Genomic DNA, 461,373 nt, shown 5'->3' with positions numbered 1-461,373 from the left:
ATACTTGCCGTCGGGTCGTCGTGCTGCCTGCCACGGAACCCGGGCCAGGTCGCCCATCGGAATGAGCACGAGACGCGGGGTCCGGCCCGAGGTGTTGTCGAGGTACGGCTTGATGATCGGACCGATGGCAGCCTTCCATGCCCAGCTGCACAACGCGTCCAGGCTCTCCGCGAAATCAGCCGGCTCGGCGCTCTTGAACTCCCGGGTCTTGCCCAGGAGTGCGCTGTCCCGGCGCGCTGCGGTAGCGGCGAGATAGCGCTCGATCTCCATCCCGTCGTCAATGGCCAGGTAGGGCAGCGCGAGGTAGCGGGGCGGGCCCTCCGCCGGCGCGATCACCGCCCAGCCCGGCACCGGCGCGGCCGCGGGGACCAGGTAGACCAGGGCGTCGGCGCCGAGCCGGCCCAGCGCCTCCTGGATCTCTTCGAGCGTTGGCGGATCGAGCAGGTCGGTATCGCGGGACAGCACCTCGATGACCTCGTCCCGCAGCCATGCCGAAGGCCGCGCTTCCGATCGCCACCTCTCGGCCAGCCCATCCTCGCCGGCCTCGATCAGCCGCGGGCAAGGATCGCGCAGCTCGGTTGCCGAGAACAACAGCAGCCCCCGTCCGGCGTCCAGTGCGCGGAGAGCATCGGTGGGTTCATGCTCGACGAGCAAGCGGCCGGCCGTCTCCACGGCATCTTGTGCCGCCCTCAGGGCGGTCGCGCGGGCAACACCCGCGTCCGGCTGCAGCAACACCTGCCAGGCGTGTCCACGCAACGAGTCCAGCACCGCAAGACTCGATGACGAGGGCTTCCCCCGGCGCTGACGGAACTGAGACAACATGTCGTTGACGATGCTCCAATGCGGATGGGCAGGCCCCCGGGCCAGCTCCCGCGCCCGCTCCAGCACCGTGATCGCTTCGTCGACGTCGGCCAGCGATCCGGTGACCTCCGAACGGCGATAGACGGCGAGCGCGAGGCCGGCGCGGTGGAAAACACCCTCCGGATGATCGCCGGACAGCTTCACCGCCTCGCGCAGGTCAGCGATGCCCTCGTTGATCCGCCCGAGGTTCTGCTCCCTGCCCTCGTTCAATGCCGCGCCGCCGGTGGCAGCCAGGCGCATCGCACGTTCGAGGTCGGTGGCGCCCGGACGGTCCGTGAGCTCTCGCACCGCTTCGAGCCGGCGATCGTGGCCGGCCTCGTCGCCGTCCGGCTCGCCGCCGTCCAGCGACCGCATCAGCTCGGCGGCACGCGCTATCTCCGCCGTCACTGTCCGGAGAAGATCTGAGTCAGGCAGATCTTCGGCCCGCTTCAAGATGCCGGCGAACCGAGCGAGCGTCGTTGCCAGGTCGCCGCCCTGCAGGTGCGACTGCACGGCGTCGAGGTAGTCCGGCATCAGCTCCATCAGCGGCCCGGCCTGGTCGCCGGCGATCTCGCCGAGGTTCTTCAGCACCTCGCGCATCCCTTCCACATCGACCAGTCCGGGCGCGGCGGTCATCTTCACGATCGCGCGGGTGGACTCGACCAGGGTCTGGACCTGCGGATCGCCCACGAACGCCGACGCCAGCCGGTCGACCTCGTCCAGTGCCGTCCGGGAATCGACCAGCTCGCCGCCGGCCGCCGTCTCCTGCAACTGCATCAAACGGGATACCGCTTCCGCCTTCGTCCAGGCCCACTGTCCCGACCCGTCACCGTTCGGTTCGTCCATCCTCGAGTCCTCCTCGGTCCGCCTTCTACAGTTCTGACGGACGGCCGAGGTCGGCAAGCAGATCGAGCACGGCCGCGACGATCCGCTCGAGCTCGACGGGGTCGTCGATCAGCGCGGCGGCCTGGTGGAGGCCGCCTTCGTCGGCCGGCATCCGCTCCAGGTCGTGCGGGGCCGGCAGGCTGCCGAACACCGTGCCGAGTACGTCGGTGATTACCACGGTGGCGTCCTCGCCACCGTCGATGCGCGCGATCATGACCTCGATGGAGACGTTCGCCAGCTCGTGCAGGACGGCCTCGTCCCGCTCGTCCGGCTCCACCAGCTCGAGCGGCGTCGGCTCGAAGTGCCCGTCGGTCGAGCTCTGCGAGGGATACCAGACCTGCGCCTGCTTGCGACCGAACGGACGCTCGACGTACTTGTCGTACCAGGCCGGCCGCCGGCGCATCGCGGCCAGCACGACCTCGACCTCGGCGGCCACCACGGCCTCGCCGACGGTGTGGTCTCCGGTATGGCGGGCACGCCGCTCGGTGAAGGCGATCAGCGGCCACAGCGCGGAGCCGGCCGTTGAATCGGTACCGACCCACTCCAGGATCGCCTTGGCCAGCTCCATCAGCCAGGCGTCGCGTTCGAGCGCGTCGGCGAGCCACCCTGGTACGCGGGGCCGCTGTTGCGCGCCACGTTCGCCCCGGCGCCGGCGGTGACGGTCGATGGTGGCTCGCCGCAGCCGCGAGGTGAGCCAGCCCTCGAGAGTCGCGATCGGCAGGTCGGCGTAGGTCAACAGGTCGTCGAGGACCGCCTCGACGTCGTCATGGAAGTGGTCCAGGCAGTCGGGCAGCATCCGCTCCAGCTTGGCGGCGCACTGATAGTGCCGACGAATGCGCTCGACCGGCCTGGTCACTCGCTCGTACACCAGCGGCGCGACGATCTCGCCGGCACCGGCGCGCAACCTGCGCTGCTCGTCGGCGGACGCATCCCGGAATCGCTTGGCGAGCTCGCCGGCGCCGGCCAGCCGGCGGACCTCGTTCGCGATGGCGGATGGCTCTTGTGGGTAAGTCACGGGCCCGCGCTCCTCTACCTCGGCATCGCCGTCGCAGCGGCGCTTGCACCGATGGTCGAAGCGCGGGCACCCCCAGAACATGCGGCTGAGGAAGGTACCGGCGAACTACGTAGACGACCGCGAAAAGCAGCCGCGGCATACGTACGGGCCGGGTCCGAAAGCGAACCCGGCCCGTGCTCGCGGGACCGTCAGGACATCTCGCTGGGCTTCGGTCCCTTGGTCAGGTCGATCACCACGCTGGCGGCGGCCGCCCCGTTGAGGAAGACCGTGACGGCGTCCCCGTCGCGGTCGTACAGCTGGAGCTCGGCCGGGGTGCCGTTGGTCATCGCTTCGCGGACCAGCCGCGCGATGCCGTCCGCGTCCGCGTCCGCGATGCCCCACTCCTGCTGGCCGATGACGAGTTTCTTGCTGATGTTCATCCTGTTGCTACCTTTCGATGATGCTCGCGAGGCGAGCGATGGTGGACGGGTCGGGACGGCTTTGTCAGGCCACCGGCTCGACCGAGAACGTGAAGGTGAAGTCCTGCGGGTGCCGCTCGTGCCGGCCGATCCCGAACTGCTCCTGCGCGAGCAGCGAGGTCCGGTACAGGCCGATGTTCTGGCCGACGGCACCGACCAGCAGGTCGTACGCCGTGTTCACCAGCACGGCGCCGGCGCTCACCGCCGCGACCGCCAGGGCGGCCTGTGGCGCGGCCAGGGCCAACCCGCCCAGGCCGCCCAACGCGGCCCGTCCCTCGGGGCTGTTGAGCCTCTCCGCCAGCAGGTCACTGAGCGCCAGGCTGCCCGACACGTCGCGGGAGACCCAGACGGCGATGTCGAGGAACTCCACCGCGGGACCGTGATAGATCAGCAGGTCGTCGAGCGGCAGCCGCTCGCCGTCGCGGATGTTGCCGAACCGGGTGGTCTCCGCCCGGTACACCGGCTGGTCGCCGGCGCCACCGGTCAGCACCATCGCGTCCACTCTGATGTCGGCGCTGAGCAGCGCCCGGTTGCGGCGGACGATCAGTTCGGCGATCCGGACAGCGACCTTGCCCGGCGTCAGGCCGCGCGAGGAGAGCAGCCGGACCTGCTGCTGTGGCCGGTCGTCGATCAGGAACTTCGCCCGCTCCGCCGTCGGCGGGGGTGTCGGGCTCAGCGTGAAGTCGATCGGCTCGACCGAGTAGCGGACCGACCGGTCGGAGGCGTCACCGACCTCCCGGCTGGCCCCCGTGACGATCTGGCTCAGCAGACGGTCGAGTCTCGATCCGGCCACACCCCGATCCCGCCGGCCTGCGTCCCGTACGCCGCGTTGCTGCAGCACCCCGACGTCGACCGGTCCGTCGCTGATCAGGGCGAGGACCGTCTCCGGTCGCGCGACGGTCGTCTCGACGCCGCCCGGCCACGTCATCTCGACGCCCTCGAGCTGCCGCAGATCGTCGTTCCAGCCGTAGGTGTACGACGCCCCCGGGGCCAGCCGGACACCGCTGAGGTCGGACTTGTTGAGCACCGCGATCCCGGACGCGACGCCGATGTCGATCAGCGACACGAACCTCGCCTGGTCGCCGTTGTTCCGCAGCCGGAAGAAGACGCGTTCGTCCCCGTCCGCGAACAGCAGCGCCCCGGCCCGCGGAAGTCGCTCCTCCTGGCCGTCGCGCACCCGGCCCCACTCGATCTCGATGTCGCTCGTCAGCGGCTTGTCGCGATCGCCCGCCAGCCGTCGCAGCGCGTCGGCCTGGGCGATCCGCTGCAGGTTGGCCATCACCGAGCTGATGCCGACCGGCGTCGCCTGGTGCGGTCGATGCAACGGCACGCCGTTGTCCAGCACCACCAGCTCGCCCTGTGCGTCGACCGCGACCTCGATCGCGACCTGCCCGTCCGTGTCCGGGTCGGCCGGCCGCAACAGCGGTCGCCAGGACATCTCCTTGACCAGCTCCTCGGTGACCGGATGATTCTGAGGCAGCCGTACCGGCAGAGCGGGCGCGGCGGCGCGAGTGCGGTGTGCCCGCGCGTCCGGAGGCAGATCCTGACCGGCCTTCTGGAGCCGCAGGTGCGCGACCGCGGACGTCGGCAGAACCTGGTTGACCCGAGCGTCGCCGATCGCCGGTCCGTCGGCCGGTCCGCCGGCCGAGGCGGGCATGATGGCGAACTCGTCACCGACCTCGACGCCCAGCAACGGCGCGCCGAGCAGCTGGATCCGGTCCGGTCCCAAGGCCACCACGGGCAGCGTGTCCAGTGACTCCAGATCCGTTGTCTCGAAGGGCTCTCGTTCGGCCGGGCCCTCCGCCTCCGGCCGCTGAATCGGGGCCAGGTTCTGCACATCCCGACGGACGGCGTCGATCAGAGTCGACCAGTTGACGCGCAGCCCCTCCGCGTCGCGGAGTGCCCGGGACAAGGCGTCGGTCAGCAACCCCATGTCGACCCCGTCGCGGTTCGTGCCCTCCCACGCCGACTCCGACGGCGAACAGGCCACCACCCGGACGGCTCGCGGGTTGCCGATCAGGTGGCGCTGGTGCACCGGCAGACCAGCCTCGGTGAGCAGCTTGACGTGCCGTTCGACGACCTCGTACGTCGGCTTCCAGTTCGTCGCCCGCAGCTGCGACTTGACTCGCAGGCCCGAGTCGCGGGACATGTGAGCGGCATGGCAGCAGTCGAGAACGACCGTGGTGTTGGCGGTACGGGCGGTCAGCCTGGCGAGCAGGACCGACAGCTCGACGCCGGTGATACCGCGGAAGTCGTCGTCGTCGGAATCGACGTAGTCGTCCGGCAGGATGAACTGCAGGTCCGGGCCCTCGGGGGTCAGCAGGCGGCCGCCGTGGCCGCTGTAGTAAACGACGACGGCGTCGTTCTCGTCGCTGTCCACGATGAGTTTCTCGTACGCGTCGAGCACGGCCGCCCGGGTGGCGTGCGGCGTCACCAGGCGTTCGATCCGGAAGCCGCGCGGTTCGAGCGCTCCGGCCATCGCCTCGACGTCGTTGAGCACACCGGACAGGTTGCTGGTCTGCGCACCGATAAGAAGAGCTGTTCGCGTCATGCCCGTCTCTGACGGACAGCGCGGTCAGCCGAACAGGTTCTCCCTGTACGCCTTGGCCACGGCTTCGGTGGCGCTGTGCACGCCCAGCTTCCGGTAGACGTTTCCGAGCTGGGTCGTGACTGTTCGCACCGCCACGCCACGGTCGGCCGCGATCTCTGCCGCACTGTTGCCGTCGGCAAGGAGGCGCAACGTCTCGGCCTCTTTCTTGCTGAGCTGGTAGGGCAGTTCGGGCGGCGACGGCTCGTCCACGTCGACGCGGACGGCTGCGGCCAACGCAGCCACCTTGACGCGCAAAGGTTCGGCGCGTAGTTCCGCCACGGTCTCATGTACGGCTCGAACGATCGGCCGCGCCTCGCTCCGGTAGCCTGCCGCGACCATCGCTGCCGCCTGCCGGAACCGGGCGTAGGCCGCCGGGTACGGTCGATCCAGAGCGGTCCAGCCGGCGGCGATCTTCTTCCACACGACGGCGCTGTCCGAGCGCCGGATGCGCTGCCGCTCGGCCTCGCACAGCAGCATGAGCTGCTTCATCTCAGCCGTCGTCCGCTTCGGTCGGGCATCCCACCCCTCGTGGGCGAGCCAGTCACCGCTGACCATCGCGGCAGTTTGGTCCTGCTCCCTCGCACCCTGCCGGGTCGCCTGGTCGGCCGCGCTGCGCAGACCCACCGCGCACAGCCGCAACAGCTCCAGGGCGTTGTCGCTGCCCCGGACCGCCGCCACCCCACCCTTCACCTCGTCAACAGCTTGGATCAGGCGGCCTTCGCCGAGCGCCAGCTCGGCCCGTACCGTGTGCAGCGGCCCGAGGAAGCGCGGGTCCTCGCCGAGCTCGAGGGTCGCGATCGAGGCGAGCAGTTCGCGCGCCTGGTCGTACTCACCGCGCGCCACCTTGATCTCCGCGAGCGTCAGCCGCGGGTAGATGCTCTCGGCCACCGGCCGGCCCAGCGACACCTCGGTGATGATTCGTTCGGCCTCGTCCCACTCGCCCAGCAGCACCAGGGAAACGCTGGCGGTGTTGGCCAGCAGAGCGCCCTGCCGCGTGCTCACCAGATCGAACTGCCGCGCCTCCTCGAGTCCGTCCTGCGCCAGCTTCGCCGCTTCCCTTGCCCGGCCGGCGTTCTCGAGCACCAGCGCGAGGTTGCCGTACGCACGCAGGAGATCCTCGATGTGGTGGACCGAACGGGCGATCTCGAGCGAGTTCCGCAGCCGGTTCTCACCACCCGGCTTGTCGAGCATGCACAGCGCGAGCCCGGAGATGTTCAGCGCCCGGCCTTTCTCGGGCAGCGCGCCGACCTCACGCGCCATCTCCAGTGCCTTGTCGGCCTCCGTCAGGCCCTCGTCGTAGTGGCCGGCCCGCAGGTACGCGAGGGCAATCCCGGCGAGGACGCGGGCCCCCGTCGCCGACGGTGGCCGGCCGGCCAGCAGCCGCGCGGCCTCCTGGAAGGCGTCGGCAGACTCCTTGGCCTGACCGGCCTCCCACAGATACGTGGCGAACCGCTCTTGCAGCTCAGCGAGCCGATCCGTCCTCTGCTCGGCCACTGCCTCTTCGATGGCCTCCCTGATGTGCTCGACGGCCTGATCGACATGGCCGGACCACCGTGCGGCGTCGGCGGCGTCGATCAGCAACTGGATCCTGCTGACGCCGGCCAGCTCCTCCGGACCGTCGACCCGCTGCCACAACTGCAACGCCCGGCTGAACTGGACCTCCGCCGACGGGAACGCCAGCGTGCGTGCCGCGAGCTGCCCGGCCTGCACGGCGGACGTGAGCGCCTCTGTCCGGACGTCGGCCTGGTACCAATGGCTGGCCTGCTCAGCGATCGCCGACCCCTCGGTCAGGCTCAGTCGCGGATCCGATGCCAAGGCCTGCGCCATCGCTGTGTGCAGATCGACCCGGGCATCGCGGACGATCGCCTGATAGACCGCCGCGCGGAGCAGGGCGTGCCGGAACCGGTAGACGTCATCGTCGTCCTGTCCGGGAACCAGCATCTGCCGGTCGAAGCATTCCTGCAGTGCGTCGCTCAACGCTTCGCCGGGCAGGTCGCTCACCGCACGCAGCAGCCGGCGGCTCATCGCCCGGCCGGCCACAGCGGCTACCCGCAGTACCTTGACCGCGTTCGGGCTCAGGTCCTTCAGCCGGGTGAGCACCACCGACTCCAGGTCGGATGGCAGCCGGATGTCCTGGGTGCTCTCCAGGGCGCCGATGGCGATCAGTTGTTCGGCATAGAAGGCAATCCCGTCGGACCACTCGAAGCAGCGCTCGACCAGCCGTGGATCGACCTGGCCGTCGCTCACGGACTCGACGAACCGGGTCAGCTCTTTCAGCGTGAAGGCCGGCAACTCGATCCGCTCGGTCCGGCGCAGGAACTCCGAACCGGCCATCAACTGCCACAACGGGTTGTCGCGGCTCACCTCTTGGGTGCGATAGGTGCAGACGAGCAGCAGCCGCCGGTCCTGTTGCCGGGCCTGGCCGAGGTGCCGGACCAGGTCGAGCGTCGACCGGTCCGCCCAGTGGAGATCCTCGATGATCAGCACGACGGGAGTGTCCGCGCCGAGCGCGTCCAGCATCCGGCGGACGGCGAGGAACACCTGTTGCGGACTCTTCAACGAGTCGCTGCCCAGGTCGAAGAAATCCGTCAGCAGCTCGTACGCCGGTCCGCCGAGCTGATGTGCCTGTTCCCGGCCGTGCTCGCGATCGAAGGCTTCCAGCAACTCCAGCAGCGGCTGGTACGGCATCGGATCACCGAAGTGCTCCTCACAGCCGCCGGCCAGCACGTGGGCTCCCTCTGCGCGAGCCGACTCGGCAAATGCCGCGACCAGCCGGCTCTTCCCGACGCCGGCATCACCGCCGACCAGTACGGTCCGAGCATGCCCGTCCCGCGCCTCGGCCAACCGCCGTCCCAGCAGCTCCCGCTGCTCGGTTCGCCCGACGATCTCCCCCGCCACCTGCACGTAGGCCTCCCTGTCTGTCGACCAGCCGCCATCATGCTCGCGTTCACGTCCCTTGGCTACAGCCCGTGACCCCCGCCGTGAGCCACCACCGGCGTACTTCGCCGAGGTGACCCACAGCGGGTGCAACGGTCTACGACCTCACTTGCTCTGCGGGCACTTCGGAATCTGTGAGCAGCGGTGGTCGGAGAAGTTGTTGATCCGCGCTTCCTTGCACCAAGCGCACTGACAGGTACACGCCATGTTTCGCTCCTCAGGTTTGCTCTGCGATCTGGTAGCACAAACTGACGGACAGACCCTCGGCAGCCGCCCTGCATAAGGAGAGACATGAGAATTCCCGTCCTGATGGTCGGTGCTCTGGTCGCGGCAGGTCTGGTGCCGGTGACGGTCGGACAGGCGGCCGCGGATCCCTCGGTCGTCGAGAGTGTCAACCTTGCGTTGTTGCCTGGTGCGGTTGCCTCGGCCAAGTCGCAGCGGATGACCGCGCCCGCGGCGACGTACGCGCCGGCGAATGCGATCGATGTGTTCGTGCACAACGGCTGGACGTCGAACTACGCGTCGGTCGGCGGTGGGTACGACCCGACGCAGGACTGGTTCCAGGTCAAGCTGGCCGCGCCCGCGCCGGTCTACGAGGTGTTCAGCCGGTGGACTTCTCCGGCCAAGCCGTCGCAGTACGACCTGCAGGTCTCGACGGACGCTGACTGCCAGACGTGGTCGACGGTCAGCCACGTCGTGAATCCGGCTGACAAGGACTCGCAGGTGATCGATCACCAGGATCCGGTCTCGTGTGTCCGGATGCAGGCGCTGGCGACCACCTCCACTGTCGGCTACACACTGAACGAGTTCGAGATCTGGTCCGGCCCCAAGCCGGCGCCGGTGGTCGGGCAGATCATTCCGGTACCGGTGAAGCAGGAGGTCGGTACCGGGCCGGCCTGGGAGCTCACCGGCAAGTCGCGGATCGTCGTTTCCAGCGCAGATCTCACAGCGACGGCTGAGGTGCTCGCCGGGTATCTCCGCCCGGCCACCGGGTTCGTGCTTCCCGTGGTGACCGGCTCCGCCACTGCCGCCGACATCGCGTTGAGCACTGGGGCGGTACCGGGTCTGCCGGCGGACAAGGCGGCTGAGGGTTACTCCCTGACGGTGAGCAGTGCGGGCGCGAAGATCGTCGCGCCTCAGGCACATGGCCTCTTCAACGGATTCGTGAGCCTTCGCCAACTGTTGCCAGCGGCAATCAACTCGGCGACCACCGGCGTGGGACCGTGGACGGTCCAGCCCATCAGCGTGCTGGACTACCCGCGGTACGAGCACCGAGGCCTGCAGCTCGACCCTGCCCGCAACTTCCTGACCGTCGCCGAGACGCGGTCGATGATCGACCAGCTGGCAGCGCTGAAAGGCAACCGGCTGCACCTGCATCTGAGCGACTCCCAGTCCTGGCGCCTCGAGATCAAGGGCCACCCGGCCCTCGACGGCACCGGCTGCAACGGAACGGGCTGTATCGCGGGCTTCTACACGCAAGAGGACTTCAAGGGCCTGGTCAAGTACGCCGCCGACCGGTTCATCGAGATCGTCCCCGAACTGGAAGGCCCGGCCCACGCCAACGCGGCGGTCAGATCACTGGGCGGCGTCGCGGTGATGGGCTGCCAGGGCCAGACCCAGCTCGACCGCTTCTGTACCAACCCGAACGACCCGGCGAGCCAGCGGGCGCTCGCGTTCTGGCGGGACGCGATCGCGCAGCTGGCCGCGATCTCCCCCGCGCCGATCATCCACATCGGCGGCGACGAGGCGATCGGGATGCCCCACGAGGACTACAAGTGGTGGATCGGCCAGATGGAGACCATCGTCGACAACGCCGGCAAGCGGCTGATGGGCTGGAACCCGGCCATCGAGGGCTACGCACCGGGCTCGACCTCCATCAACCACTACTGGTCCGACTACACCGGCGGCGGTCCCCCGCTGATCAAGCCCGAGTGGTTCAACCAGGGCCGCGACGTCATCACGACGCCGGAGTGGAACGCCTACCTCGACTTCGGGTACGACGGATCGCCCGGCCGCACGCCGCGGACGGAACTCGACAAGGCGTACGCCTGGGATCCCGAGTGGGTCTGGGAGAAGTACCGGAACGTCTGGGCGCAACCGGCGTACGGCGGACCGAAGGCGGCCGACATCATCGGCATCGAGGCGCCGATCTGGGGTGAGCAGATGCGTGGGCTCGCCAGCAACGAGTACATGGTCTTCCCGCGCCTGGCCGGCATCCTCGAGAAGGCCTGGAGTCCCAAGGTCCTCACCCAGGACTACGACGCGTACCGCCAGCGGCTCAGCGTCGCGGGGCCGCGCTGGGCGTTCGCCAACGTGAACTACGGAACGATCGCCCAGGTCAGCTGGAGTCCGGAGGCGATGGGCACGGTCAACCGCTTCGGCGTCGACAGGACGCTGGCCAACGCACCGCTGGGCCGCCTGGCCGCCGGCTCGATTCCACCGGGTGAGTTCACCGCCCTGATCGATTGGGGCGACGGATCGCCCACCGAGCCCGGCGCCATCGCAGCACGCGACTACCTCGCGAGCCAACGCCAGGGCAGAAGTCTGATGACCGTCAGCGGCAGCCATACCTACCCAACAGACGGCGTCTACCACGGCACCGTCACCTACACCCGCCTTGGTCAGACCTGGGTCGTCCCGTTCGTCGCCACCGGCGTACCAGCCTGTACGACGATGCTCACCGGAACCCACAACGGCCCGCTGAAGGTCGCCTCAGGAGTCGCCTGCTTCGACGGCGCGACCGTCTCCGGACCCGTGACCGTGTCCGCCGGCGCCGGCCTCTACGCATCCGGCTCCGAATTCCGCGGCCCGGTCACAGCGTCCGGAGCCACCAACGTCCTGCTCTGCGGCACCACCGTCTCCGGTCCGGTCACCATCAGCGGCGCCACCCGAGTCTGGCTGGGCAACGGCGAGTGCGTACCCACGACGGTCAGTGGTCCGGTGAAGGTCACCGGCACGGCAGGCCAGGTGACGATCGATCACGCCACCATCGGCGGCCCGTTGGTCGTACAGAACAACACCGGACCGACGATCATCTCCGGCAACCACATCAACGGCCCGCTGTCCTGCTCCGGCAACTCCCCGAGCCCGACGAACGCAGACCAGCCGAACACCACCGCTGGCCCGAAATCAGGTCAGTGCACCGGCCTCTGACAAGGGAGGAGGAACGCTGGTGGAGTCGCGCAGGACCAGCGCGGGACAGATCAGCTGGGTCGACGGGCCGGTCTCCCCGTCCAGTGCTCGCAGCGTCAGCCCGACCGCCCGCCGGCCCAGCAGGGAGAACTCCTGGTCGACCGTCGTGAGGGCCGGCCAGAGGTACCGCGCCTCGGGGACGTCGTCGAAGCCGACGACGCTGATCTCGCGTGGGACGTCGCGGCCCTTCTCGTGCAGGGCGTACATCAGCCCCATCGCCATCGCGTCGTTCGCCACGAAGACCGCTGTCACGTCCGGGTCCTCGGCAATCCGCAGGCCGGCCTGATAACCACTCTCCGGCGACCAATCGCCGGCCAGCTCCGGTCCCGGCAGGACATGGCGGTCCTCGTGCGCTCGTTGCCATCCGGTCCGCCGCTGACCGGCCTCCACCCACTCGAGCGGGCCGGCGACATGGGCCACGTGCCGATGTCCCAGGTCGAGCAGGTGCTCCACGGCTACCCGAGCACCCGCCTCCTGGTCGATGCCCACCGCCATCCGCTGGCCTTCACTCACCCCTTGGACGACGATCATCGGGACCGGCGCGTCCAGCGACTCCACCTGGTCCAGCGCCTCGCGGTGGGCAACGGCGACCACGATCGCCTCGACCGCCTCGTCGAGCAGGCGATCCAGAGCGTTGCGCAGCGACTGCACCGAGAAGTCCTCGACAGCGACCAGCGACACGTCGTACCCGGCCTTGTGGCCGGCGTCCTGCACCGACACCGCGATCATGCTCGGCCCGTGCAGCACCAGATGAGCCGAGATCATCCCGATCCGGTGCGACTTGTTGGTCGCCAGCAGCCGGGCCGCGTTGTTGCGCCGGTAGCCCAGCTCGGCGATCGCGGCCAGCACGCGGGTCCGGGTCTCCGCCCGAACCAGCTCCGAACCGTTCAGCACCCGGGAGACGGTCTGGTGCGAGACCCCGGCCGCGACGGCCACGTCCGCCATGCTCGGCGCCCGGCCCTCGGATCGTCCGCCGGGATCAGCGCGCCGCACCGGCGCGGCGCTTGTTGTAGATGTCGAAGGCAACGGCCAGCAGCAGCACCAGGCCCTTCACGACCGACTGGGTCGACTGGTCGATCCCCATCAGCTGCATCCCGTTGCTCATCACCGCCATGATCAGGCCACCGACCATCGCCCCGACGACGGTACCGACGCCACCGGCGACCGCCGCGCCGCCGATGAAGGCCGCCGCAATGGCGTCCAGCTCGAACATGTTGCCGGCCGCGGGCTGGGCGCCGTTGGACCGGGACGAGTAGATGACGCCGGCCACCCCGGCCAGGAAGCCCATGTTGACGAAGATCCAGAAGTTGACCTTGCGGACCTTGACCCCGGACAGCATCGCCGCCGAGAGGTTGCCGCCGATCGCGTACACCTGCCGGCCGAGGACGGTGTTCTTCGTCATCAGTCCGTAGACGATCACCAGGACGGCCAGCACGATCAGCACGATCGGCAGTCCGCGGGCGTGAGCCAGTTGCCAGCCGAAGTACATGACGACGGCCGCGACCACCAGCACCCGGGTGACGAACAGGGGGAAGGACTCGACCGGCTGCTCGTACCGGATCCGCGCCAGCCTGGTGCGGAAAACACTGACCGCGTACCCGGCGACCGCGAGCGCGGCCACGAGCAGCGTGAACGCGTCGTAGCCGTGGCCGCCGATCAGGCCGTTCAGGAAGCCACTGGCGACCTTCTGGTACTCCGCCGGGAACGGCGACAACGAGACGTTGTCCAGCACCTGCAGGGTCAGGCCGCGGAACAGCAACATGCCCGCCAGCGTCACGATGAACGCGGGCATCCCGACGTACGCGACCCAGAAACCGTGCCAGGCGCCGACCGCAGTACCGACGGCAACGGCCGCCACGACGCCGACCCACCAGGGCTGCCCGTGCTGGATCACCAGCACCGCCGACACCCCGCCCGTCAACGCGACGATCGAGCCGACCGACAGGTCGATGTGGCCGGCGATGATCAAGATGACCATGCCGATCGCGAGCACCAGGATGTAGGAGTACTGCAGCACGATGTTCGTGATGTTGCCCGGACTGAGCAGCACGCCGTCGGTCAGGAACGCGAACAGCGCCACGATCACGACGAAGGCGATGTAGATGCCGCTCTGCCGCAGGTTGCGGGTGATCAGCGTGCGCGGATCACTGGTTCCGACGTGCAAGGCGGCAGCCGGAGCACTCTCCGCCGGTACCGCCTCGGCCGGTGCGGATGGTTTGGTACTTGTCATCCGGCGAGCTCCTTCTCCCTCGTCATGAGCGCCATGAGACCCTCCTGGGTCGCTTCGCCGGCCGGCACCTCACCAGTGATCCGGCCGGCCGACAGTGTGTAGATCCGGTCGCACATCCCGAGCAGCTCCGGTAGTTCGGAGGAGATGACGACGACGGCCTTGCCGGCCGCCACCAGCCGGTTGATGATCGTGTAGATCTCGAACTTGGCGCCGACGTCGATGCCGCGGGTCGGCTCGTCGAGGATCAGCACGTCCGGATCGGTGAACAGCCATTTCGACAGCACGACCTTCTGCTGGTTGCCGCCGGACAGCGTGCCGACCGCGTCCATCACGGTCCGGGTCTTGATGTTCATCTCCCGCCGGCCGTCCTCGGCGACCTTGATCTCCTCGTTGCCGTTGATCCAGCCGGCCCGGGACAGCTTGCCGAGCCCGGCCGCGGAGACGTTCACCCGGACATCCGCGATCAGGTTCAGCCCGTACCGCTTGCGATCCTCGGTCGCGTAAGCGATCCCGGCCCCGATCGCCTCGGCCACGGTCCGCGCCCGCACCTGTTTGCCGTGCATGTACAGGCGTCCGCTGATGTTGCGTCCGTACGAACGCCCGAAGATGCTCATCGCCAGCTCGGTACGTCCCGCGCCCATCAGCCCCGCGATGCCGACGACCTCACCGGCCCGGACCGCGAACCCGGCGCCGTCGACGACCTTGCGCGGCTGCACCGAGTGCCACACCGTCCAGTCCTCGACCCGGAGCACCTCCTCGCCCGGCGTGGAGACCCGCTCCGGGTAGAAGCTCGCGATGTCGCGCCCGACCATGCCGCGGATGATCCGCTCCTGGGTCGCCTCGCCCGAACCCATGTCGAACGTCTCGACGGTCCGTCCGTCCCGGATCACCGTGGTGGAGTCGGCGATCGCGGTGATCTCGCTCAGCTTGTGCGAGATCATGATGCAGGTGATCCCCCGGTCGCGCAGCCGCCGGAGCAGCTCGAGCAGGTGCGCCGAGTCGACGTCGTTGAGGGCGGCGGTCGGCTCGTCGAGGATCAGCAGCCGGACCTCCTTCGACAACGCCTTGGCGATCTCCACCAGCTGCTGCTTGCCGACGCCCAGTTCGCTCACCGGCGAGACCGGGTTCTCGTCCAGGCCGACGGAGGCCAGCAGCTCGCCGGCCTCCGCGTTGGTCCGGTTCCAGTCGATGAACCCGCCCCGGCCGCGCCGCTCGTTGCCGAGAAAGATGTTCTCCGCGATCGAGAGGTACGGAACCAGCGCCAGCTCCTGGTGGATGATGACGACGCCGACGGCCTCGCTGTCCCGGATGCCGTTGAACCGCACGGGCGTACCGTCGAAGACGATCTCGCCGTCGTAACTGCCGGCCGGGTAGACACCGGACAACACCTTCATCAGGGTCGACTTGCCGGCTCCGTTCTCCCCGCAGATCGCGTGGATCTCTCCTCGCCGGACGGCGAGCGAGACGTCCTCGAGCGCCTTCACGCCCGGGAAGCTCTTGCTGATCCCGCGCATCTCCAGCAGTACGTCGTCCATCATTACCCCTTCGGACTCAGCCGGCCGTCACTTGGCCTGACCGGCGGCCACCTCGGCGGCGGTGTAGTACTGGGAGTCGACCAGCGCCTTCTTGATGTCCGGCTTGAAGACCGTCTGGATCGGCAGCAGGTAGGCCGGCACGACCTTGACGCCGTTGTCGTAGGACTTGGTGTCGTTGGCCTCCGGCGTCTTCTTCTGCAGGAACGCCTCCGACGCGTTCACCGCCTGCTCGGCGAGCAGCCGGGTGTCCTTGAAGATGGTCGAGCTCTGCACCCCGTCGTTGATCAGCTTGACCGAGGCGATCTCGGCGTCCTGGCCGGTGATCGGCGGTACCGGGCCGGCCGTCTTGCCGTAGCCCGCGTTCTGCAGGGCGGTGATGATGCCGCGCGAGATGCCGTCGTACGGCGACAGCACGCCGCCGACCTTGCTGCCGTCGTTGTAGCTGGAGGTGAGCAGGTTCTCCATCCGCTTCTGCGCCGCCTCCTGCTGCCAGCGCAGGGTCGCGACCTGCTCGAGCTTGGTCTGCTTCGACTTGACCACCAGGGTCCCGTCGTCGAGGTACGGCTTCAGGGTGTCCATCGCGCCCTGGAAGAAGTAGTGGGTGTTGTTGTCGTCCAGCGAGCCGGCGAACAGCTCGATGTTGATCGGGCCGGTCTTGGCCGCCTTCGAGCCGTCCGCGTTCTCCAGCCCGAGGCCGCGCAGCAGCGCCTTGGCCTGGGCGACGCCGACCTTGTAGTTGTCGAAGCTGACGTAGAAGTCGACGTTCTGGCTGCCGCGGATCAGCCGGTCGTAGGCGATCACCGGGATCTTCTTGTCGGCCGCCGCCTGGAGCTGGCTGCTGAGCGCGGTGCCGTCGATCGCGGCGATCACCAGGACGTCGGCGCCGCGGGTGATCAGCTGGTCGACCTGCTGGGACTGGGTCGGGATGTCGTCGTTCGCGTACTGCAGATCGACCTTGTAGCCCTTCGCCTCGAGCTTCTCCTTCACCGCCTTGCCGTCGGCGATCCAGCGCTCGGAGGTCTGCGTCGGCATCGACACCCCGATGGTCAGATCGGCCGGCTTCTGGCTGGCGGTGTCGGTGGTCGCACCCGCTCCCTCACCACCGCAGGCAGCCAGGCCGAGCACCAGCAGAGCACCACTGAGAGTGGCCACGAACTTCTTCCTCACGAACTCTCCCCTTCCGGGACAGGTCACTCCCGCAGCAACGGGGGTTGAGCGGAATGTTAGCGCTCACATGTTGGCGCTCACATTGGGCCCGGTCAAGACATCGGCCAGGCATCCGGGCGTCACGGTCTGATAACAACCGCTGTCGAAACTGTTTCGCGAGCGGTCCGGAGGCACAGAGCTGTGAGCGCTCACATAAGTGCACCCCGTGACCCCGGGATGCGGGTCGGGGGTTGCTGGCCGGGCTGCTCAGGGGGATGCTGAGAGGCAACTTCCGGGGGTGGAGTCATGGCTCAGCCAGACAGCGTCGTACTCAGCGCGGATCACGGTTTGGGGACCGTCCGCACGATGCCGCAGTTCCGCAGTCAGATCGCGCGCGGGCCGCTCAGCGACGCGCAGCGCCGCGTCGTACTGGATCAGGCGGAGATTCTGATCGGTGAGGTTTACGCCCACTTGCCGCTCAAGCGAGCGATGCATGCGATCGATCCGCTGCAGGCGCTCCGGCTGCTGCGGCATCGCCTGGCCGACCTCAGCGAGACAGAGTTCCATGTGCAGTTGCAGCGGATCTTCCTCGGTCTGCACGATCTGCACACCAACTACATCCTGCCGTCCAGGTACGCCGGCTTCGCCTTCCTGGGCATCTTCCTCGAACGCTGCGTGGACGACGGCCAGACGAAGTACCTGGTGACCAAGACGTTCGACCACATCGTCGGCGACCCTCAGCTCACCGCGGGCGTCGAGGTGACGCACTGGAACGGCACGCCGATCCAGCTGGCCGTCGAGGCCAACGCCGCGCGCGAGGCCGGCAGCAACAAGGCCGCCCAGCTCGCGCAAGGCCTGCAGAACATGACACTGCGCTCGATCAACATGTCGCTGCCGCCGGACGAGGACTGGATCGACGTCACCTACAAGGTCGGCGGGACGACCCACGAGACCCGAGTGCCGTGGCGGGTCTTCGAGTCCGCTTCCGAGGTGACCACCCCCGGCACCCTGCCGTCGCTGCCGAACGGCGTCGGAGTCGAGGCACACCACTTGGTCGGTATGGACCTGCGCACCGAGCTGGCGCGGCGAGTGAAGCGTCGGCTGTTCGCGCCCGCCTCCCTCAAGGAGGCTCCGGCCGCCGCGAAGGCGCGCAAACCACGCGTCACCGCGCCACTCGCGGCCGGCCCGGTCCCGACCAGCCGTCCCGACGAGCTCAAGGCCCGGATCGTCGACACCCCGAGCGGCACCTTCGGACACCTGCGGATCTTCACGTTCCACATGCAGGACCAAGACATCGAGGGCTTCCTCAACGAGGTTGCCCGGCTCCTCTCGCTGCTTCCACCCCAAGGTCTGGTGCTCGATGTCCGCGGCAACGGCGGCGGCTATGTGATCGCAGCGGAGTACCTGTTGCAGTTCTTCAGCCCGGGCCGGATCACGCCGGAGCCCTTCCAGTTCGTGAGCACGCCTGGCACGACCGGGCTGTCCACGACAGTCCCTGACTATCAGGCTTGGAAGGCGTCGCTGGAGGAGTCGGTGGGCACTGGTTCGGCGTACTCCACCGCCTTGTCGCTCTACCCGATCGACGTGGTCAACAGCACCGGGCAGCTTTATCAAGGTCCGGTCGTGCTGGTGACGGACGCGCAGTGTTACAGCGCCTGCGACATCTTCGCGGCCGGTTTCCAGGACCACGAGATAGGGCCTGTACTCGGCGTCGAGGGCAACACCGGGGCGGGCGGCGCCAACGTCGTCACGCACGAGGAACTACGGACCGAATGGACCGACGGTCAGCTCAAGCAGCTCCCCAAGGGCGTGCAAATGCGGGTCGCCTTGCGTCGCTCGCTGCGGGTCGGCACCCGGATCGGTCAGCCGCTGGAGGATCTCGGCGTGGTACCGGACCAGCTCCACGAGCTCACCAAGCGCGACCTCATCGAGGAGAACGCCGACCTGATGGCCGCCGCCGGTGCCCTCCTGGCCGAGCGGCAACCGCGCTTGCTGCGCTTCACCTCGGCCGCCGCCGGCGCCAAGAAGCGGAAGCTGACCATCACCACGGGATCGGTCACCAGCGTGGACGTCTACGTCAACGGCCGACCGGTTGCCACGAGTGCCACCAAAGACGGCGACCTCCAGCTCACCGTCCCTGGCACCGCCGGCGACGTGATCCGGATCGAAGGCTACGACGCCGGCAAACTGGTCGCGGCCAGCCAGCAGGAGGGGTAGCTACAAACTGGCTAGTGGCCGAGGAGTTTCATGGCGATGGCTGGGCTGAAGTCGCCGGCTTCGGTGCCGGCGCCGATGCCGCAGTCGCCGTCGGATTCACCCGGCGGTTTGACCCAGAGCTGCAGGTCCAGGCCGGTGGCGCCTCCGGTACGGGGTGCCACGCCGACCCGTTGGCCGGTGGGGTTGCACCAGTCGTCGCCGTTCAGGGGGTTGCCGTTGCGGCTGGTGTCGATGACGAAGTGCTTCGATGAGCCGAGGGCCGCGTTGACCGCGTTCGCGTAGCTGACGTTGCGGGCGGTGGACTGGAAGTTCGACACGTTCAGCGAGAAGCCGCGGGCGTGCCCGATGCCGGCGGCCTTGAGCCACTTGGCCATCGTGCCGGCCGGCGTCCAGTCGTCGTGGCCGGCGTCCAGGTACGTCCAGGTGTTCGGCGCCGAGGATCGCAGCCGGTCGACCGCATAGCTGAACAGCGACAACCGAGTGCTCTGCGCCGACGAACTCAAGCAGTCGAGCTGAGGCAGCGCGTCCGGCTCCAGGATGACGACGGCGGGATGCTTGCCGATCGCCGCGGCCATCGAGTCGATCCAGGACCGGTACGCCGATGCGCTCGCCGCCCCCTCGCCTCCACCGCAACCACGCTGCGGGATGTGGTAGAAGACGAGCACCGGCAGCTTGCGGGCCCGCGCCGCCCCCGCCACATAAGCCTTGGCGTCGGACACATCCGCGCCATCACCGTTGAACCAGCGCCCCAACGGGCGATCGGCGATCCCCGCCTTGATCGAGGCCCGCCGCGAGTCACCACTGTGCTCGCCGACCCAGTAGACCGGCTGCGATTGCGGGTCGACGTACAGGCCGCTGGTCTGCGAGAGCGGATTGCCCTGCTGCGGGACCGGGGCCGGCTTCGTCGGCAGCTTGCTGGTGGGCTTCGTGGTGGGCTTCGTGGTGGGCTTCTTCGTCGGCTTCGCCGTGGTCTTCGTCGAAGGCTTCACCGTCGCCGGGCTGGACGGCTTGCGAACCGGCAGAGTCGATGACCGGGCCGGCTGACTGGCCGTCGGCCTGACTGAAGGCTTCGCACTGGCCCCAGAGCCGGCCGGGTCGGTCACACCACTGGCCGCGGCACCGGTCGGCGTCGTACCCGCGGAAAGGTCCGAGTCACCGTGTCTCGCCAGTGCCACCGTCGTTCCGGCGGCGGCGATCGCGCAGGCCGCGGCAATCGCGACCACTGCCCTGGACCGCCGCGTGGATGGCAGCCGCATCTCATCTCTCCCAGCTCAGTTTGCGCGGCTTTCCCCGCGACAGCGACGGACACTAGCTGATAACGACGAGATAACAAACCCCTTCACCACGCTGTGGCAGAGTTGGTGCGGTGACCGATCTGGATGTCTCTACCGAACTCGACCGCCTGCGGGGCACGATCGACAACATCGATGCCGCGCTGGTGCACCTGCTCGCCGAGCGATTCAAGTGCACGCAGCAGGTCGGGGCGCTGAAGGCCCGCAGCGGATTGCCGGCGGCGGACAAGTCGCGGGAGGAGCGACAGATCACCCGGCTCCGATCCCTGGCCACCGAGGCGGGGCTGGACCCGGTCTTCGCCGAGAAGTTCCTCAACTTCATCATCGCCGAGGTGATCCTCCACCACGAACGAATCGCCGAAACACACTGATCACGCCGTCCCCTAGGGTGGTCGCGTGTCCCTTGTGTGCATCGGCGACCTGGTCGAGGACGTCGTGGTCTGGTCAGCCGAGGCGACCCGGCCCGGGACGGACAACCCGGCGCGGATCCAGCGCGTCCGAGGCGGCGCGGCCGCCAACGTCGCCGTCTTCGCCAGCAGTCTGGGTACGCCGGTACGCTTCATCGGCCGAATCGGCGACGACCCGGCCGGCGAGGCCCTGGTCCGCGAACTGCTCACCGCCGGGGTCGACCCCTTGGTCCAAAGGCAAGGCCGGACCGGCACCATCGTCATCCTCGTCGACGCCACCGGCGAACGCACGATGTTCCCGGATCGAGCCGCCGCGGCCGAACTCGCCGCCGTCCCGGACGAATGGCTCTCCGGCGCCGCGGCGTACCACCTCTCGGCGTACTCGCTGACCGGACCGTCCTGGCCGGTGCTGCGCCGGGCCTCCGAGATCGCCCGGGCCGAAGGCGCGATCCTCAGCATCGACGCCGCTTCGGTCGCCCTCATCGACTCCATCGGGCCCGCGGAGTTCCGCGCCCTGATCGCAACGCTGCACCCCACGTACGTCTTCGCGAACGGCGTCGAGGCCGATGCCGGCTCGCTGCGAGAACTGGCCGGCCCCGGTACGACGGTTGTCGTCAAGAACGGTCTGGAGCCCACCGAGATCCTTGCTGCTGGCAACCAGTATGCGACGGTCCGGCCGGCGCCGGTCGACGGGGTGCTGGACACGACCGGCGCCGGCGACGCGTTCGCGGCGGCGTTCCTCAGCGCGGTACTGAACAACGCCGGCTCGGTCGAGGCGGTTGAAGCAGGCCATGACCTCGCCAGCAGGGTTCTCGCCCAGCCTGGCGCCGTTCTGAACGACCAGGGAGCTGCACGTGACTGACGCCGAAGAGATCGCCTTCTCCGATGACGTGGCGCAGGCCCTCGCCACCGGCCGCGCGGTCGTCGCGCTCGAATCGACCATCTTCTCGAACCTCGGCCTGCCCGCCCCCGCGAACGCCGAGGCACTCGCGCTCTGCAAGCAAGCGGTCCTGGACCACGGCGCCACCCCAGCCGTAGCTGCCATCCTCGACGGCCGGCCCCATCTCGGCCTCACCCCGGACGAGGAGAAGCGGGTGCTGCAAGGCCGGCGGAAGGTCGCCGAGCGCGATCTGCCGGTGGCCCGCGCGCAGAAGTGGGATGTCGGCGTCACCACGGTCTCAGCCACGGTCGCGCTGGCTCACGCGGCCGGCATCTCGGTCTTCGCCACCGGCGGCATCGGCGGCGTCCACCGGGGCTCCGAGCTCACCGGCGACATCTCGGCCGACCTCGATGCCATCGCCAGCCACCCGGTCATCACCGTCTCGGCCGGCGCCAAGGCGTTCCTCGACCTGCCGCGCACTCTCGAGTACCTCGAGACCGCCGGCGTACCGGTCCTGGGCTGGCAACACGACTGGTTCCCCGCCTTCTACACCCGCTCGAGCGGGCTGCCGGTCCCCCACCGGGTCGAGGACGCGCAGACAGTCTGCGCCGTACTGCGCTATCGCACCCGCCCCACCACAGGCGTCCTTCTCACGGTCCCGATCCCCGAAGCCGACGAGATCCCGGGGTCGCGAATCACCGCCGTCCTGGCCGCCGCCCTCGCCGCAAGCGTCAGCGCGGCAGTCAGCGGCCCAGCCGTCACCCCGTACGTCCTGGCCCAGATCGAAAAGGAAACGGACGGCCAGAGCATCCCCGCCAACCTTGCCCTGGCCCGCAACAACGCATCCATCGCAGCCCAGATCGCCGTCGCTCTGGCGTCAGGAGACGTGGTCGGCCAACCAGCGGGTCAACGGCCGTAGCTGGGTGAAAGTGTCGTGCACCCGGTCGGTTGCGGAGGCTGTGTGGATCCAGTCGTCGCAACCGAGAGGGCGGGTTGCGATGAGTGACCTGTGCCGCAGCAACTGCGCCCGCGGATGGTCTGCCGGATGCCCCCGGAGCGGTCGCTTCAGCAGATCCCCGGAGATCACGAACTCCTGCCGCTCCAGCTTCCGAAGGATGGCAGCCAGCCGCGGACCAGACGTGGGGTCCGCCACCGCGGCGCGATACCGCTCGATCTGCTCAGACGGCCCGTACCACCACGCCGCACTGATCTCCAGCCCATCGAGATCGAGCCGCAGCGACAGCTCGACGTTGCGGGACAGCCGAACGATCGCCCCCTGCCGCTGCCAGGCCTCCAACATCACCCCGCCGTAGCGCCAGACCGCGAAGTCCTCATAATCGGCATCCCGCTCAGCCATCGCATCCAGCAACTCGACCATCGGCCGCCGGACCAGCTCCTCCCGATCCCGCCTGCACCGCTGCCTCACCTCGAGCGACGGCACACCGTCCAGCTCGAGCAACACCTCGAAGGCACCGCTCGGCCACCCCGCGAAACCACCGGTCACGAGTCGCAGCCTACGCAGTCAATTCCGGGCGTCGTGAACCGAACGTGTCGGCCGGCCATCAAAGCCCTCTGTTACGACACACTGAGGACTTACTCGGAGGGGCATCATGAAGCGGAATATCAAGCTCGCGGGGCTGGTGGCGGGAGTTTCGGTGGGAGCCGTGGTGGCGGGGATCGTGGTTGCCGCGCAGCAGACGCCGACGCTGGCGTCGGCGTCCGGGGACGGCAGTCTCAAGCCGATCGACAGCGTGAGCAAGCCCACGCAGAAGCCGTCCACGCCGACGAGCAGGCCGTCCTCGGGCGGGCCGGCTTCCACCAACCCTGCCTCGAGCGAGCCGGCCGGGGCGGTGAAGCAGACGATCGATCTGACCAAGCTCAAGCAGGGCGCCGCACCGGCCACGTCGTACTCCGACGGCCGGACCGTGCACGTCGGTGGTACCAAGTTCACCCTGCCGGCCTCCGACGGACCGGTCTGGGATGTTGCCCGCACAGGTACCGGCGCACTCGTTCTGCATCGGCCCAAGGACGACGGCAAGGCGGTGCTGACCACCTGGACCAACGGCTCCCGCGGTGAATCCGTCAACGACGTCACGACGGTAGCCTCGTCGGCCGACCAGGCGAGCAGCGCGTACGCCGTCCAGCCGACCAACGCCGACGGCACCGAGCTGCCCAAGTTCACGCTGACCTGGCGGGACAACCCCAGCGGTGAGAAGTACTCGCTGCAGCGCACCGGCGAACACGGTCCGATCGTGCTCGCTGTCCAGGGCAGTGAGGTCTACTTCAGCGCGTCGAACAAGAACGAGAAGGAGAGCCTGTACAAGTGGACGGCCGGCGACGAAGCGCCGAAGCCGATCAGCGCCGTACCCGACCCGTCCGCGGTGTCGCCGAACCTCACGCTCGCGGCGTCGATCGTCTCGACCACCGACGACGGCAGCTGCACCGCGCTGATCGATCTCGCGACCGGCCGGAAGAGCTGGGCCACCTGCGAGTACGCGGTAGACGAGCTCAAAGCTGACAGCGCCTACGCGCTCGGCGGACCGGCCTACCGCGACGGGTACGGCGACGGGCTGTTCGCCGCGATCGACGTGAAGACCGGCCATGCCATCCGCGAGTGGTCCGGTGGCTCCGCGGTCGCCATCATCTCCAGCGTGATGGAGGACGCCGACCACATCCTGGTGCTGGCCGAGCAGGGCGGCAAGACCGCCATCGCCCGGTGCACTCCGAAGACCGGCGCCTGCGAGCTCGCCACCCCGTTGAAGAAGGGCACCGGCGACGAGGACAACCGGCCATACCAACTAGGCCACTGAGCCTTATTTCTTGGGGTTGTAGGCCAGCGAGTCGAGCACTCGCTCGGCCTGCGCCCCGTCCTCGGCGCGTACCTGGATCCGTACCAGCGCACCGTCGATCTGCTGCACCCGCTCGTATGTCGTCATCCCGGCCGGACAGCCGACGTACTTCGCCGTCGCGGTGAAGGGTTTGTCGACCCGCTCCGCCGACTCCGCACACCCCGCCGGACCCGGCAGGGCGGCCGAGGACGGCAACTCCCCCGGCGGCAGTACGCCCGCGAAGACACCCGACACCTTCGCATCGGACTTGCTCCACTGGCTGTTGTCGCCACTCACCAGCAGACCGGGAAGCGGACTCGCCGCCCCCTGCGGCTGCCAACCGTCGCCGCTGCGGGTGCGCGCCCACCCCCGAGGAAGCTCAACCGACAGGACCTGCTGTTGATCCAGAACTCGCACCCGCTGGCGCTGGACGCCGTACTGCCAGCCCAGATAACCCCCGGTACCACCCAACAGCGCGGCAGCGATGGTTGCCGCCACCCACGGATTGAGCGAAAGGCGACGGCGAGCCGGGACGACAGCCAGCGCGGCAGCCGTCCGCAGCGCCTCGGCGAACGACCGGACGTCCGGCCACCGCTGCTCGCGATCCTGGCTCAGCCCACGCCGGATCACCTCGTCCACCTCAGCCGGTACGTCGTCGCGAACCGTCCGCAGCGAGTTCGGCGGCCCGGCGACGGTCAGGACCGCCGCGAGGGTCGTCGCGCCGTACGGCGGCTTGCCCGCCAGCGCGGCGTAGGCGACGGCCGCCAGCGCATACAGGTCGGCGCGCGGATCGAGTACATCGCCGCGGACCTGCTCGGGCGCGACGTACGCCGGAGTCCCGCTCGGCATCGTCACGCGCGACACCGCTTCGAGCGACTTGCCCAGACCCAGGTCGCCGAGCATGGCCCGCTCCCCTGTCGGCGTACTGCGGAACAGCACGTTCTCCGGCTTCACGTCCCGATGCAGGACGCCTCGCTCGTGCAACTCCTGCAGCCCGGCGCTGACGTCCGAGATCACCTCCACCGCGTCGGCCAGCGGGAGGGGGCCGCTCTTGATCCGGTCGGCCAGCGATCCACGGTCGGCGTAGGTCAGTACCAGGAAGGGCCGGTCGTCGTCGGTGGTACCGATGTCGTGGACGCCGACGACGTACGGCGACTCGACCTTGCGCAGAAAGCGCCCCTCCTCGACGAACCGGCGGCGTACGTCGAGGTCGTCGACCCAGTGCTCGGCCAGCACCTTGACCGCGACCTCGGCATCGAGTTCTTCGTCGCGGACCAGCCAGACAGCGGCGAATCCACCACTGCCGAGCCGCCGGATCACGGCGTACCGGCCAAAATGAGAGGGCTGAACCATGCCGGTCATTATCCTCAAGGCCATGGCCACCGACGCGGACGCGCTCGACGAACTGGCGCGGCGCGCTGCCCAGGACCCCGCCCTGCTGGACGAGCTGGTCCGGCAGGTGCAGCCGCAGGTGATGCGGATCTGCCAGCGGGTGCTGCCGTTCCGCGCCGACGCCGAGGACGCCTGTCAGGACGCGCTGCTGTCGATCGCCACGAAGCTCGGCACCTTCAACGGCCGGAGCCGGTTCAGTACCTGGGTCCATGTCGTGGCGTCGAACGCGGCCCGCGAGACCTACCGGCGCTTGAAGCGGCGCGCCATCGAGAACACCGCGGCCTGGCAGGACGACGACCGCCCGGCCAGGTACGACCGTCCTGACCCGCGCACGACCAGCGTTGTCGCCGGCACCCGGTTGGATCTGCTCGACGCGCTCGAGCAGCTGGAGGTCGATCTGCCCGAGACGGTCACCGCGGTGGTACTGCGCGACATCTATGAGCTCTCCTACGACGAGATCGCCGAGCAGGTCGGCATCCCGGTCGGTACGGTGAAATCCCGGATCAGCCGCGCCCGCGTCTCACTCAAGGCCCACCTGCTCCCCCGTCAGGACTGATCGGGTCCAGGCCCGACGGCTGCCTTCTCAGGGGCCGGAGGCAACGAATCCGGCGCCGGGGTCAGCCGGTCCTGGTCGAAGAAGTTGGCCAGCCGGACCTGCAGCCGTCGTGCCGCGGAGTCGTTGGCAGCAAGCGGTACGGCCGGGACGCGGACGAAGCCGGCCAGCCGATAGCGCCGGTACGGGTCGACCGGACGGTGGTCCTCGACGTACCCGCCGTTCGGCAGCCGGACGACCCGGCCGGTCTCGGCTCCCTCCACCGCCACGTCGAGGTCATGGTCCTGCAGCCCGACGCAGATGCGACGGGTGAGGACCAACGCGGCCGGCGGACCGACGATCACCAGCACCTGCAACAGATGGATGATCCAGTTGAACGAGGTGTGGAACATCACAGCCATCGTGTCGGCACCGGCAGCGGCCCACAGGATGCCGTAAAAGACGATGCCGGCGACACCGATGCCGGTCCGGATCGGGTTGTTGCGGGGCCGGTCGAGCAGGTTCTGATCGGCTCGGTCGCCGACGATCCAGTCCTCGACGAAGGGGTAGACGGCGAACAGTACGAGGAACAGGCTGCAGACCACGACCGGTATAAGGATGGCGAGCGTGAGGGTCCGGCCCCAGACGTCGACCTCCCAGCCCGGCATCAGCCGCAGGCCGCCGTCCACGAAGGCGAGGTACCACGCCGGGCCGATCCCGGCCGAGGCGTTCGCCGGGTCGGCCGGGCCGTACATCCAGATCGGGTTGATGGTCGCCGTGACGCCCATCACCAGCGACACACCGACCACGAAGCAGAACAGGCCGGCGCCCTTGACCGCGGCGACCAGTGCCGAGTGCCCGACGATGTTGTCGTTGGTTCGGCCGGGTCCGGGGTACTGCGCGGGTCCGTGCTTCAGCCCGAGGACCGCGGCGGCGATGAAGAGCACGACGAGCAGGGCGGGCAGCACGTACACGTGCAACGGATAGAACAGCCTGAGCACGTCGCCCGGGAACTGTCCGTTGAACAGAATCGCCGAGATGTCCGAGCCGACGAACGGGATGGACTTCACCACCCCGTCGATGACCGAGAGGCTCGAGCCCGACAGCATGTCGTCCGGCAGCGACGTGCCGGTCTGGGCGGCGCCCAGCGTGACCATGAACAGTCCGAAGACGACCAGCCAGCTCAGTCGCCGCGGCCGACGGAAGCCGCCGGTGAAGAACAGCCGCAGCAACTGGAGCATGATCGCGGCAACCATCAGCAGCGACGCCCAGTGGTGGACCTGGCGGATCAGCAGTCCCGCGCGCATCTCGAAGCTGATCTGCAGCGTCGAGTCCAGTGCCCTCGACATGGACACCCCACGCAGGGGCGCGTACGGGCCGTCGTAGACCACATGGTCGAGCGACGGATCGTACGGGACCATCAGAACCAGACCGCTGACCAGCACCACGATGAAGCTGTAGAACGCGATCTGGCCGAACAACAGCGACCAGTGGTCGGGGAACACTCTCCCCCGCAGATTGCTCAACGAGCGCTGCATCGACTCGGGTCCTCTCGCCCTCACGGTCCGGCCGGGATGAACCGGGCTCATACATACGACCGATCAGCGCCCCGATTCGTGACATCTACGAGTAGGGGCCGAGGTCTACCCCAGAGGCGAGGTTGAGGCATAGCCTCTGCTCAGGCGGGCGCCAGAGGGGGTTGCCTGCCGGTACGCCGGTACCCGGGGGGGATCGGTCACGGGACTGAGGGGTCTGTCAGCGTCACTCTGGGGGTCAGCCGGACGTTCTGCGTGCCGCCTCCCCTGCTGACGGCGTCATCCGCCTTCACGGGAGGCCCACATGAGGTCCAGAACCCGGACCAGCAGTACCCGACGCACCACCATCGCCGGCCTGTCCGCCGGCCTGCTGATCGCCGCCACTCTGCCCGCGTTGAGCGCGGAGGCGGCTCCCCCTGACCCCAACGGCAAAACCTGGACCGCGACGCCACTGACGCTCGACAGCACGGTCAACGGCGCCAAGTCGCCCAGTGGCCAACTCGCCAAGAGCGACCCGGCGCTCGTGAACAGCACCTCGGCCAAGCAGGTCCGCGTGGTCGTCAAGCTCGACTACGACTCGCTGGCCGCCTACCGCGGCGGACTCGCCGGCCTGCCCGGTACCAGCCCGTCGGTCACCGGCAAGCGCCTGGACCCCAAGAGCGCGAACGCGACGAAGTACCTCAAGCACGTCACTGCTGTTGAGGACACCTTCCTGGCCGCGATGCGCGACAAGGTCCCGAGCGCGCGAGCCGGACAGAAACTGCGGACCGTGTACGGCGGCATGGCGCTGAGCGTGCAGGCGAACAAGGCTCGCGACCTGCTGAAGCTGCCCGGTGTGGCCGCGGTCCAGCAGGACAACCCGCAGCAGCTGCTCACCGACTCCAGCGGCGCCTTCATCGGCGCCCCGACGATCTACAACCAGCTCGGTGGCTCGGCCAACTCGGGCAAGGGCATCATCGTCGGCATCCTGGACAGTGGCGCCTGGCCCGAGCACCCGTCGTTCGCGGACCCCGGCAACCTGCCGGCGCCACCAGCGACGACCGACGGCACCCCACGGGTGTGCGACTTCGGCGACAACCCGCTGACGCCGGCCACCGACGTGTACGCCTGCAACCGCAAACTGATCGGCGGGCGGCCGTTCCTCGACACCTACAACGCGGTGATCGGCGGCGACGTCTACCCCGACTCCGCGCGTGACTCGAACGGTCACGGCACCCACACCGCCACCACGTCGGCCGGCGGCGCGGTCGCGCACGCGAACCCGCTGGGCATCGACCGGGGTGCGCTCCTCGGTATCGCTCCAGCAGCTAGCGTCTCGGTGTACAAGGTCTGCGGCGCCGAGGGTTGCTTCCCGAGCGACTCGGCAGCGGCCGTCGCACGGGCCATCCTCGACGGCGTCCGGGTGATCAACTTCTCGATCTCCGGCGGCAGCGACCCCTACTCCGACCCGGTCGAGCTCGCGTTCCTCGACGCGTACGCGGCCGGTGTGTTCGTCGCCGCCTCGGCCGGCAACTCCGGCCCGGGTGCGAACACGACCGACCACCGCAGCCCGTGGGTCACCACGGTCGCGGCCTCGACGCAGAGCCGTACCTTCCGGTCGACCGTCACGCTGACGGGCGGCGGCGCGACGGCCACGGTCTCCGGCGCGTCGATCACCGCGGGCATCGGTACGCCGGCGCCGGTCGTCCTCGCGTCCGCACCGCCGTACAGCAACCCGACCTGCAGCAGCCCGGCACCGCCCGGGCTCTTCGCCGGCAAGATCGTCGCCTGCCAGTTCAGCTCCGGCCGGGTGATGAAGGGCTTCAACGTCATGCAGGGCGGCGCGGTCGGCATGCTGATGTACAACGCCGACCCGTTCGACGTGTTCACCGACAACCACTGGATTCCGGCCGTTCAGCTGGAGAAGCCCGACGGCGACGCGCTGCTGGCCTTCCTGGCGGCACACCCCGGCACCACCGCCAAGTTCACCCAGGGCACCAAGACCACCTGGCAGGGCGACGTGATGACGTACTTCTCGTCGCGCGGCCCCGGTGGCGACTTCCTCAAGCCCGACGTCACCGCACCCGGCCTGCACATCCTGGCCGGCCTGACGCCGACGCCCGAGTCCCCGGCCGAAGGACCGCCCGGCAACCTGTACCAGGCGATCGCCGGTACTTCGATGTCCTCACCGCACGTGGCCGGCGCGGCCGCGCTCGTCTTCGCCCTGCACCCGTCGTGGACGCCGGGCCAGGTCAAGTCCGCGCTGGAGACGACCGGCAAGACCACGGTCAAGAAGCCGGACCGCGTCACCCAGGCCGACCCGTTCGACATGGGCGGCGGCCGGATCGACCTCACCAAGGCCGGCGATCCCGGTCTGACGATGGACGAGACGGCGGCGAACTACGCGGCCTCGGCCACCGACGCGCTGAACCGGATCGACCTCAACCTGCCGTCGGTGAACGCGCCGACCATGCCTGGTCTGATCACCGCCGAGCGGACGGTCAAGAACGTCACCAACCAGACGCTCAACTTCACCGCCACCGGCACGACGGTCAGCGGCGCGAACATCACCGTGCTGCCGTCGTCGTTCCAGGTCAAGGCGGGCAGGACGCAGAAGCTGACGATCGTCATCACCGCGCCCGACCTGCCCGACGGCCAGTACTTCGGCCAGGTCAACCTCAGGCAGGCCGGTGGCAGCCGGGCCCTGCACCTGCCCGTCGCGTTCTTCCGCCAGGAAGGCATCGTGCCGGTCGACCAGACCTGCACGCCGTCGAGCATCCCGCTCAACACGGGCGCATCGACCTGCACCGTGACCGTGCAGAACAACAGCCTGCAGACGACCGACGTCACCGCGCTCAGCACCCTGAGCTCGCAACTGCGGCTGAACAGCGTCACCGGCGCGACCAAGATCGGTACCCAGATCGCGACCAAGACGGCGACGCTGGCCGGACGCCAGCCCGACAAACCGGTGATCGCACCGGGTGAGTTGTTCGGTTACCTCCCGCTCGACGCGTTCGGCACCACGCCGACCCCGATCGGGGACGAGCAGGCGCTGAACTTCAACGTTCCGGCGTACCAGTTCGCCGGTCAGACCTACACCCGGATCGGCGTCACGTCGGACGGCTACTCGGTCGCCGGTGGCACGACGTCGAACGAGGACGTCCAGTTCGCTCCGCAGACGCTGCCCGACCCAGCACGGCCGAACAACGTCCTCGCGCCGTACTGGACCGACCTGGACGGCACCGGCGCGCCCGGCATCTACGCGACCACCCTGACCGACGGGGTGGCCACCTGGATCGTGATCGAGTGGCGGGTCAACCTGTTCGGCACGACCAGCCAGCGGGTGTTCCAGCAGTGGATCGGCGTCAACGGCACCGAGGACATCACCTTCGCCTACCCGTCGCCACTGCCTGACCCAGGACCTGCTTACGGCCTGACGGTTGGGGCGGAGAACCTCGAGGGAACCGCCGGCAGCCAGATCGCCGGTCCGCCGGTGACCGACTACCGCATCACCAGTACGCCGGGAGCGCCCGGCGGCTCGATGACGTACTCGATGAACATCAAGGGTGTGCAGAAGGGAACCGGATCGGTGACGACCGGTACCTCCACGCCACTCGTCAAGGGCCTCACCATCGAGGTCGACAAGATCACCGTCAACTGACCTCCACGCCACTCCGGGCCGGATCCGATCGAGGATCCGGCCCGGATCCCTCGTGAGACGGAGCAGTGCCTGAAGATCGAACAGTTGGCTCGTGCCTAGGATTGCCTGCATGGAGCGACTAGAGGTCGGCGATGGACGGGTTGTGGAGTACTTGGTCGAGGGGCCTGTCGGCGGCCGGCCCCTGGTGATGCACCACGGCACGCCAGGGGTGGCCATGATGCTGGAGCCGGTCGCGGAGGTGGCGTCCCGGTACGGCCTGCGGTTCGTCACTCACAGTCGACCTGGCTACAGCAACAGCACGCCGCAGCCGGGTCGCCGGGTGGCCGACGTTGCGGATGATGTCACCGTACTGCTCGACGTGCTCGGAGCGGATGACTTCGTCACCATCGGATGGTCGGGCGGCGGCCCACACGCACTCGCCTGTGCGGCCTTGCTGCCGGACAGGTGCCGGGCCGCGGCGATCATCGCGGGGGTGGCACCGTACGACGCTGAAGGGCTCGACTGGCTGGCCGGGATGGGTGAGGAGAACATCACCGAGTTCGGTGCGGCAGCAACCGGCAAGGACGCGCTCGACGAGTTCCTCGCCGAGGCGAGTGCCGAGCTGAAGGAAGTCCAGCCTGGCGACATCATCGCCGCGTTCGGCGACCTGCTGTCCGCGGTCGACCAGGCCGCCCTCCGTGGCGGCCTGGCCGACTACCTGGCTGCGTCCTGCCGGGCAGCCGTCTCTCGCGGGTACGACGGCTGGCGCGACGACGACCTCGCGTTCCTTGCCGACTGGGGCATCGACCTCGCGAGCATCAAGATCCCCGTCTCCATCTGGCAGGGCGACCAGGACCGGATGGTCCCGCACGCCCACGGCCGCTGGCTCGGCGACCATGTGCCCGGCGCGACCACCAACCTGGTCCCGGGCGAAGGCCACTTGTCGCTGATCAACAACATCGACTCGATCATCGCGACCCTCGCCTCGAGCTGACCAGGGTCAGGAGTTCCAGATCTGGAAGTCGGAGATCTGGCCGGCGATCCAGCCGGTGTTGGCGGTGATGTTCAGCCGGAAGTAGCGCTGGGTGGTCGGGGTGAAGGTGATGGTGACGGTGTTGTTGTTGCCGGGAGCAAAGGTGTAGCCGGCGGATCCGGCGATGGTGCTGAAGCTGGAGCCGTTCGTGCTCCCGAGGACGGACAGCGTCTGGGTCCGGGCGCCCCAGCCGGCAGGCAGTTGCAAGACGATCCGGCCGGCGCTCTGCCCCGAGCCGAGATCGACCTGCACCCACTGCGGGAAGGCGTTGTTCGCGCTCTCCCAGTACGTCGCCTGGTTACCGTCAGTCACGTTGCCCGACTGGTAGACGTCGTTGTGGCTGGACTCACTGGTGGGCTTGCCCGCGGCAAGGTCGGTGTTGATTGGGGCGCCACCGGCCGAGTACACCTCGAACTCCGACACCTGCCCGGCAGGCCAGCCGCTGTTGCCGGTGATGTTGACCCGGACATACCGGGCGTTGGTTGCCGGGACGGTGATGTTGACGACGTTGGCCGGCGAGGTGAACGTGTACGTCGCGGAGGCGACCGGCGTACTGAAGCTGGATCCGTCAGTGCTCGCCTGCACGGACAGCGTCTGGCTGCGGGTGCCCCAGGCCGTGGTCGGCGGGAGCTTCAGGGTCACCTTGCCGATGCTGCGTACTGATCCCAGATCCACCTGCAACCACTGCGGGAAGGCGTTGTTGTTGCTTTCCCAATAGGTGTTGGCATTGCCGTCGGTTGCCGTGGTGGCAGCTTGGGTCCCGTTGACCTGGCTGCTCGCCGTGGCCGGCTTGTTCAGGGCCAGGTTGGTGTCGGCGCCGACACCGTTTCCGGCCAGCGAGATCGTCGTCGGGCTGTTGTTCGCGTTGCTGGTCAAGGAGACGTTGCCGGTTCGTGCGCCCGAAGCGGTCGGCCGGAAGGTGACCGTGACCGTGCAGGAGGCGCCGACAGCGACAGTGCCGCAGTTGTTGGTCTGGTTGAAGTCGCCCGTGGCCGAGACGCCCGACACGCCGGCTGACGCCGTACCGGAGTTGGTCACCGTGATCGCCTTGGTCGCCGAAGAACTGCCGACCAGGGTGTCGGGGAAGGACAGACTGCTCGGGTTCGGGTTGAGGATCGGGCCTGGTGCGACGCCCGTACCCGACAACGAGACAGTGCTGGTGACGCCCGCCGCGTTGACGGTCAGGTTGCCGCTCCTGCTGCCTGCCGCCGCCGGGCTGAAGGTGACGTTGACCGTGCAGGAGCCGCCGGCCGCGATGCTGCTGCCGCAGTTGTTCGTCTGGCTGAAGTCGCCGGTGGTCGCGACCGAGCTGACCGATGCCGCCGCGGTGCCGCTGTTCGTAACGGTGACGGCTTGCGGGCTGCTCGACGCGCCGGTCGCCACCGAGCCGAAGCTCAAGGCGCTTGGGCTGGTCGAGATCTGCGAGCCGTTCTCCGGCAGGTACGGCGGGAAGGCCGGTGTGGTGATGTTCTGGCATTGGTTGGCGCCGAAGATCCCCGAGTTGCCGCCACCGTCGGTGAGCGTGAAGCCGACGCCGCAGTTGTAGATCGGGCCGGGCGCCTGGGTCCCGGTGGCCGTGCTGTTGGTGATCGTCGCCGAGCCGCCGACCTGCTCCTGCACTACCCAGGTACCGGTGTTCTGGATCGTCGCGTTGTTGATCTTCACGTTGCTGATGTTCGAGCCCGAGACGAACTGGATCGCCTCGAACGGGCTCTGCTGGATCAGGATGTTGTCGACGTTGGTCAGCCCGGTCATCGCGCCGTCACGGGCGTCGAACCAGAGCGCCCCGACCCCGAAGTTCCAGTTCGGATCGAGGCCGCCGGACCGGATGATCGTGTTGCGCAGTACGTCCGTACGGCCCAGCGTGGTCGAGCCGAACCGCTGCGCGACGTGGATCCCGCCGCCCTGGCTGAGGCCGGCGTCGATCACCCGGTTGTCGGTGACGAAGTTGTCGTGGCCGCCGTAGATCGCGATGCCGTTGGCCAGGATCGGGTACTGCACGGTGTTGTGGTCGAACGAGTCGTTCGCGTCGGCGTTCTGCTCGGCCCAGGTGGCCAGGCCGTCGTCGCCGAGGTTGCGCAGATCGCTGTTGGTGACCTTGGAGTTGGTGACGCCGTTGTGGAAGTTCACCCCGTCGGCCGTCACGTTGCGGATCCGCAGCCCGCTCATCACCAGGTTGGTGAACGGGCCGTCCATCCAAGCGCCGACCTTCTCGTGCTCGATCCAGACCCGGTCCACGGTGGAGTTGTTCAGCGCGCCGCCGATGCCGTTCACCTGCGCGCCGTCGTTGCGCTCCTGCACATCGCCGAAGATCGCGAAGTCCGACAGGTGTACGCCGCTGCTGGCGTTGGGCGCGTAGTTGCCGTAGAAGCCGGGAGCCGCACCGACGACGGTCGAGTGCCACATCCCCGCGCCCTTGAAGGTGATGTTGTTCAGGATCAGGTGACCGGGGATCTTGAACGTTCCGGCCGGGATCCACACGGTGCCACCGGCCCCCGCCTGCGACATCGCCGAGTTGAACGCGTTCGTCGAGTCCGCGACGCCGGTCGGGTCAGCGCCCGTACTGGTCACCGAGACCGAGCCGGCCGGCTGGGACAGGGCGCCCGCGACGTTCTCGAAGTCGGCGAAGTCGATCGTGTACGACGACGCGGTGTCCTCGGCGTCGACCTGCAGCTTGAACTTCGTACCGGCCGGGTAGGTGGTCGGGAACAGCCGGTGCACCTCGTCGTAGAAGTGGTGCGGGTTGCTGCCGGGCGTGTTCGTGAACGGGTAGCCGCCGTAGTACCAGCTGTACGCGTTGGTCAGGGTGAAGTTGGGCTGCTTGCTGCCGTTGACGTAGAGCGACAGTTGCGGCGTGTAGACCGAGCCGCCGCCGGTGTCGGGGATGCTGTAGCGGAAGACGATCGAGTTCGTCGCCGTCGGCGTGGTGAACTCGACGAACTTGCCGGTACCTTGCAGCGTCACCGCCTTGCGGTAGGACGCCTCGGCGGCGAGGGTGTTGTAGGCGGCGCTCGGGCCGATCAGGGTGCCGTTGGTGGACGAGTTCTCGGCCTGCACCTCGACGTACGGCAAGGTCGCGCCGACCCCGCCGGTGGCCGCGGCCCAGGCCGGTACGGCGGCCGTCACGGCCAGGCCGGCGGCGATCACTGCGCTGCAGACGGCGACTACGCCGACGCGAGCCTTCCCACTCCAGGATTCGATTGACCGGAACATGCGCGGCTCACTCTCGACGGGGCGGATGGTCGATGGTGGCCAGACCGTAACTCCGTCGACACATGAACGCAATATCGAGATCGATCTTTGCAAGAATTCGACTCATCGAGATCGGCGGGTCCGGAGATTCGGTCGTTTTCGCCGATCGGCGGCGGCCGGTTAGGGTTGCGACGGTGTCCACTTTCGATGTCGCCGCAACAGACCACGAACTGCCGGACGTAGAGGAACGCGCCTGGCGCGATGTCTCCGATGTCGGCATGGCCACCGCTCGGACCGAGTGGGCCGGTGCCGCCCGCGAGATGCTGCTCGTCGCGGCCAAGAAGTACATGGCGCTGGTCCAGCACAAGGACATCGCCGCCGGTGTCCAGGACCTGACCGGTATCCGCACCAAGCAGCCGACCCGCCAGTGGATCGGCGGCGTGCTCGCCGAGGTCTCGGCCGAGAGCCTGCGCCGTGGCGAGCCGATGCTGTCGTCCCTGTGCGTCAACCCCGACGAGAGCGTCTTCGACGGCTACGCCGCCATCGTCGGCGCCGCAACCGGTACCACTCCCCCGGACCCCGACGTCCACGCCTCCCACGAGCGCCTGGCCATCTACCGCCACTTCGAGGCCGCAGGCCTCCCGGCAGGTGGCGGCACCCCGATGATCCCGTCCAAGCTGGGCGCGGCTCGCGCCCGGGCCCGCAAGGCCGCGATCGCCGAGCGCCCGATCAAGAAGTGCCCGAAGTGCAACATGCAGACCCCCGCCAACGGAATCTGCGACACCTGCGACTGACCGACGGATTTTGCAGCTACCTGCAGTTCGGCAGTGTTGCGGCGACGCCTCTGTCCGTGGTTGAAATATGTCCATCAACTACGTACAGAGGCACGACTGGACCCGGCCGTTGGCGAGCGTCGAGACGGTGGAGGTCCCTGTCCGGCGGATGCGGCGAGTCTTCTATCTGACTGGTTCCGTGGTGTTCGGCGGCTTGGTTGCCTATCTCGTGTCCAGTGGCGACGGCCCGTTGATCGGGGAGGCACGGTTCGCTTTCCACATCGGCCTGGCGGCCCTCGCCGTGTACGTGACCGGCGCGGTGCGCCTGTACTACGGGATCGTCAGCGGGCGGTCCAGGCTGAGCGTCGGGCCGGCGGGGGTTGCGCTCGGGGAGCACCTGATCGGGTGGGCGGACATCCAGCACATCAGTTTGCGGCCGGCCTCGCCGGTCCTGCGTTATCTCGCGTTCGGGCCGCCGTCGGTCAGGATCCAGGCTCGGCAACGGCTTCGGCGGATCGATGTCACTCGCGATCATGTCAAGGATCTTGAAGGTTTCGCCGAGTGGCTCGAGAGAATCCGGACCGAGCGAACGGCGGGTTAGAAGCAGCGGTCGGGGCGGAGGGTGTGGTGGGGGCCCATCTCGCGGGCGTAGTGGCGGAGGCCGGAGCGGTACTCGATCCGGATGCCGGTCAGGCGGGCTTCGCCGAGGGGGTCGGGGCGATGGACGTGAACGACCAGTCTGGTGTCGGCCGACTGCTTGAGCTGGGCGCCGACGGCGAGAGTCGGCGCGCCGTTCTCGCCGTCGAAGGGGCCGTTGCCGAAGGCCCAGCCGGTCTTGCTGCCGCTCGACGACTCGGCACTCACGGGGACCAGCAGCGCTCCGTCGTCCTCGACACCGTCGGCGCCGATGACCGAGACCTCGGTGATCGTGATCGGGTCGGATCCGGTGTTCTTCAGGGGCAGGTAGCCGATGGTCGCGTCGGCGGCCTCGCCGACGTTCAGGCAGACGGCGTCGCCGAGCATGTTGCCGCTCAGCGGACCGCCGTCGTGGCGCGGTGCGAAGTACCAGACGCCCGCCCCTACTACGAGCACCCCCGCGGCGATACCGGCAACCAAAGTCCTGGCACCCATCTGGTCCCCCAGTTCATTGCGTGCTGGTGGTCAACGGTATCGCCTGCGAGGGTCCGGGTCAGGTCGGCCAGATCGCCTCGGTGACCTGGCCGCCGGTCACTTCGACCGTCAGTTGCACGGGGCCGTCGGGCAGCAGGTACAGCTCGTAGCTGCCTTCGGGGACGTCGAAGAAGACCGCCGAGTAGACCAGCTCGCCGTCCGGAGATGGCCGCGGGACAACGGCCACGTGCGGAAGGCCGGCTCCATGACCGTGCCCATGGCCGTGCCCATGCCCGTGTCCATGGCCATGCCCGTGTCCATATAGTTCAGCGGATCGGCCGATCGGGCGGCGTTCGATCTCGGCGTCTTCCAGCTCTGGCGGCATCGTCAGGACGATCGCGCCGACGCCGTCGCCGATGTCGAGCAGGACCGACGAGCCCTTGCCCGCGTGCGGATTCTCCTCGGCGTTCGTCATGACACGGCCGGTACGCCCGGCTTGCTCTGGTAGCCGCCACCCGGCGTACCGAGGTACGGGAACACCGTGAGGTAGTCGGAGTTCGTGTTCGACGTCCCGTCCTTGACCGCCGACGCGGCCCCGTCCGGCGTGAACGACGGGTCGACCAACGGGATCGTCAGCCCCGCGACCGCCCGGATCTCCACCGTGACGACATCGTCGAAAACCCTTCGCCCGTTGGGGAAACCGGCCGCATCACCGGCTACCAGCCCGAGCGGATTCGGCGTCTTCGACGGCGGTACGGCGACGTTCAGCCGCAACATGTCCGCCTGCACCGGCCCGGTGTAATTCTGGAACCCCGGTACTACGCCCTTCGGGATCCCCGTCAGCAGAATCGCCGCCAGATCAGCCCGCGGCTTCTGGTACGCCGCCAGGTTCGGGAACACACCCGGGTACAGCACCGGCAGCAGCCCGGCCAGCTCGGGCTTGGTCACGTACTGGGCGTACTTCTTGTCCTCCGACGGTGGCCGGCTGTTCCACTTGTCCTTCTCGGCCATCGGCACGATGACCTCGTTGAACAAGGGATTGCCCAACCGCGACACCTGCTTGTGCGGACCGTGCCAGGTCGAGATCCCGAGCACCTCGTCGAAGATCTTGGACTGCCGGCGGCTCGCGGTCGCGTAGACGCCGATGACCGACTTGGCGGACATCACGTCCGTCGGCAACTTGCCGTCGCGGGTCAGGTCGGTGATCGGCACCTGGAGCGCGATGGTGTGCACGTTCGACCCCTGCAGCCCGTTGACGCCGGCCGCGGCGGCGGACGGGATCAGGTGCGCCGCCTGGAACGGGCGCAGGGTGCCGAGATCGAAGATCGACCCGAGGTCGGCGAAGAACCCATCGGCACGCTGGCCCGCGAACACCTTGCGGTTCTTGCCGATCGTGTGGATCGCCTCGCCCGCGAGCTTGGCGTAGTTCGGCGTACTGCGGACGCCCACGTTCACCGGCGGCGCGGCCAGGTCGCGCGCAAGGATCCGCGACCGGCCGTGCTCCACCCGCGTGACCGAGTAGTACTGCGGCCGGTTCCAGGTCTTGTCCTTGATCGACGTGATCGGCCCGGTGTTGTAGAGGAACGTCGACTTGTTCCGGATCTCGGCATGGAAGCGGAACTGGTAGCTGATGTCCGCCTTGCCGGTACCGCCGGTGGAGATGTGGAGCTGGTAGAGCACGTCGTCGCCGAACTCGTAGAAGTTCGGCCCGCCGAACGGGTTCTGGAACGGGATGAAGTTGGCGATCAGGGTGACCGTGTCCGGCTTGTCCGGGCTGACGAACGCGTAGACGTCGGTGTTGTCGGCGACCGGGTCCTTGGAGATCTCCGGTGCTTCGCGATGGGAAGACATGGTCGCCCTCCTCAGTCCGTGGTCACGCCGGCCAGCCGGCCGGCCAGCTCGCGATCGATGATGGAGACCTCGCGCTCGCCGACCAGGATCGTCAGCTCACCCGACTTCACGTCCTTGACGTGGACGACGAACGACTCCGCGTTCGCCAGATCCGCCGCCGCCAACTGGGGCGCGGCGTCGGCGGACTCGTCGCCGAAGATCTTCGGCACCGCGACCGCGCCGACCGCGGCTGCCGTCCCCGCCCCCGCGAAGACCAGAAAGCCGCGGCGTGTTGCGTCACTCATGACTCTCCCTTCCCTCTTTACGCTGCCCCACCTGCGAATCAGTCGCAGATGTTGTGATCTGGATCACTGGCGCAGTCGAGGGACATTCGGCGCTGTCCGGCCGGTGGATAGGTGCTTTCGGCGTTATCCCTCAGCAGGCGGGGTGGCCGACGACGGCGGCGGTGTCGAGGGGTTCTCGGTCGGCGGCGTGCTCGAGGGAGCGGTCGTCGGGGCGGAGGTGGCCGGCGTGGTGGGGGCGGTGCTCTTTGTCGGCTCGGTCGGCGTGGGCGTCCGCGAGGGCGCGGTTGTCGACGGAGTACCTGACGATGGCGACCGAGTGGGCGTGTTCTGGCTGGACGGTGTCTGTGATGGCTTGGGACTGCTGCTTTGGGTCGGCTGGCTCGTGTTGCCGGCCTGCTCCGGCCCAGAGCTCGACGGGTTGGCGGGCGCGGTCGGAGTACTGGCTGTGACGCCTGAGCCGGGGCCGACGTTGTTCGTCTCGGGCAGTCGGGGATCGTTGTTGCCGTTCAGCAGGACTCCGACCAGTACCGCGGCCGCGGCGGCGGCCACCGCGATCCCGCCGGCCAGCAAAGCCTTCTGTCGCGTCTGCCAACCCGACGACGGAGGGGGCGGCGGGATCACCGGGGCAATCGGCATCGTCTCGACCGGAACCACCGCTGCGGCACGAACCGTTGGCGCGACCACCGCCGTCGTCGCCAGGGCGGCCGGCGCTCGCAGGGATCCAGCCGCGATCTCCTCAGCGGTCGGGCGCTCGGCGGGGTCCTTGGCCAGCATCCGGAACAACGCGGTCTCGAACCCGCCCGCGAGTTCCGGCCGGATCAAGCTCGGCAGTGCCGGTTCGGCGTCCACGTGCTGGTAGAGAATCGCGGCCGGGTGCTCGCCCGCGAAGGGCGGCTGGCCGGTGAGCAGTTGATAGAGCACGCAGCCCAGCGAGTACACGTCCGACGGTTTGCCGGCCCGCCCACCGCGGGCCCGCTCCGGCGCCAGGTAGAGCGCACTGCCGATCAGCTGACCGGTGGCGGTCAGCGCCGTCGTACCCTCATCGGCCCGGTGCGCGATCCCGAAGTCCGCGACCTTGACCGTCCCCTCGGGCGTCACCAGCAAGTTGCCGGGCTTCACATCGCGATGGACCACGTTCTCCCGATGCGCGGCGGCCAGCCCGAGAGCAGCCTGCTCGACGATGTCGATCGCGCGATCCTTCGGCAACGGTCCGTGCTCGGCGAGCTCGCCCGCCACCGTCCGCCCGTCGACCAGCTCCATCACCAGGAAGAACTCGTTGCCGTGCTGGCCGAAGTCGTAGACCGCGACCACATGCGGATCGTTGAGCTGAGCCGCCGCCCGGGCTTCCCGATGAAAGCGCTCCACCGCGCTCGGATCGCGATCGGACGGCAGCATCAGCTTGACCGCGACCGGCCGCCCCAGCTGCTCGTCGACGGCCCGGAACACCTCCCCCATCCCGCCACGCCCGAGGGAAGTACCAAGTCTGTATCGCTCCGCTACCAGCACTCACCCATCCGTACCCCACGACGCAAACCCCAACCGGTCAACCGGCGGTCAGTTGGCCTGATACGGACCGAACATCCACTGCGAAGGCGACTCCGGGTCGTCGCCGCGCCAGAAGCCGGACCAAAGGTCGCGGAACTCGTCCCGGGACAGCTGGCCGTCGCCATTGAGGTCGAGCTTCGGGAAGACCTCCTCGGCGCCGTCGGCAGACCCCTTCCAGGCGTACACGACCTGCCGGTGTTCCGCCGCCGCGATCCGGTCGTCGCCGTTCTGGTCGATCGCGTCGAACATCGCGTCGGCCGTCCCGTAGACCGCGTCGTCCATCGCCGGCAGCTGGTCGACCACCGTCATCAGCTCGTCGAGCGACACCCTGCCGTCGTGATCGGCGTCGGACATCGCCGAGATCGCCGACCACCAGCCCATCATGATCGCCCGCATCCGCTCGTACTCCGCGGTCCCCGGCTGCCAGTCGCGGATCCCGACCCACCGCCGCGTCAGCGTCTCGAAATCGGACTCCTCGAGATAGCCGTTCCCGTCCGCGTCCATCGCCCCGAACACCCCGGCCACCTTGCGCCGCTGAAACTCACTGGCCATCGACCGCTCCCCCTTGTCACGCTGACGATCAGGTCCGGCCACTCACCGTGACCGACTCCAGTATGTGATCGCCGTCGCGCCTTGTCACCGCGAACTTAATCGCGCCCGCACCCCGACCGATTGAGGTTCAGCCAACGGCAGTTCGAAGAGTGCCTTGGGCAGGTAGCGGTAGAGGAAGAGGCAGAGCCAGGCGAGGAAGGCGGTCAGTACGACCGGTTCGGCGATGGCCACGATCCACTGAGTCGTCGGGCCGGCAGATGACAGCGGGCCGATCAGCACCGCGTGGGTCAGCGCCAGCAGGGGCATGTGCATGACGTAGATCGGCAGGGTCCGGCTGCCGATGCTCGCCAGCGCGTTGGACACGCCCTCCCAGCGGGTCACCAGGCCGGCCGCCGTCACGCCCAGGACGATCGCCACCCCGCTCACCACCGGCCAGAGACCGAACCAGGTCTTCGCGTCGAAGACGGCGATGACGGCCAGCAGCACGGCGTACGGCGCTCCGACCAGCAGCAGCCGTCGCCAGCTCGCACGCGCGGCCAGGTCCTCGATCAGGCTCTTGCCGTAGAGGCCCGCCAGGAAGAAGACCAGGTTCTGGTAGACGCCGGCCCGGTCACCCGGAACGGCGAGCAGGCCGGCCGACGCTGCCGCCGACAAGAGGAACGCCGGAGTGAGGACCGCCCACGCCGGCCACCGGCGCGCTGCTTTGGCGATCACGAAGTACAGGGCGAGGGCGTAGAGGTACCAGAGGTTCGACGGTGTGATCGTCAACTGGGCCAGGAACTTCAGCGGACCGTCCGCCCGCTCGGTGCCGAAGTCAGGCACGAACGCCAGTACGACCGTGTGGATGACCAGCCAGACGATGTAGATGTAGTAGAACTTCGCCACTCGGGTCCGAAGGACCACCGGCCACGGGCGCTGGACCGCGCGGACCGCGAAGAAGCCGGACACCGCGAAGAACAACGGCATCCGGAGCGGCAGCAACTGCTCACCGAGCGTCCCCCACAGCCCCCGCGCCTGCCCGCTGATGTGCCAGTCGATCTGCAGGTAGTGCTTCATCAGAACATGCCAGAGCACCACCAGCAGAATACACATGCCCTTGGCAACATCCGCCCAAGCGACCCGACCACGCTCCGCCGTCAACATGCTTCAAAACTTAGGGAACTCGGGCGCTCACTCCATCAGGCCGGAGTCGCCACCGACCGTCATCCCGTAGTCGTAGGCAACGATCACGGCGTCCACCCCGGGACCGACGGCCGCCGGATCGCGCGTTTTGTCCCCGGCCGCCGGTAGTGTTCCGGCTCGTGGACACAGGGGAGCGGATTCAGGAGCTGGCCGACCGGATCGTCGTGCTGCGGGACGCCTACTACCGGGGGTCGCCGGAGGTGGCGGACGCGGAGTACGACGTCATCGAGGACGAGCTGCGGGCGCTGATCGAGGCAAATCCGGAGCTGGCGCCGGATCCGAATCCGCTGGAGCAGGTCGGTGCGCCAGCGGTGCTGCACGCGCCGATCCGGCACTCGCGGCCGATGCTGTCGCTGGAGAAGGCGACCCGGCCGGAGCAGGTGGAGGCGTTCTTCAGCCGGTTCCCCGGGCAGTCGGTCGTGGTCATGCCGAAGCTGGACGGGTTGTCGCTGGCCCTCGTGTACGAGGACGGGCGGCTGGCGCGGGCGATCACCCGTGGTGACGGCACGACCGGCGATGACGTGACGCCGCTCGTGCGGGCGCTGGCTGATGGGGTGCCGGAGCGGCTCGAAGTACCGGGCCGGATCGAGGTCCGCGGCGAGGCGGTCATGTTGCGCTCGACCTTCGCCGCCTACAACGCGGCGCACCAGGACAAGCCGCTGATCAACCCGCGGAACGCCGCGGCCGGCACCCTGCGCGCCAAGGACCCGGCCACCGTCGCCGAGCGCCGCCTGCAGTTCCTCGCCTTCGACCTGCTCAGCGACACCGACGACACCGACGCCGATCTGGATCGAGCACTGCAGACGCTCGGCTTCACCGTCGCCGAGATGCGGCACTGCGACGACGCGGCCGCCGCGCAGGCGGTCATCACCACGATCGAGCAGCAGCGCAACGACCTCGACTACGACCTCGACGGCGCCGTACTGCGCCTGGCCGACCGCAGGGCCTTCGCCGCCGCCGGCACCCGGTCGAGCTCACCGCGTGGCGCCCTGGCGTTCAAATTCGCGGCCGAGGAGAAGACGACCATCCTGGCCGACGTCGTCTGGGACGTCGGCAAAACCGGCAAGATCGCGCCGGTCGCCTGGCTGGAGCCGGTCTTCGTCGGCGGGACGACGGTCACCCGCGCGACGCTGGCCAACCAGGAGGTCATCCGGGCCCGCGGCATCAAGATCGGCGACACGGTCCTGGTACGCCGCGCGGGCGACGTCATCCCGTTCGTCGCCGGCGTACTCGATGCCTCCAAGCGCACCGGCGCCGAGCGCGACATCGTGCCCCCGTCGGTCTGCCCGTCCTGCGAGCAGCCACTGACCGAGCAGGGCAACAGCCGCGAACTGTTCTGCACCAACGTCGTCTGCCCCGCCCAGACCGTACGCCGCCTGATCCACTGGGCATCCCGGGCAGCGGCCGACATCGACGCCGTCGGCGGGGTCTGGATCGAGCGGCTGGCCGAGGCGGGCATCCTCGAGCACCCGTCGGACTTCTACCACCTGACCAAGGAACGCCTGCTCGAGTTCGACCGGATCGGCGAGGTCTCGGCCACCCGGATGATCGACTCCATCGACGCCAGCCGCCAGGTCGGCCTCCGCCGCGCCCTGATCGGCCTCGCCATCCCGATGGCGTCGGAAGGCACCGCGACGAGGATGTGCCGAGCAGGATTCGGCTCCCTGGAAGAGGTCGCCGATGCGGGCGTGGAGGGTCTGGTCGCCGTCGAGGACATCGGCCCGAAGGTCGCCGCCTCCCTGATCGAGCACCTCGCCCGTCTGCGCCCCGAGCTCGAGCGCCTCCGAGCAGCCGGCGTCTCCCTCGACGTCCGCGAGGAAGACCTCCCACCCGTAGTCGCCGCCGGCGCTCCCTTGGCCGGCAAGACGGTGGTCGTCACCGGCTCGATCAGCGACCCACGCTCGGGCGAGAAGGTCCCCCGCCCTGCCTTCCAGCGCCTCTGCGAGAAGGCCGGCGCCACCATCGCCTCCTCGGTCTCCGCGACCACCGACTTCCTCATCACCGGCGCCGACGTAGGCGCCGCCAAACTCACCAAGGCCGAAAAACTCGGCGTCACCGTCGTAGACCAGTCCGAGATCTGGCAACAACTCCAGGCCGCCGACCTCCTCAACCGCTGACCCTCAGCGGATTCTCAGCGGGCTGGGGACAGACTGGGGACATGCGGGTGTTGATGGTCGAGGACGAGGAGCGGCTGGCCGAGACGGTTCGGCGGGGGCTCAGTGACGCCGGGTTCGTGGTCGAGGTGGTGCACAACGGCGAGGACGGGTTGTGGGCCGCGACCGAGCACAGCTACGACGTGATCGTGCTCGACATCATGCTGCCCCGGGTGAACGGCTACCAGGTGCTCGAACAGCTCCGCGAGCGCGGGGTCTGGACGCCGGTGCTGATGCTGACCGCGAAGGACGGCGAGTACGACCAGACCGACGCGTTCGACCTCGGCGCCGACGACTACCTGACCAAGCCGTTCAGCTTCCTGGTACTGGTCGCCCGGCTGCGGGCCCTCATCAGGCGGGGCGGCCCTGAACGCCCCGTCGTGCTGCTGGCCGGCGACCTCACGCTCGACCCGGCCCGGCGCCGGGTCGAGCGCGCCGGGCGCGAAGTCACGCTGACGCCACGGGAGTACGGCCTGCTCGAGTTCCTGATCCGGCACCGCGGCGACACCGTCAGCAAGGTGGAGATCCTGGAGAGCGTCTGGGACCCCGCCTTCGACGGCGACCCGAACGTCGTCGAGGTCTACATCCGCTACCTGCGCCTCAAACTGGACACCCCCTTCGGCCGGAAAGCGATCCAGACGGTCCGCGGGATGGGCTACCGCCTCGACCCGGATGGTGGCTGATGGCAACGATCATGGAGGACACCAAGCCCGCCACCCGCCGGTACGCCGTACCGGTGGCGAGCGCCGCGATCGCGGTGGCCGGCACGATTGGCGTGATCGCCCTGGCCGACGCGGCGACCGAGTCGGACGGCCTGGCCGCTCTCGATCCCGAGTTCACCGCCGACCTCGTGTCCGACCGGACACCGGCCCTGACAGTGCTGGCGCGAGCCCTCACCTTCGTCGGCGACGTGCCGGTTCTCGTGACGCTGATGCTCATCGCGGCCTTTCTCCTGTGGAGATGGACTCGCGGACTCCGGGCGCCTGCCTTGCTGCTGTTCGCCATGGCCGGATCGGCCGCCCTCACGGCCGGGCTGAAGGCACTCGTCGAACGCAAGCGGCCCGGCGTCACCTTCGTCCTCGGCCCGGTCGACACAAGCTTCGGCTTTCCATCCGGTCATACCTTGAACTCGACGGTCTTCTTCGGCACGCTGGCCGCGCTGCTGTGGGTCGGCCTGCGCTCATACGGCGCCAGAACCGCGCTGGTCGTCGCAGCCGTCGCGATGAGCATTGGTATCGGGCTGAGCCGCGTCTACCTCGGCTATCACTGGGCCACGGACGTGCTTGCCGGTTGGACAGTGGCCGTCACCTGGCTCGCGGTGGTCTCGCTGGTGGCGTACTTCAGCCGGCCCCACTCAGCCTGCAATGGGAAGCCTGACGACGAATCGGGCGCCGCCGAGCGGTGAGTCGGTGACCTCGACCGTACCGCCGTGTGCCCGCACGACCTCCCGGACGATCGCCAGCCCGAGTCCCGAGCCACCACTGCCACGAGTCCGGCTCGCGTCCAGCCGGACGAAGCGCTCGAAAACCCGCGACCGCTCCCCCGCCGGGATGCCGTCGCCGTCGTCCTCCACAGTCACCGTCGCGGTACCGGCCTCTTCGGCCAGGGTGAATCGCACCTTGCCGTGAGCCGCCTGGACAGCGTTGTCGGCGAGATTGCGCAGTACCTGACTGAGCTTGGCCGCGTCGCCGGTGACTCGCACGGGCGGTACGACGCCTTCCACCGAAACGCCGTTGGCGGTTCGCAACCGGCGCACCTCGATGCCCACCAAATCGTCCAGATCGACATCGGCCCGCTGGATCCGCAAACCGGTGTCATCGGCCTTCGCGAGCAACAGCAGGTCCTCGACAAGCCGCCGCATCCGCTCGGTCTCCGCCTGCATCACCCGATGCAACTCAGGCGCGGACTCACCGGACTCGTCGGCGACGATCACGTCCAGCGCCGCCATCAGGCTGGCGATCGGCGACCGCAGCTCGTGACTGGCGTCCGCGACGAACCGCCGCTGGGTCTCCTGCCCCGACTGCAACCGATCGAGCATCTCGTTCATCGTCACCGCCAGCCGGGCGATCTCATCCTCAGCCGCCGGTACCGGCACCCGGTCAGCAAGCTGCCCGACCCCGATCCCGTGCACCCGCGCCCTGATCCGCTCGACCGGACCCAGTGCTCTCCCGACCAGCATCCAGGTCGCGACGCCCACCAGCACGAGCAGCAACGGGAAGCCGACCAGCAGGTACCTCGTCACCGTGGCGAGCGTGTCGCGCTGGGCCTCCACCGACGACGCCACCACGACCGTGTACCGGCCACCGTGAAACTCAGTGCCACGGGCAACGATCAGGTACGGGCTGTCGTCGTCCAGCAGCGGCATCTCACCGACCTCGTCCTGGACGGACTGACCCACCGCCGGCCGAGACTCCGTCAACGGCTCCCCGGCCCCCTTCGGCGACGAACTCGCAACCACCTTGTTCCGCGCGTCCACCACCTGAATCAACTGCGTCACCCTGGTGTTCTCCACCAGCTCCCTGGCCAGCCCGGCCTCCCCCTCCTCAGCGACCTGGCTCGCGACATCGAAGGCCCGCGACTGCGCCTGGTCGACCACACTCGTGATCAACGTCCGCTGCAGCAACAACAGCAGCACCGCCGCCCCGATCGCCAACGCGGCAGCCACCACGAGCAACGCGGCCGCCGTCGAACGCCCCCGCACCCCCGCCCGACGAACGAGCCCCGACACCTTCACGTGCGCAGCCTAACCAGCTTCCCCTCTCAGCGGATGCTGATAACCCGAGGCGGCCGACGGAAGGCTCTATCATCTGTGGGCGATGACTTCGACTTCAGCGGGCGTGCGGGATCGGCGGATGTGGCCGTTGTATGCGGCGGGGTTCACCACCGCGTTCGGTGCGCATTCGGTGGCGGCCAATCTGGGAGGGTTCTCCGACGATGCGGTGAAATCCCTGCTGACACTGGGGATCCTGCTCGCTCTGTACGACGGTGCCGAGGTGTTGCTGAAGCCGGTGTTCGGCACGATCGCGGACCGGATCGGCGCCCGGCCGGTACTGCTGGCGGGCTTGGTCGGCTTCGCGATTGCCTCAGGGCTGTATGCGGTCGCGGACAGCCCGCGGTGGCTGTGGGTGGCGCGGCTCGGGCAGGGGGCCGCCGCGTCGGCGTTCTCGCCGGCCGCCTCGGCTCTGGTCGCAAGGCTCAATCCAGCGGCCAAGCACGGCCGGGCTTTCGGCAGCTACGGCTTCTACAAGAGCATCGGCTACACCCTCGGGCCGCTGCTCGGCGGAGCGTTGGTGTGGCTCGGTGGCTTCCAGTTGCTGTTCGCGGTGATGACCGTTCTCGCGGTGGCCGTGGCCGGCTGGGCGCTGTTCGCCGTACCGGCGGTACAGCCGCTGCCACGGACCCGGCAGACAGTGATCGACCTGGCCCGGAGGATCGCCGATCCGGTGTTCTTGCGTCCGACCGCTGCGCTGGCCGGCGCGACCGCCGCGTTGTCGGTCGGTGTCGGGTTCCTTCCGGTGACCGGCGCGGCAGATGGTCTGGGCACGATCGCCACCGGAGCCGCAGTTTCGGTACTGGCCGCGACGGCAGCAGTGGTCCAGCCTCGCGCCGGTCGTGCGCTGGACGGCGGACGCTTGAGTGCTCGAACCGGTATCACCCTCGGCCTGCTCATCACGGCTGCCGGCCTGGCCTGTGCCATCTTGCCTGGCGTTGCCGCTCTGCTCGGCGCAGCGCTGTTGATCGGTGCCGGCACCGGTCTGATCACGCCGCTCGGATTCGCCGCCCTGGCAGCCTCGACCGAGCAGGCCCGCCTCGGTCAGACCATGGGCACCGCGGAACTCGGCCGCGAACTCGGCGACGCAGGCGGCCCCCTCCTCGTCGCGGCCGTCGCCACCGCGGCAACCCTCGGCTACGGCTACGCCACGCTCGCAATCATCCTCGGCGGCGTACCCGTCATCGGCCTCGTCATCGCACGAATCCGCCGGCAGCCTTTGGTGCCCTAGGCAACGCCCGGTACGACAGAAGGCCCCTGTCCGGCGGAGATGCCGGGCAGGGGCCTTCCTAGGTGATCGGCTCAGCTCAGCCGTCGTTCTCCGTGGCTGGGATTGCGGCTCCGGGGACGTTCTCCGGGGCGTAGAGCTGGTCTTCGCCGGGGTACGGCTTGGACCATTCGTGCGCTTGGTACCAGTCGAAGTGGTTCAACTGGGCCGGGTTGGCGAAGTCGGCCCGAGCATCCGGACCGGTCAGCCGCTGCTGCGACTTCCAGGTGTCCCACTTGGCCGCCAGCTCCTGCTTGTCCGCAGGAACCGTCGCCTTGGGCGCCGGGGCCGCTGCCGGGTTCTGCGCCGCGGGAACGTCCGCGCCGCAGGAGGGCAGGTTGGCGGTGCTGAGGCCCGCGGTCAACGAGGTGCGGTTGGGCACAGCGGAGTACGGGGTGAAGTCGGGCGTCGTGGTGAACGCCGTCGTCATCGGGCTCGCCGCGCTGTCCTTCTGGTTCATCGGGTGGATGCCGAGGATCTGCTCGATCGTCCGGATCATCGTGATCTGCGTGTAGTACCGGTTGTCCACCACACCGCGCTGGGCGTACGGGCTGATGATCTGGATCGGCGCCCGGTGGCCGTCGACGTGGTCCATACCGGCCTGGGAGTCGTCCTCGACCACGAAGATGGCCGAGTCCTTCCAGTACTTGCTGTGCGAGATCGTGTCGACCATCTTGCCGACCGCGAGGTCGTTGTCGGCGACCTGAGCGGCACCGTTCGGCGGACCGCCGGTGTGGTCGCTCGACAGCCAGAACATGTTCAGGTTGGCGGGACCGTTCTTCTCGAAGTCCTGCTTCCAGATCTCGTTGCGGTAGATGTCCGGCACCGAGGTGTCGAACTTCGGGAAGCCGGGCACCGACACGTCGCTGAGCGACGGGATCGGCGACGACGAGTTCAGCGGGTACGCCGTCTTCGCGCCGGTCGACGCCATGTTCTTCGTGTCGCAGTACAGGTTCTGCCAGGAGGCCCCGGCCGGCTTGGTGAGGAACTGCTGGAACTCACCGAAGTTGCGGACGGTCTTGCCGGCCGCCTGCGCGCCGGTCCAGATGAACCCGGTCCGCTGGTGGCCGAGCGCGTCGTCCTCGGTGTCGTAGCTGCGCAGGTACTCACCGGCCGAGGACTCGGTGTACTCCGGGTTGTCGGCCTGCATCAGCCAGTTGTGTCCCTCGGCCGAGTTCGTGCCGATGTCATAGGTGTTGTCGTACAGCCCGAACTGCTTGGCCAGCGCATGCTGGTTCGGCGTCACGTTCTCGCCGTACTGCGCGAGTGCGGGATCGCCGTTGCCCTCGGGGATGTCGCCGTAGACCTGGTCGTACGTCCGGTTCTCCTTGACGATCAGGAACACGTGCTTGATCGTCGACGGTTCGCCGAGCCGGTTCGGGACCGGTACCGGCTTCTTGTTGCCCTCGCCGGTGCGGACCGAGCTCTTCGTCCAGGCGTTCTGCTCGAAGACCTGGTCGGTGCTGTTGCGGATCTCGCGATCGCCGGGCAGCTTGAACCGCTGCAGGCTCGAGGTCGTGTCGTGCGTACCGTGGCCGGCAGCCGTCGTCGGGCGGCGGGCGTCGATACCACGCGTGTTCGAGACCAGTACGTCGTCGCCGACGGTGGTGATCTCCGCGGGGAAGTAGTCCGTCGGAAGCAGGCCGATGTAGCTGACCGGCTCCTGCGCGGACGTGTACTTGTAGACGGCGACCGCGTTGGCGCGGCCCAGTGTCACCAGCAGGTGACCGTCGTTGGTCAGCGTCACCGCGTCGGGCTCGTAGCCCACCGATGCCTCGGGCCACGGCTGCGTGGCAATGGTCTGCACGACCTTGTCCTTGGCCGTGTCGATGACCGAGACGTCATTGGTCGCGGTGTTGGTGACGAAGAGTGCGCCGTCCTTGGCGTACAGCGCGGTCGGGTGCAAACCCACGTCGATGCTCGCTGGGGGCGCGCCCGGCGCGTTGAGATTGATGACGCTGACCGTGCCGCTGAGAGTGGCAGCAGTCACCTGCGACGCCAGTACCTGGGTGCCGTACGAGTTGATCGTCGGTTCACCAGGTCCGGCCGGGCGGCCGCCCTCGTTGCTGACGTAGAGCTTGTCGCCGACCTTGACCATGTCCCGCGGCGCGTTGCCGACGGCCCAGCTCTGCTTGATGGCTCCGGTGGCGGCGTCGATGGCGACGACGCGGTTCTGGCCGTTGACCGCGGAGTACACGGTCGAACCGTCGGCCGAGAACACCGGCTCCGCCGCCAGCGCGTGCTTCGCGCCGTCCGCCGGAATCGTCACGAACGTCGGGTTGGCGAGGCTGCCGTCCGGGTTCACCGTGAACTTGCGGTACCCGTCGGTCTGACCCAGCCAGAGCTGGGAACCGTCCGGCGAGTACGTCGGGCCTTCCTGGCCGATGTCGTTGCCGGGGATGCGCAGGTTGGCCGCGGCGTTGTTGCCGATCAGCTGCTGCACCTTCCACGTCGACAGGTCGACGATGGCCAGCGCCATCCCGCCGTCGGTGATCGAGGCCGCGACGTGCTTGCCGTCGGGGCTGACCACGGACGACATGATCTTGCCGTTGTTGATGACGAGACGATCGCCGATCGGGTTGATGTACTGGTCGCTGGAGACGACCTGACCCTTCTCGGTGACCTGGCCTACCTGGTCCGTTCCGAACATGTCCGTCTTCGCTACGGCGACGCCGGTACCGGCGGCCACGACGGCGACCGCGGTGGTACCCGCTGTCACCCGTGAGATCCGTCGGCCGACTTGCCGAGCTGCGAGGCCGGGGCCTCGCTGCTCGCGCCTTCGGCGGGTTACTTGCATCGAGCTTCCTTTCTAGAGGAGTTCGACATTGGCGTCGAACTGCCAGAGTGGGTTCGGCTGGTCGCCGGCGGGCGTCTGCACCAGGAAGTAGCCGTTGACTTCCTTCGGTCCGTCGCCGTCAGCGACGTAGCGCCCGTTCGGGGTGAGGTCGAGCTGGTAGATGGCCGAGCCGGGCGCCTCGATGCCCGGCAGGTGCCAGGTCACCACGCAGCGCCAGTCGTTGCCCGGTCCTTCGGCGTCGAGCTGGCCGCCGCCCTTGGTGCAGGCCGCCGTCGTGTTCAGCTGCTCCTCGGTGACGTCCGCGCGGTTCAGCTGCTTGGCCTGGATGCGGTACAGGTGCGCGAACGCGGTGGCGACCGACCGCTGCACCTTGTCCTGGGTGATGCCCGAGCCGGTCGCGCCCGTCGCCGGCGCGATTGCGCCGGTGGTGACGCCGAGCAGTACGACCAGGGGCAGCGCTCCGAGCCAGATACTGCGGCGTGCCGAGCCGTCATCGGTGAGGTTGGTGAAGTCGCGGCGCAGGAACAGCAAGTAGGCCAGGGCTGTCGCGACCACGGCCCAGACCAGGCTGACGATGATGCCGATCAGCAGTGGGCCAACCTGGGTCGGACTGGTGAACAGACCGTTCCAGGCGATGAACGCGTACCCGGGCAAGGCGAGCCGGAAGGCGACCGGGATCGGCAGCATCTGGGCGAGCTGCATCACCAGAGCCACGATCGCCGGTACCAGCAGGCCCATCGGCGAGCGGCCGAGTGCGATCGAGCCGAGCAGGCCGATAGCGGCGAGCGCCAGGGTCGGGGCGAGCACGCAGACCCAGGCGAGCAGGACCTTGCCAGCCGCGTCCGAGGTCGACAGCAGGTGACCGTCGAGACCGATCAGCGGTTGGTTGCCCACCGCAACGAGTCCGCCGACGGAGCTGCCGACCACGAGCCCGGCCACCAGGATCAGGATGACGGTGAGGCTGGCGAGCGCCTTGCTGACGAAGATCCGGCGGGGCGACCGGACGGCGACGAGCAGATGCCGCCAGGTGCCGAGCCGGTCCTCGGAGGCGAACACGTCGCCGGCGATCATCGACGTGAGCAGGGGCAGGGCCCAGGTACCGGCGAAACCGAGCGTGACGAGCGGGCCGGCCCACGCCGTCGCGTGCATCCAGCGGCCGAACAGGGTGTCGACCGGGAGGGAGCCTTGCTGGCTCAACGCGGCGACGAAGACCGCGGGGGCGATCCAGCACGCGATCACCAGCAGGCGCACGCGCCACTGCGAGACGAGCTTGACCAGCTCGAAGCGGTAGCCCCTCGCGACAGAGACCCGGCCCGCGGTCGGTGCTGCCGTTGGCTCTGCGGCGACGTCGGTGACGGTCGCGGTCATCAGTTCTCCTGCTGTTCGTTGGCGGCCTGGTCGGTCAGGGCGAGGAAGGCTGCTTCGAGGGGTGACACGACCGGGGCGAGCTCGCGGATCGCGATGCCTGCCTGGACGAGCCGCGCGACCAACCCGTCGAGAGCCGGTACCTCCGCCCGCACCACGAACCAGTCCTGCGGCACTCCCCCGGCCGCATCGGCGGTGTGGATGCCGGCCGTCTCGCCCGCCAGCCGGCGCGCGGCTCCGGGGTCGGAGGTGAGCAGCCGGTACTCGAGCTCGCCGTTCTCGGCGGCCAGTTTGCTCAGCGGCCCGGAGAAGACGACGCGGCCGGTCGACAAGATGGTGACCTCGGAGCACAGTGATTCGAGATCGTCCATCCGATGGCTCGACATGACGACCGCGGTCCCCTCGGAGGCGAGCCGGGTCAGTACGCCGTGCACGTGCCGCTTGCCCGCCGGGTCGAGACCGTTGGAGGGCTCGTCGAGCACCAGCAACCGCGGCTTCATGAGCAGCGCGGCCGCGAGTCCGAGTCGTTGCCGCATGCCGAGCGAGAAGCCGCGGACCCGGTCGTCGGCGACATCGGTCAGCCCGACGTCGGCGAGTACTTCGTCGATCCCGACCGTCCGGGCATCACGACCCTGGAGGGCGGCCAGTGCGGCAAGGTTCTTGCGGGCGGTCAGCGAGGGGTACAGGCCGGGGCCGTCGACGAATCCGGTGACGCCGGCCGGTGCGGCGAGCGCCCGGCCTACCGGCGTACCGAGGATCTGGAGGCTTCCCTTGTCGGCGACGGCCAGTCCCAGCAGCAAGCCGAGCAGCGTCGTCTTGCCGGCGCCGTTCGGCCCGACCAGGCCGTGGATCTGGCCCTGCTCGACCTCCAGCTCGATGCCGTCGAGAGCGACGACCTCACCGAAGTACTTCTCGATTCCCCGGGCGCGGACAGCAGGGAACGTCTTCTTCATCAAGTGCACTCCGTGGCGGCGGAACAATGTGGCGGCTTACCTGACCACGTTGTCACCAAGTTCCGGCGACGTCACTACCCCCGGAGGTGAACAGTTGTTGACCGCAGCGTGGAGCGCCCGGTCAGCGCAGTTCGAAGCCCTGGGTCCGGAGGGCGGTACGGAGGTGTTCGCGGCCGTTGAGGCCGGCCACGCTGCCGAAGCGGTGGGCCACTCGCTTCACCCAACTGCTCGGGAGTCCGGCGGTGGCGTAGAAGGCGTTGAGGAGTTCTTCGTACGCCTCGACGTGAGCGAGCTGCGGCTCCAGCGCGTACTGCTCGTGATGCAGGACCGCCTGTTGCGGGAGCCGCGGCTTGACGGCCGCCTCGTTTCCTTGGTCCGGATGCCCGACCGTGAGACCGAAGACCGGGAAGACGTTCGGCGGCAGCCCCAGCTCCTCGGCGACCTCGAGCGGGCGGTTGCGGATCGCGCCGACGAAGACCGTGCCCAGCCCCAGCGACTCCGCCGCCAGCGACGCGTTCTGCGCCGCCAGAGCGACGTCGATGAACGACAGCAACGCCGCCTCGACGAAGTCGGCGTCCTCCGCGGTAGCCGAGCCGATCTCGGTCGTCACCTGGCGCGCCCGAGCCAGATCCGCCAGCCAGACGAGCAGCAACGGCGCATCCACGATGAACTGCTGATCCCCGGCCAACCGCGCGAGCCGCGCCCGCCGCTCGTCATCCCGAACCGCGACCACACTCCACAACTGCAGATTCCCCGACGCGGGCGCCGACTGCGCCGCCGCGATCAGCGCCGCCAACGTCTCGTCGCCCACCGCGTCCGGCCGGTACCCCCGCACCGACCGATGCGCCAACTGCTGCTCGAGCACCGCACTCCACTCCCCCGGCACCTCGAACCCAGCCCCATAACGCAACCGATACGACTCACCCGCAACTGTGCTCACCCATCGATTCTCACCGCTGTCCACCACCCCACTGCACTATGTCCGCCATCCGGCCAGGGCGGTCGGGCCGGCTTCTGGCCGGGCGGGCTCGATGTAGCGCGCCACGTTCGTCAGGGCTCGGGTGACGTACTCGTCTTTTTCGCCGACGGGGGCGACGTAGTGCATGGCCTCTTTGGCGGCGTCGAGGCTGTGCAGGCGGGCGATTGTCCAGGTGGCGAGGTACGTCGAGGCGAGGCAGCCGCCGGCGGTGGCTAGGTTGCCGCGGGCGAAGAAGGGTTGGTTGAGGACCTTGACGCCGGCGGCGATCACCCACGGTTTGGTGGTGAGGTCGGTGCAGGCTGGTATGTCGGTCAGGTGGCCGAGCTTCGCCAGGACGAGGGTGCCGGAGCACTGGGCTGCCAGGAGCTGGCGGGCCGGGTCGAGGCGGCTGAGGGTGGTCATGATGGCGGGGTTCTCGACGACCTCGCGGGTCTTGCTGCCGCTGCCGACGATGACGGCGTCGGCGGTACAGGCTTCGTCGAGGTCGATCATGGCGTCGATGGTGACGCCGTTCATCGAGCGCAGCCGCGGCGCCGGTCCGGCGATCGACACCCGCCAGCCGGCCTCGCCGACCCCGTTGAGTCTGACCCGGTTGAGGATCCCCAGAGCTATCAGGGAGTCGAGTTCGTTGTAACCGTCGAAGGTCAGGATCGCGATGTGCATGGAGCGACTGTAGGGACGTCGATCCATGACGATCCAGAAATTGTCCTGCATACAATGCGGTGGTGAGAGTCCCGAAGTACAAGGGCGTCGTCGACGTGCTGGCGACGCAGATCCGCGACGGCAGGTGGCCCGCTGGGCATCGGCTGCCCACTCACCGCCGCCTGGCCGCGGACGAGGGCATCGCGGTGGTGACGGCTTCTCGCGTGTACGCCGAGCTGGAGGCGATGGGCCTGGTCAGCTCCGAACAGGGCCGGGGCACGTTCGTCCGGGATCTCGCGGCCGCGACCGGCGACGATGTCGATCAACGCGAGGTCGCCGTCGACGCCATCGACCTGAGCTTCAACTACCCCGCCATCCCCGGACAGGCCGACCTGCTGCGTCAAGCCTTGAGAGACCTCGCCAGTGCCGGCGATCTCGAAGCGCTACTGCGCTATCAGCCCCATCGCGGGCGGGTACAGGATCGAGCTGCGGTTGCCCATCATCTGCGGCGCCGGGGACTCGACATCGGCCGCGAACGAGTCCTGATCGTCAACGGCGCTCAGCACGGTCTGACGGTCGCGGCGATGGCGTTGTTGCAGCCGGGCGATGTGGTCGCGGTCGATGCGCTGACCTATCCCGGGTTCGTTGTGCTCGCCCGCACGTTGGGGCTGGAGCTGGCGCCCTTGCCGCTGACCGAGATCGGGCCCGACCTCGACGCACTCGACCAGTTGTGCCGGCGACGCCGGGTCCGGGCCGTCTACGCGATGCCGACCATGCACAACCCGCTCGGCTGGGTGCTCGACGACGCCCAGCGCGCTCAACTGGTCTCGATCACCTCCCGGTATGAGGTCACGATCATCGAAGACGCCTCCTACGCCTACCTCGCCGACGACGCACCACCGCCGCTGGCGACGCTCGCGCCCGACCGCACGATCTACGTCTCGGGGTTGTCGAAGAGCATCGCGCCCGGCCTGCGGATCGGCTTCCTCGTCGCCCCCGCGGCGCTCGTACCGGCGCTCGAACGCGCGATCCGGGCAACCACGTGGCACACCCCCGCCATCACGGCAGCGATCGCCACGCGCTGGCTGACCGACGGTACCGTCGAGCGCCTCGAGACGCAGAAACGCGACGACGCCCGCCTGCGCCAATCGATCGCGGCCGACGTACTGGCCGGGTTGCCGCTGGTACGTCACCCGTCCTCGTACTTCGTCTGGCTCCCACTCCCCCAAGACGCCCGCCCCGACCGGATCGCCGCGGCGCTCGCCGACCAAGGCATCGCGGTCTCCACCGCCGAGCCGTTCGCGACGACTCCGACGGTGCCGCACGCTCTCCGGCTGGCGCTCGGCTCGGTCGGCCTGCCCGAGCTGCGAGCGGCGCTTCCCGTAGTACGCGCCGAGATCGACCAGGATCCGTACCGTTAGTCGGCGATCCCCCGGGTCATCAGCACCAGCGCGATGAAGCTCCGGTACAGCTCGAGCGGATCATCGTTGCGCAAAGCAACAACCTGCTCGGCCTGCCGCTCGACGTTCCGCAACGCGCACACCAGCTCCGCGAACGCCTGGTGATGGAACCGGACGATCAACTCGGCCGGCCGCGTGATACTCGGCAGACTGAAGCCGGCCAGCCGATCCAGGGCACGTTGCGCACCGTCGCGGATCAACTCACGCGCCAGCTCCGGGTGCACGGACAGCGCCGCGTTGCGCGAGACCGACTCCTTGACGACCACTGCCTCGATCCCCGGACAGAACGCCCGCGCCTCGTCGATCGTCACCTGGTCACCCGAGATGAGCACCACCGGAACACCGTGCGCCAGCGCCACCAACGCGTTGATGCCGGCCTCGCCGGTGACCGCGCCGTTCAGCCGCACCTCGGCGATCGCCCGCGGGTTGTACGTGTGATGCAGCACGGACTCCGTGGCACCCGCCGACCCGTGGTAAGAGACGAAGAACGCCGCGTCGAAGGACTCATCGAGCCCCTGCATCATGTACAGCGGCTTGTGCCGCCCGGACAGATAACTCGCCCGGCCACGCAACTCGTCCGGCCGAAGATTCTGCATCGTCGAGTGCGAGTCATTCACCAGGAACTCCGTCGCCCCGGCAGCCATCGCCCCGTCGATCGCCGCATTCACCTCCGCCTGCAGCTGCCCCCGGTAGTACTCGTACTCCGGCCCCGGCCCCCGGCACTGGCTCCAGTCGACGACCCCCGCGGTCCCCTCCATGTCAGTCGACAGAAAGACCTTCACAGCAGCCGCCTCCTCATGGTTCGCGTCTGCTCATTCTGCCCGCCGGCATCGCACAGACGGCCCGGCCACCATGGCGTACGGCGGGTCGGGCGCGGCGTAGTACTGGACGGCCTGGCTCCGCGGGATCAGCGGAGCCGGCAGCCAGAGGTCAGAGCGTGTGCAGTTTGTCGAACGGGGAGAGAACCCGGAGCAGCTTGCCGCCGCCCAGGTCGACCACCACCGCGTGGGTGCCCTCGACGGCACTGATCGTGCCCATGCCCTCTTTGTCGTGAGACACCCGGTCACCTTCTTCGAAGGTCTTGATCGGGGCGGGCACCCGAGGCTTGAAAGGACTCGTGGACAGGTGACGACGCGTCGTCGCGCGGGAAGGCTCCATCAGACCTCCAGTATGCGCCCATCACGCCAATCCGCGCATGTCGCATCCGCCCCCACGAACTCTTGCCCAGCTCCCCGCGCCGGCACCACATCCACCGAGACGACCACCGAGGGCGGCCTGGTCGGCGAGTTGCGCCCGATCGAGGGCATCGGGCTCCGAAGCAGCGTTTTGTGGTACCCACGGCATTTAGAGAGGAAAGGCCTCGGAATCCGGGAGACGACGGTGGAGTTCGACGAGTACGTTGCCGCCCGCGGGCAGCACCTGGTGCGGCTGGGCCTCGTCCTGTCCTCCGACCACCACCGGGCCGAGGACCTGGCGCAAACCGCGCTGATGAACGCCTACCGGCACTGGCGCCGCGTCCGCGCCATGGACGATCCGCATGCCTACGTCCGCCGCATCCTGGTCAACGCCTACCTGGCGACGGCCCGCCGCAGTTCCTCCCGCGAAACACCGTCGGAACTGGACGACGTCGGCCAAGCTCAACCCGACCCATCGCTGGCCTTGGTCGAGCACGACGCGATGTGGCGGATGCTCGCGACACTGCCCACCCGGGAGCGGACCGTCGTCATCCTCCGGTACTACGAAGACCTCGACTACGCCGCGATCGCGACCCTGCTCGGGATCAAGGACTCCAGCGCCCGGGCGAGCGTGAGCAAAGCACTCGCCACCCTCAGAGCAGCGCACGACCCGGCTGAAGGACAGAACCGATGAACCAGACTGAGCTCGAGCAGGAGCTTCGCGCGACCCTGGCCGAGGCAGGCGACCGGGCACAGGTCGTCCACGACCTCGGCCTCCGAGCAGTACGCCCGGTACGCCGCCGCCGAACCTGGCTCGCCTCGGCCGTCGCCGCCGCGGCCGTGGCTGCAGTCGCGGTCGTCGTCGCAGTCAACGCGTCCGACCACGGCACGAGCGAGGTGGCGAGCAGCCCGCCGTCCAGCAGGCCAGTCACCATCCCGACCTCATCCTGGAAGCCGGGCGACTTCGCGGACCAAGCCCTGCGGTCCGGAGTACTGCGAGTCACCCCCGAGGGTTGTCCGTACCTCATCCCGGCGGACCCAAGGGCAAGCCTGAAGGACCGGACACCACTCGTCTGGCCGGCCGGCTACACCGCCCGGTACGCCGCCGACGGCAAGCTGGAGATCCTCGCCCCCAACGGCACCGCCGTCGTCCACGAAGGCGACAACCTGGCCGTCGGCGGCGGTCTCTACCCCACCTCCAGCAAGTTCTGCACCTTCGGCCAATCCGACGCCTTCATGATCATGGAAGACCTCGCCCACCCACGCTGAGCCCAGTCGGCGTGGGAAGCTGAGCCATGCGCATAGTCATCGCACTCGGCGGCAACGCCCTCCTGCGCCGGGGCGAGAAGCCCGATGCCGCCGTCCAGCTCGCGCATCTCGTCGCCGCTGCCCCTGCGCTGGCCAAGGTCGCCGCCGAACATGAGCTGGTACTTGTCCATGGCAACGGTCCGCAGGTGGGGCTGCTCGCCCTCGAGAGCATCGCGGACACGACCCTCTCGCGTTCGTACCCGCTCGGCGATCTGGTTGCCGAGACGCAAGGCATGATCGGCTACTGGCTCCAGCAAGCACTCGGCAACGCGGGCCTCGCCCGTCCCGTCGTCACCCTGATCACCCAGACCGTCGTCGCCGCTGACGACCCCGGGTTCGACCAACCCAGCAAGTTCATCGGGAGCGGGTACGCCGAGGACAAGGCCCACCAGCTCGCCAAGCGGAACAACTGGACCATCCGCCGCGACGGCAACAGCTGGCGACGAGTCGTGCCCTCCCCCAAGCCCCAGCGCATCGTCGAGCTCGACACGGCCGAACTCCTCCTCAGGAGCCAGACGACAGTCGTCCTCGCGGGTGGAGGCGGCGTACCGGTGATCGAAGGACCCGACGGTCTGACCGGCGTCGAGGCTGTCGTCGACAAGGACTATGTGGCCGCTTTGGTGGCGACCCAGCTCAACGCAGATCGGCTGGTGATGCTCACCGACGTACCGGCTGTCTACCTCGACTACGGCACCTCGACCGAGCGCCCGCTGCACGACATCACTCTGGCCGACCTGGACGAGCGCACCTTCCCGGCCGGCTCGATGGGCCCGAAGGTCGCCGCCGCCCGGCAGTTCGTGACCGAAACGTCCGGCCGGGCAGCGATCGGCTCCCTCGACGACGCCACCGCGGTGGTCGCTGGCAGCGCCGGCACCCAACTCTCACTCACCTGACAGATCTCCCACGCGAGCAGGAGGACAGACGATGACTGGGGAGATTCACCCACTGCTCGCCCGGATCGAGGCATATGCCGCCGACGTACTCCGCCCCCGCGCACTGGAGACCGACCGGACCGGTGTCACCGAGCAGGCTGTCCGCGACCTCGCCGACCTCGGCGCCCTCAACCATCTCGCCTCGGCCGAGTACGGCGGTGCCGATCTCGATCGCGCCGCCGATCGTCGCCTGCACGAACTCATCGCCGGGGGCTGTTACAACACCTGGCTGGTCTGGGCGCAGCATGCCCCACAGGTCGGCCGGATCCGCCAGGCGGTCGAGCGGCAGGGATCCGCCTTCGATCCTGATCTCGCCGATCGGCTCCTGCGTGGCGAGGTGCTGCTCGGGGTCGGGCTCAGCGACGTACGGCGCTATCCCGACCGGTACGTCGCGGCCCGGCGTACTGATGGCGGCTGGGTCTTCGACGGAACCATCTCGTGGGTCAGCGGCTGGGGTCTCAACCAGTGGATCGGTGTCGCCGGTGTCGCCGGAGTCGACGCCGGCGATCCGGCCCGGCCTCGGGTTGTCCACGCGCTCGTCCCGATCGGTGACGGCGTCGTCGGTACTCCGCTCCGCCTCAGCGCAGCAACCGGCAGCCGCACCGAACGCGTCGAGCTGACCGCCGTCGAGGTAGCGGACAACCACGTCATCGCAGTACAGGATCTCGACACCTGGCAAGCGGCCGATGTCGCCGCTGCAGCAGATGCTCGCGCCCACCACTTCGGACTGGCAGCCACCGTGCTCGACGAACTGCGCGCCAGTCCTCATCCGGCCGCGCACAAGGTCGCTGAGAGCTGGGCGCCTCGGGTCGACCTGATCCGCGAGCAGGCCTACTCACTGACCGATGCGGTTACTGCGGCAGGCCCCGATGCGCCACAGCGAGTCGACGAGCGGCTCGCCTTGAAGGTGGCCATCGGCGACGCCCTCGGCGTCCTCACCCGGGCACTCCTCATCTCCCGCGCGGGCCGGGGCCTGACCGATGACGACACCGCCCAGCTCCACGCACGTTCGGCTCTCTTCGCCTTGGTACAGGGCCAGACCGCCGCGGTTCGCGAAGCCCAGCTCCGTGCCCTCGCGACCTGAGCCTCCAGGTCAGCTGGTTGCCGTGCGCAACTTCGTGACGGACTCGCTGGTCAACGGACTGCCGGCCAGCCGGGCCGCATAGAGGGCGGCACCGATGACGGGCGGCAGGATCGGTGCGCGCAAGTCGACCGGGGCATCGGCCAAGGCCTGCTGGAATGCGGTGCGGACCTCATCGCTCTTGAAGACGCCGCCCGAGTATGACACCGGCACGACTTCATCGGGGGTGTAGCCGAGCTGGGCGATGGCTGCTTTCACCAACCCCGCAAGGGCTTGACCGGCTTCCTGCAGGATCGCGGTACAGGCTTCGTCACCGTCGTCGGCGGCCGCGGTGACCAGCTGAGCGAGGGACGCGATCCGGGCCCGATCGCCCTGCCAGCGATTGAGGACCACGTCGACGAGGTCGAGGTCCGACGCGAGCTGGAGATGCTCGGCGAGATGCTTTCGCAGCGGACCAGGAGACAGCCGGCCGTCGGACATCTTCGCGAAGGCGCCCAGGCCGCGGATCGCGATCCAGTACGCCGATCCCTCGTCGTCGAACAGCTCACCCCAGCCACCGACCCGCAGGCCACGGCCGTCGCGTTCGCCGTACGCCATCGAGCCGGTCCCACCGATCACGTTCACGCCGTCGATCGCGCCCAGCGACCCGGCCCAGCCGGCCACCATGTCGTTGTCGCAGCTGTAGCGCTGGTGCCCGAGCACACGTCCGGGAATCGCGTCCAGAGTCGCCAGGTCGGCGCTGACCTCGCCATAGCCCGGCAGTGCGAAGAATGCATAGGCGAGCTGATCGAGCCGCACTCCGGCTTCGTCACAGACGGACCCAACACCCTCGCGCAGCACCTCGTCGACCAACTCGATGCTCTGCCCGAGGTAGTAGCAACTGCGACCTACCGCGCCGGCCAGCACGTCACCGTCGCCGGACACCAAGGCGAAGGCGGTCTTGGTACCACCACCGTCCACCCCCAGGAAGACACCGGACACGATCGCTCCCCTCGACTTGATGACGATTCATGCACGAAGTTGCACATATTAGCATCGCAGCACGCGCTAACGCACAGAAGCCTGGGTGGCGGTTACTCGAGCCAGATGGTCTCGAAGGTGGAATTCTCGTGGATGTGGATGGCTTCGTAGCCGTCGGGGCCGGTGGAGAACTTGTGCGGCGTCTCGGCCGGTACGACGATGATCTGGCCGGCCCGGCCGACGAGCTGGGCGTCGCCGACGGTGAAGGTCGCCGAGCCGCGCCGGATGATGAAGGTCTCCGGGTAGTGGTGCAGGTGCAGGCGAGGGCCGACACCTTCCTTCGTGGTGGACTCGAAGATCAGCGAGACGCCCACCCCACCGGGCAGCTCCTCGTAGTTCTCGGTCCAGTCCTCACCGTCGTCGCGACCATCGGCCCGGTCGACAACGAAGGCCTGGTTCGCCGGTTCGCTCATGGGTGTACCTCCGCGGTGGTCCAGAGTGTGCTGTCCGGCCCAGTCTCGGCCAATCCCCGGGTCATCGCACGATCGTTGCTGGCAGCAACGGTTTCCTCCGGTCACGAGAGCGCTTCAAACGCCTGCTGGGGAAGGGATCCGGCCGGATTGTCAAGACGTCGGAGGAAACGGTTCGGTACCCGGCGCGGCGCCGATGCGCGACAGTGTCGCGAAGTTGGCGCTTGGCTGGTGACAGGCACCGGGTCTGCGGGGACACTATCGGTGACCCATCCCGTAGAGCCAACTGCGGTCCGTGACCGGGTCTCATCGATGATTGTCTCGCCAGGGGGGCGTAAGGTGATCCGACTCGTCATCGGGCACCGCGGCAAGTTGGTCCGAGGGGCGCTCGCCGCGGTGCTCGACAAAGAACCAGATCTGGCCGTGCTCGCGGAGTACGAGAGCGCCGACGAAATTCTGGCGGTCTGCGCGGAGGATCCAGGACTTGTGGTGGTGCTCGATCCACTGCTGCCCGGCAAACTCGGGGTACCGGAGCTGTGTGAACGCCTCGACGGCCGACCGATCCTGATGCTGATCGACCGGGACGACACGACCTCGATCCCGCTGGCCCTGTCGGTGGCCAAGGAGTCGGAGTCGGTCGGGGTGATCGCCACCGACATCTCGCCGGACGACCTCGTCGATGCCGTCCGCGGTGTCGCCGAGGGCCGACCGGTACTGGACGGGGGCCTGGCACTGGTAGCGCTACGAGCCGGCGGCAGCCCGCTGACGGAGCGGGAGCGCGAGGTACTGGTGCTGATCGACACGGGTGCGACCGTGCAGGAGGTAGCCCGCAGCCTGAGCCTCAGCACCGGAACCATCCGCAACTACCTGTCTCGGATCCTCTCCAAAACCCGAGCCAGAAGCCGAATCGAAGCCATCCGCAAAGCTCAGAACGCCGGCTGGATCTGACCCTCCCCACCCAACCGGCCCGCCGCGGCACCGTCGGCGGGGCCGGCGGGGCTGGCGGCAGTGGCAGCAGCGTCGGTGGAGCCGGTTGCAGCGGCGGGGCCGGTGGGAGTGGGGGCGGCGTCGGTGGTGGCGGGGAGTGCCCAGTGGCCTGCTAGGTCGGCGTAGAGGGGGCTTTTGAGGAGGAGGGATTCGTGGGTGCCCACGGTGGCGTTGCTGCCGTCGAGGACGAGGATGCGGTTGGCTCGTAGGGCGGAGCTGATTCGGTGGGCGATCACGATCAGGGTGCCGGGGCGGGCCGCGAAGGCGTCTTCGGCGATCCGTTCGGCTTGAGGGTCGAGGTGGCAGGTGGCTTCGTCGAGGACGGCGAGGGGTGCGGGCGAGAGGTACGCCCGGGCCAGCGCGATGAGCTGACGCTCCCCCGCGGACAACTCCGCCGGCCTGATCTCCGCCGCGAGTCCGCCCAGCCGGCGTACCAGCGGGAACGCGCCGACCGCGTCGATCGCCGCCGAGATCTGGACCGCGGTGGCGTCCGGTCGCAGATAGCTGACGTTGTCCAGGACCGTACCGGTGAAGACGTAAGCCTGCTGCGGGAGCACGACCCGCGTATCAGCCAAGTCAGCTGCCTCGAGCTCGGACGGCCGTACGCCGCCGAGCCGGACCTCCCCCGCGGTCGGCGACAGGAGTCCACAGATGAGTCCGGCGAGAGTCGACTTGCCGATCCCACTCGGCCCGACCACCGCGAGGTGATCGCCTTCCGGGACGGTCAGGTCGAGATCACGCAGTACCGGCTCGGCGGCCGGCCCATAAGCGAAGGTCACCCGCCGCAGCCGCACCTCATGCCCCTCGGGCCTTCGAGTCATCACCTTGTACTGCGGCAGCGCGCCCGCATCGAGGATGCGCCCCAGCGTGACGACGTAACGCAGCCCGCTGTCCCCCAACGCCGACATCACCGTGTTGAGCGCCGGCTGCAGCCCCAGCAACACATACGTCAGCCCCCCGAGCAGCGTGCCCGTCGAAACCCCACGCCCAACCAGCCACGGCGCAGCGCCGAGCAACACCACCAACGGCAGCCATCCCCCGACCGCAAAACACAGCGTCCGCAGCGCAGCCACCTTCGCCAGCGACCGTTCAGCCGCCGCATGCGCTTCAACCGGTACGCCGACCAGCGCGCCAGCGAACTCCTCAGCCCCCACCGCCGTCACGTCACGCACCCCCGCGAACACCATCCCCGCCGAAGTCGCCAATTCCTCATCAGCCCGCAACGACCCCCGCACCCGAGCAGCCGCCAACCCCAGAATCCCGAAGCTCAGCAGGAACCCGACCAAGAACGGCGGCACCACCAGCGCCGCCACCAAGGGCGACAACGACAACAACCCGCTGACGACGCCGATCCCGGTCACGAGGAAGCTCCGCACCACCAGGACCAGGCCCGCGAACGTGTCCCGCACGATCTCCACCTGCCGATTGAGGCGCGCGACCGCGCCATCCGCCCGCGCGTTGCGGAGGGCCCCCGCCACCACTTTGCGAACCAGCTCGTCCCGCAGCGGCTCAGCCAACTCCCCCAACCGCCGATAGACCTGCCGAGCCCCGACCGCACCGAGGACAGCCGCCGCCAGCAACCCACCGAGCCACGTAAGACCCACGCCAGTCCGCCCCCCGAGGAACCCATCGGTGGCATGCGCAACAGCCAACCCATAAAACGCGCTCGGCAGTATCTCCGGCAAAGACCAGAGCCCAAGCCTGACCGCACCCCGCCCCCGAACCGCAGCCACCCCAACCCGCACCTCCCGCCTCACCCGAAGGCCTTCCGGTAGGTGGGGTCGGGCCAGAGGTCTTTGTGGTGGGCGACGGCTCGGACGTGGCCGTGGTCGAGCCAGACGACGAGGTCGGCGCGGGCTGCGGTGGCGGCTCGGTGGGTGATGATCAGGCGGGTTCGGCGCCGGCGGTCGGTCATCAGGGTTTGGCTGATCTGCAGCTCGGTGGCGGTGTCGAGGCTGGAGGTGGCGTCGTCGAGGATCAGCAAGCGCTCCGCGGCCCAGGCTCTGGCGAGTCCGAGGCGTTGCGCCTCGCCACCGGACAGCGGCGCCTCAGCCAGCGGTGTGTCGTAGCCGTCGGGCATCCGGCTCACGAACTCGTGGACGTGCGTGGCGCGAGCCGATGCGAGCAGCTGTTCCGGCCGCATCGACCCGACGGTGACCGCATCGCGCACCATCGAGCCCACCAGCGCCGGACGCTCGAACGCGCAGCTCACCGCCGTCCGCAGAGCATCATGACTCAAAGCGCCCAGAGGAACGCCATCGAGCCGTACCTGACCAGAGTCGGGGTCCTGCAACCGACCGGCGACAGCGGCCAGTACGGACTTCCCCGCACCGCTCGGCCCGACCACAGCAATAGCAGCCCCGCCGGGCAGATCCAGGTCGATGCGATCCAGCAGCAGCTCATCCCCAGCCCGCACGCTGACGTCATCGAAGACCAGCCTGCCCGGACCATCGGGCAGCGAGAGAGCACCGTAAGCAACCGGCTGCGCGGTGCTCACTTCGGCAACCCGGGTGATACCGGCCCGTGCCCGAGCCAGCTGCCCCAGCACTGACGTGAGACCGCCCAGCCCAGCACCGATCACGGCGTACTGCGCGGCTGCGAAGTACTCGCCCGGGGTGATCCGCCGGTTGACCAACTGGACGCCACCGACCGCCAGTACGGCGATCAGCACCAGCGGACCGACCACAGCCGCCTGTGCACCGGAGCGAGCCAGTACCTGCCAAGTCCTCAACCCCCGTGCATGCAACTCCGGCAGCAGTCGCAGCACCCGCTGCTCCTCCCGCCCGGCCGTCCCTGCAGCCGCAATAGTCCGTAGACCGGCCAGTGCCTCAGTGAGCGCTGCAGCGATCCTCCCCTGCGTCTCCTGGTACGCAAGGCTGATCTCAGCCGTCCGCCGCGCAAACAACCACAGCACGGCTACCACTAGCAGTACACCACCCAGGAAGGCCGCACCCAGCCACGGGCTGATCAGCACGAGCAGTACGAGGCTCCCGATGGGCGGCACGGCCGCAGAAACCGCAGTAACCGTCGCAGGCCCAGCCCGCGCTGCATCAACAGCACTACTCGACACCCGACTGACCAGGTCCCCCGTCTCGAACTGCCGCACCCCTGCTGGTCCCGCAGCCAGTACACGCCCCACCACCCCACGCCGAACCCACGCCGCCGTTCCCGCCACACATGCGGTACCGGCAATCACCTCGACGACGTCACAGACAACCCCGAGCACGATCAGCCCGCAGGCGATCAACCCCCAACCGCCAGGGTCAAACACAGAGGTACCTACGCTGTGGTTGGCGACTGTGGCGTCGACGGCTTGCCCGAGGACCTTGGGGAGGGCAAGGACGGTGAGGTTGCCCAGGAGGGCGGCGGCGCCGAGCAAGGGGAGCCAGCCGCGGCCGTGGCGTAGTACTGCGCTGAAGCTCGTCATGGCGTCAGCCCCGTGTGGAAGGACAGGAAGCCGAGCAGGTCGGCAGCCAGGCCGACACCCCGGCTGACCCCGGCCGGCAGGTGGCCCGCATCCCTCTCGTACCGGAGCAGGATCGGCCGTGAACCGGTGGTGGCATGCTGCAGCGCCGCGCACATCTTGCGGGCATGCAGTGGGTCGACGCGGCTGTCAGCGCCGAAGACCGTGAAGAGGACAGCGGGATAGTCCACCCGCGCGACCCGGTGGTACGGCGAATAGCCGAGCAGTGCCTCGAACTGCTCGGGATCCTGCGCTGATCCGTACTCGCCCACCCACGAAGCGCCGAGACCGGACTGCTGATAACGGACCATGTCCAGCAGCGGCGCCGAGCAGACCGCGGCGGCGAACAACTCCGGCCGCTGCGTGAGCGCCGCACCGACCAGCAGTCCTCCGTTGGACTCGCCGCAGATTGCTAGCTGGGCAGGTGTCGTCCAGCCGTCCGCGATCAGCGTCTCGGCCGCGGCGAGATAGTCGTCGATGGCGTTCTGCTTGCCATCCAACGTTCCCGCCCGGTGCCATTGATCGCCCTGCTCACCACCGCCGCGCAGGTTCGCCGTCACGAACACGCCACCGGCCTCCACCCAGGCCAGCGCGAACGACGAATAGGTTGGAGTGAGCGACAAGCCGAACCCGCCATATCCGTAGAGCAGCGTCGGACGCGGCTCGCGTTTCGCCTTCCGGGCGAGGACGACCATCCGGATCGGCGTACCGTCGAACGACCGATAGCTGATCTGGCGGGTGTCGATCCTCGGTCCCGGGTCCGGCTCTGAAGCCCATGGGGTCACTCGCAGCATGCGAGCGTCGTACCGGTAGACGGTCGGCGGCGTGACGCTGTCCGTGTAGGTGAACCAGGCCTCGTGGCCGCCTTCCGGCCGCGTACTGAGGTCGGCGACCGTGCCCGGCCCCGGCAACGGCACACTGTGCAGACGCTCGCCGGTCTGGGCGTCGTAGGCGGTCAGCTCACTGAGGGCGTGCCGCATCCGCCCGACGAGCAGCATCCCGTCGAGCACGGCCAGTTGGCTGAGCGGCGCGCCCGCTTCCTCGGCGACGAGTTCTCGCCACTGCTCGTGACCCGGATTGTGCGGATCACCGACGCAGATCCGGCCGGACGGCGCACCGAGCGTGGTCGCGATGTACAGCCGGCCATCAGGTCCCACGGCCAGCGCCGTCCGGGCATCAACCTGCTCCTGCGCGACCACCGGCACGAAGTCCGGGCGATTCAGGTCGATGACCCAGAGATCATTGCGGTCGGCAACAACCGCGGAGATGGTCAGCCATCGGCAGTCGGCGCTGATCTCCAGCCCGTACGCCGCTTCGCCCGCCAGCACCTGTACGTCGTCCAGCTCGCCGAGGCGGTGCAGGTACAACCGCCGCGACCGCACGAAATAGAAGGACCGGCCGTCCGCGCGCCAAGCCACAGGCAAGTAGCGGCACCGGTCGATCGGCCCGTCGACGACCTCCGCGGTATCGACGTCCAGCACCCACAAGACGGACTCCTCGTTGCCCTGTGACACCTGGAACGCCACGAGCCGGCCGTCCGGCGACGGCTGCCAGCGATCGAGCGTCGTCAGACCGGACGGGTCGAGACGCATCGGGTCGATCAGAATCCGCCCGTCGCCCGTCGAGAGAACCGGGTGTTCCTGGCCGGCGCTCCTGCGCAGGACGAATTGTCGCGAGCCTCGCCAGGTCGGCGTACCGGTGGTCTCGACGTCGCTCAAGGCGGCCACCCGGGCGCGGAAACGATAGCGGCCAGGGAGAGCGGCGGCCTGGGTGAGCCAGAGTTCGTCCTGGGCCGACTGCCAGGCCTGCGTTCGCGGATCGGCAGGATCCTCCAGCCAGCGGTACGGATCTGCGACCCGATGGCCGTGCAGGTACTCGACGCCGGCCTGCCGCACGGCATCGGGATAACTCAGGCGTGCACTCTGCACGGCGCTCCTTCCGGCAAGCCGGTTCCGGGCGGGCTGTGTTGCATCCCGCCCGGAACCTATGTGTGCCTAGTGGCACAGCACCAGGCTGACGTTGCTCGGGGTCTGGGACGCGCAGCCGAGGACGGTCAGCGTGCTGCCACCGCCACCACCACCGCCGCCACCAGTCGGAGCGTCGAGACCTTGCAGGTCGAGAAGTGCCATGATTTACACCTCCTTTCGAGGCTCGTAGCGTTCGGACGACGGGACGCGTCCGAGGAACGGGAGAGCCACCGGCTGCTCGTGCAGCGCGGCTCCGAGGGCCAGCAGGACACCGGCCGAGCCCGTCGCGAGATCCATCGACAGGCGAAGCAGTTGGTTGCCGGGGAACGCCAGGCCGCCGGCGTACGGGAGCGCATGCCAGCCGAGACCGGCGATCAGTTGCTCCTGGACGCTCGGGTCGAGCTGGGTCGCGGCGAGCAGGAGGCCGGCGCGGCCCATGAAGAGGCCGGGCTGGACGAAGTACTCGCAGTGGGTGACCTTCCGCAGCGCCTCGAGGGCCGGGGCGAGGTCATCGTCCGGGCGGTGGCGCAGGTAGCGGTCGAGCACCAGGGCGATACCGATGGAGCCCTCTTCGAGGTACGGGAGCGTGCGCCAGCCCTGGTTGACCTGCAGCATGCCGTAGTCATCGGTGGTGCAACGGCGCAGATCCTGCTGCAAGGCGATCTGTGCAAGGTCGAGCAAGCCGCAGTCGCCGGACCGCTCGTAGGCACGCAGGAACAGCAGCGCCGGTCCCGAGGAGCCGAACATCAACCCGGCTCGTGGGCGCCCTTCCCCGCTGAGCTCGGGGACGTCGGTGGGCCCACCGAGCCGATCGGCGACCTGATCCACGACCCGGGTGGCGGCCGCGAGGACGGCCGGCTCGGCGGCGAAGTCGTACAGGTTGAGGCCGATGCCCGCCAGGCCGGAGTACAGGCCGAGCTCTTGGACGTCAACTGGTTGCATCAGGCAATGGTCGAGGGCGTCGAGGGCGTCTTGGTGGTAGCCGAGTTCGTTGAGCGCGAAGGCGACGCCGTGGAGCCCGCTGTAGAGGCCGGGTCCTATCTCCGAGTCGTGTGCATGCTTGCGCAACCACTCGTCGTACTCCGGAAAGCGCCCGCCCCCGCATCGCGCCAGCGCGTAAAGCACCCCAGCCGCCCCATGCGCCAGGTTCACGCCACCGCCCGGCTCGAACTGCTGGATGTCTCCCGGGAACAGCCGGTCATCCCGCTCCGGTGTAGCACTCGCCACCACCGCCTTGGTGATCGCCGCCCGCACCTCCGGCCACGACGCCTCACCGGGAAGCACGAGATCCTCCTGCACCAGGGCCTGATCACCGACGATGATCCCCACCGCACGATCGAAAGTTGCCCTAGGCACCGAGAAGGTCGAGCTGATCTGATCCGCAAGCTGCGCAGCCTTCTGCGGGTGGAAGCGCAGCAGCATCGTCGCCTGCGGAGCGAACAACCCGAGCGCCATACAGGCAAGGGCGTAGCGGTCCACGTCGACGCCCTGGCGATCGCTGGGCGCCGCATACCCCGGATGCGCCAGCGCCGACCGTGCCTGCTCAGTGACCAGGGTGGCCACCTCGAAGTCGATCAGCACCAGCCGGGCGTCGGCGTCGACCAGGATGTTGCCGGGGTGAAGGTCGTTGAAGACCACGCCACGCTCATGCAACGCCCCGACCGCCTGCTCCACCCTGCCGAGCATCTCGAGCGCCCACGAGGCATACGCCGTTAGCTCGTCGACCGACGCATCCGGCCTGGTCAGCGGATAGCGCCGGACGATCAGCCGCTGCAGCGGATTGGAGTCGACGAACTCCTGCACCAGGAAGTGGTGATCCCCCAGCGTGAAGTAGTCGTGCACGGCCGGCACCACGTCCAGCCCGGCCAGCCGTTGCAGGATGTCGCGCTCGTGCCCGACCCGAGCCACCGCGTCCCGGCCGATGACGTCCAGCCCGGCCAACGGCCGGCCTTCCTTCAGTACCACCTTGGTCTCGCTGTCACGATGATGCCCGAGGTAGACGCCACCGCCGTTGGAGAACTGGATCACGCTCTCGATCACGTACGCCAGGTCGTTGGTGGTCACCGCATTGCGGGCCTCCAGGTGCGACTCGAGGAAGGACGGCAGCGATACCCAGGACGGGACGGAGAAAGTCGGGCCGCGAACGTCGGGAACCAGTTGCCCGGATGCATCCGCGAGCGCATAGACCCGTTCGCCGCTGTCCGACAGGCAGTACCGGGTGACGAACGCGCCGTACCGGACGAAGAGCGGGCCGGCCGCGTACCGCAGATCGCTCAGGATGTAGGGCCCCTGGACTCCCGCGAGCAGGCCGTCGAGCTCCTTGAGGACAAGCTCGAGCTGCGCCTCGTCGGCCGGATAGATGGTGACGAGCTTGCCGCTGGAGCCGCGGGCGGCCGACTTCGAGTTGAGCATCACCGCGACGGGCTTGCTGCGCAGGAACTTGAAGGCCAGGCCGCGTGGAACGCAGTACTCCCAGACCGCGGCGATCGCCCGCTCGGCATCGTCGAGGCCGGCGGAAACGTGGATCTTCCAGCCCTGCTGGGGAATCTCGGCACCCGACGGCGCGTAGTGCATCCAGACGTCGCCGGCGTGGTGGTCCCAGCCGGCGGGCAGCGGCCGGGCGCAGGCCGCGAAGTCCGGATCCTCTGCCCCGCGGTTGGTCGGGGTGTCGTAGAACAGCCGATCAGCGAGGCAGTAAAGCTCGTACTGCTCCATCTCGACCTCCCATGTGAAGAACCCGTCGTCACATGGTGTGTCGCCTCAAGCGCTCCGCGTAGTGTCTGCCGTCACGATCGATGCGTGAGGAATGCGTCCGATACTCCTGCGTATCTCAACCTCGCCGCCCCTGGGCAGCCTCTGCACGCTGCCCTATATCTTTGTTGCCATGCGCAACTCAATGACTCCGCCGGCCGCCGTCGAGATCAGTGACGGCATCTACGCCTACATCCAGCCGGACGGGAGTTGGTGGGTCAACAACGCCGGCTTCCTGGTCGGCCGGCGTGGTGTGATCAGCGTCGACACCTGTGCCACCGAGAGCCGGACCCGCGACTACCAGGCGACGATCGGCAAGTTCAGCGACCAGCCGGTACGGACCATCGTCAACACCCACCACCACGGCGACCACACCTGGGGCAACGCCCTGTTCACCGGCGCGACGATCGTCGCCCACGACCACCTCCGCGCCCAGATGGAGGCGTTCGGACCGCCCGCGCAGCTCCCGTTCTGGACTCCGGTCGACTGGGGCAACCTCGAGCTCGAGCTCCCCACGCTCACGTTCGCCGACTGCGTCACGCTCTGGAACGACGACCTGGCCTGCGAGGTCCGGTACGTCGGTCAGCCCGCCCACACCACCAACGACTCGATCGTCTGGATCCCCGAACGCTCCGTCCTCTTCACCGGCGACCTGCTCTTCAACGGCGGCACCCCGTTCCTCCTGATGGGCTCGATCGCCGGTTCCATCGAGGTCCTGGAAACCGTCCTCAAGCCGCTCAACGCCGAAACCATCGTCCCCGGCCATGGCCAGCTCGCCGGCCCGGCACTGATCGACGACGTACTGGCCTACCTCCACTTCATCCAGGACACTGCCCGTACCGCCAAGGCAGCCGGCCTGACCCCGCTCGAAGCAGCCCGGAACACCGACCTGGGCCAGTACGCCGACCTGCTCGACGCCGAGCGCATCGTCGGCAACCTCCACCGCGCTTACTCCGAGCTCGACGACTCTCCCGTCGACCTGATCGCTGCCCTGACCGACATGGTCACCTACAACGGCGGTCCGCTGACCTCCCACGCCTGACGCAATACCCTGTCCGCATGACCGACCGAGGGATGCAGGAGCTGGCCCTGCTGTTGCTGACCGCGCTCGCCAACGAGTCGCGGCACGGCTACGCGATCGCTCAAGAGGTCAAAGCCATCACCGACGGCCGGGTGGTGCCGCGCACCGGAGCGTTGTACGGAGCGTTGGACCGCCTGCTCGCGGAAGGCCTGATCCAGGTGGAGCGGGAGGAAGTGGTCGGCGGCCGGGCGCGGCGGATCTTCGCACTCAGCCCAACCGGCCGCGACCGACTCGAGGCCGAGGCCGACCGGCTGGCCGCCACCGCCCGCGAGGTCCGCCGCCGCCTAGCCGGCGGAACCGCCCCCGCTACATGACCGATTCCCTTCTTCGGTTGTATCCGGCCGGTTATCGAGAGGCTTACGGTCGCGAGATCCTCGACGTCCACCGTGAGCTGACGATTGACCTGTCTTTCCCCGCCCGGCTGCGGGCGGACGCCGACCTGGTCGCGCATGCGCTGCGAGTTCGGCTCGGACTCGACTCCGCCTCCGCCGGCGGGCGGTTCTTCGCCATCACGGCACCCTTCGCCCTGGCGGTCGCCGCGGCGTACGCCGGCATCCAGCTGATGCGCTGGTACGCCGGAATCGCGATCTCCCCCGGCTCGACCCGCAGCCATCTCGCCACCGTCGACTTCCGGCAAGCACTCAACATCCTCCTGTTAGCGACGATCGCCATCGGCGCCATCCTCACCCTCACCCGACGCCGACCCTCAGGCCGATTCCTCACCATCACAGCCCTCTTGGCCTACGCCGCCCAATGGACAGCCACCCCAGCCCTCTACGCCGACGGCCCCTACGAAGCCCTGGCCGCAACCCTCACCGCCACCACCCTCCTCGCCTGTCCCCCCGACCTCGCCATCACCGGTGTCGACGGGCGACGGCTAGCCATGGCAGCTGGATTCATGGCAGCCATCGCCTGGTTTCCGATTGCGCTTGTCGAGACTCGGGCGTTCGTCATCAGCACGGACTACGGCGCCTGGCCGCTGCTGACCCTCGCCATCACCGGCATCGCCCTGGCCCTCTACGCCCGGCCGGCCGGTCTGCGCATGCTCGCCGCGACGGCGGCCGCCTCACCACTCTTCCTTGCGCATGCCTACGCGACCGGAGTTTTGCAGATAGTCCGTTGAAGTGAGTACTCTCGGGACCGGACTATCCCCGGCAGAGACGACGACCAACGATGCCTTTCACCCTGGCGCACCCCGCCGCGGTCCTGCCACTGCTACGCCGACCGTTCGTCCCGGCAGCGCTGGTCGCCGGCTCGCTGGCACCTGACGTCCCGTACTTCCTCAGAGCCGCCGGCATCACCTCAACCACAGCCGGCGACTGGTACGAACCCTTCCTCAACGCCACCCACACACACTCCCTCACCGGCCTCCCGATAGACCTCCTGTACGCCGTAGCGCTGGTGATCGCCTACTGGATGCTGCGCGCCCCCATCACCGCCCTACTCCCCTCCGGCCTCGCCCTCCCCAACCCCGAGCCAACAACCATTCCCAAAGTGCAGTACGTCGGCTGGCTGGTTGCGTCTGCTCTGGTTGGTGTCGGCAGCCACCTGCTCTGGGATGCCTTCACCGACACTGACCTACTGCCCGCGCACCGGCTGCTCCAATACGCGAGCACAGCCTTCGGCCTGACCGTCATCACCTGGTACCTCTGGCGCCACCGCACCAGCCTCCACACCAGCCTCCGCACCACCGAGGACCGGACTCGCCACCTCACCCCAGCGATGCGGCGGACAGTACTGGCCGTGCTGATCGCCGCCCCTCTCCTAGGCGCCGCCGTACTCGCACACCGCGACTACACCGACTACCGAACCGATTCGGCCGCCTGGACAGCCATCGCCGAGGGTGTTCTGACCGGCGCGGTCAAGAGGGCGGGCGCGGCACTGGCGATCGCCCTCTTGCTCTACACCGCAGCCTGGCAGCTGATCAGCCCCCTACGAAGGCAGTGACCGCCTGCGCGAACGCCTCAGGCTCTTCCAGATGTCCGAAGTGGCCACTGTGCTCCAGCACCGCCAATTGCGAACCAGGGATCAGTTTGTTGAGTTCCTCCGCCCAGCGCATCCCACAGATCGGATCGAAGCGCCCGACGATCACCAGCGCAGGGATCGTGATCGAACCCAGCACCTCCCGATCGTCGATCACGTCCGGTACGCCGTCCGCGTCGACGCCCGAGATGTAGGTACCGCTGACCTTCGCCTGCAACGGCTCGAACTCCGCCCGCCGGTTCCAGTAGTCGGCAACGTAGAGCGGGATGATCCCGGCGAGCGCAGCCGTCATCCCCTCATCGGTCGTGATAGCCGGAATCGACTGCACGGTTGCCAACACCTGAGGAAGATCCGGATTACCCTCGTGACGGGCGACGAACTCGTCGATGTTGCGCATGAACTCGGCACCATGCTCTGGCCCAGTGACCGGCGCACTGTCGTACAGGATGATCCCGGCCAGCCGCTCTGGATGCTTCACCGCATAGCGCTGCACCACGAAGCCGCCGTGCGAGTGGCCCATCAGGTAGACCGGGCCGGCCGGCAAAGCCTCGATCACTGCATCGAGCGCCGAGACGTAGCGATCGCGGGTGTAACCGTCAGGATGGCTCGCAAGGCGTCCGGAGCCGCCCGTACCGATCGGCTCGACGTAGACCATCGTGAGGTGCGATTCCAGCTGCGGCATCCTCAGGTACTCCCAGAAGACGCCCGGCCCGCCGGAGTGCGCGACACAGACCGGCCCGGTGCCGTGGACGTGGTACCGCTGGGCGATGCCGTTCAGGTCGATGGTGTGCGTGCCCGGCGCCAGCGGGTTCGAATCGAGGTTGGTCATCAGATCTCCGTCGTAGTGGTGCAACTGAACACCGACAGGACGCGGCCGCACGAGCGAAGTTCAATCCAGGCCGTGTGACCTGGGCCACGAATCTCAGGCCGCCGCGACCGGGTGGTACAGCCGCAACTCCTTGACCAGCCCCTTCGACAGCGACATCAGCCAGATGACAGCGGGCGGGCAGTGCTCAGGATCGTCCGGCGGGCTGATCAGATCCGTCTCCCAGATCGCGATCTCCTGGCTGGCCACCACATGCCGGAGCCGCTGATGGACCCCGGCCTCCAGATCGCTCTCCATCCCACGCAGCAAGAACGAATGCCCGATGACCGACTGCCCACCGAGGACGAAAGCAACCTCCGGCGACCACCTCTGCGCCAGCACCCCGGCGAACCGCCCCCGCTCAGCCTCCGCCAGCGTCTCCAGCCCCTCCCGCCGGCTGGCCTCGGTCAACGCCGCCGCGTCGCCATGCGCAGCCTCCGCAGTACCGCGCAACGCCTCCGCCAGCTTCGCTCGTCCATGACTGAGCCGGCTGCGAATCGTCCCCACCGGTACGCCGCAGACCGCCGCGATCTCCTGGTACGACGTGACGCCGGTGCTGAAGTACCGCAACATGACCGCCATCCGGATCGGCGCCGGCAGCTCCTCGATCGCCCGCCAGATCCAGTCGCGCGAAGCGTGCTGATCCAGCACCTGCTCGGGCGTCGGCGAGGTAGATGCCAACGGCAAGCTTTGGATCGGTACCACCGCCCGGGCCGACCCAGTGGCCCGCAGCCGGGTCCGGCACGCATTGCGCACGATCATCCGCAGCCAAGGCCCAACAGCCGCCGGATCCCGCACATCTCCGATCCGCCGCAACGCCACCAGCGCGGCATCCTGCACCGCATCATCCACATCCGGCCCGAACCCGAGCACCCCGAGCGCGACCGCCCGCATCCCAGCCTCATGCCGCTGAAGCAGCACGCCCAGCGCACCGACATCACCGCCCTGCGCGCTGCGCGTGAGCTCGGCGTCGGTACCCCCGCTGACCATGCCCCCAGCCTACCGAGCCGGGTGGAGACACCAGATATTCAACAGCCGTACCCCACCAGTCACTACAGAACCGCGTGTCCCGTCAAGATGCGAGGCCATCGTTGCGGAGCTATGGTCTGAGCGACGAGTCCGGTCGCCCCCGGTCGAGGAGCTCGTTCGCCTGGAAGGAGGCCGCGATGCGCGCCGGCCATCAGCAGTTCAGCGCTCTGCGGCGCTGGGCCTGGACCATCATCGGCAATCGCACCGTCCGCGTCGCCGCCCTGCTGGGCGCGGTCGGACTGTCGTTGTGGAACGTCGAGCGGGTCCCGCACACCGCGGTGGTGCCGGCCATGATCGGGCTGCTGCCGTTCGCGATCGGCAAGTACGTGCTGTGCCCGCTGCGCTGGCATTCGCTGTCCACCAGCGGCCGATCGCGCTGCTGGCACCTGCGCGCCTACGCGGAGAGCGAGATCCTCGGCCTCATCTCGCCCTGGCACGCCGGCGCGGACCTCTGGCGGATCCACCGGCTGGAAGGGACCGGCGTACGCCGTGCGCCGGCCGTCGCCGAAGTAGCGCTCGACCGCTTCGTCGGTACGGTCGGACTGACCTGTGCCGTCGCGGTCTGTGGCGTCGCGTTCCCCCGGACCGTGCTGATCGTCGCTCTCACCCTGGCCGCCGTCGTCCTCGCGGTGGCGCTGATCGTGAACCGGCGGCATCCCCGTCTCGCCGGGCGCTGGCCGTGGCCGTCGCCCAAGGTGTTTGCCAGCGGCATCCTCTTGTCGGTCGGCTACCAGGCGACGATCCTCGGCCTGCTGATCGGCGCGCTCCACGCGGTCGGAGACTCGGTGTCGGCCTTCCAGCTGGCCGCCGTCTTCGGAGCCAGCCAACTCGCCGGCGCGCTGCCCGGCGTCCACGGAGCCAGCCCTCGCGAGGGCGCCTTGGTGGCCGGCCTCGCGTCGATCGGCGTTCCCTGGACCGCGGCTTTCGGCGCCGTCGCGCTGACCGCCATTCTCTACTGGATCCCGGCCCTGCTCATCGGCGGCACTTTCCTCTTCCTGCGCTGGCGCGGCTGGTTCACCGACCCAGTACTAGCAAGACCGGCCGACCAGCTCGCGTAGCCAACCCCGCTGATCGGTTCGGTCGGGGCCGAAGTAACCAGCTCGTACGGTCGTTGCTGTGCTGAGCGATCCGAACTACCTGGTCCCGACCACTCCCCCGGCGACGACCGGCGTCGCCTGGTTGCGCTCATCCGTCGCCCGCTTCAGCAACGGCCCGACCCATGACCGTCGGCGAGCACTGGCCGTGGCTTCGTTGGCCGCCATCGACCCGGACGATCTGCGTGCGCTGGCGCTCGAGCGCGGCACCAGCCCGGTCGAAGTACTGGCCGAGGCTCTGGGTCTGCCCTGTTCGGTCGCCGACGACGTCGCCGTCATCGCCAAGTCCTATCAACCCCACACCACGATCACTCCAGAAGCCGACCAAGCCACAGACCGCCTCGCCCGCCTCCTCCGCGCCCACTACGCCAGCGGACTGGACGATCGCCCACACCCCGATCGGCTCAGCGACGAGAGCGCGGCCAACCTCATCGCCTTGCTCGTTCAAGCCTGCGACGCGACAGCCGCGCTGGTCGCAAACACCCTCGCCGGCCGCAGCGATCCGCCGGTGCCCAAGACCCGGCGCATCGCCCCCGACGGCTCGACAGTAGAGATCGACCTGACCGACACGCCCTTCGGCGCAGGACCGCACGCCTGCCCCGGCCGACTCCACGCCCTCGCGCTGGCCGACGGTTTGGTTGCAGCTAGTCGAAAGCCGAGCGGGCCCCGGACATGAACCCCTGCAATTGGAATCAGCCCTGGGAGGCCTTCAGCATGTCCTCGCGCGGTACGACCTTGATCCGCTCGCGGCCCTCCGCCTGACCGAGCGACTGCTCGTGGGCGTCCAGGCGCGACCAGCCGTCGGCGTCGACGACGGTCGCGCCGCGGTCGGCGAGGTGCGCCAGGATCGCGTCGGGATCGGAGACCTCGGGCCGCGGCAGGCCGTCCAGGTCGGCGAGCAGGCTGGCGATCGTCTCGGCGGCGTCCGACTTGGTGTGGCCGATCAGGCCGATCGGGCCACGCTTGATCCAGCCCGTCGTGTAGAGCCCTGGCAGCGGTACGTCGTCGATGTCGAGCACCCGGCCGCGGTCGTTGACGATCACCCCGGCCTGGTGGTCGAACGGGACACCGGGCAGGTTCGAGGAGAGGTACCCGACGGCGCGATACACGGCCTGTACCGGCGTCTCGACGTACTCGCCGGTGCCCTTCACCGTGCCGTCACCCTGCAACTCGGTCCGTTCCGTCCGGAGCGCCTCGACCCGGTCGGTGCCCAGTACTTCGACCGGCGCCTGGCAGAGATGGATGTGGATGCGGTGCTCGGCGCCGGTCGGCTCGGCCTCGAGGTACTTCAGCAGCGTGTCGACCATCAACCGCGTGCCCTTGTTCGAGTTGATCGCCTGCTGGCTCGCCTCGTCGATCTCGAAGCCCTCGGGGTGCACGATCACGTCGACGGCCGGCGAGTGCGAGAGCTCGCGCAACTCCATCGGGGTGAACTTGATCTGCGCCGGGCCGCGCCGGGCGAACACGTGCACGTCGGTGGCCTGGTTGGCCTTCAGCCCGCGGTACACGTTGTCCGCGATCTCGGTGGTGAGCTGCTCGTCGGCAGGCTTGGCCAGCATCCGGGCCACGTCGAGTGCGACATTGCCTGCCCCGAGGACCGCGATGTGACGAGCCTCCAACGGCCAGTCCCGCGGTACGTCGGGATGTCCGGCGTACCAGCTGACGAAGTCGGCGGCCCCGTAGCTGCCCGGCAGGTCGATGCCCGGGATGTCGAGCTCGCGGTCGGTGATCGCGCCGGTCGCGAAGATCACCGCGTCGTAGTGCCGGCGCAGGTCCTCGAGCTTGAGGTCGGCGCCGTACTCGACATTGCCGAGGAACCGGATCCGGTCCCGGCCGACCACCCGGTGCAGCGCCTTGATGATCTCCTTGATCCGCGGGTGATCCGGCGCCACGCCGTACCGCACCAACCCGAACGGAGCGGGCAGCCGCTCGATCAGATCGACCGTGGCCGTATCGTGCTCCTTGGTCAGGATGTCAGCCGCGTAGATTCCCGCAGGCCCGGCGCCGACGACGGCGACTCGGAGGTCTCTCACGATCTCCCCAGTTCCCTCACGCTAAGTTAGGCAAGCCTTACCTAAATGACCTTATCCGCCGCAAGGCCTGATCCCCAACTCTTGAGATTCATTTCACAAGCACTCCCGGCGCTGCCAATTGAAGCCTGAATCAACCGCGATACCGCGCGATGGCCAGCATCCGAGACCGGCCGCGATCAACCGCCCGACCTGGTAACGCGAACTCGGGGTGGTCCGTTGCCGGACCACCCCGAGAGTGACTTGCCTACTTGTACTACTACTTGGCGAGGGTGTAGCGGAGCTGGTCGTTGCGCAGGACGTTGCCGGACACCTTCACGATCCGGAGCGTGTGGTTGCCGTCGGCCAGACCGGTCTTGCTGAACACCTGCCGCGCGGTGAGCCGCGCGTCGGCGTGCAGGTTGACCCGGGTGACGAGCTTGCCGTCGATGAAGACGTCGGCGTCGCCTTGGTCCGGAGCCAGCGCGGTGACCCAGTCGACACTGACACCCTTGAAGGCGAACTCGAGCGCCGCGCCGTTCGCGGTCGCCGCGTGTACGTCGTCGCGGTAGTCACCGCGGAAGCTGAAGTCCAGCTTCGTACTGCCGACCGGCTGCGTCGCCAGGTACCCCGCCTTGATCGTCACGACCTTGCCCGCGACGGTGTAGTCGGTGCCCTTGACCAGCACCTTGCCGGCATTGGCGATCGAGGCCAGCTCGCCGGGATCGCGGGCGATCTCGGTGCTGACATCGGCCTGGGCCTGCTTGTCGAAGGACGCCGTACCGGGGTTCAGCAGACTCTCCTGCCGGACGACCAGCTTGTCGAGCAGCATGAACTGGCCCGACTTCTTCACACCGCGGATCGTGTGGCTGCCGTTCGGCAGATCCGAGATGCTGAACACCGTCTGCTGCGCCGACCGGGAATCGGCATGGGTGTCCACGGTCGCCTTCAGCGCGCCGTCGACGTAGATCTCGACCTCGCCCTGGGACGGATCCTTCTCGGTGACGTAGTCGACACCGTTGCCGACGAAGCTGTACGAGAACGCGTCGCCGTTGGTCTCCGTGTACTGGACGTCGTCCTGGTAGTCGCCCAGGCCACGCCCGGTACTGCGGCTCCACGAACCCGTGTAGACGATGCTGGAGTTGTCGTTGTTCAGCTCGACGGTCCGGGTACCACCGTTGCCCGCGACCGGCGGGGTCTGGGTGCCGGTGTCGGTGACGTCGACCGTCAGCGGCTCGGAGACGGCCGGTACCTCGTTGTTGTTGTTGCGGGTCCAGACACCGTCGTACGCGACGCGCAGGTCGTCGTCGTTGACCCGGATCGCGGCCTTCTTCGCCGGGGTGACCTTGAACAGCCGGACGCCGTGCGGGGGTACGACCGCCGCGGTGTAGCTGCCGTCGTACTGGCCGAGGTCCCGACGCGCCCACAGGTCGCGGACCGTCGCGGAGCCGTCCAGACCGAGGTCGGAGAAGTTCGCCGTGATCTTGGCTTCGGTAGTACCGAGGTTGAACAGGGCAACGGTGTAGGAACTGTCGGCGTTGAGCGAGTACCAGACCTGCTTGTTGCTCTTGGTCGACACCGGCTGCGCGGGGCGTCCGGCCTGGTTGACCGCGATGACCTCGGGGTTGGTGAGCAGCTCGATCCCGTACGAGTCCAGCTTGGTCATGTCGTTGCCGATGTAGAACGGGGCTGCCGAGACGGCCCACAGCGTTGCGGCGGTACGGCGCTCGTCCTTGGTCAGACCGTCCATCGTGCCGTTGCCGACATTCAGTGAGTCGAAGTCGTTCCAGCCACCGGGGCCCGCGTGCCGCCACCAGTCGGCGGCCTTCGGGAACAGCCGGTTGATGTTCGGCCAGGCCGTGAGTGCCTCACCAGGGCAGTAGCACTCGACGTCCCACTCGACCCGCCAGCCGTTCGCGACCGACTTCCAGTAGTCGGCGTAGTTGATGTCGAGCGCCCAGGACAGCTCGAGCCAGATCTTGTGCCGGGCCAGCGACTGCGACCAGCCCTTGACCTCGTCGCGGGCGTCCAGGGACAGGTCGTTCTTGCCCGAGCCCGGCGTGACGCTGTCGAACTTCAGCAGGTCGACACCCCACGAGGCCATCAGGTCCACGATCGAGTCGATGTACTTCTGGGCGCATGGGTTGGCCATGTCGACGCGGTAGCCGAAGCCCCAGTAGTCGCCCTGCTGCAGGGGCTGCTTGGCCAGGCTGCCGGTCCGGCACTCCGGCGCGCCGTAGACGGGATAGTTGGCGTCCAGCACCGCCTTCGAGATACCGGGGATGCTGTAGATGCCGACCTTCTGGCCGTTGTCGTGGATGTGCTTGATCAACGCCGGCAGGCCGTGCGGGTACAGCTTGGTGCTCGGCACGGGCCGGCCATACTCGTCGACCCCGCCGTTCCAGGCCGCGTCGATGTTGATCCGGTTGTACCCGTACGGCTGCAGCTTCTTGTGCATCGCGTCCGACTGGGCGGTGATCTGGGCCTCGTTGATCCAGTTGCCGCCGTCGTTCGAGTACACCTGCATGCTGTAGCTGCTCCAGCCCATGTAGGGCTTGGCCGCTTGCGCCCCCGCCGGCCCGAGTGAAGGGCTCCCCGCGGTGACGACGTTGGCCGGCATCGAGATGCTGCCGGACGTAGTACTGGTCGTGGTCTTGGTCTTGGCATCCGCGGCACTCGGCGGGGGCGTGGCCGGCCCTTGAGCGGCGGAAGCGGTCAACCCGATCGGGAGGACGGCGGCGACGAGGACCCCCGCGAGTATGCCTCGCCTCGTCTTGTTACGAAGGAACCTGGACATGAACGATGACCTCTCTTTGCGGTTCGTCGACCCCCGGACAAGAACCACAGATCGGATAGGATATTGGAACCTTCATGCCTGGCTCAGGTGATGTCAAGATCCAGAGGCAGGATTATTCACGCCGTTAACTAATTGACCACTACTGGCGGTAACCCCTCCGGCGCTCCACGATGAAGCAAGCAATCTGTGGGGGGAACCACATGTCGCATCACAGCGCCCTGCTCAGCGCCTTGAGCGAAGAGGGCGAGCTCGTTCTCGGGCAGAACCTGCCGTTCTGGCGTCCGGCCCTGCGAGGCCGGGTATCGACGGACCTGGTGATCTCCGCCAACGAACTGCGAGCTCTCATCGTCGCCGCCGACCGGCCGGCCGGGCAACGGCGACTAGCCGTCCGCGGCGCAGTCATCGACGGCATCCTCGACCTGTCCGGAATCCAGGTGGACCTGCCGCTGGAATTCACCTGCTGCTGGTTCGCTGACGACTTCGACCTCCGGCACGCGAGGCTGCGCGGTCTTGACCTGACGGGTAGTGCGTTCAGCGGTCGGCTGCTGCTGACCGGCTGTGAGGTGGCGGCGAACCTCACCTTGACCGACGCGACGCTCGAGGGAAGAGGCGACGACGGCATCAGCTTGGTCGGCGACGGCCTCCGGGTGACGGACGACCTCAATCTCGATCGGAATTTCAGCTCGATCGGCGCGGTCCGGCTGACGGGCGGCCACATCAGCGGTGACCTGGTACTGGACGGCGCGAACCTCGCCGGCTTCGACCAGCACCGGATCAGCCTGTCCGCGGACGGGCTGCGGGTCGATGGCATCGCAAGTCTGTCGGACGGGTTCAGATCGGCGGGAACGGTTCGTTTGGTCGGGGCGAGCATCGGCGCTCAACTGAGAATGCGAACCGCGACCCTGAACGGCCGTGATGCCGACGGCTGCGCCTTGGTGGCCGACGGCCTCAGCGTCGGTCAGGACGCGAACCTCAGCCCGGGGTTGGTCACCGAAGGAGCGGTCCGGTTGATCGGCGCCACGATCGGCGGTCAGCTCAAGATGCAGGGAGCTGCTCTGCGGGGCGCGAACAGCGCAAGAATCAGCCTGCTCGGCGACCGTCTTCGGGTCGGCGACAACACCTACCTGAGCAAGGGTTTCAGCACCGACGGCGCCGTCAAGCTCATCGGCGCACGCCTGGGCGGACATCTGAGCATGACCGACGCGACGATCCATGGCTCGAACCCCAACGGCGTCAGCCTGATCGCGGACCGTCTTCGGGTCGACGACAACGTGTACTTCGGATCGCTCAACTGCGCGGGTGCGGTACAGCTCATGAGCGCGCAGGTCACCGGGAGCCTGTCGATGAGCGGAGCATCGATCAACGGCACCAACCGGCGCGGTGTCAGCATGGCCGCCGACCGGCTGCGAGTCGACAGCAGGGTGACCTTGGGGTTCACCACAGCCGGAGCGGTCCGGCTCGCAGGTGCGCGGATCGGTGGTCAGCTCATCCTGAGCGGCGCTCACCTCCGCGGGACCAATGCCGCCGGACAGAGTCTGATCGCCGATGGGCTGCACTGCGAACGAAAGCTCGTCCTGAAGAAGGACTTCTCGGCGGTCGGTCCCCTCAGCTTCGCGGGCGCGGAGATCCAGCATCTGGTCGTCGGCGACACCGCCGGCGAACTGCCGACACTTGGTGACGTGACCGGATGGACCGTCCAGGACGTGAGCGGCAGGATCCGTACCGATCGCACAGCCGCCGCAGCCTGGTTGTCGACCCAGCCGGCAGCGCAGCCCTGGCAGGCATTGGCAGCGGTCTACGACCGAAACGGTCAGCCGACCGACGCACGCTGGATCCGGTACAAGTCGGCAGTCCGTTCGACCAAAGGCACTGCCATGCCCATCTGGCTCGCCCGGCAGGCATACCGAGTGACCACCGGTCACGGTTACTACCCCCTGGTCGCCTTGTTCTGGTTGGCGCTCATCTTCATAGGGGCAACCACCATCGCCGCCACCTCCGCCGACCAGTTCACCACCCCGACCACCGCGGCCATCCGCACAGACCTGGCCACAAGGGGCCAGTCCCCCGTACCCGGCCGAGCGCCGGCCTCACAGTGCTCCCGCTCCACCTGGGACGTCCCCTGCCTGGACCCCCTGACCTACGGCCTCTCCACCGCCTTCCCAGTAATCGGCGCCACCAACACTTGGACCCCGTCGAGCAACGCCCAAGCACTAGCCATCACCTTCCACACCATGCGCCTCCTGTCCTGGATCTTCGCCGCCATCCTCCTAGCCGGCATAACCGGCCTCCTCCGCAAACAAACCTGACGGGATCCACACGATGACGTCACCAATGGAGCGGTGCTAGGCGCGGTGGTCGGTGGTCAGTGTTGCTGCCAGTTTGATGGTTGCGGCGCCGAGGGGGGTCGGTTGCTGTACGCCGTACGCGGTGGTGACTCGTTGCTCGAAGGTGTTCGGGTTGAAGGTGGGTAGTTCTGATGAGAGGGAGCCGACCGACGCGGCGTCGAAGGGGAGGTTCAGGTGGCGGTAGATGTCGGTCAGGAGGGGGCGGAGTTGGTCGTCGTCGCCGAGGATGATCAGGGTGCTGAAGAGCCAGGCGTTGCGGACTACGCGTTGGCCGGTGCCGACGAGTTTGACGGTGCCGCGGGCGTTGACGCTGTGGGCTCCCGGGCAGTATTCGCCGGGTACTGCGCCTACTCGGGCGTCGATGCCGGAGTCGCGGAGGATTTCGGCGTACAGGTTGCCGAAGTACTGGAACCGGCTCTCGAGGCCGTCGGGCGCGACTGGTTCGTGCTTGACGTGGTCGATGACGAGGGCTTGGGGCGTGTAGGCGACCGGGCGGCCGCCGACGGCGCGTACCAAGGGCTCGAATCCGGCTGCGCGGGCAGATCGCACGGCGGCGTCGAAGCCGGGGAGGCGGGTGTCGCGACGGCCGAAAACCACGACGGGGGCGGCCGGGCGGTAGATCCGGAGCGCCTCGCTCACCTCACCGGTGGACGCCTGCCGCACCAACGCGTGGGCGACGGCCAGCTCCATCGCCTCGTCGCCACCAGGCAACGCACCCGAGAAGAGCAGCACGGCGCCATCGTGCCATGGTTGGTTGCTGTGACGACCTATCGGGACCGCTATCCGCTGTCAACGCGAGAGGTTGACGGCGTCACCGTCCAGATCATCAGCCCGCCACCCGGCGTCGAGCCGGCGGGTGGGCTGCCGTGGGTTTGGCGGGCGGAGTTTCTCGGTGCTTTCGATGATGCCGATCGGGCGATGCTCGACGCGGGGTGGCATCTGGTCTACGTCGAGGTGCCCGATCGGTACGGCGACCCGGTGGCCATGGCCGCGTGGTGGGCGGCGTACCGGTGCTTGGTCGACGAGCTCGCCTTCGATCCGCGTCCCGCCCTGATCGCCCTCAGCCGAGGCGGCCTGTACGCGATCTCCTGGGCAGCCGCCCACCCAGACTGCGTCAGCGCCATCTACCTCGACAACGCCGTCTGCGACCTCCGCAGCTGGCCCGGCGGCCTCGGCGACGCGCCGTCCGCACCAGCCGAATGGCAACAAATGCTGAAGGTCTATGCCCTCGACCCCACCGACCTGGACGCCGTCGCCGCGATCAGCCCGATCAGCAAACTCGCCCCACTCGCCGCCGCCCGCATCCCCCTCCTGGTCGCCTACGGAGACGCCGACCGAGCAGTACCTGCCAACGAGAACTCCGTACCTCTCCTGGCCAACTACACCAACCTGGGCGGCCCTTCCCAAACAGTCATCCGCCCCGGCGCCGACCACCACCCCCACGGCATCGACCCGGCGGTAGTACGCGCCTTCTTCGAAGCAAGCCCGCTCATTTCCCAGAAACAGCAACCTCACTAGGTCAACCAGCCCGCCGGGCGCACCCTGAGGCATGAGTCAACTAGAGGTACTGAGCACCACGGAGTTGTCCACCCGCCGGCAGAACGTGCTGCGAGCCGGTTACGCGTTCATGGCAGTGGGACTGGTGATCGTCAAGTGGCCGGTCGTCATCCAGGAGGCCCGCTCTCTGCCCGTGATGGAAGGCGTCGTCGCCTGTCTGCTGACCGCGATGTCGCTGCTGGCGATCCTCGGCCTCCGGTACCCGGTCCAACTGCTCCCGATCCTGCTGTTCGAAGTGCTCTGGAAGCTCATCTGGCTGGTCGCGGTCGCGCTCCCCCATCTCCTCGCAGGCGACGTGGATGCGGACACCGGAAGCGTCCTGTTCAGTTGCTCCTTCATCGTCGTCGTCGTCGCCGTCATCCCGTGGCGGTACGTCTGGACGCACTACGCCAAGGCCCCCGGTGCGGCTTGGCGCTAACGGGCTTCGAGGATCGACATTCGGCTGGGGGTGTCGATGACGCGGGTCTGGTGGAGGCCGGCGGCGGCGAAGAGGGCGGCGTACTGGTCGGCGGTGCGTTCGCGGCCGCCGGGCATGACCAGCATGTTGATGTCGGAGAAGGCCGCCTGGGCTTCTTGGCCTGGACGGTCGAGGATTGTTTCGATGACCAGGACCGAGCCGCCCGGGTTGAGCGAGCGGGCGCAGACGCGGAGGATGTCGACGCAGCGGTCGTCGGGCCAGTCGTGCAGGATCGACTTGAGCAGGTAGCCGTCGGCGGGCGGGACCTCCTTGAAGAAGTCGCCGACGACCGCGGACCACCTCGACGCGACGGCCGGCGACACCGGCTCGGTGGCGACGACGTGCTGCTGGTCGAAGACCGTGCCGAGGAGCTGGTCGTTGGCTCGCAGTACCGCGTCCAGCACGATGCCCTTGCCGCCGCCGACGTCGACCACCGTCTGGAACCCCGAGAAGTCGTACGTGTTCGCGACCGCCGCCGCGATCTTCCAGCTGAGCGCGGTCATGTTGTCGTTGAAGATCTCGTTGTGCTCCGGCTGCCGCTGCCGATGCGTCCAGACGTCGACGCCGTGCAGCGCCTCGAAGGCGTTCTCGCCGGTACGAACGCTGTGCCCGAGATGACCCCAGGCCGCCCAGAGCGCGGGATCCTGCAGCGTCCGAGCGAGCGGCCGCAGCGTACCGGGCACGTCCGACCGCAACATCTCCCCGAGCTCGGTGTTGCTGACGGCGCCGTCAGCCTCCGCGTACACGCCGATCGCCACCAACGCCCGCATCAACCGGCCCAGCGTCTCTTCATCCGCCCCCGTCACGGCCGCCAGGTCCGCGACCGTCCGCGCCCCCTTCGCCAGCTCGTCCGACACCCCGAGCTCCGCCGCGACGCTCAGCGCCGCCGAGATCCGGTAGCCGGTGATCATCGATTCGATCCCACCCCTGGTATCCATGAATCAGATCATCCACCCGCGACGCCGTACCGGCACCCCTGAACTGCTGACTACTTGACGGCTTTCGCGGCCTTGTCCCAGTTTTCGTGGAGGTTGTCCAGGTAGGACTGCGCTTGGGCACCGGGCTTGGCGCCGGTCGCGAAGGCCCTCATGTTGCCTGCCCCCGTGTTGTAGCCCAGGGCAAGCAACTCGTCCTTGCTGAACTTTCCGCTCCGCCGATCGGGCAACCGCCGGGCGAGGTCATGCAGATGCCAGGCCGCGGCCTCGATCGCGAGGTCGGGATGATCGGGCAACTCTTCCCACTGCCGTTTGCCGAACCGACCACGCTTGGTGTCGTCGAAGGCGGCCCGGTGCATGTTGGCGATCCCGAACGCGGAGTCCTCCTTGAAGTGCTGCCACGACCGCTCCAGCTGCGGATCATGCGGCTTGTACGCCTCGTTGTACAAGATTGCCATCAGCAACTGACTGCTGATCCCGGCCCGCTTCGCGTACTTGCGAACCGGTACCGCGAACTCCGCCGGATCGTAGTCGTTGAACCAATCCGCCCGCGGCGACGGCCTTTGCGTAGGACTCGGCTTCGCCGGCTGAGGCGTGACCGAAACACTCGGCCGGGGAGCAGCCTCAGGTACCGGCGAATCGTCCCCACGCGCAGCCCACGCCGCCACCAGCACGGCACCGGCCACGAGCAACCACCAGCCCTTGCTCACCCACACCTCTCATCCCCAGCGGTACCGGTCCTTCGACCCTACCGAACCATAGCGAGCAGTGACGGTCTGGATTCTTGACGTGATTAAGTAACTGATCGTACGGTGCTTTGCATGCCTACCGCCCTCTTGTACCGCCGTGCGGTCGCGCTGGCGACCGCCCTTCCCGTCATCCTGGCCGCGACGCTGGTCTCCACCAGCGCGCCGGCCGCAGCCAAGAGCGACTTCAGCGTCAAGCCCTTCATGGGTTGGAGCAGCTGGAGTGTCCAGTCCTCCAGCAACCCCGACTACGGCACCAAGTGGCTCACCGAGGACCACATCAAGTCCGCGACGGACTCGATGGCCAAGAACCTCAAGCACGCCGGCTACACCAACATCAACCTCGACGCCGGCTGGAACGCCAACTGGAACTGGGAGTTCCGTACCGACGCCAACGGCATCCCCGAGGCCGATCCGGAGCGTTTCCCCAACGGCATCGCCAGCCTGGCCCGGTACGTCCACGGCAAGGGTCTGAAGATCGGCCTGTACGGCGGCGCCGGACTGCAGACCGCGATCTACGACAAGAACGCCCCGATCGTCGGCACCAACTGCACGACCCAGGACATCACCGTCTACCCGCTGACCAAGACCAACATGTGGGGCGGCGACTGGAAGATCGACTTCACCAAGCCCTGCGCGCAGGCGTACTTCAACTCGATCGCGAACAAGTTCGCCTCCTGGGGCGTCGACTTCGTCAAGGTCGACGGAGTCACCACCGACAACATCCCCGACATCGAGGCCTGGTCGAAGGCGATCGACCAGAGCGGCCGCAAGATGTGGCTGACCGCCAGCGCCTGGCCGGTACCACGTGACGCCGGCGAAGGCCTGCGACCGTGGGCGAACAGCGTCCGCGTCGACACCGATGTGGAGTGCTACTGCAACACCGTCGCCACCTGGACCAGCTCGGTCGACAACCGCTGGGAGGATCTGCCGAAGTGGCTCGACGTGGTCAAGCCGAACTACTGGCCGGACCTCGACTCGATGCCGATCAACAACAACACCGGCACCGGCATCCAGGACGGCATCACCGACACCGAACGGCAGAGCGTGATGACGTTCTGGTCGATGGCCTCGTCCCCCCTGTACGTCGGCGGCGACCTCGTCAACCTCGACCACACCGCCAAGTCCATCCTCACCAACCACGAGGTGATCGCCGTCGACCAGGCCGGCGTCATCCCGACCAAGCTCACCGACGGACCCCTGCAAACCTGGAAGAAGCCCCTCCCCGACGGCCGCCTCGCCGTAGCCGTCTACAACCTCAGCGACTCCCCCGCCGACATCACCGTCCCATGGAGCCGGCTCGGCATCCACGGCACCAGGAAGGTCCGCGACCTGGTGAGTCGCCAGGACCTCGGCAAGTCCAACAAGTCCTGGACAGCCAAGTCCGTACCGTCCCACGGCTCCCGCCTGATCACGCTGTCCTGACCAGCGGTCACGCCTTCTCCATCCCGAAGCGAGCCATCAACTCCCGTTCTTCGTCGGGGGTCGGTGGCTCGCCGCGGTTCCACAGCTCGTGGAGCTCAGCGAAGTACGCGTCCATGGCCGGCGTGTGGATCACCAGCAGGCGCGCCTCCGCGTCGCCACCGTTGCCGAAGGTGTGCGGCGTTCCCCGAGGGATCAGCACGAACCCCTCGGGGCCGACGGACAGTTCCTCGTCGCCGACCTGGATCGCGACCAGCCCGTCCAGGACGAAGTACGCCTCGGTGCAGTTCGTATGGCGGTGGGCCGGTGGTCGTCGCCCGCCAACCGGCAAGGTGCGCTCCATCAGCGACAGGTCGCCGTCGTCCTGACCGGCCAGCGCCTTGAAGAACATCCTGCTTCCGCGAGCCGTGTACTCCTGCTCCGACTCACCAGGTCCGAGAATCCGTACCACCGCCACAACCCCCTTCGTCGACCCGACGCCGGCCGGGCAACCTGCCCGGCCGGCCTCTTCGGTTAGGGGTAGCTCACCACATTGACCGGCACCGTGCCGGGTGGGGTGACTGCTCCGGTGTCGTTGATGACGTGGGTGATCACGCCTTGGTAGTTGAGGGAGACGGTGCAGAGACTGTGGAACCGGACGTTCGCGTTGTTGGGGACCTCGAAGGCGTTGTACGCGCTCACGGACGGGTTGACGTTGAAGAAGTTGTAGCTGCCCAACCCCCACGCCTCGTGCGACGTGACGTTGTCGCCGACCTTGTACGCCGGATAGCCCGCCTTCCCGCTCGGGCGGTTCCAGCTCGCCTGGTTCGGTACGTCGTACGGCATCTCGTTCTGGAAGAAGATCGTCTTGCCGCCCTGCCCGTTCCAGATCACCTGCGACTTCTGGTAGTGCTCGACGAACAGCCCGGTCGCCAGCACGTTGTTGCCGTTGACAAGCAACCCGGTGTCCGCCGTCGCCTGCGTCCACCCCCACGTGCCCGCGTTGCCGTGGTCGGCCCGCCAGGCCCAGATGTGGTCGATGATCACGTTGTTGCTGTTGACAACAAGACTCGTCGTCGCGTGTCCGGCGATCGAGCCGCCGATCCGGAAGAACACGTCCTGCAGCGTCGTCGGGTTCGCCGCGTGACCAGCCGAGGAACCCGCTGCGCCGACGGTCAGCAGTGCAGCCGAATTCGTCGTACCGGCGTCGAACAGCAGTCCCTTGATCCGTACGCCGTCCACGTCGGCGACCTGCATCGCGTTGACCCCACCATCAGGGATCAGCGTCGGGTAGCCGATCCCCAGTACGACGGTGTTGGCCCGCGTCACGTTGAGCGTCTGGTTGAGGTGGTACACGCCCGGCGTGAAGAACAGGTTGCAGCCGGCCGTCAGCGCCGAGTTGATCGACGACGCGGTGTCGCCCGCCTTCACCACATAGAACTGGCTCATCGGGATCGACGTCCCCGGCGTGGACCCGTTGGCCCAACTGGCACCCGAGGCGTTCGTCCGCAGCGACGGCGTGAAGACCCGGTACTTCCCAGCGCTGTCGATGTAGAGGTAGGGCACGTCCCGCGAGACCGGCGTCGTGGCGAGCGTCGTCTCAGGCGGGTTCGGGAAGGTGGTGGCGGGCGCTCCCGGCGTACCGGAGAACACCATGTTCCACACGCCACCGTCCCAGCTGCCGAGGTTGCTGTCCCGGGTGTACCACTGCTGCTGCGAGATCGACGCCGTCTGACCGGACACCTTCGTGTCGGCGATGTAGCCCCCGCTGGCGAAGCCGTAGCTGGCCGGGTAGAGCTGCAGGTTGCCGCGGATGTCCATCCGGCGGAACGGCGCCGCCTGCGCGACCGCCCAGCGGTTCGAGCCGCCGATCGGGTTCACGGCCATGTTCTCGGCGGACCGCCAGAAGTTCTGCAGCGCGACACCCTGGTCGGACGCGTTGAACGCATCGACCGTGATCGCGCCGTTGATCACGACGTCACCAGGATTCTGACCGAGGCCGGCGACCGACGTGTAGTAGCCGACGTCATCGTGAACGCTGTACGAGCCGGGCTTGAACAGATGCGCGACCCGGCGGTTCGCCATCTGCGCAGTCAGCGTGTCCTTCTGGTTGTTGAAGTCGGTGTCGAGCTGCGCCTGGATCGACGCGGCTGACATGCCCGGGTCGAAGATGCGCGTGTTCGGGCCGAAGTTGGGTACGTCGGGCTGGGTCGTGCACCCGGTCGGTACGGAACCGATCGTGTACGACGCGCTGCCGACCGCCGAGTTGGTGAGGCCGGACTTGATGCCGATCGCGTTGACCGTCCGGGTCGTCGGGACACTGATCGGTCCGGAGTACAAGGTCGAGGAGGCGGTCGGCGTGGAGCCGTCGATCGTGTAGCGGATCGTGGAGCCCGCGGTGGAGGTGGAGATCGTCACCGTCTGCGCGGAGGTGTAGTTGCCACCGGCCGGCGAGAAGGTCGGCGTCGCGACCGTCTGCGGCGGAGTGGTCCCACCATGCGTGTAGCTGAAGTGCGGAGTGTCGTACTGCGGTCCGCTCTTCTCGTACGTGAACCAGTAGTCGACGACAGTGCCGCTGGACAGCCCACTGACGGTCGTCCGCCAGGTGCCGCCGCTCAGTGTCATCCGGACGTTCTGCTGACCCTGTGCGGTGCCGGTGTAGTGCACATCGACGTACAGGGCCGCCGTGGTCGGGGTGAACGAGATCTGGGCCTGGGTCGCGTTCAGCGACGTGGCCGACTGGGTGTAGTCGTCGGCCGCCGTCGCCACGCCACCCACCAGGAGGGTCGAGCAGACGGCCAGGACGAGCGCGACGATGGCCGCGCGCCAGCGCATGCGGCGGCGGCGGGATCGGGCAGGGGTGGGTATCACGGAAGCACCTCCGGGGGCGGAAGAAGGCGAACTCCCGTGTGAGAGCGCTCACACGGATCTTGAAGGTAAACCGGATCGCGCCTCGGGGGAAGACCTCGGCGACCTTCCTGGTGAGCATCACCACTCCCCGCCGAACCCGGCCGCGCCGCCGACTAAGGTGGGGTTGCCTCCCCGGGGTGGCCCGAGGAGCGACATCGACGGAGCAGAGGACAGACGCGAGTGACTGAGTCGACCATCATCTACACCCATACGGACGAGGCCCCGGCCCTGGCGACGTACTCGTTCCTGCCGGTGATCCAGGCGTACGCCGCGCAGGCCGGTGTAGCCGTGGAGACCCGGGACATCTCGCTGGCCGGACGGATCATCGCCGTCTTCGGCGACTACCTGACCGAAGACCAGCGGACCCCGGACGCGCTCGCCGAGCTCGGCGCGCTGACCAAGACGCCGGGCGCGAACATCATCAAGCTGCCGAACGTGTCCGCCTCGGCCCCGCAGCTCAAGGCCGCGATCGCCGAGCTGCAATCGCAGGGCTACGCGCTCCCGGAGTACCCGGACGAGCCCAAGACCGACGAGGAGCGCGACATTCGCGCCCGCTACGACAGCACCAAGGGCTCGGCCGTGAACCCGGTCCTGCGCGAGGGCAACTCCGACCGCCGCGCGCCCGCCTCGGTGAAGAACTACGCCAAGACGCACCCGCACCGGATGGGCGCCTGGACCGCTGACTCGAAGACGAACGTCGCGACGATGGGTTCCGACGACTTCCGGTCGACCGAGACGTCGACCGTGATCGAGGCCGACGGAACGCTCAAGATCGAGTTCGTCGGCGCCGACGGCACCACGTCCGTACTGCGTGAGTCGATCCCCGTGCTGGCCGGCGAGGTCGTCGACTCCTCCGTCATGCACGTCGCCGCGCTGGACGAGTTCCTGACCGCGCAGATCGCCCGGGCGAAGGCCGAGGGCGTGCTCTTCTCGGTGCACCTCAAGGCCACCATGATGAAGGTGTCCGACCCGATCGTGTTCGGGCACGTCGTCCGCAGCTTCTTCCCGAAGACCTTCGCGCAGTACGGCGAGACGCTGGCCGCGGCCGGCCTGTCCGCCAACGACGGGCTCGGCGGGATCTACAACGGTCTGGCCGCGCTGCCGGACGGTGCCGCGATCAAGGCGTCCTTCGACGCCGAGCTGGCCGACGGCCCGGCGCTCGCGATGGTCGACTCCGACAAGGGCATCACCAACCTGCACGTGCCGTCCGACGTGATCGTCGACGCCTCGATGCCGGCCATGATCCGCAGCTCGGGCCACATGTGGGGCGCGGACGGCGAGGAGCACGACACGCTCGCGGTGCTGCCGGACAGCAGCTACGCCGGCATCTACCAGGTCGTCCTCGACGACTGCCGCGCGCACGGCGCCTTCGACCCGGCGACGATGGGCTCGGTCCCGAACGTCGGCCTGATGGCGCAGAAGGCCGAGGAGTACGGCAGCCACGACAAGACGTTCGAGCTGGCCGAGGCCGGCACGGTTCGCGTGGTCGATGCCGACGGCAACGTAGTACTGGAGCAGGAGGTCGCCGCCGGCGACATCTTCCGCGCCTGCCAGACCAAGGACGCGCCGATCCGCGACTGGGTCAAGCTGGCCGTCACCCGCGCCCGCGCCACCGGCGACCCGGCCGTCTTCTGGCTGGACGACACCCGCGCGCACGACGCGAAGCTGATCTCGAAGGTCACCTCCTACCTGACCGAGTACGACACCGAGGGCCTGGAGATCAAGATCCTGGCGCCGGTGGACGCGATCAAGTTCTCGCTCGAGCGGATCCGGCGCGGTGAGAACACCATCTCCGTCACCGGCAACGTGCTGCGCGACTACCTGACCGACCTGTTCCCGATCCTCGAGCTCGGTACCAGCGCCAAGATGCTGTCCGTCGTCCCGCTGATGGCCGGCGGCGGCCTGTTCGAGACCGGCGCGGGCGGCTCGGCGCCGAAGCACGTGCAGCAGCTGATCAAGGAGAACTACCTGCGCTGGGACAGCCTCGGCGAGTTCTTCGCCCTGGCCGCCAGCTTCGAACACCTCGCCCAGACCACCGGCAACGCCCGCGCCCAGGTCCTGGCCGACACCCTCGACCGCGCCACGGCGACCTTCCTCAACGAGGACAAGTCCCCCACCCGCCGAGTCGGCGGCATCGACAACCGCGGCAGCCACTTCTACCTGAGCCTGTACTGGGCCCAGGAACTGGCCAAGCAGACCGACGACGCCGACCTGGCCAAGTCCTTCACCCAGGTAGCCGAAACCCTGGCCACCAACGAGAAGACCATCGTCGACGAACTCATCGCAGTCCAGGGCAGCCCCGTCGACCTAGGCGGCTACTACCAGCCCGACCCGGCCAAGGCCGCAGCCATCATGCGCCCCTCGAAGACGTGGAACGACACCCTCGCAACACTCAGCTGACTCAAGGCAAAAGAACGGCGTCCGGTACTCCCGGACGCCGTTCTTTGTCGTTCACCGCAGGTCTAACCGCATCAGTACTCGTGGATGGCCGGCCAGCGTCGACTTCGTGTCCGCCACCTTCACGAAGCCTGCTCGTTCGAAGTTTTTGCGGATGCCGGCGTACGCCATCGTCAGGTCGACCTTGGCTTCGCCGCTGTCGAGCGGATACGCCTCGACGACCGGAGCGCCGTTCGTACGGGCGAACTCGACCGCACCGTCGATCAGCACCCGGGACAACCCACCGCCCCGGTGGCCGGGCCGCACCCGGATGCACCACAGAGACCATACCGGCAGATCATCGACGTGCTGGATCCTCGTGGTCCGCGCGAACGACGTCTCCGACCGAGGCGCGATCGCGGCCCACCCAACCGGCTCATCACCGTCATACGCGATGACCCCAGGCGCAGGCTCCTTACGACAGAGCTCAGCGACGTACTCCCCACGCTCCGGACCATGCAACTGGTTGTTCAGCTTCGACGGAATCCGGTGACTCAGACACCAGCACACGGTGGCATCAGGCCGCTTCGGTCCGATCAGGACCCGGACGTCCTCGAAGACCGAAGCAGGCCGTACCTCGATGCTCATTCACTCACGATGGCATACCACCGGCTCTGTGCAGGATCATGACCCTCATGGACAGCCTGGTCGTACAGACCGCCCTCGGACTCATCCTGGTCTTCGCAACCCTCTCCGCCGTGGTCTCGGTCGTCACCGAGGGAGCGGCCCGCTTCATGGGGCTGCGCGGCGAGTACCTGCTCCGCGGCATCCGCTCGCTGGTCGACGGCCAGAGCGACTTCAAACTGGGCTGGAAGGATCTGGTACGGCGTACCTCCGAAGCTCCCGTCACCACGCCGAACCAGCCTGAACCACCGGTCGGAACCAGTCCCCTGGTCACCCAGGTCATGACGCAGCCGATGGTCGCCCGCACCGCGGACAACGGAGTGGTGGCGACCAACGCGGGCAACGCCAAGCTGAGCGCCAAGGCCCGGCGCGAACTCCCGTCGTACGTCTCCGGCCGTGCCTTCGCCCAGGGCGTTCCTCGACGTCATCGTCCCCGACCTGTCCGGCGCCACCACCTTGGACCAGGTGAAGACCGAGATCAACGGCTGGCCGGCCGGCAACCCCTTGAAGAAGACCCTCCTCGGCCTCGTCGCCGAGGCCGAGGGCGACCTGACGGCGTTCCGGGTGAGTCTGGAGCAGTGGTACAACGACCACATGGACCGGGTGTCCGGCTGGTACAAACGCCACGTCCGCTGGATCTCGCTGGCTGTCGCCGCCGTGCTGGTGGTCCTCTTCAACGTCAACGCCATCGGCATCACCCGTTCGCTCTACACCGACGAGGCCCTCCGCGAAACGGTCGTCAGCCAGGCGGCCGCGAACTCCGCCGAGTGCACCACCAAGGACGCCGGCGACTGCCTGAGCGACCTCCGCAAAGAAATCCAGAAGACTCGAGCGGCCGGCCTCCCGCTCGGCTGGGGAACAGTCTCGGCCTGTACCGCCCCAGGAGCCACCTGCAACTGGCTCGAGAAGCGCGGCCTCGCCGACCCCGACCACGGCACCGGCACCGGCACCGGTCAAGACGTGCTGCTCGTACTCCTGGTCCTGCTCGGCTGGATCTTGATGATGATGGCAACCATCCCCGGCGCCCGGTTCTGGTTCGACGCCCTGTCCCGGCTGGGAAGCCTCCGCTCGACCGGCCCCAAACCATCCAGCAAGTAGCTAGCCCAAGGACTCGGGCAGCGGCGTTGCGTGGACGACCCGCAATGAACTGACGGCTCGGGTCAGGACGACGTAGAGGCGTTGGAGGCCGCGGGGCTCGGCTGCGACGATCTGGGCCGGTTCGGCGACTATGACCGAGTCGAACTCGAGTCCCTTGGCGAGGGTCGCCGGGACGCAGACGAGGCGGGTCGTGTCCATCTCTTCCTCGGTGGCGCCGAGTAGGGCGGGTTGGAGGCCGGCGCCGAGCAGAGCGTCGTACAGGCGGGTGACGTGGGCGTCGGCGGCGATGAGGGCGACGGAGCCTTCCGCGGTGAGGGCGGTTCGGCAGGATGCGATGAGGGTGTCGGTGAACGACTGCTCGTCGGTCTCGACGACGCTCAGGGCGTCGGCGACCGTACGGACACCGCTCGGCACACCGAGCGTCGGGGCGATCCGCGGCAGCAGCTTCGCGGCGAAGTCGATGATCTGTTCGGGGACGCGGAATCCCCGGTCGAGCTCGGCGACGATGGCGTCGGACTTCTCGAGGTGACCGAGTACTTGCGCCCAGGAGCCCGCTGCCCAAGGAGTGGTGGCCTGCGCGAGGTCGCCGAGCACGGTGGCCGAGCCGGTGCGGCACCTTCGGGACAGCGCGCGAAGCTGCATGGCCGAGAGGTCCTGAGCCTCGTCGAGGACGAGGTGGCCGAGCGAGCCGGAGTTGCGCTCGATCAGGTCGTTGAGCTCGTCGAGCAGCAGCGTGTCGGCAGCCGACCACTTCGCCGACTTCCACGAGCGGGCCGGCTTCTTCCACAGCAACGCGGCGCACTCGTCCGCGGTGAAGTCCGAACACTGCGACAGGAAATCCGCGTCGGAGAGCAGCCGATGCAGAACCTGCTCCGGTACGACCTTGGGCCAGACCGCGTCGAGCAACGCCTTCACCGGCTTCGACCGGGCCACCGCGTTCTGCACGCGATCGTCCGGCGACTCCCCTCGCCGCTCCATCTGGACCAGTACCGCGTGCGCAACCCGCTGCGCCAGCGCGTCCCGCCCCGGCGCGTACCGAGTCGACTCCCGCAGCGCGGAGACGATCTCCGCCAGCTCGTAGTCATGCACCCGATACCGCTGGGATCCCTTGCTGTAAAGGACTCCCTCGGCCGGTACGCCGATGTGCGACCACAGTGCGCGTCGCAGTACCAGCGCCATCCGCGCATCGCTCTTCAGCCGCGCCGCCTCGGCGTCGTCGACCGCCGTGGCCGGCTGGCTGATCAGCTCGTCGATGGTGATCTGCCGTACGTCGACCTCACCCAGCGCGGGCAGGACCTTGCGGATGTAGGACAGGAACGACCGGTTCGGCCCCACGATCACAACGCCACCACGGCTCAACCGTTCGCGCTCGGTGTAGAGCAGGTACGCGACGCGGTGCAGCCCGACAGCCGTCTTGCCGGTACCTGGCGCACCCTGCACGCAGACGCTTGGATGCAGCGGCGCCCGCACCAGATCGTCCTGCTCAGGCTGGATCGTCGCCACGATGTCACGCATCGGCCCGGTCCGTGGCCGCTCGATCTCGGCCCGCAGGAACGCATCGGCCTGGTCGGTCTCAACGGCCCCGATCAGCGACTCGTCCTCGAACCCGGTCAGCTCCGCATGATCGGAGAACCCGTACCGCCGCCGCAGCACCAGCCGCTGCCGATCGCTCCGGGTCGCCCGATAGAACGGCACCGACACCGGCGCCCGCCAGTCGATGACCAGCGGCACCCCACTCCCGTCATGGACGTGCCGGCGCCCGATGTGGATCTGGTCCAGGTCCTCGATGGTCCCGGCCTCGTAGTCGAGCAGCCCGAAGAACAGCGGTACGTCCGGCAGGTCGAGCAGCGCCTGCGTCCGCATCTTCTTCGCCCGCTCGTTCGCCTCGTTGGTGAACCGCTCGTCGTTGTCCTCGCCGCCGATCAGCGGGACGTCGCGCCCCTCGACCTCCTGGTGCATGCGAGCCAGCGCGGCCTTGGCCTCGGCCAGGAAGGCGCGCTCGGCCTCGAGTTCGGCGGTGGCGTTGGAAGTGGAGGCAGGTTCGACTGTGGTTTCGCCCATGACAAGGAGCCTCGAATCATCGAATCGGACTGGGTCGCGCTCAGTTGATCCCGCCCCGGAGGCCGTCCGGTTCGATTCGATCCACCATCAAAAAGACAGGCCGGGGACGTTACCAACCGGCCGGGTCAGCTGCAACTCAATTACTCCGGGTCCTCGATCTCCGCCAGCCGCAGCTCCAGCAACTGTTTGAGCGGCAGCGACTCGCCGTCGCGTGCGCCCTGGCCGATGATGATCGGTGGGTCGGACGGCTGCACCTGTACTCCGAGCAGCCTGGCCTTCACACTCGGCTGCATTCCCAGGATGTAGAAGTTGCCCTCGGCATCGACCCCTAACGAGTGGTTGCGGCGGAGGTACCAGCCGGTCACATCGGTTCGGTAGCTGGCGCCCGATCCGACCACCGGCGCCCGCAGTGGTTGGGGTTCGATTCCCAGCGAATGCATCTTCGCGACGAACTCCGCCAGCAACTTACGGGCCTGCGCAGTCTCGTTGTCCTTGCGGTGCTGGAGTGCGGCGGCTTGGGCTGCAGCAGCCTCTCGGCGGGCCTCTCGCCAGGTCTGCGGATCGTCCATCATGCAAGCGTATGCGCGGAGGTATGGACAACCTTCGCGCGGGGCTGTGTACTCACCTCACCCCAACGGAGGTGGTGATGACAGCAATCCGGCTGGACTCGGTTTCGAAGACCTATGACGGCAAGTATCCCGCCGTGAACGACGTGTCACTGAACGTCGCGGACGGCGAGTTCATGGTGTTGCTCGGACCGTCCGGATGCGGCAAGACGACCCTGCTGCGGATGATCGCGGGGCTGGAGGAGATGAGCGCGGGCGAGGTCTGGTTCGGCCGGACGCTGGCCACCGACCTGTCGCCGAAAGATCGCGGTGTCGCACTGGTTTTCCAGAACGGCGCGCTCTACCCGAACCGGACCGCGCGGGAGAACATCATGTTCCCGTTGCGGATGGCCGGCGACGACGTGACCGAGGCGAGCACGAAGGCGGCCGGGCTGGCCCGGATCCTGCGGATCGAGGGCGCCCTGGACCGGTTGCCGAGAACATTGTCCGGCGGCCAGCGTCAGCGCGTCGCAATCGGCCGGGCAATCGTCCGGCAGCCGCAGATCTTCCTGATGGACGAGCCGTTGTCGAATCTCGACGCGACCCTGCGGACCGAGTTGCGGCAGGAGATCGGCGCGATGGCCCGCGATCTCAACGTCACCACGGTGTACGTCACCCACGATCAGATCGAGGCGCTCACCCTGGCGGACCGGATCACGGTGATGCGCGACGGGCGGATCGAGGACGTCGGTACTCCCGATCAGGTCTTCAACGATCCCGCGACCGCCTTCGCCGCCGGCTTCCTGGGCAGTCCGCGGATCAACCTGATGTCGGCCGTCGTCCGGGTCACCGCGCACCACCGGGTCAGCCTCGACTTCGGCGCCCAGTCCATCCAGCTGCCGCCGATCGACCGCCGTTCGCTGATCCTGAGCAGCCACGACGGCGCCAAGGTGATCGTCGGCGCCCGCTCCGACGCCTTCACCGTCGCCGCGGCCGGCGGCGGCGAACCGGGCCACCTCTCCGGGAAGCTGCGGACCCTCGAATTCCACGGCAACCAATGGATCGCGTTCATCGAGTGCGGCGTCGAGATGCTCAACCCCGACCTGGTCGGCGTGGCCGCCCGCCCCCGTACGCCGAAGCGCCTCGCCTTCGCCGACGGTGGACCGAGGACGCGGCATGCGGCTCCGCACATGTCCGGCCTCACCTCCCGCCTGTCGGGCTGGCGTTCCAGGGCGAAGACCCGGCTGGGCCGCATCGAAGCGTCGTCCATCGAGCCCGAGCCGACCGCCGCCGCGACCCACCGACGCGCCGACCTGGTCCTGGAGATCGACCCGAACGCCGGCCTGAAGACCGGCTCCAAGGTCCACCTCGCCGTCGATACCGCCCGCCTCCACATCTTCGACGAATCCGGCCGCCGGGTAGACCGCGTCACCCGCGAACCGGAGACCCACACCCGCACCCGCTAACCGCCAGCGCTGGCCGGCGGGGTGCTAGCCGCGGGCGCCGTCCAGTGCGCGCTGACCGCAGGCGCTGCTGCACGCGTTGACCCGCGGGCGCTGACCGTGGCCGCTAGTGCCAGCCGTGGCGGGCGGCTTGGAGTCCTGCCTGGAAGCGACTCGTCGCGCCCAGCTGCTCCTGTACCTGCGCGATCCGCCGCCGCAGCGTCCGCCCGCTGATCCCGAGCTGGCGGGCGATCGCCTCGTCCTTCATCCCACTGGCCAGCAGATTGATCAGCGAAGCCGCCGGATCGACAGCATCCGACTCCGTCAACCGCAGCGGCGTCGCCTGACCCCACAACTGGTCGAACAACACCTGCAGCGCATTGGTCAGCACCGAGTCCGTGACCACCACCGCGCGCGCCTGAGCAGGCGGCGTCTGACTCCCGGACGACTCATCGCCCGCCAACGGCAGGATCGCGGTGGTGCCGTCGACGATCAGCAGCTTCAAGGGCACCTGAGGTAGTACCCGCGCCTGTTCACCCCGCTCCGCCATCGACGTCAGATGCGCCACCCAGGCCGGATGGTCCAGTACTTCGGAAGCGTAGATCGACCGGAATCGCACCCCGCGATCCAGCAGCGCCAACTCGGCCCTCGACACCTGATGGCTGCCGTCGGCAACGTAGGGCGGCGTGTCCGTCCCCACCGCCTGCTCGGTTGCCCCACGCAACATGTCCTCGATCCGCGCCTCGATCGCCTCCCGGCCGACCGCGATCTCGATCAGCCGGCTCGGCTCGGCCCGCAACTGTCCCGCGCTGAACTCCCGCGCCAGCTGATCGGTCATCGCCGCGACCCCGTCGAGCGCCGCCCGCCGCTCCCGCACCAGCATCCCGACTCCGGACCGCGGATCCACCGGCGCCGGCGCTTCCTCCGACCCGCCGCGCACCAACCCCAATCCCACCAGCCGAGCCACCGCAGCCTCAACCGTTGCCACCGGCACCCCGAGCGCCTCCCCATGCTGCGCGACCGCCACCCCCGGCTCCCGCAACAACTGCCGATACAGATCCGCGTCGAACCCGCTCAACCCCACCGCTTCCCAGTCAGCCACTGCGTCAGCCTAGGGTCCCTTCAGATGGCCACAATCGGCGGTTGGCCGGAATGGGCGCCCAACAGGTCCCGGCAAGGCTTAGCGTGTGCGATGGCAGCCGTCTAGGTCCGAGGAGTGAACAGTGCGTCTGTATGTTGGCCGTTCCGCGATAGCCCTGGCTGGGGCCGTCGCGACCGCGTTACTGGTGAGCTCGGGAGCGACCGTGGCGACCGCGCAACAGCCCGCGCCCCCGAAGTTCGCGCCGCAGTCCATCGTCTGGCCGACCGCGAAGGACGGCTACCTGCTCGGCAGTTGCGGCAACGCGAGCTGCCTCGCCGAAGTACAGGCGACTCACGATGGCGGCAAGACGTGGGCGACGGCGGGCAAGACGCACAACCCGCTCGCGATGAGCGGTGAGCCGGGGCTGACGAGCCTGCAGTTCGCCAGCGCGACGTTCGGCTGGGCCTACGATCCGTACCTCGAAGTCACCAAGGACAGCGGCAAAACCTGGACGAAGGTCCAGGTGCCGGGTGGCGACGCCAAGGTCCTGCAGTTGCTTGCGGCACCTGACGGCACCTACGTCGTGACTTCTGGTTGTGCGATCGGGACCGGTATCTGCGACGACAGGCCGCTCAAGGTCTGGCGCGCGCCCGCCGGGAAGTCCACCGGCTGGCAGCAGGTCAAGGTGACCGTGGCTGCTGACGACAACGTCCTCTTCGCAGCCGATGCCCACGGACCGACGGTTTACTTGCTCACGGCATCTTTCACCGCCCCCAACCGGCTCAGCACTCTGCGCGACGGCAAGGTCCGGTCGACCAGCACGCTCACCTGCGCTGACGCGGAGGACGCGATCGTCACCGACCTCGCGACCAACGGGCCGAACCGGATCTTCGCCCTCTGCATCGCTCACTACGGTCGCGGCCAGTCGGAGAAGACCGTCATGGTCTCCGGTGACGGCGGCAAGTCCTTCCGGTACGACGCTGTGCCCGGCACCCTCGGGCTGGGCAGCCAACTCGCCGTCAACGCGGACGGCGCGGTCATGCTCACCACCGTCACCGCGAGCCTGGTCTACAACCGCCCGGCACTCACCAAGTCCTGGCGCTACGACCAGAGCTGGCTGGAGAACAGCGAACACATCCACGACCTCGTCTGGCAGTCGGCGACCACCGCCTGGCTGGTCGAACGCGACGCGGCCTACACCCCCGACACCCAACTCTGGGTGACCCGCGATGCCGGCAAGACCTGGCAGAAGTCTGGAGTACACCAGTGACCGCCCTGCGCCGGTTGGCGATTCCCCTGGCCCTGCTGCTGGTCGGCGGTACGAGCATGGTCGCGTCGGCCGACGTCCGTGAGTCCCCGAAGGTCGTGGCCAGTTGCGACCAGAAGGTCGAGCCCGGCTACTTCACCTGCTTCGCGCAACGACGTGCCGACCTCGGTTCCCGCGCTCGCGCCGCCGCCGCACCGCAGGGCTACGGCCCTACAGACTTGGCAGCGGCGTACAAGTTGCCGAGTGCAACAGCCGGCAAGGGTCAGCGCGTCTACATCGTCGACGCCTATGACGACCCGACGGCCGAATCCGACCTGGCCGTCTACCGCAAGCAGTTCGGACTACCGGCCTGCACTACGGACAACGGCTGTTTCCAGAAGCTGAACCAGAACGGCATACCCAGCCCACTTCCGGCTCCGTCGTCATCCTGGTCGGGCGAGATCTCACTGGACCTCGACATGGTCTCGGCCGTCTGCCCGAACTGCGGCATCACCCTGATCGAGGCCGACTCCCCGACCAACGACCTGCTCGCCGCGGTCAAGACCGCTGAGAACCTCGGCGCCAAGTTCGTCTCCCTGAGCTGGGGCGGCCCCGAGTCGGGCAACCTGCCAGAGCTCGACAAGCAGTACTTCAACACCAGCGGCATCGTCTACGCCGCCTCGACCGGTGACTACGACTACGAGGCCGGTACGTCCTACCCGGCAAGCTCGGCAGCGACCACGGCCATCGGCGGTACGACGCTGACCAAGACCGACTCCGGTCGCGGCTGGGCCGAAACCGTCTGGAACAACGAACCCGGCCACGGCACCGGCTCCGGTTGCTCGGCCGAGATCACCAAACCGACTTGGCAATCAGTCATCCCAGCGGCCACCTGCCCCAAGCGCGCGATCGCCGACATCTCCGCAGTCGCCGACCCCGCGACAGGCGTAGCCGTCTACCAGACCACCGGCGGCGACGGCTGGGCCGTGTACGGCGGCACCAGCGCGGCCGCACCGATCATCGCCTCGACCTATGCCCTGGCCGGCGACCCATCCCCCACCTCGCACCCGGCCAGCTACCCGTACGGCAGTACCGCAGACCTCAATGATGTTGTCGAAGGCAACAACGGCGAGTGCAAGCCGGCCCCACTCTGTACCGCGCAAGCCGGCTGGGACGGCCCGACCGGCCTCGGTACGCCGAACCGCCTGCAGGCACTCACCTCGCCGACCAAGGCAAACCGCGTCACCGTCAACACCCCGGCCCAGCAATTCAGCGCCGTCGGCACTCCGGTCGTACTCCACGTCCGGGCGACCGACTCGGCAGGAGGCCGGGTCCGGCTGACCGCCACGGACCTCCCCGACGGCCTGCGTCTCAACGCCATCACCGGTCTCATCTACGGCGTACCGAGCATGCCGGGCACGCACTCGACGACGGTCACCGCGACCGACTCGACCGGCGCGCGCGGCAACACGGTGATCAGCTGGGTGGTGAGTACTCGCAAGGATGCTGTCGTCAACGGCGCCTTCGAGGCTGGTACCGGTGGCTGGACGCAGTCGGCGGACGTGATTCGTGAGGACGGGCAGTACAGCAACGACGGTCTCGGCTACGCGATGCTGGGCGGCTACGGCGCGGTCCAGTCGGACGCGTTGAGCCAGCGGGTCGTCGTACCGGCCACTGGCCGACCGCAACTGCGCTTTGCCGCACGGGTCAGCGGTGGCGACAAGGCTGACTCCCTCAAACTGACCGTCGACGGCAAGGCAGTCCGCACCCTGACCGGCGCTCAGTCCGGATCACGGTACGTCGCCCAGTCGATCGACCTCACGGCGTACCGGGGCCGCCCAGTCACCCTGACCTGGACAACCACCGAAAACGACACCATTCCGACTACGTTCCTCCTGGACGACATCACTATCAGTCGCTGACGGCTGATTGTTTGACGGAGTCGATCAGCGCGTACGACGCCTGCGCGGCGAGCTCGGGATCTCCCTCCCGGATCGCGGCCACCAGGTTGTGGTGGGCATCGCGCACACGCGGGTCCTCGGGGATCGTCGCCGTCTCGTGGATCGACTCAGTCAGCACCTCGGCGACAGCGTCGTACAGGCGAAGTAGCAACGGGTTGCCACTCGCCTCGACGATGCCGCGATGGAAGGACGCATCCGCGGCCACGTAGCCCTCTAGGTCGCCGGTCTCATGTGCACTCCGCCGCGCGACGAGCGCGGCCTCCATTGCGGCGAGGCTCTGCTCGGTGTAATGCAGTGCCGCCAGACGAGCGGCCGCACCCTCGATGCCGGCGCGTGCGTCGAGGACATGCGTCAACGTCGCCGACAACTCGTCGCGGACCAGTACGCCGCTGATCTCATTGGTCGCGCGGACGTAGGTGCCGTCGCCGACCCGCGGCTCGAGCAGCCCGGTCAGACTGAGTGATCGCAGTGCCTCACGCACTGTCCCGCGGCTCACGCCCAGCTCTCCGGCCAACTGGTTCTCCCCCGGGATCTTCGCCCCGACCGGCCACGCGCCGGCCTCGATCAGCGCCCGGAACTGCTCTGAGACCTGCATCACCAACGGGGCCTGCCGTACCGGTCCACTCAATGCCATGGTTAGAGTGTAAATGTCGGACATTTGATCGGTCGAGCCAGTGAGGTACAGGTCGTGGCAGTGACATCGTGGCGGTGACACAGGCGTCGGGCGAGCCAACGCTGCAGCGAGCCGATCACCGAGAACAGCCGTGGCTGTGACAGCCGGAGCGGCGACCGCGCGGCGAAGCTCCTTGATCGCCGCGAGCGTCTTCCTGGTCGCCCTGTGCCTGCGCCCCGCCATCACCGCCGTCGGCCCGTTGCTGCCGCAGATCGGCCTGGACGAAGGACTCGGCGAAGGCGCGCTGGGAGTGCTCGGCGCGCTTCCACTCGTGGCGTTCGGGCTGGCCTCTCCCCTGGTACATCGCCTCTCGAAATGGCTCGGGATGGAGCGCGCGGTCTTCGTCTCACTGCTGGTACTCGCAGCCGGCAGCGTCCTCCGGTCGTACACCGGAGCCGTCGGCCTATGGCTCGGCACCCTGGTGATCGGCGCCTCGATCGCGGTCGGCAACGTGCTCGTACCGGTCCTGATCAAGCGTGACTACGCCGGGCACGTGTCCCGCGCGATGAGCGTGTACACGGCCTTCATCACCGGCGGCGCCGCACTCGCGTCGGCGATTGCCGTACCGGTCGCCGCCGGCTCGAACTGGCGCCTCGCCCTGGCAATCTGGGGCGGACTCGCCCTGGCGGCCGCCTTGATCCGGATCCCAGCGAACGCGAACTCCACCCCGCTCGCCCTGGACGCAGCTACCGACAGACCCCTGGTGAGCGTCTGGCGGCAGCCGATGGCCTGGCTGGTCACCGCCTACATGGGCCTGCAGTCGACGAGCTTCTACGTGTTCGTCACCTGGCTGCCCACGATCGAGATCTCGCACGGCTTCTCGGAGCAGGCCGCCGGCATCCACCTGTTCCTCTTCCAAGGCTTCGGCTTGGTCGGCGGCCTCTGCATCCCCTGGCTGATGCGCAATCCGGCCAGCCAGCGCGCCGGCGCCGTCACCGCCAGCGTCCCGATCGTCGTCGCGCTCCTCGGCCTGCTCCTGGCGCCGAAGCTTGTCGTCGCCTGGGCGATCATCGGCGGCCTGGGCCAAGGTGCCGCCCTGGTAGCGGCCCTCTCCCTGATCAGCATCCGAGGCCGCAGCCACCACGAGACCACCCAACTCTCCGGCATGGCCCAATCCATCGGTTACCTCCTGGCCGCCACCGGCCCCGCCCTGGCCGGCTACCTGACAGAGCTGACCAACACCTGGACCACCACCCTCATAGTCTTCACGGCCCTCTCCACCCTCCAAATCCTCATCGGCGCAGCCGCCGGCCGCGACACCCGCCAACCAGTTGCCTAAGGCACCTTGTGCTCGGCGAGGTCGGGTGTTGTGGTTGGGCGCAGGATGATGGCGGCGAGTAGTACGGCTCCGAGTAATAGGACCGCGCCCAGTGTCATGCCGAGGGCATAGCCGTCGTTGAGCGCCTCCGCCGTGGCAACTCCGCCGGTACGCCGGTGCGCGGCGGTACCGAGTGCCGCCAACCCGAGCGACGCCCCGATCTGGCGAGAACTGGCCAGCAGCCCCGACGCAGTACCCGATTCGTGAGCCGGAACCCCTGCCGTCGCAAGCGAAACGACCTGGCCGAGACAGATACCGAAGCCGATGCTCGTGATGATCGACGGCCCCAGGAAGTCCGCCTGGAACGACCCATCGGCACTGATCAGCCCGAACCAGGCGAACCCGGCCGCCGTCAGCAGGCCACCGACCACCAGCAGCGCCCTCGGACTGAACCGGTAGCCGAGCTTGATGGCCAGCACAGCCCCGACGACCACCCCGAAAGCGAACGGCAGGAACTCGACGCCGGTCCGGGCCGGACCAGTCCCGAGCACTCGCTGGAGATAGAGCGACGCGAAGTAGAACGACGACGCCATCGCGGCACCGAGCAGAAGGTTGTAGGCGTTGGCCCCCGTGACAGCGCGGTTGGCGAACAGCCCGAGCCGGATCAGCGGATCGCGAGTAGTCGTCCGCTCGACGTAGACGAAAGCAGCCAGCAAAGCCACGGCGATCGCCAGCGTCGTGAGCGTGGCCGCAGAGCCCCACGCATGCCGGTCAGTGCGCACGACACCGAAGACCAGCAGGACCATGCCCGCCGTGGCGAGGAGCGCACCCAACACATCCGGTCGACCGCGGTCTCCGGAGCCGGCATCAGACCGTACGCTGCGCCAAGCCATCAGCAGCGCGCCGGCTGCCATCGGCACGTTCACGAACATCAACCAGCGCCAGCTCGCGTACTCCGTGAGCAGTCCGCCGATCAACACCCCCAACGCGCCACCGGCCGCGTTCGTGGCGCTCCACACGCCGAAGGCACGGACGCGCTCCTTGCCGCTGGGGAAGGTCGAGGTCAGGAGCGACAACGCGGCCGGCGCCAGCGCTGCGGCACCGACTCCCTGCGCGGCGCGGGCGGCGACCAATTGACCGGCCTCCTGTGCGAATCCGCCGGTCAATGAAGCCAGGCCGAACAACGCCAGGCCGAATAGCAGGATGCGCTTGCGGCCGTACCGGTCGGCGAGTTTGCCGCCGAGCAGCAGCAGGCCGCCGAAGGTGAGGGCGTAGGCGTGGATCACCCAGGTCAGGCCGACTTCGCTGAAGCCGAGGGCGGCGCCGATCTGTGGCAGGCCGAGATTCACGACCGACAGGTCCAGCGACACCATGAACTGCACGACCGCCACCGCGGCGAGGATCACCCCCGGCCGGGCGTCTCGGGCCGGCGGCTCTCCGCGCAGCGACTTTTCGGTGGGCGACTTTTCGAACGTGTTTCGGAACATGTTCCGAAAGTAGCATGCGCGGATCCGGCCGTCGAGTGCACGATGATGGGACGATGCCTCGACCACTCGCGCCGCAAGGCCGCACCGGCCGGCCGCCGGTGACGTCCCGCGCCCAGATCCTGGCGGGCGCCCGCCAGCTCATCGACCGGGACGGCTGGGAGCAGCTGACGATCCGCAAGCTGGCCGCCGAGCTGGGTGTCGGCCCGACGACGCTGTACCACCATGTCCGGGACAAGGAGGATCTGCTGCTCCTGCTGATCTCGGCGTACCTCGACAAGGTCCCGCACCCCGAGCTGCCCAGCGCGCCGCGGGACCGGATGATCACCGCCGCCATCGCGATCCACGACAGTCTCGCGGCCTGGCCGTGGACCGCGGAGGTGCTCACCGTCGACGGGTTCATCGCCCGGCTGAACGAACCCACGCTCTGGTTCGTCGAGACCATCCTGGCCGGCGCGATCGACCACGGCTGCACGCCGCAACAGGCCGTCCTGATCTTCCGCAACATGTGGTACTACACGGCCGGCGAGATCCTCGTCCGCGCCCGTACGAAGGAGAAGGCCACCCCACCCGACTTCGATGCCTTCCTCAAGCGACTCGACGAAGCCGACCTCCCCCACCTGACCTCAGTAGCCCACCACTGGGACACCTGGGCCGCCCCAGACACCTTCGCCCTAGGCATCGAAGCACTAGTAGACGGCCTCCTGGCCCAGGCGACGTCGACCTAGGTACGCCCGTTCGACTCCACCTGCTCGGCCCCCGTCGGTCGAGCGACGGCCGACAGCTCCGCCACTGGCGGGGACGCTGTGGTCAGCTCCTGCGGAGGCGCGTCGCTTTGCTCAGCGTCCAGCACCGGCGTCGCCGGCTCCGATGCGGGCAGCTCCTCCGATGCGCCCGGCTCCTCAGATGCCGCCTTCGGCTTCGGGGCTTCTGCGGGTGTTGAGCGTTCGAGGAAGCGGAGGAGTTCGACCGGGAACGGGAGTACCAATGTTGAGTTCTTCTCGGCGGCTACCTCGACGACGGTCTGCAGCAGACGCAGTTGCAGCGCGGCCGGGTGGTCGGCCATCACCTCGGCGGCCTGGCCGAGCTTCTCCGACGCCTGCAGCTCGCCGTCCGCGGTGATGATCCGCGCCCGCCGCTCGCGCTCCGCCTCCGCCTGCCGCGACATAGACCGCTTCATCGTCTCGGGCAACGCGACGTCCTTGATCTCCACCCGCTCGATATGCACACCCCAATCGAGCGCGGGACTGTCGATCATCAACTCCATGCCCTGGTTGAGCCGCTCGCGGTTCGACAGCAGATCATCCAGATCGCTCTTGCCGATGATCGACCGCAGCGACGTCTGCGCCACCTGGGCGATCGCCGAGAGGTAGTCCTGGACGTCGACCACCGCCCGGACCGGATCGATGACGCTGAAGTACACGACGGCATCGACGCGAACCGTCACGTTGTCGCGGGTGATGCCGTCCTGCGCCGGAACCGGCATCGTGACGATCTGCATGTTGACCTTCTGCAGCCGGTCAGCGATCGGTACCAGCATCGCCAGCCCAGGCCCGCGGACCGCCGGCTGAACCCGGCCGAACCGGAAGACGACACCGCGCTCGAACTGCTTGACGACGCGGACGCTCAGCGCCGACCCGATCAGGCCGACGATCAGCGCAACGATGATGAGGTCGAGGATGATCATGTCCGCTCCCCGCACGAACCGACGCCACCGGCGGGGTGGATCCGGGCCGGCCTCAGCAAACTCGAGCGATCCGCGCCCTTCCAAGATAGCGCGCCACGATAGCGCGCGTCGGACCGTCAACGCCCAGGCCAACCTCACCGGCTGTTTCAGGTGGTCAGCGTGACCACCGTGCCGCTCGTTCGGGCCTCCTCGGCGGCCCAGACAACCCGATGCGTGGCGAGGCTCGCACCGGCGTCGGTGGGAAGCAGAGCCGGGTTGCCGGTCTGCACGGCGCGCAGGAAGGTCGCCGTCAGCTCCTGATCCCCACCGCCGTGCCCGTCGCCATCGGCCTCCGGTACTGCGAGCAGCTCCTCCTCACCAGTCCGGAAGTCCACCAACCGGATCGTCTGCCCATCGCCATCGAGGAACCCGTGCGTGCCGAGAAGCCTTGTCCTGCGGTGCTCCATCGGCGTGAACGCGCTCATCGTGAACGAGCACGTGCCCCCGTCGGGGAACTCCAGATTCACCACCTGGTGATCGACCACGTCGTTGTCACACGCGTACACACACCGCCCGTACGGACCGGTCCGCAACGCCTCGAGCACACCGGCCTCGGTGCGGTCGTCCGTCACCGCACCCAGCGGCCAGTAGTGCCGATCCGGGTCGGCCAGGCAGTCGAGGTAGAGCCGCTTCGCGGAGTACGGACAGGAAGATTCCAAGGGACAGTCGAGGCATCGCAGAGCGGCACCCAGTGGTCGCTCGGACGCCTTGAAGTGGGTCAAGCTGCCGAACGAGCTGACCCGCGTCGGTACCGCATCGAAGAGGTGCACCAGCCAATCGAGATCGTGGCACGCCTTCGTGAGCAGCATCGGCGCCGACGTGTCCGACCGCCGCCAATGCCCACGGACAAAGGAATGCGCCTGGTGCCACCACCCGACCGGCTCCAGGTGCTGGACGTTCACCAGCCGCCCGATCCGCCCGGTGTCGAGCAACTCCTTCAGCATCCGGGTGTAGGGCGTGTACCTGAGCACGTGGCAGACCGCGAGGATGATCCCGTTGCGCTCGGCCGCTGCCGCGATCGCGGCAGCCTCGGCCTCGGTCGTCGCCATCGGCTTCTCGAGCAGCAGGTGATAGCCGAGATCCGCCAGCCGCACGGCCGGGGCCGTATGCAGCTGGTCCTGCGTGGCGATGATCGCGGCGTCCGCCAGCCGGCCGGCATCGGCCAGGTCGGCCCAATCGGCGTACAGGCGATCGGCCGGTACTCCGAACTCAGCGCCGAGTGCCGTCCGTCGACCCGGATCGGGCTCGGCGATGGCGGTCACCCGAGCCGCTTGCGATGCGACGGCACTCCGGGCGTACAGCTGTCCGCGGAGTCCGCCGCCGACCAGGGCTAGAGTCACGCTTGTCATGGATTCCTTTCCCCGAGTTATAAAGGAGTCCATCATTATTGGCACTGATCGCGACGAACCTCAAGGGGTGGACGATGACCGAGGAACCGAGCGGCGGCGATCTGTCCAGACTGCGGCAGCTCAACGCGATGGCGGCGATCAGGGCGCTGCGCGACGACAAGCCGCTCACCTTGACCGAGCTGGCCAAGCGCACCGGGCTGTCCCGGGCGTCGACGGAGGACGTGATCCGCGAGCTGATCGGCCGCGGCTGGGTGGCCGAGGCCGAGCCGACCGCCGGTACGGTCGGGCGACCCGCGCGGCGGTACCGGTTCCGCGCTGACGCCGGCCGGGTGCTCGGCGTCGACATCGGCGGCCACACGATCCGCGCACTGGTCACCGACCTCGACGGCGAGGTGCTGGACTCCGCGAGTGTGCCGGTGACGCCTGAGCTCGGTCGCAAGGAACGCCTGGCCGCCATCGATCGCTGCGTCGTCGCGGCCCTCGCCGGAGCCGGCACCACACCGGCCGAGATCTGGTCGACCGGCGTCGCGACCACCGGCCTGGTCGACGGCACCGGCAAGGTCATGCTCTCCGACTCACTGACCGAGTGGACCGGCGTGGACCTCGCCGACCACCTGCGCCGGCTGGTTCCCGCGCCCGTCCGGGTGGAAAACGACAGCAAGCTGGCCGCGCTGGCCGAATCCTGGCGGGGCGTGGCCCGCTATGCCAAAGACGTGGTCTTCCTGCTGGCCGGCGTCCGCACCGGTACCGGCCTGATCATCGACGGCAAACTCCACCGAGGCTTCGGCAACGCCGCCGGCGAGATCGGAGCCCTCCCCGCCGTCGGCTGGCTCAAAGCCCCAGACCACCTCCGAGCCTGGACCATCAGCAATCCCACCACCAACTCCCCCGCACACGCGGGCGGCGATGAGTTTGGCGACGTGTTCGAGGCGGCCCGCCAGGGCGACCGCTCAGCCATCAAGGCCGTTCGGCGGTACACCCGGGACATCGCCATCGGGGTTTCAGCTCTGATCCTCACGCTCGACCCGGAACTGCTGGTGATCGGTGGTGGATTTTCCCGCTCCGCCGACGTGGTGATCGAGCCGTTGCGAGGCGAGCTGGACCGGTGGTGTCTGCGGACGCCGGAGATCCGGATCTCGACCTTCGGCGACGAAGGGGTGGTGCTCGGAGCGGTCCGGCTGGCGCTCGAAGAGGTCGAGACGAGCATGATCGAGGGTGCTAACCCCTTGACATAATTTCAATGGACTCCATGATTAGTCCCAATCACCGGGATGTTGTCTGGAGGACCCAGGATGCGATTGTCGAAGAGGCTGAGCGCGCTGCTGCTCGGCGGGCTACTGGCGGTTTCGGCCTGTTCGGGCGGTGGCGACGACAAATCGGCCGCCGACCCGAACGCGAAGGTCACACTCTCGTACGGCGTCTGGGACGCCAACCAGAAACCGGTGATGGAGGCGCTCGCCACCGAGTTCACCAAGACCCACCCGAACATCACCGTCCAGGTGCAGCTCACCCCGTGGGCCGACTACTGGACCAAGCTGAAGGCCGCCGCCACCGGCGGCGCCGCGCCCGACGTCTTCTGGATGAACGGCCCGAACTTCCAGCTGTACGCGTCCAACAAGGTGATCGCGCCGATGCCCGGCCAGGCCGACCTGTCGGTCTACCCGAAGCCGCTGACCGACCTCTACACCTTCGAAGGCAAGCCGTACGGGCTGCCGAAGGACATGGACACGGTCGGCGTCTGGTACAACAAGACGCTCTTCGACGCGAAGAAGGTCCCGTACCCGAAGGACGACTGGACCTGGGCCGACTTCAAGGACGCCACGGCCAGGCTCACCGACGCGTCCAAGGGCATCTACGGGACGGCGGCCCAGCTGGGCAGCTTCCAGGAGTACCAGTACGACACGATCGCCCAGGCCGGCGGCTACGTCATCTCGCCGGACGGCAAGAAGTCCGGGTACGACGACCCGAAAACCATTGCCGGCTTGACGTTCTGGACCGACCTGATCAAGAACAAGCAGTCGCCGGACCTGAAGACGATGACCGACACGACGCCGATCCAGCTCTTCGAGGCGGGCAAGATCGCGATGTACTGGGGTGGCTCCTGGAACGTCTCGGAGTTCACCGCGAACACGTACACCAAGGGCAAGGTCGACGTCGCCCCGCTCCCCCGCGGCGAGAAGCAGGCGACCATCATCCACGGCGTCGCCAACGTCGTCTCGGGCAAGACCGAGCACGCCGACCAGGCCTGGGAGTTCGTCAAGTACCTCGGCTCCAAGGAGGCTGCCGAGATCCTCGGCAAGAAGGGCCCGATCCCGGCGTACAACGGGACGCAGACCGCCTGGGTCAAGGCACATCCCGAGCTCAAGCTGCAGACCTTCCTCGACTCGGTCAGCTACGCCGTCCCGTTCCCGGTCTCGAAGAACACGGCCGCCTGGAACGAGGCGGAGCTGACGTACCTCACCAAGGCCTGGACCGGCGAGGAGCCCACCGACAAGGCCGCCACCGAACTCGCGCAGGCGATGAACTCGCTGCTCGCCAAGGAGTGAGATGCGGCGACCCGGTTCTGTGAAGGAGGCCCTGTGGGGGTACGCGTTCATCGCCCCCACAGGCCTGGGGATCGCGATCTTCTACCTCTGGCCGGTGCTGCAGACCGCGTACTTCTCGCTGACCGAGTGGGGCGCCTTCGGTGGCCACACCTGGACCGGGCTCGACAACTACCGTCGGCTGGGCAGCGATCCCGAGGTCGGCCGGGCACTGGTGAACACGCTCACCTACACCGGGCTCGGGCTGCTGAGCATCCCGCTGGCGATCGGCTTCGCGGTCCTGCTCAATCGCAAGGGCATGCGGTTCGTCGGCCTGTACCGGACCTTGTTCTTCCTGCCCGTCGTGACCATGCCGGTCGCGATCGCGATGGTCTGGCGGTGGCTCTACAACGGTGACTACGGCCTGATCAACTACGTCTTGTCGCTGGTCGGGATCGACGGCCCGAACTGGGTCGCTGATCCGGCAACCGCCCTGTATGCGCTGGTGGTGGTCGGCATCTGGGCCAGCGTCGGGTACAACCTGATCATCTTCCTGGCCGGGCTCCAGGCGATCCCCAAGGAGTACTACGAAGCCGCCGCGATCGACGGCGCCGGATCGTGGCGGCAGTTCTTCCACGTCACGCTGCCGTTGCTCTCGCCGACCGCGTTCTTCGTCTCGGTCGTGTCCGTGATCGGGTCGCTGCAGCTTTTCGACCTGGTCTATGTGATGGCGGGAGCCGGTGCCGGCGCGCGGGCGAACCCGGCGTTCCCACGACTGGAGACCGTCGTCCAGCTCTTCTACGACCGCGCCTTCGTCACCAACGACCGCGGCTACGCGGCCGCCATCGTGATGATGCTGCTGCTCCTGATCGTCGTGCTGACCGCGATCCAGTTCCGGTTCCAGAAGAGGTGGGTGCACTATGCGTAACAAGAACGTCCCGGTGCACACGATCCTGATCGCCTCGGCACTGGCGATGGTGGCGCCGTTCGTCTGGCAGATCATCACCTCGCTCAAGACGCTGAGCAGCGCGACGAGTGTCCCGCCGTCGCTGTTGCCGGAGGGTCGCTGGGACAACTACAGCAAGGTCTTCCAGGTACTTCCGTTCGGTCACCAGTTCCTCAACACGGTGCTGATGGCCGGGTTGCGCACGATCGGGCAGGTGCTGTTCTGCTCGATGGCCGCCTATGCCTTCGCCCGGCTCCGGTTTCCCGGCCGGAACGTGCTCTTCGGCGTACTGCTGTCGGTGCTGATGGTTCCGCCGCAGTTGTTCATCATTCCGCAGTACCAGATCATGTCGTCGCTGGGTTGGCTCAATTCCCTGCAGGCGTTGGTGGTACCGGGGTTGTTCAGCGCTTTCGGTGTGTTCCTGCTGCGCCAGTTCTTCCTCGGGCTGCCCAGGGAGCTCGAGGAGGCCGCGGCGATCGATGGCGCCGGGCCGGTACGGATCTACTGGTCGATCGTGTTGCCGCTGGCCCGGCCGGGGCTGGTCGCGTTGGCCCTGCTCGTCCTGCTGTGGTCCTGGAACGACCTGTTCTGGCCGCTGGTGGTCAACACCGACCCGGACAAGATGACGCTGTCAGCCGGGCTCGCCTCGCTGCAGGGGCAGTTCCAGACCGACTACCCCGTACTGATGGCCGGCTCGCTCCTTGCGTCCCTGCCGATCATCGCGATCTTCACGTTGCTGCAACGCCAATTCATCCAAGGCATCGCCACCACCGGAACCAAAGGCTGACCCATCTGACTGGAGAGGACCCACCGCCCATGAGGTCTCTGAAAGTGCTGGCCGGCGTCGTAGCCGGCACCCTGCTCGCCGGGCTTGTCGCCACCTTGCCCGCCTACGCCACGATCAGCAGTCAGTCCGCGACGAACACCGCCACGACTGTCACGTACCAGTTCAGCTTCACCGGCGCACCGACGTACGCGCGGACCTACGTCGACACGGATCGGAGTGCGTCGACCGGCTTCGCTACGGGTGGAGTGGGCGCTGACTACCTGCTGGAGAACGGCAGCCTGTACCACCACAACGGCGGCGGCTGGAGCTGGACGCTGGTCGGGGCGGTCACCTTCTCCAACTCCGGCGGGGTCGCTCGATGGACGGTGAACCGGTCGAGTATCGGTGAGAACGCGACGCCCAACGACGCCGATCTCGTCTTCCAGGTCGAGAGTCCGCTGGAGACGTCGGCGAAGTACACGCACGTCTACAGCGGCGGTGGCGGTGGTACCGGTGACGTGACGTACACGGCGTCGACCGACAACTTCGCGAATCCCGAGCGCGGGCTGTATCACCACACCGGCGACTGCGACAAGACCGACTTCTCGCTGGCGACGCTGCAGAGCTATCGGACCAGCCAGGGGATTTCGCTGGTGATGTGCGTGTTCTACCTTGCGGAGTACAGGAACTCCGCGATCGCGCAGTCGGCGCTGGATCAGCTCCAGCAGCAGCTCAACACTGTCCGGGCCGCGGGTCTCAAGATGGTTCTTCGGTTCGCCTATACAACCTCGACTGCCGGTGACGACGCGCCGCTGAGCCGGGTGCAGTCTCACTTGGACCAGCTGGCGCCGTACCTGAGCAGCAACAAGGACGTCATCGCCGTCATGCAGGCGGGCTTCATCGGCGCGTGGGGTGAGTGGTACTACACGCAGAACTTCGGCAACGCCGGGACCGTCACGACGACCGACTGGGCCAACCGCAAGGCGGTCGTCGACAAGATCCTCAGCGTGCTGCCGTCGGACCGGATGGTCCAGCTGCGGACGCCTGCGATGAAGCGGACGATGTACTCCACCAGCCCCGTGGCGGCCGGCTCGGCCTACAACGGCTCCCCGCTGTCGCGGCTCGGGCACCACAACGACTGCTTCCTGGCCAGCCCGGACGACTTCGGGACGTACCAGAACACTTCGGTCGAGTACCCCTATCTGCAGTCCGACACGACGTATGTCGCGATGGGTGGCGAGACGTGCGGATCGAACCCGCCGCGGTCGAGCTGCCCCACGGCGTTGAGTGAGCTCGCCCAGTTCCACTGGTCCTTCATCAACACCGACTACGAGCCGACCGTGCTCAACTCGTGGAGCAGCGGCGGCTGCCTCGCCGATATCACCAAGCGGCTCGGGTACCGCTTCACCTTGCAGACCGGAACACTGCCGACGACCGCCACCCGCGGCGGCAGCCTTCCGATCTCGATCACCTTGCAGAACAGCGGTTTCGCGACACCGTACAACCCACACAACGTCCAGCTCGTACTGCGCAACACGTCGACCGGCGCGATCACCGCACTCGCCCTGAACACCGACCCGCGCAAGTGGACCGCCGGCGCGACCACCACGATCTCGCAGACGCTCACCGTCCCCGCGAGTCTTCCCGTCGGCTCATATGCCCTGCTCCTCAACGTCCCCGACCCGCAACTGTCCAGCCGCCCCGAGTACTCCGTGCGCTTCGCGAACCAGTCCACCTGGGAAGCGGCGACCGGCATGAACTCGCTCCTGCGCACCATCACCGTCAGCTAGCCCTAGGAGTCCCCTGTGAAACGTCCACCTCTGAAACGGCTCGGTGTAGCCGTCGCTCTCCTGAGCCTGGCCCTGCCGACCCAGGTTGCCGTTGCCCATGGCAATGGAACGACCACCCGGACCTACACTGCGTCGACCGACGTGATCGCCAACCCCGAGCGCGGCTTCTACCACCATACGGAAACGCACTACTACGCCGACGGCTCGGGCTACACGCCGCTCGACCGGACGACGCTCACCAACTTCCGTACGCAGGAGAACGTCACCCAGATCCTGCGCGTCTTCTACCTGGAGAAGTTCGCCGGCCAGGACAAGCTCGACAAGGCCTACCTGGACAAGGTCCGCGCCGACTTCACCACCATCCGCGCCGCCGGCGTCAAGGCGATCGTCCGCTTCGCCTACGCGCTACCCGGCGAGGGCTGGCCGCCGCCCACGCCGTACGGCGATGCGCCCCTGGCCCGCGTCCTGAAGCACATCGACCAGCTGACCCCGATCCTGCGCCAGAACTCCGACGTCATCGAGCTGGTCCAGGAAGGCTTCATCGGCCTGTGGGGCGAGGGCTACTACACCGACCACTTCTCCGACCCGAACGATCCCAGCATCGTCACCGACCAGAACTGGGCCGATCGCAAAGCGGTGACCGACGCGCTCCTGCGGGCACTCCCCCGCGACCGGATGATCCAGGTGCGGACGCCGTACATGAAGCAGCGCACGTACGGCGTACCGACCGGCACAGCCGGAGCCCTGACCGCCGCGCAGGCCTACAACGGCTCGCCTGTCGCGCGGATCGGCCACCACAACGACTGCTTCCTGGCCAGCCCCGACGACTTCGGCACCTACCTCAGTGACCCGATCGAGCTGGACAAGGATTTCGTAGCCCAGGACAGCAAGTACCTTCCCCAAGGCGGCGAAACCTGCGCCGTCAACTCCCCCCGCTCCGACTGGCCGTCCGCATCGGAAGAGATGGCCCGCCTGCACTTCTCGTTCCTCAACACCGACTACAACCACGACGTCCTCGACACCTGGGCCGACGGCCTGACCACGGCCAAACAAAAGCTCGGCTACCGCTTCACGCTGCTGGACGGCACCTTCACCAACTCGACCCGCCCGCGCAGCAAGGTCTCCGTCACCTTGAATCTCCGCAACGACGGCTGGGCCGCGCCCTACAACCCACGCAAGGTCACCCTGATCTTCCAGGGCACCCACCACACCTACTCGGTCCCGCTCCCCACCGACCCCAGGCGCTGGGCCCCAGGCACAACCACCACCCTCAACCTGAAGGTCCCCGCCCCAGGGGCACCCGGCAAGTACAGACTCCTCCTGAAAATCGCCGACCCCCAACTCGCCAGCCGCCCCGAGTACTCGATCCGCCTGGCCAACCAGAACACCTGGCAACCCACCACCGGCAACAACGACCTCGGCGCAACCATCACAGTCACCCACTAACCGCCCGGACCCGTCTGGCGCTGCCACCCACCCAGCGCCAGACAACCCGGCCCCTTCAGCCTTTCGCATTCCGGACATCGAGAACTCCCCGGAACTCCACCGGCACCAAACTCCCCACCCGCACCGCCTCCACCGCAGACTCCGGCGGTAGGCGTGCCGGCCGATCCGAGCACCTAGGACGAGGCTGCTGCACCCGGGCACCTGTCGGCCCACGGATCGACACCGGCAACATCGTCAGCACTGATCCATAGGCGCAATCGCAACAAGCCCAACTGCAGTCCGAAGTCGGTACCAACACCCGCCACGCCGACGGCCGGATCGGTCCCAACACCCGCCACGCCGATGGCTTACCGGGCGAGTTAGGTATGCACCGGCGACCACCCGCGGCCCCAGCCCAGCCACCGGTACCTCGCGACCCACGCGCCGGGGTAGCTGTTCGCTGCGCGGCCTGGTGTGCGCCGGCGCACCGGACCCGACCGCCAGCTCATCAAACCCACACCCCACCGGCCCGGCACGCCCCGGCAACCGATGCCCCGCCACCGATTGATGGCCTGGAGATCCCCTACTGGTTGCCTAAGGCACCTTGTGCTTCACCTGAGCGTTCCCCGGCCACGGATCCACTCGCACTGAGCACAAAGTCGCCAAACACCGCCACCAGACCCTCCGACCAGCCGGCGGTGCTGACACCCGCTCGGCCGGTGGCCGCTGGTGATGATGCTGCCGCCGGGTCGGTCTCTGTGTCAGTGTTCAGCGGTACTACGGCATCCGTCGCCTGCCGCATCAAGGACCCAGTGTCCGCCGCCCCGACTGCTGTGCCCCCGCTAGTCATCGAAGGCCAAGGCTCAGCGCTCCGCTTCCCGGCCGACGTATGCCCGACGGTTGATAGACCTGGACCGGCATCCGTCGCCGCGGACGGTCCTTCGTCTGTGGTGGTCGACGGCGGCCAGGAATCACTGATCATCGTGGACGGTGCTTGTGGCGCCCGTTCGAGGCCAGGGGCCTATGACCGCTATCGCGATTGCTCACGCACGACTTCGCGTAGGCCCATCGTGCGGCCTGCGCGGGAACGGCCTGAAGCAGGGCGTCAAGCCACCGCACCTCCGGACCGGTCACCCCACGGGTCGAGAGCGGCCGCTTCTTCGGGGGGTGGTCCATGGGGCGTCGGTGAGCCCGTCCCGCGTGCGGATGGTTGTCGGCCCGGGTGTGGAGGGTGGAGTTCGTTCGCTGGTCGGGTTATCGCCCCAGGGATCGAGCGCTGCCATTTCCTCGGCGTTGATCCAGCCAGCATCACCGCCGTAGGTCCAGTTCGGTCCCGGTACCTGAGCCGAACCCGAAGCCAGCCCAGTAGCAGCCCGCCTGGATGTCGTGGCCGGCTTGGCATCGGTACTCCCATCGGCCCCCGCATCAGTCGGTGAAAGCGAGGACTCAGCCTCCATCGGCACGAGCGGTCCGTCCGCGGTGGTGGACGGCGGCCAAGCCTCAGTGGCCACCGCCGCAGGTCGTGCGTCCGTGCTGGCTGTTGAAGACCAGGGTTCAGCGCCAGCCGTGGTCGTGGGTGGCGTGGTTGCGGTGGCTGTTGGAGGCCAGGGGTCAGCGGCCGCCGTGGTCGTGGGTGGCGTGGTTGCGGTGGCTGTCGGAGGCCAGGGATCGGCAGCCGCCGTGGTCGTGGGTGGCGTGGTCGTCGCAGCCGTTGGAGGCCAGGGATCAGCAGCCGCCGCCGCAGGTGGTGTGGTTGCAGCAGCCGTTGAAGGCCAGGGGTCAGAGGCCGCCGTCGCGGGTGGTGTGGTTGTGGTAGCCGTTGGAGGCCAGGGGTCAGTGGCCACCGTGGTCGTGGGTGGTGTGCCCGTGGTGGCTGTTGAAGGCCAGGGGTCAGCGTCCCCCGTCGCGGGTGTGGTGGCGGGGGTGGTGCTGGGCTGGTTGAGTCTTTGGGCGGTGCTTCGGGGTGGTGGGTCGGCCCAGGATGGGCGGGTGACGTGGACCTGGTTGTCGGTGATGGTGATGGTCCAGTGGCCGTCGTGCAGCGAGGTGTGGTCGACGCGGCAGAGCAAGACCAGGTTGGTGAGGCTGGTGATGCCGCCGTCGAACCAGCTGACCAGGTGATGGGCGTCGCAATAGATCGGCGGGGCATGGCAGATCACGCAGCCCTTGTCGCGCTGGTTCAACGCGTTACGCAAGCCGTTGGTGACGTACCGGAACTCGCGGCCGACATCCAATGGCTGGCTGTCGGAGCCGAGCACGATCGGGATGATCCCGGCATCACACGCCAACCGGCGGATCGCGGCGGCAGAGAGACCGTCGCCGTAGGTCAGGTCACCGGTCGCCTGCCGGCCTGCCTCCACGAGGTCGTTGAGGTTGATCGTGACCGCGATGTGCGGCTTGATCCCGCCCCGGGTCGGCAGGTCACCCGAGGCCAGGGCGATGTCGAGGGCATCGACGAGGGCGTCGGCCTGGCGTTTGCCGCGCGGCCGGGGATCCTGGTCGCCGTCAGGGGTCTTGTGGGGTTTCGCGCCGGCCTGCAGAACGGTCTGCAGCTTCTCGGCGTTCTCGGCGGCCAGGTAGCCGCCGAACTTGACGCCGTCATCGGCCTTCTTCACCCAGACCTCTTCACGGGCCCGGGCGGCGTCTTCGCGGGGTTCGGGGCCGTCGGTGTCGAGGATGTTGCGGACCTGGACACCCATCGACTGCAACTCGCCGGGGTTCATGTGCCGGGCCGCCTCAACCATCTGGGCAGCGGCCGCGTCCAGCTGCTCGACGGGGACGTTCGCCTTCTTCGGGAGCTGCTCCAAAGCGGCCACGATCGCGCGGGCCTGGCCCTGGTTCAGCACTACCTCGTCGTCGCCGATCACCCTGGCCGGGGACGGAAGCGCGGCGGCGACCGCGGGATACTTGCGCAGGTTGACGGCGAACTTCACCAGTCGGCCGGCCTCGGCCAGGTCGAGACGGTACCGGGTGGAGATGAACCGGGGCAGGTCGTGGGCACCGAGGGTCTTGGCGTAACCGGTCTGTTCCAGCCGGTCCAAGATCTCCGTCTCGAGGCCTTGGAGGACAGCCAGCTTCGTGCGAGTGTCGTCGAGAAAGCACACCAGCTCCTCGTCGCTCATCATCGCCACCGCCCGATCATCCATACCCGCAACGCTAGACCACACCACCGACACTTTCAGACCGGAAAGCCCTTATCCACAAGGTGAATTCCTCACCACTTCAAACACACCAACGCAGATAAGTTGTTTGGCTCGTTGGTTGGTTGGCTGGCTGGTCAGCGTAGGCGCCTTCGCCACTTGAGTTCGGACGTCGCCAACCCAACGCCGCCTTCCACCCCGGCACCCAAGGCAACCACCGGCCAACCGGGGACACTGCCTATTGCTCTTGGCTCTTGGCTCTTGGCTCTTGGCTCTTGGCTCTTGGCTCCTGGCTCCTGGCTCTTCGCTGTTGCACTTCGCTGTTGTTCTTCGGTCTTGGTTTTGCGGGTCAGCGCCAGATGAGGCGGTCGGCGGGGCCGCCGGGGACTGGTTCGAAGGTTATGTCTTCGGGTGGGACGGAGTGGCCGGTTGCGTCGACGAAGGCTACTGAGACCAGTTCGCCGGTGCGGGTGTTGCGGCGGAGGACTGTGGGGCCTTCCTCGCGGGGTTCGTAGATGTCGCCCCATTGCTGGAGGGCGGCGAGGGTGAGTTTGAGGTCCTTGCCGGCTTGGGTCAGGTGGTAGGAGGAGCGGGTGCGTTCGCCTTCGGCCCGGTAGTCGCGCTTTTCCAGGACGCCTGCTTCTACCAGGGTCTGCAGGCGGCTGGTGAGGATGTTCGGGGCGATGCCCAGGATCTCCTTGAACTCGGCGAAGCGGGTGTTGCCGCGGTGGGCCTCGCGGAGGATCAGGACGGACCAGCGGTCGCCGATCACCTCCAGGGTGCGGGCGATCGAGCAGGTCGGCCGAGCCGTTTCAGTCTTCATCGGACCTCCGTCTTCAAATTACCCCGTACTGCGAGTAGCCCAGCCACCCCAAACGCCAGAACCGTAAGCCCGCCGATCGCCAAGACCCCGAGCAGCAATGCCGTGCTCAGCCCCGACGCCGTAGCGATGGCTCCGAGCGACAACGCGACCGCGCCCTGACCGACGTAGGCCACCAAGTAGACCGCGGAGACGGTACCGCCTCGGTGGTGGGCCGGTGCGTGGGTGGCGACTAGGCCCAGGCCGCCGGAGAACAGAAGGCCGTAGCTGATTCCGCCGAGCAGGCTGGTCAGGATGAACAGCGGCAACGAGTGCGACCGAGCTGAGACCTCCAGCAGCGTCAACGCGGCAGCGACGAAGCCGGTACCGGCGAGGACCTGCCGTCCAGCCGCGAAGCCGCGGGTCAGGATCGCCGTCACGCCACCGGTCGCGGACAGGATGGCGAGCACCAACCCGGTGACGAAGATGTTGTTCGAGCCGATCAGGTCACGAGCGAGTTGGGCGCCCAGGGCAAGGAACACCGTGCCGAACGCGAACGACGTCGTCACCGCGAGCGCGGCAGCGGCGTACACGAGCCGGATCCCCTTCGGCACCCTGATCGGGCGCGGCCGCCAGCGGCCCTGGCTCTCGTCCTTGGTGTGCCGCGGCATCGCCCACACGAACGGGAACACCAGCGCGATCACGCCCACCAGCACCCAGAAGTCCAGGTGCCTCGGCGCCGGACCGTACTGGATCAGACCGCCACCCACGATCGTCGCCAGCGACAGGCCGACCGTCGTCGCCGCGGTGGTCACGGACGACGCCCGCGCCGCCTTCCCGCGAGCACTGAACTCGACCGCGGCGGCCGTCGCCGGCGCCAGCGCCAGCCCAACGCCCACCCCCATCAACGCGCGCCCCGCGTACACCCACCACACCGAAGGAGCGACCGCGAACAACAGCACTCCAGCCATCATCGCGCCCAGCCCGTACAGCATCGTCGTCCGGCGCCCGATGTAGTCGGACAGCTGCCCGAAGACCAGCAGGAACACCGCCAGCACGATCGGATAGACCGCGAAGATCGCAGTCGTCGCCGTCGGCGTCAGGTGCCAGGTCTTCGCATACAGCGGGTACGTCGTCGTCGGCGCCGCGCTGGTCCAGAGGCTGAGCCCCGCGACAGCCGCCGCGGTCCAGAAGCTGGCCTTCCGGCTCAGCGTCCGTGGTTCCCGCGCGGTCGCGACAGGCAGTTCGAGTGTGGTCATGCTGACCTCAACACCTGAATTTCGATTTGCAATCCAGCCGACCAGGTGAGCCTGGTCACACCTCTGCCTGACCTTAGGAAGGTCAGGCTGGAATTGCGGCTCCGACGCATACTCGGATACATGAACGGAAGCGGGGAGCTCGGCGAGTTCCTGAAGGCACGGCGAGCGCGGCTCCTCCCCGAGGACGTAGGCATCAGGACCTACCTCGACAAGCGCCGGGTGCCCGGCCTCCGCCGCGAAGAAGTAGCACTGCTCGCGGGAATCAGCGCCCCGTACTACACCCGCCTCGAGCAGGGACAGTCCCACCGAGCGTCGCCCGAGATCCTCGACGCGATCGCCCGGGCCTTGTGCCTGACCGAGTCCGAGCGCAACCACCTGCGCACCCTCGCGGATGCGCAGCAGGCCCGGCCGGCCCGTCGGCCCGCACCTGAACGCGTCAGCGAGGCGACGACGGCGTTGATGGCCGCGCTCGGGGAGACTCCGGTCATCGTGCTCGGCCGCAGTACCGACGTACTGGCCTGGAATCAGCAAGGACATGCCCTGTACGCCGGGCACGTCGACCCCGCCGCACCACGACAACCAGCAACCCGGCCGAACATGGCCAAGCTGATCTTCCTCGACGCGCACCTGCGCGAGCTCTATCCCGACTGGCTGGTCAAGGCGCGGGCGGTGGTGGGGAACCTGCAGATCGCGGTCGCCCGAAACGCCGGCGATCCGATGCTGCTCCAGCTGATCGGCGAGCTGACCGTCAACAGTCCTGAGTTCGCGGCGCTGTGGGCCGACCACCGCATCCAGGGGTGCGACGTCGCCGAGTACCGGATGCGTCATCCACTGGTCGGCACGTTGACCGTCACCCAGCAGACCTTGCAGAGCCCGTCGCGCCCGGATGAGTACATCGTGGTGGCGACGGCGCAACCCGGCTCTCCGTCCCAGGAAGCCCTCGACCTTCTAGCCCAGGCGACCGCGCCGGCCAAGGCCTGCCAACCCGCCTGAGAAATTGCTCACAACCCGACAAAACAAGGGATACCCATGTCCATTTTCAAGTCGATCTCGGCCTTGGCCCTGATCAGCATGGCAACGCTCGGCCTGCAGCCGGCCCTCGCCGAATCCCCCAGCCTCTCCGCTGCGGCGGTAGCGTCACCGGCCACTGGTGCCCGGATCGCTGTGCATTTCGACCTTTCAGCCGGCCAGACGCCCGAGAACATCGCGCTCGCTCCCGGCGGTGTCGCCTACGTGACCTTCGCCGTCGGCCGCCAGGTCGCCCGGATCGCCCCGGACGGCACCACCAGGATCCTGGCGACTCTGCCGGCTCCCGACGGCAACCACACCCCGGTACTGAGCTTCCCGCTCACCTCTGGCATCGTCCGCGACACCCACGGCACCCTGTACTTCCTCTACGCCACCGGCACCGCCGACCTCACCGGCGTGTGGCGCCTCCGACCAGGCGGCACGCCCGAACGCATCGCCGCCCTACCGCCGACCGGTCTGCCGAACGGCCTGGCACTCGACGATCGCACCGGCAATCTCTACATCGCCGACTCCGTTCTCGGCACGATCTGGCGAGTCCCGAAGACCGGCGGTACGCCGAAAGCTTGGTCGACCGCACCGGAACTCGCCTCGACCGGCTTCCTCGGCGTCAACGGCCTGAAGCTCCGCGGCGGCGCCGTCTGGGTCACGAACCTCGACAAGGGCACCGTGCTCAGGATTCCGATCGACCACCGGCAGCGAGCCGGCGAGGTCGAGACCCGGGCCAGCGGGCTGGCCGGCATCGACGACTTCGAGTTCACCGGTCGCGGCAACGAGCTCGTGGCGGCCGTCGACTCCGCCGGCACGGTGGTGCTGATCCGGCCGGACGGCAGCACGACGACCCTGTTGACCGCGGCCGATGGCCTGCAGAACCCGACCTCGGTGGGGGTTCGCGGCAGGACGGCGTACGTGCTGAGCGCCGCCTATCTCACCCAGCAGGACCCGAACCTCGTAGTCACCTACCTCAACCGGTAATACGCTCGGACCGGGACTCGCGACTGGAGGGTGAAGATGGCTGCAGGGCAACGGGCCGGGTTGACCGGTCAGACCGTGGTGGTGATCGGCGGCAGCCTCGGGATCGGGCTGGAGACCGCACGACTGGCTCGCGGGGAGGGCGCCGAGGTGATCATCACCGCGCGCAACGCCGACCGGCTGGAGGCCGCCGGTCGTGAGCTGGGGGCGAAGACCGACGCCTTCGACGCCACTGACTTCGACCAGCTCGAGGCTTTCTTCGCCCGGTTGCCCACGCCGATCGACCATCTTCTCGTCACCGGTCCCGGCCCGTACTACGCTCCGCTGCCGGAGCTGGACCTCGACCTGGCCCGCGCGGATCTCGAGTCGCACGTTCTGCTCCCGATCCAGATCGGCAAGCTGGCGATCGGCAAGGTGCGCCCCGGCGGGACGCTGCTCTTCATGGGCGGTACCGGCGGTCGCCAGGCCGGCGTCGGGATGTCCGTGATCGGCGCGCTGACCGCTGCCGGTCCGGCGCTGACCAGGAATCTCGCCGTCGAACTGGCCCCGATCCGGGTCAACCTGATCGCGGCCGGCTTCGTCGACACTCCCCTGTCGGCGACGCTGCTCGGCGATCAGCTCGACGCCCGGCGCGAACAGCTCCGGTCGACGCTCCCGATCGGCCGGGTCGTCGGCCCGGAGGACATCGCCAACCTGGCCGTCCACCTGATGACCAACACCGCCCTGACCGGCGCCACCTACGACATCGACGGCGGCCAGCAGCTCGTCTGAGGTCTCAGCCGAAGGTGAACACGTAGGCCTCGGCCCCAGCTTCGGCGAACGTGATCTCCACGGTCCGGTCCCACACCGGCCCGTCCTGCCGGATCAGCTGGTACATCCGGCCGGCCTCCAGCAACCCGTTGCCCTCAGCATCGACATCGACGCCGTGAGCCGCGCCGGGCGGCTGACCGTCGAGGCGGACCTGGAAGGGAATCGGCTCGCTCCGCCGGGACGACAGCACCAGGTGCGCATCTCGAGCGTGGAAGGGAAAGGCGATACTGCCACCGGCCTTGTCCAGCCGGACGTACTCCCGCTCGACCGTCCAGTCGCCGGTCAGCCCGTCGATCGGCTCGCCGCGGGTGTACCCGAGGTACGTCTCCGGGGTGCGCAAGTTAACCCAGTCGGCCTCTGCCTCGACGCCGGCACCCTCGACCGAGTCCGTGACCAGCTCACGCTCGACCCCGAGCAACTGCTGGATCACCCGCTCAGACTGCTCGTACCGGCCTTCGCCGAAGTGATGGTCCCGGATCTTGCCGTCGCGGTCCACGAAGTACAGGGCTGGCCAGTAGTGGTTGGCGAACGCCGTCCAGATCCCATAGTCGTTGTCGAGGGCAACGGGGTAGTCGATCTCCCGCTCGGCGACGGCCAGCCGGACCCGGTCGAGCTCGTGCTCGAAGGAGAACTCCGGCGTATGCACCCCGACGACCACCAGCCCGTCGTCGCGGTAGGCGCGCGACCAGGCCCGGACATACGGCTCGGTGCGCAGCCAGTTGATGCAGGTCAGGGTCCAGAAGTCCACCAGGACGACCTGACCGCGCAGCCGGTCCACGGTCAGCGGCCCGGTGTTCAGCCAGCCGCTGGCCCGGTCGAACGACGGCATGTGCATCCCTGCGAACATGACCAACCTTCCCAGCCGGAGTCAGCCCCTGCGTTCGATCGCCCGGAGCGTCTTCTCGAACGTCTTGCCGAGGATGCGCTGCCCGCCGACGGTCAGCAGCGCGCCCAGCAGCTTGCCCTTGACGCCCATCCCGACCCGGTCGACGACGACCGCGATGTCGGTCTTGCCGTCGGGCCGCTCGGTCAGCGTGTACTCGTGGCCGGAGCCCGGCCCCCACAGGTTGGACTCGGTCGTCTTCAGCACGATGTGGTGCGGGTCGGTCCAGTCGTAGGACAGCCGCTCCCAGATACCGTTCGAGCCCTCGGTGACGTCGGCATGGCCCGGGCTCTGGCTGTGCACCTTCAGGTAGCCGTCGGCGCTGTTGCCGAACAGGTCGCCACGCCCCGGGCCGAAGTCGGTGAGGCCGGCGAGAAATTGCTCAGGTGTCGCGGTGGTGCTCTGGGTGAAGCGAATTGTCGCCATAGTCGAACCATACCGGCGGCGAGGCAGCCCTGTTGGCCACCTCGCCACTGCCTGTGGACAGTTACTCGGGCAGGTCCGCGCCGGACTGCTCGGCGACCATGTAGGCGGCGTACCAGGCGGGCCACTCGTCATCGTGCTCGCCGGTGCGCTTCTCGTGCTCGCCGTGCGCGGTCGCCGCACGAATCAGGGCCTCCTGCAGGTCCTGCACCGAGGCGTACGTCGTCTCACCGGACTCGATCCGCCCGGGAAGGCGCTTGGTGATCTCCTGCAGGAGCCAGGTGTTGCCATCGGGGTCGCTGAAGGTCGCGAACGAGCCGTAGCTGGCCGCGTCCTCCGCCCGGCCGCTCGCCCGGCCCTCGCCATCAGCCTGGAACTGGGCACCCGGCGCCACGCTGTGGAAAACCTCGCTGACCTTGGCCCCCTTGGCGAGGAGCTCAGCGCGAGCGGCCTCGATGTCGGAGACGACCAGGTAGAGGCCCTGGGCCGAACCGGCCGGCGCCGAGGTGATCTTCGACCCGAACTGGACCGACGCCGGCGAGCCCGGCGACGTGAACTGCACGACCCGGAAGCCGTTGTCGAACGCGAAGTCGGCGTCCAGCCGCCAGCCGAGCTCGCTGTAGAACGTCTTCGCCCGATCCACGTCGGTGACCGGGATGACCACTGCTTCGAGTTTCAGATCGCTCATTGCACTTCCTCCTGAGTAGGACTGCCGACTACCACCCTCACGTTCCAGCCCACTCTCGCACCTGTACCACCCTCTGGTCATCGCACTGGCACCGGCGCATCATCGGTTGTATGGGGTGGTACGTCGTGCGGATCCAGGTGCGGATGGGCTGGCCCGCGTCGGCGTCCGAGCTGCACGCGATCCGGTACGCCGGGCACCGGCTGCCCTGGCCGATGCGGTTGCGCTCCGATCTCTGCTTCATCCACGGTGACGTCGAGTTCACCCTTCGGACCCGCAGCCAGACTCCCGCGATGGCGATCCAGCAGGTCAGGCTCGCGCTGCCGATGCTCCGGTTGCGTCGTGAGCGGGTCCAGCGGATCGACGTACGGCGCCTGCACCCGCTCCCCTCGCACCGGGACCTGCTGGCCAGCTGGATGCCGCACCCGGATCGGCGCGGAATCGAGCGGCGACGCTCCGTCGTCCGCTGAACCCGGCGGGTAACAAGAACATTTGACTTGCTGACTGTTCAGCTGTTGTTCGCCTTGGGCAGTGAGGATCGGCTCCTACGTCCAGGAATTCAAGGAGCTCCACAATGTCTCTCGACCGTCGTTCTGTCCTCCGGGGTGCCGCCGTCGGCGCCACGGGTGTCGGCTTCGCCGCCGTCGGCGCCGTCCCCTCGCTCGCCGAGGCGACCCCCGCGCCCGCTGAAGGCGGCTCGCGGCCGTACCCGACCAACCGCCCGTTCCCGCCGCTGATGGACGACCCCAAGGGCCTGCTCGCGCTGCCCCCGGGCTTCAAGTACACCGTCGTCACGCATGCCGGCGAGACCAAGCTGAAGAGCGGCCAGCCGACTCCGACGCTGCACGACGGCACCGCGGTGTTCGGCAACGGCACCAAGCAGTACACGCTGATCCAGAACCACGAGATCAGCGCCAACGACCCGCTCGGCGTACCGCAGATCCCGGGCACCGTCTACGACTCCGGCGTCGGCTCGGCCGGTGGCTGCACCGTCATCTCGGTCGACCGCGACGGCACCAACCACGGCGAGTGGGTCGGCATCTCCGGCACCCTCACCAACTGCGCCGGCGGCCCGACGCCGTGGGGCACCTGGTGGACCTGTGAGGAGACCGAGAACAAGGCCAACGGCACCACCCGGCTGAAGGACCACGGCTACGTCTTCGAGGTCTGGGGTGACGGCAAGACCGCGCACCCGGTACCGCTCAAGGCGCTCGGCCGCTACGCCCACGAGGCAGTCGCCGTCGACCGGGACAAGCAGCACGTGTACCTGTCGGAGGACTCCTCCAACCCGAACGGTCTGTTCTACCGCTGGACCGCGCCGGCCGGCTACCGGCTCGGCAAGGACAGCTGGCAGGACCTGCAGGACGTCAACTTCGGCACCCTCGAGGCGATGGCGATCCTCAACGACGACGGCAAGCCGATCCCGGACGTCGCGTACCTGACCTCGGCGCAGTTGCTGCGCCCGTTCAGGGTCACCTGGGTGCCGGTGCCCGACCGGGACGCGGTCACGGTCTCCACCCGCAAGCAGTTCACCGACGGCCAGGTCACCCGGGGCAAGAAGTTCGAGGGCGTCTACGGCACCCACGACGGCGTGTACGTGGTCAACTCGTTCGCCAAGATCGGTACGACGGACATCCCCGCCGACGGCGTGCCGCACGAGGGCATGGTCTGGTTCTACAACTACAAGCACCAGACCATCCAGCTCGTCACCTACTTCCCGGCCAACCCGGCCGCCGACAAGGGTGCCGCGGCGAAGTACGACGACTTCAACTTCGACGCGCCGGACAACGTCACCGTCACCCCGTGGGGCTCGCTGATCCTGGCCGAGGACGGCCTGGCCAGCAGCCACGTCCTCAGCTCGGTCCCCGGCGGCCCGACGTACGCGATCGCCCGCAACATGCTCAACGACTCCGAGTTCACCGGCCCGACCTTCTCCGAGGACGGCAAGGTGCTCTTCGTCAACATCCAGACCCCTGGTATCACCCTGGCCATCACCGGTCCGTGGCGCGACTACCTCGGCTGAGCTGAACTGGGCTGAGCTGACAGGTTGACCGGCCGGCAGTGCGTGGTTGCGCGCTGCCGGCCGGCTCATGTCCCAGCGGCGATCTTGCTCAGCTGCCGTAGATAGGTGTCCACGTGCGATTCCAGCGTGGCCGCGTCGAACATGGCCGGGGTGTAGGAGATCTTCCCGGTGAGCAGGCCGCCCGGCCGCTCGTCGATCGTCCACAGACCGTCCAGCGGCACCGCCACGCCGTGCGGGCGGGAGCCGGGCCGCCGGTCGAAGGACACATAGGTGGCCGGCCCGAACTTGCGAGGCTCCCGTCGTCCCAGCGGGATGTGCTGGAACGGCATCAGCACGAAGGACTCGTCGGCCAGCAGGAGGCCGGCGTCCGGTACCTCTTCCAGCAGCCGCAGGATCGGGAGTTCGTTGCGGTAGGCATCCAAACACGTCCGGCGTACTTCAGCGAGCGCGTCGCCGGGCGACTTCGCCGTACCGAGATCCGTGCGCAGCAGGAGCGCGTTGAGGAAGAAGCCGACCGTCTGGTCGAGCTCCGGTCGGCCACGACCGGCGGTCAGCGTCGGCACGGTGAGGTCGGTGGCGCCCGTGAGCTCGCGCAGGGTCAGCAGGTACGCCGTCAGGTGGACCATGAACGGTGAGCACCTCGCCCGGCGCGCTGTCTCCGCGAGGCGGCCCGCGAGCGCCGGGTCGATGTCGAACCGGAGCTGCGCCCGGATCCCGTCGTCCTTCGGCTCCCTGGGCCGGTCGGACGGCAACGAGGTGACGTCCACGTCGGCCAGCTTGGCCGACCAGTAGTCGAGCGCCTGCGCTGCCCGCGGACTGTCGCGGCGGGCCTGGTCGTCGACGGCGAAGTCGGCATAGGTGCTGGCGGCAACAGGCGGTGGGAGGCTGGCGTCAATGCGCGCTGCGTAGCAAGTGGCGAGGTCGCGGACGATCAGGTCCATCGACCACGCGTCGGCCGCTGAGTGATGGGCGACGAGCGCCAGTATGCCGTCCGCGGGCACGACCTTCGCGTAGTACACCCAGAGCAGCGGCGACCGGTCGCCCGGATGATCGTGGGTGTCCAGGGCGTCCAGGAAGTCGTCGGGGTCTCCGCCGGTCAGATCGATCGACTCGAATCGACCCGGTCCGGCCTCGTGGATCTCCTGCCAGGGCATGCCGTCACCGCCGTGCATGGTGGCGCGCAACGCGTCGTGGCGGTCGATCAGATCGGTGACCGCCAGCCGCAGCAACTCCTCGTCGACCGGTCCGGTCAGCCGGTACGCCGCGCTGATCACGAACGCCGGGCCGGTCGCCTGGCCTGGGTGCAGTACGTCGAAGAAACGCAGCAGGTGCTGCGGGAACGCCAGCGGTACCCGCGTCACGAACCCTCCCGAGTCGGCATCAGGGCCGGACGAAACCAAACTCCGGCGGCCCTGTCAAGACAGTTCCATCAGGATGCAGAGGGTCCCCGGATGAACCGTCGCCATGCGTAGGGTCGCGAACGCGTTGCCCCCGGATCGAAGGAGATCGCATGCCCATCGCGGCCCGCGTCGCCGAGCTCGTCGGCGACCACGCCCCCGCCGGAACGGCCACCCCCGCCGCCCCCGCCCGGCTGGTCGAGGACCTCGGCTTCGACTCCCTCCACCTGATGGAACTACTGGTCAGCCTCCAGATCGAGTTCGACCTGGAGCCCTTCGACGAAGCCGAACTGATAGGCCTCACCTCAGTAGCCGACCTGACCACCTTCATCACCTCCAAGCTCCCACCTGAGGACAGCGCGCGGCCAGGCGGTGCCGCTGCGACCAGCGATGCCGATGCACTGCTCGCCTGGCTTGCTTCGCCGCGGAACGATGCAGGGATCTCGTGGCTCGGTGACGACGGCGAGTGGGGCTCGGCCTCGTACGCCGAACTGGCCGCCGCCGCGTTGGGCACAGCAGCCTGGCTGCGCGAGCAAGGCGTTGAGCCAGGCGACGTGGTCTCGCTGACTCTGGCCCGGGTGGACGATTTCGTCGCAGCCTTCTTCGGCGTACTCGCGGCCGGCGGCGTACCGTCACCGCTGGCTCCCCCACTGGCACTCGGCTCCCTCGACAACTACGTCGACCACGCCGCCCACCTACTCACCCTGGCCGCCCCACGCCTGGTCATCGCCGACCCCGCCATCGCCAACCACCTGATAGCCGCCGTCACCAAAGCAGCCCTCGACTGCAAAGTCACCGACCTCCCCACGCAGGAAACCCACTCCACCGGCCCTGCACCACACCAGCCCGACGCGGAGGCGATCGCGCTTTTGCAGTTCACCTCTGGGTCCTCTGGGCGTCCTCGTGGGGTGCGGCTGACGATGGCGAATCTCGGCGCGAATATCGGCATGATCCGCCGCTGGCTTGCCCTCGGCAACGACGAGCTGACGGTCAGCTGGTTGCCGCTCCATCACGACATGGGGCTGATCGGCTGTCTGCTTACGCCGATCGTCAACCAGAGTCCGTTGCGGACGATGCGGCCGGACCAGTTCATTCGGGATCCCCTGCGCTGGCTGCGCTGCCTTGGCGCGGACGGTGCCGCGGTCGCGGTGTCGCCGACGTTCGGCTTCGCCTACACGCTCAGCCGGGTGCGACCAGAAGCCCTGGCTGGGTTGGACTTCAGCGCCTGGCGCGTCGCCATCGTCGGCGCCGAGCGGGTGGATCCCCTTGTCCTGCAACGATTCGCCGCTCTCCTCGAACCACACGGCTTCCAATCAAGTACCTTCCGCCCGGCCTACGGTCTGGCCGAAGCGACCCTCGCCGTCACCGGTACCCAAGGCGAGACCCCGCTCGCCATCCGCCCCGACTGGTCGACGATGCTGCCCGGCGAACTCGTCTCTGTCCTCGACGAGCGCCCACTGGGAGCCGTGCCCGCCGGCCCCGGCTGGGTCACGTGCTGCGGGCAACCACATCCCGGCCTGCTGCTCGAAGTACTGGATGACGAGGGTCAGCCACTGCCACCCGGGCATCTCGGCGAGGTCGCCGTGTCCGGGCCATCGGTCAGCACCCAGGCCCACCTCGGCGGCTCGACCTCGGCAACCCGCCTGGCCGGGACCCAGCTCAGGACCGGCGACGCCGGTTTACTGTACGCCGGACAGCTGGTTGTCGTCGGCCGCACCGGCGACAGCCTCAAGGTCCGCGGCCGTCATCTGTTCGCGGAGGAACTCGAAGCCCGCCTCGTCACCGAGACCGGGATCCCGGCCGGACGGATCGCGATCGCGCTCGGCATCGCCGCCGGTCGCGAGACCGCCGTACTGGTCTGCGAGCAAACACTGACCGACGACCAGCGAGCAGCAGCCGAGGCAGTACTCACCCGCGAGACCGGCGGAGCCGACATCCGGATCGAGACCGGCCCGCGTGGCCTCGTCCTGCGCACGTCGAGCGGCAAGGCACGACGCCGCGAACTCTGGCAGCGGTACAGCGGATGAGCCCGACAGCACGCCGCCAGATCGTCGACGGCAGCACCGGCTTCGTCGGCGCCAACCTGATCCACAGACTGCTTGCCAACGGCAACCAAGTCACTGCCCTAGCCAGACAACCCGCCGAAGCCGTCCATCACCAAATCACCACCGCCGCAATAGCCGACGGCTACCTCAACCCGACCGGCCTGGAAGTCCTGGGCTGGTCGCTGGACGAGACGAATCTAGGCCTGGCCCAGGCAACCCTGGAGGAGTTGTTTGCGGAGCCCTGCGACTACTGGCATCTGGCAGCGGCGATCACCTTTCGCCCGGGCAACCACGAGGAACTCCAGCAGGTCAACGTCGACGGCACCCGGACCGCACTGGACGTCTTCCACAAGTACGCCCCACCAGGCTCGCGGTTCTTCCAGGTCAGCTCCGCCTACAGCTGCGGGCTCGTCACCGACGAAGTACCGGAACTCTGGCACCCCTCCGCCGAACCACACGAGTTCCGCAACTACTACGAGTACACCAAGCGCGAAGCAGAGCTCCTGTACGCCGACACACCCGGCGCCGTACTCCGGCTCGGCCAGATCGTCGGCGATTCGCGGACCGGCCGCGCCGCCACCGACTACGGCCTCTACGACTACATCCGCGCGATCCACACCATCACCCGCCGACGCCCCAACGAACGTCTTCGAGTAGTCGGCGACCCCACGGCCGAGCTGCACCTCGTCCCGGTCGATGCCTGCGTCCGCTGGATGACCGACCTGGCGACGCGCGACCTCGCGACCCGCGACCTCAGCCAACTCACGGCACCGATCATCCACCTCGTCGACAGCGTCTCGGTGACCGCCGCGAAGGTCGCCGAGATGATCAGCGCCCACCTCCCCGTGGACCTGCGGATTGCCCCGCAGGACGAAGTGGCCACCACCCCGCTGAACCAGCTCGAACGCGTGCTGGAAGCCCGGATGACCTACACCGGCAAGTACATCTCCCACTCGATCAAGTTCCGCCGCGACAACCTGCCAGCACTCGGCATCGACGAGCCGCCGACCGTCTCCGACGACGTCCTCGACCGGCTGGTCGGCGCCTACGCCCACTCACTCCGCACCCCGCAAGGAGCCAACTGATGGAGGATCAGGTACGCCGGATCTGGTCGGAGGTGCTCGGAGTCGACTGCAAGCCCGCGACAACCTTCTTCGAGGCCGGCGGGAACTCGCTCGCCGCCTTCCGCATCCTCGCCCGGGTGGAGACCGAGTTCGGCGTCCGGCTGGAGGTCTACGAACTGTTCGAGGACCCGACCACTGCAGAGTTCACCGACCTGGTGGCCAGGTCCGGTCAGACCTGATAGCCGATCCGCTTGTACCCGTTGACGAAACTCGACGCCAGTCGCTCCGGCTCACCGGCCAGCTCGAGTCCGGGAGCTTGCCGGAGCAACTCGCGGAACACAGCGGTCAACTCGATCCGGGCCAGGAACGCGCCGAGGCAGTGGTGCGGCCCGCCGGCGCCATAGCCGACGTGCGGGTTCGGATCCCGCGTCACGTCGAACCGGGTCGGATCGGTGAACACCTTCTCGTCCCGGTTGGCCGACCAGTAGAACAGCAGCATTCGATCACCCTCGGCAAAGGGCCGGCCGTTGAGCTCGCAGTCACGGCTGACCGTCCGGCGCATCCAGACCGTCGGTGAGGTGAGCCGGACGATCTCCTCGGCCGCGGTCCCGCCGTACCGGTCGTAGTCGGCGAGCAGCACGTCGCGCTGGGCCGGGTTGTCCTGCAGCAACAGGAGTCCGTTGCTGATCGCGTGCCGGGTCGTCTCGTTGCCGGCCACCAGCAGGAGGATGAAGAACGACGCGACCTCGGCCCGGGTCAGCCGCTCGCCGTCGATCTCGGCCTGGATCAGCGTGGTGGCCAGGTCGTCGCGCGGATCGGTCTCCCGTTGCTTCACCAGGTCGTCGATCAGCTGGATCAGGTCGGCACCCGCGGTGAGGATGTTCGTCGCGACATCCGGCTGCCCAGCGGCGTACTCCGGATCGAAAGCGCCCAGGATCCGGCTCGACCGGCTGAAGACGAACTCGTACTCCGAGGGCGGCACCCCCGTCATCGAGCAGATGATCCGCAACGGCAGCGGCGCCGCGACCTCAGCCACGAAGTCACCGGAGCCCCGCCGTACCGCCGCGGTCACCAACTCAGCGGCAACCTGGTCGATCGTGCCGGACAGCTTGTCCAGCGTGCGCGGCGCGAACGCCCGGGTGACGATCCGGCGTACCCGCCGATGCCGTTCGCCATCCATGCTGAGCAGCGAGCTGAACGCCTCGTTGAACTCCACCGGCAGATCCATCACGCTGACGGCTCCCTGCCCGGACTGGAAGTCCTCCGGCCGCCGAGTCGCCTCGACAACGTCCGCATGGCTGACCAGCGCGTGGAACCCCTGCCCACTCGGCAGCCCCCACTCGACCTTGCTGCCACCGGGGAAGTATCGCGGCGCCGGCTCGGAGCGCAGTACCGCGAACGCCGCGTCGCGCTCGACGTCGGGCAACCGCCAGAAGGCCGAAGACGCCAGATCGATCTCGTTCACCGACTGAGTGCTCATCGCTGATGTCCCGTCAATTGGTCGCGGCGGAGTTTGCCGCTGGTCCGGCGAGGCAGCTCGTCAACCAGCGCGAACGACAGCGGCACCTTGCCTGCCGTCAGATTGGCCCGGCAGAAGTCCTCCAGCTCGCTCAGCTCAACCGGAGCAGCCGGTACGACGAGCGCGTGAACGCTCTGGCCGAGATACTCGTGCGGCACCCCGGTGACGGCGACGTCGGCGACCGCTGGATGACCGGCCAGCACCTCCTCGATCTCGGCCGGGTACACGTTCTGCCCGCCGACATTGAGGACGCTGGACCGCCGGTCGACCAGGTACAGATAGCCGTCCGCGTCGAGCCGGCCCAGGTCGCCGATGGACAGATGGCCGTCGCGCTCGGCCAGCTTCGGGCCACTTCCGACGTACTGCGGCTGCCGCGCGCCCCGGAAGTAGATCTCACCGATCTCCCCCGGCCCGACCGGTTCACCGGACTCGTCGAGCAGCCGGATCGCGCGCTCGGCGGGCCGGCCGACGCTGCCCGGATGCTCGAGCCACTCGTCACCCCGAATGGCGACCGCGCCGATTCGCTCTTGACTCCCGTAGTCCTCGTACACCCGCTCCGGCCCGAGCAGCTCGATCCAACGCCGCTTCACGTGCTCCGGGCAAGGGCCGGCGCCGTGGTACAGCGACTCGATGCTCGACAGGTCGTGATCGGCCAAGCCCGGTACGTCGAGCAGCATCCGCAGGTACGCCGGAACGATCCGGACGTGCTGGACGCCGTACTCGGCTACCAGCCGGGGCCAGAGTGAGCCGACGAAGCGTTCCATGATCACGACCAGGTGGCCGAGCGCGAGTCCTTGGTAGAGCGCGCCGAACCCCGCGTGGTACATCGGCAGCACGACCAGCTGGACCTGCCCCTCACGCACGCCGTGCGAGACGTCGCTCGCGGACAGGTAGTTGCCCTCGTCATACACCCATGGCCTGGATCGGACGATCACCCGCGGCTGTCCCGTGGTACCGCCGGTGAGGGACGCCGAGCGGGGCGAGCCGACGGGCTCGCGCAGAGTGGAGTCGTCGCCGTACCAGTCAAGCGAATCGATCAGGAAGTGCTCACCGATCGCCTCCCGGAACGCTGCCAGCTCACGGCCGGAAGCGGCGGAGTCGATCGGGATCACCAGCGCTCCGAGCTGCCAGGCGCCGAGGGTCGCGCGGACGTGGTCCAGCCCGGCCGGCAGCGCGATGGCGACCGTACTGTCCGCCGTGACGCCCAACGCCGCCAAGCCGTTGGCGGCCCGGTTCGTGTCGCGGTGCAGCTCCGCCCAGGTCAGCGAGGAACGCTCGCCTCTGGGCGGGACGCTGACGACCGCCGTCCGGTCCGGGTGCTCGGTGGCCAGTTGCGCTATCCGGGTGCCGATGGTGATCGGGACGGGCTGCATCTGTCTCCTCGACTCGCGGGCTGCTCGGCCGCAGGTTACGTCGCCGGAAGGTCCAGCCGCCGCACCTTTCGAGCAGGCCTGAAAGGTGGGGCGGTTGACCACCGTCGCGGGCTAGCGTTGCCGGTCTGGGGAGAACGACAGTGAGGATCGATGCCTTGAGCAACCACCTGCCGCCGTTGTTCGCCGGCGCCGCCGAGTACTACGTCCGCTACCGCAGCGAGTATCCGGACCCGATCTTCACCGAGCTGGCCACCCGGCTCGGTGTGGACGGCCGCCAGTCCGCCCTCGATCTCGGCTGCGGGCCGGGGATGGCGACCTTCGGGCTGGCCAGACACGTCGCCGCGGTGACGGCGGTCGACCCGGATCGCGAGATGCTTGCCGCCGGCCACGCGCTGGCCGTCGAGAAGGGTGTCGACGGCATCGACTGGCGCGAGGGCAGCTCGGAAACCCTGGCTGGGTTGGGCGTCGGCCCGTTCGACCTGGCGCTGATGGCGGCCTCTTTCCACTGGATGGATCGGCCGGCGACGCTGGCGACCCTGGACAAGTTGATCAATCCAGGTGGAGCGGTGGTGATCGTCACCGGCAGCATGAGTGGACTGGCCCGGGACACACCCAACAGGCCTGCCTGGGCCGAGGCTGCCTACACGACCCGGGAGCGCTGGGCGCCAGCTCGGCGACGCTGGCGCGGCGATACCTCGAACAATCAGAGCACCTACACCCTCCAGCGTGGCGAGAACCGGGCGGTGCTCGCGGCCTCCGCGTTCGCCGACGTCGACAGCTACGAGCTGCATTGGCAGCGTACGCACACGGTCGACGAGCTGATCGGCTTGCTGATGACCGTTCCCGATCTCACGCCGACCGCGCTCGGCGACCGAGTCGACGGCTTTCGCACCGAACTGCGGGACGCGCTGCTCGCCGCCCAGCCCGACGAGCGGTTCGTCGAACCGATCTGGACCCAGGTCCTGATCGGCCGCCGGCCGACGGACTGACCGATGGACCTCTGCCGCCTGCTCACCACCGACCCCATCCTCCGCCTGTACGCCGCTCCCCCAGGCAGCACCACCGTCCCACTCCACCAACTCAGCACCGTCCCCTCAGCGGACCCGGTCGAGTACTTCGTCCGGCCGTTGTTGCGGGTCTTCCGGAGAGGCCTCGACAAGTACGGCGTGCTCCTGGTCGACGCCGGGTCATCGCTGAACCACTTCGAGGTCGATGACGAGCGGCGACCCACCGGTCGAGTGCTGGTCACCTGGCCTAGCAGGCTGACCGCCAACGGACCGACAGCAGTCGATCTCCTGGCCGAGCAGTTCGGGATCGACGGAGTCGCCGAGGTGATCCGGGCCGAGCTGCGATTCCTGCAGCCGGAAGTCGCCAAGCTGCTCAGCGAGGACGACCGCTGGGCGCCACACGTCCACTCCGCACCAGCCGTTGATCAGCAAGCAGTCAATGCGGTCGCCGAGCTGGTCAGCAATCAGCAGGCAGCCCGGTGGAAAGGCGCCGACCTTCCCCCTTCGGTAGTCCGCTACGTCGGCACGCGACCACCCGGCTGGGCTCGTTTCGAAGCAGACCTCTTCCATCTCGGCGGTCGCCTGGTCGGTCCTGAGTCAACCTGCCGGCCCGTCGCCGAGCTGCACGGCCAAAGCCTCGACCGAGCTCCGCACAACTGGGGCGACGAACCCGCAACCTCCCACCAGACGACCCTGTCAGCGCTGCGCCTGGCCGATCTCCGCCCGGCCCCACTCGCCGCCCGCCACGCCGTCCAGCTGTCCACCGCAGAGACCGACGAGCTGATCGCCCGGCTCGTCAGCTCGGCCCACCGGTCCGCGGCGCAGCTCGCCGAGAAGGTACTCCGGACAACAGCAGATCCCCTCGAACGGATCTACGAGGTGCTCCAGCGGCGGCCGTTCCGGGCCGGATCGCGGGCGAACTACCAGCCGGCCGACCTCCGTCGCGACCTCGCGGCCACCGTCGAACGCGGGCAGCCGCTGCGCTTGAGCAAGCTGATGTTCGCCCTCAAACACTGGCACAACCGGCTGAAGGCTTCCGGTCCGCTGCCCGACCTGGCCGAACTCGCGATGATCGTCCGGATCGTCGAACTGGTCACGACTCTCCGCGCCGTCTATCCGCCGGGCGTCCAGGACTTCCACCTGATCAACGACGGCGAGCATTACCGTCCCCATCCGGGCGCTCCCTTCGCCGAGGGCGTGCGAACACTCCGCCGGTACGCCGATGCCGCCGGCGCCGACTTCATCCGCTTCAGGGACATCGACGACCTGGCCGGCTGGACCTACGAACCCCAGGTGCTGACCGGACACGCGAAACTGGCGACGGACAATCGCGAGGCCTACCTCGGTCTCTTCGCCGATCTGGACGTCACCGACGACCCGATCGACACGCTGCACCGCGCGGCCGCGCTCGACCCGTCGCAGAACTTCGTCCCGCTGTTCCGGTCGCTGGTGTTCTCGGTACCGGTGCCAGGCGAGCCCGATCCGCGCTGGTCACAGCGGGTGCTGGCCGAGCTGTACGACCTCGGCCCTGCCGTACCGTCCGACCTGCGGTCCGCCCGTCGCGGAGTACTGCTGACCGCGTGGGCGGATGCAATCGAGTACCTGAGCACGTCCGTGGCGGACGAGGAGTACGAGTATGTGGAGAAGCTCGTACCGGGGGCGCTCAGGCTCACTCAGCGGCCACGTCCTGGGCGGGCTGCCTTCGGTCCGCTGAGTGGCCGATCGGTCGGGCCCGGCCATGCGACCGGAGTCATCGACGCCCGCGGCATCATCACCGCCGACTTCCACGTGGCCCTGCTGGACCAGGGATTCGTCCCGCTCCACTCACCGCTGCTCGGCGACTCGCAACCGTTCGCGATGGTACCGGCGACCGCCGCCACCGACGGCCGCTTCGACCTCCTCGCGGCAACCCGGCTGAGAACCAGCTGACTCAACCCGCCTTGGCGCTGGTACTGCGGTCAGCTGGTCTCGCGGGCAGATCTTCGGCCAGGAAGGCGTCGCGCGGGTGCTGGACCGACGCGAGCGAGACGATGTCACGGCCGAAGAAGAAGGCGGTGATCCAGATCGACAGCACCCGGATCTTGCGCTCCCAGGTCGGGACGGCCAGGACGTGGTAGCCGCGGTGCATCAGCCAGGCCGGCAGACCCTTGATGACGAGTCGGCGGTACTGGAAGATCCCGCGACCGAGCCCGAGTGTCGCGACCGAGCCGAGGCTGTGGTGGACGTAGTTCTTGGGCTCACGGCCACGGAGTACGGCGATGATGTTCTTGGCCAGCAGCTTGCCCTGCCGGACCGCGTGTTGCGCGTTCGGCACCGTGAGGGCGCCGGGGATGCCGGAAGCGAGGTCGGGAACCGCCGCATCGTCACCGGCGCCCCACGCATCGGGGATCACCTCGTCCTTCGTACCGACGCGGAGGTCGGCGCGCACGCTCAACAGCCCACGCGGGTCGATCGGCAGGTCGGTGTGGCTGCGGACCATCGGGTTCGCGGCGTTGCCGGCCGTCCACACCATCAGCTCGGTGTCGAACTCCTCTCCGCTCGACAGCACCACGTGACCGTCGGTGGCCGAGAGCACCTGGCTGTTCAGGTGGACATGAGCGCCACGCTTCTCCAGCGACCGAACCACCCACTGGCCGGGCACATCGGTAACCTCGGGCAGGATCCGGCCCTGCGCCTCCACCAGGTGGAACTGCAGCTCGCTCTGGTCCAGTTGCGGGTAGGACTTCACCAGCGAAGTCGCCAGCGACAGCAACTCGCCGAAGCCCTCGACACCGGAGAACCCGCCGCCGACGAAGGTCGTGGTGAGCAGCCGCCGGCGGAGCGGACCAGGCTCGAGGACCGCGGCCTGGTCGAAGGCAGTGAGCAACCGGTCGCGGATGGCGACCGCTTCCTCGACGTGCTTCATGCCGATCGCCTGCTCGGCCACGCCGGGGATCGCCAGCTTGCGGGTCACCGCACCTGCAGTGACCACGATGATGTCGTAGCCCAGTTCGAGGTCGGGTCCGAGCGACGGCCGGACGGTCACCGTCTTGTGCCGATGGCAGATCGCGGTGACGGTCCCGGCCAGGATCCGGGTCTTCTTCAGGTGCCGCCGCAGCGAGACGGCGGCGTGCCGGGCCTCGATCGACCCGGCCATCACCTCGGGCAGGAACGGTTGGTAGGTCATGTACGGCCGGGGGTCGACCAGCACGATCTGCGCCTCGCCCCGCCGCAACTTCTTCTCCAGCCGCCAGGCCGTGTAGAAGCCGGCGTACCCGCCACCAACCACCAGGATCGTCCGCACGATGTCCTCAGTTCTCTAGGTCTGTCACAAGATAAGACAAGACAGCCCTCGTGGATGTGACATCGCAAGCGGTCAGTCGCGGAGTTCCGGCTCGACGTACTCGAAGGTCGGGCCGGCGGTGTGGCCCTCGACGTCGGGCATCGCCATCAGGGCCTTGGCCTTGCCCTTGAGCTGGAACATCATGCCGGTGGCGGCGCGCAGCAGCGACGGTTCGCCGTTCGCCGCCTGCTCAAGGAGTTGCAGGAGATCGCAGTACTGCGCGTTGAACTCCTCCTGCGCCTGGCGGATCGGGCTGTCCAGCCCATGGTCGGCCAGCCGCGGGTTCGGGCGTACCGGCTGTACGCCGCTGTAGTCGACCGTGACCGGCTCCCCCGTCGGCCCGGAGTCGGGGGTGTCGCCCCGCTGGTACCGGCGGCCGAGCTTGAGCTCCTGGAAGCGGTAGTAGTGCGCGACCTCGTCCCGATCGCGGTGGAAGATGTCGTGGTCGCCGTCCCAGACCTCCCCGCGCGAGGTGCCCTCGCCCTGCTCGACGATCTCCTCCAGCGCGGCCAGCGCCGACTGGAGATCGGTGACCGCGTTCAGCGCGCCGGCACTGTGCCCGAAGTGGTCCGCGGTGAGCTGCCGGGCCGGATCGCCGGTGAAGACCTTCTCCTCGCCGAACTGCTCACACAGGTCGCGTAGACCCTCCTCGACCGCGTCGTAGAACTGCCCGATCGTCTCGTAATGATCCCCCTCAGCCGGCTCGCCGGGCGGTGCCGGGAGCTCCAGCCGGAGGAACATCTCGATCGCCTCCGGCCCGAACGGGACCAGCGACAACTCCAGCGCCGGAGCCGCGTGCGGCAGCCGCCGGGGATGGCGAGGCAGCATCTCGCGCTTGTCCATCCGGGGCTGTCCACCGACCGCGTTGAGCAGGTTCGCCGCCAGCGCGAGGTGGATCATCTCCTCGACGAAGACGCTGCTCACCACCTGCACCGCGTCCGGGTTCTTGTCCTCGTCGAGCGAGTACAGCGCCGTCAGGTACGGCGGCAGCGTCGCGTGCTCCAACTCCACCGCCCACTGCAGATGCCGGCGAAGGCCTTCGAGCGTATCGATCCGCGCTCCCGCGGATCCGTCAGACTGATTCATCAGAACTCTCACTTCGAGATCGGGCGACTGACCGCATGGACCAGCTGCATCGAGACTTGGTCACTGGCAAACATCCGGGTAAACCGCTCACCTTGCCGCGCCGCGAGTACGTAGGCGGCGGCCGAGCGGTGCCGTGCGGCGATCACCGCGTTGACCTGTTCGACCCGCCGGGACCAGGACAGCGGCGCGGACTCCGGCCGGCTGGTCTGCTCCAGCAAGGTGAATCCGGTCCGCTGGAGCAGACCGGCGAGCTCTTCCTGGGTCGGGAAGTGGTTGCCGTCCGGGGGTCGCAGGCTTTGCGGGCCTTCGGCAACGACCACCAGCAGTCCGAGAGAGGCGCCTGGCGTCAGTACACGATGGATCTCACTGAGCAGCGCGGCCTTGTCCTCGACCGTGCACAGCACTCCGAGACACCACGCGGCGTCCACCGAGCCCGTCCGGAGCGGAATGCGGCTCCCGTCGGCGGCGATCACCGGCAAACCGAAGAGCCTCGACGCAGCCCGGCCCGCAGCCTGCATCGGCTCCAGCAGAATCGGCCGTACTCCGAACCGCTCCGCCACCCAAGCCGCCGGCCCACCGGCTCCTGCTCCAACGTCCAGCAACCTGGTGCCAGGCGACAACTCGCACGCCTCCGCCAGCCAGGCCAGCGCCGCGGGACTGGCACTGCCCCGGCAGGCGGCCGGGATCGCGTACCGGATGCCGAGCTCCTCGACCGCGTCGGCGGTCCACCCCGCGACATCGTCGAACTCGGCAACCATCGCCGCCACCGTCACGGCACGCTCCCGTCTCATCGGAACAACAGGTCCGCATTAAAGACAGGGCAGCCGTTCTGCCTGTGACAGCTCAGGTCGCGGCCTTGCCGGCGTGCAGTCGGCAGGAGGGGGAGGCTCAGCCGGGAGTGCTGGTGGGGCAGACGGCGGTGGTTCGGCCAGGGTGCGCGTCCAGCAGCGGCTTGGCGCGGTGGCGGCCGAAGTTGAACTCGAGCCAGTCGTCGTCGCTCGGGTCGTGACCCTTCAGCGCGCAGTCGGCATCCTTGGCCGGGAGTTTGGCGAGGACCGGTACGGCGTCGTCGGAGAGGCCTTGCAGGAACAGCCAGTCGACCTTGCCGGTTGCGGTGTAGCGGTCGACGTTGTGCTGGGCGATCCAGGCATCGGGGTTGATCGCGGCCAGGCCGAGGAGGAGGGTCGCGCCGCTGAGCAGGGCCGCTCGGGGCAACCAACTGGCCTTGAGGGTGATGCCGGTGACGATCACGCCCACCACGAGCAGGCCGAGCCAGCCTTCGAAGACGTCCACCAGCAGGCGCAGCTGGGTGAATCCGTACGCCTCTTGGTAGAGGTGCATGCGGTAGAGGGCGGAGGCGACTACCACCAAGGTCAGCACGCACAGTACGCCGAGTGAGCCGCGCAACCAGGCGACGTCGGCGGTCGTAGCACGGGGTGCTTTGCGGGCGGCTGCCCAGACCACGAGCAGGGTGAGGGCGGTGGCGACGGTGAGTTGGCCGAAGCCTTGGTGCACGTACTCCGCGTAGGTGAGGCCGGTGATGCGCTCCACGTATTCGTGCCCGCCGAAGCTGGCCGTCGCCTGGGCGATCAGGAAGACGAGGAAGACGGCGTCCACGAGCAGTACCGGGGCCAGCCACTCGTAGCGGCGGGCAACCGGACGTACCGGGCAGGTGGCGGTCTCGACCTTCGGCGGGTTCAGGCCGAGGTACGTCGCGGCCAGCACGATGCCGCCGATGAAAACGGTCAGGAAGGCCCGCAGGACGAAGGAATCGAGGTTCAGGTCCGGGATGATCGCGCCGGCCCACTTCTTGAAGAGCGCGTCGGCGGAGGCGAACAGCAGGCCGAAGACGAGGACGCCCAGGACAGACCAGATGACCGTACGAACCGCCGCCGCGCTCTTCCGCACGCTGGTGACGGCTTGCAGGGAACGCCCGAGCCAGGGCAACCCGCGCAACCCCGCGAGTGGCAAGGAGATGCCGGCCAGGATGAACGCGGGCACGCTCCGTCCGTTGACGAGCCCGACCAGACAGAGCACTCCGCTGGCCAGGATGGACAGGACCGCGATCCACTCGGCGTCGCGGACGACGGTGGTCATCGCGAGGAGCACACACAGCGCCGCACAAGCCTGGGTGAAGCGCGAGCGCCGGTTGGCACTGAAGGTCAGGATGACGCCGCCGGCGGCGAGGATGACGATGGCATAGCCGACGCCCATGTCGCGGAACGGCAGGATGATCCCGGCCAGCAACCCCGCGGCGAGGCTGTAGAGCACCGCACGCACGTTGCCGGGCACCCGCGCATCAGGCCAGAACTTCCCGAACAACGCATCCATCGGAGATTCAGTCCCCGGAGGCACAGGAGTTGTAGGAGTAACGACCGGTTGGGACATGACTGGCTCCTCGGCCTTAGCTGAGATCTGAGGTTGTTCTTGTGGTTTCAGTGGGAGGTCGACGCGGGCTCGGGCGCCGGATGTGTTGGGTTCTGGTTCGACGAAGTGGATGGTGCCGCCGTGGAGGTCGGTGACCCAGCGGGCGATGGCCAGCCCGAGGCCGGTACCACCACCGCCCTCGGTCTCGGCCAGCGTGCCGAAGCGCTCGAAGACCCGGTCCCGATCGGCCACTGGAATCCCCGGTCCTTCGTCGGTGACCTCCAGCCGCCAACCCTCGGCCGTCGCGAGCGCCACCAGCCGGACCACTCCCCCAGCAGGACTGTGCCGGGACGCGTTGTCGAGTAGGTTCGCGACCAGTTGATGCAGGCGGGACAGATCGGCCGGCACCGTGAGCCACGTCGGCGTGACCTCTACCTCGTACCGGACCTCGCGACCGGACACCTTCGCCTCGGCCACGGCCTGCTCCAACAGCGACCGCACCTCCACCTCGGTAGTCGACAGCTTGGCCTTCCCCGCGTCGACCCGGGCAAGATCGAGCAGATCGGAGGCGAGCGTGGCCAGCCGCTCGGCCTGGTCGAGCGCAGTACGCAGGGCAACGGGATCCGGCTCGGCCACACCGTCGACGAGGTTCTCGAGGACCGCGCACAACGCCGCGAGCGGAGTACGCAGCTCGTGACTGACGTTGGCCACCAACTCGCGCCGCTGGCGATCGACGGCGGCCAGATCCTCGGCCATCCGGTTGAACGCCCGGGCCAACTCCCCCACTTCATCACTCGACGTCGCGGTGACGCGAGCGGAGTAGTCGCCGCGAGCCATCCCCCGAGCCGCCGCTGTCATCTCCCGCAGCGGCGAAGTCATCCCGACAGCCAGCAACTGCGTCACACCGAGCGCGAGCGCAACCGTCACCGGCACGGTCAGCCAGAAGGGCACGCTGCCGACAGCCCCCGTCGCCGCAAGGATCGACGCCACGGTGACGCTGACCGCGACGAGCAGCCCGAGTTTGACCTTGACCGACGTGACCTGGTTGAGAATCGGCGAGCTCATGCGCCCGGCTCCAACGCATAGCCGACGCCATGCACGGTACGGACCCGATCGGCGCCGATCTTGGACCGGAGCGCCTTCACGTGACTGTCGACCGTGCGGGTCCCGGAGGCACCCGGCCAGCCCCAGACTTCGGCGTACAGGTTCTCTCTGGTCAGTACGACGCCAGGGCTGGCGGCCAGGCAGAGCAGCAGGTCGAACTCGGTGGGTGTCAGATGTACTTCGGTCGCCGCGACCCAGACCCGCCGGGCGGCCGCGTCGACGCGCAGATCGCCCAGCTCAGCGGTCGTTGAGCGCGCGGCCAACTCAGCAGCCCGGTCGACCCGCCGCAGCAGAGCGCCGACGCGGGCGACGAGCTCCCGCATCCGGAACGGCTTGGTCAGGTAGTCGTCGGCACCGACGCCAAGCCCCACCAGGATGTCCGCTTCGTCATCGCGAGCGGTCAGCATCAACACCGGTACCGGCCGGGCAGCCTGAATCCGCCGGCACACCTCATGCCCGTCGAACCCCGGCAGCATCACGTCGAGCAGGACCAGGTCCGGCGCCGTCTCGGTGAACCGCGAGACCGCGCCGGGACCGTCCCAGGCCTGGACGACCTCGTACCCCTGGCCGCGCAACCGGTCGGTGACCGCCTGGTTGATCACCGGCTCGTCCTCGACCACGAGGATCTTCGCCCCTGCGCTGACTGACATGCCTCGAGACTAGAAGTCCACCCGGTCGGAAACAGCGGACGACTCGTGAAGGTTTTGTGCAGGTCCGGCCACTTGATCAGACCGGGGCGAGGGAGGTCAGCCGCGTGGGTGGCGGGTGGAGGTGGTGTTGCCCAGAGCTGACAACGGCTCGCGCCCCAGCGGCTGCGTCGGCCGGGGCAGCAGCGGCTTGCGGGGATGGACCGGGCGGGTCACCGGCTTGCCTGCTGCCACCTGGATCTCCTGCCCCTCGTGGAGAATCATGACGCTCGCCTCCGGGCCGTCGTGGACGTCGTAGATGACCTGCTCCTGGCCGATCTCCACCCGCAACCGGACACCTTGCCAGCGGACCGTGAAGGCCAGCTTGTTCAGCCCGGTCGGAAGTACCGGCCGGAAGGAGAGCCCGCCCTGCCGCGCGCGCAGGCCGCCGAAGCCGGCGACGAGCGCGGTCCAGGCACCCGCGAGCGACGCCATGTGCAGCCCGTCGCCGCTGTTGTGGTGCAGATCGAGCAAGTCGATCAGGGCCGCTTCGTACGCGTAGTCGTACGCGAGGTCGAGATGGCCGACCTCGGCCGCCGTGACCGCTTGCACACAGGCCGACAGGGACGAGTCCCGGACCGTGATCCGCTCGTAGTAGTCGACGTTGCGTGCCTTCTGCTCCGGCGTGAACTCGTCGCCGCACCAGAACATCGCCAGCGTCAGGTCCGCCTGCTTGACGACCTGCTTGCGGTACAGCTCGAAGTACGGGGCATGAAGCAACAACGGGTACTTGTCCTTGTATGCCTCGAAGTCCCACATCGCGTAGTCGGTGAAACCCTCCGACTGCGGATGCACCCCGAGCTCCTGGTCGTACGGGATGTAGACGGCGGCCGCGGCGTCGCGCCAGGCAGCCTCTTCCTCCGTGTCCACCCCGAACCGGCGGGCCTCGTCGGGGAACCGGGTGACGAAGGACGCCGCGATCCGCAGATTGCGCGCGGCCATCAAGTTGGTGAAGACGTTGTCGTCGGCAACAGCGCTGTACTCGTCCGGGCCGGTCACGCCGGGCAGGTGCCACTTGCCGTGCCGGTCGTGGTGGCCGAGCGACATCCACAGCCGGGCGGTCTCGACGAGCAACTCCAGACCGCAGTCCTTGATGAAGGTGTCGTCACCGGTGGCGAGGTGGTAACTGTCCACCGCTGCGGCGATGTCGGCGTTGAGGTGGAAGGCGGCGGTACCGGCCGGCCAGTAGCTCGAACACTCCTGTCCCCGGATGGTGCGCCAGGGGAACGCGGCGCCGCGCAGCCCGAGCACCTCGGCGCGGTCCTTCGCCATCGGCAGCGTGGTGTGCCGCCAGCGCAACGCGTCTGCGGCCGCGTGCGGCATGGTGAAGATCAGTACCGGCAGTACGAAGCCTTCGGTGTCCCAGAAGGTGTGCCCGTCGTAGCCGGCGCCGGTCAGGCCCTTCGACGGGATGGCCCGCCGCTCGGCCCGCGCGCCGGACTGCAGCACGTGGAACAAGGCGAACCGGACCGCCTGCTGCAGCTCCGGATTGCCCTCGACCTCGACATCCGCCGCATCCCAGAAGTCGTCCAGGAACTCGCGCTGCTGGGCGACCAGGCCCTCCCAGCCAGAGAACTTCGCACCCACCAAGGCGGCCGACACCTGGTCGGTGATCGCCGTCTCCGACCGCAGGCTCGACCAGCCGTAGGCGAGGAACTTCACCACCCGGATGGACTCCCCCGGCTGCAACGCGGCCACCACCGTGGTCCGGCCCCAGTCGGCGCGGACGTCGACGTCCACCTCGGTCCGGGCCTCGCACTCGACCGTGTGAGTCATGCCCGCGGCCATCAGCTGGTTGCTGGACCTGGTGCGGTGGACCAGGATCACTTCCTCGTCGTCGCTGTCCTGCGAGACCGCTTGCAGCGGGTTCTCCAGGACAGCGGAGACGCGGGGGTCGTTGGACAACTTGGGTTGCTTCTCGTTGGCGACCAGCTCGGACTGGATGACGAACCGGACCGGTTGGTCGACTGCCTCCACGACGTACTCGATCGCCGCCACCGCGCGCTGGGTCAGCGAGACCATCCGCCGGGAGCGCAGTTTGATCCGCTTGCCGGCCGGTGAGGTCCAGTCGAGTTCGCGGGTGAGGATCCCGGTCCGGAAGTCGAGGCGGCGCTCGTGCGAGTGCAGTTCGCCGTACCGGACGTCCAGCGGCGAGTCGTCGACGAGCAGCCGGATCAGCTTGCCGTTGGTGACGTCGACGAGCGTCTGGCCGGACTCGGGGTAGCCGTAGCCGGCTTCGGCGTACGGGAGCGGACGCTGCTCGTAGAAGGAGTTCAGGTAGGTACCGGGGATCGCGTACGGCTCGCCCTCGTCGAGGTTGCCGCGCAGGCCGATGTGCCCGTTGGAGAGCGCGAACAGCGACTCCGCCTGGGCGAGCTTGTCCATCGGCAGCTCGGTCTCGCGCAGTTGCCAGGGCTCGATCGGGTGTGGTCCGCGGTCGATCATCGCGCTCCTCCTGCCGGCGCGGCGCCGTCGATCAGCTCGGCCAGGTCCTTTACGACGACGTCGGCGCCGTGCGCCTTCAACTGGTCGGCCTGCCCGACCCGATCCACCCCGACCACATAGCCGAACGCACCGGCCCGGCCAGCCTGTACTCCGGCCAGCGCGTCCTCGAAGACGACCGCCTCGGACGGCTCGACCCCGCACCACTTCGCCCCGGCCAGGAAGGTGTCCGGTGCCGGCTTGCCGCGCAGACCCTTCTCGCGGATGGTCACCCCGTCGATCCGGTGCTCCACCAGCGGCGCGAGGCCGGTCACCTCGAGCACCTGCTGGGTGTTCGCGCTCGATGACACCACCACGCGGCGAAGGCCCGCCTCCTTGGCCGCTTCGAGATAGCGCCGGGAGCCTTCGAACACCCGGACGCCGTCGTCGTGGATGCGGCGCAGAACGGCGACGTTCTTCTGGTTGCCGAGCCCGTTGATCGTCTGTTTGCCCGGCGGGTCATCCGGATCGCCCTCAGGCAAAGTGATGCCGCGGGAGCTCAGGAAGTCGCGGACGCCATCGGGACGCGGCTTGCCGTCCACATGGGCGTCGTACTCGTCGTGGGCGTCGAACGGGACGAACGGCGTACCGGTCTGCTCCGCGTGAGCGCGCAGGAAGTCGTCGAACATCTCCTTCCACGCCGCCGCGTGCACTGCCGCGGTATCAGTCAGCACCCCATCGAGATCGAACAGGCAGACGCTGATCTGCCCCGGCAACCCCAACATCGCTCGCCTTCCGGTCGGTGACGTGGTACGAGCATCACGCTCATAGTCACCGTAGCCGGTATCCGAACAGGTCCCTCGTCAGGACGTGCAGAGGAACGGCGGTTGTCCGCCGCCCGAGTGGTAGTTGTACCGGGTGCCGTCGGCCTCGAGTACTGTCCGGACGCCCTTGACCACTGCCTGCGTGTAGAACCTTCCGGGCTTGGGGCAACCAAGGCTGCCGTCGGGCCAGGTCACCTCCGTGGAGCTGACCACGGTCACCTCGGACTCGTCGATGCCGAGGTGGACGGCCAGATCGGCCTTCGCCAGGGCGACCAGGTCGGCCGTCATCGGTGCACCGCCGGTTTCGCGGGTGGCGGTGGCATCACCGGCGGTTTCACCGGTGGCTTCGTCGGCGTCACCGGTGGCTTCGGCGGCTTGGGCTTGTTCTTCTCTTCCTTCTTCTTCTGCTCTGCCGCGTACTTCTTGTCGAGCTCCGCCTGGGCCTTCTGCTGCGCGGCGGTGCCGTTGACCAGACGGTCGATCGGGGCGGTGAAGCGGCGCAGCGGCATACCCTGCAGCGCGTTCTGCATCGCGGTCTTCCAGAGCGGTCCGGCCGTACCGGAACCGGTCGGGTCGGAGATGTCCACGCCGTCGAGGGTGTGACCGTACATCAGGTTCGTGTACGGGAGCGTCGCGTCGGCAACCACCGCGGCGCCGGCCAGGTTCGGCGCGTAGCCGGCGAACCACACCGCCTTGTTCTCCTGGATCGTTCCGGTCTTGCCGGCCAGGTCCCACTTGCCGAAGTTCAGCTTGCCGCCGGTGCCGCCCGGCTCCATCACCGCGCTCAGCACCCGGTTGACGCCGTCGGCCACGGCCGGCGCCAGAGCCTGCCGGCAGGTGATACCCGGTGTCTGGATCGGCCGGCCCGCCTTGTTCACCACCGAGGTGACGATCAACGGGGCGCAGAACCGGCCACGGGCGGCGAAGGTCGCGTAGGCGCTCGAGAGCATCAGCGGCGTCGTGTAGCCGACGCCGAGGGTGAACGAGACCACCTGGTCCAGCGGGCCGAGGGTCTGCGCGTTGTACATCCCGAGCTTGGCCGCGATGGTGGCCGGCGCGCACAGTCCGGTGCGCTGGGACAGCTGCAGGAAGTAGGTGTTGGTGGAGGCCCGGGCCGCCTCGATCATGCTCAGATAGCCGCTCTTGGTGGAGTTCTGCGGCGTGTAGTCCGGATCCTCGGTGGTGCCCTTGCAGGTGGTGAACTTCTTGCCGCTGAGGTCGATCTGCTTCGGCGAGTTGATCTTGTAGCTCATCGGCAGGCCCTTGGACAGCGCCGCCGCGATCGTGAACGCCTTCATCGTCGAGCCGTTCTGGAACCCGCCGTAGCCACCGGCGTACGACTTCTCGACGTTGTAGTTGTAGGCCGTCTGGTTCCGCCCGGCCCCGTACGGCCGGCTCTGCACCATCGCCTTCACCAGCCCGGTGCCGGGCTGGACGATGGTGATCGCCGCGATCGCCGAGTCGGACCTCTTGGTGTGCTGGTTGATGGAGGCCTGGGCGGCGGCCTGGATGCGCGGGTCGAGCGAGGTCCGGATCGTCAGCCCGCCGGTCTTGAGGAGGTGGTCCCGGTCCGCGCGGGTCTTGCCGAGCGCCGGGTTGTCGAGCAGCTTCGAGACGGCGTACTCGCAGTAGAACGGGTACGGCGAGTTGGCGCAGCCGTTCTTGACCTTGTGCATCCTGCTCAGGTCGATCGGCGACTTGATCGCCGCGGCCGCCTGCTGGGCGGTGATCACGTTCAGCTCGGCCATCCGGCGCAGTACGACGTCACGCCGCTCGCGCGACCGCTTCAGGTTGTTGGTCGGGTCGTACCCCGTGGGGTTCTTCACCAGCCCGGCGAGCATCGCGGCCTGCGGGAGGTTGAGGTCCTTGGCCGCCACGTGGAAGTAGTGCTGCGCGGCCGCCTGGATGCCGTAGGTGCCGTCGCCGAAGTTCACCAGGTTCAGGTACTTCTCCAGGATCTGGTCCTTGGAGTACTCCTCCTCGACCGCGATCGCGTAGCGCAACTCGGCCAGCTTGCGCTCGTAGGTGACCGCGGTGGCCTGCTCACGCTGCGCCTGGGTCTTCGCCTTCTCGACCAGGGTCAGCTTCACGAACTGCTGGGTGATGCTCGACCCACCCTGCTGGACGCTGCCCTCGGACTGGTTGCGGACCAGCGCCCGCAGGGTGCCCTTGGCGTCCAGCGCGCCGTGCTCGTAGAACCGGTCGTCCTCGATCGCGACGATCGCCTTCCGCATGATCGGGCTGACCTTGTCGAGCGTGACCGGCACACGGTTCTGCTCATACAGGGTCGCGACCAGGCTGCCGTCGGCGGCCAGGATGCGGCTCCGGGTGGCCAGTGGAGCGGTCGTCAGCTCCACCGGCAGGTCCTTCACCGAGCCGGCCACCGTCGCGGTACTGCTGCCCGCGAACCCCGCGAACGGGATCACCAGCCCAGCCGACAGCGCACCCGCGAGAACACTCACGCCGACCAGCTTGATCAAGGCCTGAGTACCACCGCGTACGCCTCCCCTGGCTGAACGCATGCATCCGAGGATAGTCGACGCCGGGTCACCAAGCAGCCACAGGCGTGGCTACAAGTCCGCACAAGCCCATCCTCGGGCGACAGCCGACTCGGCTCAGGCGGTCAGCTGGCCGGTGGGCTCTTGGCCCAGGCCGCGGCGGGTGGCGGCGCCGAGCTTGGCCACGAAGTCGTTCGGCAGCGACAGCCGGAACACCTTCGCCCACGCCGACGCGACCTGCTTCGGCAGCGGGCCGGTCGTGTACGCGAGACCGTAGTCCCGGAACAGTTGCTGCACCTTCGGCGCGATCTCCTGGTACCGGTTGCTCGGCAGATCCGGGAACAGGTGGTGCTCGATCTGGTACGAGAGGTTGCCGGTCATGATGTGCATCGCCCGCCCGCCGGAGATGTTGGCCGAGCCGAGCATCTGACGCAGGTACCACTCGCCGCGCGTCTCGCCCTCGATCGACTTCTTCTCGAACGTCTGTACGCCTTCGGGGAAGTGCCCGCACATGATCACCGAGTGCGCCCAGATGTTGCGGACGATGTTGGCGGTGAAGTTGGCGGCCAGCGTGTGCAGCGCCGACGGCCCCGACAGCAGCGGGTGGACGACGTAGTCCTTCGTCATCTGGCCACGGATCTTCTTGAAGACCTGCTTGGTACGGGCCTTGAAGTCCGGGCTCTGCCGGCGCTTCTTGGTCGCCAGGTTCTTGCCGAGCTCCAGGTCGTACGCCGCGATGCCGTACTCGAAGAACATCGCGTTGACGAAGTTCCACAGCGGCTGCGCGAGGTACGCCGGGTGCCACTTCTGGTCCTCGTCGACCCGCATGATGCCGTAACCGAGGTCGTTGTCCTTGCCGACCACGTTGGTGTAGGTGTGGTGCAGCTCGTTGTGCGAGTGCTTCCACTGCTCCGACGGGGACGCGTGGTCCCACTCCCACTTGGTCGAGTGGATCTTCGGGTCGCGCATCCAGTCCCACTGGCCGTGCATGATGTTGTGGCCGATCTCCATGTTCTCCAGGATCTTGGCCACCGACAGGCCCGCCGTACCGATCAGCCAGGCCGGCGGGAACAGCGAGGCGAGCAGGACGGCGCGGCTGCCCAGCTCCAGCTTGCGCTGCACGCTGATCACCTTGCGGATGTACGCCGCGTCCGACGCGCCACGCTCCGCGATCACCTCGGCCCGGATCTCGTCGAGCCGGCGGCCGATCTCCTCGATGTCCTCGGCGGTGAGGTGAGCGATCGGGTTGTCGGCCTTCTTCTGCAGAACAGTCATATGTATCTCTTCCTCAACAGTCGATGTCGCACGCGCCGGCCGCGGCCGAGATGCAGGTCTGGACGAGTACCCCGTCGCCGGGTGCGGCAGTCGTCACGTCGCCGGTTCGAAGGTCGCGCACCGAGCCGGAGCGCAGTGGCAGGACGCAGGAGAAACAGATCCCCATCCGGCAGCCGGACGGCATCAGTACGCCGTTCTGCTCGCCCGCGTCGAGGATCGGGGTGGTGCCGTCGAGCTCGATCGTGGTGCCCGTCCCGGTGAAGTGGACGGTCCCACCCTCGCCGGGCTCGGCGAGCGCAGTACGGAACCGCTCGGTGTGCAGGCCGCCCAGTTCCAGCGACGCCCACTGCTCCTCGAGCGCGTCGAGCAGACCGGCAGGCCCGCAAGCCCAGGTCTCCCGCTCCGCCAGATCAGGTACTACGTCCGCGAGCGCCGCAACGTCGAGCCGGCCGTGGGTGTCGGTGTGCTGCTCGACCAACCGCAGGTGGCCGGCGTCGGCCCAGGCCCGGAGCTCATCACCGAAGATCACGTCCTCGGGACAGGACTCGGAGTGCACGAGGACGACGTCGTCGAGCCGGTCGAGGCCCGAACGAAGCATGCCCATGACGGGGGTGATGCCGCTACCACCGGTGACGAAGAGGACCTTGCGAGGGGCGCGCTCGGGAAGTACGAAGTCACCGACCGCCTGGTCAAGGTGCACCAACTGGCCGGGGCGCAACTCCTGCGCGAGGTGGGCGCTGACGAGCCCGTCCGGGACCGCCTTCGCCGTGATGGTGAGGAGGTCGCTCTCCGGCGCGGAGGTCAGCGAGTAGGAGCGCCACAGCCGGATGCCGTCGACCTCGAGGCCGATGCGGACGTACTGTCCCGGCTGGTGACCGCGCCAGGCGGCGCCGGGGCGCAGTACGACGGTGACCGCGTCGGCGGTCTCGGGACGGACGTCGACGACGCGGGCGCGCAGGTCGGCGCCGGCCCGCAGCGGGCGGAACATGTCGAGGTACTCGGACGGGTCGAGCGGGTGGGTTGCAGCCGCGGCGACCCGCCAGAGCCGGTCACGCAGCCGTCCCCGGAGGGTGGCCGGGGCCTCGGCGTCGGACGCAAACGTGGTCATGCACTCCAGCATCCTCGACGCGAGGTGTAGTTTCATGACCAGCAGCGGTGAATCTGTTCCGCGATCTTGTTCGGAGGGAACAAAGAATGGTCGCCGCCGACCTGGGCAAGCAGCCGGAGCACGCCAGCCGGACGGCCCGCGGCGCCGCCGAGCTCGAGCTGGGCGAGGCCGCGGTCGAGCTCCTCCGCTCCCGCCTGCCCGACATCGCCGGGCTGACCGTGACCGCGATCATCGTCGAGGTCCCCGCCTACACGAACGCGCTGGCCGGCCCGATGGGCGCCAAGATCGAGGGCGCCGTCCAGCTCGCCCTCGGCGGGTTCCTGCGCCTGGCCAGCAGCGGCGACCCCGGTACGCCGCTCGCTCCCGCCCTCGAAGGCGCCTACATACTAGGCCGAGGCGAGGCCCGCAGCGGCCGCACCATGGACGCCCTGCTGGCCGCGTACCGCGTAGGTGCCCGAGTCTCCTGGCGCGAACTCTCCCGCACAGCCGTCGAGGCAGGTCTCCCCGCCGACACGCTCGCCAAGTTCGCCGAACTGGTCTTCGCCTACATCGACGAACTCTCCGCCGCCAGCGTCTCCGGCCACACCGACGAGTTGGCCACCACCGGCCGAGTCCGAGAACGCTACCTCCAAGAACTGGCCCTCGGTCTCCTGCACGGCGACTCCCCCGACCAACTCACCGCCCGCGCCGACCGAGCCGACTGGGAGCCACCCCGCACGCTGACGGCCGTCATCCTCCCCAGCGCCCAAGTCCGCAGCATGCTCGGTGCACTCGACCCCCGGACCCTGCGCCCCGAGGCGGACCTGCCCGAGCTTCAAGACCAGGAAGAAACCTCGGAAACAGCAGTTCTGCTGGTCCCGGATTCCGAAGGCTCGACCCGACTTGCGCTGCTTCGGAACCTGCGCGGCTATCAGGCCTACGTCGGCCCACCCCAGCCTTGGATGACGGTTCGTACGTCGTACCTGCGGGCCCTTCGAGCCCAGCAACTCCAACTCACCTCAGCACCCGACGAGCCGGTCGACACCGAGCGCCACCTGACCACCTTCGTCGTAACCTCCGACCCGGCAGCGCTCGAAGACCTCCGTCGCCAGGTCCTCGCACCCTTCGCAGACCTCCGCCCTGCCACCGCCGACCGACTGACCGAAACCCTCCGCGAGTGGCTGCTCCACCTCGGCCGCCGCGACGAGGTCGCCGAAGCCCTCCACATCCACCCACAAACAGTCCGCTACCGCATGGGCCAAATCCGAGACCTCTACGGCGCCCGCCTCGACGATCCGCAAATGGTCATGGCACTCACTATCGCGCTCGCCCACCGCCCAACAGCTTGATCGCGCCGCCCGCCTCAGGCCTGGTTGGCCAGGCCGGCTTCCAACGCTGCGATGAGTTGCGGGCGTAGCTCCTCTGGGGTGATGACGGCGTCTACTGAGCCGACTGCTACGGCTCGGTGGATGCTGTGGACTCGGTCGAACTCGGCGGCTACCTCGCCGAGCTTCTCGGCGCGTACCGTCGAGCGGACGTCCGCCAGCTCGTTGGTCAGGGCGGCGCGCTCGGCGCCTTCCGACTCGGCGAGTCGGGCTGACACCGACGTCACCCGTGGGTCGGCCGAGGTGCGGTTGTTCACCTCGCCGGAGAAGACGACAGCGGCCGCCGGCGCCCCACCGATCACCGAGGCGAACGACCCCTCGACCGCGAGCACCGTCATCCGCGGGTTGAGCGTCTTCGAGAACACCACGAACGCCCCACCGTGATACCGCGACACCACGCAGAACACGATCGGCCCCTGGAAGTTCACGATCGCGCGACCGATCTCGGCGCCGTACTCGAGCTGCAGGTTCCGCATCGACTCAGGCGACCCGTCGAACCCGGACAGGTTCGCCAGCACCACCAGCGGACGGTTGCCACTGGCAACGTTGATCGCCCGGGCCGCCTTCTTCGACGACCGGGGGAACAGCGTCCCACCGTTGTACGTGTCCGGCCCATCGGTGGGCGGGAACCCCCGCCGCGGCACCGGCTTCGACTCGATCCCGAGCAGACACACCGAAACGCCACCAAGCCTGGTGTCGACCACCACCGCGGTCTCGGCGTCCGCCATCCCGGCCCACCGCTCCAGCATCGGATGATCCTGGTCCGACACCGCCCGCATCAACGTGCGGATGTCGAACGCCTTCTTCCGATCCGGGTTGGTCGCGTCGGAGAAGATCTCCCCCACCGTGCTGAACCCGCCGTCAGCCGGATCGTGCGGGAACACCGTCACGTCACGGTCATGCGGGTCGGAGCTGGCAGCGCGACGCGGCCCGCTCTCCCCCGGTACGACGTAAGTGTGGTCGTAGTGCGCCATCAAGATGTCCCGCGCGCTCGCCAGATCGGGCGCCCAGTACTGCGCCTGCCCGTTCGGCCCCATCACCCGGTCGTACCCGCCGATGCCGAAGTTGTCCTCGGCCGACACGCCACCGGCGAAGTCCAGCGTCTGCTTGCCGGTCAGCACCATCGCGCTGTCCGGCGTCATCACCAGGATGCCCTTGGTGTGCATCAGCATCGTCGCTTCGGCGTTCCAGTACGGCTGCGCGCCGACATTGATGCCCGCGACAACCACATTGATCTCGCCGCCGGCCTGGGTGAACTCGACGATCCGCTTGAGCGCCTTCGCGACCCAGTCCATGTTCTCGGTCCCGGAGTCCATCGAGATCCGGGCACCCGCCGACACGGCGAACCACTCGACCGGTACGCCGAGCTTCTCGGCCAGGTCGAGCGCCCCGATGATCCGCGCGCACTCCGCCTCAGCGACGGCTCCGAGCGCCTTGGTCGGGTCGCCACTCAACACGACCCGGGTGACGCCTTCGGGGTGCCGACGGGTCGGCGTACTGACCACACCGACAATCAGGCCCGCCTTGTTGAGCCCGCGCGGCCGCTGAACCGGTACCAGCGCACCCGAGTCGTCGAGGTCGTGCTCCACGAAGGTGCCGCCCGCGCCGACGACCATGCCGGCCACCTCGTACGGGTATACCGTGTTGCGGCGACGCGCCCGCTGGACCTTCTGCGCGTACCCGTCCAACGGCTTCAACGGCTCCGTCGCGGGCCGCTCGACAGCGGTCACCACACCAGCGCCGGGCTGGTAGTAGAACCGGCCGACCACCGGGAAAGGCTGCCCGTTCGAACCGATCACGCGACCGGTGACGACGACCTCTTCGATGCCCGCGCCCGACGTCAGCGGCGCGATGTTGCGCTGCAACGCGGTGAGCTCGGCGACCTGACCGTCGATGACCGGCCAGACCGTCACCCAGACGTGGTTCATCTCGAGGCGGGCGCCGGCCGCGCCGCGTGCGGTACGGGCCCGGCGGATGCCTTCGAGGCAGTTCGCGATCGCCCGCTCGACGTGCGGAAGCGAGGTGACCTTGCCGTTCTCGTCGCGCACCACGGCGAACTGGCGGACCTGCGCCAGCGCGACCAGCCGCTCGTCGGCTTCGTTGTCCCGGGCAACACAGTGGTAGAGCAGGACGTCTTCGGGCGCTTCGAGCCGGGTGATCCGGAAGTCGCGCAGGCGCCAGAGGTTGAGCCGGCGGCCGACCATCGGGTGCACGCCGCGGACGTTGTCGTCCTCGACGATCCCCTCTGACGACGGGCGATAGGTGAAGTACCAGACTTCACGCCCGCCACCCGGCGCGACCGCGATCGCGACCCGGCGTACCTGCTGGGTGAACGGCAGGGCGGCGACGATGTCGCGCAACCGGTCGGCCGCCTCCTGCTGGTTCTCCGGGGTGTCGGGCCAGGACATGTACAGGTCGGCGACAGCCTCGTGCCCGGCGGGACGTACGGCGATCTCGGCGGTCAGGTCGTGGACCAGGCTGCTCTCGACGTCGGCCAGCTCAGCGACCGTACCGACCGTGCTGACCAGGTGCGTCGGCCGCTCGTCCAGCGTGTAGTCGGCCGTCGTGAAGGCGCGGCCGTTGACGCTCGCGTTGCGCAGATCGTGCAGCTCGTGCTCGAGATAGTGCCGGCGGACCAGCACCTCCAGCATCGGTTCGTTGCCATTGGCACCATTCGTGAGCCGCTTGGCGAGGAACATGACGATCTGCTCGGGGATCGTCGCCAGCGCCTCGATGCGCTCGGCGTAGTCGGACGCTGCCGGGTCCAGAGCCAGCGCGGCCAGCTCGTCGCCGACGACCGACAGCACCTCCGCGCGTGCCTGGTCGACCAGCGGCTGGTCGAACCAGCGGAACCGCACGCTGCGGGCCAGGTCACCGATCACCGGGAACCGCAGCTGGGTCGCGAGCACCAGGTGATCGAGGACCGCGTTCGCCTCGACGTCCAGCGGCGACTCGGGCAGCGGACCTGCGAGCCATTGCTGCAGGAGTGCGGTCACCAGCAGTACGTCGGGAGACGTGCGCTGCTGTGCCAGGAAGATCCGGAAGACCGCGTCGGTCAGCTCCTCGCTGCGGTCCAGATCCTTGACGCCGTACCAGCAGAGCACCCGGGCAAGCCGGTCGACGAACTCGGCCGGCAGCCCGGCCCGCTCGGTGTCCAGCGTCTGCAGGTAGGTGTGGAAGTGCTCCTTCGGGCTGTGCACCCGGAGCTCGGTGTTGAGGTCCTCGCCGACCGGCCGGTTGCGGCTCAACTCGGCGAAGTCCGCGAACAAACGCAGTACGCCGATCTCGTCGGCCACCGGCGCCTCGTCGAGCTCCGCGCGTGCTTCGAGGTACTCCGCGAGAGTCCGGCCCTCGTCGCGCGGGTCGATGTCGAATCCGAGCAGCATGCTGCGCAGATCGTCCAGCCGCCGGGTGGCCCGCTCGGCCGCCGTCGGCCGGGTCTGCGGTTCGGGCAACTCGAGGTCGGCGCCGGCCGCGTCCTCGACCTTCGCGTCGGCGTCACCGACGAGCTCCAGGCGGACCAGCGGCGTACCGGTCTCGACCTGGCTGCCGGCCGAGACCGGCAGCTCACGGACGATCGCCTTGAACGGCGCGTAGAGCACCGTCTCCATCTTCATGCTCTCCAGCACCAGCACCGGAGCGCCCGCCTCGACCTCCGCGCCGGCCGCGACCGGAGTCGCCACCACGAGCGCGGGAGCGGGCGCGCGCATGACGCCACCTTCGTCGCGGCTGACCCGGTGGGTGACCCCGTCGACCTCGACCAGGTGAACGGGCCCGTGCGTCGCGGTGATCAGCCGGAACCGACGGCCGGCCACGGTGATGCGCGCGTCGTACGCGTCCAGCCGCTCGATCTCGACGTCGAGGTACTGCAGATCGCCGTTGGAGCCGATGCCCGCGCGATACCGATGCGGCCCGATCCGAGCGACAGACACCTGGTACGCCGCGCCGCGCAGCTTCAGCGCGATGGCCCGGCCCACCTCGTGCTGGACCTGAGGCCGACCGCCGCGCGCCGTCTCCAGCAACCGCTGCCGCTCGACTCGCTCGGCCTCCTCGTACGCCTCGATCGCGGCCACGATCAACGCGACCCCGGAGTGCCGGCTCGAGACCAGTCGCCCCTCACCGCGGACCCGGTCGATCCACCCGGTGTCGGCGCTGCCGTCGATCACCTCGGACTGGTCGAGCAGGTCGAGGACGAAGCTCTTGTTGGTCGCGCCACCCTCGAGCACGACCGTGGTGTCGCCGACCGCGCGCCGCAACCGGCCGAGCGCCTCGTCGCGAGTCCGCCCGAAGGCGATGATCTTGGCGATCATCGAGTCGAAGTCGGCCGGGATCTCGTCGCCCTCGCTGACCCCGGTGTCGACCCGGATCCCCGGGCCGGAGGGCAGCCGCAGCCGGGCGATCCGGCCGGGCGACGGCGCGAAGTCGCGATCTGGGTCCTCCGCGTTCAGCCGTGCCTCGACGGCGTGCCCGTGCTCAGCAGGCTGCGGGCCCTCCAACTTGTTGCCCGACGCAACATGCAGCTGCGCCTTGACCAGGTCGACCTCGGTGGTCAGCTCGGTGATCGGGTGCTCGACCTGGAGCCGGGTGTTGACCTCCAGGAAGGCGAAAAGCTTGTCGGCGGGCTGGTACAGGAACTCGACCGTGCCCGCGCCTTTGTAGCCGACGGCAAGCGCCAGCCGCTCGGCCGACTGCTTGAGCTCCAGATTCTGCTCCGGCGTCATCACCGGCGAGGACGATTCCTCGATCACCTTCTGGTTGCGCCGCTGCACCGAGCAGTCCCGGACACCGAGCGCCCAGGCAGTCCCCTGCCCATCGGCGATGACCTGTACTTCGACATGCCGCGCGCCCGTCACGAGACTCTCCAGGAACACGATGCCGCTGCCGAACGCGCGCAGGGCCTCGTCGCTGGTGCGCTGGTACGCCTCGCGCATCTCCTCGTCGTCGCGGATCATCCGGATGCCCCGGCCGCCACCGCCGGCCGTTGCCTTGAGCATCACCGGATAGCCGATCGCGTTGGCCGACTCCAGCGCCGCGTCGAGCGTCTCGACCGCGCCGCGGCTCCACGGCGCCACCGGTACGCCGACCTCCTCGGCGATCAACTTGGAGCCGATCTTGTCACCGAGCTTGCGCATCGCCTCGGCGCTCGGCCCGATGAACGTGACGCCGATCCGCTCGCACAGCTCCGCGAACGTCGGGTCCTCGGCGACGAAGCCCCAGCCGACCCAGGCCGCGTCCGCCCCGGTCTCGACCAGCGCGCGCTCCAGCTTGGCGTGGTCCAGGTACGGCCGGCCGGCCGCCGGACCGAGCGGGTAGCTGAGATCGGCCTCGCGCACGAAGGTCGCGGTGCGCTCGGCGTCGGTGTACAACGCCACCGTCTCGATCAGGCTTCCGGTCTCGGCGTTGAGCTCACGGACCGCGTTGATCAGCCGCATGGCGGCTTCTCCCCGGTTGACGATGGCGATACGGCTGAACACCGGGCAGTACTCCTGTCGTCGGGAAACCTGTCAGTGCACACATTCCCAGGCTTCGACCCCTACCGTCGAGTCGGGGTCGCTTCACGCAGAACAGCCCGGGCCGAGTGGCCCGGGCTGTTCGCTGTGACACTGGATCAGCTGATGTCGTAGCGATCCAGGTTCATCACCTTGTCGAAGGCGGCCACGAAGTCGTGCACGAACTTCTCCTGCGCGTCGTCGCTGGCGTAGACCTCGGCCAGCGCCCGCAGCTCGGAGTTCGAGCCGAACAGCAGGTCGACCCGGGTACCGGTCCACTTGACCTCACCGTCGGCGCCGCGGGCCTCGTACGTCCCGACGTCGGAGGCGGCCGGCTTCCAGGTGATCCCCATGTCGAGCAGGTTCGCGAAGAAGTCGTTGGTCAGCTGACCGGGACGCTCGGTGAAGACACCGTGCGCCGACTGCTGGTGGTTGGCGCCCAGGACGCGCAGGCCACCGATCAGTACGGTCATCTCCGGCGCGCTCAGGTTCAGCAGGTTGGCCTTGTCGATGAGCAGGTACTCCGCCGGCAGCCGGTTGCCCTTGCCGAGGTAGTTGCGGAACCCGTCCGCCGTCGGCTCCATCGCGGCGAACGACTCGACGTCGGTCTGCTCCTGCGAAGCGTCGGTACGGCCCGGGGTGAACGGCACCTCGACGTCGTACCCGGCAGCCTTGGCAGCCGTCTCCACCGCCGCGACGCCGCCCAGCACGATCAGGTCGGCCAGCGAGACCTTCTTGCCGGTCGCGTTGAAGGTCTCCTGGATGCCTTCCAGCGTCCGGAGAACCTGCGCCAGCGCGTCGGGCTGGTTGACCTCCCAGCCGATCTGCGGCTGCAGGCGGATCCGGGCGCCGTTGGCGCCGCCGCGCTTGTCGCTGATCCGGAACGACGAGGCCGAGGCCCACGCGGTCGAGACCAGCTGCGAGACGGACAGGCCCGAGCCGAGGAGCTGCGCCTTGAGCGCGGCGATGTCCTCGTCGCCGACCAGCTCGTGGTCGACGGCCGGGACGCGGTCCTGCCAGAGCAGCTCCTCCTGCGGCACCAGCGGGCCGAGGTAGCGCTCGATCGGGCCCATGTCGCGGTGCGTCAGCTTGAACCACGCGCGGGCGAAGGCGTCCGCGAACTCGTCCGGGTTCTCCAGGAACCGGCGCGAGATCTGCTCGTAGATCGGGTCGAAGCGCAGCGCGAGGTCGGCGGTCAGCATCGTCGGCGGCCGGTTCAGCGTGCCGTCCTCGGGGTCCGGCACGGTGTTCGCGCCGGCGCCGTCCTTCGCCACCCACTGGTGGGCGCCGGCCGGGCTCTTGGTCAGCTCCCACTCGTACCCGAACAGGTTCTGGAAGAACCCGTGGCTCCACTGCGTCGGGGTGGAGGTCCAGGTGACCTCGAGGCCGCTGGTGATCGTGTCGCGGCCCTTGCCGCTGCCGAAGCCCTGCTTCCAGCCCAGGCCCTGCTCCTCCAGTGGAGCGCCTTCCGGCTCGGAGCCGACGTACTTCTCCGGGTCGGCCGCGCCGTGCGCCTTGCCGAAGGTGTGCCCACCGGCGATCAGCGCGACGGTCTCCTCGTCGTTCATCGCCATCCGGCCGAACGTCTCGCGGATGTCGCGGGCCGAGCCCAGCGGGTCCGGGTTGCCGTTCGGGCCTTCGGGGTTCACATAGATGAGGCCCATCTGTACTGCGGCCAGCGGTGTCTCCAGCTCACGGTCGCCGGTGTACCGCTCATCGCCCAGCCAGGTGGTCTCCGGGCCCCAGTAGACGTCCTCGTCCGGCTCCCACACGTCCGCACGGCCGCCGGCGAAACCGAAGGTCTTGAAGCCCATCGTCTCCAGCGCGCGGTTGCCCGTGAAGATCATCAGGTCCGCCCAGGAGACCTTGGCGCCCCACTTCTTCTTCACCGGCCAGAGCAGCCGGCGGGCCTTGTCCAGGTTGCCGTTGTCCGGCCAGCTGTTCAGCGGCGCGAACCGCTGCATGCCGGCGCCCGCGCCACCACGGCCGTCCTGTACCCGGTACGTACCGGCGCTGTGCCACGCCATCCGGATCATGAACGGGCCGTAGTGCCCGAAGTCGGCCGGCCACCAGTCCTGCGACGTGGTCAGCACCGCGTCGACGTCCGCGGCCAGCTCGTCCAGGTCCACGGTCGCGAACGCGGCGGCGTAGTCGAAGTCCTCGCCCATCGGGTTGGCGACGGCCGGGTGCTTGCGCAGGATCTTCAGGTTGAGCTGGTTCGGCCACCACTCACGGTTGGTGCCGCCCTCGGTCGGGTGCTTCAGCTGTCCGTGGTCGACGGGGCACTTGGCTCCGCTCTCGTCGTTCATCTCGCCGACTTCGGCGTTCGGTCCTTCAGACACGGCAAACCTTCCGGGATCAAGGGGTTCTGGACGTGGTGGAACAGTTGGGACAGAGGCCCCAGTAGACGACCTCGGCCTCGTCGATCACGTAGCCGTGATCGTCCGACGCCGTCAGGCAAGGGGCGGAGCCGTGCGCGCAGTCGACGTCTTCGATCGCTCCGCAGGACCGGCAGACGACATGGTGGTGGTTGTCCCCGACGCGCCCCTCGTACCGGGCCACCGACCCGGTCGGCTGAATCCGCCTGAGGAGACCGGCGGCAGTCAGCGCCCGAAGCACGTCATAAACAGCCTGATGAGACACATCGAGCTCGTTGCGAACCGACTGGATGATCGTGTCCGTATCCGCATGCGGGTTCTCCCGCACCGCAGCCAGCACAGCCACCCGAGGCTTGGTCACGCGCAACGCAGCCCCACGCAACCGCTCCTCGAACTCCGTCATCGCCACCCCCGGAGTCTCCCCCCTTTTCTGGAACCAGTCAAGATTAGCTTCCCAAACACCAACCCCCACCCCACCCGCGCCACCACCCACCCCACCGACCCAACACCCCCACCACCCGCCGGCCGCACCACCACCCCCAGCCAGACCAGCAGCCCCGCTACCCACCCAGCAGCACAACCCAACCCCAGCCAGACCGACAGGCCCAGCCACCCACCCAGCAGCAACACCCACCCCCAGCCAGACCGACAGGCCCAGCAACCGGCCCCGCGGCACCACCCAGCCCGCGGAACCGACAGACCCACCGCCCACCCAGCAGCAACCCCAACCCAGCCTGATCGGCGGACCTAGCCACCCATCCCCCCAGCCGGACCGGCAGACCCAGGCACCCACCCGGCAGCACAGCCCAACCCCAGCCGGACCAGCAGCCCCAGCCACCCACCCAGCAGCAACACCCACCCCCAGCCGGATCGGCAGACCCAGCCACCCGCCCGGCAGCACAACCCAGCCCCAGCCGAACCAGCCACCGGCCCCGCGGCACCACCCGGCCCGCCGAACCGACAGACCCACCGCCCACCCAGCAGCAATACCCAACCCCAGCCGATCGGCGGCCGTAGCCACCCACCCCGCGGCACAACCCAACCCCAGCCGGACCGGCGGACCCAGCCACCTGCCCAGCACCACCCAACCCCAGCTGGATCGGCGGACCCAGCCACCCACCCCGCACCCAGCCCCAGCCGGACCGGCGGACCCAACCACCTGCTCGCCCGCCGGCGTTGGAGGCCGTGGCCTGTTGATCGGGCGACTTCGAAGGATCAGCGGCGGCGGTTGCCCCTTTGCGGACGCTTGGGCGTCTTCGCGGGCGGGGTGGACTTCTTCTTCGTCGGCTTGGCCTTCGGCGGCGTCGGCACCTGCCGGGAACTGTTGACGGTCCGCCCCCGGATGATGCCGATGAGTTGTTCCATCAGGTCGGTCGGCTCACCCTCGGGCCAGCTCAGCACGACCTGCGACTCCGGCGCGTCGGTGATCGGCCGGTACGTGAGGTCCTTGCGGTGATGAAGCCGGGCCAGCGACTGCGGTACGACGAGCAGCCCCACCCCCGCCGCGACCAGTTCGATCGCCGAGGCAGTCGTCTCCGGCCGCTCGGCGAAAAGGTGACCGGGCAACTGTTCCCAGTCGAGTGTGTCGTCGAGCGGGCGTAGTACGACGTCATCGGCCAGATCCGCAGCGGTCACCTCTTCCGCCGCCGTCACCAGATGATCCTTCGGTACGACGACCACGGTGGTCTCCGTGTAGAGCGGGATCGCGTTCAGCCCATCGCGATCGATCGGCAACCGCAACAAAGCGGCCTCGGCACCACCGCTGCGTACCAGATCAGCCGCCTCAGCCGCCGGTACGCCGACCAGCTCCAGCGCGACTCGAGGCAGCCGCTCGTTCCAGATCCGCACCCACTTGGTCGGTGTCACGCCGGGGACGTACGCGAGCCTGAAAGTCGGTGCTGTCACCGGGTCAGGCTATCTCTCGATACCCTGGCCCCATGACGTCGCCGAAGACCAGCCAGACCATGAAACCCGCAACGGCGGCCAAGAAGCTCGGTGTGTACCTCGAGGCCACGCCCGCGGAGTTCCAGGAAGGCCTGATCACCCGCGACGAGCTGAACTCCCTGCAGACCGACCCGCCGGAGTGGCTGCGCGACCTGCGCGCCAACGGCCCGCACCCCCGCCCGGTCGTCGCCGCCCGCCTGGCCGTCTCCATCTCCGGCCTGGCCCGGGCCGGCTACACCGAGCCCCTCACCACCGCCGAGATCGAGGACCTGCGCGCCGAGAACCCCGACTGGCTCCAGCGCGAACGCGAGATCCAGGCGGACGTACAGGCCGAAGCCGAGCGCGTGAAAGAAGCCAAGGCAGCCAAGTCCAAAGCCCGCCACTGACCCGGCGGAACTACCCACCGGTTGAGTCCTCAACTACCATGGGCAGATGGCGATCTTCCGGCTGAACCACGCTGTCCTGTACGTCCGTGACGTCCCCGCGAGCGTCGCCTTCTACCGCGACGTCCTCGGCTTCGACTACACCGAAGGCGGCGACGCCTACCAGGGCGCCGCCTTCCTCCGCGCCCCCGACTCCACCAACGACCACGACCTGGGCCTGTTCCAGATCGGCGCCGAAGCAGGCCCATCAGGTGCCGGCAAATCCACCGTCGGCCTCTACCACCTGGCCTGGGAAGTCGACACCCTAGGCGACCTGGAAACCCTGGAAAAAGCCCTCACGGCAGCCGGCGCCCTGGTCGGCCAATCCGACCACGGCACCACCAAGTCCCTCTACGGCAAAGACCCCGACGGCCTCGAATTCGAAATAGTCTGGATCATCCCAGCCAACCTCCTGACCGACGCCGACCGCACCAAATCCGGCGTCTCCCGCCTGGACCTCGCCGCCGAAATAACCAAATACGGCCGAGACTCCCGCAGCGGCCTAGGCATCTCCCGCCCGACCAACTAACCGGCCAGCTTTCGCTTGCAGTCACCTCTTGTTCTTGTTCTTGTTAGTTCGAGGGTGTGGCTGTGGCGGGCCAGGTGATGGTGGCTGCGGTTAGCAGGACTACTAGGGCGGTGATGGTGGCGACCGTGCCTGTGACGGTGAGGGTGGGGGTTGCTAGTGGGAGGAGCAGGATGAGCGCCACGCATACGACGATTGCGGGGCGGCTGGTGATGCGGTCTGGGCTGATTGCTGTTTGGACGGCGTGTAGTAGGAGCAGGAAGACGGCGACCGGGATGGCTACCGCGTAGGCGACGGTGGTTTCGGATGCCTCGATGTGGTGGCCTGCTTGCTCGACGCTGACTTCCAGGCCGGCGCCCAGTGCGGCGAGGGCGCCGAAGATGCCGTAGTGGCCGTAGCCCCAGTGGTAGGAACGGTGGCGACGATCGGCCAGACCTGTCCCGGACGGATGCAGGAAGTACAGCCACCAGATCGAGAACAGCAGTACCAGACCGCACAGCGCCACGACGATCAGGTCCAGGCTGACATGGCTCGCCTCGACGGCGTCCTGGACCGCGCGGGTGGCGGCCAGCACGCTCTCGCCGAGCACGATGATGACGAACAGCCCGTACCGTTCGGCGATGTGGTGTGGATGCCAGTTCGTCTTGGCCGCCCGCTCGGCCCACCACGGCACCAGCAGCTCGAGTACGACCAGGAAGAGGAAGGTCCACGGACTGACGCTGTCGAACACGGCGATCCGCAGGACCCACCCCACCTGCACGATCGAGATCCCGGCCGCGTACCGGAAGGACGTGCCGCGCCGCTCGGGATCCTCGATGCCGGACCGGATCCACTGGCTCACCAGCCCGATCCGCATGACCAGGTAGCCCACCGTGATCCACGTGTAGTCCGAGTGCGTGGCCGCCGCCGGTACTCCGGCCGCCAGCACCAGGACGCCGGCCATCTGCACCATCGTGGTCAATCGGTAGACGACGTCGTCGGTGTCGTACGACGAGGCGAACCAGGTGAAGTTCATCCAGGCCCACCAGATCGCGAAGAAGACCTGCAGGAACGGCACCACCGACTCGTGCGCGTGCCCGTCCGCGACCCCGTGCGCCAGCTGCGCCGTCGCGGCGGCGACCGCGACCACGAAGGTCAGGTCGAAGAGCAGTTCGAGCGGACTCGACGCGCGGTGCGGCTCGTCGATCGGCCGGGCTTTCATCGGTACTCGCAACCGGACGGCCATGCTCAGGAGGAGACCTCTCACTCGACCAACCTGCCAACACTGGGGACTTCGCGCCTCAGGCTAGCGAGTTCGGCGGGTTTCGGTGGGATTTCCTCCAGCCCCACGTGATCTCCGTACCGGACATCGGTACGGAGATCACGACGTCCCGCTTCAGCGGGACTGTTCATCGGCCTTGCCTTCCAGCGACTCGATCGCGCCGCGGAGGCTGCGCAGGCTCGCCTCCTCGTACTCGACCTCGGCCGGATCGGCCAGCCAGCCCTCGGGCGGACCGAACTCGTCCGGCCGGCTCGCCTCGATCGTCGTCAGCTCGGCGTCCACCTCGACCTCGAGCTCACCCAGGAACTCCTCGTCCGGTGTGCTCATGACTGCGCCGGAACCCGCCGGTCCTTGCGGGCTTCGAGCTCCTCGTCGTCGACGACGACGAACATCGGCTGGCCCGGTACGCCGATCATGGTGACGACGAACTTGCACGCGATGTCCGACCGGTTGTTGCCGTCGCGGTAGTGGATGACGTCACCGCCCGGCTCCCAGAACGCCTCGCCGGCCTTGATCGCCCGGGGCGCCTCGCCCTCCAGCTCGAACCACACCTCCCCCTCCAGCACATAGCCGAAGGCGGGTCCGGAGTGCCGGTGCGGCGGAGCACCCGGGTCACCCGGCGGGTACTCGATGACCACCGTCATCACCTCGGCCTGCTCGGAGATGTGCGGCGGGGTCGTCGACTGCAGCATGGTGAGCCCGTTCTGCCACGCGCCCGAGCCCGGTACGCCCTTGTCCTGCAGAACGCCTTCGTCGGCCTGGATCTCGGTCATCAGCAGGTCACTTCCCTTCCGCGGCCTGGGCGGCGAGCCAGTCGCCGAAGTGGAGGTCACCCAGCAGCGCGTCGCCCTCGGGTACCAGCGACCGCTCCGAGACCGGGATTCCGAAGTACGTCGCGTTCGGGTCCTGTACCACCGTCCGCGGATCCTTCCGGGTGGTCAGCGCGATCCGGACGAACTCGTCCATCTCGTACTGCTCCGGCCCGCCGACCTCGGTGATCGCGTTGGTCGCCGGCGTGACGGCGGCCCGGGCGACCGTCTTCGCGACGTCCTCGGCCGCGATCGGCTGGATCAGCGCGCCCGGCATCCGCACGGTGTCGCCGTCGGTGCCGGAGTCCGCGATCGAGGCGGCGAACTCGTAGAACTGGGTCGCGTGCACGATCGAGTACGGGATGCCGGACTGCTGGATGAGGCTCTCCTGCAGCAGCTTCGCCCGGAAGTAGCCGCTGGTGGACTGCGGGTTGTTGTCCGCCTTCGCCAGCCGCTCGGTGCCGACGACCGAGAGTGCGACGTGATGTCCGACCCCGGCCTCCTTCTCGGCGGCCAGCAGGTTGGTGTTGGAGGTCTTGAAGAACTCCGTCGCCGCGGCCTCCTCGAAGCTCGGCGAGTTGGAGACGTCGATCACGACGTCCGCGCCCTTGAGGATCTCCAGACCCTCCCCGGTGAGCGTGTTGACACCCGTCCCGGGCGAGGCGGCAACGGCCTCGTGGCCGTGCTCCCCCAGCTTCGCGACGACTTTCGAGCCGATCAGTCCAGTGCCGCCGACCACGACGATCTTCATCTCCGGATTCCTCCTTCTCGGCCGTCGGCACCCGTTGCCGCCGGTTCTGCAGCTAAGACAGGGCAGCCCGCCGGGCTGTGACAGTGGCGTTCCGGGGGTGGGAGGGAGCACTCTGGGACGGATGCGGGGCGGGCGGGGCGGGCGGGAGGTGTTGGCGTGGCGACTGCGGAGCTGCGGAGTACGGCGGGGGTGGCGGTGGTCAGCGCGACCATCCTGGCGTCGACCATCGGGTTCCTGGACGCGTCGGTGGTGAGCGTCGCGATCCCCGCGATCGGCGCTGACCTCCACGCGGGCGTCGCGGCGCTCCAGTGGGTGGTGACCGGCTACCTGGTCACAGTCGCCGCACTGCTGCTCGTCGCGGGTGGCCTGTCCGACCGGTACGGCCGTCGGCGCCTGCTCGTCGCGGGGCTGATCCTCACCCTGGCGGCCTCGGTGCTCTGCTCTCTCGCCAACTCGGTCGGCCTGCTGATCGCCGCGAGAATCCTGCAAGGCGTGGGTGGGGCGTTGACCGTACCGAGCAGCCTGGCTCTGCTCAACGCGACCCTGCGTCCGCAGGACCGCGCCCGGGGCATCGGTCTGTGGGCGGGCCTGGCAACCCTCGGGATGGCGATCGGCCCGTACGCCGGTGGCTGGCTGGTCGACCATGCGTCCTGGCAGTGGCTCTTCCTGCTCAACCTGCCCCTGGGGATCGCCGCTCTGCTGGTACTACGCCACGTCAAGGAGAGCCTCGACGAGAATGCGAGTGGCCGGCTCGACCTGCTGGGTGCGGCGCTGACCGTGGTCGGCTTCGGCGGCGTCATCTACGCACTGACCGAGGGATCGGCCCATGGCTGGTCCCGTCCCGCGGTGATACCGGCCGGTCTGATCGGACTCGTCTGCGTGATCGCCCTGTTCCCGCTCGAGTCCAGGCGCCAGGCACCGGTCATCCGGCTCCGGTTGTTCAAGTCGCGTCAGTTCGACGCGATCAACCTGAGCACCTTCCTCTTCTATGCGGCGCTCGGCGGCGCCGGCTACATCCTGTACCTGCAACTCGAACTGCAGTTGAACTACAGCGCCACCGCGGCCGGCGCCGCACTCATCCCGTCCACCGTCGTCTTCCTGCTGATCTCGCCGCTGAGCGGCGCACTCGTCGCGCGCGTCGGCCCACGCTGGATGATGGCGATCGGGATAGCGCTGGTCGGTCTCGGCTTCGTCTACCTGACCGGTCTCGGCCCCGGATCCAGTTACCTTGGCGGCCTCCTCCCCGGGATTCTGCTCGAGGGAGTCGGGCTTGGCGTCGCTGTCACTCCCCTGACTGCCGCGGTGCTGGCCGCTGTCGACAACGCCGATCTCGGCGAGGCGTCGGCGATCAACAACACCGTCGCGCGGATCGGCGGTGTCGCCGCGATCGCACTGATTCCCACCCTGGGCGGCGGTGCCGGACTCAACCTCAAGGAGACGATCTCGACCAGCTACCGGCCCACGATGATCGCCACCGCCGTACTGTGTTTCGCCGCTGCCGCGGTGGCAGCCGTCTTCGTCTCGAGGGCCACCGGTGTCGTCGCGCCGAGAATCGCTCCCGCGCCACCGCATGGCTGCATCGCCGACTGTCTGCCCCAGCCTCTAGAATCCGGCCGGTGACCTACGACGACCTTGACCCCTTCGAGCAGTTGAACGCCGCCGGCCTCCCCGAGCGGCAGCAGAAGATCCTGGTGGCGATCCGGGACTGGGTGGTCAAGCACGGGTACTCACCGAGCACCCGCCAGATCGGCGAAGCCGTCGGCCTCCGCTCGTCGTCGACAGTCTCCCGGCACCTGACCAGCCTGGAGGAGAAGGGCTTCCTCAGCCGCAGTCAGTCGATGTCCCGCCCGATCGACGTCCGGATGTTCCTGCAGGACACTCAGGCCCCGACCGCGACGGACGACTCGGTCTCCGTCCCGGTCGTCGGCGACATCGCGGCCGGTACGCCGATCTCCGCGATCGAGCACCTCGACGACTCGCTCATGCTCCCCCGCGAGCTGACCGGCCGTGGCACGATCTTCGCGCTGCGGGTCCGCGGCGACTCGATGATCGACGCCGCGATCTGCGACGGCGACATGGTGGTGATCCGGCAGCAGTCCGAGGCGCACTCGGGGCAGATCGTCGCCGCGATGATCGACGAGGAGGCGACCGTCAAGGTGTACCGGCGCCGCAACGGCCACGTGTACCTGGAGCCACGCAACCCGGCGTACGAAGTGATCGACGGCGACAACGCGACCATCCTCGGCATCGTCGTCTCGGTCCTTCGCAGCGTCTGATCAGCACGGTCTGAGAGGCTGGCTGTATGACGACCTTGGCTGAAGTTGCGGCACTGGCGAGTGAGGACCAGGGACTCGCGGTGGTCTCGACGCTGCGCGCCGACCAGACCATCCAGTCCTCGCTGGTGAACGCCGGCGTGCTCGACCACCCGCAGACCGGCGAGCCCGTGCTCGCCTTCGTCACCTACGGCAAGGTGAAGCTGGCCAATCTCCGGGTACGTCCGCAGTTGTCGGTCACCTTCCGCAAGGGCTGGAAGTGGGGCACCGTCGAGGGCAAGGCCCAGCTCGCCGGCCCGGACGACCCACAGCCGTGGCTCGACGCCGAGTCGCTGCGGCTGTTGCTGCGCGACATCTTCACCGCTGCCGGTGGCACGCACGACGACTGGGACGAGTACGACCGGGTGATGGCCGAGCAGCATCGGACCGCGGTACTGATCACGCCGGATCGCGTCTACGGCTGACCGCTTGATCCGGAACCTGTTGGACCGGCGTACCGGCCCAACAGGTTCGGTGTGATCAGGCCGGCACTGGCAACAGTGACGGCCGGTAGAGCGTTTCGCCCGACTCGTCGTCGACGATCGCCACCCGGACCTCGTCCGGCTCGTAGCGCAGGCGCGGTACCGCGAAGACAGCCGTCGCCTCGCGGTCGTCGTACGACGCCGTGTAGCTGATGAAGCGCCAGTCCCCTTCGTCCCAGGTGTCGCGGATTCCGGATCGCAGGAGTGCGTTCACCGCGCGATAAGCACTACTGCGCAGCAACTGGTGCTCCGACGTGGCCAGCGGTACGCCGTACGAGGCCGTGTGCGCCAGCGGATGCGTGAGCCTGACCTTGAGCCGGCGCAACGGCAGCAACCAGTAGCGGTCGAGCTCGGCCGACATGGCGACGAACAGCATCACCTCGACGACCACCACCACGACAGCAGTTGCTCCCGGCAACGATGCGGACCAGCCCGTATCCGCCGTGGACGCCCAGATCGCGGCACCCAGCAGCAACCCTGCCCGGCCGAACGATCGCCACGTCACGGGCGCCATCGCGGATCCCGCACAACCGCACGACGAGTCCGGAGCCGCGATCCGCGTGTACGTCAGATAGCCGAGAAAGCCTACTGACAAGGCGATCGCGGCCAGGCTCTCCACCTTCCACACCGGCGGCAGCAGCAGCGACGCGGCGAGCAGCAACTCGATCGCGCCGACCGCACGGAACGCCGGCTCGGCCCGATCCTCGCCGACGAACCTCTTCAGGGCCGTCCGCCGCGCCCTGGCACCGACCAGAGGCCCGACGAGCTTCCCGTACGACGACCACACCAGCAGCGCGCTGATCACCAGCGCTTGGAGGGCCGCCACCTGTCCCGTCATCGGCGGCCTCCCTACGCCGTCGCCGCGTAGATGGTGGCGACGTCGATCTCGTTGGTGTCCGGCCGCCAGGCGCCGATCACCTGGACGTGCTTGCCGACCTTGACCATCGACATGTCGGACACCGCGGGCTTGCCGTTGTAGACAGCGGCACTGGTGCCCGGCACGACATGCCCCACGATCTTCGAGCCCTTGTGGTCCAGGTACAGGGCGTTCAGGCCGATCGCGGTGACATGCACGTTGAGGTTGACGATGTTCACCCAGACCGACTCGACGGCGATCGTGCCGTCGGGCATCGCCACGCCCCGGGCGTACAGGCCGTCGCCGACCTTGACCTGGTCGAGCGTGGTCGGGCGGAGTTTCCAGACGCTGGTACCACCGGTCAGCCGCAGCCGGTGGAACCGGCCGTCGGAGCCGGAGACCAGGATCATGCTGCCGTCGCGGGCGGTGACCCGGCCCTCGGCGAAGTTCGGGTCGGGCGCGCCCGGCTCAGCGTTCTGAGCACGGGCGGCGAAGGCGGTCTCGGGCGCGAGCGAGCCCATGGCGGTCGCGCCGACCAGGGTTGCGGTGCCCAGTACGGCGCCGCTGAGCAAGGTGCGTCGATCCATCGTGTTCGTCATCGGTCAGTCCCCCCTCAGCCTGCGTCTACCTGGCACGGAATGAGTCCGGAGTTCAGATTCGCGATCGCGCTGAACGCCGCCGGGGTCAGGTCGATGACCCGGTTCGAGGCGCAGGTACCGCCGCAGCAGGCCCGCTCGCCGCAGAACAGGTCGGTCTGCGGTCCGCAGTCGGCGATGCTCGTGGTGATGCGCGCGCCGTTACACAGGTTGGTGGTCTGATGCCGGAAGCCGCAGGTCCGGCGGGAGACGCCGGTGATTCCGCAGCGGTCGGGACGGGTGATCGAGTAGCAGGCGTCCGAGGTGTTGGTCCAGGCGTGCTGCGAGCTGCCCGAGTTGCAGGTGCCGCAGGCGCCGTGCCCGGCCGTTCCGCAGGGTCCCCATGCGTTGCCGCAGCAGAACCATGACACTTCGCCTTGCAATCCAGCCATTTCTCCTCCTAGGTCCAAGGGGCGGTTCGAACCTTTCCGCACCCTTATACCTCGCTCGGAGTGGGATATATACAACTCAGCGTGATATTCGGTAACTTTTCACCCTGACGTGAATGTTGATGCGTCATCACGCAACCCACCCGAACGGTTGCGTTTGGCAACGGCGCGGCCGGGCACTTGGCCGGGGTACGGAGCGTCTCGGAGGCGGCCGACCGCCCTGCGGAGGGGGCGGGACCGCGAGACGCTCGACTCCGACCGAAAGGACGACAGCGAGATGGGTGTCTTCGACAACATGAAGGACAAGGTCACCGACGCGGTCGACGACCACGGCGACAAGATCAGCGGCGGACTCGACAAGGCCGGCGACGCCGTCGACGAGAAGACCGGCGGCAAGTACGGCGACAAGATCGACCAGGGCACCGACCAGGCCAAGGACCGCCTGGACGCCCTCGACGGCCAGGACGACGACATCAGCTGACCCCTCTCAGCACCGAACGGGCCGCGAGCACTCCACTCGCGGCCCGTTCCGTCGTACCGGAAGAGTCAACAACAAAAAAACAAGAACAAGCAGAAGAACAAATACGAAGACAAAGAATATTAAAGACGCCACGCAGCGGTTCCAGAGGCAGTGCCGCGGCCACAGGTCAGCCGTGGGACCGGTACGGACCAGCCTGCAGATCCTTGCTCAGCAAGGAGAACTCGCACCCGACTGCCCGACCGCCAGTCCGCATGACCGATGACAGGTTGCCGCCACCCGGACCGTTCGGGAAGACGCACACCACCTGCGGCAATGGGAAGGCCATTCCCCAAGTATCCCGGGGCTGCCCAGCGGGACGCTGGGACAGTGCGGGCGAAATCCTCGCAGGTCAGCGACGTGCCGCTGGTGAAAACGGCACCAGAGCGCCCGTCGAGAGGTTCACTCGCAGAACTGACAGGCAGTAGTGTTTCGTTATCAGCGTGTGCAAATGCATCGTGCATCTGCACGTGCATCCGACTTGGAGTAGTGATGTCCAGAAGCACTCAGCCCCCACGCCGCCAGGCTCGGACCCGGCGGCCCGTCATCGTCGTCCTGGTCGTTGTGCTGGTGATTCATCTGTCCGCCCTGGCCTTCGCCACAATGCTTGTCAAGCAAGGAATGTCGCCGGCCGCGGCGATCGCGGCGACCGGCGCGCTGGTCGGCGCTGTCGCCAGCGCGAGCGCCAAGGCGACACGGTGCGCTCTGACGGCGGCGACCTTCCGGCGGGCGTGATGAACCGGCCACCGTCGACCTATCTACAGCAGTTCGCCGATCTCCTCGACCAGGTCCGCATCGACGCCGATCTGACCGTGCGTGAGCTCGGCGAGCTGATTGAGGCCTCCTCCCACTCCCAGCCGGTTCGCGTCACGGGCGGGGACCGGCTGCCCAGATGGCAGTCGGTCAGCAACTACCTGATCGGTTGCGGGGCCGGCGGCGGCATCCTTCAGGCTTGGTTGGAGCTCTGGCGCACGCTCCATCAGGCCGTTGGTGAGATCCGGCGGCCGTCGCATCCGGATCCGGGCGCGTTCTGGGCCCAGATCGAGCAGGACTGGCAGCGCGGCCTGACTGCCATCCGGAGACCAGATCCGCTCCTCATCGAGCTGCGGAAGGTGAGCACCCTGAAGGAGCTGGGGATCGTGATCCAGGCGCTGGCCGTCCGGGCCGGCCTCAGTTCGGTCCGGGAGGTCGCGAACCGCACCGGCATCCCGAAAACGACGGTGAACCACTGGTACAAAGGCACCCGCAAGCCTTCACTCTCGCGGCTGTCGATCCTCGCCGTGTTGCTGGGCGCGACCGATGCCGAGGAGAAAGAGTTCTCCCTGGCCCTGGGCCGGATTCGGATCACCTGCGAGGCCTGGTCGCCGCGGAGCGGGCAACGCTGCATGCTGAGCGAAACCCACCGAGGGCGGCACCAATCCATCGGCGGTGACCGGTGGCTCGACGATGGCGAGCTCGACGGCACACAAGGTCCGCGAACGGCGGCGAACGTCGGCGTCAGGGGCCCCTTCTGGTAGTCGCTCAGGCCGGTACTACGTGCTGCATGGCCTCGGGGATTGTGTTGGCTACGGGGGCGCCGGTGGACTCCAGGGACTGGCGGGTCATGGCGCCGGTGGCTACGAGGATGCAGGGGGCACCTACTGCTTGGGCTGCCAGGGCGTCGTCTACTACGTCGCCGATCAGCACTACGTCGGCGGGGCTCAGGTTTTGGGCTTTCAGGTGGCGGATGAGGTGGTCGGTCTTGGATTCGCCGCCTAGGGTGCCGGGGAGGCCGTCGACTCGTTGGAAGAGGTCGGTGAGGCCGTGGCCGGCGACGGTGGGGACCAGTTGGCTGTGGAACCACATCGACAGCAGGGACTGCGTGCGGCCGGTCTCGCGCCACGCGATCAGTTCGTCCGGTACGCCGGGTGCCAGCGCGCTCGTGTGGAGCAACAGGTCGTACTTGTCGTGGTACAGCCGATCGACGCGAGCCCAGTCGTCATCGTTCAGCGCGCGATCCAGTACCCGCTCGTAACAGGCGCGGACCGGGCGCGAGTAGAACTGCTGCCACTCCTCCCACCGCAACGGCGGCCGCCCGAACTCGGCGCACACCTCGTTGACCGCCGCGAGCACCACCTCGTTGTCATGCAGCAGGGTGCCGTTCCAGTCCCAGACGATGTGCGACGCCTTCACGATGCTCACCCGCGCAACCCTAGGCGAGCCCTGTGTAGCAGGCCGGAGCCCGGGTACCGGGGCGCCATGACTGACAAGAAGATCGCATTCCTGGTTGCCGCGGAGGGTATCGAGCGAGTGGAACTCACCGAACCCTGGAAGGCCGTCGCCGAGGCCGGGCATCAGCCCGTGCTGCTGAGTCCCGAAACCGGCGAGGTCCAGACCTTCGACCACCTGACCCCGAGTGACAAGAAGCCGGTCGATCAGGCCGTCGGCGACGCCTCGGTGGACGACTTCGACGCGCTCGTTCTGCCCGGCGGCGTGGCCAATCCGGACGCGCTCCAACGGACGAGAAGGCGGTGAGCTTCGTCAAGGCGTTCATCGACTCGGGCAAGCCGGTCGCCGCCATCTGCCATGCGCCCTGGACCCTGATCGAGGCCGACGTCGTGCGCGGCAAGACTGTGACGTCATGGCCGAGTCTGCAGACCGACCTGCGCAACGCCGGCGCGAACTGGGTCGACGAGACGGTCGCGACCGACGGCAACCTGATCACCAGCCGCAACCCCGACGACCTCCCGGCGTTCAGCAAGGCACTCCTCACAGCAGTCGGCTGACCAGCCACTGGCATACTCTCCGGCCATGGCCCTGCATACGCCGGAAGAGTTCACCAAGTTCGGCGCGGGAGCGCTGCCGGGCCTGATCGGCATCGAGTTCACCTCGGTCGAGCAGAACCTTCTCAAGGCCCGTACGCCGGTACGCCCGGAGCTCCTCGCGCCGAACGGCTACCTGCACGCCGGTACGGTTGTCAGCATCGCCGATACCCTCTGCGGGTACGGCACGATCAGCAACCTGCCCGAGGGCGCGACCGGGTTCACCACGATCGAGCTGAAGAGCAACTTCCTGGGTACCGCCCGCGAGGGTGCGGTCCTGGCCGAGGCGAGCCCGCTCCACCTCGGCCGGACCACCCAGGTCTGGGACGCGACCGTCACCAACGAGCAGACCGGCCGGCTGATCGCGACCTTCCGCTGCACCCAGATGATTCTCTGGCCGAAACCTTGACCGAGTTACCTGTTTGACCCGGTAACTCTCCTAGAGCCGGATCGACTTCTTGTTCATGAACTCCTCGATCCCGGCCGGGCCGAGTTCGCGGCCCATCCCGGAGCGCTTGATGCCGCCGAACGGCAGATCGGCCTGCGATCCACCCGCGCTGTTCAGATAGACCATGCCGGCCTCGATCTGATCGGCGACCCGGCGGTTGCGATCGGCATCGGTGCCCCACACGCTGGCGCCGAGGCCGAAGGGCGAGTCGTTCGCGATCGCGATCGCCTCGGCTTCCGACTCCGCCTTGAAGACCAGCACGACGGGCCCGAAGATCTCCTCGTAGTACGCGTCCATCTCCGGCGTGACGTCGGTCAGCACGGTTGCCTCGAGGTACGCGCCGGGCTCGATCCGCTGACCGCCGGTCCGCAGGGTCGCCCCTTGCCGGACGGCACGCTCGACCTGCTCGGCGACCTCGTCGGCCGCGGCGATCGAGGCCAGCGGGGGCAGCTTCGTCTCCGGGTCGGCCGGGTCGCCGGGGAGGTAGAAGTCGGCCACCCGCTTGGTGAGTTTGTCGACGAACTCGTCGTACAGGTCGGCGAGCACGATCATCCGCTTGGGTGCGTTGCAGGACTGGCCGCAGTTGCGCATCCGGGCGGTCGCGGTCGCCTTGACCGTCTCGTCGAGGTCGGCGGAGTCGAGCACGATCAGCGGGTCGGAGCCGCCCAGTTCGAGCACGGTCTTCTTGAGGTGCTTGCCCGCGTCGGCGGCGACGGAGATCCCGGCCTGCTCGCTCCCGGTCAGCGAGACGCCCTGGATCCGGGGGTCGGCCAGGATGGCCGGGATCTGGCGGGAAGACGCGAATGTGTTGACGTACACGTCGTCCGGTACGCCGGCGTCCCGCAGTACCGACTCGATCGCCGCGGCCGAACGCGGGCAGATCGACGCGTGCTTGAGCAGGATCGTGTTGCCCAGGACCAGGTTCGGCGCGACGAAGCGGGCCACCTGGTAGCACGGAAAGTTCCACGGCATGATCCCGAGCAGCGGGCCGATCGGGTTCTTGGTGATGACCGCCTTGCCGCCCTTGATCGCCACCGGCTCATCAGCCAGCAACTCTTCGGCATGGTCGGCGTAGTAGTTGAAGATGTCGACGACGATGCCGACCTCACCACGCCCCTCGTTGATCCGCTTCCCCATCTCCAGCGTCATGATCGCCGCAAGCTCATCGGCCCGCTCCGCGAACAACTCAGCCGCCCGCTTCACAATCCCAGCCCGCTCAGCCACAGTCCGCCGCCGCCACGCCTGATACCCACCGTGCACCCGCGCAACGGCCGCCTCCACCTCCTCAGCAGTCGAGTTCGGCACCTCTTCGACCAGTTCACCCGTCGCCGGGTTCGTCACTGAGTACATGGGTCACAGGCTACCGACTTCTTCACATACTGTATACAGTCATCTCATCTGTCGCCCGCTGGGCCAGGTTGAGGCAGGATGAGGGTCCGCATGTTTCCTTCGTCGATCGGACTCCGCCCGTGTCTGAGCAACGAAAGCTTCGGCTTGCCCTGCGCGCGACCGCTCTGCTGGCCGCCGTCTCGATTCCCGGCCTCGCGTTCGCGGCACCCGGTACACCGGCTGCCCGGCCGGTCGCCGACGCCGGACCGGCCGCCGCGTCCGTAGTACCGGCGGCTGAGAAGCCGGATCCCGTCAACCCTTGGCAGTTCGACCACTGGCCTCAGCAGCAGCCGTGGCAGGAGTCGGAGTTCGCGGCGAAACGCGTCGCGCAGCCCGGCTTCGGACAGGCCATCGACCCGCAGAACTGGGTCAACCCGGACCACATGACGTGGGCCGACTACAAGAAGCCGCCCGGTACGAACTGGGCCGACCCGAGCAAGAAGGGCTCGGTCCGGACGTTCAAGGGCGCGCTGGTGCTCGTCGACTACCCGAACCAGCCGTTCGTGATCACCCAGCCGAAGGCGTCGACGCCGTTCGGCAACCCGAGCGCCGAGGCCAATGGCATTCCGCGCGATCAGGTCGCCGACTTCTACCGCGACTTCCTCAACAAGCCCGGCGCGCTCAACCGCGGCCACACCATCCACGAGTACTGGATGGAGGATTCAGGCGGCCGGTACGGTGTCGACCTGACCTCCTTCGGCGCGTACCGGCTGCCTGGCAAGTCGTACGAGTACGGCATGGAGTTCCAGGGCGGCACGGCCTGCCCCGCCGGTGACAACTGCAACAAGAACCTGCGCACCGACGCCCGCGCGGCCTGGGTCGCCGACCAGGGTGCCGAAGTACCGGCCGGGTTCGACTTCGTGTACTACCTCAGCGCCGGCCAGGACGAGTCGTCGACCTGGCAGGAGTTCGGGTCGATGAAGTTCCCGACCAAGGAAGACGTCACCGACGACTTCGGCCCGCCGGACCCGGCGCTGCCGAACTGGTCGCTGACCCGGTACGTCCCGTGGACCTCGTGGGCGTCGGGCTCGACGCTGTGGCCCAACGCCGGCGGCGGTTCGACGACGCAGGCCGAGAGCTCCGGTATGTCCGTCTTCGCCCACGAACTGAGCCACATCCTCGGGATCGGCGACAACTACAACAACCCGTTCGGCATCCCGGCGCGACGCGACTACTCCGGTCCGTGGGAGATGCTCAGCCGTGGCACCTTCAACGGTCCCGGCGGTCCCCACAGCCGGTGGATGATCCCGGCGACCGGTGGTGCGTCGATGGGCGCGCAACACATGCTGCGCAACAAGATCAAGCTGCAGATGGTCGACGAGCAGAACGTACTACGGCTGTCGCGCGAGGCCCTCGCACAATCCGGGCTGGTGGTCGCCGACGTCACCGCCCGCGCGATCCAGCCGGGCGCCGAGGACCTGTCCGGCATCAACATCGCGCTCGGCACCGGCGACCTCTCCCCCAAGTGCGACGTCAGCACCGACCCGATGTGCGACGGCGGCGGCTACAACAACTACACGATCGAGGTCGTCGACCGGGTCGGCACCGACTCGTTCACACCCGATGCCGGCGTCCTGCTCACCAAGACCAAGAACCAGGACGCCGCGCCGTTCGAGTGGGTCATCGACGCGAATCCGCAGGACATCAACATGACCGACTACGTACTGCCCGACGGCACCAAGGTCCCGATCACGATCGGCGACTACCGCCAGTTGTCCGACGCGCTCTTCCATGCCGGTACCAACTCGGGCAGCGAGTACGAGTACGTCGACCAGGCGAACCGGCTGCACTTCTACATCACCAACGTGCACCGCAACGCCAAGGGCGAGCTGTCCTACACGGTCGCGATCCGCTCCCTCGACGGCGCCGGCCCGCAGCGGCGCGGCGTCCGGGTGCGGCCGACGGTCGGCCTTCCGGGCAGTGCCGGCGTCAGCACCTGCGTCTTCCCGCTGACCAACACCGGCAAGACGGCACCGCCGCAAGGTACGCATCCAGAGGACGTCGCGAAGTACCTGAACAACGACGTCTACCGCTTGTCCGCCAAGATCACCGGCAAGGGCTGGACCCTCTCCCTCCCGAACGCCCTGGCCACCGCCAAAACCGGCGCCACCATCAACGTCCCGGTCCAGGCCAAGGCCACCGCCAAGGCGAGTCACCTGGCCAGCATCACCTTCACCGCCACCTCAGAATCCGACCCCACCAAGAACGCCACCACCACCTGCCTGGCCATCGCCAAGTAGCTTTCGAGCCGCTGGTCAGGCCTCGGCGAGGGTGCTCGTCGCGGTCTGGCCGGCGGCGGTGGTGCGTTGGAGGAAGTCGGAGAGGAGCTCCAGGTCGGCGGCTGAGTAGTCGGCCAGGAGCTGGTCCATCTTGGTGTTCATGCCCGCGTACAGCTTGAAGACCTCGGCGCTGCGGTCGCGGAGGGCGCGGACCTGGACAGCTCTTCGGTCTGCCGCGTCGGGGTCGCGCTCGCGGGTGACCCAGCCGCCCTTCTGCAGCCGGTCGAGGATGCCGGTCATCGTTGCCGGGTGCAGGCCGGCCCGGCGGGCGATCTCGCTCGGGCTCAGCGGGCCGTGCCTGGTGATGAGATCGAGGCAGTCCAGGTCGATGTCCTTGAGCTCGAGACGCGCGCCGACCTGATGGTTGAGCAGGCTGAGCTGGTTGCTCAGCTCGCGCAACGAGTCCTTGATCTCGGCCGCCAGCCGGCGCCGCCGCCGCGCGTCGTGGGCTGTTACCGGATTCATAAGATCTGCCCCTCGTGTTGTACGAATCTCGAACAACACCTTACTCAGCCGATTTCTCCGGTACGCCGATCAGCAGGGCGAACGCTCCGATCGCGGCAACCGTCCGAAGGAGATGCGCGAACTGCCACCGGTCCCGGATGTCGGCCCAGTCGGCGGGTGGACTGGCGATCGCCCAGCCGGTCTGGTCGTGGTTGATCGGCAGGTTGACGGCGAGGGTCAGTGCGAAGACACCGGCCAGGAGGACGAGTGCGGCGATCGTCGTCGCGCGGCGGGACCGTAGTACCAGCACGGCTGTCGTGATGATTGCCGGGAGCAACGTCACGCTGGCCAGGGCGTCGAGCTGGACGAGTTCGACCTGGCGCACCTGGGTGTAGACGTGTGCGTCGAAGCGCCGCAGGGACTGCTCCAGGACGAGTACCGTCAGCAGGAAGCCGGCGAAGAGCCCGGCGAACCAGATGTTGGCGAGCCTGATGAACCTCATCAGTACGCGATGCCGACCGCGTGGCCGATCGTCTCCGGCATGGCGAGGGCGGCGAGCATGTAGTGAGCGGTGTCTTCGCGGGAGATCGACAGGCCGCGCGGAAGGTTGGCATCCAGTGCCGTCCGATAGACACCAGTGACCTGCTTGCTGACCAGCTTCGGTGGGCGGACGACCGTCCACTCGACGCCGCTCGCCGCGAGCTCCGCTTCCATCAACGCGAGATCGGCATACGTCTCCTTCAGCATCCACCCGAAGAACGGATGGATGAACGCCCGGTTGAGCAAGCTGTCGCCTTCGGGAATCGGCCCGACGGGCGCCGCGCTGACCCCGACGTACCGACGTACTCCGACCTCCCGCATCGCCTCGACGATCGCCCTTGTCGAGGTGGAGGTCACCGGCCCGTCCTTCCTTCCGCGCGGCCCGATCCCCGACACCACCGCCTCGGCCCCGTCAACCGCCCCGACCAAGTCGGCGGCCACCGTCACCCCCGACACCTTCACCACTTCGAGCGCCGGGTGCCGCACGTCGTACCGCGCCGACTCCCGCACCACTGCCACCACTTTGTGCCCCGCCTCGAGCGCCTGCTCCACCACCGACGCCCCGATCCGCCCAGTCGCCCCGAACACCGTGATCCGCATGCCCCTCACCTCTCTCGTCGTCTAATATCTAGAACGTATCATATGAGTTTCATACGATATGAGATGTGTGAGCTACTCCACCACGGCCGCGACCAACTCCTCCCGATCCCAACGGCCTTTCACCCCGACGGCGGCACCGAGATAGTCGGCGATCTCGCTCGCGTTCCACCCGTGCGCCTCACGCAGGCCGGCGGCGATCCATCGGAGGTACGCCGCACTGGGTGCAGATGGTTCGAGGTCAGCCGCCTCGCCGTGCGTCATGGTCAGCATCGGTACGCCGTCGCGCAGGCCTACCCGGGTGATGGTCTCGTAGCGGCCAGGGCCCATCGCGTGCATTGTCTCGACGGTCTGAGCGACTGCACTGAGCGCCAGGGCGAAGGGGCCGCCGGGTGGGCGGCGCATCTCCTGGGCGACGACGTCGGCGAACTGGTCGGTGGTGATCAGGTACGCGCGAGCGGCGACCCGCGTTACGGCGTACGGGTCGTAGAAGGCGCTGCCTCCGGTCCAGACCTTCGACTCGCCGGAGAAGACCAGGCCGCCGGGGATCTGGAGGCTGAGGACGTCCGCGGGGTCGCTCGGATCGCGGCAGCCGACGTAGTCGCGCATGCCGCCTTTGGGGCGTCCGCCTGCGACGTAACAGCGGAACCGGCTCAGTGCGAGGTTCGAGCCGTAAGCGACGTACCAGATGCTGTTCAAACGTTAACCCCGTCCGTTACAGCTTGCAACCGTTCGAAATGAACAACAAACTTCATATTCCGTCCATCTGGAGTTCCGGTTAGGGTGCCTCGGAAGCAGCGCTGGTGCTGAACGCTCCATCCGTCCCGCCCGATGAGGAGATCCGTCATGCCAGATCTGAACCGCCGCAGGTTTCTGCAGCTAGCCGGCGGCACCGCCGCGTTCGCGGCCATGTCCAGCAGTATCGAACAGGCCGCCGCCATCCCGGCCAACCGCCGGACCGGCAGCATCGAGGACGTCGAGCACATCGTCGTGCTGATGCAGGAGAACCGGTCCTTCGACCACTACTTCGGGTCGCTGAAGGGCGTCCGCGGCTTCGGCGACCCGCGGCCGGTCACGCTGCCGAGTGGCAAGTCGGTCTTCCACCAGTCGGACGGGACCAAGGACGTGCTGCCGTTCCACCCGGTGGCCGACGACCTCGGACTCCAGTTCCTGCAGGGGCTCGCGCACAGCTGGCCGGACGGTCACGCCGCCTACAACAACGGCAAGTTCGACAAGTGGGTGCCGGCCAAGACGGCGCCGACGATGGCCTACCTCACCCGCGAGGACATCCCGTTCCACTACGCACTCGCCGACAAGTTCACCGTCTGCGACGCGTACCACTGCTCGTTCATCGGCGCGACCGACCCGAACCGGTACTACATGTGGACCGGCTACACGGGTAACGACGGAACGGGCGGCGGCCCGGTGCTCGGCAACGACGAGGCCGGCTACGGCTGGACGACGTACCCGGAGCGGCTGGAGAAGGCCGGTGTTTCCTGGAAGATCTACCAGGACATGGGCGACGGTCTCGACGCGAACGGCAGCTGGGGCTGGATCGAGGACGCGTACCGCGGCAACTACGGCGACAACTCGTTGCTGTACTTCAACAAGTACCGCAACGCCGCGCCGGGTGACCCGCTCTATGAGAAGGCCCGGACCGGTACCAACGCCAAGGCCGGCGACGGTCTGTTCGACCATCTCCGCGCGGATGTGAAGAACGGCAACCTTCCGCAGATCTCCTGGATCGCGGCACCCGAGGCGTTCACCGAGCACTCGAACTTCCCGTCGAACTACGGCGCCTGGTACATCTCGCAGGTCCTCGACGCGCTCACCTCGGACCCCGATGTGTGGAGCAAGACGGCGTTCTTCATCACCTACGACGAGAACGACGGCTTCTTCGACCACGTCGTACCACCGCTGCCGCCGACGTCTGCCAACCAGGGCCTGTCGACGGTCGATGTCAGCGCCGATCTGTTCGCCGGCGGCGGAGGCTACGTCGCCGGACCGTACGGTCTCGGTCCGCGCGTACCGATGATCGTCGTCTCGCCCTGGAGCACCGGCGGGTACAACTGCTCCGAGACGTTCGACCACACGTCGATCATCCGGTTCATGGAGCGCCGGTTCGGGGTCCACGAGCCGAACATCTCGCCCTGGCGGCGGGCCATCTGCGGCGACCTGACGTCGGCGTTCGACTTCAGCGCCGACGCCCGGCAGCCCGGGCAGTTGCCGGACACGTCGGCGTACCAGCCGCCGGATGGCGACCGGCACCCGACCTTCCGGGTCAGCCCTCCCGCGGTCGGCGAGATGCCGGTCCAGGAGCCCGGCTCGCGGCGTACCAGGCCGTTGCCCTACTCCCCCTATGTCGATGGCACCACGCAGGGCGGCAAGTACCAGCTGACGTTCTCGTCCGGCACCGGCGCCGGTTCCGCCTTCCTGATCACCTCGCCGAAGCGCACCGATGGCCCCTGGACGTACACGGCCGAAGCCGGCAAATCGATCGCGGACACCTGGAACACGGCGTACTCCGGCGGCGTCACCGACCTGACGGTCCACGGCCCGAACGGCTTCCTCCGTACCTTCCGGAGCAGCCCCAGCACCGCCCTCGAGATCACCGCCCGGCACAACGACACCACCGGCGACCTCGACTTCACGCTGACCAACAGCAGCGCGCAGGACGTCATCTTCACCCTGACGAACTCCTACGACGGCCGGCCGAAGCGCCTGAAGGTCCTCAAGGGCCGCACGTCGCAGTACAAACTGAACATCCACCACAGCAAGCAGTGGTACGACGTATCCGTCGTGGCTGACACCGACTCCACCTTCCTCCGCCGCTTCGCCGGTCACGTAGAAACAGGCGAAGCCGGCATCAGCGATCCCGCCATCATCACCGCATAACACCCACTGGTTGTCCTGCTCCGGCATCCCCGGGGCAGGACAACCGACGGATGCCTTCGCCCAACCGGCGCATGGCACCCACCCGTACTCGCGTTGCGCCCCACGGTCTTGAGCCCACCCGAGCCCATCGGCGGTTGACCGCGTGGGGTGAGCGGCTCGTCTGGCGTTGGGTGGGCCGGCGCATTGGCCCACCCGTACCCGCGATGCGCCCCACCGTCTTGAGCCCACCCGAACCCATCGGCAGCTGACCGCATGGGGTGGACGGCCCGTCTGGCGTTGGGTGGGCCGGCGCATCGCCCCACCCGTACCCGCGATGCGCCCCACCGTCTTGAGCCCACCCAAACCCATCGGCAGCTGACCGCATCGGGTGAGCGGCTCGTCTGGCATCGGTCCGGCCGGCGCATTGCCCCACCCGTACCCGCGATGCGCCCCACCGTCTTGAGCCCACCCGAACCCATCGGCGGTTGACCGCATCGGGTGAGCGGCTCGTCTGGCATCGGTCCGGCCGGCGCATTGCCCCACCCGTACCCGCGATGCGCCCCGCCGTCTTGAGCCCACCCGAACCCATCGGCAGTTGACCGCGTGGGGTGGACGGCCCGTCTGGCGTTGGTTGATCCGGCGCATGGACCCGCCCGTGCCCGCGTTGCGTGGCAGCGTCTTGAGCCCACCCGAACCACAGGCGGTCAGCCGCATGGGGTGAGCGACTCGTCTGGCGTTGGGTGGGCCGGCGCATTGCCCCACCCGGACCCGCGACGCGTCCCACCGTCTTGAGCCCGCCCGAACCACAGGCGGTTAGCCGCGTGGGGTGAGGGGCTCGTCTGGCGTTGGGTGGGCCGGCGCATTGCCCCACCCGTGCCCGCGATGCGCCCGACCGTCTTGAGCCCGCCCGAACCCATCGGCGGTTGACCGCGTGGGGTGGACGGCCCGTCTGGCGTTGGGTGGGCTGGCGCATGGAGCCGCCGGTGCCCGCGTTGCGTGGCAGCGTCTTGAGCCCACCCGAACCACAGGCGGTCAGCCGCATGGAGTGAACGACTCGTCTGGCGTTGGGTGGGCCGGCGCATTGGCCCACCCGTACCCGCGATGCGCCCCACCGTCTTGAGCCCACCCAAACCCATCGGCGGTTAAACGCGTGGAGTGGGCGGCCCGTCTGGCGTTGGGTGGGCCGGCGCATCGCCCCGCCGGTGCCCGCATTGCGTGGCAGCGTCTTGAGCCCACCAAAACCACAGGCGATCGGCCGGTCGGGTGATTGGCCCGTCTGGCGGAGGCGAGCCACCGCAGCTGTTTAGCTGATTTCGGCACGACCGACGGACCGGCCGATCGCCAACGCTCCGCGGCTTGACCTGCGTCGGAGGGGTCGATGGTCTGCATTCACTCCAGGCGCTTCGGCATCCACCAAAGCCGGTGTGCCGATCGACAGGTAGTGCACCCCAAGACGGTGTACGCGGGATTGCCCCGCGCGCTCAGGTGCACTAGATGGTCTCTACTACCTCCTGTCCGTCGGTACGCCTCTTCACCGTGGCCGGCGCCTCGGCATCCAGCCCCCGGTCGAGGTCGCATCCAGCGCCACGAGGCCGTACCCGCCGCGAACGAGTTGGCGCGACGACTGCCACCTCCTCGACCTGGAGCTCCCCAGGGAGCACCGCTCAGGTTGAGGCCCATCAAAGGTCTGATTGCGTCAGCATCCAGGCGGAGCCGAGGTGGTACCCAGCACCACGAGCCTGTACCCCCGGCGGCGGTGCAGCCACGCCTAGGTTGCGGTGATTCGAAGGGGTCGGCGCCGTCAGCATCCGGCTAGCGCCGAGGTGGCGCCCAGCGCCACGAGGCTGTAGCCCGCGGGCGATAGTGCAACTGCTGCGGGCGGAGTCAGTGGGTCAGGTGGGGGGCCAAGTCATGACGGGAGTGGATTTCCAGTTTTCTCATGGCGTGGGAGAGGTGGTCTTCGACCGTGCTGACCGACAGGGTGAGGGTGGCGGCTATTCGGGTGTTGCTGAGGCCTTCGGCGGCTAGGCGGGCGACCTCCAGCTCGCGGGGGGACAGGGCGTTGCCGTAGCCTCGGCGGCCTCGTTTGGGGGTGATGGGGACGCCGGCATTGCGGAGGGCCTCGCGGCAGCGGCGGGCGTCGCCTCGGGCGCTCATTGCTTCGTAGACGTTTGCTATGGATATGAGGTCGGCGGGCTGACCGTTGGCCAGTAGGAGCAGGCCGCGGGCTTCCAGTGCGATGCATTCGTCGTAGTGGCGGCCGATTGCTCGGTACTGCTCGGCGGCGGTGGTGAACAGGTCTACGGACTGCTCTACGACGGCGCGTGCCAGGCACAAAGCGGCAGTAGCCGCTGGCGCGTCGCGGTCGCTCACTCCGGAGGCAAACTTTGCTACCAGTTCATGGGTGGGCGCGCAGATTATGAGGTCGCCGGCCCAGGACCAGCCGTCCTTGCGGTGTACCAGGGCGATGCATTCGTCCAGGGCGACGTCGGTATGGCGGTGGAGGGCGGCGAGTGCTGCTGCATGAAGAGGCCAAGGGCCGTGAGTAGTTGCAGCGAGGACTGATTCGAGGAGTTGTTTGCCTCCGGCAAGGTCCCCTTGGGCTAGGCGGAGGCGGCCGTCGACCAGGTCTAGTTCGGCGCGCACGAAGGGGAGATTGGTTTCGGCGCGGGCTCGGGCCAGGCGGTCGGCGAGGCCGGTCCAGTTGCCGGCGGTGAAGTCCAGGCGGGCTCGGATGGCGGCGATTGCTGTTCTGGTGAAGGCGGTCTCGGTTTCGGCGGCACGGTCCAGTAGTGCCGTACTGCGCCGGTCGTGTCCCAACCACGCCAACAGGCTCGCGACCTCGACACCATCAGCCTCGTCGATTTCGCCGAGCGCCAACCGGAAGCGCGCCTGATTCCGCCGTACTGCGAGTTGCGCCTCCCCCTCCGAATCCTCCGCATACTCACCGACCAACAGCAGCGCACGCTCCAAAAAGTCCCCCTGCTCCCCAACAGCCTCGGGCCCCAAGGTCGGCACCGCCAACGCCGACAGCGCCCAAGCAGCCGACTCCGGATCCGAACCCAGTTCGCTGACAGCCGCGGCCAACTCCTTCCTCCCAGCACAAACCGAGCCCGCCTGCTCCTGCAGCAACAACCCAAGCGCCAACCGCAATCGTCCACGACCAGCACTGGCCACAGTGGAATCAGCCAGCACACTCCTCATCGCAGCAAGAGCATCGTCAAGCTGCCCAGTAGACGACGCGGCCTGCCCGAGCTTGACCGCCAGCCGCGCACGATCTCCCCAAGTCAGCGCTTCGCTCCGAAGCATCTCCGTCAACTGGCCAACAGCCGCAGCATGATCGCCCCGCCGCACAGCATGCTCCGCGGCCAGTTCGGAATGGATCATCCAGTCACCAAGAGCTCCACCCAGACGAGAATGCGTTGCGATCTCAGCGTGATCCGGCGGCTCGACCGCGGCCAGCGCACCAGCGGCCCGCCGATGCAGACGCCGTAGCTCATCAGGCGGGATCGTCTCGTAGATCGCCCGACGAGCGAGCGCGTGGCGCAGGTCGTACAGGCCCGGCTTCGGTTCACCAAACAGGCCACGAGCGAGACCGGTGTCCATCGCGGTCGTCAGCTGAGAGCCGGAGACCTCCGCAACAGCGCCCAGGATCGCCTCCGACATGGGCGCATCCAGTACGGCGGCCGCCCGGACCACCTCGCGGCAGAAGTCCGGGAGCCGCTGGAGACGGATCGAGAGCGAGGCTCGCAACCCAACAGGCGCGGGCTTGTCCGCCAGGGCACGGATCAGCGCGCGACCATCGCCCCTGCACAGCGTCTCGTCGCGCAGCAACTCCTCGATGACGAACGGCAGACCTCCAGTGCGCTTGACCAATTCGTCAGCCAATGCAGGAGGCAACGACTTCACGCCGAGCAGGCCGGCAGCCAGTTCCTGTACCGCGGGAGGCTCCAACGGACGAACCCGTACTTCGGTCGCCCGCGCCCCCGCCGGAACGCAGCCGGCCAAGGCCGTGATCTCGGCAGAATGCTGGGTGTCCTCCTGCCGATAGGTGCCGATCAGCACCAACTCCCGCGGCAGCCGGCCCGCGAGAAACCGCAACAGCTGCAAGGTTCCTGAGTCGGCCCACTGCAGATCCTCCACCACGAGGACGGTCGGTCCCGGGCCCGACAGTTGCTCGACCACAGAGCTGAAGACGGCGTGACGCGTACCCGAGCGCAGTACCGGCTCCCCGATCGCCTCCATCACCGGAGCCAACGGCGCCTGGTCCTCCACCGGCCGGCACTGGCCCCACAACCATCTCGCAGCGTGCGATCCCTGGACCTCCGCGACCAGCCGGGACTTCCCGACCCCCGCTTCCCCGACGACCAGCACCAGCCCCGGTACGGCGCGCACCGCGTTTCGTAGTGCTCGGAGCTCGTGCTGCCTCCCCACCAACTTCACGGGTTCACCGGCGCATTCGGCGTTGGGCGGCCATTGCGGCGCCTCCAGCGAGGACCATCAAGAGAGTCGCCAAGGACCACCGGCGGAGCACTTGGACCGTCCGGTCGGGCGGAGGCGGAGTGGCTGCCTTCTGCGGAGCGATGGTGATCTCCGAAGGAGTCGGCTGGATCGGACGCGGGGTCGGCGTGGGCGTTGGAGTCGGAGTCGTGGGAGGCGGCAAAGGCAACGGCGGATCAGCCACCGGACTGGGGGTCGGAGTGGGCGTCGGCCTCACAGAATCCCGCGGCGGCGGAGGCAGCGCAGGGGCAGGGGTAGGCGTAGGCGGAGGCGAATGCGTGGGAGTCCGGGTAGGGGTCGGAGTGGGCTTAGGAGTCGGCGTAGGTGTCGGAGTAGGCGGCGGAGGCGGCGGCGCAGGCGGAGGTGCCGTGTAGAGACACCCAGCAGCATCAGACCCGAGCGCTGCCGGCAGGGAGCCCAGCACACTCGATGACCCGTCCAGCCCAACCCGATACAGCTCACTGCGAACTCCATACCCCGTCCGCACGGCGTACAGGACACCGCCCGACATCACCACCGAGCTGTACGAATCCCGCCCGGGTATCCCCCGCACCGTAGCGACGACCTTCACCTTCCCCCGTTCAGGATCCAGACTGACCACCCGGGCCCTCGGGCCTGACGTCGAGATCCCATACAGCAACCCGTCCGACGGATTCATCGCGAAGTCGTCCACCGACAGCGCCAGCAGCACCGACGACAGATGCACCACCCGAACCACCGACTTGTACGTCGAGCTGCCCGGGTCGATGTCCATCGTGTAGAGCCGATGCCCATCCCGCAGGTACAGCCGCGACCCCGCCACCGCCCCGGCGGTCGGGTCGGCGACCCCACCGACACCGACCCTCACCTGACCGAGATCGGTGACGGCGCCGCGGCGATCGACGGTCACCAGGTGCGGCCGTCGACGCAACCACCCCGACTTGTCGCGGGATGCGATCCCGTAGACCAGGTTCTGCCCCTTCGAGTACCCGGCCGCGTTGATCTGGTAGTCCAGCCGCCCGAGGTCGGTACTGCGACCAGACGGCAACTCCACCAGCGCCAGCCGCGACAAAGAGGTGTACCCCGGCGTCTGGAACTGCAGCATCGAGCAGACGACGGCAGCCTCCGACGGGGCCGCCCCCACCAGTACGGTCGTCAGACACGCGAGGACGAAGGCACCCACGCCCGCCGACGCACGCAGTACGGGGCGTACGCCGGCGAGCGGGGCAATCAAGGGACGGACCATCGTCAGCCGCCGTGACTCAGCCTGGCCAAGGCGGATATGAACGCGTCCGGCCCGACGCTCGCGCCACCGCTGAACGGGTTCTGCAACTGGTAGATCGCGAACAGCAGCAGGCCGATCGCGCCGGACAGCATCGAGACGATGATCGCGTACGAGTACAGCCCCGGTCCGCCGAACATGAACATCAGCGCCACCGACATGACGCTGCCGACCATGATCGCGAACCAGACGACCGAGCTGACCCCGCTGCCCGCCGAGTTCAGCCGCACCTGCCTTGCCTGGTACACGTTCCAGACCTGGGCGGCAGCGTCGACGCGACTGTTCTCCTGCCGCTCGGTCGTCGTCTTCGCGTGCTCGACCGTCGTCTGCAGGTCGGTCAGCAGCGTCCACCCCTCGGCACTGACCGGCCGGCCCGCCTGCATGTCCGGCCACTCCTGCTCGGAGACCACGGTCGCGTACGAACGCGTCAACTGCTGGACCTTGGCCCGGTCGGCCGGCGCGAGCGACTCACTCGCCCACTGCACCGCGACGAGCGAGTCCGCTTCCTGGTACGTCGTGTCCTGTGCCTTGTCCATCGCGTCGAACAGCGAGATCAGCACGAACGCCGCGATCACCACGTTCACCCCACCGACGACGGTGAAGACCTGGCCGGCCACCTCGTTGTTCGCCTCGCGCCCCACCCGCTGCCGGGCACGCCGCAGGATGACCGCCAGGACCGCGGTCACCGCCATCACCCCGATCACCCAGAAAAGCCCACTCACCAACAGATTCATATGTCGTCCTCACTGCGTGCAGGCCACTCGTGGCTCATCGCCTCCTCGAGCAGCGCCTCGACGATCTGGCTCTCCGGGACGGTCCGGACGATCTCCCCCTTCACGAAGATCTGGCCCTTGCCGTTGCCCGACGACACCCCGAGATCGGCCTCTCGCGCCTCGCCGGGTCCGTTGACGACGCAGCCCATGACGGCGACCCGGAGCGGTACCGGGAAGCCTTCGAACGCGGCCGTCACCTGCTCGGCCAGCTTGTAGACGTCCACCTGCGCGCGCCCGCAGGACGGGCAGGAGACGATCTCCAGCCGGCGCGGCCGCAGTCCGAGCGATTCGAGGATGCCGATCCCGACCTTCACCTCTTCGACCGGCGGCGCGGAAAGCGAGACCCGGATCGTGTCGCCGATCCCCTCCGCCAGCAGGACACCGAACGCGACGGCGGACTTGATCGTTCCCTGGAACAACGGCCCGGCCTCGGTCACGCCGAGATGCAGCGGATAGTCACACTTGCCCGCCAGCTCGCGATAAGCGGCCACCATCACGCGCGGGTCATGGTGTTTCACCGAGATCTTCAGATCGGTGAAGCCGTGCTCCTCGAACAGCGAGCACTCCCACAGCGCCGACTCCACCAGCGCCGCCGGAGTCGCTTTCCCGTACTTCGCCAGCAGCCGCTGGTCCAACGACCCCGCATTGACCCCGATCCGGATCGGCACCCGAGCCGCCGACGCCGCCTGCGCGATCTCGCGCACCTGGTCGTCGAACTTGCGGATGTTGCCCGGATTCACCCGTACCGCCGCACAGCCGGCGTCGATCGCGGCGAACACGTACCGCGGCTGGAAATGAATGTCGGCCACCACCGGTATCCCCGACTTGGCCGCGATCTCCGGCAACGCATCCGCATCATCCTGCGAAGGCACCGCCACCCGCACGATCTGACACCCAGCCGCCGTCAACTCAGCAATCTGCCGCAAAGTCGCTTCGACATCAGCCGTCGGAGTCGTCGTCATCGACTGCACAGAAACCGGAGCCCCACCCCCAACCGCCACACTCCCAACAGCCAGCGCGCGCGACTTACGCCGTATTACCGGCAGGTCCGGAATACCAAGCTGTACGGCCGTCATGAGTGCCTCACCGTGGAGGGGAGGGTGAAGTGGATTGTTTCTTCGGTGATTTCTCGTTCGACGACCTCGATCGGGCCGAACTCGCGGAGCCACTCGATGACGCCGTCGACGAGGCGTGGTGGTGCCGAGGCACCTGCTGTCAGGCCGATGGTGCGCACCCCGGCGAGCCAGTCGGCTTCGACTCCCGACGCGTCGTCGATCAGGTACGCCGGGGTGCCGTGCTTGTGCGCCAGCTCGACCAGCCGGCGCGAGTTGGACGAGTTGGTGGAACCGACCACCAGGACCAGGTCCGACTCCTCCGCGATCGCGGCGAGCGCCTCCTGCCGATTCGTCGTCGCGTAGCAGATGTCCGCCTCGGACGGCCCCTTCAAAGCGTGGAACTTGTTGCGCAAGGCATCCAAGATGGCCGTCGTCTCGTCCACCGCCAGCGTCGTCTGGGTCAGGTAGGAGACCCGCGAAGGATCCTCCACCTCCAGCCGGGCGACATCCTCGACCGTCTCGACCAGCAGCGTCTGATCCAGTGCCTCCCCCATCGTCCCCTCGACCTCCTCGTGACCCGCGTGGCCGATCAGGATGATGGTGTCGCCGCGGCCGGCGTACCGGCGTGCTTCGGCGTGCACCTTGGTGACGAGCGGGCAGGTCGCGTCGATGACGTCAAGCCCCCGACGATCCGCCTCACTGCGGACCGCCGGGGACACTCCATGGGCCGAGAACACGACCGTCGCGCCGTCCGGTACGGCGTCCAGCTCGTCCACGAACACCGCGCCCCGGCTCTCCAGGTCAGCGACGACGTGGGTGTTGTGAACGATCTGCTTGCGCACGTAGATCGGATGACTGCGCCGGTCGAGCAACTGCTCGACCACCTCGATGGCCCGCTCGACGCCCGCGCAGAACGAGCGCGGCGAAGCGAGCAGGATGGTGCGTGTCGTCATAGTTCCCCCCTTCAAAAAGGCAGCAGGGCAAAGTCAGCGATCGCGGCGAGTGGCCAATCTGGCCAGTTGTTCCAGCTCACCGGCAGCCGGCTCCAGTGCCCGGGCCGAAGCCAGTTCGCCCAGCGAGTCGGTCAGCAGCGCGTCCGCCTGCAGTTGGCTTTGCTGCCGTGCTCCGGTCGCCTCGATCAGGTCGGCCGCGCGCGCCAGCTCGTCGTCGGACAGTTCGTTCTTGCGGTGGTACAGCACTGCCAACTCACGACCAGCCTCCGTACCCGAGGTCAGCGCCGCGATGGCAGGCAGCGACTTCTTCCGCCGGCGCAGGTCCGAATGCACCGGCTTGCCCGTGACCTTCGGGTCCCCCCAGATCCCCAGCAGGTCATCGACGTACTGATAGGCGAGCCCGAGATCCTCGCCGTACAGCCGCAGGTGGTCGACCTGCTCGGTCCGGCCGCCGCCGAAGAGCGCGCCGAGTGCCGTCGAACACCCGAGCAGCGCGCCCGTCTTGAGCTGCGCCATCCGCACGCACTCCGCCAGTACGACATCGTCGCGCGTCTCGAACTGCGAGTCCGACAGTTGCCCGTCGACCAGCTCCTGGACCGCCGCGCCCAGCATCCGCGCCGCTTCGTCCGCCCGATGGTTGCCACTGTCAACGAGCACTTCGAAGGCCAGGCTGAGCAACGCGTCACCCGCCAGGATCGCCGGCCCGAGACCGAAGACGGACCAGGCCGTGGACCGGTGCCGCCGGGTCAGGTCGCAGTCCATCACGTCGTCGTGCAGCAGTGAGAAGTTGTGGACCAGCTCGACCGCTACCGCGGCTGGAACCGCAGCTTCCGCAGTACCGCCAACGGCTTGAGAAGCCAGGAGTACCAGCGCGGGGCGGAGTGCCTTGCCGCCGTCAGCGTTGGCTGGAGCTCCTTCCTCGTCCTCCCAGCCGAAGTGGTAGTTGGTGATCCGCTGAGTTGCCAGCGGCATCCTTCCGACCGCGGCACGAAGTGCGGGTTCGACCTGATCGCGACTCCAGGCGAGGAGTTGCTGGGCAGACCGGCCGGCGCCGGCGGCCGGGCTCGCGTGCTGGAGAGTGGACATGACATGCTCCTCATCCACCGAGTTCGACGTTTTCCAGAACGCCGAGCGCGTCCGGGACGAGCACAGCCACCGAGTAGTAGGTGCTGACCAGGTACGAGCTGATGGCCTTCTCGCTGATCCCCATGAAGCGGGCGTTCAGGCCGGGCTCGACCTCGTCGGGCAGACCGGTCTGCCGCAGGCCGATGACACCTTCGTCGTCGAGCCCGGTGCGCAGGACCAGTACCGAGGTGGTGTTGGTGTTCGAGATCGGGATCTTGTTGCAGGGCAGCAGCGGTACGCCGCGCCACGCCTGCGCCCGCTTGCCGTCGACCTCGACGGTCTCGGGCATCACGTGCCGCTTCGTACACTCCCGGCTGAACGCGGCGATCGCCCGCGGATGGGCGAGCAGCAGTCGAGGCTTGCGGCGCCGGGTGAGCAACTCGTCGAAGTCGTCCGGCGTCGGCGGACCGGTCCGGGTGTAGATGCACTGCTGGAAGTCGGCGTTGTGCAGCAGGCCGAAGTCGCGGTTGTTGATCAGCTCCGACTCCTGCCGCTCCCGCAACGCCTCGATGGTCAGCCGGAGCTGCTGCTCGGTCTGGTTCATCGGGTTGTTGTAGAGGTCCGCGACCCTGGTCTGCACCCGCAGGATCGTCTGCGCGACGGACAGCTCGTACTCCCGCGGCGCCGGGTCGTAGTCCACGAACGTGCCGGGCAGATCGTCCTCACCGGCGTGACCGGAGGCCAGCTCGATCGCCGCCTCACCGTTCTTGTTCTGTGGTCGCTTCGGCCGCTGACGGACCTCGTCGAGATGCTGCCGGAGCGACTCCGACTGCTCGACCACGTTGTTGAAGTCGTTGCGATGAAGCTTCAGTACTGTGCACTGGGTCAGCGCCTTGGCGGTGAACTCCCAGAGGTTCTCCGGTGGCTCGGTCAACAGCCCCTCGCCGAGATAGTCGCCGTCGGCAACGGTTCCGAGGTCCGTACCGTCGCCGTACTCCCCGATCCCGACCTTGCCGACCTTGCCGTGGGCAATCAGTACTACGTCGTCCACCCGGCTGCCGAACTCCGCGATCACGTCGCCCGGCTGGTACTCGACCTGGTAGAACCGGCCCGCGAGCGCGGTCAGTACGTCTTCGTCGGCGAAGTCCCGCAGCGGCGGCAACTCGGTGAGCTCAGCGGGGATCACCCGGATGTCGGCACCGGTGGCCGAGAAGCTCAGCCGGCCGTCGCCGACCGCGAAGGTCGTCCGGCGGTTGACCCGGTACGCGCCACCCTGCGTCTCCACCCAGGGCAGCATCTTGAGCAGCCACCGGGGCGAGATGCCCTGCATCTGCGGAACAGACTTGGTGGTGCTCGCCAGTTGCCTGGCGGCCTCGGTCCCAAGACTCAGCTGCGGCTTGTCCTGATCGATCGCCGTCACGAGACACCGTCCATTCTGCTCGCACCAACGAGGTGCCGTGGTCTAGGGAGTCGAGCCGCGGAGGTGCCGAAGCCAGTGGCACCGCCCAGAACGCGGAGCCGTTTGGCCGGTTCGCCGGCTCTGGCCAGCAGGGTCGGCTCCTTGTAGCGATCGACGCCGGCGTGCCAGACGAGGATTCCGGACATCCAGTTCTGCAGCTCCTCGGCGTACCCGAGCAGCGTGCGCTGGACCTCCTCGTCCAGACCGAAGTCGGTGAACAGCGTCGGCAGATCGACCGCGACCAGCTGCTCGAACTGCTGCATCCGGGCGGTCATCAGATCGTTGACCAGGCCGAGCGCCTTGTCCCGGTCGCAGCCCAGGAAGTTCTGCACCACCATCACTGCGTTGTGGAATTCACCCTCGAACTGGATCTCCTTCTGGTACGAGAAGACGTCGTTCAGCAGGCATGCGTAGTCGGCGGCGGCATTCTCCATCGCCTGGATCGGCCTGGACCGGTAGATCTCCGGCGGTACCGTCCGCCCGTGCCCGATCCGGCACAGGCTCATGGTGAGATCCGACCCGAAGGTCCGGCGCCGCATCTCGATGTAGTCGACCGGGTCGGGGATCCGGTTCTGGACCATGTTGGCCAGCTCCCACAGCCAGCTCTCCGTCATCGAGTCGATGGCAGCCTTGAAGTCCCGGCGATGCTCGACCGTCATCGGGCCGGCCGTCCTGACCCACAGATCAGCCAGGCTCCGCTCCAGCGGCGTCACCGGAACTGTCGCTGCCTGGCCGTCGATCGGCATCAGGTCCGACAGCCGCTTCGTCGTCGCCTTCGCGCCGGTCATGTCCCGGGTCCGCCCGAAGACGATCGGGTAGTAATCGTCGGCGTACGTCCCCCAGGCCAGCCAGTCCGAGGACAGGTTGAGCGCCTCGGGCGACGCGTCCGGGTGGATGCCCGCCGCGCACAACGGGAGGTCGTTCGCCTCGAGGTAGTCGGCGTCCCAGACGACGCCGTCGAGCAGTCCCATCTCCGCACACCAGCCACGCAGGTGTTCCCGCGCCGCGTCCAGGTGTGGGCTGAGCTTGGCGGAGTACGGCATATAAAAGCCCGGCAGAGGGGTCGCCCCGACCGGCTGAAAAGGGGTGAAGGTGTGGCTTCTGATCCGGTACGGCGCTGTAGCAACGAGCGACTGGAGGATGCGTGCGGCTGACGTGCCTATGCCTGTCGGGCCGCCTAGTGCTGCCTTGCCGCCGTTGTTCATGTACCGACTGGATCTGAGGTGCCACTCGTGACCGCCGGACTGCCAGTCCTGCAGGCCTTTCACGTAGTTCAGTACGTCGAGCTGGCCTTGCGGGCCAACCAGGTTCTCGGCCAGCAGCGGCGGGATCTCCGCCACCGCGGTGTTCTCGAACTGGTGCAACCGCGAGGTGAGGATGTCGTTGACGACCTCGGCCGCCTCCTGCGGGCTGCAACCGAGAAAGCGCTCCACGACGAGGACACCGTTGTTGACTTCGCCCTCGGTCTCCACCTCGCGCTGGTAGGAGAACAGGTCGTTGCGCAGATGGACCGCGTCGGAGAACGTGTCGCTGAGCACCTGCATCGCCCGGGTCCCGGCGATCTCGACCGGTACTTCGGCATTGCTGGCGTACTCGACCAGGTTGGCCGACCACGGAGCACCGCCGACCTTGCGACGCATCTCGACGTACTCGATCGGGTTCGCGACGCGGCCGGCGCTGATGTTGGTAAGTTCCCACAGCGACTCGGCCAGCAGCGCTTCCGTAGTACCGATGAATCGTTGCCGCCATCCCGGTGACATCGATGGGACCGTACGGTTCCAGAGGTCGACCAGGCCGCGCTCCACCGGATTCTCCGGCGTCTCGGTGATCGGGCCCTCGACCGGCATGAACAACGGCAGCCGGTCGAGATAGTCCTTCGCGCCGGCCATGTCCTGGGTCTTCTTGTAGAGCTCAAGGAAATGGTCGTCGAAGTAGAAGACCCAGACGTACCAGTCCGTCACCAGGTCCAGCGCCGGACCGGTCGCGTCGGGATGGGTGTACGCGCACAGCAGCGCGTAGTCGTGGGAGTCGAAGTCGTGCTCGTCCCAGATCGCCTTGCCCTGCTGGGGAACGTCGATCATGTCGAACTCGTAGGCCCAGGCCTTGCTGTGCGCCCGGGCTCCTTCCAGGTTCGGATTGATCCTGGCCGGGTAGGGCACATAGAAGTCGGGCAGCTCGTACGGCTGCTTGGCCATGGTCTAGCCTTCTCGCCCGATTTCGACGCCTTCGAGGATGCCGAGCGCGTCGGGGACCAGTACGGCCGTGGAGTAGTAGGCGCTGACCAGGTAGTTGATGATCGCCTTCTCGCTGATGTTCATGAAACGCACGGACAGTCCGGGCTCGTACTCGTCCGGCAGGCCGGTCTGGTGCAGGCCGATGACGCCTTGGCTGTCCTCCCCCGTGCGCATGAGCATGATCGAGCTGGTCCGGGTGTCGCTGATCCCGAGCTTGTTGCACGGGAAGATCGGTACTCCGCGCCAGGCGGGCAGCCGGTGGCCGCCGACGTCGATGCTGTCCGGGTAGATGCCGGCCTTGGTGCACTCCCGGCCGAAGGCGGCGATCGAGCGCGGATGCGCCAGGAAGAAGGCCGGCTCCTTCCAGACCAGGCTGAGCAGCTCGTCCAGGTCGCCCGGCGTCGGCGGGCCGGTGCGGGTCGGGATCCGCATGCTCAGGTCCGCGTTGTGCAGCAGCCCGAAGTCGCGGTTGTTGATCATCTCGTGCTCTTGCCGCTCGCGCAGCGCCTCGATGGTCAGCCGGAGTTGCTGCTCGGTCTGGTCCATCGGGTGGTTGTAGAGATCGGCCACCCGGGTGTGCACCCGCAGCACGGTCTGGGCGACGCTCAGCTCGTACTCGCGCGGAGTCGTCTCGTAGTCGACGTACGTACCGGGCAGGTCGGCCTCGCCCTCGTGGCCGGCCGCCATCTCGATCGCCGCTTCGCCGAACTCGTTCTCGGCGCGCTCGGGGCTGTTGCGGAACTGCTCGATGTGCTGGCGCAGGCTGTCGGCCTGGCCGACCAGCTCCTCGAAGGCGTCCTGCGTCAGGGTGAGCAGCGTGCACGGCGTGATCGCCTTGATGGTGAACTCCCAGAAGTCGTCCGACTCCAGGATCGCCCGGTAGGTGAAGTGGTCGCCGTCGATCAGGGTCTCCAGCACGGCCTCGTCGCCGTACTGACCGACGCCGATCTTGTTCACCTTGCCGTGTGCGATCAGGCAGATCTGGTCGGCGGGCCGGCCGCGCTCGACGATCACGTCGCCGGGCTGGAACTCCTGCTGGACAAAGCGATCCGCGAGCGCGGACAGTACCTCGACGTCGTCGTAGCTGCGCAGCAGGGCGAGCTCACACAGCTCCTGCGGGATCACCCGGACCTCGGCGCCGTTGGTGGTGAAGGTCACCCGGCCGTCGCCGACGGCGTAGCTCAGCCGCCTGTTCACCCGGTAGGCACCACCCTTGGCCTCGACCCACGGCAGCAGCTTCAGCAGCCAGCGCGAGGTGATGCCCTGCATCTGCGGCTCGGACTTGGTCGTCGTCGCCAGGTTCCGCGCTGCCGCGGTCCCAAGGCTCAGCTGCGCCTTGGCGTTGACATCCGACGAGGCCGGCTCGGTCAAAGTCACACTACCCACCACCATTCGTTCGCGGTTCGTTGTCGTGCCCAGGGACCGGGCGTGGTCACGCCCGGTTCCGGGCAGGGGAATCCAGCCGGCGGGTGGACCGGCTCAGGCTCGGGCACAGGTACGCGGCACGCACCCGTTCGATGGATTGTTGGATTCAGCTCAGCGTTGAATCAGCGCCGCGCTGCGTCGGTACGGCCGACAGCCCAGCAAGGAGCTCCAGTCGGACCACAGACTGCCGGCGCCCAGTTCGCCCTGTGTCCCCACCGTCTCGACCGCTACGTGACAAACGGTAACCGAGCCCTCACCACACGCGTCAAGATGAGCACACCTGCAAGTTTTTCCAAACCTTCCAAAACCCCGAAACAATCCACTCCCCACCCCGAGGAAACGCGCTTTCCCCCCGATCCGCTTGCCCCGAGCAACCGCCGCCGATGCCATCGGCAACCTCTCACCACGAACGGTTATGGAATCGATACCACCATTTGTTCTGACATCAAACGCTTGCTCCGAGCTCCTAGACAGAGAAGAGATCGTCGCCTCGACCGATCTTCGGAGGCTTCCGGGCAGCATCCGGCACCGGCAATACTCCAGCCCTGGTCAGGTCCGCCACCGTGATCAGTGGACCATCCATGACCCGCCCCAGCAGGTCCTGCTGCACTGACTCCAACTCCACACACCGCCCCACCACGTTCAGCAGATCCAGCAACTCGGTAGTCATCCCCGGCGTCCACGTCCTGGCAACGATGTCATCCAACGCTGACTTGCGATTGCCAGCGGGGTTCTTACTCCGATACCCAAACCAGTGCCTCACCACGAACATGCCTGAGATCTGATAGGCCATGATCCTCGGGGATACCGGGCCAATTGCGCCGGCGCCGATCCGAAGAACACAGTCACTCTCGTTGTAGACCATCCGAACCGGCATGCCGCCAGCCGTGTCCGCGATGGACACCAGCACCTGCGGTCGACCGACTTTCATCCGTGGCGGTCCGGATGGCCTACCGGCCGCTCGATCGACAAACCGCTCGCCATAAGTATGTAGCCATACCACCTCTCGACCAGCCTCGAGCACGTCTCGCCACAGCCGCCGATCTGCGGTGAACGGTACCCGCACACCCGGCGTATCAAGATCCGATCCAAACCTGTCGGTGTAACCGGAGTGAGCCAACGTACCAGCGAGGTACCCGACCACATCTTGTGGAGTAACCGCGTATCCGAAGCGTTCACTGAGAAGGTTCACCAGGCCAGGGGCCACATTCGGGGACCCTGGCGAACCGTCTCGATATATCGGGAAGACACGGCCCCCGTGGTGCCCCATGAAGAAGTGCATATCCGGGATCAGTGCGGAAAACAGCAGTGCTGGCCCCGCGGTAATCCGATGGGCATGCTGTTCGACAATGAACACTTGCTCACGGCTGCTAGCTTGCCAGAGCGGGGCCCTGGGCCTCGCGATCAGCCTATGGTCTGGAATCAGCCACTGACGATCAAAGGCCCTGAATCCGATCTGGGTGGGTTGTGGCGGAGGCCCACCTTCCTCGACAAAGGGGCGGGTACGACTGGGGAACCCCGGGAGAGGCTGAGTTACACGCTGAAGGTTCGCATCTCCGCCCTCCTGAAAGAGAGTCGGCTTCAGGTCTGGATCTGCAGTGATGATTGTGTTCCAGCGCTTTACTAGGGTGGCGGGATCCGGGGCATAGACCCAGGTACGATTTGGCTTGACACCGGGAGAGGTCCAGGGGAACAGGTCCGGCATCGCCGGCATGGCGCTCCAGGCATCTCTACCAGCCACCTTGAAGGGATCTCCCCAGTCATCGAGGCAGTCGTTCCAGGCTTCATCGGCAGACGTCAGAGTGGCGAGCCTCGATGCCTTCTGAGCTACGGTCCCAGCAACCTCAATGCGCCTGATCCTGGCGGGCTCATCCGGCCTCGGACCGCCCTGTCGAATAAACACCGCGACACAGATTGGCTGCTGATTGCCCCGGAAGAACCTGGTCTCCATCGGAGGCTGATGTCCCTCGGGGGTCAGATCGATAATCCAACCTTCGTCTGCCGTGCGCCGAAAGTACTCCCGCATGCCGGCGAAGCCTGGCCCTGTAGTGAAGCCGGCGGAACAAACAAACGCGACAACCCCGGCGGGATGGGCAGGGTGCGCATCGAATGCCTTCCATGTTGCCCACCTCCAGAAGTAGACGTACTTGTTCGAAAGTACGTACTCGAGTCGTCCGTTGCCGGGGCGCCTAAAGGCACTTAGGCTCGGGGCATCGACCGTCGAGCCAGGTGTCTCTATCCACTTCGCCGTCCCCTTGACCTTGTCCACGTACGGCGGATTGCCGATCACCACCATGACCGGTTCTTCCCTTTTGACCTGGTTGGCGCCATAGCGGGAGCGTTCGATGGCTTCGTACATATGGCCGAGTGGAAGCAGTTGAACATTGGGATCATCGAGAGTATCTGCCAGGAACCGGCGTTCGTGAGCCGGAACCTCGGCCCGGTGGCGCTTCTTCAAAAGGCTGTGGATGCGGAGTTCCGCAACAGCGTACGGAGCGGCCTGGTTTTCGAAGCCGATCAGACGATTCGACAGTTCGCGGAGATGCGGCGCCACCGCTCCGAGGCCCTCATCGGCCGCGATGGTCGTCGCCACCGTATCGATAACCTCTGCGAGGAAGCTCCCGGTGCCCATCGCAGGGTCGACTACGATCACATCCTTCTCGGCGAAGCCCATTGATCGACCCAGCCGGGTACGCAGCACATCGTCAACGAAGCGCGTCATGAACGTCACCAGAGACGCCGGCGTGTAGTACACGCCACTCTTTCGGCGCAGTGCCGGGTCGTACTTGGCGAGGAAGTTCTCGTAAAGCATCGCGTAGGAGTCGTCAGGGAAGTCAGACCAGTCGACGACACTCAGGACCCTGATCATCGTCGTCAAGGCAACGCTGTGGTCTTCCTCGGGCAGATCCGTGAGCACCGTGAGCGCCCGCCCCATCAACGAGTGCTTCTTACCCAGGAGCCGGGCGATCTCCCCGATCGACTGACCGTCGAAGTCCACGCTCTCGACCCGCGCCAGGAGCAGTGCGAAGGTGACGGTCTGCGAGTACTGGTCGGCGAACTCAGCGTCACTGAGGTTCGGGAACAGAATTCCTCGCCAGTCAGTCGCCAGACGGCTGAAGGTGTGTCCACTGGACTGACCAAGCTGCTCACGACGAAGCTCAGCCGCGACGTCATCGCGGAGAAGGCGGCAGAGGTTCGCCACGAGACGGACAAGTTCATCCAGTGTCCGGGGCCGCTCGGGCTCCCAGAGCAGGAAGTCGGTGAGCACCCGAGCAAAGTCCGTACTGACTGCGTGCAGCTTGTCGCCGGCGTGATCCAACCCGGGCGCGAGGCGTGCGACCTTACCTTGCAGTTTGCCGAAGCTGTATCGAGCGAACTGCTCACCATCCGAATAGAGCACGTTCGGCAACAGCTGGAACTTCTCCCATTGCTCCAGGTCATGCTTTCCCGGTCTGCCCCATGTCCCCGGCACACCATGGCCAGGCTTCTTCAACTCGACATAGCCAACACGCGCGTTGGCCACATCCACCGCATAGTCCGGCCGAATCGACAGATCCGGCAATCGGGTTTCGCCGATTGCTGTCAGCTTGAGCCCAAGACTCGAGGCCGCCGCCGCCAGCATGCGCTCGAACGGCCCTCGAAGATGGTCCTCCCGAGAACCTTGGCCAGTTCGGAGCTTCTTGGTCACCTCACGACCGAATTGCGCCACCAGCCTCTCGATCGCGGCCGTACCGTTCGCAGTACTCGCAGGACGGCTACGGGACATGTCCCCTCCCGACCAATCAGCTAGCCCAATACAGCAGCACGACATGACGGAGCGTGGCAACTATTCTCAACTGGTTTTGTCGGCGCGGCGAGTTGACAGCGCGTCGATCCTTAAGCCGTTGAACTATCGCCTGGCTCAGATGATGGGGGTGGCTTCGGTGGCGGTGTCGGTGGGTGGGGTGGCGGTGGACTCGTCGACGGTGATGCGGGTGGTCCAGCGGGCGTCGGGGTCGGGTTGGGGGATGGAGTCGAGCAGAAGGCGGGTGTAGGGGTGGGTCGGGGTGTGCATGACCTCGGTGACGGGGCCGCGTTCGACGATCTCGCCCTTGTTGATGACCATCACCTGGCCGCCGAGGTAGTACACGGTGGAGAGGTCGTGGGTGATGAAGAGGGTCGTCATGCCGTGGGCGCGCTGGAAGTCGAGCAGGATGTCGAGGAACATCTTGCGAATCTGGGCGTCGAGCATCGAGACCGGCTCGTCGGCGATCACGAAGGCCGGGCGGAGCATGTGGATGCGGGCCAGCATGATCCGCTGCCGCTGGCCGCCGGAGAGCTGGTGCGGGTACCTGCCCAGGACCCGGTCCGGGTCGAGGCTGACTGCTCGCAGGGACTCCTCGATCAGGGCGAGGCCGGCCTCGCGGGTGGTGGCGAGGGAGAACTTCTTCACCGCTTTCCAGAGCACCCGGTCGACCCGGTAGAACGGGTTGAAGATCGAGTACGGATCCTGGAAGACAGGCTGCACGTTGCGGCGGTAGTCGTCGTACTCGCTGCGGCTGAGCTTGAAGATGTCCTTGCCGCCGTACGTGATCGTGCCGTCCGTCGGCTTTTGCAGGCCGAGGATGTTGCGGGCGATCGTGCTCTTGCCACTGCCGCTCTGGCCGACCAGGCTGACCACCTGCGGCGGGTCGGCGTCGAGGCGGAAGCTGGCGTCCGCGACCGCGGTCAGGTAGCCGTCCGGCGTACCGCGCGCATGGAACCGCTGCTGTACGCCGCGCAGCTCGATCACCTTGCCGGTCGTCATGACGCCCTCCGTCCGAGCCGCGGGATCGACTCGATCAACTGCCGGGTGTACTCGTGCTGCGGGTCCTTGAAGACCTGGTGGACGCCGCCGACCTCGACCAGCCAGCCCTCGTACATCACCGCGACCCGGTCGACCAGCTGGGCGTGCACGCCCATGTCGTGCGAGATCACCATCAGCGTCACGCCGAAGTCGCGGCGCAGATCGGCGAGGCTCTGCAGGATCACCCGCTGGATCGTCACGTCGAGCGCGGTGGTCGGTTCGTCGGCGATCACCAGATCGGGTTCGAGGGCGACGCAGATCGCCATCAGCACGCGCTGCTTCATCCCGCCGGACAGTTCGTGCGGATACATCCGGGCGACCCGTGGCTCCAGGCCGACCTGGTCGAGCAACCGGCCGATCAGCTCGGTGAGTCCCTCCTTGCGGTCGGGCGCGTGCTCGAGGATGACGTCCTTGAACTGATCCTCGACGCGCATCACCGGGTTGAGCGAGCTCTGCGAGCCCTGTGGCAGATAGGAGAGCGCGCTCCAGCGCAGTACGCGGAGCTCCTCGCCGTCGACCTTCATCAGGTCGACCGGTGAGCCGCCCTTGCGGTGGAAGATCGCCGAGCCGGCGGTCACCTTGCCCGGCGGCTTGAGCAGTCGCAGCAGCGCGACCGCCAGGGTGGACTTGCCGCTGCCGGACTCCCCCGCGATCCCGAGGATCTCGCCACGCCGGACCGACAGATCGAGGTCCTGTACGGCCTTCACGTCGCCGCGGTTGGTCGAGTAGACGACCTCGAGGCCGGAGACCTCCAGTACGGTCTGCTCACTCACCGGCCACTCCTCTCAGCCGTGGGTTGTAGACCTCTTCGAGGCCGATGTTGATCATGTTCAGCGCCGCGAACAGCAGCGTCAGCAAGACGATCGGGACCACGAACATCGGCCAGGCGCCGAGCGTCAGCGCACCGGTGTTGATCGCGTTGAAGATGATCTGGCCCAGATCGATCACGCCGCCGGGCCCGAGCCCGATCACCTCCAGGCCGACCAGCCCGAAGATCGCGCCGAGCGCCGACGAGGCGAAGCCGACCCCGATGAACGGGAGCAGGTTCGGCAACAACTCGGTCGCGATGATCTCGAGATCTCTCGACTTGCTGACCCGGGCCAGATCGACGTACGGACGGGAACGCAGGCTCAGCACCTGGGAACGGATCGTCTTGGCCGCGAACGGCCAGGAGAAGATCGAGATCATCACCCCGACCTGGAACAGACTCACGTTCTTCGCGTACGCAGAGAGCGCGATCAGCAGCGGGAACGTCGGGATCACCAGCAGGATGCCGGTGAACGTGGAGAGAATGTTGTCGATCCAGCCACCCTTGTAACCGGCCACGAACGCCACGATCACCCCGACCACCGTCGAGATCACCCCGGCGATCGCGCCGATCTGCAGCGAGACCGACAACGCCTTCATCACCATCGCCAGCACGTCCCGGCCGAACTGGTCGGTCCCGAGCACATGCTCGCCGCCCGGCACCAGCCACTTTTCGTACGCCGCCACCTCGACGGGATCCTTGCCGCCACCGATCGCGTCGACGATCAACGGGCTGAGGATCGCCAGCAACGCCATCGCGGCGATGATCACCAGGCCGATCGCCAGACGCCGGCTGTTGCGGACGGTTCGCAGTACCGCGTTCAGGATTCTCATCGCGACTACTTCCAGTACTTGACGCGTGGGTCAAGTAGCGGGAGGAGGAGATCGAGCAGGAGGACGGCGGTCAGGACCGAGAAGATCGCCATGTCGGTGACGCCGAGGATGGTGTTGAAGTCGAGTTGCTGGATCGCGGTCACCAGGGTGGTGCCGAGGCCTGGGTAGTTGAAGAGCTGCTCCACCAGGACGTTGCCGTTGAAGATGAAGCCGAGCGAGATACCGAACGCGGTGACCTGGGGCAGGTAGCAGTTGCGCAGGGCGTAACGGGTCAGGATCCGCCAGGGCTTGAGCCCCTTGGCCTCGGCGTACACGAGATAGTCCTCGCCCAGCACCGGCACCATCAGCATCCGGGTCGACAGGATCCAGCCCATCGCGCCGATCCCCGCGATCGACAACCCCGGCAAGAACCCGTACTTGAGCACGCTGCCGATGAAGTCGAGCGAGAACCCCGGATTGATGTTCGAGTCGTACGCCGACCGCGCGGGCAGCCAGCCGAGCGTGTAGGCGAAGACGTAGACCAGGATCAGCGCGACGAAGAAGAACGGCACGTGGGCCAGCGCGATCGAGAGGTTGGTGATGATCGCCGAGCCGGCCTTGCCGCGCCGCCAGCCGGCGATCGCGCCGACGACGATGCCGATCACCCAGGAGAGCACGGCCGAGATGCCGAGCAGACCGATTGTCCAGGGCAGCGATCTGAGGATCACGTCCTGGGCCGGCGTCGGATAGTTGATCAGCGACGGCCCGAGATCGCCGTGCAGAACGAGTTTCTCCAGGTACTTCAGGTACTGGGAGAAGATGTTCCCGTCGAGACCGAACTCGTGCTGGTACCGGGCGATGATCTCGGCGCTGGCCTGCGCGTTGTAGATGTAGTTCTGCTGCAGGCTCTGGATCAGCGTGTTGATCGGGTCGCCGGGCATCATCCGGAAGAAGAAGAACGCGATCGTGAGCGCTCCCCACAGCTCGATCAGATAGAGCCCGAAGCGGCGCAGCGCGTACGCCGCCAGCGGGTGCCGGGACAGCCACGCCCGTGGCCCGGTCCGGGCCACGGATTCCTTGGGCTTGTCCACGACGGCCACCGGCGGCGCCTCAGCGGTCACGCCGGACCTTTCTGCCCGGTGGCCTTGATCTTGGCGAGCACGAAGATGAAGTGCGGCCACCAGTTCAGCGGCACCTCGTACAGGTTGTCGTCGGTCGGCCAGTCGGTCCAGAAGGCGGTGTTGAAGAACTGCGGGTAGCCGGTCTGGATCACCGGCAGCAGCGGCAGCTTCTGGAAGTACACCTCCAGCGCCTGCGCGAGCAGCGGTTTCGCCTCCTCGCTGTCCGGGTCCATCCCGGCCAGCTTCTTGGAGATCTCGTCGAACTGCGGATCGCGGAACCGCATCTTGTTCTTCCCGGCGGCGTTCTTGCCGACCGGTTGCGCGTCACTGCTCTCCCAGTCGGTGTACAGCTGCTCAGGGTCGATCGCGAACCCGGCCCAGCTGGAGTCGATGTCGTACTCGCCGCGCTGGAACTTCTCGTCGTGCACGCTGCCGGACAGGCTGCGCAGGGTGCACGGCACGCCGACCTTGGCCAGATCGGTCTTCAGCACGTTGGCGATCGCGTACTCGTCCTTGTCGACCTGGGCCGGCGTGATGATCTCCAGGTTGACCTCCTTGCCCTTGTACGTCCGCTTGCCGGCCGAGTTCTTCGGGCAGACCTCGTCCAGCAGCGCGGTCGCCTTCTCCAGGCTGTACTCGAACTTGTACTTGTTCGCCAGCTCGTCGTTCTTCCACTTGTCGTTGGTGGGGTAGTCGGCCCACGGGTAGATCGCGGGCGGTACATCGACCTGCCAGACCGACTTGCCGATCTTGTCCCGGTCCAGGCAGTAGTTGATCGCCCAGTGCATCTTGGGCTCGGCCATCACGCCGCGGACCGGGTCGCAGTTCAGCCACATCACCCGGGGGTTCGGGTCGTGGAACTGGGTGGTCAGCAGATTCGGGTAGCCGGAGTTGGCCAGCTGCTTGGCGTGCTGCGCGTCGATCGAGCCGACGTCGAACTCGACCCGCTCGAACGCCAGCGAGGCCTGGTCGCCCTGCTTGGACATGCTCTGGAAGATCGCGTACTGCGGCTTGACGTCGAGCTTGTCCTTGTTCCAGTAGTTCGGGTCCTTCTCCCAGACGAACATCTTCTGGTTCCGGATCGCCTGCTTCAGCTTGTACGGACCCGACCGGACCGGCGGATTGTCCTTGTACTTGGTCGGATCCTGCGACTTCCAGATGTGCTCGGGCATCACGTTGATCGGCGCGCCGGCGATCGCCGCGATGAAGTTGTAGTGCAGCCGCGGCGTCGGCTTGAGCAGCTTGACCACGGCGGTGTGCTCGTCGGGGACCTCGACGCTCTTCACGAACTCCTTCAGCTCACCACCGCCGCCGAACAGGTCGGGCCGGTCCTTCAGCAGCATCACGGTGAACCTGAAGTCGTTGGCGCCCAGCGGCTTGCCGTCGTTCCAGTGCGCCTTGGGGTCGAACTTGATGGTCAGCTCGGTGTGGTCGTCGTTGTACTTGTACTCCGTGGCCAGCCACGGCGTGAGCTTGCCGGTGGCGAAGCTGAGGAAGAACAACGGCTCGGTCGCCAGCTCCACGCCGGCGCCACCGGGCGACCCGTTCGGGATCATCCCGTTGAAGCTGTCGAACACGGTGTACTCGACCTGGCCGACGATCACCGACTGGTCCCGCGGGACCGGGATGTTCGCCTTGCCGATCTGGATCGACTTGGTGGCGGCCGGTTTGTTGCCGGCGGGCTTGTCGGAGTACGAGCCCCCGCCGCCGGAACAGGCGGCCAGGAACGCGGCCAGTGCCGCCGCTCCGCCTCCCATCACGGACCGTCGGCTCAGCTGGTGCCGGACGACATCGGCGACGTCTTCGAACTGCGGGCGCGGCGCATCGTTCACGAGATGGTTCCCTTCGATCCGAGTCCTGACCGGACTCTCCTCACCCGGCACACCTGGCCGGACCGATGTGATGGAAGCCACCTCCGTTTCACTTGCCTCAGCACGGTTGTCACCGTTGGAAACGTTTCTCGGACTATAAGTAGCGATGACAACGTTGGCAAGACTTTGCGCGTGGCCGACAACGGACGGACCGAATGCGCTGATCAGTAGATATATCAACCTCTGACAACGAAGGCGCTCTACCGATTCACCACTTGCGTCACCTGCTGGACCAGGTAGCAGGACCGCAGAATCGCCACCGCCGGGTCGGTCGAGTCCGGAGCCGCGCCGCTGGGCAGCCTCGGGAAGATGGCGAACCCCGCATCGCGTGCCGCCTGATGCCGGCTCCCCAGCTCCGCAAGGACGGCGCTCTCGGCTCCCGCGCCGATCCCCCGCTCCGCGCGCCTGACCAGCCAGCCGCGCAGCTCCTCCAGAACGGGCGGCAACCACTCCGCCGGTACATCCGCCGCCGGTGCCTTCACCTTGCGACCCTCCGCCTGCTTCGGCACCGCGGTACCGAAGTGGAGTGGATCGATCGCAATACCAGCCGGACGGCCGGGGTGGATCAGGCTCATCGGCTCACCGGACAGGCCGCTGGCGGTCGGCCGGAGTTGAGTCGTCAGCAGGGTTCCGGGAGCGAGGTCGTCGTCGGTGAGGGACTCGATCCTGCTGATCGCGTGGGTGTTCTCGGCCGTGTAGGGCAGGACGAGGGTGAGAGTTTCGCCTTGCTCGTCGAGGAGTTCCCACGACAGCGACTGCGAGTTCGGGTCGAAACGCGGCTGCTGGAAAGCTGCCGGGCGCAGTACCGACCAATCCTCCAACGGTCGGGGCAGGTCGAGCAGGCTGCGGGGTTTTCGCGCCAGGTCGGACCATCCCGTCACGACCGGAAGCGCGGCGGCCAGCGCCTCTCCACTCAGCGGTACCGCGACCGCCCGGGTCCCCTCAGCACCTGACAACCGTCCCGAGGGGCTGAGCTTCGCGTCGCTGAGCCGGACCTCGGCGCCGGTCGCGTCGGCCGGCGAGGCCAACCCGTCCCAGGCCGCGACACCCTGGTACCGGCCGCGGGGCTCGAAGCCGGGCATCGACTCCGGCCGCGCATCGCTCCATGCCACGAAGCGTTTCTCCGTCGGCCACCAGAACAGCGCGGTCAGCCCGTGATAGCCCGAAGCGGCCCGCCACGGGTACGCGCCGAGCCCGATCAGGTCCATCCGGCGTACCGCGTCGTAGCTGCCGCGCGCCTGGCCGACGAGCCGTGGCTGCTCGGATCCGTCGAGCGCGCACACCAACGCATACGCCAGTGCTGCCTCGTCGAGCAGCCGGTGCTCGTCTGCGCGGGCGGAGCGGTCGAGCAGGAGCTGCACGTGGTCCGCGATCCTGCTCAGGGCGCGCGCCAGCCGGTGGTACTCCGCGCCCTGCGCCCAGACAGCGAGGGTCTCGTACCGCTGATGGATCGACGCGGACAAATGTGCCGTGCCCAGCCGGACCGTGTCCGTCAGCAACTGCGCGGCCGCCGTTCGAAGACGCGCCCGGCTGTCGGCCAACCGGTGTGGCGATTGCGGCCGCTCGTCTGGTGGTACCGGCGGTGGCCCGACCCCCGACAAGCGTTGGTAGGCGAGCACCACGGCGACCTGGTACTTCTCCACCGCTGCGAGCTTGAGATCAGGGATCAGACCGGGCAGTCCGCCGCCCAGGTAGCGGAAGGTGATTCGCGGGCTCGACAGTGTCAGGATGATCTGGCGTCCGAGCTCCACGCGGACGGCTTGCTCGAGCTCATCGACGTACCGCAAGGCCCAGCGGTACCCGGCCTTGCCGGCGTACTCCGTCAGCTGCTCGACGCTGATCGCCAGCAGTTCCTTGCCAGGATCAGCAGCTGGTTGTTCGTCTGCAGCGGTTGACGACAGCCACAGCCCGGCGGCGACGATGTGCTGACAGATGCTTGCACTCGGGCAGTCGCAGGTCGCCGAGGCCGGTCCGCGCTCGTCGAACCGGACCACCGCTGCCTCGACCCGGATCTCCAACCCTGCCGCGGTATCCGCGACGATCTCCGGGAGCGCGGTCGTCAGATCCTTACGCGCTCGCCGGAGCAACCCGCGATTGGCCAGCGCCGCCCAGGCATCGTCATCGAACCGGCTGAGTTGAGCGATCAGGTCGCTCTTCAAGCTCATGCCGTCACCTCGACCAGCCAGTTCGCCATCTCGGCCGGAGTGAGCGCGGCGATCTTCATCTCGTGCTCGGCCAGGCGTTGCGCCATGCCCCGGTCGTACGACGGATACGCGTCGCCGTCGAGCGCGGCCAGACCGAGCATGGTCACGCGCGCCTCCGCCAGCTCCTTGACCACACGGACGAGGTCGGAGGGCGAACCGCCTTCGAAGAAGTCGGTGACCAGCACGAGCACCGTCCGGGCTGGGTTCTCGACCAGTTGGGCGCAGTACTGGACGGCCTTGGCGATGTCCGTGCCGCCGCCGAGCTGGACGCTCATCAGCACTTCGACCGGGTCGTCGGCGTACTCGGTCAGATCGACGATCTGGGTGTCGAAGACGACCAGCCGGATCCGGAACGCGGGCAGGCCGGACAGGATGCCGGCCATCACCGCGCTGTGGATCACCGAGCCGGCCATGCTGCCGCTCTGATCGACGCAGACGATGATGTCCCACGGCAGCCGGCGGGTGTTGCGCTCGAAGAAGAGCACCTTTTCGAGGACCAGCTTGCCGGTCTCGGGGTCGTAGTTCTTCAGGTTGCGTCGAATGGTGCCGACGGCATCGAAATTGGCGGCGAGCTTCAGCGGCGAGTGCCGGTGCAGGCTGCGCCGGCCGGACAGCGCGGGGCGGATCTCGGCCTCGAGCTTGCGGCGCAGCTCGTCGACGACCTGCTGGATGATCCGGCGGGCGATGGCGAGCACCTCGGGGTTGAGCATGCCCTTGAGCGCGAGCAGGGTCTTCAGGAGTTCTTCGTTGGGTTCGAGCCGTTCGAGCATCCGCGGGTCGGTGACGAGGTCGGTGAGGCCGTAGCGGTCGAGCGCGTGCTTCTCGACGAGTTCGGCGGTCTTGCGCGGGAACAGCTCACGGACTTCACCCAGCCAGTCGACGAGCGTCGGGACCGAGTCGCCGAGGCCGCCCGAGCGGTCTGCGGAGTCGCCGCTGCCGGGGCGTACTCCGCGGTCGCGGTACTCCCGGCCGTACAGGTACTCCAGCGCCGAGTCCATCCGGTCTTCGCTGCTACCGGGTCTCGGCGAGCCCAATCGCTGTTCGGCGTACCGACCGAGAACGAGACGCCAGCGCTCTACCTGGTTCATGTTTCGCTCCAGGCGGCGAGTCCGTCGTGGGCGAGCAAGGTGGCGACCTGGGTGGCGATCTCGAGGTTTCGCTGGACCTCGTCGGTGCCGACGTTGCGCTGGACCATGAGGCCGAGATCGTGGTGACCGTGCAGGTTCGCGACGGCCGTTGCGACCCGGTCGGTCTCCATCGGGGTCAGCTCGGCAAAGGCGAGGCGCAGCTCCGGGAGGTGCGCGACGAACGTCTGCAGATCCCATCCGGCCAGCCTCCGGTCGAGGCCTGCCAGCAGTTCGTGCTCTTGCCAGGCTGCCTCGCGGGCGGTGGACAGGAGTCCGGTGAGGAAGCCGACCGCGTCGGCCGGTCCGACGCCGCCGGCCAAATGACCGGAGACCTGCTCGACCAGTTGGGTCGAGTTGAGTCGGCCGGCCGAGTACAGCAGTCCGGTTGCTGCGCCGCGGACGAGCGGTACGTCGTACTCGTGCTGGATGCGGTCGATCAACTCCCAGTAGAGCTCCGCATCGAGGTCGGCGCCTGCTGTGCCGGCTAGGAGTTCTCTCAACTGGACCAGGGCCTTCACGAGCTTGGTCGCTTCGGCGGCCGGGCCGCCCTGCAGTTCGCGGCCGAGATAGATGACGCGCCGGTACGCCGTACGCAGCAACGCGGGCAGATCGTCGACGAACCGGGCTTCGAGTGGTTCGCGGGCCTCCCAGAGCAGAGCAAGGCGGGCCGTCGCGGTCGACGTGTTGGTAAAGGAGGCATCCTCGACGATTGTCGCGTGTACCAGGTCGAGGGTGCTCGGAATCTGGCTCTGCAGGCCGAGAACGCAGGCATGCGAGAGCAGGGCGACCGCGACCGTCGCGTCGGAGCGCCGGCTGGATCGTCGATGGTCAGCGAGCAGGCCGGAGAACTTCGCCAGCACCGCCGCCGGGAGGGTCGAGCCGAAGACCGACGCTTCGACCAGCGCGCCGTCGGTCAGTGGGGACCAGCTGTAGTCCCAGCGCTCATGCAGGCGGCCGAGGCCGGTGCCGCGGACGAAGTCCGGGCCCGCGACCTTGGTGGCGAAGGGGACGTTCAGCAGGTCCAGGCCATGCAGGAGGCGGCTGGTCTCGCGGTGCGCGGGGCTTCGATAGATGTCCAGGCTGGTGGTCTGGCGGCTGGACGAATCGACCTTGAGCCGTTGCCGGTTGAGGCGCTCGAAGGTGTCGTTGACGAGTGGCGGCGTACCGGTGCCTGGCGGCAAGGTGCCGATTGCTTCGCCGGTGAGGGTACGGCGGCAGGCAGCGGTGATCCGCAGGCCCTCGACGTCGGCATCGCCCTTGACGAAGCAGCTCGTGACGGCGTCGAGCAGGTCGCTGCGCAGTGGTGCTGGGTGGTCGCGGAGCTCGGCGAGTCGCAGTGCCTGCTCGAACGCGGCTGCGACGGAGGCGACGGAAAGGGAGAGCTTCTGGTCGACTCGCAGGTCGCGAGAGATGTCGAGGAGGGCGGTCAGCAGGGCCGCTGTTCGTGGTTCTTCGTCGTCGGCCGGGTCGCTGGTGAGCCGCTCCCAGAGGTGCTGGTGCCAGGCGGGTGAGGTCATGCCGGCGGCGTACCCGTTGAGACGTTCGAGGCGCTCGAACGAGAAGCGGATCAGCGCCGAGCCGGCCGTGATGTCCTTGGCCGGCAGCTCTGGCCGCGCTGGTGGAGCGGCGAGCAACCCCGGTACGGCGACAGCGTGGAACCCACCCAGCACGACAACCACCGGACCGTCGCCGGGGCGGCGTTCGGCGAGGGCCGCGCGGATGTGCCAGACCATCTCCGCTTCGCGCGCCGTCGTACCGTCCGCTGCCAGCTCGTCGGCCGAACTGTCGGCCCTGGCCAGCGAACAGTAGGCCGCCACCCGCTCGACATGCTCGATCGTGCTGATGTTCCCGGCGTCCGCCTCGAACAACAACTCCCAGAGATCCTCGTCGTCCCGGCACCCCAACCGCTCGGCGAGCAACCGGAGCGCCGCGCTGTGCCGGAAATACCGCTCATCGAGCAACGACGCCTGCTCGGCGCCCGGCCGCTCGGCTCCAGGCCGCTCGTCCGCCCGGTGTTCGGACGCTTGATGTTCGGCCGCTTGGTGTTCGGCGAGCCGTTGCTCGGCCAGATCGAGGTCGATGAACCGGGCGAGAATCCCTTGCTCCGCGGCGCTCCTGAGCGCGACCAGCTCTGGTGAGTAGTCGCAGAACGGGTAGTACCCGGCCCACCTCTCCTGCTCTTCCCCGGCCTTTCGCCGCGCATAGCTGTACACGGCCAGCGGCATCTTCGCCTCCGCGTGGGTGAGCAACGGCACCAGTTCGTCGAAAGCTCGCGGCCCCTCGACCAGCACGACGCTCGGCCGCCGCTCCGCCATCACCCGCCGCACCACCAACGCACAAGCCGGACTGTGGTGCCGCACCGGCAACACCACCAGGTCCTCCGTCACCAACGATGCAGCCAACCCCCGCACTCCCGCGGAGGTCAACAAGTCCAACGTCGCCGACGGAGTTCTCGGCCCCTCCGTCCCAGCCGGGATGGTCAACTCCGCCGCCCCAGCCGAGGTCGTCAGCCCCGCCGCCCCAGCCGGGATGGTCAGCTCCGCCGCCCCAGCCGGGGTCATCAGCTCCGCCGCCTCAGCCGGGGTCGTCAGCTCCGCCGTTCCAGCCGGGGTGGTCTGTTCGGTTGTCATTCGGCGGTCAGCGATTCAGTTCTTGGCGGGCGTCTAGGACCTGGCGCCAGTGCCGGTTGTGGCGGGAGCGCTCTTTGACGACCACGTCGAAGTAGTGCCGGAGCTTCTTGCCGTCGTCGGGGTTGTCCTTCAGGACGGTGCCGATCAACTGGCGGGCGATGTGGTCGCCGCCGACCTCACCGCCGTCGAAGTAGTGCGCGTCCAGGGTGGCCGCATAGCCAACAGCGACGGCCTCGGCCGACGACATCACCGCGCTGGTCCGCTCGACCACCGTGCCCTCCGCCGTCACCCCGTCGCGCAGATCATGAAAAGCCGTCACCAGCAGCTCGACGACATCCTCGGTCATCCGCGTCTGCACCCCGGACCGCTCCAGCAACGCGGCCGTCTGCTCCTTGATCAGCCGCGCCTCCAGCCGCCGGTCCGAGATCGGCCGCACCGTCTCGAAGTTGAACCGGCGCTTCAGCGCACTCGACATCTCATGCACCCCGCGATCGCGCAGGTTCGCCGTCGCCAGCACGTTGAAACCATGGCCGGCGAACACCGTCGCCTCGTCACCGGCCAGCTCCGGCACCTGCAGCACCTTGTCCGACAGCAACCCGATCAGCACGTCCTGGATCTCCGGTTGCACCCGGGTGACCTCTTCGAACCGGCAGACCAGCCCCCGCTCGATCGCCTGGTACATCGGCCCCTTGACCAGCGCCCGTTGCGAAGGCCCCTCCGCGAGCAGCAACGCGTAGTTCCACGAGTAGGTGATCTGGTCCTCGGTCGTCCCCGACGTGCCCTGCACGGTGCAGGTCGAGCTCCCTCCGATGGCCGCCGCCAGCAGCTCGGACAGCATCGACTTGGCCGTACCGGGCTCACCGACGAGCAGCAGCCCGCGATTGCTCATCAACGTGACCACACAGCGATCGACCAGCGCGTCGTCACCGTAGAACTTCTTCCGGACGCCGACCTGCTGATCACCCAGGATGAAGCTCCGTACCGCCCGCGGCGACAACCGCCACCCGGCCGGCTTCGGACCGCCGTCGGCCGCGGCGAGCCGGACGAGCTCCTCGGCGTACACCTGCTCGGCGGGCGCGCGAAGAATGCGATCAGCGTCCATCAGTACTCACTCTTCTTCTTCCAGTCGGGGTCGAAGCCGGTCCCGTCCGAGGCCATCAGCCGCAGATCGTTGTAGGCCTCGGACAACAGCACAGCCGGTACCTCGCCCAGCATCACCCCGGCCGCCGGACCGCCACCCGGCACACTCCGCACGAATGTCAGCGAGTTCAGCGCGACGACCCGGTTCTCCTCCGGCAACGGGTTGCCGGTGAAGGCGACGACCGCGGTCATCCCCAGCGTCGGGAACCGCTTCTCGTACTCGTAGAACCAGCCCGCATCCTGCGCCTCGCCTCGGGTGTAGCCGAGCTTGCCCGCCCTTCCCCGCAAGGCGAAAGCCTCCAGCAGATGCCCCTCGAAGTCCAGCACCGCGTACTCGGTCGCGGCCTTCTCCGGCAGTACGAAGGTGCCCTTGCCGAACTGCTGGAACAACGAGCTGACCTCATAGTCGACCAGATGCTCCTGCCAGGCCTGTACAACCTCCGGGTCCAGCAGGCTGTCATGCGCGATGGCGATCACCGCGTCTGCGGGCAGCTTGAGCTCGTTGTCGTCGACGTCGGTGAGCGTCCCGTCGTCCAACGGCCGGAAGACTGTCGCGCCATCCGCCACCCAGGCGAGCCGCTGGGTCAGGTACCGGACCACCGGGTGCAGGTTGAGGTACGTCTGCCAGTCATCGAACGCCCAGGTCCGCTCGGTGCAGAGCGCTTCGTACAACCGCTGACTCTGCAGTTGGACGATCGCCTTCAGCTCCTTCTTCGCCAGCGTCAGGGACTTCTTGGCAGCCTTGACGACGTCCGGGTCCTCGGACTGCCTTGCCGCCGGCAACGAACTGATCTTCTTGCCGTCCGGCGCTCGCAGCTCGATGCTCAGATCCAGCCGCAGCACCGCGGTGAACACGCGCTCGCCGTAGCTGAGCTCGATCACACCGTCATCGCCGAAGCCGGCCGTCGGGATCGTCCGGTCCGCCAGCTCGTTCAACGACCAGCCCCTGCGCTCGGCCAGCGCCTCGGCCTGCTTGGTCGCTTCCTCCTGGAAGCTCTTGGTCCGGAACCGCGAACCGATCGACAGCATCAGCTGCGTCGCACTCGGATGATCAATCCAGCCGAGCATGGCGATCAACGCTTTGCCTTGCACGGCGCGCTGCCCGTACCACTCCTTCAGGTAGCGACCCACCGGCTCGGCAGCCCGCTCCCGCGCACATAGCGCGACCAGCGCCAGCAGCCCCTTCGCGCCGGCGACGGATCCGGCCGGTCTGCCCAGGTGCCCGGCCAGGTAGTACTCCTCGGCGAGCTCTTCGAGGGTCTTGCCTTGCATCGGGTTGTTCACGTAGGCCCGCGGGTACTGGGTCATGTGGCGGTGCAGGCCGGCGGCATCCCGCAGTGCCAGTGCGCGAGCCTCTTCAGGCGTGGCGGTCCGGACATCCTCGGCGAGCCACGCCTCCAGCAGGTACTGACCGAAAACCTCGCGGTCCACCGGGTCGAGCATCGAGCAGTACTTGCGGAGGATCGCGTTGGGCTCGGGCGACTTGGCCTTCACCGCCAGGATCACGAACCAGCGCAGGATGTCGCCAGGGACGCTCTCACCGGTCTCGGCCCACCGCACCTGCGGTACCAACTCCCAGGCCAGCCAGTTGAGCTCCTTCGGAATTCCCTTGCGCAATGCCGCCGCGGCGTCCTTCGCCATCTCGTCGCGGTTGAGGTACTTCTCCACCCCGAATCCGAAGCTCTCCAGCGCGTCGAGCAGCGCACCCTTCGGCACGTCGTTCTTCTCCCGCAGCACCGCGGCCTCCAGCGCCGGCACCACCGACGGATCCCCCAAGCGAGCCAGCCACTGCGCGGCAGCCGTACGGATCTCCGCCTTGCCGTCTTTCAGGCCGGCCGCTCCTCGTTCGCTGATACCGGGCACCGCGGCCAGCACGTTCTGCGCTGGTTCGCGGGCGGTCTTGCGGCTGCCCAACGCGACCCCGACGAGCACGTCGACGACGGCAGGCGGCAGCTCGGGCAGCGTGGCCAGCGCTTGGTACGGCATTTTGTCGTCGTGGTTCCACCAGGTCGATGGCCCGGAGATCACGTCCGTGACGAGCTTCAGGTTGGACTGGACGAAAGGAGCGACGTCCTCAGCCGCCCACGACCGGCCGAACTCGACGTCCCACGAGCGGCAGTAGTGCTCGAAGACCTGCGTCGGTCCGTCGAGGCCGAGCTCGTCCAGGACCGCCGAGACCTCCAGCAAGCTCGGCTTGCCCGTCCTCGAGTACAGGCTGTTGTAGGCCCTCGTCGCCAAGCTGCTCAGCGATCGGCTGTGGTCGAGCAGGACGCCGAAGTGATTCAGCATGATGGTGGTGCCGGCCAGACCCAGCTCGGAGAAGTCGAAACCGCCGCCGTAGTGCAGCGAGTTCCACAGGATCTGGCCTGACCGCGTCTCCCGCGGCCCGGAAAGCTTCGGCCGTCTACCGGCCCGCAGCTCTTCGAACAGCGAGGTCAGGTCCACGGCGTCCGGCAACCTCGATCTGTCCTGATGGTGCTGCGGCTGCCAGCCCCTCAGCGTCTTCCACTGTGCCTGGAGCGAAGCCGCCAATTCATCATCCAGGGGCACGGCCCAGTCGATCACCGGCTTCTCGATGATCGCCACCGGCTGCTCCGGGGCAATGCCGGCCCGACCCCACTCCGTCAGCAAGGCACTCACCTTAGGCGCCCGATCTGCCGCGGCGACCTCGCGCAACCATTCGCGCAGCGCAGGCTCGGCGTCAGGCCACAGCAACTGCAGGGCGCGTAGTCGTTCGTCCGGCTTGCCAGTCGTCGCGATGCTTTTCAGCGGCTCGACAGCGTCGAGTTTGACCACCAGTGGTGTCGCCTTGGCCCGAAGCTGGCTGCTGCTCGACGTGGCCAGCTCGGCCAGTTCTCTTGCGAACACCGTCAGATCGTCCGCGCCGACCTCGGCGAGCATCTCCAAGGCCACGAGTTGCTGATCGAAGTTGCGGGTGCCGAGCATCGGCCGCAGTACCTCGGCGTGCCGGCCAACAGCAGCACCGAAGCCATTCAGGAGGCGCACGGCATCCCTGCTGTTCCGCGCACTCCAGGAGGGATTCTCGCGAAAGGCAGCCACCAAGAGGTCGGACGGATCTGCCCCGGCCGACTCCAGCATTGCCTCGATCGCCGCGTGGTCGAGAGGCAAGGATGCCATCACCGCATGCGAAGCGCCGCCGCCGATACCGATCAGATAGCCCAGCAGAGCCTCGGCGAGCGGCGCACCGCCGACAGCGTGCAGCGAGAAGTAGTTCGGATTGCCGGCCCGTTGGACGCCTTCCATCAGCCGGGCAAAGCGAAGCAGCACCTCAGGCGGCACTGACCCCAGCCCCTGCCAGACCTGCCGATCGGCAACCTCCACGTCCACCCGCGTCCGAGTGCTCCACAGCCGGAACGCCTCCGGTGCCTCCGCGCTGCCGATCACCATCGCCAGAGCGGATGCCGGCTCCCCCGTCAGCACATAGCTCTCAGCCGCGCCGGAGATGCTCGCCGGACCGGCGTCGAGTCGCTTGAGCACCACCTTCAGCGCCTCGTGCCACTCCGACGCCACTCCAGCGCCGCCGCCATCCCCCTGGCGACCCAGCAGACGACCGATCACACTCATTCCCCAGCCCCGATCGTTTTCTCCCAAGCCGGATCAAACCCGGTCCCATCAGCAGCCATCAACCGCAGGTCGTTGTACGCCTCCGACAACAACACCGCCGGTATGTCGCCCAGCCGCGGCGTCGACCGCGATCCACCCTCCCCGGCCAGCCGGAACGACAGCGTCGTCAACGCCACCGTCTTGTTCCGCTCCGGCAGCTGATTGCCCGAGAACTCGACGACCACGGTCAGCCCGAGCGTCGGGAACCGCTTCTCGTAGTCCCAGAACGTGGCCCCATCCTGCCCCTGCCCGCGGGCATAGCCGAGCTTGCCGGTCCTTGCCCGCAGGGCGAACGCCTCCACCAGATGGCCCCGGAAGTCCGTCACCTCGGTCTCCGCCGACAACTCCTCGGGCAGCACGTAGACACCCTTTCCGAACTGCTGGAACAGCGGCACGATCTCGTAGTCGACCAGGTGAGCCTGCCAGTCCTTGACGGCGCCCTCGTCCAGCAAGCTGTCGTGGGCGATCGCGATGACCGCATCCGCCGGGAGGTCGACCACGTTGTCGTCGACGTCGGTCAGCGTGCCGTCCTCGAGCGGCCGGAACACTGTCACCGCCTCCCCCGCCGTCGCAACCCAGGCGAGACGCTGGGTCAGGTACCGGACGACCGGGTGGCCGTTGAGATAACGCTGCCAATCGTCCACCGGCCAGGTGCGCTCGATGCACAGGGCTTCGTACAGGCGTTGGCCTTGGAGCTGGACGATCGCCTTCAGTTCCTTGCGAGCCAGTGTCAATGCCTTCTTGGCCGCCTTGACCAGTTCCTCGTCCTCGGACTGTCGCGCGGCCGGCAACGAGCCGAGCTTCTTGCCCTCCGGCGATCGCAGCTCGATGGTGAGGTCAGGCCGTAGTACCGCGGTGAACACCCGCTCGCCGTAGCTGAGCTCGATCACGCCGTCGTCCTCGAATCCCGCCGTTGGGATCGTCCGGTCGGCCAGGTCTCCGATCGACCACCCCTTGCGCCCGGCCAGAGCCTGCGCTTGCTTGGTCGCCTCCTCCTGGAAGCTCTTTGTCCGGAACCGCGAACCGATCGACAGCATCAGCTGTGTCGCGTTCGGCTGATCGATCCACCCCAGCATTGCGATCAACGCCTTGCCCTGCGCGGCCCGCTGGCCGTACCACTCCTTGAGGTACGCACCGGCCAGGCTCGCGAGCTGCTCACCACCACAAGCCGCCACGACGGCGAGCAGCCCCTTCGCCCCGATCGCTGAACCACCTGGCTGTCGCTGATAGTGCGGCAAGTACTTCGCGGTCAGCTCGGGAACGCTCGTCCCACCGAGGTAGGACACCGCGTACCGGGCAGCCTCCTCGGCCAGTTCAAGCGCACGCTCGGGCGTGTTCGGGGTCAGGTCCTCGGCGATCCAGGCTTCGAACAGGTGCAGACCGAGCGCTTCACGGTCCCTCAGGTCGAACAACGCGCAGTACTTGCGCAGCATCACGTTCGGCTCGGGCGATTTCGCCTTCACCCCCTGCCCGACCAGCCACTTGACCACCTCGACGGGCACCAGGTCGCCGGATTCGGCCCACCGCACGGTCGGCATCGCGTCCCAGCGCAACCAGTCGACGCTCTTCGGCAATGCCTTGGCGGCGAGTGCTTGCTCGACGATCGCCGCATGTCCGAAGTACTTGTCGATCGGCTGCCCGAGAAGCTGCAGCACGTCCAGGAGAGCGCCTTTGGTGACGTCGTGATTCTCCTTCTGCAGGGCAGCCTCCAGGGCGGGCGCGACTGCCGGGTCTCCCAACCGACCCAGCCACTGCGCCGCGGCGGTACGGACGTCCGCCTTGCCGTCCTTCAGCGCAGCCACGACTCGGTCGCTCAGGCCGGGCAGCTTGGCCAGAGTCTGTTGCGCCGGCTCGTGATCGGTTGTCCGGCTGCCCACTGCCAGCGCGAACAACTTGTCGACGACAACGGGCGGCATCGGCGACAACGTCCCCAACGCTTGGTATGCGCGCAGGGGATCGCATCTGTCCAGGTAGGTGTGGACGATCGGAACCCCGGTCAGGACGAGATCCAGGTTGGCCAGGACGAAGGGCGCGACACTCTCGTCCGGCCAGGTCACGCCCAGCGGCTCTCCCCACGGCTTGGCCAGCCGGTACTGAGCGAAGACCAGCTCCGGACCGTCGTAGCCCATCTCGTCGAGCATCGTCGACACCTCGAGCAAGGTCGGGTGACCGGTCCGGCGGTGGCTCTGCTCGTACAGCTCAGCTGCTCTCAGCGGTAGCCAGGGCCGATCGTCGACCAGCAGGCCGAAATGATGCGCAAGGATCGTGAGCCCGACCGGACTCAGCTCCCCGAACAGCGGGCTGGTCAGCAGCTCCCGCTCGATCAAATACTCCCTCCCGCGGGAGTCGGACTTGGTCCTGGCCGGCGGTGCCCCTGCCTCGAACGCTCGCACGAGTTCGTCCAACTCAGCCGGCTCAGCTTTCACCTGGTCCCAGAACTGCCGCAGCGCTGTCATCAGCTTCTCGGTGACCGGCACGGCCCAGTCGATCACCGGACGCTCGGGCCTCCGCGCGCTCTGCTCGTACTCGTGGGCAGCGGATGCCGCGTCGGCGGTCTCCCTGTCCCACCGCTCGACCAGCGTCCGGACCCGAGCAGAGCGATCTCCGGCCGCTCTGGCTCGGGCCCACTCGCGAGTCTTGCCGTCCGCGAGTGGCCAGAGCTGTTCGAAGGCCCGGAATCGCCGAGCAGGATCGCCCTCGACCGCGAAGGGCTTCAGCAGCTCGGCGTCGGCGACCCGGGCGAACGGTGTCCTGGCGCGGTTGCGCAACTGCTGGACGGGTGCCGTGGCCAAATCGGCCAGCTTCGCCGCAAAGGGTCGCAGTACGTCCGCGCTGAGCGGCTCCAGCATCTTGAGCGCGATGACCTGTTGCTCCAGGTCGGCGGAGGTCAGCGCGGCATGCACGACCTCGGGGTAGCGGCCGATCGCTGCCGGATAGCCATTCATGGCCCGGACGCTGAATCGGCTGAGCCTCGTACTGGAGGGGTGGAACGCATCCGCCAGCAGCTGTGCCGGCGGTGCTCCCCCGGCCGCCAGCATCCGCTCCATCAGCTCGTGGTCGACGGGCAAAGCGGCCGTCACCGAGGTCTCCGATCCACCGTTCAGGTGGCTCAGATGAATCAGCAACGACTCAGCCACCTGGGTCGCGCCCGCCACCTCCAGGTCGAACGGACGCGGGGCACCAGGCCACAGGAGCGCGTAGGCGAGCAGCGCCCAGCGGTACAGAACGTCCATGGGCAAGGTGGCGGCATGAGCCACCAGCGGATGATCAGCGCCCATCAGCGTCGCGGCCGAGACAGGCATGCCCTGAACGAAGAGAATCTGTGCGGCCCCGTATTCGGCCACGACTTGGTCGACCGCTGACTCCGGCGAGCCGGTCAGCAGATACTGCTCGACCGGAACCGCGATGCGCCCGGAACCGCCGTCCAGCCCGCTCAGCAGCTCCCGAAGCGCCGTCAGCCATCCGCCCGGCACCCTCACGGCCGGCTCCGCCGCGGTACCCCCACCGGTGTCGATCATGCTCGAACCCCTCCCCAGTCGCGCCATCCCCCGGTCCGGGGGCTGGCAGGAAATAAGTACCAGGGACGCCGGACAGTTTTTGTGATCGTCCTTTGCCGCAGGGTCATCGGAGGCTTCACACGCCCCGTCACACGCCTGAGCTGTCTGATCGGGGTAGGCCGCAGAGGGCGGTGGCGTCGCTGGGGGGCGCGGTTTCGGTTGTAGAGGAGCTGTGGATGAGTACGGAAGTTTCGGGGACGGCGGTTGATTTCGAGGCGATCAAGGCCAAGCAGCGTTCCGGTTGGGAGACCGGGGACTATCCCCGGGTCGGCAACACGCTGCAGATCATCGCGGAGCTGCTGGTCGAGGCGGCGGATGTGCGGGCCGGTCAGGCAGTGCTCGATGTCGCTTGCGGGCAAGGGAATGTGGCGCTGGCCGCGGCCCGGCGGTTCGCTGATGCGACGGGGGTCGACTACGCGGTCAACCTGCTCGAGCAAGGGCGGGAGCGGGCGGCTGCGGAGCACCTGCCGGTGACGTTCCTGGAGGGGGACGCGGAGCAGTTGCCGGTACCGGACGAGGCGTTCGACCTGGTTGGGAGCACGGTTGGCGTGATGTTCGCGCCGGATCATCAGCGGGCGGCGGACGAGCTGTGCCGGGTGACGAAGGCCGGTGGCAAGATCGCGCTGGCCAGTTGGACGCCGACCGGGATGATCGGCGACCTCTTCCGTACGGTCGGCAAGTGGGCGCCGCCGCCTGCCGGAGTACGGCCGGCGACGTTGTGGGGCGATGAGGAGCACCTGACCGAGCTGTTCGGGGACCGGGTCGAGTGGGTCGGGCTGACCAAGCGGTCGTACGTGTTCCGGTACCACTCGCCTGAGCACTTCTCGGAGTGGTTCCGGCAGTACTACGGACCGATCACCAAGCTGGCCGGGACTCTGTCCGATGCGGACCTGGCAGCCTTCGCGGCTGACCTGGCCGAGGTGGCACGCAAGTTCAACCAGGCCGACGACGGCACTGTCGCGGCATACGCGGAGTACCTGGAAGCAGTCGGCATCAGGCGCTGACGCGGGCCTGTGGCGCATCGGCTGGGCACTCGCCCGGGGGCGGCCGGTGCGCCACACTGAGGTTCGGGGAGGGGTACAGGCATGAGCAAGATCAGGCTGCTGGGGGCGCCGGCGATCGAGCAGGCGGGTGGCCCCGCCCGGCCGCCGCGCGGGCGCAAGACGTGGGCTTTGCTTGCCTACCTTCTGCTGGCTGACCGGCCGCCGAGTCGCAAGCGGTTGGCGGAGCTGCTCTTCGCGGACGCGGATGACCCGTTGGGAGCCCTGCGCTGGTCGCTGGCTGAGCTGCGGCGGGCGCTGGGCGGCGGGGACGTCATCACTGGCGATCCACTGGTGCTCACGCTCGGGCTGGACACCTCTGTAGATGTCCTGGTCGTCACTGAAGACTCGGCGGATCCCTCGCCGCTGCTCGACTTCAGTGGTGAGTTGCTTGAGGGGGTGGAGCTTCCGTCCTGCCCGGAGTTCGAGTCCTGGTTGCTGGTGGAGCGCCATCGGCTCTCTGCTGCGATCGAGGGACGGCTGCGACAGACGGCTGTGGCGCTGGTGGCTAGTGGCCGGGCAAGTGACGCCATCGCCTATGCGTCAAAGGCTGTGGCGCTGAATCCGCTGGAGCAGGGCAACCACGAGCTGCTGGTCCGCAGCCTGGCGATCTCGGGGAACCGGACGGCTGCACTCCGGCAGATCGCTGTCTGCGAAGACCTGCTCCGGCGCGAGCTGGGGCTGGGACCGTCCGCGGCCTTGCGAGAGGCGTCCGAGGTCGGCCCCGGCCGGATCGCGGGTCCGGCTCTGGGCGGACGGGCGGCAGCAGCGAGCCAGCTGGAGGCAGGGCGTGCGGCGATCGCGGCAGGGGCGGTCGATGCCGGTATCCAGTGTCTTCGGAGAGCGGTCTCTGAGGCTGAGCACTGTCACGACGAAGCCTTGCGAGGTCGCGCTCTCGCGGCTTTGGGCGGTGCTCTCGTCCATGCGATCCGTGGTCATGACGAAGAAGGCGCGATCGTGCTGCACGAGGCGATCCTGGTTGCCTCGGATTCAGGTGATCGCCGGACGTCGGTACTCGCTCATCGGGAGCTCGGATTCGTCGAAGTACAGGCCGGTCGGCGGCAGACGGCTCGCAGTTGGCTCACCAAGGCACAGCGGCTGGCGGAGACGGATGAAGAGCACGCGGCGATTCTCGGCGTACTCGGGATGAACTCGTCCGATCAGGGCGACTATCCGGCCGCCTTCGAGCATTTGGAGGAGTCGGTCGAGGCGGCCGCGCGGTGTGGGGATCGGCGGCAGCAGGCGTGGTCGCTGTCGATCATGGGCCGGGCGCGACTGCTGCGCGCGGAGTACAGCCAGGCGGCGAGGATCGTCCGGGAGTCGCTCGATCTGGTCCGGCAGGAACGCTGGATCGCCTTCCTGCCTTGGCCGCAGGCGCTCAACGCCGAACTCGACCTGTACGCCGGTGATCTCGACGCAGCCGCCGATGGCTTCGAGCAAGCGTGGGTGCTCGGGTGTCAGCTCAACGACCCTTGCTGGGAAGGGATGGCGGGCCGCGGCCTTGGTCTGCTCAGCGCCGACCGCGGTGACCATGCGGGCGCGGCCGAGTGGCTCACGCAGGCCGTGAGTTGCGCGGCCCGCGAACCCGACCGCTACCAATGGGTGCACGCGCACATCCTCGACGCAGCCTGTACTACGGCGTTGGCGCGGGACGATGTCGACCAAGCGCGGCCGTTGGTGTCGCAACTCGCGGCGCTGGCGGCGCGCTGCGACATGCGAGAACTGATGGTCCGCGCCAAGCTCCACCAGGCCCACCTCGGTGACTCGTCGGCTGCCGCCTCAGCACGACTGCTGAGCGCGGACATCGACAATCCCGCACTGACAGAGCTGTTGACCCGCCTCGAGGGTTAGTCGAAAGTTGCGTCCAGGCGGAGTTCGCTGGACCGGTCCGGTTCGGAGAGGACTGCCCGGATGACATGGCGCTGGTCCCAGCGGCCGGACGACCAGGCGAGAGCCTTGGCCAGACCGTCGAAGGTGGCGGCGTGCGGGTTCTTGTCCTCGTCGACCCACCACGAGACATCCACGCCGTCGACGGTCAGCTCCTCGTGTTCCCACCAGGTAGCCGGCGCCTCGGGGACGAGCTCACGGACCAACTCCGGTACGTCGGCCGCGGTGCCCTCTCCATCGATCTTGCCCTCGGCAACTTCTCCGGCCATCGGTACGTCGAGCAGGTCGCTCAACCCATCGGCGGCCGCTCCGGAGGCGACCACGAAGCCACCCAGATCCCCACGCTGCAACCACATCGGCGCATCCGCGACCACTGCATCACCGGCGCTCATCACCGTGGTGACCCCGCTGCCGTCCAGCACCCGAACGTCGTCCGGGGTCTCCCCCGGATACGCCTCATGGAGGCCGAGCTGACTCCACAGCCGCAGGATTGCGCTCTCTTCGACCTCCCGCTCGGGATCCGCGAGCCGATCGAGCAGCAGCTCGACGCCGGCCGCATCCAGATCGCTGACCACCCGTACCAGGCCGACCGCGGTCCGTACCTCGGGATCCAACCGAGCGGTCCACTCGGGCGCGCTGTCGAGGAAGCTCGCCAAGACCGGGTCCGCCGCCGGATCAGCTCGTCCCGCCAGCGGCTCGCCGTCCTCGAGCAGAACGCGCTCTCTGATCCACCACGCCGGATAGGACAGCGCGCCGTGCGGACGATCATCCGGCCCGACCACGCGCACCGTCTCGACCAGCGCGCGACGAAGCTCTGGCGACGAGCCGAACAGTTCGAGCACCCGCGGCCAGGCGTCGTCGACGATCCAGTCCAGGTCGCGTACCGCGAGCAGCTCCCCGACGGTCACCCCGAACCGCGAGCCGTCCGGCGCGACGTCGTCGGCCCAGTCCTCGATCCCGTCGAGATCGGCCAGCGCCTCGGGCAACTCGTCGAGCATGACGTCTGCCGCCGAGACTGTCCCGAGCGAACTCAGGACGCCGACCGCCTCCAACGCTGGCAGGCCGAAGCGTTCGACGATCGCGTTGTCGATCGGCGCCACCTCTTCGTCATCGAGTACGGCGGCCGCGTCCGAGCCGGCGACGACGAGGGCGTTGGCCGGGACCAGCTCGCCCTCGGCGTCTCGTAGTACGAGGTCGGACAACCACCACAGACCCTCGGCCTGCGAGACGTCGGCGGCGACGACGGTGAGCACGGCCTCGGCGATGACATCGGGGTCGTCGGCCTCGGCGGAGTGCTCGACGGCCGCTCTTACGGCGTTGTCTTCCAGCAACGCCCGCGGCGACATGGGAAGCGCTCCCAGGCGTTCCAGCGACGGATGCACGGCCTCGGGATGCACGACCCGTACGCCGTACTCGCCGAAGATCGCCAGTACGTCGGCCGTCAGCTCGTTGCCGGGAAGGAGCAGACCACGGACGCCGCGTACCAGCCGGCCGTCGGCCAGCGGGACGGGAAGGGTGCCGAGGGACTCGCGGAGCAATGGCTCGGTGACCATCGCGGAGAGCGCTCCATAGACGTTGTGCCACCACGCGGGAGACTCCGTCGCAGCAGCCGAGCCGAGCTGGTCGACCAGGTCGGCCAGGTCCAGTCGACGAACGCCGAGGGCATCGAGTGCGGTCCGATCCTGACGCGGCGAGGCGATCAGGCCGGGGACGATTGGCGCGAGGACGGCGTTGAACGCGTCGTCCGAGCCTTCGACGACGACTGCGTCGCGGGGTGGCAGGAGCGTGCCGTCCTCAACAGCTCGGACGATAGGGGCGCTGGGCAGAGCCTTGAGGATCGCCTCTCGGAGAGCGCGATCCAGCGCTCCTGCGGCGAGACCGATCGGAACCAGCGGGAGGACGTTCGCTCCGTCCTCGGCACGGTTACGGAGGAGTTCCGCGTAAGTCGTCGCCGCCTCTTCGACGAGGCGGTCAGTCAACGCGCCGGTGGCGACGTGGCGCCGGGACGGGTCGAGCGGAAAGGTTGCCAAGAGCAACGCGGGAAGAGAGAGCGCTTCATCGGTCGGAGTAGGCGCGTGCACCACACCAGGCAGCTCAGCAGTTTCCCGCGGGAGGGCCCAGAGGACGGACCAATATGGGCGGGAGCGTTCTTCGGTGGGGCGGTCGGCCAGTAAGTGCTCTCGGTCCTCGTCGCTGAGGACGCCGGACGCGCGCTGCACGTACCAACGGGACTCGGCGTCGGCGAGTACGCGCACGGAGCCCTCGATGTCGAGCTCGATTCGCTCCAGGCCGGGCAGCGCGAGCAGCAGCGCGTCGTCGGCTTCGTTCAGCAACCGGCGTACCAGCTCGGCCGCCGCCTCGTCGCGCAACGGCAGGATGACCGCGGTGTCGTAGCCCTCCGGCGGCTCGCCCTCCGCTTTGAACGGCAGCCGCAGGATGGGCACTTGACCATCGCGCCGGCGTACCTCGGTCGCCAGACCCGGCGACTGCACGCCCGCCTCCGCAACGGCGGCCGCCGTGTCGGCCCGGGAGAACCGGACACCACCCGTCCGCGACAGGATCACCGGCTCGTCGGTCACCGCCAGGACGGCCGAGAAGCCGACGCCGAACCGCCCGACAGCGCTCTCCGAGTCGTCGCGCTTGGCCGACGCGCGCAGGGTCGCCAGCGACTCCACACCTTCGGCGCTCAACGGCGTACCGGTGTTGGACACGACCAACGTCCCGCCACTCAGCGAGAACTGCACACGTCCCGGCACCCCCGCCCGCGCCGCGGCGTCGGCCGCGTTCTGGGCGAGCTCGACCACCACTCGATCGAGGTATCCACCGAGCGCCAGATCCTCCTCAGCGTTGGCGTCCTCCCTGAACCGAATCGGTGCCGCCGCCCACGCCGCCAGCACGCGCTCTCTGATCCCGCCGACCCCGAACACGTCATTCACCCGGGTGAGTATGCCTGTGGACAATCCCGTCGCCGCAGCGGGAGGGCGTCGGTAGGTTTGCGGCATGGAATTTCAAGAGGTGGTCAGGCGGCGGCGGATGGTCCGGCGGTACGACGTTGAGCGGCCGATGCCCGCGGAGGTGGTCGACCGGATCCTCGACAACGCGCTCCGGGCGCCGTCAGCCGGGTTCGCCCAGGGCTTCGGGTACCTGGTGCTCGACAACCAGGACGACATCGCCCGCTTCCGGGCAGCGGCGACGCCGGACGAGGGGCCGGACAAATGGCTGGCGGCGAAGATCGAGGCGCCGCTGCTGATCGTCGTCCACTCCAACAAGGCCGCCTACCTCGACCGGTACGCCGAACCCGACAAGGGCCACACGGATCGCGCCGAGGACTGGTGGCCGGTGCCGTACTGGGATGTCGACGCCGGGATGTCGGCGCTGCTGATCCTGCAGAGCGCTGTCGACGCGGGGCTGGGCGCATGCTTCTTCGGGCTGCCGGCTGAACGCATCGCGGTGTACCGGGAGCAGTTCGGCGTACCGGACGGGCTGTTGCCGATCGGTGCCGTCTCGATCGGGTACTCCGACGAGCCGCCGCGCGATCTCAGCAAGCGCCGCAAGCCGGCCACCGACCTCATCCACCGGGGCCGCTGGTCCAGCTAGTCCGATCCGCCCCAGGCCTGCCCGGAAGGGCAGGGATCGCCTGCCCTTCCGGGTCAGAGACTCAGAAGTCGCAGCCGGGGTTGGGCGCATCTTCGGAGAGCGGGGCGCCGTGCGGGAGGACGTACAGGACCTCCAGGACGACGGGCTTCTTGCCGAGGTTCAGGCCGATGTGGGTGTGGTTCGCACCGCTGGGCTCGACGAAGGCAGCGCCGGTCTTGTAGACGGTGGGTTCGCAGGACGCGTCCGGGTGGGTGAGCGTGCCCTGGGCAACGAAGGCGTACAGCGTGCCGTCGTGGAAGTGCCAGCCCGTCTTGCCGCCGGGCGCGATGGTGACCTCACGCAGGATGTAGTCGGTGTCGCCGACCGTGGTCTGGCTGATGATCTTGCCGGTCACGCCCGAGCCGGGGGTGGCGTCCGCGACGGCGGGCACCAGGGCCAGGCCGGCCGCGGCGATGCCGGCCAGCGCGGTCCGGCGGATTCCCCGAGTGGCTCCACGCATGGGTGATTCCTTTCTTCGCAGGGGTTGGTCACAGTACTGACAGCACAGCCGGACAGGCTGTGACAATTCATCGTGCCAGGTATCGTCAGCCCGTGATCACCCCAGGCAGTCGCTATGTCGCTTTGGGCAGTTCGTTTGCCGCCGGCCCCGGAATCAAGCCGATCGTCGACAAGGCCGCCGGCCGTTCGGGGCGGAACTACCCGCGGCTCGTCGCCGAAGCGCTCGGCCTGGAGCTGACCGACGTCACGTACTCCGGCGCGACGACGGCGAACATCCTGCGTGAACGGCAGGACGAGGCGCCGCCGCAGATCGATGCCGTGAGCCCCGATACCGCGCTGGTCACGATCACTGCCGGGGGCAACGATCTCGAGTACATCGGCACGTTCATCCGGGGCAGCCTGATGAACACGCTCGCCAAACCGGCCACTCTGCTCGGCCGCCGGGTGGCCAACCGGATCCGGGCCAGGGTCAGCTACCTGAAGGACCCGGCGGAGTACGCCGCGGTCGCCGCGTCTCTCACCGAGATCGTCAACGCGGTCCGGGAACGCGCTCCCCGGAGTCGCGTCGTGCTGGTGGACTACCTGCCCGTCGTCGGCCCGGGGACTCGCGCGCGTCTTGACGTACCGCTGAACGAGGAGCAGTTGCCGAGCATCGTGATGATGGCGGACGGGCTGGCCGGCGCGTTCGCGACGGCCGCGGAGGCCACCGGCGCCGACCTGGTCGAAGCGTCGGCAGCCGGGCTCTCGCACGCGGTGGGCTCGGCCGAGCCGTGGACCTCAGGCTTCCGATTCGGGCCGGGTCGGGCCGCGCCGTACCACCCGACCGCCGCCGGCATGTCCGCCGTCGCCGACCTGATCATCGCCAAACTCGGCTGACCACCGGTCAGGCCGGGGCGACACCCTGGGGATGGATCTCGACCGCCTGGTTGACGGGACGGCCACCTGGGCCGGGGCAGACGGAGATGCGGTCGGCGATCTCCAGCAGGCGCTCGTCGGTGGCCACGTCGACGACCCAGTAGCCGGCCAGCACCTCCTTCGTCTCGCTGAACGGGCCGTCGGTGATGATCGGCTCGCCGTCCGGCTGTGCCTGGTACGTCCTCATCTTGTCTGGACCTTCGAGCCCACGCGCCTCCACCAGTTCACCGGCTGCCTGCAACTCACGGTTCAGGTCGTGCATGTACTCGACCATCACCTTGATGTCGTCCTGCGACCAGGTCTTCGGCATGTCGTCCCAGCCCTGCTTGTTCGAGTGCATCAGCAGCATGTACTTCATCGGTCCCACTCCTTGGTCTCAGTCTCCGTACCGGGGTCGCTCAGCAGCTACGTCGGAACCGATCTCGCGTTCTCGACAGGGTTCTGGTCTAGAGAAGTTTCTGGCGGGACGCCTGTACTCCGAGCTGGAACCGGGTCTGCGCTCCCAGCGTCTCCTGGAGCCGGCTGATCCGGCGAGCGATGGTTCTCTCGCTGACGCCGAACTCGCGAGCGATCGACTCGTCGGTCAGACCGGCGCTCAGATACGTGAGCAACCGTTTCGTCTCCAGCGACGGCGCTCCGACCGCGTCGCTCGTGTCCGTTCCACTGGTGATCGGCACGGCCATCCGCCAGAACGCGTCGAACACCCCGACCAGACCGGTCAGGAACGGCGAGTGGTGCACGACCATCGCCGCGGTACTGGTGATCTCGCCGGCCGTGGTCCGCGCCGAGAGCAGCGCCCAGCGGTCGTCGACGATGGTCAGATTGAGCGGTACCTGTGGAAACACCCGTGCCTGCTCGCCCGCGTCGACGCACAGCTGGACCATCCGGAGCGCGGCCGGATCCTGCAGCACCCGCGTCCCGTAGATCACCTCGTAGGTGACACCGCGCCCGAGCGCATCGAAGAGCCCGTCGACGATCTGATGATCCGGCGACGCGAGATTGCCCACGGTCATCGCCCGGACCTGGTGCTGGACGTCGACCTGCACGTGGTTGAGCACGGCCCGCGCGGTCTCGGCCGACGGCAGCAACTCGACGTACGTCTGCTGCCCGATCCCAGCGGTCCACAGATCCGAGAGCAAGGCCGCGCTCTCGCGCGCGAGATCGGCCTCTCTCGTCCGCCGCTGCGCCAGCGTCTCCATCGCGAGATGCGGGGGTTGCGGCAACACCTTGCCATCGGCCCGCTCGATCAGCCCGATCGCGGCCAGCTCCCCCAGCGGCCCGTCCAATCCGGCGGTGTCGCCACTCGCGGTGAGCTCTTCGACACTCAACGCACCACGGGTCATCAGATCGAGGTAGATCGCCTCGGCCTCGGCGGAGATGCCCAATGCGCGAAGTTGGTGCATCCCTCCTGTGTATCAGTTCTTCGGCGTGTGTACGTACGGAGTGGTCGTGGTGACGGCGAGGAATCCGAGTCGTTGGAGGATCGGGGAGCTGTCGTCGGAGGCATCGACCTGGAGGTAGCGGTAGCCGAGTTCGGCTGCTCGGGCGGCACGGACTGCCACTAGTGCCTTGTAGATGCCCTTGACTCGCCACTCCTTAAGCGTCGAGCCGCCCCAGAGGCCGGTGAAGTCGGTGTTCTTCTTGTAGACCGCCCAGGCGGCCGAGACGACCTCGCCGGTCGCGTCCGCTTCCGCCACGAAGATGTCGGTCAGGCCGGTCGCGTGCCGGCGTACCAGGTCGTCGGTCAGCCAGGACCAGTCCTGGTCCCAGACGGTCGACTCCATCGCGGCGATCCGCTCGAAGTCGGCCTTGTCCTCGGTACGCCGGATTGTCACTCCCTCGACCTGGTCGCGACCCGCCAGTTTCTGGACGATCTCGGCGCTCTCCGCGATGACGACCGTCTCGCGCTCCTCCGGCACGAATCCCGCGGCGATCAGTCGCTCGGTCAGGTAGGCCGGCTGGTCGTGCCCGCGGGTCTTCCACTCGACGGGCTGGCCCTTCGCCTCGAAGTACTCGCGCTGGCGGGCGATCAGCGCATCAAGCTCGGCGCCGTCGAGCCCCGCGAGAGAGCGGTAGCTGACGAACCCGCGGCTCGGGTACTCGACCCGAATGACGGGTCCGTCCGTGCTCGTCGGTACGTCGGCCGCCTCGGCGCCGCCGCGCAACTGGTCGTCGTACGCCGCCAGCAGCTTCGCGGACCGGTCTGTCTTCGCTTCGGTGTCGATTCCTTCAGTCACCCGAGGACTGTGCCACGAGACGAGGTCGATGCGCGGTCATGTTCCTCCAGAGAGCGCTCCACAGACGGTGAGAACGCCGCTGGACCCTCAACACCTCATCCGCAGTACGCCGTACTTCGTCATACCCGCTCGTCGAATGCCGAACGTCATCTGCCACCAGCCTGCTGTTCACAACCAGACTCAACGACTCCATTGCTCCACGCTCCTGCTCCGGGCTCCCCCTGGTGGGTGCCTTCACAACACAGGTCGGAGCCGATCGCCGGGTCTCTACATCTGCTCGGCGGCGATTTTGCGGCAGATCACTCTGCGTATATAATCGAACACATGTTCGCCTCTGTTGTGCTCGATGATCTCACGGCCCGGGAGACGCTCTCCTCGGTCGGCGAACTGCATGTCCTGCGCAACCAGGTCGATGTCGAGATACTGCGGCACGCCCACCACTTCGCCGATCTCCATCCAGGTCCGGCAACCGTGTCCGATCACGAACCGGTCCCTGGCGGCGAGCAGAGCAGGGTGTACGGCGGATCCGGATGCCCGAGCGTGGCGGAGTTCGCGGTCGCCGAGTTCGGCGTGATGATCGGCCGCAGTACCGGCTCGGCGGCCAAGTTCATGGGCCAGGCACTCGCGCTGCGCCACCGCCTCCCGCGGACCTGGGCCCAGGTCGAATCAGGCCACGCCACCGCCTGGAAGGCCTGCAACATCGCCACCGCCTGCCGGGAACTGTCCGAGGAAGCCGCGAGCATCGTCGACCGCCGAGTCGCCTCCATCGTCGACACTCTCAGCCCGCTGCGCCTGCACAACATCGTCAAAGCCGCCCTCTGGGAAGCCGACCCCGTCACCGCCCAAGCCCAGGCCGAGGCCAAAGCCCGCGAGCGAGGAGTCTGGGCCGGCCGCACCGACGAGCATGGCACCACGATGTTGTTCATCAAGGCCCCCACCGGCACCGTCATCCGCCTCGACGCCACCATCAACCAGCTCGCCCAGATCCTGGCTGCCCGAGGCGACACCTCCGGAATCGACGAACGCCGGGTCCGAGCGGCGGAGATCCTCGCCGACCCAGCCCTGGCCGCCGATCTCCTCGAACTAGCCCACCACCTCACGACGCCCACGACCGAAAGCCCCGCCGGGGCTAGCGCGACCACGCCCGCCCACAGCAAGGGAAGCGACAGCGACGCCAACGGATCTGACCCAGCGGCGACGCCTACCCCACCCACCGCCGAGCCCGCCACGACCGACCCCACCGGGCTCACAAGCTCCACCCCGACGTCGCCTGCGGCGTGTACTGCACCCAAAGACCCCACGCCTGAAGCCCACAGCGACGCTGATGAGCCCGACCTACCGGTGGACGATCAGATGGAGCGCCGGCCATGGGATGCGGTCGTTGACGCCGCGCCCAGTCTGGACAGTGCAGCGCGTCGCGAGTTGATCGGGAAGCTGGCAGCCATCAAGAAGAACTCGAAGCGGCGACCCACTGGCACCGTGCTCTACGTCCACCTCACCGACGAGACGCTGTTCTCCGGTGTGGGCGTCGCCCGTGTCGAACGGTTCGGGCCGGTGCTCGTCACCCGGCTGGAGGAGCTGATCGGCCATGGCGACGTCATCGTCAAACCCGTCATCGACCTCCGGGACCGGCTCTCCGCCGATTCCTACGAGATCCCGCAGCGCATCCGGGAACATATCAAGCTCCGCTACCCCGCCGAACAGTTCGTCTACGGCACCGGCGAAAGCAGCCGCGCCATCGATCTCGACCACATCGAACCCTTCAGACCCCACGGCCCACCAGGACAAACCAACACCGACAACCTCATCCCGCTCCGGCGATTCAGCCACCGGGTGAAGACCCACGGCGGCTGGCAGGTACGCCGGCTGACCGACGACGCCCTCGAATGGACCACCCGCCACGGCTTCAAATTCATCGTCGACCACCAAGGAACCCACCCAACCAACCGACAGTAGCCAGACGGGCCAACCTCATCCCCGAGCCCCCTCAACCGGGCAGCCGGCACGAGGAGGGACGAGCTCGGCTGACCCGGAGGACCACGCCGCGGCCAGCGATGAGCCGCACCCCGCTCCCTCCGGCGAACCCCGACAGCCGACCCACCCGCTCGACAGCGCGGCCGCAACCAGCAAACCGCGATAGCTAGGCTCGCCTGCTCGACGGCGCGGCGGCAGCCGGGGAAGCGCGCTTGCTGGGTATGCCGGCTCGTCAGTTCGCCCCTCGCAGCAGCATTCGTGCGGGGCGGTGTGCTCAGGGGTGTTCGGTTGAATGGACGAGGATTCGGAGCAGGTTGGTCAGCTGGTCCTGGTCGGCCGGTGGGAGTTGGTTGACCAGGTCGACCTCGACCTGGGTGATGTCGCCGAGGGCCTGCTGCCAGATCTTCAGGCCGGGGGCGGTGAGCGTGGCGACTACCTTGCGGCGGTCGTCGCGGTCGTGGTGGCGGGCGACGTACGTCAGCTTCTCGAGCGCCTCCAGCCGATTCGTCATCGCGGCCGGCGAGAGACCGAGCTGGGTGGCGAGCCGGCCCGGTGTCGACTGGTACGGCGCTCCACCGCGGCGCAGCATGTGGAGCGTCTTGAACCCCCACCACTGGAGACCGTGCTCAGCCAGTACCGCGTCCCGCCGACGGTCGAGGTAGCGCCCGAGCGCCTGCAACCGGGTGGCAATCCCTTCCACCCGGAGATCCATGTCCGGGAGCTCTCGGCTCCACAACTCCACGTGCGCGTCGATCGAGTCCTTCACCAGCCGAATGATTCAGCCGATGAAGCTTTGTTGTCAAACCTTTCGACGTCGAAATACTCTCCAACCCATGACACAGATCGCGCTCTCTCCCCTGATCCGGTCCGGTCTCTCGCTGATGCGAGCGGGACGCTGGGACGACGCCACCCAACTCCTCGCAGCCGCTCGAGCGGATACAACCGAGGAACGCCTCGCACTGGCGGCCGCCTTGGCCGAGGTGGCAGTCGACCAGGACTTCGCCCAACAAACCGACCACGCCGACGCACGGCTCGCCGCACTGGCGGAAGCGCTCTCCGAGACCCCGGATGCCCTTATTGGCTGGGACTTCACGCTCCTGCAACTGCGCCAGGAGTACGGCTCAGCACTCCAAGACCGGCACCCCGCGCCCAACTCCGCCCCCGACCTAGAGTCCGCGTCAGAGTCCGCGTCCGGCGCGAATGCCGACGCCGCTGTCGGCGTCGGTCAGGGCGCCGGTCAGAGGCTCGACTTCGGCGCCGGTCAGGGCGCCGGTCAGGGGCTCGACTTCGGCGCCGACCTGGGCGCTGATCTGGGGGCGGATCAGCGTGATGGTCTGGGCGCTGGTCTGGGGGCCGGCCAAGGCGCCGACCTGGCGGAGCGTGCCAACCAGCTCGCCAAGACCGCTCCCGACGACAGCCGCTCCGGCCATGCCCACTTCTATGCGGGCGTCATCGCCGACAACCTATTGGAACAACCCGAGGCCGCCTTCGCCGCGTACACGACCGCACTCGACCTCGGCGAACGCTCCGGCGACGACCTCCTGATCTCGCTGGCACTCCGCCACCTAGGCGACCACGCCCACACCTCAGGCGACCTCGCGCTGGCCCGCGTCCACTGGGAACGTTCGACCGAGCTCCGCCAGAAGGTCGGCCACCTGCTCGGCGCGCTGGCCCAGCAGGTACTGCTCGCAGTACTAGCCCGCGACGAAGGCAACGTCACTGCCTCCAAAGCCCTGGCCACCGAGGTCAACCGCTGGTCCCACCAAGCAGCCATCCCCTGGCTCCAAGCCCAGTCCGCCGACCTCATGAACTGACCCACCTCGGCACGTGATCGAAGACCCATCCGAGCCTCGGACCCACCTCCGCGAACCGCGCTGATCCGGAAGTGCTGCACGAACGGCCGCTTCGTGTAGGACTTGTTCTTGGTCTTGGTCTTGGTCTTGGTCAGGCTGATTCTCTGGGGACCAGGTGGGGGTCGAAGATTACTGAGGTGGGTGGGAGGGTTGGGTCTTCTATGTGGGTGAGGAGGATGCGGGCCATCTCGGCGGCCATTTCTTCAACTGGTTGGGCGACGGTGGTTAGTTGGGGCCGGGTGGAGTGGGCTGGTTCGCTGTCGTCGAAGCCGACTACTGCTACGTCGGCGGGGATGGCGCGGTGGTGGGACTGGAGGACTTTCAGGGCGCCGGTGGCCATCAAATCGTTGGCGGCGAAGATGCCGTCCAGGTCGGGGTGGGCGGTCAGGAGTTCGAGCATTGCCTGTTCGCCGCTTTCGCGGGTGAAGTTGCCTTTGGCAACGGGTACGTAGGCCTGGCCGTGGCGGGCCATGGCGTGGCGGAAGCCGGTGAGGCGGTCCTGGGCAGCTGGTACGTCGCTCGGGCCGGCGATGGTCGCGACTCGGCGGCAGCCTCGGGCCACCAGGTGGTCGGCGGCCAGGGCGGCGCCTCGTTCGTGGGCCAGGTCGACATAGCTGATCGGTATGTCCCGCCCGGGGCGGGCGAAGAGGACGGCTGGGATGCCCGCGTCGACGAACAGGCCGGGCAGGGTGTCGTCGGAGTGGGTGGAGACGAGTAGAGCGCCGTCCGCCTTGCCTTGGCGGACGTAGCTGACCGCGTCCGCCCGTGCGGCGTCAGAGTCGGCCAGCACCAAGGTCGGATGGACTTTGCGTGGCAGCAGGCTCCGCACAACACCCGAGGTGATCCGGCCGAAGAACGGGTCGCCCAGCACCTGCTCGGCCGAGCCGTCCGAGCCCGAGATCACCAGCGCGATCGCGCCCGCCTTCCGGGTGACCAGCGACCGGGCCGCGGTGTTCGGCACGTAGCCCGTCGTCCGCACCGCCGCCTCGACCTTCGACTGCATCGCGGGATCGACGGTCACCACCCCGTTGATCACCCGCGACGCGGTGGCACGGGAGACGCCGGCCGCCTTGGCGACGTCTTCCAGAGTCGGCCGATTGCTGTTCATGGCACCGGATCGTAGCTGCGTCAAGCTCTCCCCCTCATCGAGATATCCACAGGTACGGCGGCCCGCTGCCCACAGGCCGCCGTACCCGAGTCAGTTGGTCAGTTGCGATAGATCCCGAACTCGTAGAGCGAATAACCCCAGCCGGTACCACGCTGCGTCCCGGTCATCCGGACATACCGCCCGGACCCACCGGAGGCGATGTTGTCGACGTCGCCGTTGCCATCAGCAGTCGTGTAGACGGGCCGCCAGTTGTTGCCGTCATCGGAGGCCTCGATCCGGTACGACCGGGCGAAGCTCGCCTCCCAGATCAGCTGGATCCGGTCGAACGACTGCACCGAACCGAGATCCACCTGCACCCACTGCGGATCCGACCAGTCACTGGCCCAGCGGGTCGTGTTGTTCCCGTCCGTCACGTTCGACGGCGGGTACGGCGCGCCGTTCCCGACCTGCTGGTACGACGAAGCCGTCGCCGGCTTGCCACGGGCGATGTTCGTGCCCTGGACCGGCGGAGCGACCACCCGGAACGACCTCGTCTCGATCCCGACATTGCCCTTGCCGTCGCGGACGTAGTCGTACAGCTTCCACACCCCGAGCCGCTCGGGCACCGTCACGGTGAACGGCCCGTTCCCGCTCGACGGCGTACCGACCAGAGCGCCGCTGCCGTCGATGTATTTGCCGCCGACCTTGAACTCGTGCGTCAGCGCGTCCCCGTCAGGGTCGGACACGTTCACTGTCACGCTGATCGTGCCGCCGGCCGGCACATCCGTCGTACGGCTCAACGTCATGTTGCTGATCACGGGAGCCGTGTTCCCGCCGCCCGCACCGCCGAAGGCCTGCCGCACGGCGTAGTACGAAAGCCGCTTCAGACCACCGGGCGTCAGGTTGAACCACACAGCGCCGAAGTCGTCCTCAACGCCGTAGTGGAACAGCGTGGCACCGAGCGCGACGCCGGTGTGCCCAGTGATGCAGTTCCAGGCAGCGAGGTAGCCGTCACGCTTCTGGATGTCCGTGGGCTCGTTCGGTACGCCGTTCGCGTCGTTCGGCACCTCCCACTCGCCGGCCGGACCGGCCTCGGTCACGATGTACGGCTTGTTGTAGCCGCCGTTGATCCAGTCCTGCTTGACCTGGCAGATGTGCCCGTAGGAGTTGACCGCAAGCAGATCCAGGTCGGGCGTGTACTGCTTGAAGTAAGGCCAGGCACCCGTCCACGCGTCGGTCGACGTGACCGGGTGGTTCGGATCGATCGCGTGAATCGCGACCGTCGCCTCGTTCACGAACTTCGCGTAGGCGATCCGCTGGTTCTCGAGCTCGGTACCGGAGAAGCAGTTCTGCATCCCGAGCACAGACTCGTTGCCGACGTTCCACAGCAGCACGCCCTGGTTGTCCTTGTACTCCGTGGTCCAGCGGCGGATCTCGGCGAGCATGTTCGCCTTGTACGTCGCATCCGTCACGTAGTTGACGCAACCGCCGCTGCCGGGTCCACCACCAGGTTGGAGCCAGTAACCGGCGATCACTCGCATGCCGTTCGCAGCCGCAGCGTCGAAGAGCGGCTTGGAGGAGGCGTCGGTCCCCCAGGTACGCACGGTGTTGACGCCGATCGCCTTCAGGGCAGGCAGTCGGGCACCGGCCTCCGAGGCGGGCGGACCCCAGGTCAGGCCCTTGACCTGCCAGGGAGCGTTGTTGACGACCAGTTGCCAGTTGCCTTGGCTACCGGAGACATGGACGGTCCCAGTGCCCGGCAGGGGGCCGCTGCCACCCCCGGTACCGAGCACCTGGAACTCGTACAGGGACATGCCGTAGCCGTTGGCGCGCTTGACGCCGTACATCCGCACGTACCGGCCACTGCCGTTGACGTTGAGGGTCTCGTTGCCACCGGGGCTGGTCGTCGTGCTGTAGATCGGGTTCCAGTCCTGGCCGTTGCCGGAGACCTCGATCCGGTACTCCTTCGCATAGGCCGCTTCCCAGCGCAGTACGACCTGGCTGATGGTCGCGGTGGCGCCGAGGTCGACCTGGAGCCACTGGTTGTCCTGCCAGACGCTGGACCATCTGCTGTTCAGATCGCCGTCCACTGCGGCAGTGGCCGGAGTACCGGCGCCTTCCGATGACGAGGCCGTCACCGGGCGCCCTTGGGACAGCAGGGTGGCCGCTTGCGCGGGTTGAGCCAGTAGTACGACGTTGCCGAGCAGCGCAACGGCTGCAGCGACGCCGGCGGCGATCAGCCGGACGCGGCGGGTCGCGAAGTCCATACGGGTACTCCTTCGCTGGAGTGCGGAGAGCAGGGGGCGGATAAGTCAGAGAGCGCTCTCTCGCGCTCTGATGGTTGCCCCCGTCTTACCGCCTTGTCAACGCCTCGTCACGCTCAGCCGGTTCCGGAACCAACAAGCACTTGACAGCTGAACCAGCCCGGCAGAGGCTGTCCCAGAGAGCGCTCTCCCGCGATGTCCCACCGCGGGTTGCCTGCACCTACCGCCCCCGCGGAATCCCCCGAACAGGAGGAGATCCGTGTTCACCAGAAGGAAAACAGCCCTGTCCGCAGGCGGCATCGCCGCCGTCCTGATCGCCTCGGCGCTCGCCGCCGTGGCCGGTTCCGAGGCGCAAGCCGACGACCTGGTCACGCACCACGAGTTCCAGGTCAACTGCAACGTGCACCACCGCGCCACCAACGACCCGATCGTGTTCCCGAACATGCCGGGTGCCTCACACGAGCACAGCTTCGTCGGCAACGCCACGACGAACGCGGCCAGCACGCTCAACAGCCTCACCGCGGCCGGCGCGGGCCAGACCACCTGTCTCAACCCCGACGACCTGTCGGCGTACTGGTGGCCGACGATGTTCCGCAACAACGACCCGGTGCCGCAGACCTGGCGGCAGACCATCTACTACAAGTCGGGCATCCTGCGGTACCAGGACGTCCGTCCGTTCCCGCCGGGCATCCGGTTCGTGGTCGGCAGCCCGAGCGCGACACTGGACCAGTTCAAGAACTCCCCCGGCGCGGTCGAGGGCTTCGAGTGCGGCGACATCTCGAAGAGCTGGGACATTCCGGCGTACTGCACCCCCGGCACCCAGGTCAACGTCCGGTACCAGGCCCCGAGCTGCTGGGACGGCGTGAACCTGGACTCGGCCGACCACAAGAGCCACATGGCCTACCCGGTCAACTACGTCTGCCCGGCCGACCACCCGGTCGCCGTACCGATGCTCGAGTTCAAGATCTCGTTCGAGGCCAGTGGTGACATGGCCGGGACCAGCTTCGCCAGCGGTCGTGGCTACACCTGGCACTACGACTTCTTCAACGCGTGGGACCCGCCCACGCTGGCTGCCCTGGTGAGCCACTGCATCAACGGTGGCCTGCAGTGCAACGGCAAGGGCTTCGACCTCTACAAGCCTGACCGCGGCCAGGTCCTCGGCGACAACTACCGTCTCCCGGGACGCCCGACCATTCCGACCATCTGACCCGAACTCCTGCGGTGCCGGCGACCGGGGAAAGGGACCGGCGCCGCAGGCCGGGGCACCAGTTGCCCCAACGGGCAATTGGTTGCCTTGACCCCCTACCAGGCCTTGACAGCCCTGGCGAGTGCGAGCACCGTCGAAAACATCTGAGTCTGGGGGACCCGGGGAACAGGTGCTTGGGGAAGCACAGGGGCTGGACACACAGGGGGAAACACCGATGAGCTACTACAGTCATGCCCGGACGCGACGAGCAGTAGCCGCGGCCGGGCTCTTCGCATTCATGATCCTGGGATCGGGCACAGCGCTCGCTCAGCCCGCCGCGGTCGCCGCGCCGAGCGGTACAGCGGCAGAGTCGGCCTCGAAGATCCCGTCGCTGGTCAGTCAGCGGATCGCCAGTGTCGGCAAGGCCGCCGGCGCGGCTCACCGACTGGATGCCGGCCAGCGCGCCAAGCTCAGCGACCCACTGCTGGCCGTCGACACGGCCGCCAACCTCGACCTCGAAGTACACGCTCTCGGCCCAGTGAGTGGCCAGCAGCGGGCTGAGTTGCAGCGCCTCGGAGCGCGCATCCTCAACGGCTCCGACCAGTGGGTCAAACCCCAGCGAGTCAAAGCCCTGCTGAACGCCGGCGTCTTCCGCGCTCTGGTCCCGTACGACCGCGTGGAGCAGGTCGCGGCGCTGGGATGGGTCGCCGCGATCCGTCCGACGGAGAGCCTGCCGCCGGACGCGGGCAGCTTCCTCAGTGAGGGCGTCGCCCTGCATCGGGCCGACGCAGCCCAGGCGCTCGGATTCGACGGCGGCGGCGTCTCCGTCGGTGTCATCTCCGACGGCGTCAGCAACCTGAGCGTCGCGCAAGGACTCGGAGATCTTCCGGCCGGAGTGACCGTGCAGACCACGGGATCCGGCGATGAGGGCACGTCGATGCTGGAGATCGTGCACGACATGGCGCCCGGCGCCGACCTCTTCTTCCACGCCACCGGCAGCGGCGTCACCGACCACGTGGCCGCCCAGAACGCGCTGGCCGCGGCCGGGATCGACATCCTGACCGAGGACATCCCGTTCGACAGCGAGCCGGCCTTCCAGAAGGGCCTCGCGGCGGTGAACGGCGAGATCCTGGCCGCCTCCGGTGTCTGGGTCAGCTCGTCGGCCGGAAACCTCAACAGCACGCACGCTCCACGAGTGCCTGCCACCGGTACCGGCACCGGCCCCGACGGCGGAGCGCCCACCGGCTGCGTCGTCGCTCCGACGAACACGGTCGCCTTCAACGGCGCGGACACCACCTTCGACGTCACCGTCGGGCCGGGCAACAGCATCAGCTCGACGCTGCAGTGGAGTGAGCCCCGGGCGATCTTCCCCTCGGCCGGAGCGGGTGGCTTCACCAACCTCGACCTGTACATCCTCAACGCGGCCGGTACGAGCTGCCTGGCCACCAGTACCGGCGCGCAAGGTGGAGGCAGCGGCGACACGATCGAGCAGGCCTCCTGGACCAACCCCAGCGCCACCACAGCGGCCACCGTCAAGCTGGCGGTCAACGTGACCGGCTCAACCGGAGCCAAGGGCACGCCCACGATCGACCTGCGCTGGCGTGGCGCCGGTGCGGTCGATGCCACCGGCAACGCCGGATCGCTGAACCCCGACAGCAACTACACCGACCTGGCGACCTCAGCCGGCGCGGTCAACGCCGGTACGGACCAGAACCCGACCACGGTCGGCCTGGAAGGCTTCAGCGGCCAGGGCCCGGTCTCATTGGTCAGTACTACGGTCTGCTCGACCTCGTACCCGTGTCCCGCAAGTGGACCGGCGGGCAGCAACCAGAGTGTGCTCGGTGGTGGAGGCCGAACGGCCATCGCTCCGACCTACACCGCGGCTGACGGCGTCTCGGTGAGCGGTGCCGGAAACTTCGGCGCGGGCAGCTGCCCGGCCGTGACCCAAGGCGACTGCCGGTTCTTCGGTACCTCCGCGGCAACACCGAGCTCGGCGGGCGTCGCCGCGCTCGTACTGGACGCGGCGGGTGGACCAGGAACGCTGACTCCATCCGCGCTGACGGCGGTACTCAACGCCAATGCCACCGACCGAGGTACCCCCGGCCCCGACAACGCCTTCGGTTCTGGTGTTCTCGACGCGTTCTCCTCGGCGACCGGACGAGCCGACCTCGCAGTGACCAAGAACTGTCTGCCGGACGGCCCGGCAGCAGCCGGTACGTCGTACCCATGCACCATCACCGTGACGAACAACGGCCCGGCCATCGCGCGGGCGGTCAAGGTGACCGACAGCGTGAGCTCGAGTGGGACGTTCCAGCTGTCCACCACGGCAAGCACCTGCACCACACCAGCGGGCGACCAGTCCGGCAATGCACAGGCGACCTGTTCCCTGGGCGATCTCACCTCGGGCCAGCAGGTCAGCGTCGTGATCAGGGAGAGCGCCAACGAGCCGCAGGACATCGCCGACACGGCGACGGTCAGCGGTGGCACCGTCGATACCAACGGCTCCAACAACTCTGCCTCCGACACGTTGCACGTGGTCGGCTCGGCAGACGTGAGCATCGACAAGACAGCACCGGCCACGGCGACCGCGGGCAGCCAGATCACCTGGACGAGCACGATCTCCAACGCCGGACCCTCGACCGCGACCGGCGTCGTCGTCCGCGACGTCCTGCCGGCACAGGTCACAGTCGTCTCGGTGACCGCCACCGGTGGAACCTGTACTGCGGGAGTGCCCGGCAACCCGGCCCTGCCGACCACCTGTTCGCTGGGCAATTTGGGGGCCGGAAGCAACCGTACGATGACGGTCGTCGCCACCATCAACTCGTCCTTCACCGGGGCGATGCACAACGATGCCAGTGTTTCCTCGACGACGGCCGACCCCGACTCGGGCAACAACACCGACACCGTCACCACGCAGGTCGGTGCCCAGGCCGATCTGTCGGTCACCTCCGTCGACAGCCCCGACCCGGTACTGGCCGGGCGGCCGTTGACCTACACGGTCAGGGTGAGCAACGCGGGACCGTCCACGGCGACCGGGGTCAAGCTGGTCGACGTACTGCCGGGAGCGGTCGACTTCACCTCCGCGACGGTGACGACCGGATCCGGCAGCTGTGTGCTGGTGACGATCCCGGTCGATCCGCCGTCCAAGCAGGTCGAGTGTGAGCTCGGCACGATGGCTCCGGCCAGCGGTCCGACCACCGTGGTCATCCTGACCCGGGTGGCCTCCGGTACTCCCGCCGGCTCCATCGCCGACAGCGCCACGGTCACCTCGTCGACATCTGACCCGGTACCTGGCAACAACACCGCATCGGCCTCGACCACGGTCGGCACGTCGGCCGATCTGCGGATGGCGCTGGTGGCCGACAAGGACGTGTACAAGCCGTCGTCGACGATCGTCTACACCGCGACGGTGACGGATCTCGGCCCGTCCGACGCCCAGCCGCCGAAGGTGGTCGTCGGGCTGCCGGACATCAAGGCCGCGGTCTACGTGTTCGACACGGCCGGCTGCGCCAAGGCGGGCCAGGTGCTGACCTGTCAGCGGCCGACGTCACTCGCGGCCGGAGCAGCCTGGTCGTTCAACGTCCATCTGCTGGTCAAGGGCAGCAAGGGCGTGGTGACCACGTCCGCCACGGCCAGCTCGGCCACCGCTGATCCGGTGGCCGCCAACAACAGCACCACCTTGTCGGTCAAGATCGGCAAGTAACGAACAGCACTGCGCGCCGCGGCCCGGGACACCGGCCACGGCGCGCAGTCCTGCTTCGGTCAGGAAGAGAAAGCCGCGTCGAATGAGGCGGTCGGCGGGTCGAAGGCCAGGGACTTCACGAACTGGAGCGCCTCGGCGGCACCGACCAGGCGGTCCATACCGGCGTCTTCCCACTCGACCGAGATCGGGCCGGTGTAGCCGATCGTGTTGAGCATCCGGAAGCAGGCTTCCCACGGTACGTCGCCGTGGCCGGTCGAGACGAAGTCCCAGCCGCGCCGCGGGTCGCCCCAGGCCAGGTGCGAGCCCATCCGGCCGTTGCGGCCGTTGCCGACCTGGCGCTTCGCGTCCTTGCAGTCGACGTGGTAGATCCGGTCCTTGAAGTCCCAGAGGAAGCCGACCGGGTCGAGGTCCTGCCAGACGAAGTGGCTCGGGTCCCAGTTCAGGCCGAACGCCTCGCGGTGGCCGATCGCCTCCAGCGTGGCCGTGGTCGACCAGTAGTCGTAGGCGATCTCGGACGGGTGCACCTCGTGCGCGAACCTCACGCCCACCTCGTCGAAGACGTCCAGGATCGGGTTCCAGCGGTCGGCGAAGTCCCGGTACCCGGCGTCGACCATCGCCTGCGGTACCGGCGGGAACATCGCGACGGTCTTCCAGATCGACGATCCGGTGAAGCCGACCACCACGTCGACGCCCAGCGCGCGGGCAGCCCGCGCGGTGGTGGCCATCTCCTCGGCCGCCCGCTGCCGCACGCCTTCCGGATCGCCGTCGCCCCAGATGTGCGCGGGCAGGATCGCCTGGTGACGCTGGTCGATCGGGTCGTCGCAGACCGCCTGGCCGAGCAGGTGGTTGGAGATCGTCCAGACCTTCAGGTTGTACTTCTCCAGCACGTCCAGGCGGTTGCGGACATAGCTGTCGTCCTCGGCCGCCTTGCGAACGTCGAGGTGATCGCCCCAGCAGGCGATCTCGAGGCCTTCGTACCCCCATTCGGACGCGAGCCGGGCCACCTCCTCGAACGGCAGGTCGGCCCACTGGCCGGTGAACAAGGTGATCGGTCGAGCCATCACAAACTCCTTCTACACAATGGTTTCTGGGTTGCTCCCGGCGCCGCGGCCGGAGCGCTGGCCGCGGCGCCGGGAACCAGGACCGGACGGGCCGGTCCCCCGTCGACCGTGCGAGAACGCTCTCCCGTGACCCGGGACGGGGCCGAACCACCCCGGGTCACGACAGCTCCTGTCCGCCTCTCCGCGTCGGACAGGGTGCGAGCTCGCACGGCGACGATCATCGGGTCAGATCCTCTTCCTGAGGTCCTGGCCCACAGCTGTGAGCAACGTCCGCGCCGGTACGTCGGTGACCCTGGCCGCCTCGGCCAGGTAGACGTCCATGGCGGTCCGGGCCGCCTGGAGCCGGCCCTTGCCGTGCTCGCGTTCGGCCGCGCGGAGTTGCACCTTCATCACCACGGTCTGGTCCAGCGGCAGGGTCCGGACATCCCGGTACCGCTTGACCACCTCGATCGCCTCGGCGTACGTCGCGATCACCGTGAACGGCACCTTCGTCACCGCCACGTTGCCGGCCTTGTCGGTCGCCCGGGCGATCACCTCGTGCGCGCCCAGGCCGAGCAGCATGCCGTCGATCTTGCCGCTGGCCGCCAACGGCTGCCCGTCGATGGTCAGCGTCACGCCCACCAGACCGGAGAGCGCATCGGTGGCCGTTGCCGCGACGGTGGCCAGACTCGCCACCCCGAGTTCACCACTGGCCGGGATGCCGGTCACCGTTGTCGCCGGGGCGGTCTGGTCGATCTTGACCGTCACCGACTTCGGCTCGGACACGTTGCCCGCGGTGTCGCTGGCCCGCACCTGGACGGTGTGGGTGCCATCGGCGGTGAGGTTGATCGCGTGGGTGTACTCGGCCCAGTCGCCGTCATCGACCTTCTGCTCGATGTACAGCTGGCCCGGCTGGTTGTCGGTCGCCATCGCGGTGGCGACGACCGCGTCGTTCCACCACCCGTTGTCGCCCGAGGGCGCCGACGGGTTCACCGACAGGCTGACCTCCGGAGCGACGTTGTCCTTGACCAGCTTGAAGTAGTCGAACTTCGCCGTCTTCGACGCGACCTGGTCGACACCGAAGGCGTAGATCCCGAAGCTCGCCGTGCTCAGCGCCGTGTTGGTGACGGGCGGCAGCGCCGTCCACTCCAACCCGTCCGCGCTGTACGAGCCGGTGTACTTCGTGCCGGCCTTGGCCAGCCGCAGGTACCAGACACCCTGGGTGGGTGCCGGCGATGCGTTCGGCTGCGGATCGAGGACGACGTTGTTGACCTCGCTGCGCAGTTCGATCCCCCGGGTCACCGCGCCACCAGGGCTGTTGGAGGTGAGGAAGTCGAACTTCACGTAGTTCGCGTCGTCGCCGTAGACCATCAGGCCGCCCTGCTGGTAGGCCTCGTTGAACGCGGACCCGTCCACCTTGGTCTCGATCGTCCAGTCACCGTCGGGAGCCGGCTGCAGCAGCAGGTTCTTCGGGTTCGTGGCGGTCGTACCGTAGATGTCGCCCTTGCTCGTGTCGATCTCGAGGCTGCCACCGGTCACCCGGTAGAGCGCCGCATCCGGCCGTACGCTCGCCGACCAGCGGCAGGCGTTCAGCGTGGAGCCGTCGAACTGGTCGTCCGGGGTGGGCACCTCGGCCGTGTCGTCCGGCGTGATGGAGAAGTAGTCGAACTGCGCCGAGATCGGCAGCGCCGCCGCCTGGTTGGCGAGGCCGAACACGCCGATCCTCGGGTTGTTGATCCCGGCCAGCAGCTTCGTCTCCGGCATGTCCACGAACGTCGCGCCGTCGGCGCTGTACGACGCCCGCAGGTTCTGCCCGTTGCTGGTGAACCGGATCCAGACCGTGTCCGGGTACGCCGCACCCAGGTTGGCCGTGTTGGATGCCGCTACCTCGTTCGGCGCGCCGGCTTCTTCCCGGATGAACTGGAAGATCCGGTCCGCCGCCGAAGGTGTGCTCGTGTTGCGGCCCTGCAGCACCATCTTCGCGTAGTTGTCGTCGTCGCCGTAGATGATCAATCCAGCCTGCTGGTAGGCCCGTCGGGCCGGCAACGTCATCTTGGTGGTCGCCTGCCAGGCACCGGCCGGCAACGGCTGGAGCACGATGTTCGGCGTACCGGTGTTGCCGGTGCCGTAGATGTCGGTCGCCGTCAGCGGAAGGACCAAGTTGCCGTTGCTCACGGAAAGTTCCTGGTTGCCTCTGACAATCGAGTTCCACCGGCCGGTGTCGAGCGTCGTGCCCTCGAACCCGTCCGAGCGACCGGTCAGACAGGTCGGCGGAGCACTCGCGTCCACCTTCACCTGTACGTGCGACGTACCGGCCGCGCCCTTGGCATCCGTCACCGTGACGGTCGCGTCGAAGGTGCCGGAGGTCGTGTAGGTGTGGCTGACTGTCGCGCCGGTGCCAGTCGAACCGTCACCGAAGCTCCACTGGTAGGACAGCGGCAGATCCCCTTCGGGGTCGGTCGCGGTCGCCGTGAAGTCGACCTTCAGCGGCGCCTTGCCCTGCACCGGTATCGCGTTGACGGTCACGTTCGGGCGCTGGTTCTCGGTCACGCCCTTGCCGATGAACTTGACCCAGTTGACGTTCAGCTGACCCGTCGTCTTGACGAAATACAGCGGTCCGCTGGTCAGCGACGCCCCGGACACGTCCGCGGTGAAGTTGCCGTACGTCTGCCAACCACCCGTCGGCGTCACCGCGATGGTGGCGACGACCGGACCATCAGTCGGCGAGCCCTGCCGGACCTGAACGGTCGCGCCCGCGTCCGGAGACGCCGCCCGCAACTGGATCTGGTTGATCCCGGTCAGGTTGGTCGGCTTCCAGCTCCACCAGTCACCGTCCTCGATGAAGCCGATGTTCTTGCCGCCACCGGCGACGTCACCGGTGTCCTCGGTCTGCACCCCGCCGGTCGAACCCGGACCGCCGGTCTCGCTGAAGTACTCCGCCTCGCGCGTCTTCGGCTGGAGCTGGACCACCTTCTGGGTGGTGATCCGGCCGGTGCCCGGCGCGCCCTTGTCGGTGTACGTGACGGTCACGATGCCGAAGATGTTCGCCCCGACGTGGCCGTCGTCACCCGGCAGCGGGAAGGTCCCGGTGCAGCCGTGGTACTGCTCGTACGGGTGCGCGTGCTCGTCGTGCCCGAGGGCCGGCTGGGTGATCACGTCATTGCAGTCGATCGTGCCGTCCTCGGGATCGGTGACGGTGACCTTGTACTTGATCGTGTCGCCGAAGTCGAAGAACCCACCGTCGACCGGCCCCTCCACGGTGATCGTCGGCGCCGTGTTGCCCGCCGTGATCGTCTTGTTGGAGACCGCCGTCCGGCCGTCCGGATCGGTCACCGTCAACCGGGCGGTGAACACGCCGGCGGTGGTGTAGGTGTACGACGGCTTGGCCTCGGTACTGTCCGTCGTCCCGTTGCCGTCGAAGTCCCAGGCCAGCGTGACCGCCTGGCCGTCGGGATCGCGCGAGCCGGTCGAGTCGAACGCGACCGTCAACGGCACCGGCCCGGACGTCTTGTCCGTGCTGAACTGCGCGAGCGGCGCCCGGTTGCCTTGCACGTAGTCGATCCGGTAGATCCCGGAGTCGGCGTTGTTGCCGCCGAACCCACTGCCCCACTCGATCACGTAGAGCGCGCCATCAGGTCCGAACTGCAACGCGTGCGGCCGGATGAAGTTCATCTTCTGCAACATCCGCGAGACGTCCGCCACACCGGCGCGGTCGTCCTTCAGCTGGACCGAGAACAACCGGCTGTCGTTCCAGTCGGCGAACACGGCCTTGCCGTCGAAGTACTTCGGCCACTTGCGCGGCGAGTCGCTGTCCGGGTCGAACTTGTACGCGCCGCTCGTCATCGGCGCGCCACTGCCGCCGATCTCCGGTACGCCGGTGGTCGACTTGCCCATCCACATCGTCGCCGGGACAGCAGCGGGCAACTGAGCGATACCCGTGTTGTTCGGCGAGTTGTTGACCGGGGCCGCGCAGTTGAAGACCGGGCCCGAGGTGTTGGTGGCGAAGTCGAAGTCGTTGTACGGCGTGTTGTTGCCCACGCAGTACGGCCAGCCGTAGAAGCCCGGCTTGTCCAGGATGTTCCACTCGACCCGGCCGTCCGGACCGCGCGTCGGCGAGACCTGGCCGGCGTCCGGGCCGTAGTCGGCGACGAACAGGTGGTTGGTGGTCGGGTCGATGCCGATCCGGAAGGGGTTCCGGAAGCCCATCGCGTAGATCTCCGGCCGCGTCTTCGCCGTACCGGCCGGGAACAGGTTGCCCGCCGGGACCGTGTACGTGCCGTCGGCCTCCGGGTGGATCTTCAGGATCTTGCCGTTGAGGGCGTTGCTGTTGGCGGCGCTGCCCTGGGAGTCCCAGGCGGACCGGCCGGCCCGCTCGTCGATCGGCGAGTAGCCGTCGGAGTCGAACGGGTTCCGGTTGTCACCGGTGGCGATGTAGAGGTTGCCATCGCCATCGAACTCGAGCGCTCCACCGGCGTGGCAGCACTCATTGCGTTGAGTGTTGATCTGGAGCACCTGTTTGGCGCTCGACATGTCGAGCGTGTCGCCGGTGACCTTGTAGCGCGACACCTGGTCGAAGGACCCGCTGCCGGCCGGTGAGTTGTACAGGTAGATGAAACCGTTCTGGTCGAAGGCCGGGTCGAGCGCGATCCCCAGCAACCCGAACTCCTGCCCGGTGTAGACGTCGAGGGTTCCGGCGGTGACCACGGTGCCGTCGGTCTTGATGATCTTCACGGCGCCGTTGCGGTCGATGTAGAAGACCCGGCCGTCCTTGGCGATCGACAGCTCCATCGGGTTCGCGGTGTCGTCGTCGAGGGTGACCTTCTCGTAGCTGGCGCTCAGCGACGCGCCACAGTCGGCGGGCTGGACGCCGGCCGCGGTCTTGATGCCGCCGAGCAGCTCCTTGCGGAAGGTCGGGTCGGCGTACGACTCGATCGTGTGCCCCATGCCGGTGTACCAGGCCCGGCCGCCGTCGTAGTCCTGACACCAAACGATCGGGTGCTCGACGCCCATGTTGCCGCCGGTGTACGACGTCTCGTCGAGCGAGGCGAGCACGTGCACGGTGTCGCGCGGATTGGTCCGGTAGTTGTACCACTCGTCCGTCCGCGGCCACAGCGTCGGCGCGTCGGCCGTCGACGGGTGCGCGTGGTCCTCCACCTTCACGGTCGCGTTCGGCGTACCGGCGGGGTGGCTGTCGAAGTAAGCGCCGACAAGCTTGCCGTACCAGGGCCAGTCGTACTCCGTGTCCGACGCCGCGTGGATGCCCGCGTAGCCGCCGCCGTTGCGGATGTAGCGCTCGAACGCGGCCTGCTGGTCCGCGTTGAGCACATCACCCGTCGTCGACAGCCAGATGACGACCTCGTACTTGGCCAGCTCGGTGTCGTTGAACATCGCCGCGTCCTCGGTCGCGGTGACGGTGAAGCCGTTCTCGGTCGCGAGCTCCTTGATCGCCTGGATCCCGGCCGGGATCGAGTCGTGCCGGAACCCGGCCGTCTTGCTGAAGATCAACGCGTTGAAGGTCTCGTCGCCGTGCCCAGGATGAGCCTGGGCGGTCACCGCCGACAACGGGATCGCCAACGCGGCGATCAGGGCGAGCACGAGAGCACGCACAAGCGTGCCGTGCCTGCGTAGCTGGATCATGGGTGTGCTCCTCATGGGTCGGATAAGGCGCGCGCTCCATACGGTTTCCCAAGGCGGGTCCTTGGGTTTTTCGGCCCTGGTACTGCGGACGTTCAGCTACTGCGTGTTCCCGTGCTCTGCCCTGCCCGGGATGGGGTGGTGCTGTTAGCGGACGCCGAGGAGGTGGTCCATCGCGAGCTGGTCAAGACGCTCGAACCCGAGACCACGCTGAGCCAGCGCATCGGGATCGAACGTTGCCTTGCGCAACTCTTCGAGGGTCTCACCGGCGCCGAGGGTCGGCTGGGTGATCTCGGTGATGCGCGCCTCGGCCAGTGCCTCGGCGACCTCGGGGTCGGCGCGGAAGGCCTGCACCTTCTCCCGCAGGATCAGGTAGTTGCGCATGCACCCCCGTGCGGTCTCCCAGACGCCTTCGAGGTCCTCGGTACGCGGCGGCTTGTAGTCGAAGTGGACGTAGCCGTCGTACCCCGGTCCGCCGGCCGTGCCCTGCAGCACGTCGACGGTCCAGAACGCCTCGCGCAGGTTGCCGGCGCCGAAACGCAGGTCCTGGTCGAACCGCGGACCGTGCTGGCCGTTGAGGTCGATGTGGTAGAGCTTGCCGTGCCACAGCGCCTGGGCGATGCCGTGCGCGTAGTTGAGCCCGGCCATCTGCTCGTGGCCGACCTCGGGGTTGATACCGACCAGGTCGGGGTGCTCCAGGTCGTTGATGAAGGCGAGCGCGTGGCCGATCGTCGGCAGCAAGATGTCACCGCGCGGCTCGTTCGGCTTCGGCTCGAGCGCGAACCTGATGTCGTAGCCCTGCTCCTGCACGTAGCTGGTGAGCAGGTCCATCGATTCCTTGTACCGGTCCAGCGCCGCGTGGACGTCCTTCGAGCCGCCCGACTCGGCGCCTTCCCGGCCGCCCCACAGCACGTAGGTCTTCGCGCCCAGCTCGGCCGCGAGATCGACGTTGCGCAGGATCTTGGCCAGCGCATACCGGCGTACGTCGCGGTCGTTGGCGGTCAGGCCGCCGTCCTTGAAGACCGGGTGGCTGAACAGGTTGGTGGTGGCCATCTCGACGACCATGTCGTGATCGGCCAGCGCCTTGGTGAACCGCTCGAGCACCTGCTGACGGGTGCTGTCGTCGGGGACCAGGTCGTCGTCGTGGAAGGACACCGCGGAGGCGCCCAGTTCGGCGAGCTTCTCGACCGCCAGTACCGGGTCGAGCGGGTCGCGGACGGCGGTACCGAAGACGTCGACGCCTTGCCAGCCGACGGTCCACAGACCGAACGAGAACTTGTCGTCCTTGGAGGGGGTATACGCGTTCATGAGGGGATCTCCTGCCATTGTCGGGATGCCGAACTGTCCTCGACCGCGGCCAGCACACGCTGGACCTGCAGGCCGTCCGCGAACGAGGGCGCGGGGTCGGTGCCCTCGGCGATCGCGGTGATCAGATCGACCACTTGGTGGGTGAAACCGTGCTCGTAGCCGAGCAGGTGACCGGGTGGCCACCAGGCGGCGACGTAGGGGTGCACGGGTTCGGTGACGAGGATGCGGCGGAAGCCGGCCGTCTCGGCCGGCTCCGTCGCATCGTAGAAGTGCAGCTCGTTGAGGTCCTCGAAATCGAAGGCCAGACTGCCTTTGCTGCCGTTGATCTCCAGCCGGATCGCGTTCTTCCGGCCGGTGGCGAACCTGGTCGCCTCGAAGACGCCCAAGGCGCCTTCCGCGAAGCGGGCCAGGAAGATCGCGGCGTCGTCGACAGTGACCGGTCCACGCTCGGTACCGGCCTCCCCCGACAGTCCGCTGTGCGCGGCAGCCACCGGACGTTCCTTGACGAACGTCTCCAGCTGACCGCTCACCTCGGTGATCCGGTCGCCGGTGATGTACTGCGTCAGGTCGACGATGTGCGCTCCGATGTCGCCGAGCGCGCCCGAGCCGGCCTTCTCCTTGTCGAGCCGCCACGACAGCGGCGCCTCGGGGTCGGCGATCCAGTCCTGCAGGTACTGCGCCCGCACGTGCCGGATCGTACCGAGCTTGCCCTCGGCAACCAGCTTGCGGGCCAGCCCGATGGCCGGCACCCGACGGTAGGTGAACCCGACCATCGACCTGATCCCGTTGGCCGCTGCCTCGGCGGCCGCGGCAGCCATCTGCTCGGCCTCCGCGACGGTGTTCGCCAACGGCTTCTCACAGAGCACGTGCTTGCCCGCCTGCAGCGCGGCGATCGCGATCTCGGCGTGGCTGTCGCCCGGCGTGCAGACGTCGATCAACTGCACGTCGTCGCGGGTGAGCAGCTTGCGCCAGTCCGTCTCGGTCTGGCTCCAGCCGAGCTTGGTCGCGGCCTTGTTCAGTGCTTCCGCGTTGCGGCCGCAGAGGACGGTCATGTCCGGCTGCAGTGGCAGGTCGAAGAAGCGCGGTGCGCTGCGCCAGGCCTGTGAGTGGGCGGCGCCCATGAAGGCGTACCCGACCAGGCCGATGCCCAGGTTCGTCATAACTGTGATGCTCCTCTGTCAGCTTTCGAAGGCGGTCGGCAGGTACTGGTCGACGTTGTCCTTGGTGACGACCGGCGCGTACAGCTGGACCACGCGCGGCACCTCGACCTCCACCAGGTCGCCGAGGGCCTTCTTCTGGACCAGCAGGCGGGCCAGCCGGATGCCGTCCGCGCCCTGGGTGGACGGGTAGATGACGGTGGCCTTCAGCAACGAGTTGCCGGACTTGATGTCCCGCATCACGTTCGCCGAACCGGCCCCACCGACGACGAAGAACTCCTTGCGGCCGGAGTTCTTGATCGCGGCCATCACGCCGACACCCTGGTCGTCGTCGTGGTTCCAGATCGCGTCGATCTTCGGCGCGGCCTGCAACAGGTTGGTGGCCGCCTTCTCACCGGACTCGACGGTGAACTCGGCCGCGACCCGGTTGTTGACCTTCAGCCCGCAGTCGGCGAGCGCTTCCTTGAAGCCCTTGCTGCGTTCCTGGGTCAGCGGCAGCGAGTCGATACCGGCGATCTCCGCGACCACGGCGTCCTTCTTGCCCTTGAGCTGCTCGCAGATGTAGGTGCCGGCCGAGACGCCCATGCCGTGGTTGTCACCGAGCACCGTGGTCCGGGCGGCGAACGAGCTGTCGAACTCGCGGTCGACGTTGATCACGGTGATCCCGGCCTGCATCGCCTTCGTCGCCACCGCGGTCAGCGCGGCACCGTCGAACGGGAGCAGCACGATCGCGTCGACCTTCTGGTTGATGAAGGTCTCCACCTGGCTGATCTGCAGGTTCACGTCGTTGGTGCCCTCGGCGACCTGCAGCTCGACGTCAGGGTACTTCTTCGCCTCGGCCTGGGTCGCCTTGGTGATCGCGCCCATCCAGCCGTGGTCGGCGGCCGGGGCGGAGAAGCCGATCTTGACCTTCTTGCCCGGCTCGTCGTTGCCCTTGGCAGCGACCTGCTGGGTCCCGGTGCTGGTGGTCTTCTCGGCCTCGGGGGTGTTGCTGGTACAGGCGATCAGTGCCATCGAGCTGAGCCCGACCAGGCCGGCGGTGACTGCTAATCGGGCGGTCCGTACAGACATCTTGTCCTCCAGAAGATGATGCTGCTCTTACAGGGGTTTGTCGTGCTTTACAGCTAGGGCGCGGTGGCGCGGGCGGCCAGGCGTTGCTGGAGGAGGACCGCGATCACGATGATCAGGCCCTTCGCCACCGACTGGGCGGAGATGCTCAGGTTGTTCAGGGTGAAGACGTTGTTCAGGGTGGTGAAGATCAGTACGCCGAACACGGTGCCGACGATCGTGCCGCGGCCGCCGGACAGCAGGGTGCCGCCGATCACCACCGCCGCGATGGCGTCGAGTTCGTACAGCTGACCGTGGGTGGAGCTGCCGGTCGTGGTCCGGGCCATCAGCATCACGGCGGCGATGCCGCAGCACAGACCGGCCAGCACGTAGAGCGCGACGGTGTGCCGCTGCACCTTGATACCGGCCAGCCGGGCCGCCTCGGCGTTGCCACCGACGGCGAAGGTCCGGCGGCCGAAGGTGGTCCGGTTGAGCAGCACCCAGCCGGCCGCGGCGACCAGCAGGAACATCCAGACCAGCACCGGGATGCCGATCAGGTTGCCGCCGAAGAAGTCGACGAACGTGTTCACGCTGATGATCTGGGTCTTGCGGTCGGACAGGATCTCGGCCAGTCCGCGGGCTCCGGCGAGCATCGCCAGGGTCGCTATGAACGGGACTATCTTGCCGTAGGCAACCAGTACCCCGTTGACCAGGCCACACGCCGCGCCGACCAGGAGGGCGGTGCTGACCATGAAGATCCAGCCGTAGTCGGCGGCCATCTGCTGGGTCGCCAGCGTGGTCGCCCAGACGCTCGCCAGCGCCACCATCGCGCCGACCGACAAGTCGATGCCGCCACCGGTGATGACGAACGTCATCCCGATGCTGACCACACCGATCACCGCGGCCAGCCGCAGGATCGTGAGCACGTTGGCGGTACTCGCGAACCGGTCCCCCGCGGTCGCGACGCCGACGATGCAGAGCAGCACCAGCGCGATCACCAGCCCGATGTTGCGGCCGGCCCCGCTCTTCAGCAGATTGCCCAGCACGGTCGCGGTGCCGTTCCCGCCGTTGCCACCGGAGCGGCCACTGCGTGGCCCCGTCGCGGCCGGATCGACGTCGATCATCGCCTGGCCTGGTGTCGAGACCGCCTGGGCCGGCAGCCCCGGTCCCGGCGTCGCCGGCACCTGCGGCGGCTGATCCTGGGTTCGTGCGACTTCCTCACTCATCACACGGCACTTCCTTCCATCACCAGATCGAGAACCTGGTGTTCGTCGATGTCCTGCGCGGGACCCGTGTGCACGGCCCGCCCCTCCCGCATCACGATCACCCGGTCGGCCAGACCGAGCACTTCCTCGACCTCGCTGGAGACCAGCACGATCGCGACCCCGTTGGCGGCCAGCTTGCGGATCAGCGCGTAGATCTCGGACCGCGCTCCCACGTCCACACCCCGGGTCGGCTCGTCCAGCAGCAGTACCCGGCAGTCCCTCATCAACCAGCGAGCCAGGACGACCTTCTGCTGGTTGCCGCCCGACAGGTTGCGGACGGGAATGTCCACCGCGGCCGGCCGGACGTCCAGCGCCTTGGTCAACTCCTCAGCGGCCTGCTTCTCGGCGTGGCCGTTCAGGAATCCACCGCTGGCGAAGCGCCCCATGCTCGACACGGTGATGTTCTTGTAGACCGCCTCGTCGAGCAACAGCGCCTGACTCTTGCGCTCTTCCGGCGCCAGCCCGACTCCGGCTTTGACAGCCTGCTGCACCTGTCCCGGCCGCAGCACCTTGCCGTCCACCCGGACGACCCCGGTCGCCGCCTTGCGCGCGCCGTACACGGTCTCCAGTACTTCGGAACGCCCCGACCCGACGAGTCCCGCGAGACCGAGGATCTCGCCGGCCCGGACCGAGAAGTGGATGTCGGCGAACTCCCTCGGCCTGGACAGGTTCGCGACCTCGAGCACCACGGGCGCGGTGTTCTCGACCTCGTTGCGAGGCGGGAAGACGTACTCGATCGAGCGGCCGGTCATCAGCCGGATCAGCTCGGCGGTCGGTGTCTCGCGGGCGTCGAGGCCGGTCGCCACGGTGGCGCCGTCCTTGAGCACGGTGACCCGGTCGCCGATCTCGCGGATCTCCTCGAGCCGGTGCGAGATGTAGACGATCGCGACACCTTGCGAGGTGAGGTCGCGGATTACCCGGAAGAGGTTGTCGACCTCTTCGGAGTCGAGTACCGCGGAGGGCTCGTCCATCACGATCAGCCGGGCTTTTCTGGAGAGCGCTCTCGCCATGCTGACCACCTGCTGGCCTGCCGCGGACAGCAGTCCGACGGTCCGGCCCGGCGGGATCTCGCCGTGGCCGAGGCCCTTGAGCAGTTCGCGGGCCTTGGTGTTCGCCTCGTGCCGGCGGGTCAGGCCGAAGCGGGCGGGTTCGTGGCCGAGGAACACGTTCTCGGCGACGGTGAGGTCGGGGACGAGGTCGAGTTCCTGGTAGATGGCGGCGATGCCGAGGGCCATCGAGTCGGCCGGGGTGCTCAGCGAGACCAGGCGGCCGTTGACGTGGATGGTGCCGGCGTCGGGTTTGTGGGCGCCGGTGAGGACGCGGATCAGGGTCGACTTGCCGGCGCCGTTCTGGCCGAGCAGGCAGTGCACCTCGCCGCGCCGGATGTCCAGGTCGACGCCGTCGAGGGCGCGGACTCCGGGGAACTCCTTGACGATGCCGGTCATCCGAAGCAGGTCTTCGCCTGCCGCGGCAGGGACTTCATACTCGGTCATTGGGCTACTCCTGCGGTGTCGCGACCTACGAGGGTCGGGTCGAGGAAAACCTGGTCGAGTGAGATCTGCGCGCCGCCGCGGACGGCGGCGGTGAAGCCGAGCTGGGACTGGACGACGCGGCAACCGCCGCCTTCCGGCGCGATCACGCGGTCCCGGATCGCGCTCTCCAGCGGTTCTTTGAGCCACGGCCCGAGGACCGCGAAGTAGCCGCCGAGCACGAGCACGTCCGGGTTCAGGATGTTCACCAGGATCGCGCCGCCGATGCCCAGCCAGGTGCCGACATCGGCCAGCGCCTTCAGCGTCCTGGCGCTTCCGTCCTCGGCCCGCTGGGTGATCTCGGCCAGCCGCTGCTCGACATCCAGCGACGGGTCGCGGACCGGGTCGTCCGAGTCAGTTGCCTTGTTCAACAAGGCGGTCAGCCCGACGACGGTCTCCCAGCAGCCGGTACGGCCGCAGCCGCAGGTTCCGCCGGCCGGTGCGACCGGCATGTGCCCGACCTCGCCGCTGAACCCATGACCGCCACGCAGCAGATGCCCACCGGTGACCATGCCACCACCGACACCGACGGCGCCGGTCAGCAACACGATGTCCTGAACCTGGTCGGCGTCCGGCTCGGTGGCCGCCTTGATCTCCGAGTACGCCGCGAGCGCGGCAAGGTTCGCCTCGTTGTCCACCCGCACCGGGTACGCCGGACCGCCGAGGCGCTCGCACATCTCGTCGACGACGGGGACCTCCGCCCAGCCGAGGTTCGGGGCGAGCTTGAGCGAACCCGTCGCGCTCTGGACCAGGCCGGGCACGGCGAGCGTGACGCCGGCGATCTGGCCACCACGGGCCAGGACGGCGGTCACGGATTCGCGGATCAGCTCGGCCAACTGGTCGAGTGTGGTCGCCGGGTCGAGGTGAGCGACGTCGAGCGGGACGCGCCGCTGGGTGACGGTCTCGCCGCTCAGGTCGAGGGCGGTGACGGCGAGGTAGTCCACGTTGATCTCGGCGCCGACGCCGCAGACGCCGCTGCCGTCGAGCTCGACGAGCTGGCCCGGGCGGCCGAGCGCGCCGGCCTCTGCCTGGCCCTCGCGGAGCAGGCCGCGGTCGACCAGTTCGGCGACCAGGCTGCTGACGGTGGCCTTGTTGAGTCCGGTGTCGGCGGCGATCCGGGCGCGGGAGCGGGATCCCGCCGCACGGACGTGCCGGAGTACCACCGACAGGTTGTTCCGCCGGAGCGAGACGTGATCGGCGGCGACCACACCGCTGCCTGGCCGGCTGCTTTCGGACAGCGTCATGAGCCCCACCCCTTCTCCCCCGACAGGAGAAATCGCGGCTCCTGTGACGCCGCTCACAGACTTTGTCTGTTGAACCAACAAACTAAGTACAGGCGAGGTGGGCGTCAAGATGTTGCGGCGAAGTTTCTTCAGAGCGTCAGTTCTGTGTCAGTCTGAAAATTGCAAGTTGTTCTTCAAGTTTTGCGTGCGACCTTGCGCACTGAAGCGCCCGTTTGTACGCTCGCGCCACTCTCCGCAGTCCTGTCCGCCCCCTTTCAGGAGCCTGCAATGCCTTTGTCTGACCTTCCCCGCCCCTCCGCCCCGATCACACGCCGCACTTTCCTGGCTGCCTCAGCAGCCACCGCCGCAGCCGCCGGAACCACCATCGGCACCGCTCTGCCCTCCTCCGCGACCACCGCGACCCCGGTCGCCAGTGGCCCCGGCGACGTGGTCGGCAAGATCACCGTCGGCTACCAGGGCTGGTTCGCCTGTATCGGCGACGGCGCCCCGATCAACAGCTGGTGGCACTACAGCCGCAACGCGGGTCAGCCGCCGTCGCCGTCGAACACCACGATCGTCAGCTGGCCGGATGTCCGTGAGTACACGGCGACGTACCAGACGGCGTACGCGAATCTCGGCAACGGCCAGCCGGCCAAGCTGTTCTCGTCGTACGACCAGCAGACCGTCAACACGCACTTCCAGTGGATGCAGCAGAACGGCTGCGACACGGCCGCGCTGCAACGGTTCAATCCGTTCGGTGGTGAGGGACCCACCCGGGACGCGATGGCGGCCAAGGTCCGGCAGGCCGCCGAGCAGTACGGGCGCAAGTTCTACATCATGTACGACGCGACCGACTGGACGAACATGCAGTCGGAGATGAAGACCGACTGGACCAACAAGATGAAGGCGTACACGTCGTCGCCGGCGTACGCGAAGCAGAACGGCAAACCGGTCGTCTGCATCTGGGGCTTCGGCTTCAACGAGGCCAACAAGGCCTTCCCTGCTTCGGCTTGTCTCGATGTCATCAACTGGTTCAAGGGCCAGGGCTGCTACGTGATCGGCGGCGTGCCCACGCACTGGCTGCCCGGCAACGAGGACTCGCGGCCCGGGTATCTCGAGGTGTACCACGCGTTCAACATGATCTCGCCGTGGATGGTCGGCCGGATCCAGGACGTCGCCGGCGCGGATCACTACTACAACAACGTGAATCAGCAGGATCAGGCCGACTGCAACGCGCACGGCATCGACTACCAGCCCTGTGTCATTCCGGGCGATCTGCAGTCCGGTCACCGCGCCCACGGCGAGCTGATGTGGCGGCAGTTCTACAACCTCACCCGAGTCGGCGTGCAGGGCATGTACATCTCGATGTTCGACGAGTTCAACGAGGGCAACCAGATCGCCAAGACGGCCGAGACGCAGGCCTGGATCCCCACCGGGTCAGGGCTTCGCGCCCTCGACGAGGACGGGACGGCGTGCTCGTCGGACTACTACCTGCGGCTCACCAACGACGGCGGGCGGATGTTCAAGGGACAGATCCCGTTGACCGCGACGCGGCCGACCCAGCCGATGCCGAACCAGGGCAGCGGCGGCGTGATCTTCTACCAGCACATCGACTACGGTGGCACGGCCGGCCAGGCACTTGCCAAGGGCAACTACACGCGGGCGCAGCTCGCCGCGGCCGGGGTCCAGGACAACTGGGCGTCGTCGGTGAAGATCCCGGCCGGCTGGACGGTGACGATCTACGCCGAGGACAACTTCACCGGACAGACCTGGACCCGGACGGCCGACACGGCGAACTTCGTTGCCTTGTCGCCCAATGCGAACGACCAGTTGACGTCCTGCCGGATCTCCTAGTTCTAAAGGAGTTCCAGGTTCTAAAGGAGTTCCAGGCTGTCGGTGGCGAGTGTGATGACCGCGCCATCGAGGTGCAGGCGGCAAGCGATGGCGTGGCCGGCGCAGGTGAGAAGGGCAGGGCCGGCCACGTCGACCACCCGGTACGCGACCGGCTGGGTGCAGGGCTCGACGACGGCCTGCTGCTCGCGGTAGCAGCCGAGCACGTGACAGGTCACCACCTCACCGACGGCCATCAGGGTCAGGCCGTGGTCCTCGCACATGCCCCAGGTGACCTGACAGGTCTGACCCTCGGCCGCGGCCAGCCGGATCAGGTTGCCCGCGGTCGTCTCGAGTTCGCTGGCGACCGTACGGAAGGTGTCGGCCGCCTGGTCGAGATCGCGGCGGAGTTGGCGGGACGCCACCGATTCGGGCAGGCCGCGCGTTGCCGCGATCAGGCCCTCGGACAAGGCGATGGCGGCCAGGGCGATCTCGTCGACCTTGACCGGTGTGCCGAAGCCGGACGAACGTGCCGGCTCGGGGCTTGCAGGCTGCGCTGGTACTGGGCCTGGTACTGCGTCTGCTACCGGGTCTGGTGGGACCAGCCGGCCGGGCGGCGTCGCGTTCGGCGGCACACCGTTGGCGGTGCCGTTGCCAGGTGCGCTTCCGTTGCCGGTTGCGCTGCCATTGGGCGGTTGACCGTTCTGCACGCGCAGTGGGGCACGGCCGTTCTGGCCCGTGCGTCCTGCTCCTTCGACCACCATGTCGTTCGCGCTCCGGTCACTCGCACGCTTGGCCTTCGCCATTCGCTCGCCCCCTGATGTGTGTCGCCCCCGGTGGCCGATGGTGCCATGCCGGAAGGGGGTGCGGCCAGAGCAAATCGACGAGCATCACACAGGGCTGAACACGCCTTGCACACAGCAACGATTCGGCCCTTCCGGGTACCGGAACACCACCCCCAACCTCAACTTCGGTTCCACTATTCCCGGGGTGGGGGCGGCTAATCACAGCGAGCGAATTCCACACACTCCCTTAACACTTGAACCACTCTTGGTGACGTTACTCGTGCGTCGCGTCGATCTGCCGGTGCAGGAACTCGACTGTGCGGGTGCGGGCCGCCAGCGCGGGGTGCCCCGGGGTCTCGCGAACCTCGGTGGTGAGGACGCCGTGCGCGCCCTTCGCGAAGCCGCCGGGGTTGCCGGGACTGGAGTCGAGTTCGATCACCTCGAAGGCGTCGCCGAGGTGCTCGCGGAGAGTGGCGAAGCGCTCGGGCGGTACCGCTCGGTCTTTGGTGAACCGCAGGCCGAGCGCGCACAGGCCGTCGGTGCGGCTCCGCTCGACCACTTGAGCCAGCTCTTCTCGCGACATGGTGGGATCGCGCCGCATCCTCGCGGAGATCGGGAACGGCGTGGCCGGCTGACTCAGCACCGAAGCCAGCACGCTCGACTCGACGGCGGTGGCCAGCGCGAAACCGCCCGTGAAGCACATCCCGATGACGCCGACGCCGCGTCCCGGCGTACGGGCCGCAAGGTCGGCGGCGACTGCTCGCAGGTACGCCGTGATCGGGCGCTCGGCGTTGACCGCGAAGGCGCGGAACTCCGACGACACGCACAGCCGGGCGACCGTCCCAAGCACGTAGCCGACCGACTCGGGTTTGCCGGGCGTACCGAACGGCGACGGGATCACAACGGTGAACCCCTCGTCGACCAGATGATCCGCGAGCCCGAGCACCTGCGGGGTGATCCCGGGGATCTCCGGGATCAGCACGACGCCGGGACCTTCACCCTTCTCATAGCAGTCATAGGTGAGTCCAGCGCCACTGAAGGGCGCCTTCGCCCAGCCGGTCAGGGTCGAGGTCGGGGCAGCACCGGTCATGGGTGGAGTCTCCTCGGCAGGTCGGGGTTCCCAGCGTAGAACCCCGGAGAGCGTCAAGGAGCGTAGTGCTGGACCGCGCCGCCTCGGGACAGATCGACCAAGGTGTGCGCCAGCTCGCGGGCCTCGCCCACGATCTCGTCCAGGTCCATAGTGGTGAGTCGGCGATCTCTCACGACTATGTTGCCATCGACAACTACCGTGACGACGTCCGAGGCGCGGACCGAATAGACCAGCGCTGCTCTTGGATCGTGCAACGGTTGGCAGTGCGGTCCGGACAGGTCGACCAGTGCGATGTCAGCGCGCCGCCCCGGCTCGATCGCGCCGATCTCGCCCGCCAGGCCGGCTGCTGCCGCTCCACCTCGGGTGGCGGCGCGGAGGGTGTCCGAGATGGTCATCCATTCGGCGTCCTGCTCGCGGTGCTTCTGCGTCAATGCCAACAGCCTAAGGGATTCCCAGACGTCGAGAGTGTTGTGTACGGCCGCTCCGTCCGTACCGACCCCGACGGCGATACCCGCCGACCAGAGCCGCTTGACCGGAGTGGTCGGGCCCATGGCGAGCTTGAGGTAGACCTTCGGGCATGCGGCGACCGACGTACGGGCCGCGTGTTTGGCCAGGATCGGAAGGTCGGCATCGGTGATGCCGCAGCCGTGGGCGATGAGGGCGCCTGCCTCGAGGACGTTGGTGCGGGCGAGCACCTCGATCGGAGTCGCGCCGAGACGGTCTATCGAGGATTGCGTCTGGTCGGCCGTCTCGGCGGCGTGGAGGTGGATGCGGAATCCTTCGGCTTGTGCGACTTCCGCAGTACGGGCCAGGTCTTGTTCGGAGACGGTGTAGGTGGCGTGCGGTCCGAGGCTTGCGGTGATCCGGGGCAGTTGGTTTTCAGTGGCCTTCTGGCCGAGGGCGCGGATCTGCCGGGCCGCCTCGTACGCCGCCTCGCGACCATCCGTGCCGGTCGAGGAGAAGAAGGTCGGCGCGAGATCCGCGCGGATCCCGGTCTCGAGTGCGGCCGCAGCGATCTGGTCAGCATGGAAGTAGTGGTCCACGAACGTGGTCACCCCGGCCAGCAACATCTCCGCACACGCGAGGCGGGCGCCGACCTTGACTCGCTCGGGCGTCAGGTTCATCTCCATCGGCCAGATCTTGCGGTTGAACCAGTCGTCGATCGAGACGTCCTCGGCCGCGCCGCGCATCATCACCATCGGGCTGTGGGTGTGCGAGTTCACCAGCCCCGGTACGGCGATCAGCCCGGTCCCGTCCAGTTCCTCGATGTCAGCCGCGGCGGCGAGCGCGCCGGCCGGCATCACCTCGTCGATCGTCCCGTCCTCGATCACGATGTCCTGAAACTCGTCGACCCGGCACTCCCCCTCCACCGGCACCACCAGCACCGAACAGTTCCGGATCACCAACCGCGCCATGTTCCCTCCACAACCCGACCGACCGTCACCACAGTCTGATCCATTCACGGCCGCACCACCCGAACTCCGCCCCGGGCAACCGGCTGATTTCTGTGCCACAGCAACCGGACAGCTTCTGTGGCCCGGTGGCGGGTTAGCTTCTGTTGATGGTGTTCTGGCAGTTGACGATCGACGCGAACGACCCTGAGCGGCTCGCCCGCTTCTGGCAGGAAGCTCTTGGGTGGGTGCGGACGCCGCCCTCTCCGCCGACCACCGAGGCCGATTCTCCGCCGACTACGGACGCCGGGGATGAGCCGAGTTGGTGGGCGCACTATCGCGGGCGCCTCGGCGGGCGGGACGCTTTCACCGACCGGCTCTTCGACCCAGCGGGGGTCGGGCCGCCGTTGTGGTTCCAGAAGGTACCCGAGGCGAAGGCCGGCAAGAACCGCCTGCACCTCGACCTGTATCCCACGGGCCGCGACGACTCCCTCGGCCAGGAACGCCGGATCGAACTGATCGACGCCAAAGCCGCCGAACTGGTAGCCCTCGGCGCCACCGTCAAACACCGCATCCGCGACGACAACCCCGCCGACCTCGAGTACTACCTCATCCTCCAAGACCCCGAAGGCAACGAATTCTGCATCAGCTAGGCCAGCCGCGGCGTCCGCTCGGTGGGGTCAGTCGGCCGGCTCGGTGAATTTACTCGTCATCGGCTGTGAGGCTGTGCCAGGTGTCGAAGGCGACGGCTGCCGCGGCTCCTGCTTCTTTCGCGTCGATGAGACTGATCAGCTGCTCGTGACGCTCGACGGACTTCGGGCCGTCGACACCGAAGCGCAGCCGCTCCGCGCGGCGGATCAGCGGGTCGAAGTGCTCAAGTACTGCCTCGATGGCCCGATTGCCGAGCGCGGCGACCGGGATCCTGTGCAGTTCCTGGTCGGCGATCAGCGCGGCGCTGACATCGCCTGATGCCACAGCGCCGGCGAACCGGCGGTTCGCGTCCCGCATCCGGTCGACATCCTGGCTGCTGAGCCGGCTCGTCACCTGCCGCACGGCCAACTCGTGCATCGCGGCGACGACATCTCTGGCGTCTCGCACCGCCTGGATGTCGATGTCGCTGACCGTTGTCGATCGCCCCGGCAGCGCCACCACCAATCCACTCTCCCCCAGGCGCAGCAGCGCTTCGCGCACCGGGGTCCGGCTTACCCCCAGCCATTCCGCCAGGTCGCCGTCCTTGAGTTGCTCGCCGGGCCTGAACGTTCCGTCGACGATGGCGTCGCAGAGCCGTCGATAGACGTCGTCGCGCAGAAGAGTGCGGTCTACGGCAGGAGTGCCCGCGGGTATCGGCATGGCAATATATTGCACCCAAATCCCCCCGTCGCGCCTGTTGCCGCCCGCTCCGCGCTGTAATATATTGCATATCTCAGCCCGGCGGTCAGCCGGCTCACCACCCTTCCGCTCGCGACGCCCGCCGAGAGGATGAGAGAGGACCAGTTCATGAGCACCGACCAGGAGATCAGGAATGTCGTGCTGGTGCACGGCGCGTTCGCGGACGGCTCGGGATGGCGTGGCGTTCACGACAACCTGACCAGCCGCGGCTACCAGGTGTCGATCGTGCAGAACGCCCTGACGTCGCTGGCGGACGACATCGCCTCGACCAACCGGGTGCTGGACCGGCAGGACGGCCCCACGATCCTCGTCGGCCACTCCTATGGCGGCGTGGTCATCACCGAGACCGGTATCCACCCGAACGTGGCAGGGCTCGTCTACGTCTCCGCGCTGGCACCCGACGCCGGCGAGACCACCAGCCAGCAGTACGAAGGCTTCGCGGCGACCCCGGACTTCGTCATCGACGTCGGCGACGACGGCTACGGGTTCCTCAGCCACGACAAGTTCAAGGACGGCTTCGCCCACGATGTGAGCGACGCGGACGCCGCATTCCTGCGCGATTCGCAGGTCCCGATCAACATGGCGATCTTCAGCACCCCGGTGAAGAACGCCGCCTGGCACGACAGGCCCACCTGGGCCGTGATCGCGAGCGAGGACAAGGCATTCGATCAGGCAATGCTGCAGCACATGGCGAAGCGGAGTGGCGCGGAGATCACCTACGTGCCCGCGAGTCACGCCTTGTTCATCACCCAGGCCGACGTCGTGGCCGACACCATCGACGCCGCCGCAAAGAGTGCGCTGCCTCGTACCCGCTGACCGGCCTCCGGCCACGCGCCCGCCGTGCATGCCGGCTCACTCCGAGGGAGAGGTCATATGTCGATCATCCCGTTCCAGGTGCCGCTCTGGATCGAACTCCTGGCCGCGGGACTCGGTGGCCTGCAAGGGGCTCTCTTCGCTGCAGGCATCAGACCTCGCCGGATCGACCTGCTTGGCGTCATCGTGATCGGGCTCACCGTCTCGCTCGGGGGGAGCCTGCTGCGCGACATCGTGCTCAACCAGCCACCGGTCGTCATCTGGAGCAACTGGTACCTGATCGTCGCCGGCGCCTCGGCGATCCTCGGCATGGTGCTGCAACCTGTGCTGGCGCGGGCGGACTGGATCATCACCGTACTGCTCGACGCCGTTGTGATGGGCCTGTTCGGAGCCATCGCGGCCACGAAAGCACTGTCGCTCGGTGTCGGCGAGGCCGGAGCGCTGGTCGTCGGTGTCATCGGGGCCATCGGCGGCGGGATGCTGCGCGACGTGATTCTGAGCCTGCCGTTCTCTTTCCTGCAGGTCGGCACCCTGTACGCCGTCGCCGCGGGCACCGGTACCGGCGTACTCGTTCTTCTGGCCCGGCTCGGTACACCCATCCCGATCACGGGACTCGTCTGCGTGCTGGCAACCACCCTCGTGCGGCTGGCCGCAGTCCGCTTCAACTGGACCTTCCCGGAGCAGTTCACCCTGCGTCCCCGGGAATTTCATGACTGATGGAGCCGAGAGCTCCGAGAGGAGGAACCATGTCGAAGTCAGAACGCGACCGGCTGGACGGGCGCCGAGCCCTCGTCACAGGCGGGTCGAAAGGATCAGGCAAAGCCGTGGCCGAGCGGCTCCGGGAGCTCGGCGCCGATGTCTTCGTGACAGCCCGATCGATGCCCGCCGGCTACGAGTTTCCCGACCGCTTCATCGAGGCCGACACCTCGACTGCCGGCGGGTCGGACCGTGTTGCCACCCGAATGAGCCAGGCCGGCGGAGTGGACATCCTCGTGCACGTGGTGGGAGGCGCCTCGACTCCGTCCGGCGGATTCGCGGTCATCACCGATGAGCAGTGGATGACTGAGCTGCAGCTCAACTTCCTCGGCGCCGTCCGGCTCGACCGGGCGCTGCTCCCCGCGATGATCGAGTCCGGCTCAGGCGTGGTGCTCCACTTCACCTCGATCCAGCGCGAGATGCCACAGTTCGAAGCATCTCTGGCGTACGCGGCCTCGAAAGCGGCGCTGCGCACGTACAGCAAGGGACTCGCGAACGAGCTTGCACCACGAGGCGTGCGGGTCAACTCGATCAGCCCCGGCGGGATCGAGACCGAGGCCTACGAGCGATTCGTCGACCGGATCGCCGAAGGCAACGGCATCAGCAGGGACGGAGCCAAGCAGAAGATCTTCGACTCCCTCGGTGGCGTGCCGCTGGGCCGGTTCGCCAGCCCGGAGGAGATTGCCGATCTCGTCGGGTTCCTGGTGTCCGATCGAGCGTCGTCGATCGTCGGTGCCGAGTACGTGATCGACGGCGGAACCGTGCCCACCGTCTGACCGAAAACCATTTCAGCGAAGCGATCAGTCAGTCTTCCCCAAGCCCGGACGCTGCCGAGCGTCCCGATTCAGACCAGAGAGAGAAGAGAGCACACAATGAGTGCAATCGCCCTGCCCAAGGCCGTGGAGAACTTCGTCACGACCACCAACACCCACGACGGCGAGTCGCTGTTCGCCGTCTTCGCACCCGGAGCCACCGTCGTCGATGACGGCGCCACCTACGCCACAGAGGCCGAGATCCGGGAGTGGATAAAGGTGCACCAGGTGGACCCCAAGATCGTCATCACGCCGACCTCGTTCGACGACGATCGCCTGCTGGCATCCATCGACGGCGAGTTTCCGGGCGGCCCCCTGACCTTCGCGTTCACCTTCGCCACGAAAGACGACCTCATCACCAACCTGCTCATCGAAGCCGTATAACAGCGGCGGTGGCGAGTGAGGACGGCAGATGGGTGCGAGTGCGCGTGCAGTTCGGCGTACGGTCTCACCGGACCCGCCGGACGGCGGCGGGTCGTCGGCCGACGGGATGTACAGACCGCGATGGGCTGAACGTGCGTACGAGTGAGCCGTCACCGGTGGCTTGGGATCTCACACAGGAGTGGCGAGATTGGGATGCCTAGGGGAACGTTTGTTCGAATGTCGGCTATGGTGGGGGTATGGGTGCTGATCTTCAGGCCTCCTTGCTGGATGCGTTCGAGGATCCCGCGTTGGGATCGCTGGACGGGATTCGGCGGACGGAGCTGAGCCAGGGCGCGTGGATCGACGTGCTGCCGCGGTGGTTGACCGGGGCGGACCAGGTGTACGAGCGGCTTGCCGCCGACGTGCCCTGGCGTGATGAGCGACGGCAGATGTACGACCGGGTGGTCGATGTTCCCCGGCTGCTGTGCTTCTACGGGGAGAACGAGGATCTGCCGTTGCCGATTCTCGACGAGGCGCGGGATCTCCTGAGCGAGCACTACGCGGAGGAGCTCGGAGAGCCGTTTCGGACGGCCGGCTTGTGTTTCTATCGCGATGGGCGGGACAGCGTCGCCTGGCATGGCGACAAGATCGGTCGGGGCAGTCGCGAGGACACGATGGTGGCGATCCTTTCCGTGGGTGAACCGCGGGTACTTGCGTTGCGGCCGAAGCCGGGGAGTAACAGTGGGCCGGTGAGTTCGACGATTCGCTATCCGTTGGGGCATGGGGATCTGATCGTGATGGGTGGTAGTTGCCAGCGCACCTGGGAGCACGCGATTCCCAAGTCCTCCGGTCACATCGGCCCCCGGATCAGCATCCAGTTCCGCCCCCGAGGCGTCCGCTGACCCCGAGAGCGCTCGAGGCGACCGGCAAGGGGTGTGCCCGGTGGGCAATGTTGGGGCGGCGGGCGTGGTGCGGTGTGTCGGGTCGGCGAGGTTGGGCCGGGTGGGCGTGGTGGGGTGGGTAGGGGGACGGCGTGGAGGTTGGTGGGGGTGGCTAGGTAGAAGGCCAGGAGGCGGATCGAGGCTGTTTGGCAGGTTTGGATGGCGGCTTGGGTCCAGTCGTGGTCTGAGGGTGGGTCTGGTTCGGGGCGGCCCAGGGCGAGGATGAGGGCGCCGTCGGGGCGGCCCTGGAGGACCGGCACCAGGGGTGCCAGGGCTCTGATGCAGGACCTGGCCGAGGCCAGTGGGGCGTCTCGCGGTAGGTCGAGAAGGATCGACGTACGGAAGCGGGCTCGGCCGTCGCAGATCAGGGCGGCCAGGACGCCTTGGCGGCGCTCGGCCTCGGTGACGAAGAGGTCGACGGCGTTGGCGGCGAGCACGGGGTCGGTCAGTGGACGGGTGAGCCAGTTGGTGGGGAGGTCGTTGAAGGTCATACCTAGAAGGTGCCGTCGTTTCCCAGCCGATCGGCGGTTGTCCACAGCCCAATTCGGATTGCCTCAATTGGCCCACGGGATCTGCGGTGAAGTGGACCGCGTGGATGGGCCGGTCGGATCTTAGGCTCGGGGTAACAAGAGCTGAGGGAGACCGAGATGACCACCACCCGCATCACGAAGGCCGGTTCGCTGCTGCCGCCGGCCGGCGCCGCCCGCAATCTCGCGTTCGCGCAGCTGGCCAACTCGGTCGGCGACGGCGCGTTCATCGTCACCTCGGCGCTCTTCTTCACCCGCGTCGTCGGCCTGTCCACCGCGCAGGTCGGGCTCGGCCTCACGATCGCCTGGCTGGTCGGCTTCCTGACCGGCGTACCGCTCGGCAATCTCGCCGACCGCAAAGGCCCCCGCGGCGTCGCCATCCTGCTGGCACTGTCCACCGCGGTCTCGGTCGGCTCGTTCCTCTTCGTCCGCAGCTTCCCGCTGTTCCTGATCGCGGCCATCGCCTACGCGAGCAGCCAGACCGGACTCACCGCCGCTCGCCAGGCTCTACTGGCCGGCTTGGTCCAGCCGGCCGAGCGCACGAGGATCCGCGCGTTCCTGCAATCGACGGTCAACGCGGGTCTCGCAGTGGGCGCCGCGTTCGGCGGTGTGGCACTACGGTTCGACACGGCACCGGCGTACCTGACCGTCTTCGCGATCGACGCCGCGAGCTTCCTGATCGCCGCAGCCCTGATCCACCGGGTCCCCGCAGTCCAGCCCGTCAAGCTCCGGGTCGCCGGCGAGCCTCGCCTGGCGGTGCTGCACGATCGCCCGTACGCCGTACTGGCCCTGCTCAACGCCGTAATGCTGATGTTCATGCCACTGCTGAGCCTCGTCGCCCCGCTGTGGATCGTCGAGCGCACCAACGCCCCCGGCTGGGTCGTCGCCTCGCTGCTCATCATCAACACGCTCGGCGTCACGTTCTTCCAGGTACGGATCGCCCGCTCGGTCACCGACCTCCGTACTGCGACCCGCTCGGTCCGCTTCGCCGGAGTCGCGATGCTGGCCGCATGTGGGGTCTTCGCCCTCTCCGCCATCGGGATGGCCCCCGTCGGCGCAGCCGCAGTACTGGCTGTCGCTGCAGCGCTGCTGACCTTGGGCGAGATGAAGCTGGCCTCCGGTGCCTGGGAGATCAGCTTCGGCCTTGCTCCTGCCGACAAGCAGGGCCAGTACCAGGGTTTCTTCGGAACCGGCCCCGCGATCGCCCGGATGCTCGGTCCGGCGCTGCTCACCACACTGGTCCTGGGATGGGGTCCGGTGGGCTGGATGATCGTCGGCGCCCTGTTCCTTGGGACCAGTGTGGCAACTGGTCCCGCCGTACGATGGGCGGCACGGACGCGGTCCGCCGGCCAGGTGACCGAGCCGTCTCTTGAGGAGGAGCAGGCCGCCTGATGGACATCCCCGGACTGGTCGAGATCACCTCGCAGGAAGAGCTGCGCGAGGTGGTCCCGGCGCCGTTGCAGGCCACCGCGAACAAGGTACGCAAGGAGCTCCACGAGCTCGACAAGCAGTGGCTGGCCGCGTCACCGTTCTGCCTGATCGCCACCTCCGCCGCCGACGGCAGCTGCGACGTCTCCCCCAAGGGCGACCCGGCCGGCTTCACCAAGGTGCTGGACGACTGCACCATCGTGATCCCCGAGCGGGCCGGCAACCGGCGGATCGACGGCTTTCTCAACATCGTCACCAATCCCCACGTCGGGCTGATCTACCTGCTGCCGGGCCGCGGCGAGACGCTGCGGATCAACGGCCGGGCCCGGATCGTCAAGGAAGCGCCGTTCTTCGACGAGATGATCGTGAAGGGCAACCGGCCGCAGCTCGCACTGCTGGTCGAGATCGAGGAGATCTTCCACCACTGCTCCAAGGCCTTCCTGCGCTCCAAGCTGTGGAAGACCGAGAGCTGGGACCCGGAGGCGGTGCCGAGCCGCGCCGAGATCGCGAAGGCAACCGACCGCCAGGACGCCGACCTTGCCGAGCTGAAGCAGTACTACGGCCCCAGCTACGAAGAGAGCATCTACAAGGTCAAGTACTGAGGCGGCAGGCGGTACTGCGGGCGGCGCAGTGCGAAGTACTCCGTGGCGACGATGACACCGGATAGGCCCGACCTCTACGGTTCGAAGGTGAGCACTACTGAGCTGATATCCGACGGCAGTCGCCTGAGGCGGGTGCTGCTGCCTGCGGTCGTCTCGGTCGTCGCGGTGTTCGGGTCGTTCGGCTCCTCCAACAACCAGGAGGGGCGGCGCCATGGCGACTGGATCATGGTGGTGCTCGTCCTACTCGGCTCCGTGGCGCTCTACTGGCTGCGGAGCCGTCCGATACCGGTGCTGTGGGCAACGGTCATCTCGACGCTCGCGTACATGCTGATGCAGTACGGGTACGGGCCGATCATCTTCGCTTTCGTGATCGCTGTCTTCACGGTGATCAGGACCGGGCATCGGCTGGCCGGTTGGATAGGACTGGTCGCACTGTACGCCGGGCACGTGCTTGGACGACTCGTGCTCGGTACCAATGATCAGAACGTCTACCAGATCCTCCTGGTCGGCACCTGCTTCGTCGTACTGGGGTTCCTGGCCGAGCTGTTCCGGGGGCATCGCGAGCGGGTGATGGCCGCCAACAAGACCAGGCGTGAGGCAGAGTTGCGGCGGGCCGGTGAGGAGCGGCTGCGGATCGCGCAGGAGCTCCATGACGTGGTGGCGCACCACATCTCGCTGATCAACGTGCAGGCGTCCACTGCGCTGCACCTGGTTGACCGACAACCGGAGCAGGCCGGGCCGGCGCTGGCAGCGATCAAGGACGCCAGCAAGGAGGCACTGGTCGAGCTCCGGTCGATCGTCGGCGTACTACGGCAGTCCGACGAGTCAGCACCACGCCAACCGGTCGCCGGGCTGGACCGGCTCGACCACCTGATCAGCCGTACGTCGATGGCCGGGCTGGAGGTACACACGATCATCCACGGAGACCCGCGCCCGCTACCGACCAGCCTGGACCGCGCGGCCTTCCGCATCATCCAGGAGTCGCTCACCAACGTCGTACGGCATGCGAAGGCCACTGCCGCGACCGTGCGCATCCAGTACGGCGAGGAGTCGCTCGTACTGCAGGTGGACGACGATGGCTCCGCACTGGCCGGGCCACCGCGCGAGGGCAACGGCATCGTCGGCATGCGAGAACGAGCCACCGCTCTGGGCGGCACCCTGACCGCCAGCCGTACTCCGACTGGCGGTCTCAGGATCGTCGCCACCCTTCCGATCTGACGACGATCGTCGGGGTACCGGCGGTCAGGGCAGGCGGACGTGACCCTCGTTGAGGTCCGCGACCTTGTCCACGCCCAGGAGGGCCATGGTGCGCCGGATCTCGGTGGTGAGGATCTGAGCGGCTCGGGCCACGCCTCGCTCACCACCTGCCATCAGACCGTAGAGGTAGGCACGGCCAACCAGGCAGGCGTCCGCCCCCAGGGCCAGGGACGCGACGATGTCGGCGCCGCTCATGATGCCGGTGTCCAGGTAGATCTCGGCGTCCGTACCGATGGCCTTGCGGACCTCGGGAAGGATCCGGAGCGGCGTGGGGGCGCGGTCCAGCTGACGGCCGCCATGGTTGGACAAGACGATGGCGTCGGCGCCGGCGTCGACCACGCGGCGGGCGTCCTCGACGGTCTGGATGCCCTTGATGATGAGTGGGCCGTCCCAGATCGAGCGGAGCCAGTTCAGGTCGTCGATGGTCATGGTCGGGTCGAAGAGCTGGTTCAGCAGGTCGGCGACCGTACCGCCCCAGCTCGACAGCGACGCGAAGGTGAGCGGGCGGGTGGTGAGCAGGTTGGCCCACCAGGCCGGGTGCATCGACGCGTCCAGGACCGTCTTGACCGTCAGTGACGGCGGGATGGTGAAGCCGTTGCGGACATCGCGAAGCCGGGCGCCGGCGACCGGTACGTCGACGGTCAGCATCAGTGCTTCGTACCCGGCGGCGGCTGACCGCTTGACCAAGTCCTCGCCGGCGGCGCGGTCCTTCCAGACGTACAGCTGGAACCACTTGCGCGCGTCCGGACCGGCCGCGGCGACGTCCTCGATCGAGGTTGTGCCCATCGTCGACAGCGCGTACGGGATGCCGATGTCCTGGGCGACCTTGACGACCGCGCTCTCGCCCTCGTGGTTCATCATCCGGGTGAAGCCGGTCGGCGCGAACGCGAACGGCAGCTCCGAGCGGCCGCCGAGGATCGACGTGCCGAGATCGATCTCGGAGACGTCGCGCAGGATCGACGGCTGCAGTTCCATCTCGCGGAACAGCCGCCGGGCGCGGCTCAGGCTGATCTCGGCCTCGGCGGCGCCGTCGGTGTAGTCGAAGACCGAGCGCGGCGTCCGGCGCTTGGCGAGCGCGCGCAGGTCGGCGATGGTGAGCGCCTTCGCCAGCCGGCGATCGGTCGCGTTCAGGGTGACCGGCTTGGGGCGCAGCAGCGGCTTGAGCTCGGACCAGCGGGGTATCTGGCGTTCGGTCATCGGTGCTTCCCTCGACAGCTGGACGGTGTGGTCGGACCACAGCATAGTCTGTGGTCCGACCACAGGGCTACACTCCCGTCTGTGACGAACTGCTCCGTACCGTGCGTGTGCCGGTGAAGAACTACGAGCTGGTCCTGAGCCGGGTCGAGGCCGATCTCGCGGCCGGGCGGCTGAGGCTCGGCGAGCGGCTGCCTGGAGAGCGCTCCCTGGCCGAACAGCTCGGGATCAGCCGGCCGTCGGTGCGGGAGGCCGTGCGGGTGCTGGAGGCGATGGGCGTGGTCCGTACTGCGACCGGCTCGGGACCTGAGTCAGGCGCGGTGATCGTCGCCGAGCCGGCCTCGCCGTTGACCGCGTTGCTGCGATTGCACCTCGCGACGAACCATCTGCCGATGGGCGACATCGTGCAGACGCGTGTGCTGCTGGAGTCGTGGACTGCCCGCGAGGCGGCGCATCATGCGGGGGCCGGTGACTTGGTGGCGGCTGAGGAGTTGCTGGACCGGATGGATGATCCGGGGTTGTCGCCGGAGGAGTTCCATCTGCTCGACGCGGAGTTCCATGTGGCGTTGTCGGCGCTGGCGGGGAACGTGCTGATCGCTGCCGTGATGTCGTCGTTGCGTACTGCGATTCACGGGTACGTGCTGGCCGCGGTACCGAATCTGGCGGACTGGGATGCGACGGCCGTCGGCCTGCGGGCCGAGCATCGGTCGATCGTGGGGGCGATCCGGGCCGGGGCGGGTGATGAGGCGGCAGCGCTCATCACCGCGCACATCGAGGGGTTCTATCGGGCTGCTCAGCTGCGTTGATCCTGCGGCGGTGTTGGGGCCCTTAGATGGTGGGGTTGCAGCGGGCCTTGGTGGAGAGGGCTGTGCGGCGAAGGCCGAGGATGACCAGGCTTCCTACCAGGATGTGGAGGGACGCAAGGCCGAGTTTGGCGCCTGTGCCGATGCCTGCGGTGAGGGGGCTGGTGAGGGACAGGGCGCAGGCGATGGTGGCGGTGATCGTCCAGGCTTTGCGGGCGGCGATGGTGTTGTGTTCGAGGATGGCCAGCAGGGCCCAGCCGGCCAGGGACATCGCCAGTGCGGCGAAGAGGACCGAGGGTGCGCCGATGTGGATGGTGCTGCCTTGCCTGGCTTCGAGGGTGAGGTTGAAGGCTTGGGTGAGGACGGCCCACCAGGCGACGGCGACGATGGTGGTGGTGGTTCCGGCGACTAGCAGCCGGCTACGACCCTCGATGCGGGTGGGAACTGCTGTGGTGGTGGCTGCGGTGGTTCTTGGGGTTGTGGTCATGGGGTAAGGATTGGCCGCGGTGTGGGGTGGCGGCATCGGTCTTGGGGCGGGAGTGGGTTGGTCTCCGGTCGGTGCGGCATCGACTTTGGTCGGTGGTGGGTGGGATGGTGGGCGGCTTAGGGTCGGCGGCATGGAGGAGTTCTGTACGGCGTCCAGGCGCGACCGCTGGGCCAACGTCATCGCGGTGACTGCTGTCGCGGCGCTGTCGGGAATGACGATCTTCGGGCGGCAGGTGGGAGACCTGCAGCCGGGATGGCTGGCTTTCGACGTCGCGGTCGGGATTGTTGCCTGTGGCCTCATTCCGGTACTCGGGCGGTACCCGGTCCAGGGCGCGCTGGCGCAGGCCGTACTGGCCATGCTCTCCCCCGCCGCGACGCCGCCGTCGACGGTCGGCACGTTGACGGTCGCGCAGCGTCGTACGGTGAAAACGGCCGCGCTCGTCGCCGCGGCCGGCGTTGTCGGCCACTTCGTCCAGGAGCTCTGGCGACCGATCAACGGGCTCGATCTGGGCTGGTTCGTCGTGCTGGACATCGCCGTTCACGCCGCCCTGCTCGGTTGGGGACAGTGGATGCAAGCCCGACGGCAACTGCTCAACTCGTTGCGAGAGCGCGCTCTCCGGGCCGAGAACGAGCAAGGGCGGCGGGTCGCGGAGGCGCGGACGTTGGAGCGGACGAAGATGGCGCGCGAGATGCATGACGTGCTCGCGCATCGGCTGTCGTTGCTCGCGACGTACGCCGGGGCGCTCGAGTACCGGCCGGACTCGTCGCCGGAGAAGCTTGCCCAGGCGGCCGGGGTGATCCGTACCGGGGTGCATCAGGCGCTGGACGAGTTGCGCGAGGTGATCAGCGTGCTCCGCGACAGCGAGATCGACGAGCTTCCGGGTGGGCGGCCGCAACCGACGTTCGGCGATCTGGCCGGGCTGGTTGCCGAGTCGCGGGATGCCGGTACGGAGATCCGGTACGCCGAATCCGTCGGTGCGCCGGAATCGTTGCCCCCGGCAACCGGGCGGACGGCGTACCGGGTGGTGCAGGAAGGGTTGACCAATGCGCGCAAGCACGCGGCCGGGCATCCCGTCACGCTGGTCGTCGACGGCAAGCCTGGTGAGTCGTTGCGGATCGAGCTCAGCAACCCGAGCGGCAACGGCGTACCGCTGGCGCCTGGGAGTGGTACAGGCCTGGTCGGGTTGACCGAGCGCGTGCACCTGGCGGGCGGCACGCTGGACCACGGGCGCGCTCCCGACGGCCAGTTCCGGCTGGAGGCGACGCTGCCATGGCCGCTGTGAGTCCCGCTACGGTGGTCGTTGTGAGTGAGACGATCCGGGTGCTCGTGGTTGACGACGATGCGTTGGTGCGGGCGAGTTTGGAGATGATGCTGGACGGGGCCAACGGGATCGCCGTGGTGGCGCAGGCGGCTGATGGGGATGAGGTGCCGGCGGCCGTCGATGCGCATTTTCCTGATCTGGTGCTGATGGATCTGCGGATGCCGCGGGTCGATGGGATCGTCGCGACCCGGCGGTTGCGGGCGCGGAAGAATCCGCCGGAGGTGATCGTGCTGACGACCTTCGACACCGACGAGAACGTGCTGCATGCGTTGCGCGCCGGGGCGAGCGGGTTTCTGCTGAAGGACACGCCGCCGGCCCGGATCGTCGAGGCGGTACGCCGGGTCGCGGCGGGTGATCCGATCCTGTCGCCCGCGATCACGCGCCGGCTGATGGACCAGGCGGCGACGCAGGCCGATGCGCATACGCGGGCTCAGGAGGCGTTCTCGCGGTTGTCTCCCCGCGAGTACGACGTGATGCTGGCGGTCGCGCAGGGCAAGGCGAACGCGGACATCGCGACCGAGCTGTACATGAGCGTGGCGACCGTGAAGGCGCACATCTCCCACATCCTCGGCAAACTCGAACTGGGCAACCGCACCCAGATAGCCCTCCTCGCCCACGACGCCGGCCTCGCCTGATCGCCCGGCCGCCCCGCCACCCGTCGGCCCCGCCACCGGACCTGCCGCGTCGACTCGCCTCGTCGCCGCCTTGTCCGTCGAGCAGCGCTGACCGGTGGATGCTCTAGGTTTGCAGCATGATCCGGGTGTTGCTGGCTGATGATCAGGCGCTGGTTCGGGCGGGGTTCCGTTCGCTGCTGAATGCGGAGGACGACATCACCGTGGTCGGGGAGGTCGCCGATGGCGCCGCGGCGTTCGAGCTGGCCAAGGCCGAGAAGCCGGATGTCGTTCTGATGGACATCCGGATGCCGGGGATGGACGGGCTCGAGGCGACCAAGTTGATCGGGGCCGAGGAAGCGCTCGCCGGTGTGCATGTGGTGATCCTGACGACCTTCGATCTGGACGAGTACGTGTTCGAAGCCCTTCGGGTCGGGGCCAGTGGGTTCCTGGTCAAGGACACCGAGCCGGTTGAGCTGCTGCAGGCTGTTCGGGTTGTTGCCCGAGGCGATGCGTTGCTCTCTCCTGGTGTCACCCGGCGGCTGGTCGCCGAGTTCGCGAGCCGGAGCCGGCAGCCGCATGCCAGCAAAGAACTTGATGTACTGACCGAGCGCGAGCGCGAGATCGTCGCCCTCGTGGGGGAAGGGCTGTCCAACGACGAGATCGCTCAGCGTCTCGTACTCAGCCCGGCCACGGCCAAGACCCACGTCAGCCGCGCGATGGTGAAGCTCGGCGTCCGCGACCGGGCCCAACTCGTCGTCATGGCCTACCAAACCGGCCTCGTCCGCCCCGGCTGGCTCGGCTGACCCCCGGCCGGCTCGAGTGGCTGCCCGACCTGGGCCGGACCGGTTGATCCGCTGGGCGTACACTGTTCGTTGATCGAACGGTGTTCGTCGAGACGGAGCTGGTGGGTATGTCGAAGGTGATCGTTTTCGGGGCTGGTGGCGGTACCGGTCTGCGGGTTGTCGAGGAAGCCAGGCTGGCCGGCCACGACGTGACCGCTGCAGTACGCGACCCAGCCAAGGCGACGCTCGACGGCGTCCGAGTCGTCGCGGCCGACATCCGCGACGCGGCCAGCGTGCAGGCGGCTGTCGACGGGCAGGACGCGGTGGTGAGTGCGGTGGGGGCATCCGGCAGGCGAGCGCTTGGTCTGTACTCCGACAGCGCGCGGACACTGGTCGCCGCGATGGAGTCAGCCGGGGTGCCCAGACTGATCGCGATCACCTCCGCCGGAGTGCGGCACGACGATCCGAGCTTCCCGCTCTGGTACCGGCTGGCCGCCGCGACGCTGATGAGAGACCAGTACGGCGATATGCGGCAACTGGAGGAGACCGTCCGATCGAGCACCCTCGACTGGACCCTGGTCCGGCCGACCCGGCTGATCGACGGCGAGGCGACCGACGACTACCGGGTCCAGGACGCCGGGACACCCAACGGCGGATCTGAGATCACGAGGGCAGATCTGGCGCGGTTCATCGTCGGCGAACTCGGCAAACGCGAATGGATCAACAAGACCCCTACTCTCGCAAGGTGACCCTCTACTCCGGCTGAGGTAGCAGCGGTCACTCCCGCTGGGCGACGCGCTGACCAGGGCCCGACCGGCACTGTCTAAAGCATGAACGCAACCACTGCCCCGCTGGTCGAGGTCTCGGGCCTGACCAAACGCTACGGCGACACCTTGGCCGTCGATGGTGTCGATCTGACGGTTCTGCCCGGCGAGGTCTACGGCTTCCTCGGGCCGAACGGCGCCGGCAAGACCACCACGCTGCGCATCCTGACCGGCCTGATCTCGCCGACCAGCGGCACGGTCCGCGTCCTCGGCGGCACACCCGGCCAGGCCCACGTCCTCGCCCGCACCGGCTCGATGATCGAGTCGCCCGCCTTCTATCCGTACCTTTCCGGCCTCGACAATCTCCGCGTTCTCGCCGAGTACGCCGACGTGCCCCGCTCCCGCATCACCGAAGTACTCGCCCTCGTCGACCTGGCCGATCGCGCCCGCGACCGGTTCTCGACGTACTCGCTGGGGATGAAGCAGCGACTCGGTGTCGCCGCGGCTCTCCTCAAGGATCCCGAGCTGGTCATCCTCGACGAACCCACCAACGGGCTCGACCCGGCCGGCATGCGCGACATGCGCCGGCTGATCCGCGAGCTGGGTGCCGACGGCCGGACCGTCCTGCTGTCCAGTCATCTGCTCGGCGAGGTGCAGCAGATCTGCGACCGGGTCGGCATCATCAGCGAAGGCCGGATGGTCGCCGAGCACACCGTCGACGAGCTGCGCACCGAACAGGAGCTCATCATCCGCGCCACGCCGCGAGAGAGCGCTCGCTCGCTCCTGACCGAGGCACTCGGCGCCGCCGCCGTCCATCTGTACGACGAAACCCTGAGGGTCAAAGTCGCACCCGACCGCGCCGCCGAGGTGAACCGCCTGCTGGTCAGCGCCGGGATCGCGGTCTCCGAACTGCACAGCACGGAACGCGCTCTCGAGGACGTCTTCTTCGAGCTGACCACCGCCACGGACAAGGAGAAGACCCATGCTGGGTAGCTATCGCGCCGAGCTGCTGAAGCTCCGCAAACGATCCGCCGTCTGGGTGCTGTTCGGGGCCGGACTCGTCCTGAGCCTGATCTTCGGCTACCTGCTGCCCTACCTGGGCTATGTGACCGGCGACGGCAACCAGCAGACCGACGGCATCCCGCGTGCCGAGGTACTCCGCGGCGTCCTGCCGGAACGCGTTATGGACAACACGATCGGCGGCTTCCCCGTCTTCGCGGGAGCGCTCGCTCTGGTGCTCGGCGCGATCGTGGTCGGCGGCGAGTACACCTGGGGAACGCTGAAGACCATCCTCACCCAGCGCCCCGGTCGCGGCACGTTGCTCGGCGGCCAACTGCTTGGCCTGCTGACCATGCTGGCCGTCTGGGTGCTCGGCATCTTCGCCGCCTGCGCCCTCTGCAGCATCGGGATCGCCGCGGCCGAGAACGCGCCGATGGACTGGCCTGGCCCGCTCGCTCTGCTCAAGGGACTGGCGGGCGGCTGGCTCGTCCTTTCCGTCTGGTGCCTGGCCGGTGCCGTACTAGCGGTTGCCTTCCGCAACGTCGCCCTGCCGATCGGGCTCGGCGTCGTGTGGATCCTCGGGATCGAGACGCTGCTGGCCGGCGTGGTCAGCAGCCTGCTCCCCGATCTCGAGGTCCTGTCCGATGCGTTGCCGGGTGCCAACGCGGGCGCGCTGGTGTTCAGCGTGACGGGGATGAGTTCGGCGGACGCGCCTCCCGGAGTACGGGATGCCGTGTCGGGAGATCGCGCTCTCCTGACCGTACTCGGCTACGCCGCCGTCTTCGCCGTACTGGCCGTCGTCACCACCCGCCGCCGGGACGTCAGCTGAGCTTGAGTCCGGCGTGGCTGAGGCAGAGCTCGCAGAACATCGCGTTGGCCCAGGAGAACCACTCGCGGGTGAAGTTGGCCGGGTCGTCGGTGTGGAAGGACTCGTGCATCTGCCCGGTCCCACCGGTGGTGTCGCGAAGCAGCTCAAGCAACTGCTGCCGCTCGGCCGCCGACGTGCTGGTCAGGCCTTGGACGGCCAGCGCGATCGGCCAGATGTGGTCCGGTGGGGTGTGCGGACTGCCGATTCCGGCACCGTGAGTACCGCTGTAGTAGTACGGGTTCTCCGGGCTGAGCAGCAGCGAGCGGGTCGCCAGGTACGTCGGGTCGTCGGCCGCGGCGAACCCCGTCATCGGCGCCGACAGCAGGCTCGGCATGTTCGCGTCGTCCATCAGCAAACGCTGGCCCGTGCCGTCCACCTCGTAGGCGTAGACCCGGCCGAGCGACGGGTGGTCGAACGTCCCGAACTGCGCGATCCCGTCGTCGATGGTGACCTTCAGCTCCTTGGCGCGATCGCCGAGCGCGGCGTCGTCGAGCAGCTCGCTCGCGATCGCCTCCAGGTAGCCGAGCACGACCGAGGCGAACATGTTGCCGGGCACGTTGAACCCGTGCTCGGTGGCGTCGTCACTCGGCCGGAAAGCGCTCCATGACATGCCGGTCCGCTGGGTCGGCTGCCCGAGACCATCGCGGATCAGCGAGTCGCTCGGCCGATCGTCGTGCCGCTGGAACCGGTACGGCGACTTGGCGTCGTGGTCCAGCTCGGTCTCCAGTACGTCGAGCGCCGCGGCCGCCGCCACCCGGAAGCGGTCGTCGATCACGTCCTTGCGGCCGGTGATCCGCCACAGCCGGTAGGCCAGCTCGATCGGGTAGCACAGCGAGTCGATCTCGTACTTGCGTTCCCACACCCACGGCGACATCTCGGTCTCGTCGGTGGTGTGACCGGCGCCGTTCGCCTCCCGGTTGAAGGCGTTCGCGTACGGGTCGATCGCGATGTACTCGAGCTGGCGGTGCAGCACGCCGATCAGCACGTCCTGCAGCGCCGGGTCGTCGGCGCACAGCACCAGGTACGGCCGCAACTGGGCGGCGGAGTCACGCAACCACATCGCCGGGATGTCACCGGTCAGCACGAAGGTCGTACCGTCCGGCAGCCGTTCCGCGACGGCGGGCAGGTTCTCCGCCATCGACCGGTGGAACATGTCCGCGATCACCTGGTCGCCGGTCGCCTGGCGGACCTTCTCGGTGGCGCGGGCGAGAACGTCGGGATCGATACCGGTCATCAAGACATCAACCTTTCAGCGGACCCGACTACGACAGGTGGAGCGCTCTCTGCGGGTCCGAGCAGGAGCACTGAGGGGTTGGGAGAGAACGTGTGGTCGAGCACCAGGCTGGCGGCGCCGACCGCACCGACGTCCGCGCCGAGCGCGGTTCCGGTGACGACCAGAGGGTGTACCGAACGGACCAGGAAGCGCGCTTCCAGCGCGGACCGGACGGCCTCGTCGAAGAAGGGTGCGAGCTGGTCCCAGTGCGGGCCGCCGAACACGACGCGTTCCAGGTCGAGCAGGTTCGCGATGTCCTCGACCACCTTGGCGATCCGCTCGGCCAGCGCGGCGATCAGCGCGCGCGCCACCTTGCCGCCGGGCACCTCGGCACCCGCCGCGGCCCGGTCGCACAGTTCGGCGAAGGCGGCGTCGACCGCGTGCCGGTCGTCGAGATCGATGCCCTTGGCAAGCACTCCGGCCTGGACGGCCTGCTGGACGAGATAACGCGGCTGGCTGGTCTCGCCGACACAGCCACGCCGCCCGCAGTAACAGACCGGACCGTCGGGGTCGACCGTCACGTGGCCGATCTCGCCGACGTTGCTGCTCGAGCCGCGGACCACCTCGTCACCGATCACCAGGCCGGCGCCTACCCCGGTACCGAGGTAGAAGAAGACGAAACTGCCGCGGCCGTTCGGTCCGCCGGCCCATTTCTCGGCGGACGCTGCCGCGGTGACATCCTTGTCCAGCAGGACCGGGAGGCCGGTCAGCACGCGCAGGGCATCGCGCAACGGGACCAGGTGCCAGGCGCTCAGGTTCGGCGGATTCACCACGACGCCGCGCTCGACGTCGATCGGCCCGGGTGCGGCGATACCGACGCCGACGACGCGTTCACGCGGTGCACCCGCTTCGGCGATGACGTGTTCGACTGTGGCAGCGATTCCCGCGATCAGTACGTCCGGATCGTCGGACGCCGGCGTCTCCGCGCGGCGACGGACCACGACCTGCCCGGTCAGATCGAGCACGACGGTTGTGACGACCGCGGGGTCGAGGTGCACACCGACGGCGTACTGGCCGGTGGGCTCGAGTTCGAGCAGGGTGCGCGGCTTGCCGAGGCCGCTGCTCTTCTGCCGCCCGGCCTCGCGGACCAGGCCGGCGTCGAGCAACCGGCGGGTGATGTTGGAGATGGCCTGCCCGGACAGCCCGGTGGCGGCCGCGATCTCGACCCGGCTCAGCCGTTCGTCGGCCCGCCGGATCGCGTCCAGCACCACCGTGTCGTTGAAGCCACCCACGCGATCGAGATTCGTACCCCGGCGTATTACCGCCGGCGGCTGGTCGCTGCTCACCACTCCCCCTGTCTCCACTGCCCCACGCACCCCTGCTCCGCGCACCGCCGGCCCTGCACCGCCAGCCCTGCACCGCCGGCCCTGCACCGCCGGCCCTGCACCGCCGGCCCGCACCCTCAGCCCGCGGCCGGGTCGGCGCCCCATGGGCGCGACCACCTGTAGCGAACCGTCTCGGCGCCGGCCCGCCAGGCGGTCGGCGTGGTGTTCACCAGCCAGTCGAGCGGCTCGATCCCACCATCCGCGGCGTTGCCACCACTGAGCGCCAACCGTATACCGTGGCCAAGATCACGGTCCGTCCGCGGCGTCCTGGCCGCTGGGTCGACGGAGACGAAGAGAGCGCTCCCCGACCTGGCGACGAGGTCGAGGAACTGACGGTTGAGTTCCCAGGGGGTCTGCGGCGTACAGGGCACGCAGTCGGCGTCGACGGTGAAGAACCGGCCGTGCTGCGGCAGCCGGAAGGCGAGCGAGTTGATGCCCATCTTGCGGGTCCGCTCCCAGTCGCGGCCGGAGGTGTCGTCGCCGGTCCGCTGCACGTCGACGAGCCCGGCGGCCAGATGACCGACGGTGTTGCAGCCGATCAGGACGAGATCGCCGGCGGTGGCGCGGATTTCGGCGTACAGGTCGAGGATTATCTCGGCGGTGGTCCGGGTGGTGTCGTGGAACTGCCAGCCGTCGTCGGTCAGCTGGGCGCCCATCGCGGGGCCGAAGCGGCCGAACAGGTCGTAGGTGCTGAAGTCGTGCTTGACCAGCTCGAAACCCCAGTCCTTGAAGCGGCGCAGGTCGGCTCGTAGCAGGTCGAGGACGTCCGGGTAGGTCGGGTCGAGAGCTCGGCCGAAGCCGTCGGACTGGCCGGTGCGGCGCCAAGGGCCTTCCTCGCGCGAGAGGAGTGGGCGGAACCAGAGGCCTGGTCGGGCGCCGAGTGCTTTGACGGCGGAGGCCGTTCCGGCCATGTCGTCGAAGAGGCCGGAGATACCGCTCTCCCACGGGCCGCCGGAGCCGTTGCCGCCGGGGTTCCAGCCGTCGTCGACGACGCTGAAGGGTTTGACCGGGTGGCCGTCGGCGAGTTCGACGACGGTTGCGGCGTCTTGCAGTACTGCCTTCTCGTCGAAGCCTTCGCCGTAGGCGTAGTACCAGTTGTTGGCGCCGACGACGGGGCCGATGTTCCTCGGGGTGATGGCGGTACTCATTGCTTCTACGGCGGTGTGGAGGGTGCGCCACGGCGTACCGGCGTCTTCGAAGCGGCGGACTGTTGCCGCCTTCAGTTGGCGGCCGTCGAGTCGGGTCGGGCCGCCACCGTTGCGGAGATCGAGCCAAAGGGTGAAGCCGGTCTGGTCGACGGTCCACGAGCAGAAGGCGCCGGGGTGCACGTCGACGCCGGCACCGAAGGTCCGGCCGGTCTTCTGGTCATGGCCCAGCCAGTACCACGGGAGGAACCGGTCGGGCTGGAGATGCCGCCACTGCAGATCCCCGTACGACCGCTCCCACGCATCCCCGAGGATGAGCGCCTCAGCCGGGATTGGTTCGTCCCAGCGCAGCGCGACTCGCGAGATGGCGCCTGCGGTGACCAGTACTTCGCCGGCTGACCAGTTGACCTCAGCTCTGGTGGCGAGGCGCAGGTCGTCCGTGGGAGTGGGCTGGAGGAAGACCTGGGTGGGCTCGTTCACGGGAAAGAGCTTACCCAGATTTACCCCATCGAGTTGATTTAATTGCGTCTTTCGATCGCCTCGACCAACCGGTCGACATCGGATTGATGCGTGTACGGCGCCAGGCCGACGCGGACGGCGCCCGTGTCGCCGAGACCGAGATGCCGGGACGCCTCCAGCGCGTAGAAGGATCCGGCCGGTGCATTGACGCCCGCCTCGGCCAGCTTGGCGGCGACGGCGCTCGACTCCCAGCCGTCGACGGAGAACAACAATGTCGGCGTGCGGCGCTGCGCGTGCCCGTAGAGCGTGATCCCCTCGCTCGCGGTCAGCCGGGTCTCGAGGTCGTCGCGCAGGGCGTCCTCGTGCTCCTCCACCAGGGCCAGCGAACTCAGCAAGCGCTCTCTGCGGTCACCGGAGGCCACTCCCCCGAGGCCCGCGATGAAGTCGACGGCGGCGGTGGTGCCGGCGAGCAGCTCGTACGGAAGAGTGCCGAACTCGAACCGCTCCGGCACCACATTGGTTGCTGGGAGCAACTTGTCGGGGTGGAGTTCTTCGAGCAGGGCCGGCGCGGCCGAGAGCACTCCGCAGTGCGGGCCGAAGAACTTGTACGGCGAGCAGACGTAGAAGTCGGCGAACGACGCGTCGATCGGCGAGTGCGCGGTCAGGTGGACGCCGTCGACGTACACCAGCGCGTCGGCGTTGTGGACGAGCGTCGCGATCGCCTCGACGTCCGGGCGGGTGCCGATCAGGTTGGAGGCGGCCGTCACCGCGACCAGCCGGGTCTGCGACGAGAGCAGCGGCGCGATGTCGTCCAGCTCCGAGGTCACCGGATCGAACTCGAGCCACCGGATCGTCGCGCCGACCGCCTCGGCCGCCTGCACCCACGGCCGGATGTTCGCGTCGTGGTCGAGGCGGGTGACGATCACCTCGTCGCCCGGGCCCCAGCTCTTGGCGAGCGTACGGGCGAAGTCGTAGGTCAGCTGAGTCATGCTCCGGCCGAAGACGATGCCGCCGGGGTCGGTACCGAGCAGGTCGGCCATCGCCTGGCGCGCATCGAGAACGATCTGGTCGGCCCGGCGCTCGGCAGCGGTCAACCGGCCGCGATTGGCCAGCGCCGACACCATCGTCGCCGCCACCACATCGGCCACCACCTGGGGTGTCTGCGACCCACCGGGCCCGTCGAAATGCGCGGCCCCCTCACTCAACGCCGGGAACTGCTTGCGGACAGCATCCACCTCAAAGCCCATACCGCCATCCTGCCCGAAGGGCTGCGTTTGTGCAGCGGTGCTCGTGGTTGCCCAATTGCGGGCAGGAAGGGGAAATTGTCGGTGGGATGATGCAGGATGTCAGGAGTGAGCACCCTTTCGACTCCTGACAAGCCGTCCGTTCGGTCCTGGTTGCCGACCATGTTGCTGCTCGGCGCGATCTGGGGCTGCAGCTTCCTGTTCATCTCCGTCGGGGTGCGCGAGCTGCACCCGGCGTACCTCGCGCTCGGCCGGGTGATCGCCGGCTCGCTGGTGCTGCTCACGATCCTGGCGATCAAGCGTGAGGCGCTGCCCCGGTCCCGCCGGGTCTGGGCGCACAACTTCGTCGCCGCCGCGATCGGCTCGGCCATCCCGTGGACGTTGTTCGGGTACGGCGAGCAGCGGGTGCCGAGCCTGCTGGCCGGGATCTGGAACGGGATCACCCCACTGGTCGTGCTGCCGATCGCGGTCTGGGTGTTCCGGACCGAGAGGTTCACGCTGCAACGTGTTCTCGGTCTGCTGATCGGCTTCGGCGGCATGATGGTCGTGCTCGGCGCTTGGCAACTGCACGGCGGCTCGGATCTGACCGGCCAGCTGTTCTGCATGGCGGCCGCCGTGGCGTACGGCATCGCCATTCCGTACCAGAAGAGGTTCATTGCCGGCAGCAACCTGTCCGGGACGGCGCTGTCGGCGACCTTGCTGATCTGCTCAACGGTCCAGCTCGCGATCGCGGCCCCGATCCTGACCGGCCACGCCCCGCCCGCCCCGTCGTCGCTCTCGCTCGAGGTGATCGGCAGTGTGATCGCCCTCGGCGCGCTCGGCAGTGGCGTCGCGTTCGTGCTGAACCTGCGGCAGATCCGGCTGATCGGCGCGAGCATGACCTCGATGGTCACCTACATCATGCCGATCTTCGCGATCGTGGCCGGCGTCATCGTGCTGCACGAGCACCTCACCTGGTACCAGCCGGTCGGCGCCGTGATCGTGCTGGCCGGGGTCGCGGTGTCCCAAGGGGTCATCAGCACGGTCCGTTCGCGCAGGCGGCCGAAGATCGCCACTGAGCCGGAGCCCGCCCCAGTACGTTAGGCGCTCTTCCTGAGGTTGGGTACGGCCGCGACGATCACCGCGACAAGCGCGAGCAGGGTTCCGGCGACGACCGGGAGGGTGACCTTCTGGTCGGATGCCGGTACGAACAGGTCGATGAAGAGGCTGGCGATCAGCTGACCGGCGATCGTGCCGAGGCCGAGTACGAACACGCCGACGGTCCGCACGACGGCGGCTGCCGCGCTGATGAAGATGACGCCGCACATGCCACCCAGGTACAGCCAGGGGTTGGACGGCAGGCTGTTCGGCGTCCCGCGAACCATCAGGTCGACGACGAAGACGACCAGTAGCGCGGCGAAGCCGACCAGGAAGTTGATCACCCCGGCCGCTACTGCTCCAGAGGCGTCGATGGCCGCGGTCTGGGCTACTCGACCATTGATGGCTTGCTGGATCGCAGTACCGACTCCGCCCAGTGCAGGGAGTGCTGCGAGCAGCAGACCGGACGGATGGCTCAACCGATCCGACACAGCCAGTACTACGGCCGCCAGCGCCACCACTGCGCCCACTATCCGCAGTGGCGTGTAGGCCTGGGGTCCGGCCGGTCCGAAGCCCAGGCGATCCACCACCAGGCTGCTGACCGCCTGACCCGCCACCACTGCCACGGTGAAGACGGCAACGCCGATGACCGACACAGTGATCGACTGTGTGGCCACCAGGAACGCGCCGGCGAGTCCACCGATGCACTGCCACCACCTGAGCAGCCCGCCATCGGGGGAAGGCGTCCTGATGGTTCGCCAGACCCTCCCCACCGACCGGCGTACCGGTGGGATCACCACGCAGCCCAACAGCAGGACGACGAGCCCGGTGCCGAAGGAGATCAGCGCCGCCGGGACACCGTCGCCCAGCGAGTGCCCGAGTTCGCCGTTCAGCCGGGACTGGATCGCGACCAGCGTGCCGATACCGAAAGCCGCCACGAGTCCGAGGAGCTGCTGTTGCTGACTGCTTCGGGTTCTCCGGGTGCTTCGGGCAGGGCGGATATCGATTGCTGTCACTACTCCATCATGACCGTTCGGCCTCATGCACCTGACATCAGGGTCGTCTGATCAGCGCCAGGTACATCGCGTCGGTGCCGTGGATGTGCGGCCAGAGCTGCAGGTCCGGCCCCTCCCCCAGCGACGGAACGTCCGGCAGAAGCGCGCGGGCGTCCTCCAGCACGGCATCACCGCGCTTCGCCAGTACTGCGTCCACGACCTCCCGCGTCTCCATCAGGTGCGGCGTGCAGGTCACATACGCGACCACGCCGCCCTTGCGCACAGAGGCGATCGCCGAGTCGAGCAGCTGCTCTTGCAACGGGCGCAGCTCGACCACGTCTTCCGGAGTACGCCGCCAGCGCGCCTCCGGGCGCCGCCGCAGAGCACCGAGACCACTGCAGGGCACATCGGCCAGCACTCGGTCGAAGGAGCCCTCCGGCCAGGTGGGCTTGGTGCCATCGCCGACCAGCACCTGGTGGTTTCCAGGCACAGCACGCAGGTTGGAACGCACCAGCTCTGCGCGATGCGGCAGCGGCTCTACCGCCGTGATCGCCACACCCCGCTGGCGACCGATCGCCGCGAGCAGAGCAGCCTTACCGCCCGGCCCGGCGCACAGGTCGAGCCACTTGGCGTCCCTGCCCTCCAGCGGCGCCATCGCGAGCGCAGTGGCGACCAACTGCGACCCTTCATCCTGCACTCCAGCCCGCCCGGCGGAGACCGCCGAGATCCGGCCCGGGTCGCCACCACCTTGCAGTACGGCCGCATACGGCGAGTACCGGGCCTTGGTCGCCCCTGCCTCGACCAGGTCGTCCACCGAGGCCAGACCGGGCCGGGCGACCAGCGTCACCCGTGGTGGCTCGTTGTCAGCGTCCAGCAACTCGTCCAGCTCGTAGCCGTCGGTGTGGAGCGCGTCGGCGAAGGCCTCGACGATCCAGCGGGGATGCGCCTTCGCGACCGACAGGAATCCGAAGAGGTCGTCGTCCGAGTGCGGGGCGACATCGACGATCCACTGGTCGAACGTGCGCTGGCTGACCTTGCGGAGTACCGCGTTGACCAGGCCGCTGCGGCTCTGCCCGGACACGACGCGGGTCAGGGTGACCATCTCGTTCACGGCGGCGTAGGAGTCGACCCGCATCCGGAGCAGTTGGTGCGTACCGAGCCGGAGCAGGTCGAGCAGCTCCGGGTCCAGCTCGGCGAGCGGACGGGAGACGTTGCCGGCGAGGATCGCGTCGTACGTGCCCTGCCAGCGCAAGGTGCCGTGCACGAGCTCCGTACAGAAGGCGGCGTCGCGGCCGCTCAGCTTCTGCTCGCGCAGGGCCTTGTTGAGGGCGAGGTTGGCGTAGCCGTCCTGCGAGGTGACCTGCCGGATCACCTGATAGGCGACCTGCCGGACCTTGTCAGGACGACGCTGCGGCGCCCGGTTGCGCGGACTGCGGTCGCTCACTCTGCCTTCGATTCCGGACCGAGGAGGTCTTCGGCGGTGATCCGCACGCCACGCGCCCAGTCGGCGGCGGCCATCGGCTTCTTGCCCTGCGGCTGGACCGTGGCGAGCTTCAGCACCTTGCTCCCGGTACCGACCTCGACACTCGACTTGGTCGCGCGCAGCTCGCCGGGCTTGAGGTCGTCCTGCTCGGTCAGGTCGACGTCGAGCACCTTCAGCCGCTCGCCGCGGAACGTCGTCCAGGCACCCGGCGCCGGGTTGCATCCCCGGACGAGCCGGTCGACGCGCTGCGCCGGCGCGGTGAAGTCCAGCTCGGCGTCCTCGACGTTGATCTTCGGCGCGAGCGTGATGCCATCGGCCGGCTGCTCGACAGCCACCAGGGCGCCGGCCTCGATGCCGTCGAGGGTGTCGACGAGCAGCTTGGCGCCGGACTCCGCCAGCCTGGTGAGCAGGTCGCCGGCCGTGTCCTTCGGCCCGATTCGCTCAGTCAGTACGCCGTACACCGGACCCGCGTCGAGCGCCTTGACGATCCGGAAGGTGCTGGCCCCGGTGACGTCGTCGCCGGAGATGATCGAGTGCTGCACCGGCGCGGCACCACGCCAGGCCGGGAGTACGGAGAAGTGCAGGTTGATCCAGCCGTGGGGCGGGATGTCGAGCGCGGCCTGCGGAAGCAACCCGCCGTACGCGACGACCGGGCAGCAGTCCGGCGCGATCTCGGTCAGCCTGGCGAGGAACTCCGGATCGCTCGGCTTGACCGGCTTGAGCACCTCGACGCCGAGCTCCTCGGCGTACTGCGCGACCGGCGAGGCGACCAGCTTGCGGCCACGACCCGCCGTTGCGTCCGGCCGGGTGACGACGGCCACCAGCTCGTGGCCGCTGGCAACGATCGCGCGGAGCGCGGTGACGGACACCTCGGGGGTGCCGGCGAAGACTACTCTCACAGGCCGAATCCGTTCATGGGGTGCGGGGAGACCTTGACCTGCGGCGGGCCGGACAGCCCGGACCACTCGGCCTCGCGGATCGCCTTCATCGCGGCCTTCCGGGTGAGCGTGTCCAGCCGATCGACGAACAGTACGCCGTCCAGGTGGTCGGTCTCGTGCTGGATGCAGCGCGCGAGCAGGTCCGACCCCTCGATCACCACCGGCTCGCCGTACATGTTGAAGCCCCGGGCGACGACGCCCATCGCGCGGCGGCAGTCGAAGGTCAGGCCGGGCAGCGACAGGCAGCCCTCGGGACCGAACTGCTCCTCGGCCGACAGGCTCAGCTCCGGGTTGACCAGATGGCCGAGCTCGCCCTCGACGAAGTACGTGAAAACGCGCAGGCCGACGCCGATCTGCGGCGCGGCCAGGCCGGAGCCGGGAGCGTCCTGCATGGTGTCGGTCAGGTCCGCGACCAGCCGGCGCAGCTCCGCGTCGAAGTCGACGACGGGGTCGGCCTTGGTGATCAGGACAGGATCGCCGAACAAGCGGATGGGTTGGACCGACACGCAAACTCCACAGCACTCACCGAAGGGGGACCGCACAAGTCTAGTGGCCAGCCCGGAGGCACCCTGCAGGCCGCCTACCGTCGCTGTCAGCGACCACCCCCCTCCACATTGTTGCCACAAGCACGTACTGTGGTCTCAGGCGTACCTACAGTCACTACCGTCACACGCCTCTCGGGAGACCACAATGCCCACAGCCACACGGGGGGCAGCCGCACTCATCCTGCTCGGCGCCCTGATCGCTCAAGCCCCACTGGCCGCCGCCTACACGCCGGGCGAGCCGGACAGGGGCGCTGCCGCACCGACCACCGGCCCCAGCACGGCACCGACCGCGGTCCCCACCCCGACCGCGACACCGACCCCGACCACGGAGCCGACCGGCACACCGACGATCGATCCTGAGCCTGACCCGACCGCCCCGACCGCTCCGGACGACCGGTGGCCGGCGGGTGATCCGGTCAGCGAGCCGCCCACGGCGAACTCGTGGACCGAGGTGGTGCAGCAGGTGATCCGGACAGCGCCGGAGTCATCGATGCTGCGGGCAACCGCTCTCGCGGACCGGACCAAGCAGGTGATGCGCTGCTTCAAGCTCGAGACCGAGAACTACTGCCTCGGACTCGGCTTCGTCGACCAACTGCCCAGCGGCGCGCAGCTCACCGCGATGACCGCCGCGCCCGAGCCGGCGATCGGCAGCCGGAGCGCGGACGGTGACGCCGAGCAGGGCATCGCGACCGGGGCGTTGTCGCCGGCCGAGTTCGTGACCGAGCGGTCCTCGTTGTCGGACAACGCCCGGCTGGACGCGGAGCTCGACGAGATGCAGGCGGCGTGGGAGGGACGCGAGAAGGCTCGCTCCTTGCGCGAACTCGAAGTACCGGCCGGTACTTCGGATGACAGCACGGCCCCCACTACTGCAGCGACCGTGCCGCCGACCCCGACGCCTACCCCGCCGGAGCAGTCGACGCCCGCCTCCCCCGGTCAGCCGAAGCCGAAGCCGCCGGTGTCCGCGCCGGTGAAGCTGCCGTCCTCGTCGTACATCATGAAGGGCTACGCGACCTCGCAGGACAAGGGCTACTGGTGTGGTCCGGCGACGTTCCAGTCGATCGACTGGGCCGACGACAACCAGAAGGACACCCAGGCCTCCTGGGCCAAGGACCTCGGCTCGTCCAGCTCGGGCACCGGGATCTCGTCGATGGTCAAGCAGACCAACCTGAAGACGAACTGGGACCTCGCGGCGGGCAGCTACATCGTCCAGAACGTCGGGCACTGGAACACGCAGAAGTTCTTCAGCGTGCACCAGAGCCATCTCGGCGACGCCAAGCCGGCCCCGGTGATCGAGCACGTGCAACTGCTGAAGCGGTACTTCCCGTACCTCGCGTTCAACCACAGTGGGCACTACCAGGTCGGCCGGGGTTATGACGCCAAGAAGGGCACGATCGCCATCTTCGAGGTGTTCAACGAGCGCCGCTTCAACAGCCGGGGCAACGCCACCGACGGGCCGAAGAACATCCCGGCGTCGGCGCTGTTCAACGCGACGCTGGCCAACACTTTCCAGAACATCGGCCTGTAGGCGTATGCGTCGTTCACTAGCTCCTGTCGCAGTCTTCGCCGGGCTGGCGCTGCTGGTCAGCGCCTGCTCGTCGGACAAACCGGAGAGCGCTCCCCCAGGCTCACCAACCACGGCCGGTACAACCCAGACTCCGGCGAGCCCGGACAGTACGCCGAGCTCGCCGAGCGTCCCGCCCACCCCGGCAGGTCCGCCCAAGCTGACCAAGATCCTCCAGCAACCGGTCGACGGTCAGCATGTCGTCACCCAGCAGCGGAAATACCTCGTCACCCGCGGCAGCGACGACGCGGGTATCACGACGGTGACGGACCGTTCCAGCAGGCGGATCGTCGTCAAGCACGTGCCGCCGGCCGGGTTCGTCGCGCAGTCGCCGGTAGTGATCGATGACCAGTGGGCCCTGATCGAGGACATCCGCGACGACGGACCGGATCCGGAGATCCGGGCGTACCGGTACGACCTGAGCACTGGGAAGTCCGTCGACCTGGCGTCGCAGAAAGCGCTCCCCCGGATCTCTGAGCCGGAGATCGGGGCGGCCGGTGGCACCTTCGCCTACAGCAGCACCGACGCTAAGCGCAGGTCGTGCCTGGTGATCGCGGAGCTGGCATCGCTGAAGGCGCGCACGGTCAGCTGCGTGGCCGATCCCGGGTATGTCGCGGATCCGGTCGTGTCGGCCGACTCGGTGACGTTCAGCGAGATCACCTCGCCGCAGACGACCCGCCGGTGCAAGCGGCTGCTGACCGCACCACTGGCCGGTGGCATGGCGAAGCCGGTCGCGGCAGCCAAGAACTGCATCCAGTGGAGCGGCGCTTCATTGCGTGGGGCAACCGTCTGGTCGGAGGTCGGCGCCTCGGATCCGGACCAGTACCAGAGCACCGGGTACATCCGGGAGACGGCCGGTGGATCGGCCCGGTCGATCGGGCCGATCGTCACCGACACCGTTGTTGCTTGCGGCAACTGGATTCACTGGGAGGTACGGACCGTCACCGAGGGTGTGGAGCGCTTCCAGCTGCAACGCTGGCAGCCAGGGCTGGCCCGCCCGCAACGGATCTATGCCACTCCCCCGGACGCCGCCGTCACTCCGCCCACCTGCCAGGACGGCAACCTGATCTTCGAGGTCGCCCATCTCGGTGCCGGCTCGAAGTACACCGAAGCCCTGCAGGTGACCACCGCTTAGACCGGGAGGCCGCGCTCTCTCAGCTGGGCGCGGAGGGTCGCGGCATCGGTGAAGGTCTCGGCGTCGAGGCCGACGGCGCGGGCGGCGACGACGTTGTAGTCCTTGTCGTCGGTGTAGAAGCTGCGGGCCGGGTCGAGGTCGTAGCGTTCGAGCAGGATGCGGTAGATCTTCTCGTCGGGCTTGACGGTCTGCTCGGTGCCCGAGACGACCTCACCGGTGAAGCCGGCCAGGATCGGGAACGCCTGCTTCGCGATCTCCCACTTCTCCGCCGAGAAGTTCGTCAGCGCGTACGTCGGGATGCCCTGCGCGCGCAGTTCGGTGAGCAGGCCGGCGGTGTCCTCGATCAGGCCGCTGACCATCTTGAGCCAGCCGGTGTCGTACGCCTCGATCCACTCGGCGTGCTCGGGGTGCAGCGAACTCAGCTCGGCGACCGCGTCGGCCCAGCTGCGGCCGGCGTCCATCTGCAGGTTCCACTCGGGGGTGGCGACCTCGGTCAGGAAGTGCTGACGCTGGACGGCGTCGGGAATCAGCTCGCGGTAGAGATAGTCGGGATTCCAGTCCAGCAGCACCCCACCGATATCGAACACCACATCGTCAACGCTCCGCTCGGTCATGCCGCAACCCTACGAAAACCCCCAACCGAACCCGTCGGCGACTCTGTCAGGCGCTGGGGACGAGGTCGGCCTGGTTTGCCGCCGCCCGGGCGTGGAGGGCCGGAGCCAGCGCTAGCTGACCGACGAAGAGGACGACGCCGAGTACTGCACAGGCGAGCCAGACGGTGACCCGGCCGGCGTGTTCGAGGGTGTTGGTGCCGAGTAGCGGTCCGATGACGCTGCCCAGGCCGAAGGACATGCTCCCGGCCAGGCCCAGGTAACCGCCGCGCAGGTCGACCGGGGCGAGATCGGCGAAGACCGCGCCGATCACCGCCGCGAACCCGATCTCTCCGATCGTCCACACGACCACCGACAGCCCGTACCCCCACCAGCTGTGCACGATCGCGCCGAGCCCGAAGCCCACCCCGACGATCAGCATCGAGCCGGCCAGCAGCTTCGGCCGATCGAGCGCCGCCAGCCGCCGGTTGACGAACGGTTGCACCAGCACGATCACGACGCCGTTCAACGCGATCACCAGGCCGTACGTCGACGAAGGCAGCCCGTCCCCGGCCATCGCCAGCGGCAACGTCGAGTACCCCTGGAAGTAGATCGTCGCGTAGCCGATCTGCAGCAGGATCATCAGCAGGAAGGTGCTGTCTCGCAATACGACCGGCAGCAACGGCCGGCGTGGGCCGCCGTCGAGGACCGGCCGGGTCTCCGGCACCATCCGCCAGATCACCAGCGCCGCGACTACCGACGTACCGGCGTTGATCCAGAACAGCCAGTTGTAGCCGATGCTCGCGAGCACGCCGGCGCTGACCGTCGAGACTGAGAAGCCGAGGTTGATCGCCCAGAACAGCAGCCCGTACGCCCGTACGCGCTCTCTCGGCTGGAGCAGGTCGGCGACGGTCGCCTGGACCGCGGGCCGGAACAGGTCGCCCATCAGGCCGACCACGAAGGCGGCCGCCCAGATCGTCACCATCGAGCGGGCCGAGCCGAGCAGGATCAGCGCGGCCGCGGTACCGAAGAAGCCGATCAGCATCGTCCGGCGGCGGCCGAACCGGTCGGACAGCCAGCCGCCGACGAGCTGCGAGACGACGGATCCGGCACCGACCGCGGCGGCCACGGCACCTGCCGTACCGGCCGAGAGGTGACGGTCCTGGGTCAGGTACAGAACCAGGAAGGGCTGGACGAAACTGCCGAGCCGGTTGATCAGCTGGCAGACCCACAGAGCCCAGAAAGCGCGTGGCAGGCGCGGAGCGTCGTTCATGCTTCCAGTCTCGGCGGGCCCCGGCAGCGTGTCGAACACTTAGGCTGAGGCCTAATCGTTCTTTCGGCCGGCGAGGCCGATTAGAGTACGGGAGTGATCACTCTCAGGCTCAGCACCGACGACGTGAGCCGGATCAGGTTCGCGTTCTCGCCGGTCTGGGAGACGGTGACGAGTATCCGGGCGTTGAGCAACAGTACGGCGAGCAGCGTGCACGGGCCGTGGCTGCGCAAGGTCCGGCCGTTGCTGGCCGGCTACGACCTGTCGTTGCTCAAGGCCCTCATTCCGCCGGTCGGCTACATCCCCGACTTCATCACGCCGGCGCCACCGCGTCGCTCGACCAGCTTCGAGTCAGGCCTCGCGGCGGTGGCCGCCACTCCCCTGCCGCTCGTCGTCGCCGAGTTGAAGAAGCTGCACAAGGACACCCCGCATCCGATGCTGCCGGAGCTGATCGCCGAACCGGCCGAGGCGCTGGACCGGATCACGTCGGCACTCGAGGAGTACTGGCATCTCGCGATCGAGCCGGACTGGCGGCGGATGCGGGCGCTGGTGCAGGACGATCTCGCGTTCCGGCTGGAGGAGCTGGCCGGCGGTGGCATGGAGCGGGTGTTCCGCAATCTGCATCCCTCGGTCAACTTCCGCGGCGACCGGATCGAGATCGACCGCCCGTACTGCTGCGACGGTGAGCCACTGCCTGGCCAGGGCCTGCTGCTCGTGCCCTGCGTCTTCACCTGGCCGGCCGCCCTTCCGGTGACGGCGGCGCCGCACGTACCGACCATCACCTACCCACCCCGTGGCCTCGGCCGGCTCTGGGAAAGCCAGAAGGAGGTCAGCGAGTCGCCGCTGGGCGATCTGGTCGGCAAAACCAGAGCTGCCATCGTCGGCCACCTGGACCTGCCGATGTCGACGACTCACCTCGCCCACCAGCTAGGCGTCTCCGCCCCCACCCTCAGCGTGCACCTCAGCATCCTGCGCGCCTCCGGCGTAGTCGACTCCCGCCGCGACGGCCGCGCAGTCCTCTACTACCGCACCTCCCTCGGCGACCACCTCCTAACGGCCTCCCGCCCAGCCGCCCTAGCCTCCGCCTAGCACCGCACACACCCCATGACATTCCCCCTCCTCCCGGGTTTCGCCCCCGGTCACGGGGTTCGCCCACTGGTCTGGCGGTGGGCTGACCCTCAGACGGGAGGTGGGCTTCGCCTTGGGGGGTTCGCCCCCGGTCAGGGGGTTCGCCCGCCGTCACGGGGTTCGCCCACTGGTCTGGCGGTGGGGTAACCCTCAGACGGGAGGTGGGCTTCGCCTTGGGGGGTTCGCCCGGTTAGCCGAAGGAGGCGGGGTCTATCTGGACGCGGACGGATCCCAGCAGCTTCTTGGTGCTCCGAGCCGCCTGGCCCTCCTTGAGCGCCCGCGCGAGGCTCGGGCCAGACGCACGCGGAGTACGGACGACGGCGCGAGACGTCTCGTCGTCGAGTGCGACCGGACCCAGAACCTCCAAGCCCGCTTGGGGATCCACCAACTGCTGGACCCGTGCGACGAGGTCGGCGACGGCGTCGGTCGGCCCGGTCAGCTCGGCCAGCTTGGCGGCGGGCGCCAGGCGCGCGGTACGGCGGTCCTCCAGCTCGCGCGACGCGAAACCCTCCGGGCTCCAGCGGACAACTGCTTGCAACGGCAACGCCGACGGTTCACCCACCAGGATCACCGCGCCGCCGTCGCGCGCCGGGCGGACCAGCGCGGCTGCGTTGAACCAGCGGCGTACTGCCTCTTCAGGCGCTCGCAGGTCGGGACGCGCCAGCAACAGCCAGGTGTCGAGCAGCAGCGCAGCGCTGTAGCCGCCGGCGGCGACTGGCTCGGCACCTGGCGTGGTGACGATCAGGGCGGGCTCGTCCGAGACCATGTCGAGCATGTTGTCGCCACCCGAGGTACGGACGAGCACTCCCGGGAAGGCCCGGCCCAACTCCTCCGCAGTACGGCGGGCACCGACGACTGCGGCGCGCATGCGGGTGTCGCCGCACTCGGGGCAGCGGTGATCCGCGGCCGGGCGGCCGCAGACGCTGCAGCTTGGGGGCCCCGATCCACCGGTACGCCGCAGCGAGCCGCCGCAGGTGGAGCAGCGCGACGGCGCCCGGCACGTCTGGCAGACCAGGCTCGGCAGGTACCCGGCTCGCGGCACTTGGACGAGTACAGGTCCCGTCTTCAGCCCTTCACGGGCGATCTCGAAGGCCCGGTGCGGGAGGCGTGCTGCCCGAGCCGCCGGGTCCCGCTTGAGGTCATGGTCGGACTCGCCCGAGATGTGGATGGACGGCGAGGCGGCCCGGACGACCTTACGGTCCGCGATCAGCTCGACGGCCCAGCCGGACTCGATCAGCGCGGCGGCCTCTGCGGATCGCGCGAACCCACCCAGAAGCACTGCACTCTTCTGCCGGTACGCGCGCAGGAGCAACACCTCGCGTGCGTGTGGGTAGGGCGCGCGCGGCTCGGCGTACGAGTCGTCGCCGTCATCCCACAGCGCAACGAGTCCCAGGTCGGCGACGGGCGCGAAGGCTGCGGCGCGGGTGCCGATGACCACGCGGGTGCTGCCACGCAGTGCGCTGAGGAACGCCCGGTACCGCGCTGTCGGACCCAGGTCGGCGGAGAGCGGGACGAATCCGTCAGGGCCGAGCACCGCAGTACAGGCGGCTGCCAGTCGGTCGAGGTCGCGGGCATCAGGTGCGAGCAGGAGCGCGCCACGGCCGGACGAAGCACAGACAGCTGCCGCCTGCGCAAAGGCTGTCGCCCAGTCAGCTCCCGGTACAGCGGTCCAGATCGCGCGCGGACCCTCGGAACGGGTCAATGCGTCGAGGAAGCCACCAGCCAGCGGGTACGGCGCCCACTCCGAGCGTGAGTCGGACGTGACCGGGCGGACGGGTTGGGTGCACTTCAGCTCCTCGGCCTCGACCTTCGCATGGCGAGGCGGCACCGCTAGGCGGGTCACGTCCGCCAGCACCCCGGCGTACCGGTCGGCCACCGCGCGACACAGGTCGGCGACCTCGGGGGTGAGCACCTGCTCGGGCGAGACGACCTTGCGGATCCTCGCCAGCTTGCCCTCGTGCTCGGACGACTCGAGCCGCTCCAGCACGAACCCGTCCAGGTCCTTGCCGGCGAACCGCACCTTCACCCGCGCGCCCGGCTGGGCCGCGTCGGCGAGGTCGTCCGGGACCAGGTAGTCGAACGGCCGGTCCAGGTGCGGCAACGGCATGTCGACCGCGAGCCGGGCAACCGGCAACGACGCGGTGATCCCGGCCGGCTCCTTGGTCCGCGATCGCCGAACGGTCTCACGAAGCAGCGTCAACTGCTCAGGAGACTCCCCGTTCGATGCCACCCAGGAACTCTAGTCCGGCACCACGACAAACCGCCCGCGACTATCCACAGGGGGTCACGGGCGGTTCGGGGAGTGCTACTTGTTGACGGCTGCCTTGAGGGCTTCGACGCGGTCGGTGCGCTCCCAGGTGAAGTCTTCGCCGGTACGTCCGAAGTGGCCGTTGCGGGCGGTCTGGGCGTAGATCGGGCGGAGCAGGTCGAGGTCGCGGATGATCGCGGCCGGGCGCAGGTCGAAGACCTCGAGCACGGCGTCGCTGATCTTGTCGACCGGCACGGTCTCTGTGCCGAAGGTGTCGACGTAGAAGCCGACCGGCGCCGCCTTGCCGATCGCGTAGGCGACCTGGCACTCGGCCCGCTTGGCCAGGCCGGCGGCGACGATGTTCTTCGCCACCCAGCGCATCGCGTACGCCGCCGAGCGGTCGACCTTCGACGGGTCCTTGCCGGAGAACGCCCCGCCACCGTGCCGGGCCATCCCGCCGTAGGTGTCGATGATGATCTTGCGGCCGGTCAGCCCGGCGTCGCCCATCGGGCCGCCGATCTCGAACCGGCCGGTCGGGTTGACCAGCAGCCGGTAGTCGGTCGAGTCGATGTCGAACTGCTCGAGCACCGGGTCGACGACATGCTTCTTCACGTCCGGCGACAGCATCGAGTCGAGGCTGATGTCGGCCGCGTGCTGGCTGGACACCACCACGGTGTGCACCCGGACCGCCTTGTCGCCGTCGTACTCGATCGTCACCTGGGTCTTGCCGTCCGGCCGCAGGTACGCCATCGTGCCGTCCTTGCGGACCTCGGACAGCCGCGCGGACAGCCGGTGCGCGATGGTGATCGGGAGCGGCATCAGCTCGGGCGTCTCGTCCGACGCGTAGCCGAACATCAGTCCCTGGTCGCCGGCGCCCTGCAGGTCGAGCGCGTCCTCGGACAGGTCCGAGCGCGTCTCGTACGCCGTGTCGACGCCCTGGGCGATGTCGGGCGACTGGCTGCCGATGGCGACCGTGACGCCGCAGGACGCGCCGTCGAAGCCCTTCAGCGACGAGTCGTAGCCGATCTCGAGGATCCGGTCCCGGACGATGCCGGGGATGTCCACATAGGCCGTCGTGGTGACCTCACCGGCCACCACCACCAGCCCGGTGGTCACCAGCGTCTCCACCGCGACGCGGCTCTTCGGGTCCTCGGCCAGCAGTGCGTCGAGAATCGAGTCACTGATCTGGTCAGCGATCTTGTCCGGGTGACCTTCAGTCACCGACTCGGACGTGAAAAGGCGCCGTGCCACGGATTCTCCCTGGATTCCTCGTCTGCCACCCGGCAGGAGAGATCATCCCCCGCCCGCACACCACCTCACGCGGTGTTCTTTGGAAGTATGCCAGCAGTTCCCGTTCGAGCCCCGGAAGACTCCTCGAATCGCCCGAGTATTGAGACTGGCTATCACATTCTGGACATTCACGCTCAGATCGGCTGGGTAATTCGCGCCACACCGTCACTCAGGCATGCGCGCCCACCGTCACCTCGCCGATCGTCAGCACCGGCTGGGCGCCGACGACGGCGCCGAGCCGGTCGGCCTCATCGTCGAGCCCGCGGAGCTGCGCCGGCTTGAGCGAACGGAGCGGCTCGACCGTGAGCTGGAGTTTGCGGCCGTTCCGGCGTTGGTGCCAGACACCGGCGACGATGCCGTCGACGAGCAGCAGCGGATAGTTCCCGGCCTGACCTCGGGCGAGAGCGCGATCCCAGGCCTTGCCGGGGAAAAGCAGTTCGCGCGGGTGGCTGCCCACGCCGTAGGCGTCGAAGTACGGGAGCAAGCGGACGCCACGGGCAGGACCAGCGCTGAAGTCGGTGTCGCCACGGACGAGCCAAGCCGGCTGACCGTCGAGCACGACCTCCTCCAACTCGTCAGCTCGCTCGGTGAACACCTTGGCAGCGGCCACCGGCGAGATGCTGAGCCAACGAGCGAAGTGTTGCGGCGTCGCGGGCCCGTAGGACCAGAGGAACCGCCGCACCAGCTCGGTGAGCGCTCTCTCAGCATCTACTGGCTGGAATGGAGCGAACCGATGCGGGTTGGTGTAGGTCGTGTTGCGCCCGCGATTGGGCCCGTAGCAAAGCACCCCGGCGTTGGCCGCCTCAGGGATCGCCTGCCGCCACCGCGGCCAGAACGTCTGGAAGGCGGGCATCACCAGATCCCCCGCCCACGAACCGGTCCGCGCGATCACCTCGTTGCTGAGCTCGTCCACGGTCAGCTCGTCATCGGCCAGCGCGTCTCCGATCGCCGCGATCACCTGCTGGGTCTGCTCCGGCGTCATCCGCATCGCCGGCGGCGCCGTCGACTTCGGCGGCTGCAGGGCGGCAAGAGCACTCACCCAGCTAGCCAGCTCATCGGTCGGCAGCAGATGAACAGTCCCCCGCGGCCCGAACGTCTTCACCAGGCTCCGGTCCTCCCACAACGCCCGCTGAACGTCCTCCCGCGTCGCCCCCTCCAGGCGCAGGGCGACAGAGATCTCAGCCGCCGACAACACCTGAGCATGGGCCCCAGCCATCGCCCGTACTACGTCCGCCGGGCTGCCCGTCGCGGGCACGCTCAGGTGATGTCTCACCATCCGGCGTGCAACGACCGCCTGCCAACTCAGCTCCATACGAGCAGGCTAGGGCGAGAAGCGGTCAGCTTCTGTCCTAAGCCGGGCTCAGTGCCAGTGGGTGGCGACGAGGTTCCAGATGACGCCGGCCAGGGCGTCCTTGCTGCCGGACGGGACCGGGAGGGCGGCGCCGTCGCGGTCGAGGATGACCGCCTCGTTCACGTCGCTGCCGAACACCTTGCCGCCGGAGACGTCGTTGACGACGAGCAGGTCGCAGCCCTTGCGCTCCAGCTTGGCCCGGCCGAGCTCCAGGACGCTGTGCTCGGCGTCACCGGTCTCGGCGGCGAACCCGACGATCACCTGGTCGTCGCGGCGGCGGTCGTGCGAGATGGTGGCCAAGATGTCCGGGTTCTCGATCAGGCTGACGGCCGGGACCGAGCCGTCACCGGTCTTCTTGATCTTGTGCTCGGCGACGTCGGCCGGGCGGAAGTCGGCCGGCGCGGCGGCCATCACGATCGCGTCGGCATCGCCGGCCCGCCCGGTGATCTCGTCGTACAGATCCCGGGTGCTGGTGACCTGGACGACCTCGACGCCGGCCGGATCGGCCAGCTCGGAGTTGGCGGCGACCAGAGTGACCTTCGCACCCCGGGCGGCCGCGATCCGGGCGAGCGCGTAGCCCTGCTTGCCGGACGAGGAGTTGCCCAGGTAGCGAACCGGGTCGAGGTGCTCGCGGGTGCCTCCCGCGCTGACCAGGACCTGCTTGCCGGTCAGATCGGCCACCGACTGGCCGGCGGCGCGCGCGGCCTCGTCAGCCAGCATCAACTGGCTGATGGCGAAGATCTCCGACGGCTCGGGCAACCGGCCACGGCCGGTATCGGCGCCGGTCAACCGGCCCACGGCCGGGTCCAGCACGGTGATACCGCGCGAACGCAGGGTAGCGACGTTGGCCTGGGTGGCCGGGTGCTCCCACATCTCGGTGTGCATCGCGGCCGCGAACAGGATCGGGCAGCGCGCCGTCAGGAGCGTGTTGGTGAGCAGGTCGTCGGCCAGCCCGTGGGCGGCCTTCGCGATCAGGTTCGCGGTCGCGGGCGCGACGACAACGAGGTCCGCGCCCTTGCCGATCCGGACGTGCGGGACCTCGTGAACGTCATCGAACGGGTCGGCCGTCACCGGCTGACCCGACAGCGCCGCCCAGGTGGCGGCGCCGACGAACTCCAGGGCGGCCGCGGTCGGCACCACCCGGACACTGTGCCCGGACTCGGTCAACCGGCGGAGCAGATCGCAGACCTTGTACGCCGCGATCCCGCCACCGACGCCGAGTACCACCGACGGCCGCTGCCCTGTGGTCGTCATCTAGACGTTGTGATTAAGACTTCTCCGCGGCGGCAGCAGCGGCTTCCGCCTCGGCCTCGGGGTCGATGTCCGTGCAGGTCAGCACGCCGTCGTTGATCTCGCGCATGGCGATCGAGAGCGGCTTCTCCTGGACGTGGGTCTCGACCAGCGGTCCGACGTACTCCAGCAGGCCTTCGCCGAGCTGGGAGTAGTAGGCGTTGATCTGCCGCGCCCGCTTGGCCGAGTACAGCACCAGCTTGTACTTCGAGTCGGTGTGGGTGAGCAGGTCGTCGATCGGCGGGGAGGTGATGCCGATGGCGACGGGCTGGTTGCCAGACAAAATGTCAGCTCTTTCCAGAGATGTTGGGTGATCGAATCAACTTTACCAACTGATCGGCCGCTTCCCGAACCGACGCGTTCACGATCGTCACGTCGAACTCCTTCTCGGAGGCCAGTTCGAGGGTCGCGGTCTCCAGCCGGCGCTCCCGCTCCTCGGCCGTCTCGGTGCCCCGGCCGACCAGCCGGCGGACCAGCTCGTCCCAGCTGGGCGGGGCCAGGAAGACGAAATGCGCCTCCGGCATCGTCTCGCGGACCTGCCGGGCGCCCTGCAGATCGATCTCCAGCAGCGCCGGGCGGCCCTCGGCCAGCTTGTCCAGCACCGGCTGCCGGGGCGTCCCGTAGCGGGCCGCCTTGTGCACCACGGCCCACTCGAGCAGCTCGTCGTCGGCGATCATCCGGTCGAACTCCTGGTCGGAGACGAACAGGTAGTGCACACCGTGCACCTCGCCCGGCCGGGCCTTGCGGGTGGTCGCCGAGACCGAGATCCAGATCTCCGGGAAGCGCTCCCGGATGTCGGCCGCGACCGTGCCCTTGCCGACTGCCGTCGGCCCGGCCAGCACGGTCAGCCTGGCCCCGCCGGCGCCGCCCTGGCCGCCGTCGGTGGAACCGTTCCCCGTGTCCACGCCAGTCTCCAGCTCACTCGACAACTCAGTCTGCATCATCTGTGTCACTCGGCGAACTCGCGCATCAGCGCGGCGATCTGGTTCGTGCCCAGACCGCGCACCCGGCGGGTCTCGGAGATGCCGGCCCGCTCCATGATCTGCTGGGCCCGCACCTTGCCGACGCCGGGGACGCACTGCAGCAGCGCGCTGACCCGCATCTTGCCGATCACGTCGTTGGTCTGCCCCTCGTGCAGCACCTCCGTAGGAGACGCCCCCGAGTGCCTGATCCGGTTCTTGATCTCCGCACGTTCACGCCGTGCGGCCGCAGCCTTGTCCAGAGCAGCCGCGCGCTGTTCTGGGGTCAAAGATGGAAGTGGCACCGTCTCACCTGTCCCGTTGTGTGTCTTCGCAGGTGAACCTAGCCAAACACTCCCTCCGACAGCAAACAACACACCAAGCGGCGACGACGGTGTTCGAACGTGAGTCCGAACACCGTCGTCGCCGAACCGGGATGGAGCTGTCGCCCTACGTGATCGTCAGGCAGCCGACGCAGGTCGAGGTGCCGCCGTCGGAATTCGTCACGGTGATGTTGCGGACGCCGGCGGAGCCGGTGATCGACGACGTGGTGATGTTGATCAGGTTCGCCGAGCGGCTGATCAGCAGCACGTTGATCCCCGAGCCGCCGGAGAACGTCACCTGACTGGTCGAGGTGAACCCGCTACCGGTGATCGCGAACGACTTGAGCAGTCCCCTGGACACCGTGGCCGGCGAGGCGCCGGTCACCTTCGGGGCCAGGTTCACGGTCACGCAGTTGACGCAGGTCGCGGCGAAGGTGTCGGGCCGGCTGACCACGACGTTGCTCTTGGCCACGGCCGCTGCCGTGTCGGTGATGATCACCGCGTTGATCCGGGTGGCGCTGACGAAGGCGTAGGACGTCATCGTCACCCCCGCCCCGGTGAAGGACGGCACCGACGCCGCCGTGAAGCCGGTGCCGTTGATGGCGACGGCCCGCGCGGTCAGCCCCTGCGCGAACGCTGACGGTGAGATCGACGTGACCGTCATCGCGCTGCGCAGCTGGACCACGACGTTCGGACTGACGCCGACGTTGCCCGCCGCGTCGGTACTGGACGCGCTCAGCGTGTACGTCCCGGCCGGGAGGTCCGCGACGGCCGCCGACCAGGCGCCCGCGGTCGCGGTACTGGGCAAGGTCTTGACCAGCGCGCCGGTGGTGTTGCTGCCCGCGTAGATCTTCAGCGACACCGTGGCGCTGTCACCGGGCAGTGTCCCGGTCGTACCGGACGCCGTGAACGACGTGGCGGTGATGACCGCGTTGGTGAGCGGGCTGGTGATCCTTACGACCGGCTTGGTCGTGTCGACCGTGAAGGTCGACGTACTGGTACCGACGTTGCCGGCCGCATCGACCTGGGTGGCCTGCACGGTGAACGTGCCCTGCGGCAGCGATGCAGGGGTCACACCCCACGCCCCGGCGGTGATCGGTGTCGTCACCGTCTGGCGAGGAGTCCCGGTCGCTGTGGCGCCGTTGTAGACCCGCACGGTCGCGGAGGCGACGTCACCCGTCGCGGTCCCGCCGGTGCCGCTGATCCTCGGCGCCGTGACGTTGACGCTCGAGTTGTTCACCGGCGCGGTGATCACGATCGCCGGTGGCGTCGTGTCGGCTGTGCTGGAGACCACGAACGTCCGCGGCGCGCTGAAGCCCGTCAGGCCGTTGCCGCTCTGGTTGGCCTGGACGGTGTAGGTGCCGTCCGCAAGCGGTCCGGGCAGCGTGGTGGTCCAGGCACCGGCCACGTTGGTCGCGTCGGCCGTCAGTACCGGAGTACCGGTGCTGTAGGGACCGGAGTAGAGCGAGACGGTGACGTTGCCGCCGGTCGCCTGTCCGGTGCCGCTCACTGTCGGGCCGGTACCGACCGTCTGATTGGCCGTCGGCGCGGTGACGACCGGGTTCGGGATCGTCTGGCCGCCGCTCATCACCTCGGTGACGGTCTTGACCGAGATGCCCCGGCTCGCGTTGGCCGTCAGCCAGTCCATGTACTGGCTCAGGGTTGTGTCGGAGACCGGCCGATAGCCGGCCATGCAGGTGTTGAAGTTCGCATCGGCCGCGTAGCAGATCTCGTGGAACAGCAGTGGTACCCAGCCACCGGCCCGGTCCGCCGGACCGTTGGTGGCATCCTGCAGGTACTGCAGCGTGATCGCGCCGTCGTACGTCGTACCGAGCGCCTTGAAGCTCCACGGCTCGGATGGCGGGATCGACTCGCTGAACTGCGGGCCACCCACCAGGAGGCTGCCGCCGGTGCGACCGGACTGGTAACCACAGCCCTTGATGATGCTGACCGCTTGCGCGTTGAACGCCGCGAACGGATAGGCGAAGGCAGCCGGCGAGAAGCCCTGGGCCTGCAGCCGGGCCCGATCGTCGCAGGCCTGGTGCCAGCGGTAGTCGAAGCTGGTGTCGGCCGCAGTGAGGTCCACGTGGTCCTGGGTATGACCGCCGATGTCGTGGCCGTCGGCCTGCAGCGCGTGGATCTGCGTCCACGTCATCGCACCCGGCTCGGCCGCGTCCACGGCGCCGCTGTTGATGTAGAAGGTGCCCTTCATCCCGTGCGACGCGAACATCGACCGCAGTCCGTACTGGCTGCGGTCACCGTCGTCAAAGGTGAAGGAGATCGTCGTCGGTCGCGGCGGCAACGGCGGCTGCGCGGCGGCACCCATCACGTCGCGGACCCGCTTGATCGACGTACCGGCCGGCGCGTCGGTGCTCTGCAGCCAGTCGATGAACGACGACAGCACGTCCTTGTCGAGCGACTGGTAGCCGCCCATGCAACTGGAGTAGTCCGAGGCGGTCGAGTCGCAGACGTTGTTGAAGGCGATCGGGAGCCACCCGCCACCGTTGCTGGCAGCAACGTTCACCGCGTTCTGCAGGTCGGCGAGCTGGAGCTGGCCACCACCGAAGTTCGCGGTGCTGAGCCGGAAGGCGTCGGCCGGCGGAAGCTGCTCGGCGTACGGTCCGTTCACGTCCAGGCCGCCGACGGTCCGGCCGGACAGGTAGCCACAGCCCTGGACGATGCTCTCCGCGTTCGCGTTCACCGCGGCGAACGGATAGCTGAAGCTCTGCGGGTCGTAGCCCAAGGTGGCGAGTCGTTGCCTGTCGCCACAGACCTGGTCCACCTTGTACTGCTGGGTGGTGCCCGGATCGGTGAGGTCGACGTGATCCGTCGTCACACCACCGATCTCGTCGCCGTCGCGGTAGAGCGCGTCGGCGTGCCAGGTCGCCATGTAGCCCGGCGCGTTCGCCTCGACCACCCGGCTGGACAGATAGAACGTTCCCTGAACGTTGTGGGCGAGCAGGACCGGCCGCGCGTGCTGGTACTGCGACATGAGCCCGTCGTTGAACGTCAGGGAAACAACAGTTTCACCCGCGGCCTGCGCCTGCGATGCGAACGTGAACAGGCCGCCGGACACCACGACCGCTAACGCGGCAGTGATCCGGACGGCGCGTGACTTGACCAAGCCTGATACTGACACCGAGGCCCCCCTGGCATCTGATGCGAATGCAACCCTAGGACGGCCGCTCGATATGCGGACATCCCCCCGTGGATGAGGCTAGCACCGGAAGACCGTTTCGGATACGAGCCGACGACCCGCGTCCGGCCGACTCCGGACCGTGTGCGGCCGGGCGGAATTCCGGACTGATCAGGTTCATTTGAGCTTGGGCACGTCGACCTTGCAGGAGTCCTTGGCCTGGGTCGCGATCGCCTTGTAGGCCGACGTCACCGGGCCGAGCTGCTTGGCCAGCCGGGCCAGCTCGACCTCGTTCTTCCCGGCCTTCTGGGCTTTTTCGGCGAAGCCGACGATGACCTTCCAGTCATCCTTCACCTCGTCCGGCGCGGAGTCGCGGAGCTTCTTCGCGTCGTCCAGGATCTTCACGTAGTCGGCCGGCTTGGTCGGATCGACATTTGTCGCCGACGCTGCATAACCGGCCAGATCGACACAGTAGGCCTGCGCGTCGCTGCAGGCGGTCAGCCCGGCGGACGCGATCACGATCGTTGCGGTCAGTACGGCGGTACGGCGCATCAGCTGATTCGTCCTCAACTCGAGATGGTGACGTTGCAGGTGTCCTTGCCCTGTTTCGCGATCGCCTCGCCGGCGGTCGCCAGCTGCGGGCCGCTGTCCTTGGCCAGCTGAGCCAGCTTGGCCTTGTCGCCGTCCGCGTCCTTCACGTCGGCGAGGTACCGGCTCATCACCTGCCAGCTGCCCTTCAACTCGGCCGGCGCCGACTTCGACAGCTTCTTCGCCTCGGTGGTCAGCTTGTCGACGGTCTCGGGATCGCTCAGATCCCTGAAGTTCTTGACCGCCTCGCCATAGTTCTGCAGCTCACTGCAGTAGTTCGCGCCACCGGCGCAGGCCGTCAAAGTACCGCCGCTCAACACCACTACCGCCACCAGGGCAGCACCCTTGCGCATTCCAGACCCAACTCTCGTTCAACGTGTCAGTAACCCAGTACTGCCCGGAACGCGTCGTTGGCGCGATCGGCGGCATCCCGCAGCGAGGCGGCGTCCGGGCCGGCACCGAGGATCTCACGAGAGCTGGACGGTACGACGTTGCGCACCGCCGAACCGAAGACATCTTTCAGCCCTTCGGCCGTCCCGCCCTGCGCGCCGAGCCCCGGAGCGAGCAGCGGGCCACGGATGTCCAGGTCCTCCCCCGTCGACCTGATCGTCGCGCCGACCACGGCCCCGAACGAGCCCAGGTCGTCCGCGTCGGCGTTGAGCTCGCGCAGACCGTCGAGCACGGCCCCGGCGACGGTCGGCCCGTCGACCGTCCGCGCGGACTGGAACTGCGGGCCCTCGGGGTTCGAGGTCAGGGCCAGCACGAACAGCCCGGCGCCGGCCTCGCGGGCCTCGTCGATCGCCGGCTGCAGCGAGCCGAAGCCCAGGTACGGGCTGACGGTCAGCGCGTCGCAGGCCAGCGGGCCCTTCTCCGCCAGGTACGCCGCCGCGTACCCGGCCATGGTCGAGCCGATGTCGCCGCGCTTGGCGTCGATGATCACCAGCGCGCCGGCCTCACGGAGCTTGCTGGTCGCCTGCTCGAGGACGTAGATCCCCGCCGACCCGAACCGCTCGAAGAAGGCCGACTGCGGCTTGAAGACAGCGACCCGGTCGGCCAGCGCGTCGACGACGCCGTACGTGAAGGTGGCCAGGCCCTCGGCGGTGTCGGGCAGGCCCCACTGGTCGAGCAGATGCGAGTGCGGGTCGATGCCGACGCAGAGCGGGCCGCGTTCGTTCATGGCCGCGCGCAACCTGGTTCCGAAGGGCTGGCTGCTCATGGGGCGTTCTCGCTCTCTCATCTGGTTCCCGTGTGGGCAAGTCTGCGGTTGGTACGGCGTACCAGGCCTGGGCCGCGGTAGATCAGGCCGGTGTAGAGCTGGACCAGGCTGGCGCCGGCGTCGAACAGGCGGACGGCGTCGTCGGGGTCGAGGATGCCGCCGACGCCGATGATGGGGAGAGCTCCGTTGGTACTTGCGTGGATCTGGGCAACTGTTTTGGCGGAGATCTCGGTCAGCGGGCGGCCCGAGAGGCCGCCTGCTTGCTCGGCCTGCCACTCGTCGGCCGGTGCGAGTCCGGTGCGACCGATGGTGGTGTTGGTGGCGATGATGCCGGCGACGCCGACGTCGGTGCAGACGCCGAGCAGTTCGTCGATCGCCTGCTCGGTCAGGTCCGGGGCGATCTTCACCAGGATCGGCTTCGGGTCGCGGCCGCCGGTGCTCATTGCCTTTGCTTCCGTGTGCAGGGCGGTCAGCAGTTCGCGCAGGTGGCCGGAGTCCTGGAGAGAGCGCAGGCCGGGGGTGTTGGGTGAGCTCACGTTGACGGCGAAGTAGTCGCCGTACCGGTAGAGGCGCTGGAGCGAGGTGACGTAGTCGCCGACCGCGTCCTCCAGTGGGGTCACCTTGGACTTGCCGATGCTGATGCCGAGTGGGTAGCCGAGGTCCCCGTACGCCGCCAGCCGGCGGGCGAGCGGCTCGGAGCCCTCGTTGTTGAAGCCCATCCGGTTGATCACCGCTTCACTCTCGACCAGCCGGAACAGCCGCGGCTTCTCGTTCCCCGGCTGCGGCCGCGCGGTCACCGTCCCGACCTCGACAAACCCGAACCCAAGCGCCCGCCACGCAGGCAACGCCACACCGTTCTTGTCCATCCCCGCCGCCAGCCCCACCGGACTCGGGAAGCGCACCCCGAAGACAGTCCGCTCAAGCCCGGCCGGCAAGGCACCATACGACTTCGAGATCGCGGCCACCGCTCCCGGGACGCGGCTCAAGCGCCGCATCCCGTGAAGCGTCTGCTCGTGGGCAACCTCGGCGTCCCCTCTACCAAGGCGGTAGAGGATCGGCCGGATCAATTTTCTGTACACAGGCTTCAGACCTCACCGCGGATGCGGCTGGCCCAGTCCTGCAGGCTTCGTACTCCGATGTCGCCTGCTTGCTGGGCTTCGATGCCTTGTACTGCGGCGCCCAGGCCCTGCACGGTGGTGATGCAGGGGATGTTGCGGGCGACCGCGGCGCTGCGGATTTCGTAGCCGTCCAGGCGGGGTGAGCCGTCCTTGGTGATGCCGATCGGGGTGTTGACGATCAGGTTCAGCTCGCCGTCCTGGACCATCTGGACGATCGTCGGTTCACCGTTCGGGCCCGGACCCTGGCTGCTCTTGCGGACCGTGACGGCCTGGACGCCGTTGCGGCGCAGTACGTCCGCGGTGCCCTCGGTCGCGTAGATCTGGAAGCCGAGGTCGGCGAGCCGCTTGACCGGGAAGATCATGTGCCGCTTGTCCCGGTTCGCGACCGAGACGAACACCTTGCCGGCCGTCGGCAACGGCTGCGACGCGCCGGCCTGCGACTTGGCGAACGCGGTACCGAAGGTGGTGTCGATCCCCATCACCTCACCGGTCGACCGCATCTCCGGCCCGAGCACCGTGTCGACAGACGCGCCGTCGATGGTCCGGAACCGGTTGAACGGCATCACGGCTTCCTTCACCGCGATCGGCGTCGAGGTCGGCAGCGTGCCGCCATCGCCCACGGCCGGGAGCATGCCCTCGGCGCGCAGGTCCGCGATGGTTGCCCCGAGCATCACCCGGGCGGCCGCTTTGGCCAGCGGTGTCGCCGTCGCCTTCGACACGAACGGAACCGTCCGCGACGCGCGCGGGTTCGCCTCCAGTACGTAGAGCACGTCCCCGGCCAGCGCGAACTGGATGTTCAGCAGACCCTGTACGCCGATCCCGCGGGCGATCGCCTCGGTCGACTCACGGATCTTCTGGATGTCCGCGCTGCCCAGCGTGATCGGCGGCAGCGCGCAGGACGAGTCGCCCGAGTGCACCCCGGCCTCCTCGATGTGCTCCATCACGCCACCCAGGAACAGCTCCTCGCCGTCGAACAGCCCGTCGACGTCGATCTCCACCGCGTCGTCGAGGAACCGGTCGATCAGGACCGGGTGCTCCCAGTTCGCGGAGAGCGCTCCCCCACTGAGCCGCTCGAGCGCCGCGGTCAGCTCGGCCTCGGAGTACACGATCTCCATGCCCCGGCCACCGAGCACGTACGACGGCCGGACGAGCACCGGGAAGCCGATCTCGGTCGCGATCTCCTGGGCCTGCTCGAACGACATCGCGGTGCCGTGCTTGGGCGCCGGCAGGTTCGCGGCGGCCAGCACCGCACCGAAGGCGCCGCGCTCCTCGGCCAGGTGGATCGCCTCGGGCGAGGTTCCGACGATCGGTACTCCGGCATCGCTGAGCCGCTGGGCCATGCCGAGCGGGGTCTGGCCACCCAGCTGGACGATGACTCCGGCGACCGGGCCGGCCTGCATCTCGGCGTACACGATCTCCAGCACGTCCTCGCAGGTGAGCGGCTCGAAGTACAGCCGGTCGGAGGTGTCGTAGTCGGTGGAGACGGTCTCGGGGTTGCAGTTGACCATCACCGTGCAGTAGCCGGCGTCGCGCAGCGCCATCGACGCGTGCACGCAGGAGTAGTCGAACTCGATCCCCTGGCCGATCCGGTTCGGCCCCGAGCCGAGGATCAGGACGGCGGGCGTCTCGCGCGGCGCCACTTCCGTCTCCTCGTCGTACGACGAGTAGTGGTACGGCGTCGTAGCGGCGAACTCGGCCGAGCAGGTGTCGACCGTCTTGTAGACCGGCCGGATCCCGAGCGCCTGCCGGACGCCCCGGACGACGTCCTCGGTCAGATCGCGGATCTCGGCCAGCTGCAGGTCGGAGAACCCGTGCCGCTTGGCGAGCCTGATGATCTCGGGCGTGAGCCGCGGGGCAGCCGCGACCTGTCCGGCGGTCTCGTGGATCAGGTACATCTGGTCCACGAACCACGGGTCGATCTTGGTGGCGTCGAAGATCTGCTCCGGTGTCGCGCCGGCCCGGATCGCGTCCATGATCGTGCGCAGCCGGCCGTCGTGCGGGGTCTTGATTGCCTCCAGCAACGGCTCCAGCTCGGACGCCGGCGGCTCGGCCCAGGAGAACCGGGCCTCGGGCTTCTCCAGCGACCGGAGCGCCTTCTGCAGCGCCTCGGTGTAGTTGCGGCCGATCGCCATCGCCTCGCCGACGCTCTTCATGTGCGTGGTCAGCGTCGCGTCCGCGGCCGGGAACTTCTCGAACGCGAACCGCGGCACCTTGACCACGACGTAGTCCAGCGTCGGCTCGAAGCTGGCCGGGGTCTGCTTGGTGATGTCGTTCGGGATCTCGTCCAGGGTGTAGCCGATCGCGACCTTGGCGGCGATCTTGGCGATCGGGAAGCCGGTCGCCTTCGAGGCCAGCGCGGACGAGCGGGAGACCCGCGGGTTCATCTCGATCACGATCAGCCGGCCGTCGGCCGGGTTCACCGCGAACTGGATGTTGCAGCCACCGGTGTCCACCCCGACCTCGCGGATGATGCCGATGGCAAGCGTCCGCATGGTCTGGTACTCGCGGTCCGTCAGCGTCATCGCCGGCGCGACGGTGACCGAGTCGCCGGTGTGCACGCCCATCGGGTCGACGTTCTCGATCGAGCAGATGATCACGACGTTGTCGGCCTTGTCGCGCATCACCTCCAGCTCGTACTCCTTCCAGCCGACGATCGACTCCTCGATCAGCACCTCGGTGGTCGGGCTGGCGGCCAGTCCGGCGCCGGCGATCCGGCGCAGGTCGGCCTCGTCGTAGGCCATCCCCGAGCCGACGCCGCCCATCGTGAACGACGGCCGGACGACCAGCGGGTAGCCGAGCTCGGCGGCCGCGCCGAGCACGTCGTCGATCGAGTGGCAGATCCGCGAGGTCGCGGTCGAGGCGCCCAGCTTCTCGACGATCTGCTTGAAGGACTCGCGGTTCTCACCGCGCTGGATCGCGTCCACGGAGGCGCCGATCAGCTCGACGCCGTACTTCTCCAGCACCCCGTTCTCGTGCAGCGAGATGGCCGCGTTCAGCGCGGTCTGGCCGCCCAGGGTGGCGAGCAGGACGTTCGGGCGCTCCTTCTCGATCACCTTCTCGACGAACTCCGGGGTGATCGGCTCGACGTAGGTCGCGTCGGCGAACTCCGGATCCGTCATGATCGTGGCCGGGTTGGAGTTGACCAGGATGACCCGGAAACCCTCCTCCTTCAGCACCCGGCAGGCCTGGGTCCCGGAGTAGTCGAACTCGCAGGCCTGGCCGATCACGATCGGGCCGGAGCCGATCACCAGCACCGACTCGATATCTGTACGGCGTGGCATCAGCTACGACCCTCCATCAACTCAACGAAACGATCGAACAGGTAGGCGGAGTCGTGCGGCCCCGCGGCTGCCTCTGGGTGGTACTGGACCGAGAAGGCCAGCGGCCGTCCGTCCTTGCCGGTCAGCTTGAGCCCCTCGACCACGTTGTCGTTGAGCGAGACGTGACTGACCTCGGCCGTGCCGTACGGCGTCTCGACGGTCGTGTCGAGCGGCGCGTCCACAGCGAAGCCGTGGTTCTGCGCGGTGATCTCGACCTTGCCGGTGGCCCGGTCGAGTACCGGCTGGTTGATGCCGCGATGCCCGTACTTGAGCTTGAAGGTGCCCAGCCCGAGCGCCCGTCCGAAGACCTGGTTGCCGAAGCAGATCCCGAAGTACGGCTTGCCCCGCTGCAGCAGCTCCTTGAGCAGCGTGGTCGGGTGCTCGGTGGTCTCCGGGTCGCCCGGTCCGTTGCTCATGAAGATGCCGTCCGGGTTCACCGCCAGCACCTCTTCCAGCGTCGCGGTCGCCGGCAGCACGTGCACCTCGATGCCACGCTCGGCCATCCGCTTCGGGGTCATCGTCTTGATCCCGAGGTCGAGGGCGACGACGGTGAACCGCTTCTCCCCCACTGCCGGTACGACGTACGCCTCGGCGGTGGTGACGTCGGCGGCCAGGTCGGACCCGGCCATCGGCTGCTGCTCGAGCACCTTCCGCAGCAGTACTTCGGGGTCGAGGATCTCGGTGGAGATACCGGCTCGCATCGCGCCGCGCTCGCGCAGGTGGCGGGTCAGCGCGCGGGTGTCGATGCCGGAGATGCCGACGATGCCCTGGCCCTTGAGCTGGTCGTCGAGCGAGCGGGTGGCGCGCCAGTTCGACGGGACGCGGGCGGGGTCGCGGACGACGTACCCGGCGACCCAGATCTTCTGCGACTCGTCGTCCTCGTCGTTGACGCCGGTGTTGCCGATGTGCGGCGCGGTCTGGGTGACGATCTGGCGGTGGTACGACGGGTCGGTCAGCGTCTCCTGGTAGCCGGTCATCCCGGTGGTGAACACCGCCTCACCGAAGGTCTCGCCGGTGGCCCCGTACGAGGTGCCGGCGAACGCGCGGCCGTCCTCGAGGACCAGCAGCGCGGGCTGCGCCTGGTGCAGCGTGGGCTGGATGGCAGCCTGGCTCATGACTCGGCTCCGATCAGGGTCGAGATGGATTCGGTCAGCGGGGCGGTGTCGGCCTTGCGCCGGGGGCGGAAGCCGGTGTCGAGCTCGTGGCCGTCGTGCGTCCAGGTGACCACGACCAGCCCGGAGGCCTCGGCGGTCACCTTGCCCGCGATACCGCGGTCGGTCCGGACGCCGGTCAGGTGGCCGACCGGGATGAACACGTCCGCCGCGCCGTGGCGGTGGAAGATCAGGCCGGCCTCGCTGACGGCCAGGTCCGCGGTACTGCGGACTCCGAGTTCGTGCACGGCGATCCGGTCCATCCAGTCGCCGGCGGTCGTCGTGGCGACGTACACGCCCTCGACGCCCTTCGCTTTGCTCTCGGGCACGACCGGCAGCGGGGCGAGGTCGGCCTGCCGCTGCTGACGGTTGCGCCAGCCGCGGTACATGCCGAACCAGCCCACGCCGATGATCGCCAGCGTGCCCAGAATGCCCAGAACTGTCTTCACTTGGTGAGCTTCCCGTCCAGCACGGTCGGCTCGCCTCTCAGGAACGTCGCCATCACCTTGCCGGGCAGCTTCATCCCGGCGAACGGCGTGTTCCGCGACAGCGACGCGGTCTCGGCCGGTACTACGGTCCGCTCCGCGGCCGGGTCGAGCAGGACCAGGTTGGCGGGCGCGCCGACGGCCAGCGGCTGACCGTGCTCGGTGATCTGCCCGATCGCGGCCGGCCGGTAGCTCATCCGGTCGGCGAGGTCGGCCCAGGTCAGCAGCTTGGTGTCGATCATCGTGTGCTGGACGACGCTCAGTGCGGTCTCCAGCCCGGTCATCCCGAACGCCGCGGCGCTCCACTCGCAGTCCTTGTCCTCGACCGGGTGCGGCGCGTGGTCGGTGGCGACGATGTCGATCGTCCCGTCGGCCAGGCCCTCGCGGACCGCCTCCACGTCGGCCTTGGTCCGCAGTGGCGGGTTGACCTTGTAGACCGGGTTGTACGACGCCGCCAGGTCCTCGGTGAGCAGCAGGTGGTGCGGCGTCACCTCGGCGGTGACCTCGAGGCCTTGCGCCTTGGCGGCGCGGACGATGTCGACCGAGCCCTTGGTGGACAGGTGGCAGATGTGCAGCTTCGAGCCGACCAGCGCGTTGAGCATGATGTCGCGGGAGATGATCGACTCCTCGGCCACACTCGGCCAGCCGGTCAGCCCGAGGACGCCGGAGAGCGCTCCCTCGTTCATCTGGGCGCCCTTGGTCAGCCGGGGCTCCTGCGCGTGCTGGGCGATGGTGCCGCCGAACGCCTTCACGTACTCGAGGGCGCGGCGCATCAGAGCCGCATCCCAGACGCAGTCGCCGTCGTCGGAGAACACCCGCACCCGCGCGGCCGAGTCGGCCATCGCGCCGAGCTCGGCGAGCTGCGTGCCCTGCCGGCCGACCGTGACGGCGCCGATCGGGTAGACGTCGGCGTACCCGGCTTCGCGGCCGAGGCGCCAGACCTGCTCGACGACGCCGGCGGTGTCGGCGACCGGGTCGGTGTTGGCCATCGCGAACACCGCGGTGAACCCACCCAGCGCGGCGGACCGGGTGCCGGTCAGCACGGTCTCGGCGTCCTCGCGGCCGGGCTCGCGCAGATGCGTGTGCAGGTCGACCAGGCCGGGGAGCGCGATCTGACCGGTCGCGTCGATGATCTCGGCGCCCTCGGGCCGCTCGAGGTCGTTGCCGATGGCCACGATCTCGCCGTTGTCGATCAGCAGGTCCGCCACGGTGTCTTTTTCAGGACCGCCGACCACGACCTTGGCTCCGGTGATCAGGTACGCGGTCATGCGGTCTGCTCCTCTGACGATTCGTTGCTTCCTGACAACAGCAGATAAAGGACGGCCATCCGGACGGCCACGCCGTTCGTGACCTGTTCGACGATCACCGAGCGGGTCGAGTCGGCCACCTCGGCGCTGATCTCCATCCCGCGGTTCATCGGGCCGGGGTGCAGCACGATCGCCTCGTCGGGCAGCTGCGCCATCCGGTGCACGTCCAGGCCGTAGCGGCGGGTGTACTCGCGGGCGCTGGGGAAGAACGCGTCGCCCATCCGCTCCCGCTGGACCCGCAGCATCATCACCGCGTCGCTCTTGCCGAGCGCCCCGTCCAGGTCGTACGAGGTGGCGCAGGGCCAGGTGCTCATGTCGACCGGAAGCAGCGTCGGCGGCGCGACCACGGTGACCTCGGCGCCGAGCGTCGAGAGCAGCAGCACGTTCGACCGGGCCACCCGGCTGTGCAGGACATCGCCGACGATGGTGATCCGGCGGCCGTCGAGCGAGCCGAGGTGGCGGCGCATCGTGAAGGCATCCAGCAGCGCCTGGGTCGGGTGCTCGTGGGTTCCGTCGCCGGCGTTGACCACCGAGCCGTTCAGCCAGCCCGAGGTGGCGAGCAGGTGCGGAGCGCCCGACGAGCCGTGCCGGCAGACGACGCCGTCGGCGCCCATCGCCTGCAGGGTCAGCGCGGTGTCCTTGAGGCTCTCGCCCTTGCTCACGCTGGAGCCCTTGGCGGAGAAGTTGATCACGTCCGCGGACAGCCGCTTGGCGGCCGCCTCGAACGAGATCCTGGTCCGGGTGGAGTCCTCGAAGAAGAGGTTCACCACCGTACGGCCGCGCAGCGCGGGCAGCTTCTTGATCGGCCGGTCGGCCAGCGACCGCATCTCCTCGGCGGTGTCCAGGATGAGGTTCGCCTCGTCCCTGGACAGATCGCCCGCACTCAGCAAGTGCCTCACTTGGCCACGGCTCCCGTCTTGTCGGCGATCAGGACGGCGTCTTCGTCGTCGTACTCGGTCAGGTGGACGGTGACCCGCTCGACCAGCGAGGTGGGCAGGTTCTTGCCGACGTAGTCCGCGCGGATCGGCAGCTCGCGGTGGCCGCGGTCGACCAGGACGGCCAGCTGGACCGCTTTCGGCCGGCCGATGTCGCCGATCGCGTCCAGCGCGGCCCGGATGGTGCGGCCGGAGAACAGCACGTCGTCGATCAGGACGACGACCTTGCCGTCGATCCCGCCGGGCGGGATGTCGGTGTGCTCGAGCGCGCGGGCCGGTTTGAGGCCGATGTCGTCGCGGTACATCGTCACGTCGAGTGATCCCGTCGGCACGCTCCGCCCTTCGACGGCCGCGATCCGCTCCGAGATGCGGCTCGCCAGACCCACGCCACGGGTGGGAATGCCGAGCAGGACGACGGGGTCGGCACCCCGGTTGCGCTCGAGGATCTCGTGCGCGATCCGGGTCAGTGCCCGGGAAATGTCGGAAGCATCCAGCACTGTGCGGGGCACAGCCTTGACCTGTGGGGCGGAAACTTCCGCGCTCTCAGGCTGTGGCTGCGGTACCGAGGCAGGGCTCATCGCTACCGTTCCTCCTTTCCCGCCTCTCTGGACGGGTCTTTAAAGGACGTTCGGACCACTTGACATGGTATCGGAAGTGACACGCCGTCTTGACGCTGGCCTCACGCCCAGAATATTGTTACTCTGTGTAACCGTGGGGGGTTTGATCAAATGGCCCGGCTGTGGACCTCACAGCCAGGCCCCGAGAATCGACCAAAAGTCGGAGGGAAGAACCAGCGTGCCTAGCGAATACGCGAAGACACTGGGCGGCAAGTTGCGCGCCATCCGCCAGCAGCAAGGTCTGTCGCTGCACGGCGTGGAAGAGAAGTCCAAGGGTCGCTGGAAGGCGGTCGTCGTCGGCTCGTACGAGCGTGGCGATCGGGCCGTCACCGTCCAGAAGCTTGCGGAGCTCGCCGATTTCTACGGCGTGCCGATCCGTGAGCTGCTTCCTGGATCCGCCAGTGCGGCCGCAGCTGCTGCTGCACCGCCGAGGCTGATCCTGGATCTGGAGGCTCTGCAGCACCTCGACGCGAGCGAGGCCGGTCCGCTCACGCGGTACGCGGCCACGATCCAGGCCCAGCGCGGGGACTACAACGGCAAGGTGCTGTCGATCCGTCAGGACGACATGCGCACCCTCGCCGTGATCTACGACGAGTCGCCGACGACACTGACCGAGCGTTTCATCTCCTGGGGTGTGCTCAACCCGGAGGCGAAGGGTGACGTCGAGGAGTCCGAGGCAGCCGGCGCCTGAGCGGCGTCCGGTAGACGGCGAGACAAGACGGTCGGGGCTCGTAGCAGCTTGCCCGCGGCCGCCTGCCCGCCCCTCCACACGGGGACGGGCCACCAGCATCACGTAGTACCGAAGTGTTGGCTTTTTCAGTACGAGTAGTCGCAGTACCTGGCCGGGGCCGTTCCCCCCGAGCCGACGAACGGGGACGCTGAGAAGGCCCGGCACCGCACCGTGGCGGTACCGGGCCTGTTGTGCTCTTCGGGGCCCTGCAGGGGTGTTTCTAGACGCCCAGCGTGGGCTTGAGCTGCAACAGCCGGGCCAGCAGCCCGTTGACGAAGGCCGGCGACTCGTCGGTCGACAGGTCGCGGGCCATCGCGACCGCCTCGCTGACCGCCACCACGTCCGGCACCTGCTCGTCGAAGAGCAGCTCGTACGCGCCGATCCGCAGGATGTTGCGGTCGACGGCCGGCATCCGGTCCAGCGTCCAGCCGACCGAGTGCGCGCTGAGCAGTTCGTCGATCTGGTCGATGTGCTTGGCCACGCCCTCGACCAGCGCCACCGTGAACTCGTTCACCGGTGGGTCGTTGTCAGCCACCCGGTCGGCCAGGGTGCCGCCGACCGGCAGCCCCCGGACCTCCGACTCGAAGAGCACGTCGAGGGCGCGCTTGCGGGCCTTGCTACGGGCAGACATGTTCTGTTGTCAGCTCCAGTGATAGGTGCTGCGGTCAGGACGTGACGCGGCCGAGGTAGTCCCCGGTCCGGGTGTCCACCTTGACCTTCTCGCCAGTGGTCAGGAACAGCGGGACGTTGATCGTGTAGCCGGTCTCCAGCTTGGCGGGCTTGGTGCCACCCGTCGAGCGGTCGCCCTGCAGGCCGGGCTCGGTGTACTCCACGGTCAGCTCGACCGAGGCCGGCAGCTCGACGTAGAGCGGCAGGTCCTCGTGCACCGCGACGATGGCCTCCTGGTTCTCCAGCAGGAAGTGCGACGCCTCACCGACCACCTCGGGGGTGATGTGGACCTGCTCGTAGGTGGAGCTGTCCATGAAGACGTACGAGCCGCCGTCGTTGTACAGGTACGTCATGTCGCGCTTGTCGACGTTGGCCACCTCGACCTTGACGTCGGCGTTGAAGGTCTTGTCGACGACCTTGCCGCTCAGCACGTTCTTCAGCTTGGTGCGCATCACCGCGCCGCCCTTGCCGGGCTTGTGGTGCTGGAACCAGACGACAGACCACAGCTGCCCATCCAGGTTGAGCACCATGCCGTTCTTGAGGTCGTTCGTCGATGCCACGCGGGAATTCCCCTTTGAAATGTCAATGTGAAGTGATCAGCGGTACGCAAGATTGTAGCGGTCACCACCGGGTTGTTCCGACTCGTGGTCTCCGGGGGCTCTACGCTGGCCTTCACGCAGTTCCCAGACCGCGCCCTGGAGGCATCCGATGACGGGCTTCATCATCTTCGTGGTCCTGATGATCATCTTCGGATTCGGGCGCAACGCGGCGAAGAAGCAGCAGAAGTCCGGCCAGCCGAGCCCACGGGTGCAGGCACTGATGGCGAAGATCCAGGCACAACAGGCGGCGAGTCAACCGCCGGTGGTCCAGGGCCAGTACACGCAGCCGGCGTCGGGTCAGCCGGTGCCGGTGCAGCCGCTGCCGGTGCCGGGCGCTCAGCAGAGCGGGCGGGCGCAGAGCAGTGCGCAGCTGGCCGGGATGCTGCAGTCATTGCTCCAGGCCGGGCAGCAGGCGGGACAGCAGCCGGGGGTGCCAGTCGCTCAGTACGCCCCGCCGGTTCAGTTCCAGCCCGCGCAGACTCAGTACCAGCCGGCCCCCAGTCAGTACGCGGCTCCCGGACAGTTCGAGCCGCAGTGGCAACCGCAGTACCAGCAGCATCATGCGGAACACAGCTTTCCCGCGCCGGGCAGCGCGCTGGAGCGGCGGGTGCGGGAGTTGATGAAGTCCGGGAACGAGGTGCCGGCGATCCGGCTGCTCTGCGACGAGCAGGATCTGGGCATCATCGAGGCGCAGAAGTACGCGCGCAGTCTGATCGCTCCGGCGGGCAAGACCGCGGCGGCTGCTTCGGATGGCGAGCGGCCGGCGCGGGACGAGGACGAGAACCGGTACGTCGGTTCGGCCGCGTTCGCCGAGTCGGTCTTCGATCTCGACCGGGACGAGAACGTCTGGGCCAGCGGCTGGGTCGAGAAGCCCGAGCCCGACGACCGCTCCGACATGGACGAACTCTGGCAAACCGTCCGCAACGCCGGCCGCCCGTCACCAGATCAGCGTTAAATGACTGTGCCTGGTGCGAAGGTGGAAGCCGGGCGGTAGTTGATCCGGCGGCAGGCTTGCCGGGTCCACCCGCAGGGTCGGGCCTTTGCCGCCACGCAGGTTCTCGTTCCAGACGCGGACCTGGTCGACCAGCAACTGGACGAAGTCCTGCGCGGCCGGGCCGTGGGCGTTGGCGCCGAGTTCGACGTAGTCGGGGTCCGCTGCGGGGCGGGACGTCAGGTAGCCGAGCGAATTCCTGGATGCCATCGCGGATGCTCCCCAGCGTGGGACCGGGGCGACGATGCGCTTCTTCAGCGCGCGCGGCTCGGCGCTGAGTACGCAGAACCCGGGCAGCGTGCTCGCGAGCCAGAGGTCGAGATCTGAGAGCGGTTCCTCCCGGTTCATCAGTACGCCGGACCACGCCGACGCTTTCGGCTGGTCCAGCACCCGCTCGGGCGGTACCGGTTCGGATTCCTGGTCCTCGTCGAAGCTCAGGCTGACCAGCCCACCGTGCAGCGGCACCCAGCGCTCGTATGCCGCGCCCGCACCCTGCATGTTGACGAACCCGCAGACGACCATCGACCGGCTCTCCAAACTGTGCCCCGACGATTCGGCATCCAGCAAATCGAACCCGATCGACCGGGTCTGTGCCCGGAACCTCAGCGGTACGACGATCCGCCCGCCCGGCGCCAGTTGCTCCATCCAGGCGGGCGCGATGTCCCAAGCGGTGACGGTGACGATGATGCGGTCATAGGGCGCGCCCGCCGGGTCGCCGAACTCGCCATCGGTCCGCAGCACCCGGACGTCCGGGTAGCCGGCGGCGTCCAGCGTTTCCCGCGCCCGGATCGTCACGTCCAGATCGATGTCGATCGTGGTCACCTCGCCGTCGGGCCCGACCAGCTCGGACAGCAGGGCCGCGTTGTAGCCGCCGGAACCGATCTCGAGCACCCGATGACCCGGCCGGACGTCGGCCTGCTCGAGCATCAGCGCGACCACGGTCGGCTGGGAGACCGAGCTGATGGCGACGCCGGACGCGTCGCGCTTCATCAGTACGACGTCGTCGGCGTAGGCGATCTCCAGCGGCACCAAGGGCACGAACAGGTGCCGCGGGACCAGCCGGAACGCGGTCGCGATCCGGTCGTCGTGGATCGCGCCCTGCTCGACCAGCAGGTCGGCGAGCGCCGCGCGCAACGTTCCGGCGTACTGGGAATCGTTGCTCTCGGCATCCATTGGCTCAGTCTGTCCGGTCGGCCGGCGATTCGGGCGGCCAACGCCGGGGTGTCGGCGCCGCACTCTGCTCAGGGTACCGCCGAACGGGCAATCCGGTTGCCCGATCGGCTGTACTCCGGCTCGATGTGCGATCACCAGCAGCGGCCGATCCTTGATGCTGTGTCTACTTCAGCGCGACTGGATGTCGAAGAACTCGTGATCGTGCCCGGTACGCCGGCCCAGTGTCAGGTCCAGGTGGCCAACCGCGGCTCGATCGTGGAGGCCTACACCCTGACTCCGGTCGGGGACCTGGCCGGCTACGCCGTGGTCGAACCGGCCACGCTCTCCCTCTACCCGGACGCGGAGGGCACGGCGACGATCACCATCACAGTGCCGCGGGAGGCGGTGGTGGAGGCGGGCGACGTCGCGTTCGGCGTACTGGTCCAGCCTCAGGAGCACCCGGCCGACACCGCCGTACCGGAGGCCGTGGCGCACGTCCAGGCGTTCAGCGACGTCACCGCGGAGCTGACTCCGCGGACGTCGCACGGCAGCCGGGTCGGGCGGCACACGCTCGCGATCGACAACCGCGGCAACCGCCCGGTCACCGTCGAGCTGACCGGCAAGGACCCGGACGCGGTGATGGAGTTCCGGTTCTCGCCGAGCACCGTCGAGGTCGCGCCGGGAACGGCGGCGTTCTCGAAGCTCAAGGCCCGGCCGCTGGAGCGGATCTGGCGCGGCCCGTCGAAGACGCGGCAGTTCAGCGTCGTCGTCACCCAGGTCACCGCCGGAGGCCCGAACGGGACGAAGGCCGCTCTCACCAGCGTCGACGCGATGATGGTCCAGGACCCGATCCTTCCTGCCTGGACGGGCAAGGCGATCGCCGGCGCGCTCGCCGCGGCCGCGGTGCTCGCCGGGTTGTGGTTCGTCGCCCTGCGGCCCGCGATCGAGTCGAGCGCCGAGAACGCGGTCGAGAAACCGCTGAAACAGATGCAGCAGAAGGTCGACGAGGCCAAGACGCAGGCGGGCGCCGCGCAGCAGGCCGCGAACACCGCTCAGAACTCGGCGAAGAACACGGCGAAGGGGCAGAGCCAGCAGGAGAAGAACCTCTCCGACCGGGAGAAGGAACTCGCCGCCCAGGCCGCCGCGATGGTCGGCACGCCGTTCTCGCAGCGCTGGCCGTTGAAGGCGAAGCCGGGCAAGACGGTCGAGGAGTCGTTCGAGGTGCCGAAGGACAAGGTCCTGCGGATCACCGACGTCAACTTCGAGTCGCAGGGAAGTACCGGCTACCTGGACCTGCGCAAGGACAAGAAGTCGCTCGGCGGGGTCGCGCCGCAGTACTTCCGCAACATCCAGGACTACCGGTACATCTCACCGCTCGCGGTACTGGTGGCCGGCGAGAAGGTCGTCGTCAGCCTCGAGTGCACGGCCCCGGCCCCGGGCGCGACCGACTGCGAGAACGCGGTGATGGTCGGCGGCATCCTCACCGACAAGCCCCCGGCCCCGACCACTCCCCCGACAAGCGCCGCACCCAACTGACGTACCAAGCTTGGAGCCCCGGACCGACATCGGTCCGCGGCTCGTTCCGTCTCGGCTGCCTCAGCGGCGGGCGAAGAACTCGAGCTCGGCGATCGCGGTGAGGGTCGAGCGGGTCGGGGCGATCGTCCGGACGATGGCGACCTGGACCGCGCGGGCGTCGTCGACCTTGAGCTTGAACTCCTGCTTGGTAGGTACGTCCTTCAAGGTGAAGCGCTGGATGACCGGCTCGCCGCCGGTGATCACGGTGACCTCGATCTCGGCGGGCCGCGGACCGGCGACGAACTTCGGCGTCTCCGGGGCGACGCCCGCGTAGATGGTGAAGGCGGTCAGCTTGATCGGCGACCTGAAGCCGGCCGTCACCCACGGGACGGGCTTGGCGGTCTTGCCGGTGCGCGGCGCTCCCCAGTACGTGTTCTTGGCGCCGTCGAAGGCGAGTTGTGCACCCTGCTTGCCGGCCACCCCACTCGCCTTGCTCGCCGTAGGCCGTACCTGCAGCGGCTCAGCAAACTGATCCTGCACCTTGTGCACCCCACTCATCACCAACCCCCGCTGCGGCCCCGCGAGCACTCCCCCACCGGCGATCAACGCCAGCACGACACCGACCCTGGTGGCCCCACGAAACTTCCGCCGCCCAACCCCCGGCCGAATCCGCGTCCCCGCCGCATAAACCCGCTCCCGCCCGGTTACCCGCCGCCACCAAGGCGCCTTCCGGACCACCCGAGCATCAACCAAACTGAACCCACACTTCGCACAGAACCGCCGCCTCGCCTCATTGGGCATCCCACACCCACCACAAACCCGAGACCCAGTAGGCACAACCACCGGCGACCGACTCCGCCGAGCCATCTTCCGCTTAACAGCCTGAGGCTGCCGAGCAACAACAGCAGGTTCTTCAGGTACAGGCTGTGCTTCAGGTACGGGCAGCGGCAGCAACGGAACGTGCTCTGGAGGTGCTGTTGGTGCCGCAACCTTTGCCGCTGACTGGGGTACCGCAGTGGTAGCTGGGGTTACGTGTTCGCCTTCCCATTCGAGGAAGACGCCGCAGCGGGTGCAGAAGACTGTGCCTTCTTCGTTCTGTTCGCCGCAGTCGTTGCAGAGGATCATCGGTCGGCCTCCAGGACTTCTACCCGGGCCGGCAGGTTGGCCGGCCGCAGTGCGTCGACGATTCGGTGGACGACTGCTTCGTCCGCCTCGCTCGGGACCCGTACGACGAGTTGCGCCGACGCCTGGCCGGGTGGCTCGGCGCCGGCTTGCGCGGACCACGCAGTACCGCCCGACTCGGTGATCTCGGCATCGACGCCGCATGCCAGCCGCAGCGTCTCGCGCAACGCATGCGCGGCCCCACGGCTCCGATGCAGCTCAGTCGTCGCGGCCACCAGCAACCGCTGCCGCGCGACCGGGATCCGCGGGTCCGCGAACGCGGCCACCCAAGAACCGAGCAACTCCACGAAATCCTCGGGCGCCAACTCCGGATCGAGGTACGCGCCGAAGTTGTCCAGCGTCGCCACCACCGGCGCCAACGCCTCGTCGAACACTCCGGTCAGCCGCACCGCCAGGTCGTCCTCGGCATACAGCCCCGGCAAGATCTCCAGCAACGGATGCGGATTCGGCAGCCCGTCGATCAGCCCACGCATCTCTACCTCCGCACCATGATCTGGTGCTCGAACGAGTACACCAGCTCGGTCCGGCTCAACTCGACCCGATCGACCGGCGTATCGCTCCGCGTCCCCAGCACCGGATCAGCCAGGTAAAGCCGCACATCCTCCACCGACTCGACCCCGCGAACCCGTTGCAGACAAGCATGAATGTCACCCGTCTGCACAGTCCGCCCCAACGGCCAGCCATCGCCGCGCGGCCCACCGAGCAACGGATGCATGAACCGATAGAGCGCCTCCAACGCCGCCGGCCGAACCCGCTCCGCCGACGCGTCAGCAGCCGCGGTCAACCGCGCCACCACCGTCACCGCCCGATAGAACGGCGGCTCGATCAGCAGCCGCGCACCAAGCATCCGTCGCGGCTCAAGATGATCTGCCAACCGCTGCAACACCTCGTCCGCCGGCCGCAACGCCCCGAAGTCCACGGCCGCCTGCGGATCCACCGGCAACCTCGGTACGACGAGAAGCCGCACCACATTCGGCTCACCATCATCCCCAGGCACACAGTGCACCCGCCCGAGCGACGGTGCGGCTTCCCGCGCAAGCAACTCGTAGTCCTCGGCAGTCACCGCGCGCGACGCAGTACGCAGCGAGAGCGGTCCCCGAAGCATCGCGTCCGGCACCTGCTCACCATCCACTCCCCCGGTCGCCGCGCGCCGGTTGTCGACCTCACTGACGAACGGCAGCGAGGTCTTCAACACCCGCAACGCATGCGCGGCCACATTGCCCGCGGCACCGCCCCCCGTGCGGTACCGGGCCAGTCGCAGTACTGCGCCCTTCGGCGGTACCGCCCCGTACGACCGCAAAGTCCCATCCGGTTGACGCACAGCCGGTCCGAGCAACACCTGCCCGTTCTGCCGGTCGAGCGCAAAGTGCTGGTCCGTCGCCGACGACTCGGCGAAGCTGTCCACCAAGGTCCACTCGACCCAGCCAAGATCGGTACCAACCTGCACCACCTCTGGATCCGGGGCCAGCGTCACCGGCCGCCGCTGCAACTCGAATCGTTGTCCCGCGCTCCCGTCGCTCCGCCCGAGCTCCTCAGCCAGTACCGGCTCGGCGTGCTCGGCAACCGTCGTACCGCCGATCGTGCATGCCTCGAGGTGACGGATCTTGGGCGACTCGCTGTAGAACGGCTGGTCGGTGTCCGGCGACACCAGCACACAACGCAACCAGCCTGCCCGCTGCTGGGCGAGCACCGACTGCACGTGCCCCACCGGGACGTGCAAGACGATGTCGCCCGGCCGGTTGAGGCCCCCCGTGCCGTCGCGGTCGACCTCGCAGGCGATCCACTCCTCGCCGTTCCACGCCTCCCACCTCAGCGGCGGGTCGAGCGGGTCGACGCCGATGCCTTCGACCTCACAGTCGACGCGGAGCAGTACCGCGCAGGACGGGACGGCCGCCGACAGGCCGACGTACAGGGCGTTGTCAGGCGCCGGCGGGGCAGCGAAGCAGTCGAAGCCGACACCGTCCTGCAGCTCGACCGTCCGGTCCAGGACGACCGTGCCACCGTTGCTGGTGGCAACATTCAGGAGCGAGCAGGAGACGATCGCGAGCTCGTCGACGATGCTGAAGCCCGTCGCCTCGTCGTGCTCGGTGCGGAGCGTCGCGACCTCGGTGCCGGCATGGACGGTGATCGTCTCGGGCTGCGCGGCCGAAAGCCAGAAGGTGATGTCGGCGCGAGCCGCCGCGGGGGCGAAGAGCTTGATGCCGACCAGGTCGAGGAACTTCAGGTAGTGCCGTTCGGGCACCCGGTTCAGCCGGTACATCAACTGGTCGACCATCGTCGCGAACGCCTCGACCAGCGTGACGCCGGGGTCGGAGACGTTGTGGTCGGTCCACTCCGGGCAGCGCTGCTGGATCATCCGTTTGGCGTCGTCCACCAGTTGCTGGAACCGGCGGTCGTCGAGGTTCGGCGCGGTCAGGGTCATGCCGCTCCTCCGGTCGTCAGCTCGGCGTGCTCGGGGATCAGGTAGAACGGGAAGACCAGGTTGCGCGGGCTGTTGCTGCCGCTGATCGCGTAGTGGAGATCGATGTAGAGCGCTCCCGCATCGATCCGGTCGAAGTGCACGCGCACGTCGAGCAGCTCGATCCGCGGCTCCCAGCGGTCCAGCGCGATCCGGACGTCGGCGATGATCTTGCCGGCCGTGGTCGCGTCGGCCGGCGCGAAGATGTGCTCCTGGATGCCGCAGCCGAACTCGGGCCGCATCGGCCGCTCCCCCGGTGACGTGCCGAGGATCAGCCGGATGCTCTCCTCGATCTCGCGTTCCTGCCGGACCAGCGCGATCCGGCCGGTCGCGTCCGTCCGCAACGGAAACGCCCAACCGGCCCCGACGAACTCCGAGCTCACCGCGTCCTCCGTTCAGTTCCGGCCATCTGTCAGCCGCCGATCAGAACGGTCAGGCAGCCGATCGCGATCGGCGCCCCACATCCGGTCAGGTCCGTCATCCGGGCGGCCGGCAGGCCACCGATCAGCACGGTCAGCGATCCCGGCGGTACCACGGCCGACGGCGGGTGCAACGGGATCGCGCACACATGCGGAGTACCGACTGTTGCCGCCGGCATCCCGCCGATCAGGACGGTCGGTACTCCCGGCGGGCCGAGCGCACCACCGTGGCCGGTCAGGTCGCCGACCCGGGCTGCTGGTCCAGGCATCGTTTGTTCTCCCGCCTCAGTTGATCTTCACGAGCGCGGCCTGGATCGCGAGGGCCGCGCCGCCGTTGATCTCGGTACTCGCCTGGCCCGCCACGCTGACCTTCGCGGCCGACACCGTCGCCTGCGCGGTGCCCTTCACCTCGACGTTGACACCCTTGAGCTGGACGTCGCCGGTGCCGGCGTCGAGCGTGATGCCGGTCTTCGCGGTCAGCTCGATCTTCTGCCCGGCAGTGATCTTGACGCCGCCGGTACCGGCGTTGATGTCGACGCCGTCCTTGGCCTCGACGACCACCTTGCCGTCACTGTGCACGGTGATCACCGGAGCGTTCGTACCGTCCATCGCGACGCTGAGCTTGCCGTCACCGGTGTGCAGCCAGATCCCGTTCTTCTGCGAGCTTTCGAGCAGTTCGAGCGAGTGCCCGGTACGGCCGACGAAGGCGCGGCGGTTGATGGCGCCGGTGCCGCTGTCGACGCTCGCGGCCTGACCGGCGTACGGCTTGCGGTTGGCGCTGTAGAGGCCGCCGAGGACGAAGGGCGCGCCGATGTCGCCCTGCTCGAAGGCGACCAGCACCTCGTCACCGACCTCGGGCAGCAGCATCGAGCCACGGTCGGCGCCCGCGCCCGCTTGCAGGACGCGCGCCCAGAACGTACCGAAATCGTCGCGCATCCACGGCAGCCGGACCTTCACCTGCCCGGTCTTCCCAGGGTCGTTCACGTCCGTGACCACGGCCGTCGCGACCCCTTGCCGGGCGGGCGATCCGGTGGATCCGGACAGTCCGAGCATCGACCGATCCTGCTGGCCGGTGACCGAGATGAGCGTCGTGTAGCCGCTGTCGCCGTCGAACACGTGCCGCACCCGGCTCAACGTGTACTTGCCGTCGAACGGCGCACCAAGGTTGCCGATGGCAACCGGTACGCCAGCGTGCAGCCGCGGGTTGCCCCGGCATACCCCTTCGAGCTCCGCGAAGGTACCGGCCACCCGCTCGGCCAACGCCTTCGCAGCGGCCTCCGCTGTCGCCTGGGTCCGATGCGGCACATGCGTCACGACCCATGGCGGCGCCGAGAACTTGTCGGCCAACTCGCTCGGCCGCAGCCCGATCTGCGCGCTGGTCGTTGCCGCTGGCACCTTCGCGACGACTGCCCGCTGTTGCGTGTCATCCCATCCCCGTACTTCGACCGACGGCACCTGACCCGCCGCCGTCACCGCCGACCGAAGCCGCAGCAGATCCGAACCGAGCTCGAGAGCATGCGCCTGGGTCGCATCCGAACCGTCCGGAGCGCCGGCCGCCTTCGTCGGCTTGGTGAACTGGAGCTTCCCGGCCTCGACCCCGAGGTGGTAGCCGACCGCATCGGCCAGCGTGCGGAGGAAGTCCCAGTCGGTCTGATTCGCCTGGCAGAGGAACTCGTGCACGGTGTTGGTCGAGTCCACCTGGCCGATCGGCAGGCCATTGCGCTGGGCAACCTTCTTGACGACGTCGTCGAAGGTGACCTGCTGATAGGTCTCGCTGCGCGTACCACGCAACAGCCGGTGCGCCGCGTCGTACCCGCGGACGATCGTGAAGGTGCCGGTCCCTTCGACCTCGACCTCCAGCGCCGTCACCTCGCCGGTCATCAGGTCCTGGGGAGCGCTCTCCTGGGCGGCATGCACGGACAGCTTGAGCTTGCTGCCGATGGTGATCCCGGACTTCGCCAGCACCAGCCGGTCCGGGTCGCGGAAACGCAGGCTGAACAGGTCCGGCAGGTGCAGGTTGTCATCCACCCATGCCCCGGCCAGCAGCGCGATCAGGTCGTCCGGAAGCGCTCTCCCATCGACGGAGACGGACAGTGTGCTGGAGAAGCTCGCGTTGGCCATCTCAGCCCGCCAGCAGTTCTTCGGCGGACGGCAGCAGGACCGTCCGGCCCGGCGTGAGCCGTTGCGGGTCGTCGATGTCGTTGGCCTCGGCCAGCGGTCGCCACATCGCCGGATCGCCGTACTCCGCGTACGCGACCGCGGCCAGCGTCTCGCCCTCGAGCAACACGTGGGTACGACGGGCGGTCAGGCTGCCCGATGTCGGGTTCTGCTTGGCCGTCAGCGAGGGCATCTCCTGCAGGTCGACGGTGCAGGTCGCGCGGACCGGCGTACCTTCCGGCGTGAACAGCGAGTACTTCGCGCTGACGGAGGTGATGAAGCTCGGGAAGAAGTCGAGGGCGCCCCAGTGGAAGACCACCAGCGGCGGTACCGGCTTGCTCTTGCCCACGCTCTGGTCGGTCGGGACACAGCACGCGAACAGCGACTTGACCGCCTTCAGGACGCTGTCGTCCATCTTGTCGGTGGCGTCGAAGAACATCTCCAGCGTGAGCTTGCCCGGCTCGGGCCCCTGGAACTCAGGCGGCGCGGCCTTCTTCGATCCGCGGGCCGGCTCGCTGTTCCACTTGGCGGCCTTCTTGACGGTCAGCTCGTTCGGATTGAACTGGAACGCGATCCGTCCCTTGGACGCGCCGAGCTTCGCACCGGCGCCCTTGTTCGGCATCGCCTCGTGCAGTTCCAGGTACGCCTTGGCCAGATTGCCACTCATGCCACGAGGCTAGGGAAGCAACGCCGCTTCGGGCAGGGGCTCCAGCGCCGCACGGAGGGACCTCCGAACTTCCCTAAAGGGCAGCGTGGGAGCATCGGAGAAGTTGGACGCTTGCACTGGGGGTGAGGGCGACGAGGCAGTTCGGGGAACCGTTGTTGGCGGTGCGGGTGCTCGGGGCGGTGGAGATCGCGACGGGCTCCCGTCAGTTGACTGTTAAGCAACCGCTCGCCCGGGCACTGGCGGTGCGACTCGCGCTCGCTCGTGGCGCAGCCGTTGCCGACGAGATCCTGATCCGCGACTTGTGGGGCGACGCCGGCAATGCCCGGCCGGCCGCGCGGTTGCGGGTGCTCGCCTCCCGGCTCCGAGGTGCCCTGGGCAACGAAGGCGAGGCGTTGCGCCGTACGCCGGCAGGCTTCTCCCTGGACGCGGCACCCGTCGACCTGGACCTGGTCGAGCAGTCTGTCGGTTCGATCGACGCAGCTCGTCGGGCGGGAGACCAAGCGGCCGTGTTCGACGCGGCGGCCGTCGCCTTGGAGCAGTGGCGCGGCGAGGCGTTGGCCGATCTGCGAAACATCCCGTTCGTCGCCGCGGAACAGCTCCGGCTGGAGTCGCTCCAGGTGGAACTCGAGATCGCCCACAGCGAGGCAGGACTTGCCTTGGGCAAGGATGTCGGACCGGACCTCGAACGCCTGGTCAGCCACCATCCGCTGCACGAGCGCCTGATCGGCCTGTCCGCCCGCGCGCTCGCCAACCGCGGGATGCGCGCCACGACCCGGCTGGCGCATCTGCGCACCACCTTGGCCGAGGAACTCGGCATCGACCCCGGACCGGAGACCCTCGCGCTCGAGGCCAAGCTGAATGACCAGGCCGACCGGGCGATCCGCTCCTCCCTGCCACCGCAGACCAAGAGCTTCATCGGCCGTCTGGACGAGCAGCTCAGCCTGCGGGCACGGGTCAGCGAGCCGTCCGTGGTGACGCTGCTCGGTGGACCGGGAGTCGGGAAGACCCGGCTGGCACGTGAGCTCGCAGAGAGCGCTCACCGGGAAGGGCGTACGGTCGGCTGGCTCGACCTCGCGCCGCTCCAGGCCGGTGACAATCTCCCGTCGGCGCTGGCGGCCGCGATCGGTACCGACGGTGCCGGACCCGATGTGCTGGCCACCGCGATCGGTACCGACGGTGGCCGGCCCGATCCGCTGGCCAACGCGATCGAAGTACTGCCCGGAGCGCTGCTTGTTGTCGACAACGCCGAGCATCTGATCGAGGACACCGCCGCGCTCGTCGGCGACCTGCATGCGGCGACCACCGGGCTGACCGTTCTGGTCACCTCGCAACGCGCGCTGCGGCTCAGCGGCGAGTACGTCCATCGCGTCGGCCCGCTGACGGCAGCGGCCGCCACCGAACTGTTCTGCGCCCGCAGCGGACTCCCACCGAGCGAGCAGGTCGACGCCATCTGCGCGGCCGTCGACCGGTTCCCGCTCGGCATCGAGCTGGCCGCCGGGCTCACCCGGATCCTCTCGGTCGACCAGCTGGCCGATCGGATCGACGATCGCCTCCGGCTGCTGATCCGCGGCCTGCGGGACTCCGGCGCTCGGCACTCCAGCCTCCGGGCGGCGCTCGACTGGAGCCATGAACTACTCACCCCCAAGGCACGGATCGCCCTGCGCCGGGTGTCGGTGTTCGCGGGCGGTTGCACGTTGGCGGCGGCCGATAAGGTCATCGCTGACGAGCGGCTGCCGGTCGACGAGATCGATGGCCTGCTGACCGACCTGGTGGATCGCAGTCTGCTGACCGTCGACGGCACTGGGCGGTACGGCGTACTGCAGAGCATCCGCGACTACGGTCTCGAACAGCTCCGGACCGTCGGCGAGGAAGACACCATCCGACGGCGACACGTCGCCTGGTGCGCCGAAGTCGCGGCTGCCAGTGAGCAGTTCGGGCGGCTCTACCACACGCACGGGCTGCAGCGGGATCTCTATCGCGACCTCAACCTCGAAGAGCCGAACCTGCTCAGCGCGGTCGACTGGTGCCTGTCCGTCGGCGCCGAGCCCGCACTGGTCAACGAGATCGTCGCGCCGCTGACTTGGTACTGGGGATATCGCGGCCTGCTCAAGGAAGCCGTCGGCTGGCTGCGTGACTCGCTCGCCGCCGTGCCGCCTGGCTCGGTCAAGTACGCGGTCGGTCTGAACGCGCTGGCGATCGTCACCCGCAAACTCGGCGGATTCGAGGACGCGCTCTCGTATGGCCGGGAGGCGCTCGCGATCATGCGCGGGACCGAGGAGGAGCGCGGCACGATCCAGGTGCTGCAGAGCCTGACGCTGACCTACCTTGCGCTGGACGAGATCTACCAAGCGCTTGCCTGCGCCAACGAGGTGTGGACCCGCAGCACGGACTACCCGGTAATCCGCGGCGCCAGCCTCAACTGCATGGGCCTGTGCCTGCGGATGATCGGGCACGCCGACGAGGCGGTGAAGCTGTTCGAGGAGGCGCGGGCCTGCTGGGATGCGATCCACGACGGGCACGGATACGTCATCGCCACCGGCAACCTGGGCATCTCGGCGTACCAGGCCGGCGAACTCGATCGGGCCCGGGAGCTCGAACTGGACGCGCTGGAGGTCGCCCGCGACATCACCTACACCGTCGGCCAGCTCGACTCCCTGGGAACCCTTGGCTGCATCGAAGCCGCGGCAGGCCGCTACGAGCTCGCCGCCGAACTGCTCGCGGCCGCCATCCACGGCCGTCATCTGATCGTCGAACCGGTCGCCGTCCCCGACGAGATCATGAACCTGGCCGCCGCCGACGAGTTCATCCGCGCCGAACTCGGCGACCGGGCCGACGAGATCGCCGCCGCCACCCGCCGGATCCCCCTCGACGAGCTCATCCGCAAGGTCCTCGACCGCGGCTGACCGGTCCCGGTGTCGGTGTCGGTGCCGGTGTCGGTCTGACCGTTCAGGCGCCGGTGTCGATGAAGCCTGACCGGTCCCGGCGCCGGTGTCGATGAGGCCTGATCGGTTCAGGCGCCGGTGTCGATGAAGCCGTGGTGGGCGATCTCGATCGTCTCGGTGAGGATGTCGGCCGGGCCTTTGGCGAGGCTGGGGCCGGTCCAGCGAACGGGGATCACGTCGACGAGTCCCCAGCGTGCGACGACGGTGCCGTCACTCGTCATCGCGGTGATCTGCCCGGTACGCCGCTTCACACCGCCCGCGAGCCCCGAGATCCAGCGGGCCACCCGCTCGGTCTCCTTCGTCAGCGGCCGGCTCAGCTTGATGTTCGGGAACTTCAGCCGGGACGGGATCTGCACGATGTACCCATTGTTGCCACCCTCCGACCGCTGCTCGATCACCACCTCGCAGCCGAGCCCGTCGCAGCTGGTGAACATCCCCAGCTGGACATCGTCCACCTGCACCAGGAACCGGACCCCGATCGCCGGCATCAACTCCGTCGCACTTGTACTTGTACTGGTACTCATCACCACATCCGATCCATCAACGTGCCGGTCCGCTCCCGATCAACCCACAACTCCGCCCGCAACCGCCGGGCAATCGGCTCATACAACCGCCGAGCCAACCCATCCACCTCAGCCGCCGACATCCCCGCACCCGCGCCGCCCGCGCCACCCGCGCCGCCCTGCCCGCCCGCGGCGCCATCACCGTCTGCGCCGGCCGCCCGGCTCGGCTCCGCCGCCAGCTGTCCGCCGGGAGTGCTCCCCGCCGCGCCGGCCTCCTGCGGGATCGCCACCGAGGTCGACCCACCGGCGCCCGCACCAACGCTCTCCACCACGCTCCCCGCCACCAACCCGCCAGGCGATGCCGCAGGGACCTCGCCTCCTCCACCGCCACCACCCGCCGCCGAGCCCACTCCTGCCCCGGTCGCAGCAGGCGGCCTCGACACGGACGGCCGTCCTGAGCCGGCTCCCCCCGCCGACGCACCCGAAGCCGCGACCGCTGTCAGCGAGCCTGGCAAATCGGCGGAGCCAGACGACTCGGCTGACCTGGACTGATTCGGAAGGTGGACAACCGGTTGCGCCGGAGCGCTCACCGAAGCAGACGGAGCACCAGAAGCCAGGTCACCAACCTCAGGTACCAGCGCACGATCCCCGATCAACGGAACCGTCGCCCCTTCACTGCCTGATACCTCATCAAACCCGCCGGCGACCACGGGCTGCCCGCCGCCGCCCAAAATGCCGGCGCCCGAGCGAAGGTTGCCATCGGCACCGAGCCCTGAACCGGAACCGCCTGCAGCTGTACCCGGGGTTGCACCACCGGCTGCTGCGCCAAGGGTGTTGACGGCACCACCGGCGGCTGCACCAAGGGTGTTGACGGCACCACCGGCGGCTGCACGCACGCTGCCGACTGGGCCACTGCCCGCTGATCCGCCGGCGGCGCCCGCGACCGCGCTGAGGCCATCGACGCCGTCGATCAAGGCACCCATAGAGGTGCTGCCCAGCAACCTCCGCTCCGCCAACCCCGTTCCCGCACCTGCAAGAGCTCCGGCTCCGGACGCGCCACTCGCATCACTGCCCAGCCCCGCATCGCCGCCGCCGGCAGCCGTGCTTCCGTACGAACCTGAAACTGCTGCTCCGCCCGCGGCCGCTCCCCCATACGCACCTGTGGCCGATCCCGCGCCTGCGGCAGTCGACGATCCTCCGGCAGCTCCAGCCGCATCCCCTGCTGCTGCACCAGCAGATCCCGCCGCGGCGCCAGCCACCGCCCCGACCGCCGCTCCACCGGCTCCCGTGCCACGCGCCGAACCTGCACCGCCTGCCCCACCGGCCACCGTGCCGGGCACCGCTCTCCCGCCAGCCCCACCGGCCGCCGTGCCGGGCACCGGCACCGCTCCCCCGGCTGGTCCGGCTGGTCCGCCTGCGGAGGTGGCTCCTGCTGGTGGCCCGGTCCACCTGCTGGGCGCTTGTGCAGCCGGTGCGCTCGCGACGATCGCGCCGGTGGGTCGCCCAGCAGTTGCGCTGGCCCCTGGGGGGATACCGATGCCAGCGCCACCGGTGTCGGCAGCGCTGTCATGGGCACTGGATGCGGTGTCCGCGCCGAAGGGTCGGCGGATGGGCGAGGTTGGGCTGTCCGAGGCGAGTGCTAGGGCTGTTTCCAGGGTGATGGGAGCGCCGAGGCCGGCCCGGCGGCGGGAGAGAGCGGCGGCCTGTTGTGCCTGGCCAGCCGACGTCGCCGGGCCGGCCGACTGGGGGGTTGCTTCGGTGGGGACGCCTGGGCCCAGGGAGTCGGTGGAGGCTAGTTCGGGCGTGAGGTCTGCGAGGGTCGACCGGGTGAGATCGGCTGGAGAAGTTGAGGATGCGAGCGCCGCAGCACCTACACCGCTGACGCCGGCCGGCGCGATCGGAACAGTCGGACCAGCGGGGGCGCTCACGCCGGTGACGTTCGGAGTGGGTGGGGTGCTCACGCCGGTGACGTTCGGAGTGGGTGGGGTGCTCACGCCGGTGGCGTTCGGAACGGGTGGGAGGCTCACGCCGGTGGCGTTCGGAGCGGGTGGAGTGCTCGGGGGTGCTGCGTTTGTGGTTGCCGGTGGGCTCGGGTTGGTGGGGTTTGGTGTGCCGGGTGAGGGGGCGGCTGGGGCGGACACTACCGGGAGGGGGCGGCGGGCGAGAGTGGGAGGTGGGGCGAAGGTTTGGGTGTTGCCGGGGGTGGATGCGGTTGCTGTGGGCAACGAGGTGAAGCTGGGGAGGGTGCCGACCGGGCCCGCGGAGTCGTCCTGGGCGGAAGTACCAGCTGTTGCCTGACTCGGGATGGAACCCGCCGCTCCGCCCGGTGCCGCGCGGTTGCCGGAGAAGGCGCTGCGGAGGGATTGGAAGGCCCGCGCCACTGGCGACTGCTTGGCCGCCGGTGGTTGCCGGACGGCCAGGTCGGCCGTCGACTGGAAGGACTGAGGTGCCCCCGGGGTGACCAGACTGCCCACCAGGCCCGCCGGTGCGGCAGGATCCAGCTGGTGTGAGAGCTCGCCGGTGAAGGCAGGCGAGCGCCACGACGAGATCCAGCCGCCGTCCGCCGGCCGCAGTGTCGAGGGAACGTTGCCGATAGCACCGATCGATGGTGGCGGCACCTAGTCCCCCTCGGTGATGCGGCGGTTGATCTTGGAGATCTCGTCGACGAAGCGCCGGCGGGCCGGGTGTTCGAGGTCGAGGATGTCGTTCAGCGGCCAGTGGAAGTGGTAGGCGACGTACGCGATCTCCTCCTGCAGCCGGTCGGTCGCGTACGTCAGGATTCCCCCAGGCGGCCGCCGGCGATGTCGACGGCGAAGGCCTGGCTGCAGGACGGGCAGGTGACCGAGGCGCGGGTGTGCCCCTCGGAGTTGATCCGGCGGTACAGGTCCTGCAGGAAGGCGACGTCGGAGGCGAACATGTTCTCCACCAGCGACCCGTCGATCCGCCCGACGTCACCCAGCCGGGTGATCACCCGGGCGAGCAGGACGACGGTGGTGAAGGCCGGGTTCTCCTGCACGCGGGCGTCGTACAGCGGCAGCAGTTCGTCCCGCGCCGTCGCCAGCCGCATCGTGCCCGACTTGTGCACCCGCCCGTCGGCATCGACGTAGCCCCGCGGCAGCTCGAAGTCGAACTCGGTCCGCATCCGCTCCGGCTCAGCGACAGCAGCAGGAGCAGGAGCAGGACCAGGAACAGAAGTAGAAGAACCCGGTATCACGTCCGCGACCGCGGTACCGTGCGTCCGGCGCATCAGGCGTACTCCATCTCGTCCCAGCAGACCGTGAACTTCTCGGTCAGCGGCTCGGTCGAGCCGGCCTTGAGCGAACCGCCGAGCTCGACGTCCTTGATCCAGACGTTGCGGAAGTTGAGCCGCTTGAGCTGCTGGCCGTCGGAGGTGTAGATGCACACCTCCGCGGTCTTCCGGGCGCCCTTGAGATCGCCCTGCATGACCGACTTCAGCCAGTCGGTGACCGTCTTGGAGTCGGTCAGGCCGCGGGTGACGGTGAACTGGCCGGGCTTCGGCCGGCCCATCACCTGGCGGGCGACGTACTTCCCGTCCCTGGCCTGCTCCTGGTAGCTGACCATGTCGACCTCGGCCTTGAGCCCGGAGACCTCGATGACATACGGCACCTCGATCCCGTCGACCGAGACACTGAAGGAATACGCGGTCGCCATGTCCATGGCGTCGGCGAGCGGCATGACAATCTCCTTGGATGGAAGGTGTTACTCGTTGACGAGACTGGTGCCGCCGGAGAACTGCGACAGCTGGAAGACGACGAACTCGGCCGGCTTGACCGGCGCGATGCCGATCTGGCAGGTGACCTGGCCGGCGTCGATCGCCTCGGCCGGGTTGGTCTCCCGGTCGCACTTGACGAAGAACGCCTCGTCCGCGGTCAGCCCGAACAGCGCGCCCTTGCGCCACTCGTTGATCAGGAACGAGCTGATCGTGCGCCGGATCCTGGCCCACAGGGCGTCGTCGTTCGGCTCGAAGACGACCCACTGGGTGCCGCCGAGGATGGACTCCTCCATGTAGTTGAACAGCCGGCGCACGTTGACGTAACGCCAGGCCGGGTCGGATGACAGCGTGCGCGCGCCCCAGATCCGGATCCCGCGGCCGGGGAACGAGCGCAGGCAGTTCACCCCGATCGGGTTCAGCAGGTCGTGCTCGGCCTTGGTGATCTGGGTCTCCAGCGCGATCGCGCCGCGGACCACCTCGTTCGCCGGGGCCTTGTGCACGCCGCGGGTCTCGTCGGTGCGGGCCCAGATGCCGGCCGCGTGACCGGACGGCGGGACCAGGATGTTGCGCCCGGAGGCCGGGTCGAAGGTCTTCGCCCAGGGCCAGTACAGGGCCGCGTACTTCGAGTCGTAGCCGGCCTGGTTCAGCCGCCAGTCCTTGATCTGCTGGGCGTTCAGCGCCGGCGGCGGGTCGAGCACCGCCATCCGGTTGCCCATCAGCTCGCAGTGCGTGATGACGGCCTGCTGGACCGAGTGCACGGTCTCCAGGTCGATCGCGCCCTGCTGGTACGCGCTCATCAGGTCGGGGACGGCGACGATGGTGACGTCCTCGATCGCCTCCAGCCCGGAGAAACCGGTGCGCTGGGCAACATCTCCGACGTAGTCCTCGGCGCCGACTCCCTCGACCGCCGCGGGCGCCGGGGCGACCAGCTGTTTCTTGCCATTGGCAACGGGTTCCAGCGCGGCGGAGGCGGCCAGCTCCTCGATCTTGACGGTCTTCGACTTGGCGTTCACCACCGTGGCGAGGTTGACGGCCTTGTCCGCGCGCCGGTCCGGTACGACCGGGTCGTACTCCTCGGGCTGGCGGCCGTTCGCCCGGACGGTCAGCTTGACCGCGCCTTCCGGCGGGTTCTCGGCGGCGCTGTCGGACACCTCGATGGAGACGTCGGCGGGCTTGGCGCCGTTGAGCTGGGCCACCACCTTGTAGTGCCCGAGCACGGTCTGCGGCGGTCCGGCCGGCAGCTCTTTGGCCCCGCCCGCGGCCGGCTCCGAACCACCGATCCGGACGATGTACGCCGCCGAGCCGCCGTTCTGGATGTAGCCGAAGACGGCGTGCGCGAGATAGGAGCCCTGGACGAAGTCACCGAAGGTCTGGGTGAACTGCGTCCAGTTGGTGATCAGGGTCGGGGTGTTCAGCGGGCCCTTCTCGGCGAAACCGACGAACGCCGCAACCGCCGTGCCGACGCCTTCGATCGGCCGCTGCCCGGCCTCCACCTCCTCGACGTAGACACCGGGCGACAAGTACGTCGGCATGGTCACTCCTTCAGCTGGTCTGGTCTCACTCCAAGCGTCGCGGTCCAGTCGCGCGGCCGGTACGTCCGGCAGGTCCCAGCAGAGGGAAGCAAGGCCTGCACGTAAGGGCAATCAGGCCGGGGTCCATCAACGTGTTCCGGGAGAAGGTGGCAGCCGGCCGAGCTTGGTGTACTCGTGATCGACCGCAGTGATCAGGTCGGCCATCGTGACCACCCGCCCGGCCGCGGCCGCATAGTACGCCGCAGTGACGACGGCCGACCGAATGTCACCGCCGGACAGGTCGAACGCTCGGGCCAGTACGGACAGGTCCAGCGACGGGTCGCGCGGTATCACGTTGCCGAGACAGCGGTCCCAGAGCAGCAGCCGTTGCTCCTCGTCCGGTTGGGGGAAGTGCACGACCATGTCGAGCCGCCGGCTGAACGCGTCGTCGAGGTTGGCTCGGAGGTTGGTGGTGAGGATCGCGAGGCCGTCGAAGCTCTCCATCCGCTGGAGCAGGTAGGCGACCTCGACGTTCGCGTAGCGATCGCGCGCGTCCTGGACGTCGGACCGCTTGCCGAAAATCGCGTCCGCCTCGTCGAACAGCAGCACCCCGTTCACGCCGGTCGCCTCGGTGAAGATCCGTTCGAGGTTCTTCTCGGTCTCGCCGATGTACTTGTCGATCACGGTCGCCAGGTCGACGACGTACAGGTCGACGCCGAGCTCAGCGGCGATCACCTCGGCGGACAGCGTCTTGCCGGTGCCGGATTCGCCGGTGAACAAGGCCGAAACGCCGGCTCCCCGACCGCCGCCCGGACGCATTCCCCAGCCACGGATCACCTGCTCGCGATGCCGTGCGCGGATCGCGAGTTCGCGCAGCCGATCGAGCTGACCGTCCGGCAGCACGAGGTCGTCCCACGAGACCGCAGGGATGATCCGGCGCGACAACCGCTCCAGTCCGGCACCGTTCTGCGACCGCGCACCAGCACGCAGGATCTCCCCGTTCACCAGTACGCCGTCGAGCGCCGCGCGAGTAGTCGCTGCCTCGGCAGTCCGGGCGATCTGGTCGACGTCGAGCCGGAAGGTGGAGGTCTCCGCGGCCGCGTCCAAATCCGAGATGGTCGACTCGGGCGGCAACATCGCGTGCCACAGCGTCGCGCTCTGACTAGCGGTCAGCGACGGCGCATCCAGTACCGCCGGTACTACGGCCGACCACGACGGGTCCCACGTCGGTGTGCCGACGAGTACGACGGGGACGGGCGCGACTGTGAGTGCGCGCAAGACGTCGGGCCTGATCGACTCGACCGGGCCGGCCAGGATGCCGGCGGAGCTGAGTCGGGCTTGGCGGGCCGTAGTACGGACGAAGGAGACTGCGTCGACGTCGGCGGCGAGCCGGGTCAGGTCGAGTGAGAGGACACCGAGGCCGAGTTTCGCGAAGGCGGTCGCGGCCAGGCCTTTGGCGGCGCTTCCGGGCTTCGCCCGCAGGTAGACGGGTTGGCCGGGGCGCAGTACGCGGACCAGCTGCTCGGTCGAGTTCTCGAGCTCGCTGTAGACGACGAGGGGTGGCGGGAGGACGAGATCGTGCAGCGCGGGCTCGGTCGCGTGACCGCCGAGAAGGTACGCCGTCACCTGGTCCGGGACCCGGATTCCCCTGGTGAGGAAGGGACGGGCTGGATCCTCCAGCTCGATCAGACCACCCGCGATCAGCGGAGCCGACGTGTCGAAACGGGCTCGCGCGGCCCCGTCGGCCGAGGGGATGGCGAGCAGGTCGAGGACGAGTCGCGGGGTCGCGCGGCGGCGGGACACGTCGTCGTTGAGGTAGCCGTACAGCTGCTCGAAGCGCGCGTCGAGATCGGGCGCGACCGAGCTGAGCAGGATCTCGACGTCGAGATCGGTCAGGCTGAACGAGCGGATCAGGCTGCGCAGGCGGGGCGTCGTACCGCCGGCCTCCAGCGCGTCGCCGGCCGCCTCGACCTCGGCCAGCTTCCCAGCCAGCTCGTCGGGAACGCCGACCGGGCGCCCGGTCAGCAGGCTGTCGACGGCGGCCGGGGTCAGGTACAGACCCCGGAACGGGTCGTTCGGGGCCGGATCGAGGGGCTTGCGGAGTGCAACCAGCGCCCGGACGCGCTCCTCGACCAGCGCCAGCCGGCCGAGAAGGTAGCTGAGACCCCCGGTCACTCGACAGCCTGATCCATGTCGGCCAGCTCCACCTGCAACGGCTCGACGATCGCCGGGCCGGCGACGGTCAGGCGGCCGGCCTCTATCGGCAACGAGAGCACGACATCGATCGACGGGCGCAGCTCACCGCCGAGCGCGGACCACACGTCGGCGAACGAGCGGTCGTCCTCGGGCGGCAGACCGATCGCGAGCCCTACCGGAGAAGGGGCATCAGGCAACAAATCGGCCGGTACGACGTCGTGCGTCAGCAAAGTGTCGAGCAGCTGGCCGAGCAGCCGGTGCTCGTCCTCGGGCCGCTGGCCCCAGACGCTGAGCAGGTAGAAGAGCCGGAAGATCCGGGGCGGCGTGTGCCGGGCGACCACCCGGCCGCTCTCGTTGAACCGTGGTACCAGGCCGCTCGACCGGCGGCGGGTGTCCTCGCGGATGTCGTACAGGAACAGGTTCACGGCCGGCCCGTTGCGCTTGCCGGCCCACTCCTTCGTCGGCGGGTCGAACACCACCTGCACCCGGGCGGCGTCGAGCAGCTCGCGGCGCAGCAGGGCGGCGAGGGCACCGTCGGCTTCGGAGATCACTGTGCCACGCTAGGTTCCGGCGGCGATCGCGGGCAGGTGCGCGAGCGCCGTACGAAGGGTCCGGCTGGTTGCCCCATCAGGCAGCGGATGCCACCGAAACGCCCACGGTCTGGCACATTGCGCGGTCGGGCAGACACTGCTGCCCCGCAGGCGGCGCGGCGCGCTCTGCCAACGAGACCGCCACGACGGTTTGCTGGTCGGCGTGAGCCGTATTCCGCGTGTCCCGACCGCAATCGTCGCCGCTGCCGCCCTGCTGACGGCAGGCCTCGCCGTGCTCTCCTTCAGCCGGGACGCCTCGGCCGCCCAGGACAAGCCGGTGATCGAGCTGGTCTCCCAGAAGACAACGACCGGTACCGCCTACCGGTCGGCGATCAGCAGCGACGGCCGGACCGTCGCCTACCAGTCCAACCAGGGCGGCAACCTGCGGATCCTGCTCGGCGACCACACCGGCAAGGACCCGGCCGAACTGCCCACCGGTGACACCCAGGCCGGTACGCCGTCCCTGTCGGGCGACGCCTCGCTGGTCAGCTTCCTCGGTGACGTCGCCGGCGGGACCCAGGAGTACCCGAAGGACCCGGACATCTATGTCGTCGACCGGCGCGACCCGGCCGCTCCGAAGGTCAAGCAGGTCACCGGCGGCGTGAACGACCTGCCGTACCAGCGGATGGTGCGCTGCACGATCAACAACGGCGACGCGGACGACGAGGGCTGCGAACCGAAGCTGTCCCGCGACGGCCGCACGCTGGTCGCGCCGGTCGAGCAGTCCGTCGACGCGCCCCGGCTCGGCCTCAGGATCGGCGAGCTGGACCTGCACACCGAACGCGGTTACGCGCCGATGATGGACATCTTCTACGGCCCAGCCGGCCGGAAGGACACCCTCACCGTCACCAACAACGGTGCGCTGCCGATCGTCTACCCCGAGACCGGTCCGACGATCGAAGGACCCGGGTTCACGATCGCGAGCACCACCTGCGCCAACACGCTGCCGAGCGGCGGCACCTGCACGGTCACGGTCCACTCCACCGGCCTCGGGTGCGACGAGGAGTCCCGAGGCATGCTGCGGTTGCCCGCCACCACCAGCGGCGGTCAGACGGCGATCAGTCTTCTCGACTACGGCGACTGCCCAACGCAGGACGCACTCCGGCCGCAACCGCGAGCAGCCGCGGCGGACTGCACCGGACCGAGCCAGTACAAGTGGGACCTGCCGGTCGCCGACGATCCGTGGGCCAGCGAAGGCCACCCTCACCCCTTCTTCGTAGTCGGTGAGGTGTCCGCCGGCGAGCTGGGCATCACGGCGCTGAACATCGGCAACCACACGACGGCGCCCCGGATTCCCCTGCTGCAGTCTCCCGGCTGCCAGCTCAAGCTCGTCCTGCCGGGCGGCGCGGACCCCGCGACGAGTTGCCACCCGAACGAGCCGATCGCACCCGAGACCAACTGCACCGCCTATGTCGAGTACCAGGTTCCCGACGTCGGCCCCTTCCTCGGCACCATCGACACGGGCGGTCTCCCGTACCGGATCACCGGCCACGCCAGCCGACGGGCAGTCGCCGCCTGGCGGGATCCCGGCGCGGCCGGCAACTTCGGCCCGGCCCAGCTCGTCAGCGTCACCGGTACCGGCAACGTGCCGATGGACGGCACCGGGCCGAGCGTGTCGGCGGACGGCCGCTGGATCGGGTTCGCCTCGGCGACGCCGCTCGGCTGGCCCGAAGCCGACCCCACTTCCACCTACCGGAGCACCCAGGTCTTCCTGCACGACACCGATGCCGATGGCAACGGTACGTACAAGCCGGGGCAGACGGTGGTGGTCTCGAAGCGGACCGACGGCGAGTTCCCGTGGTCAGCGGCCGAGGCGTCGGTGTCCGACGACGGCACGCGGGTCGCCTTCGGTACACGGGACGAGATCGGTCAGATCTACGTCTACGACCGAATCGCGAACCACACGGTTTGGGTCTCCTCCGGTACCGAGGGCGGCTCCGGGAACCGGTGGTCGGGCAATCCGCAACTGTCGGGTGACGGCTACACGGTCGTATACCAGTCCAGCGCGAACAATCTCGGGGTCGGTGTGCTGCCCGGAACCCGGATCATCGCCCGCGACCTGACCAAGGACTTCGCCGGCGGGAAGGGAACCAACGAGCTGATCTCGGTCCGTCCCGACGGTCTGGGCAGCACGGCCGGCGACGGGTTCCCGAGCGTCAATCAGGACGGTACCGAGATCGCCTTCTGGAGCAGGGATCTGCTGCACGACGACGATCGGCTCAACGGCGACGCGCTCGACCCCGACGTCTACCACGCCACCCGCGACAGCAGCGCCACGATTGCTCCGGATCCGCTGGACTTCGGCACCGTCAAGGTCGGCACGACGAGTGGAACCAAGCCGTTGACGGTGACCAATGACGGGCTGGCACCGGTGCGGTTCGCGAAGCCGGATCGCTCCGATTCCAGTGAGTTCTCGCTCGCCGGCGACCAGTGCACCGGCAAGATCCTGCGGCCGGGGCAGAGTTGTTCGTACCTGCTCACCTTCCGTCCGACGCACGTCGGACCGCGGTCCGAGCGATTCGTGGCGGAGACCGACGGCGGCGCCCAGCCGACCTACGTGCTGACCACGCTGACCGGAGCCGGGAGCAGCGATACCCGGACGCCCGGTGAGACGTCGCACGTGTCGACGAACGAGGGCCGGCACACCGATGGGTCGATCAGCGACAACGGGCAGTTCGTCGCGTACCGGACCAGGCCCGAGAACCCCGACGGGCCGGGCGAGCAGATCAACGTGAGGGACCAGGCGACCAAGCAGATCACCCAGTTCGCTTCCCACGACCGCGTCGGCCCGACGTCGATCTCGGCGGACGGTACGCGGGTCGGCTACAACGCCGTCGACGGTGCCGCGCAGCCCGGCGACGGCAAGCGCCACCGGACGATGGTCGCCGACAAGGCCGGTACGCATCCGATCAGCGGCACCGAGACCGACCTGCGCTACCAGCGTTACGCGGCCTGCAATCGGCGCGAAGCCGGTGACAGCGAGCGGCAGTGCCGCCCAGCGCTGTCCGGCGACGGCAAGACGATCGCCTATCCCGCGCAGCTGGATCCGCGGGCGAGCTGGCTGAAGCTCGAGGTCAGCAGCGGGACCCGGGATCCGGTCGACGTGTACAACGTGATCGACTTCGGCACCTCGCAGGCCGCCCAGAAGCTGACCGTCACGACCGATCGGCCGATCCGCTTCAATGGTCCGCCGACGACCGATCCCGGGTCCGGTTTCATCGTCGCCGACGGCAGCACCTGCACCGGCGTACTGGCGGCCGGGGCCAGCTGTACCGTCCAGCTGTACCACCAGGCGTGCGGCGGGGAGCTCACCGGCGTACTCCGCCTGCAGGGCGCGACCCCCGACGGCCAGACCGCGATCCCGCTGATGAGTGACGACACCTGCCTCCACCTCACCCCGAACAAGGTGAAGGCGAAGGCCGCCTCCTGTACGCCGATCCCGCCCGCGCCCTACACGCCCTACGACCAGGGCGGTGGCACGACCAACGCGGGCAATCCGTTGGCCACCGACTCGTCCCAGGTCGGCGAGGCCAGCTACATGGCCACCGTGATCGGAGGCGCGACGACCGATCAGACCCTGCATTTCCAGTCCGGTTGCGACTTCGCCCTCGTCTCAGTGACGAAACCGGACCCGGCCAAACCCAAGCCGTGTGCCGAGGACCAGGTGTTGCCCGCCAACACCACCTGCACCGCCGTGGTCGGCTTCCGCCCCGAGGCAGCCGACGTCTCGGCCGCCACGCTCTACACCACGGGCGGCAACACCGGCTACCACCGGTTCGTCGTGCGCGGGGTCCAGGACGTCGTACTGACCCGGACCGATCCGGCCGGTGACGCGTCGTTCTCGGGACCGGTACAGATCGGCAGCCGGAACGACGAGGGCGAGCCCATCGACGGGACCGAGCCGTCGCTGTCGGCCGACGGCCGCTACCTGGCCTTCGCGTCGTCGGCGATCATCGGCCGGCCGGCCGGGTTCAGCGACCAGGTCTACCGGCGTGATCTGGTCTCCGGCCGGACGATCCTGGTGTCGCAGCTGCCCGACGGCGAGGTCGCGGCCAACGATGCGTTCGCGCCGTCCCTGTCCGCCTCCGGCGACCGGGTCGCCTTCGTCACCGACGGCTATCGCAACAACGGTTTCGCCGCCAAGAGCAAGCAGACCGCCCGCGAGGCCTACCTGGCCGGCAAGAAGGCCGCGGCGGTGATGGCGGACGGCAATCCCCTGTACTACCCGAGCGAGGTCTGGGCCCGGGACATCTCCTCGGGCAGGACCGTGCTCGCGTCCGCCGCGGCGGGGAAGCCGACCACCGAAGGCGACGGCTTCAGCTACGACCCCTCGCTGTCCGATGACGGGTCGACGGTCGGCTACACCTCGGCCGCCGACGACCTGGTCACCGAAGCGGGCAACAGCGGGGACGCGATCTACGTGCGCAACCTGGACCCGGACTTCTCCGGTGCCGCGGTGGCAGAGCGCTTCAACGAACGTGTCTCGCTCACAGCCGACGGCGCGGCACCGGAAGACGAAGGCGACAGTGACGCGCCTTCGCTCAGCTCCGACGGCGCGTTCACGGCCTTCGATTCCACTTCGAAGCTGGTCAGTACCGACACCGACGACTACCGAGACGTCTACGTACGCCGTCGGCCGGCGCAGCTCGTGATCGAGCCCGTGTCGGTGAACTTCGGTGGAGTCCAGGTGGGCAAGACGTCGAGCGCGCGGGAGTTGGTGGTACGCAACCTCGGGCCTGGGCCGGTGACTGCTGGGCCGACCAAGGTCGATCCGCCGTTCGCGGCCGGTACAGGTGTCTGCAAGGTGGCGTTGCATCGGGGCGAGAGTTGCACGGTCGACGCGCGCTTCGTGCCTGTGGTGGCGGGGCCGGCCAATGGGCTGCTCACGTTGCCGAGCATGCAGGGGTACCTGGCTGGGCCATCCGTCTCGGCCGGACTCACCGGCACCGGTACTACGGTGCCGCCGGTCGCGGGGTTCACCGTCGTACCGGGGAAGCTCGCGTTCGGGTCGTCGGAGGTCGGCAAGGCCGCGCCGGCGTCGAAGGTGACGCTGCGGAACACGGGCCGGGTCGCGCTCTCCGTCGCCGCCGGACTGAGCTCAGCCGGTGACTTCGGGGTGGACGACACGGCCTGCACGACATTGATGCCGGGGGCAACGTGTGACTATCCGGTCAACTTCGTGGCCCGGAAGGCGGGGACGCGGGTCGGGTCGATCCTGTTCCGGCCGAGGTCGCAGGATCCGCTGGTGAAGAGCCCGGCTGATGTGACGGTGGGGCTGAGTGGTGTGGGCATCGGCGAGCCTGGAGCGGCTGTCGCCTCGATGACCGTGACGCCGAAGCTGCTGGTCTTCGGCACGCAGATCCTCACGACGGCGAGCGCTCCCCAGGCGGTTGTCGTGACCAACACGGGGAACGTGCCGCTGAACGTCAGCGGGTTGACCACCGCGCGCGACTTCACGGCTGCTACGGCTGTCGCCTGCCGGACGCTGTTGCCTGGGCAGGCGTGCCAGATCGCAGTACGGTTCGTGCCGCGGGCGATCGGGACGCAGGCCGGCGCGGTACTGGTGTCTGCAACTGCGGCGGGGGCGGTTGCGCCGTTCCCAGCTTTGGTGCGGATGTCTGGGGCCACTGCGGCGCCGACCCTGGTGGTGGAGCCGCCGGTGGTCCGGCCTGGGCAGATCGTGCTGGCGACTGGTACCAGCTTCCCGCCGGGGCAGGCCGCAGTACTGGCTTGGAAGAACGGGCTGGGGACGCAGAAGGTGGTTGCTGACCAGACTGGGCGGTTCCAGAACGCAGTACTGGTGTTCCGGCGGGATGTGCTGGGGCAGCGGTTCCTCACCGCGACCATGCCGGCCCAGCCGGTGCCGGTGTTGAGCGCTCCGGTGCTGGTGATGCCCCTCGCGCCGCAGCCCCCGAACTTCGTCCTCCGCTGGTGACGACAAAGCGCCGGACCGGGCTGAGCCCGGTCCGGCGGTGGTGGGTGGAACTACTAGATGAGGCCCTCGCGCAGTGCGTACGCGACGGCGTGCGAACGGTTCTTCAACTGGAGGCGGCTGGTGACGTCGTGCAGGACGTTCTTCACCGTCCGCTCCGAGTAGGACAGCTCCCGCGCGATCTCCTGGGTGTCCTTGCCGTCGGCCACGAGACGCAGTACCTGCGTCTCCCGGTCGGACAGCCCGGTGTGGGACAGGCCCCGCGGTGCCAGCACGTGCCGCTGCATGCGCGACACCTGGCCGAGCAACCGGCCCAGCAGATCAGGCGGCAGGCTGCCATCGCCGGCAGCCGCAGCCTGGAGCAGGTGCACGATCCGGTCGGCAGTGGCGTCGGTACGCCGGAGCACCCCGGACACCCCCAGCTCGACCGCGGTCATCAGCGCCTCGTCGTCGATCGTGCTGCCGATCAGCACGGTCCGGCGACAGCCGCGTTGGGTGGCAGAGCGCAGCACCTGCACCGCGCCCGCGTCCAGCGAGTCGACCGCGACCAGAGCCACCACTGGCGGGGTGGTGCGCTGGTCGGCCTTGACCTGCTGCGACAGTGCCTGCTGCTCCGCCAGTTCGGCGTCACCGATCAGCAGGATCTCCGGACGCTGCCTGAGCGCGTGCACCAACCCGAACTGCGACAGCGGGTCGAGTGCCTTCACCCAGACGGGTATGCGTTGTTGCGTCATGTACGTCACTCCCCCAGAGCGCTTTGGTGGAACGGAACGGATCGCATCCGCAGTCACGATTGAAACCCCCAAGATCGTCATTCCCGATCGTGGTCCCCGACCTTCAGCCAGCCTTAAATTTCGGCCGCGGGCGGTACCCCGACTCAACCCAAGAGTGACGCGGACGCGTTTCACCGACGTCTCATGCCGATCTCTTGTCCGCCCGCCCCGATGAAACGGCCCCTCCGGGAGGTCAGGCCAGGGTTGCTCCGGACAGGGTTGATCAGGACAGGGTTGATCAGGACAGGGTGGTCAGGGCGCGAAGGGCCAGGCGGTAGGAGTCGAGTCCGAAGCCGGCGATGGTGCCGGTGGCGACGGCCGCCACGACACTGGTGTGGCGGAACTCCTCGCGGGCCGCCGGGTTGGTGATGTGGATCTCGATCAGCGGGGCAGTGCGCTGGGCGCAGGCGTCGCGGAGGGCGTAGGAGTAGTGGGTGAAGGCCGCCGGGTTGAGCACCACCGGGGTCTCGGTGTCCGCGGCCTCGTGGAGCCAGCCGACCAGCTCCGCTTCGTCGTCGGTCTGGCGGACCTCGACCTGGAGGCCGAGCTCGGCGCCGGTCTTCTCGCACTCGGAGACCAGGTCGGCGAATTTCGTCGCGCCGTAGACGTCGGGCTCCCGGGAACCCAGGCGGCCCAGGTTCGGGCCGTTCAGTACCAGTACGCGGCGTCCGTCTGCATCAGTCACGGACTCAGCGTAGTGCTCGCGGTCCGCCGGCCCGCGAAAGAACTCCGCACTTGGGCACTATCGGCGGAGCAAGCGGCCGTACGCCTGTTTTGCCTCGGCGACCGCCGTTCGGTACAGGGTGTCGGCGGTGATACCGCCGGTGAGCGCGATCCAGTTGCGGCGCGACAGCACCTGCTGGGTCGAGATCAGGTCAGCGGCTGCCAACTCGTTGACCAGGCCGCCGCCCAGCGCCTCAGCCAGCGCGGTCTGGTCGGCCGCGACGAACTGTTGCACCCGACTGGCCAGGGCCGGCGTGTGGAGGATCAGCCGGTAGTAGGCGAGGACGGCCGGGTTGTCGTTCAGCCCGGTGACCGGGTCCCGCCGCTTCAGCCCGTCGACGAAGTGGTCGCGCAATGCCTCCGGCGGTTCCGAGCTCGACGCTGTGACGACGCGGGCCGCCTCGCCGGCGTGGTCGGCGATCCGGTGCAGGGCCAGATCCTGCTTGGTGGCGAAGTACTTGAACAAGGTCGGCTTGGAGACGTCCGCGGCCGCCGCGATGTCCGCGACCGACACCTCGTCGAACCCGTGCTCGAGGAACAACTCGATCGCCGCCTGGGAGAGCGCGTCGTGCGTCTGCTGCTTCTTACGGTCCCGCAGTCCGGCCATGGACTGACGATAGCAAAGTGTTAACCTGGTTAATGAATTAACCGAGTTAACCTTTTGAGTCGGGTGGGCAGATGCAGGGACTGGACGGGGAACGCGAGTACGCCGCGCGCTGCCGGACAGCACTCCAGGCGATGATCGCCGGGGCGCGGGAGAACGTGGTCGTCGGCGAGTTGACCTGGGGTGATCGGTACACGGCCGAGCGACTCGGCTACTACCTGAAGAGCCTGGCGCGGGAGCTCGGCGACGAGGGCACGGGACCGCCGTTCTTCGGCCTGATCGGCTACGGCGACGATGACACCGCCGGCGAGCACCGCAACCAGACCTACTACCTCGGCCGCCGGCACATCTCGGACGCCATCGGCCGCCCACCCCTGGTGATCGACTGGCGCGCCCCGGTCTCGACCTCCTTCTACCGCGCCAGCCCCACCGACCGCCGCGGCATCACCATCCGCCACCGCTTCGGCTGGTCCACCGAAACCCTCACCGGCTACGAAGACGAGCACCTCACCCGCTGTCCGCACCCTCCGGGTGCGGACAGCGGGCAAAAGCTGGAGCGCGACGCGACCGGAGGCAATGCGGCGGGCGCCGGGGGCGAGGGGCTGTCGGGCATCTTGCGGGCGGAGATCGAGCGGCCTCGGGTCGGGCCGATGCGGGACATCGTGGCGACGATTCAGCCTGAGCAGGACTTGCTGGTGCGGGCCGAGCTCGACGAATCGTTTTGTGTGCAAGGGGCTCCGGGGACCGGGAAGACGGCGGTCGGGCTCCACCGGGCGGCGTACCTGCTCTACGTGCATCGCGCTCGGCTGCAGCGCAACGGGGTGCTGGTGCTGGGCCCCAACCGGGCGTTCCTGCACTACATCTCGGCGGTGCTTCCGACGCTCGGCGAGGTGGATGTCGAGCAGACGACGATCGAGGAACTGCTGACCGGCAAGCAGCACCCGATTCGCAGTACGGACGAGCCCGAAGCCGCACAGACCAAGCATGATCCGCGGATGGCCGAAGTGCTCCGGAGAGCGCTCTACGCGCGAGTGCGCTCACCGGAAGCAGCGGTGGTCGTGCCGGACTCGTCGTATCGGTGGCGGGTGAACCAGCACGAGTTCGAGCAGATGGTCGACGACGCGCGGAAGGAGGCGACGGCGTACCTGCTGGGCCGCGAGCGCGTGATCGCCCGCCTCGTCGCCGCACTCCAGCGACAAGCCGAGGCCCGCGGCCAGAACTGCAATGGCAACTGGTTGCGCAAGATGGGCCGGGCGGTCACCCCGGCCGTCGACGCGGTCTGGCCCGCAGTCAAGGCCGACGAGCTGCTCGCCGGCCTACTCAGCGACCGCGACCTTCTCGCCGAAGCCGCCGATCAGCTCCTCACCGAGAACGAGCAAGCGGCGATCAGCTGGAAGCGCGCCCGCAAACCTAAGAGCGCTCTCTGGACCGCCGCCGATGCGGTCCTGCTGGACGAAGCGAGCGCTCTCCTGGAGCGTGGCCAGACCTACGGCCATGTGATCATCGACGAAGCCCAGGACCTCTCCCCCATGCAGTGCCGCGCGATCGCCCGCCGCAGCGAACACGGCTCGATCACCGTCCTCGGCGATCTCGCCCAGGGGACGACGCCGTGGGCCGCCCGCGACTGGCCCGGCCAACTCACCCACCTCGGCAAGCCCGGCAGCCAGGTCGTCGCCCTCACCACCGGCTACCGCGTGCCCGCCGCCGTCGTCGAGGTGGCCAACCGCCTACTCGGCAACCTCGGCATCGACGTCCCGCCGACCAGATCCTTCCGCTCCGACGGCCGCCTGACCATCCAGCGGACGAGCGACCTCGCCAAGTCGTGCACTGAGGCAGTACAGGCTGCTCTGAAGGACGAGGGCTCGATCGGAGTGATCGCCGCCGACGAAGCGATCGACCACCTCAGAACGACGTTGCGCGAAGACGGCATCGCCACGATCGAGGCCGACGGCGACGGCCGGGTCGCGCTGGTTCCGGCCGAGCTTGCGAAGGGCCTGGAGTACGACCACGTGATCGTGATCGAGCCCGCCGCGATCGTCGAGGCCGAGCCACGTGGCCTGAACCGGCTCTATGTTGTGCTCACCCGGGCGGTGTCCCGGCTGGACGTCCTGCACTCACGCGCCCTCCCGCGGGAACTGGACGGAACCATCGCCTGACTGCCGGACTCTTCCGGGTATGAGTACACCGACAGTGGGAGTGCTGATGGGAGAGGGTACGGGACAGGCGGTCAGTTCGGATCTGGAGCTGTGGGAACGGCTGCGGTCGGCTGACGAGCTTGCCCTGACCGAGCTCTTCCATCGGTACAGCGACGCCGTCTACAACTTCGCGTTCCGCCGGACGAGTTCCTGGTCCATCGCGGAGGACATCGTCCAGGCGACCTTCACCGCGGTGTGGCGGCGGGCCAGCGAGAGCCGGCTCGACGAGCTGACCTTCGGCACCGCGCGCCCGTTGCTGCTGACCGTCGCCAGGTACGAATGCGCCAACGCGGCCAGGTCGAGCCGCCGGCTGAGCGCACTGCGCCAACGGCTCGGCACCCTCGGCGGCTCCCCCGAAACCCCGGACCCCTCCGCGCTGGCCGCGGCGAAGGTCGACGACGAGCGGGCGATGAGCGCATTGCGCCGGGCGCTGGCGAAGGTACCGGCCGATCAGCGCGAGATCGTCGAGCTGGTCGCCTGGTCCGGTTGCTCGATGGCCGAGGCCGCGCAGGTCCTCGGCGTACCCGAAGGCACCGTCAAGTCCCGGCTGGCCCGAGCACGCCGCCGACTCGCCGGCCTGATCGATCTCGACACCACGGAGGGCCCACAATGACCACGACCAAACCGCCCACCGAACGCAGCCTGCCGAACAAGCAGGCCATCCTCGACCGAATCCTCGCCGGCACGGCGCCGGCGCAGGCGTCCGGCCCGCTCCCCCGGCAGGCAGAGCAGCCCGGGCCGGCCACGAAGCGGCCGGAACGGGACTGGCGGGCGCCGAAGCGGAGGACACCCGGTTGGGCCGTCCCGGTCCTCGCCTGCGCGGCAGTGGCCGCGGTGGTCGGCGCCATCCTGATCGTCCCCCAGACCCTGAAATCCGGCGACCCCGCCGTCACCCCGGCAAGCAAGCCGGCCGAAGCCGAGGTCGATCTCGACCTCGGGCCGCTGTCGCAGCCGGAGATCGCGCAGGTACTCGCGATCTGCCCGCCCTGGGAGAAGCCCTACCGCGTTCTGCACGCCACCAAGATCCGCACCGGTTGGGGGAAGGGTCAGGACTGGACGGTGGCCGTCGAGGGTCACGACCCCGGCGGCAACGGCATCCCGCCCGGCGACGGGCGGTTGATTGCTTGCAGCGGGTATCCGATCAAGACCACCGCGGAGGACCTGGCCGGCAAGGGCATCTGGTGGGAGAACTTCGTCTCCACGAGCGGCCCCGCCCCGAGCGCGGAGGAACTCGCGAAGCTGCCCAAGGGCGAGAGCTTCATCAAGCCCCGCTACGACGACAGCTTCCGGCCGCAGGAGCTGATCCAGCTGCAAGCCGAACCGGACAAGAAGTGGGCCACCCGGCTGTGGATCCGGACCCCCTCGACCGTGGATCGGGTCCGGCAACGCATCCTCGTCGACGGTACCCCCCGGTCGCCGTGGTTCAGCAGCAAGGCGGTCGACGGGCTCAGCTTCACCCAAGCCTGGATCGACGCGCCGATCAGCAGGTCCGCGAAGTACACGGTGGAGGTGCAGTTCCTCGACAAGTCGAACCGGCTGGTCGAGATTCCCGGATCCACCGGCCCGACGAGCGTCGTCGAGGGCGGCGGATTCGGGTTCAACAAGACCTACAAGAACAGCGACTACTACTTCAGCTGACCTCGGCGTAGGCGGCGATGAGGAGGCTGGGGTCGGGGGCTTCGAGGATCGTGGGCTTGGCGAGGGCGTCGAGGATCACGAAGCGGAGCCGGTCGGCCCTGGTCTTCTTGTCCAGCTTCATCGCGTCCTGCAGGTGCGGCCACGCGTCGGCGCGGTACTTCACCGGCAGCCCGAGCGACTCCAGTACGACGCGATGCCGATCAGCCGTCGCGTCGTCGAGCTTGCCCGCCGCCCGGGCGAGCTCGGCGACGAACACCATCCCGATGCTGATCGCGGCCCCGTGCCGCCACTTGTACCGCTCGACCCGCTCGATCGCGTGCCCGAGCGTGTGCCCGTAGTTGAGCGCCTCGCGCCCGATCTGCCCGCCGGCGGTCGTCGTCTTCTCCCGCAGATCCGCGCCGACCGTGTCGGCCTTCACCTGGATCGCGCGGGCGATCAACTCCTCGGTGTGCTTGTACGCCGGTGCCGAAGCGCCCTCCGGATCCGCCTCCACCAGCTCGAGGATCACCGGGTCGGCGATGAAGCCACACTTCACCACCTCGGCCAGGCCGCTCACGTAATCGTTGCGGGGCAGGGTTTCCAGCGCGGCCAGGTCGCACAGCACCCCGGCCGGCTCCCAGAACGCGCCGACCAGGTTCTTGCCCTCGGCCGTGTTGATCCCGGTCTTGCCACCGACGGCCGCGTCGACCATGCCGAGCAGCGTCGTCGGGATGTGCACCACCTTGACGCCACGCAACCAGGTCGCCGCGACGAAGCCGGCCAGGTCGGTCGTCGTCCCGCCGCCGATCGACACGATCGCGTCTGACCGGGTGAAGCCCGCTTGCCCGAGTACCGACCAGCAGTACGCGAGCACCTCGGCCGACTTGGCCTCCTCGGCGTCCGGGATCTCGATCGCGTGCGCCGTGTACCCACCGGCGACCAGGTCGTCACGGATCGCGTCACCGCTGGTCCGCAGCGCGCGAGGATGAATCACGGCGACCCGCCGGACGTCATCACCCAGCAGCCCAGGCAGTTCGCCCAGCAGATTGTTGCCGATGACAACGTCATACGGCGACGCCGCCGCAACCCGAATCCGATTGGCGCCGCCCGAGTCCGCGGTGGTTGGGTCCGGGAGCTGGTCCGGAGGGTTCGTCATCCGAGGTGCTCCAGGATCTCGTTGGCGATCTCCTCGGGCGCCCGGCCGTCGGTGGTGATCGTGTGCTTGGCGACCTCGGCGTACAGCGGCCGGCGGGCGTCCATCAGGTTCTTCAGCTGGGTCCGGACGTTGCCCAGCAGCAGCGGGCGGGCCACCCCCAGACCGACTCGCTTGGCTGCTTCGCCGACCGAGACGTCGAGGAAGACGACGTTGTGACCGGCCAGATCCGCACGCGTCTCGGCGTCGAGGATCGCGCCGCCGCCCAACGAAAGCACAACGTCGTCGGCGGTCAGCGCCGCCACGATCGCCGCCCGCTCCATGGCCCGGAACACAGGCTCACCCGAGTCCACGAAGATGTCGGAGATCGGCTTTCCCGCCGTGTTCTCGACGTCCGCATCGGTGTCGCGATGCTGTTTGCCGAGCTTCGCAGCCAGCAACTCCGCGATCGTCGACTTGCCAGAGCCAGGTGGGCCGATCAGCACGACAACCGGCCCTCGCGAGCCGGCGGCGGGTGCGGTGTCGCTCACTCGGCGCTCCACTCGCGGGGAGTGATGGTGCCTGGCAGGTTCGCCAGGTAGGTCTTGTGGTTGCGGGAGGTTTCGGTGACCGAGTCGCCGCCGAACTTCTCGACCGAGACGTCGGCCAGGACGAGCGCAACCATCGCCTCGGCGACGATCCCGGCGGCCGGTACGGCGCAGACGTCGGAGCGCTGGTGATGCGCCGCGGCCGCCTCGCCGGTGACCGTGTCGATCGTGCGCAACGCTCTCGGCACGGTCGCGATCGGCTTCATCGCCGCGCGCACCCGCAGCGTCTCCCCCGTGCTCATGCCGCCCTCGGTACCACCGGAGCGCCCGCTGGTACGCCGCACCGAGCCGCCCTCCGCGACGATCTCGTCATGCGCCTTCGACCCCGGCGTCCGGGCCAGCTCGAACCCGTCCCCGAGCTCGACGCCCTTGATCGCCTGGATGCCCATCAGCGCGCCGGCCAGCTTCGAATCCAGCCGCCGGTCCCAGTGCACATAACTGCCGAGGCCCGGCGGCAGCCCGTCGACGATCACCTCGACGACACCTCCAAGGGTGTCACCGGCCTTCTGCGCCTGGTCGATCTCGGCGACCATCTGCTTGCTCGCGTCCGGGTCGAGGCAACGAACCGGGTCTGCGTCGAGCCGCGCGACATCGTCGTACGAGGGAATCACTCCGTACGGCGCCTTCACAGTGCCGAGCTCGACGACATGGCTGACGATCGTCACGCCGTACGCCTGCTGGAGGAACCTGGCCGCGACCTCACCGAGCGCCACCCGAGCGGCGGTCTCCCGCGCACTCGCCCGCTCGAGCACCGGGCGAGCCTCGTCGAACCCGTACTTCTGCATGCCGGCCAGATCCGCGTGGCCGGGCCGAGGTCGGGTCAGCGGCGCGTTCCGGGCCAGGTCGGCGAGCACGTCCGGGTCGACCGGATCGGCCGCCATCACCTGCTCCCACTTCGGCCACTCGGTGTTGCCGACCTGGATCGCGATCGGGCTGCCCAGTGACAGTCCGTGCCGGAACCCGCCGAGAAAGGTCACCTCGTCCCGCTCGAACTTCATCCGGGCGCCACGGCCGTAACCGAGACGACGACGGGCCAGGGCGTCGGCCACGTCATCCGTGGTGACCTGGACGCCTGCGGGAAGACCTTCGAGTACGGCGACGAGCGCTTGTCCGTGCGACTCGCCGGCGGTGAGCCAGCGCAACATGCCGCAATCCTCCCACGAGGCCGCCCAGCGGCCGGGAGCGGTCTCACGCTACCTAGTCACTTCGCAGCGGTCGTGAGCGGGCGCTCAGTCGAGGCAGAACTCGTTGCCTTCGACGTCCAGCATCGTGATGCACGACTCGTCGAAGCCGTCGGCGACCTGTTCCTGGAAGACCGTCGCTCCGAGCGCGACCAACCGCTCGGCCTCGGCCCTGAGGGTCGCCAGCCGCTCATCGCCGACCAGCCCGGTGCCGGCCCGTACGTCCAGATGCACCCGGTTCTTGACCACCTTGCCCTCGGGAACGCGCTGGAAGAACAGCCGCGGGCCATCGCCGGTCGGGTCGACGCAGGCGTACGCCGAATCCTGCCGCTCGGGCGGCAGGGACCTGTTGAACTCGTCCCAGTCGGCGAACCCCTCGGGTGGCGGCGGCACGACGTACCCCAGGACCTCGCACCAGAAGCGGGCGACGCGCTCCGGATTCTCGCAGTCGAAGGTGACTTGGAACTTCTTGACCGATGCCATGCCGCCACCCTAAATCCGGAAAGTGCCAACCGGGCAAGGAATCAACAGGTGGTGGCGCGCTCGGGGTCGAGCGCGCTGCGGACGGAGAGGGCGACGTCGAGAGCCTTGGCCACCGGGTTCGTCTCGCAGGGGTTGTGGCGCTGCGGCGCGGCAGCGGCGGCACCCACGGCCGCGGCTCCACCCAGTACTACGGTGGCCAGGCCTGCGGCGGCCGCCCGGGCGACGGTACGGCGCAGTTTGCTGGTCATGGCGTCCTCCTCGTTGGTCCGTGCTTCGGTACGTACCAAGCTATGAGCCGGCGAGGCGGAACGAACTGGCCTTGGGACCCGTCTAGAGGTAGTGCTAGCGCCACCATGGCTGGTCTCGGGCGGCCATCCAACGACTGGGAGACACAATGAACAGGGCCGATGCCGAGGCCTGCCGGGCCCGGGTCAGGGGTTGCCTGCTCGGTGGCGCGATCGGCGACGCGCTCGGCGGGCCGGTGGAGTTCAGCGACGGGCAGTCGATCGTCGCCGAGCACCCCGACGGGGTTCGCGCGTTCGTTGCCAAGGGCCCGCGCTGGCCGGCCGGTACGGTGACCGACGACACCCAGATGACGTTGTTCACGGTCGAGGGGCTGATCCGGGCCGGCGTCCGGACCGATCGCGGGATCGGGTTCACGCTCGGCGTCGTGCACCACGCCTACGACCGGTGGCTGGACACCCAGCTCCTGCTCATCCCGAGTGGCGAACGCGACGGCTGGCTGCAGGGCGAGCGGTGGCTGTATGCACGCCGGGCACCGGGCAACACCTGCCTCTCGGCACTGACCGAGGCACGCAAGGGCCATGACAGCATCCAGCGCTTCGGCGAGCAGATCGTCAACGACTCCAAAGGCTGCGGCGGGGTGATGCGAGTGGCACCCGTCGGTCTGCTGCCCGGGTTCGACGCGGAGTGGATCTTCGACGCGGCGGCCGAGCTCGCCGGGTACACGCACGGCCATGTGACCGGCAAGCTCGCTTCGGGCGCGCTGGCGGCGATCATCCACGAGCTCCACCAAGGCGCCGACCTCAACGCAGCGCTCGACTCAGCGCAGGCCCTGCTCGCCTCCCGCCCAGGCCATGAAGAAACCAGTACTGCGCTCGCCGCCGCCCGCGAGCTGGCAGCGGGACCGCTCGGGCGCGGACCAGTGACCGTCGAGCGGCTCGGTGGCGGTTGGATCGCCGAGCAAGCGCTCTCTATCGCGGTGTACTGCGCACTCGCCTACCCCGAACCCGAGCAGTTCCTCGACGCCCTCGCGCTCGCGGTGACGCACTCCGGGGACAGCGACTCCACCGGCGCGATCTGCGGCAACATCCTCGGCACCCTGCACGGAGAGACCGCTCTCCCGGCCGAACTCGTCTTCCCACTCGAGGGCCGCGGCACGATCCTCCAGCTGGCCGACGACTTCGTACTGGAGTTCACCCGCGCCAACCGTCTGCACGGCGACCACGGCCCGCACACCGCCTGGACCACCCGCTACCCCGGCTGGTGAACCCAGCAGGGTGGAGCGGCCGGGACGTCCGGCCCGTCCCCCGAGGATCAGGCCCGGCGTCCCGGCCGGTTCGTGGGCGGCCGTCAGGCCGGTTCGTGGTCGGCGGTCAGGCCGGTTCGATGGAAAGCTTGTGGCGGAACACATTACGCGGATCGAAGGTCGCCTTCACCTGTTGCAGCCGCGGATAGTTGCCCTGGTAGTAGAGAGCGCTCCACGGCACGCCGGACCTGTTGTACTCCGGGTCGGCCAGATCCACATCCGGATAGTTGATGTAGGACCCCGCGTTGGTCTCGTTCGGCACCGGCACCCCGCCGGTCGCGGCGTACAGGTCGGAGTAGAACTTCCGCGCCCAGCCGATCTGCGCGTCGTCCTGCGCCGGGTCGTCCCAGCTCGCGGTCAGCACCATCTTCGCCACCACGTCGCGCTGCACGGTCGCCGTCGCGTTCGCCGGCACGGTGTTGACCTTGCCGCCGTACGGGATCAGCAGCACCGACGATCCCGGCGCGACCACCGACTTCGGATCGCTGAGGTTGCGGTGGATCATCGTGAGCTGCTCGTCGGTGTAGCCCTTGCGCAGGTACGCCGCCTTGAACTTGCTCCGGGTCGGCGCGATGTCCTCCGCGATCGACCGCTGCATCGTCAGGTGCAGGAACGGCCCCTCCGGTACGTCGATCATCTGCGGCGCCGGGTCGGTCACCCCAGCCATGATCGCCGCGTTGTAGGCCTTCAGCAACCCGGCCGCGTTGGGCACGGACGCGTCGATCTGGGTGGAGAGCAGGAAGTTCCCGGCGTTGAACGGCGTCAGGATCAACGGGCTGTAGAGCGTCGCGTACGGCGAGTCGGCCGTGTTGTGCCGCTCGAAGAAGTCGAACCAGTTGCGCAGCATCCGCACGTAGCCCGCCTCGGTGACCGTCTTCCAGTCGTAGACCAGGATGCTCGACAGCAGCGATGCAGGGGCCTTGGGCAACAATCGCGCCGGGTCCGAGCCGCGGGCGCCGGCCGACCGCATCAGGTACCGGATGATCAGGCCGAAGTTGCCGCCACCTCCACCGGTGTGCGCCCACCACAGGTCCTGGTACTGGTTGTCCCTCGTCGCGACGACCGCCCGAGCCCGGCCGTGCGCGTCCACGATCACCACCTCGACGCCGTACAGGTGATCGACGACCGAGCCGTACTTGCGCGACAGCGGCCCGTACCCGCCACCGCTGAAGTGGCCGCCGACTCCCACCCCGAGGCAACCGCCGCCAGGCACGGTGACGCCCCAACCGTAGAAGAGCGCTTTGTAGACGGTCTCGAGCGTCGCGCCCGCCCCGATCGAGAAGGCGTTGTAGCGCTCGTCGAAAGTGACCTCGTCGTACTGCGACATGTCGAGCAGCACCTCGACCTCGCCGTGGTCGACGAAGTCCTCGAAGCAGTGCCCGCCGCCGCGGACCGCGATCCGCTTGTTCGCGCGGACCGCCTCCTGCACGGCCCGGACGGCGTCGTCGGCGGAGCGGATCACCCGCGCGTACTCCGGCTTCGCGACGAAGCGGCGGTTCGTGCCGCGCTGGACCAGATCCTGGTACCTCGCGTCGGCCGGGCGGATCTTGCCGCTGATCGGTGTGGTGGTGGCAGCGGCCGCGGTTGCGGTCGGGATGCTGAGGGCGGCGCCGGCGGCGATTCCTCCGGACAACAGGCCCCTACGGCTGACTGGTGGCATGCCAACGACCCTAGGTAACGGTCAGCGCGCGTCGCATCACCCAGCAGACGGACTCCAGCTCTCCACCGATCAGCCTAGGTAGAGCCGCACCAACGGCTGCCCTGCCAGTACGCCGATGAGCGCGCCGAGCAGCATGAACGGCCCGAACGGGAGCATGTCCTTGCGTGAGTAGCCCTTCGCCACCATCAGCACGACCCCGTTCACCGCGCCGACGAAGAACCCGGCGTACAGGCCGACGATCACCTCACCCCAGCCGAGCCAGCCCAAGGCCATACCCAGCAGCCCCGACAGCCGGACATCGCCGTAGCCGACGCCTCGACGCACCACCGTGAAGAGCAGCTCGAACAGGCTGTAGGCGACCGCGCCGGCGATCCCGGCTCGCAGCAGCGATCCCCAGTCCCCCGTCACCAGGGCGCCGATCGCCAGCGCCAGCCCGACGAGCACGTACGACGGCCAGGTGATCGCCGACGGGAGGTACTTCGTCCGGGCGTCGATGTACCCGAGCACGGAGCCCACCACCGCCAGCACCAGCCAGGCGGCTAGTCCCGCGGACGTGCCCAGCGCCCAGCCGAGCAGCCCGCCGGCGACGGCTGCTGTAGCGCCACACCAGTACGCCGCCTTCGTCGCGATGCCTTCGCCGGCCAGTTCGGCGTACGGGATCTTGGTGTCTTCCTCGCCGAGGATCGGCTCCGGGATCCGGCGCATCACCAGCGGGCCGAGCGTGAACGCGGCGGCGCCGCAGAGGACGAAACCGGCCCCTGCGGCGAGCAACGCATTGTCAGCCGACACGATCCAGCAGCCTAGACGATCGACCACCGCCCAGACCCCTGGCCGAGCCGTGCCTGTGGAAAACCGCTACGGGCGCTTCGCGAGTCTGCGCCCGACCAGCGCTGCTCCTCCGCCGATCAGCAGCAGCCCGCCGAACACCACCGCGAGGGTGCTCCAGAGGCCATGGTTCTCGGTCACGTACGTCACGCGCTCGAATCCGTCGTCGTTCGCGGCCTGGGTGAAGGCGAAGTCGGCCGTGATCCGGGACGGTTCGCGGTAGGTCACCGAGTAGGCCGTCAGGAACGTCGTAGGCGAGGCGAGTTGCGGGGCATCCTCGTCCGCCACGCGGCCGGCGTACAGGAGCTCCGGCTTCACGTCCGGGTCGGGAAGGGTGGAGGCGTCGACCCGGTACGGCGCGGCGACGTACACGGTCACCGTCTGCGCCGTCGTCGCGCCTTTGCTGAGCCGCATCGGGTAGACGATCCGCGGCGAGGTGAAGGTCAGCCGCAGCGGTGGGGTGGAGCCGGTCATCCGGGTGCCGTCGTCCTTCGGGGCGAGCTTGACGGCGACGATCTCCCACTTCTCGGTCAGGTACGGCGTGAGGTTGGCGGCCAGGCTCGCGGGAGCGGCGTACCCGTTGGTGCGCAGCCAGGCGGTCACCGCCGTCCCGCTCGAGCCGCTCAGGCGCGCGATCTGGAACGGCCCGAGCTGCATCTGCTGACGAACGTCCACCCTGCTGCCGGGCGCTTGCGCACCGGCACCGTCGCCGCGACTGCCCATGATCCCCAGGTCGCGGAACGGCCAGTACGTCTTGCGGGTCACGACCTTCGGGCGGGTGATCGACTGCAGCCGGTAGAACAGGTCGTTGTCGCCGAGCTCCACCTTCGCGGCCGCGGGGACCGGCATGATCCAGGCGGCCTTCTTCGACTGCCCCTGGACGGACATCGACAACACGATCTCCTCCTGGCCGCCGTCGTACCGGACCAGGGCGTTCTCGCCGAACACCCGGGCCCGCGACTCCGCGTCCGGAAGGTACCCGCCGCAGGCACAGGCCCAGGCGGGCGAGACGCCGACCCCCAGCAGCGCCAACCCGAGCACAGCCCCCACCAACCGCCACAGTTTCATGGCCGAAGGCTAGTGGCGGGTGGGGCCGGATCAGGCGATCGTGTAGCTGTTGTGGAAGAAGTTGGTGGGGTCGTACTTCTTCTTGACCGCCTGGAGGCGGGCGTAGTTGGCGCCGTAGTACGTGCTGACCGAGCGGCCGGTCTCGACGTAGTTCACGTAGCCGCCGACCGAGGACGGCTTCACGGCACGGTGGCCGTTGGTGATGAAGGTCTGCGCAGCCTTGAGCTGGGCGGCGGTCGGGTGGGCTGCCAGTCCGGAGTACCACTGGACGACGCCGACCGCGGATCGGTGACCCCACGAGGACCCGCCCGATGGGATCTTCGCCGCCTGACCGCCCAGCGGGTCGAGGATCGCCGCTGCGGGGAGCTTCGCGCGCGCCGCCGTCTTCACAGCGCCCAGCAAGGCGGCGATCGTGTTGGCGGACATCGGCTTCAGCACATCGGAGCCGGCCAGGAATCCCTGACGCGCGCTGGTCGTGCCGCCGCCGAGGTACTTCACCGCCTCCATGTGCGTCCGGACCGCGAAGGTCCGGGTGGTCGCCTTGGACCCGACGTACGACTCCAGCTGAGCGGCCGCTGCCGCGCCGTTGCCGGTGGTCGAGCAGCCGAGCACGTGGATCTGCAGCGTTCCGTTGCTCAAGGCATCGATGTGCACGTTGCCCCAGGCGGTGATCGGCGCCACCTGGGCGAACTTCTGCCAGCCCTTGATGACGGCCGCGGCCTTCGACTCCGGCCAGCTCAGCCGGAAGAAGCCGAGCTTCGCCGCCGGGATCGTGATCAGCTTGAACGAAGTCACGATGCCGAGGTTGCCACCGCCACCGCCCCGCAGCGCCCAGAACAGATCGGGATCCACCGTCGCGCTCACGTTGCGGGCGACGCCGTCGGCGGTGATCACGCCGAGCGACTGGATCCGGTCGCAGGTCAGGCCGAAGGCCCGGGTGTGCACACCCATCCCGCCACCGAGAGTGAGGCCGGCGATACCGACGGTCGGGCAGGTCCCCGTCGGCAGGGACTTGCCGTACTTGTCCAGGAACGCATGGACGTCGTAGAGCTTGGCGCCCGCGCCCACGGTGAGCACGTTGCCCGAGTAGCTCATCGAGCGCATCGCGCTGACGTCCACCACCAGGCCGTTGCTGACCGTCGAGGCGCCGACGTACGAATGGCCGCCGCTCTTCGGCACCGAGACGAGCTTGTTCTTGCGGGCGAACAGGATCGCCGTGCGGACGTCGGTCGCGTTGGCCGTGCGGATCACGGCGGCCGGGGCGACGGTGTCCCAGCGCGGGTTGAAGAGCTGACGGACGGTCGCATAACCGGGTTTGCCCGGCAGGTACACGGTGCCTTTGACGCTCTTCTGGAACGCGGTCCAGTTCGGGCCGGTGGCCGTCAGGTTCGCGGCGGAACCGGCAGGGCCGGCATTGGCCGGCTTGACCTCGGAACAACTGGTCAGCGCGACCGCGGCAAGCGCCCCGCCTGCCTTCAGTACGGTACGGCGGTCAACTGGGCTCACGATCGTTCAGCTCCTCACGCGCGGCGGCTCTCATGGCCGCCAGGGGCGCGGGCGACCTACCAGTCATCATCTCCACCTGGAGGGTCGCCTGATGCACGAGGAGGTCAAGGCCGTTCAACAGCTCTGTACCGATCCGGTGCGCCGCGATCGCCAACTGGGTCGGCCATGGGTGGTACGCCACGTCGAAGACCACCGGCGCGACCTGCGCGAAGTGCTCGGCCCACGGGTCGACGGCACCACCGGGCAGGGTTGAGATGCACAGATCGAAGCCACCGATCTGCTCGACCTGGTTGAAGTCGGTCGCCGAGACCTTCAGCCCCAGCTCGGCCGCGAGATCCCTCAGTCGCTCGACCTTGGCGAGATCGCGCACGACCAGCGTCACCTCACTGACCTTCAACCCCCGCAGGGCAGCCAGTGTCGATGCAGCAGTCGCTCCCCCACCCAGTACTACGGCCGTATCGGCGCCGGTGATCCCCCGCTCCGCAAAAACAGCCACCAACCCCGGTACGTCGGTGTTGTGGGCCGACCGTGATCCGTCCGGCTCGAAGAGCATCGTGTTCGCCGCACCGATCAACTCGGCGACGGGATCGACGACGTCGACCAGATCCAGGGCGACGCGCTTCAGCGGCATCGTCAGCGAGAGCCCGCGGACGTCGTCGCCGAGCGTGCTCAAGAAGCTGCGCAGCTCGTCCTCGCCGACCTCGTACGCGTCGTAGCGCCAGTCGAGTCCGAGTTCGGCGTACGCCGCCCTGTGCATCGCCGGCGACAGTGAGTGCGCGATCGGTTGCCCGAGCACTGCACAACGGGTCATCGGGTCAGCACCTGCCGGTGTGGGCCTTGCACCACGCCGTCAGCAGGTCGACGTTCTTCTGGTGCTCGTCGCCGGTGGTCGCGAAGCGGGTCTCGCCGGTGTCGAGATCCACCAGGGTGAAGTACTTCCAGGTGCCCGTCGCCGGGTTGATGGCAGCGCGCAACATGTCCTTGTCCGGCGAGTTGATCGGCGTCGGCGGCAGCCCCTCGTGCAGGTAGGTGTTGTACGGCGACTCCGTCTCGCGCTGCTCCTTGGAGGTGTAGACGCCACCGGTCCGGCCGACGATGTAGTGGATCGTCGAGTCCATCTGGAGCTTCTGCCCGACCGCCAGCCGGTTGTAGATGACCCGGGCGACCTTGGCGTAGTCCTCCTTGCGGTTCGTCTCGGCGCCGATGATGCTGGCGACGATCACCGCCTGGTACGGGTCGAGATGCTTGCGGTTGGCCTTCTGGACCAGTTGCAGGTCGGCCGCGGCCTTGGCGAACCCGGCCGTCGACAGCCGCAGGACGGTGTAGGCGTTCGCGTCCTTGGGGATGTCATAGGTGCCGGGGAGCAGGAAGCCCTCCGGGTTGTTCTTCGCCCAGGACGGGAGTTTCAGCTGGGCCGGCTTGCTCATCGCGATCTGGGCGGCGCCCGGCGGGAGTTTGGCGGCCTTGCTCTTCTGCAGGAGGTTGACGATCTCGGCCTTGGTCCGGGCCGGCGGGATGGTGAACCGGGTGACGAGCACCGACTTCGCTGTGTCGAGCAGCAGCTCCAGCGCGGCTTTCGACGACATCTGCTTGTGCAGCGTGTACAGGTTCGCCTGGATCTTCTTGGAGCGCGGGTCGTCGCGGGCGACCCGCTCGAAGGCCTTGGCGCTCTTGACGACGCCCTTCTTCTCCAGCGTGTCGGCGATCGACTGGGAGCTCTGGCCGGCGGCGATCTCGACGGTGACCGTCTCGCTGCTGCCGGTGCCCTCGTAGTCGGGGGCGGCGAAGACCTTCTCCAGCGCGTCGCGGCCCTTGTCGAAACCGACCGCCAGGCCGGCCACCAGCGCGCCGACGACGAGCAGCGAGACCAGCCCGGCGAAGCAGCCGAAGCCGCGGCGGGCACGGGTCTTGCGCCGGTTGGCCCGGCGTTCGACCCGGGACTCCGGGCGCAGGCCGAGGTTGTCCCGGAAGTCGTCGGTCTGGTCGTCGCGGTCTTCGTTCACCGATGTCCCGTTCACAGGGGCCTCCCGGGTGGGTTGCCGGTCTCGCGCTCGAAGTCGAGCGCGTGTTGCAGAATCACGACCGCCGCGGCCTGGTCGACCACGGCCCGCCGCTTGGAACCCTTCTTACCCCGCTCGCGCAGCATCCGTTCGGCGGTGACGGTGGTGAACCGCTCGTCCACCAGCCGAACCTCCGCCTCCACATCAGCCTTCTTCAGCAGCTCGTCGAGTTGCACCGAGGTAGCCCGCACCTTCACCGCCGCCGGCCCCTCACCCCCGGACAACGACCGAGGCAGCCCGATGATCACCTCGAACGCCTCCAGCTCACTCACCAGCCCGACAATCCGCTCCAGCGCCCCCGCCCCAGCCCGAACCGTCTCCACCGGAGTAGCCAAAATCCCGTGCGGATCAGAACTGGCCACCCCGATCCTCGCATCCCCAACATCCAGCGCGAGGCGCACGCCCCGGCGCACTAGTGTGCCCCACCACAGGCGCAAAGCACGCGGCTGCGCCGCGTGCTTTGCGGAAGAGCAGGAGCGCCGCAGTGCGGGGCAAGGCTAAGGCGAAGGCCGCCGAGGCCTGCTCCGGCTCCGCCGCCCGCTCGCGCGCCTTCGGCGCTCTCGCTGTCAACACGGGCGCATCGCCCGCCCTCGCATGCGCGCGCGCTTAGCGCGACGCCGCGCTGCGTAGCAGCGCGGCGTCGCGTGGTCACGGGAAGGCGGGTGGTCACGGGTTAGCCGGTTACTAGTTGGCCGATGGCGTGTTCTACGGCTGCCAGGGCCTTGTCGGCTCCGGCTGGGTCTGTGCCGCCGCCTTGGGCTACGTCGTCTTTGCCGCCGCCTCGGCCGCCTAGTTGCTCGGCGGCTACCCGGACGAGGTCGCCGGCCTTGAGGCGCCATTCGCGGGCTACGTCGTTGAGGGCGATGACTACGCCGGGCTTGCCGTCGTTGACGCTCAGTACTGCGACGACCGCCGGCTTGTCGGCGGGCATCCGGCCGCGGACGTCCAGCGCCAGCTTGCGCAGGTCGCCGCCGTTGACGCCATCAGGTGCACGGTGACCGACATAGGCGACACCGAAGACGTCCTTGGGTGACTTGGCCAGCTCAGCACCAGCAGCCAGCACCTGCCCGGCGCGGATCTTCTCCAGCTCCTTCTCGGCGACCCGCAACCGCTCCGCCAGATCGGCCACCTTCGCCGGCAGCTCCTCCGGACGCGTCTTCAGGTTCTCCGAGAGCAGCCGCACCAACGCCCGCTCGCGACCCAGGTAATGCAGCGCGTCCATACCGACGAACGCCTCGAGCCGCCGCACACCAGCGCCAACAGAGGACTCACTCGTCACCGTCAGCGCGCCGACCTGCGACGAGTGCTTCACGTGCGTACCACCGCAGAGCTCGCGCGACCACGGCCCGCCGATCTCAACCACCCGCACCGACTCGTCGTAGGTCTCACCGAACAGCGCCAGCGCACCCCACTCCCGAGCCTCCGGCAGCGACATGTACTGCGCGGAGACCTGCAGGTCCTGCCGCACGGCAAGGTTCGCGACCTCTTCGATCTCACTCCGGGTCGCCTGGTCCAGCGCCGACGACCAAGCGAAGTCGAGCCGCAGATACCCAGGCTTGTTGTACGACCCGCTCTGCAACGCAGTCGGCCCGAGCACCTGACGCAGCGCGGCGTGGACGACATGCGTCCCCGAGTGCGCCTGGCAAGCCGAGATCCGCCACTCCTTGTCGACCTGCGCGTGCACATCCAGCCCAGCCTGCACGGCGCCCTCGACGACCTCCACGCGGTGCACGATCAGCCCCTTGACCGGCCGCTGGACGTCGAGCACCTTCAGCTTGAACCCGTCACCGACGATCAGACCCTCGTCCGCGATCTGGCCACCGGACTCCGCATAGAACGGGGTCTTCTCCAGCACCACCTCGACGGTCTCACCCTGCTCGGCGGCACCGGCCACAGCGCCGTCCCGCAGCACGCCGCGGATCTGCGAGTCGGTCGCGAGCTCGTCGTAGCCGGTGAACTCGGTGACGCCCTTCTCCCGCAGTTCGCGGTAGGCCGAGGTGTCCGCGTGGCCGGCCTTCTTGGCCCGCGCGTCCGCCTTGGCCCGCTCGCGCTGCTCCTTCATCAACGACCGGAAGCCGTCGGTGTCGACCTGCAGACCCTGCTCGGCGGCCATCTCGACGGTCAGGTCGATCGGGAACCCGTAGGTATCGTGCAGCTGGAACGCCTGGTTGCCGGCCAGCTGTGCCTCGCCGGAGGCCTTCACGTTCTTCACGGCCAGGTCGAAGATCGTCGTACCGGCGGTGAGAGTACGCCGGAACGCCTCCTCCTCCGCATAGGCGATCTGGCTGATCCGCGGGAAGTCGGCCTCGAGCTCCGGGTACGACTTCTTCATCTGCTCCAGGCTGGTCGGCAGCAGCTCCACCAGGCTCGGGTCCTCGTAGCCGAGCAGGCGCATCGACCGGATCGAGCGCCGCAGCAAACGCCGCAGTACGTAGCCGCCCTGCTCGTTGCCCGGGGTGACGCCGTCGCCGATCAGCATCAGCGCGCTGCGGACGTGGTCGGCGATCACCCGGAACCGGACGTCGTCGACGTGGTCCGCGCCGTACTTGCGGCCGCTCAGCTCCGACGCCTTCTCGATCACCGGGTAGATCTCGTCGATCTCGTACATGTTGTCGACGCCCTGCAGCAGGTATGCGACCCGCTCCAGGCCGAGCCCGGTGTCGATGTTCTTCTTCGGCAGCTCGCCGAGGATCGGGTAGCCCTCCTTGCCGCCACCCTCGCCGCGGATGTTCTGCATGAAGACCAGGTTCCAGAACTCCAGGTAGCGGTCACCCGCCTCCCAGTCCCGGTCGGCGCCGAACTCGGGGCCGCGGTCGATCAGGATCTCCGAGCACGGGCCGCACGGGCCCGGGATGCCCATCGACCAGAAGTTGTCCTTCATCCCGAGCCGGACGATCCGGTCGTCGGGCAGCCCGGCGACCCGCTTCCAGATGTCGATCGCCTCGTCGTCCTCGTAGTACACCGAGGCGTACAGGACCGACTCGTCGAAGCCGTAACCGCCCTCGCTGACCGGCTTGGTGACCAGTTCCCAGGCGTACTGGACGGCCTGTTCCTTGAAGTAGTCGCCGAACGAGAAGTTGCCGTTCATCTGGAAGAACGTGCCGTGCCGGGTGGTCTTGCCGACCTCCTCGATGTCGAGGGTCCGGACACACTTCTGCACGCTGGTGGCGCGCGGGTACGGCGGCGTCTGCTGGCCGACGAAGTACGGCACGAACTGGGCCATCCCGGCCACGTTGAACAACAGGTTCGGGTCCGGCGACGGCAACGGCGCGCTCGGCACCACGGTGTGGTCGCGGTCCTCGAAGAACTTCAGGAACCGACGACGAACTTCACTGGTTTCCATGGTGTTACCGGTAGTCCTCACGCTGTGTTGAATCTGTGTCTATCCCGAGCGCGTCGCGCAGCTCGGTCTCCCGCTCGGCCATCCCGGCCCGTACCTCGTCGCCGAAGTGCCGGATCGCGCTGGCCACCTTCTCGGCCGACTGCTGCAGGCTGTCCGGCGCGAGCTGCTGGGCCCGCTTCTTCAGCCGGGTCACCGCGTAGACGCCGACCAGGATGCCGATGATCAGCCAGAAGATCCGCTTCATCGCACATCACCTCGCTTGGCAGCCTTGCGCTCGGCCTTCATCTCGTCCTTCACCCGGCGGGACACGTCGCGGCGCTGGCTCTCGGCGAGCGCCTTGCGGACGCCGTAGGTGAAGGCGGCCGCCTTCACCAGCGGACCACCCGCGGTCGCCGCGAACAAGGACGCGAGCGCGGCCGCATTGGTTGTCACGGTGGTGGCGTTGTCGGTGATCGTGTCCACCTTGGCCAGCTGGGCGTTCGTCGTCGCGACCGTGTTGGTCACCTCGCCGAGCAACGGAACGCTGGAGTCCGAAACGCCCTTGACCATCACGCGGGTCTCTTCGAACACCTTGCCGAGCTTCAGGATCGGATAGGCCAGCAGGCCCACCAAGATGAGCAGTGCGCAGGCTGCTATCAGCCCCGCGACTTCACCGACGCTCATGGTTACGATCCGCCTTCCGTTCGTCCGCCCGTCCCGAGACCCCGGGTACCCCAGGGACCTTATCGCGCGGATAGCACAGTCCCGGACACAGGGACACCCTCCCTGCCGGGTCAACTACGTTCGGCGATCCGCCAGAAGTTCGCCGCGCGGACCCGTGACGCAGCGCCACGAATGCGCAATACTGGCCGAAGCTCCGGGGGGAGTGTTCAGGACGTGGGGGGAGACCACCTAATGGACGAGACAGCCATTGCTGTCCTTGGCGCGGGCCCGCATGGCCTCGCCGCAGCCGCACACCTTCGCCGGGCAGGTGAAGAAGTCCGCATCTTCGGCGACCCGATGTCGTTCTGGCGGACCATGCCGGCCGGGATGTGGCTCAGATCGAACTGGACCGCGACGTGTATCGCGGAGTACGACGGACCGCTCAATCTGGACTCCTACATCGCCGAGACCGGCGCCAAGGTGACCAAGCCGGTACCGCTGGACGACTTCATCGCGTACGGCACCTGGGTGCAGTCGAAGGTGGCGCCGGACGTGGACCGCCGATGGGTCAACCGGGTCGCCAAGGACGGTGACGGGTTCGTGCTCACGCTGGGCGACGAGTCCCAGCTGCGGGCCCGGCGGATGGTCGTCGCAGCCGGTATCGCGGACTTCGTGAACCGGCCCGAGGTGGCTTCCGGGCTGCCGCGGGAGCTCGCGTCGCACACGGCCGACCACGACGACCTCTCGGTCTTCAAGAACCAGGAGGTCCTGGTCGTCGGCGGCGGGCAGAGTGCCCTCGAGTCGGCCGCGCTGATGAGCGAGTCCGGGGCCGATGTCGAGGTCGTCGCCCGGGCCGAGAAGATCAACTGGCTGCACGGTGGCAAGTACCACCGGATGCTCGGCCCCCGGCTGGTCCCGCTGGTCTACGCGCCGACCGACGTCGGCCCGATGGGCATCTCCAAGATCGTCGCCAAGCCGGGCCTGTTCACCGCCCTGCCGCGCGCGATCCAGGACCCGATGGCCTACCGGGCGATCCGGCCGGCCGGCGCCGCCTGGCTGATTCCGCGACTGGCGGACGTCCAGGTCGGTACCGGTATCCAGGTGACGAGCGCCAAGGCGGTCGGTAACCGGGTGCATGTCGAGCTGAGTGACGGCAGTGCCCGCGAGGTCGACCACCTGATGTTCGGTACCGGCTACAAGGTCGACATCACGCGGTACCCGTTCCTCGACCCGGCGCTGGCGCTGCAGGTCCGGACGCACGACGGCTACCCGGTGATGAAGCCGGGGATGGAGTCGTCCGTCCCCGGCCTGCACTTCCTGGGTGCACCGGGCGCCAAGAGCTTCGGCCCGCTGATGCGGTTCGTTGCCGGCGGCTGGTACGGCGCGGAGTCGCTCACCAGGCTGGTCCGCAACAGCCGGCGCAAGACCGCTGCCAGCGGTGCCGGCCGACTGGAGCCAACAGGCGACGGCGTATGAACAGACACCCGTTCCGCAAGATCACAGCCGGACCGGGTTCTGGAGTAGGGGCGGTAGTCGTCGGAGGCGACTACCAGGGCCTCGGCATCGTGCGCAGTCTCGGCCGGTACGGCGTACCGGTGACTGTGCTCGACGACGAGCGGTCCATCTCGCGCGTGTCCCGGTACGTCACCGGGCACGAGCGCGTGCCCGAGCTCCGGGACCCCGGCGAGACGGTCCGGATCCTGGTCGACGCCTGCAAGCGGCTCGGTCTGCAAGGCACCGTCCTCTACCCCACCAGGGAAGAGACGGTCGCCGCGATCGCGGCCAACCGCGACGAGCTCAGCCAGTACTACAAGCTGCCGACTCCCGCCTGGTCGGCAGTGCAGCCGGCCTGGGACAAGAGAGAGACCTACCAGCGGGCGGAGCGGCTCGGGATTCCCATTCCCCGGTGCTGGTTCCCGGAGTCCTTCGCCGACCTGGACCAGATCGACCTCGCCTCGCCGGTGATCCTGAAGCCGGCGATCAAGGAGAACTTCTTCTACGAGACCCGTGCCAAGGCGTGGCGGGTCGACACCCGGGCCGAGCTCGAGGCGGCGTACACCAAGGCGGTCGACATCGTCGGCGAGGCCGAGATCATCGTCCAGGAGCTGATCCCGGGCGGCGGTGACCGGCAGTTCGGCTACTGCGCCTTCTTCAAGGACGGCGAGGCGGTCGCGGAGATGACGGTGCGCCGGCTGCGCCAGCACCCGTCCGACTTCGGCCGGGCGAGCACGTTCGTGGAGACGATCGACCTGCCGGAGCTGGCCAAGCACTCGCTGACCTTCCTGCGCGACATCGGGTACTACGGGCTGGTCGAGCTGGAGTACAAGCAGGACGAGCGCGACGGGCAGTACAAGCTGCTGGACGTCAACGCCCGGACGTGGGGCTACCACTCGCTGGGCTACACAGCGGGCGCCGACTTCCCCTACCTGGTCTACCGCGACCAGCTGGGGCTGCCGGTGACCGAGTGCCGGGCCCGGGCGGGTGTCAGGTGGCTACGACTCGCCACTGACCTGCCCAACGCGGCCCTGGACATCAAGGCCGGGAAGCTGAAGGTCTGGCCGTACCTGAAGACCTTCCGCGGCGTGCAGACAGAGGCAGTGTTCAGTCTGCGCGACCCACTGCCGGGCCTGTACGAAGTGGCCCTGCTGCCGTACCTGTTCTTCAAGCGGGGGTTGTGATGTTCGAGTCGACGCATCCCTTTGTGTTCTTCGACTACTGGCGAGTCCCGTACGACCTGAGCGGCGACTCGCCCGAGACCCGGCTGGGCGTAGTCACTGCCGGTACTTCCGGCAGGCAGCTCACCTGGGTCAGGTCCAACGGGGGCAAGGCCCGCAGCGACTACAAGGCCGGCCGCTACCAGCTGGCCGGCTTCTCGATCGTCTGTCACCTCTACACCGGTACAGCGCTGTCCCCGGTCGACGAGACCTGGCACAAGCTGGAGCCGATCCTCGATGGCCACGGCACCGAGGTGGCAGCCGTCTGGGAAGACCAGCAGGGCAACGTGTTCCTGCCGCTCGACCCGGGCGAGTCGATGAGCTTCCTGTGGTCCGAGCGCTACAAGACGGTCGGCAGCGCCAACGTGAAGCGCCTTGTGCGCAAGGGAATGGTCAAGGGCTACTACGTGGTCCGCCCGCTGCTCCCCCGGCCGCTGCAGCTCAAGATGCGCCGGACCCTCGCCAAGCGTCAGAACGCGCCGTCCTTCCCGTCCTGGCCACTCGAACCCAGCCTGCACTCGTTCTACGACTGGCTGTTCGACCTGACCACGCGACTGGCCGGGGCGCCGGTGCCGTGGATCGACCTGTGGCCGGACGGCCGCTCCTGGGCGATGGTGCTCACGCACGACGTCGAGACGGGCTTCGGCCGCGACGAGATGGAGCTGCTGCGGGCGCCGGAGCGTGATCGCGGCTATGTCTCCTCCTGGAACTTCGTGGCCGAGCGGTACGAGGTGTCCGACGAGGTGGTCGCCAAGGTCAAGGCGGACGGGTGCGAGGTCGGCGTACACGGCCTGCGGCACGACGGGCGGGATGTGGCGTCCAAGCGCATGCTGGGCCAGCGGTTGCCGGCCATGCGCAAGCACGCCGACCACTGGGGCGCGGTCGGCTTCCGCTCCCCGGCGACGCAGCGGTCGTGGGAGCTGATGCCGACGATGGGCTTCGACTACGACTCGTCGTACACGGACTCGGACCCCTACGAGCCGCAGCCGGGTGGCTGCTGCACGTACCTGCCGTTCTTCAACGAGGGCCAGGTCGAGCTGCCGATCACGCTGCCGCAGGACCACACGCTGTTCGAGATCCTGCAGCACGACGACGGCGAGCTGTGGGTCGGCAAGGCCCGCGACATCCGGGACCGGCGCGGCATGGTGCTGGTGCTGGCGCACCCGGACTACGCCGAGGACCCGCGGCTGGCCAAGGGCTGGCAGCAGCTCCTGGACGAGTTCCAGGGCGACGAGACGGCATGGAAGGCACTACCGCGAGATGTGGCGTCCTGGTGGCGTGACCGCGCGGCCAGTGAGCTCCGGCAGAGCCCTGACGGGTGGATGTTGACCGGACCCGCTGAGGGCCGTGGCAGGGTCCAGCACGCCCAGCTCGCAGACTCTGCCGTCTCAAAGGAGGCCTAGCAGTATGCCGAAGCCGTTGCATGTCGCAGTGATCGTCGAGAACGTCGCGCTGGGCGTCGACACCCGGTTGCGCAAGCAGGTGGACGATCTCATCGAGGCCGGGGTCCAGCTGTCGGTCATCACCATGCGGGACGACGACAACGCCCGCTACCGCGACGTACCAGGGCTGACGGTCTTCGAGTACCCGGCACCCAAGCAGCCGTCCGGGCCGGTCGGGTATGTCGGCGAGTACCTGCAGTCCTTCGCCTGGGCGAGCTGGTACCTGACCAAGCTCCGGTTGCGCGGGCGGATCGACGTACTGCAGATCTGCCAGCCGCCGGACATCTACTTCCCGCTGGCCTGGGTGCTGCGCTGGGCCGGTACCCGCATCCTGGTCGACCAGCGCGATCTGATGCCCGAGCTCCTCGGCAGCCGGTACGACGAGCCGCCGAAGCTGATGCTCAAGGCGATGCACTGGCTGGAGCGGCGTACCCAGCGGGTCGCCCACCACAGCCTGACAGTGAACTCCTACCTGAAGAACCGCATGGTGGAAGCCGGTGCCAAGCCGGACGCGATCTCCCTTGTCTACAACGGCCCTGTGTTGGCTCGTACGGCGCTGGCCGTGCCTGAGCCAAGTCTGCACGGCGAGCACCGCTACCTGGTCGCCTGGGCCGGGAAGATGGGCCGCCAGGACCGGGTGGACCTGACGATCGACGTGGCCCAGCACGTGATCCGCGAGCTCGGCCGGGAGGACGTCGGCTTCGTCCTGCTCGGCGACGGCGAGTGTGTCGAAGAGCTGCAGCAGTCGGTCCGGGACCGTGGGCTCGAGCGGTGGATCACCTTCCCTGGCTGGATTCCCGAGAAGGACCTGTTCAGCTACCTGGCCACCGCGGACCTCGGCATCGACTGCAGCCTGCAGGTCGAGGTGTCGCCGGTGAAGGTGATGGAGTACATGGCTCAGGGTCTGCCGGTCGTCTGCTTCGACCTGCAGGAGAGCAAACTGCTCGCGGACGGTGCGGGCGTCTTCACTCCGGCAGGCGACATCCCGGCGCTCGCTGCCAAGGTGGTCGAGCTGCTGGACGACCCGACCACCCGCAAGCAGCTCGGCGACACCGGGCGGCAGCTGATCACGGACAAGCTGTCCTGGGAGCGGCAGACGCCGATCTACCTGAAGGCGATCGGCTGGGAGCCGTCAGTTGTTGCTACCGCAGCGGCGGAGCCAGGAGCAGACGCCTGACGGTGAGGCCCAGGTCCTGTGGAGCCAGGGCCTGTCTTGCATCGTCTTGTAGACCAGTGCGGTGTAGTCGTCGGCAGGCTTGGTGTGCCAGGCGCCCGCGAACCAGGCGCCCACACAGCCGTCCAGGCGCTTGGCCGGGTCGACCGGGTTGTCCTTGCCCGTCAGCCACCAAGCCCAGCCCTCGAGGCAACCACGGATGTACGCGCCGTAGTAGTCGAGTGCGAAGGCGGTCGAGTCACGGTTGAAGGGGAAGGTCCCGTTCTGGTTGCCGGCCATCTGCCCCCAGGCCGGGTCCTGCCACGACATCACGCCGATGATCGAGAACGTCTTCGGGCACAAGTTCTGCCCGTAGTCACGCTGGTAGTCGTAGCCGGCAGCCTTGATCTCGTTGCAGTACTCGCCTGAGGCCGCTGTCGGCTTGGGGAACAGGTCACCACAGCCACGCTTCTCGACGCAGGCGCCAGAGGGGTACAGGTCCTTCTGGTACCAGGTGGACTCGGTCAGGGCCACGGCGCGAACCAGGTTGTCGGCCAGCCCCCACTTGCAGGCTGCCCATTGGATGTTCTCGTCGGTGGTACCGGTGTGGTGGCCGGTGACCCGGGCGAGTCCGAGGCTGTCCCAGCGGGTGTCGTACGCCTCTGCGGGAGTAGCGCGCGGCCGGGCAGCCAGTGAGGCGTGCACCTGCTCTACTGGCGGCATCGTCTGGTTGGGCTTGCTGTTGCCCGGTCGGGGCTCCCACTCCGACCGGTGCACACGGTCGGCGCACTCAGCCTCGGTGGGCAGCTGGGCAAACGATCCTGCGGGCAGGGTCTGCCAATAGCCCTCCGCTGCCGGCGGATCGTCGCCCGGGCTGTGCAACCCGGGTAGTGCGAAATACACGCCGGCCAGCGTCACCACGGCGATGATCCCCCGTACTACGCGCCGCTGGAACCGGCCCTCCAGACGCATCCGGTCAGTGCCCGACATGTTCGGACTTGGCGACCGTGCCGTCGCCTACCGGGCCACCTTCGCCCCGTGCGCTCCCCTGCCCGCTGTGGTGCTCGTGGGACGCCGGCACCGTCTTGCGCTGGAACCGCCGCGAGCGCGGGGTGTTCGTCACGCAGCCGATGAGATTGCCACCGACACCGGTGAGGGCGGAGACCGCCTCGACCGCCGTCGTGCGCGAACCGCGCTGGCCGTCGACGACGAGCAGGGTGAAGTCGGTCCGGCCGGCCAGCACGGCCGATTCGGTCGCCCCGATCGCGGTCGGCGCGTCGACGATCACGAACGAGTGCTTCGACAGGGCCTGCAGCAACAACTCGAGGTCCTCGACGTTGAACCACCCGCCCACCCGCGGCGTCCCACCGGGCAGCACCCGCAGGTTGACGAACTCGGTCGACTGCACGGACCGCTCGAGCTTGCCCGAATCAGCCAGTACGTCGGTCAGGCCCGGCGTCAGCGGAAGCCCGAAGAGCAGGTGCAGATCCGGGTGCCGCAGGTCGCCGCCGATCAGCACGACCTCCTTGCCGGTGGCCGCCATCGCGATCGCCAGCTGCGCGGCCACGGTGGTCTTGCCGGCGCCCTGCGACGGGCTGGTGATCATCAGCGAGGCGCCCTTGCCACGCGTGGTCAGCGTGGTCAGGTGCGCCGCCAGATAGCCGAAGACCTCGCGTTCCGGGGTCGATGGGCCGATCCGCGGAGCCAGCGGGAACTCCTGCTTGACGACCGGGATCTGGGCGAGCACGTCCAGGCCGGTCTGCCGCTTGACGTCGGCAGCGCCCCGGAGCCGGCCGCGGACGCGGTCCCAGACGAAGGCGAAGCCGATGCCCAGCATCAGGCCGAGCACCAGGCCCAGGCCGAGGATCAGCGGCAGGTTCGCCGCCTCCGGCTCGGTCGGCACCGTGGCCGGCGAGATGACCTCGGCGAGCTTCGCCGACCGGCCCTTGTTGCGGTAGTCGACGTAGGCGTCGGTGAACGCGGCCGCACCGGCCAGCGCCCGCGAGCGGTTCTCCGACGAGTACTTGAACTGCAGGACCTGAGCGTCGACCGGCACGGAGACCGAGAGCGACTTGGTGGCCTCGGTGACACCGATGCCCATCGCCTTGGCCGCTGCGGCCGAGACGAGACCGGAGTTCGCCACCTCGCGCTCGGTGCCCATGTCAGGCGCAACGGTGCCGCCACCACGGGCAGCATCCGGATAGACGACGACCTGGGCGGCACCGACGTACATCTTCGGCCTGGACATCACCGTGCCGGCGGCTGCCGCCGTGGTGAGCATCGTGATCAGGATGATCACCCACAGGTAGCTGCGGACGATCCCCCGTGACTTCGCCGTGCGATGCGTCGATCGGCTCATCTGTCCACTCCCGTGAGTGTGTCTGCAGATCTCATCATCGCTCCCCGTTGCGAGTTTTCGACAGTATCTTCCGATTCTTGTGCCTGAGCTGTATCCGGCGGATCCTTGCCGACCGCCGCCAGCGCCAGCAGCGCGAACAGCAGGTCGGCGGTACCGCGGTAGGTCAGATGCGGGTCGAAGTTCATCAGCGCGATGATCACCACGACCGCGGTGAGGGCGCCGACCGCCGCGACGGCGCTCCAATCCGTCAGGTCCCGGCAGCGCAGCCACAGCTCCTTGATGGAGACCCGGCAGAACCACACGTAGGCCGCGAACAGGGGGATCCCGCCACCCCACAGCAACCAGGTGTAGCCGCTCTCGATCCATACGTAACCGGTGCCCTGGGTCAGCACCACGACCCGGGCCGATGGCCGCACGCCGAAGAGCACGTTCGAACCGTGGAACAGGTCCGGCCAGAAATAGGTCTGCAGGTTGTACCAGCGCACGATCCAGCTGTTCGGCAGGCCCTGGGCGGACTGGAACCCCTCCAGCCGGTGCGTGACGGCGGGCCAGGCCGCGATCACCGCGACCGACAGCCCGACGGGCGCGTACTTGAGCAGATCGAGCCGGCGCAGCGCGAACGCGATGCAGATGACCGCGACCACCAGGCCGAGCACGCTGGAGAACTCGCCGGCGGCGAAGGTGCCGATCACGAAGACCAGGCAGGCGATCACCAGCAGGGCGATCTGACGGCGGCTCTTCCACAGCATCGCCACGGCGATCGCCAGGTTGAAGATCAGCACGTCAGCAGTTGCCGCCGGCAACGAGAGCGTCGAGCTGCCGCGCGGGATCTCCAGCTGCGCCTCGAACCCGAACGGCACCCAGTACGTCATCAGCAGCGCCCGGACCCCCAGCACGTCGAGCGTCTGCAGGATGGCGAGCCCGCCGAGGATCACGGCCGACAACACCGACGCCCACAGGCAGAACCAGACCTGGCGCTGGGTGTGGACAGTCCCCCGGACGATCGCGTAGACGCCCAGGAACTTCCACAGCACCAGCGCGTAGGTGATGTCGTCGGCTGAGATGTCCTTGCCCTGCAGGAACATCCAGGCCAGCGGGGTGATCGACGTGGTGATGGCGATCGCGATCAGGGACGCCTCGATGCGGCTCACTCGCAGGCGCAGCGCAGTACCGGGCCGGTACTGGACGAAGAACCTCAGGGTCAGCAGGCCGGCGAAGAAGACGGCCAGCGCCTCGTTGGGGCGCAGTACCGGCACGATGCGGCCGCGGTCGATGCCGGCCACCAGCGGAGTCAGGAAGATGATCAGGTACGCCGCTACCGCGGGCTTGCGCCAGATCACGATGGAAAGGCCGATCACTGCGGCCACTGCGAGAGCTGCCATCGCCGAGACGGCCACCAGCGCGCCGAGCAGGACCGGGAGGCAGACGCCTGCCACCACCAGGCCGACGAGGTCCGGACGCAGCCGACGGGCCCGGTCAGTCGCCTGACCGGACCCCAACAGCACACTCGGGGCGGCGACCGTCATCCGGTCTCCACCACCGTTGTCTTGCCACGATTCCGCAGTCCTGAGGTCAGCCAGGCGAACTCCGGCGAGCGCAGCAGGAGCTGGATGACGGCGTACACGATCACACCGACCGCAGCGCCGGTGACCAAGGCAAGGGCCTGCCCGGGCCTGCCGCCCAGATGCGAACTGATCAGTTGTGCGCTGAAGTACGCCGGGATGGCCATCACGATCGACCCGAAGGCGATCCGGCCCAGCGACCCCCACAGCTCCCGCCGCTGCCAGCCCCTGCTCATCCGCAGGAACAGGTGTGCGCCGCCGATGACCGCTCCGATGGCGTACGCGCCGCCGATCGCCGGTACCAGCAGCCTGGCCGGGGCGAAGGCGGCCACGGCGCAGAGGGTCAGGCAGAAGGCTGCCTGCACGCCCATGGAGACCAGTGGCGTCCTGGTGTCGCCACGGGCGTAGGAAGCCTGCGTGGTCACGTAGAAGGTGGTCTCCCCCACCAGCCCGAGCGCCAGCGCGGCCAGCCCCAGGGCGATCATCCGCAGACCCTCGGGCGAGGCCATCTGGCCCGCCGCGATGGTGTGCGCGATCGGGTCGGCCAGTACGACGAAGCCGACCGCCGCGGGGATCGCCATGAACAAGGCCAGCCCCAACCCCTCGATGAACGTGCTGGTGAATTCACCCGTCGAGTCGCTCTGGTGCAGCCGCGAGAGCCTCGGCAGGAGCGCCAGGGCGACCGGGGTGGCAGCAAGCGCGATCGGCAGATAGTAGAAGTTCAATGCCATCTGTATTGCGACAGTACCGCCTGCGACCCGGTTCGAGACCAGTAGCAACGCCAGGAGCTGCACGGCGAGCAACCCGGCCTGAGTCACCGAGCGCAACGCCTTGCGAATCGTGACAAGCACCTCTGGGTCGCGCCAGCCGGCCCGCGGGCGCAGGAGCACCCCTGCCCGGCGCGCACCCCACCACTGGATCGCCGCATGGGCAGCCACGGCACCAGTCGAGCCGAGGCCGAGCAAAAGCACTTCACCGGTCGACTGAGCGCCCAGCTCCCTCCCAGTGCCGTAGATCATTCCGACGAGGACCAGCACGAGGATGATGCCGAGGTTCTCGACCAGTGGTGCCGCGGCGGCCAGGGCGAAGCGGCGATGCGCGTACATGACGGCGGTAGCGGAGCCGACTACGGCGTACAGGAAGACCTGCGGGATGGTGAGCAGGATCAGCAGCCGGGTGACGCCGATCTGGCCGCTGTCTCTCGTCACCTCGCTGAGCCCGACGCCACCGAGTGAAGTGACACGCAGGAGTTCGGGGAGCAGCAGTACGGCGATCGGCGCGAGCAGTCCCAGCAGGACGAGGGCGATGCCGAGGAAGCCTCCGGCGACGCGTGCGCTGTCCTTGGGACGGTGGTTGTCGATGTGCTGGACCAGTGCGGGCACCAGGAGCGACACGAACAGCGAGCCGGCCAGGAAGCCGTAGTAGATGAGGTTCGGCAGCGAGTTGGTCAGCTGGTAGGTGTTGCCGAGGAACGTCGGGCCGAGGACGGCACCGATCACCACGACCCGGATGACACCGGTACCACGGCTCAGAGCCGTCCAGGCACCGACAGTGACCAAGTCCCGTGCAGTACCGGACGCGCTGGTCAGGTCCTCGCGCAGTTCGTCGCCGGAACCGGCAATCGGCTCCAGCGACGTGACCTGCTCGCTCTGATCGGCCGTTGTCAACGCGCTCCCCCGAGCAAGGCAGGGATGGTCTTGAAGATGATCCGGAGGTCCAGCCGGACGCTCCTGGTGGAGACGTACTCGAGGTCCCAGCGCAGGCCCTCGTCCATCGTCAACTGGTTGCGGCCGTTCACCTGCCACAGCCCGGTCAGCCCAGGCTTGACCTGGAACCGGTCGAAGGCCCAGTCCGGGAACAGCTCGGCCTCGAAGGGCAGTACCGGCCGCGGGCCGACCAGCGACATCTCGCCGCGCAGTACGTTGAGCAGCTGCGGCAGCTCGTCGAGGCTGGTCTTGCGGAGGAACTTGCCCGGCTTGGTGATCCGCGGGTCCTGGTGCAGCTTGTACAGGCCGTCGACCTTCTCGACCTCACCCGCCGCCAGCGCCCGGACGTACTCCTGGTGGACCTTGGGATCCGCATCGGTCCGCATGGTGCGGAACTTGTACATGACGAACTCGCGCTGGCCCGCGCCGAGCCGGACCTGACGGAACAGGCCGGGTCCCGGGCTGGTCAGCCGGATCCACAGGTAGATCCCGAGCAGGATCGGCATAGCCAGCACCATCCCGGTGAAAGCAAGGATCAGGTCGAGTGACCTTTTCACCAGCCCCACCGGAATGATGCGGCTCACTCCGCGGACGGGAATAGGCCGGGTTACGGGGGTTGCCCGGCTACCGCGGAGGAGACTCATCCTGCTACCTCCATCGTGACACTCACGCCAAGCCCCGTCTTCTCCCCAGCCGTACTGCCGGCCGAACCGTTGGAGAATCGGTAGCGTGAAGCGGACGCGTCATCGGGCTGGACTCGCGCGCTGATGTCCTCCAGCTCGCCGACCAGACCGCGGACGCGGGCCGGGTTTCCGAAGGCGACCGTTCCGGCGGGCAGGTCGCGGGTGACGACCGAGCCCGCTCCGACCAGGCAGTTCGCCCCGATCCGGACGAACGGCAGCACGGTGACGTTGACGCCGAGCTGGGCGCCGGCCCCGATCGACGGGCCGGACATCACCTCGGCCGACTCGGCCCGGCCGGGGTACAGGTCGTTCGCGATGGTGACACCGGGCGCGAGGAACGCACCCGGCCCGATCTCGGTGTACTGCGCGACGTAGCAGTTCGTGTGGATCTTGACCCCGGCGCCGATCCGGCAGCCGTAGTCGATCACCGAGTTGCTCCAGACCGACACGTCGTCGGCGATCTCGCACTGCTCCCGGACCACCACGTGGTGGCCGGTCTCGAACCGGTCGCCGATCCGCGATCCGGCGTACAGGATCGTGCCGCTGCGCAGTCGCGCGCCGTCGCCGAGCACCAGCTCCTGATCGGCCACCCGCGCCGCGGGATAGCCGATCTGGACACCCGGGTCGGCGTTCACCGTCGGGTGCGTGGTCATCGGTCCAGCTCCGCCAGTACGGCGTTCAGTCCCTCGGCGACCCGGCGGGCGTCGTCGGTGGACAGATGCGGGAACATCGGCAGCGACAGTTGACGATCGGCGGCCGCCTCGGCGACCGGCAGCGGCCCGTCGGCGTACTGCGCGTAGGGCCCCATCACGTGACACGGAACGGGATAGTGGATCCCCGTGCCGATCCCGCGCTCCTGCAGGAGTTCACGGACCCGGTCGCGCTGGTCCACCTGGACGACGGCCAGGTGATGCACACCCTCGCCGTCCTCGAGCTGCTCGACCAGCTTCGCCCGGGCCGGATCGATCAGCTCCCGGTACGTCGCCATCAGCGCGCGCCGCTGCTGGTTCCACTCGTCGAGGTGCCGCAGCTTCGCCGACAGCACCACAGCCTGTACGCCGTCGAGCCGGCTGTTCATGCCGAGTACTCCGTGCGAGTAGTGCCCGCCCTCGCTCTGCATCCGGCCGTGGTCGCGGATCGACAGCATCAACTGGGTCAGCTCGGCATCCGAGGTGACGACCGCCCCCGCGTCGCCGAAGGCGCCGAGGTTCTTGCCCGGGTAGAAGCTGAAGCAGCCGACCTTGCCGAACGAGCCGGCCTTGCGGCCGTTCCAGGTCGCGCCCTGGGCCTGCGCGGCGTCCTCGATCAGGATCAGCCCGAGCTCGTCACAGATCTGCGTGATCGCGGTCATGTCGGGCAGCTGACCGTAGAGGTGGACCACCGCGACCGCCTTGGTGGCGGGCGTGACGGCGGCCTTGATCGTCTCCGGGGTGAGCAGCAGCGTGCCGTCGTCGACATCCGCGAACCGCGGCACGGCGCCGGCCAGGATGACCGCCTCCGCCGTTGCCACGAAGGTGTTCGCGGGCACGATCACCTCGTCGCCCGGACCGATGCCCAAGGCACGGATCGCCAGGTGCAGGGCGTCGGTGCCGTTGGCAACACCGACCGCGAAGTCGGTACCGCAGTACTCGGCCCACTCCTGCTCGAAGGCCGCGACCGCCTTACCGCCGACGTACTGGCCGTTGCTCAGCAACTCGTCCCAGCCCGCGCGCACCTCCTCGGCGACCTCCCGGGTCGCGCCCGAGATGTCCAGGAAGGGCACAGGTTCGGAAGACCGTACCGGCTCGGGCCGGCCGGTCGGAGTACCGGTGCTCACCGCAGCCCACCGACCGCTTGCTGGCTTGCGCGCACCTCTTCGATCAGCACCTCGCGACCCTCGCGGGCCGAGATCTGCGCTGCCTCGAGTACCTCGACCACGGCCAGGCCGTTGGCACCGCTGGTCAGCGGGGTCAGCCCGGTCAGGATGCAGTCGACGAAGTGCTCGTCCTCGACCATCAGCGGCTCGTTCATCACCAGGTGAGGAGACACCACATCGCCGTACCGGTAGGACATCGGCGGCTGAGTCAGGTCGTCGCCGAGCTGGGGTCCCTGCGAGACACCCTTGTCGTGGACCTTGATCCGCTCCTCCGACGCGAGGTCGTTGAAGATGACCATCTTCTGGCTGCCGACCATGGTGACCCGGCGGACCTTGCACGGGTCCAGCCAGCTGACGTGCACGTTGGCCGTCACGTCCGGTTCCTTGTAGTGCAGCCGCAGGTAGCCGACGTCCTCGAGCTTGCTGTTCGCGTGGTGCGACGACCAGCACTGCACGCTCACCGGCGTTGCCCCGAGCACGTAGTTGAGGATCGACACGTCGTGCGGCGCCAGGTCGAACAGCACGTTGCAGTCGTGCTGGTAGAGACCGAGGTTCAGCCGCGCGGTGTCCAGGTAGTACAGGTCGCCGAGCTCCTTCTTCTGCACCATCTCGCGCAGCTGCCAGACCGCCGAGTGGTACTCGAAGGTGTGGCCGACCATCAGCACCACGCCGGCCGCCTCGGCGGCCGCGATCATCTCGCGGGCGTCGGCCGCGTTGGTCGCCAGCGGCTTCTCCACCATCACGTGCACGCCGGCCGCGATCGCCTTCAGCGCCAGCGGTTTGTGCGTGCTCGGCGGCGTCGCGATGATGACGGCGTCCAGGTGCGGGATCGCCTCGTCCAGATCCTTGTACGCCTCCAGCGCCGGATAGTTGCGGGACAACTGCAGTGCGCGATCCGGGTTCGGGTCGATCACCGCGATGGTGCCGACCGACTCGAGTGAGTGCAGCACCCGGATGTGCTTGGAACCCCAGTAACCACAGCCGACCACGCCTACGCGCAGGCCAGTAACATTCGTCATTGCCATCGCCGGAAAACCCCCATAGTGAGACCCACCCCTGACCCTGCAACCAGCGGTGCCTCTCAGCCCCCGCTGACCCCCTGACCGACCCCCCGGCCAGCAAATGTCGATTGAACCGACAACGAAACAATAGGCCGACTTTCAGACCACGTACAGGCCTTCGCCGGAGCGCCTCTTGTGAACTCGCTGGGTAATCGGACGACTCCAGAGAATCACAGTCCAACGGGGAGCCGCAAGAGCCAGAAGGCTCGACTTCTGGGGAGTTTCTCACTGTTCACCAGGACTTGGGCCGGAAATCCTTTACCTTGCTCACGGCCCGGCCGGCCCGCGCCGAAGTGGCGGCGATCCGGCGCCGACGGCAAAAATTCGGCACCACCGGGTCTCGTTGCCGATCGGGCCCGGGCAATTGTTCCGGCCCGGATAAATCGCCGGGTTTATCGGGGCGAAATACAGCCGGTATTCCCGGTGAAATTGCCGGGTATTTCAGCGCTTCCGGAGGATCTCCCGGATCTTGGCCAGCGCCTCGGCGTACGCCGCCTCGCCGCCGCGCCGGGTCGGCTGGTAGTAGTCCACCTTGTCGACCACGTCCGGCGCGTACTGCTGGCCGACCACGCCGCGCGGATCGTTGTGGGAGTACTGGTACGACGAGCCGTGGCCGATCTTCTTGGCGCCGGCGTAGTGCGCGTCGCGCAGGTGCGCCGGCACCGGGCCGACCTTTCCCGCTCTGACGTCGGCGATCGCGGCGTCGATGGCCAGGATGACGGCATTGGATTTCGGCGCGAGGGCGAGGGCGACGACGGCCTGGGCCAGATTGATCCTTGCCTCCGGCATCCCGATCAACTGCACCGCTTCGGCGGCCGCGACGGCGACGCCGAGCGCGGTCGGATCGCCCATCCCGATGTCCTCGCTGGCGGAGATGACGAGGCGGCGGGCGATGAACCGGGGATCCTCGCCGGCCTCGATCATCCGGGCCAGGTAGTGCATCGCGGCGTCGACGTCGGAGCCGCGGATCGACTTGATCAGCGCGGAGGCGACGTCGTAGTGCTGGTCACCGGCCCGGTCGTACCGGACAGCGGCCCGGTCGACGGCGGTCTCCAGCGTCTTGAGATCGATCAGCATCGGCAGTTCGCCGCCCGTCTCGGCGGTCCTGCCCTCGTCGCTCTTGCCCGCGGAGGTGTTGCCGGCGGCCCGTTTCTCGGCGGCTCTGGCTTTCGCGCCTCCCGCGGCTGCCTCCAGGTACGTGAGCGCCCGGCGAGCATCGCCACCGGCCATCCGGAGAAGGTGATCCTTGGCATCGTCGGCTAGCTCGAACTCGCCGTTCAGCCCGCGCTCGTCGGTGAGAGCCCTGTCGAGCAGTACGGCGATGTCGTCGTCGGTGAGTGACTCGAGGGTGAGCAGCAGCGAGCGGGACAGCAGCGGCGAGATGACCGAGAAGAACGGGTTCTCGGTGGTCGCCGCGACCAGCGTCACCCAGCGGTTCTCGACGCCCGGCAGCAACGCGTCCTGCTGAGCCTTCGTGAACCGGTGGACCTCGTCGATGAACAGCACGGTCTCGACGGTGTCGGCCCGGGTCAGGTCACGCCGGGCGGCGTCGATCACCTGCCGGACCTCCTTCACCCCCGCGGTGACCGCCGACAGCTCCACGAACTTCCGGTTGGTGGCGTGCGACACCACCGCCGCGATGGTGGTCTTCCCGGTCCCGGGCGGCCCCCACAACAGCAACGACATCGGCTGGTCCCCCTCGACCAGCCGCCGCAACGGCGACCCAGGACTCAGCAGATGTTGCTGGCCGACCAACTCGTCCAGACTGCGCGGCCGCATCCGGACCGCCAACGGCGCCGAGGTGTGATCGGCGTCGGCCAGACTCCCACCCCCACGACTGGAAGCAGGCAGGCCTGGCAACTCGAACAACCCATCACTCACACTCCGACCCTAACCGCCCCCACCGACAGCCCACGAACCACGGCCGTCAGACGGCGAAGGGCCAGACCTCCGGTACCGGCGAGCCCGCTGGCGGACTGGCTCCACGGCCGGGAACTGACCCTCACACCTTCCAGGCGGCGCGGCTCAGGTTCTCTCCCGGTACCGGCACCGGCGCCTGATTCGGCGTGGCCTCGGGCTGCAGCTGATCAAGCGATCGAGTGCCTCCTCGTCCCCCTGCTCGGTCGCCAACGGCGCCGGCACGGTGACGATCGCCCACAACGCGCGCAACCGCCGCGCGAGCTCCGGCTCCGCGCCCTCAGCCCCCGCCCGCCACCGCGCCATTTCGTCTTCTCCCATGTGTCCCCAGTTCTCCCCTGCCCGGTGTATCGCTGGAGAGGGCGACAACGTTTCACGGCCGCCGGGCTTCGAACGGATAACGGCTCACCGCTACCGCCAGCCGACGCCCCTCGACCCTGGGTAACTTGACCAGCATGGCCCGCCCCCATGAACCCAGTACCACCGATCCTGCCGACCGGCCGGCGACCTATCGCGACGTCTTCGCGGTGGCCGAGTTCCGGTGGTTGTGGGGAGCGCTGCTGGGTTCGGTGATCGGGGACCAGCTGGCCCGGGTGGCGCTCGCGGTCCTGGTGTTCGACCGGACCGGATCGGCCGGCCTGTCCGCGCTGACCTATGCGCTCACGCTGCTGCCCGACATCGCCGGCGGCCCGCTCCTGTCCGGGCTCGCCGACCGGTACTCCCGTCGTTCGGTGATGGTCGGCTGCGACGTCGCGCGGGCCGGCCTGGTCGGGCTGATGGCGATTCCCGGCACCTCGCTGTTGATCCTGTGCGTGCTGCTGGTCGCCGTACAGTTGCTCGCGGCACCTTTCCAGTCGGCCCGGATCGCGTCGATGGCCACCATCATGACCGGCGACAGCTACCCGGCGGCCATGGGCGTTTCGGCGATCACCCTGCAGCTCGCCCAGCTCGCCGGCTTCGTCGCCGGTGGCACGATCGTCGCCGGGCTCGGTGCGAGTCAGGCATTGACCATCAACGCGATCTCGTTCGCCGTGTCGGCGGTGATCCTGCGGTTCGGCATCAAGGAACGCCCGGCCCCGGCCGGTGCCGAGCGGGCCGCCAAGCCGAGCTGGTGGGGTTCGTTGTCCGCCGGTGCGCGGCTCGTCTGGGAGAACCGGAGGCTGCGGTACCTGACCGCGCTGATCTGCCTGCCCGGCTTCTACATCTCCGTCGAAGGACTGGCGACGCCGTACGCCGCGACGCTCGGCGGCGGCGCGGTCGCGGTCGGCGTGCTCTTCGCGGCGAACCCCGCCGGGTACGTCCTCGGCGTCTGGGGTTTCGGGCGGCTGGCCCCATCAAGGCGACTGGCCTTGATGGGGCCGCTCGCGATCGGTGCGTCGGCCCCGCTGATCGCGTGCGTCGTCTCGCCCGGGCTGTGGGTGACCGTGGGCCTGTGGATGCTGTCCGGCGCGTGCTCGTCGTACCTGATCACTGCTCAGACCACGTTCGTGAAGGATGTTCCTGACGCGCAGCGCGGTCAGGTGATCGGTCTGGCCCGCACTGCGCTCACGGTTTCTCAGGGGGTCGGGATTCTGGCCGCCGGCGTCGCCGCCGACAGCGTCCGGCCGGCCTTGGTCGTGGCCGGCGCAGGTGTGCTGGGTGTCCTCTTCGCGGCCGGCGCTGCTCGCGGCTACGGGCGGGCCGATCCGCCTGGTTGACCGGGTGCCCGAGGTCCTCTGGGTTTACGGCCATTCGTGTACGCGCATCTGGACCCACCTCCTCCTGGACTAACGGTCCGCCTACCGTCGGCCCCACTGGTGGCCCCTCCGGCGATGACAATGGGTTACTTCGCGTTTACTCTGTTACACGAGGACCAGTGGGGCTGGGGGAACTGTTATGTCGAGTATCAGGTACTGGAGACCAAAGCGCAGGCGTAGGCGCGAGACTGACACGGCTTCTTCATGGGCGCCTGCCCGCTGGGCGCTGTGGTCCGCACCCAAGCCTGTTCTCTGCTACGTGCTGGCCATCGACTTGCTCGCGCTCGTCGTCCTGGCCGTGTCCTTGCGCGATCTCTCGATCAGCGGCGACGACTGGATCAGGTTCGGGGTGCTCGCCCTCGGCTCGGCGACCCAGACCGAGGCTGGGCGGGAGATCGAGCGGCTCCGCTGGACCGCCGCGGAAGGCGCCACCTACGCGAACCTGAAGTCGATGTGGATCTTCGCGGCCGTGCTTGTGCTGCCACCGCTGCTCGCGATCGGGATCACCGCGCTGAGCTTCCTGCACTCGGGGCTCCGGCTGCGACGCACCGCGCCCCACCGATCCATCTTCTCCGCTGCCAGCGTGGTCGTCGGCTCGGCCGCGGCATCGGTGAGTCTGGCTGCCGTCAACCCGGCCGGCCACCCTGGCTACGAGGGCGGATTCATCGGGCTGATCGCGGTGGTCGTCGCCGCCGTGGCGTTCTGGTTCGTCAACTACGCCCTGGTCGTCGGCGCGATCCTGCTGTCCAACCCGGAGACCAATGCCCGCAAGGTGCTCGGCCGGTCGTCGGACCACCTGGTGGTCTTCGGCGCCCTCGGGCTCGGCGTCGCCAACGGCGCACTGCTGATGGAGCAGCCGTGGCTGACCGTCGTGCTGCTCATCACCGTGCTCGGCCTGCACCGGGCGTTGCTCGTCGGGCAGTTCCAGTTCGCTGCCCGGACCGACTCGCAGACGGGGCTCGCGAACGCCGTCTTCTGGCACGAGCTGGCCGGCAAGGAGCTCGAGCGCGCACAGCACGGTGAGACCTCGCTCGGCGTGCTCTACCTGGACCTGGACCACTTCAAGCTCGTCAACGACACTTACGGGCACCTGGCCGGGGACCAGGTCCTGAAGGTCGTTGCGAACGAGCTGAAGGACGACGTCCGGACCGACGATCTGGTCGGCCGGCTCGGTGGCGAGGAGTTCGCGATCCTGCTGCCGAACACCAGCGCCGAGGAGACCAGCCAGGCGGCCGAACGGATCCGGCGACGGATCTCCAGGATCACCGCCAATGTCACCACTGCCCGCGGCCAGACCACGGTCGAAGGTCTCACCTGTTCGATCGGCGCGGCCAGCTACCCCGCCGCGGGCAGCACGCTCGACGAGCTGCTGCTGGCCGCCGACACGGCGACCTACGCCGCCAAGAACGGCGGCCGCAACCAGGTCGTCACCGCCCCAGCCATGAGCTGACAACAGGACAGCCACCACAGAATCTCTGTGATGGCTGTCCGACGACTGCTGCCGGAGCTCAGTCCTTGGTGTCCGGCTTCTTGTCCTCGGTGTCCTCGTGGGCCTCGCGGAGTTCTTCCGGGAGGTCGTCGGCGAGGTCCTCGTCGTCGAGGTCGCGGAGTTCCTCGGGGAGGTCGTCCTCGTCGAAGGTCTCGGCGGGGATCTCTTCGGACTGGCCTTCGGATTCGGGCTTGATGGCGTTGCGCAGGCGGCCGAGGATCCGGTCCGCTTCGGTGCCGAAGGGGTTGTCGTTGACCAGGTAGGTCCAGGTGGCGGTCGGGCGCGGGACGCCGGAGGCTTCCTCGTCCAGTCCGTCGGCGGTGATCTCGGCTTCCTTGAAGGTCTCCGCCGCCTCGGTCCACGCGTCGGCGATCAAGGTGTCGAAGGACGCGATCGCGGACTTGTTGAACTCGTCGATCGGCTTCATGTGCACGATGCCACCGGCCAGCGAGCGGAGGTGGATGCCCTCGCGCAGGTCGGCCAGGTAGGCGAGGTGGTCGGTCCACTTGCGGTCCAGGTGGTGCAACGCGATCTTCCGCGCGGCCGCCTTGACGGTGTCCTCGTCGAGCTCCTCGACCAGTTCGTCGTACCGCTCCTTGGCCCGCTCGGCCAGCTCCTCGGCGGCCAGGTCCTCGGTCAGCACCTTCTCGCGGGTGTCGAGCAGGATCGACCGCTGCTGGCCGGTGAGCCGGTGGTACGACCACGTCGTGCGGTGCAGCTCCGCGTTCGCGCCGTCGGCGACCCGCTGCGCGTGCTCCAGCATGCCGATCGCCTTGCGGTCGGTCAGCCGGCCGTCGGCATCCGGCGACGGCCGCAGGCCCGACGTCACGGAGTACCGGGTGACGAGTTCGTCGGCGAGGCTGGCGAAGAACAGCGAGCCGCCCGGGTCACCCTGGCGTCCGGCGCGGCCGCGCAGCTGGTCGTCCAGCCGGCGCGACGCGTGCAGGCCGGTGCCGATGACGTAGAGCCCGCCCAGCTCGACCGCGCGGTCCTTGTCGTGCGACTCGTCGCGGCCACCGAGCCGGATGTCGGTACCGCGGCCGGCCATCTGCGTCGACACGGTGACCGTCCCCGGCACACCTGCCTCGGCGATGATCGCGGCTTCCTCGGCGTCGTTCTTGGCGTTCAGCACGACGTGCGGGATCTCGGCTGCCTCGAGCTGGTCGCTCAGCTGCTCGGACTCCTCGACGCTGTGCGTCCCGATCAGGATCGGCCGGCCGGTCTCGTGGACCTCGCCGATGTGCTCGACCAGCGCCTTGTTCTTCTGGGCGACGGTCAGGTACAGCCGGTCCGGTTCGTCGACGCGGATGTTCGGCTTGTTCGGCGGCACGACCGCCACCTCGACGTTGTAGAACTCCTGCAGCTGCTCGCCGACGACGACCGCGGTACCGGTCATACCGCACAGCGTCGGGTAGCTGCTGACCAGCGCCTGCACGGTGATGCTGTCGAGCACCTCTCCGGAGTCGCTGACCGGGACTGCTTCCTTTGCCTCGACCGCCGCCTGCAGACCGTCGGGCCAGCGCTGGAGCTTCGCGATCCGGCCACGGTTGTTGTTGATCAGGCTGACCTTGCCGTCGCGGACCAGGTAGTCGACGTCGCGACGCAGCAGCACCTCGGCGTGCAGCGCGACGTTGATCTGGGTCAGCCGGTCGAGGTTCTCGTCCTCGTACAGGTTGATGTCGCCGAGCGCGGCCTCGACCTTGTCCGTGCCCTTGTCGGTCAGCGCGACCGTCCGGCCGTCGCCGTCGATCTCGTAGTCGATCCCGGCGCGCAGCGTGCGGACCAGCGCGACCACGTCGTCGTCGAGCTCCTCGGTCCGGGTCGCGCCGGCCAGGATCAGCGGTACCCGGGCCTCGTCGATCAGCACCGAGTCGGCCTCGTCGACCAGCGCCACGTCGGGCTTGACCGTGACCCGGTCCGCCACGTCGTCGACCAGCCGGTCACGCAGTACGTCGAAGCCCAGCTCGCTCACCGGCGCGTAGCAGACGTCGGCCTGGTACGCCGTACGCCGCTCCTCAGGTGTCGAGGCCTGCCCGATGTGGCTGACCGTCACGCCGAGCAGCTCGTAGATCGGGCCCATCCACTCCGAGTCGCGCTGGGCCAGGTAGTCGTTGACCGCCATCACCTGGACCCGCCGGCCGCCGATCGCGTACCCGGCGGCCGCGAACGCACCAGCCAGCGTCTTGCCCTCACCGGTCGCCATCTCGACGATCCGGCCCTGCAGCAGCGCCAGCGCGCCGACGATCTGGCCGTCGAAGGCCCGCTCGCCGATCGCCCGGAGCCCGGCCTCCCGGGCGAGCGCGAGGAACTCGATCTGGTCGCCCTCGTCCAGACCACCGGTGGTCCGCATCTCGGTGACGACCTCGGTGAGTTCCTCGTCGGTCAGGTCCTTGAGCGACTCCTCCGCCTCGCTGACCGCGGCGGTCAGCTTCTCGTACGGGCCGAGGTCGATCGAGCCGGGGCGCTGCAGCAGCCGGCGAAAGCGCGAGGTGAGTTTCATGGCCATGATCTCCGCAACGTACAGCCTGCCGAGGTCGTTCCGCTCACCGGGTTGGGCGTGTCAGGGCTTCCATTCGTACCCGGTGGTGATCGCGGCCGCGTGCAGGCCGAGTTTCTGCAGGATCGGCCGGGAGTCCTCCGACGCGTCGACCCGCAGGAACTCGTACCCGCGCTCCTTGGCGATCTTCGCCCGGTGCACCAGGATCGCGCTGTACAGCCCCTGCCGGCGCCACTCGGGCAGCGTCCCGCCACCCCACAGGCTCGCGAAGCCGGTCTCCGGGTGGAACCGGATCCACGCCGCTGTCAGCGCCGGGCCCTCGGGACCGCGCAAGGCATCCTCGATCAGCGTGACGACCAGCCGCTCGGGGAACATCCGGTGCTCGGCTGCCAGCCGCTCCTCGATCCGCTCCAGTCCCATGTGCCACAGCGAGTCCATCAAGACCGCGATCCGGTGGAAGTCGGCTGGTTCCGTCACGTCCCGCATCCGCAGCTTCGAGGGCAGCGCCGACGGCCGGGCCAGGATCGCGTCCACCTCGCCGAGGATCAGCGTCTCCGGTTTCGCCGCGACGAACCCGGCGCGGACCAGCCGCTCCCCCAGGTCCGCGGGCTCGTCGTACGCGTAGGTCTTCCACTCGAACTCCAGCCCGCGCTCGCGGAAGAACTCGATCTGCGCCGCGATCACCGCGTCCGGGTCGTCACCGAGCCCGCGCGGCGTCTCGACGAAGCCGCCGCCACCCGCGCCTTCGAGATACGAGCGGTGCACGAGCCCGTCCAGCTCCTGCTTCCAGCCCGGGATGGTGTCCGCATCGGGCAACCGGATCCGGCGGTGGAAAACCTCTAACAGCTCATCAGGTGTCATCGCCGCCCATCCTCGCTGCTGCGGCGTCAACCGTCATCCCCTTTACGGCGTCTTACCGGTAGAGGTCTCAGACGTCACGGAAGGGATGAACGTCATGAGCAGAATCGGTACCGTTCACCACCCCGTCCGCGGCTCGATCGTCGTCCTGGCGATCGCCGCCCTGGCCACCGGCGCCGCGGTCGCCGTACCGGCGCAGGCGAGCCCACTCGTCGAGCGGTCGGTGGCGCGCTCGACCAGTTGCTCGACCGTCTGGGGTTCGTTGCCTGAGGCAAGCGCCAGGTGGAGTGCGGCAGCGGTGAGGAACGTCCGTACCGGCCGGCACGCCTGCTACGACCGGCTCGTCATCGACCTGACCGGCAAGCGCGCGACCGGCTATCGCGTGTCCTACGTCAAGACCGTCACCGCGGATGGTTCCGGCGCGCCGGTTCGCACGCGGGGTGGGGCTGCTCTGCAGATCGTCGTCAACGCCCCGGCGTACGACATGGCCGGGCGGCCGACGTACCGGATGAAGAACCAGCGGGAACTGTCGGCCGTCGCCGGGTACGACACTTTCCGCCAGGTGGCCTGGGGCGGCAGCTTCGAAGGCCGGACGACTCTGGCGCTCGGCGTCCGGGCTCGGCTGCCGTTCCAGACCCACGTCCTCACCGGCCCGGGCAACAGCACCCGCCTCGTGATCGACGTCGCCCACCACTGGTAAGTCGATAACTTCGGCCCCCCTTGGCGCATCTAACTAGATGTCCTAAGGGGGGCACCGTGAAATGTATTCACACCATCCACATCCACAGACCGATCCGCACCGCGGTCGCGGTGTTCGCACTCACCGCAGTACCGGTGGGCGCGGTCGCTGTACCGGCGCAAGCCGCGCCGACCGCGTCTGCCGCCGTTGCCACCGGCTGCCCGCGCGGCTGGGGTTCATTGCCTGAGGCAAGCACCTTCCAGGGATCCGGGCAGCTGACGAACGTCCGCACCGGCCGGCACACCTGTTTCGACCGGATCGTGTTCGACGTCTCGGGGAAGCCGTCCTGGTTCCGCGTGCACTACGTGAAGGAGATCGGCACGATCGGCGAGGGCAAGCCGATCCCGATGCGCGGTGGCGCCAAGCTGGAGATCGTCCTGCTGGCGACTTCCTACGACGACGACGGTCACTCCACCTACAACCCGGCCAACTACCACGAACTGACCAACGTCCGTGGTTACCGGACGTTCCGCCAGGTAGTGGACGCCGGAAGCTTCGAGGGTGTCACCGCCATCGGCGTCGGAGTCCGCGCCCGCCTCCCGTTCCGCGTCTTCACCATCACCGGCACGGGCAACACCAGCCGCATCGTCGTCGACGTCGCGCATCGCTGGTAGTACCGCAACCGCAAGCAACTGGACCTGCCGCGTCAGTGCGGCAGGTCCAGCTCCGGTTCAGAGGACGCGGTTGAGCAGATCGAAGAAGGTGTTCGCAAGGACCAGTTCGTACGGGTCCTTGAGCAGCGCAGCCAGCTCCGAGATGTCCGACGGAGTCCACGACCACGCGTTGATCCCGCCCGAGATGAACAGCGGCTTCGTGCCGTCCCACTGGGCGACCCGGGCATCCAGCGCGGCCTTGCACTCCGCGGCCTTGCCGGGCGCACCCCACTGTCCGACGACCGGCAGCCCACCCTGGCGGACCGCGAGGAGATCGCCGTCCCAGGTCTGCATGATCCCCTTCAGCGGCGTGTACTTCTTGAAGCCGGCGGCGATCTCCGGCGACAGCAGCACCCACTTGTCGTTCTCGCGGTGGCTGTAGGAGTAGACGACGTCCATCCCGGTCCGGCGCAGCGTCGAGCCGGTCAGCTTCAGGAACTGCGTGAAGTCGCTCGGCACCCACGACCCGGGGTAGGTGTAGCCCGCGCCCGAGGGGCCGCAGACCAGCAGGTCGTTGGCGGTCGCGGTCCGCTGGTAGTGACTGAACAAGCCCGGACCCGTCTCCAGCAGCAGCGGGCTGATGGTCCAGTTGGCCGGTGCGTCACCCCGCTTCGGGTCGTCCCAGAGGTCGCGCATGTGCCGCTGGCAGTACTGGATGTTGTCGCCCTCGCCGAAGGTCAGCGTCAGGTACACCTTGTTCTTCGGCTTGTTGATCCGCCTGATCGGCCGGACCTTGTCCGAGATCGGTGCGGTGAAGCCGGCGTGGACCGTCCCGTTCATGTAGAAGTCGGCCGCGATCACCGGCGAACCGCCCTGCGAGGCGAGGTCGACGCCGTCCCACTCCCCCGACACGTCGTTCGCGAACCAGCCCATGTACGGCGCGAGCGTCGGGTACTTCGCGAAGTGCTCGACCAGCAGGTCACCCGTCTCGCCACCCGGCGGCAGCCAGCTCACCAGGGCTTTGGTGGCCACCACGTAGTCGCGGAAGTACGCGAACGGCTCGATCCGGGTCGGCGAGGTGTCGGTCGCGCTCACCAGGTACTGGTTCCACATCGTCACGGTGACCACGAGGGACGTCGTACCGGCCGGTGGCTCGAACTGGTAGATGAAGTAGCCGCCGCCGTCGCTGAAGCGGTTGGCCTCGCCGCCGATCGACGAGTTGACGCCGTCGAAGAGGAACGGCGCCTCCTCCGGCGTACCGGGCAGGAAGTGCGCGATCTGGGTGCCGTTGGCCTTCACCGTGACCTCGGAGACCGAGGCGCCCCAGCCGTCGTCGGTGAACGAGTCGGCGAACCGGACGAAGACCGTGCCCTTGCCGAGCTTGGCGGAGACGTCGAGGTCGTAGCTGCCGCGGTTCGACGAGTCGCGGATCTGACGGGTCTCGCGGGCGATCTCCTGCCACTGCACGTTCTCGACCGCGACCACCCGGGTCGCTGGCAGGCCGGCGAGCAGCTTGTGGGTGACCCGCGGGAAGAGGTTGTCGAGTTGCCAGCGGTAGGTCTTCACGCGGTCGTCGTCGAACCTGCCGCGCAGGTCTTTGACGATCCGCAGGCCGTGCGCCTTGGCCTGAGCGGCGTCGGCGACGACCGAGTTCTCCAGCCCGGCCAGGGTGGTCGCGACGTTCAGCGAGTCCGGCACGGCCGGGTCGTGGATGATCGCGCCGCGGACGCGGTGCCGGTACTTGGCGACCAGATCGAGGGGATTCTGGTACGTCGTCGTGGGCAGGTGCATGTCGCTGAGCCACTTGGCATCCGGCGTGCTCATCGTGCCGGTGTCGAAGCTGAAGTAGAGCTCCGGCTTGGTCCGGTTGACGATGCCCTGCAGTGTCGTCAGCAGGGTTTGGTCGCCGCCACTGAGCTTGCTGACATCGCCGTAATGCAGGTGTTTCGGTCTCTCGAAGGCCGGCAACAGTCTGCCGCTCGCGCTTGTACTCATGGCCGGCGCCGCCCCAGCCGGCAGGCCGGGGAGCAACCCGAACCCACCTGCCGTCAATGCGCCGCTACCCGCCAGGAACGTTCGTCTCGACACCATCGTGACCACTCCCCTGTCGCTGACATCGCTGTCAAATGACGGCGAGATTAGTCACCATCACAGCGCGTGTCGAGACCTCGGACAACGTTGTCCCCAAATTGCTTGGAATCGTTTCCGTTCCCCCGCTGACCGGCCGATGGCCGATACCGGTCACCAGGCTTCGTGGAGGATGCGGGTCGCCTCGGACAGGGAGAGGTGGGCCCGGCGGGCGGCGCGGGCGAAGGCTGTGGCCGCCGCCTGCGTCTCCTCGTCGTCGATCTCGCTGCGCGCGGCCAGTACGAACGTCCCGTTCCGCCCGCGGGTCTCCACCAGCCGGTCGGCCTCGAGCTCTTTGTACGCCCGGGCCACGGTGTTGACCGCGAGCCCGAGATCCCCGGCGAGCTGGCGCACGGTCGGCAAGCGAGTGCCCTGCGCCAGCTCACCCCGGCGAATCGACTGCTCCACCTGTTGCTTCACCTGCTCGTACGGCGGCTGCGACGCGGCCGGATCCACCGAAATGATCACCCAGGCAGGCTAGTCGAAATCCGCGGGGCTGTAGGTCTTCTGCTCGACCAGGACCAGCCAGTTGCCGGAGTTGTCGCGGAGTACCGCTTCCACACCATACGGGCGGTCGGACGGTTCCTGGATGTACTCGACCCCCTTGGCGACCAGTTCGGCGAAGGTCTTGTGGCAGTCGTCGGTGTTGATGCCGAAGCCGTGCATCGAGCCCTTGGCCATGATCCGGCGGATCGACTCGGCCGATTCGGGGTCCATCGGCGGGCCGGGCAGCATCAGCACCACCTCGAGCTCCGGGTGGTCGGCCTGGTGCACGGTGCACCAGCGGAAGTCGCCGACGGTGATGTCGTCGCCGAGCACGAAGCCCAGCTTCTCGGTGTAGAAAGCTTTTGCCTCGTCGATGTCGTGCACGTAGACGGTGATCAGGCTGACGTTGGTGATCAAGGTGCCTCCTCGTCGGATCTGTGCCTACGACGTTACGGGCCGCGGAGGCTGTGGTGGCTGTGCTGGCTTCTCCGCGATTGCGGAGTTCAGGCCGAGCATGAAGACGAAGCAGCCGGGGATGCGGGCCCCCGGCTGAGTGCGCTGGTACTCCGACGGGCTCATCCCGATCAGCTCGGAGAAGCGCTGCGAGAACGACCCGAGACTGCTGTAGCCGACCCGTTGGCAGACCTCGGTGACGGTCAGGTTGGTCGCGCGCAGCAGGTCGGCCGCCCGCTCGATCCGGCGCCGGGCGACGTACTGCATCGGCGTCTCGCCGTACTCCGTCGTGAAACACCGCAGGAAGTGGTACTTCGAAACGCCCGCCGCAGCCGCCAGCGCAGTCAGGTCGAGCGGCTCGCCATAGTTGCGGTCGGCAACATCTCGCGCCCGCCGCAGGTGCGGTAGCAGCTCGGCCGGCACGGTCACGGTCATGGGCGGAGGGCGGAGAGCAAGGTGCTGATGAGGAGACCGGGGGCGTCGGCTGAGGTGAGGCGGCCGGCGGCGACCTCGTCGGCGGCCGCGTGCAGGATCGCGTAGAAGGTGGCGACCAGCCAGTCCACCGGCTGATCGGTGCGGAAGGCGCCGGCCGCACGACCTCGCTCGATCAGCCGGCCGACGTGCTGGAAGGCGGCGTCGTGGTGGCGCCGGAGTGGCTCGGGGCCGATCTCGGCGAGTGCGATGGTCCGCACCCGCCGATGCCGGTCCAGGATCGGCCACGACTTCCGCACCAGCAGCGCCAGCGCCTCCGCCGGCGGTTGCTCGTCCAGAGCAAGCTCCGTCAGTACCTGGTCGGTGTGTGCGATCCCCCGCCGCAGTACCTCCTCCAGCAGGACCTCGCGGGACGGGAAGTGGGAGTAGAGGGTGACGCGACCGATCCCGGAGGCAGTGGCGACATCGCTCATGGACGGCAGCGTGCCGTGCGCCATCAGCTCGTGGGTCGCGCGCAGGATGGTCTCGATGTTCCGCTCGGCGTCGGCCCTGCGCTTCGGGGTGGAGGTCGGCACGCCTACACCTTACGAGGGTTCAGTGCCCGTGTCCGTGACCTGCTACGACGAGCGCTTTGCCTGCTGGGACGAGCAGTAGCGCGATCAACCCGGATACACCTGCGGCGACCGCGCAGACGGTGTACCCGGCGGAGAAACCGTCTGTGCCGCTGACCACCGGACCGGCGAAGCTGGCAGCCGCGACAGTCGACATCACTGCGACCCCGATGCTGCCGCCGAGCTCGTGGAAGGTCGTGACGACGCCTGACGCCACCCCGGCCTCCGCCGAAGGCACATTGGCCATCGTGGTGGTCATGGCGGTCACGAAGAGCGGCCCGATCCCGAACGCCGCCAGCAAGAACCCAGGCAGTACTCCGGTCCAGACGCTCTCGCCGACCTGCGTCAGCAACGCTGCTCCGAGAGCGGTGACCAGGAAGCTGCCGGCAGCGACGGCACGCCCACCGACTCGCCCGATCAGGTGTCCTCCGAGCTGCGCCCCTCCGGTGATCGCCAGGGCGACCGGCAGGAAGACCAGGCCGGTCTCGAGCGCGCTGTAGCCGCGGACCTCTTGCAGCAAAGGGGAAGTCAGGAAGAACAAGCCCAGCAAGAGCCCGGTGGCCACCAGCATCAGGAACATCCCCGAGACCACCGGCCTGCGCCCCATCGTCCGCAGGTCCATCAGCGGAGTCGCAGTCTTCGCCTCCACCAGCAGGAACAGTCCATAGCTGCCCGCCCCGGCCGCAAGGAACCCCAGCGTGCTGCCGGCGCCCCACCCATCCGCTCCCGCGTTGACCAACCCATAGATCAACAGCCCGGTCGCAACCGTCACCAGCAAAGCCCCTGGCACATCGATCACCCCTCGCCCGGCAATCGCCCGTCCCGGACCCACCCGACCGGCGCCCGCCCGGCCCGCGGCCAGCGCGCCCGTGTCCACCGCGCCTGTGTCTGTCTGTGCCGGGACCAGTTGGGGTAGCGACGCGAGCACCAGCACGCCGATGGGCACGTTGACGAAGAAGATCCATTGCCAACCGGGCCCTGCCGTCAGCAGGCCACCGAGAAGCACTCCGGCGGCTGCCCCGGCACCGCCGATGGCTGCCCACACCCCCAGCGCCCGGCTGCGATCCCGTTCGTGAAAGGTCGTCGTAACGATTGCGAGCGCCGCCGGCGAGAGCAGTGCCGCGCCCAGCCCCTGCGCGGCCCTGCCCGCGATCAGGACCGCCGCCGATCCCGCCAGCCCGGAAGTGGCCGAGGCCAGCGTGAAGATCACCAGCCCGGTGAGCAGCGTCCGCCGCGCGCCGAACACGTCGGCCAGCCGCCCACCGAGAATCATCAGTCCGCCGAACACCAGCGTGTACGTCGTCACCACCCACGTCAGCGACTGCCGGCCGAGCCCGAGGTCGGTCCCGATGCTCGGCAGCGCGACCTGCACGACGGTGATGTCGACCACCAGCATGAACTGCACGAACGCAAGCAGACCGAGCACCACCCATTTGTTCTGTCGCACACCCTCACCCCTTAAACTGAACACTACTGTATAGGTTATCTCGGAGTGTGCGGCGGCGGCAACCTGGTGGGGAGCTGCGGACCCTGTTAGGTATGCCCATGACATCGAGCAGGCAGGACAAACCTCCGCCTGCCATGCCTGCCGACCATGACCTGTGGGAGGCACTGCGCGGCTGCGACCCCGAGGCCCTCGGCATCCTCTTCACCCGGTACGCCGGTGTCGTGCACGCCTACGCGGTCCGCCACACCGGCTCGTACTCGACCGCCGATGACGCAGTACAGGCCACCTTCATCACTGCGTGGCGGCAGTTCAGCCATGCCGACCCAGGGCCGCTCCTGCACGACACGGCGCGAGCCTGGCTGCTGACCATCGCCCGTAACGAGCTGCGCAACACGACTCGCGCCAAGCGACGCCTGGCGCAGTTCGTCAGCCGCCAGCCCGCTCCCCTGCATGCACCCGACCACGCCGAGAGCGTCGCGGCCCGGGTCGACTCGGAGCAACGGATCCGGGCCGTGCGGGCAGCGCTCGGCCGATTGCCGGCGCACGAACGCGAAACGGTAGAGCTCGTCTACTGGGCCGAACTACCGCTCGCCGAGGCTGCCGAAGTACTGGGCGTCGCCGAGGGCACCGTAAAGGCACGCCTCTCCCGGGCCCGCCGACGCCTGCCCGCCCTGCTCGACCAAACCGGACCGGAGGAGGCCCGATGAACAACCTCACCACCCCACCCCCGGTCGAGGAACTCGACCCGCAATACGTCGAAGACCTCCGCGCCGAGCTGGTCAGCACCGCCCGCGGCGCCCACCGCCAGCGCCAGTGGTCCCTCTGGACCCCGATCCTGGCCGCCGCCTGCGGAGTAGCAGTCATCACCGGCGGCGTCGTCGCCGGCACCCGCGCCGGCGGCGACTCCGGCGAGCCAGCCGGCCCCCAGTCAACGGTGGCTCAGCGAGTGCCGGCCAACGCCTCTGAGCGAATCAACCTCGACCGAGGATCCGCATCGACCAACGACTACGGCCTCGTCGACGCGGCGGCGGCCAGGAAGTGTCTTGCGGAGAAGAAGAGCGCGCTCGGCCAACCGAATCCAGCGACTCCGGCAGACGTCTCACTCAACGGTTCCTACCTGGCCCGTCGGCAGAAGGCACTACCCGGCGAAGGCGGCCTGCTCGAACCACTGCCGAACACCCTGCTGATCCAGGAGTTCACCACCACTGCGGGCGTCCAGGTCGAGTGCTACGACGACAAGCTCCTGTATGCCTTCGATCCAGCCGCCGTACCGCTGGAAAGGCGCCTGAAGCTGAGCCAGAACAAGCCGATCAACGGACTGTGGAGGTTCTCGGAGATCCCGGACGGCAAGTCGACCCTACTGTTCGTCAGCTACACGTTCGCCGCCCTCCCCGGCACCGAGGAGGTGCAGATCCGGATCCGGTGGACCGGCGGAGCCTCACCCTGGTACGTCGTACCGGCGTACTTCGGCCGCGGATATGCCACCGCATCCCAGCTTGGCGCTGTCCATCGGCCCGGGCTGACCGAGGTGGATTACCGCGCTGTCGGCAAGAGCGGCGAAGTCCTCTTCAGCGGGGTCGAACGGGGCTAGCCAAGACCGCCGGCCGGACCCCAGGTGGAGTCCGGCCGGCTTTTCGCCAAGGTGGCGCTCGGTTGAGGAGGGGTCAGCCGAGGCCGCCGCCGACCTTGGTGAGGGCGTCGAACTGGGTGCGGCTGAGCTTGCTCGTGTCGCCGCTGAGCGCCTTGGAGCGGGTGCAGATGATGCCGCCCGGCACCGAGCCGGTCAGTACCCGGATCGCGTTCTTGAAGGAGTCGCAACGGCGCTGGTCCTCGGCACCGGCCGGGTAGCCGATCGCGGCATTGACCTTGCCCATGTTCAGCTGGTCCGCGAACGGGTTGATGTTGCGGGCGACCGTCCAGTACCAGCGGGCGATCGGAGCACTCCACTGCAGCGACCGGGCCAGCTCGGGGTTGCCGAGCAGGTCGATACCGAAGTACCGGCCGGCCGGTCCGTAGTTGAAGTCACCGGTCAGCTGGATGTAGCCGCGACCGCCGTACAAGCGGGTGTCGCCGATCTCGCGGATGTTGTACTCCAGCCGCGACTCGTGCACCAGCGTCGCGAGGAACGCGGCCTTCCGGTACGGCGTGTTGATGTTGGCGTCCCGCATCGCCTGGTTGAGGGACGGCAGGCCGGTCTCGACCAGGGACGGATTCGCGATCCGGGTGCCGAACATCGCCTGCACCTGGGCCAGCGTGATGTCGCCCGACGGCGGGTTGGTGCCACCGCACTCGGCCACGCCGGGGAGCTTGTCCTCGGGGATTGCCACGTACGCGACGGTGACGTAGCCGCCGAGCGCCGGCACGTGCGCCCACCAACGGCTCGAACCGCCGGAGACGGTGACGAGGTCGCCGTACTTCTGGCAGTCGACGTCGATGGAGGTCGGGCCGGGCAGTGTGCGGACGACCGGTGAGGACAGATAGGCGTCGGCGCGGACGTTCACGCCGGTGCCGTAGGTGGTGAAGACGGCGGCGTTGGCCGGAATGGCGGTGATCAGTCCACCGGCGGTGAGCCCGGTGAGGGCGAGGGTGGCTATCAGAAGACGGCGGATTCTTCGCTTGAGCATGGCAACTCCCGGGGCGGGGACAGCATGGGCACGGTTTTCGTGAAAAGTTAACGGACAACCTTCACGACCATGTCACTTTCCACCCAAACCGCCCCCGAAACAACCCTTTCGACCAGCTTGCAACTGCACAACGCCCCGCGGCCCTGGGGGCCGCGGGGCGTTGCAATGAGTAGGAGGCGCGCACACCACTTGGCGCGCCCGCCGGGGGCTACTGCTTTGCTTCGGTTTTGGCTTCGTCCTTGGGTTCGGGCTTGGCGTCTACGCCGGCTTCCTTGCGTTGGGCGGGGGTGATGGGGGCGGGGGCCGCCGTGAGCGGGTCGAAGCCGCCGCCGGACTTGGGGAAGGCGATGACGTCGCGGATGGACTCCGTACCGGCCAGCAGGGCGGTGATGCGGTCCCAGCCGAAGGCGATGCCGCCGTGCGGCGGGGCGCCGAACTTGAACGCGTCGAGCAGGAAGCCGAACTTCTCGGTGGCCTCCTCGTCGGACAGCCCCATCACCTTGAAGACCCGCTTCTGCACGTCCTCGCGATGGATACGGATCGACCCACCACCGATCTCGTTGCCGTTGCAGACGATGTCGTACGCGTAGGCCAGCGCGCTGCCCGGATCCGTGTCGAAGCTCTCCAGCGAATCCGGCTTCGGCGAGGTGAACGCGTGGTGCACCGCGGTCCAGGCACCCGAGCCGACGGCGACGTCACCGGCAGCCGTCGCGTCATCGGCCGGCTCGAACAGCGGCGCGTCGACGACCCACACGAACGACCAGGCCGACTCGTCGATCAGCCCACCGCGCCGGCCGATCTCCAGCCGTGCCGCGCCCAGCAGCGCCCGCGACGACTTGACCGCACCGGCCGCGAAGAAGATGCAGTCGCCCGGCTTCGCGCCGACGTGGTCGGCCAGCCCGGCGCGCTCCTCCTCGGACAGGTTCTTGGCGACCGGACCACCCAGCTCGCCGTCCTGACCGACCAGCACGTACGCGAGCCCACGCGCACCACGCTGCTTGGCCCACTCCTGCCACGCGTCCAGTTGCTTGCGCGGCTGGTCGGCCCCACCCGGCATCACCACGGCGCCGACATACTGCGCCTGGAAGACCCGGAACGGCGTGTTCTTGAAGTAGTCCGTGCACTCGACCAGCTCGAGCCCCATCCGCAGATCCGGCTTGTCGCTGCCGAACCGCGCCATCGCCTCGGCGTACGTCATCCGCTGGATCGGCGTCTGCACCTCGTGCCCGGCCAGCTTCCACAGCTCGACCAGGATCTCCTCGGACAGCGCGATGATGTCGTCCTGGTCGACGAAGCTCATCTCGATGTCGAGCTGGGTGAACTCCGGCTGCCGGTCGGCGCGGAAGTCCTCGTCGCGGTAGCAGCGGGCGATCTGGAAGTACCGCTCCATCCCAGCCACCATCAGCAACTGCTTGAACAGCTGCGGCGACTGCGGCAGCGCGTACCACGATCCCGGCTGCAGACGCGCCGGTACCAGGAAGTCGCGGGCGCCCTCGGGCGTCGACTTGGTCAGCGTCGGCGTCTCGATCTCGACGAAGTCGTGCTTGTCCAGTACTGCGCGCGCTGCCTTGTTCACCTTGCTGCGCAGGCGAAGCGCCGAGCCGGGACCCTGACGGCGCAGGTCGAGGTACCGGTACTTGAGCCGGACCTCTTCGTTGACCGGGGTCGCGTGGTGCTCCTCGACCGGGAACGGCAGCGGCGCGGCCTCGTTGAGGACCTCGATCTCCTCGGTGATGATCTCGATCTCACCGGTCGGCAGATCCGGGTTCGCGTTGCCCTCGGGGCGCGCGGCGACCGTACCGACGATCTTCAGGCAGTACTCCGAACGCAGCCCGCTCGCGGCCTGCTCGTCACGGATGACGACCTGGACCGTGCCGCTGGAGTCGCGCAGGTCGATGAACGCCACGCCGCCGTGATCGCGCCGCCGCGCCACCCAGCCCGCCAGCGTGACGGTCTGTCCGGTGTTCTCGGCCCGCAGGGAGCCGGCGGAATGGGTACGGATCACGAGTTCTCCTGAGGGGTTTCGATGCTGGGTCGTACGTCCTGCGCGGGCGGCGTCCAGGTGGCCGGGTCGGCCGGTACCTGCTCACCACTCCGGATGTCCTTCACTTCGGCGCCGTTCTCGGTGGTGAACCACACGAACGGAATGCCCCGACGATCCGCGAACTTGATCTGCTTGCCGAACTTGGCGGCGGCCGGCGCCACCTCGACCGGGATGCCGCGGGCGCGCAGTGCGGCCGCCGTCCGCATCGCGCCGGCCCGCTCGTCTTCGTTGTTCAAGGCAACCAGTACGGCGGTCGGCGTACTGCGGCTGCCCTTCACCAGGCCCTGGCTGAACAGCCGGGCGATCAACCGGGACACCCCGATCGAGATGCCGACGCCCGGGTACGTCGTCTTGCCGTCGCTGGCGAGCGAGTCGTAGCGGCCGCCGGAGCAGATCGAGCCGTACGACTCGTGGCCGATCAGCTGGGTCTCGTAGACGGTACCGGTGTAGTAGTCGAGCCCGCGGGCGATCTTGAGGTCGGCGACCAGGAGACCGGGCGCGTGCTCGTTGGCCGCCGTCATGATCGCGGCCAGCCGCTCGAGGCCCTCGTCGAGGATCTCGTGCTGGACACCGAGTGCCCGCACCTGCTCGACGAAGGACGCGTCGGTGCTGGAGATCTCGGCCAGCCGCAGTACCTGCTTGGCCGTCTCGGCATCGAGTGCTGGGCCGTCTTCGGCGGTCAGCAGCTGGGTGATCTTGTCCGGGCCGATCTTGTCGAGCTTGTCGACGATCCGGAGTACCGACGTCACGTCCTCGATGCCTAGGCCGCGATAGAAGCCCTCGGGGATCTGCCGGTTGTTGACCTGGATCCGGAACGGCGGGATCGGCAGTTTGCCGAAAGCGTCGGCGATGACGAGGGGCAGCTCGACCTCGTAGTGGAACGGCAGCGTGCCGTCGCCGACGATGTCGATGTCGGCCTGGGTGAACTCACGGTACCGGCCCTCCTGCGGGCGCTCACCACGCCAGACCTTCTGGATCTGGTAGCGGCGGAAGGGAAAGGCCAGCTTGCCCGAGTGCTCCAGCACGTACCGGGCGAAGGGGACGGTGAGGTCGAAGTGCAGTCCGAGGTCGGACTTCTCCTCGACGGGCGCGCCGAGGCGGCGTACGGCGTAGATCTCCTTGTCCGCGTCCTCGCCCTGGTTCGAGAGCCGGTCGATCGGCTCGACCGCGCGGGTCTCGATCGAGGCGAAGCCGTGCAGCTCGAACGTCTCCCGGATCACGTCGAGGAACTGCTGCTCGACGATCCGGTCCGATGGGAGGTACTCGGGAAACCCACTGATCGGGCCAATTTTGCTCATGATGCGGCCTTGCTCATTTTCTTATGTCTCCAGGTCCTGCAAGTAAGGGTTGGTCGCCTTTTCCCGGCCGATCGTGGTCTGGCCGCCATGACCCGGCAGGACGACGATCTCGTCGCGCATCGGCAGGATCTTGGTGGCCAACGTATGCAGCATCGCCGGATGGTCGCCGCCGGGCAGATCCGTCCGGCCGATCGACCCGGCGAACAACACGTCACCGGAGAACAGCACAGCGGGTACGTCTTCGGGACCCAGGTACGGGGTGGTGAAGGTGACCGAGCCACGCGTGTGGCCCGGGGTGTGGTCAACGGTGAACCGCAGCCCGGCCAGCTCGAGCTGCTGGCCGTCCTTGAGCTCCTGTACGTCGTCGGGCTCGGCGAAGGTGTGGTTGCCGCCGAGCAGCATCCGGGCGGTCTCCTGGCTGATGCCGGCCATCGGGTCGGCCAGCAGGTGCCGGTCGTCCGGGTGGATCCAGGCGGTGCTGTCGTAGGCGCCGCAGACCGGTAGTACGGAGAACATGTGGTCGATGTGGCCGTGCGTGAGCAGTACCGCGACCGGCTTCAGCTTGTTTTCCGCGACGACCTGCTCGACTCCGCCGGTGGCGTCCTGTCCGGGGTCGATCACGATGCACTCCGCGCCCTGGCCGGTGGCGACGACGTAGCAGTTCGTACCCCACGACCCCGCGGGGAACCCGGCGATGAGCACGACAGACCTTCCTGGAACCGACAAGGGACCTGCCAAGGTTACCGGTGACGCTGCCCGATTGTGATGGCAACCCCGTTGCGTAGCGGCCGGGAGTTTGTGATTGTTCAGTGATACGCGTGGGGACAGCGCCCGACGCGCCCGACTGCACCCTGTCGACCGGGATGAACCGGCGACTGGACAGAATGGGAACGAGCGCAGTACATACCGCCGGAAGGGGCGAGTTGTGGCCGAGGAAAGCTGGGGCCGGGTAGCCGACGACGGAACGGTCTTCGTACGGACCAAGGACGGGGAGAGAGCGGTCGGCCAGTGGCCGGACGCGAACCCTGAGGAGGCGCTCGCCTTCTACACCCGCCGGTACGACGCCCTGGCGTTCGAGGTGGACCTGCTGGAGAAGCGGGTCCAGGCGGGCACCGTCTCGCCCGACGACGCCCGGGCCGCGGTGAAGAAGGTGACCAGCGCGATCGACGAGGCCCAGGCCGTCGGCGATCTGGACGGCCTGCGGGCCCGGCTGGACGCGCTCACCCCACTGGTCGCCCAGCAGCGCGAGAAGAAGAAGGCCGAGCGGGCCGCGAAGGTCGAGGAGGCCCGGGAGGCGAAGACCAAGATCGCCACCGAGGCCGAGACGATCGCGGCCGGTACCGACTGGCGGCACGGCGTCACCCGGCTGCGCGAGCTGCTGGACGAGTGGAAGGCACTCCCCCGGCTCGACAAGTCCAGCGACGACGAGCTGTGGCATCGTTTCTCGTCCGCGCGGACGACGTACACCCGGCACCGCAAGCAGCACTTCGCCGAGCTGTCCTCGAAGCGTGATGAGGCAGCCGTGGTGAAGGAGCGCCTCGCGGCCGAAGCTGAAAGCCTTTCCTCCTCGACCGACTGGGGCCCGACGTCAGGCCGCTTCCGCGACCTGATGCGCCAGTGGAAGGCCGCCGGCCCAGCGCCCCGCGAGGTCGACGACAAGCTGTGGGCCCGCTTCCGCAGCGCCCAGGACGCCTTCTTCGGCGCCCGCGACGCCGAACAGGCCCAGGAGAACGAGGAGCAGGTCGCCAACCTCGCCGCCAAGGAGTTGCTGCTCGTCGAGATCGAGGCGATCCTCCCCGTCACCGACGCCAAGGCCGCCCGCGACCAGCTCCGCGACCTCCTCGACCGCTGGGACGCCATCGGCAAGGTCCCCCGCGACTCGATGCGCGCCATCGACGGCCGGTTGCGCGCAGTGGAGCAAGCGGTCAAGTCCGCCGAAGACGAGGTCTGGAACCGCAGCAACCCCGAGGCCCGAGCCCGCGCCGAAGCCACGGTCAAACAACTCCAGTCCCTGATCACCGACCTGGAGAAGCAAGCGGCCAAACACGAGGCCCAAGGCAACACCCGCAAAGCCACCGAGGCGCGCGAAGCCATCGCCGCCCGCCGAGAATGGCTGACCCAGGCTCAAAACGCCCTAGCCGACTTCAGCTGAGGCCTGTGGACAACTGAAAGCACAGGATGTCTGCTGTCGGACATCCTGTGCCGATGTCCTTTCCCCCGTTCTTCTGCGGCCTTCCCTTCACCACCCGCCAAGCCGGCAAGAAGCTGAACTGGCTTCTCGGCGGTGGCGAGGTCCGGCAAGTCCTCAAAGGCGTGTACGTCGCCACCGAGACACCCGACACTCCAGAACTCCGAGCGGCCGCCGCAGCACTCGTGATCCCCGCTGACGGTGTCGCCCGCGCCGAAACCGCGGCCTGGATCCACGGCATCCCCACCGCCGCCCTCAACGCGTCCGACCAGGTACCGATCCGCTGGACGAGAAACCCAGCCGACACCGTGAACCTCGGCGGATACAGGGTGACCAACCCGCCTGCCACCGGTGTCGAACTCGCCCTGCACCTGCCCAGACCGTTCGCCCTGGCATCGATCGACGCACTCCTACGCTCCGGCCGAGCGGACCGAGCCACCCTCGAAGCCCTCCTGGACAAGTACGAGGCGCACCAAGCCCAGCTACGTGCCCGCCAGATCATCAAACACGCCGACCCTCGGGCCGAATCCCCTGGCGAGTCCTGGCTCCGGCTCCGCCTTCTCGACGCAGGCTTCACCAAGCCCGACCTGCAAGTCCAGGTCAACGGCCCAACTCGCGACTACCGCCTCGACCTCGGCTACCCGGACCCGGTCGACGGCGTGCGCCTAGGCCTCGAGTACGACTCCGACCGCTGGCACTCCAAAGACCACCAGCAAACCCGCGACGCATCCCGGCGTACCGAGCTAGCGGCTCTCAACTGGCACATCATCCCCGTCCGCCGCACCGACCTCTGGGGCTCCTACCCCGCCCTGGAACTAGCCGTTGGCGCCTTCCTCTGTACCTGGCCTCGCCTGCCCCGCCGTTGGTGAATCGGGCGTCAGCCGAGGCGGGCGACTGCGCCGCCCCAGAGGGCGCCGGGGTTCAGGCGGTTGGGGTGGAGTTCGAGCATGGCGTGGAAGAAGTCGAGTGCTGAGATCGGCTGATCGAGAAGCCGCTTGGCGTCGAGTAGGTACTGGCGGGTCTGGGCGATCGTTTCGGGACTGTCCGGGTTGGCCCGTTTCTTGTGTCCACTGACGACACTGGCCGGCTGTAGCGCCTCGACGGTCTTCAGCGCCGCGAGCCAGGCATCGATCCCCCCATCGGCGGACTCACTGAGGTACTGGTGGACGCCGTTGTAGACAACGTCACCGGCGACGACCAGACCTATCGACGGCACGTGCAGCACGGTGGTGTCGTCGGTGTCGGAGTGGCCCACCTCGACCGAGATCAGCTCCTGCCCCTCGAGTTCGAACCGGTTGTCCGGCGGAGTGGTTGCCAAGATCGGAGAGGCCGGAATCTGGCCGGGGAACAGCTTGTCCCACAACGCTGCCCGAAACTCAGGCGAGCCGTGCCGGCGCATCATCGCGATCGTGCCAGGCGACGCATAGGCCGCCGCCCCCGGGAAGCGCTCCAGCAGCGGCGCGGTCCCGAACCAGTGGTCACCATGGCCGTGGGTCGCGTAGACGTACCGGAGGTTCTTCCCGCTCGCCTCGACCCAGTCACCCACCCGCTCGGTCTGCTCCACCGTCAGCGGCGGATCCACCAGCACGGCATCGCGTTCGCCGAAGATCAGCGTCGTCGACAACGGCGAGAACATCCGCCGATCCCCGTTGGGAACCAGCTCCGCGACGTTCTGCGGGATCGGATCCGAGATGAAGACCTCGTACGAAAGCGTGCCCATCATGCCCTCCTCAGTAGGTAGACCAGTCGATCTACTATTTATTAGATAGACTGGTTGATCTACTGTCAAGCCGGAAGAGAGTGGGTAAGCCCAGATGAGCCCTGCCACTGGACCAGGACCACGCGAGCGCCTGCTCGACGCCACCCGCCGGCTGACCTACGACAAGGGCGTCGGCGTCGGGATGGACGCGATCCTGAGTGAGGCGGACGTGGCCCGCCGCTCGCTGTACCAGCACTTCGGCGGCAAGGACGGCCTCGTCGCCGAGACGCTGCGCACCACCCGCGACGCCGATCTGGATCGATACCGCGCCGTACTGGACTCGGCCGGCGAGGATCCGCGCGAACGACTTCTCGCGCTGTTCGACTTCTTCACCCAAGACTCCGGCAATCCGGGGTTCCGCGGCTGCCGCTACTCCGCCGCGGACCTCGCACTCCCCGACCCGGCGCACCCCGCTCACGCCGAGACCAGCCTGTACTACCAGGGCATCAACGAATTGCTGCTCAAGGAACTCCAAGCCCTCGGCCACCCCGAGGCGCAGCAGGCAGCCGATCAGATCCAGCTCGTCATCGACGGCGCGCTGATCGAGCGAGCCACCCGCCCAGGCGCACGTCCGGCAGCCGCCGCGGGGCAACTCCTCCGGCACCTCGTGGACGACTGGCGGCAGGCCCCGAGCTGACAGACCTCCGCCCGCGCCCGGGTGGGTGCCAGGCGCGGGCCGGGATGGGTCAGTTGCGGTACCGGAAGGTGATTCGGCCTCGGGTGAGGTCGTAGGGGCTCAGCTCTACGAGGACTCGGTCCTCGGGGAGGATCTTGATGTAGTTCTTGCGGATCTTGCCGCTGATGTGGGCCAGCACCTTGTGGCCGTTGGTGAGTTCGACCCGGAAGTTGGCGTTGCGGAGGCACTCGATGACGGTGCCCTCGACCTCGATGCCGCCTGCAGACTTGGGCATGATCAGACCTCTTCCGGGCGGCTGACCAGTTCGAGCGTGGTGCCTGTGCGCTGCGCGCCCAGGCTCTCGAACAGAGCCAGCGCGGGCTTGTTGGATTCGTCGACTTCTGCGGTGACGGCTTCGAAGCCGGAGTCGTGCAGGCCGCGTAGTACGTGGGTCAGCAGGGCCCGGCCGATGCCGTGGTGTTGCTCGGCGGCCAGGACCGCGACCAGCCCGATTCGGGGTCGCCGGGTCCTCGTGGCGACCCGTACCAGTCCGACGTACCGGCCGTCCCGGATCGCGACCGTGTACTTCGATGGGTCCAGCGGCCGCGTGCCGCCCTGCCACGGCAGTACCTCCGCCGGCATCGTCTGCCACCCGGCGCCGGCCTCGACCTCGGCCCGGATCGCCTTGTCCAGCAGGCGAAGCGGCTCTTCGTCGGCGGCAGTGATGACCACGCCTGAAGGAGCCGGTGTGGCCGGCTGATCGGTCGGTACGACGAACTCGTACTCCCGACGCGACGTCGTCAACCCGGCGCGTTCCCAACCGGCCATGACGTCGCGGTCGTTCTCGTCGACCACCGTGTACAACGGCTGGTCGGTCAGCATCGCGGCGGCGAGTTGGTCGAAGACGTCGCCGCGCCAGGTGTCGATGCTGACGAAGGTGCGCCCGTCGAGCCGGCGGGACGCGTGACCGCGGCCGACCACCAGGTCGTTCTCCACCGCGTGCCACTGGTTGTCCGCGACCCGCGAGATGGTGACCGCGTGGGCATCGAGGCCTCGCGGTGTGAAAGGCGAAGTGTTCATAGGAGTGTTCCTTCCGGGAGTGCCGAAGATTTCTCGGGGCGCTCCCGGCGACACCTATGTCAGTCGCCCGCCCGTGACCACGAGAGGGGACGCACCCACTGCGCTACAGCGTTCATGGGTTCCCACCTCCAAGCCTGATGTCACGGACCACGGCACGGTACCAGCCCGGGCGCCGCACGGACCACCGGTTTTCTCCGCGCAGACCTCGCCTCCCACGCAACTGGTGAGAGGCGAGGTCAGGGTGTTCAGGGAGTGGCGAAGAAGGTCATCGTCCGGGTGATGAGGTTGGACTTGTCAGCCGCGGTGCCGTAGGCCTCGACCGGGAAGGCGAGGAAGACGACCTTGTAGCTGCCGCTGAAGGACAGCGCGTCTGCTTGGGCGCTGTCGTCGGTGAAGGCCGCGAGGGCGCCACCGTTCGGAGTGACCTGGTCTTCGAAGGCCGCGTCGAGGACCGAGTGGTCCAGCGGTACCGAGCCGATGCCGTCGGTCACCGGGTTGCCCCCGACACCATGGACTGCGGCGGTGCCCTTGTCGTTCTGGGCCTCGGTCCCGTCCCAGGTGATGTGCAGGTAGTCATGCACGAACGCGGTCGTACCGGCTGCCTGGTCCAGGATGTCCTGGCCGGACATCAGCAGTCGCCCGCCTCCGTCCAGGAACGCCTGCAGCCGCGCCTCGTACGGCGTGATCGGCGCTGGGTAGGTGTTCCCGGTGAACCAGACGACGTTCTTGTGCGCCAGCAGGTAGTTCACCGGAAGGTTGCTGTCGGCATCCAGATCCCACGTGGCGAACGAGACACCGGCGCCGGTCAGCGCGGCGGCGTACACGGCCTGTACGTCGGGCGCGTTGCCGTCCTCGTCCACCAGCAGGGTGTCGACCGTGACCGCGACGGTCTTGATCGTCGCCGCCGCCGAGACCCCCGGGCTGCCGACCGAGGTCGCCGTGATCGTCGCCGTGTTGGTCCCGGTGGCTCCGGCAGGCACAGCCACCTTCACACAGACCGACGTTGTCGCACCCGGCGCCACGGTCGGCGTGGTGGACTGCGGCGTCGTACAGGTGGCGTCGAAGAAGCTGACGGGATCAGTCCCGCCGCTGCTCGCGAGCGTGTAACTGTCGGGGGTGAACCCAAGGTTCCGCACCGTCTCGGTGTAGGTCACGACGGTGCCTGGCCGGCCACCGTCGATCTGCGTCGCCGGAGTGAGGCTCACGCCGTACGCCGGTGCGATGCGTGTCGTCACCGGCGATCCGGTGGTGTACGGCCCTTGCGCCGACTGCGCCCGGATGCCGTCGTTGACGATGGCCGCCGTGACTCCGGAACCGATCTTCACGCTCAGATGGACGGTGACACTGCCATTGGCCGGAACGGTCAGGCCGGTCCAGGTCGCGACACCGCGCACGTTCGTCCCGCCGCTGTCGGCGGACTGGAAGGTCGTGTTCCTCGGCACCGGGTCGGTGAGCTTGACCCCGGTCGCCGCGGCGTTGCCCACGTTCGCGAGCGTGATCGTGTAGTCGAGCGTGCTCGACGGTCCGACCGGAACGTCCGCGGCCGTCTTCGAGACGACCAGAGCAGGCACGGCCGCCGAAGTGTCCGTACTCCGGAACGCCCCGCGCCCATGCGTGCCGGCGGCGAGTACCCGGTGCGACGGGTCGAGATCGAGCTGCCAGATCGCGACCTCCGGGATCCCCGAGCCCAAGGGTGCCCAGTGCCTGCCTCCGTCATGGGACACGAACGGGCCCACGTCCGTTCCGGCGTACAGGGTGTCCGCGTACGACGGGTCGAGGATGATCGAGTTGACCGGGCTGTCGGGCAGGTTGTTGCTGATGTCCGTCCAGTCCTGGCCGCCGTTGGTCGTCTTGAAGACATGACCTGGATGCGCAGGGGTGGCCGAGTTGAAGCCGGCGAACGACCCATAAGCGATCCGGTAGTTGCTGCGGTCGACGGCGAACTGGGTCACCGGCCGCTTCGGCAGCTGTCCCTTGTCCACGCGGGTCCACGAAGGTGTGTCGCTGACCTGCGCGTCCGGACTGACGTAGACGTACCCGTCTTCCGCGCCGGTGTAGGCCGCGTCGCCGCCGCCCATCCCGACCGCGGACAGCACACATCCCCGGCCGCCGTTCGGGGCCTCGCCGGTACAGCCACTGGTGAGGTCTGGGCTGATGGGCTTCCACCGGACGTCACCGGCCGAGGGCGCCTTGGCGTTGTCGGTCCGGTAGAGCCGATAGGTGCCCAGCATGAGCTGGTTGGTCTTGCGCTGGTTCTGCACCCACGGAGCGTAGAAATCGGCACGGTCGGTCAGGTCGATTCCGGACCTGATGAACTGGTTGCTGAAGAAGGTGGCGCCGCCATCGGTGTAGCGGTACGGCGAGATGCCGAAGTACGTGCCGAAGACGTAGTTCGCGTCGGTCGGATCGACCAGGACCTGTCCGCCATCGCCGCTGGCGACGTCGAACCAGCTGGCCGACGCGGTCGACTTCCGGTCCGTACCGTTGTCCTGGGTACCACCCCAGACTCGCCCGGGGACGGTCGGGGTGTTCGCGATGGAGGTGAACTGGCCCAGCTGGAGGCCGGTCCGATGGGTCACCGCCGCGGTGTCCGGATCGACGGTCCCGTTGAGGTTCTGCCACGTCACCGCACTGAGCGGGTCGGTCGCGTTCGGACGGCCACCGCGGTCGCCGGAGTACCAGACACCGCCGTCCGAGCCGATCAGTACGTGCTCCGGGTGCGCCGGGTCGTAGGCGATGGCATGGAAGTCGGGGTGCTGGTCCCAGCCCAGGTTCTTCCAGGTCTGGCCTCCGTCGTCGGACCGGAAGATGCCGCCGGAACCGATGGCGTAGTTGAATTGCCCGGCCGCGTAGACGATGTCCGGGTTGACCGGATCGGCGACGACGACGTTGTCGTACGAGCACTGCTCGGCGCAGTAGTCCTCGACGGTGTCGTCCCCCGTGCCCGGCGCCGTGATCGACCAGCTCGCGCCCTCGTTGGTGGACTTGAAGACTCGCGCCGGCTGGTCACTCCAGTTGAAGCCCGCGTAGAGGACCGTGCCGTGCCCCGCCGGGTGAGAGATCCCGAGCGAGAAGCGAGTGGCGGTCGCGGCATAGTCGACCGCTGGGAGGCCCGTCATGATCGGCGCCCAGTGCCGGCCGGCATCGGTGCTCTTGTAGATCGCGTCGCCCCAGAACGAGCTGTACAGGACATTCGGGTTCCGCGGGTCGATCTCGAGGTCGGTGGCGCCGTTGGACGCCGACTTCGCCACCTTGAGGATCTGCCAGCTCGTACCGCCGTCGGTGGACTCCCAGACGCCGTACCGGGAGTGGTCCGGCGGAGTGGTCCGGCGGGCGCCACCGCGGCCGCGCAGGATCGCGGCGTACAGGTGACTGGCATTGCGCGGGTCGACGACCAGGGCTGAGGTCGAGACGCCCTGGAAGAAGTCGCCCGAGACGTGCGCCCAGTGCTGGCCGCCGTCGGTGGACTTCAGGACGCCGTTGCCGAAGTAGCTGTCACCGGACAACGCGCCCTCGCCGGTACCGGCGTACACGATCGCGTCGTTCGACGGCGCGACGGCCAGCGCACCGATCGCCAGCGACGGCAGGTCGTCGGTCTTGGTGGCCCAGGCGCCGCTCGCCTGGTCGTACAGCCAGATGCCACCTTGGGCCCCGCCCAGGATGAACTGGCCGTTGCTCGGCCGGATCGCCAGGGCGCCGATCCGGCCGCTCATCGCGGTGAAGATCGGCGTGCTCCGGGTCACCTGAACGATCGGATCAGGACCCAGACCGGTCCATGGACCGGTGAAGGTCGCCGGGCCGGGGCTCTTCGTGCGCAGCCTGCGCTGCTCCCCCGCGTTGAGCGCCGCGACAGCGCGCAGCGCACCGGCCCGCTGGTTGTCGAGCTTCTGGTCGCCGGCGGTCCGCCTGCTCATGAAGAAGAAGTCCCGTTCGAGGAACGCCTGCTCGTCCTTCTCGCTCACCCGCGGCGGTCTGGTGCCGGGGATCAGCGTCGGGGTGTCGTCGACCGGCGGCGCGCCGGTAGCACCCACTGGCGCCAGCAACAGGCCGGCGACCAGTACCGCCGATCCAAGTGTTCCTACTGCGACCCTCTTCCGACCGATAGCCATAGCGCACTCCCTCGCCGATCCCCCGAGAGCGCGCAGGCGAGTTTGCCTGCATTCGCCAGTTGCTCACCAGCGATGGCGGTTGTCAAGGGCCCGGCGCCGGGCCCGCTCAGTCCGAAAAGCCGGCGTGGACGTGGTCGTGGTGGGTTCGGTCGGAGAAGTACGTCGCGCCGTCGAGTTGGTACGGGCCGCCGACGTTGTACGAGCCGGTGGAGGCGGCGGCTCGCATGTAGCCGGTGGTCAGGGAGCGTGGGGTGGCTGGGTTGACCACTGCTTGGCCGTTGATCTGCCAGGTGTCGAAGGCTCGGCCTTGGGGGTGATCGCTGGGGCGGTTGGTACCGAAGACGTTGAGGGGGTGGCCGGAGCGGAGGACGCTGATGCCGATTCGGTAGGTCTTCGCGAGGGTGAGCATCGCGGTGAGGACGGTGTCGTGGATGTTGCCGGAGCGGATGTCGGCTGCTGAGGCCGGTGGGAGGATGACGCGGTCGTTGGCCAGGACCTGACGGGCGGCTGGGGTGAGCGTGCGGGCAGCGGGGCCGGGTTGGGCGGGGCGTTGGGATGTCACCCGCCAGGTACGGCCTGATCTGGTCAGGCGTACGTCGACGGTGGTGCCGGCGGTGGTTAGTTTGCCGTTGGCAACGGAGTAGGTGCGGCAGGGGACGAGCACGCTCGCGGTGTCGGCCAGCAGGCCGCCGTACTGGGCATCGATGATCTCGACGACGGTGTTCGGGCGGGTCAGGAGCTTCTGGACGGCTTGGACGGCGGCGAGCTTGGCTTCGGGGACGAGCTCGCCACGGCCGGGGGTCCAGAGTTTGACCGATGGCAGGGCCGGCGGCGGGGAGGCGGGCGTCGAACTGGATGCCGACGGCGCGGACACCGAGGGAGCCGAAGGGGTCGAGGAGCCTGCGGATGGGGGCGTTGAGGACGCAGGCGTTGTGGGCGTCGGCGATGAGTTGCTGGATGGGTTGTCAGGGCTGCAGCCGGTCAGTGCGCCGGCGCCGAGGATCAGCAGGCCGCGGCGGGTGAGCTGCGGCCTGCTGAGGTGAGGCCGGCTACTGGGTGACCCGGTAGACGTCAAAAACGCCCTCGACCGAACGAACCGCCTTCAGCACGTGCCCCAGGTGCGTCGGATCGCCCATCTCGAAGGTGAACCGGGACTTGGCGATCCGGTCGCGCGTCGTCGTCAGCGCCGCCGACAGGATGTTGACGTGGTAGTCCGAGAGGACCCGCGTGATGTCGGAGAGCAGACGAGCCCGGTCCAGCGCCTCGACCTGGATCGCGACCAGGAAGACGGACTGAGCGGTCGGCGCCCACTCGACCTCGACGATGCGCTCCGGTTGGGTCTGCAGGTTCTCGACGTTGGCGCAGTCGGCCCGGTGCACAGAGACGCCCGCGCCGCGGGTCACCCAGCCGATGATCTCGTCGCCCGGCACCGGCGTACAGCAGCGCGCGAGCTTGGACAACACGTCCGTCGCGCCCTTGACGATGACGCCGGCATCGCCGCGCGCGGTCCGCTTCCGGCGCTCCCGGGTGGCCGGCAACCGCAGCCCCTCGGCGAGATCCTCGGCCGCACCCTCTTCGCCGCCGTAGGTCTCGATCAGCCGCCGTACCACGGCCTGCGCGCTCACGTGGCTCTCCCCGACCGCGGCGTACAGGCCGGTCACGTCGGGGTAGCGCAGCGAGTTGGCGACCGCGGTCAGCGTCTCGTGCGAGAGCAGGCGCTGCAGCGGCAGGCCCTCCTTGCGAAGCTGCTTGGCGATCGCGTCCTTGCCGTGCTCGATCGCCTCGTCGCGGCGCTCCTTGGAGAACCAGTGCTTGATCTTGTTGCGGGCGCGCGGGCTCTTGACGAACATCAGCCAGTCGCGCGACGGTCCGGCGCCCTGCGCCTTCGAGGTGAAGACCTCGACGACGTCGCCGTTCTCCAGCGTGCTCTCCAGCGGCACCAGCCGCCCGTTGACCCGGGCGCCGATACATCGGTGCCCGACCTCGGTATGGATCGCGTACGCGAAGTCGACCGGGGACGACCCGGTCGGCAGCGACATCACGTCGCCGCGCGGGGTGAAGACGTAGACCTCGGAGTTGTTGATCTCGAACCGCAGCGAGTCGAGGAACTCCGACGGGTCGGAGGTCTCCCGCTGCCAGTCGACGAGCTGCCGCACCCAGGGCATCTCGTTCGGCGCGCCGATCTCGGTGGTCGGCGGCGCGCCCACCTCGGGCGCCGGCGCGTTCGGGTCTTCCTTGTACTTCCAGTGCGCGGCGATGCCGTACTCAGCCCGCCGGTGCATCGAGAAGGACCGGATCTGCAGCTCGACCGGCTTGCCCTGCGGGCCGATCACCGTGGTGTGCAGCGACTGGTACATGTTGAACTTCGGCATCGCGATGTAGTCCTTGAACCGGCCTGGCACCGGATTCCATCGCGCATGCAGCACACCCAGCGCGGCGTAACAGTCGCGGACCGACTCGACCAGCACGCGGATGCCGACCAGGTCGTAGATGTCGCCGAACTCGCGGCCGCGGACGATCATCTTCTGGTAGATCGAGTAGTAGTGCTTCGGCCGGCCGGTGACGGTCGCCTTCACCTTGGCCGCGCGCAGGTCCTCGTGCACCTGGTCGATCACGGAGGCCAGATACTCGTCGCGCGACGGAGCTCGCTCGGCGACCAGCCGGACGATCTCGTCGTACACCTTCGGGTGCAGGGTCGAGAAGGACAGGTCCTCGAGCTCCCACTTGATCGTGTTCATACCCAGCCGGTGGGCCAGCGGGGCGTAGATCTCGAGCGTCTCGCGGGCGATCCGCTCCTGCTTCTCCTGCCGCAGGAAGCCCAGCGTGCGCATGTTGTGCAGCCGGTCGGCCAGCTTGATCACCAGCACCCGGATGTCCTTGGCCATCGCGACGACCATCTTGCGGATCGTCTCGGCCTGCGCGGACTCGCCGTACTTGACCTTGTCCAGCTTGGTGACGCCGTCGACCAGCATCGCGATCTCTTCGCTGAAGTCCTTGGTCAGCTCGGCGATCGTGTAGTCGGTGTCCTCGACCGTGTCGTGCAGCAGGGCGGCGCACAGCGTCGGCGCGGTCATGCCCAGCTCGGCCAGGATGGTGGCCACCGCGAGCGGGTGCGTGATGTACGCGTCGCCGCTCTTGCGGAGCTGGCCGGTGTGATGCTTCTCGGCGGTACGGTACGCCCGCTCGATCATCGCCAGGTCGGCCTTGGGGTGGGTCGCCCGGACGACCCGGAACAGCGGCTCGAGCATCGGCGCCCGGTTCGGGTGCCTGGTGCCGCCGAGGCGGGCCAGCCGGGCTCGAACCCGGGCCGGCGCGATCCTGGGCGGTTGCGCCGAGGGCGGCGGCGCGGCGGCTGGAGACGGCGATGGGGCGGCCACCGGGCGGCTCGCGGGAGCGCGCGGAGGATCGAGCGGCACCACGTCAGGTACCGCTGAAGTCATCGCCGGGTCTTCACCCACGTTGTTTCCCTCCGCCGACAGAGCACCAGTCTAGAGGGAAGGACCAGCGTGGCCGACACGGCCTGTGGACAACACGCCGAATTGATGTAGCCGCTTGACTTCAGACAGTGACGAGCGTGTCGACCCGCTCCCCCGCCAGGCGCTCGCGCCAGGGCAGGAACGACAGGTCGATCAGCACCGAAGTGGCGACCACTTCGGCACCGCAGCGGCGTACCAGGCGCAGGCAGGCCTCGACCGTCCCGCCCGTGGCGAGCACGTCGTCGATCACCAGCACCCGGTCACCCGGCCCGAAAGCGTCCTGGTGGACCTCGATGGTCGCCTCGCCGTACTCCAGCGCGTAGGACTCCTCGTACGTCGCTGCCGGCAACTTGCCCTTCTTGCGGACCGGGACGAAGCCGGTGCCGAGGGCGAGCGCGACCGGGGCGGCCAGGATGAAGCCACGCGCTTCGATCCCGACCACCTTGTCGACCACCACATTGCCGTCGGCATCGCGACCGGAGGCGGCCAGCGCCTCCACCACCTGGGTGAACCCGCTGTGGTCCGCCAGCAGCGGGGTGATGTCCTTGAACACCATCCCCGCCTGCGGGTAGTCCGGGATGTCGCGAATGCCGTCCTTCAGTACCTGTTCCAGCGAACGCATCAGCAGCCTGTCACTTGCCACGCTTGGAGCGAGGCTTGCGGGCCGGCTGCGGGCGTCCTGCGCCACTCGTCGGTCGCACCGGTCGGCTTGAGGCCGTCGGCGTACCGGCGGTCGCGCTCGCGGTCTTCGGCACGTCCTGCACCCGCGGCCTGTCCGACGGACTGCCGCCGACGGCCAGCGCACCGGCCGGGACCGGAGCACCGGCCGCTACACCCGACTGGGCGCGCTTGGCCATCACCCGGCGGCGCAGGGCCTGCATGCCGGGCTCGCGCTCCTTGAAGAGCGCCAGCAGGGCCGGAGCGATGAAGATCGACGAGTACGCGCCGACGGCGATACCCACGAACAGCGCGAGCGACAGGTCCTTCAGCGGACCGGTGCCCAGCACGACCGTACCGACGACCAGGATCGAGCCGACCGGCATCAGCGCGATCAGCGTCGTGTTGATCGAGCGGACGATGGTCTGGTTGACGGCCAGGTTGGTCGCGTCGCTGTAGGTGTAGCGGTTCGACCCGGTGATGCCCCGGGTGTTCTCCCGCACCTTGTCGAACACCACGACGGTGTCGTACAGCGAGTAACCGAGGATGGTCAGGACGCCGATCACGGTGGCCGGGGTGACGTCGAAGCCGATCAGCGCGTAGACGCCGACCGTGATGAACACGTCGTGCACCAGCGCGATGATCGCCGCCATCGACGCCTTGGGCTCACGGAAGTACGCCCAGATCACGCCGAACACCAGGACCAGGAAGACGATCAGCGCGAGGATCGCCTTGTTCGCGATCTGGGAGCCCCAGGAGGCGCCGATCTGCTGGTTGCTGACCTGGTCGGTCGGAACCCCGACCTCCTTGCCGATCGCGGCCCGGACCTTGACGATGTCGTCCTGGCCGAGCGGCTTGGTCTGCACCCGCACCTGGTCGTTGCCGATCGTGGTGACGACCGGGTCGCCGAGGTCCTTGGCGTTGGTCGCCTTCACCGCTGCCGTGACGTCGTCGACGGTGTTGTGGGTGATCTTGACCTTGGCCTGGTACTCGACGCCGCCCTTGAACTCGATGCCGAGCGCCAGCCCCTTGGCCAGCAGAGCACCGAGGGAGATGACGATCAGCACGATCGAGACGGCGAACCAGATCTTGCGCTTGCCGATGAAGTCGTAGGAGACCTCGCCGCGGTGCAACCGGGCACCGATGCTTCCGAGCTTCGACATCAGACCTCGCCTCCGACGGGCTTGGGCGTGGACTTCTTCGCGGCCGGGCGGGCCGACGGTTTCATCTGGCCGGGCAGCCGTTCGACGCCGAGATGCTCGGGATCGAGACCGGACAGCTTGTGCCCGTGGCCGAAGAAGTCGGTCCGGGCCAGCAGCGTCACGATCGGCTTGGTGAAGACGAACACCACCAACAGGTCGATCAGCGTGGTCAGGCCGAGCGTGAACGCGAAGCCCTTCACGCTGCCGACCGCGAGGACATACAGCACCACGGCGGCGAGCAGCGAGATCGAGTCGGCCGCGATGATGGTGTGCTTGGCGCGAGCCCAGCCGGTCTCCACCGAGGACCGCAGGCTGCGGCCCTCCCGGACTTCGTCTCGCAGTCGTTCGAAGTAGATGACGAACGAGTCCGCGGTGATACCGATCGCCACGATCAGACCGGCGATCCCGGACAGCGTCAGGGCGAAGCCCATCGTCTTGCCGAGCAGCACGACGGACGCGTAGGTGAGCGCCGCCGCGACCAGCAGCGACATCACGACGACGATGCCCAGGCCGCGGTAGTACAGGAACGAGAACAGCACGACCAGCGCGAGGCCGATCAGGCCCGCGGTGATACCGGCCGAGAGCTGGTCACCACCGAGCTGCGCCGAGACGGTCTCGACCGAGGAGGTGTCGAACTTCACCGGCAATGCACCGTACTTGAGCACGTTGCCCAGGTCGCGGGCCTCGGTCTCGGTGAACGAGCCGGTGATCTGCGCCTGGCCGCCGGGGATCGGCTGGCTCACGGACGGGGTGGAGATCGTCACGCCGTCGAGCACGATCGCGAACAGGTTCGACGGCGGGGGGAGCTTGGCGATCGCGGTGGTGGCCTTGAGGAACTTGTCGCCACCCTCACCGGTGAACTTCAGGTTGACCTGCCAGGCGACGCCGTTCTGCGGGATGGCCGCGGAGGCGTCGGACAGGTCGGTGCCCTTCAGGATCGCCGGGCCGAGCAGGTACTTCGTCGTGTAGTCCTGGCTGCACGAGAACAGCGGCTTCTTCTCGTTGTCCTCCGGAAGCGGCTTGTTCTTTTCGCAGGTGAACGTCGCGAAGGCGGCGGTGGTGGCCGCGTCGGGCTTCCACGCCAGCGGGTCGCCGGTGACTTCGGCTCCCGGCACCGTCGGCGCCGTCGTCGGGGTGGCCGGCGTGCTCGGCTTGGGCGTCGGGGTCGACGGCTTCGGGGTCGACGGCTTGGGCGTCGGCGTCGGGGTGGCGGCACCGAGCACGCTGCTCCAGGCGCGGCCGTTCGGCGTGGCGGGGCTCGACGGCTTGATCGTGCTGCTGGGCTTCGGCGTCGTGCTCGGCTTCGGCGTGGTCGACGGCTTGCCGGTCGGCGTGGCCGACGGCGGCGCGGGCGGCAGCGGCTGGCCGGCCTGCTGGTCGTAGACGATCCGGAAGTTCAGCAGCGCGGTCTGGCCGATCTGCTTGACCAGCGCGTCCTGGTTGGCGCCCGGCACGGAGACGGTGATGTGGTTCTTGCCGGAGGTCGCGACCTCGGCCTCACCGACGCCCGCACCGTTCACGCGCTGGGAGATGATGTTCTTCGCCTCGGCCAGCTGGTCGGCTGTCGGGTCGCCGCCACCACCGACGTTGCTGGCCGTCAGTGTCACGGTGGTGCCACCGCGCAGGTCCAGGCCGAGCTTGGGCGCCCAGGTCTTGGCGATCGCCATGATCCCGAACAACAGGACCAGGATGACTGCCAGGACGATCAGGTTCCTGCCGGGGCGGGATGTCGTCGTCGTTGCCACGTCAAATTCTTCCTTGCGCTACTGGGCGCGCCCGGGCATCACCGTGATGCCCGTGCGCCGCACGCCGATAGGACGGGGTGGATCAGTTCTCGGTGTGCGTAGGGGGCAGCTTGGCCTTGTCCTGGACCTTGTCGGCGCCGGCGTCCGGCACCTCCACGGACTCCTTGACGTCGGCCGGCTCCGTCGCGGTCTCCCCGGCGGCCTCATCCGCCGGCTCGTCCGCCGCCACGTCCTCGGTCTCTTCCGGGATGACCCGGCCGATCGCGGCCTTCACGAACTGGACGAGCACGCCGTCGGAGATCTCCAGCGTCACGTACTCGTCGTCTACTTCCTCGACGATGCCGACCTGGCCACTGGTGGTGATCACCTTGGTACCCGGCTGCAGCGCGGCGACCGTCTCGGCCTGCCTGGCCTTCTGCTTGCGCTGGGTACGGCTCATGAACCAGATCATCCCGACGATCAGGATCAGCGGGAGCAGGAGCGTGATGCCCCCACCGCCGGAGGAGGCCATCGGTGCGGCGATCAATACCATCGGGACTCAGAATCCTTCGTCGAGAGTACGGGTGCCCCGCACGCTCTGCTCAAGCGCGCAGGGTCGTTGCGGGATGGCCCGGGTACGGGCCACCGGGGAGTCTAACGCGTGGGCGGCAACAAGTACCTCATGACTGCGGGTCACGTTTGAGTTACTCGTCATCGGTACAACGCCGGCGGTGGCCGGATGGTGCCCGGCTACTCGTCCTCGGCGTCGAAAAGCGTGTCCGCGAAGCTCGCGCCTTTCGGCACTGCCAGGCCGAGGTGGCGCCAGGCGGCCGGGGTGGCGACGCGGCCGCGCGGAGTACGGGCCAGGTAGCCGGAGCGGACCAGGAAGGGCTCGGCGACCTCCTCCACCGTTTCGCGCTCCTCACCGACCGCGACCGCGAGTGTGGAAAGGCCGACCGGCCCCCCGCCGAAACGGCGGCAGAGCGCGTCCAGGACGGACCGGTCGAGCCGGTCGAGGCCCATCCGGTCCACCTCGTACAGCTCCAGCGCGGCCTTCGAGAGCGCGATCGTGATGATGCCGTCGGCTCGTACCTCCGCGTAGTCGCGGACCCGGCGGAGCAGCCGGTTCGCGATCCGGGGTGTGCCGCGGGAGCGGGAGGCGATCTCGGCGGCCGCCTCCTTGGTGATGTCGACGTCCAGCAACGCGGCCGAGCGGTTGATGATCTTCTCCAGCTCGGCTGCCTCGTAGAACTCCAGGTGCCCGGTGAAGCCGAACCTGTCGCGCAGCGGTCCGGGCAGGAGCCCGGCGCGGGTGGTCGCGCCGACCAGGGTGAACGGCGGGATCTCCAGCGGGATCGCGGTGGCGCCGGGGCCCTTGCCGACGATCACGTCGACCCGGAAGTCCTCCATCGCCATGTACAGCAGCTCTTCGGCCGGGCGGGACATCCGGTGGATCTCGTCGAGGAACAGGACCTCGCCCTCGTTCAGTCCGGACAGGATCGCGGCCAGGTCGCCGGCGTGCTGGATCGCCGGGCCGCTGGTGATCCGCAGCGGGGCGGAGAGCTCGGCGGCGATGATCATGGCCAGCGTCGTCTTGCCCAGCCCGGGCGGGCCGGAGAGCAACACGTGGTCGGGCGCGCGGTTGCGGCCGCGAGCCGCATGCAGCACCAACTCCAGCTGCTCACTGACCCGCCGCTGCCCACCGAACTCAGCCAGCGTGCGCGGCCGCAGCGCCGACTCGATCTTCCGCTCCTCGATATCCATCGCATCCGCGGACACCAGCGGCCGAACGTTCTCCTCCATCTGTCCTTACGCCTTTGAGAGGGCGCGGAGGGCGGCGCGGAGGAGGTCGGGGACGGAGGGTTCTGTCTCGCCCTGCGCCAGGGGTGAGACCGCTATGACGGCGTCGTCGGCGTCGCGGGCGGACCAGCCTAGGCCGACCAGACCGGCGTGTACTTGTTCGCGCCAGACCTCTGTCGTCGCCAGGGGGCGGCCGGTCACCGTTCGTGAGGGGGCGCCGATCTTGTCCTTGAGCTCCAGGACGAGGCGTTGGGCGACCTTCTTGCCTACGCCGGGGATCTTCACCAGCATGGCGAGGTCTTCGGCGGCCACGGCTTGCCGGAGCTGGTCGGGACTCAGGACTGCGAGGGCCGCCTGAGCGAGCTTGGGGCCGACGCCTGAGGCGGTCTGCAGCAGCTCGAACAGCTCCTTCTCGTCGGAGTCCGAGAAGCCGTACAGGGTCAGGGAGTCCTCGCGCACCACCATCGAGGTGGCGAGCTTGAACTCCTGCCCGGGGCGCAGCGTCGCCAAGGTGCCCGGGTGGCAGTAGAGCTGCAGCCCGACTCCCCCGACCTCGATCACACAGCTGTCCAGCCCGATCGCGGCCACCGGGCCGCGCACGAACGCGATCATCGCTTCCCTCCGATAGTCATCGTCGGCCTTCCTGGGCCGCTACTGCCGCGCGCAGTCTTGCTACTTGCAGGCGGGATTGGGCTTGGGCCAGGGCTTCGAGGTTGGCGCGGGAGCCGGCTGCTTCTTCCAGGCGGCTCGTCACGCCGCCTCGCCAGACGTGGCAGATCGCAAGTGCCAGGGCGTCCGCGGCGTCAGCCGGGGTCGGGCGCTCGGCCAGCTTGAGGATGCGGGTCACCATCGTGGTCACCTGCTCCTTGCCTGCCCGGCCCGAGCCGGTGACCGCCGCCTTCACCTCGCTCGGCGTGTGCAGCGCCACCGGCAGCCCACGCCGCGCGGCGACCACCATCGCCACCCCGGACGCCTGTGCCGTGCCCATCACCGTCCGCACGTTCTGCTGCGCGAACACCCGCTCGACCGCGACCGCGTCCGGCCGGTGCTCGACGATCCACTCCTCCAGCTCGGCCTCGATCCGGACCAGCCGCTTGGCGACATCCAGATCGGCCGGCGTCCGGATCACCCCGACCGCGATCATCTTCGGCGGCCGCCCAGGGCTGCCTTCGACGACACCGAGACCACACCGGGTCAGTCCCGGGTCGACACCGAGCACGCGCACTGGATCACCTCCGAACGTTTGTTCGACAACCCTAGACGCCCCGCCCGGAGGCGGCGAAATCGACGCGCCGCAGCCTGTGGACAGCTCGCGAATTCGACCCGGCCGACCTTTAGAAGTAGTCGAGCATGTACGCCGTCGAGCCCGAGAAGGCCGTGTCGATCGCCCCGTCGTCGGCGGCCGCGCCACCCCACGCCAGCCCGGCCTTGCGCACGGAAGCCAGTGGCGTACCGGCGTACAGGGCGGTCAGGCCGCGGGAACCGAGGCGCAGGGCGTCACCGGTGGACTCGACCCGCGTCAGGGAGCCGGAGCCCCCGGAGACGGAGAGGTGCCAGCGGCCGGTGTTGGTGCTGAGCTCGGAGTCGTCGAGCTCCAGGTCGACCTCCAGGGACGCACCTGGCGCGAAGCCTCGAGCGGAGATGGCTGCCGGCGCATCAAGCACCCGCAGCATCCAGTGCTCGATCACTGCGTGCTTGTCCGCCTCCATGGCGATCAGGAGGTGCGCAGGGTCGTCCGGTGAGATGTAGGCCTCCACGTCGGTCGAGATGGAGGATCCGGAGCCGACGATCGACCACAGGGCGCGTACAGTGGCCTCGGAGCCCGCAATCAGTTCCTCCACCCGCAGTTTGCCGTTCTGCCAGCCGTAGACGACGAACCCGTCCTCGGCCAGGTAGCAGAAGCTGTTGTCCTCCCCCAGCCACTCGGCCACCTTGGCCTCGGGCCAGACCAGCGGCCCATTGCTCCGCCCGCTGCTGTGCAGCTGCCCGGCCAGCTCCAGGAAGCGGCCGGCGTCGGCAGGACCGGCCCGGCGGACGCTGACCTCCTTGCCACCCAGCGAACGCAGCTCCGCGGCCGGGAAGGTGTACCGGAAGCGGCCGCCACCGAACTCGTACCCCAGATGCCGATAGATCACCGTGGTCGCCGGATACAGCGCCGACAGCGGATACCCCTGCTCGACAGCCCGGGCGAGAGCACCCCGCATCACCATGCTGCCGACTCCACGCCCTCGGTACTCCGGTGCGACGACAACCCCGGCGACACCGGCCATCCGCACCTTGCGCCCGCCCCACCACTGCTCGAACGGCCAGTACCGGGCTGAGGCGACCAACTCGTCGCCATCCATCACGCCGAGCATCCGCCGGTCGTCGATGAACACCTGGTTGTTCGAGAGCCACTCGTCGCGGCTCCCCGAGTCCATCAGCCCGAAGGAGCGTGAGCGCACCCGCAGTACGTCGTCCAGGTGCTCGGTCTGGACATCTACCAACCGCAAGTCGTCAGCCACGGTCAGACCCTACGACGCGGGCAGCCCGGAGTACGCGGGTTTATTTCTTGTCCGTGACCCAGAGGTTGATCGTGCCCTGTACTACGACCGTCCCGTCGGCGCGGGTGGCCTTGACCTGGACCGGGACGTCGGGGCCGGCCGTCCAGGCGTCCGGGTCGGTCTCGGCCGAGCAGGTGAGGTCCGAGGTGGACTTGGCGAGGTACGCGACCTCCATCCCCTTTGGCAGCCAGCGCTTGCCGGAAGGGATGGTCGCCTCGGCCAGGGCGCCCATGGCCGCCTCCAGTCCGTTGCAGACAGCGATCGCATGCACGGTACCGATGTGGTTCTGGACGGCGCGGCGCTTCGGCAGTACCAGGGAGGCGTAGTTCGGGCTCACCTGGACGAAGCGCGGGCGAACCGAGCGGAAGTACGGCGCCTTCAGCGTGAAGGCCAGCGAGAACAGCCGCGTACCGCCCGGAACCCCACGAAACTTCTCCCACGTGCGCAGCAAGTCGTTGGCCATGCCGCACATGTTACCCACGGGTAAGGCGAAAAGTCAGCCGACCTCGGCCATGACCTCGTCGGAGACGTCGAAGTTGGCGTAGACGTTCTGCACGTCGTCGCTGTCCTCGAGAGCGTCGATCAGGCGGAAGATCTTGCCAGCGCCCTCGGCGTCCAGCTCCACCGTCATCGACGGGACGAAGGAGGCGTCGGCCGACTCGTAGTCGATGCCGGCGTCCTGCAGCGCGGTCCGCACCTTGACCAGGTCACTGGGCTCGGAGATCACCTCGAAGGACTCGCCCAGGTCGTTGACCTCGTCGGCGCCGGCCTCGAGCACGGCCTCCATCACGTCGTCCTCGGAGTACGACTTGCCGTCCTGCTCCTTGTTCACCACGATGACGCCCTTGCGGTTGAACAGGTACGCGACGCTGCCCGGATCGGCCAGCGAGCCGCCGTTGCGGGTCATCGCGGTCCGGACGTCGGCGGCCGCGCGGTTGCGGTTGTCGGTCAGGCACTCGATCAGCATCGCGACGCCGTTCGGCCCGTAGCCCTCGTACGTGATCGACTGGTACTCCGCGCCACCCGCCTCGGCGCCGGAGCCGCGCTTGACCGCGCGGTCGATGTTGTCATTGGGGACCGAGGACTTCTTCGCCTTCTGGACCGCGTCGTACAGGGTCGGGTTGCCCGCGAGATCACCGCCGCCCGTCCGGGCGGCCACCTCGATGTTCTTGATCAGCTTCGCGAAGAGCTTGGCGCGCCTCGAGTCGATGACCGCTTTCTTGTGCTTGGTGGTGGCCCATTTGGAGTGGCCTGACATCGCGAACCCAACCCTTCTACCGCCTGCAACTGACCTAGAGGTCGCGCACCAGATCGGCGAAGTAGCCGTGCAGCCGAGCGTCACCCGTCATCTCGGGGTGGAACGACGTGGCCAGCAGCCGATCGTGGCGAACCGCGACGATCCTACCCGCGGCCGGGCCCGACCTCACCGTCGACAGTACTTCGACATCGCGCCCGACGCGTTCCACCCAGGGTGCCCGGATGAACACCGCGTGGTACGGCGCGTCGAAGGCCGCGAAGTCGAGATCCGCCTCGAACGAGTCGACCTGCCGGCCGAACGCGTTCCGCCGGACCGTCACGTCCAGTCCGCCGAGCGTCTCCTGGCCCTCGATCCCGCCGGTGATCTCGTTGGCCAGCATGATCATCCCGGCGCACGTCCCGAAGGTCGGCATGCCGTCCGCGATCCGCTTCTGCAGCGGCTCGAACAGCTCGAAGGTCCGGGCCAGCTTGTCCATCGTGGTCGACTCGCCGCCGGGCAGCACCAGCCCGTCGACCTCGGCGAGCTCGGACGGCCGGCGTACCGGGCGTGCCTCGACGCCGACCTGGGCCAGCATGGCCAGGTGCTCACGCACGTTGCCCTGCAGCGCGAACACGCCGATCACTGTCACAGCTGAACCCTCCGTTGCCAGTCGATGGTCACTTCGATCCGGCCCTCGTCGAAGACCGCCGGTAGGTCGCGCTCGTGCAGCAGAGCCAGTACGTCGTCCAGCAACGGCTCCCCCGGCGCGACGTTGGCCGTGTCGGGGTGCCAGACCTTCAGCTCGAGCATGTTGAAGTCCACCGCGTGCCAGACGTCGGTGTCCGTGAAGAAGACCAGCCCCTTCGGCTCGGCGGCTGCCTCCAGCTGTTGGCGCGCTGCGTGGTGATCCGAGGTGTAGCGCACCACTACGACGCCTAGCGACTCCAGCTCAGCCAGTACTGCGTCCAGCCGGTCCGGGTCGGTCTCCTCGGCCCACTCGGTCGCATCCGCAGTCACTGCGGCCACTGCCTCGTCGACCAGCTCCGGCACGAGTACTGCCGGGTCAGCCGTCGGCGCATCCTCCTGCACGGCCTCCGTCAGGGCAGCCGTGATGGCGGAGCGGTCGGCGTACCCGGAACGGACCAGGACGCGAGCAAGACCGCGCAACTCGCGCGCGGTCCGCTCACCGACTACTTGCTCGGTCACCGGGCTTGCTTACCAGCCGCGCTCGGCGAGCCGGTGCGGCTGCGGGATCTCGTCGACGTTGATGCCGACCATGGCCTCGCCCAGGCCGCGGGAGACCTTGGCGAGCACGTCCGGGTCGTCGTAGAAGGTGGTGGCCTTCACGATCGCCTCGGCGCGCTGGGCCGGGTTGCCCGACTTGAAGATGCCGGAGCCGACGAACACGCCCTCGGCGCCCAGCTGCATCATCATGGCCGCGTCGGCCGGGGTGGCGATGCCACCGGCGGTGAACAGGACCACCGGGAGCTTGCCCGCCTGGGCGACCTCCTTGACCAGTTCGTACGGCGCCTGCAGCTCCTTGGCCGCGACGAACAGCTCGTCCTCGGGCAGGTTCTGCAGGTGGCGGAGCTGCTGGCGGATCTGGCGCATGTGGGTGGTCGCGTTGGACACGTCGCCGGTGCCGGCCTCGCCCTTGGAGCGGATCATCGCCGCGCCCTCGGTGATCCGGCGCAGCGCCTCGCCCAGGTTGGTCGCGCCGCAGACGAACGGAACGGTGAAGTTCCACTTGTCGATGTGGTTGGCGTAGTCGGCCGGGGTGAGCACCTCGGACTCGTCGATGTAGTCGACGCCGAGGCTCTGCAGGATCTGCGCCTCGACGAAGTGACCGATCCGGGCCTTGGCCATCACCGGGATCGACACGGTGTTGATGATGGATTCGATCATGTCCGGGTCGCTCATCCGGGAGACGCCGCCCTGGGCCCGGATGTCGGCCGGGACCCGCTCGAGCGCCATCACCGCGACGGCGCCGGCGTCCTCGGCGATCTTGGCCTGCTCGGCGGTGACGACGTCCATGATCACGCCGCCCTTGAGCATCTCCGCCATCCCGCGCTTCACCTTGGCGGTACCGGTCTGCGGGGTGTTCTGGGTCTCGGTCACTGCATCCTCCTGGTCGCGGTCTGGCACGAGTCCAGCGTAGGACGATTGGCCTGCTGAGCTTCAGTCCACTCTGAATCAACTGGACTGCTTAAGCGCCTCTCCCAATCGGGCGACGACAAGCCGCAGGGTGGCGGGCGGGGCGGTGAACGGGATCCGGATGTGCCTGCGATCGGTCCCGTCAGGCGTGAACAGATCCCCTGCGCCCAGCAGCAGGCCCTGCCCCCGCGCAGCTTCGAGCACCTTTCTGGCCCGTACTTCGGTGAGCTCGAGCCACAGCGTCATGCCACCGGTCGGTGTCGGCCAGGCCACGCCGTCGAGTGTCCTCAGCCCGGTCTCCAGCGCCGCCAGGTTGGACCTGAGGCGGGTCTTGCGCCGGGAGATCACCCGGTCCAGCCGTCCGAGGATCGCCTGTGCCAGTAGGTCGTCCAGCGCGCTGGGTGACGTCACGCTGAGCTGTGCCGAGGTGTTGATCCTGCGCCTGAGTTGCCGGCCGGTACGGACCCAGCCGACCCGCAGTCCGCCCCACACGGTCTTGCTGAGCGAGCCGACGCTGACCGTGCGCGGGTATCGGCTCAGCGGCTCGGCCTGCTCTCCACTGGCGAGCCAGAGCGGCCGCATGGTCTCGTCGCTGATCAGCGCGGCGTCGTAGCGTCGGGCGATCTCCACTACGGCCGTACGCCGGTCCGCTGGGAGGCTGAGGCCGGTTGGATTGTGGTTGTCCGCCTGGAGGTAGATCACCTTGGGCTTGTGACGCCTACAGAGGTGGGCGAGCTGGTCGGTGTCCCAGACGCCTGCGGGCCAGCCGACCACGTCCAGGCGGTGGCGACGGAGCAGGTCGAAGGCTGCTGGGTAGGTGGGCGACTCGGTGATCGCTATGCCTGGTCCTAGGTCCAGGCCGGCCAGGGCCGCGTTGAGGCCGGCTGCGGCACCTACTGTCAGGGTCAGTTGGCCTGGCTCGGTGGGGACGCCTTCGAGGGTGAGGCGTTCGGCGAGGGCGGTACGGAGGTCCAGTGAACCGCCGGAGGGTGGGCCATCGCCGCCCATGGCTTGCGGGAGACCCTCGGCGATGATCTGCGCGGCTACCTCGGCCACGTCGTGCGGGGCGGCGGTGGTGGCGAAGCGGAGGTCGAGCAGTGGCTGGTCGCCCGCCGACACGGTCGAGGCGGGGGCAATGGGGTCCAGTAGGCGGTCGAGTGGCCTTACGTGCGTACCGGAGCCTCGCTTTGTCTCCAGTACGCCGTCCGCGCGGAGCTGGTCGAGTGCGCGCACTACGGTCACCCGGCTGAGGCCGAGTCGCTCGGCGAGTACTCGCTCCGAAGGGAGGCGGGACCCGATCGACAGGTCACCTCGCTCGATCCGGCGCAGTACCAGGGCCTCGACCTGTTCGGTCTTGGTCCCGTCCGCCGGATCCAGATCACTCCCCCGCCACATAAGTCCAGTGTCACACGATTGGCATCACTCACCGTTCTTGTCCGTGCCAGGTGTGAGGATCAGAGCATGGATGAGCGGTGGGCGATCGCGCCGGTCGAGGGTGGTGGGGCGCTGCTGGTTGCCCTCCATCCCGACGGGCAGCCTGCTGGTCCGGTACTTCGTGAGCCGGATCTGGCCGCGGCTGTCGGGTCCCGGCCGGAGGTGACCAGGTGGGTGTGGCGGTCGTCGCCTGAGATCTACCCGCGGTTGCTGGCGGCCGGCGTACGGGTTGAGCGGTGTTATGACATCGAGAGTGCCGAGTTGCTGCTACTCGGGCATGAGGGGCGATGGGGTGAGCCGCGGTCCGCGGCGGCGGCCTGGGCACGGCTGAGTGGGAAGCCGGTGCCCGCTGATCCGCCGTTGCGGTCGACGACGCCCGGCGAGCAGTCGTCGCTGTTCGAGATCCAGGAAGAGCCGATCGGGTTCGAGGCGCTGCTGCGGGTCTACGCGGAGCAGCTTCGCCGGCACCAGCAAGCGGAGTACCCGGAGCGGATGCGGCTGCTGACCGCCTCGGAGTCATCGGGGATGCTGGTCGCCGCCGAGATGGATCGCGCCGGACTGCCGTGGAGTGCGGAGCGGCACCGGACGCTGCTGACCGAGCTGCTTGGCGAGCGGTTCGCGGGAGGCGGGGAGCCGCGACGGCTGACCGAGCTGGCCGATCAGATCTCGGAGGCGTTCGGGCGGCGAGTGCGGCCGGAGCTGCCGGCCGATGTGCTGAAGGCGTTCAAGCAGGCTGGGTTCCAGGTCACGTCGACTCGCAAGTGGGAGCTGGAGCAGATCGAGCATCCGGCGGTGGCGCCGATCCTCGAGTACAAGACGCTCTACCGGATCTACACGGCCAACGGATGGTCATGGCTGAGTGACTGGGTGCATGACGGCCGGTTCCGGCCGGGCTTCATCCCGGGTGGCACGGTGTCCGGGCGGTGGGTGACCAACGGCGGCGGCGGGCTGCAGATCCCGAAGGTGATCCGGAAGGCGGTGGTCGCCGATCCGGGATGGCGGTTGGTGGTCGCCGATGCGTCGCAGCTGGAGCCTCGGGTGCTGGCCGCGATCTCGCGCGATCCCGGGCTGATGGAGGTCGCGGGCAACTCGGGCGATCTGTACAAAGCCGTTTCGGACAAGGCGTTCTCGGGCGACCGCGGGATGGCGAAGCTGGCGGTGCTGGGCTCGATCTACGGGCAGACCTCGGGCGACGGGCTGAAGAATCTCGCCATGCTGCGCAAGCGGTTCCCGAAGGCGGTCGCCTATGTGGACGACGCGGCTCGGGCCGGCGAGGAGGGTCGCCTGGTGCGGACCTGGCTCGGGCGGACCTGTCCGCCGTCGGGGTCGCCGATCGACGAGGCGATGCTGGAGGGGCCGTCGGAGGAGCGGCAGACCGACGCGCGGCATGCTCGGGCTCGTGGGCGGTTCACGCGGAACTTCGTTGTCCAGGGTTCGGCCGCCGACTGGGCGTTGTTGATGATGGCCGCGCTGCGGCAATCCATCACCGAGCTCAAGGCCGAGCTGGTCTTCTTCCAGCACGACGAGGTGATCGTGCATTGCCCGGCCGACGAGGCCGAGCAGGTGGCTTGCGCGATTCAGGCCGCGGGCGACCTGGCGGGCCGGATCACCTTCGGTGAGACGCCGACCCGCTTCCCCTTCACCACCGCCATCGTGGAGTGCTATGCCGATGCGAAATGACCAGGTAGCGCGAGGCGTTCGAAGTCGGTGAGCTCGAAGGCGGTCATCTCCGCGATCAGGCCGTCCTCGATCCGGAAGACGTCGATGCCGAACGGGCGATAGAGATCGTCGCCGGGCACTCGGAGGTACGCGGCCAGGGCGGGTTGCCGATTCACGCTGATGACCAGGAAGCGCCAGTCGCCGCGGTTGGTGTCGCCGTCCGGGTCGAGGTTGGCGGCCATGATCCGCTGGGCATCGATGCGGCCTTCGAACCAGAACGGGTACGGCGGCATGGTGATGCGGATGTCCTCGTGCATGAGCTGGGCGATCCCAGCCGAGTCGGCTCGCTCCCAGGCGTCCATGTACTTCCTGAGCAGGGCCTGCTCATCCGCTGATGGGTCCCCTGTGGGCGCCCATTCGGCGCGGTGGGGCGGCAGGTGTTCACGTAGTACCGGCCGGGCTCGCTGGAGGGCGCTGTTGACCGAGGCGACGGTGGAGTCGAGCAGGTCGGCCGTTTCCTTGGCGGACCAGCCGAGTACGTCTCTGAGGATCAGTACTGCGCGCTGCCGCGCAGGAAGGTGCTGGATCGCGATCAGGAAGGCCAGCTCGATCGTCTCGCGTCGTACGACGGCTGCGTCGGGCTCTTCGGCTCGGTCGAGGAGGACGTCGGGGTACGGCTGGAGCCAAGGGAGGTCGGTGCGAGCGATGGCTTCGCCGGTCGGCCAGGAGGCGGGTTCCAGCTGGTGCGGCAGGACGCGTTGCGGGCGGCGTACGTCGTCGATGCAGGCGTTGGTGGCGATCTTGTAGAGCCAGGCGCGGAAGGATGAGCGGCCTTCGAAGTCTTTGCGTCGGCGCCAGGCGCGGAGGAAGGTTTCCTGGACCATGTCCTCGGCATCGTCGTAGGAGCCGAGCATGCGGTAGCAGTGCACGCGCAGCTCGTGCCGGAACTGCTCGGCCTGTTCGGCGAAGGTCTCCTCGGTGATGGTGGTCATCAGCTGCCGTCTTCCAGCTCGATGGTTACCGGCATCGGGGCATGGCCGGCCAGGCGGAACCAGGTGACGATGCGGCGGCTCCGGAGCTCACGCGTCGACACCACGATGTCGTTGTGGAATCGCCTGGCCAGTTGGACGCGGCGTACCGCAGTACCGAGCTCTGTTGCCCAGGGCTCGACGTCTGTGCCGGTTGCTCCGATTGCGCGGGTCAATGCCGACTCGGCTCGCTCGCGGGTGTCGCTGGTCGCAGTACGGGCTCGGTGGGCTGCATCCAGCAAGAGTAGGGAGGAGGCGGGGTCCAGTGCGCCGCTGCCGGCTAGTTCGGCGACCAGGGCGGAGCGGCGGGCCAGTTCGGTCTCGAGCGAGGCCCGGGCGGTGGCGACGCGGTGGTGGAGACGGTCGAGGCGGCCGGCCGTCCAGCTGCAATAGCCGCCGAGCAGGAGCAGCAGGACTCCCACCAGGATCAGCACCGCGGAGACCTTCACGAAGACATTCGACCATCAAAACCAAGCCCTGCTCACCGCCGATTACGGAGCGCTGACGGTACTGGCGGATCGGGTAGTTGCCGGGGCGCGGGATTCTAGGGTCGAGACATGGCGGAAATCGGTGTGATCGGTGGGTCTGGCTTCTACTCGTTCCTGTCCGGGGCGCGGACCGTGGAGGTGACGACGCCGTTCGGGCCGCCCAGCGAGATGCCTGTGGTCGGGGTTGCCGGCGGGCGGGAGGTCGCGTTCATACCGCGACATGGCGGGGACCATCGCTTCCCGGCTCATCGAGTCAACTACCGCGCGAATCTGTGGGCCCTGCGTCAGCTCGGTGTCCGGCAGGTCCTGGCGCCCTGCGCTGTCGGCTCGCTGCGCGAGTCCCTGACGCCGGGGACTTTGCTGGTACCTGACCAGTTCGTCGATCGGACCTGGGGGCGGGAACACACCGTTTACGACGGTACCGGGCCGGTTGTGCACGTGTCGGTGGCTGATCCGTACTGTCCGGCCGGGCGTGCCGCGGTGATTGCCGCAGGCAACGGATCTGTGGTTGCCGAGGGCACCATGGTGGTGATCAACGGGCCGCGGTTCTCGACCCGGGCGGAATCGCAGTGGCATGCGGCGCAGGGGTGGTCGGTGGTCGGGATGACCGGCGCTCCGGAGGCTTCGATCGCCCGCGAGCTGGCGCTCTGCTACACGTCGGTTGCTGTCGTCACCGATCACGACGCGGGAGTTTCGGTGGGTGGAGGGGTGACCCAGGCGGAGGTGTTCGAGGTCTTCGGCCGGAGCATCGAGCGGTTGAAGGGGTTGCTCACCGAGGTGATCGGGCAACTGCCCAAGCCCGACGAGGATTGCACCTGCCGGCACGCCCTGGACGGTACGGCCGGAGAGGACCTCTGGTGAGGATTCTGCTGACGGGCGGCGCCGGCTTCATCGGCCGGCACGTCCACGCGCAACTGCTCGCCGACGGTCACTCGGTGCGCGTTCTCGACTCGCTACGCCCGGACGTACATGCTTCGCCGCCTTCTGTCGACGGGCTGATCGTCGGGGACATCCGCGACGCCTCGGTGGTCTCCAAGGCGTTGCAGGGCGTGGATGCGGTCGTACATCTCGCGGCGAAGGTCGGCCTCGGCGTCGACCTCGACGACATGGACGACTACGTCAGTACGAACAGCCTCGGTACCGCCGTACTGCTGCGCGCTCTCGGGCAGCACCACGTGCAGCGGCTCGTCTATGCCAGCTCGATGGTGGTCTACGGCGAGGGCCACTACGACTGCGACCGCCATGGCGCTGTCGCTCCTGGGCCGCGCCGGGTCGAGGACCTCGAGTCCGGCCAGTTCGAACCGCCGTGCCCGATCTGCTCCGAACCTCTGCGGCCGGGGCTGGTGAGCGAGGACGCTCCCGCCGATCCCCGCAACACCTACGCCGCCACCAAGCTCCATGGCGAGCATCTGGCCGCCACCTGGTCCCGCGAAACCGGCGGCCAGGCGACGGCGCTTCGCTTCCACAACGTCTACGGTCCGGGGATGCCGCGCAACACGCCCTACGCCGGAGTCGCCGCCATCTTCCGCTCCATGCTGGAACGCGGCGAGGCTCCACGCGTCTTCGAAGACGGCGGGCAGCGCCGCGACTTCATCCACGTCGCCGACATCGCCTCCGCGGTGGTCGCGGCCGTCAACTCCCCCGCGCCTGCGCCGTTCGTCGCCTACAACGTGGGTAGCGGCACCGTACGCACGATTGGCGACCTGGCGGCTGAGTTGGCGCGCGCGTACGGCGGCCCCCCACCGGTGGTCACCGGCGCCTACCGGCTCGGCGACGTCCGCCACATCATCGCGTCATCGAAGCGTCTGCGAGACGAGCTGCAGTGGAAACCCGACTACGACCTGCGGAGCGGCATCACGGATCTCATCGGATCCTAAGCTGGGTCTCCTTGGTTGGAGGTGCGGACCAGACCGGATTCGTAAGCGGCGATCACCAGTTGGGCCCGGTCGCGGGCGTCCAGCTTGGTCAGCAACCGGCTCACGTAGGTCTTCGCGGTCAGCGGACTGATCACCAGTTGTTCGGCCAGTTCGCCGTTGCTCAGGCCGCGGCCGATCAGCGTCAGCACCTCGCGTTCCCGCCTGGTCAGGGCGGCCAGTGCGCCGGGTGCCGGGCCGGCCGGATCGGGTTGCCTCAGCACTCTTTCGATCAGTGCCTGGGTCGCACCCGGCGACAACAGTGCCTCGCCGGCGGCCACGGTACGGATGGCGGCGAGCAGGTGCGCGGGTTTGGTGTCCTTGACCAGGAATCCGCTCGCTCCCGCACGCAACGCGGCGACCACGTTGTGGTCGCTCTCGAACGTGGTCAGGATCAGCACCCGTACACCGCTCAGATCCTCGTCGGCCGCGATCGTGCCGGTGGCGGTGATCCCGTCCGTCCCCGGCATCCGGATGTCCATCACGACGACGTCCGCCCGGGTCGACCGGACCAGCTCGACCGCCTCGTCGCCGTCAGCGGCTTCACCGACGACCTCCATGTCCGCTGCGGAGCGGACGAGCATCGCGAAAGCGCTCCGGACCAGCTCCTGGTCGTCGGCCAGCACCACCCTGATCATCGCGCTCCCGGGGTCGGTACGGTCGCCGCGACCCGGAAGCCGCCGTACCGGCCGTCGCCAGTGACCAGTTGACCACCGACGGATTGCGCCCGCTCGTACATCCCCGCGATGCCATAGCCGGCCGTGCTGCCGCTGTCGGACCTGCCCCGGCCGTCATCGGTGACCTCGAGCCGAACCTCCTCGGCGTCGTACTCGAGCTGCACCAGTGCCTGTCGGGCGTGCGCGTGCTTCACCACGTTGGTCAGGGCCTCCTGTGCGATCCGGTAGAGGGTGATCTCGACGGCTGCCGGCAGCGGCCGGCTGGTGCCGCTGATTCGCAGCTCGACCTGTACTCCGACTGCTGTGGTGACCGCCACGAGCCGGGCCAGGCCGGCGAGGTCCGGCGTCGGGTGCCGATCCACGTCGACCTCGTTGCCACGGAGGACGTCGAGGGTGGTTCTCAGCTCGGCCAGTACTCCGCTGCTCGCCTCCGCCACCGTGTGCAGTGACTGCGAGATCGGCGCGAGGGTCGGATCGTCGGTGCGCTCGTCGAGCAGATGAGCGGCCACACCGGCATGCGAGTTGATCACGACGATGTGGTGGGCCAGGACGTCGTGCAGGTCGCGCGCGATCCGCAGCCGCTCCTCGGCGACCCGGCGCTCGCTCGTCTCCGTGAGCAGGGCGCGGTGCAGGCGCATCGCCTGGCCGCCGACCGCGGCGACCGCGAACCAGCCAAGGGGGCTGATCACCTCCGCGCCGATCGATTCGTCTTGCGGGACGCTCGCGCTCACCAGGACTCCGGCGACGCTGATTGCGACCATCGCCAGCGTCGAGGCGCGGGAGGTGGTCAGGGAGACCGTGTAGATGAGGACCACCGCCACCGGGAGCATGATTTCGTGCGTGTAGTTCAGGGCGTGGTAGACCATCTGGACGGCTACACAGAAGAGCAGCGCCTGAATCGGGTAACGGCGCCTGACGAGAACCGGCATGGTCGCCAGGACGAGCAGAGTGATGCCGAGAGCGTCGAGTGGGCCGTCGTCGAGCCACTGCCGCGGCAGAGCGAGGACGGCGGCCAGCGGCAGGACCAGCAGCGCCGCAGTCAGCAGCAGGTCGCCCCTGCCGATCCCCCACCGCCTCGCTCCCACCAAGACCACCGTCCCCATTGCTCAGCTCCGTTTCTCGCCGACCAGCACCGACTCGTCCGGTGCTGCTGCCGGTTGTGGGTCGTCCGTGGAGCGGCTCGGCCACCAGATCCATCGACGCAGGCCCACCATCATCGGCGCCAGCAAGGCAGGCGCTACCAGCAGAGTCTGCAGCAGAACCCCGACGGCGACCACCACACCCATCTCCACCATCGGCACGAACGGCAGCGACGCCAGCACTCCAAAGGTTGCCGCCAGCACCAATCCGGCCGACGCGATCACCGGCGCGGTGGCCCGCACCGCCTGCCGGGTGGCGACCGTGGTACCGAGCTCTTTGCGGTCCTCGGCGATCCGGGCGACCAGGAAGATCGCATAGTCGACGCCGAACGCCACCAGGAACACGAACACCAGCACCGGCAGCGTCGGCTCCACGCCGCCGAACCCGAGCACATGCTCGAACACCAGCGAGCCAAGTCCAAGTGCGGCGAGCCATGAGAGCACAACCGCGGCCACGACGAGCAGCGAGGCGACCAAGGATCGGAGCAGCAGGAACAGGACCAGTAGCACCACGGCGAGTACGAGGGGAATCACCAGTTTGGTGTCAGCGGCGCTCGCCTCCTGGACGTCGACCCGTTCCGCCCCTTCGCCACCGACCAGCGCCGCGGGCGGCAGATCGGCCCGCAGCCGCTTGATCACGGCCGCTTCGGCATCGCTGTCCGGCTGAGCCGCCGGTACGACCTCGACCAGCGACCAGCCGTTGCCCTCCCGCTCGGTTTCCGCTGACACCACCTTGTCCGTCGCACGCGCCACGGCGAGTACCTGCGCCACCTGATCGGTAGGAGTCGCCACTGTGAAGGGCCGGCCACCCTCGCCCGGGTAGGCCCGATCAAGCGTCGCGAATCCAGTCACCGACTCCGGAGTGTTGGTGAACGAGTCGGCCTCCCTCAGGTCCGTCGAGAGCCCGAGCACACCGAGTCCCAGCAACCCGAGCGCCAGCGCCGAAACTCCGGCCGACCGCAACGGCCGGGCGAACACCCACCGCCACCAGTCGCGGCCGGCAGGCGCAGTACTGGCCAGGGCAGGGACACGCGGCCAGAAGACCTTGCGGCCCAGCGCCGTCAGTACTGCGGGGAACAGCGTCAGCATGGTCACCAGAGTCGCCACGATGCCCAGCGCGCCGATCACCCCGATCCCGGAGATGTCGTTCATGTCGGCCACGACCAGACAGCCCAGGCCGAGGGCGACCGTCGATCCCGACGCGAGGATCGCCGGCCCCACACTCTTCAACGCGGCGCGCATCGCGGCATGGACATCACGGTGGTGGCGCAGTTGCTCGCGGTACCGCGCGACGATCAGCAGCGCGTAGTCGGTCCCGGCGCCGAACACCATCACGATCATGATCGAGGAACTCTGCGTACTCACCGTCAGGTCCAGCGCACCGGCGATGACCCGGACCAGCGCCATCGACAGGTACGCGGCAGCCCCGACGCTCAGCAGCGGCACCAGCCAGAGGAACGGGCTGCGGTAGGTGATGATCAGCAGGACCGCGACGACGATGACGGTGACGAGCAGCAGGGTCGTGTCGATCCCCTCGAACACCGCGTCGACATCCGCGTCGATCGCGGCCGGGCCGGTCACCTCGGCCCGCAGACCACTCGGCCGGTCGGCGGTAAGCGCCCGGACCCGTTCGACGAACTTGGCGACACCCGCGTCGTTCCCGCTCGCCGGCTGGCCGACGGCATACATGAGAGCCGTGCCGTCCTCGGAGGGGACCGGCGGCATGTCGACCTTGAACTCCCGGGCGAGCGCGGCATGCTGCCGCGCCACCACCTGCTTGTCCCCGTCGGCGAGACCGCCGTCCCGGTGATAGACGACGATCAGCTCGTCGTCCTCGGAGCCCGGCACACGATCCTCGGTCTGATGCACGAGCGTCGATTCCGCATTGCCCGGCAGCTGATCGGTGACGTCGTCACTCTGCACGTCACCCAGCCCCGCGACCAACGGAAACACCGCCACCAGCAACAACACCCAGACCGCGACCACACCCCACTTACCCCGCCGCCCAGCCTGCAACGTGAACATGAGAACCTCCCCTGTCTTTGGACCTCAAACACTGGCCCAGCAGGTCAGGCGATTCGTCCGCCCACAGTGGACAGTCCGCAGTACTCCCGTGGTGGACAGCTACCGCGTCCTGCGGCAGCGTGGACCAACCCATCCATGGCCCTACCCGGCGACGGCCCCGCCATCACCAGCCAACCCGGCAACCCGCCCACAGCCCCACCGGCGATGGCTCCCCTGCCTGCATCACCAGCCAACCCGGCAACCCGGCAACCCACCCAACGTCGGGCAGTGTGGGGACCAACCCACCACAGCCCCACCCGGCGACGGCCCCGCCGTCACCAGCCAACACGGCAACCACCCAAACGCCGGGCGCGCCACCGCTCTCACCAAGCGGCCGACGCAGGAGGCCGCGCACCAGGGCGGGCGGGAGCGCCAGCGAAGCACGCGACGAAGGAGCGGGCGCAGCGGGCAGCGTGGGGGATTTAGCTGGGGGTGGTTACGGGTGGGAGCTCTATTTTGAAGGTGCAGCCGCCGGGGATGTTGGTTACTGCTATCTGGCCGTCGTGGGATTCGACCACGCCTCGGGCGATGGCGAGGCCCAGGCCGCCGCCGCCGTTGCTTGCGCTGGTTGCCGGGCCGTTGGCGGGGGTGCGTTGTTCGTCGCCTCGCCAGCCGATGTCGAAGACGCGGTCGAGGTCTTCGTCGGGGATGCCGCCGCAGCCATCCGTCACGGCGAGCCGGACGCGGCCGTCGTCCTCGCGGGCGACCATCACCTTGACCGTGCCGCCGGGTTCGGTGTGGCGGATCGCGTTGCCGACCAGGTTCGTCACCGCGCGCGTCAGTTCGTCCGCGTCGCCGTGCACCGCCAGCCGATCGTCGTCGGCCGGCGTCGATACCGTCAGCGCCACGCCCTCCGAACGGGCATGTTCGCAGCTCTCCCCCACCACGTCCTCGGCCAGTTCGCGCAGGCTCACGGAAGACCGTCGACGCGGCGGTGGCGCGGCCGACAACCGGGACAGTTCGAAGAGGTCGTCCACCAGGCCGGTCATCCGGTCGACGGTCGCGCGCATCTGCCGCAGAGCGCCCGGTACGTCCTCGATGACGCCGTCCTCCAGCCCCTCCGAGACCGCCCGCAGCCCGGCGAGCGGAGTACGGAGATCGTGGGACATGAAGGCGACCAACTCGCGCCGGCTGGCCTCCAGCGCTCGCTCGCGCTCGTTCGACGCGGCCAGCTTCTTCCGGGTCATCTCCAGCTCGTCGGTGATCGCCGCCAGCTCGGCGGGCACGTTCGCGCTGCCTTCGACCGGCTCGTACGACGTACCGAGATGCCGCAGCCGTCGTCCGACATCACGCGAGCCGGTGCTGATCCAGTGCCCGAGCAGTACCGACATCGCCAGCCCCAGCAACCCGGAGAACGCCAGCGTCCACAGCACCACCAGCGAGTCGTGAGCCGAGATGAACATCGCCTGCACGCTCTGCGTCACCGCGGCAAGAGCGCCCAGCATCGGTACCAGGCCGGCGACGATGATCGTGATCCGCAGCGACTTGCGCCGGAACCGCCACAGCACCGCCGCACCGAGCAGGGCGACGATCAGCGTCCAGCCGGCGGTGAGCGCGAGGATCGTGAACTGGTCGCGGTTCATTCGGCCTCACCCGCGAACCGGTATCCCGTCCGGGGAACGGTCAGCACCAGCTGCGGGTCCGACGGATCGACCTCGATCTTCTCCCGCAGCCGGCGGACGTGCACGGTCACCGTCGACGAATCGCCGAAGTCCCAGCCCCACACCCGCCGCAACAGCTCCGCCTTCGTATACGCCTTGCCCGGATGCGACACCAGGAACGCCAGCAGATCGAACTCGCGATGCGTCAACGACAACGCGGCACCATCAAGCGTGGCGATCCGGGCAGCGGTGTCGACCGCGATCGGCCCGGCGCGGAGCTTGGTCGGCGTCAGGTCGAGCCCGGCCAGCCGTTCCTCCCGCCGCAGCATCGCCTGCACCCGCAGCGTCAGCTCGCGCGGGCTGAACGGCTTGACCACGTAATCGTCCGCGCCGAACTCCAGCCCGACCAGGCGGTCCTCTTCCTCACCGCGGGCCGACAGCATGATCACCGCGGCACCGTCGTCGGCGGCGCGCATCCGGCGCAGTACCTCCAGCCCCGACAGTCCGGGCAGCATCACGTCCAGTACGACGACCGACGGCTTCCACTGCTGCCACACCTCGACCGCCATCACGCCATCGGCGACCACGCGGGCGTCGTACCCGGCCTTGGTCAGGTACGCCGAGACGACGTTCGACACGGTCGGGTCGTCGTCCACCACGAGCACACGAGTAGCCACTGGTCGAGCGTAGAGCGTCCGTCCGGCCGAAAGCGCCACCTGGCCCGCTGCGGAGTGGGACGTAAGCGAGCGGTATCCGCTAGTGGCTCCTGAAACCCGCCGATGCTCCCTACGGTCGAAGAGTGCAGCCAGTACACACCGAAGTCGATCTAGTCCTCCCCTGCCTCAACGAGGCCGCCGCCCTGCCCTGGGTGCTCACCCGGCTGCCGGCCGGAGTACGGGCTGTTGTCGTCGACAACGGCTCCACCGACGGCTCAGCGGAGATCGCTGCCCGACTGGGAGCACTAGTGGTGCCGTGTGAGGTCCGCGGGTACGGCGCCGCTTGCCATGCGGGTCTAGAGGCCAGTACTGCGCCAGTGGTCGCCTTCCTCGACGCAGACGCCTCCCTGGATCCGCGGCAGCTGGTGCGGGTGACTGCGCCCGTGCTGTCCGGGCAGATCGACCTCATGCTCGGCAGGAGGCGGCCAGTGTCGCGCAATGTCTGGCCGTGGCATCTGCGGCTGGCCAATGCTGAGCTGTCTAGGCGGATACGTCGGCGTACCGGAGTACTGCTCAGGGATCTTGGGCCGATGCGGGCAGCGCGGCGGGAGGCCTTGCTGGGCTTGGATCTACGCGACCGGCGGTCGGGGTATCCGCTCGAGACGGTGGTGAGGGCTGCCGATGCGGGGTGGCGGATAGCGGAGGTCGACGTGGACTACTTGCCGCGCTCTGGGCGCTCCAAGGTCACCGGTACGCCGCTTGGCGCCGCGCGGGCCGTGCTGGACATGTCGAAGGTGCTGTCGGCGTGAAGGCGGACACGCTGATCGTGATCGCCAAGGAGCCGGTCGCTGGGCGGGTCAAGACACGCCTGCAGACGGAGTTCACCCCTGCGGAGGCAGCGGCCCTTGCCCGAGCCTCACTGGCCGACACGCTTGCAGCAGTCCGATCCACGCCGGTACGCCGGTACGTGCTCGCCCTCGACGGGCAGAGCGGACCGTGGCTCCCAGGCGGGTTCGAGGTAGTCGAGCAGCGGGGTGATGGGCTGGCAGAGCGGCTCGCCGGGGCATTCGAGGACGCGTACGCCGGTGGGCCGATGCTGCTGGTGGGTATGGACACTCCTCAGCTCACCCGGGAACTGCTGGACGTCGACTGGGCTGACCACGACGCGGCGCTGGGGCTGACCGAGGATGGCGGCTACTGGGCTCTCGGGTTGCGGCAACCGGACCGGCGAGCGCTGGTCGGCGTACCGATGTCCACTGATCACACCGGGGCGGATCAGCTGGCACGGCTGCGGTTGCTCGGGTACAGGGTGTTGCTGCTGCCGATGTTGCGGGACATGGACACGCCGGAGGATGCGGCCGCGTTGGCGGCTCGGTTTCCCGAGTTGCGGATGTCGCGGTTGCATCGGCGGTTGCAGCATGCCGCGTCGCCGGGGTTGCTGTTCGAGAAGGCGCTGTCCGGTGCACGAGTGGTTGCCAAGGGCATCGATGGGCAGGCGGTGCCGTCGTTGTGCGAGGTCGATCGCTGGCAGGCGCCGGCCGACGAGGTGGACCGGCTGGCGCTGAGCCGGTGCGAGGGGCCGGTCCTCGACATCGGTTGCGGACCGGGGCGAATCGTCACGGCTCTGGCGGAGCGTGGGATTCCGGCGCTTGGAGTCGACATCTCGGCGGAGGCTGTGCTGCTGACCACGAACCGAGGCGCTCCCGCGCTCCGGCGTCCCGTGCAGGAGCCGTTGCCGGGCGAGGGGCGCTGGGGAAGCGTTCTCTTGATGGACGGCAACATCGGCATCGGCGGTGCGCCTGCCCTCTTGCTACGCCGTTGCGCCGAGCTGGTCCGGCCCGACGGGCTGGTCCTGGTTGAGGTCGACCCCGATGACAACCTCGACGACACCGCCCCGATCGTCCTGCACGCCGACGGCGGCCGCCGCTCAAAACCTTTGCCCTGGGCAAGGGTTGGCACCCGGGCAGTACTACGCCACGCCCTCGCCGCCGACCTACTAGCCACGGAGGATTGGCGCACCCCCCACCGAGCCTTCCTGGCCTTCCGCCGAGCCCCCGCCACCCTCCGCCAGGCGTCCTACCGATGAAGGCATCGGAGGAGGCGGCCGGGCTCCGCCGGGGTGGGGTGGGGTTGGCAGTTGGCGGGGCTGTTGCTGTTGCTGTGGCGGTGGGCGTTCTGGCGGCGGAAGCCGCTGGGTGGTGGCCGAATCTGGTGTTGGTGATCGGGTGCCTGGTGGTGGGGGGTGTTGGGTGGTTGGTGACTCGGCGGCCGGCTGGGGCGCGCGTCGTACTGGCTGTGGTTGCGGTGGCGGCTGTTTGTCAGGTGCCGGGGTTGTTCCGGGCACCGATCACCAGTACCGACGCCTACCGGTATGTGTGGGATGGGCGGGTGCAGCTGTCAGGGAGCTCGCCCTACAGCCATGTGCCGCTGGCAGATCAGTTGGCTCGGCTGAGGGATCCGGTGCTGTTCCCAGGCCTCTCCCCCACCGACCGCACCGGGGTAACCGGACCACCCCGGGTACCGCGAGACCCAGCTGCCCTAGCAGCGGCCTCGGCTGATGATCCGCGGACGAAGATCAACCGGCCGCGAGTACCGACCATCTACCCGCCAGTGGCTCAGGCGTACTTCGCGGCGGTCGCCCTTGTCACCCCCTGGTCGGCAGGGACGTTCGGACTCCAGGTAGCGGCCGCAGCACTCGCCGTGACCTTGACCGCGCTCCTGGCGAGCCAACTCAAGCGCTCCAACCGCGACCCACGCTGGGCTCTCCTGTGGGGTTGGTCACCGATCGTGGTCCTGGAGGCCGGCAGCGCAGCCCATGTCGACGTGCTTTCAGCCCTCCTCATCGCCGCCGCGGTAGCGGTCGCTGCCCGTCGCCGACCAGTCATCGCCGGCCTCCTCCTCGGCGCCGCAGCAGCCACCAAACTCCTGCCCCTCCTCCTGCTCCCAGCCTTCACCGCCATCAAGAAGAGAGACCTCCGTACGCCGCTGGTTGCCGTCGGCACCTTCGTGGGCAGCTACATCCCGCACCTGCTCGCCGCAGGCACCCTGGTGATCGGCTTCCTCCCCGGCTACCTCACCCAGGAAGGATTCGACGATGGCAGCTCCCGCTCGGCGATTCTCGCGCTGGTGTTGCCTCCTGAGGCCCGCCAGCTCGCCGCCGGGCTACTCGCAGTGACGCTCGCCATCGTCGCCCTGCAGCGCCACGGCCGCGAGCCGATCGCCGTCACCTGCTGCTGGCTGTACGGCGCCGCGCTGCTCGTCACCACTCCCACTTACCCCTGGTACGGACTCCCCTTGATTGCCCTTGCCGTACTGGCCAACAGGTTCGAGTGGCTGGTAGTACCGGTCGCCGCGTACCTCGCCTACGCCAGCTTCGGCCACGACCAGCGGCAGGGCCTGATCTACGCGGCAGCCCTTGTCACCGTTGTCATCGCGATCACGCTGCGTCAACGAGGTGCCACAGCAATCCGGTTTGACGAACCGATCGGCGCACGCCAACACTGAGCGGCGTGAGAATCGCTCTGGTTAATTCGGCCGACCACGCCGAGCTGCATCCGCACGACCTGCCGCTCGCGGCCGCCCTCCGGACCGCCGGTCTCGACCCGGTGGCCGAAGTGTGGACAGACCCGTCGGTCGACTGGTCCGCGTACGACGCGGTGCTGCTGCGCGCCGTCTGGGACTACCACCTGCACTACCTCGAGTTCACCGAGTGGCTCGGCCAGCTCGACAAGGCTGGCGTGAAGCTGATCAACGAGGCCGACCTGGTTCGCTGGAACGCCGACAAGCGCTACCTGCTGGAGCTCCGCGAGCGCGGTGTCGCGATCGTGCCGTCGCAGGTCGCGGCCGGCGCCTGCCTGCGCGAGGTCGTCGGCGGGCTGGACGGCCAGGAGATCGTGATCAAGCCGACCGTCAGCGCCACTGCCCATCACACGATCCGCGGTACCGCGGGCTCCGCCGAGCTCAGCAGCGCGATCGAGGACCTGCCGGACGACGTCTACCTCGTGCAGCCGTTCCAGCCGGAGATCCAGAGCGAGGGCGAGTGGTCGCTGATCTTCTTCGGCGGCGAGTTCAGCCACGCGGTCCTGAAGCGCCCGGCAGCTGGTGACTACCGGGTGCAGAACGACTTCGGCGGTACGGCCGAACTGCTCGACCCGCCCGCGGCCGTCCTCGACGGCTCGATCGCGGCCATCGCGGCCGCCAACAGTCGCCAGGCCCCCGTCTACGCCCGCGTCGACGGCATCCTCAGCAACGGCCGCTACCTGCTGATGGAGCTCGAGCTGATCGAGCCGTACCTGTTCCTCCCGCTGGCCGCCAGTGCGACCACCCGCTTCGCCACCGCGGTCGCCGACCGGCTCGAGCTAGCCTAAGTACAGTATCTAAGTGGACTAACTCTCATATAGTAAGACGCGCTCCGAAACCCTGCCGGGCGGGCATAGCGTTTTGCGTTATGAGGCCGACCCTGACAGTGATCGCAGACCCCGCGGACCGCTGGATGACCAAGGCAGCCTGCGTCGGACAAGCATCCTTGTACGACGAGACCGCATCGCCTTGGGAGCAGCGCAAGGCGCGCGAGCTCTGCCTGAGCAGTTGCCCCGTGATCGACGAGTGCCATGCCTGGGCCCGCCGGGAGAAGTTCACCGGTACCGCCGCAGGCCAGCGCCTGCTCTACGGCCGCCGCCGCGGCCACCCGGAGCCAGCGACCGCTCCAGAGAGCGCAGTCAGCTAGGGACCGCGGTCAGCTGAGGCCGAGGTTGACGCTGAGGTAGCCGTCGTAGTCCGGGTCGTGCGGCCGAGAGAGCACATGCGCGACCCAGGACTGCCGCTCCTGGTTCACTACGAGCAGCTCCCACGCGCATGCGGTCGGACCGTCCGGCGGCACCAAGTGGAAGTCCGTAGTACCGAGGTCTGCGCGCAGGGAGCGCACGTACAGGATGTCGAGCTCCCACCAGCCGAGGATGCCCCAGAGCGCCTCGGTGCCGGTATGGACGATCAGGAACGCCATCCCAGGCCGCTCGGCGGTCACTGGGGGCAGGAGCTTGTCCGCTGCGTCCAGGGCCGCCTCCTGGGCGGCAGCGTCGGGCAGTACTCCGGAAGCCGAGATGCCGGTCACCCTGACCCGCCAGTCGCCGCGTGGCTCGACGCCGAGGGTACGGGTCAGCCGTGGTCGGTAGGCGGTCATCGGCAGTGGAGCGGTCATGAGTCAATCATCTCGCGGCCTAGGTCCAGTTAATGTCTGATCTATGCCGACCATCGAGGACGTCCGTACTGCCGCCGCCGGACTGCGCGGGCGGATTCACCGCACCCCGATGGTCGAGTCGTCGGCCCTCGATGAGCTGTTCGGTGGACGGCTCACGCTGAAGGCCGAGCTGTTCCAGAAGACGGGGAGCTTCAAGGTTCGCGGGTTGCTCAACAAGACGCTCAAGTTGACCGCGGAAGAGCGCGAGCGCGGGGTCATCACGGTGTCGGCGGGCAATGCGGCCGGGGCGCTGGCGTGGGCGGCGCGGGATGCCGGGGTGCCGGCGACGGTGGTGATGGCGAAGACGGCGGTACCGGCGAAGATCGCGGCGGCTCGGGCGTACGGGGCTCAGGTGGAGCTGGTCGAGGGCGATCTGATGGGCGCCTACGAGTCGATCCGGGACGAGCGGAAGCTGACCGGCGTCCACCCGTTCGACGATCTCGACGTGATCACCGGGCACGGCAGCCTTGCGCTGGAACTCCTCGACGACCGGCCTGACGTCGATACCGTGCTCGTGCCGGTCGGTGGTGGCGGACTCATCTCCGGCGTCGCGCTGGTCATCAAGTTGATCCGGCCGAGCATCCGGGTGATCGGCATCGAGCCGGAGAACGCTGATGTGGTCAGCCGCAGCCTGGCCGCTGGTTCACCGCAGAAGCTGCCGACCGCCAAGAGCGTCGCCGACGGTCTCGCGGCGCCGGTCTGCGGCACGCACAACTACCCGATCATCGCCCAGTACGTCGATCAGATGGTCCGCGTGTCCGAGGAGTCGATCATCGAGGCCACCCGGCTGGTCATGTCCCGCACCAAGCTCGCGCTGGAGCCCGCCGCCGCTGCACCGTTCGCCGCCCTGCTGGAAGGCAAGATCGAGCTCCGCACGCTGACCGCCAGCGTGGTCAGCGGCGGGAACCTCGACGTCGCGAAGCTGGCCCTCTAACCGATCCGCCCGCGAGGCTAGGCGTGGACAGGGTCCAGTTGACGGGGTGGGGTGTCCGGGATTACGCCGTCGCCGGGGTCGTTGACCAGGTCGCCTTGGCGGACTGGGTCGTTTTCGGGGAGGAGGATGTCCCGGGCTACGACCAGCATCAGCCAGAGGGTGCCGGCCATCCGTAGTACGACGGAGAGCCAGTAGATCTTGTCCGGCTGGTTCGGGTCTCCGGGGGCCAGGTACTGGGCGAGATGCAGCCAGACCATCATCCAGTAGAAGCACTCGCAGGCCTGCCAGATCAGCCAGTCGCGCAGCTTCGGCCGGGCCAGGGCGACCAGCGGCAGCAGCCACAGCACGTACTGCGGTGAGTACACCTTGTTGACCAGCAGGAACGCGGCCACCACAAGGAAGGCCAACTGCGCGAACCGCGGCGGCCGCGGCGCCATCAGCCCGAGGATCGCGATCGAGAGACACAGTCCGGCGAAGATGACGATGTTGAGCTGGTTGACGTCGGCGACCTCGTGCTTGGCCAGCTTGAGGACGTACCAGATCGAGCCGTAGTCGCTCTCGCGCTCGTCGTTGAAGACCCAGAACGACAGCCACTCGTTCTTCGCCAGCAGGTAGATCGGCGCGTTGACCAGCCCCCAGCTGAACCCGGTCGCCACCAGCGCGAGGAACCACTGCCACAGCTTCCGGCCGCGCAGGCAGACGATCAGCAGCGGCCCGAGCAGCAGGAACGGGTAGAACTTCGCCGCCGTCCCCAGCCCGAGCAGGAGGCCGAACCAGATCGGCTTGCCCCGCGACCACGCATACATCGCGCCGGCCGTCAGTACGACGGCGAAGAGGTCCCAGTTGATCGTGGAGGTGAACGCCAGTACCGGCGCGGCGGCGACGTACAGGGCGATCATCGGCTGCCCGCGAGCCCCGCCCTGGCGTTTGGCCACCCCGCGCGCGGTCGCCACGGTCAGGCCGACCAGGATCAGCGCGCAGAGGAAGAGCATCGCCACGTTGACGACGAAGAAGACGCCGGCCGTGTCGCGCTTCTGCGCCTCGGTGACATCCTTCTTCGGGTCGCCGGTGAAGACCCAGGTGATCTTGGCCGCGACCTCCATGAAGCCGCCGGTGAGCACCGGGTACTCCAGCACCGGGTAGTTGCCGGTGTCCAGGAACGGCCGGTTGCCCTCGGCGAAGCCGCGCTCCTGGTACAGGTAGCCGATGTCGGAGTAGCACAGCGCCTGGAACGGCCGCCAGCTCTGCCGGTTCCAGCCGTCCTCCATACAGGGCGCCTTCTGCAGCACACCGAGCGCGAAGGTGATGCAGCACACCGCGAGCGCGATCCGCAGCGGCGTCCACCACGACGAGCTGAGCCGGGCGAACTTGCCGGTGGGACCGCCGAGGCCCACAGTCAGACGCGCGACGGCCGGTTCGACCTCAGGTCGTCGTTGCGAGTCCTGGGCACTAGGTGGCGTCACGGTGGCCATACTCTCCTATCCGTCGGCCGCCCGGCAGGCGGCGCCCGCCAGGTTACCTAGGTTGTCCACCCCTGTGCGTCATTGCGGTCGGCCGCGCGTCTCTCCAGTCGGGTCAGGACGGCAGCGGCCCGGGCCGGGTCCTCCCACCAGAACAGGTGCCCGGCGCCCTCGAACAGCTCCAGCTGAGCGCCTGGGATCAAGCCGGCCAGTCGGTGCCCGTTCACTACTGGGATGCCGGCGTCCGCAGTACCGTGCAGGACGGTACCGGGAGTCTCACCGAGAGTGCGCGGCCCTGGTAGGTCTCGAACAGCGCCTCGACGCCGACGACTGGGGTGTCAGCGCCAGCGGCCGCTTCTGACGGGGACTCGGTGGCGGAGAGCCAGGCGGTGTTCCAGAGCGCAGAGGGAGGGGCCGGGGTCGAGGCCGACGCCGTCGGCGAGCAGGTCGCGGACTCGGTGGAGTTCGGCGATTGCCCTTTCGGGCCGGCCTGCTTGACACAGGCCGAGGACGAGGAGCTCCCACCGGCGCTCGCGATAGGGGCTCTCAGCAACGGCTTGCTCCAGCGCGGGAACCGCCCTCGCGACATCACCGAGCGCGAGCCGGGCCGCCTGCAACTCCTCCACCGCAACCTGCCGCAACTCCTCCAGCCGCGCCCGCGAGCCGGCCACCGACGGCGAGTCCCCCAGATCCGCCCACGGCGTGCCGCGCCAAAGCGCCAACGCCGACTCCAGACTCGCCTCGGCCCGCACCGCGTCATCCCCCCGGAGCTGTTGCAGCCCCCGATTCACAGCCGCGGCAAACTGCGCATGATCCGTCTGCCCAGCCGGTACCACGAGCGCATACCCAGCCGGCATCCGCCTGATCCACTGCCCGATCCCCGTACTCCGCAACCGCCACACCATCACCCGCAACGCCCGCACAGCGTTCGCCGGCTGCCCGTCCCGCCAGACGTACTCAGCCAGCAGCTCATCACCGACGGCAAAGCCATCCCCCGTGGACAGCCCCGCCACCAACCGCCGCGACAAACTCCCACCCAACGGAACCCCCACCCCGTCGACCTCGAACGCCAACTCCCCCAACACCCGACACACCACCCCGGCTCCCATGCCCCCACATTCCCGCCCCCACCTTGCAAGCACCTTGCAACAGCGTCGGGCAGGAACTCGGCGTCAGCTCAGGCGGGGGAGCTTGGCGTGGCGGTTCACGTCCTTGTAGATGAGGTAACGGAAGGGGCCGGGTCCGCCCGCATAGCAAGCCTGCGGGCAGAAGGCGCGGAGCCAGAGGAAGTCGCCCTCCTGGACCTCGACCCAGTCCTTGTTGAGCAGGTACACGGCCTTGCCTTCGAGGATGTAGATGCCGTGTTCCATCACGTGCGTCTCCGGGAACGGGATCACCCCACCCGGCTCGAAGCTCACGATGTTGACGTGGAAGTCGTACCGGACATCCAGCGGATCGACGAACCGCTGCGTCCGCCACCGCCCCTCGGTGCCCGGCATCTCGATGCCCTCGACCTCGACCTCGTTCGTCACGAAGGCAGCCGGTACGTCGATCCCCTCCACCGCCTCGTACGCCTTCCGGACGAAGTGGAAGGTCGCGAGCTGATCGCTGGTGTTGCGCAGCGTCCAGTCCGAGCCAGGCGGCAGGAACGCATATCCACCCGGCGCCAGCTCATGCTTCTCCCCGCCAACAGTCAGCACCAAGCTGCCGGAGACGACGAACAACACAGCCTCAGCACCCGGATCCGTCTCCGGCTTGTCGCTGCCCCCGCCGGGCGAGACCTCGACGATGTACTGCGAGAATGTCTCCGCGAACCCCGACAGCGGCCGCGCGATCACCCAGAGCCGGGTGTTCTCCCAGAACGGCAGCTGGCTGGTGACGATGTCGCGCATCGTGCCGCGCGGCAGTACGGCGTACGACTCGGTGAAGACAGCGCGGTCGGTGGTCAGCTCCGTCTGCGCGGGGTGCCCGCCCTTCGGGGAGTAGTAGGTCATGCGTCGTCTCCTCGGGTCAGCAGCCGGCCACGAGGCTCGGCGTGGATGTCGATCGGGCGGCCGCGCAGCCAGGTACTGCGCACCACACCGGCCAGCGGGCGTCCGGCGTACGGGGTGATCGCGTTCTTGTGATGCAGCGCGGCGACGTCCACCACGAACGACTCGTCCGGCGCGAAGACGCAGAAGTCTGCCTCGTACCCGACCTCGAGCCGGCCCTTGCGCGCCAGACCTACCTGCGCGGCCGGCGCCTGGCACATCCAGCGGGCGACGTCGGTCAGGGTGAACCCACGCTCGCGCGCGCCGGTCCAGACGGCGGACAGCCCGACCTGGAGCGAGGCGATGCCGCCCCAAGCCGCGCCGAAGTCGCCGGTGTCGAGCCGTTTGAGGTCGATCGTCGAGGGCGAGTGGTCGGACACCACCAGGTCGATCAGCCCAGCCCTCAAACCGTCCCAGAGCAGCGAACGGTTGGCCGCCTCACGGATGGGTGGGCAGCACTTGTACTGCGTTGCGCCGTCGGGAATCTCCTCGGCGGAGAAGGTGAGGTAGTGCGGGCACGTCTCCGCCGTGATCCGCACGCCGTCGCGCCGAGCGGCGGCCAGCAACGGCAGTACGTCTGCGCTGGAGACGTGCAATATGTGCACTCGGCAACCAGTCTGCCGGGCGAGGTCGATCACCTGCGCGACCGCGGCGTTCTCCGCGTCGCGTGGGCGGGAGTGCAGGAAGCGCTGGTAGCTCACACCGTCCGGCGCGGGAGCGCTGTCGATCCGGTGGGCGTCCTCGGCGTGCACGATCAGCAGCCCGTCGAAGGAACTGATCTCGCGCATCGCCTGCTCCACTTGCGCCGAATCCAGCGGCGGGAACTCGTCGACGCCCGAATGCAGCAGGAAGCACTTGAACCCGAACACCCCGGCCTCGTGCAGCGGCCTCAGCTGTTCGGCATTGCCGGGAATCGCACCGCCCCAGAAGCCGACGTCGACGTAGGCCTGACTCTGGGCTGTTTTTCTCTTGAGCTCCAGGGCCGGTACGTCGCAGGTCGGCGGGATGCTGTTGAGCGGCATGTCGACGATCGTGGTGACGCCACCCGCCGCGGCCGCCCGGGTCGCGCTGGTGAAGCCCTCCCAGTCGGTCCGCCCTGGATCGTTCACGTGCACGTGTGAATCGACCAGCCCGGGGAAAAGCACCTCGTCGTCGGCCAGCTCGACGACCTCGAGAGCCGTCACGCCGTGGTCGCCGTGGTCGTTGTAGGCGGTGTCGTACGGGTCGATGGTGACGATCCGGCCGTCCTGCACGCCCACTGCGGCGGGTACCAGGCCCGTGGTACTGACCATCCGGCGGGCCCGGATGACGAGGTCCAGCGCGGTCATGCGGTCCCCTCTCGGTTGAAACTCATCGTAGGTCGGCTGCGATCTGTTCACCGAGCAATCGCAGCAACGGCACCGGATCGGCGATACACCGCCGTACGTCGGGCTCCAGGTCGGTCAGCGCATAGGCCTTCCCGATCCCCGCCTCCCGCAGCCGCTCCCCGTCCAGCGTGTTGGCCCCACAAACAGCCACCACCGGTACGTCCGCAGCCGCCCCCGCCGCAGCCACCCCGACCACCGCTTTCCCGCGCAACGTCTGCTCGTCCAACTTCCCCTCACCGGTGACCAGCAAGTCAGCGCCAGCCACCCGCTCTCGAAACCCAACCAGCTCAAGCACTAGCCCGATCCCCGCCTGCAACTCCCCATCCAGCACCGCCAACACCGCAAACCCCACTCCCCCCGCGGCGCCCGCCCCCGGCGCGTCACGCGCGTCCCGCCGGCCGACGCAAGACGTAGAGCGGAGGTCCACCCCCGCCGTGCGCGCGGTGTGGCGGTGCTCCTGGCTGAGGGTCTGCGCCACGAGATCCGCCCAATGGCCCAGAGCGCTGTCGAGCTCCTCGACCTCCCCCGGCCCCGCTCCCTTCTGCGGTCCGTAGGTGGCTGCTGCGCCGGTTGGGCCGGTCAGGGGGTTGTCCACGTCGCAGGCGACGACCAGCTCGACGCCCTGCAGCCGTTTGCGGACAGCAGCCAACTCAAGAGACTCCGCAGCAAGCAACCCGGCACCACCCTCTGGTACCTCTTCACCATGGGCGTCGAGCACCCTGGCTCCCAGCGCGCGGATCAGCCCAGCACCTCCGTCGGTACTCGCGCTACCGCCGATCCCGAGGATCACTCGCGTGCACCCATCGTCGATCGCCGCGGCCAGCACCTCACCGACACCGCGCGACGAAGCAGCCATCGGAGAAGGCACGCCGCCCGGCAGGCGTACCAGCCCACAGACGTCAGCCAACTCGACCACTGCCGTATCCCCACGCCGCGCATACCCACTCCGCACCGGCACACCAGTCGGCCCGGCCGCCGTCACCGGCACGAACTCGAACCCAGCACCGACAACAGCAGCCAAGGTCCCATCCCCACCATCAGCCACCGCCACCCAGTCGACCACGACATCGCCCCGAGCCCGCCGCATCCCCTCCGCGAGCGCTGCAGCTACCCCATCACTCCCCACCGACCCCTTGAACTTGTCCGAAGCAACCACCACCAACACCACCAGCCACACCTCCACTCCTACGCCACGTGCCCGGTATCTCTCAGGTGAGGACTGTGATTGCGGTTGGAGCGTCCTCGGGGTGTTCGGCGAGGGGTTCGAATTCGGTGATGTTGTTGAGTTCGGTGCCCATCGAGACGTTGGTGACTCGTTCCAGGATCACCTCGACGACGACCGGGACGCGGAACTCGTCCAGCAGTTTCTTCGCCTGCTCCAGGGCCGGCAGGATCTCGTCCGGCTCGGAGACCCGCAGCGCCTTGCAGCCCAGCCCTTCGGCGACCTTGACGTGGTCAACGCCGTAGCCGTTGAGTTCTGGGCTGTTGAGGTTTTCGAAGGAGAGCTGGACGCAGTAGTCCATCTCCAACCCACGCTGCGCCTGGCGGATCAGACCCAGGTACGAGTTGTTCACAACCACATGGATGTACGGAATGTTGAACTGCGCCCCCACCGCCAGCTCCTCGATCAGGAACTGGAAGTCGTAGTCCCCCGACAACGCGACAACAGTCGAATCCGGGTCGGCGACGGCGACACCGAGCGCCGCCGGCACAGTCCAACCCAACGGCCCGGCCTGCCCCGCGTTGATCCAGTGCCGCGGCCGATAGACATGCAGCAACTGCGCCGCCTGGATCTGCGACAGGCCGATCGTGCTGACATACCGGGTCTCCGGACCGAACGCCCGGTTCATCTCCTCGTAGACACGCTGCGGCTTCACCGGTACCGCATCGAAGTGAGTCTTCCGCTGCAAAGTCGCCCGGCGCTCGCGGCACTCCTCCCCCCAGGAAGAGCGCTCAGCCAGCCTGCCCTCGAGCGCCCACTCCCGAGCGACCTCGATGAAGACCTCCAGCGCCGCCCGCGCATCCGAGACGATCGAGTAGTCCGGCGCCAGCACCCGCCCGATCTGCGTCGGCTCGATGTCGACGTGCACGATCTTGCGGCCTTCGGTGTACGTCGCGATCGACCCGGTATGCCGGTTGGCCCACCGGTTCCCGATCCCCAGCACGAAGTCGGACGCCAGCAAGGTCGCGTTCCCGTACCGATGCGACGTCTGCAACCCCACCATCCCCGCCGCCAGCGGATGATCGTCCGGAATCGAACCCCACCCCATCAGCGTCGGCACAACCGGTACGCCGACCAGCTCAGCAAACTCGACCAGCAACGCAGCGGCGTCCGCGT

Annotated in this window: 381 protein-coding genes and 1 pseudogene (2 of these 382 cut by a window edge); 128 read left to right on the top strand and 254 right to left on the bottom strand. The window is 68.3% G+C overall.

Annotation, left to right across the window (positions count from 1 at the left end):
- From ACIA12_RS04435 to ACIA12_RS04415, 5 genes are all read right to left on the bottom strand, one after another.
- On the bottom strand, nucleotides 1-1,686 hold the 5' portion of the coding sequence (locus tag ACIA12_RS04435; protein WP_396365392.1) for a CHAT domain-containing protein. It extends 774 nt beyond the left edge of the window; the window shows 1,686 of its 2,460 coding nt (coding positions 1-1,686); its start codon is at nucleotides 1,684-1,686; the stop codon falls past the left edge of the window.
- A 25-nt stretch (nucleotides 1,687-1,711) separates the two neighbouring features.
- Nucleotides 1,712-2,740, bottom strand: a complete 1,029-nt coding sequence (locus tag ACIA12_RS04430) for a hypothetical protein (RefSeq protein WP_396365391.1) — start codon at nucleotides 2,738-2,740, stop codon at nucleotides 1,712-1,714.
- A gap of 188 nt (nucleotides 2,741-2,928) precedes the next feature.
- A complete protein-coding gene (locus ACIA12_RS04425; RefSeq protein WP_396365390.1) occupies nucleotides 2,929-3,159 on the bottom strand; it encodes a hypothetical protein in 231 nt (76 codons plus the stop codon).
- A 64-nt stretch (nucleotides 3,160-3,223) separates the two neighbouring features.
- Nucleotides 3,224-5,749, bottom strand: coding sequence for a caspase domain-containing protein (locus ACIA12_RS04420; RefSeq protein ID WP_396365389.1), 2,526 nt, complete (start codon nucleotides 5,747-5,749; stop codon nucleotides 3,224-3,226).
- Between the two features lie 24 nt (nucleotides 5,750-5,773).
- Nucleotides 5,774-8,692 (bottom strand): AAA family ATPase, encoded by a 2,919-nt coding sequence (locus ACIA12_RS04415; protein ID WP_396365388.1) that lies wholly within the window; start codon nucleotides 8,690-8,692, stop codon nucleotides 5,774-5,776.
- Nucleotides 8,693-9,016: 324 nt separating this feature from the next.
- Between ACIA12_RS04415 and ACIA12_RS04410 the strand changes: the two genes are divergently transcribed.
- Nucleotides 9,017-11,878 (top strand): family 20 glycosylhydrolase, encoded by a 2,862-nt coding sequence (locus ACIA12_RS04410; protein WP_396365387.1) that lies wholly within the window; start codon nucleotides 9,017-9,019, stop codon nucleotides 11,876-11,878.
- Here ACIA12_RS04410 and ACIA12_RS04405 read toward each other — a convergent pair.
- The 4 genes from ACIA12_RS04405 to chvE are packed head-to-tail and all read right to left on the bottom strand — an operon-like array spanning nucleotide 11,855 to nucleotide 16,849.
- Nucleotides 11,855-12,862, bottom strand: coding sequence for a LacI family DNA-binding transcriptional regulator (locus tag ACIA12_RS04405; protein ID WP_396365386.1), 1,008 nt, complete (start codon nucleotides 12,860-12,862; stop codon nucleotides 11,855-11,857). The two genes, ACIA12_RS04410 and ACIA12_RS04405, sit on opposite strands and share 24 nt — an antisense overlap.
- A gap of 34 nt (nucleotides 12,863-12,896) precedes the next feature.
- Complete coding sequence (gene mmsB / locus ACIA12_RS04400) at nucleotides 12,897-14,147, bottom strand: multiple monosaccharide ABC transporter permease (protein ID WP_396365385.1); 1,251 nt, start codon at nucleotides 14,145-14,147, stop codon at nucleotides 12,897-12,899.
- Nucleotides 14,144-15,682, bottom strand: coding sequence for a multiple monosaccharide ABC transporter ATP-binding protein (mmsA, locus tag ACIA12_RS04395; protein ID WP_396365384.1), 1,539 nt, complete (start codon nucleotides 15,680-15,682; stop codon nucleotides 14,144-14,146). Before mmsA ends, mmsB begins: the two co-directional genes overlap by 4 nt.
- Before the next feature lie 27 nt (nucleotides 15,683-15,709).
- Complete coding sequence (chvE, locus tag ACIA12_RS04390; protein ID WP_396365383.1) at nucleotides 15,710-16,849, bottom strand: multiple monosaccharide ABC transporter substrate-binding protein; 1,140 nt, start codon at nucleotides 16,847-16,849, stop codon at nucleotides 15,710-15,712.
- Between the two features lie 285 nt (nucleotides 16,850-17,134).
- On the opposite strand from chvE, the gene ACIA12_RS04385 reads away from it, so the two are divergent.
- Nucleotides 17,135-19,045, top strand: a complete 1,911-nt coding sequence (locus ACIA12_RS04385; RefSeq protein WP_396365382.1) for a S41 family peptidase — start codon at nucleotides 17,135-17,137, stop codon at nucleotides 19,043-19,045.
- Between the two features lie 11 nt (nucleotides 19,046-19,056).
- Here the strand turns inward: ACIA12_RS04385 and ACIA12_RS04380 are convergent, their stop codons facing one another.
- Nucleotides 19,057-20,301 (bottom strand): glycoside hydrolase family 6 protein, encoded by a 1,245-nt coding sequence (locus ACIA12_RS04380; RefSeq protein ID WP_396365381.1) that lies wholly within the window; start codon nucleotides 20,299-20,301, stop codon nucleotides 19,057-19,059.
- 110 nt (nucleotides 20,302-20,411) lie between these two features.
- On the opposite strand from ACIA12_RS04380, the gene ACIA12_RS04375 reads away from it, so the two are divergent.
- The 3 genes from ACIA12_RS04375 to ACIA12_RS04365 are packed head-to-tail and all read left to right on the top strand — an operon-like array spanning nucleotide 20,412 to nucleotide 22,543.
- Nucleotides 20,412-20,708, top strand: a complete 297-nt coding sequence (locus tag ACIA12_RS04375; RefSeq protein WP_396365380.1) for a chorismate mutase — start codon at nucleotides 20,412-20,414, stop codon at nucleotides 20,706-20,708.
- A 25-nt stretch (nucleotides 20,709-20,733) separates the two neighbouring features.
- Nucleotides 20,734-21,606 (top strand): carbohydrate kinase family protein, encoded by an 873-nt coding sequence (locus ACIA12_RS04370; RefSeq protein WP_396365379.1) that lies wholly within the window; start codon nucleotides 20,734-20,736, stop codon nucleotides 21,604-21,606.
- A complete protein-coding gene (locus ACIA12_RS04365) occupies nucleotides 21,599-22,543 on the top strand; it encodes a pseudouridine-5'-phosphate glycosidase (protein ID WP_396365378.1) in 945 nt (314 codons plus the stop codon). Before ACIA12_RS04370 ends, ACIA12_RS04365 begins: the two co-directional genes overlap by 8 nt.
- On the opposite strand, the gene ACIA12_RS04360 is transcribed toward ACIA12_RS04365, so the two are convergent.
- A complete protein-coding gene (locus tag ACIA12_RS04360) occupies nucleotides 22,502-23,128 on the bottom strand; it encodes a DUF2461 family protein (protein WP_396365377.1) in 627 nt (208 codons plus the stop codon). The two genes, ACIA12_RS04365 and ACIA12_RS04360, sit on opposite strands and share 42 nt — an antisense overlap.
- Before the next feature lie 106 nt (nucleotides 23,129-23,234).
- On the opposite strand from ACIA12_RS04360, the gene ACIA12_RS04355 reads away from it, so the two are divergent.
- Nucleotides 23,235-24,434 (top strand): hypothetical protein, encoded by a 1,200-nt coding sequence (locus tag ACIA12_RS04355; protein ID WP_396365376.1) that lies wholly within the window; start codon nucleotides 23,235-23,237, stop codon nucleotides 24,432-24,434.
- A gap of 3 nt (nucleotides 24,435-24,437) precedes the next feature.
- Here ACIA12_RS04355 and ACIA12_RS04350 read toward each other — a convergent pair whose 3' ends face one another.
- The gene (locus ACIA12_RS04350; protein WP_396365375.1) at nucleotides 24,438-25,805 is read right to left on the bottom strand and encodes a serine/threonine-protein kinase; all 1,368 of its coding nucleotides are present in this window, start codon (nucleotides 25,803-25,805) and stop codon (nucleotides 24,438-24,440) included.
- A gap of 22 nt (nucleotides 25,806-25,827) precedes the next feature.
- Between ACIA12_RS04350 and ACIA12_RS04345 the strand changes: the two genes are divergently transcribed.
- Nucleotides 25,828-26,400: an RNA polymerase sigma factor gene (locus ACIA12_RS04345; protein WP_396365374.1), complete on the top strand. Its 573-nt coding sequence runs from the start codon at nucleotides 25,828-25,830 to the stop codon at nucleotides 26,398-26,400.
- On the opposite strand, the gene ACIA12_RS04340 is transcribed toward ACIA12_RS04345, so the two are convergent.
- Nucleotides 26,391-27,914 carry a cytochrome bc complex cytochrome b subunit gene (locus ACIA12_RS04340; RefSeq protein ID WP_396365373.1) on the bottom strand — a complete coding sequence of 508 codons (1,524 nt, stop codon included), beginning with the start codon at nucleotides 27,912-27,914 and terminating at the stop codon, nucleotides 26,391-26,393. The two genes, ACIA12_RS04345 and ACIA12_RS04340, sit on opposite strands and share 10 nt — an antisense overlap.
- Nucleotides 27,915-28,215: 301 nt before the next feature.
- Between ACIA12_RS04340 and ACIA12_RS04335 the strand changes: the two genes are divergently transcribed.
- Together ACIA12_RS04335 and ACIA12_RS04330 are read left to right on the top strand one after the other, a co-directional pair.
- Nucleotides 28,216-31,551, top strand: a complete 3,336-nt coding sequence (locus ACIA12_RS04335; RefSeq protein ID WP_396365372.1) for a S8 family serine peptidase — start codon at nucleotides 28,216-28,218, stop codon at nucleotides 31,549-31,551.
- Between the two features lie 109 nt (nucleotides 31,552-31,660).
- A complete protein-coding gene (locus ACIA12_RS04330; protein WP_396365371.1) occupies nucleotides 31,661-32,524 on the top strand; it encodes an alpha/beta fold hydrolase in 864 nt (287 codons plus the stop codon).
- 6 nt (nucleotides 32,525-32,530) lie between these two features.
- On the opposite strand, the gene ACIA12_RS04325 is transcribed toward ACIA12_RS04330, so the two are convergent.
- Nucleotides 32,531-35,776 carry a discoidin domain-containing protein gene (locus ACIA12_RS04325; RefSeq protein WP_396365370.1) on the bottom strand — a complete coding sequence of 1,082 codons (3,246 nt, stop codon included), beginning with the start codon at nucleotides 35,774-35,776 and terminating at the stop codon, nucleotides 32,531-32,533.
- Between the two features lie 173 nt (nucleotides 35,777-35,949).
- Between ACIA12_RS04325 and ACIA12_RS04320 the strand changes: the two genes are divergently transcribed.
- Both ACIA12_RS04320 and ACIA12_RS04315 read left to right on the top strand, forming a co-directional pair.
- Nucleotides 35,950-36,549, top strand: a complete 600-nt coding sequence (locus ACIA12_RS04320) for a hypothetical protein (protein WP_396365369.1) — start codon at nucleotides 35,950-35,952, stop codon at nucleotides 36,547-36,549.
- Nucleotides 36,550-36,616: 67 nt separating this feature from the next.
- A complete protein-coding gene (locus ACIA12_RS04315) occupies nucleotides 36,617-37,129 on the top strand; it encodes a hypothetical protein (RefSeq protein ID WP_396365368.1) in 513 nt (170 codons plus the stop codon).
- On the opposite strand, the gene ACIA12_RS04310 is transcribed toward ACIA12_RS04315, so the two are convergent.
- The 7 genes from ACIA12_RS04310 to ACIA12_RS04280 all read right to left on the bottom strand — a co-directional run bounded on the left by ACIA12_RS04310 (nucleotide 37,126) and on the right by ACIA12_RS04280 (nucleotide 43,013).
- A complete protein-coding gene (locus ACIA12_RS04310) occupies nucleotides 37,126-37,659 on the bottom strand; it encodes a hypothetical protein (RefSeq protein WP_396365367.1) in 534 nt (177 codons plus the stop codon). The genes ACIA12_RS04315 and ACIA12_RS04310 overlap by 4 nt on opposite strands.
- 58 nt (nucleotides 37,660-37,717) lie before the next feature.
- Nucleotides 37,718-38,113 carry a hypothetical protein gene (locus tag ACIA12_RS04305; RefSeq protein WP_396365366.1) on the bottom strand — a complete coding sequence of 132 codons (396 nt, stop codon included), beginning with the start codon at nucleotides 38,111-38,113 and terminating at the stop codon, nucleotides 37,718-37,720.
- The gene (locus ACIA12_RS04300; RefSeq protein WP_396365365.1) at nucleotides 38,110-39,489 is read right to left on the bottom strand and encodes a DUF4331 domain-containing protein; all 1,380 of its coding nucleotides are present in this window, start codon (nucleotides 39,487-39,489) and stop codon (nucleotides 38,110-38,112) included. The genes ACIA12_RS04305 and ACIA12_RS04300 overlap by 4 nt, the downstream gene beginning before the upstream one ends.
- A gap of 11 nt (nucleotides 39,490-39,500) precedes the next feature.
- Nucleotides 39,501-39,773 (bottom strand): twin-arginine translocation signal domain-containing protein, encoded by a 273-nt coding sequence (locus ACIA12_RS04295; protein ID WP_396365364.1) that lies wholly within the window; start codon nucleotides 39,771-39,773, stop codon nucleotides 39,501-39,503.
- 123 nt (nucleotides 39,774-39,896) lie between these two features.
- Entirely contained in the window at nucleotides 39,897-41,279 is a 1,383-nt protein-coding gene (locus tag ACIA12_RS04290; protein WP_396365363.1) for a protein kinase, read from the bottom strand.
- 48 nt (nucleotides 41,280-41,327) lie between these two features.
- Nucleotides 41,328-41,870 (bottom strand): EF-hand domain-containing protein, encoded by a 543-nt coding sequence (locus tag ACIA12_RS04285; protein WP_396365362.1) that lies wholly within the window; start codon nucleotides 41,868-41,870, stop codon nucleotides 41,328-41,330.
- Between the two features lie 84 nt (nucleotides 41,871-41,954).
- A complete protein-coding gene (locus tag ACIA12_RS04280) occupies nucleotides 41,955-43,013 on the bottom strand; it encodes an acyltransferase family protein (protein WP_396365361.1) in 1,059 nt (352 codons plus the stop codon).
- Between the two features lie 158 nt (nucleotides 43,014-43,171).
- Here ACIA12_RS04280 and ligA point away from each other — a divergent pair, with 158 nt between their 5' ends.
- From ligA to ACIA12_RS04265, 3 genes are read left to right on the top strand one after another with little or no spacing between them, the layout of a single operon-like run.
- On the top strand, nucleotides 43,172-45,169 hold the full coding sequence (ligA, locus tag ACIA12_RS04275) for an NAD-dependent DNA ligase LigA (protein WP_396365360.1): 1,998 nt from the start codon (nucleotides 43,172-43,174) through the stop codon (nucleotides 45,167-45,169).
- Nucleotides 45,170-45,210: 41 nt separating this feature from the next.
- Nucleotides 45,211-45,888, top strand: a complete 678-nt coding sequence (locus ACIA12_RS04270) for a response regulator transcription factor (protein ID WP_396365359.1) — start codon at nucleotides 45,211-45,213, stop codon at nucleotides 45,886-45,888.
- Complete coding sequence (locus tag ACIA12_RS04265) at nucleotides 45,888-46,610, top strand: phosphatase PAP2 family protein (protein ID WP_396365358.1); 723 nt, start codon at nucleotides 45,888-45,890, stop codon at nucleotides 46,608-46,610. Before ACIA12_RS04270 ends, ACIA12_RS04265 begins: the two co-directional genes overlap by 1 nt.
- On the opposite strand, the gene ACIA12_RS04260 is transcribed toward ACIA12_RS04265, so the two are convergent.
- Entirely contained in the window at nucleotides 46,560-47,384 is an 825-nt protein-coding gene (locus ACIA12_RS04260; RefSeq protein WP_396366026.1) for a sensor histidine kinase, read from the bottom strand. The genes ACIA12_RS04265 and ACIA12_RS04260 overlap by 51 nt on opposite strands.
- A 637-nt stretch (nucleotides 47,385-48,021) precedes the next feature.
- On the opposite strand from ACIA12_RS04260, the gene ACIA12_RS04255 reads away from it, so the two are divergent.
- Entirely contained in the window at nucleotides 48,022-49,206 is a 1,185-nt protein-coding gene (locus tag ACIA12_RS04255) for an MFS transporter (RefSeq protein WP_396365357.1), read from the top strand.
- Between the two features lie 76 nt (nucleotides 49,207-49,282).
- Here ACIA12_RS04255 and ACIA12_RS04250 read toward each other — a convergent pair whose 3' ends face one another.
- The 5 genes from ACIA12_RS04250 to ACIA12_RS04230 all read right to left on the bottom strand — a co-directional run bounded on the left by ACIA12_RS04250 (nucleotide 49,283) and on the right by ACIA12_RS04230 (nucleotide 55,999).
- Nucleotides 49,283-51,961: a bifunctional YncE family protein/alkaline phosphatase family protein gene (locus tag ACIA12_RS04250; protein WP_396365356.1), complete on the bottom strand. Its 2,679-nt coding sequence runs from the start codon at nucleotides 51,959-51,961 to the stop codon at nucleotides 49,283-49,285.
- A gap of 90 nt (nucleotides 51,962-52,051) precedes the next feature.
- Nucleotides 52,052-53,407 (bottom strand): ABC transporter permease, encoded by a 1,356-nt coding sequence (locus ACIA12_RS04245; RefSeq protein WP_396365355.1) that lies wholly within the window; start codon nucleotides 53,405-53,407, stop codon nucleotides 52,052-52,054.
- A complete protein-coding gene (locus ACIA12_RS04240) occupies nucleotides 53,407-54,357 on the bottom strand; it encodes an ABC transporter ATP-binding protein (protein WP_396365354.1) in 951 nt (316 codons plus the stop codon). Before ACIA12_RS04240 ends, ACIA12_RS04245 begins: the two co-directional genes overlap by 1 nt.
- Nucleotides 54,358-54,478: 121 nt before the next feature.
- Entirely contained in the window at nucleotides 54,479-55,297 is an 819-nt protein-coding gene (locus ACIA12_RS04235; RefSeq protein WP_396365353.1) for an NADPH-dependent oxidoreductase, read from the bottom strand.
- Nucleotides 55,298-55,333: 36 nt separating this feature from the next.
- A complete protein-coding gene (locus ACIA12_RS04230; RefSeq protein WP_396365352.1) occupies nucleotides 55,334-55,999 on the bottom strand; it encodes a DJ-1/PfpI family protein in 666 nt (221 codons plus the stop codon).
- A 62-nt stretch (nucleotides 56,000-56,061) separates the two neighbouring features.
- Between ACIA12_RS04230 and ACIA12_RS04225 the strand changes: the two genes are divergently transcribed.
- On the top strand, nucleotides 56,062-57,399 hold the full coding sequence (locus ACIA12_RS04225) for a PLP-dependent aminotransferase family protein (protein ID WP_396365351.1): 1,338 nt from the start codon (nucleotides 56,062-56,064) through the stop codon (nucleotides 57,397-57,399).
- On the opposite strand, the gene ACIA12_RS04220 is transcribed toward ACIA12_RS04225, so the two are convergent.
- Together ACIA12_RS04220 and ACIA12_RS04215 are read right to left on the bottom strand one after the other, a co-directional pair.
- A complete protein-coding gene (locus ACIA12_RS04220; protein WP_396365350.1) occupies nucleotides 57,396-58,220 on the bottom strand; it encodes a M55 family metallopeptidase in 825 nt (274 codons plus the stop codon). The genes ACIA12_RS04225 and ACIA12_RS04220 overlap by 4 nt on opposite strands.
- A gap of 148 nt (nucleotides 58,221-58,368) precedes the next feature.
- On the bottom strand, nucleotides 58,369-58,497 hold the full coding sequence (locus ACIA12_RS04215) for a hypothetical protein (RefSeq protein WP_343965352.1): 129 nt from the start codon (nucleotides 58,495-58,497) through the stop codon (nucleotides 58,369-58,371).
- A gap of 321 nt (nucleotides 58,498-58,818) precedes the next feature.
- Here ACIA12_RS04215 and ACIA12_RS04210 point away from each other — a divergent pair, with 321 nt between their 5' ends.
- From ACIA12_RS04210 to ACIA12_RS04195, 4 genes are read left to right on the top strand one after another with little or no spacing between them, the layout of a single operon-like run.
- A complete protein-coding gene (locus tag ACIA12_RS04210; RefSeq protein WP_396365349.1) occupies nucleotides 58,819-59,307 on the top strand; it encodes a SigE family RNA polymerase sigma factor in 489 nt (162 codons plus the stop codon).
- Nucleotides 59,304-59,882, top strand: coding sequence for a hypothetical protein (locus ACIA12_RS04205; protein WP_396365348.1), 579 nt, complete (start codon nucleotides 59,304-59,306; stop codon nucleotides 59,880-59,882). The genes ACIA12_RS04210 and ACIA12_RS04205 overlap by 4 nt, the downstream gene beginning before the upstream one ends.
- Before the next feature lie 26 nt (nucleotides 59,883-59,908).
- Nucleotides 59,909-60,814, top strand: coding sequence for a carbamate kinase (locus tag ACIA12_RS04200; protein WP_396365347.1), 906 nt, complete (start codon nucleotides 59,909-59,911; stop codon nucleotides 60,812-60,814).
- A gap of 31 nt (nucleotides 60,815-60,845) precedes the next feature.
- A complete protein-coding gene (locus ACIA12_RS04195; protein WP_396365346.1) occupies nucleotides 60,846-61,937 on the top strand; it encodes an acyl-CoA dehydrogenase family protein in 1,092 nt (363 codons plus the stop codon).
- A 9-nt stretch (nucleotides 61,938-61,946) separates the two neighbouring features.
- Here ACIA12_RS04195 and ACIA12_RS04190 read toward each other — a convergent pair whose 3' ends face one another.
- Nucleotides 61,947-62,915, bottom strand: coding sequence for an N-acetylglucosamine kinase (locus ACIA12_RS04190; protein ID WP_396365345.1), 969 nt, complete (start codon nucleotides 62,913-62,915; stop codon nucleotides 61,947-61,949).
- A 92-nt stretch (nucleotides 62,916-63,007) separates the two neighbouring features.
- Nucleotides 63,008-63,367, bottom strand: coding sequence for a cupin domain-containing protein (locus ACIA12_RS04185; RefSeq protein ID WP_396365344.1), 360 nt, complete (start codon nucleotides 63,365-63,367; stop codon nucleotides 63,008-63,010).
- A gap of 336 nt (nucleotides 63,368-63,703) precedes the next feature.
- On the opposite strand from ACIA12_RS04185, the gene ACIA12_RS04180 reads away from it, so the two are divergent.
- A complete protein-coding gene (locus ACIA12_RS04180; RefSeq protein ID WP_396365343.1) occupies nucleotides 63,704-64,312 on the top strand; it encodes a LuxR C-terminal-related transcriptional regulator in 609 nt (202 codons plus the stop codon).
- On the opposite strand, the gene ACIA12_RS04175 is transcribed toward ACIA12_RS04180, so the two are convergent.
- The 5 genes from ACIA12_RS04175 to lanKC form a co-directional block, all read right to left on the bottom strand.
- Nucleotides 64,291-65,955, bottom strand: coding sequence for an ATP-binding cassette domain-containing protein (locus ACIA12_RS04175; protein WP_396365342.1), 1,665 nt, complete (start codon nucleotides 65,953-65,955; stop codon nucleotides 64,291-64,293). The two genes, ACIA12_RS04180 and ACIA12_RS04175, sit on opposite strands and share 22 nt — an antisense overlap.
- A gap of 149 nt (nucleotides 65,956-66,104) precedes the next feature.
- Nucleotides 66,105-67,778 carry an ABC transporter transmembrane domain-containing protein gene (locus tag ACIA12_RS04170; RefSeq protein ID WP_396365341.1) on the bottom strand — a complete coding sequence of 558 codons (1,674 nt, stop codon included), beginning with the start codon at nucleotides 67,776-67,778 and terminating at the stop codon, nucleotides 66,105-66,107.
- The gene (locus ACIA12_RS04165; protein ID WP_396365340.1) at nucleotides 67,775-69,742 is read right to left on the bottom strand and encodes a prolyl oligopeptidase family protein; all 1,968 of its coding nucleotides are present in this window, start codon (nucleotides 69,740-69,742) and stop codon (nucleotides 67,775-67,777) included. Before ACIA12_RS04165 ends, ACIA12_RS04170 begins: the two co-directional genes overlap by 4 nt.
- Nucleotides 69,743-69,808: 66 nt before the next feature.
- Nucleotides 69,809-69,943 carry a SapB/AmfS family lanthipeptide gene (locus ACIA12_RS04160; protein WP_363824227.1) on the bottom strand — a complete coding sequence of 45 codons (135 nt, stop codon included), beginning with the start codon at nucleotides 69,941-69,943 and terminating at the stop codon, nucleotides 69,809-69,811.
- A gap of 3 nt (nucleotides 69,944-69,946) precedes the next feature.
- The gene (gene lanKC, locus ACIA12_RS04155) at nucleotides 69,947-72,496 is read right to left on the bottom strand and encodes a class III lanthionine synthetase LanKC (RefSeq protein WP_396365339.1); all 2,550 of its coding nucleotides are present in this window, start codon (nucleotides 72,494-72,496) and stop codon (nucleotides 69,947-69,949) included.
- Nucleotides 72,497-72,665: 169 nt separating this feature from the next.
- On the opposite strand from lanKC, the gene ACIA12_RS04150 reads away from it, so the two are divergent.
- Genes ACIA12_RS04150 through ACIA12_RS04135 form a run of 4 tightly spaced genes read left to right on the top strand, consistent with a single transcriptional unit; the run spans nucleotide 72,666 to nucleotide 75,560 of the window.
- Nucleotides 72,666-73,574, top strand: coding sequence for an MBL fold metallo-hydrolase (locus ACIA12_RS04150; RefSeq protein WP_396365338.1), 909 nt, complete (start codon nucleotides 72,666-72,668; stop codon nucleotides 73,572-73,574).
- Nucleotides 73,575-73,591: 17 nt separating this feature from the next.
- Nucleotides 73,592-73,927, top strand: a complete 336-nt coding sequence (locus ACIA12_RS04145) for a PadR family transcriptional regulator (RefSeq protein ID WP_396365337.1) — start codon at nucleotides 73,592-73,594, stop codon at nucleotides 73,925-73,927.
- A complete protein-coding gene (locus tag ACIA12_RS04140) occupies nucleotides 73,924-74,736 on the top strand; it encodes a hypothetical protein (RefSeq protein ID WP_396365336.1) in 813 nt (270 codons plus the stop codon). The genes ACIA12_RS04145 and ACIA12_RS04140 overlap by 4 nt, the downstream gene beginning before the upstream one ends.
- A 50-nt stretch (nucleotides 74,737-74,786) precedes the next feature.
- Nucleotides 74,787-75,560 (top strand): DUF4184 family protein, encoded by a 774-nt coding sequence (locus ACIA12_RS04135; protein WP_396365335.1) that lies wholly within the window; start codon nucleotides 74,787-74,789, stop codon nucleotides 75,558-75,560.
- Here ACIA12_RS04135 and ACIA12_RS04130 read toward each other — a convergent pair.
- Together ACIA12_RS04130 and ACIA12_RS04125 are read right to left on the bottom strand one after the other, a co-directional pair.
- Complete coding sequence (locus tag ACIA12_RS04130; RefSeq protein ID WP_396365334.1) at nucleotides 75,538-76,425, bottom strand: alpha/beta fold hydrolase; 888 nt, start codon at nucleotides 76,423-76,425, stop codon at nucleotides 75,538-75,540. The genes ACIA12_RS04135 and ACIA12_RS04130 overlap by 23 nt on opposite strands.
- A gap of 93 nt (nucleotides 76,426-76,518) precedes the next feature.
- Nucleotides 76,519-77,451, bottom strand: coding sequence for an RNA polymerase sigma factor (locus tag ACIA12_RS04125; protein ID WP_396365333.1), 933 nt, complete (start codon nucleotides 77,449-77,451; stop codon nucleotides 76,519-76,521).
- A gap of 176 nt (nucleotides 77,452-77,627) precedes the next feature.
- Between ACIA12_RS04125 and ACIA12_RS04120 the strand changes: the two genes are divergently transcribed.
- Both ACIA12_RS04120 and ACIA12_RS04115 read left to right on the top strand, forming a co-directional pair.
- Nucleotides 77,628-78,548 carry a hypothetical protein gene (locus ACIA12_RS04120; RefSeq protein WP_396365332.1) on the top strand — a complete coding sequence of 307 codons (921 nt, stop codon included), beginning with the start codon at nucleotides 77,628-77,630 and terminating at the stop codon, nucleotides 78,546-78,548.
- A gap of 58 nt (nucleotides 78,549-78,606) precedes the next feature.
- Complete coding sequence (locus ACIA12_RS04115; protein WP_396365331.1) at nucleotides 78,607-79,260, top strand: hypothetical protein; 654 nt, start codon at nucleotides 78,607-78,609, stop codon at nucleotides 79,258-79,260.
- A 16-nt stretch (nucleotides 79,261-79,276) separates the two neighbouring features.
- Here ACIA12_RS04115 and ACIA12_RS04110 read toward each other — a convergent pair whose 3' ends face one another.
- On the bottom strand, nucleotides 79,277-80,617 hold the full coding sequence (locus ACIA12_RS04110) for an FAD-dependent oxidoreductase (protein WP_396365330.1): 1,341 nt from the start codon (nucleotides 80,615-80,617) through the stop codon (nucleotides 79,277-79,279).
- Nucleotides 80,618-80,873: 256 nt separating this feature from the next.
- Nucleotides 80,874-83,390: a X2-like carbohydrate binding domain-containing protein gene (locus ACIA12_RS04105; protein ID WP_396365329.1), complete on the bottom strand. Its 2,517-nt coding sequence runs from the start codon at nucleotides 83,388-83,390 to the stop codon at nucleotides 80,874-80,876.
- A gap of 200 nt (nucleotides 83,391-83,590) precedes the next feature.
- On the opposite strand from ACIA12_RS04105, the gene ACIA12_RS04100 reads away from it, so the two are divergent.
- Nucleotides 83,591-85,696 (top strand): hypothetical protein, encoded by a 2,106-nt coding sequence (locus tag ACIA12_RS04100; protein WP_396365328.1) that lies wholly within the window; start codon nucleotides 83,591-83,593, stop codon nucleotides 85,694-85,696.
- Between the two features lie 36 nt (nucleotides 85,697-85,732).
- On the opposite strand, the gene ACIA12_RS04095 is transcribed toward ACIA12_RS04100, so the two are convergent.
- Nucleotides 85,733-86,467: a biotin/lipoate A/B protein ligase family protein gene (locus tag ACIA12_RS04095; protein WP_396365327.1), complete on the bottom strand. Its 735-nt coding sequence runs from the start codon at nucleotides 86,465-86,467 to the stop codon at nucleotides 85,733-85,735.
- A 27-nt stretch (nucleotides 86,468-86,494) separates the two neighbouring features.
- Between ACIA12_RS04095 and ACIA12_RS04090 the strand changes: the two genes are divergently transcribed.
- Both ACIA12_RS04090 and ACIA12_RS04085 read left to right on the top strand, forming a co-directional pair.
- Complete coding sequence (locus ACIA12_RS04090) at nucleotides 86,495-87,253, top strand: alpha/beta fold hydrolase (RefSeq protein WP_396365326.1); 759 nt, start codon at nucleotides 86,495-86,497, stop codon at nucleotides 87,251-87,253.
- Nucleotides 87,254-87,284: 31 nt separating this feature from the next.
- Nucleotides 87,285-87,710: a hypothetical protein gene (locus ACIA12_RS04085; protein WP_396365325.1), complete on the top strand. Its 426-nt coding sequence runs from the start codon at nucleotides 87,285-87,287 to the stop codon at nucleotides 87,708-87,710.
- Here the strand turns inward: ACIA12_RS04085 and ACIA12_RS04080 are convergent.
- On the bottom strand, nucleotides 87,707-88,687 hold the full coding sequence (locus ACIA12_RS04080) for a methyltransferase (protein WP_396365324.1): 981 nt from the start codon (nucleotides 88,685-88,687) through the stop codon (nucleotides 87,707-87,709). The two genes, ACIA12_RS04085 and ACIA12_RS04080, sit on opposite strands and share 4 nt — an antisense overlap.
- 50 nt (nucleotides 88,688-88,737) lie before the next feature.
- A complete protein-coding gene (locus tag ACIA12_RS04075) occupies nucleotides 88,738-89,394 on the bottom strand; it encodes a transglycosylase SLT domain-containing protein (protein WP_396365323.1) in 657 nt (218 codons plus the stop codon).
- A 111-nt stretch (nucleotides 89,395-89,505) separates the two neighbouring features.
- Between ACIA12_RS04075 and ACIA12_RS04070 the strand changes: the two genes are divergently transcribed.
- Nucleotides 89,506-90,855, top strand: coding sequence for a glycoside hydrolase family 27 protein (locus ACIA12_RS04070; protein ID WP_396365322.1), 1,350 nt, complete (start codon nucleotides 89,506-89,508; stop codon nucleotides 90,853-90,855).
- Nucleotides 90,856-90,862: 7 nt separating this feature from the next.
- On the opposite strand, the gene ACIA12_RS04065 is transcribed toward ACIA12_RS04070, so the two are convergent.
- A complete protein-coding gene (locus tag ACIA12_RS04065; protein ID WP_396365321.1) occupies nucleotides 90,863-91,303 on the bottom strand; it encodes a cupin domain-containing protein in 441 nt (146 codons plus the stop codon).
- 62 nt (nucleotides 91,304-91,365) lie between these two features.
- Nucleotides 91,366-93,702 carry a chitobiase/beta-hexosaminidase C-terminal domain-containing protein gene (locus tag ACIA12_RS04060; protein ID WP_396365320.1) on the bottom strand — a complete coding sequence of 779 codons (2,337 nt, stop codon included), beginning with the start codon at nucleotides 93,700-93,702 and terminating at the stop codon, nucleotides 91,366-91,368.
- 219 nt (nucleotides 93,703-93,921) lie between these two features.
- Here ACIA12_RS04060 and ACIA12_RS04055 point away from each other — a divergent pair, with 219 nt between their 5' ends.
- On the top strand, nucleotides 93,922-96,141 hold the full coding sequence (locus ACIA12_RS04055; protein WP_396365319.1) for an NADP-dependent isocitrate dehydrogenase: 2,220 nt from the start codon (nucleotides 93,922-93,924) through the stop codon (nucleotides 96,139-96,141).
- 51 nt (nucleotides 96,142-96,192) lie between these two features.
- Here the strand turns inward: ACIA12_RS04055 and ACIA12_RS04050 are convergent, their stop codons facing one another.
- Nucleotides 96,193-96,765, bottom strand: a complete 573-nt coding sequence (locus tag ACIA12_RS04050) for a GNAT family N-acetyltransferase (RefSeq protein ID WP_396365318.1) — start codon at nucleotides 96,763-96,765, stop codon at nucleotides 96,193-96,195.
- Nucleotides 96,766-97,197: 432 nt separating this feature from the next.
- Between ACIA12_RS04050 and ACIA12_RS04045 the strand changes: the two genes are divergently transcribed.
- On the top strand, nucleotides 97,198-97,899 hold the full coding sequence (locus ACIA12_RS04045; protein WP_396365317.1) for a hypothetical protein: 702 nt from the start codon (nucleotides 97,198-97,200) through the stop codon (nucleotides 97,897-97,899).
- Here the strand turns inward: ACIA12_RS04045 and ACIA12_RS04040 are convergent, their stop codons facing one another.
- Nucleotides 97,900-99,960: a HelD family protein gene (locus tag ACIA12_RS04040; protein WP_396365316.1), complete on the bottom strand. Its 2,061-nt coding sequence runs from the start codon at nucleotides 99,958-99,960 to the stop codon at nucleotides 97,900-97,902.
- Nucleotides 99,961-100,100: 140 nt separating this feature from the next.
- Entirely contained in the window at nucleotides 100,101-100,529 is a 429-nt protein-coding gene (locus ACIA12_RS04035) for a hypothetical protein (protein WP_396365315.1), read from the bottom strand.
- A gap of 77 nt (nucleotides 100,530-100,606) precedes the next feature.
- Between ACIA12_RS04035 and ACIA12_RS04030 the strand changes: the two genes are divergently transcribed.
- Nucleotides 100,607-101,971, top strand: a complete 1,365-nt coding sequence (locus tag ACIA12_RS04030; RefSeq protein WP_396365314.1) for an ABC transporter ATP-binding protein — start codon at nucleotides 100,607-100,609, stop codon at nucleotides 101,969-101,971.
- A gap of 103 nt (nucleotides 101,972-102,074) precedes the next feature.
- Here ACIA12_RS04030 and ACIA12_RS04025 read toward each other — a convergent pair whose 3' ends face one another.
- On the bottom strand, nucleotides 102,075-103,049 hold the full coding sequence (locus ACIA12_RS04025) for a LuxR C-terminal-related transcriptional regulator (RefSeq protein WP_396365313.1): 975 nt from the start codon (nucleotides 103,047-103,049) through the stop codon (nucleotides 102,075-102,077).
- Between the two features lie 121 nt (nucleotides 103,050-103,170).
- Between ACIA12_RS04025 and ACIA12_RS04020 the strand changes: the two genes are divergently transcribed.
- Both ACIA12_RS04020 and ACIA12_RS04015 read left to right on the top strand, forming a co-directional pair.
- Entirely contained in the window at nucleotides 103,171-104,298 is a 1,128-nt protein-coding gene (locus ACIA12_RS04020) for a hypothetical protein (protein WP_396365312.1), read from the top strand.
- A complete protein-coding gene (locus ACIA12_RS04015) occupies nucleotides 104,295-106,196 on the top strand; it encodes a putative Ig domain-containing protein (protein ID WP_396365311.1) in 1,902 nt (633 codons plus the stop codon). Before ACIA12_RS04020 ends, ACIA12_RS04015 begins: the two co-directional genes overlap by 4 nt.
- Here the strand turns inward: ACIA12_RS04015 and ACIA12_RS04010 are convergent.
- Complete coding sequence (locus ACIA12_RS04010) at nucleotides 106,186-106,869, bottom strand: FadR/GntR family transcriptional regulator (RefSeq protein WP_396365310.1); 684 nt, start codon at nucleotides 106,867-106,869, stop codon at nucleotides 106,186-106,188. The genes ACIA12_RS04015 and ACIA12_RS04010 overlap by 11 nt on opposite strands.
- Nucleotides 106,870-106,999: 130 nt before the next feature.
- Between ACIA12_RS04010 and ACIA12_RS04005 the strand changes: the two genes are divergently transcribed.
- The gene (locus ACIA12_RS04005) at nucleotides 107,000-108,187 is read left to right on the top strand and encodes an MFS transporter (RefSeq protein WP_396365309.1); all 1,188 of its coding nucleotides are present in this window, start codon (nucleotides 107,000-107,002) and stop codon (nucleotides 108,185-108,187) included.
- On the opposite strand, the gene ACIA12_RS04000 is transcribed toward ACIA12_RS04005, so the two are convergent.
- Nucleotides 108,184-109,653, bottom strand: coding sequence for an MFS transporter (locus ACIA12_RS04000; RefSeq protein ID WP_396365308.1), 1,470 nt, complete (start codon nucleotides 109,651-109,653; stop codon nucleotides 108,184-108,186). The two genes, ACIA12_RS04005 and ACIA12_RS04000, sit on opposite strands and share 4 nt — an antisense overlap.
- A gap of 53 nt (nucleotides 109,654-109,706) precedes the next feature.
- Here ACIA12_RS04000 and ACIA12_RS03995 point away from each other — a divergent pair, with 53 nt between their 5' ends.
- Nucleotides 109,707-110,378 (top strand): TetR/AcrR family transcriptional regulator, encoded by a 672-nt coding sequence (locus ACIA12_RS03995; protein WP_396365307.1) that lies wholly within the window; start codon nucleotides 109,707-109,709, stop codon nucleotides 110,376-110,378.
- Here ACIA12_RS03995 and ACIA12_RS03990 read toward each other — a convergent pair.
- Together ACIA12_RS03990 and ACIA12_RS03985 are read right to left on the bottom strand one after the other, a co-directional pair.
- Nucleotides 110,375-111,337 (bottom strand): SPFH domain-containing protein, encoded by a 963-nt coding sequence (locus ACIA12_RS03990; RefSeq protein ID WP_396365306.1) that lies wholly within the window; start codon nucleotides 111,335-111,337, stop codon nucleotides 110,375-110,377. The two genes, ACIA12_RS03995 and ACIA12_RS03990, sit on opposite strands and share 4 nt — an antisense overlap.
- Nucleotides 111,338-111,483: 146 nt before the next feature.
- Nucleotides 111,484-112,725, bottom strand: coding sequence for a Gfo/Idh/MocA family protein (locus tag ACIA12_RS03985; protein WP_396365305.1), 1,242 nt, complete (start codon nucleotides 112,723-112,725; stop codon nucleotides 111,484-111,486).
- 74 nt (nucleotides 112,726-112,799) lie between these two features.
- On the opposite strand from ACIA12_RS03985, the gene ACIA12_RS03980 reads away from it, so the two are divergent.
- The 6 genes from ACIA12_RS03980 to ACIA12_RS03955 are packed head-to-tail and all read left to right on the top strand — an operon-like array spanning nucleotide 112,800 to nucleotide 120,195.
- Complete coding sequence (locus ACIA12_RS03980; RefSeq protein WP_396365304.1) at nucleotides 112,800-113,960, top strand: ROK family protein; 1,161 nt, start codon at nucleotides 112,800-112,802, stop codon at nucleotides 113,958-113,960.
- A gap of 57 nt (nucleotides 113,961-114,017) precedes the next feature.
- Entirely contained in the window at nucleotides 114,018-115,271 is a 1,254-nt protein-coding gene (locus ACIA12_RS03975) for an ABC transporter substrate-binding protein (RefSeq protein WP_396365303.1), read from the top strand.
- Between the two features lies 1 nt (nucleotide 115,272).
- The gene (locus ACIA12_RS03970; protein WP_396365302.1) at nucleotides 115,273-116,175 is read left to right on the top strand and encodes a carbohydrate ABC transporter permease; all 903 of its coding nucleotides are present in this window, start codon (nucleotides 115,273-115,275) and stop codon (nucleotides 116,173-116,175) included.
- Nucleotides 116,168-116,980 carry a carbohydrate ABC transporter permease gene (locus ACIA12_RS03965; RefSeq protein WP_396365301.1) on the top strand — a complete coding sequence of 271 codons (813 nt, stop codon included), beginning with the start codon at nucleotides 116,168-116,170 and terminating at the stop codon, nucleotides 116,978-116,980. Before ACIA12_RS03970 ends, ACIA12_RS03965 begins: the two co-directional genes overlap by 8 nt.
- A 29-nt stretch (nucleotides 116,981-117,009) precedes the next feature.
- Complete coding sequence (locus ACIA12_RS03960; RefSeq protein ID WP_396365300.1) at nucleotides 117,010-118,749, top strand: DUF4832 domain-containing protein; 1,740 nt, start codon at nucleotides 117,010-117,012, stop codon at nucleotides 118,747-118,749.
- Nucleotides 118,750-118,764: 15 nt separating this feature from the next.
- A complete protein-coding gene (locus ACIA12_RS03955; RefSeq protein ID WP_396365299.1) occupies nucleotides 118,765-120,195 on the top strand; it encodes a DUF4832 domain-containing protein in 1,431 nt (476 codons plus the stop codon).
- 1,109 nt (nucleotides 120,196-121,304) lie between these two features.
- On the opposite strand, the gene ACIA12_RS03950 is transcribed toward ACIA12_RS03955, so the two are convergent.
- The 3 genes from ACIA12_RS03950 to ACIA12_RS03940 form a co-directional block, all read right to left on the bottom strand.
- Nucleotides 121,305-123,320, bottom strand: a complete 2,016-nt coding sequence (locus ACIA12_RS03950; protein WP_396365298.1) for a DUF222 domain-containing protein — start codon at nucleotides 123,318-123,320, stop codon at nucleotides 121,305-121,307.
- A 343-nt stretch (nucleotides 123,321-123,663) separates the two neighbouring features.
- The gene (locus ACIA12_RS03945) at nucleotides 123,664-124,137 is read right to left on the bottom strand and encodes a winged helix-turn-helix transcriptional regulator (RefSeq protein ID WP_396365297.1); all 474 of its coding nucleotides are present in this window, start codon (nucleotides 124,135-124,137) and stop codon (nucleotides 123,664-123,666) included.
- Nucleotides 124,134-125,372: an MFS transporter gene (locus ACIA12_RS03940; RefSeq protein ID WP_396365296.1), complete on the bottom strand. Its 1,239-nt coding sequence runs from the start codon at nucleotides 125,370-125,372 to the stop codon at nucleotides 124,134-124,136. Before ACIA12_RS03940 ends, ACIA12_RS03945 begins: the two co-directional genes overlap by 4 nt.
- 120 nt (nucleotides 125,373-125,492) lie before the next feature.
- Between ACIA12_RS03940 and ACIA12_RS03935 the strand changes: the two genes are divergently transcribed.
- Genes ACIA12_RS03935 through ACIA12_RS03925 form a run of 3 tightly spaced genes read left to right on the top strand, consistent with a single transcriptional unit; the run spans nucleotide 125,493 to nucleotide 128,141 of the window.
- The gene (locus ACIA12_RS03935) at nucleotides 125,493-126,365 is read left to right on the top strand and encodes a helix-turn-helix transcriptional regulator (protein ID WP_396365295.1); all 873 of its coding nucleotides are present in this window, start codon (nucleotides 125,493-125,495) and stop codon (nucleotides 126,363-126,365) included.
- 36 nt (nucleotides 126,366-126,401) lie between these two features.
- The gene (locus tag ACIA12_RS03930; protein ID WP_396365294.1) at nucleotides 126,402-127,373 is read left to right on the top strand and encodes an SMP-30/gluconolactonase/LRE family protein; all 972 of its coding nucleotides are present in this window, start codon (nucleotides 126,402-126,404) and stop codon (nucleotides 127,371-127,373) included.
- A gap of 36 nt (nucleotides 127,374-127,409) precedes the next feature.
- On the top strand, nucleotides 127,410-128,141 hold the full coding sequence (locus ACIA12_RS03925) for an SDR family oxidoreductase (protein WP_396365293.1): 732 nt from the start codon (nucleotides 127,410-127,412) through the stop codon (nucleotides 128,139-128,141).
- A gap of 4 nt (nucleotides 128,142-128,145) precedes the next feature.
- Here ACIA12_RS03925 and ACIA12_RS03920 read toward each other — a convergent pair whose 3' ends face one another.
- The 3 genes from ACIA12_RS03920 to ACIA12_RS03910 form a co-directional block, all read right to left on the bottom strand.
- Nucleotides 128,146-129,027 (bottom strand): redoxin domain-containing protein, encoded by an 882-nt coding sequence (locus ACIA12_RS03920; RefSeq protein ID WP_396365292.1) that lies wholly within the window; start codon nucleotides 129,025-129,027, stop codon nucleotides 128,146-128,148.
- Nucleotides 129,028-129,048: 21 nt separating this feature from the next.
- On the bottom strand, nucleotides 129,049-129,489 hold the full coding sequence (locus ACIA12_RS03915; RefSeq protein ID WP_396365291.1) for a hypothetical protein: 441 nt from the start codon (nucleotides 129,487-129,489) through the stop codon (nucleotides 129,049-129,051).
- Between the two features lie 61 nt (nucleotides 129,490-129,550).
- Nucleotides 129,551-130,174, bottom strand: a complete 624-nt coding sequence (locus ACIA12_RS03910; RefSeq protein ID WP_396365290.1) for a VOC family protein — start codon at nucleotides 130,172-130,174, stop codon at nucleotides 129,551-129,553.
- Nucleotides 130,175-130,284: 110 nt separating this feature from the next.
- On the opposite strand from ACIA12_RS03910, the gene ACIA12_RS03905 reads away from it, so the two are divergent.
- Both ACIA12_RS03905 and ACIA12_RS03900 read left to right on the top strand, forming a co-directional pair.
- Nucleotides 130,285-130,641 carry a hypothetical protein gene (locus ACIA12_RS03905; RefSeq protein WP_396365289.1) on the top strand — a complete coding sequence of 119 codons (357 nt, stop codon included), beginning with the start codon at nucleotides 130,285-130,287 and terminating at the stop codon, nucleotides 130,639-130,641.
- Nucleotides 130,642-130,745: 104 nt separating this feature from the next.
- On the top strand, nucleotides 130,746-132,194 hold the full coding sequence (locus ACIA12_RS03900) for an alkaline phosphatase PhoX (RefSeq protein WP_396365288.1): 1,449 nt from the start codon (nucleotides 130,746-130,748) through the stop codon (nucleotides 132,192-132,194).
- 65 nt (nucleotides 132,195-132,259) lie between these two features.
- Here ACIA12_RS03900 and ACIA12_RS03895 read toward each other — a convergent pair whose 3' ends face one another.
- Nucleotides 132,260-133,555, bottom strand: a complete 1,296-nt coding sequence (locus ACIA12_RS03895) for a condensation domain-containing protein (RefSeq protein ID WP_396365287.1) — start codon at nucleotides 133,553-133,555, stop codon at nucleotides 132,260-132,262.
- A gap of 149 nt (nucleotides 133,556-133,704) precedes the next feature.
- Here ACIA12_RS03895 and ACIA12_RS03890 point away from each other — a divergent pair, with 149 nt between their 5' ends.
- From ACIA12_RS03890 to ACIA12_RS03880, 3 genes are read left to right on the top strand one after another with little or no spacing between them, the layout of a single operon-like run.
- Nucleotides 133,705-135,618, top strand: coding sequence for an AMP-binding protein (locus tag ACIA12_RS03890; RefSeq protein WP_396365286.1), 1,914 nt, complete (start codon nucleotides 133,705-133,707; stop codon nucleotides 135,616-135,618).
- Nucleotides 135,615-136,721, top strand: coding sequence for an SDR family oxidoreductase (locus tag ACIA12_RS03885; protein ID WP_396365285.1), 1,107 nt, complete (start codon nucleotides 135,615-135,617; stop codon nucleotides 136,719-136,721). Before ACIA12_RS03890 ends, ACIA12_RS03885 begins: the two co-directional genes overlap by 4 nt.
- On the top strand, nucleotides 136,721-136,939 hold the full coding sequence (locus ACIA12_RS03880; RefSeq protein ID WP_396365284.1) for an acyl carrier protein: 219 nt from the start codon (nucleotides 136,721-136,723) through the stop codon (nucleotides 136,937-136,939). The genes ACIA12_RS03885 and ACIA12_RS03880 overlap by 1 nt, the downstream gene beginning before the upstream one ends.
- Here ACIA12_RS03880 and ACIA12_RS03875 read toward each other — a convergent pair.
- Both ACIA12_RS03875 and ACIA12_RS03870 read right to left on the bottom strand, forming a co-directional pair.
- Nucleotides 136,930-138,180 carry a cytochrome P450 gene (locus ACIA12_RS03875; protein ID WP_396365283.1) on the bottom strand — a complete coding sequence of 417 codons (1,251 nt, stop codon included), beginning with the start codon at nucleotides 138,178-138,180 and terminating at the stop codon, nucleotides 136,930-136,932. The genes ACIA12_RS03880 and ACIA12_RS03875 overlap by 10 nt on opposite strands.
- Nucleotides 138,177-139,592 carry a class I adenylate-forming enzyme family protein gene (locus tag ACIA12_RS03870; RefSeq protein ID WP_396365282.1) on the bottom strand — a complete coding sequence of 472 codons (1,416 nt, stop codon included), beginning with the start codon at nucleotides 139,590-139,592 and terminating at the stop codon, nucleotides 138,177-138,179. The genes ACIA12_RS03875 and ACIA12_RS03870 overlap by 4 nt, the downstream gene beginning before the upstream one ends.
- 140 nt (nucleotides 139,593-139,732) lie before the next feature.
- On the opposite strand from ACIA12_RS03870, the gene ACIA12_RS03865 reads away from it, so the two are divergent.
- Both ACIA12_RS03865 and ACIA12_RS03860 read left to right on the top strand, forming a co-directional pair.
- Nucleotides 139,733-140,581 carry a class I SAM-dependent methyltransferase gene (locus ACIA12_RS03865; RefSeq protein ID WP_396365281.1) on the top strand — a complete coding sequence of 283 codons (849 nt, stop codon included), beginning with the start codon at nucleotides 139,733-139,735 and terminating at the stop codon, nucleotides 140,579-140,581.
- Between the two features lie 3 nt (nucleotides 140,582-140,584).
- Nucleotides 140,585-142,528: a hypothetical protein gene (locus ACIA12_RS03860; protein ID WP_396365280.1), complete on the top strand. Its 1,944-nt coding sequence runs from the start codon at nucleotides 140,585-140,587 to the stop codon at nucleotides 142,526-142,528.
- A gap of 1 nt (nucleotide 142,529) precedes the next feature.
- Here ACIA12_RS03860 and ACIA12_RS03855 read toward each other — a convergent pair whose 3' ends face one another.
- The 11 genes from ACIA12_RS03855 to ACIA12_RS03805 form a co-directional block, all read right to left on the bottom strand.
- Complete coding sequence (locus ACIA12_RS03855; RefSeq protein WP_396365279.1) at nucleotides 142,530-143,882, bottom strand: NAD(P)/FAD-dependent oxidoreductase; 1,353 nt, start codon at nucleotides 143,880-143,882, stop codon at nucleotides 142,530-142,532.
- 72 nt (nucleotides 143,883-143,954) lie between these two features.
- Nucleotides 143,955-145,007 (bottom strand): ferritin-like protein, encoded by a 1,053-nt coding sequence (locus ACIA12_RS03850; protein ID WP_396365278.1) that lies wholly within the window; start codon nucleotides 145,005-145,007, stop codon nucleotides 143,955-143,957.
- An 8-nt stretch (nucleotides 145,008-145,015) separates the two neighbouring features.
- On the bottom strand, nucleotides 145,016-145,798 hold the full coding sequence (locus tag ACIA12_RS03845) for a class I SAM-dependent methyltransferase (protein WP_396365277.1): 783 nt from the start codon (nucleotides 145,796-145,798) through the stop codon (nucleotides 145,016-145,018).
- A gap of 97 nt (nucleotides 145,799-145,895) precedes the next feature.
- On the bottom strand, nucleotides 145,896-148,439 hold the full coding sequence (locus tag ACIA12_RS03840; protein WP_396365276.1) for a DUF4153 domain-containing protein: 2,544 nt from the start codon (nucleotides 148,437-148,439) through the stop codon (nucleotides 145,896-145,898).
- Nucleotides 148,436-149,128, bottom strand: coding sequence for a response regulator (locus tag ACIA12_RS03835; protein ID WP_396365275.1), 693 nt, complete (start codon nucleotides 149,126-149,128; stop codon nucleotides 148,436-148,438). Before ACIA12_RS03835 ends, ACIA12_RS03840 begins: the two co-directional genes overlap by 4 nt.
- Nucleotides 149,129-149,224: 96 nt before the next feature.
- Nucleotides 149,225-151,609 (bottom strand): glycoside hydrolase family 65 protein, encoded by a 2,385-nt coding sequence (locus ACIA12_RS03830; protein WP_396365274.1) that lies wholly within the window; start codon nucleotides 151,607-151,609, stop codon nucleotides 149,225-149,227.
- Nucleotides 151,606-152,370 carry an HAD family hydrolase gene (locus tag ACIA12_RS03825; RefSeq protein ID WP_396365273.1) on the bottom strand — a complete coding sequence of 255 codons (765 nt, stop codon included), beginning with the start codon at nucleotides 152,368-152,370 and terminating at the stop codon, nucleotides 151,606-151,608. Before ACIA12_RS03825 ends, ACIA12_RS03830 begins: the two co-directional genes overlap by 4 nt.
- A 78-nt stretch (nucleotides 152,371-152,448) precedes the next feature.
- Entirely contained in the window at nucleotides 152,449-152,697 is a 249-nt protein-coding gene (locus ACIA12_RS03820; RefSeq protein ID WP_396365272.1) for a hypothetical protein, read from the bottom strand.
- Nucleotides 152,694-154,931 carry a transglycosylase domain-containing protein gene (locus ACIA12_RS03815; protein ID WP_396365271.1) on the bottom strand — a complete coding sequence of 746 codons (2,238 nt, stop codon included), beginning with the start codon at nucleotides 154,929-154,931 and terminating at the stop codon, nucleotides 152,694-152,696. Before ACIA12_RS03815 ends, ACIA12_RS03820 begins: the two co-directional genes overlap by 4 nt.
- 93 nt (nucleotides 154,932-155,024) lie before the next feature.
- Nucleotides 155,025-156,182, bottom strand: coding sequence for a fatty acid desaturase family protein (locus tag ACIA12_RS03810; protein ID WP_396365270.1), 1,158 nt, complete (start codon nucleotides 156,180-156,182; stop codon nucleotides 155,025-155,027).
- Nucleotides 156,183-156,195: 13 nt separating this feature from the next.
- Nucleotides 156,196-157,290 carry a ferredoxin reductase gene (locus ACIA12_RS03805; protein ID WP_396365269.1) on the bottom strand — a complete coding sequence of 365 codons (1,095 nt, stop codon included), beginning with the start codon at nucleotides 157,288-157,290 and terminating at the stop codon, nucleotides 156,196-156,198.
- Between the two features lie 86 nt (nucleotides 157,291-157,376).
- Here ACIA12_RS03805 and ACIA12_RS03800 point away from each other — a divergent pair, with 86 nt between their 5' ends.
- A complete protein-coding gene (locus tag ACIA12_RS03800) occupies nucleotides 157,377-158,618 on the top strand; it encodes a PucR family transcriptional regulator (RefSeq protein WP_396365268.1) in 1,242 nt (413 codons plus the stop codon).
- Nucleotides 158,619-158,632: 14 nt separating this feature from the next.
- On the opposite strand, the gene ACIA12_RS03795 is transcribed toward ACIA12_RS03800, so the two are convergent.
- The 4 genes from ACIA12_RS03795 to ACIA12_RS03780 all read right to left on the bottom strand — a co-directional run bounded on the left by ACIA12_RS03795 (nucleotide 158,633) and on the right by ACIA12_RS03780 (nucleotide 168,426).
- Nucleotides 158,633-164,128, bottom strand: coding sequence for a carboxyl transferase domain-containing protein (locus ACIA12_RS03795; RefSeq protein WP_396365267.1), 5,496 nt, complete (start codon nucleotides 164,126-164,128; stop codon nucleotides 158,633-158,635).
- Between the two features lie 134 nt (nucleotides 164,129-164,262).
- Nucleotides 164,263-166,452, bottom strand: coding sequence for a catalase/peroxidase HPI (gene katG / locus ACIA12_RS03790; RefSeq protein ID WP_396366025.1), 2,190 nt, complete (start codon nucleotides 166,450-166,452; stop codon nucleotides 164,263-164,265).
- A 49-nt stretch (nucleotides 166,453-166,501) separates the two neighbouring features.
- Nucleotides 166,502-166,924, bottom strand: coding sequence for a Fur family transcriptional regulator (locus tag ACIA12_RS03785; RefSeq protein WP_396366024.1), 423 nt, complete (start codon nucleotides 166,922-166,924; stop codon nucleotides 166,502-166,504).
- Between the two features lie 812 nt (nucleotides 166,925-167,736).
- A complete protein-coding gene (locus ACIA12_RS03780) occupies nucleotides 167,737-168,426 on the bottom strand; it encodes a LysR family substrate-binding domain-containing protein (protein ID WP_396365266.1) in 690 nt (229 codons plus the stop codon).
- 32 nt (nucleotides 168,427-168,458) lie between these two features.
- Here ACIA12_RS03780 and ACIA12_RS03775 point away from each other — a divergent pair, with 32 nt between their 5' ends.
- Entirely contained in the window at nucleotides 168,459-168,851 is a 393-nt protein-coding gene (locus tag ACIA12_RS03775; protein WP_396365265.1) for a DUF5997 family protein, read from the top strand.
- 46 nt (nucleotides 168,852-168,897) lie between these two features.
- Complete coding sequence (locus tag ACIA12_RS03770; protein WP_396365264.1) at nucleotides 168,898-169,416, top strand: VOC family protein; 519 nt, start codon at nucleotides 168,898-168,900, stop codon at nucleotides 169,414-169,416.
- Between the two features lie 43 nt (nucleotides 169,417-169,459).
- Here ACIA12_RS03770 and ACIA12_RS03765 read toward each other — a convergent pair whose 3' ends face one another.
- The 4 genes from ACIA12_RS03765 to ACIA12_RS03750 form a co-directional block, all read right to left on the bottom strand.
- Nucleotides 169,460-170,659, bottom strand: a complete 1,200-nt coding sequence (locus ACIA12_RS03765; protein WP_396365263.1) for a low temperature requirement protein A — start codon at nucleotides 170,657-170,659, stop codon at nucleotides 169,460-169,462.
- A 129-nt stretch (nucleotides 170,660-170,788) separates the two neighbouring features.
- A complete protein-coding gene (locus ACIA12_RS03760) occupies nucleotides 170,789-171,001 on the bottom strand; it encodes a hypothetical protein (protein ID WP_396365262.1) in 213 nt (70 codons plus the stop codon).
- Nucleotides 170,998-171,447 (bottom strand): cupin domain-containing protein, encoded by a 450-nt coding sequence (locus ACIA12_RS03755; RefSeq protein ID WP_396365261.1) that lies wholly within the window; start codon nucleotides 171,445-171,447, stop codon nucleotides 170,998-171,000. Before ACIA12_RS03755 ends, ACIA12_RS03760 begins: the two co-directional genes overlap by 4 nt.
- Nucleotides 171,448-171,454: 7 nt before the next feature.
- Nucleotides 171,455-172,234 carry an SDR family oxidoreductase gene (locus tag ACIA12_RS03750; RefSeq protein WP_396365260.1) on the bottom strand — a complete coding sequence of 260 codons (780 nt, stop codon included), beginning with the start codon at nucleotides 172,232-172,234 and terminating at the stop codon, nucleotides 171,455-171,457.
- A 156-nt stretch (nucleotides 172,235-172,390) separates the two neighbouring features.
- Here ACIA12_RS03750 and ACIA12_RS03745 point away from each other — a divergent pair, with 156 nt between their 5' ends.
- Genes ACIA12_RS03745 through ACIA12_RS03735 form a run of 3 tightly spaced genes read left to right on the top strand, consistent with a single transcriptional unit; the run spans nucleotide 172,391 to nucleotide 174,971 of the window.
- Entirely contained in the window at nucleotides 172,391-173,854 is a 1,464-nt protein-coding gene (locus tag ACIA12_RS03745) for a DHA2 family efflux MFS transporter permease subunit (RefSeq protein ID WP_396365259.1), read from the top strand.
- On the top strand, nucleotides 173,851-174,510 hold the full coding sequence (lexA, locus tag ACIA12_RS03740; RefSeq protein ID WP_396365258.1) for a transcriptional repressor LexA: 660 nt from the start codon (nucleotides 173,851-173,853) through the stop codon (nucleotides 174,508-174,510). The genes ACIA12_RS03745 and lexA overlap by 4 nt, the downstream gene beginning before the upstream one ends.
- A 26-nt stretch (nucleotides 174,511-174,536) precedes the next feature.
- On the top strand, nucleotides 174,537-174,971 hold the full coding sequence (locus tag ACIA12_RS03735; protein WP_396365257.1) for a TIGR03618 family F420-dependent PPOX class oxidoreductase: 435 nt from the start codon (nucleotides 174,537-174,539) through the stop codon (nucleotides 174,969-174,971).
- Between the two features lie 55 nt (nucleotides 174,972-175,026).
- Here ACIA12_RS03735 and ACIA12_RS03730 read toward each other — a convergent pair whose 3' ends face one another.
- Genes ACIA12_RS03730 through ACIA12_RS03720 form a run of 3 tightly spaced genes read right to left on the bottom strand, consistent with a single transcriptional unit; the run spans nucleotide 175,027 to nucleotide 176,911 of the window.
- Nucleotides 175,027-175,866 (bottom strand): MauE/DoxX family redox-associated membrane protein, encoded by an 840-nt coding sequence (locus ACIA12_RS03730; protein WP_396365256.1) that lies wholly within the window; start codon nucleotides 175,864-175,866, stop codon nucleotides 175,027-175,029.
- Between the two features lie 11 nt (nucleotides 175,867-175,877).
- The gene (locus tag ACIA12_RS03725) at nucleotides 175,878-176,483 is read right to left on the bottom strand and encodes a cell wall protein (protein ID WP_396365255.1); all 606 of its coding nucleotides are present in this window, start codon (nucleotides 176,481-176,483) and stop codon (nucleotides 175,878-175,880) included.
- 14 nt (nucleotides 176,484-176,497) lie between these two features.
- Nucleotides 176,498-176,911, bottom strand: coding sequence for a hypothetical protein (locus ACIA12_RS03720; protein ID WP_396365254.1), 414 nt, complete (start codon nucleotides 176,909-176,911; stop codon nucleotides 176,498-176,500).
- A gap of 274 nt (nucleotides 176,912-177,185) precedes the next feature.
- Here ACIA12_RS03720 and ACIA12_RS03715 point away from each other — a divergent pair, with 274 nt between their 5' ends.
- The 3 genes from ACIA12_RS03715 (at nucleotide 177,186) to ACIA12_RS03705 (ending at nucleotide 178,942) form a co-directional block, all read left to right on the top strand.
- Nucleotides 177,186-177,389, top strand: a complete 204-nt coding sequence (locus ACIA12_RS03715) for an antitoxin (protein WP_396365253.1) — start codon at nucleotides 177,186-177,188, stop codon at nucleotides 177,387-177,389.
- Nucleotides 177,390-177,917: 528 nt separating this feature from the next.
- Nucleotides 177,918-178,160, top strand: a complete 243-nt coding sequence (locus ACIA12_RS03710) for a hypothetical protein (protein ID WP_396365252.1) — start codon at nucleotides 177,918-177,920, stop codon at nucleotides 178,158-178,160.
- Nucleotides 178,124-178,942 carry a helix-turn-helix domain-containing protein gene (locus tag ACIA12_RS03705; RefSeq protein WP_396365251.1) on the top strand — a complete coding sequence of 273 codons (819 nt, stop codon included), beginning with the start codon at nucleotides 178,124-178,126 and terminating at the stop codon, nucleotides 178,940-178,942. The genes ACIA12_RS03710 and ACIA12_RS03705 overlap by 37 nt, the downstream gene beginning before the upstream one ends.
- A gap of 4 nt (nucleotides 178,943-178,946) precedes the next feature.
- Here the strand turns inward: ACIA12_RS03705 and ACIA12_RS03700 are convergent, their stop codons facing one another.
- A complete protein-coding gene (locus ACIA12_RS03700; protein ID WP_396365250.1) occupies nucleotides 178,947-179,606 on the bottom strand; it encodes an HAD family hydrolase in 660 nt (219 codons plus the stop codon).
- Here ACIA12_RS03700 and ACIA12_RS03695 point away from each other — a divergent pair.
- Together ACIA12_RS03695 and ACIA12_RS03690 are read left to right on the top strand one after the other, a co-directional pair.
- Nucleotides 179,550-180,190: pseudogene (locus ACIA12_RS03695) on the top strand (type 1 glutamine amidotransferase domain-containing protein). The gene ACIA12_RS03700 and the pseudogene ACIA12_RS03695 overlap by 57 nt on opposite strands.
- A 25-nt stretch (nucleotides 180,191-180,215) precedes the next feature.
- Nucleotides 180,216-180,635, top strand: a complete 420-nt coding sequence (locus ACIA12_RS03690) for a PaaI family thioesterase (RefSeq protein WP_396365249.1) — start codon at nucleotides 180,216-180,218, stop codon at nucleotides 180,633-180,635.
- Between the two features lie 30 nt (nucleotides 180,636-180,665).
- On the opposite strand, the gene ACIA12_RS03685 is transcribed toward ACIA12_RS03690, so the two are convergent.
- The gene (locus tag ACIA12_RS03685; RefSeq protein WP_396365248.1) at nucleotides 180,666-182,024 is read right to left on the bottom strand and encodes an NAD-dependent succinate-semialdehyde dehydrogenase; all 1,359 of its coding nucleotides are present in this window, start codon (nucleotides 182,022-182,024) and stop codon (nucleotides 180,666-180,668) included.
- 119 nt (nucleotides 182,025-182,143) lie between these two features.
- On the opposite strand from ACIA12_RS03685, the gene ACIA12_RS03680 reads away from it, so the two are divergent.
- Entirely contained in the window at nucleotides 182,144-184,303 is a 2,160-nt protein-coding gene (locus ACIA12_RS03680) for a M6 family metalloprotease domain-containing protein (RefSeq protein ID WP_396365247.1), read from the top strand.
- A 15-nt stretch (nucleotides 184,304-184,318) separates the two neighbouring features.
- Here the strand turns inward: ACIA12_RS03680 and ACIA12_RS03675 are convergent, their stop codons facing one another.
- The 4 genes from ACIA12_RS03675 to ACIA12_RS03660 all read right to left on the bottom strand — a co-directional run bounded on the left by ACIA12_RS03675 (nucleotide 184,319) and on the right by ACIA12_RS03660 (nucleotide 186,622).
- Nucleotides 184,319-184,807: a MarR family transcriptional regulator gene (locus ACIA12_RS03675; RefSeq protein ID WP_396365246.1), complete on the bottom strand. Its 489-nt coding sequence runs from the start codon at nucleotides 184,805-184,807 to the stop codon at nucleotides 184,319-184,321.
- A gap of 40 nt (nucleotides 184,808-184,847) precedes the next feature.
- Complete coding sequence (locus ACIA12_RS03670) at nucleotides 184,848-185,288, bottom strand: anthrone oxygenase family protein (protein WP_396365245.1); 441 nt, start codon at nucleotides 185,286-185,288, stop codon at nucleotides 184,848-184,850.
- Complete coding sequence (locus tag ACIA12_RS03665; protein WP_396365244.1) at nucleotides 185,288-185,926, bottom strand: NAD(P)-dependent oxidoreductase; 639 nt, start codon at nucleotides 185,924-185,926, stop codon at nucleotides 185,288-185,290. The genes ACIA12_RS03670 and ACIA12_RS03665 overlap by 1 nt, the downstream gene beginning before the upstream one ends.
- 72 nt (nucleotides 185,927-185,998) lie before the next feature.
- Nucleotides 185,999-186,622 (bottom strand): histone deacetylase, encoded by a 624-nt coding sequence (locus ACIA12_RS03660; RefSeq protein WP_396365243.1) that lies wholly within the window; start codon nucleotides 186,620-186,622, stop codon nucleotides 185,999-186,001.
- A 147-nt stretch (nucleotides 186,623-186,769) separates the two neighbouring features.
- Here ACIA12_RS03660 and ACIA12_RS03655 point away from each other — a divergent pair, with 147 nt between their 5' ends.
- Nucleotides 186,770-188,818 carry a phosphocholine-specific phospholipase C gene (locus tag ACIA12_RS03655; RefSeq protein WP_396365242.1) on the top strand — a complete coding sequence of 683 codons (2,049 nt, stop codon included), beginning with the start codon at nucleotides 186,770-186,772 and terminating at the stop codon, nucleotides 188,816-188,818.
- 1,863 nt (nucleotides 188,819-190,681) lie between these two features.
- Here ACIA12_RS03655 and ACIA12_RS03650 read toward each other — a convergent pair.
- The 21 genes from ACIA12_RS03650 to ACIA12_RS03550 form a co-directional block, all read right to left on the bottom strand.
- Complete coding sequence (locus ACIA12_RS03650; protein WP_396365241.1) at nucleotides 190,682-193,240, bottom strand: ATP-binding protein; 2,559 nt, start codon at nucleotides 193,238-193,240, stop codon at nucleotides 190,682-190,684.
- A 4-nt stretch (nucleotides 193,241-193,244) separates the two neighbouring features.
- Nucleotides 193,245-194,510, bottom strand: coding sequence for a DUF6923 family protein (locus tag ACIA12_RS03645; RefSeq protein WP_396365240.1), 1,266 nt, complete (start codon nucleotides 194,508-194,510; stop codon nucleotides 193,245-193,247).
- A gap of 14 nt (nucleotides 194,511-194,524) precedes the next feature.
- Nucleotides 194,525-195,292, bottom strand: a complete 768-nt coding sequence (locus tag ACIA12_RS03640; RefSeq protein ID WP_396365239.1) for a hypothetical protein — start codon at nucleotides 195,290-195,292, stop codon at nucleotides 194,525-194,527.
- The gene (gene ispG / locus ACIA12_RS03635; protein ID WP_396365238.1) at nucleotides 195,289-196,407 is read right to left on the bottom strand and encodes a flavodoxin-dependent (E)-4-hydroxy-3-methylbut-2-enyl-diphosphate synthase; all 1,119 of its coding nucleotides are present in this window, start codon (nucleotides 196,405-196,407) and stop codon (nucleotides 195,289-195,291) included. The genes ACIA12_RS03640 and ispG overlap by 4 nt, the downstream gene beginning before the upstream one ends.
- Nucleotides 196,404-197,339 (bottom strand): 4-hydroxy-3-methylbut-2-enyl diphosphate reductase, encoded by a 936-nt coding sequence (gene ispH, locus ACIA12_RS03630; RefSeq protein ID WP_396365237.1) that lies wholly within the window; start codon nucleotides 197,337-197,339, stop codon nucleotides 196,404-196,406. Before ispH ends, ispG begins: the two co-directional genes overlap by 4 nt.
- Nucleotides 197,340-197,372: 33 nt before the next feature.
- Nucleotides 197,373-198,425, bottom strand: coding sequence for a family 2 encapsulin nanocompartment cargo protein polyprenyl transferase (locus ACIA12_RS03625; RefSeq protein ID WP_396365236.1), 1,053 nt, complete (start codon nucleotides 198,423-198,425; stop codon nucleotides 197,373-197,375).
- A gap of 10 nt (nucleotides 198,426-198,435) precedes the next feature.
- Nucleotides 198,436-199,824, bottom strand: a complete 1,389-nt coding sequence (locus ACIA12_RS03620; RefSeq protein WP_396365235.1) for a family 2B encapsulin nanocompartment shell protein — start codon at nucleotides 199,822-199,824, stop codon at nucleotides 198,436-198,438.
- Nucleotides 199,821-202,058: a germacradienol/geosmin synthase gene (locus tag ACIA12_RS03615; RefSeq protein WP_396365234.1), complete on the bottom strand. Its 2,238-nt coding sequence runs from the start codon at nucleotides 202,056-202,058 to the stop codon at nucleotides 199,821-199,823. Before ACIA12_RS03615 ends, ACIA12_RS03620 begins: the two co-directional genes overlap by 4 nt.
- Before the next feature lie 3 nt (nucleotides 202,059-202,061).
- A complete protein-coding gene (locus ACIA12_RS03610) occupies nucleotides 202,062-203,474 on the bottom strand; it encodes a family 2B encapsulin nanocompartment shell protein (protein ID WP_396365233.1) in 1,413 nt (470 codons plus the stop codon).
- A 514-nt stretch (nucleotides 203,475-203,988) separates the two neighbouring features.
- Nucleotides 203,989-207,210 carry a type ISP restriction/modification enzyme gene (locus ACIA12_RS03605; RefSeq protein ID WP_396365232.1) on the bottom strand — a complete coding sequence of 1,074 codons (3,222 nt, stop codon included), beginning with the start codon at nucleotides 207,208-207,210 and terminating at the stop codon, nucleotides 203,989-203,991.
- 213 nt (nucleotides 207,211-207,423) lie between these two features.
- Entirely contained in the window at nucleotides 207,424-208,308 is an 885-nt protein-coding gene (locus tag ACIA12_RS03600; RefSeq protein ID WP_396365231.1) for an ABC transporter ATP-binding protein, read from the bottom strand.
- Nucleotides 208,305-209,120 (bottom strand): ABC transporter ATP-binding protein, encoded by an 816-nt coding sequence (locus ACIA12_RS03595; protein ID WP_396365230.1) that lies wholly within the window; start codon nucleotides 209,118-209,120, stop codon nucleotides 208,305-208,307. The genes ACIA12_RS03600 and ACIA12_RS03595 overlap by 4 nt, the downstream gene beginning before the upstream one ends.
- Nucleotides 209,113-209,988: an ABC transporter permease gene (locus tag ACIA12_RS03590; protein ID WP_396365229.1), complete on the bottom strand. Its 876-nt coding sequence runs from the start codon at nucleotides 209,986-209,988 to the stop codon at nucleotides 209,113-209,115. Before ACIA12_RS03590 ends, ACIA12_RS03595 begins: the two co-directional genes overlap by 8 nt.
- A gap of 5 nt (nucleotides 209,989-209,993) precedes the next feature.
- Nucleotides 209,994-211,088 carry an ABC transporter permease gene (locus ACIA12_RS03585; protein WP_396365228.1) on the bottom strand — a complete coding sequence of 365 codons (1,095 nt, stop codon included), beginning with the start codon at nucleotides 211,086-211,088 and terminating at the stop codon, nucleotides 209,994-209,996.
- Nucleotides 211,085-212,920, bottom strand: coding sequence for an ABC transporter substrate-binding protein (locus tag ACIA12_RS03580; protein ID WP_396365227.1), 1,836 nt, complete (start codon nucleotides 212,918-212,920; stop codon nucleotides 211,085-211,087). Before ACIA12_RS03580 ends, ACIA12_RS03585 begins: the two co-directional genes overlap by 4 nt.
- Nucleotides 212,921-213,159: 239 nt before the next feature.
- Nucleotides 213,160-215,124, bottom strand: a complete 1,965-nt coding sequence (locus tag ACIA12_RS03575; protein ID WP_396365226.1) for a hypothetical protein — start codon at nucleotides 215,122-215,124, stop codon at nucleotides 213,160-213,162.
- Nucleotides 215,121-216,251 (bottom strand): VWA domain-containing protein, encoded by a 1,131-nt coding sequence (locus ACIA12_RS03570; protein ID WP_396365225.1) that lies wholly within the window; start codon nucleotides 216,249-216,251, stop codon nucleotides 215,121-215,123. The genes ACIA12_RS03575 and ACIA12_RS03570 overlap by 4 nt, the downstream gene beginning before the upstream one ends.
- On the bottom strand, nucleotides 216,248-218,920 hold the full coding sequence (locus tag ACIA12_RS03565; RefSeq protein WP_396365224.1) for a DUF5682 family protein: 2,673 nt from the start codon (nucleotides 218,918-218,920) through the stop codon (nucleotides 216,248-216,250). Before ACIA12_RS03565 ends, ACIA12_RS03570 begins: the two co-directional genes overlap by 4 nt.
- Before the next feature lie 7 nt (nucleotides 218,921-218,927).
- A complete protein-coding gene (locus ACIA12_RS03560; protein WP_396365223.1) occupies nucleotides 218,928-220,022 on the bottom strand; it encodes an AAA family ATPase in 1,095 nt (364 codons plus the stop codon).
- Nucleotides 220,022-223,639, bottom strand: coding sequence for a DUF4132 domain-containing protein (locus ACIA12_RS03555; protein WP_396365222.1), 3,618 nt, complete (start codon nucleotides 223,637-223,639; stop codon nucleotides 220,022-220,024). Before ACIA12_RS03555 ends, ACIA12_RS03560 begins: the two co-directional genes overlap by 1 nt.
- A 2-nt stretch (nucleotides 223,640-223,641) precedes the next feature.
- Complete coding sequence (locus tag ACIA12_RS03550) at nucleotides 223,642-227,202, bottom strand: DUF4132 domain-containing protein (protein WP_396365221.1); 3,561 nt, start codon at nucleotides 227,200-227,202, stop codon at nucleotides 223,642-223,644.
- Nucleotides 227,203-227,417: 215 nt separating this feature from the next.
- Between ACIA12_RS03550 and ACIA12_RS03545 the strand changes: the two genes are divergently transcribed.
- Together ACIA12_RS03545 and ACIA12_RS03540 are read left to right on the top strand one after the other, a co-directional pair.
- Nucleotides 227,418-228,245, top strand: a complete 828-nt coding sequence (locus ACIA12_RS03545) for a class I SAM-dependent methyltransferase (protein WP_396365220.1) — start codon at nucleotides 227,418-227,420, stop codon at nucleotides 228,243-228,245.
- An 81-nt stretch (nucleotides 228,246-228,326) separates the two neighbouring features.
- On the top strand, nucleotides 228,327-230,132 hold the full coding sequence (locus ACIA12_RS03540; RefSeq protein ID WP_396365219.1) for a tetratricopeptide repeat protein: 1,806 nt from the start codon (nucleotides 228,327-228,329) through the stop codon (nucleotides 230,130-230,132).
- On the opposite strand, the gene ACIA12_RS03535 is transcribed toward ACIA12_RS03540, so the two are convergent.
- The gene (locus ACIA12_RS03535; protein WP_396365218.1) at nucleotides 230,129-233,104 is read right to left on the bottom strand and encodes a sacsin N-terminal ATP-binding-like domain-containing protein; all 2,976 of its coding nucleotides are present in this window, start codon (nucleotides 233,102-233,104) and stop codon (nucleotides 230,129-230,131) included. The genes ACIA12_RS03540 and ACIA12_RS03535 overlap by 4 nt on opposite strands.
- A 64-nt stretch (nucleotides 233,105-233,168) precedes the next feature.
- Between ACIA12_RS03535 and ACIA12_RS03530 the strand changes: the two genes are divergently transcribed.
- Nucleotides 233,169-233,765, top strand: coding sequence for a nitroreductase family protein (locus ACIA12_RS03530; RefSeq protein ID WP_396365217.1), 597 nt, complete (start codon nucleotides 233,169-233,171; stop codon nucleotides 233,763-233,765).
- Nucleotides 233,766-233,826: 61 nt separating this feature from the next.
- Here the strand turns inward: ACIA12_RS03530 and ACIA12_RS03525 are convergent, their stop codons facing one another.
- Nucleotides 233,827-234,264, bottom strand: a complete 438-nt coding sequence (locus ACIA12_RS03525; protein ID WP_396365216.1) for a cupin domain-containing protein — start codon at nucleotides 234,262-234,264, stop codon at nucleotides 233,827-233,829.
- Nucleotides 234,265-234,356: 92 nt separating this feature from the next.
- On the opposite strand from ACIA12_RS03525, the gene ACIA12_RS03520 reads away from it, so the two are divergent.
- Nucleotides 234,357-235,139: an SGNH/GDSL hydrolase family protein gene (locus ACIA12_RS03520; RefSeq protein WP_396365215.1), complete on the top strand. Its 783-nt coding sequence runs from the start codon at nucleotides 234,357-234,359 to the stop codon at nucleotides 235,137-235,139.
- A 7-nt stretch (nucleotides 235,140-235,146) separates the two neighbouring features.
- On the opposite strand, the gene ACIA12_RS03515 is transcribed toward ACIA12_RS03520, so the two are convergent.
- From ACIA12_RS03515 to ACIA12_RS03505, 3 genes are all read right to left on the bottom strand, one after another.
- A complete protein-coding gene (locus ACIA12_RS03515) occupies nucleotides 235,147-235,536 on the bottom strand; it encodes a YciI family protein (RefSeq protein WP_396365214.1) in 390 nt (129 codons plus the stop codon).
- Between the two features lie 88 nt (nucleotides 235,537-235,624).
- Nucleotides 235,625-236,581 (bottom strand): hypothetical protein, encoded by a 957-nt coding sequence (locus ACIA12_RS03510; RefSeq protein ID WP_396365213.1) that lies wholly within the window; start codon nucleotides 236,579-236,581, stop codon nucleotides 235,625-235,627.
- 12 nt (nucleotides 236,582-236,593) lie between these two features.
- Nucleotides 236,594-237,415, bottom strand: a complete 822-nt coding sequence (locus ACIA12_RS03505; protein WP_396365212.1) for a GNAT family N-acetyltransferase — start codon at nucleotides 237,413-237,415, stop codon at nucleotides 236,594-236,596.
- 324 nt (nucleotides 237,416-237,739) lie between these two features.
- Here ACIA12_RS03505 and ACIA12_RS03500 point away from each other — a divergent pair, with 324 nt between their 5' ends.
- Nucleotides 237,740-239,371, top strand: coding sequence for a DUF222 domain-containing protein (locus tag ACIA12_RS03500; RefSeq protein ID WP_396365211.1), 1,632 nt, complete (start codon nucleotides 237,740-237,742; stop codon nucleotides 239,369-239,371).
- Nucleotides 239,372-239,663: 292 nt separating this feature from the next.
- Here ACIA12_RS03500 and ACIA12_RS03495 read toward each other — a convergent pair whose 3' ends face one another.
- The gene (locus tag ACIA12_RS03495) at nucleotides 239,664-240,155 is read right to left on the bottom strand and encodes a MarR family winged helix-turn-helix transcriptional regulator (protein WP_396365210.1); all 492 of its coding nucleotides are present in this window, start codon (nucleotides 240,153-240,155) and stop codon (nucleotides 239,664-239,666) included.
- Nucleotides 240,156-240,222: 67 nt separating this feature from the next.
- Between ACIA12_RS03495 and ACIA12_RS03490 the strand changes: the two genes are divergently transcribed.
- A complete protein-coding gene (locus tag ACIA12_RS03490; protein WP_396365209.1) occupies nucleotides 240,223-241,203 on the top strand; it encodes a hypothetical protein in 981 nt (326 codons plus the stop codon).
- A 130-nt stretch (nucleotides 241,204-241,333) separates the two neighbouring features.
- Here the strand turns inward: ACIA12_RS03490 and ACIA12_RS03485 are convergent, their stop codons facing one another.
- Complete coding sequence (locus ACIA12_RS03485) at nucleotides 241,334-242,350, bottom strand: LacI family DNA-binding transcriptional regulator (RefSeq protein ID WP_396365208.1); 1,017 nt, start codon at nucleotides 242,348-242,350, stop codon at nucleotides 241,334-241,336.
- A 98-nt stretch (nucleotides 242,351-242,448) separates the two neighbouring features.
- Nucleotides 242,449-244,596, bottom strand: coding sequence for a discoidin domain-containing protein (locus tag ACIA12_RS03480; protein ID WP_396365207.1), 2,148 nt, complete (start codon nucleotides 244,594-244,596; stop codon nucleotides 242,449-242,451).
- A gap of 256 nt (nucleotides 244,597-244,852) precedes the next feature.
- Here ACIA12_RS03480 and ACIA12_RS03475 point away from each other — a divergent pair, with 256 nt between their 5' ends.
- A complete protein-coding gene (locus tag ACIA12_RS03475; protein WP_396365206.1) occupies nucleotides 244,853-245,800 on the top strand; it encodes a DUF1996 domain-containing protein in 948 nt (315 codons plus the stop codon).
- 214 nt (nucleotides 245,801-246,014) lie between these two features.
- Nucleotides 246,015-249,482 (top strand): hypothetical protein, encoded by a 3,468-nt coding sequence (locus tag ACIA12_RS03470; RefSeq protein ID WP_396365205.1) that lies wholly within the window; start codon nucleotides 246,015-246,017, stop codon nucleotides 249,480-249,482.
- 59 nt (nucleotides 249,483-249,541) lie between these two features.
- Here the strand turns inward: ACIA12_RS03470 and ACIA12_RS03465 are convergent, their stop codons facing one another.
- The 8 genes from ACIA12_RS03465 to ACIA12_RS03430 all read right to left on the bottom strand — a co-directional run bounded on the left by ACIA12_RS03465 (nucleotide 249,542) and on the right by ACIA12_RS03430 (nucleotide 263,706).
- Entirely contained in the window at nucleotides 249,542-250,543 is a 1,002-nt protein-coding gene (locus tag ACIA12_RS03465; protein ID WP_396365204.1) for a sugar phosphate isomerase/epimerase family protein, read from the bottom strand.
- Between the two features lie 225 nt (nucleotides 250,544-250,768).
- The gene (locus ACIA12_RS03460) at nucleotides 250,769-256,159 is read right to left on the bottom strand and encodes a ThuA domain-containing protein (protein WP_396365203.1); all 5,391 of its coding nucleotides are present in this window, start codon (nucleotides 256,157-256,159) and stop codon (nucleotides 250,769-250,771) included.
- 144 nt (nucleotides 256,160-256,303) lie between these two features.
- A complete protein-coding gene (gene xylA, locus ACIA12_RS03455; RefSeq protein ID WP_396365202.1) occupies nucleotides 256,304-257,464 on the bottom strand; it encodes a xylose isomerase in 1,161 nt (386 codons plus the stop codon).
- On the bottom strand, nucleotides 257,461-258,624 hold the full coding sequence (locus ACIA12_RS03450) for a Gfo/Idh/MocA family protein (protein WP_396365201.1): 1,164 nt from the start codon (nucleotides 258,622-258,624) through the stop codon (nucleotides 257,461-257,463). The genes xylA and ACIA12_RS03450 overlap by 4 nt, the downstream gene beginning before the upstream one ends.
- A gap of 18 nt (nucleotides 258,625-258,642) precedes the next feature.
- Nucleotides 258,643-259,692: a substrate-binding domain-containing protein gene (locus ACIA12_RS03445; RefSeq protein ID WP_396365200.1), complete on the bottom strand. Its 1,050-nt coding sequence runs from the start codon at nucleotides 259,690-259,692 to the stop codon at nucleotides 258,643-258,645.
- Nucleotides 259,693-259,745: 53 nt separating this feature from the next.
- Nucleotides 259,746-260,894, bottom strand: coding sequence for an ABC transporter permease (locus ACIA12_RS03440; protein ID WP_396365199.1), 1,149 nt, complete (start codon nucleotides 260,892-260,894; stop codon nucleotides 259,746-259,748).
- On the bottom strand, nucleotides 260,894-262,426 hold the full coding sequence (locus tag ACIA12_RS03435) for a sugar ABC transporter ATP-binding protein (RefSeq protein WP_396365198.1): 1,533 nt from the start codon (nucleotides 262,424-262,426) through the stop codon (nucleotides 260,894-260,896). Before ACIA12_RS03435 ends, ACIA12_RS03440 begins: the two co-directional genes overlap by 1 nt.
- Nucleotides 262,423-263,706: an ROK family protein gene (locus ACIA12_RS03430; RefSeq protein ID WP_396365197.1), complete on the bottom strand. Its 1,284-nt coding sequence runs from the start codon at nucleotides 263,704-263,706 to the stop codon at nucleotides 262,423-262,425. Before ACIA12_RS03430 ends, ACIA12_RS03435 begins: the two co-directional genes overlap by 4 nt.
- A gap of 267 nt (nucleotides 263,707-263,973) precedes the next feature.
- Between ACIA12_RS03430 and ACIA12_RS03425 the strand changes: the two genes are divergently transcribed.
- Nucleotides 263,974-265,539, top strand: a complete 1,566-nt coding sequence (locus tag ACIA12_RS03425; RefSeq protein WP_396365196.1) for a glycoside hydrolase family 71/99-like protein — start codon at nucleotides 263,974-263,976, stop codon at nucleotides 265,537-265,539.
- Between the two features lie 20 nt (nucleotides 265,540-265,559).
- Here ACIA12_RS03425 and ACIA12_RS03420 read toward each other — a convergent pair whose 3' ends face one another.
- From ACIA12_RS03420 to ACIA12_RS03410, 3 genes are all read right to left on the bottom strand, one after another.
- The gene (locus ACIA12_RS03420; protein ID WP_396365195.1) at nucleotides 265,560-266,321 is read right to left on the bottom strand and encodes a hypothetical protein; all 762 of its coding nucleotides are present in this window, start codon (nucleotides 266,319-266,321) and stop codon (nucleotides 265,560-265,562) included.
- A 253-nt stretch (nucleotides 266,322-266,574) separates the two neighbouring features.
- The gene (locus ACIA12_RS03415; protein ID WP_396365194.1) at nucleotides 266,575-267,390 is read right to left on the bottom strand and encodes a dienelactone hydrolase family protein; all 816 of its coding nucleotides are present in this window, start codon (nucleotides 267,388-267,390) and stop codon (nucleotides 266,575-266,577) included.
- A 53-nt stretch (nucleotides 267,391-267,443) separates the two neighbouring features.
- Nucleotides 267,444-268,805, bottom strand: coding sequence for an amidohydrolase (locus tag ACIA12_RS03410; protein ID WP_396365193.1), 1,362 nt, complete (start codon nucleotides 268,803-268,805; stop codon nucleotides 267,444-267,446).
- Between the two features lie 146 nt (nucleotides 268,806-268,951).
- Here ACIA12_RS03410 and ACIA12_RS03405 point away from each other — a divergent pair, with 146 nt between their 5' ends.
- Nucleotides 268,952-269,434, top strand: coding sequence for a VOC family protein (locus ACIA12_RS03405; protein WP_396365192.1), 483 nt, complete (start codon nucleotides 268,952-268,954; stop codon nucleotides 269,432-269,434).
- 49 nt (nucleotides 269,435-269,483) lie between these two features.
- On the opposite strand, the gene ACIA12_RS03400 is transcribed toward ACIA12_RS03405, so the two are convergent.
- Complete coding sequence (locus ACIA12_RS03400; RefSeq protein WP_396365191.1) at nucleotides 269,484-270,131, bottom strand: GntR family transcriptional regulator; 648 nt, start codon at nucleotides 270,129-270,131, stop codon at nucleotides 269,484-269,486.
- Between the two features lie 147 nt (nucleotides 270,132-270,278).
- Here ACIA12_RS03400 and ACIA12_RS03395 point away from each other — a divergent pair, with 147 nt between their 5' ends.
- The 5 genes from ACIA12_RS03395 to ACIA12_RS03375 all read left to right on the top strand — a co-directional run bounded on the left by ACIA12_RS03395 (nucleotide 270,279) and on the right by ACIA12_RS03375 (nucleotide 273,816).
- Nucleotides 270,279-270,986 (top strand): alpha/beta fold hydrolase, encoded by a 708-nt coding sequence (locus ACIA12_RS03395; RefSeq protein WP_396365190.1) that lies wholly within the window; start codon nucleotides 270,279-270,281, stop codon nucleotides 270,984-270,986.
- Between the two features lie 57 nt (nucleotides 270,987-271,043).
- Nucleotides 271,044-271,700, top strand: a complete 657-nt coding sequence (locus ACIA12_RS03390; RefSeq protein WP_396365189.1) for a trimeric intracellular cation channel family protein — start codon at nucleotides 271,044-271,046, stop codon at nucleotides 271,698-271,700.
- Between the two features lie 29 nt (nucleotides 271,701-271,729).
- On the top strand, nucleotides 271,730-272,515 hold the full coding sequence (locus ACIA12_RS03385) for an SDR family oxidoreductase (RefSeq protein ID WP_396365188.1): 786 nt from the start codon (nucleotides 271,730-271,732) through the stop codon (nucleotides 272,513-272,515).
- Between the two features lie 96 nt (nucleotides 272,516-272,611).
- The gene (locus ACIA12_RS03380; protein WP_396365187.1) at nucleotides 272,612-272,935 is read left to right on the top strand and encodes a nuclear transport factor 2 family protein; all 324 of its coding nucleotides are present in this window, start codon (nucleotides 272,612-272,614) and stop codon (nucleotides 272,933-272,935) included.
- Nucleotides 272,936-273,171: 236 nt separating this feature from the next.
- The gene (locus ACIA12_RS03375) at nucleotides 273,172-273,816 is read left to right on the top strand and encodes an alpha-ketoglutarate-dependent dioxygenase AlkB (protein WP_343965732.1); all 645 of its coding nucleotides are present in this window, start codon (nucleotides 273,172-273,174) and stop codon (nucleotides 273,814-273,816) included.
- Here the strand turns inward: ACIA12_RS03375 and ACIA12_RS03370 are convergent.
- Nucleotides 273,765-274,346, bottom strand: a complete 582-nt coding sequence (locus ACIA12_RS03370) for a hypothetical protein (RefSeq protein ID WP_396365186.1) — start codon at nucleotides 274,344-274,346, stop codon at nucleotides 273,765-273,767. The two genes, ACIA12_RS03375 and ACIA12_RS03370, sit on opposite strands and share 52 nt — an antisense overlap.
- 156 nt (nucleotides 274,347-274,502) lie before the next feature.
- On the opposite strand from ACIA12_RS03370, the gene ACIA12_RS03365 reads away from it, so the two are divergent.
- The 3 genes from ACIA12_RS03365 to ACIA12_RS03355 all read left to right on the top strand — a co-directional run bounded on the left by ACIA12_RS03365 (nucleotide 274,503) and on the right by ACIA12_RS03355 (nucleotide 277,630).
- Nucleotides 274,503-275,774 carry an MFS transporter gene (locus tag ACIA12_RS03365; protein ID WP_396365185.1) on the top strand — a complete coding sequence of 424 codons (1,272 nt, stop codon included), beginning with the start codon at nucleotides 274,503-274,505 and terminating at the stop codon, nucleotides 275,772-275,774.
- Nucleotides 275,774-276,412 (top strand): pyridoxamine 5'-phosphate oxidase family protein, encoded by a 639-nt coding sequence (locus ACIA12_RS03360; RefSeq protein WP_396365184.1) that lies wholly within the window; start codon nucleotides 275,774-275,776, stop codon nucleotides 276,410-276,412. The genes ACIA12_RS03365 and ACIA12_RS03360 overlap by 1 nt, the downstream gene beginning before the upstream one ends.
- An 87-nt stretch (nucleotides 276,413-276,499) precedes the next feature.
- The gene (locus ACIA12_RS03355; protein WP_396365183.1) at nucleotides 276,500-277,630 is read left to right on the top strand and encodes a sensor histidine kinase; all 1,131 of its coding nucleotides are present in this window, start codon (nucleotides 276,500-276,502) and stop codon (nucleotides 277,628-277,630) included.
- Between the two features lie 24 nt (nucleotides 277,631-277,654).
- On the opposite strand, the gene ACIA12_RS03350 is transcribed toward ACIA12_RS03355, so the two are convergent.
- Nucleotides 277,655-278,866: an alpha-hydroxy-acid oxidizing protein gene (locus ACIA12_RS03350; protein ID WP_396365182.1), complete on the bottom strand. Its 1,212-nt coding sequence runs from the start codon at nucleotides 278,864-278,866 to the stop codon at nucleotides 277,655-277,657.
- Nucleotides 278,867-278,979: 113 nt separating this feature from the next.
- On the opposite strand from ACIA12_RS03350, the gene ACIA12_RS03345 reads away from it, so the two are divergent.
- Nucleotides 278,980-279,669 (top strand): FadR/GntR family transcriptional regulator, encoded by a 690-nt coding sequence (locus ACIA12_RS03345; protein ID WP_396365181.1) that lies wholly within the window; start codon nucleotides 278,980-278,982, stop codon nucleotides 279,667-279,669.
- A 22-nt stretch (nucleotides 279,670-279,691) separates the two neighbouring features.
- On the opposite strand, the gene ACIA12_RS03340 is transcribed toward ACIA12_RS03345, so the two are convergent.
- A complete protein-coding gene (locus ACIA12_RS03340; RefSeq protein ID WP_396365180.1) occupies nucleotides 279,692-280,153 on the bottom strand; it encodes a DUF6069 family protein in 462 nt (153 codons plus the stop codon).
- 130 nt (nucleotides 280,154-280,283) lie between these two features.
- On the opposite strand from ACIA12_RS03340, the gene ACIA12_RS03335 reads away from it, so the two are divergent.
- The 6 genes from ACIA12_RS03335 to ACIA12_RS03310 all read left to right on the top strand — a co-directional run bounded on the left by ACIA12_RS03335 (nucleotide 280,284) and on the right by ACIA12_RS03310 (nucleotide 285,462).
- A complete protein-coding gene (locus ACIA12_RS03335) occupies nucleotides 280,284-281,435 on the top strand; it encodes a sensor histidine kinase (protein WP_396365179.1) in 1,152 nt (383 codons plus the stop codon).
- Between the two features lie 83 nt (nucleotides 281,436-281,518).
- Nucleotides 281,519-282,109, top strand: coding sequence for a response regulator (locus tag ACIA12_RS03330; RefSeq protein ID WP_396366023.1), 591 nt, complete (start codon nucleotides 281,519-281,521; stop codon nucleotides 282,107-282,109).
- A gap of 116 nt (nucleotides 282,110-282,225) precedes the next feature.
- Nucleotides 282,226-282,891 (top strand): response regulator, encoded by a 666-nt coding sequence (locus ACIA12_RS03325; RefSeq protein ID WP_396365178.1) that lies wholly within the window; start codon nucleotides 282,226-282,228, stop codon nucleotides 282,889-282,891.
- Between the two features lie 80 nt (nucleotides 282,892-282,971).
- Nucleotides 282,972-283,619 (top strand): NAD(P)-dependent oxidoreductase, encoded by a 648-nt coding sequence (locus tag ACIA12_RS03320; protein WP_396365177.1) that lies wholly within the window; start codon nucleotides 282,972-282,974, stop codon nucleotides 283,617-283,619.
- Between the two features lie 81 nt (nucleotides 283,620-283,700).
- Entirely contained in the window at nucleotides 283,701-284,627 is a 927-nt protein-coding gene (locus ACIA12_RS03315) for an ABC transporter ATP-binding protein (protein WP_396365176.1), read from the top strand.
- Complete coding sequence (locus tag ACIA12_RS03310) at nucleotides 284,617-285,462, top strand: ABC transporter permease subunit (RefSeq protein ID WP_396365175.1); 846 nt, start codon at nucleotides 284,617-284,619, stop codon at nucleotides 285,460-285,462. The genes ACIA12_RS03315 and ACIA12_RS03310 overlap by 11 nt, the downstream gene beginning before the upstream one ends.
- On the opposite strand, the gene ACIA12_RS03305 is transcribed toward ACIA12_RS03310, so the two are convergent.
- From ACIA12_RS03305 to ACIA12_RS03290, 4 genes are all read right to left on the bottom strand, one after another.
- Nucleotides 285,455-286,735, bottom strand: a complete 1,281-nt coding sequence (locus tag ACIA12_RS03305; protein ID WP_396365174.1) for a glycoside hydrolase family 125 protein — start codon at nucleotides 286,733-286,735, stop codon at nucleotides 285,455-285,457. The genes ACIA12_RS03310 and ACIA12_RS03305 overlap by 8 nt on opposite strands.
- The gene (locus ACIA12_RS03300) at nucleotides 286,735-288,060 is read right to left on the bottom strand and encodes an ROK family transcriptional regulator (RefSeq protein WP_396365173.1); all 1,326 of its coding nucleotides are present in this window, start codon (nucleotides 288,058-288,060) and stop codon (nucleotides 286,735-286,737) included. Before ACIA12_RS03300 ends, ACIA12_RS03305 begins: the two co-directional genes overlap by 1 nt.
- Before the next feature lie 116 nt (nucleotides 288,061-288,176).
- Nucleotides 288,177-289,724: a hypothetical protein gene (locus tag ACIA12_RS03295; protein WP_396365172.1), complete on the bottom strand. Its 1,548-nt coding sequence runs from the start codon at nucleotides 289,722-289,724 to the stop codon at nucleotides 288,177-288,179.
- Between the two features lie 38 nt (nucleotides 289,725-289,762).
- Nucleotides 289,763-290,950 carry a cysteine desulfurase-like protein gene (locus tag ACIA12_RS03290; RefSeq protein WP_396365171.1) on the bottom strand — a complete coding sequence of 396 codons (1,188 nt, stop codon included), beginning with the start codon at nucleotides 290,948-290,950 and terminating at the stop codon, nucleotides 289,763-289,765.
- Nucleotides 290,951-291,055: 105 nt separating this feature from the next.
- Here ACIA12_RS03290 and ACIA12_RS03285 point away from each other — a divergent pair, with 105 nt between their 5' ends.
- A complete protein-coding gene (locus tag ACIA12_RS03285; protein ID WP_396365170.1) occupies nucleotides 291,056-292,030 on the top strand; it encodes a DMT family transporter in 975 nt (324 codons plus the stop codon).
- Here the strand turns inward: ACIA12_RS03285 and ACIA12_RS03280 are convergent.
- The 4 genes from ACIA12_RS03280 to def form a co-directional block, all read right to left on the bottom strand.
- Nucleotides 292,027-292,962, bottom strand: coding sequence for a DMT family transporter (locus tag ACIA12_RS03280; protein ID WP_396365169.1), 936 nt, complete (start codon nucleotides 292,960-292,962; stop codon nucleotides 292,027-292,029). The two genes, ACIA12_RS03285 and ACIA12_RS03280, sit on opposite strands and share 4 nt — an antisense overlap.
- A 115-nt stretch (nucleotides 292,963-293,077) precedes the next feature.
- A complete protein-coding gene (locus ACIA12_RS03275; RefSeq protein ID WP_396365168.1) occupies nucleotides 293,078-294,463 on the bottom strand; it encodes an RsmB/NOP family class I SAM-dependent RNA methyltransferase in 1,386 nt (461 codons plus the stop codon).
- Nucleotides 294,460-295,401: a methionyl-tRNA formyltransferase gene (fmt, locus tag ACIA12_RS03270; RefSeq protein WP_396365167.1), complete on the bottom strand. Its 942-nt coding sequence runs from the start codon at nucleotides 295,399-295,401 to the stop codon at nucleotides 294,460-294,462. The genes ACIA12_RS03275 and fmt overlap by 4 nt, the downstream gene beginning before the upstream one ends.
- The gene (gene def / locus ACIA12_RS03265) at nucleotides 295,398-295,946 is read right to left on the bottom strand and encodes a peptide deformylase (protein WP_343965786.1); all 549 of its coding nucleotides are present in this window, start codon (nucleotides 295,944-295,946) and stop codon (nucleotides 295,398-295,400) included. The genes fmt and def overlap by 4 nt, the downstream gene beginning before the upstream one ends.
- Nucleotides 295,947-296,130: 184 nt before the next feature.
- Between def and ACIA12_RS03260 the strand changes: the two genes are divergently transcribed.
- Both ACIA12_RS03260 and ACIA12_RS03255 read left to right on the top strand, forming a co-directional pair.
- Nucleotides 296,131-297,510 (top strand): C39 family peptidase, encoded by a 1,380-nt coding sequence (locus tag ACIA12_RS03260; protein ID WP_396365166.1) that lies wholly within the window; start codon nucleotides 296,131-296,133, stop codon nucleotides 297,508-297,510.
- A gap of 4 nt (nucleotides 297,511-297,514) precedes the next feature.
- Complete coding sequence (locus ACIA12_RS03255) at nucleotides 297,515-298,681, top strand: hypothetical protein (protein WP_396365165.1); 1,167 nt, start codon at nucleotides 297,515-297,517, stop codon at nucleotides 298,679-298,681.
- On the opposite strand, the gene ACIA12_RS03250 is transcribed toward ACIA12_RS03255, so the two are convergent.
- Together ACIA12_RS03250 and ACIA12_RS03245 are read right to left on the bottom strand one after the other, a co-directional pair.
- Nucleotides 298,678-299,295, bottom strand: a complete 618-nt coding sequence (locus ACIA12_RS03250; protein ID WP_396365164.1) for an HAD family hydrolase — start codon at nucleotides 299,293-299,295, stop codon at nucleotides 298,678-298,680. The two genes, ACIA12_RS03255 and ACIA12_RS03250, sit on opposite strands and share 4 nt — an antisense overlap.
- A 46-nt stretch (nucleotides 299,296-299,341) precedes the next feature.
- The gene (locus tag ACIA12_RS03245) at nucleotides 299,342-300,544 is read right to left on the bottom strand and encodes an MDR family MFS transporter (RefSeq protein WP_396365163.1); all 1,203 of its coding nucleotides are present in this window, start codon (nucleotides 300,542-300,544) and stop codon (nucleotides 299,342-299,344) included.
- 93 nt (nucleotides 300,545-300,637) lie between these two features.
- On the opposite strand from ACIA12_RS03245, the gene ACIA12_RS03240 reads away from it, so the two are divergent.
- Complete coding sequence (locus tag ACIA12_RS03240; protein WP_396365162.1) at nucleotides 300,638-301,630, top strand: ArsR/SmtB family transcription factor; 993 nt, start codon at nucleotides 300,638-300,640, stop codon at nucleotides 301,628-301,630.
- Nucleotides 301,631-301,859: 229 nt separating this feature from the next.
- Here the strand turns inward: ACIA12_RS03240 and ACIA12_RS03235 are convergent, their stop codons facing one another.
- From ACIA12_RS03235 to pyrR, 18 genes are all read right to left on the bottom strand, one after another.
- Nucleotides 301,860-303,899 carry a primosomal protein N' gene (locus ACIA12_RS03235; protein WP_396365161.1) on the bottom strand — a complete coding sequence of 680 codons (2,040 nt, stop codon included), beginning with the start codon at nucleotides 303,897-303,899 and terminating at the stop codon, nucleotides 301,860-301,862.
- Between the two features lie 75 nt (nucleotides 303,900-303,974).
- Nucleotides 303,975-305,168 carry a methionine adenosyltransferase gene (gene metK / locus ACIA12_RS03230; protein ID WP_396365160.1) on the bottom strand — a complete coding sequence of 398 codons (1,194 nt, stop codon included), beginning with the start codon at nucleotides 305,166-305,168 and terminating at the stop codon, nucleotides 303,975-303,977.
- 208 nt (nucleotides 305,169-305,376) lie between these two features.
- Nucleotides 305,377-306,519, bottom strand: coding sequence for a winged helix DNA-binding domain-containing protein (locus ACIA12_RS03225; protein ID WP_396365159.1), 1,143 nt, complete (start codon nucleotides 306,517-306,519; stop codon nucleotides 305,377-305,379).
- Nucleotides 306,520-306,567: 48 nt separating this feature from the next.
- Nucleotides 306,568-307,812: a bifunctional phosphopantothenoylcysteine decarboxylase/phosphopantothenate--cysteine ligase CoaBC gene (coaBC, locus tag ACIA12_RS03220; protein ID WP_396365158.1), complete on the bottom strand. Its 1,245-nt coding sequence runs from the start codon at nucleotides 307,810-307,812 to the stop codon at nucleotides 306,568-306,570.
- 13 nt (nucleotides 307,813-307,825) lie between these two features.
- Nucleotides 307,826-308,131, bottom strand: a complete 306-nt coding sequence (rpoZ, locus tag ACIA12_RS03215) for a DNA-directed RNA polymerase subunit omega (RefSeq protein ID WP_164593232.1) — start codon at nucleotides 308,129-308,131, stop codon at nucleotides 307,826-307,828.
- A 4-nt stretch (nucleotides 308,132-308,135) separates the two neighbouring features.
- On the bottom strand, nucleotides 308,136-308,792 hold the full coding sequence (gmk, locus tag ACIA12_RS03210) for a guanylate kinase (protein ID WP_396365157.1): 657 nt from the start codon (nucleotides 308,790-308,792) through the stop codon (nucleotides 308,136-308,138).
- A 5-nt stretch (nucleotides 308,793-308,797) separates the two neighbouring features.
- Nucleotides 308,798-309,112 (bottom strand): integration host factor, actinobacterial type, encoded by a 315-nt coding sequence (gene mihF, locus ACIA12_RS03205; protein WP_026163363.1) that lies wholly within the window; start codon nucleotides 309,110-309,112, stop codon nucleotides 308,798-308,800.
- Nucleotides 309,113-309,257: 145 nt separating this feature from the next.
- On the bottom strand, nucleotides 309,258-312,254 hold the full coding sequence (locus ACIA12_RS03200; protein WP_396365156.1) for a polysaccharide deacetylase family protein: 2,997 nt from the start codon (nucleotides 312,252-312,254) through the stop codon (nucleotides 309,258-309,260).
- Nucleotides 312,255-312,443: 189 nt separating this feature from the next.
- Nucleotides 312,444-312,836 (bottom strand): hypothetical protein, encoded by a 393-nt coding sequence (locus tag ACIA12_RS03195; protein ID WP_396365155.1) that lies wholly within the window; start codon nucleotides 312,834-312,836, stop codon nucleotides 312,444-312,446.
- On the bottom strand, nucleotides 312,833-313,186 hold the full coding sequence (locus ACIA12_RS03190) for a hypothetical protein (protein WP_396365154.1): 354 nt from the start codon (nucleotides 313,184-313,186) through the stop codon (nucleotides 312,833-312,835). Before ACIA12_RS03190 ends, ACIA12_RS03195 begins: the two co-directional genes overlap by 4 nt.
- A gap of 47 nt (nucleotides 313,187-313,233) precedes the next feature.
- Nucleotides 313,234-314,091, bottom strand: a complete 858-nt coding sequence (gene pyrF / locus ACIA12_RS03185; RefSeq protein WP_396365153.1) for an orotidine-5'-phosphate decarboxylase — start codon at nucleotides 314,089-314,091, stop codon at nucleotides 313,234-313,236.
- Entirely contained in the window at nucleotides 314,088-315,149 is a 1,062-nt protein-coding gene (locus ACIA12_RS03180) for a quinone-dependent dihydroorotate dehydrogenase (protein ID WP_396365152.1), read from the bottom strand. The genes pyrF and ACIA12_RS03180 overlap by 4 nt, the downstream gene beginning before the upstream one ends.
- A gap of 5 nt (nucleotides 315,150-315,154) precedes the next feature.
- Entirely contained in the window at nucleotides 315,155-318,469 is a 3,315-nt protein-coding gene (gene carB / locus ACIA12_RS03175; RefSeq protein WP_396365151.1) for a carbamoyl-phosphate synthase large subunit, read from the bottom strand.
- A complete protein-coding gene (carA, locus tag ACIA12_RS03170; protein WP_396365150.1) occupies nucleotides 318,469-319,623 on the bottom strand; it encodes a glutamine-hydrolyzing carbamoyl-phosphate synthase small subunit in 1,155 nt (384 codons plus the stop codon). Before carA ends, carB begins: the two co-directional genes overlap by 1 nt.
- A complete protein-coding gene (locus ACIA12_RS03165; protein WP_396365149.1) occupies nucleotides 319,620-320,108 on the bottom strand; it encodes a hypothetical protein in 489 nt (162 codons plus the stop codon). The genes carA and ACIA12_RS03165 overlap by 4 nt, the downstream gene beginning before the upstream one ends.
- Complete coding sequence (locus ACIA12_RS03160) at nucleotides 320,105-321,412, bottom strand: dihydroorotase (protein ID WP_396365148.1); 1,308 nt, start codon at nucleotides 321,410-321,412, stop codon at nucleotides 320,105-320,107. The genes ACIA12_RS03165 and ACIA12_RS03160 overlap by 4 nt, the downstream gene beginning before the upstream one ends.
- Nucleotides 321,409-322,350, bottom strand: coding sequence for an aspartate carbamoyltransferase catalytic subunit (locus tag ACIA12_RS03155; protein WP_396365147.1), 942 nt, complete (start codon nucleotides 322,348-322,350; stop codon nucleotides 321,409-321,411). The genes ACIA12_RS03160 and ACIA12_RS03155 overlap by 4 nt, the downstream gene beginning before the upstream one ends.
- Complete coding sequence (gene pyrR / locus ACIA12_RS03150) at nucleotides 322,347-322,964, bottom strand: bifunctional pyr operon transcriptional regulator/uracil phosphoribosyltransferase PyrR (RefSeq protein ID WP_396365146.1); 618 nt, start codon at nucleotides 322,962-322,964, stop codon at nucleotides 322,347-322,349. The genes ACIA12_RS03155 and pyrR overlap by 4 nt, the downstream gene beginning before the upstream one ends.
- 217 nt (nucleotides 322,965-323,181) lie before the next feature.
- On the opposite strand from pyrR, the gene ACIA12_RS03145 reads away from it, so the two are divergent.
- Complete coding sequence (locus ACIA12_RS03145) at nucleotides 323,182-323,694, top strand: transcriptional regulator (RefSeq protein WP_026163359.1); 513 nt, start codon at nucleotides 323,182-323,184, stop codon at nucleotides 323,692-323,694.
- A 259-nt stretch (nucleotides 323,695-323,953) separates the two neighbouring features.
- On the opposite strand, the gene nusB is transcribed toward ACIA12_RS03145, so the two are convergent.
- Together nusB and efp are read right to left on the bottom strand one after the other, a co-directional pair.
- On the bottom strand, nucleotides 323,954-324,364 hold the full coding sequence (gene nusB / locus ACIA12_RS03140; RefSeq protein WP_396365145.1) for a transcription antitermination factor NusB: 411 nt from the start codon (nucleotides 324,362-324,364) through the stop codon (nucleotides 323,954-323,956).
- Between the two features lie 34 nt (nucleotides 324,365-324,398).
- Nucleotides 324,399-324,962 (bottom strand): elongation factor P, encoded by a 564-nt coding sequence (gene efp, locus ACIA12_RS03135; protein WP_020390670.1) that lies wholly within the window; start codon nucleotides 324,960-324,962, stop codon nucleotides 324,399-324,401.
- Nucleotides 324,963-325,110: 148 nt separating this feature from the next.
- On the opposite strand from efp, the gene ACIA12_RS03130 reads away from it, so the two are divergent.
- On the top strand, nucleotides 325,111-325,956 hold the full coding sequence (locus ACIA12_RS03130; RefSeq protein WP_396365144.1) for a hypothetical protein: 846 nt from the start codon (nucleotides 325,111-325,113) through the stop codon (nucleotides 325,954-325,956).
- On the opposite strand, the gene fxlM is transcribed toward ACIA12_RS03130, so the two are convergent.
- Nucleotides 325,939-327,165, bottom strand: coding sequence for a methyltransferase, FxLD system (gene fxlM, locus ACIA12_RS03125; RefSeq protein ID WP_396365143.1), 1,227 nt, complete (start codon nucleotides 327,163-327,165; stop codon nucleotides 325,939-325,941). The two genes, ACIA12_RS03130 and fxlM, sit on opposite strands and share 18 nt — an antisense overlap.
- 159 nt (nucleotides 327,166-327,324) lie before the next feature.
- Here fxlM and ACIA12_RS03120 point away from each other — a divergent pair, with 159 nt between their 5' ends.
- The gene (locus ACIA12_RS03120; protein WP_396366038.1) at nucleotides 327,325-328,680 is read left to right on the top strand and encodes a hypothetical protein; all 1,356 of its coding nucleotides are present in this window, start codon (nucleotides 327,325-327,327) and stop codon (nucleotides 328,678-328,680) included.
- A 60-nt stretch (nucleotides 328,681-328,740) separates the two neighbouring features.
- Here ACIA12_RS03120 and ACIA12_RS03115 read toward each other — a convergent pair whose 3' ends face one another.
- The 7 genes from ACIA12_RS03115 to ACIA12_RS03085 form a co-directional block, all read right to left on the bottom strand.
- Nucleotides 328,741-329,274 (bottom strand): NADase-type glycan-binding domain-containing protein, encoded by a 534-nt coding sequence (locus ACIA12_RS03115; protein ID WP_396365142.1) that lies wholly within the window; start codon nucleotides 329,272-329,274, stop codon nucleotides 328,741-328,743.
- A 506-nt stretch (nucleotides 329,275-329,780) separates the two neighbouring features.
- Nucleotides 329,781-330,314 carry a phage tail protein gene (locus tag ACIA12_RS03110; protein ID WP_396365141.1) on the bottom strand — a complete coding sequence of 178 codons (534 nt, stop codon included), beginning with the start codon at nucleotides 330,312-330,314 and terminating at the stop codon, nucleotides 329,781-329,783.
- A gap of 2 nt (nucleotides 330,315-330,316) precedes the next feature.
- Nucleotides 330,317-332,263, bottom strand: a complete 1,947-nt coding sequence (locus ACIA12_RS03105) for a putative baseplate assembly protein (RefSeq protein WP_396365140.1) — start codon at nucleotides 332,261-332,263, stop codon at nucleotides 330,317-330,319.
- Nucleotides 332,260-332,682, bottom strand: coding sequence for a GPW/gp25 family protein (locus ACIA12_RS03100; protein WP_396365139.1), 423 nt, complete (start codon nucleotides 332,680-332,682; stop codon nucleotides 332,260-332,262). Before ACIA12_RS03100 ends, ACIA12_RS03105 begins: the two co-directional genes overlap by 4 nt.
- Before the next feature lie 29 nt (nucleotides 332,683-332,711).
- Entirely contained in the window at nucleotides 332,712-332,987 is a 276-nt protein-coding gene (locus tag ACIA12_RS03095) for a PAAR domain-containing protein (RefSeq protein WP_396365138.1), read from the bottom strand.
- Nucleotides 332,988-333,003: 16 nt separating this feature from the next.
- Nucleotides 333,004-334,839: a VgrG-related protein gene (locus tag ACIA12_RS03090; RefSeq protein WP_396365137.1), complete on the bottom strand. Its 1,836-nt coding sequence runs from the start codon at nucleotides 334,837-334,839 to the stop codon at nucleotides 333,004-333,006.
- A 1-nt stretch (nucleotide 334,840) separates the two neighbouring features.
- Nucleotides 334,841-335,542, bottom strand: a complete 702-nt coding sequence (locus ACIA12_RS03085; RefSeq protein WP_396365136.1) for a peptidase M23 — start codon at nucleotides 335,540-335,542, stop codon at nucleotides 334,841-334,843.
- 122 nt (nucleotides 335,543-335,664) lie between these two features.
- On the opposite strand from ACIA12_RS03085, the gene ACIA12_RS03080 reads away from it, so the two are divergent.
- On the top strand, nucleotides 335,665-338,445 hold the full coding sequence (locus ACIA12_RS03080; RefSeq protein ID WP_396365135.1) for an ATP-binding protein: 2,781 nt from the start codon (nucleotides 335,665-335,667) through the stop codon (nucleotides 338,443-338,445).
- Nucleotides 338,446-338,552: 107 nt separating this feature from the next.
- Here ACIA12_RS03080 and ACIA12_RS03075 read toward each other — a convergent pair whose 3' ends face one another.
- Both ACIA12_RS03075 and ACIA12_RS03070 read right to left on the bottom strand, forming a co-directional pair.
- Nucleotides 338,553-339,008, bottom strand: coding sequence for a phage tail protein (locus ACIA12_RS03075; RefSeq protein ID WP_396365134.1), 456 nt, complete (start codon nucleotides 339,006-339,008; stop codon nucleotides 338,553-338,555).
- Nucleotides 339,008-339,316, bottom strand: a complete 309-nt coding sequence (locus ACIA12_RS03070) for a hypothetical protein (RefSeq protein WP_396365133.1) — start codon at nucleotides 339,314-339,316, stop codon at nucleotides 339,008-339,010. Before ACIA12_RS03070 ends, ACIA12_RS03075 begins: the two co-directional genes overlap by 1 nt.
- 2,128 nt (nucleotides 339,317-341,444) lie before the next feature.
- Between ACIA12_RS03070 and ACIA12_RS03065 the strand changes: the two genes are divergently transcribed.
- Nucleotides 341,445-341,609, top strand: a complete 165-nt coding sequence (locus tag ACIA12_RS03065) for a hypothetical protein (RefSeq protein ID WP_396365132.1) — start codon at nucleotides 341,445-341,447, stop codon at nucleotides 341,607-341,609.
- Here the strand turns inward: ACIA12_RS03065 and ACIA12_RS03060 are convergent.
- From ACIA12_RS03060 to ACIA12_RS03035, 6 genes are all read right to left on the bottom strand, one after another.
- On the bottom strand, nucleotides 341,606-341,764 hold the full coding sequence (locus tag ACIA12_RS03060) for a DUF6760 family protein (protein ID WP_396366022.1): 159 nt from the start codon (nucleotides 341,762-341,764) through the stop codon (nucleotides 341,606-341,608). The two genes, ACIA12_RS03065 and ACIA12_RS03060, sit on opposite strands and share 4 nt — an antisense overlap.
- Nucleotides 341,761-342,234: a hypothetical protein gene (locus tag ACIA12_RS03055; RefSeq protein ID WP_396365131.1), complete on the bottom strand. Its 474-nt coding sequence runs from the start codon at nucleotides 342,232-342,234 to the stop codon at nucleotides 341,761-341,763. The genes ACIA12_RS03060 and ACIA12_RS03055 overlap by 4 nt, the downstream gene beginning before the upstream one ends.
- Nucleotides 342,234-342,683 carry a phage tail protein gene (locus ACIA12_RS03050; protein ID WP_396365130.1) on the bottom strand — a complete coding sequence of 150 codons (450 nt, stop codon included), beginning with the start codon at nucleotides 342,681-342,683 and terminating at the stop codon, nucleotides 342,234-342,236. Before ACIA12_RS03050 ends, ACIA12_RS03055 begins: the two co-directional genes overlap by 1 nt.
- Before the next feature lie 24 nt (nucleotides 342,684-342,707).
- On the bottom strand, nucleotides 342,708-344,252 hold the full coding sequence (locus ACIA12_RS03045) for a phage tail sheath family protein (RefSeq protein ID WP_396365129.1): 1,545 nt from the start codon (nucleotides 344,250-344,252) through the stop codon (nucleotides 342,708-342,710).
- Nucleotides 344,253-344,378: 126 nt separating this feature from the next.
- Nucleotides 344,379-346,406 (bottom strand): ATP-binding protein, encoded by a 2,028-nt coding sequence (locus ACIA12_RS03040; RefSeq protein WP_396365128.1) that lies wholly within the window; start codon nucleotides 346,404-346,406, stop codon nucleotides 344,379-344,381.
- Nucleotides 346,403-346,978, bottom strand: coding sequence for a DUF4255 domain-containing protein (locus ACIA12_RS03035; protein WP_396365127.1), 576 nt, complete (start codon nucleotides 346,976-346,978; stop codon nucleotides 346,403-346,405). The genes ACIA12_RS03040 and ACIA12_RS03035 overlap by 4 nt, the downstream gene beginning before the upstream one ends.
- Before the next feature lie 202 nt (nucleotides 346,979-347,180).
- Between ACIA12_RS03035 and ACIA12_RS03030 the strand changes: the two genes are divergently transcribed.
- A complete protein-coding gene (locus tag ACIA12_RS03030; protein ID WP_396365126.1) occupies nucleotides 347,181-352,952 on the top strand; it encodes a choice-of-anchor D domain-containing protein in 5,772 nt (1,923 codons plus the stop codon).
- Nucleotides 352,953-353,005: 53 nt separating this feature from the next.
- Here ACIA12_RS03030 and ACIA12_RS03025 read toward each other — a convergent pair whose 3' ends face one another.
- The 3 genes from ACIA12_RS03025 to ACIA12_RS03015 all read right to left on the bottom strand — a co-directional run bounded on the left by ACIA12_RS03025 (nucleotide 353,006) and on the right by ACIA12_RS03015 (nucleotide 355,052).
- The gene (locus tag ACIA12_RS03025) at nucleotides 353,006-353,683 is read right to left on the bottom strand and encodes a LuxR C-terminal-related transcriptional regulator (protein ID WP_396365125.1); all 678 of its coding nucleotides are present in this window, start codon (nucleotides 353,681-353,683) and stop codon (nucleotides 353,006-353,008) included.
- Between the two features lie 277 nt (nucleotides 353,684-353,960).
- Entirely contained in the window at nucleotides 353,961-354,407 is a 447-nt protein-coding gene (gene aroQ / locus ACIA12_RS03020) for a type II 3-dehydroquinate dehydratase (protein ID WP_396365124.1), read from the bottom strand.
- A gap of 57 nt (nucleotides 354,408-354,464) precedes the next feature.
- Nucleotides 354,465-355,052: a TetR/AcrR family transcriptional regulator gene (locus ACIA12_RS03015; RefSeq protein ID WP_396365123.1), complete on the bottom strand. Its 588-nt coding sequence runs from the start codon at nucleotides 355,050-355,052 to the stop codon at nucleotides 354,465-354,467.
- Nucleotides 355,053-355,123: 71 nt separating this feature from the next.
- Here ACIA12_RS03015 and ACIA12_RS03010 point away from each other — a divergent pair, with 71 nt between their 5' ends.
- From ACIA12_RS03010 to ACIA12_RS03000, 3 genes are read left to right on the top strand one after another with little or no spacing between them, the layout of a single operon-like run.
- A complete protein-coding gene (locus tag ACIA12_RS03010) occupies nucleotides 355,124-357,205 on the top strand; it encodes a HelD family protein (RefSeq protein WP_396365122.1) in 2,082 nt (693 codons plus the stop codon).
- A 46-nt stretch (nucleotides 357,206-357,251) separates the two neighbouring features.
- Nucleotides 357,252-357,857: an RNA polymerase sigma factor gene (locus ACIA12_RS03005; protein ID WP_396365121.1), complete on the top strand. Its 606-nt coding sequence runs from the start codon at nucleotides 357,252-357,254 to the stop codon at nucleotides 357,855-357,857.
- Nucleotides 357,854-358,882 (top strand): hypothetical protein, encoded by a 1,029-nt coding sequence (locus ACIA12_RS03000; protein WP_396365120.1) that lies wholly within the window; start codon nucleotides 357,854-357,856, stop codon nucleotides 358,880-358,882. Before ACIA12_RS03005 ends, ACIA12_RS03000 begins: the two co-directional genes overlap by 4 nt.
- Here the strand turns inward: ACIA12_RS03000 and aroB are convergent.
- The 5 genes from aroB to ACIA12_RS02975 all read right to left on the bottom strand — a co-directional run bounded on the left by aroB (nucleotide 358,875) and on the right by ACIA12_RS02975 (nucleotide 362,513).
- Nucleotides 358,875-360,017, bottom strand: a complete 1,143-nt coding sequence (aroB, locus tag ACIA12_RS02995) for a 3-dehydroquinate synthase (RefSeq protein ID WP_396365119.1) — start codon at nucleotides 360,015-360,017, stop codon at nucleotides 358,875-358,877. The two genes, ACIA12_RS03000 and aroB, sit on opposite strands and share 8 nt — an antisense overlap.
- Complete coding sequence (locus tag ACIA12_RS02990) at nucleotides 360,014-360,544, bottom strand: shikimate kinase (RefSeq protein ID WP_396365118.1); 531 nt, start codon at nucleotides 360,542-360,544, stop codon at nucleotides 360,014-360,016. Before ACIA12_RS02990 ends, aroB begins: the two co-directional genes overlap by 4 nt.
- Nucleotides 360,541-361,746: a chorismate synthase gene (gene aroC, locus ACIA12_RS02985; RefSeq protein ID WP_396365117.1), complete on the bottom strand. Its 1,206-nt coding sequence runs from the start codon at nucleotides 361,744-361,746 to the stop codon at nucleotides 360,541-360,543. Before aroC ends, ACIA12_RS02990 begins: the two co-directional genes overlap by 4 nt.
- Nucleotides 361,747-361,830: 84 nt before the next feature.
- Nucleotides 361,831-362,265: a VOC family protein gene (locus ACIA12_RS02980; protein WP_396365116.1), complete on the bottom strand. Its 435-nt coding sequence runs from the start codon at nucleotides 362,263-362,265 to the stop codon at nucleotides 361,831-361,833.
- A gap of 41 nt (nucleotides 362,266-362,306) precedes the next feature.
- Nucleotides 362,307-362,513, bottom strand: coding sequence for a hypothetical protein (locus tag ACIA12_RS02975; RefSeq protein WP_396365115.1), 207 nt, complete (start codon nucleotides 362,511-362,513; stop codon nucleotides 362,307-362,309).
- Between the two features lie 146 nt (nucleotides 362,514-362,659).
- Here ACIA12_RS02975 and ACIA12_RS02970 point away from each other — a divergent pair, with 146 nt between their 5' ends.
- Nucleotides 362,660-363,775, top strand: coding sequence for an ADP-ribosylglycohydrolase family protein (locus ACIA12_RS02970; RefSeq protein ID WP_396365114.1), 1,116 nt, complete (start codon nucleotides 362,660-362,662; stop codon nucleotides 363,773-363,775).
- A 106-nt stretch (nucleotides 363,776-363,881) separates the two neighbouring features.
- Here the strand turns inward: ACIA12_RS02970 and ACIA12_RS02965 are convergent, their stop codons facing one another.
- From ACIA12_RS02965 to ACIA12_RS02920, 10 genes are all read right to left on the bottom strand, one after another.
- Nucleotides 363,882-365,474, bottom strand: a complete 1,593-nt coding sequence (locus tag ACIA12_RS02965; protein ID WP_396365113.1) for an FAD-binding protein — start codon at nucleotides 365,472-365,474, stop codon at nucleotides 363,882-363,884.
- A 69-nt stretch (nucleotides 365,475-365,543) separates the two neighbouring features.
- Nucleotides 365,544-366,263, bottom strand: a complete 720-nt coding sequence (locus tag ACIA12_RS02960; RefSeq protein ID WP_396365112.1) for a prepilin peptidase — start codon at nucleotides 366,261-366,263, stop codon at nucleotides 365,544-365,546.
- Nucleotides 366,264-366,329: 66 nt separating this feature from the next.
- Nucleotides 366,330-367,367: a DUF2330 domain-containing protein gene (locus ACIA12_RS02955; protein ID WP_396365111.1), complete on the bottom strand. Its 1,038-nt coding sequence runs from the start codon at nucleotides 367,365-367,367 to the stop codon at nucleotides 366,330-366,332.
- 30 nt (nucleotides 367,368-367,397) lie between these two features.
- On the bottom strand, nucleotides 367,398-368,873 hold the full coding sequence (locus tag ACIA12_RS02950) for an FAD-binding oxidoreductase (RefSeq protein ID WP_396365110.1): 1,476 nt from the start codon (nucleotides 368,871-368,873) through the stop codon (nucleotides 367,398-367,400).
- On the bottom strand, nucleotides 368,860-369,684 hold the full coding sequence (locus tag ACIA12_RS02945) for a shikimate dehydrogenase (RefSeq protein ID WP_396365109.1): 825 nt from the start codon (nucleotides 369,682-369,684) through the stop codon (nucleotides 368,860-368,862). The genes ACIA12_RS02950 and ACIA12_RS02945 overlap by 14 nt, the downstream gene beginning before the upstream one ends.
- 4 nt (nucleotides 369,685-369,688) lie before the next feature.
- Nucleotides 369,689-370,891: an endolytic transglycosylase MltG gene (mltG, locus tag ACIA12_RS02940; protein WP_396365108.1), complete on the bottom strand. Its 1,203-nt coding sequence runs from the start codon at nucleotides 370,889-370,891 to the stop codon at nucleotides 369,689-369,691.
- Nucleotides 370,888-371,346: a Holliday junction resolvase RuvX gene (gene ruvX / locus ACIA12_RS02935; protein ID WP_396365107.1), complete on the bottom strand. Its 459-nt coding sequence runs from the start codon at nucleotides 371,344-371,346 to the stop codon at nucleotides 370,888-370,890. The genes mltG and ruvX overlap by 4 nt, the downstream gene beginning before the upstream one ends.
- 260 nt (nucleotides 371,347-371,606) lie before the next feature.
- The gene (gene alaS / locus ACIA12_RS02930; RefSeq protein WP_396365106.1) at nucleotides 371,607-374,276 is read right to left on the bottom strand and encodes an alanine--tRNA ligase; all 2,670 of its coding nucleotides are present in this window, start codon (nucleotides 374,274-374,276) and stop codon (nucleotides 371,607-371,609) included.
- A 4-nt stretch (nucleotides 374,277-374,280) separates the two neighbouring features.
- Complete coding sequence (locus ACIA12_RS02925) at nucleotides 374,281-374,520, bottom strand: DUF6167 family protein (protein WP_396365105.1); 240 nt, start codon at nucleotides 374,518-374,520, stop codon at nucleotides 374,281-374,283.
- On the bottom strand, nucleotides 374,517-374,939 hold the full coding sequence (locus ACIA12_RS02920; protein WP_396365104.1) for a DUF948 domain-containing protein: 423 nt from the start codon (nucleotides 374,937-374,939) through the stop codon (nucleotides 374,517-374,519). Before ACIA12_RS02920 ends, ACIA12_RS02925 begins: the two co-directional genes overlap by 4 nt.
- A 231-nt stretch (nucleotides 374,940-375,170) precedes the next feature.
- Between ACIA12_RS02920 and ACIA12_RS02915 the strand changes: the two genes are divergently transcribed.
- Genes ACIA12_RS02915 through ACIA12_RS02900 form a run of 4 tightly spaced genes read left to right on the top strand, consistent with a single transcriptional unit; the run spans nucleotide 375,171 to nucleotide 380,251 of the window.
- On the top strand, nucleotides 375,171-376,394 hold the full coding sequence (locus tag ACIA12_RS02915) for an NAD(P)-binding domain-containing protein (RefSeq protein WP_396365103.1): 1,224 nt from the start codon (nucleotides 375,171-375,173) through the stop codon (nucleotides 376,392-376,394).
- On the top strand, nucleotides 376,391-377,596 hold the full coding sequence (locus ACIA12_RS02910) for an ATP-grasp domain-containing protein (RefSeq protein ID WP_396365102.1): 1,206 nt from the start codon (nucleotides 376,391-376,393) through the stop codon (nucleotides 377,594-377,596). Before ACIA12_RS02915 ends, ACIA12_RS02910 begins: the two co-directional genes overlap by 4 nt.
- Nucleotides 377,596-379,035 (top strand): hypothetical protein, encoded by a 1,440-nt coding sequence (locus ACIA12_RS02905; protein ID WP_396365101.1) that lies wholly within the window; start codon nucleotides 377,596-377,598, stop codon nucleotides 379,033-379,035. Before ACIA12_RS02910 ends, ACIA12_RS02905 begins: the two co-directional genes overlap by 1 nt.
- A 4-nt stretch (nucleotides 379,036-379,039) precedes the next feature.
- Nucleotides 379,040-380,251: a glycosyltransferase family 4 protein gene (locus tag ACIA12_RS02900; protein ID WP_396365100.1), complete on the top strand. Its 1,212-nt coding sequence runs from the start codon at nucleotides 379,040-379,042 to the stop codon at nucleotides 380,249-380,251.
- Here the strand turns inward: ACIA12_RS02900 and ACIA12_RS02895 are convergent.
- The 10 genes from ACIA12_RS02895 to ACIA12_RS02850 all read right to left on the bottom strand — a co-directional run bounded on the left by ACIA12_RS02895 (nucleotide 380,207) and on the right by ACIA12_RS02850 (nucleotide 391,691).
- The gene (locus ACIA12_RS02895) at nucleotides 380,207-381,217 is read right to left on the bottom strand and encodes a hypothetical protein (RefSeq protein WP_396365099.1); all 1,011 of its coding nucleotides are present in this window, start codon (nucleotides 381,215-381,217) and stop codon (nucleotides 380,207-380,209) included. The genes ACIA12_RS02900 and ACIA12_RS02895 overlap by 45 nt on opposite strands.
- Nucleotides 381,204-382,586, bottom strand: coding sequence for a hypothetical protein (locus tag ACIA12_RS02890; RefSeq protein ID WP_396365098.1), 1,383 nt, complete (start codon nucleotides 382,584-382,586; stop codon nucleotides 381,204-381,206). Before ACIA12_RS02890 ends, ACIA12_RS02895 begins: the two co-directional genes overlap by 14 nt.
- On the bottom strand, nucleotides 382,583-384,112 hold the full coding sequence (locus ACIA12_RS02885) for a hypothetical protein (RefSeq protein WP_396365097.1): 1,530 nt from the start codon (nucleotides 384,110-384,112) through the stop codon (nucleotides 382,583-382,585). Before ACIA12_RS02885 ends, ACIA12_RS02890 begins: the two co-directional genes overlap by 4 nt.
- Nucleotides 384,109-385,815 (bottom strand): murein biosynthesis integral membrane protein MurJ, encoded by a 1,707-nt coding sequence (gene murJ, locus ACIA12_RS02880; protein WP_396365096.1) that lies wholly within the window; start codon nucleotides 385,813-385,815, stop codon nucleotides 384,109-384,111. The genes ACIA12_RS02885 and murJ overlap by 4 nt, the downstream gene beginning before the upstream one ends.
- Complete coding sequence (locus ACIA12_RS02875; RefSeq protein ID WP_396365095.1) at nucleotides 385,812-386,411, bottom strand: sugar transferase; 600 nt, start codon at nucleotides 386,409-386,411, stop codon at nucleotides 385,812-385,814. The genes murJ and ACIA12_RS02875 overlap by 4 nt, the downstream gene beginning before the upstream one ends.
- Nucleotides 386,412-386,494: 83 nt before the next feature.
- Nucleotides 386,495-387,190: an acyltransferase gene (locus tag ACIA12_RS02870; protein WP_396365094.1), complete on the bottom strand. Its 696-nt coding sequence runs from the start codon at nucleotides 387,188-387,190 to the stop codon at nucleotides 386,495-386,497.
- Nucleotides 387,187-388,353, bottom strand: coding sequence for a DegT/DnrJ/EryC1/StrS family aminotransferase (locus ACIA12_RS02865; RefSeq protein ID WP_396365093.1), 1,167 nt, complete (start codon nucleotides 388,351-388,353; stop codon nucleotides 387,187-387,189). The genes ACIA12_RS02870 and ACIA12_RS02865 overlap by 4 nt, the downstream gene beginning before the upstream one ends.
- Complete coding sequence (locus ACIA12_RS02860; RefSeq protein WP_396365092.1) at nucleotides 388,350-389,417, bottom strand: Gfo/Idh/MocA family protein; 1,068 nt, start codon at nucleotides 389,415-389,417, stop codon at nucleotides 388,350-388,352. Before ACIA12_RS02860 ends, ACIA12_RS02865 begins: the two co-directional genes overlap by 4 nt.
- Before the next feature lie 477 nt (nucleotides 389,418-389,894).
- Nucleotides 389,895-391,334, bottom strand: a complete 1,440-nt coding sequence (locus ACIA12_RS02855; protein WP_396365091.1) for a replication-associated recombination protein A — start codon at nucleotides 391,332-391,334, stop codon at nucleotides 389,895-389,897.
- Between the two features lie 144 nt (nucleotides 391,335-391,478).
- Nucleotides 391,479-391,691, bottom strand: a complete 213-nt coding sequence (locus ACIA12_RS02850; protein WP_396365090.1) for a hypothetical protein — start codon at nucleotides 391,689-391,691, stop codon at nucleotides 391,479-391,481.
- 134 nt (nucleotides 391,692-391,825) lie between these two features.
- On the opposite strand from ACIA12_RS02850, the gene ACIA12_RS02845 reads away from it, so the two are divergent.
- Nucleotides 391,826-393,067 (top strand): MFS transporter, encoded by a 1,242-nt coding sequence (locus tag ACIA12_RS02845; RefSeq protein WP_396365089.1) that lies wholly within the window; start codon nucleotides 391,826-391,828, stop codon nucleotides 393,065-393,067.
- A gap of 298 nt (nucleotides 393,068-393,365) precedes the next feature.
- Entirely contained in the window at nucleotides 393,366-394,556 is a 1,191-nt protein-coding gene (locus ACIA12_RS02840; protein ID WP_396365088.1) for a diguanylate cyclase, read from the top strand.
- A 58-nt stretch (nucleotides 394,557-394,614) separates the two neighbouring features.
- Here the strand turns inward: ACIA12_RS02840 and secA2 are convergent, their stop codons facing one another.
- Together secA2 and ACIA12_RS02830 are read right to left on the bottom strand one after the other, a co-directional pair.
- Nucleotides 394,615-397,095 (bottom strand): accessory Sec system translocase SecA2, encoded by a 2,481-nt coding sequence (gene secA2, locus ACIA12_RS02835; protein WP_396365087.1) that lies wholly within the window; start codon nucleotides 397,093-397,095, stop codon nucleotides 394,615-394,617.
- A 60-nt stretch (nucleotides 397,096-397,155) separates the two neighbouring features.
- Nucleotides 397,156-397,953 carry a GNAT family N-acetyltransferase gene (locus tag ACIA12_RS02830; RefSeq protein WP_396365086.1) on the bottom strand — a complete coding sequence of 266 codons (798 nt, stop codon included), beginning with the start codon at nucleotides 397,951-397,953 and terminating at the stop codon, nucleotides 397,156-397,158.
- A 94-nt stretch (nucleotides 397,954-398,047) separates the two neighbouring features.
- Here ACIA12_RS02830 and ACIA12_RS02825 point away from each other — a divergent pair, with 94 nt between their 5' ends.
- The gene (locus tag ACIA12_RS02825; RefSeq protein ID WP_396365085.1) at nucleotides 398,048-398,650 is read left to right on the top strand and encodes a hypothetical protein; all 603 of its coding nucleotides are present in this window, start codon (nucleotides 398,048-398,050) and stop codon (nucleotides 398,648-398,650) included.
- Between the two features lie 56 nt (nucleotides 398,651-398,706).
- Entirely contained in the window at nucleotides 398,707-399,303 is a 597-nt protein-coding gene (locus ACIA12_RS02820) for a hypothetical protein (RefSeq protein ID WP_396365084.1), read from the top strand.
- A 57-nt stretch (nucleotides 399,304-399,360) separates the two neighbouring features.
- Here the strand turns inward: ACIA12_RS02820 and ACIA12_RS02815 are convergent, their stop codons facing one another.
- From ACIA12_RS02815 to ACIA12_RS02790, 6 genes are all read right to left on the bottom strand, one after another.
- Nucleotides 399,361-401,373 (bottom strand): GxGYxYP domain-containing protein, encoded by a 2,013-nt coding sequence (locus ACIA12_RS02815; RefSeq protein ID WP_396365083.1) that lies wholly within the window; start codon nucleotides 401,371-401,373, stop codon nucleotides 399,361-399,363.
- Nucleotides 401,374-401,523: 150 nt separating this feature from the next.
- Entirely contained in the window at nucleotides 401,524-401,877 is a 354-nt protein-coding gene (locus ACIA12_RS02810; protein ID WP_396365082.1) for a GntR family transcriptional regulator, read from the bottom strand.
- A gap of 9 nt (nucleotides 401,878-401,886) precedes the next feature.
- On the bottom strand, nucleotides 401,887-402,312 hold the full coding sequence (locus ACIA12_RS02805) for a VOC family protein (RefSeq protein ID WP_396365081.1): 426 nt from the start codon (nucleotides 402,310-402,312) through the stop codon (nucleotides 401,887-401,889).
- Nucleotides 402,313-402,336: 24 nt separating this feature from the next.
- Nucleotides 402,337-402,783 carry a helix-turn-helix transcriptional regulator gene (locus tag ACIA12_RS02800; protein WP_396365080.1) on the bottom strand — a complete coding sequence of 149 codons (447 nt, stop codon included), beginning with the start codon at nucleotides 402,781-402,783 and terminating at the stop codon, nucleotides 402,337-402,339.
- Complete coding sequence (locus ACIA12_RS02795; RefSeq protein WP_396365079.1) at nucleotides 402,780-403,355, bottom strand: TetR/AcrR family transcriptional regulator; 576 nt, start codon at nucleotides 403,353-403,355, stop codon at nucleotides 402,780-402,782. Before ACIA12_RS02795 ends, ACIA12_RS02800 begins: the two co-directional genes overlap by 4 nt.
- Nucleotides 403,356-403,374: 19 nt before the next feature.
- Nucleotides 403,375-404,838 (bottom strand): MFS transporter, encoded by a 1,464-nt coding sequence (locus tag ACIA12_RS02790; protein ID WP_396365078.1) that lies wholly within the window; start codon nucleotides 404,836-404,838, stop codon nucleotides 403,375-403,377.
- A 98-nt stretch (nucleotides 404,839-404,936) separates the two neighbouring features.
- Between ACIA12_RS02790 and ACIA12_RS02785 the strand changes: the two genes are divergently transcribed.
- Both ACIA12_RS02785 and ACIA12_RS02780 read left to right on the top strand, forming a co-directional pair.
- The gene (locus tag ACIA12_RS02785; RefSeq protein ID WP_396365077.1) at nucleotides 404,937-405,545 is read left to right on the top strand and encodes an RNA polymerase sigma factor; all 609 of its coding nucleotides are present in this window, start codon (nucleotides 404,937-404,939) and stop codon (nucleotides 405,543-405,545) included.
- A complete protein-coding gene (locus tag ACIA12_RS02780; protein WP_396365076.1) occupies nucleotides 405,542-406,429 on the top strand; it encodes a hypothetical protein in 888 nt (295 codons plus the stop codon). The genes ACIA12_RS02785 and ACIA12_RS02780 overlap by 4 nt, the downstream gene beginning before the upstream one ends.
- A gap of 73 nt (nucleotides 406,430-406,502) precedes the next feature.
- Here ACIA12_RS02780 and ACIA12_RS02775 read toward each other — a convergent pair whose 3' ends face one another.
- The 4 genes from ACIA12_RS02775 to ACIA12_RS02760 all read right to left on the bottom strand — a co-directional run bounded on the left by ACIA12_RS02775 (nucleotide 406,503) and on the right by ACIA12_RS02760 (nucleotide 411,506).
- Nucleotides 406,503-407,462, bottom strand: coding sequence for a glycoside hydrolase family 19 protein (locus tag ACIA12_RS02775; RefSeq protein ID WP_396365075.1), 960 nt, complete (start codon nucleotides 407,460-407,462; stop codon nucleotides 406,503-406,505).
- Between the two features lie 208 nt (nucleotides 407,463-407,670).
- Nucleotides 407,671-409,467 (bottom strand): aspartate--tRNA ligase, encoded by a 1,797-nt coding sequence (gene aspS, locus ACIA12_RS02770; RefSeq protein WP_396365074.1) that lies wholly within the window; start codon nucleotides 409,465-409,467, stop codon nucleotides 407,671-407,673.
- Nucleotides 409,464-410,804, bottom strand: coding sequence for a histidine--tRNA ligase (hisS, locus tag ACIA12_RS02765; RefSeq protein ID WP_396365073.1), 1,341 nt, complete (start codon nucleotides 410,802-410,804; stop codon nucleotides 409,464-409,466). Before hisS ends, aspS begins: the two co-directional genes overlap by 4 nt.
- 21 nt (nucleotides 410,805-410,825) lie before the next feature.
- Nucleotides 410,826-411,506, bottom strand: coding sequence for an MBL fold metallo-hydrolase (locus ACIA12_RS02760; protein WP_396365072.1), 681 nt, complete (start codon nucleotides 411,504-411,506; stop codon nucleotides 410,826-410,828).
- A 223-nt stretch (nucleotides 411,507-411,729) separates the two neighbouring features.
- Between ACIA12_RS02760 and ACIA12_RS02755 the strand changes: the two genes are divergently transcribed.
- Both ACIA12_RS02755 and ACIA12_RS02750 read left to right on the top strand, forming a co-directional pair.
- Complete coding sequence (locus tag ACIA12_RS02755) at nucleotides 411,730-412,956, top strand: DUF349 domain-containing protein (protein WP_396365071.1); 1,227 nt, start codon at nucleotides 411,730-411,732, stop codon at nucleotides 412,954-412,956.
- 53 nt (nucleotides 412,957-413,009) lie between these two features.
- A complete protein-coding gene (locus ACIA12_RS02750) occupies nucleotides 413,010-413,861 on the top strand; it encodes a hypothetical protein (RefSeq protein WP_396365070.1) in 852 nt (283 codons plus the stop codon).
- Nucleotides 413,862-413,869: 8 nt separating this feature from the next.
- Here the strand turns inward: ACIA12_RS02750 and ACIA12_RS02745 are convergent, their stop codons facing one another.
- A complete protein-coding gene (locus ACIA12_RS02745; protein ID WP_396365069.1) occupies nucleotides 413,870-414,712 on the bottom strand; it encodes an MBL fold metallo-hydrolase in 843 nt (280 codons plus the stop codon).
- A 94-nt stretch (nucleotides 414,713-414,806) separates the two neighbouring features.
- Here ACIA12_RS02745 and ACIA12_RS02740 point away from each other — a divergent pair, with 94 nt between their 5' ends.
- Entirely contained in the window at nucleotides 414,807-415,388 is a 582-nt protein-coding gene (locus ACIA12_RS02740) for a TetR/AcrR family transcriptional regulator (protein WP_396365068.1), read from the top strand.
- 49 nt (nucleotides 415,389-415,437) lie between these two features.
- Here the strand turns inward: ACIA12_RS02740 and infA are convergent, their stop codons facing one another.
- The 19 genes from infA to ACIA12_RS02645 form a co-directional block, all read right to left on the bottom strand.
- Nucleotides 415,438-415,662 carry a translation initiation factor IF-1 gene (infA, locus tag ACIA12_RS02735; protein ID WP_396365067.1) on the bottom strand — a complete coding sequence of 75 codons (225 nt, stop codon included), beginning with the start codon at nucleotides 415,660-415,662 and terminating at the stop codon, nucleotides 415,438-415,440.
- Between the two features lie 2 nt (nucleotides 415,663-415,664).
- On the bottom strand, nucleotides 415,665-416,447 hold the full coding sequence (locus ACIA12_RS02730; protein ID WP_396365066.1) for a GNAT family N-acetyltransferase: 783 nt from the start codon (nucleotides 416,445-416,447) through the stop codon (nucleotides 415,665-415,667).
- A gap of 245 nt (nucleotides 416,448-416,692) precedes the next feature.
- Nucleotides 416,693-420,556, bottom strand: coding sequence for a hypothetical protein (locus tag ACIA12_RS02725; protein ID WP_396365065.1), 3,864 nt, complete (start codon nucleotides 420,554-420,556; stop codon nucleotides 416,693-416,695).
- A 106-nt stretch (nucleotides 420,557-420,662) separates the two neighbouring features.
- Complete coding sequence (locus ACIA12_RS02720; RefSeq protein ID WP_396365064.1) at nucleotides 420,663-421,430, bottom strand: hypothetical protein; 768 nt, start codon at nucleotides 421,428-421,430, stop codon at nucleotides 420,663-420,665.
- A 175-nt stretch (nucleotides 421,431-421,605) separates the two neighbouring features.
- Complete coding sequence (locus tag ACIA12_RS02715; protein WP_396365063.1) at nucleotides 421,606-423,996, bottom strand: RelA/SpoT family protein; 2,391 nt, start codon at nucleotides 423,994-423,996, stop codon at nucleotides 421,606-421,608.
- A gap of 118 nt (nucleotides 423,997-424,114) precedes the next feature.
- Complete coding sequence (locus ACIA12_RS02710; RefSeq protein ID WP_396366021.1) at nucleotides 424,115-424,654, bottom strand: adenine phosphoribosyltransferase; 540 nt, start codon at nucleotides 424,652-424,654, stop codon at nucleotides 424,115-424,117.
- Between the two features lie 10 nt (nucleotides 424,655-424,664).
- The gene (gene secF, locus ACIA12_RS02705) at nucleotides 424,665-425,852 is read right to left on the bottom strand and encodes a protein translocase subunit SecF (RefSeq protein WP_396365062.1); all 1,188 of its coding nucleotides are present in this window, start codon (nucleotides 425,850-425,852) and stop codon (nucleotides 424,665-424,667) included.
- Entirely contained in the window at nucleotides 425,852-427,636 is a 1,785-nt protein-coding gene (secD, locus tag ACIA12_RS02700) for a protein translocase subunit SecD (RefSeq protein ID WP_396365061.1), read from the bottom strand. The genes secF and secD overlap by 1 nt, the downstream gene beginning before the upstream one ends.
- A gap of 82 nt (nucleotides 427,637-427,718) precedes the next feature.
- Nucleotides 427,719-428,168, bottom strand: a complete 450-nt coding sequence (yajC, locus tag ACIA12_RS02695; protein ID WP_396365060.1) for a preprotein translocase subunit YajC — start codon at nucleotides 428,166-428,168, stop codon at nucleotides 427,719-427,721.
- A 197-nt stretch (nucleotides 428,169-428,365) separates the two neighbouring features.
- On the bottom strand, nucleotides 428,366-429,418 hold the full coding sequence (ruvB, locus tag ACIA12_RS02690) for a Holliday junction branch migration DNA helicase RuvB (protein ID WP_396365059.1): 1,053 nt from the start codon (nucleotides 429,416-429,418) through the stop codon (nucleotides 428,366-428,368).
- Between the two features lie 6 nt (nucleotides 429,419-429,424).
- Nucleotides 429,425-430,027, bottom strand: coding sequence for a Holliday junction branch migration protein RuvA (gene ruvA / locus ACIA12_RS02685; protein WP_396365058.1), 603 nt, complete (start codon nucleotides 430,025-430,027; stop codon nucleotides 429,425-429,427).
- Between the two features lie 16 nt (nucleotides 430,028-430,043).
- Nucleotides 430,044-430,640 carry a crossover junction endodeoxyribonuclease RuvC gene (gene ruvC, locus ACIA12_RS02680; protein ID WP_343966041.1) on the bottom strand — a complete coding sequence of 199 codons (597 nt, stop codon included), beginning with the start codon at nucleotides 430,638-430,640 and terminating at the stop codon, nucleotides 430,044-430,046.
- A gap of 109 nt (nucleotides 430,641-430,749) precedes the next feature.
- Complete coding sequence (eis, locus tag ACIA12_RS02675) at nucleotides 430,750-431,919, bottom strand: enhanced intracellular survival protein Eis (protein WP_396365057.1); 1,170 nt, start codon at nucleotides 431,917-431,919, stop codon at nucleotides 430,750-430,752.
- A gap of 40 nt (nucleotides 431,920-431,959) precedes the next feature.
- On the bottom strand, nucleotides 431,960-432,421 hold the full coding sequence (locus tag ACIA12_RS02670) for a hotdog fold domain-containing protein (RefSeq protein ID WP_396365056.1): 462 nt from the start codon (nucleotides 432,419-432,421) through the stop codon (nucleotides 431,960-431,962).
- 33 nt (nucleotides 432,422-432,454) lie between these two features.
- A complete protein-coding gene (locus ACIA12_RS02665) occupies nucleotides 432,455-433,216 on the bottom strand; it encodes a YebC/PmpR family DNA-binding transcriptional regulator (RefSeq protein WP_396365055.1) in 762 nt (253 codons plus the stop codon).
- Nucleotides 433,217-433,250: 34 nt separating this feature from the next.
- Complete coding sequence (gene pdxT, locus ACIA12_RS02660; RefSeq protein ID WP_396365054.1) at nucleotides 433,251-433,844, bottom strand: pyridoxal 5'-phosphate synthase glutaminase subunit PdxT; 594 nt, start codon at nucleotides 433,842-433,844, stop codon at nucleotides 433,251-433,253.
- Nucleotides 433,841-434,401 carry a DUF6891 domain-containing protein gene (locus ACIA12_RS02655; protein WP_396365053.1) on the bottom strand — a complete coding sequence of 187 codons (561 nt, stop codon included), beginning with the start codon at nucleotides 434,399-434,401 and terminating at the stop codon, nucleotides 433,841-433,843. The genes pdxT and ACIA12_RS02655 overlap by 4 nt, the downstream gene beginning before the upstream one ends.
- Nucleotides 434,402-434,410: 9 nt before the next feature.
- Nucleotides 434,411-435,313, bottom strand: a complete 903-nt coding sequence (pdxS, locus tag ACIA12_RS02650; protein WP_396365052.1) for a pyridoxal 5'-phosphate synthase lyase subunit PdxS — start codon at nucleotides 435,311-435,313, stop codon at nucleotides 434,411-434,413.
- Nucleotides 435,314-435,388: 75 nt separating this feature from the next.
- A complete protein-coding gene (locus tag ACIA12_RS02645) occupies nucleotides 435,389-436,744 on the bottom strand; it encodes a PLP-dependent aminotransferase family protein (protein ID WP_396365051.1) in 1,356 nt (451 codons plus the stop codon).
- A 66-nt stretch (nucleotides 436,745-436,810) separates the two neighbouring features.
- On the opposite strand from ACIA12_RS02645, the gene ACIA12_RS02640 reads away from it, so the two are divergent.
- Nucleotides 436,811-438,463 (top strand): bifunctional 3'-5' exonuclease/DNA polymerase, encoded by a 1,653-nt coding sequence (locus ACIA12_RS02640; protein ID WP_396365050.1) that lies wholly within the window; start codon nucleotides 436,811-436,813, stop codon nucleotides 438,461-438,463.
- Here the strand turns inward: ACIA12_RS02640 and ACIA12_RS02635 are convergent.
- Nucleotides 438,445-439,434 carry a sigma-70 family RNA polymerase sigma factor gene (locus ACIA12_RS02635; RefSeq protein WP_396365049.1) on the bottom strand — a complete coding sequence of 330 codons (990 nt, stop codon included), beginning with the start codon at nucleotides 439,432-439,434 and terminating at the stop codon, nucleotides 438,445-438,447. The genes ACIA12_RS02640 and ACIA12_RS02635 overlap by 19 nt on opposite strands.
- Nucleotides 439,434-439,919 (bottom strand): hypothetical protein, encoded by a 486-nt coding sequence (locus tag ACIA12_RS02630; RefSeq protein WP_396365048.1) that lies wholly within the window; start codon nucleotides 439,917-439,919, stop codon nucleotides 439,434-439,436. The genes ACIA12_RS02635 and ACIA12_RS02630 overlap by 1 nt, the downstream gene beginning before the upstream one ends.
- A gap of 108 nt (nucleotides 439,920-440,027) precedes the next feature.
- Between ACIA12_RS02630 and ACIA12_RS02625 the strand changes: the two genes are divergently transcribed.
- The gene (locus ACIA12_RS02625; RefSeq protein WP_396365047.1) at nucleotides 440,028-440,819 is read left to right on the top strand and encodes an S-methyl-5'-thioadenosine phosphorylase; all 792 of its coding nucleotides are present in this window, start codon (nucleotides 440,028-440,030) and stop codon (nucleotides 440,817-440,819) included.
- A complete protein-coding gene (locus ACIA12_RS02620) occupies nucleotides 440,816-441,835 on the top strand; it encodes an NAD-dependent epimerase/dehydratase family protein (RefSeq protein WP_396365046.1) in 1,020 nt (339 codons plus the stop codon). Before ACIA12_RS02625 ends, ACIA12_RS02620 begins: the two co-directional genes overlap by 4 nt.
- Here the strand turns inward: ACIA12_RS02620 and ACIA12_RS02615 are convergent.
- The 5 genes from ACIA12_RS02615 to ACIA12_RS02595 form a co-directional block, all read right to left on the bottom strand.
- Nucleotides 441,832-442,509 carry a response regulator gene (locus ACIA12_RS02615; RefSeq protein ID WP_396365045.1) on the bottom strand — a complete coding sequence of 226 codons (678 nt, stop codon included), beginning with the start codon at nucleotides 442,507-442,509 and terminating at the stop codon, nucleotides 441,832-441,834. The two genes, ACIA12_RS02620 and ACIA12_RS02615, sit on opposite strands and share 4 nt — an antisense overlap.
- Entirely contained in the window at nucleotides 442,506-443,651 is a 1,146-nt protein-coding gene (locus ACIA12_RS02610; protein WP_396365044.1) for a sensor histidine kinase, read from the bottom strand. Before ACIA12_RS02610 ends, ACIA12_RS02615 begins: the two co-directional genes overlap by 4 nt.
- 3 nt (nucleotides 443,652-443,654) lie before the next feature.
- A complete protein-coding gene (locus tag ACIA12_RS02605) occupies nucleotides 443,655-445,712 on the bottom strand; it encodes an MMPL family transporter (RefSeq protein WP_396365043.1) in 2,058 nt (685 codons plus the stop codon).
- A 461-nt stretch (nucleotides 445,713-446,173) separates the two neighbouring features.
- Nucleotides 446,174-447,334, bottom strand: coding sequence for a sensor histidine kinase (locus tag ACIA12_RS02600; RefSeq protein WP_396365042.1), 1,161 nt, complete (start codon nucleotides 447,332-447,334; stop codon nucleotides 446,174-446,176).
- Complete coding sequence (locus ACIA12_RS02595; RefSeq protein ID WP_396365041.1) at nucleotides 447,331-448,029, bottom strand: response regulator transcription factor; 699 nt, start codon at nucleotides 448,027-448,029, stop codon at nucleotides 447,331-447,333. The genes ACIA12_RS02600 and ACIA12_RS02595 overlap by 4 nt, the downstream gene beginning before the upstream one ends.
- Nucleotides 448,030-448,151: 122 nt before the next feature.
- On the opposite strand from ACIA12_RS02595, the gene ACIA12_RS02590 reads away from it, so the two are divergent.
- The 5 genes from ACIA12_RS02590 (at nucleotide 448,152) to ACIA12_RS02570 (ending at nucleotide 452,734) form a co-directional block, all read left to right on the top strand.
- On the top strand, nucleotides 448,152-448,817 hold the full coding sequence (locus ACIA12_RS02590) for a glycosyltransferase family 2 protein (protein WP_396365040.1): 666 nt from the start codon (nucleotides 448,152-448,154) through the stop codon (nucleotides 448,815-448,817).
- Entirely contained in the window at nucleotides 448,814-450,094 is a 1,281-nt protein-coding gene (locus ACIA12_RS02585; RefSeq protein ID WP_396365039.1) for a DUF2064 domain-containing protein, read from the top strand. Before ACIA12_RS02590 ends, ACIA12_RS02585 begins: the two co-directional genes overlap by 4 nt.
- A complete protein-coding gene (locus tag ACIA12_RS02580; protein ID WP_396365038.1) occupies nucleotides 450,091-451,512 on the top strand; it encodes a glycosyltransferase 87 family protein in 1,422 nt (473 codons plus the stop codon). Before ACIA12_RS02585 ends, ACIA12_RS02580 begins: the two co-directional genes overlap by 4 nt.
- A 5-nt stretch (nucleotides 451,513-451,517) precedes the next feature.
- The gene (locus tag ACIA12_RS02575; RefSeq protein ID WP_396365037.1) at nucleotides 451,518-452,375 is read left to right on the top strand and encodes a RimK family alpha-L-glutamate ligase; all 858 of its coding nucleotides are present in this window, start codon (nucleotides 451,518-451,520) and stop codon (nucleotides 452,373-452,375) included.
- An 80-nt stretch (nucleotides 452,376-452,455) separates the two neighbouring features.
- Entirely contained in the window at nucleotides 452,456-452,734 is a 279-nt protein-coding gene (locus ACIA12_RS02570; RefSeq protein ID WP_396365036.1) for a WhiB family transcriptional regulator, read from the top strand.
- 9 nt (nucleotides 452,735-452,743) lie between these two features.
- Here the strand turns inward: ACIA12_RS02570 and ACIA12_RS02565 are convergent, their stop codons facing one another.
- The gene (locus tag ACIA12_RS02565) at nucleotides 452,744-453,205 is read right to left on the bottom strand and encodes a hypothetical protein (protein WP_396365035.1); all 462 of its coding nucleotides are present in this window, start codon (nucleotides 453,203-453,205) and stop codon (nucleotides 452,744-452,746) included.
- 43 nt (nucleotides 453,206-453,248) lie between these two features.
- On the opposite strand from ACIA12_RS02565, the gene ACIA12_RS02560 reads away from it, so the two are divergent.
- Nucleotides 453,249-454,178 carry a threonine/serine dehydratase gene (locus ACIA12_RS02560; protein WP_396365034.1) on the top strand — a complete coding sequence of 310 codons (930 nt, stop codon included), beginning with the start codon at nucleotides 453,249-453,251 and terminating at the stop codon, nucleotides 454,176-454,178.
- 17 nt (nucleotides 454,179-454,195) lie between these two features.
- Here ACIA12_RS02560 and ACIA12_RS02555 read toward each other — a convergent pair whose 3' ends face one another.
- From ACIA12_RS02555 to gcl, 6 genes are all read right to left on the bottom strand, one after another.
- On the bottom strand, nucleotides 454,196-455,650 hold the full coding sequence (locus ACIA12_RS02555; protein WP_396365033.1) for a glycosyltransferase family 87 protein: 1,455 nt from the start codon (nucleotides 455,648-455,650) through the stop codon (nucleotides 454,196-454,198).
- Between the two features lie 326 nt (nucleotides 455,651-455,976).
- Complete coding sequence (locus ACIA12_RS02550) at nucleotides 455,977-456,723, bottom strand: BTAD domain-containing putative transcriptional regulator (RefSeq protein ID WP_396365032.1); 747 nt, start codon at nucleotides 456,721-456,723, stop codon at nucleotides 455,977-455,979.
- Between the two features lie 87 nt (nucleotides 456,724-456,810).
- Nucleotides 456,811-457,632: a bifunctional allantoicase/(S)-ureidoglycine aminohydrolase gene (locus tag ACIA12_RS02545; RefSeq protein ID WP_396365031.1), complete on the bottom strand. Its 822-nt coding sequence runs from the start codon at nucleotides 457,630-457,632 to the stop codon at nucleotides 456,811-456,813.
- Nucleotides 457,629-458,996: an allantoinase AllB gene (allB, locus tag ACIA12_RS02540; RefSeq protein WP_396365030.1), complete on the bottom strand. Its 1,368-nt coding sequence runs from the start codon at nucleotides 458,994-458,996 to the stop codon at nucleotides 457,629-457,631. Before allB ends, ACIA12_RS02545 begins: the two co-directional genes overlap by 4 nt.
- Before the next feature lie 22 nt (nucleotides 458,997-459,018).
- The gene (locus ACIA12_RS02535) at nucleotides 459,019-460,212 is read right to left on the bottom strand and encodes a glycerate kinase (RefSeq protein WP_396365029.1); all 1,194 of its coding nucleotides are present in this window, start codon (nucleotides 460,210-460,212) and stop codon (nucleotides 459,019-459,021) included.
- 31 nt (nucleotides 460,213-460,243) lie between these two features.
- Nucleotides 460,244-461,373 carry the 3' portion of a glyoxylate carboligase gene (gene gcl / locus ACIA12_RS02530; RefSeq protein WP_396365028.1) on the bottom strand. It continues 646 nt past the right edge of the window, so 1,130 of the gene's 1,776 nt are visible here — the last part of the coding sequence; its start codon lies off the right edge, out of view; it ends in the stop codon at nucleotides 460,244-460,246.

It is taken from the genome of Kribbella sp. NPDC051620 (assembly GCF_044453825.1).
In the GTDB taxonomy this organism is placed as follows: Bacteria; Actinomycetota; Actinomycetes; order Propionibacteriales; family Kribbellaceae; genus Kribbella.
This window is presented reverse-complemented; position numbering and strand designations above follow the sequence as displayed.

Excerpts from the sequence above, each read along its gene's own strand:
- ACIA12_RS04350 (WP_396365375.1), bottom strand. The coding sequence starts at position 25,805 with ATGGTTCAGCCCTCTCATTTTGGCCGGTACGCCGTGATCCGGCGGCTC.
- ACIA12_RS04260 (WP_396366026.1), bottom strand. The coding sequence starts at position 47,384 with ATGCTGGTCGGGAGAGCACTGGGTCCGGTCGAGCGGATCAGGGCGCGG.
- ACIA12_RS03890 (WP_396365286.1), top strand. The coding sequence starts at position 133,705 with ATGCCCATCGCGGCCCGCGTCGCCGAGCTCGTCGGCGACCACGCCCCC.
- ACIA12_RS03575 (WP_396365226.1), bottom strand. The coding sequence starts at position 215,124 with ATGAGCTTGAAGAGCGACCTGATCGCTCAACTCAGCCGGTTCGATGAC.
- secA2 (WP_396365087.1), bottom strand. The coding sequence starts at position 397,095 with ATGAAACTCACCTCGCGCTTTCGCCGGCTGCTGCAGCGCCCCGGCTCG.
- ACIA12_RS03325 (WP_396365178.1), top strand. The coding sequence starts at position 282,226 with ATGATCCGGGTGTTGCTGGCTGATGATCAGGCGCTGGTTCGGGCGGGG.
- pyrF (WP_396365153.1), bottom strand. The coding sequence starts at position 314,091 with ATGAGAGAGCGAGAACGCCCCATGAGCAGCCAGCCCTTCGGAACCAGG.
- ACIA12_RS03900 (WP_396365288.1), top strand. The coding sequence starts at position 130,746 with ATGTCTCTCGACCGTCGTTCTGTCCTCCGGGGTGCCGCCGTCGGCGCC.
- ACIA12_RS03385 (WP_396365188.1), top strand. The coding sequence starts at position 271,730 with ATGTCGAAGTCAGAACGCGACCGGCTGGACGGGCGCCGAGCCCTCGTC.
- ACIA12_RS03950 (WP_396365298.1), bottom strand. The coding sequence starts at position 123,320 with ATGGATGATCGGGCGGTGGCGATGATGAGCGACGAGGAGCTGGTGTGC.
- ACIA12_RS02955 (WP_396365111.1), bottom strand. The coding sequence starts at position 367,367 with ATGAAACTGTGGCGGTTGGTGGGGGCTGTGCTCGGGTTGGCGCTGCTG.
- ACIA12_RS03775 (WP_396365265.1), top strand. The coding sequence starts at position 168,459 with ATGACGTCGCCGAAGACCAGCCAGACCATGAAACCCGCAACGGCGGCC.
- ACIA12_RS04170 (WP_396365341.1), bottom strand. The coding sequence starts at position 67,778 with ATGACGAGCTTCAGCGCAGTACTACGCCACGGCCGCGGCTGGCTCCCC.
- ACIA12_RS04380 (WP_396365381.1), bottom strand. The coding sequence starts at position 20,301 with ATGCGGCTGCCATCCACGCGGCGGTCCAGGGCAGTGGTCGCGATTGCC.
- ACIA12_RS04200 (WP_396365347.1), top strand. The coding sequence starts at position 59,909 with ATGCGCATAGTCATCGCACTCGGCGGCAACGCCCTCCTGCGCCGGGGC.
- ACIA12_RS02580 (WP_396365038.1), top strand. The coding sequence starts at position 450,091 with ATGAAGGCATCGGAGGAGGCGGCCGGGCTCCGCCGGGGTGGGGTGGGG.
- ACIA12_RS03640 (WP_396365239.1), bottom strand. The coding sequence starts at position 195,292 with ATGAATCTGTTGGTGAGTGGGCTTTTCTGGGTGATCGGGGTGATGGCG.
- ACIA12_RS04195 (WP_396365346.1), top strand. The coding sequence starts at position 60,846 with ATGACTGGGGAGATTCACCCACTGCTCGCCCGGATCGAGGCATATGCC.
- ACIA12_RS02740 (WP_396365068.1), top strand. The coding sequence starts at position 414,807 with ATGAGCCCTGCCACTGGACCAGGACCACGCGAGCGCCTGCTCGACGCC.
- ACIA12_RS03750 (WP_396365260.1), bottom strand. The coding sequence starts at position 172,234 with ATGAAGATCGTCGTGGTCGGCGGCACTGGACTGATCGGCTCGAAAGTC.
- ACIA12_RS03835 (WP_396365275.1), bottom strand. The coding sequence starts at position 149,128 with ATGTCAGTCAGCGCAGGGGCGAAGATCCTCGTGGTCGAGGACGAGCCG.
- ACIA12_RS04205 (WP_396365348.1), top strand. The coding sequence starts at position 59,304 with ATGAACCAGACTGAGCTCGAGCAGGAGCTTCGCGCGACCCTGGCCGAG.
- infA (WP_396365067.1), bottom strand. The coding sequence starts at position 415,662 with ATGCCCAAGTCTGCAGGCGGCATCGAGGTCGAGGGCACCGTCATCGAG.
- ACIA12_RS02825 (WP_396365085.1), top strand. The coding sequence starts at position 398,048 with ATGAGCAGAATCGGTACCGTTCACCACCCCGTCCGCGGCTCGATCGTC.
- ACIA12_RS03260 (WP_396365166.1), top strand. The coding sequence starts at position 296,131 with ATGCCCACAGCCACACGGGGGGCAGCCGCACTCATCCTGCTCGGCGCC.
- ACIA12_RS03340 (WP_396365180.1), bottom strand. The coding sequence starts at position 280,153 with ATGACCACAACCCCAAGAACCACCGCAGCCACCACCACAGCAGTTCCC.
- ACIA12_RS03655 (WP_396365242.1), top strand. The coding sequence starts at position 186,770 with ATGCCAGATCTGAACCGCCGCAGGTTTCTGCAGCTAGCCGGCGGCACC.
- ACIA12_RS02945 (WP_396365109.1), bottom strand. The coding sequence starts at position 369,684 with ATGACCCGTTGTGCAGTGCTCGGGCAACCGATCGCGCACTCACTGTCG.
- ACIA12_RS04285 (WP_396365362.1), bottom strand. The coding sequence starts at position 41,870 with ATGGCCAGTGAGTTTCAGCGGCGCAAGGTGGCCGGGGTGTTCGGGGCG.
- ACIA12_RS03840 (WP_396365276.1), bottom strand. The coding sequence starts at position 148,439 with ATGAGCTCGCCGATTCTCAACCAGGTCACGTCGGTCAAGGTCAAACTC.
- ACIA12_RS02715 (WP_396365063.1), bottom strand. The coding sequence starts at position 423,996 with ATGACTTCAGCGGTACCTGACGTGGTGCCGCTCGATCCTCCGCGCGCT.
- ACIA12_RS03600 (WP_396365231.1), bottom strand. The coding sequence starts at position 208,308 with ATGACGACCGGCAAGGTGATCGAGCTGCGCGGCGTACAGCAGCGGTTC.
- ACIA12_RS02780 (WP_396365076.1), top strand. The coding sequence starts at position 405,542 with ATGAACAACCTCACCACCCCACCCCCGGTCGAGGAACTCGACCCGCAA.
- ispH (WP_396365237.1), bottom strand. The coding sequence starts at position 197,339 with ATGACGACACGCACCATCCTGCTCGCTTCGCCGCGCTCGTTCTGCGCG.
- ACIA12_RS03885 (WP_396365285.1), top strand. The coding sequence starts at position 135,615 with ATGAGCCCGACAGCACGCCGCCAGATCGTCGACGGCAGCACCGGCTTC.
- ACIA12_RS03875 (WP_396365283.1), bottom strand. The coding sequence starts at position 138,180 with ATGAGCACTCAGTCGGTGAACGAGATCGATCTGGCGTCTTCGGCCTTC.
- ACIA12_RS03550 (WP_396365221.1), bottom strand. The coding sequence starts at position 227,202 with ATGATCGACACCGGTGGGGGTACCGCGGCGGAGCCGGCCGTGAGGGTG.
- ACIA12_RS04420 (WP_396365389.1), bottom strand. The coding sequence starts at position 5,749 with ATGACGCGAACAGCTCTTCTTATCGGTGCGCAGACCAGCAACCTGTCC.
- ACIA12_RS03975 (WP_396365303.1), top strand. The coding sequence starts at position 114,018 with ATGCGATTGTCGAAGAGGCTGAGCGCGCTGCTGCTCGGCGGGCTACTG.
- ACIA12_RS02635 (WP_396365049.1), bottom strand. The coding sequence starts at position 439,434 with ATGACCACCATCACCGAGGAGACCTTCGCCGAACAGGCCGAGCAGTTC.
- ACIA12_RS02775 (WP_396365075.1), bottom strand. The coding sequence starts at position 407,462 with ATGCTCAAGCGAAGAATCCGCCGTCTTCTGATAGCCACCCTCGCCCTC.
- ACIA12_RS03990 (WP_396365306.1), bottom strand. The coding sequence starts at position 111,337 with ATGATCATCCTCGACCTCATCATCGTTGCGCTGATCGTCGGCCTGATC.
- ACIA12_RS03250 (WP_396365164.1), bottom strand. The coding sequence starts at position 299,295 with ATGACCGAGCGGAGCGTTGACGATGTGGTGTTCGATATCGGTGGGGTG.
- katG (WP_396366025.1), bottom strand. The coding sequence starts at position 166,452 with ATGAACGACGAGAGCGGAGCCAAGTGCCCCGTCGACCACGGACAGCTG.
- nusB (WP_396365145.1), bottom strand. The coding sequence starts at position 324,364 with ATGTCTGCCCGTAGCAAGGCCCGCAAGCGCGCCCTCGACGTGCTCTTC.
- ACIA12_RS03485 (WP_396365208.1), bottom strand. The coding sequence starts at position 242,350 with ATGAACAGCAATCGGCCGACTCTGGAAGACGTCGCCAAGGCGGCCGGC.
- ACIA12_RS02910 (WP_396365102.1), top strand. The coding sequence starts at position 376,391 with ATGAACAGACACCCGTTCCGCAAGATCACAGCCGGACCGGGTTCTGGA.
- ACIA12_RS04295 (WP_396365364.1), bottom strand. The coding sequence starts at position 39,773 with ATGAGTGACGCAACACGCCGCGGCTTTCTGGTCTTCGCGGGGGCGGGG.
- ACIA12_RS03075 (WP_396365134.1), bottom strand. The coding sequence starts at position 339,008 with ATGAGTACCAGTACAAGTACAAGTGCGACGGAGTTGATGCCGGCGATC.
- ACIA12_RS03050 (WP_396365130.1), bottom strand. The coding sequence starts at position 342,683 with ATGCCGCTCGCCGACGCCATGGACATGGCGACCGCGTATTCCTTCAGT.
- ACIA12_RS04140 (WP_396365336.1), top strand. The coding sequence starts at position 73,924 with ATGACCGATTCCCTTCTTCGGTTGTATCCGGCCGGTTATCGAGAGGCT.
- ACIA12_RS03825 (WP_396365273.1), bottom strand. The coding sequence starts at position 152,370 with ATGTTGGGGTTGCCGGGGCAGATCAGCGTCTGCCTGTTCGATCTCGAT.
- ACIA12_RS02645 (WP_396365051.1), bottom strand. The coding sequence starts at position 436,744 with ATGTGGCGGGGGAGTGATCTGGATCCGGCGGACGGGACCAAGACCGAA.
- ACIA12_RS03305 (WP_396365174.1), bottom strand. The coding sequence starts at position 286,735 with ATGACCGGTATCGATCCCGACGTTCTCGCCCGCGCCACCGAGAAGGTC.
- ACIA12_RS02610 (WP_396365044.1), bottom strand. The coding sequence starts at position 443,651 with ATGGGGACGGTGGTCTTGGTGGGAGCGAGGCGGTGGGGGATCGGCAGG.
- ACIA12_RS03310 (WP_396365175.1), top strand. The coding sequence starts at position 284,617 with ATGCTGGGTAGCTATCGCGCCGAGCTGCTGAAGCTCCGCAAACGATCC.
- allB (WP_396365030.1), bottom strand. The coding sequence starts at position 458,996 with ATGACCGCGCTGGACCTCGTCATCCGGGCCCGCCGGATGGTCAGTACC.
- ACIA12_RS03730 (WP_396365256.1), bottom strand. The coding sequence starts at position 175,866 with ATGACGGGACAGGTGGCGGCCCTCCAAGCGCTGGTGATCAGCGCGCTG.
- ACIA12_RS04040 (WP_396365316.1), bottom strand. The coding sequence starts at position 99,960 with ATGGGCGAAACCACAGTCGAACCTGCCTCCACTTCCAACGCCACCGCC.
- ACIA12_RS03940 (WP_396365296.1), bottom strand. The coding sequence starts at position 125,372 with ATGACCACACTCGAACTGCCTGTCGCGACCGCGCGGGAACCACGGACG.
- ACIA12_RS02980 (WP_396365116.1), bottom strand. The coding sequence starts at position 362,265 with ATGGCATCGGTCAAGAAGTTCCAAGTCACCTTCGACTGCGAGAATCCG.
- ACIA12_RS03315 (WP_396365176.1), top strand. The coding sequence starts at position 283,701 with ATGAACGCAACCACTGCCCCGCTGGTCGAGGTCTCGGGCCTGACCAAA.
- ACIA12_RS02870 (WP_396365094.1), bottom strand. The coding sequence starts at position 387,190 with ATGACCACGCACCCGACGGTGAACGCCGACCCGGGTGTCCAGATCGGC.
- ACIA12_RS02905 (WP_396365101.1), top strand. The coding sequence starts at position 377,596 with ATGTTCGAGTCGACGCATCCCTTTGTGTTCTTCGACTACTGGCGAGTC.
- ACIA12_RS03430 (WP_396365197.1), bottom strand. The coding sequence starts at position 263,706 with ATGACGCTGTCCGAAAGCAGCCGGCCAGGCAGCGGTGTGGTCGCCGCC.
- ACIA12_RS03335 (WP_396365179.1), top strand. The coding sequence starts at position 280,284 with ATGGAGGAGTTCTGTACGGCGTCCAGGCGCGACCGCTGGGCCAACGTC.
- ACIA12_RS03525 (WP_396365216.1), bottom strand. The coding sequence starts at position 234,264 with ATGCGTGGAGCCACTCGGGGAATCCGCCGGACCGCGCTGGCCGGCATC.
- ACIA12_RS03685 (WP_396365248.1), bottom strand. The coding sequence starts at position 182,024 with ATGTACTCAGTGACGAACCCGGCGACGGGTGAACTGGTCGAAGAGGTG.
- ACIA12_RS03415 (WP_396365194.1), bottom strand. The coding sequence starts at position 267,390 with ATGACCGGTGCTGCCCCGACCTCGACCCTGACCGGCTGGGCGAAGGCG.
- ACIA12_RS03570 (WP_396365225.1), bottom strand. The coding sequence starts at position 216,251 with ATGAACCAGGTAGAGCGCTGGCGTCTCGTTCTCGGTCGGTACGCCGAA.
- ACIA12_RS04410 (WP_396365387.1), top strand. The coding sequence starts at position 9,017 with ATGAGAATTCCCGTCCTGATGGTCGGTGCTCTGGTCGCGGCAGGTCTG.
- ACIA12_RS03960 (WP_396365300.1), top strand. The coding sequence starts at position 117,010 with ATGAGGTCTCTGAAAGTGCTGGCCGGCGTCGTAGCCGGCACCCTGCTC.
- ACIA12_RS02845 (WP_396365089.1), top strand. The coding sequence starts at position 391,826 with ATGGCCCGCCCCCATGAACCCAGTACCACCGATCCTGCCGACCGGCCG.
- pyrR (WP_396365146.1), bottom strand. The coding sequence starts at position 322,964 with ATGAGCCCTGCCTCGGTACCGCAGCCACAGCCTGAGAGCGCGGAAGTT.
- ACIA12_RS02975 (WP_396365115.1), bottom strand. The coding sequence starts at position 362,513 with ATGACCAGCAAACTGCGCCGTACCGTCGCCCGGGCGGCCGCCGCAGGC.
- ACIA12_RS02600 (WP_396365042.1), bottom strand. The coding sequence starts at position 447,334 with ATGAACCGCGACCAGTTCACGATCCTCGCGCTCACCGCCGGCTGGACG.
- ACIA12_RS03085 (WP_396365136.1), bottom strand. The coding sequence starts at position 335,542 with ATGAGTGGCAATCTGGCCAAGGCGTACCTGGAACTGCACGAGGCGATG.
- ACIA12_RS03410 (WP_396365193.1), bottom strand. The coding sequence starts at position 268,805 with ATGGCGCGGTTGGTGATCCGGAACTGTTCGGTGCTGGTGGTGCCGGTG.
- ACIA12_RS02560 (WP_396365034.1), top strand. The coding sequence starts at position 453,249 with ATGCCGACCATCGAGGACGTCCGTACTGCCGCCGCCGGACTGCGCGGG.
- ACIA12_RS03460 (WP_396365203.1), bottom strand. The coding sequence starts at position 256,159 with ATGATCCAGCTACGCAGGCACGGCACGCTTGTGCGTGCTCTCGTGCTC.
- ACIA12_RS03435 (WP_396365198.1), bottom strand. The coding sequence starts at position 262,426 with ATGACCGAGTATGAAGTCCCTGCCGCGGCAGGCGAAGACCTGCTTCGG.
- ACIA12_RS04185 (WP_396365344.1), bottom strand. The coding sequence starts at position 63,367 with ATGAGCGAACCGGCGAACCAGGCCTTCGTTGTCGACCGGGCCGATGGT.
- ACIA12_RS04030 (WP_396365314.1), top strand. The coding sequence starts at position 100,607 with ATGACAGCAATCCGGCTGGACTCGGTTTCGAAGACCTATGACGGCAAG.
- ACIA12_RS03880 (WP_396365284.1), top strand. The coding sequence starts at position 136,721 with ATGGAGGATCAGGTACGCCGGATCTGGTCGGAGGTGCTCGGAGTCGAC.
- ACIA12_RS03560 (WP_396365223.1), bottom strand. The coding sequence starts at position 220,022 with ATGGACGCTGATCGCATTCTTCGCGCGCCCGCCGAGCAGGTGTACGCC.
- ACIA12_RS03130 (WP_396365144.1), top strand. The coding sequence starts at position 325,111 with ATGACGGGCTTCATCATCTTCGTGGTCCTGATGATCATCTTCGGATTC.
- ACIA12_RS04355 (WP_396365376.1), top strand. The coding sequence starts at position 23,235 with ATGAAGCGGAATATCAAGCTCGCGGGGCTGGTGGCGGGAGTTTCGGTG.
- ACIA12_RS03860 (WP_396365280.1), top strand. The coding sequence starts at position 140,585 with ATGGACCTCTGCCGCCTGCTCACCACCGACCCCATCCTCCGCCTGTAC.
- ACIA12_RS03915 (WP_396365291.1), bottom strand. The coding sequence starts at position 129,489 with ATGGCGACAATTCGCTTCACCCAGAGCACCACCGCGACACCTGAGCAA.
- ACIA12_RS04310 (WP_396365367.1), bottom strand. The coding sequence starts at position 37,659 with ATGGGTGCCAGGACTTTGGTTGCCGGTATCGCCGCGGGGGTGCTCGTA.
- ACIA12_RS04330 (WP_396365371.1), top strand. The coding sequence starts at position 31,661 with ATGGAGCGACTAGAGGTCGGCGATGGACGGGTTGTGGAGTACTTGGTC.
- ACIA12_RS02665 (WP_396365055.1), bottom strand. The coding sequence starts at position 433,216 with ATGTCAGGCCACTCCAAATGGGCCACCACCAAGCACAAGAAAGCGGTC.
- ACIA12_RS03395 (WP_396365190.1), top strand. The coding sequence starts at position 270,279 with ATGAGCACCGACCAGGAGATCAGGAATGTCGTGCTGGTGCACGGCGCG.
- ACIA12_RS02850 (WP_396365090.1), bottom strand. The coding sequence starts at position 391,691 with ATGGGAGAAGACGAAATGGCGCGGTGGCGGGCGGGGGCTGAGGGCGCG.
- ACIA12_RS03945 (WP_396365297.1), bottom strand. The coding sequence starts at position 124,137 with ATGAAGACTGAAACGGCTCGGCCGACCTGCTCGATCGCCCGCACCCTG.
- ACIA12_RS03810 (WP_396365270.1), bottom strand. The coding sequence starts at position 156,182 with ATGACTGTTCTGCAGAAGAAGGCCGACAACCCGATCGCTCACCTCACC.
- ACIA12_RS03405 (WP_396365192.1), top strand. The coding sequence starts at position 268,952 with ATGGTGTTCTGGCAGTTGACGATCGACGCGAACGACCCTGAGCGGCTC.
- secF (WP_396365062.1), bottom strand. The coding sequence starts at position 425,852 with ATGTCGAAGCTCGGAAGCATCGGTGCCCGGTTGCACCGCGGCGAGGTC.
- ACIA12_RS02750 (WP_396365070.1), top strand. The coding sequence starts at position 413,010 with ATGTCCTTTCCCCCGTTCTTCTGCGGCCTTCCCTTCACCACCCGCCAA.
- ACIA12_RS03720 (WP_396365254.1), bottom strand. The coding sequence starts at position 176,911 with ATGGCTGGATTGCAAGGCGAAGTGTCATGGTTCTGCTGCGGCAACGCA.
- ACIA12_RS02725 (WP_396365065.1), bottom strand. The coding sequence starts at position 420,556 with ATGGCTATCGGTCGGAAGAGGGTCGCAGTAGGAACACTTGGATCGGCG.
- ACIA12_RS02890 (WP_396365098.1), bottom strand. The coding sequence starts at position 382,586 with ATGAGCCGATCGACGCATCGCACGGCGAAGTCACGGGGGATCGTCCGC.
- ACIA12_RS03445 (WP_396365200.1), bottom strand. The coding sequence starts at position 259,692 with ATGTCTGTACGGACCGCCCGATTAGCAGTCACCGCCGGCCTGGTCGGG.
- ACIA12_RS03785 (WP_396366024.1), bottom strand. The coding sequence starts at position 166,924 with ATGACGGAGTTCGAGGAGCGGTTGCGTGGGGCTGCGTTGCGCGTGACC.
- ACIA12_RS03005 (WP_396365121.1), top strand. The coding sequence starts at position 357,252 with ATGGGAGAGGGTACGGGACAGGCGGTCAGTTCGGATCTGGAGCTGTGG.
- ACIA12_RS04160 (WP_363824227.1), bottom strand. The coding sequence starts at position 69,943 with ATGGCACTTCTCGACCTGCAAGGTCTCGACGCTCCGACTGGTGGCGGC.
- ACIA12_RS03725 (WP_396365255.1), bottom strand. The coding sequence starts at position 176,483 with ATGACGAACACGATGGATCGACGCACCTTGCTCAGCGGCGCCGTACTG.
- ACIA12_RS02925 (WP_396365105.1), bottom strand. The coding sequence starts at position 374,520 with ATGAAGCGGATCTTCTGGCTGATCATCGGCATCCTGGTCGGCGTCTAC.
- ACIA12_RS04305 (WP_396365366.1), bottom strand. The coding sequence starts at position 38,113 with ATGACGAACGCCGAGGAGAATCCGCACGCGGGCAAGGGCTCGTCGGTC.
- ACIA12_RS03615 (WP_396365234.1), bottom strand. The coding sequence starts at position 202,058 with ATGGCCAAGCAGCCGTACGAGCTGCCCGACTTCTATGTGCCCTACCCG.
- ACIA12_RS03380 (WP_396365187.1), top strand. The coding sequence starts at position 272,612 with ATGAGTGCAATCGCCCTGCCCAAGGCCGTGGAGAACTTCGTCACGACC.
- ruvB (WP_396365059.1), bottom strand. The coding sequence starts at position 429,418 with ATGGAGGAGAACGTTCGGCCGCTGGTGTCCGCGGATGCGATGGATATC.
- ACIA12_RS04270 (WP_396365359.1), top strand. The coding sequence starts at position 45,211 with ATGCGGGTGTTGATGGTCGAGGACGAGGAGCGGCTGGCCGAGACGGTT.
- ACIA12_RS04300 (WP_396365365.1), bottom strand. The coding sequence starts at position 39,489 with ATGTCTTCCCATCGCGAAGCACCGGAGATCTCCAAGGACCCGGTCGCC.
- ACIA12_RS03110 (WP_396365141.1), bottom strand. The coding sequence starts at position 330,314 with ATGCGTGGGCTGATCGACGGGCTGCCGAATCCGCATCCGTTGCTGGAG.
- ACIA12_RS04405 (WP_396365386.1), bottom strand. The coding sequence starts at position 12,862 with ATGGCGGACGTGGCCGTCGCGGCCGGGGTCTCGCACCAGACCGTCTCC.
- ACIA12_RS04085 (WP_396365325.1), top strand. The coding sequence starts at position 87,285 with ATGAGTCAACTAGAGGTACTGAGCACCACGGAGTTGTCCACCCGCCGG.
- mmsA (WP_396365384.1), bottom strand. The coding sequence starts at position 15,682 with ATGGACGACGTACTGCTGGAGATGCGCGGGATCAGCAAGAGCTTCCCG.
- ACIA12_RS03370 (WP_396365186.1), bottom strand. The coding sequence starts at position 274,346 with ATGACCTTCAACGACCTCCCCACCAACTGGCTCACCCGTCCACTGACC.
- ACIA12_RS03995 (WP_396365307.1), top strand. The coding sequence starts at position 109,707 with ATGCCTCGACCACTCGCGCCGCAAGGCCGCACCGGCCGGCCGCCGGTG.
- ACIA12_RS03490 (WP_396365209.1), top strand. The coding sequence starts at position 240,223 with ATGACACAGATCGCGCTCTCTCCCCTGATCCGGTCCGGTCTCTCGCTG.
- ACIA12_RS04000 (WP_396365308.1), bottom strand. The coding sequence starts at position 109,653 with ATGTTCCGAAACACGTTCGAAAAGTCGCCCACCGAAAAGTCGCTGCGC.
- ACIA12_RS03000 (WP_396365120.1), top strand. The coding sequence starts at position 357,854 with ATGACCACGACCAAACCGCCCACCGAACGCAGCCTGCCGAACAAGCAG.
- ACIA12_RS03025 (WP_396365125.1), bottom strand. The coding sequence starts at position 353,683 with ATGACGCAACAACGCATACCCGTCTGGGTGAAGGCACTCGACCCGCTG.
- ACIA12_RS03330 (WP_396366023.1), top strand. The coding sequence starts at position 281,519 with ATGATGCTGGACGGGGCCAACGGGATCGCCGTGGTGGCGCAGGCGGCT.
- ACIA12_RS04135 (WP_396365335.1), top strand. The coding sequence starts at position 74,787 with ATGCCTTTCACCCTGGCGCACCCCGCCGCGGTCCTGCCACTGCTACGC.
- ACIA12_RS03670 (WP_396365245.1), bottom strand. The coding sequence starts at position 185,288 with ATGAGGTTCATCAGGCTCGCCAACATCTGGTTCGCCGGGCTCTTCGCC.
- ACIA12_RS03440 (WP_396365199.1), bottom strand. The coding sequence starts at position 260,894 with ATGAGTGAGGAAGTCGCACGAACCCAGGATCAGCCGCCGCAGGTGCCG.
- ACIA12_RS04230 (WP_396365352.1), bottom strand. The coding sequence starts at position 55,999 with ATGCACATCGCGATCCTGACCTTCGACGGTTACAACGAACTCGACTCC.
- mmsB (WP_396365385.1), bottom strand. The coding sequence starts at position 14,147 with ATGACAAGTACCAAACCATCCGCACCGGCCGAGGCGGTACCGGCGGAG.
- ACIA12_RS02830 (WP_396365086.1), bottom strand. The coding sequence starts at position 397,953 with ATGACACCTGATGAGCTGTTAGAGGTTTTCCACCGCCGGATCCGGTTG.
- ACIA12_RS03590 (WP_396365229.1), bottom strand. The coding sequence starts at position 209,988 with ATGAGAATCCTGAACGCGGTACTGCGAACCGTCCGCAACAGCCGGCGT.
- ACIA12_RS02885 (WP_396365097.1), bottom strand. The coding sequence starts at position 384,112 with ATGACGGTCGCCGCCCCGAGTGTGCTGTTGGGGTCCGGTCAGGCGACT.
- ACIA12_RS02730 (WP_396365066.1), bottom strand. The coding sequence starts at position 416,447 with ATGAACACTTCGCCTTTCACACCGCGAGGCCTCGATGCCCACGCGGTC.
- ACIA12_RS03870 (WP_396365282.1), bottom strand. The coding sequence starts at position 139,592 with ATGCAGCCCGTCCCGATCACCATCGGCACCCGGATAGCGCAACTGGCC.
- ACIA12_RS03935 (WP_396365295.1), top strand. The coding sequence starts at position 125,493 with ATGAACGGAAGCGGGGAGCTCGGCGAGTTCCTGAAGGCACGGCGAGCG.
- ACIA12_RS03980 (WP_396365304.1), top strand. The coding sequence starts at position 112,800 with ATGACCGAGGAACCGAGCGGCGGCGATCTGTCCAGACTGCGGCAGCTC.
- ACIA12_RS04385 (WP_396365382.1), top strand. The coding sequence starts at position 17,135 with ATGGCTCAGCCAGACAGCGTCGTACTCAGCGCGGATCACGGTTTGGGG.
- ACIA12_RS03930 (WP_396365294.1), top strand. The coding sequence starts at position 126,402 with ATGTCCATTTTCAAGTCGATCTCGGCCTTGGCCCTGATCAGCATGGCA.
- ACIA12_RS04340 (WP_396365373.1), bottom strand. The coding sequence starts at position 27,914 with ATGCAGCGCTCGTTGAGCAATCTGCGGGGGAGAGTGTTCCCCGACCAC.
- ACIA12_RS02860 (WP_396365092.1), bottom strand. The coding sequence starts at position 389,417 with ATGGCAATGACGAATGTTACTGGCCTGCGCGTAGGCGTGGTCGGCTGT.
- ACIA12_RS03480 (WP_396365207.1), bottom strand. The coding sequence starts at position 244,596 with ATGGACTTCGCGACCCGCCGCGTCCGGCTGATCGCCGCCGGCGTCGCT.
- ACIA12_RS04050 (WP_396365318.1), bottom strand. The coding sequence starts at position 96,765 with ATGAGCATCGAGGTACGGCCTGCTTCGGTCTTCGAGGACGTCCGGGTC.
- aroB (WP_396365119.1), bottom strand. The coding sequence starts at position 360,017 with ATGACGAACCCTCCGGACCAGCTCCCGGACCCAACCACCGCGGACTCG.
- fxlM (WP_396365143.1), bottom strand. The coding sequence starts at position 327,165 with ATGGATGCCGAGAGCAACGATTCCCAGTACGCCGGAACGTTGCGCGCG.
- ACIA12_RS03055 (WP_396365131.1), bottom strand. The coding sequence starts at position 342,234 with ATGCGCCGGACGCACGGTACCGCGGTCGCGGACGTGATACCGGGTTCT.
- ACIA12_RS02615 (WP_396365045.1), bottom strand. The coding sequence starts at position 442,509 with ATGATCAGGGTGGTGCTGGCCGACGACCAGGAGCTGGTCCGGAGCGCT.
- ACIA12_RS04150 (WP_396365338.1), top strand. The coding sequence starts at position 72,666 with ATGCGCAACTCAATGACTCCGCCGGCCGCCGTCGAGATCAGTGACGGC.
- ispG (WP_396365238.1), bottom strand. The coding sequence starts at position 196,407 with ATGACGGCCGTACAGCTTGGTATTCCGGACCTGCCGGTAATACGGCGT.
- ACIA12_RS04100 (WP_396365328.1), top strand. The coding sequence starts at position 83,591 with ATGTCGCATCACAGCGCCCTGCTCAGCGCCTTGAGCGAAGAGGGCGAG.
- ACIA12_RS04070 (WP_396365322.1), top strand. The coding sequence starts at position 89,506 with ATGCCTACCGCCCTCTTGTACCGCCGTGCGGTCGCGCTGGCGACCGCC.
- ACIA12_RS02640 (WP_396365050.1), top strand. The coding sequence starts at position 436,811 with ATGGATGAGCGGTGGGCGATCGCGCCGGTCGAGGGTGGTGGGGCGCTG.
- ACIA12_RS03510 (WP_396365213.1), bottom strand. The coding sequence starts at position 236,581 with ATGCACCAACTTCGCGCATTGGGCATCTCCGCCGAGGCCGAGGCGATC.
- ACIA12_RS03160 (WP_396365148.1), bottom strand. The coding sequence starts at position 321,412 with ATGACCGCGTACCTGATCACCGGAGCCAAGGTCGTGGTCGGCGGTCCT.
- ACIA12_RS03910 (WP_396365290.1), bottom strand. The coding sequence starts at position 130,174 with ATGAGCGATCTGAAACTCGAAGCAGTGGTCATCCCGGTCACCGACGTG.
- ACIA12_RS03760 (WP_396365262.1), bottom strand. The coding sequence starts at position 171,001 with ATGAGCACACCGGACGAGGAGTTCCTGGGTGAGCTCGAGGTCGAGGTG.
- ACIA12_RS04105 (WP_396365329.1), bottom strand. The coding sequence starts at position 83,390 with ATGTCCAGGTTCCTTCGTAACAAGACGAGGCGAGGCATACTCGCGGGG.
- ACIA12_RS03850 (WP_396365278.1), bottom strand. The coding sequence starts at position 145,007 with ATGAATCAGTCTGACGGATCCGCGGGAGCGCGGATCGATACGCTCGAA.
- ACIA12_RS03095 (WP_396365138.1), bottom strand. The coding sequence starts at position 332,987 with ATGCCTGGACCAGCAGCCCGGGTCGGCGACCTGACCGGCCACGGTGGT.
- ACIA12_RS03360 (WP_396365184.1), top strand. The coding sequence starts at position 275,774 with ATGGACATCCCCGGACTGGTCGAGATCACCTCGCAGGAAGAGCTGCGC.
- ACIA12_RS02800 (WP_396365080.1), bottom strand. The coding sequence starts at position 402,783 with ATGACCGTGACCGTGCCGGCCGAGCTGCTACCGCACCTGCGGCGGGCG.
- ACIA12_RS04345 (WP_396365374.1), top strand. The coding sequence starts at position 25,828 with ATGGCCACCGACGCGGACGCGCTCGACGAACTGGCGCGGCGCGCTGCC.
- ACIA12_RS02605 (WP_396365043.1), bottom strand. The coding sequence starts at position 445,712 with ATGTTCACGTTGCAGGCTGGGCGGCGGGGTAAGTGGGGTGTGGTCGCG.
- ACIA12_RS02745 (WP_396365069.1), bottom strand. The coding sequence starts at position 414,712 with ATGGGCACGCTTTCGTACGAGGTCTTCATCTCGGATCCGATCCCGCAG.
- alaS (WP_396365106.1), bottom strand. The coding sequence starts at position 374,276 with ATGGAAACCAGTGAAGTTCGTCGTCGGTTCCTGAAGTTCTTCGAGGAC.
- ACIA12_RS03715 (WP_396365253.1), top strand. The coding sequence starts at position 177,186 with ATGGGTGTCTTCGACAACATGAAGGACAAGGTCACCGACGCGGTCGAC.
- ACIA12_RS03015 (WP_396365123.1), bottom strand. The coding sequence starts at position 355,052 with ATGGCCGGACTGCGGGACCGTAAGAAGCAGCAGACGCACGACGCGCTC.
- ACIA12_RS03665 (WP_396365244.1), bottom strand. The coding sequence starts at position 185,926 with ATGCGGATCACGGTGTTCGGGGCGACTGGGCGGATCGGGGCGTCGGTG.
- gmk (WP_396365157.1), bottom strand. The coding sequence starts at position 308,792 with ATGATGCAGACTGAGTTGTCGAGTGAGCTGGAGACTGGCGTGGACACG.
- ACIA12_RS03515 (WP_396365214.1), bottom strand. The coding sequence starts at position 235,536 with ATGAAGTACATGCTGCTGATGCACTCGAACAAGCAGGGCTGGGACGAC.
- ACIA12_RS03420 (WP_396365195.1), bottom strand. The coding sequence starts at position 266,321 with ATGGCGAAGGCCAAGCGTGCGAGTGACCGGAGCGCGAACGACATGGTG.
- ACIA12_RS04035 (WP_396365315.1), bottom strand. The coding sequence starts at position 100,529 with ATGGACGATCCGCAGACCTGGCGAGAGGCCCGCCGAGAGGCTGCTGCA.
- ACIA12_RS04245 (WP_396365355.1), bottom strand. The coding sequence starts at position 53,407 with ATGACCGCGACCGTCACCGACGTCGCCGCAGAGCCAACGGCAGCACCG.
- ACIA12_RS02570 (WP_396365036.1), top strand. The coding sequence starts at position 452,456 with ATGAGGCCGACCCTGACAGTGATCGCAGACCCCGCGGACCGCTGGATG.
- ACIA12_RS03735 (WP_396365257.1), top strand. The coding sequence starts at position 174,537 with ATGACGACCTTGGCTGAAGTTGCGGCACTGGCGAGTGAGGACCAGGGA.
- ACIA12_RS02785 (WP_396365077.1), top strand. The coding sequence starts at position 404,937 with ATGACATCGAGCAGGCAGGACAAACCTCCGCCTGCCATGCCTGCCGAC.
- ACIA12_RS03500 (WP_396365211.1), top strand. The coding sequence starts at position 237,740 with ATGTTCGCCTCTGTTGTGCTCGATGATCTCACGGCCCGGGAGACGCTC.
- ACIA12_RS04240 (WP_396365354.1), bottom strand. The coding sequence starts at position 54,357 with ATGAAGAAGACGTTCCCTGCTGTCCGCGCCCGGGGAATCGAGAAGTAC.
- ACIA12_RS03255 (WP_396365165.1), top strand. The coding sequence starts at position 297,515 with ATGCGTCGTTCACTAGCTCCTGTCGCAGTCTTCGCCGGGCTGGCGCTG.
- ACIA12_RS02815 (WP_396365083.1), bottom strand. The coding sequence starts at position 401,373 with ATGGTGTCGAGACGAACGTTCCTGGCGGGTAGCGGCGCATTGACGGCA.
- ACIA12_RS02965 (WP_396365113.1), bottom strand. The coding sequence starts at position 365,474 with ATGCCACCAGTCAGCCGTAGGGGCCTGTTGTCCGGAGGAATCGCCGCC.
- ACIA12_RS03090 (WP_396365137.1), bottom strand. The coding sequence starts at position 334,839 with ATGGCCAACGCGAGCTTCTCCAGCACACTGTCCGTCTCCGTCGATGGG.
- ACIA12_RS03105 (WP_396365140.1), bottom strand. The coding sequence starts at position 332,263 with ATGACCCTGACCGCGCCGAACCTCGACGACCGCCGGTTCCAGCAACTG.
- ACIA12_RS02920 (WP_396365104.1), bottom strand. The coding sequence starts at position 374,939 with ATGAGCGTCGGTGAAGTCGCGGGGCTGATAGCAGCCTGCGCACTGCTC.
- ACIA12_RS04010 (WP_396365310.1), bottom strand. The coding sequence starts at position 106,869 with ATGGCATTGAGTGGACCGGTACGGCAGGCCCCGTTGGTGATGCAGGTC.
- ACIA12_RS03970 (WP_396365302.1), top strand. The coding sequence starts at position 115,273 with ATGCGGCGACCCGGTTCTGTGAAGGAGGCCCTGTGGGGGTACGCGTTC.
- ACIA12_RS03985 (WP_396365305.1), bottom strand. The coding sequence starts at position 112,725 with ATGACAAGCGTGACTCTAGCCCTGGTCGGCGGCGGACTCCGCGGACAG.
- ACIA12_RS02555 (WP_396365033.1), bottom strand. The coding sequence starts at position 455,650 with ATGGCCACCGTGACGCCACCTAGTGCCCAGGACTCGCAACGACGACCT.
- coaBC (WP_396365158.1), bottom strand. The coding sequence starts at position 307,812 with ATGACGACCACAGGGCAGCGGCCGTCGGTGGTACTCGGCGTCGGTGGC.
- ACIA12_RS03245 (WP_396365163.1), bottom strand. The coding sequence starts at position 300,544 with ATGAACGACGCTCCGCGCCTGCCACGCGCTTTCTGGGCTCTGTGGGTC.
- ACIA12_RS03925 (WP_396365293.1), top strand. The coding sequence starts at position 127,410 with ATGGCTGCAGGGCAACGGGCCGGGTTGACCGGTCAGACCGTGGTGGTG.
- ACIA12_RS04120 (WP_396365332.1), top strand. The coding sequence starts at position 77,628 with ATGCGCGCCGGCCATCAGCAGTTCAGCGCTCTGCGGCGCTGGGCCTGG.
- ACIA12_RS02895 (WP_396365099.1), bottom strand. The coding sequence starts at position 381,217 with ATGTCGGGCACTGACCGGATGCGTCTGGAGGGCCGGTTCCAGCGGCGC.
- ACIA12_RS04125 (WP_396365333.1), bottom strand. The coding sequence starts at position 77,451 with ATGGTCAGCGGGGGTACCGACGCCGAGCTCACGCGCAGCGCGCAGGGC.
- ACIA12_RS02625 (WP_396365047.1), top strand. The coding sequence starts at position 440,028 with ATGGCGGAAATCGGTGTGATCGGTGGGTCTGGCTTCTACTCGTTCCTG.
- ACIA12_RS03625 (WP_396365236.1), bottom strand. The coding sequence starts at position 198,425 with ATGTCCACTCTCCAGCACGCGAGCCCGGCCGCCGGCGCCGGCCGGTCT.
- ACIA12_RS03400 (WP_396365191.1), bottom strand. The coding sequence starts at position 270,131 with ATGCCGATACCCGCGGGCACTCCTGCCGTAGACCGCACTCTTCTGCGC.
- ACIA12_RS03390 (WP_396365189.1), top strand. The coding sequence starts at position 271,044 with ATGTCGATCATCCCGTTCCAGGTGCCGCTCTGGATCGAACTCCTGGCC.
- ACIA12_RS03820 (WP_396365272.1), bottom strand. The coding sequence starts at position 152,697 with ATGACGGCCGACCTGGTCGCCCTGGCGAAGGCCGATCTGGCCGTCCAC.
- ACIA12_RS03815 (WP_396365271.1), bottom strand. The coding sequence starts at position 154,931 with ATGCGTTCAGCCAGGGGAGGCGTACGCGGTGGTACTCAGGCCTTGATC.
- ACIA12_RS02970 (WP_396365114.1), top strand. The coding sequence starts at position 362,660 with ATGAACAGGGCCGATGCCGAGGCCTGCCGGGCCCGGGTCAGGGGTTGC.
- ACIA12_RS03690 (WP_396365249.1), top strand. The coding sequence starts at position 180,216 with ATGGCCCTGCATACGCCGGAAGAGTTCACCAAGTTCGGCGCGGGAGCG.
- ACIA12_RS02710 (WP_396366021.1), bottom strand. The coding sequence starts at position 424,654 with ATGCGTTCGCTGGAACAGGTACTGAAGGACGGCATTCGCGACATCCCG.
- ACIA12_RS03770 (WP_396365264.1), top strand. The coding sequence starts at position 168,898 with ATGGCGATCTTCCGGCTGAACCACGCTGTCCTGTACGTCCGTGACGTC.
- carA (WP_396365150.1), bottom strand. The coding sequence starts at position 319,623 with ATGAGCCAGGCTGCCATCCAGCCCACGCTGCACCAGGCGCAGCCCGCG.
- ACIA12_RS03290 (WP_396365171.1), bottom strand. The coding sequence starts at position 290,950 with ATGGGCTTTGAGGTGGATGCTGTCCGCAAGCAGTTCCCGGCGTTGAGT.
- ACIA12_RS04425 (WP_396365390.1), bottom strand. The coding sequence starts at position 3,159 with ATGAACATCAGCAAGAAACTCGTCATCGGCCAGCAGGAGTGGGGCATC.
- ACIA12_RS03905 (WP_396365289.1), top strand. The coding sequence starts at position 130,285 with ATGGGGTGGTACGTCGTGCGGATCCAGGTGCGGATGGGCTGGCCCGCG.
- ACIA12_RS03010 (WP_396365122.1), top strand. The coding sequence starts at position 355,124 with ATGCAGGGACTGGACGGGGAACGCGAGTACGCCGCGCGCTGCCGGACA.
- ACIA12_RS02670 (WP_396365056.1), bottom strand. The coding sequence starts at position 432,421 with ATGGCCAACGACTTGCTGCGCACGTGGGAGAAGTTTCGTGGGGTTCCG.
- ruvA (WP_396365058.1), bottom strand. The coding sequence starts at position 430,027 with ATGATCGCGTTCGTGCGCGGCCCGGTGGCCGCGATCGGGCTGGACAGC.
- ACIA12_RS04255 (WP_396365357.1), top strand. The coding sequence starts at position 48,022 with ATGACTTCGACTTCAGCGGGCGTGCGGGATCGGCGGATGTGGCCGTTG.
- ACIA12_RS02565 (WP_396365035.1), bottom strand. The coding sequence starts at position 453,205 with ATGACCGCTCCACTGCCGATGACCGCCTACCGACCACGGCTGACCCGT.
- ACIA12_RS03965 (WP_396365301.1), top strand. The coding sequence starts at position 116,168 with ATGCGTAACAAGAACGTCCCGGTGCACACGATCCTGATCGCCTCGGCA.
- ACIA12_RS02545 (WP_396365031.1), bottom strand. The coding sequence starts at position 457,632 with ATGACCTACTACTCCCCGAAGGGCGGGCACCCCGCGCAGACGGAGCTG.
- ACIA12_RS03470 (WP_396365205.1), top strand. The coding sequence starts at position 246,015 with ATGAGCTACTACAGTCATGCCCGGACGCGACGAGCAGTAGCCGCGGCC.
- aroC (WP_396365117.1), bottom strand. The coding sequence starts at position 361,746 with ATGTTGCGCTGGCTCACCGCCGGCGAGTCGCACGGACAAGCGCTCGTC.
- ACIA12_RS03450 (WP_396365201.1), bottom strand. The coding sequence starts at position 258,624 with ATGACGAACCTGGGCATCGGCCTGGTCGGGTACGCCTTCATGGGCGCC.
- ACIA12_RS03710 (WP_396365252.1), top strand. The coding sequence starts at position 177,918 with ATGTCCAGAAGCACTCAGCCCCCACGCCGCCAGGCTCGGACCCGGCGG.
- ACIA12_RS04080 (WP_396365324.1), bottom strand. The coding sequence starts at position 88,687 with ATGGATACCAGGGGTGGGATCGAATCGATGATCACCGGCTACCGGATC.
- yajC (WP_396365060.1), bottom strand. The coding sequence starts at position 428,168 with ATGGTATTGATCGCCGCACCGATGGCCTCCTCCGGCGGTGGGGGCATC.
- ACIA12_RS04145 (WP_396365337.1), top strand. The coding sequence starts at position 73,592 with ATGACCGACCGAGGGATGCAGGAGCTGGCCCTGCTGTTGCTGACCGCG.
- ACIA12_RS03540 (WP_396365219.1), top strand. The coding sequence starts at position 228,327 with ATGAGCAAGATCAGGCTGCTGGGGGCGCCGGCGATCGAGCAGGCGGGT.
- lanKC (WP_396365339.1), bottom strand. The coding sequence starts at position 72,496 with ATGGAGCAGTACGAGCTTTACTGCCTCGCTGATCGGCTGTTCTACGAC.
- ACIA12_RS03805 (WP_396365269.1), bottom strand. The coding sequence starts at position 157,290 with ATGACCACGTTTGCGTCCGACGCCGAGGCCCCGGCCACCCTCCGGGGA.
- ACIA12_RS04130 (WP_396365334.1), bottom strand. The coding sequence starts at position 76,425 with ATGACCAACCTCGATTCGAACCCGCTGGCGCCGGGCACGCACACCATC.
- ACIA12_RS03565 (WP_396365224.1), bottom strand. The coding sequence starts at position 218,920 with ATGACAACCGAACAGACCACCCCGGCTGGAACGGCGGAGCTGACGACC.
- ACIA12_RS04265 (WP_396365358.1), top strand. The coding sequence starts at position 45,888 with ATGGCAACGATCATGGAGGACACCAAGCCCGCCACCCGCCGGTACGCC.
- ACIA12_RS03465 (WP_396365204.1), bottom strand. The coding sequence starts at position 250,543 with ATGGCTCGACCGATCACCTTGTTCACCGGCCAGTGGGCCGACCTGCCG.
- ACIA12_RS02915 (WP_396365103.1), top strand. The coding sequence starts at position 375,171 with ATGGACGAGACAGCCATTGCTGTCCTTGGCGCGGGCCCGCATGGCCTC.
- ACIA12_RS02900 (WP_396365100.1), top strand. The coding sequence starts at position 379,040 with ATGCCGAAGCCGTTGCATGTCGCAGTGATCGTCGAGAACGTCGCGCTG.
- ACIA12_RS04325 (WP_396365370.1), bottom strand. The coding sequence starts at position 35,776 with ATGTTCCGGTCAATCGAATCCTGGAGTGGGAAGGCTCGCGTCGGCGTA.
- ACIA12_RS03530 (WP_396365217.1), top strand. The coding sequence starts at position 233,169 with ATGGAATTTCAAGAGGTGGTCAGGCGGCGGCGGATGGTCCGGCGGTAC.
- ACIA12_RS03375 (WP_343965732.1), top strand. The coding sequence starts at position 273,172 with ATGGGTGCTGATCTTCAGGCCTCCTTGCTGGATGCGTTCGAGGATCCC.
- ACIA12_RS03755 (WP_396365261.1), bottom strand. The coding sequence starts at position 171,447 with ATGACCGAGATCCAGGCCGACGAAGGCGTTCTGCAGGACAAGGGCGTA.
- ACIA12_RS04335 (WP_396365372.1), top strand. The coding sequence starts at position 28,216 with ATGAGGTCCAGAACCCGGACCAGCAGTACCCGACGCACCACCATCGCC.
- ACIA12_RS03350 (WP_396365182.1), bottom strand. The coding sequence starts at position 278,866 with ATGACCGAACGCCAGATACCCCGCTGGTCCGAGCTCAAGCCGCTGCTG.
- ACIA12_RS03225 (WP_396365159.1), bottom strand. The coding sequence starts at position 306,519 with ATGGAGCTGAGTTGGCAGGCGGTCGTTGCACGCCGGATGGTGAGACAT.
- ACIA12_RS03830 (WP_396365274.1), bottom strand. The coding sequence starts at position 151,609 with ATGATCGACCGCGGACCACACCCGATCGAGCCCTGGCAACTGCGCGAG.
- ACIA12_RS04280 (WP_396365361.1), bottom strand. The coding sequence starts at position 43,013 with ATGTTGACGGCGGAGCGTGGTCGGGTCGCTTGGGCGGATGTTGCCAAG.
- ACIA12_RS04315 (WP_396365368.1), top strand. The coding sequence starts at position 36,617 with ATGTCCATCAACTACGTACAGAGGCACGACTGGACCCGGCCGTTGGCG.
- ACIA12_RS03675 (WP_396365246.1), bottom strand. The coding sequence starts at position 184,807 with ATGAATCCGGTAACAGCCCACGACGCGCGGCGGCGGCGCCGGCTGGCG.
- ACIA12_RS03365 (WP_396365185.1), top strand. The coding sequence starts at position 274,503 with ATGACCACCACCCGCATCACGAAGGCCGGTTCGCTGCTGCCGCCGGCC.
- hisS (WP_396365073.1), bottom strand. The coding sequence starts at position 410,804 with ATGAGCAAAATTGGCCCGATCAGTGGGTTTCCCGAGTACCTCCCATCG.
- ACIA12_RS03845 (WP_396365277.1), bottom strand. The coding sequence starts at position 145,798 with ATGAGACGGGAGCGTGCCGTGACGGTGGCGGCGATGGTTGCCGAGTTC.
- ACIA12_RS03045 (WP_396365129.1), bottom strand. The coding sequence starts at position 344,252 with ATGCCGACGTACTTGTCGCCCGGTGTCTACGTCGAGGAGGTGGAGGCC.
- ACIA12_RS03920 (WP_396365292.1), bottom strand. The coding sequence starts at position 129,027 with ATGTTCGCAGGGATGCACATGCCGTCGTTCGACCGGGCCAGCGGCTGG.
- ACIA12_RS03800 (WP_396365268.1), top strand. The coding sequence starts at position 157,377 with ATGGTCGCCGCCGACCTGGGCAAGCAGCCGGAGCACGCCAGCCGGACG.
- ACIA12_RS03425 (WP_396365196.1), top strand. The coding sequence starts at position 263,974 with ATGCCTTTGTCTGACCTTCCCCGCCCCTCCGCCCCGATCACACGCCGC.
- carB (WP_396365151.1), bottom strand. The coding sequence starts at position 318,469 with ATGCCACGCCGTACAGATATCGAGTCGGTGCTGGTGATCGGCTCCGGC.
- xylA (WP_396365202.1), bottom strand. The coding sequence starts at position 257,464 with ATGAACGCGTATACCCCCTCCAAGGACGACAAGTTCTCGTTCGGTCTG.
- ACIA12_RS03545 (WP_396365220.1), top strand. The coding sequence starts at position 227,418 with ATGAGTACGGAAGTTTCGGGGACGGCGGTTGATTTCGAGGCGATCAAG.